The organism is Streptomyces sp. NBC_00775 (assembly GCF_036347135.1).
GTDB lineage: Bacteria > Actinomycetota > Actinomycetes > Streptomycetales > Streptomycetaceae > Streptomyces > Streptomyces lutosisoli.
This window is the reverse complement of record NZ_CP108938.1, coordinates 7,225,530-7,686,902: the sequence shown is the minus strand read 5'-3', so window position 1 is coordinate 7,686,902 and position 461,373 is coordinate 7,225,530. Positions and strand designations below refer to the sequence as shown.

General features: G+C 70.0%; 391 protein-coding genes, 4 tRNA genes, 1 other RNA gene and 6 pseudogenes (1 of these 402 cut by a window edge). 219 read left to right on the top strand and 183 right to left on the bottom strand.

All coding sequences use genetic code 11. The features are described 5' to 3' along the window. From OIC96_RS34160 to OIC96_RS34125, 8 genes are all read left to right on the top strand, one after another. Nucleotides 1-1,004, top strand: the 3' portion of a protein-coding gene (locus OIC96_RS34160) for an MlaD family protein (protein ID WP_330304158.1). The gene continues 106 nt to the left of window position 1, outside the view; only the last 1,004 of its 1,110 coding nucleotides appear in the window; its start codon lies off the left edge, out of view; the stop codon is at nt 1,002-1,004. Between the two features lie 248 nt (nt 1,005-1,252). Then, nucleotides 1,253-2,278 carry an MCE family protein gene (locus OIC96_RS34155; RefSeq protein WP_330310069.1) on the top strand — a complete coding sequence of 342 codons (1,026 nt, stop codon included), beginning with the start codon at nt 1,253-1,255 and terminating at the stop codon, nt 2,276-2,278. Continuing rightward, nucleotides 2,275-3,417: an MCE family protein gene (locus OIC96_RS34150; RefSeq protein ID WP_330304159.1), complete on the top strand. Its 1,143-nt coding sequence runs from the start codon at nt 2,275-2,277 to the stop codon at nt 3,415-3,417. The genes OIC96_RS34155 and OIC96_RS34150 overlap by 4 nt, the downstream gene beginning before the upstream one ends. Then, complete coding sequence (locus OIC96_RS34145; protein ID WP_330304160.1) at nt 3,414-4,703, top strand: MCE family protein; 1,290 nt, start codon at nt 3,414-3,416, stop codon at nt 4,701-4,703. Before OIC96_RS34150 ends, OIC96_RS34145 begins: the two co-directional genes overlap by 4 nt. Next, nucleotides 4,700-5,977 (top strand): MlaD family protein, encoded by a 1,278-nt coding sequence (locus OIC96_RS34140; RefSeq protein WP_330304161.1) that lies wholly within the window; start codon nt 4,700-4,702, stop codon nt 5,975-5,977. Before OIC96_RS34145 ends, OIC96_RS34140 begins: the two co-directional genes overlap by 4 nt. Nucleotides 5,978-5,997: 20 nt before the next feature. Beyond that, nucleotides 5,998-6,531, top strand: a complete 534-nt coding sequence (locus OIC96_RS34135; RefSeq protein ID WP_330304162.1) for a hypothetical protein — start codon at nt 5,998-6,000, stop codon at nt 6,529-6,531. Nucleotides 6,532-6,594: 63 nt separating this feature from the next. Then, nucleotides 6,595-7,401, top strand: a complete 807-nt coding sequence (locus tag OIC96_RS34130) for a hypothetical protein (RefSeq protein WP_330304163.1) — start codon at nt 6,595-6,597, stop codon at nt 7,399-7,401. A 117-nt stretch (nt 7,402-7,518) separates the two neighbouring features. Further along, complete coding sequence (locus tag OIC96_RS34125; protein WP_330304164.1) at nt 7,519-8,964, top strand: ATP-binding protein; 1,446 nt, start codon at nt 7,519-7,521, stop codon at nt 8,962-8,964. Nucleotides 8,965-9,047: 83 nt separating this feature from the next. On the opposite strand, the gene OIC96_RS34120 is transcribed toward OIC96_RS34125, so the two are convergent. Together OIC96_RS34120 and OIC96_RS34115 are read right to left on the bottom strand one after the other, a co-directional pair. After that, nucleotides 9,048-10,037 carry a helix-turn-helix domain-containing protein gene (locus OIC96_RS34120; protein ID WP_330304165.1) on the bottom strand — a complete coding sequence of 330 codons (990 nt, stop codon included), beginning with the start codon at nt 10,035-10,037 and terminating at the stop codon, nt 9,048-9,050. A gap of 155 nt (nt 10,038-10,192) precedes the next feature. Beyond that, the gene (locus tag OIC96_RS34115; RefSeq protein WP_330304166.1) at nt 10,193-13,942 is read right to left on the bottom strand and encodes a S8 family serine peptidase; all 3,750 of its coding nucleotides are present in this window, start codon (nt 13,940-13,942) and stop codon (nt 10,193-10,195) included. Between the two features lie 554 nt (nt 13,943-14,496). On the opposite strand from OIC96_RS34115, the gene OIC96_RS34110 reads away from it, so the two are divergent. The 11 genes from OIC96_RS34110 to OIC96_RS34060 all read left to right on the top strand — a co-directional run bounded on the left by OIC96_RS34110 (nt 14,497) and on the right by OIC96_RS34060 (nt 28,387). Continuing rightward, nucleotides 14,497-14,829, top strand: a complete 333-nt coding sequence (locus tag OIC96_RS34110; protein WP_327428276.1) for a hypothetical protein — start codon at nt 14,497-14,499, stop codon at nt 14,827-14,829. Nucleotides 14,830-14,852: 23 nt separating this feature from the next. Continuing rightward, on the top strand, nt 14,853-15,164 hold the full coding sequence (locus tag OIC96_RS34105) for a pore-forming ESAT-6 family protein (RefSeq protein ID WP_327428277.1): 312 nt from the start codon (nt 14,853-14,855) through the stop codon (nt 15,162-15,164). Between the two features lie 42 nt (nt 15,165-15,206). Continuing rightward, nucleotides 15,207-15,599: a DUF6507 family protein gene (locus OIC96_RS34100; protein WP_330304167.1), complete on the top strand. Its 393-nt coding sequence runs from the start codon at nt 15,207-15,209 to the stop codon at nt 15,597-15,599. Beyond that, nucleotides 15,596-18,181, top strand: a complete 2,586-nt coding sequence (locus OIC96_RS34095) for a hypothetical protein (protein WP_330304168.1) — start codon at nt 15,596-15,598, stop codon at nt 18,179-18,181. The genes OIC96_RS34100 and OIC96_RS34095 overlap by 4 nt, the downstream gene beginning before the upstream one ends. Beyond that, a complete protein-coding gene (locus OIC96_RS34090) occupies nt 18,178-19,041 on the top strand; it encodes an immunity 49 family protein (RefSeq protein WP_330304169.1) in 864 nt (287 codons plus the stop codon). The genes OIC96_RS34095 and OIC96_RS34090 overlap by 4 nt, the downstream gene beginning before the upstream one ends. Nucleotides 19,042-19,102: 61 nt before the next feature. Beyond that, nucleotides 19,103-20,110, top strand: coding sequence for a pentapeptide repeat-containing protein (locus OIC96_RS34085; RefSeq protein ID WP_330304170.1), 1,008 nt, complete (start codon nt 19,103-19,105; stop codon nt 20,108-20,110). A gap of 59 nt (nt 20,111-20,169) precedes the next feature. Beyond that, nucleotides 20,170-20,442 carry a hypothetical protein gene (locus tag OIC96_RS34080; protein ID WP_330304171.1) on the top strand — a complete coding sequence of 91 codons (273 nt, stop codon included), beginning with the start codon at nt 20,170-20,172 and terminating at the stop codon, nt 20,440-20,442. 31 nt (nt 20,443-20,473) lie between these two features. Next, nucleotides 20,474-21,838: a type VII secretion integral membrane protein EccD gene (gene eccD / locus OIC96_RS34075; protein ID WP_330304172.1), complete on the top strand. Its 1,365-nt coding sequence runs from the start codon at nt 20,474-20,476 to the stop codon at nt 21,836-21,838. Nucleotides 21,839-21,846: 8 nt separating this feature from the next. Next, nucleotides 21,847-22,986, top strand: coding sequence for a hypothetical protein (locus OIC96_RS34070; protein ID WP_330304173.1), 1,140 nt, complete (start codon nt 21,847-21,849; stop codon nt 22,984-22,986). After that, a complete protein-coding gene (gene eccCa, locus OIC96_RS34065; protein ID WP_330304174.1) occupies nt 22,983-26,984 on the top strand; it encodes a type VII secretion protein EccCa in 4,002 nt (1,333 codons plus the stop codon). The genes OIC96_RS34070 and eccCa overlap by 4 nt, the downstream gene beginning before the upstream one ends. Then, nucleotides 26,981-28,387 carry a DUF6177 family protein gene (locus OIC96_RS34060; RefSeq protein WP_330304175.1) on the top strand — a complete coding sequence of 469 codons (1,407 nt, stop codon included), beginning with the start codon at nt 26,981-26,983 and terminating at the stop codon, nt 28,385-28,387. Before eccCa ends, OIC96_RS34060 begins: the two co-directional genes overlap by 4 nt. 112 nt (nt 28,388-28,499) lie before the next feature. On the opposite strand, the gene OIC96_RS34055 is transcribed toward OIC96_RS34060, so the two are convergent. Both OIC96_RS34055 and OIC96_RS34050 read right to left on the bottom strand, forming a co-directional pair. After that, the gene (locus tag OIC96_RS34055; protein WP_330304176.1) at nt 28,500-28,868 is read right to left on the bottom strand and encodes a DUF6415 family natural product biosynthesis protein; all 369 of its coding nucleotides are present in this window, start codon (nt 28,866-28,868) and stop codon (nt 28,500-28,502) included. Further along, the gene (locus OIC96_RS34050) at nt 28,861-29,370 is read right to left on the bottom strand and encodes a hypothetical protein (protein ID WP_330304177.1); all 510 of its coding nucleotides are present in this window, start codon (nt 29,368-29,370) and stop codon (nt 28,861-28,863) included. Before OIC96_RS34050 ends, OIC96_RS34055 begins: the two co-directional genes overlap by 8 nt. Before the next feature lie 244 nt (nt 29,371-29,614). Here OIC96_RS34050 and OIC96_RS34045 point away from each other — a divergent pair, with 244 nt between their 5' ends. From OIC96_RS34045 to OIC96_RS34020, 6 genes are all read left to right on the top strand, one after another. Further along, nucleotides 29,615-30,730: a helix-turn-helix domain-containing protein gene (locus tag OIC96_RS34045; protein ID WP_330304178.1), complete on the top strand. Its 1,116-nt coding sequence runs from the start codon at nt 29,615-29,617 to the stop codon at nt 30,728-30,730. A gap of 13 nt (nt 30,731-30,743) precedes the next feature. After that, on the top strand, nt 30,744-31,328 hold the full coding sequence (locus tag OIC96_RS34040) for an HD domain-containing protein (protein WP_330304179.1): 585 nt from the start codon (nt 30,744-30,746) through the stop codon (nt 31,326-31,328). A 505-nt stretch (nt 31,329-31,833) separates the two neighbouring features. Beyond that, nucleotides 31,834-35,280, top strand: a complete 3,447-nt coding sequence (locus OIC96_RS34035) for a type ISP restriction/modification enzyme (RefSeq protein ID WP_330304180.1) — start codon at nt 31,834-31,836, stop codon at nt 35,278-35,280. Between the two features lie 498 nt (nt 35,281-35,778). Further along, nucleotides 35,779-36,129 (top strand): type II toxin-antitoxin system Phd/YefM family antitoxin, encoded by a 351-nt coding sequence (locus OIC96_RS34030; protein ID WP_330304181.1) that lies wholly within the window; start codon nt 35,779-35,781, stop codon nt 36,127-36,129. Beyond that, nucleotides 36,126-36,695, top strand: a complete 570-nt coding sequence (locus OIC96_RS34025) for a Fic/DOC family protein (protein ID WP_330304182.1) — start codon at nt 36,126-36,128, stop codon at nt 36,693-36,695. The genes OIC96_RS34030 and OIC96_RS34025 overlap by 4 nt, the downstream gene beginning before the upstream one ends. A gap of 158 nt (nt 36,696-36,853) precedes the next feature. Then, complete coding sequence (locus OIC96_RS34020) at nt 36,854-37,189, top strand: hypothetical protein (protein WP_330304183.1); 336 nt, start codon at nt 36,854-36,856, stop codon at nt 37,187-37,189. A gap of 486 nt (nt 37,190-37,675) precedes the next feature. Here OIC96_RS34020 and OIC96_RS34015 read toward each other — a convergent pair whose 3' ends face one another. Beyond that, a complete protein-coding gene (locus tag OIC96_RS34015; protein ID WP_330304184.1) occupies nt 37,676-37,933 on the bottom strand; it encodes a hypothetical protein in 258 nt (85 codons plus the stop codon). A gap of 459 nt (nt 37,934-38,392) precedes the next feature. On the opposite strand from OIC96_RS34015, the gene OIC96_RS34010 reads away from it, so the two are divergent. Together OIC96_RS34010 and OIC96_RS34005 are read left to right on the top strand one after the other, a co-directional pair. After that, complete coding sequence (locus OIC96_RS34010) at nt 38,393-38,656, top strand: winged helix-turn-helix domain-containing protein (RefSeq protein WP_330304185.1); 264 nt, start codon at nt 38,393-38,395, stop codon at nt 38,654-38,656. Nucleotides 38,657-38,918: 262 nt separating this feature from the next. Then, on the top strand, nt 38,919-40,061 hold the full coding sequence (locus tag OIC96_RS34005; RefSeq protein WP_330304186.1) for a hypothetical protein: 1,143 nt from the start codon (nt 38,919-38,921) through the stop codon (nt 40,059-40,061). A 56-nt stretch (nt 40,062-40,117) separates the two neighbouring features. On the opposite strand, the gene OIC96_RS34000 is transcribed toward OIC96_RS34005, so the two are convergent. From OIC96_RS34000 to OIC96_RS33985, 4 genes are read right to left on the bottom strand one after another with little or no spacing between them, the layout of a single operon-like run. Beyond that, the gene (locus tag OIC96_RS34000) at nt 40,118-43,426 is read right to left on the bottom strand and encodes a type I restriction endonuclease subunit R (RefSeq protein WP_330304187.1); all 3,309 of its coding nucleotides are present in this window, start codon (nt 43,424-43,426) and stop codon (nt 40,118-40,120) included. Then, entirely contained in the window at nt 43,423-44,649 is a 1,227-nt protein-coding gene (locus tag OIC96_RS33995) for a hypothetical protein (RefSeq protein WP_330304188.1), read from the bottom strand. The genes OIC96_RS34000 and OIC96_RS33995 overlap by 4 nt, the downstream gene beginning before the upstream one ends. Next, nucleotides 44,642-46,264, bottom strand: coding sequence for a class I SAM-dependent DNA methyltransferase (locus OIC96_RS33990; RefSeq protein WP_330304189.1), 1,623 nt, complete (start codon nt 46,262-46,264; stop codon nt 44,642-44,644). The genes OIC96_RS33995 and OIC96_RS33990 overlap by 8 nt, the downstream gene beginning before the upstream one ends. 24 nt (nt 46,265-46,288) lie before the next feature. Then, nucleotides 46,289-48,430 carry an N-6 DNA methylase gene (locus OIC96_RS33985; RefSeq protein WP_330304190.1) on the bottom strand — a complete coding sequence of 714 codons (2,142 nt, stop codon included), beginning with the start codon at nt 48,428-48,430 and terminating at the stop codon, nt 46,289-46,291. 304 nt (nt 48,431-48,734) lie between these two features. On the opposite strand from OIC96_RS33985, the gene OIC96_RS33980 reads away from it, so the two are divergent. Beyond that, nucleotides 48,735-48,866 carry a hypothetical protein gene (locus OIC96_RS33980; RefSeq protein WP_330304191.1) on the top strand — a complete coding sequence of 44 codons (132 nt, stop codon included), beginning with the start codon at nt 48,735-48,737 and terminating at the stop codon, nt 48,864-48,866. A gap of 113 nt (nt 48,867-48,979) precedes the next feature. Further along, nucleotides 48,980-50,686 carry a DUF6119 family protein gene (locus tag OIC96_RS33975; protein WP_330304192.1) on the top strand — a complete coding sequence of 569 codons (1,707 nt, stop codon included), beginning with the start codon at nt 48,980-48,982 and terminating at the stop codon, nt 50,684-50,686. 174 nt (nt 50,687-50,860) lie between these two features. Here OIC96_RS33975 and rnpB read toward each other — a convergent pair. From rnpB to OIC96_RS33955, 4 genes and pseudogenes are all read right to left on the bottom strand, one after another. Continuing rightward, an RNA gene (gene rnpB, locus OIC96_RS33970) (RNase P RNA component class A) lies at nt 50,861-51,274 on the bottom strand. Nucleotides 51,275-51,422: 148 nt separating this feature from the next. Continuing rightward, nucleotides 51,423-52,202: pseudogene (locus tag OIC96_RS49950) on the bottom strand (DMT family transporter); the annotation flags it as partial. A gap of 25 nt (nt 52,203-52,227) precedes the next feature. Further along, complete coding sequence (locus OIC96_RS33960; RefSeq protein ID WP_330304194.1) at nt 52,228-53,052, bottom strand: AraC family transcriptional regulator; 825 nt, start codon at nt 53,050-53,052, stop codon at nt 52,228-52,230. 103 nt (nt 53,053-53,155) lie between these two features. Continuing rightward, on the bottom strand, nt 53,156-54,598 hold the full coding sequence (locus OIC96_RS33955) for an RNB domain-containing ribonuclease (RefSeq protein WP_330304195.1): 1,443 nt from the start codon (nt 54,596-54,598) through the stop codon (nt 53,156-53,158). 173 nt (nt 54,599-54,771) lie between these two features. Between OIC96_RS33955 and yaaA the strand changes: the two genes are divergently transcribed. Together yaaA and eda are read left to right on the top strand one after the other, a co-directional pair. Beyond that, on the top strand, nt 54,772-55,572 hold the full coding sequence (yaaA, locus tag OIC96_RS33950; protein ID WP_330304196.1) for a peroxide stress protein YaaA: 801 nt from the start codon (nt 54,772-54,774) through the stop codon (nt 55,570-55,572). A gap of 87 nt (nt 55,573-55,659) precedes the next feature. Beyond that, nucleotides 55,660-56,304, top strand: a complete 645-nt coding sequence (eda, locus tag OIC96_RS33945) for a bifunctional 4-hydroxy-2-oxoglutarate aldolase/2-dehydro-3-deoxy-phosphogluconate aldolase (protein WP_330304197.1) — start codon at nt 55,660-55,662, stop codon at nt 56,302-56,304. Nucleotides 56,305-56,378: 74 nt separating this feature from the next. Here the strand turns inward: eda and OIC96_RS33940 are convergent, their stop codons facing one another. Beyond that, on the bottom strand, nt 56,379-57,395 hold the full coding sequence (locus OIC96_RS33940) for a zinc-dependent alcohol dehydrogenase family protein (protein ID WP_330304198.1): 1,017 nt from the start codon (nt 57,393-57,395) through the stop codon (nt 56,379-56,381). Between the two features lie 185 nt (nt 57,396-57,580). Between OIC96_RS33940 and OIC96_RS33935 the strand changes: the two genes are divergently transcribed. Beyond that, nucleotides 57,581-58,384: a helix-turn-helix domain-containing protein gene (locus OIC96_RS33935; protein ID WP_330304199.1), complete on the top strand. Its 804-nt coding sequence runs from the start codon at nt 57,581-57,583 to the stop codon at nt 58,382-58,384. A gap of 27 nt (nt 58,385-58,411) precedes the next feature. Here the strand turns inward: OIC96_RS33935 and OIC96_RS33930 are convergent, their stop codons facing one another. The 3 genes from OIC96_RS33930 to OIC96_RS33920 are packed head-to-tail and all read right to left on the bottom strand — an operon-like array spanning nt 58,412 to nt 61,296. After that, a complete protein-coding gene (locus OIC96_RS33930) occupies nt 58,412-59,692 on the bottom strand; it encodes a bifunctional RNase H/acid phosphatase (RefSeq protein WP_330304200.1) in 1,281 nt (426 codons plus the stop codon). A gap of 12 nt (nt 59,693-59,704) precedes the next feature. Next, the gene (locus OIC96_RS33925) at nt 59,705-60,448 is read right to left on the bottom strand and encodes a zinc ribbon domain-containing protein (protein WP_330310070.1); all 744 of its coding nucleotides are present in this window, start codon (nt 60,446-60,448) and stop codon (nt 59,705-59,707) included. Next, on the bottom strand, nt 60,445-61,296 hold the full coding sequence (locus OIC96_RS33920) for a Nif3-like dinuclear metal center hexameric protein (protein WP_330304201.1): 852 nt from the start codon (nt 61,294-61,296) through the stop codon (nt 60,445-60,447). Before OIC96_RS33920 ends, OIC96_RS33925 begins: the two co-directional genes overlap by 4 nt. Nucleotides 61,297-61,633: 337 nt before the next feature. Between OIC96_RS33920 and OIC96_RS33915 the strand changes: the two genes are divergently transcribed. Next, on the top strand, nt 61,634-62,902 hold the full coding sequence (locus OIC96_RS33915; RefSeq protein WP_330304202.1) for a hypothetical protein: 1,269 nt from the start codon (nt 61,634-61,636) through the stop codon (nt 62,900-62,902). A gap of 48 nt (nt 62,903-62,950) precedes the next feature. Further along, the gene (locus OIC96_RS33910) at nt 62,951-63,124 is read left to right on the top strand and encodes a hypothetical protein (protein ID WP_330304203.1); all 174 of its coding nucleotides are present in this window, start codon (nt 62,951-62,953) and stop codon (nt 63,122-63,124) included. 64 nt (nt 63,125-63,188) lie between these two features. On the opposite strand, the gene OIC96_RS33905 is transcribed toward OIC96_RS33910, so the two are convergent. The 3 genes from OIC96_RS33905 to OIC96_RS33895 are packed head-to-tail and all read right to left on the bottom strand — an operon-like array spanning nt 63,189 to nt 66,170. Continuing rightward, nucleotides 63,189-64,145: a 3-oxoacyl-ACP reductase gene (locus OIC96_RS33905; protein WP_330304204.1), complete on the bottom strand. Its 957-nt coding sequence runs from the start codon at nt 64,143-64,145 to the stop codon at nt 63,189-63,191. 39 nt (nt 64,146-64,184) lie between these two features. Further along, nucleotides 64,185-65,261 carry a Zn-dependent alcohol dehydrogenase gene (locus OIC96_RS33900; RefSeq protein ID WP_330304205.1) on the bottom strand — a complete coding sequence of 359 codons (1,077 nt, stop codon included), beginning with the start codon at nt 65,259-65,261 and terminating at the stop codon, nt 64,185-64,187. Between the two features lie 33 nt (nt 65,262-65,294). After that, a complete protein-coding gene (locus OIC96_RS33895) occupies nt 65,295-66,170 on the bottom strand; it encodes a MaoC/PaaZ C-terminal domain-containing protein (protein WP_330304206.1) in 876 nt (291 codons plus the stop codon). A gap of 303 nt (nt 66,171-66,473) precedes the next feature. On the opposite strand from OIC96_RS33895, the gene OIC96_RS33890 reads away from it, so the two are divergent. The 3 genes from OIC96_RS33890 to OIC96_RS33880 are packed head-to-tail and all read left to right on the top strand — an operon-like array spanning nt 66,474 to nt 69,447. Next, on the top strand, nt 66,474-67,385 hold the full coding sequence (locus OIC96_RS33890; protein ID WP_330304207.1) for an ABC transporter ATP-binding protein: 912 nt from the start codon (nt 66,474-66,476) through the stop codon (nt 67,383-67,385). Next, on the top strand, nt 67,385-68,107 hold the full coding sequence (locus OIC96_RS33885) for an ABC transporter permease (protein WP_330304208.1): 723 nt from the start codon (nt 67,385-67,387) through the stop codon (nt 68,105-68,107). The genes OIC96_RS33890 and OIC96_RS33885 overlap by 1 nt, the downstream gene beginning before the upstream one ends. Nucleotides 68,108-68,121: 14 nt before the next feature. Then, a complete protein-coding gene (locus OIC96_RS33880) occupies nt 68,122-69,447 on the top strand; it encodes a sensor histidine kinase (protein ID WP_330304209.1) in 1,326 nt (441 codons plus the stop codon). On the opposite strand, the gene OIC96_RS33875 is transcribed toward OIC96_RS33880, so the two are convergent. Then, a complete protein-coding gene (locus OIC96_RS33875; RefSeq protein WP_330304210.1) occupies nt 69,444-71,030 on the bottom strand; it encodes an alpha-L-arabinofuranosidase B in 1,587 nt (528 codons plus the stop codon). The two genes, OIC96_RS33880 and OIC96_RS33875, sit on opposite strands and share 4 nt — an antisense overlap. Nucleotides 71,031-71,389: 359 nt before the next feature. Between OIC96_RS33875 and OIC96_RS33870 the strand changes: the two genes are divergently transcribed. Next, nucleotides 71,390-72,022 (top strand): response regulator transcription factor, encoded by a 633-nt coding sequence (locus OIC96_RS33870; protein WP_327434996.1) that lies wholly within the window; start codon nt 71,390-71,392, stop codon nt 72,020-72,022. A gap of 180 nt (nt 72,023-72,202) precedes the next feature. Here the strand turns inward: OIC96_RS33870 and OIC96_RS33865 are convergent, their stop codons facing one another. The 5 genes from OIC96_RS33865 to OIC96_RS33845 form a co-directional block, all read right to left on the bottom strand. Beyond that, nucleotides 72,203-73,039: a hypothetical protein gene (locus tag OIC96_RS33865; RefSeq protein WP_330304211.1), complete on the bottom strand. Its 837-nt coding sequence runs from the start codon at nt 73,037-73,039 to the stop codon at nt 72,203-72,205. Further along, nucleotides 73,039-73,578, bottom strand: coding sequence for a SigE family RNA polymerase sigma factor (locus OIC96_RS33860; RefSeq protein ID WP_327428309.1), 540 nt, complete (start codon nt 73,576-73,578; stop codon nt 73,039-73,041). The genes OIC96_RS33865 and OIC96_RS33860 overlap by 1 nt, the downstream gene beginning before the upstream one ends. Before the next feature lie 51 nt (nt 73,579-73,629). Next, nucleotides 73,630-75,072, bottom strand: coding sequence for a DHA2 family efflux MFS transporter permease subunit (locus OIC96_RS33855; protein ID WP_330304212.1), 1,443 nt, complete (start codon nt 75,070-75,072; stop codon nt 73,630-73,632). A 102-nt stretch (nt 75,073-75,174) separates the two neighbouring features. Then, entirely contained in the window at nt 75,175-76,371 is a 1,197-nt protein-coding gene (locus OIC96_RS33850) for a lipid-transfer protein (protein WP_330304213.1), read from the bottom strand. Between the two features lie 11 nt (nt 76,372-76,382). Next, the gene (locus OIC96_RS33845; RefSeq protein WP_330304214.1) at nt 76,383-78,572 is read right to left on the bottom strand and encodes an acyl-CoA dehydrogenase; all 2,190 of its coding nucleotides are present in this window, start codon (nt 78,570-78,572) and stop codon (nt 76,383-76,385) included. A gap of 267 nt (nt 78,573-78,839) precedes the next feature. Here OIC96_RS33845 and OIC96_RS33840 point away from each other — a divergent pair, with 267 nt between their 5' ends. Next, nucleotides 78,840-80,579 carry an MFS transporter gene (locus OIC96_RS33840; RefSeq protein ID WP_330304215.1) on the top strand — a complete coding sequence of 580 codons (1,740 nt, stop codon included), beginning with the start codon at nt 78,840-78,842 and terminating at the stop codon, nt 80,577-80,579. A 153-nt stretch (nt 80,580-80,732) separates the two neighbouring features. Here the strand turns inward: OIC96_RS33840 and OIC96_RS33835 are convergent, their stop codons facing one another. Then, nucleotides 80,733-81,746 (bottom strand): erythromycin esterase family protein, encoded by a 1,014-nt coding sequence (locus OIC96_RS33835; protein WP_330304216.1) that lies wholly within the window; start codon nt 81,744-81,746, stop codon nt 80,733-80,735. Between the two features lie 167 nt (nt 81,747-81,913). Here OIC96_RS33835 and OIC96_RS33830 point away from each other — a divergent pair, with 167 nt between their 5' ends. From OIC96_RS33830 to OIC96_RS33815, 4 genes are all read left to right on the top strand, one after another. Then, the gene (locus OIC96_RS33830; RefSeq protein ID WP_330304217.1) at nt 81,914-82,564 is read left to right on the top strand and encodes a class I SAM-dependent methyltransferase; all 651 of its coding nucleotides are present in this window, start codon (nt 81,914-81,916) and stop codon (nt 82,562-82,564) included. A gap of 22 nt (nt 82,565-82,586) precedes the next feature. Then, the gene (locus OIC96_RS33825; protein ID WP_330304218.1) at nt 82,587-83,546 is read left to right on the top strand and encodes an N-acetylmuramoyl-L-alanine amidase; all 960 of its coding nucleotides are present in this window, start codon (nt 82,587-82,589) and stop codon (nt 83,544-83,546) included. 213 nt (nt 83,547-83,759) lie between these two features. Continuing rightward, nucleotides 83,760-84,293, top strand: coding sequence for a hypothetical protein (locus OIC96_RS33820; RefSeq protein WP_330304219.1), 534 nt, complete (start codon nt 83,760-83,762; stop codon nt 84,291-84,293). Between the two features lie 264 nt (nt 84,294-84,557). Then, nucleotides 84,558-85,013, top strand: a complete 456-nt coding sequence (locus tag OIC96_RS33815) for a DUF5959 family protein (protein WP_330304220.1) — start codon at nt 84,558-84,560, stop codon at nt 85,011-85,013. Between the two features lie 13 nt (nt 85,014-85,026). Here OIC96_RS33815 and OIC96_RS33810 read toward each other — a convergent pair. After that, nucleotides 85,027-85,856 (bottom strand): IS5 family transposase gene (locus tag OIC96_RS33810; protein WP_330304221.1). Its coding sequence is split into 2 segments (ribosomal slippage): nt 85,027-85,527 and nt 85,530-85,856, totalling 828 coding nucleotides; the frame shifts between segments, so codons are not numbered across the junction. 88 nt (nt 85,857-85,944) lie between these two features. On the opposite strand from OIC96_RS33810, the pseudogene OIC96_RS33805 reads away from it, so the two are divergent. The 3 genes and pseudogenes from OIC96_RS33805 to OIC96_RS33795 form a co-directional block, all read left to right on the top strand. Next, nucleotides 85,945-86,175 (top strand): annotated as a pseudogene (locus OIC96_RS33805) (N-acetylmuramoyl-L-alanine amidase); the annotation flags it as partial. Between the two features lie 172 nt (nt 86,176-86,347). Then, nucleotides 86,348-87,154, top strand: a complete 807-nt coding sequence (locus OIC96_RS33800) for a DUF5336 domain-containing protein (RefSeq protein WP_330304222.1) — start codon at nt 86,348-86,350, stop codon at nt 87,152-87,154. 124 nt (nt 87,155-87,278) lie between these two features. Then, nucleotides 87,279-88,289 (top strand): LLM class F420-dependent oxidoreductase, encoded by a 1,011-nt coding sequence (locus tag OIC96_RS33795; protein WP_330304223.1) that lies wholly within the window; start codon nt 87,279-87,281, stop codon nt 88,287-88,289. Nucleotides 88,290-88,296: 7 nt separating this feature from the next. Here OIC96_RS33795 and OIC96_RS33790 read toward each other — a convergent pair whose 3' ends face one another. From OIC96_RS33790 to OIC96_RS33775, 4 genes are all read right to left on the bottom strand, one after another. Next, nucleotides 88,297-88,860: a hypothetical protein gene (locus OIC96_RS33790; protein ID WP_330304224.1), complete on the bottom strand. Its 564-nt coding sequence runs from the start codon at nt 88,858-88,860 to the stop codon at nt 88,297-88,299. Between the two features lie 204 nt (nt 88,861-89,064). Beyond that, a complete protein-coding gene (locus OIC96_RS33785; protein ID WP_330304225.1) occupies nt 89,065-90,135 on the bottom strand; it encodes a prenyltransferase in 1,071 nt (356 codons plus the stop codon). Further along, entirely contained in the window at nt 90,132-90,878 is a 747-nt protein-coding gene (locus OIC96_RS33780; RefSeq protein WP_327428321.1) for a class I SAM-dependent methyltransferase, read from the bottom strand. Before OIC96_RS33780 ends, OIC96_RS33785 begins: the two co-directional genes overlap by 4 nt. Next, a complete protein-coding gene (locus tag OIC96_RS33775) occupies nt 90,872-92,341 on the bottom strand; it encodes a glycosyltransferase family 4 protein (RefSeq protein WP_330304226.1) in 1,470 nt (489 codons plus the stop codon). The genes OIC96_RS33780 and OIC96_RS33775 overlap by 7 nt, the downstream gene beginning before the upstream one ends. Nucleotides 92,342-92,593: 252 nt before the next feature. Between OIC96_RS33775 and OIC96_RS33770 the strand changes: the two genes are divergently transcribed. After that, the gene (locus tag OIC96_RS33770; protein ID WP_330304227.1) at nt 92,594-93,271 is read left to right on the top strand and encodes a TetR family transcriptional regulator; all 678 of its coding nucleotides are present in this window, start codon (nt 92,594-92,596) and stop codon (nt 93,269-93,271) included. Between the two features lie 383 nt (nt 93,272-93,654). Here OIC96_RS33770 and OIC96_RS33765 read toward each other — a convergent pair whose 3' ends face one another. Together OIC96_RS33765 and OIC96_RS33760 are read right to left on the bottom strand one after the other, a co-directional pair. After that, nucleotides 93,655-93,888, bottom strand: coding sequence for a ferredoxin (locus OIC96_RS33765; protein WP_330304228.1), 234 nt, complete (start codon nt 93,886-93,888; stop codon nt 93,655-93,657). 2 nt (nt 93,889-93,890) lie between these two features. Continuing rightward, nucleotides 93,891-95,348: an aldehyde dehydrogenase gene (locus tag OIC96_RS33760; RefSeq protein ID WP_330304229.1), complete on the bottom strand. Its 1,458-nt coding sequence runs from the start codon at nt 95,346-95,348 to the stop codon at nt 93,891-93,893. Between the two features lie 215 nt (nt 95,349-95,563). Between OIC96_RS33760 and OIC96_RS33755 the strand changes: the two genes are divergently transcribed. Both OIC96_RS33755 and OIC96_RS33750 read left to right on the top strand, forming a co-directional pair. Then, on the top strand, nt 95,564-96,604 hold the full coding sequence (locus tag OIC96_RS33755) for an MBL fold metallo-hydrolase (RefSeq protein ID WP_330304230.1): 1,041 nt from the start codon (nt 95,564-95,566) through the stop codon (nt 96,602-96,604). Between the two features lie 42 nt (nt 96,605-96,646). After that, the gene (locus OIC96_RS33750) at nt 96,647-97,087 is read left to right on the top strand and encodes a nuclear transport factor 2 family protein (RefSeq protein ID WP_330304231.1); all 441 of its coding nucleotides are present in this window, start codon (nt 96,647-96,649) and stop codon (nt 97,085-97,087) included. A 63-nt stretch (nt 97,088-97,150) separates the two neighbouring features. Here OIC96_RS33750 and OIC96_RS33745 read toward each other — a convergent pair whose 3' ends face one another. Beyond that, nucleotides 97,151-97,960 carry an SDR family NAD(P)-dependent oxidoreductase gene (locus tag OIC96_RS33745; protein ID WP_330304232.1) on the bottom strand — a complete coding sequence of 270 codons (810 nt, stop codon included), beginning with the start codon at nt 97,958-97,960 and terminating at the stop codon, nt 97,151-97,153. Between the two features lie 90 nt (nt 97,961-98,050). Here OIC96_RS33745 and OIC96_RS33740 point away from each other — a divergent pair, with 90 nt between their 5' ends. Then, nucleotides 98,051-98,614, top strand: a complete 564-nt coding sequence (locus OIC96_RS33740; protein ID WP_330304233.1) for a TetR/AcrR family transcriptional regulator — start codon at nt 98,051-98,053, stop codon at nt 98,612-98,614. A gap of 61 nt (nt 98,615-98,675) precedes the next feature. Here OIC96_RS33740 and OIC96_RS33735 read toward each other — a convergent pair whose 3' ends face one another. After that, on the bottom strand, nt 98,676-100,748 hold the full coding sequence (locus OIC96_RS33735) for an ATP-binding protein (RefSeq protein WP_330304234.1): 2,073 nt from the start codon (nt 100,746-100,748) through the stop codon (nt 98,676-98,678). Between the two features lie 186 nt (nt 100,749-100,934). Here OIC96_RS33735 and OIC96_RS33730 point away from each other — a divergent pair, with 186 nt between their 5' ends. Next, the gene (locus OIC96_RS33730) at nt 100,935-102,122 is read left to right on the top strand and encodes a PP2C family protein-serine/threonine phosphatase (RefSeq protein WP_330304235.1); all 1,188 of its coding nucleotides are present in this window, start codon (nt 100,935-100,937) and stop codon (nt 102,120-102,122) included. A 66-nt stretch (nt 102,123-102,188) separates the two neighbouring features. Here the strand turns inward: OIC96_RS33730 and OIC96_RS33725 are convergent, their stop codons facing one another. Then, complete coding sequence (locus tag OIC96_RS33725) at nt 102,189-102,887, bottom strand: phosphotransferase family protein (protein ID WP_330304236.1); 699 nt, start codon at nt 102,885-102,887, stop codon at nt 102,189-102,191. A 299-nt stretch (nt 102,888-103,186) separates the two neighbouring features. On the opposite strand from OIC96_RS33725, the gene OIC96_RS33720 reads away from it, so the two are divergent. From OIC96_RS33720 to OIC96_RS33695, 6 genes are all read left to right on the top strand, one after another. Beyond that, a complete protein-coding gene (locus OIC96_RS33720; RefSeq protein WP_330304237.1) occupies nt 103,187-104,437 on the top strand; it encodes a prenyltransferase/squalene oxidase repeat-containing protein in 1,251 nt (416 codons plus the stop codon). A 44-nt stretch (nt 104,438-104,481) separates the two neighbouring features. Continuing rightward, on the top strand, nt 104,482-105,123 hold the full coding sequence (locus tag OIC96_RS33715) for an SCO2322 family protein (protein WP_406502254.1): 642 nt from the start codon (nt 104,482-104,484) through the stop codon (nt 105,121-105,123). Nucleotides 105,124-105,139: 16 nt separating this feature from the next. Next, the gene (locus OIC96_RS33710) at nt 105,140-106,423 is read left to right on the top strand and encodes an energy-coupling factor transporter transmembrane component T (RefSeq protein ID WP_330304238.1); all 1,284 of its coding nucleotides are present in this window, start codon (nt 105,140-105,142) and stop codon (nt 106,421-106,423) included. After that, the gene (locus OIC96_RS33705) at nt 106,420-108,156 is read left to right on the top strand and encodes an ABC transporter ATP-binding protein (RefSeq protein WP_330304239.1); all 1,737 of its coding nucleotides are present in this window, start codon (nt 106,420-106,422) and stop codon (nt 108,154-108,156) included. The genes OIC96_RS33710 and OIC96_RS33705 overlap by 4 nt, the downstream gene beginning before the upstream one ends. Next, a complete protein-coding gene (locus OIC96_RS33700) occupies nt 108,153-109,028 on the top strand; it encodes an ECF transporter S component (RefSeq protein ID WP_406501538.1) in 876 nt (291 codons plus the stop codon). Before OIC96_RS33705 ends, OIC96_RS33700 begins: the two co-directional genes overlap by 4 nt. A gap of 380 nt (nt 109,029-109,408) precedes the next feature. Continuing rightward, entirely contained in the window at nt 109,409-109,828 is a 420-nt protein-coding gene (locus tag OIC96_RS33695; protein ID WP_330304240.1) for a transglycosylase SLT domain-containing protein, read from the top strand. 96 nt (nt 109,829-109,924) lie between these two features. On the opposite strand, the gene OIC96_RS33690 is transcribed toward OIC96_RS33695, so the two are convergent. Continuing rightward, complete coding sequence (locus tag OIC96_RS33690) at nt 109,925-111,184, bottom strand: alpha/beta hydrolase family protein (RefSeq protein WP_330304241.1); 1,260 nt, start codon at nt 111,182-111,184, stop codon at nt 109,925-109,927. Between the two features lie 103 nt (nt 111,185-111,287). Here OIC96_RS33690 and OIC96_RS33685 point away from each other — a divergent pair, with 103 nt between their 5' ends. Both OIC96_RS33685 and OIC96_RS33680 read left to right on the top strand, forming a co-directional pair. Then, nucleotides 111,288-111,980, top strand: coding sequence for a YoaK family protein (locus OIC96_RS33685; RefSeq protein ID WP_330304242.1), 693 nt, complete (start codon nt 111,288-111,290; stop codon nt 111,978-111,980). 422 nt (nt 111,981-112,402) lie between these two features. Continuing rightward, nucleotides 112,403-112,822: a transglycosylase SLT domain-containing protein gene (locus OIC96_RS33680; RefSeq protein ID WP_330304243.1), complete on the top strand. Its 420-nt coding sequence runs from the start codon at nt 112,403-112,405 to the stop codon at nt 112,820-112,822. 172 nt (nt 112,823-112,994) lie between these two features. On the opposite strand, the gene OIC96_RS33675 is transcribed toward OIC96_RS33680, so the two are convergent. Then, nucleotides 112,995-113,423: an ATP-binding protein gene (locus OIC96_RS33675; protein ID WP_330304244.1), complete on the bottom strand. Its 429-nt coding sequence runs from the start codon at nt 113,421-113,423 to the stop codon at nt 112,995-112,997. 92 nt (nt 113,424-113,515) lie between these two features. On the opposite strand from OIC96_RS33675, the gene OIC96_RS33670 reads away from it, so the two are divergent. Then, on the top strand, nt 113,516-114,364 hold the full coding sequence (locus tag OIC96_RS33670) for a helix-turn-helix domain-containing protein (RefSeq protein WP_330304245.1): 849 nt from the start codon (nt 113,516-113,518) through the stop codon (nt 114,362-114,364). Further along, on the top strand, nt 114,324-114,533 hold the full coding sequence (locus OIC96_RS33665) for a DUF397 domain-containing protein (RefSeq protein WP_330304246.1): 210 nt from the start codon (nt 114,324-114,326) through the stop codon (nt 114,531-114,533). Before OIC96_RS33670 ends, OIC96_RS33665 begins: the two co-directional genes overlap by 41 nt. Here the strand turns inward: OIC96_RS33665 and OIC96_RS33660 are convergent. After that, nucleotides 114,517-115,686: a steroid 3-ketoacyl-CoA thiolase gene (locus tag OIC96_RS33660; protein ID WP_330304247.1), complete on the bottom strand. Its 1,170-nt coding sequence runs from the start codon at nt 115,684-115,686 to the stop codon at nt 114,517-114,519. The genes OIC96_RS33665 and OIC96_RS33660 overlap by 17 nt on opposite strands. Nucleotides 115,687-115,972: 286 nt before the next feature. Here OIC96_RS33660 and OIC96_RS33655 point away from each other — a divergent pair, with 286 nt between their 5' ends. Together OIC96_RS33655 and OIC96_RS33650 are read left to right on the top strand one after the other, a co-directional pair. Beyond that, nucleotides 115,973-117,217, top strand: coding sequence for a cytochrome P450 (locus tag OIC96_RS33655; RefSeq protein ID WP_330304248.1), 1,245 nt, complete (start codon nt 115,973-115,975; stop codon nt 117,215-117,217). 195 nt (nt 117,218-117,412) lie between these two features. Then, complete coding sequence (locus OIC96_RS33650; protein WP_330304249.1) at nt 117,413-119,065, top strand: hypothetical protein; 1,653 nt, start codon at nt 117,413-117,415, stop codon at nt 119,063-119,065. Here the strand turns inward: OIC96_RS33650 and OIC96_RS33645 are convergent. After that, a complete protein-coding gene (locus OIC96_RS33645) occupies nt 119,019-121,079 on the bottom strand; it encodes a bifunctional glycosyltransferase 87/phosphatase PAP2 family protein (protein ID WP_330304250.1) in 2,061 nt (686 codons plus the stop codon). The two genes, OIC96_RS33650 and OIC96_RS33645, sit on opposite strands and share 47 nt — an antisense overlap. A 339-nt stretch (nt 121,080-121,418) precedes the next feature. On the opposite strand from OIC96_RS33645, the gene OIC96_RS33640 reads away from it, so the two are divergent. Both OIC96_RS33640 and OIC96_RS33635 read left to right on the top strand, forming a co-directional pair. Next, nucleotides 121,419-122,564 (top strand): DUF2330 domain-containing protein, encoded by a 1,146-nt coding sequence (locus OIC96_RS33640; protein ID WP_330304251.1) that lies wholly within the window; start codon nt 121,419-121,421, stop codon nt 122,562-122,564. Nucleotides 122,565-122,671: 107 nt separating this feature from the next. After that, the gene (locus OIC96_RS33635) at nt 122,672-123,343 is read left to right on the top strand and encodes an O-methyltransferase (RefSeq protein ID WP_330304252.1); all 672 of its coding nucleotides are present in this window, start codon (nt 122,672-122,674) and stop codon (nt 123,341-123,343) included. Nucleotides 123,344-123,360: 17 nt separating this feature from the next. On the opposite strand, the gene OIC96_RS33630 is transcribed toward OIC96_RS33635, so the two are convergent. Further along, nucleotides 123,361-123,759, bottom strand: a complete 399-nt coding sequence (locus OIC96_RS33630; protein ID WP_330304253.1) for a hypothetical protein — start codon at nt 123,757-123,759, stop codon at nt 123,361-123,363. Between the two features lie 120 nt (nt 123,760-123,879). On the opposite strand from OIC96_RS33630, the gene OIC96_RS33625 reads away from it, so the two are divergent. Both OIC96_RS33625 and OIC96_RS33620 read left to right on the top strand, forming a co-directional pair. Continuing rightward, on the top strand, nt 123,880-124,284 hold the full coding sequence (locus OIC96_RS33625; RefSeq protein ID WP_330304254.1) for a J-domain-containing protein: 405 nt from the start codon (nt 123,880-123,882) through the stop codon (nt 124,282-124,284). Nucleotides 124,285-124,385: 101 nt separating this feature from the next. Next, entirely contained in the window at nt 124,386-124,901 is a 516-nt protein-coding gene (locus OIC96_RS33620) for a GNAT family N-acetyltransferase (protein ID WP_330304255.1), read from the top strand. A 17-nt stretch (nt 124,902-124,918) separates the two neighbouring features. Here the strand turns inward: OIC96_RS33620 and OIC96_RS33615 are convergent, their stop codons facing one another. After that, nucleotides 124,919-126,874, bottom strand: a complete 1,956-nt coding sequence (locus tag OIC96_RS33615) for an MDR family MFS transporter (RefSeq protein WP_406502255.1) — start codon at nt 126,872-126,874, stop codon at nt 124,919-124,921. A 332-nt stretch (nt 126,875-127,206) separates the two neighbouring features. Between OIC96_RS33615 and OIC96_RS33610 the strand changes: the two genes are divergently transcribed. Further along, entirely contained in the window at nt 127,207-128,148 is a 942-nt protein-coding gene (locus tag OIC96_RS33610; protein ID WP_330304257.1) for a peptidoglycan-binding domain-containing protein, read from the top strand. Between the two features lie 486 nt (nt 128,149-128,634). On the opposite strand, the gene OIC96_RS33605 is transcribed toward OIC96_RS33610, so the two are convergent. Continuing rightward, nucleotides 128,635-129,303, bottom strand: coding sequence for an HAD-IA family hydrolase (locus OIC96_RS33605; protein ID WP_330304258.1), 669 nt, complete (start codon nt 129,301-129,303; stop codon nt 128,635-128,637). A gap of 468 nt (nt 129,304-129,771) precedes the next feature. Continuing rightward, nucleotides 129,772-130,353: a TMEM165/GDT1 family protein gene (locus OIC96_RS33600; RefSeq protein ID WP_330304259.1), complete on the bottom strand. Its 582-nt coding sequence runs from the start codon at nt 130,351-130,353 to the stop codon at nt 129,772-129,774. Between the two features lie 432 nt (nt 130,354-130,785). On the opposite strand from OIC96_RS33600, the gene OIC96_RS33595 reads away from it, so the two are divergent. The 5 genes from OIC96_RS33595 to OIC96_RS33575 all read left to right on the top strand — a co-directional run bounded on the left by OIC96_RS33595 (nt 130,786) and on the right by OIC96_RS33575 (nt 136,788). After that, a complete protein-coding gene (locus OIC96_RS33595) occupies nt 130,786-131,430 on the top strand; it encodes an HNH endonuclease family protein (protein ID WP_330304260.1) in 645 nt (214 codons plus the stop codon). A 162-nt stretch (nt 131,431-131,592) separates the two neighbouring features. Next, on the top strand, nt 131,593-133,269 hold the full coding sequence (locus OIC96_RS33590) for an alkaline phosphatase D family protein (protein WP_330304261.1): 1,677 nt from the start codon (nt 131,593-131,595) through the stop codon (nt 133,267-133,269). Nucleotides 133,270-133,429: 160 nt separating this feature from the next. Then, nucleotides 133,430-135,388 carry an FAD/NAD(P)-binding protein gene (locus OIC96_RS33585; RefSeq protein ID WP_330304262.1) on the top strand — a complete coding sequence of 653 codons (1,959 nt, stop codon included), beginning with the start codon at nt 133,430-133,432 and terminating at the stop codon, nt 135,386-135,388. Nucleotides 135,389-135,474: 86 nt separating this feature from the next. Continuing rightward, on the top strand, nt 135,475-135,930 hold the full coding sequence (locus OIC96_RS33580; protein WP_330304263.1) for a DoxX family protein: 456 nt from the start codon (nt 135,475-135,477) through the stop codon (nt 135,928-135,930). 234 nt (nt 135,931-136,164) lie between these two features. Continuing rightward, nucleotides 136,165-136,788 carry a DedA family protein gene (locus OIC96_RS33575; RefSeq protein ID WP_327428358.1) on the top strand — a complete coding sequence of 208 codons (624 nt, stop codon included), beginning with the start codon at nt 136,165-136,167 and terminating at the stop codon, nt 136,786-136,788. Here the strand turns inward: OIC96_RS33575 and OIC96_RS33570 are convergent. Next, nucleotides 136,785-137,009 carry a DUF2277 domain-containing protein gene (locus OIC96_RS33570; protein ID WP_330304264.1) on the bottom strand — a complete coding sequence of 75 codons (225 nt, stop codon included), beginning with the start codon at nt 137,007-137,009 and terminating at the stop codon, nt 136,785-136,787. The genes OIC96_RS33575 and OIC96_RS33570 overlap by 4 nt on opposite strands. A gap of 129 nt (nt 137,010-137,138) precedes the next feature. Here OIC96_RS33570 and OIC96_RS33565 point away from each other — a divergent pair, with 129 nt between their 5' ends. Together OIC96_RS33565 and OIC96_RS33560 are read left to right on the top strand one after the other, a co-directional pair. After that, on the top strand, nt 137,139-137,912 hold the full coding sequence (locus OIC96_RS33565) for an MBL fold metallo-hydrolase (protein WP_330304265.1): 774 nt from the start codon (nt 137,139-137,141) through the stop codon (nt 137,910-137,912). A 146-nt stretch (nt 137,913-138,058) separates the two neighbouring features. Continuing rightward, entirely contained in the window at nt 138,059-138,967 is a 909-nt protein-coding gene (locus OIC96_RS33560; RefSeq protein WP_330304266.1) for a ketopantoate reductase family protein, read from the top strand. 9 nt (nt 138,968-138,976) lie between these two features. Here OIC96_RS33560 and OIC96_RS33555 read toward each other — a convergent pair whose 3' ends face one another. The 3 genes from OIC96_RS33555 to OIC96_RS33545 form a co-directional block, all read right to left on the bottom strand. Further along, entirely contained in the window at nt 138,977-139,930 is a 954-nt protein-coding gene (locus OIC96_RS33555) for a LysR family transcriptional regulator (RefSeq protein WP_330304267.1), read from the bottom strand. 33 nt (nt 139,931-139,963) lie between these two features. Then, entirely contained in the window at nt 139,964-140,551 is a 588-nt protein-coding gene (locus tag OIC96_RS33550) for a hydrolase (RefSeq protein ID WP_330304268.1), read from the bottom strand. A gap of 241 nt (nt 140,552-140,792) precedes the next feature. Continuing rightward, nucleotides 140,793-141,242: a MarR family winged helix-turn-helix transcriptional regulator gene (locus OIC96_RS33545; protein WP_330304269.1), complete on the bottom strand. Its 450-nt coding sequence runs from the start codon at nt 141,240-141,242 to the stop codon at nt 140,793-140,795. Between the two features lie 169 nt (nt 141,243-141,411). Between OIC96_RS33545 and OIC96_RS33540 the strand changes: the two genes are divergently transcribed. Beyond that, nucleotides 141,412-142,602, top strand: a complete 1,191-nt coding sequence (locus OIC96_RS33540) for an MFS transporter (protein WP_330304270.1) — start codon at nt 141,412-141,414, stop codon at nt 142,600-142,602. A 52-nt stretch (nt 142,603-142,654) separates the two neighbouring features. On the opposite strand, the gene OIC96_RS33535 is transcribed toward OIC96_RS33540, so the two are convergent. Further along, the gene (locus tag OIC96_RS33535) at nt 142,655-143,329 is read right to left on the bottom strand and encodes a DUF4232 domain-containing protein (RefSeq protein ID WP_330304271.1); all 675 of its coding nucleotides are present in this window, start codon (nt 143,327-143,329) and stop codon (nt 142,655-142,657) included. 406 nt (nt 143,330-143,735) lie between these two features. Here OIC96_RS33535 and OIC96_RS33530 point away from each other — a divergent pair, with 406 nt between their 5' ends. Further along, complete coding sequence (locus OIC96_RS33530) at nt 143,736-144,674, top strand: L,D-transpeptidase (protein WP_330310073.1); 939 nt, start codon at nt 143,736-143,738, stop codon at nt 144,672-144,674. 226 nt (nt 144,675-144,900) lie between these two features. Further along, nucleotides 144,901-145,233 (top strand): hypothetical protein, encoded by a 333-nt coding sequence (locus OIC96_RS33525; RefSeq protein ID WP_330304272.1) that lies wholly within the window; start codon nt 144,901-144,903, stop codon nt 145,231-145,233. On the opposite strand, the gene OIC96_RS33520 is transcribed toward OIC96_RS33525, so the two are convergent. Beyond that, nucleotides 145,228-145,824 carry a hypothetical protein gene (locus OIC96_RS33520; protein WP_330304273.1) on the bottom strand — a complete coding sequence of 199 codons (597 nt, stop codon included), beginning with the start codon at nt 145,822-145,824 and terminating at the stop codon, nt 145,228-145,230. The genes OIC96_RS33525 and OIC96_RS33520 overlap by 6 nt on opposite strands. A 170-nt stretch (nt 145,825-145,994) precedes the next feature. Beyond that, complete coding sequence (locus tag OIC96_RS33515; RefSeq protein WP_330304274.1) at nt 145,995-147,446, bottom strand: PucR family transcriptional regulator; 1,452 nt, start codon at nt 147,444-147,446, stop codon at nt 145,995-145,997. 105 nt (nt 147,447-147,551) lie between these two features. Here OIC96_RS33515 and OIC96_RS33510 point away from each other — a divergent pair, with 105 nt between their 5' ends. The 3 genes from OIC96_RS33510 to OIC96_RS33500 all read left to right on the top strand — a co-directional run bounded on the left by OIC96_RS33510 (nt 147,552) and on the right by OIC96_RS33500 (nt 151,023). Next, a complete protein-coding gene (locus OIC96_RS33510) occupies nt 147,552-149,087 on the top strand; it encodes a purine-cytosine permease family protein (protein ID WP_330304275.1) in 1,536 nt (511 codons plus the stop codon). A gap of 78 nt (nt 149,088-149,165) precedes the next feature. Continuing rightward, a complete protein-coding gene (locus OIC96_RS33505) occupies nt 149,166-149,567 on the top strand; it encodes a YybH family protein (protein WP_330304276.1) in 402 nt (133 codons plus the stop codon). Between the two features lie 16 nt (nt 149,568-149,583). Continuing rightward, nucleotides 149,584-151,023, top strand: a complete 1,440-nt coding sequence (locus OIC96_RS33500; protein WP_330304277.1) for a gamma-aminobutyraldehyde dehydrogenase — start codon at nt 149,584-149,586, stop codon at nt 151,021-151,023. A gap of 189 nt (nt 151,024-151,212) precedes the next feature. On the opposite strand, the gene OIC96_RS33495 is transcribed toward OIC96_RS33500, so the two are convergent. After that, nucleotides 151,213-152,421 (bottom strand): right-handed parallel beta-helix repeat-containing protein, encoded by a 1,209-nt coding sequence (locus OIC96_RS33495; protein ID WP_330304278.1) that lies wholly within the window; start codon nt 152,419-152,421, stop codon nt 151,213-151,215. A 381-nt stretch (nt 152,422-152,802) separates the two neighbouring features. Here OIC96_RS33495 and OIC96_RS33485 point away from each other — a divergent pair. Further along, nucleotides 152,803-153,530: pseudogene (locus tag OIC96_RS33485) on the top strand (tyrosine-type recombinase/integrase); the annotation flags it as partial. A 289-nt stretch (nt 153,531-153,819) separates the two neighbouring features. Here OIC96_RS33485 and OIC96_RS33480 read toward each other — a convergent pair. Both OIC96_RS33480 and OIC96_RS33475 read right to left on the bottom strand, forming a co-directional pair. Next, a complete protein-coding gene (locus tag OIC96_RS33480) occupies nt 153,820-154,362 on the bottom strand; it encodes a DUF4231 domain-containing protein (protein ID WP_330304279.1) in 543 nt (180 codons plus the stop codon). Between the two features lie 327 nt (nt 154,363-154,689). Continuing rightward, the gene (locus OIC96_RS33475) at nt 154,690-155,640 is read right to left on the bottom strand and encodes a hypothetical protein (RefSeq protein WP_326604932.1); all 951 of its coding nucleotides are present in this window, start codon (nt 155,638-155,640) and stop codon (nt 154,690-154,692) included. A 231-nt stretch (nt 155,641-155,871) separates the two neighbouring features. Between OIC96_RS33475 and OIC96_RS33470 the strand changes: the two genes are divergently transcribed. Then, nucleotides 155,872-156,102: a hypothetical protein gene (locus OIC96_RS33470; protein WP_330304280.1), complete on the top strand. Its 231-nt coding sequence runs from the start codon at nt 155,872-155,874 to the stop codon at nt 156,100-156,102. 9 nt (nt 156,103-156,111) lie between these two features. On the opposite strand, the gene OIC96_RS33465 is transcribed toward OIC96_RS33470, so the two are convergent. After that, nucleotides 156,112-157,274 (bottom strand): IS3 family transposase gene (locus tag OIC96_RS33465; RefSeq protein ID WP_330304281.1). Its coding sequence is split into 2 segments (ribosomal slippage): nt 156,112-156,987 and nt 156,990-157,274, totalling 1,161 coding nucleotides; the frame shifts between segments, so codons are not numbered across the junction. A gap of 56 nt (nt 157,275-157,330) precedes the next feature. On the opposite strand from OIC96_RS33465, the gene OIC96_RS33460 reads away from it, so the two are divergent. Continuing rightward, the gene (locus OIC96_RS33460; protein WP_330304282.1) at nt 157,331-157,474 is read left to right on the top strand and encodes an integrase; all 144 of its coding nucleotides are present in this window, start codon (nt 157,331-157,333) and stop codon (nt 157,472-157,474) included. 92 nt (nt 157,475-157,566) lie between these two features. On the opposite strand, the gene OIC96_RS33455 is transcribed toward OIC96_RS33460, so the two are convergent. Continuing rightward, nucleotides 157,567-157,641: transfer RNA gene (locus OIC96_RS33455), tRNA-Val, on the bottom strand. A gap of 168 nt (nt 157,642-157,809) precedes the next feature. Between OIC96_RS33455 and OIC96_RS33450 the strand changes: the two genes are divergently transcribed. The 3 genes from OIC96_RS33450 (at nt 157,810) to OIC96_RS33440 (ending at nt 160,886) form a co-directional block, all read left to right on the top strand. Further along, nucleotides 157,810-158,625: a DUF4097 family beta strand repeat-containing protein gene (locus OIC96_RS33450; protein WP_330304283.1), complete on the top strand. Its 816-nt coding sequence runs from the start codon at nt 157,810-157,812 to the stop codon at nt 158,623-158,625. Nucleotides 158,626-158,700: 75 nt separating this feature from the next. After that, on the top strand, nt 158,701-160,143 hold the full coding sequence (locus OIC96_RS33445; protein ID WP_330304284.1) for a hypothetical protein: 1,443 nt from the start codon (nt 158,701-158,703) through the stop codon (nt 160,141-160,143). Between the two features lie 143 nt (nt 160,144-160,286). Beyond that, on the top strand, nt 160,287-160,886 hold the full coding sequence (locus OIC96_RS33440) for a DUF4383 domain-containing protein (protein WP_330304285.1): 600 nt from the start codon (nt 160,287-160,289) through the stop codon (nt 160,884-160,886). Between the two features lies 1 nt (nt 160,887). Here OIC96_RS33440 and OIC96_RS33435 read toward each other — a convergent pair whose 3' ends face one another. The 3 genes from OIC96_RS33435 to OIC96_RS33425 all read right to left on the bottom strand — a co-directional run bounded on the left by OIC96_RS33435 (nt 160,888) and on the right by OIC96_RS33425 (nt 165,822). Continuing rightward, a complete protein-coding gene (locus OIC96_RS33435; protein WP_330304286.1) occupies nt 160,888-162,024 on the bottom strand; it encodes an amidase domain-containing protein in 1,137 nt (378 codons plus the stop codon). Nucleotides 162,025-162,171: 147 nt separating this feature from the next. Beyond that, entirely contained in the window at nt 162,172-163,473 is a 1,302-nt protein-coding gene (locus tag OIC96_RS33430; protein WP_406501557.1) for a hypothetical protein, read from the bottom strand. A 69-nt stretch (nt 163,474-163,542) separates the two neighbouring features. Beyond that, entirely contained in the window at nt 163,543-165,822 is a 2,280-nt protein-coding gene (locus tag OIC96_RS33425) for a transglycosylase domain-containing protein (protein WP_406501559.1), read from the bottom strand. 388 nt (nt 165,823-166,210) lie between these two features. Between OIC96_RS33425 and OIC96_RS33420 the strand changes: the two genes are divergently transcribed. After that, nucleotides 166,211-166,438: an FmdB family zinc ribbon protein gene (locus OIC96_RS33420; RefSeq protein WP_327428380.1), complete on the top strand. Its 228-nt coding sequence runs from the start codon at nt 166,211-166,213 to the stop codon at nt 166,436-166,438. Between the two features lie 145 nt (nt 166,439-166,583). Here the strand turns inward: OIC96_RS33420 and OIC96_RS33415 are convergent, their stop codons facing one another. Genes OIC96_RS33415 through OIC96_RS33405 form a run of 3 tightly spaced genes read right to left on the bottom strand, consistent with a single transcriptional unit; the run spans nt 166,584 to nt 171,129 of the window. After that, nucleotides 166,584-167,411: an HAD family hydrolase gene (locus tag OIC96_RS33415; protein ID WP_330304287.1), complete on the bottom strand. Its 828-nt coding sequence runs from the start codon at nt 167,409-167,411 to the stop codon at nt 166,584-166,586. Then, a complete protein-coding gene (locus tag OIC96_RS33410; RefSeq protein ID WP_406501561.1) occupies nt 167,411-169,915 on the bottom strand; it encodes a phosphoribosyltransferase in 2,505 nt (834 codons plus the stop codon). The genes OIC96_RS33415 and OIC96_RS33410 overlap by 1 nt, the downstream gene beginning before the upstream one ends. A gap of 44 nt (nt 169,916-169,959) precedes the next feature. Then, the gene (locus tag OIC96_RS33405) at nt 169,960-171,129 is read right to left on the bottom strand and encodes an HpcH/HpaI aldolase/citrate lyase family protein (RefSeq protein WP_330304288.1); all 1,170 of its coding nucleotides are present in this window, start codon (nt 171,127-171,129) and stop codon (nt 169,960-169,962) included. A gap of 207 nt (nt 171,130-171,336) precedes the next feature. Here OIC96_RS33405 and OIC96_RS33400 point away from each other — a divergent pair, with 207 nt between their 5' ends. Beyond that, the gene (locus OIC96_RS33400; protein WP_330304289.1) at nt 171,337-172,173 is read left to right on the top strand and encodes a TerD family protein; all 837 of its coding nucleotides are present in this window, start codon (nt 171,337-171,339) and stop codon (nt 172,171-172,173) included. A 151-nt stretch (nt 172,174-172,324) separates the two neighbouring features. Here the strand turns inward: OIC96_RS33400 and OIC96_RS33395 are convergent, their stop codons facing one another. The 6 genes from OIC96_RS33395 to OIC96_RS33370 all read right to left on the bottom strand — a co-directional run bounded on the left by OIC96_RS33395 (nt 172,325) and on the right by OIC96_RS33370 (nt 176,945). Further along, nucleotides 172,325-173,062 (bottom strand): TerD family protein, encoded by a 738-nt coding sequence (locus OIC96_RS33395; protein ID WP_330304290.1) that lies wholly within the window; start codon nt 173,060-173,062, stop codon nt 172,325-172,327. Between the two features lie 145 nt (nt 173,063-173,207). Continuing rightward, nucleotides 173,208-174,356: a DUF475 domain-containing protein gene (locus OIC96_RS33390; protein WP_330304291.1), complete on the bottom strand. Its 1,149-nt coding sequence runs from the start codon at nt 174,354-174,356 to the stop codon at nt 173,208-173,210. 106 nt (nt 174,357-174,462) lie between these two features. Continuing rightward, nucleotides 174,463-175,038, bottom strand: coding sequence for a TerD family protein (locus tag OIC96_RS33385; protein WP_327428387.1), 576 nt, complete (start codon nt 175,036-175,038; stop codon nt 174,463-174,465). 159 nt (nt 175,039-175,197) lie between these two features. Next, on the bottom strand, nt 175,198-175,773 hold the full coding sequence (locus OIC96_RS33380) for a TerD family protein (protein ID WP_327428388.1): 576 nt from the start codon (nt 175,771-175,773) through the stop codon (nt 175,198-175,200). A gap of 113 nt (nt 175,774-175,886) precedes the next feature. Beyond that, nucleotides 175,887-176,345, bottom strand: a complete 459-nt coding sequence (locus OIC96_RS33375; protein WP_327428389.1) for a peroxiredoxin — start codon at nt 176,343-176,345, stop codon at nt 175,887-175,889. Between the two features lie 171 nt (nt 176,346-176,516). After that, nucleotides 176,517-176,945 (bottom strand): DUF3052 domain-containing protein, encoded by a 429-nt coding sequence (locus OIC96_RS33370; protein ID WP_330304292.1) that lies wholly within the window; start codon nt 176,943-176,945, stop codon nt 176,517-176,519. Between the two features lie 432 nt (nt 176,946-177,377). Here OIC96_RS33370 and aceE point away from each other — a divergent pair, with 432 nt between their 5' ends. Together aceE and OIC96_RS33360 are read left to right on the top strand one after the other, a co-directional pair. Continuing rightward, nucleotides 177,378-180,110, top strand: a complete 2,733-nt coding sequence (aceE, locus tag OIC96_RS33365; RefSeq protein WP_330304293.1) for a pyruvate dehydrogenase (acetyl-transferring), homodimeric type — start codon at nt 177,378-177,380, stop codon at nt 180,108-180,110. Between the two features lie 74 nt (nt 180,111-180,184). Beyond that, nucleotides 180,185-180,961 (top strand): potassium channel family protein, encoded by a 777-nt coding sequence (locus OIC96_RS33360; protein WP_330304294.1) that lies wholly within the window; start codon nt 180,185-180,187, stop codon nt 180,959-180,961. 232 nt (nt 180,962-181,193) lie between these two features. Here the strand turns inward: OIC96_RS33360 and OIC96_RS33355 are convergent, their stop codons facing one another. Beyond that, nucleotides 181,194-182,816: an MFS transporter gene (locus OIC96_RS33355; protein WP_330304295.1), complete on the bottom strand. Its 1,623-nt coding sequence runs from the start codon at nt 182,814-182,816 to the stop codon at nt 181,194-181,196. 113 nt (nt 182,817-182,929) lie between these two features. On the opposite strand from OIC96_RS33355, the gene OIC96_RS33350 reads away from it, so the two are divergent. From OIC96_RS33350 to OIC96_RS33340, 3 genes are all read left to right on the top strand, one after another. Continuing rightward, nucleotides 182,930-183,598, top strand: coding sequence for a TetR family transcriptional regulator (locus OIC96_RS33350; RefSeq protein ID WP_330304296.1), 669 nt, complete (start codon nt 182,930-182,932; stop codon nt 183,596-183,598). Between the two features lie 191 nt (nt 183,599-183,789). Further along, entirely contained in the window at nt 183,790-184,998 is a 1,209-nt protein-coding gene (locus OIC96_RS33345) for an alpha/beta hydrolase (RefSeq protein ID WP_330304297.1), read from the top strand. 66 nt (nt 184,999-185,064) lie between these two features. Then, entirely contained in the window at nt 185,065-185,928 is an 864-nt protein-coding gene (locus tag OIC96_RS33340) for a DUF4429 domain-containing protein (RefSeq protein WP_330310077.1), read from the top strand. 114 nt (nt 185,929-186,042) lie between these two features. On the opposite strand, the gene OIC96_RS33335 is transcribed toward OIC96_RS33340, so the two are convergent. Together OIC96_RS33335 and OIC96_RS33330 are read right to left on the bottom strand one after the other, a co-directional pair. Then, a complete protein-coding gene (locus OIC96_RS33335) occupies nt 186,043-187,059 on the bottom strand; it encodes an aldo/keto reductase (protein WP_330304298.1) in 1,017 nt (338 codons plus the stop codon). Beyond that, complete coding sequence (locus OIC96_RS33330) at nt 187,056-187,544, bottom strand: MerR family transcriptional regulator (protein WP_330304299.1); 489 nt, start codon at nt 187,542-187,544, stop codon at nt 187,056-187,058. The genes OIC96_RS33335 and OIC96_RS33330 overlap by 4 nt, the downstream gene beginning before the upstream one ends. A 96-nt stretch (nt 187,545-187,640) precedes the next feature. On the opposite strand from OIC96_RS33330, the gene OIC96_RS33325 reads away from it, so the two are divergent. Then, on the top strand, nt 187,641-188,120 hold the full coding sequence (locus OIC96_RS33325) for a GNAT family N-acetyltransferase (RefSeq protein WP_330304300.1): 480 nt from the start codon (nt 187,641-187,643) through the stop codon (nt 188,118-188,120). 19 nt (nt 188,121-188,139) lie between these two features. Further along, on the top strand, nt 188,140-188,964 hold the full coding sequence (locus tag OIC96_RS33320) for a serine hydrolase domain-containing protein (protein WP_330304301.1): 825 nt from the start codon (nt 188,140-188,142) through the stop codon (nt 188,962-188,964). A 17-nt stretch (nt 188,965-188,981) separates the two neighbouring features. Here the strand turns inward: OIC96_RS33320 and OIC96_RS33315 are convergent, their stop codons facing one another. Further along, nucleotides 188,982-189,848 (bottom strand): haloalkane dehalogenase, encoded by an 867-nt coding sequence (locus OIC96_RS33315; protein WP_330304302.1) that lies wholly within the window; start codon nt 189,846-189,848, stop codon nt 188,982-188,984. A 58-nt stretch (nt 189,849-189,906) separates the two neighbouring features. Beyond that, a complete protein-coding gene (locus OIC96_RS33310; RefSeq protein ID WP_330304303.1) occupies nt 189,907-190,728 on the bottom strand; it encodes an NAD(P)H-binding protein in 822 nt (273 codons plus the stop codon). Between the two features lie 101 nt (nt 190,729-190,829). On the opposite strand from OIC96_RS33310, the gene OIC96_RS33305 reads away from it, so the two are divergent. Beyond that, nucleotides 190,830-191,441, top strand: a complete 612-nt coding sequence (locus OIC96_RS33305) for a TetR/AcrR family transcriptional regulator (RefSeq protein ID WP_330304304.1) — start codon at nt 190,830-190,832, stop codon at nt 191,439-191,441. 10 nt (nt 191,442-191,451) lie between these two features. On the opposite strand, the gene OIC96_RS33300 is transcribed toward OIC96_RS33305, so the two are convergent. Continuing rightward, nucleotides 191,452-192,108, bottom strand: a complete 657-nt coding sequence (locus OIC96_RS33300) for a pirin family protein (RefSeq protein WP_330310078.1) — start codon at nt 192,106-192,108, stop codon at nt 191,452-191,454. A 96-nt stretch (nt 192,109-192,204) separates the two neighbouring features. Between OIC96_RS33300 and OIC96_RS33295 the strand changes: the two genes are divergently transcribed. The 5 genes from OIC96_RS33295 (at nt 192,205) to OIC96_RS33275 (ending at nt 197,181) form a co-directional block, all read left to right on the top strand. Further along, the gene (locus OIC96_RS33295; RefSeq protein WP_327428403.1) at nt 192,205-193,410 is read left to right on the top strand and encodes a PucR family transcriptional regulator; all 1,206 of its coding nucleotides are present in this window, start codon (nt 192,205-192,207) and stop codon (nt 193,408-193,410) included. An 89-nt stretch (nt 193,411-193,499) separates the two neighbouring features. Then, a complete protein-coding gene (locus OIC96_RS33290; RefSeq protein ID WP_330304305.1) occupies nt 193,500-194,417 on the top strand; it encodes an ACP S-malonyltransferase in 918 nt (305 codons plus the stop codon). A gap of 13 nt (nt 194,418-194,430) precedes the next feature. Then, nucleotides 194,431-195,462: a ketoacyl-ACP synthase III gene (locus tag OIC96_RS33285; RefSeq protein ID WP_330304306.1), complete on the top strand. Its 1,032-nt coding sequence runs from the start codon at nt 194,431-194,433 to the stop codon at nt 195,460-195,462. 71 nt (nt 195,463-195,533) lie between these two features. Beyond that, complete coding sequence (locus OIC96_RS33280; protein WP_327428406.1) at nt 195,534-195,782, top strand: acyl carrier protein; 249 nt, start codon at nt 195,534-195,536, stop codon at nt 195,780-195,782. Between the two features lie 127 nt (nt 195,783-195,909). Continuing rightward, nucleotides 195,910-197,181, top strand: a complete 1,272-nt coding sequence (locus OIC96_RS33275; RefSeq protein ID WP_330304307.1) for a beta-ketoacyl-[acyl-carrier-protein] synthase family protein — start codon at nt 195,910-195,912, stop codon at nt 197,179-197,181. A 166-nt stretch (nt 197,182-197,347) separates the two neighbouring features. On the opposite strand, the gene OIC96_RS33270 is transcribed toward OIC96_RS33275, so the two are convergent. Continuing rightward, entirely contained in the window at nt 197,348-197,842 is a 495-nt protein-coding gene (locus OIC96_RS33270; protein ID WP_330304308.1) for a DUF3145 domain-containing protein, read from the bottom strand. Between the two features lie 244 nt (nt 197,843-198,086). Between OIC96_RS33270 and OIC96_RS33265 the strand changes: the two genes are divergently transcribed. Then, the gene (locus tag OIC96_RS33265) at nt 198,087-198,989 is read left to right on the top strand and encodes an SGNH/GDSL hydrolase family protein (protein ID WP_330304309.1); all 903 of its coding nucleotides are present in this window, start codon (nt 198,087-198,089) and stop codon (nt 198,987-198,989) included. A 10-nt stretch (nt 198,990-198,999) separates the two neighbouring features. Next, nucleotides 199,000-199,980, top strand: a complete 981-nt coding sequence (locus tag OIC96_RS33260) for an aldose epimerase family protein (RefSeq protein ID WP_330304310.1) — start codon at nt 199,000-199,002, stop codon at nt 199,978-199,980. Nucleotides 199,981-200,010: 30 nt separating this feature from the next. Here the strand turns inward: OIC96_RS33260 and OIC96_RS33255 are convergent, their stop codons facing one another. After that, nucleotides 200,011-200,964: a hypothetical protein gene (locus OIC96_RS33255; RefSeq protein WP_330304311.1), complete on the bottom strand. Its 954-nt coding sequence runs from the start codon at nt 200,962-200,964 to the stop codon at nt 200,011-200,013. Nucleotides 200,965-201,086: 122 nt separating this feature from the next. Then, a complete protein-coding gene (locus tag OIC96_RS33250; protein ID WP_330304312.1) occupies nt 201,087-203,546 on the bottom strand; it encodes a beta-glucosidase family protein in 2,460 nt (819 codons plus the stop codon). A 102-nt stretch (nt 203,547-203,648) separates the two neighbouring features. Between OIC96_RS33250 and OIC96_RS33245 the strand changes: the two genes are divergently transcribed. After that, nucleotides 203,649-204,224 carry a TetR/AcrR family transcriptional regulator gene (locus tag OIC96_RS33245; RefSeq protein WP_330304313.1) on the top strand — a complete coding sequence of 192 codons (576 nt, stop codon included), beginning with the start codon at nt 203,649-203,651 and terminating at the stop codon, nt 204,222-204,224. A gap of 32 nt (nt 204,225-204,256) precedes the next feature. Here the strand turns inward: OIC96_RS33245 and OIC96_RS33240 are convergent, their stop codons facing one another. From OIC96_RS33240 to OIC96_RS33230, 3 genes are all read right to left on the bottom strand, one after another. Then, entirely contained in the window at nt 204,257-204,586 is a 330-nt protein-coding gene (locus tag OIC96_RS33240) for a YrdB family protein (protein WP_330304314.1), read from the bottom strand. Between the two features lie 67 nt (nt 204,587-204,653). Beyond that, a complete protein-coding gene (locus OIC96_RS33235) occupies nt 204,654-205,046 on the bottom strand; it encodes a RidA family protein (RefSeq protein ID WP_330304315.1) in 393 nt (130 codons plus the stop codon). Nucleotides 205,047-205,091: 45 nt separating this feature from the next. Then, nucleotides 205,092-205,904, bottom strand: a complete 813-nt coding sequence (locus tag OIC96_RS33230; protein ID WP_330304316.1) for an NAD(P)-dependent oxidoreductase — start codon at nt 205,902-205,904, stop codon at nt 205,092-205,094. 58 nt (nt 205,905-205,962) lie between these two features. Between OIC96_RS33230 and OIC96_RS33225 the strand changes: the two genes are divergently transcribed. Beyond that, complete coding sequence (locus OIC96_RS33225; protein ID WP_330304317.1) at nt 205,963-206,934, top strand: LysR family transcriptional regulator; 972 nt, start codon at nt 205,963-205,965, stop codon at nt 206,932-206,934. A gap of 113 nt (nt 206,935-207,047) precedes the next feature. Then, on the top strand, nt 207,048-208,352 hold the full coding sequence (locus OIC96_RS33220; RefSeq protein WP_330304318.1) for a pyroglutamyl-peptidase I family protein: 1,305 nt from the start codon (nt 207,048-207,050) through the stop codon (nt 208,350-208,352). A gap of 48 nt (nt 208,353-208,400) precedes the next feature. Here OIC96_RS33220 and OIC96_RS33215 read toward each other — a convergent pair whose 3' ends face one another. Both OIC96_RS33215 and OIC96_RS33210 read right to left on the bottom strand, forming a co-directional pair. Next, nucleotides 208,401-209,231 carry an EI24 domain-containing protein gene (locus OIC96_RS33215; protein ID WP_330304319.1) on the bottom strand — a complete coding sequence of 277 codons (831 nt, stop codon included), beginning with the start codon at nt 209,229-209,231 and terminating at the stop codon, nt 208,401-208,403. Between the two features lie 240 nt (nt 209,232-209,471). Continuing rightward, nucleotides 209,472-210,290, bottom strand: a complete 819-nt coding sequence (locus OIC96_RS33210) for a hypothetical protein (protein ID WP_330304320.1) — start codon at nt 210,288-210,290, stop codon at nt 209,472-209,474. On the opposite strand from OIC96_RS33210, the gene OIC96_RS33205 reads away from it, so the two are divergent. Together OIC96_RS33205 and OIC96_RS33200 are read left to right on the top strand one after the other, a co-directional pair. Continuing rightward, nucleotides 210,268-210,399 carry a hypothetical protein gene (locus tag OIC96_RS33205; RefSeq protein ID WP_330304321.1) on the top strand — a complete coding sequence of 44 codons (132 nt, stop codon included), beginning with the start codon at nt 210,268-210,270 and terminating at the stop codon, nt 210,397-210,399. The genes OIC96_RS33210 and OIC96_RS33205 overlap by 23 nt on opposite strands. Before the next feature lie 209 nt (nt 210,400-210,608). Then, the gene (locus OIC96_RS33200; RefSeq protein WP_330310079.1) at nt 210,609-213,143 is read left to right on the top strand and encodes a M14 family zinc carboxypeptidase; all 2,535 of its coding nucleotides are present in this window, start codon (nt 210,609-210,611) and stop codon (nt 213,141-213,143) included. Between the two features lie 86 nt (nt 213,144-213,229). Here the strand turns inward: OIC96_RS33200 and OIC96_RS33195 are convergent, their stop codons facing one another. Both OIC96_RS33195 and OIC96_RS33190 read right to left on the bottom strand, forming a co-directional pair. After that, nucleotides 213,230-213,649: an organic hydroperoxide resistance protein gene (locus OIC96_RS33195; protein ID WP_327428424.1), complete on the bottom strand. Its 420-nt coding sequence runs from the start codon at nt 213,647-213,649 to the stop codon at nt 213,230-213,232. A gap of 161 nt (nt 213,650-213,810) precedes the next feature. Then, nucleotides 213,811-214,833: an NADP-dependent oxidoreductase gene (locus tag OIC96_RS33190; RefSeq protein WP_330304322.1), complete on the bottom strand. Its 1,023-nt coding sequence runs from the start codon at nt 214,831-214,833 to the stop codon at nt 213,811-213,813. Between the two features lie 138 nt (nt 214,834-214,971). On the opposite strand from OIC96_RS33190, the gene OIC96_RS33185 reads away from it, so the two are divergent. Then, entirely contained in the window at nt 214,972-215,421 is a 450-nt protein-coding gene (locus tag OIC96_RS33185; protein WP_330304323.1) for a MarR family winged helix-turn-helix transcriptional regulator, read from the top strand. A 10-nt stretch (nt 215,422-215,431) separates the two neighbouring features. Here OIC96_RS33185 and OIC96_RS33180 read toward each other — a convergent pair whose 3' ends face one another. Both OIC96_RS33180 and OIC96_RS33175 read right to left on the bottom strand, forming a co-directional pair. Next, a complete protein-coding gene (locus tag OIC96_RS33180; RefSeq protein WP_330304324.1) occupies nt 215,432-215,821 on the bottom strand; it encodes a lanthionine synthetase LanC family protein in 390 nt (129 codons plus the stop codon). 200 nt (nt 215,822-216,021) lie between these two features. After that, nucleotides 216,022-216,807, bottom strand: coding sequence for an SCO2400 family protein (locus tag OIC96_RS33175; RefSeq protein ID WP_330304325.1), 786 nt, complete (start codon nt 216,805-216,807; stop codon nt 216,022-216,024). Nucleotides 216,808-217,061: 254 nt separating this feature from the next. On the opposite strand from OIC96_RS33175, the gene OIC96_RS33170 reads away from it, so the two are divergent. The 8 genes from OIC96_RS33170 (at nt 217,062) to OIC96_RS33135 (ending at nt 227,459) form a co-directional block, all read left to right on the top strand. Further along, complete coding sequence (locus tag OIC96_RS33170) at nt 217,062-218,219, top strand: mandelate racemase/muconate lactonizing enzyme family protein (protein WP_330304326.1); 1,158 nt, start codon at nt 217,062-217,064, stop codon at nt 218,217-218,219. Then, the gene (locus tag OIC96_RS33165) at nt 218,216-219,220 is read left to right on the top strand and encodes a zinc-dependent alcohol dehydrogenase (RefSeq protein ID WP_330304327.1); all 1,005 of its coding nucleotides are present in this window, start codon (nt 218,216-218,218) and stop codon (nt 219,218-219,220) included. Before OIC96_RS33170 ends, OIC96_RS33165 begins: the two co-directional genes overlap by 4 nt. An 84-nt stretch (nt 219,221-219,304) precedes the next feature. Continuing rightward, the gene (locus OIC96_RS33160) at nt 219,305-220,306 is read left to right on the top strand and encodes a hypothetical protein (RefSeq protein ID WP_406478229.1); all 1,002 of its coding nucleotides are present in this window, start codon (nt 219,305-219,307) and stop codon (nt 220,304-220,306) included. A 136-nt stretch (nt 220,307-220,442) separates the two neighbouring features. Continuing rightward, complete coding sequence (gene chvE / locus OIC96_RS33155) at nt 220,443-221,561, top strand: multiple monosaccharide ABC transporter substrate-binding protein (protein WP_330310081.1); 1,119 nt, start codon at nt 220,443-220,445, stop codon at nt 221,559-221,561. Between the two features lie 32 nt (nt 221,562-221,593). Further along, a complete protein-coding gene (mmsA, locus tag OIC96_RS33150; protein WP_330304328.1) occupies nt 221,594-223,144 on the top strand; it encodes a multiple monosaccharide ABC transporter ATP-binding protein in 1,551 nt (516 codons plus the stop codon). Then, nucleotides 223,141-224,385: a multiple monosaccharide ABC transporter permease gene (gene mmsB / locus OIC96_RS33145; protein ID WP_330304329.1), complete on the top strand. Its 1,245-nt coding sequence runs from the start codon at nt 223,141-223,143 to the stop codon at nt 224,383-224,385. Before mmsA ends, mmsB begins: the two co-directional genes overlap by 4 nt. 57 nt (nt 224,386-224,442) lie before the next feature. After that, entirely contained in the window at nt 224,443-225,591 is a 1,149-nt protein-coding gene (locus tag OIC96_RS33140; RefSeq protein WP_330304330.1) for an aldose epimerase family protein, read from the top strand. Nucleotides 225,592-225,761: 170 nt separating this feature from the next. Continuing rightward, a complete protein-coding gene (locus OIC96_RS33135) occupies nt 225,762-227,459 on the top strand; it encodes a pyridoxal phosphate-dependent aminotransferase (RefSeq protein ID WP_330304331.1) in 1,698 nt (565 codons plus the stop codon). A 24-nt stretch (nt 227,460-227,483) separates the two neighbouring features. Here OIC96_RS33135 and OIC96_RS33130 read toward each other — a convergent pair whose 3' ends face one another. After that, the gene (locus tag OIC96_RS33130) at nt 227,484-228,572 is read right to left on the bottom strand and encodes an arabinan endo-1,5-alpha-L-arabinosidase (protein ID WP_406501577.1); all 1,089 of its coding nucleotides are present in this window, start codon (nt 228,570-228,572) and stop codon (nt 227,484-227,486) included. Nucleotides 228,573-228,780: 208 nt separating this feature from the next. Here OIC96_RS33130 and OIC96_RS33125 point away from each other — a divergent pair, with 208 nt between their 5' ends. Further along, nucleotides 228,781-230,046 carry an ABC transporter substrate-binding protein gene (locus tag OIC96_RS33125; protein ID WP_330310083.1) on the top strand — a complete coding sequence of 422 codons (1,266 nt, stop codon included), beginning with the start codon at nt 228,781-228,783 and terminating at the stop codon, nt 230,044-230,046. Between the two features lie 55 nt (nt 230,047-230,101). Here OIC96_RS33125 and OIC96_RS33120 read toward each other — a convergent pair whose 3' ends face one another. Both OIC96_RS33120 and OIC96_RS33115 read right to left on the bottom strand, forming a co-directional pair. After that, nucleotides 230,102-231,460, bottom strand: a complete 1,359-nt coding sequence (locus tag OIC96_RS33120) for a DUF3500 domain-containing protein (protein WP_330304332.1) — start codon at nt 231,458-231,460, stop codon at nt 230,102-230,104. Between the two features lie 53 nt (nt 231,461-231,513). Beyond that, nucleotides 231,514-231,975, bottom strand: a pseudogene (locus tag OIC96_RS33115) (ATP-binding protein); the annotation flags it as partial. A 129-nt stretch (nt 231,976-232,104) separates the two neighbouring features. On the opposite strand from OIC96_RS33115, the gene OIC96_RS33110 reads away from it, so the two are divergent. The 4 genes from OIC96_RS33110 (at nt 232,105) to OIC96_RS33095 (ending at nt 234,603) form a co-directional block, all read left to right on the top strand. Continuing rightward, nucleotides 232,105-232,941 (top strand): helix-turn-helix domain-containing protein, encoded by an 837-nt coding sequence (locus OIC96_RS33110; RefSeq protein WP_330310084.1) that lies wholly within the window; start codon nt 232,105-232,107, stop codon nt 232,939-232,941. Continuing rightward, entirely contained in the window at nt 232,938-233,180 is a 243-nt protein-coding gene (locus OIC96_RS33105) for a DUF397 domain-containing protein (RefSeq protein ID WP_330304333.1), read from the top strand. The genes OIC96_RS33110 and OIC96_RS33105 overlap by 4 nt, the downstream gene beginning before the upstream one ends. Before the next feature lie 837 nt (nt 233,181-234,017). Continuing rightward, nucleotides 234,018-234,248: a hypothetical protein gene (locus tag OIC96_RS33100; RefSeq protein ID WP_330304334.1), complete on the top strand. Its 231-nt coding sequence runs from the start codon at nt 234,018-234,020 to the stop codon at nt 234,246-234,248. A 4-nt stretch (nt 234,249-234,252) separates the two neighbouring features. Then, entirely contained in the window at nt 234,253-234,603 is a 351-nt protein-coding gene (locus OIC96_RS33095) for a DUF1036 domain-containing protein (protein WP_330304335.1), read from the top strand. A 3-nt stretch (nt 234,604-234,606) separates the two neighbouring features. On the opposite strand, the gene OIC96_RS33090 is transcribed toward OIC96_RS33095, so the two are convergent. Both OIC96_RS33090 and OIC96_RS33085 read right to left on the bottom strand, forming a co-directional pair. Next, nucleotides 234,607-235,407, bottom strand: coding sequence for a hypothetical protein (locus OIC96_RS33090; protein ID WP_330304336.1), 801 nt, complete (start codon nt 235,405-235,407; stop codon nt 234,607-234,609). A gap of 95 nt (nt 235,408-235,502) precedes the next feature. Then, a complete protein-coding gene (locus OIC96_RS33085; RefSeq protein WP_330304337.1) occupies nt 235,503-236,345 on the bottom strand; it encodes a patatin-like phospholipase family protein in 843 nt (280 codons plus the stop codon). Between the two features lie 217 nt (nt 236,346-236,562). Between OIC96_RS33085 and OIC96_RS33080 the strand changes: the two genes are divergently transcribed. Both OIC96_RS33080 and OIC96_RS33075 read left to right on the top strand, forming a co-directional pair. Then, nucleotides 236,563-237,327 carry an intradiol ring-cleavage dioxygenase gene (locus tag OIC96_RS33080; protein WP_330304338.1) on the top strand — a complete coding sequence of 255 codons (765 nt, stop codon included), beginning with the start codon at nt 236,563-236,565 and terminating at the stop codon, nt 237,325-237,327. Between the two features lie 173 nt (nt 237,328-237,500). Further along, the gene (locus tag OIC96_RS33075; RefSeq protein ID WP_330304339.1) at nt 237,501-238,391 is read left to right on the top strand and encodes an intradiol ring-cleavage dioxygenase; all 891 of its coding nucleotides are present in this window, start codon (nt 237,501-237,503) and stop codon (nt 238,389-238,391) included. 4 nt (nt 238,392-238,395) lie between these two features. Here the strand turns inward: OIC96_RS33075 and OIC96_RS33070 are convergent, their stop codons facing one another. Both OIC96_RS33070 and OIC96_RS33065 read right to left on the bottom strand, forming a co-directional pair. Beyond that, nucleotides 238,396-239,304 (bottom strand): sulfite exporter TauE/SafE family protein, encoded by a 909-nt coding sequence (locus OIC96_RS33070; protein WP_330304340.1) that lies wholly within the window; start codon nt 239,302-239,304, stop codon nt 238,396-238,398. A 127-nt stretch (nt 239,305-239,431) separates the two neighbouring features. After that, nucleotides 239,432-239,890, bottom strand: a complete 459-nt coding sequence (locus tag OIC96_RS33065) for an RrF2 family transcriptional regulator (RefSeq protein WP_330304341.1) — start codon at nt 239,888-239,890, stop codon at nt 239,432-239,434. A gap of 71 nt (nt 239,891-239,961) precedes the next feature. On the opposite strand from OIC96_RS33065, the gene OIC96_RS33060 reads away from it, so the two are divergent. Then, nucleotides 239,962-242,952 (top strand): beta-galactosidase, encoded by a 2,991-nt coding sequence (locus tag OIC96_RS33060; RefSeq protein ID WP_330304342.1) that lies wholly within the window; start codon nt 239,962-239,964, stop codon nt 242,950-242,952. 58 nt (nt 242,953-243,010) lie between these two features. On the opposite strand, the gene arfA is transcribed toward OIC96_RS33060, so the two are convergent. The 11 genes from arfA to OIC96_RS33005 form a co-directional block, all read right to left on the bottom strand. Further along, a complete protein-coding gene (gene arfA, locus OIC96_RS33055) occupies nt 243,011-244,528 on the bottom strand; it encodes an arabinosylfuranosidase ArfA (protein WP_330304343.1) in 1,518 nt (505 codons plus the stop codon). A 105-nt stretch (nt 244,529-244,633) separates the two neighbouring features. Then, nucleotides 244,634-245,605, bottom strand: coding sequence for an arabinan endo-1,5-alpha-L-arabinosidase (locus tag OIC96_RS33050; RefSeq protein WP_330304344.1), 972 nt, complete (start codon nt 245,603-245,605; stop codon nt 244,634-244,636). Further along, nucleotides 245,602-246,459 carry a carbohydrate ABC transporter permease gene (locus tag OIC96_RS33045; RefSeq protein ID WP_330304345.1) on the bottom strand — a complete coding sequence of 286 codons (858 nt, stop codon included), beginning with the start codon at nt 246,457-246,459 and terminating at the stop codon, nt 245,602-245,604. The genes OIC96_RS33050 and OIC96_RS33045 overlap by 4 nt, the downstream gene beginning before the upstream one ends. Continuing rightward, on the bottom strand, nt 246,456-247,394 hold the full coding sequence (locus tag OIC96_RS33040; protein ID WP_330304346.1) for a carbohydrate ABC transporter permease: 939 nt from the start codon (nt 247,392-247,394) through the stop codon (nt 246,456-246,458). Before OIC96_RS33040 ends, OIC96_RS33045 begins: the two co-directional genes overlap by 4 nt. Then, nucleotides 247,391-248,740 carry an extracellular solute-binding protein gene (locus OIC96_RS33035; protein ID WP_330304347.1) on the bottom strand — a complete coding sequence of 450 codons (1,350 nt, stop codon included), beginning with the start codon at nt 248,738-248,740 and terminating at the stop codon, nt 247,391-247,393. Before OIC96_RS33035 ends, OIC96_RS33040 begins: the two co-directional genes overlap by 4 nt. Before the next feature lie 196 nt (nt 248,741-248,936). Further along, entirely contained in the window at nt 248,937-252,302 is a 3,366-nt protein-coding gene (locus tag OIC96_RS33030) for a P-loop NTPase (RefSeq protein ID WP_330304348.1), read from the bottom strand. Beyond that, entirely contained in the window at nt 252,295-253,080 is a 786-nt protein-coding gene (locus OIC96_RS33025) for a hypothetical protein (protein WP_330304349.1), read from the bottom strand. Before OIC96_RS33025 ends, OIC96_RS33030 begins: the two co-directional genes overlap by 8 nt. A gap of 66 nt (nt 253,081-253,146) precedes the next feature. Beyond that, entirely contained in the window at nt 253,147-254,004 is an 858-nt protein-coding gene (locus OIC96_RS33020) for an SMP-30/gluconolactonase/LRE family protein (RefSeq protein WP_330304350.1), read from the bottom strand. Beyond that, nucleotides 254,001-254,774, bottom strand: a complete 774-nt coding sequence (locus OIC96_RS33015; RefSeq protein ID WP_330304351.1) for an IclR family transcriptional regulator — start codon at nt 254,772-254,774, stop codon at nt 254,001-254,003. Before OIC96_RS33015 ends, OIC96_RS33020 begins: the two co-directional genes overlap by 4 nt. A gap of 279 nt (nt 254,775-255,053) precedes the next feature. After that, on the bottom strand, nt 255,054-256,298 hold the full coding sequence (locus OIC96_RS33010; RefSeq protein ID WP_330304352.1) for a helix-turn-helix domain-containing protein: 1,245 nt from the start codon (nt 256,296-256,298) through the stop codon (nt 255,054-255,056). 2 nt (nt 256,299-256,300) lie between these two features. Continuing rightward, nucleotides 256,301-256,453 (bottom strand): hypothetical protein, encoded by a 153-nt coding sequence (locus tag OIC96_RS33005; protein ID WP_330304353.1) that lies wholly within the window; start codon nt 256,451-256,453, stop codon nt 256,301-256,303. A gap of 327 nt (nt 256,454-256,780) precedes the next feature. Between OIC96_RS33005 and OIC96_RS33000 the strand changes: the two genes are divergently transcribed. The 9 genes from OIC96_RS33000 (at nt 256,781) to OIC96_RS32960 (ending at nt 268,638) form a co-directional block, all read left to right on the top strand. Further along, the gene (locus OIC96_RS33000; protein ID WP_330304354.1) at nt 256,781-257,758 is read left to right on the top strand and encodes a DUF3068 domain-containing protein; all 978 of its coding nucleotides are present in this window, start codon (nt 256,781-256,783) and stop codon (nt 257,756-257,758) included. A gap of 354 nt (nt 257,759-258,112) precedes the next feature. Continuing rightward, nucleotides 258,113-259,264, top strand: coding sequence for a glycosyltransferase family 4 protein (locus tag OIC96_RS32995; RefSeq protein ID WP_330304355.1), 1,152 nt, complete (start codon nt 258,113-258,115; stop codon nt 259,262-259,264). Between the two features lie 20 nt (nt 259,265-259,284). Further along, complete coding sequence (locus OIC96_RS32990; protein WP_406501587.1) at nt 259,285-260,007, top strand: class I SAM-dependent methyltransferase; 723 nt, start codon at nt 259,285-259,287, stop codon at nt 260,005-260,007. Next, a complete protein-coding gene (locus OIC96_RS32985) occupies nt 260,004-264,638 on the top strand; it encodes an alpha-(1->3)-arabinofuranosyltransferase domain-containing protein (RefSeq protein WP_330304357.1) in 4,635 nt (1,544 codons plus the stop codon). Before OIC96_RS32990 ends, OIC96_RS32985 begins: the two co-directional genes overlap by 4 nt. After that, complete coding sequence (locus tag OIC96_RS32980; RefSeq protein ID WP_330304358.1) at nt 264,635-266,044, top strand: condensation protein; 1,410 nt, start codon at nt 264,635-264,637, stop codon at nt 266,042-266,044. Before OIC96_RS32985 ends, OIC96_RS32980 begins: the two co-directional genes overlap by 4 nt. Beyond that, nucleotides 266,041-266,784 (top strand): class I SAM-dependent methyltransferase, encoded by a 744-nt coding sequence (locus OIC96_RS32975; RefSeq protein WP_330304359.1) that lies wholly within the window; start codon nt 266,041-266,043, stop codon nt 266,782-266,784. Before OIC96_RS32980 ends, OIC96_RS32975 begins: the two co-directional genes overlap by 4 nt. 15 nt (nt 266,785-266,799) lie before the next feature. Further along, entirely contained in the window at nt 266,800-267,708 is a 909-nt protein-coding gene (locus OIC96_RS32970) for a hypothetical protein (RefSeq protein WP_330310085.1), read from the top strand. Continuing rightward, nucleotides 267,705-267,977, top strand: a complete 273-nt coding sequence (locus OIC96_RS32965) for a Trm112 family protein (protein WP_330304360.1) — start codon at nt 267,705-267,707, stop codon at nt 267,975-267,977. The genes OIC96_RS32970 and OIC96_RS32965 overlap by 4 nt, the downstream gene beginning before the upstream one ends. Before the next feature lie 46 nt (nt 267,978-268,023). Further along, on the top strand, nt 268,024-268,638 hold the full coding sequence (locus tag OIC96_RS32960; RefSeq protein ID WP_330304361.1) for a hypothetical protein: 615 nt from the start codon (nt 268,024-268,026) through the stop codon (nt 268,636-268,638). On the opposite strand, the gene OIC96_RS32955 is transcribed toward OIC96_RS32960, so the two are convergent. Next, nucleotides 268,619-269,524 carry an ATP-grasp domain-containing protein gene (locus OIC96_RS32955; protein ID WP_330304362.1) on the bottom strand — a complete coding sequence of 302 codons (906 nt, stop codon included), beginning with the start codon at nt 269,522-269,524 and terminating at the stop codon, nt 268,619-268,621. The two genes, OIC96_RS32960 and OIC96_RS32955, sit on opposite strands and share 20 nt — an antisense overlap. Nucleotides 269,525-269,802: 278 nt before the next feature. On the opposite strand from OIC96_RS32955, the gene OIC96_RS32950 reads away from it, so the two are divergent. From OIC96_RS32950 to OIC96_RS32920, 7 genes are all read left to right on the top strand, one after another. Beyond that, on the top strand, nt 269,803-270,561 hold the full coding sequence (locus OIC96_RS32950; RefSeq protein WP_330304363.1) for a GntR family transcriptional regulator: 759 nt from the start codon (nt 269,803-269,805) through the stop codon (nt 270,559-270,561). A gap of 81 nt (nt 270,562-270,642) precedes the next feature. Next, nucleotides 270,643-271,902 carry an MFS transporter gene (locus OIC96_RS32945; protein ID WP_330304364.1) on the top strand — a complete coding sequence of 420 codons (1,260 nt, stop codon included), beginning with the start codon at nt 270,643-270,645 and terminating at the stop codon, nt 271,900-271,902. A gap of 80 nt (nt 271,903-271,982) precedes the next feature. Then, on the top strand, nt 271,983-272,942 hold the full coding sequence (locus tag OIC96_RS32940) for a GNAT family N-acetyltransferase (RefSeq protein WP_330304365.1): 960 nt from the start codon (nt 271,983-271,985) through the stop codon (nt 272,940-272,942). Between the two features lie 131 nt (nt 272,943-273,073). After that, entirely contained in the window at nt 273,074-273,682 is a 609-nt protein-coding gene (locus OIC96_RS32935; RefSeq protein WP_330304366.1) for a transcriptional regulator, read from the top strand. Further along, nucleotides 273,679-274,311 (top strand): toxin-antitoxin system, toxin component, encoded by a 633-nt coding sequence (locus OIC96_RS32930; RefSeq protein WP_330304367.1) that lies wholly within the window; start codon nt 273,679-273,681, stop codon nt 274,309-274,311. The genes OIC96_RS32935 and OIC96_RS32930 overlap by 4 nt, the downstream gene beginning before the upstream one ends. A gap of 6 nt (nt 274,312-274,317) precedes the next feature. Then, nucleotides 274,318-275,535: an MAB_1171c family putative transporter gene (locus OIC96_RS32925; RefSeq protein WP_330304368.1), complete on the top strand. Its 1,218-nt coding sequence runs from the start codon at nt 274,318-274,320 to the stop codon at nt 275,533-275,535. After that, nucleotides 275,532-277,028 (top strand): NAD(P)/FAD-dependent oxidoreductase, encoded by a 1,497-nt coding sequence (locus tag OIC96_RS32920; RefSeq protein WP_406501593.1) that lies wholly within the window; start codon nt 275,532-275,534, stop codon nt 277,026-277,028. Before OIC96_RS32925 ends, OIC96_RS32920 begins: the two co-directional genes overlap by 4 nt. Here OIC96_RS32920 and OIC96_RS32915 read toward each other — a convergent pair. Together OIC96_RS32915 and pdxR are read right to left on the bottom strand one after the other, a co-directional pair. Continuing rightward, on the bottom strand, nt 277,021-278,112 hold the full coding sequence (locus OIC96_RS32915; protein WP_330304369.1) for a MerR family transcriptional regulator: 1,092 nt from the start codon (nt 278,110-278,112) through the stop codon (nt 277,021-277,023). The genes OIC96_RS32920 and OIC96_RS32915 overlap by 8 nt on opposite strands. 95 nt (nt 278,113-278,207) lie before the next feature. Continuing rightward, on the bottom strand, nt 278,208-279,641 hold the full coding sequence (gene pdxR, locus OIC96_RS32910; RefSeq protein ID WP_330304370.1) for a MocR-like pyridoxine biosynthesis transcription factor PdxR: 1,434 nt from the start codon (nt 279,639-279,641) through the stop codon (nt 278,208-278,210). 129 nt (nt 279,642-279,770) lie between these two features. Between pdxR and OIC96_RS32905 the strand changes: the two genes are divergently transcribed. Genes OIC96_RS32905 through OIC96_RS32895 form a run of 3 tightly spaced genes read left to right on the top strand, consistent with a single transcriptional unit; the run spans nt 279,771 to nt 283,395 of the window. Beyond that, the gene (locus OIC96_RS32905) at nt 279,771-280,523 is read left to right on the top strand and encodes a metallophosphoesterase (protein WP_330304371.1); all 753 of its coding nucleotides are present in this window, start codon (nt 279,771-279,773) and stop codon (nt 280,521-280,523) included. 51 nt (nt 280,524-280,574) lie between these two features. After that, on the top strand, nt 280,575-282,062 hold the full coding sequence (locus OIC96_RS32900) for an acyl-CoA synthetase (protein WP_330304372.1): 1,488 nt from the start codon (nt 280,575-280,577) through the stop codon (nt 282,060-282,062). Then, nucleotides 282,055-283,395: a carboxyl transferase domain-containing protein gene (locus tag OIC96_RS32895; RefSeq protein ID WP_330304373.1), complete on the top strand. Its 1,341-nt coding sequence runs from the start codon at nt 282,055-282,057 to the stop codon at nt 283,393-283,395. Before OIC96_RS32900 ends, OIC96_RS32895 begins: the two co-directional genes overlap by 8 nt. A gap of 66 nt (nt 283,396-283,461) precedes the next feature. On the opposite strand, the gene OIC96_RS32890 is transcribed toward OIC96_RS32895, so the two are convergent. After that, nucleotides 283,462-287,091 carry a S8 family serine peptidase gene (locus tag OIC96_RS32890; protein WP_330304374.1) on the bottom strand — a complete coding sequence of 1,210 codons (3,630 nt, stop codon included), beginning with the start codon at nt 287,089-287,091 and terminating at the stop codon, nt 283,462-283,464. A 234-nt stretch (nt 287,092-287,325) separates the two neighbouring features. Between OIC96_RS32890 and OIC96_RS32885 the strand changes: the two genes are divergently transcribed. The 11 genes from OIC96_RS32885 to fxsT all read left to right on the top strand — a co-directional run bounded on the left by OIC96_RS32885 (nt 287,326) and on the right by fxsT (nt 306,949). Then, nucleotides 287,326-287,652 (top strand): CU044_2847 family protein, encoded by a 327-nt coding sequence (locus tag OIC96_RS32885; protein WP_330304375.1) that lies wholly within the window; start codon nt 287,326-287,328, stop codon nt 287,650-287,652. Then, nucleotides 287,649-289,415 (top strand): VMAP-C domain-containing protein, encoded by a 1,767-nt coding sequence (locus OIC96_RS32880; protein WP_330304376.1) that lies wholly within the window; start codon nt 287,649-287,651, stop codon nt 289,413-289,415. Before OIC96_RS32885 ends, OIC96_RS32880 begins: the two co-directional genes overlap by 4 nt. A gap of 78 nt (nt 289,416-289,493) precedes the next feature. After that, nucleotides 289,494-290,507 carry an AAA family ATPase gene (locus OIC96_RS32875; protein ID WP_330304377.1) on the top strand — a complete coding sequence of 338 codons (1,014 nt, stop codon included), beginning with the start codon at nt 289,494-289,496 and terminating at the stop codon, nt 290,505-290,507. Beyond that, nucleotides 290,497-295,260, top strand: coding sequence for an SAV_2336 N-terminal domain-related protein (locus OIC96_RS32870; protein WP_330304378.1), 4,764 nt, complete (start codon nt 290,497-290,499; stop codon nt 295,258-295,260). Before OIC96_RS32875 ends, OIC96_RS32870 begins: the two co-directional genes overlap by 11 nt. Nucleotides 295,261-295,399: 139 nt before the next feature. Then, complete coding sequence (locus OIC96_RS32865) at nt 295,400-296,437, top strand: rod shape-determining protein (RefSeq protein WP_330304379.1); 1,038 nt, start codon at nt 295,400-295,402, stop codon at nt 296,435-296,437. A 38-nt stretch (nt 296,438-296,475) separates the two neighbouring features. After that, on the top strand, nt 296,476-297,954 hold the full coding sequence (locus OIC96_RS32860; RefSeq protein WP_330304380.1) for a sensor histidine kinase: 1,479 nt from the start codon (nt 296,476-296,478) through the stop codon (nt 297,952-297,954). A 202-nt stretch (nt 297,955-298,156) separates the two neighbouring features. After that, nucleotides 298,157-298,318 carry a hypothetical protein gene (locus OIC96_RS32855; RefSeq protein WP_330304381.1) on the top strand — a complete coding sequence of 54 codons (162 nt, stop codon included), beginning with the start codon at nt 298,157-298,159 and terminating at the stop codon, nt 298,316-298,318. 141 nt (nt 298,319-298,459) lie between these two features. Next, a complete protein-coding gene (gene fxsBH / locus OIC96_RS32850; protein ID WP_330304382.1) occupies nt 298,460-300,616 on the top strand; it encodes a radical SAM/SPASM protein FxsBH, inactivated beta-hydroxylase extension form in 2,157 nt (718 codons plus the stop codon). After that, the gene (locus OIC96_RS32845) at nt 300,609-301,601 is read left to right on the top strand and encodes an AAC(3) family N-acetyltransferase (protein ID WP_330304383.1); all 993 of its coding nucleotides are present in this window, start codon (nt 300,609-300,611) and stop codon (nt 301,599-301,601) included. The genes fxsBH and OIC96_RS32845 overlap by 8 nt, the downstream gene beginning before the upstream one ends. Before the next feature lie 93 nt (nt 301,602-301,694). Then, complete coding sequence (locus tag OIC96_RS32840; RefSeq protein WP_330304384.1) at nt 301,695-303,008, top strand: TIR-like protein FxsC; 1,314 nt, start codon at nt 301,695-301,697, stop codon at nt 303,006-303,008. After that, entirely contained in the window at nt 303,005-306,949 is a 3,945-nt protein-coding gene (gene fxsT / locus OIC96_RS32835) for an FxSxx-COOH system tetratricopeptide repeat protein (protein WP_330304385.1), read from the top strand. Before OIC96_RS32840 ends, fxsT begins: the two co-directional genes overlap by 4 nt. Nucleotides 306,950-307,073: 124 nt before the next feature. Here the strand turns inward: fxsT and OIC96_RS32830 are convergent, their stop codons facing one another. Further along, a complete protein-coding gene (locus tag OIC96_RS32830) occupies nt 307,074-308,018 on the bottom strand; it encodes an alpha/beta fold hydrolase (protein WP_330304386.1) in 945 nt (314 codons plus the stop codon). A gap of 220 nt (nt 308,019-308,238) precedes the next feature. Here OIC96_RS32830 and OIC96_RS32825 point away from each other — a divergent pair, with 220 nt between their 5' ends. After that, entirely contained in the window at nt 308,239-308,988 is a 750-nt protein-coding gene (locus OIC96_RS32825) for an SDR family NAD(P)-dependent oxidoreductase (RefSeq protein WP_330304387.1), read from the top strand. A 6-nt stretch (nt 308,989-308,994) separates the two neighbouring features. Here OIC96_RS32825 and OIC96_RS32820 read toward each other — a convergent pair whose 3' ends face one another. After that, nucleotides 308,995-309,735 carry an SDR family oxidoreductase gene (locus OIC96_RS32820; RefSeq protein ID WP_330304388.1) on the bottom strand — a complete coding sequence of 247 codons (741 nt, stop codon included), beginning with the start codon at nt 309,733-309,735 and terminating at the stop codon, nt 308,995-308,997. Nucleotides 309,736-309,969: 234 nt separating this feature from the next. Between OIC96_RS32820 and OIC96_RS32815 the strand changes: the two genes are divergently transcribed. The 4 genes from OIC96_RS32815 (at nt 309,970) to OIC96_RS32800 (ending at nt 319,751) form a co-directional block, all read left to right on the top strand. After that, nucleotides 309,970-311,256, top strand: coding sequence for a hypothetical protein (locus tag OIC96_RS32815; protein WP_330304389.1), 1,287 nt, complete (start codon nt 309,970-309,972; stop codon nt 311,254-311,256). A 503-nt stretch (nt 311,257-311,759) separates the two neighbouring features. Then, entirely contained in the window at nt 311,760-313,196 is a 1,437-nt protein-coding gene (locus OIC96_RS32810; protein ID WP_330304390.1) for a lipase/acyltransferase domain-containing protein, read from the top strand. Next, nucleotides 313,193-318,751 carry a hypothetical protein gene (locus OIC96_RS32805; RefSeq protein ID WP_330304391.1) on the top strand — a complete coding sequence of 1,853 codons (5,559 nt, stop codon included), beginning with the start codon at nt 313,193-313,195 and terminating at the stop codon, nt 318,749-318,751. The genes OIC96_RS32810 and OIC96_RS32805 overlap by 4 nt, the downstream gene beginning before the upstream one ends. A 370-nt stretch (nt 318,752-319,121) precedes the next feature. Further along, entirely contained in the window at nt 319,122-319,751 is a 630-nt protein-coding gene (locus OIC96_RS32800) for a CHAT domain-containing protein (RefSeq protein WP_330304392.1), read from the top strand. A gap of 265 nt (nt 319,752-320,016) precedes the next feature. On the opposite strand, the pseudogene OIC96_RS32795 reads toward OIC96_RS32800, so the two are convergent. From OIC96_RS32795 to OIC96_RS32785, 3 genes and pseudogenes are all read right to left on the bottom strand, one after another. Then, nucleotides 320,017-320,163 (bottom strand): annotated as a pseudogene (locus tag OIC96_RS32795) (VapC toxin family PIN domain ribonuclease); the annotation flags it as partial. Between the two features lie 89 nt (nt 320,164-320,252). Then, on the bottom strand, nt 320,253-322,592 hold the full coding sequence (locus OIC96_RS32790; RefSeq protein WP_406501601.1) for an FdhF/YdeP family oxidoreductase: 2,340 nt from the start codon (nt 322,590-322,592) through the stop codon (nt 320,253-320,255). A gap of 170 nt (nt 322,593-322,762) precedes the next feature. Continuing rightward, nucleotides 322,763-323,914 carry a glutathione-independent formaldehyde dehydrogenase gene (locus OIC96_RS32785; RefSeq protein WP_330304393.1) on the bottom strand — a complete coding sequence of 384 codons (1,152 nt, stop codon included), beginning with the start codon at nt 323,912-323,914 and terminating at the stop codon, nt 322,763-322,765. Between OIC96_RS32785 and OIC96_RS32780 the strand changes: the two genes are divergently transcribed. After that, nucleotides 323,843-324,604: a GMC oxidoreductase gene (locus tag OIC96_RS32780; protein ID WP_330462147.1), complete on the top strand. Its 762-nt coding sequence runs from the start codon at nt 323,843-323,845 to the stop codon at nt 324,602-324,604. The two genes, OIC96_RS32785 and OIC96_RS32780, sit on opposite strands and share 72 nt — an antisense overlap. Before the next feature lie 75 nt (nt 324,605-324,679). On the opposite strand, the gene OIC96_RS32775 is transcribed toward OIC96_RS32780, so the two are convergent. From OIC96_RS32775 to OIC96_RS32765, 3 genes are all read right to left on the bottom strand, one after another. After that, on the bottom strand, nt 324,680-325,087 hold the full coding sequence (locus OIC96_RS32775; RefSeq protein ID WP_330304394.1) for a PIN domain nuclease: 408 nt from the start codon (nt 325,085-325,087) through the stop codon (nt 324,680-324,682). After that, nucleotides 325,084-325,317, bottom strand: coding sequence for a type II toxin-antitoxin system VapB family antitoxin (locus OIC96_RS32770; RefSeq protein ID WP_330304395.1), 234 nt, complete (start codon nt 325,315-325,317; stop codon nt 325,084-325,086). Before OIC96_RS32770 ends, OIC96_RS32775 begins: the two co-directional genes overlap by 4 nt. Before the next feature lie 129 nt (nt 325,318-325,446). Continuing rightward, nucleotides 325,447-326,202 (bottom strand): helix-turn-helix transcriptional regulator, encoded by a 756-nt coding sequence (locus OIC96_RS32765; protein ID WP_330304396.1) that lies wholly within the window; start codon nt 326,200-326,202, stop codon nt 325,447-325,449. Nucleotides 326,203-326,274: 72 nt separating this feature from the next. On the opposite strand from OIC96_RS32765, the gene OIC96_RS32760 reads away from it, so the two are divergent. Together OIC96_RS32760 and OIC96_RS32755 are read left to right on the top strand one after the other, a co-directional pair. Then, nucleotides 326,275-327,492 (top strand): MFS transporter, encoded by a 1,218-nt coding sequence (locus tag OIC96_RS32760; RefSeq protein ID WP_330304397.1) that lies wholly within the window; start codon nt 326,275-326,277, stop codon nt 327,490-327,492. Nucleotides 327,493-327,557: 65 nt separating this feature from the next. Further along, complete coding sequence (locus OIC96_RS32755) at nt 327,558-328,397, top strand: peptidoglycan recognition protein family protein (protein WP_330304398.1); 840 nt, start codon at nt 327,558-327,560, stop codon at nt 328,395-328,397. Between the two features lie 161 nt (nt 328,398-328,558). On the opposite strand, the gene OIC96_RS32750 is transcribed toward OIC96_RS32755, so the two are convergent. The 3 genes from OIC96_RS32750 to OIC96_RS32740 form a co-directional block, all read right to left on the bottom strand. Then, nucleotides 328,559-328,635 (bottom strand) — tRNA-Ile (locus OIC96_RS32750). 165 nt (nt 328,636-328,800) lie between these two features. Then, a tRNA-Asn gene (locus OIC96_RS32745) sits at nt 328,801-328,873 on the bottom strand. A 5-nt stretch (nt 328,874-328,878) separates the two neighbouring features. Further along, nucleotides 328,879-328,951 (bottom strand) — tRNA-Asn (locus OIC96_RS32740). 146 nt (nt 328,952-329,097) lie between these two features. Between OIC96_RS32740 and OIC96_RS32735 the strand changes: the two genes are divergently transcribed. From OIC96_RS32735 to OIC96_RS32720, 4 genes are all read left to right on the top strand, one after another. After that, on the top strand, nt 329,098-329,403 hold the full coding sequence (locus tag OIC96_RS32735; protein WP_330304399.1) for a YtxH domain-containing protein: 306 nt from the start codon (nt 329,098-329,100) through the stop codon (nt 329,401-329,403). A 192-nt stretch (nt 329,404-329,595) separates the two neighbouring features. Further along, the gene (locus OIC96_RS32730; protein ID WP_330304400.1) at nt 329,596-331,050 is read left to right on the top strand and encodes an FGGY family carbohydrate kinase; all 1,455 of its coding nucleotides are present in this window, start codon (nt 329,596-329,598) and stop codon (nt 331,048-331,050) included. A gap of 198 nt (nt 331,051-331,248) precedes the next feature. Beyond that, a complete protein-coding gene (locus OIC96_RS32725) occupies nt 331,249-332,982 on the top strand; it encodes an ABC transporter ATP-binding protein (protein WP_330304401.1) in 1,734 nt (577 codons plus the stop codon). Continuing rightward, nucleotides 332,982-334,910: an ABC transporter ATP-binding protein gene (locus tag OIC96_RS32720; RefSeq protein WP_330304402.1), complete on the top strand. Its 1,929-nt coding sequence runs from the start codon at nt 332,982-332,984 to the stop codon at nt 334,908-334,910. The genes OIC96_RS32725 and OIC96_RS32720 overlap by 1 nt, the downstream gene beginning before the upstream one ends. Nucleotides 334,911-335,139: 229 nt before the next feature. Here OIC96_RS32720 and OIC96_RS32715 read toward each other — a convergent pair whose 3' ends face one another. The 5 genes from OIC96_RS32715 to OIC96_RS32695 all read right to left on the bottom strand — a co-directional run bounded on the left by OIC96_RS32715 (nt 335,140) and on the right by OIC96_RS32695 (nt 342,340). Next, nucleotides 335,140-336,492 (bottom strand): RNA polymerase sigma factor, encoded by a 1,353-nt coding sequence (locus OIC96_RS32715; RefSeq protein ID WP_330304403.1) that lies wholly within the window; start codon nt 336,490-336,492, stop codon nt 335,140-335,142. Nucleotides 336,493-336,674: 182 nt separating this feature from the next. Next, nucleotides 336,675-338,576, bottom strand: a complete 1,902-nt coding sequence (gene dnaG, locus OIC96_RS32710; protein WP_330304404.1) for a DNA primase — start codon at nt 338,574-338,576, stop codon at nt 336,675-336,677. A gap of 46 nt (nt 338,577-338,622) precedes the next feature. Next, nucleotides 338,623-339,888 carry an NAD(P)/FAD-dependent oxidoreductase gene (locus OIC96_RS32705; RefSeq protein WP_330304405.1) on the bottom strand — a complete coding sequence of 422 codons (1,266 nt, stop codon included), beginning with the start codon at nt 339,886-339,888 and terminating at the stop codon, nt 338,623-338,625. Nucleotides 339,889-339,981: 93 nt separating this feature from the next. After that, on the bottom strand, nt 339,982-341,319 hold the full coding sequence (locus OIC96_RS32700; RefSeq protein ID WP_330304406.1) for a deoxyguanosinetriphosphate triphosphohydrolase: 1,338 nt from the start codon (nt 341,317-341,319) through the stop codon (nt 339,982-339,984). A 103-nt stretch (nt 341,320-341,422) separates the two neighbouring features. Then, on the bottom strand, nt 341,423-342,340 hold the full coding sequence (locus OIC96_RS32695; RefSeq protein WP_406501606.1) for a sirohydrochlorin chelatase: 918 nt from the start codon (nt 342,338-342,340) through the stop codon (nt 341,423-341,425). Nucleotides 342,341-342,551: 211 nt separating this feature from the next. Between OIC96_RS32695 and OIC96_RS32690 the strand changes: the two genes are divergently transcribed. Then, nucleotides 342,552-343,265, top strand: coding sequence for a SanA/YdcF family protein (locus tag OIC96_RS32690; protein WP_330304408.1), 714 nt, complete (start codon nt 342,552-342,554; stop codon nt 343,263-343,265). Then, nucleotides 343,262-344,785: a membrane-associated oxidoreductase gene (locus OIC96_RS32685; RefSeq protein WP_330304409.1), complete on the top strand. Its 1,524-nt coding sequence runs from the start codon at nt 343,262-343,264 to the stop codon at nt 344,783-344,785. Before OIC96_RS32690 ends, OIC96_RS32685 begins: the two co-directional genes overlap by 4 nt. 47 nt (nt 344,786-344,832) lie before the next feature. On the opposite strand, the gene OIC96_RS32680 is transcribed toward OIC96_RS32685, so the two are convergent. From OIC96_RS32680 to OIC96_RS32670, 3 genes are read right to left on the bottom strand one after another with little or no spacing between them, the layout of a single operon-like run. Beyond that, entirely contained in the window at nt 344,833-345,600 is a 768-nt protein-coding gene (locus OIC96_RS32680; protein ID WP_330304410.1) for an enoyl-CoA hydratase-related protein, read from the bottom strand. 24 nt (nt 345,601-345,624) lie between these two features. After that, nucleotides 345,625-346,926, bottom strand: coding sequence for a hypothetical protein (locus OIC96_RS32675; RefSeq protein WP_330304411.1), 1,302 nt, complete (start codon nt 346,924-346,926; stop codon nt 345,625-345,627). Beyond that, nucleotides 346,923-348,461, bottom strand: coding sequence for an amino acid adenylation domain-containing protein (locus OIC96_RS32670; RefSeq protein WP_330304412.1), 1,539 nt, complete (start codon nt 348,459-348,461; stop codon nt 346,923-346,925). Before OIC96_RS32670 ends, OIC96_RS32675 begins: the two co-directional genes overlap by 4 nt. 373 nt (nt 348,462-348,834) lie before the next feature. Between OIC96_RS32670 and OIC96_RS32665 the strand changes: the two genes are divergently transcribed. Next, nucleotides 348,835-351,042: a molybdopterin oxidoreductase family protein gene (locus OIC96_RS32665; protein ID WP_330304413.1), complete on the top strand. Its 2,208-nt coding sequence runs from the start codon at nt 348,835-348,837 to the stop codon at nt 351,040-351,042. 55 nt (nt 351,043-351,097) lie between these two features. Here OIC96_RS32665 and OIC96_RS32660 read toward each other — a convergent pair whose 3' ends face one another. Continuing rightward, nucleotides 351,098-352,066, bottom strand: coding sequence for an intradiol ring-cleavage dioxygenase (locus OIC96_RS32660; protein WP_330304414.1), 969 nt, complete (start codon nt 352,064-352,066; stop codon nt 351,098-351,100). Nucleotides 352,067-352,147: 81 nt separating this feature from the next. Then, entirely contained in the window at nt 352,148-352,585 is a 438-nt protein-coding gene (locus tag OIC96_RS32655) for a gamma-glutamylcyclotransferase family protein (protein WP_330304415.1), read from the bottom strand. Between the two features lie 193 nt (nt 352,586-352,778). Between OIC96_RS32655 and OIC96_RS32650 the strand changes: the two genes are divergently transcribed. Both OIC96_RS32650 and OIC96_RS32645 read left to right on the top strand, forming a co-directional pair. Beyond that, nucleotides 352,779-354,422, top strand: coding sequence for a M4 family metallopeptidase (locus tag OIC96_RS32650; RefSeq protein WP_330304416.1), 1,644 nt, complete (start codon nt 352,779-352,781; stop codon nt 354,420-354,422). Nucleotides 354,423-354,578: 156 nt separating this feature from the next. Beyond that, nucleotides 354,579-355,277 (top strand): formylglycine-generating enzyme family protein, encoded by a 699-nt coding sequence (locus tag OIC96_RS32645; protein ID WP_330310089.1) that lies wholly within the window; start codon nt 354,579-354,581, stop codon nt 355,275-355,277. Nucleotides 355,278-355,506: 229 nt separating this feature from the next. On the opposite strand, the gene OIC96_RS32640 is transcribed toward OIC96_RS32645, so the two are convergent. Then, nucleotides 355,507-356,106 carry a hypothetical protein gene (locus OIC96_RS32640; RefSeq protein ID WP_330304417.1) on the bottom strand — a complete coding sequence of 200 codons (600 nt, stop codon included), beginning with the start codon at nt 356,104-356,106 and terminating at the stop codon, nt 355,507-355,509. Between the two features lie 387 nt (nt 356,107-356,493). On the opposite strand from OIC96_RS32640, the gene OIC96_RS32635 reads away from it, so the two are divergent. Both OIC96_RS32635 and OIC96_RS32630 read left to right on the top strand, forming a co-directional pair. Further along, nucleotides 356,494-357,285: a hypothetical protein gene (locus OIC96_RS32635; protein ID WP_330304418.1), complete on the top strand. Its 792-nt coding sequence runs from the start codon at nt 356,494-356,496 to the stop codon at nt 357,283-357,285. Then, on the top strand, nt 357,278-357,664 hold the full coding sequence (locus OIC96_RS32630) for a GntR family transcriptional regulator (RefSeq protein ID WP_330304419.1): 387 nt from the start codon (nt 357,278-357,280) through the stop codon (nt 357,662-357,664). The genes OIC96_RS32635 and OIC96_RS32630 overlap by 8 nt, the downstream gene beginning before the upstream one ends. A 448-nt stretch (nt 357,665-358,112) precedes the next feature. Here OIC96_RS32630 and OIC96_RS32625 read toward each other — a convergent pair whose 3' ends face one another. Together OIC96_RS32625 and OIC96_RS32620 are read right to left on the bottom strand one after the other, a co-directional pair. After that, entirely contained in the window at nt 358,113-359,498 is a 1,386-nt protein-coding gene (locus OIC96_RS32625) for a hypothetical protein (protein ID WP_330462146.1), read from the bottom strand. A gap of 616 nt (nt 359,499-360,114) precedes the next feature. Then, nucleotides 360,115-360,762: an NADPH-dependent FMN reductase gene (locus tag OIC96_RS32620; RefSeq protein WP_330304421.1), complete on the bottom strand. Its 648-nt coding sequence runs from the start codon at nt 360,760-360,762 to the stop codon at nt 360,115-360,117. Nucleotides 360,763-361,137: 375 nt separating this feature from the next. Between OIC96_RS32620 and OIC96_RS32615 the strand changes: the two genes are divergently transcribed. The 3 genes from OIC96_RS32615 to OIC96_RS32605 all read left to right on the top strand — a co-directional run bounded on the left by OIC96_RS32615 (nt 361,138) and on the right by OIC96_RS32605 (nt 363,717). Further along, nucleotides 361,138-361,653, top strand: coding sequence for a hypothetical protein (locus OIC96_RS32615; RefSeq protein WP_330304422.1), 516 nt, complete (start codon nt 361,138-361,140; stop codon nt 361,651-361,653). 249 nt (nt 361,654-361,902) lie between these two features. Then, on the top strand, nt 361,903-362,532 hold the full coding sequence (locus tag OIC96_RS32610) for a class F sortase (RefSeq protein WP_330310090.1): 630 nt from the start codon (nt 361,903-361,905) through the stop codon (nt 362,530-362,532). A 132-nt stretch (nt 362,533-362,664) separates the two neighbouring features. Then, nucleotides 362,665-363,717: a S1C family serine protease gene (locus OIC96_RS32605; RefSeq protein ID WP_330304423.1), complete on the top strand. Its 1,053-nt coding sequence runs from the start codon at nt 362,665-362,667 to the stop codon at nt 363,715-363,717. A gap of 15 nt (nt 363,718-363,732) precedes the next feature. Here OIC96_RS32605 and OIC96_RS32600 read toward each other — a convergent pair whose 3' ends face one another. The 4 genes from OIC96_RS32600 to OIC96_RS32585 all read right to left on the bottom strand — a co-directional run bounded on the left by OIC96_RS32600 (nt 363,733) and on the right by OIC96_RS32585 (nt 367,111). Beyond that, nucleotides 363,733-364,515 (bottom strand): sulfite exporter TauE/SafE family protein, encoded by a 783-nt coding sequence (locus OIC96_RS32600; RefSeq protein ID WP_330304424.1) that lies wholly within the window; start codon nt 364,513-364,515, stop codon nt 363,733-363,735. Nucleotides 364,516-364,614: 99 nt separating this feature from the next. Continuing rightward, the gene (locus tag OIC96_RS32595) at nt 364,615-365,262 is read right to left on the bottom strand and encodes a response regulator transcription factor (RefSeq protein ID WP_330304425.1); all 648 of its coding nucleotides are present in this window, start codon (nt 365,260-365,262) and stop codon (nt 364,615-364,617) included. Between the two features lie 13 nt (nt 365,263-365,275). Continuing rightward, nucleotides 365,276-366,553: a sensor histidine kinase gene (locus tag OIC96_RS32590; protein WP_330304426.1), complete on the bottom strand. Its 1,278-nt coding sequence runs from the start codon at nt 366,551-366,553 to the stop codon at nt 365,276-365,278. Nucleotides 366,554-366,562: 9 nt separating this feature from the next. Continuing rightward, nucleotides 366,563-367,111: a hypothetical protein gene (locus OIC96_RS32585; protein WP_330304427.1), complete on the bottom strand. Its 549-nt coding sequence runs from the start codon at nt 367,109-367,111 to the stop codon at nt 366,563-366,565. Nucleotides 367,112-367,421: 310 nt separating this feature from the next. Between OIC96_RS32585 and OIC96_RS32580 the strand changes: the two genes are divergently transcribed. The 5 genes from OIC96_RS32580 (at nt 367,422) to OIC96_RS32560 (ending at nt 373,204) form a co-directional block, all read left to right on the top strand. Then, the gene (locus OIC96_RS32580; RefSeq protein ID WP_330304428.1) at nt 367,422-368,693 is read left to right on the top strand and encodes an NAD(P)/FAD-dependent oxidoreductase; all 1,272 of its coding nucleotides are present in this window, start codon (nt 367,422-367,424) and stop codon (nt 368,691-368,693) included. After that, nucleotides 368,694-371,321, top strand: coding sequence for a nitrite reductase large subunit NirB (gene nirB, locus OIC96_RS32575; RefSeq protein WP_330304429.1), 2,628 nt, complete (start codon nt 368,694-368,696; stop codon nt 371,319-371,321). It abuts the gene before it with no gap. Continuing rightward, complete coding sequence (gene nirD, locus OIC96_RS32570; RefSeq protein WP_330304430.1) at nt 371,318-371,668, top strand: nitrite reductase small subunit NirD; 351 nt, start codon at nt 371,318-371,320, stop codon at nt 371,666-371,668. Before nirB ends, nirD begins: the two co-directional genes overlap by 4 nt. An 88-nt stretch (nt 371,669-371,756) precedes the next feature. Beyond that, nucleotides 371,757-372,341, top strand: coding sequence for a TetR/AcrR family transcriptional regulator (locus OIC96_RS32565; protein ID WP_330304431.1), 585 nt, complete (start codon nt 371,757-371,759; stop codon nt 372,339-372,341). Nucleotides 372,342-372,436: 95 nt separating this feature from the next. Next, nucleotides 372,437-373,204, top strand: a complete 768-nt coding sequence (locus OIC96_RS32560; protein WP_330304432.1) for an SDR family NAD(P)-dependent oxidoreductase — start codon at nt 372,437-372,439, stop codon at nt 373,202-373,204. Between the two features lie 39 nt (nt 373,205-373,243). On the opposite strand, the gene OIC96_RS32555 is transcribed toward OIC96_RS32560, so the two are convergent. From OIC96_RS32555 to OIC96_RS32545, 3 genes are all read right to left on the bottom strand, one after another. Next, a complete protein-coding gene (locus OIC96_RS32555; RefSeq protein WP_330304433.1) occupies nt 373,244-374,173 on the bottom strand; it encodes an oxidoreductase in 930 nt (309 codons plus the stop codon). Between the two features lie 209 nt (nt 374,174-374,382). Continuing rightward, entirely contained in the window at nt 374,383-377,133 is a 2,751-nt protein-coding gene (gene ppdK / locus OIC96_RS32550) for a pyruvate, phosphate dikinase (protein ID WP_330304434.1), read from the bottom strand. A 445-nt stretch (nt 377,134-377,578) separates the two neighbouring features. After that, on the bottom strand, nt 377,579-378,853 hold the full coding sequence (locus OIC96_RS32545) for an ROK family transcriptional regulator (RefSeq protein ID WP_330304435.1): 1,275 nt from the start codon (nt 378,851-378,853) through the stop codon (nt 377,579-377,581). Nucleotides 378,854-379,086: 233 nt separating this feature from the next. Between OIC96_RS32545 and OIC96_RS32540 the strand changes: the two genes are divergently transcribed. After that, nucleotides 379,087-380,739, top strand: a complete 1,653-nt coding sequence (locus OIC96_RS32540; RefSeq protein WP_406502256.1) for an MGH1-like glycoside hydrolase domain-containing protein — start codon at nt 379,087-379,089, stop codon at nt 380,737-380,739. Continuing rightward, nucleotides 380,736-382,673, top strand: coding sequence for an amylo-alpha-1,6-glucosidase (locus tag OIC96_RS32535; RefSeq protein ID WP_330304436.1), 1,938 nt, complete (start codon nt 380,736-380,738; stop codon nt 382,671-382,673). Before OIC96_RS32540 ends, OIC96_RS32535 begins: the two co-directional genes overlap by 4 nt. Before the next feature lie 89 nt (nt 382,674-382,762). Here the strand turns inward: OIC96_RS32535 and dusB are convergent, their stop codons facing one another. Beyond that, nucleotides 382,763-383,917, bottom strand: coding sequence for a tRNA dihydrouridine synthase DusB (dusB, locus tag OIC96_RS32530; protein ID WP_330304437.1), 1,155 nt, complete (start codon nt 383,915-383,917; stop codon nt 382,763-382,765). A 96-nt stretch (nt 383,918-384,013) separates the two neighbouring features. Here dusB and OIC96_RS32525 point away from each other — a divergent pair, with 96 nt between their 5' ends. Continuing rightward, nucleotides 384,014-385,480: an MFS transporter gene (locus OIC96_RS32525; RefSeq protein WP_330304438.1), complete on the top strand. Its 1,467-nt coding sequence runs from the start codon at nt 384,014-384,016 to the stop codon at nt 385,478-385,480. Between the two features lie 69 nt (nt 385,481-385,549). On the opposite strand, the gene OIC96_RS32520 is transcribed toward OIC96_RS32525, so the two are convergent. Beyond that, complete coding sequence (locus OIC96_RS32520; protein WP_330304439.1) at nt 385,550-386,470, bottom strand: helix-turn-helix transcriptional regulator; 921 nt, start codon at nt 386,468-386,470, stop codon at nt 385,550-385,552. 101 nt (nt 386,471-386,571) lie between these two features. Between OIC96_RS32520 and OIC96_RS32515 the strand changes: the two genes are divergently transcribed. Beyond that, on the top strand, nt 386,572-388,002 hold the full coding sequence (locus tag OIC96_RS32515; protein ID WP_330304440.1) for an MFS transporter: 1,431 nt from the start codon (nt 386,572-386,574) through the stop codon (nt 388,000-388,002). A 62-nt stretch (nt 388,003-388,064) separates the two neighbouring features. On the opposite strand, the gene OIC96_RS32510 is transcribed toward OIC96_RS32515, so the two are convergent. Next, nucleotides 388,065-388,796, bottom strand: a complete 732-nt coding sequence (locus OIC96_RS32510; RefSeq protein WP_330304441.1) for a transporter substrate-binding domain-containing protein — start codon at nt 388,794-388,796, stop codon at nt 388,065-388,067. Between the two features lie 141 nt (nt 388,797-388,937). On the opposite strand from OIC96_RS32510, the gene OIC96_RS32505 reads away from it, so the two are divergent. After that, nucleotides 388,938-389,144, top strand: a complete 207-nt coding sequence (locus OIC96_RS32505; protein ID WP_330304442.1) for a hypothetical protein — start codon at nt 388,938-388,940, stop codon at nt 389,142-389,144. A 44-nt stretch (nt 389,145-389,188) separates the two neighbouring features. Here OIC96_RS32505 and OIC96_RS32500 read toward each other — a convergent pair whose 3' ends face one another. Both OIC96_RS32500 and OIC96_RS32495 read right to left on the bottom strand, forming a co-directional pair. Continuing rightward, nucleotides 389,189-389,779, bottom strand: coding sequence for a TetR family transcriptional regulator (locus OIC96_RS32500; protein ID WP_330304443.1), 591 nt, complete (start codon nt 389,777-389,779; stop codon nt 389,189-389,191). A 26-nt stretch (nt 389,780-389,805) separates the two neighbouring features. Further along, a complete protein-coding gene (locus OIC96_RS32495; RefSeq protein ID WP_330304444.1) occupies nt 389,806-390,816 on the bottom strand; it encodes an aldo/keto reductase in 1,011 nt (336 codons plus the stop codon). Between the two features lie 194 nt (nt 390,817-391,010). Here OIC96_RS32495 and OIC96_RS32490 point away from each other — a divergent pair, with 194 nt between their 5' ends. Beyond that, entirely contained in the window at nt 391,011-392,054 is a 1,044-nt protein-coding gene (locus OIC96_RS32490) for a chitinase (protein WP_330304445.1), read from the top strand. Between the two features lie 135 nt (nt 392,055-392,189). On the opposite strand, the gene OIC96_RS32485 is transcribed toward OIC96_RS32490, so the two are convergent. Beyond that, a complete protein-coding gene (locus tag OIC96_RS32485) occupies nt 392,190-393,572 on the bottom strand; it encodes a glycine--tRNA ligase (RefSeq protein ID WP_330304446.1) in 1,383 nt (460 codons plus the stop codon). A gap of 186 nt (nt 393,573-393,758) precedes the next feature. Between OIC96_RS32485 and OIC96_RS32480 the strand changes: the two genes are divergently transcribed. The 4 genes from OIC96_RS32480 (at nt 393,759) to OIC96_RS32465 (ending at nt 396,910) form a co-directional block, all read left to right on the top strand. After that, entirely contained in the window at nt 393,759-394,718 is a 960-nt protein-coding gene (locus OIC96_RS32480; protein ID WP_330304447.1) for a metal ABC transporter substrate-binding protein, read from the top strand. A gap of 31 nt (nt 394,719-394,749) precedes the next feature. Beyond that, nucleotides 394,750-395,529, top strand: coding sequence for a metal ABC transporter ATP-binding protein (locus OIC96_RS32475; protein WP_330304448.1), 780 nt, complete (start codon nt 394,750-394,752; stop codon nt 395,527-395,529). After that, on the top strand, nt 395,529-396,431 hold the full coding sequence (locus OIC96_RS32470) for a metal ABC transporter permease (protein WP_330304449.1): 903 nt from the start codon (nt 395,529-395,531) through the stop codon (nt 396,429-396,431). The genes OIC96_RS32475 and OIC96_RS32470 overlap by 1 nt, the downstream gene beginning before the upstream one ends. Before the next feature lie 62 nt (nt 396,432-396,493). Next, a complete protein-coding gene (locus OIC96_RS32465) occupies nt 396,494-396,910 on the top strand; it encodes a Fur family transcriptional regulator (protein ID WP_330304450.1) in 417 nt (138 codons plus the stop codon). A 4-nt stretch (nt 396,911-396,914) separates the two neighbouring features. On the opposite strand, the gene OIC96_RS32460 is transcribed toward OIC96_RS32465, so the two are convergent. The 5 genes from OIC96_RS32460 to OIC96_RS32440 form a co-directional block, all read right to left on the bottom strand. Next, nucleotides 396,915-397,463 (bottom strand): YcxB family protein, encoded by a 549-nt coding sequence (locus OIC96_RS32460; protein ID WP_330304451.1) that lies wholly within the window; start codon nt 397,461-397,463, stop codon nt 396,915-396,917. Nucleotides 397,464-397,539: 76 nt separating this feature from the next. After that, on the bottom strand, nt 397,540-398,385 hold the full coding sequence (locus OIC96_RS32455; RefSeq protein ID WP_330304452.1) for an isoprenyl transferase: 846 nt from the start codon (nt 398,383-398,385) through the stop codon (nt 397,540-397,542). 94 nt (nt 398,386-398,479) lie between these two features. Then, nucleotides 398,480-399,226, bottom strand: coding sequence for a DNA repair protein RecO (recO, locus tag OIC96_RS32450; protein WP_327428575.1), 747 nt, complete (start codon nt 399,224-399,226; stop codon nt 398,480-398,482). Nucleotides 399,227-399,292: 66 nt separating this feature from the next. Continuing rightward, the gene (locus OIC96_RS32445) at nt 399,293-399,508 is read right to left on the bottom strand and encodes a hypothetical protein (protein ID WP_330304453.1); all 216 of its coding nucleotides are present in this window, start codon (nt 399,506-399,508) and stop codon (nt 399,293-399,295) included. Continuing rightward, nucleotides 399,505-399,663: a hypothetical protein gene (locus OIC96_RS32440; protein WP_443058400.1), complete on the bottom strand. Its 159-nt coding sequence runs from the start codon at nt 399,661-399,663 to the stop codon at nt 399,505-399,507. Before OIC96_RS32440 ends, OIC96_RS32445 begins: the two co-directional genes overlap by 4 nt. A 185-nt stretch (nt 399,664-399,848) precedes the next feature. Between OIC96_RS32440 and OIC96_RS32435 the strand changes: the two genes are divergently transcribed. Together OIC96_RS32435 and OIC96_RS32430 are read left to right on the top strand one after the other, a co-directional pair. Further along, nucleotides 399,849-400,682, top strand: a complete 834-nt coding sequence (locus OIC96_RS32435) for a helix-turn-helix domain-containing protein (protein ID WP_330304455.1) — start codon at nt 399,849-399,851, stop codon at nt 400,680-400,682. Beyond that, nucleotides 400,664-400,858, top strand: a complete 195-nt coding sequence (locus OIC96_RS32430) for a DUF397 domain-containing protein (protein WP_330304456.1) — start codon at nt 400,664-400,666, stop codon at nt 400,856-400,858. Before OIC96_RS32435 ends, OIC96_RS32430 begins: the two co-directional genes overlap by 19 nt. 852 nt (nt 400,859-401,710) lie before the next feature. Here the strand turns inward: OIC96_RS32430 and OIC96_RS32425 are convergent. Next, nucleotides 401,711-402,370, bottom strand: coding sequence for a Fic family protein (locus tag OIC96_RS32425; protein WP_330304457.1), 660 nt, complete (start codon nt 402,368-402,370; stop codon nt 401,711-401,713). Continuing rightward, nucleotides 402,360-403,133, bottom strand: coding sequence for a hypothetical protein (locus OIC96_RS32420; RefSeq protein WP_330304458.1), 774 nt, complete (start codon nt 403,131-403,133; stop codon nt 402,360-402,362). The genes OIC96_RS32425 and OIC96_RS32420 overlap by 11 nt, the downstream gene beginning before the upstream one ends. Before the next feature lie 74 nt (nt 403,134-403,207). Here OIC96_RS32420 and OIC96_RS32415 point away from each other — a divergent pair, with 74 nt between their 5' ends. From OIC96_RS32415 to OIC96_RS32405, 3 genes are read left to right on the top strand one after another with little or no spacing between them, the layout of a single operon-like run. Continuing rightward, complete coding sequence (locus OIC96_RS32415; protein ID WP_330304459.1) at nt 403,208-403,612, top strand: GntR family transcriptional regulator; 405 nt, start codon at nt 403,208-403,210, stop codon at nt 403,610-403,612. Further along, complete coding sequence (locus OIC96_RS32410) at nt 403,609-404,499, top strand: ABC transporter ATP-binding protein (RefSeq protein ID WP_330304460.1); 891 nt, start codon at nt 403,609-403,611, stop codon at nt 404,497-404,499. The genes OIC96_RS32415 and OIC96_RS32410 overlap by 4 nt, the downstream gene beginning before the upstream one ends. Beyond that, entirely contained in the window at nt 404,496-405,536 is a 1,041-nt protein-coding gene (locus OIC96_RS32405; RefSeq protein WP_330304461.1) for an ABC transporter permease subunit, read from the top strand. The genes OIC96_RS32410 and OIC96_RS32405 overlap by 4 nt, the downstream gene beginning before the upstream one ends. Nucleotides 405,537-405,539: 3 nt before the next feature. Here OIC96_RS32405 and OIC96_RS32400 read toward each other — a convergent pair whose 3' ends face one another. Together OIC96_RS32400 and OIC96_RS32395 are read right to left on the bottom strand one after the other, a co-directional pair. Next, complete coding sequence (locus tag OIC96_RS32400; protein ID WP_330304462.1) at nt 405,540-406,250, bottom strand: response regulator transcription factor; 711 nt, start codon at nt 406,248-406,250, stop codon at nt 405,540-405,542. After that, the gene (locus tag OIC96_RS32395; RefSeq protein WP_330304463.1) at nt 406,250-407,473 is read right to left on the bottom strand and encodes a sensor histidine kinase; all 1,224 of its coding nucleotides are present in this window, start codon (nt 407,471-407,473) and stop codon (nt 406,250-406,252) included. Before OIC96_RS32395 ends, OIC96_RS32400 begins: the two co-directional genes overlap by 1 nt. A gap of 133 nt (nt 407,474-407,606) precedes the next feature. Here OIC96_RS32395 and OIC96_RS32390 point away from each other — a divergent pair, with 133 nt between their 5' ends. The 3 genes from OIC96_RS32390 (at nt 407,607) to OIC96_RS32380 (ending at nt 409,939) form a co-directional block, all read left to right on the top strand. Further along, nucleotides 407,607-408,521, top strand: a complete 915-nt coding sequence (locus OIC96_RS32390; RefSeq protein ID WP_330304464.1) for an ATP-binding cassette domain-containing protein — start codon at nt 407,607-407,609, stop codon at nt 408,519-408,521. Further along, a complete protein-coding gene (locus OIC96_RS32385) occupies nt 408,518-409,366 on the top strand; it encodes an ABC transporter permease (RefSeq protein ID WP_330304465.1) in 849 nt (282 codons plus the stop codon). Before OIC96_RS32390 ends, OIC96_RS32385 begins: the two co-directional genes overlap by 4 nt. A gap of 63 nt (nt 409,367-409,429) precedes the next feature. Next, a complete protein-coding gene (locus OIC96_RS32380) occupies nt 409,430-409,939 on the top strand; it encodes a tetratricopeptide repeat protein (RefSeq protein ID WP_330304466.1) in 510 nt (169 codons plus the stop codon). Between the two features lie 235 nt (nt 409,940-410,174). Here the strand turns inward: OIC96_RS32380 and OIC96_RS32375 are convergent, their stop codons facing one another. The 3 genes from OIC96_RS32375 to OIC96_RS32365 form a co-directional block, all read right to left on the bottom strand. Beyond that, nucleotides 410,175-411,044: a hypothetical protein gene (locus tag OIC96_RS32375; protein ID WP_330304467.1), complete on the bottom strand. Its 870-nt coding sequence runs from the start codon at nt 411,042-411,044 to the stop codon at nt 410,175-410,177. A 129-nt stretch (nt 411,045-411,173) separates the two neighbouring features. Further along, nucleotides 411,174-411,614: a protein-tyrosine phosphatase family protein gene (locus OIC96_RS32370; RefSeq protein ID WP_330304468.1), complete on the bottom strand. Its 441-nt coding sequence runs from the start codon at nt 411,612-411,614 to the stop codon at nt 411,174-411,176. 254 nt (nt 411,615-411,868) lie between these two features. Then, nucleotides 411,869-412,609, bottom strand: a complete 741-nt coding sequence (locus tag OIC96_RS32365) for a FadR/GntR family transcriptional regulator (RefSeq protein ID WP_406502257.1) — start codon at nt 412,607-412,609, stop codon at nt 411,869-411,871. A gap of 262 nt (nt 412,610-412,871) precedes the next feature. Here OIC96_RS32365 and OIC96_RS32360 point away from each other — a divergent pair, with 262 nt between their 5' ends. The 5 genes from OIC96_RS32360 to OIC96_RS32340 are packed head-to-tail and all read left to right on the top strand — an operon-like array spanning nt 412,872 to nt 419,549. Beyond that, complete coding sequence (locus OIC96_RS32360; RefSeq protein WP_330304470.1) at nt 412,872-414,500, top strand: ABC transporter substrate-binding protein; 1,629 nt, start codon at nt 412,872-412,874, stop codon at nt 414,498-414,500. A gap of 24 nt (nt 414,501-414,524) precedes the next feature. Beyond that, on the top strand, nt 414,525-415,484 hold the full coding sequence (locus tag OIC96_RS32355; RefSeq protein ID WP_330304471.1) for an ABC transporter permease: 960 nt from the start codon (nt 414,525-414,527) through the stop codon (nt 415,482-415,484). Further along, a complete protein-coding gene (locus OIC96_RS32350) occupies nt 415,484-417,505 on the top strand; it encodes a dipeptide/oligopeptide/nickel ABC transporter permease/ATP-binding protein (RefSeq protein WP_330304472.1) in 2,022 nt (673 codons plus the stop codon). The genes OIC96_RS32355 and OIC96_RS32350 overlap by 1 nt, the downstream gene beginning before the upstream one ends. Then, complete coding sequence (locus OIC96_RS32345; RefSeq protein ID WP_330304473.1) at nt 417,502-418,569, top strand: ABC transporter ATP-binding protein; 1,068 nt, start codon at nt 417,502-417,504, stop codon at nt 418,567-418,569. The genes OIC96_RS32350 and OIC96_RS32345 overlap by 4 nt, the downstream gene beginning before the upstream one ends. Next, entirely contained in the window at nt 418,566-419,549 is a 984-nt protein-coding gene (locus tag OIC96_RS32340) for a dihydrodipicolinate synthase family protein (protein WP_330304474.1), read from the top strand. Before OIC96_RS32345 ends, OIC96_RS32340 begins: the two co-directional genes overlap by 4 nt. A gap of 19 nt (nt 419,550-419,568) precedes the next feature. Here OIC96_RS32340 and OIC96_RS32335 read toward each other — a convergent pair whose 3' ends face one another. Further along, on the bottom strand, nt 419,569-420,420 hold the full coding sequence (locus OIC96_RS32335) for a class I SAM-dependent methyltransferase (protein ID WP_406501626.1): 852 nt from the start codon (nt 420,418-420,420) through the stop codon (nt 419,569-419,571). 83 nt (nt 420,421-420,503) lie between these two features. On the opposite strand from OIC96_RS32335, the gene OIC96_RS32330 reads away from it, so the two are divergent. Then, nucleotides 420,504-421,091: a TetR/AcrR family transcriptional regulator gene (locus tag OIC96_RS32330; RefSeq protein ID WP_330304476.1), complete on the top strand. Its 588-nt coding sequence runs from the start codon at nt 420,504-420,506 to the stop codon at nt 421,089-421,091. Nucleotides 421,092-421,416: 325 nt separating this feature from the next. On the opposite strand, the gene OIC96_RS32325 is transcribed toward OIC96_RS32330, so the two are convergent. The 6 genes from OIC96_RS32325 to leuA form a co-directional block, all read right to left on the bottom strand. Continuing rightward, nucleotides 421,417-422,634 carry a sialidase family protein gene (locus OIC96_RS32325; protein ID WP_330304477.1) on the bottom strand — a complete coding sequence of 406 codons (1,218 nt, stop codon included), beginning with the start codon at nt 422,632-422,634 and terminating at the stop codon, nt 421,417-421,419. Nucleotides 422,635-422,758: 124 nt separating this feature from the next. After that, nucleotides 422,759-423,427 (bottom strand): response regulator transcription factor, encoded by a 669-nt coding sequence (locus tag OIC96_RS32320; RefSeq protein ID WP_330304478.1) that lies wholly within the window; start codon nt 423,425-423,427, stop codon nt 422,759-422,761. After that, nucleotides 423,424-424,716, bottom strand: a complete 1,293-nt coding sequence (locus OIC96_RS32315) for a sensor histidine kinase (RefSeq protein ID WP_330310092.1) — start codon at nt 424,714-424,716, stop codon at nt 423,424-423,426. Before OIC96_RS32315 ends, OIC96_RS32320 begins: the two co-directional genes overlap by 4 nt. Nucleotides 424,717-424,843: 127 nt before the next feature. After that, nucleotides 424,844-426,928, bottom strand: a complete 2,085-nt coding sequence (locus OIC96_RS32310) for an MMPL family transporter (protein ID WP_330304479.1) — start codon at nt 426,926-426,928, stop codon at nt 424,844-424,846. A gap of 140 nt (nt 426,929-427,068) precedes the next feature. Then, nucleotides 427,069-427,764, bottom strand: a complete 696-nt coding sequence (locus OIC96_RS32305) for a TerB family tellurite resistance protein (RefSeq protein WP_330304480.1) — start codon at nt 427,762-427,764, stop codon at nt 427,069-427,071. Between the two features lie 187 nt (nt 427,765-427,951). After that, the gene (gene leuA, locus OIC96_RS32300; RefSeq protein ID WP_330304481.1) at nt 427,952-429,691 is read right to left on the bottom strand and encodes a 2-isopropylmalate synthase; all 1,740 of its coding nucleotides are present in this window, start codon (nt 429,689-429,691) and stop codon (nt 427,952-427,954) included. A gap of 331 nt (nt 429,692-430,022) precedes the next feature. On the opposite strand from leuA, the gene OIC96_RS32295 reads away from it, so the two are divergent. The 4 genes from OIC96_RS32295 (at nt 430,023) to OIC96_RS32280 (ending at nt 434,287) form a co-directional block, all read left to right on the top strand. Continuing rightward, nucleotides 430,023-431,093 (top strand): M4 family metallopeptidase, encoded by a 1,071-nt coding sequence (locus tag OIC96_RS32295; RefSeq protein WP_330304482.1) that lies wholly within the window; start codon nt 430,023-430,025, stop codon nt 431,091-431,093. 32 nt (nt 431,094-431,125) lie between these two features. Continuing rightward, nucleotides 431,126-431,392, top strand: coding sequence for a protealysin inhibitor emfourin (locus OIC96_RS32290; RefSeq protein ID WP_327428610.1), 267 nt, complete (start codon nt 431,126-431,128; stop codon nt 431,390-431,392). Nucleotides 431,393-431,681: 289 nt separating this feature from the next. Next, complete coding sequence (locus OIC96_RS32285; RefSeq protein WP_330304483.1) at nt 431,682-433,028, top strand: GH1 family beta-glucosidase; 1,347 nt, start codon at nt 431,682-431,684, stop codon at nt 433,026-433,028. Then, nucleotides 433,025-434,287 carry an MFS transporter gene (locus tag OIC96_RS32280; RefSeq protein ID WP_330304484.1) on the top strand — a complete coding sequence of 421 codons (1,263 nt, stop codon included), beginning with the start codon at nt 433,025-433,027 and terminating at the stop codon, nt 434,285-434,287. The genes OIC96_RS32285 and OIC96_RS32280 overlap by 4 nt, the downstream gene beginning before the upstream one ends. 33 nt (nt 434,288-434,320) lie before the next feature. On the opposite strand, the gene OIC96_RS32275 is transcribed toward OIC96_RS32280, so the two are convergent. After that, nucleotides 434,321-435,178: an NAD-dependent epimerase/dehydratase family protein gene (locus OIC96_RS32275; protein ID WP_330304485.1), complete on the bottom strand. Its 858-nt coding sequence runs from the start codon at nt 435,176-435,178 to the stop codon at nt 434,321-434,323. Between the two features lie 192 nt (nt 435,179-435,370). On the opposite strand from OIC96_RS32275, the gene OIC96_RS32270 reads away from it, so the two are divergent. The 4 genes and pseudogenes from OIC96_RS32270 to OIC96_RS32255 form a co-directional block, all read left to right on the top strand. After that, nucleotides 435,371-436,207, top strand: a complete 837-nt coding sequence (locus OIC96_RS32270) for a helix-turn-helix transcriptional regulator (protein ID WP_330304486.1) — start codon at nt 435,371-435,373, stop codon at nt 436,205-436,207. A 405-nt stretch (nt 436,208-436,612) separates the two neighbouring features. Next, nucleotides 436,613-437,089, top strand: a complete 477-nt coding sequence (locus tag OIC96_RS32265) for a hypothetical protein (protein WP_330304487.1) — start codon at nt 436,613-436,615, stop codon at nt 437,087-437,089. Nucleotides 437,090-437,313: 224 nt separating this feature from the next. Continuing rightward, the gene (locus OIC96_RS32260) at nt 437,314-438,639 is read left to right on the top strand and encodes a beta-xylosidase (RefSeq protein ID WP_330304488.1); all 1,326 of its coding nucleotides are present in this window, start codon (nt 437,314-437,316) and stop codon (nt 438,637-438,639) included. A 71-nt stretch (nt 438,640-438,710) separates the two neighbouring features. Next, nucleotides 438,711-439,739 (top strand): annotated as a pseudogene (locus OIC96_RS32255) (WxL protein peptidoglycan domain-containing protein); the annotation flags it as partial. On the opposite strand, the gene OIC96_RS32250 reads toward OIC96_RS32255, so the two are convergent. Both OIC96_RS32250 and OIC96_RS32245 read right to left on the bottom strand, forming a co-directional pair. Beyond that, entirely contained in the window at nt 439,636-439,974 is a 339-nt protein-coding gene (locus tag OIC96_RS32250; protein ID WP_327428616.1) for a P-II family nitrogen regulator, read from the bottom strand. The pseudogene OIC96_RS32255 and the gene OIC96_RS32250 overlap by 104 nt on opposite strands. Next, on the bottom strand, nt 439,971-441,278 hold the full coding sequence (locus OIC96_RS32245) for an ammonium transporter (protein WP_330304489.1): 1,308 nt from the start codon (nt 441,276-441,278) through the stop codon (nt 439,971-439,973). Before OIC96_RS32245 ends, OIC96_RS32250 begins: the two co-directional genes overlap by 4 nt. Before the next feature lie 176 nt (nt 441,279-441,454). On the opposite strand from OIC96_RS32245, the gene era reads away from it, so the two are divergent. Together era and OIC96_RS32235 are read left to right on the top strand one after the other, a co-directional pair. After that, nucleotides 441,455-442,414 (top strand): GTPase Era, encoded by a 960-nt coding sequence (gene era / locus OIC96_RS32240; RefSeq protein WP_327428618.1) that lies wholly within the window; start codon nt 441,455-441,457, stop codon nt 442,412-442,414. Nucleotides 442,415-442,478: 64 nt separating this feature from the next. Continuing rightward, complete coding sequence (locus OIC96_RS32235) at nt 442,479-443,030, top strand: DinB family protein (RefSeq protein WP_330304490.1); 552 nt, start codon at nt 442,479-442,481, stop codon at nt 443,028-443,030. A 324-nt stretch (nt 443,031-443,354) separates the two neighbouring features. Here OIC96_RS32235 and OIC96_RS32230 read toward each other — a convergent pair whose 3' ends face one another. Together OIC96_RS32230 and OIC96_RS32225 are read right to left on the bottom strand one after the other, a co-directional pair. Further along, the gene (locus OIC96_RS32230) at nt 443,355-443,708 is read right to left on the bottom strand and encodes a cytidine deaminase (RefSeq protein WP_330304491.1); all 354 of its coding nucleotides are present in this window, start codon (nt 443,706-443,708) and stop codon (nt 443,355-443,357) included. Nucleotides 443,709-443,781: 73 nt separating this feature from the next. Then, nucleotides 443,782-444,603: a helix-turn-helix transcriptional regulator gene (locus OIC96_RS32225; RefSeq protein ID WP_406502258.1), complete on the bottom strand. Its 822-nt coding sequence runs from the start codon at nt 444,601-444,603 to the stop codon at nt 443,782-443,784. A gap of 145 nt (nt 444,604-444,748) precedes the next feature. On the opposite strand from OIC96_RS32225, the gene OIC96_RS32220 reads away from it, so the two are divergent. Continuing rightward, entirely contained in the window at nt 444,749-446,248 is a 1,500-nt protein-coding gene (locus OIC96_RS32220) for an MFS transporter (protein ID WP_330304493.1), read from the top strand. Nucleotides 446,249-446,252: 4 nt separating this feature from the next. On the opposite strand, the gene OIC96_RS32215 is transcribed toward OIC96_RS32220, so the two are convergent. The 5 genes from OIC96_RS32215 to OIC96_RS32195 form a co-directional block, all read right to left on the bottom strand. Continuing rightward, nucleotides 446,253-446,612 carry an MmcQ/YjbR family DNA-binding protein gene (locus OIC96_RS32215; protein ID WP_330304494.1) on the bottom strand — a complete coding sequence of 120 codons (360 nt, stop codon included), beginning with the start codon at nt 446,610-446,612 and terminating at the stop codon, nt 446,253-446,255. A 60-nt stretch (nt 446,613-446,672) separates the two neighbouring features. Continuing rightward, a complete protein-coding gene (locus tag OIC96_RS32210; protein WP_330304495.1) occupies nt 446,673-447,983 on the bottom strand; it encodes a hemolysin family protein in 1,311 nt (436 codons plus the stop codon). Further along, nucleotides 447,980-448,477: an rRNA maturation RNase YbeY gene (ybeY, locus tag OIC96_RS32205; protein WP_189185145.1), complete on the bottom strand. Its 498-nt coding sequence runs from the start codon at nt 448,475-448,477 to the stop codon at nt 447,980-447,982. The genes OIC96_RS32210 and ybeY overlap by 4 nt, the downstream gene beginning before the upstream one ends. A gap of 12 nt (nt 448,478-448,489) precedes the next feature. Continuing rightward, nucleotides 448,490-449,557, bottom strand: coding sequence for a PhoH family protein (locus OIC96_RS32200; RefSeq protein WP_330304496.1), 1,068 nt, complete (start codon nt 449,555-449,557; stop codon nt 448,490-448,492). 116 nt (nt 449,558-449,673) lie between these two features. Then, nucleotides 449,674-450,783 (bottom strand): carbohydrate kinase family protein, encoded by a 1,110-nt coding sequence (locus OIC96_RS32195; RefSeq protein ID WP_330304497.1) that lies wholly within the window; start codon nt 450,781-450,783, stop codon nt 449,674-449,676. Nucleotides 450,784-451,172: 389 nt separating this feature from the next. Between OIC96_RS32195 and OIC96_RS32190 the strand changes: the two genes are divergently transcribed. After that, nucleotides 451,173-452,435 (top strand): MFS transporter, encoded by a 1,263-nt coding sequence (locus OIC96_RS32190; protein ID WP_330304498.1) that lies wholly within the window; start codon nt 451,173-451,175, stop codon nt 452,433-452,435. Here the strand turns inward: OIC96_RS32190 and OIC96_RS32185 are convergent. The 8 genes from OIC96_RS32185 to OIC96_RS32150 all read right to left on the bottom strand — a co-directional run bounded on the left by OIC96_RS32185 (nt 452,432) and on the right by OIC96_RS32150 (nt 461,276). Then, complete coding sequence (locus tag OIC96_RS32185; RefSeq protein ID WP_330304499.1) at nt 452,432-453,433, bottom strand: adenosine deaminase; 1,002 nt, start codon at nt 453,431-453,433, stop codon at nt 452,432-452,434. The two genes, OIC96_RS32190 and OIC96_RS32185, sit on opposite strands and share 4 nt — an antisense overlap. Nucleotides 453,434-453,453: 20 nt before the next feature. Further along, nucleotides 453,454-454,359: a ribonuclease Z gene (locus OIC96_RS32180; protein ID WP_330304500.1), complete on the bottom strand. Its 906-nt coding sequence runs from the start codon at nt 454,357-454,359 to the stop codon at nt 453,454-453,456. A gap of 6 nt (nt 454,360-454,365) precedes the next feature. After that, nucleotides 454,366-454,719, bottom strand: a complete 354-nt coding sequence (locus OIC96_RS32175; RefSeq protein WP_330304501.1) for a histidine triad nucleotide-binding protein — start codon at nt 454,717-454,719, stop codon at nt 454,366-454,368. A 54-nt stretch (nt 454,720-454,773) separates the two neighbouring features. Then, entirely contained in the window at nt 454,774-458,049 is a 3,276-nt protein-coding gene (locus OIC96_RS32170) for a S41 family peptidase (protein ID WP_330304502.1), read from the bottom strand. Nucleotides 458,050-458,122: 73 nt separating this feature from the next. Beyond that, nucleotides 458,123-458,662, bottom strand: a complete 540-nt coding sequence (locus OIC96_RS32165; RefSeq protein WP_330304503.1) for a hypothetical protein — start codon at nt 458,660-458,662, stop codon at nt 458,123-458,125. Between the two features lie 312 nt (nt 458,663-458,974). Next, nucleotides 458,975-459,367 (bottom strand): VOC family protein, encoded by a 393-nt coding sequence (locus OIC96_RS32160; RefSeq protein WP_330304504.1) that lies wholly within the window; start codon nt 459,365-459,367, stop codon nt 458,975-458,977. A gap of 59 nt (nt 459,368-459,426) precedes the next feature. Next, the gene (locus OIC96_RS32155) at nt 459,427-460,176 is read right to left on the bottom strand and encodes a 16S rRNA (uracil(1498)-N(3))-methyltransferase (protein WP_330304505.1); all 750 of its coding nucleotides are present in this window, start codon (nt 460,174-460,176) and stop codon (nt 459,427-459,429) included. Then, a complete protein-coding gene (locus tag OIC96_RS32150; protein WP_330304506.1) occupies nt 460,173-461,276 on the bottom strand; it encodes a nitronate monooxygenase in 1,104 nt (367 codons plus the stop codon). The genes OIC96_RS32155 and OIC96_RS32150 overlap by 4 nt, the downstream gene beginning before the upstream one ends. Nucleotides 461,277-461,373 lie beyond the last annotated feature (97 nt).

Sequence of the window (461,373 nt, the reverse complement as noted above, 5' to 3'; positions counted from 1 at the left end):
CGCTGATCAAGTTCAGCCTCTTCGCCCTGGTGACGATCCTGGCGACGGCCCTGCTCGCCGCCACCATCGTCAACGTCTCCCTCACCCCCGAGCACACGTACCGCGCGGTGTTCAGCGACGTGACAGGCCTGGAGAAGGGCGACGACATCCGGGTGGCCGGGGTACGGGTCGGCGAGGTCGAGGGCATCAGCATCAAGGACCGGACGCTGGCGCAGGTCACCTTCACCGTCAGCGCGGACCGTCCGCTGCTGAACAGCACCGGCGCGGTCGTCCGCTACCGGAACCTGGTCGGACAGCGCTACGTCGCCCTGACCGAGGGCGCGGGAAACGGCACCCGGCTGAAGCCCGGCGCCACGATCCCGCTGTCGCGCACCCAGCCCGCGCTGGACCTCAACGCGCTGCTGAACGGCTTCAAGCCGCTGTTCGCCGCGCTCAGCCCGCAGGACGTCAACCAGCTCGCCACCGAGATCATCCGGACCCTCCAGGGCGAGGGCGGCACCGTCAACAGCCTGCTGGCGCACACGGCTTCGCTCACCACGACCCTGGCCGGCCGCGACAAGCTGATCGGCTCGGTGATCGACAACCTCAACACCGTGCTGGAGACGCTCGACAAGCGCGGCTCCCGCTTCTCCGGGCTCCTCAAGCAGCTGCGCCGGGTGATCTCGGGGCTGTCCGCCGACCGCAAGCCCATCGGGCAGTCCCTGGTGGGCATCGGCGACCTGACGGACGCCACCTCGGGGCTGCTCAAGGACGCGCGTCCGCCCCTGAAGGACGACATCGCCGAGCTGACCGATCTCACCGGAACGCTGAACAAGAACGAGAACACCGTGGAGGGCGTGCTGAAGCGGCTGCCGAACAAGCTCAACGCGCTGACCGGGACGGCGTCCTACGGCTCGTGGTTCAACTTCTACCTCTGCGACTTCGACGGCCGGATCGTGCTGCCGAAGACGAAGCAGGTGCTCACACCGGAGCTGCACGTGGCGAGGGCGAGGTGCGGCGCATGACGAAGCACATGAGGAAGCACCTCCTTCCGCGCCGGACCCGTAAGCGCCGTCCGGAGCCGCTGGTCAAGGTCCGCATCGATCCGCCGAAGCTGCCGCGAATACGGCTGCTCCCGCGCCGGGCACCGCGCCCTCACCGCCCGGAACCCCTGGTGAAGGTCCGCATCGACCCACCCAGGCTCCCGAAGATACGGCTGCTCCCGCGCCGGGCGCCCCGCCCCCGCCGCCCGGAACCGCTGATAAAGGTCCGCATCGACCCGCCTCGGATACGGCTTCCACGGATCCGCCGCCCGCGCCTCACCCCGTTCCGCGACCGCAACCCCGTGGTGATCGGAGCCGTCGGTCTCACCTTCCTCGCGCTGCTGACCGTGGCCGCGTTCAACGCCGACAGCCTGCCGCTGATCGGCGGCGGCGAGACGTACAGCGCGGCCTTCTCGGAGGCGGGCGGACTCAAGCCCGGCGACGAGGTGCGGATCGCGGGCGTCAAGGTCGGCAAGGTGGAGGACGTCGATCTGGACGGTGACCACGTCAAGGTCACCTTCAAGATCAAGGGCGATCCGGGGTTCGGCACCGAGACCGGCGCCTCGATCCGGGTCAAGACGATCCTCGGCGCGAAGTACCTCGCGCTGCACCCCAAGGGACCGGGGCAGTTGAAGCCCGGCAGCGAGATCCCGCTCAAGCGGACCGTTCCGGCGTACGACGTCGTGCAGGCGTTCAGCGATCTCACCACCACGACGGAGAAGGTCGACACCGACCAGTTGGCGAAGGCCCTGGACACCATCTCCACCACCTTCCAGGACTCGCCCGCCGAGGTACGAGCGTCCATCAAGGGCCTGTCGAAGATCTCCCGGACGGTCGCCTCGCGCGACAAGGCGCTGGGCGAGCTCCTCGACCACGCGAACGGTGTCACGGGCGTGCTGGCCGACCACTCCGAGGACTTCTCCGGGCTGGTCAAGGACGGCGACAAGCTGTTCAAGGAGATCAGCAAGCGGCGCAAGGCGATTCACAAGCTGCTGAAGAGCTCCGCCGCGCTGGGCATCGAGCTCTCCGGCCTGGTCGAGGACAACGACAAGGAGATCGGGCCCGCGCTCAAGGGCCTCAACCGTGTGGTGCGGATGCTCGAACGGAATCAGTCGAGCCTCGACCGGAGCGTCAAGCTGCTCGCGCCGTACGTCCGGGTCTTCAGCAACACCCTCGGCAACGGCCGCTGGTTCGACAGCTACGTCCAGAACCTGGTCGCCGCTCCGGTGGTGCCGCGCACGGGAGGCGCGCAGTGAAGAACCTGAAGAGGCGGGTGGCCGTGGTCACCGCACTCACCCTCGTCGCCACGCTCACCTACGTGCTGTGGCCGCGCTCCGAGCCCGTGCACGTGACCGCGTACTTCCCGCGCACCGTCGGCATCTACCCCGGCTCCGACGTCCGCGTCCTCGGCGTCCGGATCGGCGAGGTCGAGAAGATCACGCCGGAGGGCGACCGGGTGCGGGTGGAGCTGAAGTACGACGCGGGCCGCAAGGTCCCAGCCGACGCCAAGGCCGCGATCATCAACTCCTCGGTGGTCAGCGACCGTTACGTACAACTGCTGCCGGTGTACCGGAAGGGCCCGGTACTGCGGAACGGCGCGGTCATCCCCGAGACGCGAACGGTCGTACCGGTCGAGCTGGACCGCATCTTCGACAGTCTGCACACGACGGCCGACGCGCTCGGCCCCCAGGGCGCCAACAAGGACGGCTCGCTGTCGCGGCTGCTCGGGGTGAGCGCGGACAACCTCGACGGCCAGGGCGAGAACCTCAACCAGACGGTCGAGGACCTCTCGCAGGCGGTCACCACGCTGTCCGACGGCCGCACGGACCTGTTCGGCACGGTACGGAATCTGCAGGTGTTCACGGCGGCGCTGGCCGCCGACGACAAGAGCGTGCGGTCGTTCAACACCGACCTCGCCGAGGTCGCCGGACAGCTCGCGGGCGAGCGCAAGGACCTCGCGGACGCGCTCAAGAACCTGGGGACGGCGCTCGGCGACGTGTCGGACTTCGTGAAGAACAACAAGAAGTCGCTGACCTCGAACGTGAAGGGCCTCAGCAAGGTGACCAAGGTGCTCGTCACCCAACGGGCCGCGCTGGCCGAACTGTTGGAGGTCGCTCCGACGGGCCTGTCGAACCTGAACAACGCCTACAACCCGTCCGCGGGCACCCTCGACACCCGCAACAACGCCCAGCAGGCGCAGGATCCGGCCTCACTGCTGTGCTCCGTGCTGAAGACGACCGGCGACGAAGGCGGAAAGAACGACGCGGGCGGCAAGAACCCCGATTGCAAGGAGCTGAGGGATCTCTTCGACTCCCTGCCCAAGGTGCCTCAGGGCTCCGCGGTGACGGGAACGGTCGACCGGACGCTCGGCGGAATTCTGGGGGCGAGCGCATGAGCGCACTGCGCAAGGTCGGGGCGGTCGCGTGGGCCGCGGTCGGATCGCTGCTGCTGTCCGGCTGCGAGTTCAACGGCTGGTACGACGTCCAGCTGCCCGGCGGAGCCGCCGCCGACGGCCACGCCTACCACGTCACCGTCGAGTTCCGCGACGTCCTCGACCTGGTGCCCCAGTCCGCGGTGAAGGTCAACAACGTCACCGTGGGCGCGGTCGAGAAGGTGCGGCTGGACGGCTGGCACGCGCGCGTACGGCTACGGGTCGCCGACTCCGTCAAGCTGCCCGCCAACGCGGTCGCCGAGCTGCGGCAGACCAGCATGCTCGGCGAGAAGTACGTCGCGCTCTCCGCCCCGACTGGCACGGCCCCCGTGGGCCGGCTCGGCGACGGCGACCGCATCCCGCTGTCCCGCAGCGGCCGCAATCCGGAGATCGAGGAGGTGCTGTCCGCGCTGTCCGCGCTGCTCAACGGCGGCGGAGTGGCCCAGCTCAAGACGATCACCGTGGAGCTGAACAAGGCCCTGAACGGCCGGGAGAGCCGGGTCAGATCGCTGCTCAAGGAGCTGAACACCTTCATCGGCGGCCTGGACAACCAGCGGAAGGACATCGTCCGCGCCCTCAAGGCCGTCGACCGCCTCGCGGGGCGGCTCGGGAAGGAGAAGAAGACGATCGCCCAGGCCGTCGACGCGATGCCACCCGCCCTGAAGGTCCTGGCCGACCAGCGGCGCGATCTGACAAGGATGCTCACCGCCCTGTCGAAGCTCGGCAAGACGGGCACCAAGGTGGTCACGGCCTCGCACGACGACACGGTCGCGAACCTCAAGCAGCTGCGGCCCATCCTGCGGCAGCTGAACAAGGCGGGCGACGATCTGCCCAACTCCCTGGAGCTGCTGACCACTTACCCGTTCCCGCGCAACGTGGTGGACGCCGTCAAGGGTGACTACGTCAACCTCGACATCACGGCGGACCTGGACCTGGCCGGCATCTACGGGAACGTGACGGACGGCAACTCCGGCCGGGGGAACGGCGATTCCCAGAAGCCCGACACTCCCGACGTACCGGATCTCCCCGATCTCCCCGACCTGCCGAGCGTGCCGACACCCACCGCGCTGCCGAGCACACCGAGCCTGCCGTCGTCCCCCTCGGTGCCGTCGGCGCCGTCGGCCCCGTCGGGCGGCGGCGGGCCGCTGTGCCCGCCGGTATGCAACAGCAGCTACACAACCGACGCCGACCTGCCCGAGGGGATCAACCTCGCGCTCGCGGAGCTGATGCTGAAGGGGGTCCAGCCGTGATCACACGTACGGTCAAAGCCCAGTTGCTCGCCTTCGCCACCGTCACCGCCGTCGGGGTGTCGTACGTCGGCGCCGAATACACCGGCCTGGTGGACGACGTCCTGGGCCGCGGCTACACCGTGCAGGCGGACTTCGCCGACTCCGGGGGCATCTTCCAAGGCGCCGAGGTCACCTACCGCGGGGTGCCGGTGGGCCGCGTCGGCGCACTGCGGCTGACCGGCTCCGACGGCGTCTCGGTCTCCCTCGACATCAAGGACGGCGCGCCACGCATCCCGGCGGACACCCTGGCCGTGGTGGCGAACCGCTCGGCGGTGGGCGAGCAATACGTGGATCTACAGCCGCGTTCTGCGCATGGCCCCTATCTCCTCGACGGCAGCGCCATCCCGCGCGGCAGCACCCGCGTACCGCTGCCCACGACGGACTTGGTCCTCAGCCTGGACAGACTGGTGAACTCGGTCGGCAAGGACGATCTACGTGTCACCGTCGACGAGTTGGGCAAGGCCTTCTCGGGCACCGGCCCGAACCTGAGCCGACTGGTCGACTCGGGCAACGCGCTCGTGGAGTCGGCCTCCGAGTCACTCCCTCAGACGATCTCGCTGATCGAGGACTCGCGAAAGGTCCTCAAGACGCAGGCCGACGAGGGCTCGTCCATCAAGTCGTTCGCGCACGATCTTGCGGCGCTCACCGCCCAGCTGAAGTCGAGCGACGGGGACGTCCGCAAGCTGATCGGCAACGCGACGCCGGCGGCGAACCAGGTGAACTCGCTCCTGAAGAACATCTCACCGCACCTGTCGGTCCTGTTGGCGAACCTGATCAGCGGCGGCCAGGTCACGCTGGCCCACCTGCCCGGCGTGGAGCAGTCCCTGGTCACCTTCCCGGCACTGGTCGCGGGCAGCTACACAGTCGTCCCGGGCGACGGCACCACCCACTTCGGGCTGGTGGTGAACGCCGACGACCCGCCGCCGTGCACCCAGGGATACGGGACAAAGCGGCGTGACCCCTCGGACACCAGCACGCGCGAGGCGAACACCGACGCACGCTGCACGGCCCCGCACGGAAGCAAGACGTCGGTACGGGGCGCGCAGAACGCCCCCGGCGCGTCGACCACTTCCGGCGGCGCGAACCAGACGGCGTACGTCACGCCGTACGACCCGGAGACCGGCACCGCCACCGGCCCGGACGGAAGGCCCGTCGAGATCGGCTCGACGGGCGGTCAACAGGCGGTGTTCGGAAGGGAGTCGTGGCAATGGCTGCTAGTCGGGCCGATGGCATGAGGGGGGCCATGAGGAGGGCCATGAGAGGTGCCCTGTCGGGCAGGGCCAGGAGTGGGGCTCTGCCGGGCTGGGCGTGGTCGGGCAAGGCCTGGTCGGTGGGGCTGGTCGTGGCGACCGTCCTGACCACCGCGCTGACGATCTGGCTGAGCCTCGGGCTCTACCACCAGCGCGAGGCGGAGCAGCGACGCCAGGACATCCTGGCCGCGGCCCGCCAGTCGGCGCTGAACTTCACCTCGCTCGACTACCGGCACTACGACCGGGACAGCGCGAACGTCCTCCAGGGCGCCACCGGCGACTTCAAGAAGCAGTTCGCCGGACAGACGCAGGAGCTGACGCAGCTGGTCGCCCAGAACAAGTCGGTCTCCGAGGGCCAGGTTCTGGAGGCGGGCATCGTCCGCTCCGACGCGCACTCGGCCCGTGTCCTGGTGGTAGCCGACAGCAAGGTGACCAACACCGCCGCGCCCAAGGGCGAGGCCCGCACCTACCGGCTCCAGCTCGACCTGGTCCACCGGGACGGCCGCTGGCTGACGTCCGACGTGGAGTTCGTGGGCTGACCGCGCCGTCGACTGACCGCGCCCTGACCGCCGTACGCCCATGAGGAGTTGAGGAGCAAGACCATGACGAAGACGACCACCCGAAGCCGCGGCTCCGGTGCCGGATCCGGCACCCGGCGCACCATCACCGCGGCCGCCCGCGCGGCTGCCAAGCGGGCGGAGCGCGGCCACCGCGAGCCGGGGCCGACGGCCGCCGCCGAGGAGGAGGCCCCGGGGCGTCCCGGGACACCGACTGCTGGACGCACCGTGCTCATCGAACCCAAGGGCGAGAACGGCTGGGACGACCCGCCCGAGCCCTCGCCGGGGTCGTTCGAGGAGGACGCGACGCAGGAGGCGGGCGAGGCAGGCCCCGGTACGGCGACGGGGCGCGGTCGGCGGCGGCTGCTCACCGCGGTCCTGTGCGTCCTGCTCGTGGCGGGCCTGGTCGCGGTCGCCGTGCTCGGGTGGCGGTACCGGGAGGGAGTCCAGGCCGACCAGGCGCGCGGGCAGGCGCTCGCAGCCGCACGACAGGCGGCACCCGTCGTGCTGTCGTACGACTACCGGCATCTGGACCGCGACTTCACTGCCGCGCGCGCCCGGCTCACCGGTCACTTCCGCGACGAATACAGCAAGACCACGACAACGGTGGTCGGCCCCACGGCCAGGAAGTACCACGGGGTGGTGAAGGCCACGGTGGCGGCTCCGACCGGCGGCTCCCCGGCGGCCTCCGTGATCTCGACCTCGGAGGGCCGCGCCGTAGTCCTCCTCTTCGTCAACCAAGTGACCACGAGCACCCAGGTCTCGGGCTCCCGCGTGGACTTGAACCGGGTGCGGATGACGCTGGCCCGTACGTCCGACGGCTGGAAGGTGAGCGGGGTCGACGCGCTCTGACATCGGCTTATTACCCACCCACCCTCCCGTTACGTCATGCAACGGACCAGCTACTCGGATTCTCCATACTATGGTTCACTTGAGTATGTTCAACATGAGCACACTCGGGGGTGCCCCATGCCAGGTTTCGTAGGCCGCAAGTCCGAGCTGGCCGCCCTGGAGCGCCACCTCGCCTGGGTGCGCGACGGCCGGGGCGACCAGCGCGGCCGGGCCCTGCTGCTCCGCGGCCGGCGTCGGGTCGGAAAGTCACGGCTCGTGGACCTCTTCTGTGAGCGCGCCCAGGTGCCGTACGTCGTCCACCAGGCCACCCGGGGCGAGGACGCCCACCGGGAACGGGCTCGCTTCCTCACCGAGGTCCGCCAGTCCTCACTGCCCGACACCACCCTGCTCACCGGCGTCACGACCGTCGCCGAATGGGACACCGCCCTGCGTCAGCTCGCCGCTGTGCTCCCGGACGACGCCCCCAGCATCGTCGTACTCGACGAGCTGCCCTGGATGCTCGAAGGCGACCCGGTCCTGGAAGGCACGCTGCAGACCGTGTGGGACCGGGTACTGAGCCGGAAACCCGTGCTGCTCATCCTCATCGGCAGTGACCTGGCGATGATGGAGCAGCTCTCGGCGTACGGCCGCCCCTTTCACCAGCGAGGCGTCGAGATGGTGCTGTCGCCGCTCTCCCCCTCCGAGGTCATGGCCATGACCGGGCTCCCGGCCGCGGAGGCCTTCGACGCCCATCTGATCACCGGCGGCCTGCCGCTCATCTGCCAGGAGTGGCAGGAAGGTGAGAGCCGCGTCGACTTCCTCACCCGCGCCCTCGACGACCCCACCTCTCCCCTCCTCGTCTCGGGCGAGCGCATGCTGGCCGCCGAGTTCCCCGCCGCCCTCCAGGCCAGGCACGTGCTCTCCGTGATCGGAAGCGGTGAGCGGACCTTCGGAACGATCGCCGCGAAAGCCGGGGCGGCTGACCGACCGCTCCCGCCCGGCTCACTGAACCCCGCCCTGCGCACCCTCGCGGACAAACGACTCATCGCCGTCGACACCCCTCTCTCCACCCGCCCGGGAGACCGCGACCGCCGCTACCGCGTCGCCGATCCCTACCTCCGTTTCTGGCTCGCGTTCCTGGAGCGGGGAATCCCGGAGATCGAGCGCGGGCGCAGCCGGATCGTGGTGGAGGCGGTCGACCGCGGTTGGACCTCATGGCGCGGACGAGCGATCGAACCCGTCGTGAGGGAGTCTCTGGCCCGGCTGCTCCCCGAAGACGCGTGGCCGCAGGTGCGGGAAGTGGGCGGCTGGTGGCCCCGTACGAACAATCCCGAGGTGGACCTGGTGGGGGCGGACCGGTCACCGGCACGCGAGGTCGGGTTCGTCGGCTCGATCAAGTGGCACGAGCACGGCTCCTTCGACCATCGCGCCCTGGCCGCGCTCGCCCGGGACGCCCTGGCCGTACCCGGCGCCGACGAGGACACTCCCCTGGTCGCGGTGTCCCGCTCCGGGGTCACGGTGGACGGGCTGGCGGCTACGTACGGGCCGGAGCAGCTGATGGGGGCCTGGGGCTCCGCTGTGTGAGCTCTCTCCCCCTGTCCCGGGAACGGGCTGATGATCAGGATCCCGGGAACGGGCTGGTGATCAGGATCCCGGGAACGGGCTGATCAGGCTGTGACCCAGCCGTGTCGGACGGCGTGGCCGCCGAGCTGCATCCGAGTCCGGACTCCGGCCATGTCCATGAGGTGGCGCAGGCGTCGGTGCAGCGTGCGCGGTGACAGACCGAGCTGTGTCGCGGCCGTCGGGTCGGTCACGCCGGCCAGCAGGAGCGCGAGGATCCTTCGGTCGAGGTCGGTCGGGCCCTCCGCCCCGAGCTCGACGGTGGGTTCGGCTTCTCCGCCGGTGCCCGACAGCTCCAGCGGGTGGGCGGTGCGCCATACCGTCTCGAAGAGCGCGTCCATCGCGTCCAGCAGGCCGCTGCGGTGCAGCAGCACGGCGCCGGGCTCTCCGGTCGGCGTGGTCGCGAGCGGGACGAGGCCGAGTTCGGCGTCGGCCAGCATGAGTTTCATGGGCAGCTGGTCGGCGACACGCAGCTGCACGCCGTTGCGCAGGGAATCGATCGCGTCGTGGACGATGCCCGGCTCCGCCAGCACGGCCCGGTCCAGTACCGCCCGGAAGTGCACGCCGCGGCCGATGGCCATGGGTTCGGCCGTGTTCTCGTCGGGAGGCAGGGCGACGAACGGCGCGGTGATGAAGGCGCGGACCTGTGTGCGGGCCGCCTGCTGCACCTGGAGGTAGCGATGGCGGATGGCGTCGACGCCCGTGACGACCTCGATCAGATCGACGATGCTGCTCCCCGTCATCGCCGCCCGGTGTTCCTCGGCGAAGGTCACCAGGGCATGCTCGGCCGCGCGCAGCCCGTCCCGGCGCTGGCTGATGAGAGCGCCGAGCGCCATGGCCGGCGGCGCGGCGGTGAACCGCTCGTCCGCCGACCTGATCACCAGTCCCCACCCGACCAGGCGGGACAAGGCGTGGTCGACCTGGGCCCGCGCTATGACGAGCAGTTCCGACAGCAGCGTCGCGGTGGAGTCCGGCTGTCCGATCAGCGCCCGGTAGACGCGCTCGTCATCGGGTTCGAGGCCCAGAACATCCAGCATCGGCGACCGACTCTCTTCCGCTTGCCGCAGCGGGGAGAGTATGTGCCATGGCGGCATACTCTGAATAGTCCCTGGACTCTGAATAGTCCCTGGTGGGAGCGGGTGTGACGGGAAGGGCCCCGGAGAGTCGCCTCCCCGGGGCCCGACAGTGCGGTTCATCGCAGGCCGTACGCCCGGATGATGTCGTTCTTGACGCCGAAGCCGCTGTTCGTCTCGGCGCTCGCGCGGACCGAGAGGAAGCCGCCGGGCTTCTTGGCCGTCCTGAAGGAACCCGTCCAGTAGCCGTCGGCGCCCCTGGTCAGGGTCACCTTCTGCCAGGTGGCGCCGTCGTCGTACGAGACATCCAGCTTCACCGCGGTGACTTTGCCCGGCACGGTGCCGCCGTCCATCGACACCGGCTTGAGCGCGATCTTCTGGGTCGCATTGGCCTTGACGTCGCCGTGCAGGTCCGACTCCAGCTTGTAGTTCAGGTTCAGCACCGAGAACGGCTCGAAGAAGTCCGAGTCTTCGGTGTCGGACATGAACGTCCACTCGGTGTGGGTGCGCGTCGACAGCCGGAAGACGTCAGCGGGCCGCTCCGCGTCGAGGACGGCGCGGTAGGGCAGGTTGCCCGCCGGCACCTCGACCCACTGCATGTCCGTGCTGTACGGGTTGTCGTGGATCAGCGTGTCGCCCTGGAAGACCTGCAGGTGGGTAGGCGTCTCACCCCAGTCCAGGAAGCCGCCCAGCCGCATGTTGTCGCTGGCGGAGGCCCACGCCTGCACATTCCAGGTCATGTAGTTCTGCCAGCGGGAGTTGTACACGCCGAAGGCCTCGCCCTGGCCGGGCCGGGTCGCCGGAGCGAACCAGTCCAGACGGGTGGTGCTGCCCTTGGCGTACGTGTTGTCGCCCGACACCATCACCCACGGCAGGTCTCCGTCGACGCCCTGAGCGTGGAACTCCCTCCAGTTCTGGCCCGGGGTCACCCATTCGGTGCGGGTGCCCGGGTGCCACTCGCGCTCGGGGAAGTTGAACGACGGGCTGAGCGTGAAGTCGGACCGGTAGCCCTCCCCCAACTTGCCGTCCGTGGCCGAGTAGTAGCGAGCATCGATCCGGGCGAGGTCACCCTTGGTCGGCTTGTAGACCAGGGCCCGGTCCGGCACCTGGCCGGGGTAGTCCCGGGTCAGGTCGTAGACGAACGGCGTGTACTCGGTCTGCTTCGCGGTCAGCTTCACCTTGCCGGCCTTGGCCATCGCGATAAGGGTCCTGCCCGCGTCGCGGTGCACGGTGGCGACCGGGATGGCCGACTCGCCGATGTCCTCCATCAGGCCACCGACACCGTCGTTGACCACGATCAGCGCCTTCGCACCGGCCGCGACCGCGGCCGCGGTCCGCTCCTTCGGCGAGACCTCGTCACTGCGTTCGACGACGACGACCTTGCCCTTGGCGCCGGCCTTCTCGTATTCGGCCGCCGCGCCGTTGCCCGCGTAGACCGCGTTCAGCGTGTCCGTGGCGGTGCCCAGGGCGCTGCCCGCCTGCACCAGTGCGTCGAAGCGGCGGCGACCGCCCAACGCGCTCAGACTGAGCTGCGGCTCGCCCTTGCGCCAGCGGGTGGTCAGCATGAACTCGCCCTGCTTCATCGGCTTCGTGGGCGCGACGTAGACGTCGTCGTACGTCGGCGGCAGCACGTAGGCGCTGCGGTAGTCCGTGTACGGGTCGAGGCCCTTGTAGTGGACGTTGAAGTCGACCTTGCGCTGGCGGTCCTCAGTGCGCTGCGGCGCCTCGGTCTGCAGCAGGCGTGCCTTGCGGGCGTCCAGCACCACGTCCGCGGAGCCGTCCTTGAGTACGGTCTCGGGGTCGACCAGCACGGCCAGACCCGAGCGGTCCGCCTTCTCGCCGGCCACGTCGAGGTACCCCGCGACGGTGTAGAGGCCGGGTGCCATGCGCATGGTGGTCGAGCCGTCGACGTAGACCTGCCACGGCCAGAAGTCGCCGGCCAGGTTGACCGTGACCCAGCCGGCGGCGGGCTTGCCGTCCCGGCCGACCAGCTTGATGTTCAGGTCGTAGCGCTCCTCCTCCTTGAGCAGCGCCACGGACGTGCGGGTCACCGGCTTCCCGGTGGCCGCGTCGGTGGCTATCACGTAGCCGACGTGCCGGCCCGCCGAGGCGGCTTGCGGGTCACCGGTCACCGGGACGGCGGCGGTGCCGCCCGCCGGGACGGTCACCTTGGCGGCTCCCAGCGCGAACGGGCCGCCGCCGTCGGTCAGCGCCAGGTTCAGCGTGACGTCGGAGGAACCGGAGTTGGTGAAGGTCAGGTCCTTCGTGACGGCGACGTCGCTCGGCTCGTGCGGCCATGTGTAGTTGCCGAAGAAGAGCGATCCGGTGCCGCGGACCGTGGTGTGCACGGCGGCGGCCACGTCGACACGGCCGGTGCCGACCTCGTACGGCGAATACCCGTCGTCCAGGCCCTTCGCAGTGCTCATCAGGTGTTCCTTGAGCTGCGCGCCGGTCCAGTCCGGGTGCTGCTGGGCCAGGATCGCCGCCGCGCCGACCACGTGCGGGGTGGCCATCGAGGTGCCGCTGAGGGTGCGGTACAGGCCCTCACCACCGTCGGTCATCTCCTGCGAGCGGGCCGCGGTGATGTCCACGCCGGGCGCCGCGATGTCCGGCTTCATGCCGCCGGAGAAGGCCAGCGGACCGGTGCTGGAGAAGGACGCGAGCTGGTCCTGCTTGTCCGTGGCGGCCACGGTCAGCGCCGAGGCGGCCGCGCCCGGGGAGGAGATGCTCTCCGGGCCCGCGTTGCCGGCGGCGATGACGAACAGCGTGCCGTACTGCTTGGACAGCGCGTCGACCGTCTCCGACATCGGGTCGCTGCCGTCCGTCGGATACGTGTCGCCAAGGCTCATGTTGACGACGTCCGCACCGGACTCGGCGGCCCACTGCATGCCGGCCATGACCCAGGAGTCCTGGCCGTAGCCCTCCGCGCCGCCGAGCACCTTGCCGACGATCAGGTCGGCGCCGGGGGCGACGCCCTTGTAGTCACCGCCGGAGGCGGCGCCCGAACCGACGATCGTGCTGGCCACATGCGTGCCGTGCCCGTTGAGGTCGGAGAAGGCCTCACCCGGCACAAAGCTGACCGTGTCGTCGATCCGGCCGGCGAAGTCGGGGTGGTTGACGTCGACGCCGGTGTCGAGCAGCGCGACCTTGACACCCTTGCCGGTGTACCCGGCCGCCCACGCCTCGGGCGCGCCGATCAGCGGCACGCTCTCTTTCAGGCTGGCCTTCACACGACCGTCGAGCCACAGCTTCGCCACACCCGCGCCCAACTTCGCGCTGCCCCGCGGCGCGACGGTGGTCCAGAAGGTGCGGGCCTGCCGCTTCTGGGTACTGAGCGCGGCACTGTGGATGCCCTTGAGCTCGCGGGTCAGCCTGCTGCCGCGGGGGGCCGTGGGCTCGACGGCCGCGCGAGACTTCGGCTGGGCGTACGTCGCGATCAGCGGCACCGCGGCCGACTTCGCGTCGTCATAGCCCATCTCGATCAGATCGGTGACGTTGAACAGCCGCCGGTCCAGCTTGCCCGTGCCCAGCAGCGACGCCGCCTCGTCCGGGACGACGAACAGGTCACCCTTGACCTCCTGGATCTTCACGCCGCCGACGGCACTGTCCGGCCGGTCGACCTCGGCGGTCTGCTTGCCGTCGGCCATCGTGGTGACCGTGACGACGTCGCCGGTGACCAGGGTGACCTTGTGGGTCGCCGAAGCCTTGGCGGGAACGGTGGGCTTGCTCGGAGCGGCTTGTGCGGGCGCATGCAGAACCGCGAGCCCCGACGCCAGCAGCGGCACCACGGTGGCAGCCGAGATCAGCTGCCAACGTCTGCGCCGGAAGGCGGAAGCCTGAGAGGGGAAAGCCTGAGAGGGGGAGGACATGCCCTGGGTCTATCGGCCGGTTCACACCGACGTGAAGACCAGATGACGGCAGGTCTTCGCCATGGCAAGGACTTGCCAGGGGCAAAGCGCGTGGAGTCGGGCGGGGTTGCGCTTTTCGGACTGGCGCCGGTTTGAAGTCGGACCCTCACCGCTTTGAAGGGGGTGCGGTCCGCCCGGTGCCGCGGCGTGCCCTCGAGGGACGGTGTGGCCGGCGTTGAGACGAGGCACAGTGGGGTCGGTGGGGCGAGGGCTCCTAGGCGGGGCCGTGCGCAGGAACTCCCTAGCCGAGGCGGGGAATACCCCTGCTTGAGAAAAGGCCCCGCCCGGTCCTCCGGATCCGCCGGTTACTCAGGGGGCGGTGAGACAACTCATGGGGTAGATCAAGCCACTTCGGGCACTACTACGTTGCGCCTGCAACGCGCGATGCGCGAGCATGTTCGACGCACTGTGAGACGCGCGTGACACACGGGAACTGTCCGACACACGAGAGCGTCGTGACTGTCGAACATGTGAACTGTCTTGGCGGATGCCACGATTGACACGGGGGCGGGTGGATGAAGTTCGACATGGGGTCGTCGACTCTGGCGGATCTCGGCAAGAGCACGGTCGGTTCGACGGAGGACCTGGGCACGCTGATCCGATGGCTGGTGCAGGCGGCGGAGCCGCTGGAGGGGAAGTTCAACGGGGCGGGGAAGGCCGCGTTCGACTCGTTCAAGTTGCACACGGACGAGATTACGGACGCGCTGAACGGGTCGCTGGGCGCGATCCTGGGTGGCCAGTCCGGCATGGACACCGCGTTCGGCTCCGGTGATCTGGAGCAGGAGGACAACGCCCACCAGAACATGGGCCAGTCCAACTTCGACGCCGCCCGCTTCGGTGCCCGATAGCAAACACACAGGGGGACTTGACCATGGGACAGAATCAGGATCGCCGCTCGTACGACACCGGCGCCTCCAGCGAGGTGCAGGGCAGTCTGCAGGGCATCATCGGCCAGTTGGAGAGCGTCCTCGGTGACCGCGACCGCGCGGTGCAGGCCGCGATGGCCGACTTCACGGCCGATGGCGTCGCCGACGAGTACCACGGCAAGGAAAAGCGCTGGAACCACGCGGCCAACGAGGTACGCGACATCATCCGCCTCGTGCGCACGACGCTGGAACAGAACGACGGCACCGCCCAGTCGACGATGGCCAAGGCCCGCGCCGCCGTCGACAACATCGGCTGACCGGGTTCGACTTCAAGTATTCGCATTGCAACGGGGGTTGGCATGTCGGGGTGGGACATCACGCCGTCCGGAGTCGGGGTCGTCGTCTCCCATGTAGGGGACGTGATGGGGGTCCTGGACAAGATCTTGCAGGCCTACTCGGACGACCTGGAGGGCGCCGCCACCACGGCCGGCACCCTCGCCCCGGGCGGGGCGACCGGCGAGGGCAAGGGACAGGGTGGGCTGGTGGCCGCGGCATTGGCCGAGTTCGTCGAGGGCACGGCGAGCGAGCTGCAGTTCATCGGCGTGCGGATGGGGAAGTCGGTGACCGGCGCGGTCGAGGCCACCACCGCCTACACGTCCGGGGACCTGGAAATGGCGGCCGAGGTGCAGCATCGGGCGGCCGGCCTGGTGGAGCCGGACATGCCGACCGGCTGGAAGATGGGCCGACTGTGATCGAACCGGAGAACATCCCGCAGTTCACCGGCGACCTGGGACAGTTGGACCACCACATCACCGCCCTGCGCGGCGAGGCGGACGGCATCCGCCAGGCCGGCGGAGCCGCCCACACCCAGTTCCAGAGGCTGTCCGCCTTCTACCAGGCGCCCGAGGCGGAGGACCTGTTCGCCTCCACGGTGCCGGTGCGCGACCGCGCGGACGGATTCGGCGACAAACTCGCCACGGTCGCCGACGCGCTGGCCACGTACGCCACCGAGGTCGCTCCGATCGCCGCACGCCTCAAACACCTGCAGAGCGAGGCGGCCACGTTCGTGGCGGGCCTGAAGACCAGCAGCGGCGCGTTTGACGAGAACTGGGCACACGACCAGGACAAGGTCGACCAGCACCAAACCCTCATGAACGGGGTGGCCGAGGCTCAAGCAGCGTTCACCGCTGCCGAGATCGCCGCCAACAACAAGATCACCGCGCTGGTCGGCGGCACCCAGTACATGATGGTCGGCGGCGGCAAGGCGCTGTTCATCCCGCGCGGCGTGGAACTCTACGGCTACACCGCCGACGCGCTGGAGCAGATGGAGAAACTGCCCTGGGGCACGCCGGTGAGCAAGTCCCACAACTGGTGGGACCCCGATGACCTTGGCTACTACGCCAAGAGCTTCGTCTGGGACGGGCTGATCGTCGACAACGTCTGGGGCACCATCGACGGTCTCGCCACCCTGGCCGGCGTCCATGGCGGCGACGCCGCCGGAAACGCCTGGGATGGCCTGGTCCGCGGGATCGTCGGCGGAGAAACGTATCTCATGGAGTCCGGCGGGCAGAAGCCCACCGGCTTCCTGGCAAGTGACTTCGCCCAGGACAGCAAGGTGTACGCGAAGGAGTTCGGCAAGTCCTTCGTCGCCTGGGACATGTGGAAGGAGAACCCGGCACGCGCCGCGGCCACCGTCGTCTTCAACGCTCTGACCCTCGGCGCGGGTCCACTGAAGGTCGCTTCCGCCGGGCGAGTGGGCACCGCCGCCAAGGTCGCCTCCGTCACCGCCAAGATCGGCGACGCCATCGACCCGATCAACGCGGCCGCCAGGGTCACCGCCCGAGGCATACCCAAGCTCGCCGAGGTGACGGCCAACCTCCGCGGCGTGAACGACATCCCGGACCTGCGTGCCCCGCACAGCATCTTGGAACTCTCCGACGGCTCCAAAGTGCGCATCGAGAACGGCGAATTCATCCGCGTCGACGACGCGGGCAGGGCCATCAGCGACACCCCACTCCACGAACCGCCCGCCAACGCACGTGCCGCGCAGCACGAGACAGCCCAGCAGAGGGAACTCGCCGAAGTCGGCGCTGCCTCCAGGCCGTCCGGGGCTACTGCCCATACAGGCGAGAACCTCACGCCCGAGGCCAGCCATGGGGCTGCAAACGGAAGCAGCGGGGACACGTCCCGCACGGCAAAGGGAGTACCTGGCCCAGCCGGAGCCGGACACGCCGTCGGTTCTGAGACGCCGAGGAAAGGTTCTGGGGCGATCGGCAACGGCCCTGGCGGCACCAGTTCCGGCAGCCACGGAGGCGGCGGCCTGGACAACCTCGGCCGGACTGGCAACGACGCGGTCGGGGACGGGGCCAATGGCGCGGACAGGCCGACCGGTGACGTCCCCGGACAGCGCACTGAGGTTGAGCGCCCCAGCTTCATACGTGAGGGAGCCAACCCTTACGGACCTCGCGGATCGCTCACGCTGGAGCAGATCGAAGAGATCCAGGTCTACCGTGCCAACCACGAGCCCGGGTACTTCGAGCACTACTACCGCAAGGACGGCACCCGAAGGTTCCTGGAGCGCTACGACGAGAGCGGGCACACCCCGCCGCAACTCACTCGGCTGTCCGACGACGCACCGTTGACCCGCGCCAAGGACGCACCGGAGCCGCCCAAGCCGCATTTCCTTGACGACGATTACATCTCCGTGAAGTCCGACACCGTCACGAGCAAGGCACGGCGTGGGGCCTTGGAGGAGGCTGCGCGGATCCGCCACTTCGCTATCAAGTGGGACAACCTCGTCTCGGACTGGAAGGCGGAGACGGGCAAAGCGCACGAGCTTCACGGAACCATCGACTCGGCCGCGCAGTGGGGTGAGGCCCGGGGTGCATACAAGGAATCCCACACCCTCATGGGGGAAAAGGCCGAAGACTTCGGCGAGGCGGCGGCCGAGTACCACTACATCGCCGAGAACCACCCGGACTTCACGAAAGAGACCCTCCTCGGCCCGAAGAGCGGAAACGACCAGTTCGACCAGGTCTGGACGCATGAGGACGGCCGAGTCGTCGTCATCGAGGCCAAGAGCAGCCCCACTACCGAGCTGGGCAGACGTACCCTGCCGAACGGTCGCCAAGTGTCCCAGGGGAGTAGGGAGTACTTCTTCGACATCATCGACGCCATGGAGAAACGCGGCGAGTTCGATTTGGCAGAAACCCTCGACAAGGCGCTCAACGACGGGAAGCTAGAATATGTTGTCGTCAAGGGCGAGAAGAACGCGGGGACATATACCGGATTCAAATATCGCCGGTTCGACATCAGCAAGGGGACCCTTCCGTGACAGCACGCATCGACCGGCATGAGCTGCCGACAGGGCCTGAGGCCGAACAGTTCACGGAACGGCTCAACAAGCACCTCAGTAAGAAGGTCGACCGGCTCGAGGAGTCCACCTCCACCATCGACTTGACCTTCAACACGTCAATCCTGAACCTGCGGGCCCACTGTGTCATCGACCCTCGGGCAGCGGCGGTGGAGACGTGGGAGGCCGCGGTCACAGCGATGCAACTGGGTTCTGCGCTGTTTGCTGTGACCGGCGTGAGCGAGGGCACCATCGAGTGCCGCATCGACCGCGAGGTACGCAGCTTGCGGGCCGTCGGCCCCCTCTCTACTGCTGATGCGGGCACCTGGCTGCAGGCGTTCTGGCTGGCTGTCATCTGCCGCGAACAGGAGCGCATGACGCAACTGTGCGAGATCCCGCTGGAGCGCCTGCGTGCGCCGGAGGGGCAGTACGACGCGTACATCTACCACTGGGTCGACACCCTGCAGACGTATTGGCTGAGGCGGCCGGGACTGGTGGAGAAGCTCACCGCAACGTTCGAGGCTTCGGATCCCGCGGTGGCGCGGATCGCTCCGCGTGACCTGCTGGATGCCCAGCTCTACCCACCGATCAACCTCTTCTACCACTTCGTACGCAAGGACGAGGAGGGCTTCAGCCCGGCCTTGGTGGAGGCACTCAAGCTCCACAAGATGTACTGGACCTTGAACGAGGACCGGGAGGCGGACATCGACGGCACCATCGCCCTCGGCCCCCTCGCCATCGCCTGTCTCGCCTACGACGGCGGAATCCCCATCGAGGTCGAGTCCGACTACCTGCCTAAGCACCTCCTCCAGCACGACTGGCTCGGCGAGTTCCCCACCTGAGACGCAAACGACCATTCGCATCCCCCGCCACGACTTCCGCACAGAAAATGCAGCAGAGGCCATGACAGCAATCGTCAAGAGCGCCAAGGAAATGCTCGACGAGCTCGAAACGTCGGAGTTCGACCGCAATGCCAAGCGGCGATCGACGACGTCAAGTCGATCGTCGAGCAGCACAGGTGGAGTGATCGAGCTGTCTGGTATCCGTGACAAGAGCCGAACCGTCTGGATGATGCCGCCCAATGCGGAGGCGGCCTCTGCCCTACGCGAGTGGGTCGAGCAGGCGGATTCCCTCTTGGATGTCTCGGGACTCGACCTGTCCAGCGCTGACCTGTCAGGTGCGGACCTGACCGTGGGTCTCCTGCCGCAAGCCACCCTTCGGGGCGCCAAGCTCGTCGGCACCGCCCTTTATCGAGCGCATCTGGAAGGGGCCGTGCTGGACGAGGCCGATCTCTCAGGGGCCTCACTCGTCAAGGCTGAACTTGACGAAGCCTCCCTTCTGGGCGCCATCTTGGACGGGGCGGATCTGGGCAGCACCGACCTCTGGGCCGTCGATGCACGCTCCGCTCGCTTCCGGGGCACGAAGCTCGACGGCGCGTCTCTGATCGATGTCCAGCTACAGGGCGCCGACCTGACCAACGCATCAGTGAGCGAAACATCCTTGAAGGCGGTACTCGACGAAAGCACTGTCGTTCAGGGGCTGTCCGGGACCGTTTTTGGACCCGCGGTCATCGAACAGGCAGGCGTGCGGCACGAGATCAACGGGCTGGAACTCGAGCGGTGGCTGAACAGCCGCGGAGCAGACGTACGTGTTCTCACCCCGCGCTCCGCGGACACCAAGTACTACGCGAAGATCAGCGAGGGGTATTCGCGCAGCAATCCTCAGGGAATTGTCCGGCGGCGCATGGTGGACCGGGTGGCGCACGACGAGGCATTCACCAGAAACCTGCGATGGGAGCCGACGGAGTACCTGCGGCTGCACGAGCTGGGACACAACGAAGTCGACCACGTGGAAATCAGTGAAGCGGAAGCAGCCGCATTCATTGAAGAGGTCACCGGAGAGAACACATGACCGGCTCGACAAGTACGCGACACGGAACCAGGCGGCGCATGACGGATGGCAGGTAGCCCGTGACAGCTCAGGAGTACGACAGTCAGTTGCTGGAGTCGGTGTCGGTACGACGCCGACGCCTGCGGGATGCCGTGCTGTTCGGCGCCCAGCGGCAGCGGCGATCGCTCGATGAGCGGCTGGGAAAGGTGTTCGCCGGGATCGTGGTCGCGGCGGTGTTGTGTGCCGGCTGCGTGGGCTGGTCATTCGTTTCCCACCGGCTGATCGGGAAGAGCCCCTACGGGTCGCCGGTGCAGCCGTCGTCTTCGCCTTCCGTGGCCTCTTCGGCCCGGTGATAGGTTCGAACGCGTGATAGCTGCGGGGGCCATGAGTCGTACAACAGCCAGTGGGCGTACGGCCTTGAGCCGGGTCACTCTGGTCGGTGAAGGGCGGCGCGTCGATCTCGTTCTGCCGTCGCGGGAGCCGATCGGGCTTCTGCTTCCGGAAGTTATACGGCTGCTCGACGATCGCGCGTCCGGGCGGCCCGAGTTGCGACATCTGATCACCGCGGATGGTTCAGCACTGGACCACGACAGCACGCTGGAATCGGCGGGAGTGCCGGACGGTGCCGTGCTGCGGCTGGTACGGGTGGAAGACGCCCCGTCGGCGCCCGTGGTCCATGACGTCACCGATGAGGTGGCAGACGATCTGAATGTGCGGGCCTGGCGGTGGCGACCCGCGGTGCGGCGTGTGGTGGCCGGGCTGGCCACGGTGTTCTGGGCGGTGGCCGCAGGGGTGCTGGCCCAAGGCGAGTTCGAGCTGTCCGCGGTCGGCGACGCGTTGCTCGGCGCGGCGGTGGTGTCGGCGCTGACCGGGGCCTTGTGCGGGCGGGCGGGGAAGCGAGGCCTGGCTACCACGTTGATCGTCACGGCCGGTGCGCTGGGTGTGCTCGGCGCGTGGACGTCGGCCGACGCGTACGGCTGGTCCGGCGCCGTGCGGCTGGAGGGCGTCGCGGCGGCCATGGTGGTCGCGCTGCTGCTGGCGGGGGGGTTCTCGCCGTTGGGGCGCGGTGCGTTGATCGGTGCCGCCGCGGTGGGTGGATGCCTAGTCCTGTGGGAGGAGGCGGCCGCGCTGCAGGGCGGCGCGGAGACCGTAACGGGGCAGGCGCGGCTGGGCGCGGTTCTCGCTGTCGTGTCGGTGGTGGTGCTGGGCGTGCTGCCGCGGCTGGCATTGATGGCGTCGGGACTGTCCTCACTGGACGACCGGCGGACGGGCGGGGCGTCGGTGAGCCGATATCAGGTGGCTACCGCGCTGGCGGCCACGCATCGCGGGCTGGCCTGCGCCACGGTCGTGCTGGCCGCCTCCGCGACCGCGGCGGGCGTTCTCGTGCTGCGGGCACCCTCGGTGTGGACGGTGCTGCTGGCCGGTGTCACCGCGGTGGTGCTTGCGCTGCGGGCGCGGGCCTATCCGCTGACGGCCGAGGTGGTCGCGCTGCTGGTGGCCGCATCCGTCGTCACCGTGCGGCTGATCGTCGTATGGCTGGGGGATGCGGGAGCGGCGGGGCCGATCGCCGTGCTGGCCCTGCTGGCGGTCGCTCCCCTCGCGGTGTTGGCGGTGGAGCCGGCCGAGCATGTACGAGTGCGGCTTCGGCGTGCCGGTGACCTTCTGGAGTCGGTAGGTGTGATCGCCCTTCTCCCCCTGCTCGTCGGTGCTTTCGGTGTGTACGGGCGTCTGCTCGGCACCTTCGCGTAGGGATCGGCATGGCTGAAGGAGGGGACTGGCAGCGCGACGTGTTGCGGGAGTTGGCCGACGCCGCAGCCGCACCGGACGGCACCGGTCAAGTTGAGGCCTCCCCGCCGAAGCCTCCAGCACCCGTGGACCCGCGGCTCGCCGTCCCGCCCCCACAGCCGCCCCCACAGCCGTCGTCGCCACCCGCCCGGCCCGCGCCCCGCGGCGCACGGGCTCCCCGCCTGCCCCTGCCGACCCCCGAGTCCGTACCGACCGTGGATCCCCGGCTCGCCCACGCGCTGGGCCGCCCCCAGCACGGTGACTCCCTGGCGCAGCGCACCGGGCGTTCGCTGCGCAGGCTCACCGCGTCGGCCGGGCAGGAGGTGGCCGACCAGACGCGCCTCGCACAGGAGGTGCAGCAGCCGGTCACCACCGGCCGCGTCATCGCGGTCACGTCCATCCGGGGCGGGGTGGGCAAGTCGACCGTCTCCGCCCTGCTGGGCCGCACCTTCAACCACTACCGTCATGATCCGGTGCTCACGCTGGAGGCGGACACGGCACTCGGCACGCTGCCGGTACGGATGGGCGCCGAGTCGGTGCGCTGGTCGTGCGCGGACCTGGCACAGATCCTGACTCCCGCGATGCAACTCACCGACGTCACAGGCTATTTGGTACCGGTGACCGACGGTGGCTGGCTGCTGCCCGCCGGACAGGGACGCGTCGGCGCCCCGCTGGACATGCGCACGTACCGCACCGTGACGCTGGCGCTGCGGCGCTACTTCGCGGTGACGGTGGTGGACTGCGAGTGCCTGCCCGGCGAGGTGGCGCGTACGGCGATGGACACCGCGCATGCCCGGGTGGTGGTCGCGCCGATGACCGCGGAGGGCGTCAACGGTACTCGCCAGGTCCTGGACTGGCTGGCCCAGCTGCCGCACGCGGCCCTGGCCACCACCGTGGTGGCACTCTCCGCAGGCTCCCCCGACACCACGCTCGACGGCAAGGCAGCCGCCGCGCATCTGCGGGAGGCCGGTGTGTCCGTGGTCCCGATCCCCTACGACCGGCATCTGGCCCAAGGAGGCCCCATCCACACCGCCATGCTGGGCCAGCACACCCGCGACGCCGCCGTCCGCCTGGCCGCGGAGACGATGCACAGAGCCGCGAGGGTGCGATGACCCAGCATCAGATCCACCGCCCCGCGCGCTCCACCCGCCCCCTCGCCCCCGCCGAGTCGCGCACCATCGAACCGCCGCCGAACCTGCCCGAGGGAAAAACCGGCAACGCGGCCACCGCGCTGCTGCCGATGGCCGGAGTCATCAGCTCGGTCGTCATGATGACGATCATCCGCAACAGCCAGTTCGCCGCGCTCGGAGCGATCGTCCTGGTCTTCGCGCTGCTTGGCGCGGTGGCCCTGTTCCTGTCCCAGCGGGGCAAGGCGCAGCGCACCCGGCGCACCCAGCGCGAGCGCTACCTCGAATATCTGGAGGAGCTGCGCGACGAGCTCGGTGCCGGGGAGCGGGAGCGGCGCCGGCAGTCGCAGCTGCTGAATCCGCCGCCGGAGGCCCTGTACGACCTCGTCCGCGATCCGGCGCGGATGTGGGAACGGCGGCGCCACGATGCGGACTTCCTGCGGGTGCGGGTCGGCACCGGGGACGTACCGGTGCAAGAGCTCGTGGTCGGGCAGAACAGTGCGGGCGGGGTGCTGACCCCGCCGGACCCGTTCATGCTCAACGAGGCCCGCGCCCTGCAACACCGATTCGCCACGGCGATGGACTTCCCGCTCACCGTGCCCTTGGACCGGGCGGGCAACATCAGCGTCGTCGGCGACCGCGACGGGGTCCTGCGGGTCGCCCGCGCGCTCCTGATCCAGACCGCGGTCACACACGCCCCGGGCGACGTGGCCGTCGCGCTCGGCGTACCGGGCGAACGGCTGGCCGAGTGGGAGTGGGCCAAGTGGCTGCCCCACGTACTCGATCCGGCCGAGCACGACGGTCCGGTCGCCGCCCGCCGGATCGCGCCCAGCCTGGCCCAGCTGGCGGCCCTGTGCCGCGACGACCTGCGGCAGCGTGCCTCGTACGCGGCGGAGGTACGGCGCGGGCTGTCGGACCGCAACGCGCTGCGGCTGACAGGCCGGCTGCTGGTCGTCAGCGACGCGTACGGAGAGACGGCGGCCGAACTCCCTCGCCCGGACACGGCCGTTGATCTGGCCGACATGGGCGTCACCGTGCTGCACCTGCTGGAGCAGCAGGTGCACGAGCCGGATCAGGTGAGCGTCCGCATCACCGTCCACGTCGACGACCGGATCACCGTGGAGGATCTGCGCTCGGGACCCGCCGCTCACGGAACGTCGGACGCTGTGAGCACCGCGGGGGCGGAGGGCCTCGCCCGGATGCTGGCCCCGATGCGGCTGTCGGCGGAGTCCGCGGCCGAAGGCACCCCGGTCTCCGGGCCGGTGGACTTCCCCGCCCTGCTGGGCATCGAGAACCCGGCCGCGCTCGATATCGAAAGGCTGTGGGCGCCCCGCAGCGAGCGCGAATTCCTCCGCGTACCAATCGGCTTGACGGACCGTCACGAGCCGGTACTACTGGACCTGAAGGAGTCCTCCGAGCTGGGCATGGGCCCGCACGGGCTGTGCGTGGGCGCGACCGGCTCCGGAAAGAGCGAGCTCCTGCGCACCCTTGTCCTGGCGCTCACCGCCACCCACTCCCCCGAGGACCTGGCCCTCGTCCTGGTCGACTACAAGGGCGGCGCCACCTTCGCCCCGTTCACCGAACTCCCGCACGTGGCCGGGGTGATCACCAACCTGGAGAACCAGGCCGGCCTCGTCGAACGCGTCCACAGCAGCCTCGCCGGCGAGGTCAAACGCCGCCAGCAGGTACTCAAGGACGCGGGGAACGTCGCCGACATCGGCCACTACGCCGCCCTGCGCGCCACCGATCGCCCCGACCTGGAACCCCTCCCCCACCTGTTCGTCGTCATCGACGAGTTCGGCGAACTCATCACCGCCAAACCGGACTTCATCGACCTGTTCCTGTCCATCGGCCGCATCGGCCGCTCCATCGGCGTCCACCTGCTGCTCTCCAGCCAGCGCATCGAGGGCGGCAAACTCAAGGGCCTGGACACCTACCTCTCCTACCGGCTGGGCCTGCGTACCTTCTCCGCAGACGAGTCGCGCACCGTGCTGGACACCGTCGACGCCTTCCACCTGCCGCCCCTGCCCGGCTTCGGCTATCTGAAGGTGGATACCTCCACGTACGAACGCTTCAAGGCGGGCTACGTCTCCGGCGCCTACCAGGGCCCAGCCCTGCTGGAAGACAAGGGCGACGAGCCGCTCGCCTGGCCATACCCGACCTACAACACAATCGGCACGCCCGAGACCGACGCGGCACAGGAACCCGTCGCCACCAAGCGCGAAACCGGGCCGACCGTCCTGTCGGTGATGGTCGACCAACTCGCCGTCGCCGCGCCCCCGGTGCGCCGGATCTGGCTGCCGCCACTTCCGGACGCCGTCACCCTCGACAGCGCGGCCGGTCCTCTTGAAGCCGACACGGAAGGCCTCCGACTCGCCCACCGCGACGGCCCGATGCGCGTCCCGCTGGGCATCCTGGACGACCCGGCCAAGCAGTGGCAGCAGCCCTGGCTGCTCGACCTGACCGTCGCCGGCGGCCACGCGGCCGTCATCGGCGGCCCGCAGTCCGGCAAGACCACCCTGCTCCGCACCCTCGCCCTCTCCCTGGCCCTCACCCACACCCCGTACGACGTCGCCGTCTACGGCCTCGACCTGGTCGGCGGCGGCCTGTCCGCCCTCGCCGGACTGCCGCACGTCGGCGGCATCGCCGGACGCGCCGATCACGAACGGGCCGCCCGCACCGTCGCCGAGGTGCGCACCATGCTCACCGAACGCGAGGAACTCTTCCGCACACACGGCATCGACTCCGTCGACCAACTGCGCCACCTGCGCGCCAAGGGCAAGCTGCCGCAGCTCGGCTCAACCGACATCGTGCTGCTCGTCGACGGATTCGGCTCGCTGCGCGACGAGTTCGCCGACCTCGACGACAGCGTGGCCGACCTCCTCAAGCGCGGCGGCGGCTACGGCATCCACATCGTCGCCGGGATGCTGCGCTGGAACGACGTGCGCATCGCCACCCAGTCGATGTTCGGCACCCGCGTCGAGCTACGCCTCAACGACGCGGCCGACTCGTCCATCGACCGCAAGCTGTCCGAGACGCTCGCCCCCGACACCCCGGGCCGTCTCCTGACCGACGCGAAACTGTTCGCACAGGTCGCACTGCCCCGCATCGACAACCACCCCCACGCGGGCGACCTCGCCTCCGTCCTCGAGCGGACCGCCCGCACGATCCGCGCCAGCTGGCACGGTGAACTCGCCGCTCCTGTGCGGGTGTTGCCGACCCGGCTGCCCGCAGCGCAGTTGCCGTCCCTTGCCGCCGAGCCCCGGCGGGTGCCGCTGGGCGTCGACCAGGACGCGCTGGCCCCGGCCCTGCTGGACCTGTTCGGGAGCGACCAGCATCTGCTGATCCTGGGCGACAACGAGTGCGGCAAGACCAATCTGCTGAAACTGATAGCCCGCCAACTCGTGGACAGATACCGCGACGAGGAACTGGTCTTCGGCGTCTTCGACCCGCGCCGGGGCCTGCGCGGCACGATCCCCGAGCCGTACCGCGGCGGCTACGCCCACAACGCCAAACTGGCCGCCGCCCTGGCCACCGGCATCGCCACCGAGCTGGAAAAGCGCCTGCCGGAGTCGGCTGACCCCGACGTGGTGGGTGCGGAGCCCTCGTTCACCGGACCGCGGATCGTGATCCTGGTCGACGACTACGACATCCTCACCACGGCGAACCAGCAGCCCCTGGCCCCCTTCCTCCCGTACATCTCCTCCGCCCAGGACATCGGCCTGCACTTCGTCATCGCCCGCCGCGCCGCCGGCGCATCCCGCGCCCTGTACGAACCCCTGCTGACCACTCTGCGCGAAACCGGCACCACCGCCCTCCTCATGACCGGCGACCGCACCGAGGGCCAGCTCTTCCCCGGCCTCTACGCGTCCCAGCAGCCCCCGGGACGGGGCACGCTCGTCCGCCGCGGCCGCCACCACCAGCTCATCCAGACAGCACTGACCGACGAAGCAGCAGAAGAAGAACCGGGATCCGCTCCGTGACCAAGGACGTCATCGCCCTCACCCCGAAAATGCCGGACCTGCGCACCCTCCTCGCGGGCCTCTACGCGGGCGGACCCGACCTCGGCATCAACACCCTCGCCGACGGCGCCGTCATCCAGCTCTGCGCCCCCGACGGCCGCCCCCTGGTCTCCGTCGAGGCTCCCATCCTCGTCCAGGTCCCCGGCGAAACCACCCGCCTTCTAGGACCCGACCCCGACCTCCCGGACAGCCCGGTGTGGTGGACCGAGGCCCGCGCCTCCACCGCTGTCGCCGAGGGCGGCCGGCTGGCGGGTTCCTTCGCCGGACGTCTGACGACTGTCCTGGGCGGGTCGGTCTGGCCCCCGGAAGCGGCCTCCACGGACGCCGTCCCGTTCACCACGGACGTCTCAGCGGTCCCCGTCCCCGCGACATCGGCCCCGGCGGTGGACGTCCTCACCACCAAGACCGCCGTGGTCATCCAGGACCGCCCCCTCGTCACCATGACCAGCTGGCTCACCGACGCCCTGCGCGCAGCCACAGCCGACGACCGCGCCGTACAAATCGTCACCCCACCGACCACCCGCCTCACCCTGCCCACCCGCACCGCCCTGCACGGCCACCCCAACCGCTGGGTCATCCAAGACCCCGACCACGGCTTCTACGACGGCCTCTCCGGCGCCGTACTCCACTGGCAAGGCGGGACCTTCACGCCCGCACTCGACGAGAACGGTGCGGCCTCGGTCGCAAAGGCCTTCACACCCACCACCGACACCGGCGAACGCCAGCTGATCGTCTCCCTGCGCACCCGCCACCACGCAGACGAAGACCTGGTCCTGGGCCGCGCCCTGGAAACCACCTGGCACACCCTCACCGGATCCCCACCCGCCGGCTGGAGCACCGCCGAACCGGTCAACCTCCCCTGGTCCACCCGCCAGTTGACCGACCTCGCCCGCACCCGTGCACCCCAGCCCACCTGGCTGATCGCCGTCGGCCACCCCGACCACCCGGCCATCGCCACCCTCCGCATCACCCGCACCCCCGCCGGAGTCGAGGAGGACATCACCCTCACCCTCGGCTACGCGAAGGACGAGACCCCACCCCTCGACACCATCAAGCCCCTCGCCGAAGCCCTCGCCACCGAGCACGGCCTGACCACCATGCTCACCTCACTCCGCACCGCCCGCCGCGACCTGACGATCCCCCCGCACTTCGAAACCCCACCCATCCCCGTCTCGTTCACACTGGGCTCCGACACGGTCAGGGACATCGGCCTCGACCAGGCCCGCCGCCCACCCCTCGACCTCACGCCCACCCAACTCGGCCACGCAACCGAACCGGCCCTGCACTACCTCCTCGGCGACGGGACCGACCCGCACGTCTGGGACACACTTCAGGGGCTCACCGAGCACCTGAAGCGGGCGTGACGACCTGGACGATTGGTGTCGAGCGCCGGGTCGCATCTGTGACGCCTTCACGAAGCCGTACGGCGACGGCTCGGGGACGAGCACAACGACGGACAGGCTGCCTTCCGGCGAGCTAACCGCTCAGAACGGGCTCGCAGAGCTGCCGACGACACAGCGTGACCAAGGCCCGACAGGTCAGGGCGAGGTCTTCGACGTGAACAGCGCCCGTGCGGTGGTTCGAGCCCGCCCCCTCGTCGAGAGCCTTGCGGGTGCGGATGAGGAGCCAGCGCGCGGTCTCGCGGTCGCTGGTGTCCTCCGGCTGCCCTTCGATCACCGCTTCCAGCTCGGCGACCAACAGTTCCACGGCCCCACGCAGATAGCCGGTCAGCCTGTCTACCTCGGCCCGGCTTGGGACGGTGGCGGGCAGTCCATTGGTCAGTGCCAAGGCTTCCGTCCAGGCATGACGGAGCAGGTCGAAATCGAGCGGTCGGCTGTCACGCATCGCCAGTCTCCTCCGCGCCGGCCAGGAGGAAACGGCCCAGGTTGGTCATCTGCGCGACCGCATCGGCCTGGCAAACGACTTCGGGACGGTCCGGCGGCACGGACCAAGAGGATCGGGCCCGGTATCGGCTTGAGTCGACGCTCGGGTGCGGCACGCCAAGGTAGCTGTCCACACCGAGACAGGCCGTGTCCGGCACCCGCCAGGTGGTGCAAGTCCCGGCCGGGACCAGGCAGTAGTACCAGCCGGATTGCCGGTCGACGAATACCGGGCCGCCGTGCAATGCGGCGGCCAGGTACGCGTCGACTCGGGCGCACTCCTCACTGCGAGCGGCGGCGAACACGACGTCGGCCCGGACTCGGATGGCCGTGAAGCAAACCCCGCAACGCAGCAGGGCGACCTCCATGGTCTGCCACTCGGCGCGCGCTCGCGCCGGATCGTCGGCAGCCTGCAGGAGCCACTCGGTGACGCCCAACTCGTCATCGGCACGCGTGTGCACCACCATCCCGGCCTCTGGATCCGATGTGATGCGTCCGGCTTCTCTCCTCACCGCTCAGCCTCCGCGACTGGGCATCGCGCCACCTCAGGTGACACGTTCGGGCCATGTGCATGGGTAACGGGTCCCATGAATAACTGCCTCCCTACTAGGCTCGATCAGGGATGGCTACAACGGTAGAAATCCGGCGCCACAGCCTGAAGTGACTGTGAGTACAAGTGGTTTGCGCTCGAACCCCGGGAACGGACACCCCATGCGGCCAAGCTCACGACAAACCCTGACGAGCGGTACGGGAACGCCAGGGCGGCCCCGTTCAGGCCTCATCTCGGGGTACGTCCTACGCGTCATCAGGGAACAACAGGGCTACACGCAGGAGGAGCTCGCCGAGCACCTGAACGTCTCCCCGGACACCGTCGCCGGGTGGGAGACAGGGCGCCGCCCGCTGACCTCCGTGCCGGTCGGCCAGATGCTCATGCACCGCCACCGGCTCATGCAGCTGAACACCCCGTCCGCGCTCCTACAGGCGCTTGAGCGCGCTCTGGAGGCGGACGTCCTCCTTGGAACCGTGCTCGACGAAGACGCCGCGGTGAAGGAGAGCCCGCTCGGCGCGATGGTGATGCAGCGCGAACTCGGCGAGGTCCTGGCGTGGCCGCTCAACTGCGTACCGCCGCAACCCATCCGGGACCTGCCTCAGCCGCCGCGCCCCCGGCGTGGCCCCGCCCCGTCCGGCCCCCAGCTCAGCCAGTCAGAACGTGCGGTGTTCTTCTCCACCATGCGGCATACCGCCGAGCAAGCCCGCGGCGAAGGACAGTTCTTATTACGCCGCCAAGCCCTCTACCTCTCCAGCTACGACACCCAGACAGACGCAGCGGACTGGCTCGCCCACCAGCAGCGCACCGAACGGCCGAACGACTGGCTGACCTTGTGGCTCAACGCCCGCAGCGTCGCGGCCGTCGCCGCCCGGCAGGGCGACCGCGACCGCATGAGCCACTTCATTGACACCACGCTCATGAACGACGACACCGGAGAGGCAGCCAACCTGAACTACTGGGCATACTGGGTCGGCGAGATGCAGCACCTGGAGCTGTCGGACGACTTCATCGCCGACCGCACACCCCGGCCGTGGCCCGGCGACAAGCTCCTGTCGCACCTCGTCCAGGGCCTGGCGCCGCACCACGGCTACGTCGACCTCAACATCCACTCCCTGTGGTCGCTGCTCCAGATCCGCCCCAACCTGCTGCGATCCGGCGCGGCCGCCCGGGCCCTACGCGACCGGCTCCCCGTGATGTTGGATAGCCGTGAGCTCTCGCCGCGCGGGCGACGGGAGTTGGAAAGCATGCGGTACGCGATCCGCCTCACCGAGGCGTGAGAGGAGCCCCACGGTGTCCGAGGACCTGACGGCGGTTGCCCGTTTCCTGTACGAGGCGGGAACGCTGAAGAACACCGCTCGCACCGGATGGTGGATGGCCGGCGTGAAGAACCCCGAGTCAGTCGCCGAGCACTCCTGGCGTACCGCCCTCATCGCAACGGTCATCGCAAAGCTGGAGGGCGCCGACCCGGCCCGGGCCGCGTTCCTCGCCGTCTGGCACGACTCCCAGGAGACCCGCACCGGCGACATCAACCACCTCGGCAAGAAGTACACCGGCGGAGAGGCCGACCCCCGCGACATCACCGCCGACCAAGTGGCCGGCATGCCAGAGCTCCTGGCCGAAGCCGTACGCGACCTGGTCGCCGAGTACGAGGCCAAGGACTCCCCGGAGGCCATCTGCGCGCGGGATGCCGACAAGTTGGAGTGCATGATCCAGGGCATCGAGTACCGGGACCAGGGCTACACAAATGCTCAGCGGTGGATCGACAACAGCCGGGGGCGGATCGCCACCAAGACGGGGCGGGCGCTCGCTGATGCGGTGCTGGACACGGGGTCGCTGGACTGGCTGCGGGCGGCGCTCGGAGAGCGAAAGAATTGAGTTCAGACCAGACCACGGTGGTGCCCGACCATGTTGGCCTGCCGGGTGCCACCTCCAACCAACAGCGAGGACGCGCCAGGTCAGCCGAGCCCCCAACCCCAAACGGCCCTGCCCCGAGCATCCGCCCAGGCCAGGGCCGTAAAAGCAGACGAGTCGGGCTATACGCCGGGGACGGCTGCACGATTCGTCAAAACGGCGTCTGAGCTGAGCTGACATCCTGTGGGGCGAAAGCCGTGCACATCACCGACAACCGGCTGACTCCCGCACAGAGACTGCTCGAGCTGCTGCGTTCAGTGGATCCACAGGACTGATCGTCGAGCCGATTCCGCCGGATTTCAGTCCTTACTGCACTCCTGAACGGTTGACCTCGACCTACCTTGGGCAGGCTTCCGGGGCCACAGTTCGTACGACGCCAGCATGATCAACGCGATACATGTGGGTGTGCCTCCGGAGAGCCGCACACGCTGCGCCCGGGCAACCCCGCAGGCTTTCTCGGGGGGCGGACATGGGGGTTGGCACTTGGATCGAGCGGGTTGTCGCCGATTTCGGAGCACAATGCAAGCAGATCCTGGGAGTGGGCGAGCACGAGGCCGGCATCCGCAGCGCGGTGGAAAAACTGCTCGGCACGGCAGCCGAGGAAATGGGGCTCCGCCTACGCCTCCACCCTGAGGCTCGCCTGACAGACCTGGGCATTCGTCCAGATTTTGCCGCCAGTCTCGGCGAGAACAAACAACGCACCTTTGGCTATGTAGAGTTGAAGAGCCCCAGGAAGAGGGACATAAGTCCAGGCGGTTTGCGCGGAAGAGACAGAAAACAATGGGAAGCCATGTCTCGCCTTCCGAACGTCATCTACACCAACGGGCAAACTTGGTTTCTTTATCAGAACGGCCAACAACAGGGAAACATCGTCCACTTGGAAGGCGATATATATCGAGCCGGACGCCGATTGCGGGCCCCCGGCGCCACAGCTGCCGCATTCGAGCGTATGCTCCGCGACTTCCTTTTCTGGCAGCCCAGCCCACTGACCACGGTGCGTCAACTGGTCACCACCATAGCGCCATTGTGCGGGCTCTTACGGGCTGAAGTCCATGACCGACTCAGGGAGGAAGAGCGAGTCGGCAGCGCCGGCGGAGGTCGACGGGGGCCAGGACGCCCGTTCACGGAGCTGGCGCAGACGTGGGAACATTTCCTCTTCCCTCACACCGACGAGCGAGACCATAAAACTGCTTTCTCTGATCGATACGCGCAGACCGTTACTTTCGCACTGCTCCTTGCACGGGCCGACGATATATCCCTGACCGATCAAAGCTTGCACGAGGTCGGCGATTTACTGGGCGCCGATCACACGGTGATGGGAAAGGCGCTTCAGATCCTCACCGACCATGTGGGCCAGCAGTTCAAGAACAGCCTCGATGTACTGGTGCGAGTAGTCAATGCGGTGGACTGGGACGCCATCCTTGAACGCGAGCCGGATGCTCATGTAATTCTCTATGAACACTTCCTGCAGGAGTACGACCCCGAACTTCGTAAGGCTTCGGGTACTTACTATACACCAGCCGCCCTGGTAAAAGAGATGGTGCGGCTTGTCGATGAGGTGCTACGCCTGGGACTGGACTGCTCCGAAGGATTCGCTGATTCCCGAGTTACGATCATCGATCCAGCAATGGGTACGGGTACATTCCTCAGCTCGATTATCGACCTCGTCGCCGAGCGCCGATCCGCCGGCGGAAATAGCGGATTTCGATCCGAATCTATCGAGGAACTCGCACAGCGACTCATAGGCTTCGAAAAACAGATGGCCGCCTACGCTGTGGCACAGATGCGCATCTCTCAAACCTTGCGCGCCCATGACTCCCACACCCAATTGAATGATCTGCGCCTACACCTCAATGACACCCTCGCAGATCCCTGGGATCGCCCCACGTTGTTTGGTGGTGCTGGAGCCGATGTTCTACGGAGGGAGACCGAAGCGGCGAACCATATCAAGAAGAATGAGCAGGTAACGGTTGTAATCGGAAACCCGCCCGATCGCGAGGATGCTCAAGGTGAAGGAGGCTGGATCGAGAAGGGGTCCGTGGGCCACGGTCCGCCATTACTGGACCGCTTCCGGCTGCGGGGTGCCAACGGCGTCTACGAGAAGAAGCTCAAGAACCTCTACGTGTACTTCTGGCGCTGGGCGACGTACAAGGTCTTCGAACAACACCGCCCAGCACATCACCGGGGAATAGTCTGCTTCGTCACCACCGCCGGTTTCCTTCGAGGGCCCGGCTTCAAGGGGATGCGGGAATATCTGCGCTCGACTTGTTCAGAGGGTTGGATCATCGACCTGACCCCGGAGGGCAAGCAGCCCCCGACCCGAACCAGGTTCTTTCCCGGAGTGCAACAGGAGCTGGCAATAGCTCTGTTCGTCCGCAAACATGACTCAGACCCGCACACCCTCGCACCTGTGCACTACTCAGCAGTGACTGGAACCCGGGAAGAAAAGCAAGGCCAGCTGGCCAACCTGCACATCGGTGGCACAGGATGGCAGTCATGCCATCCTGAGGCACATGATCCTTTCACGCCAGCCCCGTCAACCCGATGGGCTGATTTTCCCGCGCTGGGCGATATTATGCCCTGGTCGCGGCAAGGTATGCAGACGAAGCGAACCTGGGTCTACGGAGTCGATGAGGAGACATTGCAGCTGCGCTGGAGCAGGCTGATTCACGAACCTGACCCGCAAGAGAAGCGGATACTCTTCAGCGAATCCCGCGATCGAAAAATAGGAAGTACAGCTCCCCATCGTCTGCCGGGTCAACCTGGACGACCACTCATAGCTGAACGTGGAGACTGTCCGCCCCTGAAGCAGATTCTCCATCGGAGCTTTGACCGACAGTGGGTCATACCCGACAGCCGCGTCATCGATTACCCTCGACCAGGCCTTTGGGACGCAGATCGCGATGACCAACTGTTCCTCGTCGAACAGCACAGCCGACCGATAAAATCAGGCCCAGCCGTAATCTTCTCTGCTTTGATCCCAGACATGCATTGCTTCAACAATGACGGCGGCAGAGTACTACCGTTGCGACATCCAGACGGCTCGCCCAATATCGCCCCCGGCCTACTGGAGCACCTAGCGAATGCGTACGGCCTATCCGCGGTTTCAGCGGATGACTTGGCTGCCTACGTAGCCGGTGTCACTGCACACCCCGCCTTCACTCAGCAATTCAGCAAAGAACTGAATTCGCCGGGTGTTAGAATCCCGATCACAGCTGATCGCCAGTTGTGGCTCGACGCCACGCAAATCGGGTACGAACTCATCCGGGTATCGACCTTCGATGAACGTTTCAACAGCGGAGGAAGCGGGACCGGTGACAGCACAACGGATCCCATCACATACGCGGTCCGCGTCGATCCATCGGATCTTCCCCACTCTCTTGCCCATGATTCCGAACGTCAGGCGCTGCTGGTCGGCAAGGGAGTCTTCCTGGGCGTCAGTGAACGTATGCGTCACTACGACGTGGGTGGCCGAAAAATACTGGACAGCTGGTTCGCTGCACGCTGCGGCAAACCCAAGGGGCGCAACATCAGCGATTTAGACTGGATCCGCAGTGAGCGCTGGACGCCGCGATGGAGCAGCGAACTCATCGAGATTCTCAAGGTACTTCAGAATCTCACGAATTTGGAGCCTTTACAGGCGTTGCTATTGGAACGTGTCCTGAACGGACCGCTGATCGAAGTTGCCGAATTGACCCGCCGCGGAGTACTTCAACCTCCGGCCTACACGAAAGCGCCGAGGCAGGCGAACACCAACGAGGAAATGCTGCCCGGGATGGATGATCTCGACGGGCAACCACCGTCGCCGGTCCAGCCGCTGAATCCTGCCCCACCAGACAGACTGGCCAATCCGAAACTTCAGCCACACAAACGGCATAACCCACAGACACGGCTGAAGCGACACCCCCCGGCCTGATAACTCGGCCGCATCAACGAGCGAGCAGAGCGGCGCTTGCACCCCAAGAGCCCGCGCTCCCAACCAGACTAGTTGACCAATCGACTGACCTTGCTCGTCACCTGCGAGCTTCACCAGGCTGACCGTGACGAGGAGGAAAGGATCATTCACCGGCGCAGGCTCCACCCAAGACCATGAGTCCAGAGCAGAGCGGGAACGGCAGACGAGTCGGGCTATACGCCGGGAAGAATCACCGCAACGCTATGAACTGCACAAACGTGCAGGTCGGGCGTTTCCATGGCTACCTTGATGGCTACGTAAGGAGGCGCCCCGCGCCGGAGCGTTCCGGACGGGGGCTTCGCCGTTCTCAGAGAGACCGGTTCTGGTGGCCACCTAGGCGGACGACACCGCCGACATGACGAGTGGGGAATACCTCCAAGCCGCCCGGGGCGGGACACTCACCGGAATCCGTACTAGAATCTGTACAGAATCAAGCCTCTATATGGGTACGGTGACAGCATGGAGATTCCTGAGGTCGTGACCGTCAGCGACGCGCGCGCGAGACTGTCGCGGATCTTGACTGACCTGTCGGAGTCCGGCGCGGATGCCGACCCGGTCCTGATCGGCGCCCACCGCAAGCCCCAGGGCGTCCTCCTGTCCGTCGAGGCCTTCGAGGCGCTGAGCGGCCGAGCGGCACGACGTGCGGCCGTCGCCTCGGCCACCGGCTCCATCGAGGCCGAGGGGCTCCAGGCCTCCAAGGCCTCCGACCGCGACACCGAGGCGTACGTGAAGGGCGACCTCGACGTGGACACCCTTGTCGCCCGCGCGATCGCCCGCCACCGACAGACTCCGGAGCGGCGGGCAGGGTGAACGATCCGTACGCCATGCCCAACGGCGTGCTGCGCAACAAGCTCGGCATCACCGACCATCAGCTGCTCGCGGCAGCGGAGGCGGACATCACCCGGGCGCGCCTCGTCATGCTCGCCGAACGCCCCCTACCCGGCGCGTACGACCTCGGCCATCTCCAAGCGTTCCATGCCGCGATCTTCGGTGACATCTATACGTGGGCAGGCGAGTTACGCACGGTGAACATCGCCAAGCGCACACCGTTCTGTCCGGCGAGAAACCTGGTGCCCTACGCCGGAGAGGTCTTCGGTCGTCTCGCCTCCTCCGGTCACCTGCAGAATCTCCACCGGCAGGCATTCGTCATCCAACTGGCCACGTTGTACGGCGACCTGAACGTCCTCCACCCGTTCCGCGAGGGCAACGGCCGTGCCCAGCGGGCGTTCCTTGCCCAACTCAGCGCCGACGCGGGATACGCCCTGAACTGGTCGGGCATGGACCCTCAACGCAACGAGGACGCCTCGGTGAAGAGCTTCCTCGGTGACAACAATCTGTTGGAGCAGCTACTCGACGAGCTGGTCACCACGAACTGACGCCCGTCACTCCGGCCGGCAAGGATCCTCGAAAGGGCGTTGCGCCCCTCCGCTCCAGGGACTTCTCAGGGACTCTCAGCTCTGCCCGAGGTACTTTTCGCCGCCTGACGCAGCAAGCCCCTTGAGATGCAATTCCCGCCGTCCGTACGGTCGTTGGCGTGACGGAGTCAGCCGAAGCGCTGAAGACCGCCCCGCCCCTCGACCGGACTGCCGTCCTCGCCGAGGTCCGCGCTGTCACGGCTCCCCGGCTGGCGGTTCCCGATGTGGCGGACAGCGGACGGCACACCGAGATCGTGTCCGGCGTGCTGCGCGCTCTACTCGACGCGACGGACGGGGAACAACGGGAGGCCGTACGCGTCATGCGGCGGTGCGCTGTCCGGCTTCTCGATGCGCCTCCGGCATCGGACACCACCCCGTTCACCGCGTGGCAGTACCTGCTCAACCTGGCACGTACAACTCAGGCTCTTCTCCACCTCGAAGGCAACAGGCAATGAGAGGCGCCCTAGTGGCCAGCGTCGCCTCCCCCGGCAGAGATCACAGACCGCCCCCGACGCTCCGGAGGACTCCGTGACCACAGCAACAGCCCCCGTGATCCCGTTCGGCGCCCGTGCCGGCAGACCGGCCCACGCAAGCTGTGGGACACGGTGGAGGCCGCGCATGCCTGGTGGCGCGGCAAGGGCCGGCCGGGGCGCGAGCGGTTCGGTCTCACCGTTGACTCAGGCGGGCAGTGTCTTTGGTTGGACGAACCGGACCAGGCCGTACCCGTCGTCGGTTGGTAAAGAGGCCGTCACGGGGAGCTTCCCAGCGTTCTTCACTCACAGGCCTGTGGAGTGGCATGGCTCGCCATCGCTACACGGGTGCGGTGGCCGCCGTAGCGGTATGGCGAATGCCGGGTGCGACCTTGGCTCCGCGAGGCCTTGGGCCTTCGCCGACAAGATCGCACCCGACCACCGACGCCACGGCAGGACGCTTATACGCCGCTACGTTCTGTCAGCCACCATGATCCCGACGCACTCTTCGAGCGCCGCGTGCAACGACGGTACGAAGGCGGCGAGTTCGACGTCCGACGCCTCGCCTCCCTCAAGTACGGCACCAACGACCGCCACCAGGACAGCGGCGGCCTTGAGGGCGTGCGCATCGGCCAGTTCCTCGAGGAAACCGCCCGGCTGCGCGACCACAAACGCCTCCTTACCGGTGGCCGGATCGACACCGACGCTGCGGAAACGCCTCGCACTCATGCGACCTCCGCCGGGATGTAGTCCTGGCCCAGGGTCGCGAGGACGACTGCTCGGCGCCGGTCCCGCTGGAGACGCCTGTGGTCTTGTTCGTCCCGCTCGCGTTCCCATACGCCGAGGTAGGGCCGGACGGAGGGGAGGCCATCAGCGAGGACGATGTCCGCGGGGTACGCCCGCGTTCGCCGGGCGGTAGGGGCGGGCTGGTGCGCGGGAGTAGGCGGATTGGAGCTGAGGGACGGTGGCCTTCCAGTGGCACGGTGCGCTCCGCGGGCAGGCAGGAAGAGGCTCAGGACCGCGGCCAGTAGGCTGCGCATAGGTCGACTCCTTGTCAGTCGGCTCAGGCCCCGGTGAGGAAGTAGCCGCTTCCCGTCGGGGCCGTTCTGTGTCTGGAACCCAAGATATCGCGGATAACTGCAGATAACCACGGATGCGCAGAATGCCATGGTCACCCACGCTGAGCCCATGGAGCTAGATCGCACACGCCCGCTATGGCGGCAGATTGCGGCGGAAATCATCCGGCGGATCAAGGAGGGCACGTACCCGCCGGGCAGCCGCGTGCCCTCCACTCTGGAAATCGCCCAGGAGTTCGGCGTGGTGAACGCGACAGCGGCGAAGGCCATGCGGCATGTGCGGGAAGAGGGCTGGACGCGGGGCGAGGTCGGGCTGGGGACCTTCGTGGTCGACCCCCTGCCGTCGCCCTCCGAAAACCCCCAGCCTTCCGCCTAAACAGCGTCCTCAAAGTCGAATACGTCCACCGCACAACTTCCGCACCCGCACCGAGGCCCGCATCAAAATTGCCACCTGGATCACCGACTTCTACGACGCCAGGCGGCTACACAGCGTGTGCGGGTTCAAGAGCCCGATCGACTACGAACGTGACTACCGAGCCACCCTCGCCGAGGGACTGGCCGCATAGATCGTCTCCACGCTGCGAGGGGATTGACAGATGGATCTGCAACGGTATCCGTGGAGCAGCGAGTCTTCAGGAATGGGACATCTCCTCGCGTACCAACGTGCCGGGGCGGCGCTGCACGCACGGCATCCCGAGTTGAGCGACCGGATCGAGATGCATTCGCCGTTGAGTTCGCTGCCGGCGATGCTCTCCGTCCGGCTTTCTGGCGACCGCAGAGTCTTGCTGTGGCTGACGCGTTTCGCCCGCCCGCACGACTTCTATCCCTTCTGGTTGATCGTCGGTCCCGATGACGAGGGCCTGCCTCGAATATGGGACGCCGTGACCAGCCCCGAAGTGCTGGCCGACGCAGTCCGGGAGCGTGTCCGGGCGTTCGAGGAACAGCGTGTAGAGGCGAGTCCGTGGCGATGGGACGAGCCGGACGGGCAGGCGTCGATCATCAGGCTGGCTGACGCGCTGGCGGAGAGTTCATTCGACGTCCGGCTCGTCGTGTCCGGGAATCGGATCCGTACGACGCAGACGGTGGACGGTGTCGAGGCGTTCCCCTTTCGAGAGCACGAGGGGGACTTCCTGGAGTTCAGGGTCGGACACCACTCGGTGCGGATCTCCCGGAAGAAGGAGATCGGCTGGCTCGCGGACGTGCACGACCCGGAACTGGATGTGCAGTGGCGCATCGACCTCCACTGGCTCCTGGGCAAGGAGGCCGGGAGCCTTCCCGGCTATACCAAGGATGACCAAGTCCTCGGCAGGCTCCATCAGGTCATCGAGGCCGCGGTATGGGACGGACCACCCGAGAACGTGGTCAACTCGCCCCCGCGTAAAGGAGATCGGCCGCGCATAGCGGCAGACCGCGACCGAAGCGACTCGCTGAGTCCACAGCAGGCGCTGCAGGTCACCATGAGGGAACTGCTCGCTCTGGGCTTCGCGGACGTGGCCATCGAGGGCGACGCCGAATCCGCATCCCTGACGTCGGAGACCTTGTCCATCGCCTCGACGGCGCGTCCCAAGGCGCTTGGTCTCGCAGATGTCAAACACCTGTATGCGGATGCCTCCATCGCGAAAAAGCGGCTGATGGTGCTGCTACGAACGGGGGGCATGACACGACCCGCGGAGGAGTTCGCGAACCGGGCGGGAGCCCTCGTGTTCTGGGCGGACAAGAAGACCGGCCTGCTCGCGCCCTACGGCGGGCTCGCCCGCGAGGTCGCGTTCTCCGAGGTGTAGGCGTGGCAGCCGGTCCAGGGCCTCTCCTGAATGAGAGGCCCTGGACCGGCGGTCGGTCAGCGTGCGGCGGTGCCTTCCGTGGACCACTCGTTGGCGAAGTGTTCCATCTGCTTCAGCACAAGCTCGATGGCTGCCGGGGCCTGCTTCGGCGGGTAGCCACGGCGGGCGAGAAGACGCTTGATCGTGGTGCGGAGCTTGGCGCGGACGGGTTCACGAGATATCCAGTCCGGCTTGAGCTGCTGTCGGATCTGCACGACGAGTTCGCGGGCGATCTCCGCGAGGGTCTCGTCGCCCATGAGCTCGCGGGCGCTGCCGAGGTCAGCCACGGCGTCGTAGAAGGCGAGTTCGTTGTTGTCGAGGGCAGGCGTGAACTGTTCGCCTCGCCTGGCGTCGTTCGCGATCTCTTTGGCCATCTCGACCAGCTTGGCGATGATTTCGGCGCTGGTGAGCTGCTGACGCATGTAACGCACCATCAGCTCCTGCAGGCGGTCGGAGAACGCCGTCTGACGGACGATGTTGTGCCGGGTGACCTCGCGCATCTTCTGCTCGACGAGGCGGCGCAAGGCCTCCGCAGCCAGGTGCGGGGTCTCGCTGCTCTGCAGCTTGGCGACGAGCGCGTCGTTGAGGTAGGTCAAGTCTGCGGTCTCCAGGCCGGCTTCGGCGAAGAGGTCCGTCACACCTCCCGTCTCGACGACCGCGGAAGTCAACTGGGAGAGGTACAGCTGTACGTCGCGAGAAATCGGCAGACCCCGCGCCTCGCGTTCCATGGCGTCCAGCTTCGCCATGTACGCCCGGACCTCGACGAAGAACTGGATGTCCCGCTTCCAGTACGGCTGATCCTCGAAGCACGCTCCGATGTCCGCCGACGAGCCGGCGAGCGCGAAAAAGCGTTCAAGGCGATGTGCGTGGTTACGGAAGCGGCGGGCGAGTGTCTCCTCCGGGTTGTCGAGTTCCTCGGGGTTGTTGCCCGGAGTCTGCGGACTGCGTAGGTAGTTCGCGGTGCCCAGAGCGGCGTCGATGAACGCCGTCCGGGTGGGCCGGGCGAGCCGCTCCCGCCAGTCCCAGCCGTGGAGCATCTCGTCGAGGATGTTGTACTCGTTTCGCAGTTCCTCCAGGGCCCGGTCGATGTCCTGGCCGAGGGTGCGGTCCTTCTGATCGGACTCCGAGTACTCGGCGATGGCCCGCTGCAGGTTCTCGGTGAGCGGGGCGTAGCCGACGAGGAGGCCGTCCTCCTTCATCCGGTAGCGGCGGTTGACGCGGGCGAGGGCCTGCATCAGGTTGGCCCCCTTCAGGGGCCGGTCCAGGTACATGGTGTGGATCGGCGGTGCGTCAAATCCGGTCAGGAGCATGCTGTGGACGATGAGCAGCTCCAGCTCGTCGTCGGGGTCCTTGGCCCGGTTGATGACGGCCTTGCGCTGGCTGTCGCGCAGGGCGTGAGGCTTGAGGTGGTCCTTGTCCTGACGGCTGTTGAACGAGAACACGATCTTCATCGCGCCTTTGTCGATGTCGTCGCTGTGCCACTCGGGACGCAGCGTGCGCAGCTCGTCGTAGACCTGGGCACAGATGTCACGGGTGGCACACACGATCATCGCCTTGCCTGGCGCACCACCGCTCTCGGAGACGCCGACGAACGGCTGCATCCGGGTGCGCCGCGCCTCCCAATGCTCGACCAGGTCCCGGGTGAGATCCCGTATCCGGGCCGGGGCACCGTACAAGGCGTTCATGGTGGCCACGGCCTGCTCGATGCGGGAGCGCTCGGAGTCATCGAGACCGTCGGTGATCCGGTCGGCTTCCTCGTCGATGGACGTCGGGTCGACGTCCCGGTCGAGGACAAGCTGCACCACTCGGCTCTCGTGGTAGACCTTCACGGTCGCGCCGTCGTCGGCGGCCCGCTTCAGGTCGTATACGTCGATGTAGTCGCCGAAGACCTCACGGGTATCGCGGTCGGACTCGGAGATCGGGGTTCCGGTGAACGCGAGCAGGGTCGCGTGCGGAAGTGCGTCGCGCAGGTGGCGGGCGTAGCCGTCGAGGTTGTCGTAGTGGCTGCGGTGGGCCTCGTCGACGATGACGATGATGTTGCGGCGGTCGGAGAGCAGCGGGTGATCGGTGCCCGACTCCTTCTCCTCCTTGGTCTTGCCGAACTTTTGCAGAGTCGTGAAGAGGATGCCGCCGGTGCGCTTGGCGGCGAGCTCCTCGCGCAACTGGGCGCGGGTGAGGACCTGCTGGGGCTTCTCCGGCAGCACCTCGCTCTCCAGGAAGGTGCCATACAGCTGGTCGTCGAGGTCGTTCCGGTCTGTGATCACGACGATGGTCGGGTTGTGCAGGGCCGGGTCTCTGGAGACGAGGTTGCTAGTGAGCACCATCTCCTCGGACTTGCCCGAGCCCTGCGTGTGCCAGACCACGCCCGCCTTACCGTCGCTGGCCGCGGCCTGCCGTACCTTGTCGGCGGCGCGGGTGACGGCGAAGTACTGGTGCGGTTTGGCGATGCGCTTCGTCTTCTTCGACGGTACGAAGTTGATGAAGCTGCCGATCAGGGAGAGGAATCGCGGCTGGGTGAACAGGCCGTGCAGGGCGAGATTCTGAGCCGAGTCGACGATGCCCTCGCCCCGGAGAGGATCCACGCGGGCGCCGAACTCGTCGGTGTTCCACGGGGCGAAGTGCTCGTACGGCGTGAACGGGGTGCCGTACTTGGCGGTTATCCCATCGGACAGCAACACCAGCGCGTTGTAGCGGAACGCCGTCGGGAACTCCTCCACGTACCGGCTGATCTGCGCGTGCGCGCTTTCGAGGGTGGCGCTCTCGTCGCCGGCGCGCTTCAGTTCGATCACGGCGAGGGGGAGGCCGTTGATGTACAGGACGAGATCGAAGCGGCGGTTCTTCTCACCATCGATCACGATGACCTGGCGGACGGCACGGTAGGTGTTCGCGTCGGGGTCGGTGAGGTCGATGACGCGGACGGTGGGATTGTGTTCCGCGCCGAAGGAGTCGGTGTACGTGACGGAGCGGATGCCAGCGGTCAGGAAACCGTGCGCGGTCCGGTTCTCCTCGTACGCGTCCTGCGAGGCGGGGGTTGCGGCGGTGGCGAGGGCGTCGCGGACGGCGTCCGGGGGCAGGTCGGGGTTCAGTCGCTCGATCGCGTCGCGGAGATCGGTGTAGAGGACGAGGTCGTCCCAGGAGGCGCGGTGGCCGGAACCGGGGGCGAGTTCATTGCCCTCGGCCTTCGGCCAGTCGAGCTCGACGAGCTCGTCAAGGGCGAGATGCTCCCAGTCGACTTCCAGGGGGCGGTAGTTGCCGCTCGGGAGGTTCTCGGCGGTGTGGGAGTCGTACGTGCCGTCGCCGCGGTTGTCGTGACCGTCGTTCGTCATACCTGGTCCTCCACGATCTTCTCGGCGTCCTTGACGCGGAGCCGGCCGGACATGAGTTGGGGGAGGAGGGTGTCGCGGAGGGTGGCGAGGGTGCGGGACTCGCCCTCCAGAGATTTCATGTGCGCGAAGGCCGACGATGCCTGCTGCCCAAAATCTCCAAGCGCAGTCGGGTCGGGCTCGTTCACCAGGTAGTTGGAAGCATCTGCCGCACTGACGCGCTGGCGCCCCGATGTGCCAGCCATGTTGCGAATGGTGTGAGCCCGGAATCGCGCATCACGTGCCATGAAGTAGCTCAACTCACTGGGGACTCCCGGCCGAGAGCGCATCACGATGAATTCAGTGGATCCGAGCCCGATCTCCTCGTCGCTCATAAAGTCGACGTAGCCGGTCTTGCCGTTCTCCAGGCATGGAGTAATGCGCGCCAGAAGGGTGTCGCCGTTCATGAATCGCGGCCCAGACTTCGGAACGCGTCGACTCCAGGAAGGAATGCCCGCCCGGTTCGTCTGGAGTGCTGCCATGTCGACATAAACGGGCTCTTCCTCACTGGGTTTTCCCAGCTTGGGATTGAAGGTGATCAGATCCGTCAGAGGAATGGCCCGCGCATCGTCAGGCTCGTCAGCCATCCCCAACTCGGCGAACCTCACCTGGAGCAACACTTCGTACGTGGCCGCGATGCGCCCGTTGACGGCGATCTTGTCATCCAGCGCCCCGAGCACGGCACCGACCGCCCGCTGCTCGAAAATGTCAGGGAGTGTAACATGCAAGCGCTTTTGGTCGCCAAGACTCAAGTACGGAGCCATATCCGTGCCGTGAGCCATTGACGTCAGCTGTTCAATGAACTCCGGACCGAGAGCCCAGTAGCACAAGTACCGGGCATCCAACTGGCCCGCATCGAGAGAACGCCAGTAGCTCAGATGCGGAGAATAGACAAACGACTGCATATCACCCGAGACGTACCCGGTGCGCCCAGTACTGTTCCCTTTGGTCGTAATGACCGTGTCCCCAGGGTGGGACATCTTGCTCCTGACCTTGTCTTCCAGGTGGACATGGAACTGGTCAGCCCCTTCCCAATCCCAACCTTGAGAGCTCAGCCGTCCTGCCCGCATAAATACGTGCCCGGATCCGCCAAGTTCTGAGTTCTTGGCGCGGTATCCATCGCCAATTTCCAATACCCCGCGACCCATTAGATCCTGAAAAGTGCTGGTGGTGCGATATTCAGCCATCAAGTGCCCCCAGCTGCTCGCGAACCGTCTTCGCCAGCTCATCGGACTTATCAAAGAGCTCATACAGCTCCCCCGTCAGCCGCGCGATCTTCTCCGCGACCTCCTCCGCATCCTCTTCCTCCGCCTCGACGGCCCCCACGTACCGCCCCGGCGTCAGCACATACCCGTGCTCCCGCACCGTCTTCAGATCAGCGGTGAAGCAGAACCCGGGCTCATCCGCGTACGAAAGCCCCTCCTCCCGCGCCGACTTCGTCCCCCGCCACGCGTGATAAGCGCCAGCGATCTTCGCGAGATCGGCCTCCGTCAGCACACGCTCCGTGCGGTCGACCATCTCGCCCATCGCACGCGCGTCGATGAAGAGGATCTCCCCACGCCGGTCGTCCAGGCGCTTCGCGCCCTGTGGCGACTTGTTGCGCGACAGGAACCACAAGCAGGCCGGAATCTGTGTCGTCCGGAACAACTGCGACGGCAGCGCCACCATGCACGCCACAAGGTCCGCCTCGACCAGCGCCTTGCGGATCTCACCCTCACCGCTCTGCTGGCTGCTCATCGAGCCGTTGGCAAGGACTACGCCAGCCGAGCCGCTCTCGCCGAGCTTGCCGACGATGTGCTGGAGCCAGGCGTAGTTGGCGTTGTTCCTCGGGGGGACGCCGTACTTCCAGCGCGGGTCGGACTCCTTGCGCGCCCAGTCCTTGATGTTGAAGGGCGGGTTGGCCATGACGTAATCGGCCTTGAGGTCCGGGTGCTTGTCCTCGGCGAAAGTGTCGCCCCAGCGGGCGGCGAGGTTGCCGTCGATGCCGTGGATGGCGAGGTTCATCTTGGCCAGGCGCCAGGTGCGTTCGTTGAGTTCCTGGCCGTAAACCGCGATGTCGGACTTGTGGTCGCGGCCCCGGTGCGCCTCGATGAACTTGCCGGCCTGGACGAACATGCCGCCCGAACCGCACGCCGGGTCGTACACCCGACCCTCGTACGGCTCCAGGACCTCCACCAAGAGTTGGACGACGGACCGCGGTGTGTAGAACTCGCCGCCGCGCTTGCCCTCTGCGCGGGCGAAATTGCCGAGGAAGTACTCGTACACCTCGCCGAGCACGTCCTGGGCGGGCTTGTCGCCGCTGCCGCCGAAGCGGGCGTCGCTGATCAGGTCGACGAGTTCAGCCAGGCGCTTCTGATCGACGTTGTCGCTGTTGAAGATCTTAGGGAGGACGCCAGTGAGCGAGGCGTTCTCGCGCATGATCGCGTCCATGGCCTCGTTCAGGAGGAGGCCGACGCCCTTGGCCTTTGCGTTCGCCGCGATCCAGCCCCATCGGGCGGTCTCGGGGACCCAGAAGACGTGTTCCCCGGTGTACTCGTCTTTGTCTTCGAGGAGTTCGGCCTGGCGCTCCTCCTCGATGCCCTCGTCCGCAAGCTCCTTGGCGAGGGCTTCGCGGCGTTCGTCGAAGGCGTCCGAGATGTACTTGAGGAAGATCAGGCCGAGGACGAACTCCTTGTACTGGGCGGCGTCCATGGAGCCGCGCAGTTTGTCGGCGGCCTTCCAAAGGATGTCCTGGATCTCCTTGGGAGTGGACGCGGAGAACAACTCCCCTTGCGGGGCGGGCTTCTTCTTACCGGGAGGCATGAGGTGCAGGGCTCCTTCAAGGTGTCAGAGTGCGTGGCTCGGAAAGTCGGGGGCGAGGATCGTGAGGGTGCCGTCGGTGAGGCCGGCGGCCGTCAGACGGCTCAAGTCCTCCAGAGCCGCGGCCTGTTCGCGTAGAAGTGCGGCACGCCGGGCGATCTCGACGAGCAGGGCGTCACAGCGGGCGGCTTCGTCGGGATCCAGATCCGGTATCGCCATGTCCTCGATGCGTCGGGCAGCCCGGACGGCTCCACTGGCGCGGCGGTGTTCGGCCGCCGCCGCACGAAGGAGGGCGGCCAACACACGTGGGCGGAGCGGTCGTTCGGCGCCGGGGCGGACACGTAGGACACGGGCGGGATACGCGACGACCGACAGGCCCTCCTCGTCGACGTAGACCCCGAAGCGGGGGGTGACGGTGATGACCACGTCGCCGGGCTCGGTGAACTGCGCGTGCTCGTACGCCGTCATCAGCACCGTGCGATCGATGCGGTGCGTGCCGACCGGGGCGGTACCGGTGATCTCGGCAGGAGTGAGGACGTCGTAACGGCCCTCGGGTCGAAGGTGCTCGGCGTCGATGCGGTGGCCCGGCAGCTTGCGCAGGCGGCGTTCCTTGAGGAGACGGGTGACTGTGGTGCGCCGTATGGGCCGGTCGGAAGGACGGAGTGTCGCGCGAGTGCGTAGTTCCGGGCGTTGATCGTGCTGGCGATGCGCGGCGTCGGTGAGCCGGCTCAGGCGTACTTCGAGTTCCGAGATCAGGGCGGGGCGGTCGATCACCGCACTGGTGTAGCGGCTGGCGTGGGAACGGTGTTGGGGGGTGAAGGCAATACCTGGCCGGTCGTCCAGAACCTGGATCGGCAGGATGACGCCGTGACGCGGTTCGTGGCGGCCGTCGTCGTCCCAGTTGGCCGTGCGCCAGATGTAGACGTCCTCGCACAGCGCGTCGAGGGTGCGGTGGGTGAGGTCCTGCGCGGAGAGGTCGATGAGGAGGACGCGGCCTCGTCGCTGCTCCTGCGGGGTGCGGTGCAACACCCACAGGGCGGTGCGGTAGGCGGGTCGGTAGGGCATGACCCCACCGGGGAGATTGACGACAGCCTTGACCAGACCAGAAGTGAGCAGGGAGCGGCGCAACCGGTCCGCCTCCCCTCTCGAAGGCAGTGCCTGGGCGAGGGCATCGGCGGGACCGAGCACCACCGCCATGCGGCCGTCCGCGAGGAGGTCGGTCAGGGTCTCTATGCGCTCCAGCGCGACCAGCGGGTCCCGGTCCTCGCCCGCCTCATAAGGGAGCACGGCAGTGATGAGGTCGGGCGCATCGAAGGCTTCGGTGGGCAGCTCATCGCCCTCAACGATGTCGAGTTCGTACTCCGCGATGTCGTGGACCAGGGCCCGGCGCCGGACAAGGCGCACCAGGGACGGGTCCGGATCACAGGCCTGGTAGAGGTGTCCTGTGTCGGTTACGTCCTTGTCGTGCAGGGCCGTCAGGAGGTCGCCGGTCCGCACGTAAGGGATACCGATGACACGGCCGTCCTCCATCTCCTCGATGCCGGAGAGTCGGGCGATGCACTGGGCCATGGCCGGGGTGACTGAATCAGCCGCCAGGTGATGGGCGCCCAGGCGGCGGCGCGCGTCGAGGATCCAGGTGAACGGTTCAGCCGGCGAGTACGCGGTCTCGACCAGTTCGTCGGCCACGGCCCGGAGGCCGTCGAGCTGTTCCCCGGATTGGGCGGCCGCCGCGATCTCACGGGCGAAGAAGGCGTCTTCCTCATCGAAGTACCTGGCGCGCTCAACCAACTCGGGCCAGCCATCGGCGGCAAGCGGCATGTCGTCATGACGGCGTAGGCAGATCAGTGACGTCAGGGTGTCGACGAGGGCCGCTCCCGGCAGCCGCTCGCTCCATGCGGCGAGGGTGTGGAGGGCGAGCTCGCCACGCAGGTGGCGGGTGTCGGCGTTGCCTCGTCCGGTGTCCAGAAGCCATCGGACGACGGCGGGACCGTCGAAGAGCGGGCGGGTGCCGTCGTGCGCCACCGGCGCGGGAAAGTCGGGGTACCGGCGGGCCCAGGTGGTGACGACGGGACGTTGGACCTGAGCCAAGGTCCCGATTTCCGTGTACGTGATCCGCCAGGGCGTCTGGTCCTGCAGGATGGGAGTCGTCGCCTCGTGCTCAGTGGGCATCTGGTCTCCCTCCTCTCCGCAGGCGGATCACGCACGGCTCGTACGTCCTGACGTCGCCGGCTCATCTGCAGGCATCACAGACTCTATCGCCGATCTGAAACTGAGCTGCTCAGGCACCTGATAACCCTGGTTATCAGGCTTTCAATTCTGCTTTCCGCGACCTGTCTGTCACTTTGGATGCGTCAGGCCCCGGCCTTCCGCCGAGGCCCATCGGCCAGGGAGACGCACCGACGTCTCCCAAGCCGCCGGCACCACCACTCCGGTCCCGGATCCCTTCCATTCCCGCAAGAGAGGCAGCCGCGCCATGTCCGCGACCCCCACCCTCGTCCAGCGCCCGACCGACGACTTCGCCGCCCGGACCACGAACCACCGCGCGAACCGCGTCCTCACCGCACTCAGCAGGACAGGCCACGTACCGCACCTGTCCGTGGCTTGACCACGTCAAATCACCTCGACCTCACCGCTCGCCACTTCTTTCAACACCCGTAAGGCACGCACCTGTTATCCCGCCCCGCGCACATCGCGCTCCCCTGCCGCATGGAGGCACTCATGGCCCTTCGCGCCTGCACCCGCACCGTCTACCAGCTCCCCGGCGTCGCCCCGACCGTCGAGGCCATGCTGGAGGCCGTGAACCAGAAGTACCTGAACACCCCGCACGCTGTACTGAGGGTCTCTGCGCCGCAGGAGCCGATCCAGCAGATCGCGGTCATCGTCCCCAACGACAGGGAGCAGGTAGGTTGGGGTGATGTCTTCTCCAGCGGCTACGGAGAGTCCTTCACCATCTCCTCCAGTCGGCCCGCCGCCCTGCATCTGCTCGCCGTCGATGGCATGGTGTACGCCCTCGGCGCCGACATGGGCTACCGGATGCTGGAGGACAGCTACGTCAACAAGCGGTTCGGGCTCGCGTTCGTGCTTCGCGCGGGCGATCCCTACCAGTTGCGGGGGCTCGTGTCCCGCACCATCGGCGAGGCACGCACCGACATCGCGCTGACGCCCGCAGGGAAGCCCGTGCTCAGCTTCGCCGTCCGCGAGCACGCTCAGCACGTCGACCGGCTCGGCGCCTACCTCAAGGATCTCAAGCTCACCCGTTCCCACCTCGGCCGCGTGGAACAGTTCGGTGCGGACGGTGGCGCGGGGCTGCGTATCCCCCTCGGCGTCGAGCGCGAGGACCTGATCGCCGACCTCCGCGAGATCGGACGCGTTCTGCGGGACGAGAAGCCGCAGCCGGAGCTGGAGTTCGTCGAACACATCACGCCGGTCAAGGACGCCGAAACTCTCGAACTCCTCGACATCGCCCTGGATGCCGCCCTCGGTGAGCCCGCCGACGGCCGGATCGTCTCCGCCGTCCCTACGGAACTCTGGCAGCCGTACCAGGCAGCCCGGATGTTCCACATCAGGATCGGCCGCAGCGAGCCCGGCCACCATGACGATTTCGACCTGGCCTATCTTCTGGGCCGCGCCCGCGTACACCGCCAGGGGACGCGCCTGGACGCCGTACGCATGGGCACGGTGAGCGGCTACCTCTATCCCAAGGGCGGCGGCCAGGAGCGTCTGTTCACCACTTCCGCGCTGCGCTGGATCGAGGCCCAGATCTCCGTCGGATCCCGCCGCTTCTGCTTCACCGACGGCGAGTGGTACGAGCTCGGCGCGCGTTTCGTGGAAACGATCCGCGCGATCATCGCCAGGCTCTTCCCGCCGCGCCCCTCGGTGGATCTGCCCACCTGGTACAAGGGCCAGGCCGAGCGCCAGTACAACGAGAGCGTCCCCGACACCCACCCGCAGCTGCTCTGCATGGACCGCAAGAACGCGCGCAACCCCGTCGGTACCAGTTCGAGCCAGTTCGAGGTCTGCGACCTGCTCACCAAGGACGGCACCCTGATCCTGGTCAAGCCCGCCCACGGCGGTTCCGGACCGCTCAGCCACTTGTTCAACCAGAGCATCGTCGCCATCCAGCTGCTCCTGCAGGACGCGGAGGTGCGCCGCCAGTTCACCGAGCGTGTTGCTGCGGAGGCCAAGGACAAGGGCAAGGACGGCTTCTTCCTGCCCGCCGACTTCGTCCCGCGCCGCGTCGTCTTCGCCATCAAGCTGGGCAACGGCGCGACGCTGACGCCGGAGACCCTGTTCCCCTTCTCCCAGATCACCCTCGCCCAGACCGCCCGGGCACTGGAGCAGGCCGGCATCAGCGTGGAGGTGATCGGCATCCCGGAGTCCACGGAGAAGCGCCCGGCGAGGTCGGCCTTTACGTCAGCGGCCTAGTCACCGCCGGCCTCCCCTTCCCCATGGTTCCGAGCACGGTCCGCACCGCCGTTCCGGTGCCCCGTTGCACAAACATGCAGGAACCCCCGGGAACACCCCAGGTCAGCCGGGTACACCCACCACGACGACAAACGGCCCTGCCTCGAGGAAACTCCCCGGTCAGGGCCGTAAAGGCAGACGAGTCGGGCTGTACGCCGGGTTCTGTTCCGAGGGGTCCTCGCGGACCCCCCGGCGACGGCCATCCATCTAGGGCCGGCGTTGCCGTCGGCCTCGTGCGGTCTACCCGCGGACTCGGGCGGGCAGCCCTCGAACGTCCGCGCAGAGCCGCCTTTTACAGCGGCCCCTCTTGACCTTGCTCCGGGTGGGGTTTACCTAGCCGCCTGAGTCGCCTCAGGCGCTGGTGGTCTCTTACACCACCGTTTCACCCTTACCGAGGTCCGTACGGATACGGTCCCCGGCGGTTTGTTTTCTGTGGCACTGTCCCGCGGGTCACCCCGGGTGGCCGTTAGCCATCACCCTGCCCTGTGGAGCCCGGACGTTCCTCGGGGAGGTTCACAAGAACCTCCACGCGGCCGTCCGCCCGGCTCGTCTGCCGTGTCGACCATGGTACCGGGCGTGGGATGCGCCTTGGTCCGGCCGCACCTGCACCCGTCCCCTTCGCCTTCGCCGTCGCCGTCGCCAGTACCGAGCCCGCCAGGATCAGGGTGAAGGCCCCGACGACGCCGGGGGTCAGGGCCTCGTCCAGGAAGATGGCTCCCGCAGCCACCGCGACCGCCGGGTTGACGTACGTGATCACCGTCGCCCTCGTCGGGCCCGCCTCCTTGATCAACTCCAGGAAGGCCACGAAAGCGATCGCCGTGCAGATCACCCCCAGGCCGGCCAGGGCCACCAGGACCTGAGGGGAAGGGGGCGCGGAGGGCCAGGTGGCCGCCGCTGCGGGGGCGTACACCAGCGCCGCCAGGGCCAGGCATGGGGCGGTGAGGTGGAGCGACGGTACGTCCTTCAAGTGGCGGGCCGCGATAACCGGCGCCGTCGCGTAGCCGACCACCGTCAGCAGTACCTCGGCCAGCGAGCGGGTGTCGCCGCCCGTCAGGTGCGGGACGGTGAGGACCGCGACGCCGGACAGGCCCAGCGCCAGGCCCGCGACACGGCGAGCGCCGAGCCGTTCCGTGTCGCCGAAGAGGCGAGCCGCCGCCACGCCGACGATCGGTACGCCCGCGATCAGCAGGCCCGCGGTGGAGCTGGACAGATGGCGCTCGGCGTCCGTCAGGGTCCACCACGGGACCATGATCTCTATGCACGCGAAGGCCAGCATGGGGCGCCAGTGGGTGCGGACGGTTCGGGTCAGGCCGCCTTGGCGTATTGCGAAGGGGAGCAGGAGCGCGGCGCCCACCGTACAGCGCGTGAACACCACCATGGACGGGGAGACGCCGTCCACCGCCACCTTGATCATCAGGTAGGGGATGCCCCACACCACTCCCATCAGGGAGAACAGGAACCAGCCGCGTGCAGTCATGCGGGCAGTTTCGGCCGCCTCGGCGTCAGGTGTCTTGAACGCTGTTGCGGTACGCCGCCGGGGTCACCCCCAGTACCCGTCGGAACCAGCGCGTGAGGTGGGCCTGGTCCGCGAAGCCCACGAGCGACGCCACCTCTGCCGGTCGCAGGCCGGACTCCAGCAGCCCGCGGGCCCTGGTCACCCGGTACTGGGCCAGCCAGGCGTACGGCGGTATCCCCATCGTCGTACGGAAGGCGCGCAGGAGCTGGTAGCGGGACAGGCCCAGATCGGTGGCGAGGGAGGCTAGGGAGGGGGGTGCCTGGAGTTCGTCGGCTAGGCGGTCGCGTACGGCGTGGGCTATGTGGGCCGCTCCCGGGACCGTGTCGCACGCCGGACGGGCTGTCGAGTGGCGACAGGCCAGGGCCGTGAGCAGCCACGGGAGGCGGGACTCGGCCTCCAACGGGTCGGGGCAGACGCTGAGTTCGGTGTGTGCCGTGCGCAGGGCGGCGGCCAGTTCGGGGTCGTCGAGGAGGGGCTCGCGGAAGTGCGGGAGGCCGCCCAGGGTGCCCTCGGTGAGGAGGGAGGGCTCGGCGTACAGGGCGCGGTAGGCGTAGCCGTCGGTGGGGGTGCCTGGGCCGCCGGTGTGCATCTCGCCGGGGGCCAGGACGACGATCGAGCCGGGGCCTGTGTGGATACGGCCGCCTCGGTAGTCGATGATCTCCGAGCCGCCGACGCAGACACCGATGGTGAACTCGTCGTGGGCGTGCGGGGCGTAGACGTGGCGGTCGAAGCGGGCGGTCAGGAGATCTAGCGGGGGGCCGCAGCGGCCGAGCCGCGCTCTGGTCCACAGGGCCTGTTCCCGTGCGCTCACCTTGTACTCGCCCTCCCCGTTCCCGCCGTCCTGGGGGTGGAACGTCTTCAGGCCCCGTTTCCATGCCGCGAACGCCCAGACCGTGGAGGTTGTTCGGAACGGATCACGCCGGCGCGAACTGCACCTTCGCCGTGCCCGGGTCCGCCTGCGTGAGCCGTACCCGCAACCGCTCCCCCAGCGGCAGCTCGGTCGTGCCGCCGGCGATGCGGGCGAAGACGGCCGGTGACTCCAACTGGACGGTTCCGACGGTGGGTTTGTGTTCCTCTACGTCGACCACGCAGGCCTCGAAGAGGTCGCCGACCCGGTCCTTGAGGAGCGCGGCCTCCACGATGTCGACGGACTCGCGCTCGACGGTGCCCGCGCGTCGGGTGCCCTCGGCCATCTGCTGGGGGAGGTCGTCGAGGGCGGCGAGGACCCAGTCAGGGGGCGGCTGGTCGGTGGCGGCCGCGAGGCAGATCTCCGAGGTGTAGCGGTCGGCGAGGCGGCGTAGTGGGGCCGTGCAGTGGGCGTAGGGCGCGGCGACGGCGGCGTGGGAGGTGACCTCGGGGAGGACGCCGTCCCGGAACACCGTGTAGCCCGCGCCGCGCAGCAGTGTCGTGCACTCCAGGAGGAAGGCCGCGTGGTGCGGCCAGTGCGGGTCGAGGGAGCGGATGAGCTGCGCGTAGGAGACGTGGTGCGGCCAGTTGATGCGCAGGGCCTTCGCCGTGCGGCGGAGGCGGCCGACCGCGCCGTCGGGGGCGGCGGGGAGGGTGCGCAGGATCCCCGTGCCGTGCGCGAGCATCAGGTCGGCCGCCGCCATGCCGGTGAGCAGGGAGATCTGTGCGTTCCAGCCGTCGGCGGGGAGCGGGGCGCGGTAGACGAGTTCGTACATCCCGTCTTCCTCGACGATCTCCTGCTCGGGGACGTTGAGCGAGATGCCGCCGCGCTCTACCTCCAGTCGTTCACGCGCCTCCCCGATGTCCTTGAGGAGGGCCAGCGGCTCCTCCGCCGTCCCTTCGTCGATCTGCCGCTGTACGTGCGCGTAGTCGAGCTTGGTGCGGCTGCGTACGAGGGCACGGCGTACGTCGGTCGCCTGCGTACGCCCGTCCGCGTCGAGGTCGATCGTCCACAGCACGGCCGGGCAGGTCTGGCCGGGGAGCAGGCTGGCGGTGCCTTCGGAGAGCTGGGGCGGGTGGAGGGGGATCTTCTCGTCCGGGAAGTAGAGGGTCGTGACGCGGCGGTGGGCCTCGGCGTCCAGGGCGCCGCCGGGTACGACGAAGGCGGCGACGTCGGCGATGGCGTACCGGACGCGGTAGCCGCCGTTCCTGCGTGGCGCGAGGTGCATCGCCTGGTCCAGGTCGTTGGACGTCTGGGGGTCGATGGTGAAGAAGGGGATGTCGGTGGCGTCGTGGGAGGGGAGGGCGGGAGCCTTCACGGCCCGTTCGGCCTCCGCGAGGACCTCGGGCGGGAAGCTCTCGGGGACGCCGAGTGCGGTGCGCAGCGCGGTGAGGGCGGCCCGCAGCGGGGCTTCGGGTGCGCCGGTCACGCGGATCAGGCGGCGGGGCATGTGTCGAGCGTAGGGCGGAGGTGGTGGGGTGGCATCCGGACGTGCGGGCCCACCGGCGAGGAGTGCGGCGGCGCTCAGCAGAAATCCACGGCGTGTGCCCCGGACAGCCGCGGCCTGCGACGGTGGGCGCGGCACGCCGTACGCTGTCGCGGAGCTCTACAGAAGGAGTACGTGTGCTTGTCCTGCTGCCTCCCTCCGAAGGCAAGGCCTCCTCGGGCCGCGGCGCCCCCCTGAAACTGGAGTCGCTGTCGCTGCCGGGACTCACCGCTGCCCGCGAGGCCGTCCTGGACGAGCTGGTCGAGCTGTGCGCGGCCGACGAGGACAAGGCGCGCGAGGTGCTCGGACTGAGTGAGGGCCTGCGCGGCGAGGTCGCCAAGAACACGGAACTGCGGACCGCCGGCGCCCGCCCGGCCGGGGAGATCTACACGGGGGTCCTGTACGACGCCCTGGACCTGGCCTCCCTGGACGCGGCGGCCAAGCGGCGCGCGGGCCGTTCGCTGCTGGTGTTCTCGGGCCTGTGGGGCGCTGTACGGGTGAGCGACCGGATCCCGTCGTACCGCTGCTCGATGGGGGTGAAGCTGCCCGGGCTCGGGGCGCTGGGCGCGCACTGGCGTACGCCGATGGCGACCGCGCTGCCCGAGGCGGCCGGTGACGGACTCGTGCTGGACCTGCGCTCCTCGGCGTACACGGCGGCGTGGAAGCCGAAGGGCGACGTCGCGGGGCGTACGGCGACCGTACGGGTGCTGCACTCCCAGCTGGTGAACGGCGTCGAGAAGCGGTCCGTCGTCAGCCACTTCAACAAGGCGACCAAGGGCAAGATCGTACGCAGCCTGCTGACCACCGGTGCGGCGCCGAAGGGCCCGGCGGAGCTGGTGGAGGCGCTGCGGGACCTCGGGTACGTGGTGGAGGCGGAGGCGCCGGGCAAGGCGGGTAGGCCGTGGGCGCTGGACGTGGTGGTGACGGAGATCCACTGAGCGGCTCACGCCGGGACCAGTAGGGCTTCATTGCAGCATGTGCAACGACCTTTGCGCATGCTGCACTCCCCGGGCAGGATGGCGGGCATGACCTCGCCGCTGCCCTCGTTCCCGCGTGCCTCCGTGCTGGACCTCGCCCCCGTGGTCCCCGTCGTCGTGGTCACGGACGCCGCCGACGCCGTACCGCTGGCTCGGGCGCTGGTCGCGGGCGGGCTGCCCGCGATCGAGGTGACGCTGCGGACGCCGGTCGCGCTGGACGCGATCCGGGCGATCGCGGCGGAGGTGCCGGGCGCGGTGGTCGGCGCGGGCACGGTCCTGTCGCCGGAGCAGGTGACCGACTCGGTGGTAGCGGGCGCCCGCTTTCTCGTCAGCCCGGGCTGGACGGACGTACTGCTCGATGCCATGCGGGCGTCCGGGGTGCCGTTCCTGCCGGGGGTGTCCACCACGTCGGAGGTCGTGACGCTGTTGGAGCGCGGGGTGCGTGAGATGAAGTTCTTCCCGGCGCAGGCGGCGGGCGGTACGGCGTATCTCAAGTCGCTCGCCGGACCGCTGCCGCTGGCGCGCTTCTGCCCGACGGGGGGCATCGGTCCCGGCTCCGCGCCGGAGTATCTGGCCCTGCCCAACGTCGGCTGTGTGGGCGGGACTTGGATGCTTCCCGACGACGCGCTCGCGGCGAAGGACTGGGGACGGGTGGAGCGCCTGGCGCGCGAGGCGGCGGCGTTGCGGCCGTAGCTCAGGCCGCGGCCACAACTCCAAGCCGCGACTGTGGCTCAAGCCACGACCGCGGCTCAAGCCGCAAGCCTGACTCAGGCGACACGGATGACGACCTTGCCGAAGGCCACGCCGCTTTCGTAGTAGCGGAGCGCCTCGTGCACCTCGTCGAAGCCGAAGACGCGGTCGATGACGGGGCGCGTCCCGTGCAGCGCCAACGCCCTGTTCATGGACTCGAAGTGGGCCCGGCTGCCCACGAACACGCGCCGGATGGTCGCCAGGCTCGCCGCGTACGCCGCGTTGGAGATCTCGATGCCGGGCCTGCGCGGGTTGCCGGTGATCAGGAGCACGATGTGGCCGTAGAGCGCGGCGGCGCGCATCGACTGCTCGATGGTGTCGGGGCCGTTGGTCTCGACGACGAGGTCGGCGCCACGGCCACCGGTCAACTCCCGTACCGCCAGGCCCCATTCGGGGTTCTCGGCGTAGTTGACGACGTGGTCGGCGCCGAGGGCCTTGAGGCGGTCCGCCTTGACGGCGCTCGACGTCGTCGCGATGACCTCGGCGCCCAGCATCTTGGCGAACTGCACCACGAAGAGGGACAGCGCCCCGGTGCCGAGCGTCAGCACGGTCTGGCCGGGGGCGAGGGGTTCGCCGCCGGTCAGGGAGTGCCAGGCGGTGACCCCGGCGCAGGGCAGGCAGGCCGCTTCCTCCCAGGTCAGATGGTCCGGGACGCGTACGGCGGCCTCCTGGTCGAGGCGGGCGTACTCGGTGAGCATGCCGTTCAGGGTGGCGCCCGGCTGGTCGAACAGGGCCGGAGTGATCCGTCCGTCGACCCAGTTCGGGAAGTACGTTCCCGCCACCCGGTCGCCGACCGCGAACCGTGTCACTTCCCCGCCCACCGCGACGACTTCACCCGCTCCGTCGCTCACCGGGATCACGTCCGGCACGGCCTTCAGCGGGTAGGTTCCCTTCATGATCAGCAGGTCGCGCTTGTTGAGGGAGACGGCGCGGACGCGGACGAGGATCTCGCGGGGGCCGGGGTCGGGGCGGTCCGACTCGCGCGGGACTATGCCGTCGATGGTGCCCAGCGTTTCGAGGTGGTAGGCGCGCATGTCCGCTCCCTGAGGTGGGCTGTGAGGTGGGCTGTGAGGTCTGCTCTGAGGTGTGCTCTGAGGTGTGCTCCGTTGATGCGTCCATGCTGGTCGAACGGGATACGCCGCTCAATTCCCCATGAGGTATGGCGGAGGTGCGGCGTACGTATGGCGGGACTGTCGTACCCGTGACGTACAACTGACCCATGACCACCAGCACCTCCGTGACCGGACCCCCTCCCTTCGCCCGGGAGCTGTTGCGCTGGCGCACCGCGCGCCGGGTCAGTCAGCTGGAGCTCGCCTCGCGGGCGGGGACGACGCAGCGGTACGTCAGTTTCATCGAGCGCGGGCGTTCGGTGCCCGGCAGAGAGATCGTGATCAGGCTCGCCGAGTCGCTCGGCCTGACGCTGCGGGAGCGCAACGCGCTGCTGCTGGCCGCCGGTTACGCGCCCGCGTTCGCCGAGTCGCCGCTCGACGCGGTCGCGCTGAAGCCCGTACGGGAGGCGTTGGACAGCATTCTCGAAGGGCACCTTCCGTATCCGGCGGTGGTGGCGGGGCCGCGGGGTGAACTCGTCGCGGCCAACGAGGCGTTCGACGTGCTCGCGGAGGGAGCCGCTCCCGAGTTGCTCGCACCGCCGGTCAACGTACTGCGGCTGGCGCTGCATCCTCGCGGGATGGCGTCACGGGTGGTGAACCTGGACGCGTGGGGGCAGCACATCGTGGAGAACCTGCGGGCCCGGGCCGTACGCAGCCCCGATCCGCTCCTCGACGCGCTGGTCGAGGAGCTCGCGGAGTACGTGCCGGCCAGCGAGCCCGGCGCGGACTACCTCGGCTTCGCCGTGCCGCTGCGACTGCGGTGCGCGGAGGGCGAGTTGAGGCTGCTCACCACGCTGACGTCGTTCGCGACAGCGGTGGACGTCACGCTCGCCGAGCTCCACTTGGAGGCGTTCCTCCCGGCGGACCGGGAGACCGCGGAGATCCTCCGGAAGCGCGCGGCCGACAGGGCCTAGGCCAGGCCTAGGGGCCCTGCGGAAGCCTCAGCGGAGGTGGGACGTGTCGTTGAAGAGGCGGACGCTCGCGTTGCCGTCCGCGTAGTACGCCACCGCCGAGAGGGACGCCGCCGACAGTTCCATGCGGAACAGGGACTCCGGCGGGGCACCGAGGGCCAGGCGTACGAGGGTCTTGATCGGGGTGACGTGGGTGACGAGCAGGACGGTGCGGCCCGCGTACGAGGCGATCAGTTTGTCGCGGGTGGTCGCCATGCGGCGGGCGGTCGCGGCGAAGCTCTCGCCGCCGCCGGTCGGTTCGGCCTTCGGGGAGGCGAGCCAGGTCTTCAGGTCGTCGGGGTAGCGCTCCTGCACCTCGGCGAAGGTGAGGCCTTCCCAGGCACCGAAGTCCGTTTCGCGGAGGCCGTCCTCGATGACCACGTCGAGGCCCAGGCGGGCGGCGACGGCGCCCGCGGTTTGCCTGGTGCGGGTGAGGGGTGAGGCCACGATGGCCTGGATGGTGCCGCGGGCGGCGAGGGCGGTGGCTGCGCGTTCGGCCTGTTCTCGGCCCACGTCCGAGAGGGACGGGTCGGTGCCGCCGCTGCCGGAGAAGCGTTTCTGGGGGGTCAGGGGGGTTTCGCCGTGGCGCAGGAGGACGAAGGTGGCGGGGGCGCCCATGTCGGGGGCTGCGCCCCAGCCGACGGTTGGCTGGGGGGTGGCCACGTTTTGCGCGGCCCTCACGTCGTCTTCTGATTTCGCGGCTTCGCCGCGGGGGGATGACGTCATAGTGCCGGTGAGTGGGGGCTGGTCGCGCAGTTCCCCGCGCCCCTTAAGGGGCGCTGCCGAAGCCGGCGGCTTCAAGGCTGCCCTCGCCGCCCTCGCGTCCAGCTCCGCCGTCGACGCCGAGGGAGACCACTGTTCTCCCCGCCGCCCCGCGTCCATCGCCTCGTTGGCCAAGCGGTCCGCGTGCTTGTTCTGCTCGCGGGGGATCCACTCGTAGGTGACCTGGGTGGGCGGGAGGATGCGGGACGCCTCCGCGGCCAGGGGCTTCATGTCCGGGTGCTTGATCTTCCAGCGGCCGGACATCTGCTCGACGACGAGCTTGGAGTCCATGCGGACCCGGACGCGTGCGGTCGGGTCGAGGTCACGGGCCGCCGTCAGGCCCGCGACCAGCCCCCGGTACTCCGCGACATTGTTGGTGGCGATGCCGATGTACTCGGCGCGCTCCACCAGCGTCTCCCCCGTGGTCGCGTCGATGACCACGGAGCCGTAGCCCGCGGGCCCCGGGTTGCCCCGGGAACCGCCGTCGGCCTCGACGATGAACTCCCGCACGCGCCGAACCCCTTACAGGCCGGACTCGGAGGTGCGCACCAGGATGCGGCGGCAGTTCTCGCAGCGCAGCACGGTGTCGGGGGAAGCCTTCTTCACGTCGTTGACCTCGGTGATGTTGAGCTCCAGGCGGCAGCCCTCGCAGCGGCGCTGGTAGAGCCGGGCCGCGCCGACGCCGCCCTGCTGCTCGCGCAGCTTGTCGTAGAGCTTCAGCAGGTCGGCGGGGATGACGCCCGCGATGACCCCGCGCTCCTTGGTCACGGTGGCGGCCTCGTCGTCGAGCTGCTCGAAGGCGGTGCCGCGGCGCGCGGTCGCGTCGTCGATCTTCGACTGGACGGAGGAGACGCGCTCGGTCAGCTCGGCGACCCGCTCCTGGGCGGACTCGCGGCGCTCCATGACCTCGAGGACGACGTCCTCCAGGTCGCCCTGGCGCTTGGCGAGGGAGGTGATCTCGCGCTGGAGGTTCTCCAGGTCCTTGGGGGACGACACGGCACCCGAGTCGAGGCGCTTCTGGTCGCGGACGGCGCGCTGGCGCACCTGGTCCACGTCCTGCTCCGCCTTGGTCTGCTCGCGGGCGCAGTCGCTCTCCTCGGTCGTCGCGGCGACGAGCAGGTCGCGCAGCTGCGTGAGGTCCTTGTTCAGCGACTCGATCTCGGCGTGCTCGGGGAGCGACCTCCGCTTGTGCGCGAGCTGCTGCAGGCGTACGTCGAGGGCCTGGACGTCGAGGAGTCGGATCTGGTCGGCGGGCGCGGCGTTCAGTTGGGGGCTCCTGATGTGTCAGTGATGGAGGCCGCGTGGGCGGTCCAGGGGTCGGTGACCGTCTTGGAGACGTGGACCCTGAGGCCCCATCCCTTCCGGTCGGAGATCTCGTCGAGCTGGGCGGCGGCCAGCTCGCACCAGGGCCACTCGGTGGCCCAGTGCGCCGCGTCGAGCAGTGCGAGAGGACTGTGGGCGCGGGCCTCTGACGCCGGGTGGTGGCGCAGGTCCGCGGTGAGGAAGGCGTCCACGCCGGCGGCGCGTACGTCGTCGAAGAGGCTGTCGCCGGAGCCGCCGCTGACCGCGACGGTCCGTACGAGCGCCTCGGGGTCGCCCGCGACGCGGATGCCCTGCGCGGTGGCGGGCAGCCGCTCGGCGGCGCGTGCGGCGAGTTCGCGGACGGTCAGCGGGTGGTCCAGCTCACAGACGCGGCCCTGGCCCCGGCGGCCTTCGGGGTCGGTGGTGTCCGGCACGAGCGGCCGTACGACACGGAGGTCGAGCGCCCCGGCGAGGGCGTCGCTGACCCCCGGGTCGGCGCGGTCGGCGTTGGTGTGGGCGACGTGCAGCGCGATGTCGTTCTTGATGAGGGTGTGCACGACCCGGCCCTTGAAGGTGTCGGCCGCGACGGTCGTCGTCCCGCGCAGATAGAGCGGATGGTGGGTGACCAGCAGGTTCGCACCCAGCTTCACCGCCTCGTCGACGATGTCCCGGACCGGGTCGACGGCGAACAGGACGCGCGTGACCTCCTGGTCGGGGTCACCGCAGACGGTGCCGACCGCATCCCATCCCTCGGCCCTCTCGGGGGGCCAGAGGGCGTCGAGCGCGGCGATGACTTCAGACAGACGGGGCACGGGGAAAGGCTACCTGGCTTACGTCCGTGCCCGACCGGTCGCGGGCCACTGGACCAGGGCCACGGCTCCGCTGCCCCGCGTCCCGGGCACCGGACGGCTCGCGTCCCCGGCGACGGGCGGCTCGCGTCCCGGGCGACGTACGGCTTGCGCCCCGAACGCCGGACGGCCCGCGGCCCTCGCCCTCCCCCACCCCTGCCTCCCCACCACCGTTCAGCACATCCGCCCCCGTTTCCACAGGCGAATCCCGACATGGCCACCCTTATGTGTGAAGCGGCAGCCCGTCGGTCCCCCGTCTGTGCGTGCGAAAACTAGCTTCGTCGCCGGAGGTGACCGAACGATGACGGCCTGTGCGACGGAGCCCGCGGTGGAGGACGAGAACGAGAACGAGTGGACCGCCGGCCCCGCCTGCGTGATCACCGCTGACGGCACGTACGCGGCACGCCTCGCCCTCGACGGCGAGTCCTGGTACCCGGAGCGCTGGACGCTGGACGGCCCCGAGCCCTACGCCGTACCGCTGCCCGCCCATCAGCCGGAGGAGCCCGGCACGGAGGTTCTGCCGCTGACCGACGGAAGGGTGCTGATCCACCGCGTGGCGGGCGGACGGCACGTCTTCTCTCTGCTGTACCCGACCGGGCCCGGCACCGGCGAGCTGCCGCTCGGCGCGGTGGAGTGCCCCGACGAGGGCACCCGGCTGCGACTGCTGCCGCCCGCGCCGGGCGGGGAGCGCGCATACGCCATCGCCGTGGGCCGTGGCTCCACGGCGGTGTGGCTGGTGGCGGGCGGCGCGTTCGGCCCCGAACACGTGGCGGAGGTGCCGGGCCACTGCTCGGGTGGGGTGTGGCTGGACGGCACGGGTCGGCTGCTGGCCCTGGACCGTGCCCAGGGCGGCCGCACGAAGACCGTGGTGGTGGACCTGGAGCGCGGTGGCGAGATGTCACCGCTCCTCCAGATCGCCGAGCACAGCAACGACCGTCTGCTCCTCGCGGACGCCGACAGCGGGCTTCTCCTCATCCGCTCCGACGCCCCGTCGCCCGGCCACGACCGCCTCGGCTGGGGCGTCATCGGCTCCACCTTGCCGATCCGCTTCCCGGAGTGCCTGCACGCGACGGACTGTGCGGTGACCCCCTTCGCGATCCAGCCGGGCCAGGTCCTCACCCCGGAGAGCTGCGCGGTCGCCCTGCGCATCGACGGCCCGGCGGGCACCTGGCTGGGCCTCTGGCGCCCCGCCGAACGCCAGGTGCACCATCTCCCGGCCCCCGAGGGCTGGCTGGCGGGCACCGGCCTGTGGACCAGAGAGGGGGTGCTCCAACTGCCGTACGCGACGGGGGCGGTGCCGTGCGGGGTGGCGCGGGTGGGAGCACCGAGGAGGACGGGGGAGCCGGACCGCACCACGGATCCGGCTCCCCCGGAGCGCCCACCGGCACGACCGGTACCCCTCCAACAGGCCCCGCTCCAGGGACGGGTGATCCAGACCCCGGGTCCGCACCACTCAGCCCGTCCGGCGCTTGAGGACGAGGCCGTTCAGGCCGACAGCGGGGGCGAAACACATAACGGCTCCGCCACGGACCCGTCACCCACCGACTCCCCCGCCATGACCGCCAGTTAGAATCCCCCGGCTGTAAGAAGGATCTTGCATACGGGGTGAACACGTCACATGAGCGACATCAGCACAATGGAAGCGCCGGGCACCGACACCTACCGGGTTCAGGCCGAAGGCCACGGCAGACACCGCGGCCAGGTCTCCGGCCAGGAGGTCTCCGCACCTGACGCCGAGGCGGCGCCCCACGGCCGCCACCGCAAGCCGTCCGACCAGGACATGTCGGCTTGACGGCACGCAGAACCGGTACGGCCCCGCTCGCGCCATGGCGAGCGGGGCCGTTCTGTCAGGGTGCTCAGCGGGGAGAGTCAGCCTGGTCCCGCTTGAGCCCGAGCACCTCCACCGCCGCGAACGTCTCCCCCTTCGGCCGCTCCGCGTAGTGCGGGGTGAGCAGTGCGTCCAGTTCGTCGTACGTGAAGACGTCCTGCTTGGTGTCGAACTTCTCCTGGACGCGGGGGCGTTCGACGATCGCGACCATGCCGCCGTGCACGACGAGGAGCTGCCCGTTGACGTGCGCGGCGGCGGGCGAGGCCAAGTAGCCGACGAGCGGGGCGACATGTTCGGGCGCGAGGGGGTCGAGGCCTTCCTCCGGCTGCCCGAAGCCGGCGAAGACGTCCTCGGTCATACGGGTCCGGGCGCGCGGGCAGATGACGTTCGCCGTCACGCCGTACTTCGCGAGGGCCAGCGCGGTCGAGGTCGTCAGCCCGACGATTCCGCCTTTCGCCGCCGCGTAGTTGGGCTGGCCGGCCGATCCCGCGAGGAACGCCTCCGACGAGGTGTTCACGATCCGCCCGTACACGGGCCCGTCGACCGCCTTGGAACGGGCCCGCCAGTGCACGGACGCGAAGTGGGTCGTGTTGAAGTGGCCTTTCAGATGCACCCGGACGACCGAGTCCCACTCGTCCTCGGTCATCGAGAAGACCATCCGGTCGCGGAGAATGCCCGCGTTGTTGACCAGGATGTCGAGCTTCCCGAACTCGGTGACCGCCAACTCGACCAGTGCGCCGGCCTGTTCGTGGTCGGCGACGTCCCCGGTGTGGGCGACGGCCCGGCCGCCCGCCGCGCGGATCTCGGCGGCGACCTCCTCGGCGGGCGTGGCCGACGCCGCGCCGGAACCGTCCCGCCCGGGCTGCCCGAAGTCGTTGACGACGACGGCCGCGCCCAGCCGGCCCAGTTCCAGCGCCTCGGCCCGTCCGAGCCCGCGCCCCGCGCCGGTGACGATCGCGGTCAGCCCTTCAAGTGGCAGTGACATCAGGGTCCTTAGCGGTTGCGGAGCCGTTGTGGGAGGGGTTCAGATCTCGATGCAGGTACGCAGGGCGGTGCCCGTACGCATCTGGTCGAGGGCCTCGTTGATCTCGGCGAGCGGCACCCGGTGGGTGATCAGGCCCTCCAGGTCGATGCGGCCAGCCCGCCACAGGGCGACGGTCCGCTCGTACGACCGCAGGACGTCTCCGCCGCCGTACATCGAGGGCAGGATCCGCTTCTCGTCGAAGAACAGCTCGAACATGTTGAGCTGGAGGAAGTCGTCCATGGCGCCCGCGCCGACGACGACGAGCGTGCCGCCGCGCCGGGTGTTGTCGTACGCCGTGCGGGCGGTGGCGGACTTGCCGACGACCTCGAAGACGTAGTCGAAGCCCTCGCCGCCGGTCACCGACTGCTTGGCGTCGGCGAGTTGGTCCGGTGAGACCGCCTTCGTGGCGCCGAACCTGAGCGCGGCCTCGCGGCGTGAGGCGACCGGGTCGACGGCGACGATCTCGGCGGCGCCCTTGAGCCGGGCGCCCTGGATCGCGGAGATGCCGACGCCTCCGCAGCCGATGACGGCGACCGACGAACCGGCTTCCACGTCGGCGGTGTTGAGCGCGGCGCCCAGTCCGGTCGTCACCCCGCAGCCGATCAGGGCCGCGATGTCGAAGGGCACGTCGTCGGGGATGGGGACCGCGCAGCCGGCGTCGACCACGACTTCCTCAGCGAAGGTGCCCGTGCCCGCGAAGCCGAAGACGTCTCCGCCGGGGCGCCTGAAGTTGGGTGTGCCCGCGTTCATGAAGCCGGCCAGGCACAGTTCGGTCTGGCCGCGCTTGCAGGCGGGACAGATGCCGCAGGCCGGCAGCCAGCAGACGACGACCCGGTCGCCGGGCTTCAAGTGGCTGACCCCGTCGCCGACTTCGAGGATCTCGCCGGCGCCCTCGTGGCCGGGCACGAACGGCGCGGGCTGCGGCAGTACGCCGCTCATCGCGGACAGGTCCGAGTGGCACAGCCCGGTGGCCCGCACCCGGACCCGCACCCTGCCGGGCCCGAAGCCCACCGCCTCGACGTCGTCGTGGACTTCGAGCTTGTCCTGGCCTATCTCGTGCTGTACGGCTGCGCGCATGGTGCGGCTCCCCTCAGAAGGTGCGTACGGACGTCAGGCGTGCTCAACGATGGTGTCGGCGAGGACCGGCGCGTCGTCCCGTTCGACCGCGCTCACCGCCACCTGGACCCGGCCGTCCCGCCGCCACATCCGGATGCGCAGGGTCTCGCCGGGGAAGACGACACCGGCGAAGCGCGTGGTGTAGGAGCGGACGCGGGACACATCACCGCCGAGCACCGTGTCGACGACGGCCTTGAGCGTCATGCCGTAGGTGCACAGCCCGTGCAGGATCGGCCGGTCGAACCCGGCGAGCTTGGCGAACTCGGGGTCGGCGTGGAGCGGGTTCCAGTCGCCGGAGAGCCGGTAGAGCAGGGCCTGGTCCTCGCGAACCGGGCGCTCGACGGTCTTGTCCGGCGGGCCTGTCGGTGCTTCGAGGCGGGTGGAGGGGCCCCGGTCGCCGCCCCAGCCGCCTTCTCCCCGTACGAAGATCTGGGCGTCGTTCGTCCACAACGGGCCGTCGGCGTCGGCCACTTCGGTGCGCATCACGAGGATCGCGGCCTTGCCCTTGTCGTACACGGCGGCGATGCGCCCGGTGGCGGTCGCCTTGCCCTCGACGGGGATCGGGCGGTGCAGCTCGATGGTCTGGCCGCCGTGCAGGACGTGTGCGAGGTCGACGTCGACGCCGGGCATGGACAGGCCGCTGATCACGCCCGGTGAGCCCGCGCCCGCGACGGTGGCGAAGCTGGGCAGGACGTGCAGCCTGGATTCGAGGGTGTAGCGCAGCTCGTCGGGGTCGGTCGCGGGGCTCCGCCTGTCGGGATTCGCACCCGCGCCGAGGCCCAGGTGGTAGAGCTGGACGTCCTTGTGACTCCAGGCGATCTCCCCGGTCCGTGGCTCGGCGGCGACGGCCTTGGCGGCGTCAATGGGCATGGGGCTCCTGATCAGTAGGGCCTGAGACCTCGGTGCGGCCGTCCGCACCGTCGGTCGCACCGAGGTCGACACTGGGCCGGGGAACCCGCCCGTTCTAGAACGCGTTCCAGTCCGGCGAACCCTTGTATAGCCCAGCGCTCAGCACTTGTGAAGACTACTGACGCTATGTCAGATCCGAACCCCTGGCGCCCAGCGGATCCACGGATCCGCGCCCAGCGTCGGCAGGGCCGTGACATTTGTCCCGCCCGATTCCGTACAAGTGCGTCTGCCGGACCCCCGCCCCCGCTTCGTAGCGTCGTACCCATGACGAAGACGACTGGGACACCGCCCGCCGTGTCCTTCACGGGGGCGGTCAAGACCTTCGGCGCGGTGCGCGCCGTGGACGGCATCGGCCTGGAGATGGCGGTCGGCGAGACGGTGGCGCTGCTCGGCCGCAACGGAGCGGGCAAGTCGACGGCGATCTCCCTGCTCCTCGGCCTGAACGAGCCCGACGAGGGCTCGGTCGCGCTCTTCGGCGGCCGTCCGGAGGAGGCGGTGCGTGCCGGGCGGGTCGGCGCGATGCTCCAGGAGGCGCGGCCGGTGCCCCGCGTCACCGTGCGGGAACTGGTCTCCTTCGTGGCCGGGCGCTACCCGGCGCCGCTGCCGGTGGCCGAGGTGCTGGAGCTCGCGGGCATCGCGGAGCTGGCGGGGCGGCGCGTCGACCGGCTCTCCGGCGGGCAGGCACAGCGGGTGCGGTTCGCCCTCGCGCTGGCCGGGAACCCCGCGCTGATCGTGCTCGACGAGCCGACCGCCGCGCTGGACGTGGAGGCGCGGCACTCCTTCTGGACGTCGATGCGGGCATACGCGCGCCGTGGCCACACGGTGCTCTTCTCCACGCACTACCTGGAGGAGGCCGACGCGCACGCCGACCGGATCGTCGTCATCGACCGCGGCCGGATCGTCGCCGACGGCACCGGCGAGCAGCTCAAGCGGTCGGTGGGCGGCAACCTGGTCTCCTTCGACCTGGCGGGCCGTGGCACGGAGGGCCTCGCGCTGCTGCCCGGCGTGGTGTCGGTGGAGGTGCGCGGGGAGCGGGCCCGGCTGCGTACGGACGACTCGGACGCGACGGTGATCGCGCTGGCCGGGCGCGGAGCGATACGCGGCCTGGAGGTCGTACCGGCCTCCCTGGACGACGCGTTCCTGGCGCTGACCTCATCTGTTCTGGAGACGGTGTGATGCTGGACTATCTGCGGCTCGAAGTGCGCCGGACGCTGCGTGACACCGGCTTCGTGATCGGCGGCATCGCGATGCCGGTGATGATGTACCTCCTCTTCACCAACCTCGGTGGTGGCGACGACGACGGCGGCTGGAAGACCGCCTCGATGGTCGGGATGGCGGCGTACGGAGCGGTCGGCTCGGCGCTCAACACCGGGGGCGGGGTCGCCGAGGACAAGGGGATCGGCTGGCTGCGGCAGCTGCGGGTGACGCCGATGACGCCGCGCGAGGTGGTGCTGGGGCGGGCGCTGACCGGCTCGGTGACCGTACTGCCCGCGATCGCCGCGGTGCTGGCGGCGGGCGGTCTGGTCAACGGCGTGCGCCTGGACGTCTGGCAGTGGGCGGCGATCACGGTGCTGCTGTGGCTCGGCTCCCTCCCCTTCACGCTGCTGGGCCTCGGCAACGGCTACCGGCTGACCGCGCAGACGACGGGGGTCGCGAACATGGTGTGCAACCTGGGGCTTTCGGTGGTGGGCGGCCTGTGGTTCCCGCTCGCCCTGTTCCCCGGCTGGCTGCGCTCCCTGTCGGCGTACACCCCCACGAACCGCTTCGCGCAGCTGGGTGTGTCGGTCGCGGACGGCCACGCTCCGGCGCTCGGCGCGGTGGTGGTGCTTACGGCCTGGCTGCTGGCGTTCGGTTTCTACGCCGTGGTCTCCTACCGTCGGTCCGCACGGACCGTCTGAACGGGGAGCGGGACATGTCCTGGATACGAGAGGTCACCTGCCAGGTACGGCAGTGGCAGACGGCGCGGGCACGCTGGAGGGCCGACATGGAGCGCTTCAAGGCCGAGCAGCGGGCCGCCCGCAAAAGCGGCGGGAAGATGCCCGAGAATCCGGGTCCGCCGCCCACCGGTTTCGCGCTGCTGCCGTGGCTGCTGATGGGGATGGGCGCGTTCTCCAACCTCCTCCAGGGCGAGACCCCGAACCCCTGGGTCGGCGGCCTGGGTCTGCTCACCTTCAACTCCCTGTACATCTATGTGACGTTCCGCGCCTTCCTGAAGCAGACGCGCGAGGCCCGCTCCACCCGGCTGGCGCTCGTCCTGATGGGCCTGGTCACCAGCGGGCTGGCCCTCGGGTACGGCGGCAGCTGGCTGTACTTCTTCCCGCTGCTCGGGCTGGCCACCGGGGCCGTGCTGCGGGGCCCGCGGCTCGGTCAGATCGGCCTCGGCGTGACCGCGCTCGCGGCGGTGGTCTCCTTCTACCGGGCAGGCTGGGACGCGGTGAACGTCGCCTACGGCACCTTCCTGTCGACGATGGTGACGGCCGCGATCCTCTCCCTCTCCGAGGCCGTACGCGAACTGCGCGCGGCCCGCGAGGAGTTGGCGCGCCGTGCCGTCGAGAAGGAACGGCTGCGCTTCTCCCGCGATCTGCACGACCTGCTGGGCCACACGCTCTCCGTCATCGTGGTGAAGTCGGAGGCGGCCCGCCGGCTGGCCCACCGTGACCTGGACGCGGCCCTCGTCCAGGTCACGGACATCGAGTCGGTCGGCCGCCAGGCCCTCACGGAGATCCGCGAGGCGGTCACCGGCTACCGCGAGGGCAGCCTCGCCACGGAACTGGACGGCGCCCGTTCGGCGTTGTCGGCGGTGGGCGTCGAGCCGGTCGTACGGCAGTCGGGGCCGCCGCTCGTCCCCCAGACCGAGGCGCTGCTGGGCTGGGTGGTCCGCGAGGCGGTCACCAATGTCGTACGGCACAGTGGCGCGACCCGCTGCGAGATCACGCTGGACGGCACCCCGGACCGCGTCCGTCTGACGATCACGGACGACGGAGACGGGAACGGGAACGGGAACGGGGACGGGGACGGGAACGGAGATGGGGGCGGGGACGGCGCACCCTCCGCGTCGTCCATGTCGTCCGCGCTGGGCATCGGCGGGACGGGCCTGAAGGGCCTGACCGAACGCCTCACGGCGGCGGGCGGGTCCCTGCGGGCCGGCCCGTCGCCGCGCGGCGGCTTCACGGTCACCGCCGAACTCCCCGTGGAGGGTCAACTCCCCGCGGAACCGGCGGAACTGTCGGTCCTCTAAGGCGCCCAGGGCGCGGTGACGACCCAGCTCACATCGTCCGTCCACGAGGTGGCGCTGTCCCAGGTGTTCGAACCGCCGTTACTCGCTATGTAGACGTTGTAGTTGTAGTGGCGGATGAACCTCGTCGGATAGTTGTACGACGCGAACGAGTACCCCGTGCCGCTCTTGCCCGTCTGTGGACAGAAGGTGGCGTCGGATCTGAACTGCGCCGTGCCGACCATGGGTTGTCGGTAGAGCTGGTAGTTGTAGTGCCGCAGGAAGTCGCCCGGGTAGTTCCGCGACTCGAAGGAGACGCAGGAGCTGCCGGCTCCGGCGGCGAGGGCCCGGCGCACGATCCAGGTGGCGTCGCTCTTGTCGAGCGTCGAGCTGCTGGACGTGATCGCCGAGACGACCGCCGCGTTGTTCTGGTGGCGGATGTAGTCGGTCGTGCAGCACGAGGTCGTCGCGCGCAGCGAGATCTCCGAACCCGCCGTCAGTGAGCCGGTGCTGCCGGTGGAGCCGCCGTAGCCGACGGAGACGATGTTGGCCTGCACGGAGTTGTCGGCGGCGTCCGTCGGGATGCCCGAGGTCATGACGCCCTCGAAGAAGGAGCCGATGGAGCCGTTGCTGTTGTCGCCGCCGGTGCCCAGGACGATCGCGCCCTCCTGATGCATGGGCGAGTAACCACTGGTGGTGGGTTCACCCCCGGAATAGGTGGTCGTCAGACTCCCCGATTGGGCATTGCCGTATTTCAGCGCGAAATGGTCCTGACCGTTGTTCTTCAGCAGCGCGGTCACGAACGGCATCGCACCGGTGCCGGTGTTCGACGAGTTCTTGCTGTAACCGGAGTCCGACTGGAACAGCCCGTTCTCCAGGTCGGCCTGCACCCAGGGGCCCCCGCCGTAGCAGGGCGAGAACCAGCACTCGGTACCGAAGTTGATCGCGTCCATGTGGCCGTTGCCGGTGTCCTGATTGTTGGTCTCGGCGTTGCCGTAGTCGAAGCAGCAGCTGCCGTTCACATGGGTGCCGGAGGTCACCATGTACATCCCCTCGGCCTGCCCGTTGACCGCGACGCCCGATGTCGAGTTGTCCCGGTAGCCCATGCCGGCCGAGATCTCCAGCCCGTAGACCTGGTGCCCGCCGGCCGTGACCGGCAGGGCGTCCGCGGGCGCGCCGACATCGGCCGCGCCGGCACCGCCGGCGCCCTCGACGGTGAGGTCGTTGTGGCGCGACGACTGGTCGTAGATCTTGGTGATGATGCAGGTGGTGCCGGTACAGAAGGAGTCCTGCGCCGCGGCGTTGGCGTAACCTCCGGCGGCCAGGAGACCGATGTCGAGGGTGGCGCTGTCGGAGGCGCGCTGCACTTGGTACAGCGAGCCGTTGTACGACGAGTAGAGCGCTCTGACGAGGCTGTGCGCGGCGACACAGGGCGTGCCCGCGGTGGCGTAGAGGTCGCAGGGGAGCGAGCCGGCGGCCGCGGCCTGCGGCGCGCCGAGGCCGATCGAGAGGCCGACGGCGAGCGCGAGGGTCGCGAACCCCGACAGCACGGACAGGGCGGTTCTTCTGAGGCGTTGTGATCGCGAGCGCCATAACTTCAAGAACACGGTGCACCTCTTCCGTTCCTGGTAGGCAGTGCGGGTGGACAGTGCGAGCAGGCGGTGCGGGTACGCAGTGCAGGTAGGCAGTGCAGGCAGACAGTGCGGGCACTTTGCCGAAATACCGAACGCCGTTCGGTCGAAATGCCGAACCATATCTCGGTCGAAATGTCGAACATTTACGGAACTTGGACCGGCACAGGAATGGCAAAGGTGGCCGCTGAATGCCGACCCGATTGTTTTCCCGGAGTCAGAGGCCGTCAAGACTCGCGGAGCCGAATAAGGACGACTCTTTAATTACCCGCCACAGCAAGCACTCCAAGCGGTCGCGTCCGCCCCCGCGCCTTACGCTTGGCCCCGTGAACGAGATGCCCCGGGATCACCGGCCCGCCAAGTCCATTCGTGTCCTGCTCGCCGAGGACCAGGGAATGATGCGGGGCGCGCTCGCTCTGCTGCTCGGGATGGAGGCGGACATCGAGGTGGTCGCGCAGGTGTCCGCGGGAGACGCGATCGTGGACGCGGCACTGACGCATCGGCCTGATGTGGCCCTCCTGGACATCGAGTTGCCCGGTATGAGCGGGCTGGACGCGGCGGCCGAACTGCGGAACGAGGCGCCCGACTGCCGGGTGCTGATCCTCACCACCTTCGGGCGGCCCGGGTATCTGCGCCGGGCCATGGAGGCGGGCGCCGCGGGGTTCCTGGTCAAGGACGGGCCCGTGGAGGAGTTGGCCGAGGCGATCCGGCGGGTGCTGACCGGGGAGACCGTCATCGATCCGGCGCTCGCCGCGGCCGCGTTGAGCGCTGGGCCCAATCCGCTCACCGGTCGCGAGTGCGATGTGCTCAAGGCTTCCGTGGACGGTGCCACCGTCGCCGACATCGCGACGAAGCTTCACCTCTCCGAGTCGACGGTCCGCAACTACCTCTCTTCGGCGATCGGCAAGACAGGGACCCGCAACCGTATGGAGGCGATGCGGGAGGCACGTCAGCAGGGGTGGTTGTAGCTGTCGGGGGCTCGGGCCTGGTTTTTCGCCCCCGCCGCCGCTACCCGTCCCATCCCGTTCCTGGGGCTCCGCCCCAGACCCCGTGGGTTGTGTTTTGGCTGCGGGTGGGTGGGGGTTGCTCGCGCAGTTCCCCGCGCCCCTTAAGGGGCGCGGGGAACTGCGCAATCTTTTCAACCCCCGTCACCCCGAAGCCGCCGCCGACTTGAACACCTTGCCCTCCGGGGCCAGGCACACGAACCAGTTGGTCGGGGAGCCCTTGGCCTGGCGGATCATGGGCTTGAAGTCCCAGCTGAAGCCGGCGCCCTTGGGGGCCATGGGGACGATGGTCGTCGAGCCGTCGTTCCAGGTGCAGGTGACCTGTCGGGTGGTCGGGGAGACATCGCCGATCACGAGCCGGTTGCGCGAGCCGGCCGTGCCCTGCTTGCCCGTGTGCAGCGGCATCGCGCCGGAGACGAGGTACTCGCCCGGGTTGGAATCGCTCCGGTCGAACTGGCCCTCCATCACCGCCGTCGTCGTGACATCGCCCACGATCAGGTGCACGAAGTACCAGTCGCTGCCGATCAGGTCCTTGGCCTTGGTCACTCCCACCGGATGCACCCGGTACTCATCCATCGCGGCATGCTGGCGCTCCGCCTCCGCCTCGTTCTTCGGCGCCCCCCACACGTCGAGGGTGACGCTCCAGTCCTTGCCGTTCTCCCGTGCGCTCGCCAGCGTGGTCCGCTGCGGCGCGTACACATGCCGCTGCTCGGCCGTCGGCGGGCGGGTGGCGGCCGGGGCGACCTGCTTGCCGTCGCCGCCGGTCACCCCGGCCAGCGCCAGCGTCCCCGTCGATCCGGCGATCACCAGGGCCGCGGCGGCCGCGACCGCCCAGCGGCGGGCCTTGCGGCGGCGGCCGCCGCGGACCACCGCCTGGTAGGGGGCTATGCCGATCTCGACCTCGTCCGCGGCCTCGGCCAGCAGGAGGGCGATGTCCCTGTGTGTCGCCATGTCGTGGTTCGTCTCCCGGTCCGCGCTCATCACTTCCGCCCTCCGTGCGTCACCATCTCGGCCAGGCCAGGTATGGCGCGGAGCTTCGCGATCCCCTTGGCCGCGTTGCTCTTCACCGCGCCCACCGAGCAGCCCATCGCCTCCGCCACCTGGCTCTCGCTCAGGTCCTCCCAGTAGCGAAGGACCACCGCTTCGCGCTGCCGCGCGGGCAGTTGGGCGAGCGCCTTCAGCAGCGCGCTGCGGTCGTCGGCCTGGGCGATCCGGTCACCGCTGTCGGGCAGCTCGTGGGTGAGGCCCGAGTCGTCCTTCGGTGCGAGGAACTCCTTGAGTTTTCTGCGGTGCTTGCGGGCATGCCCGTTGATCATCACCCGCCGTACATACGCCTCCGGGTCGTCGGCGGCACCGACCCTGCGCCAGGCCACGTACACCTGCTCCAGCGTCGACTGGACCAGGTCCTCCGCGGCGTGCTGCTCCCCCGCGAGGAGAAATGCCGTACGCATCAACCGCGGCCAGCGGCCGATGACAAAGCTCTGGAACTCCTCGTCCCGAGCCTGCTTCCGATCCCCCATGGGCACCTCCTAGATGTCTAAAGGAGTCCGCGAGGGTCTCATTTCGTTGCCTCAGCCCCGGGAAAGTCCAGAAATCTTTCGCGGCAGCCACACCAGCATCAACACCGTCCCGCCGAGCAGGACGAAGCCTCCCGTACGGAAGGCCAGCGCGTACCCCGCGGTCAGCGCCTCCGCCGACGAGCTGCCCGCCGTACGGGCCGCCGCGATCGTGGACATGATGGCGAGCCCGAGCGAACCGCCCATCACCCGCGAGGTGTTGACCAGCCCCGACACCAGCCCGGCGTCCCCCGGAGCCGCGCCCGAGGTGGCGAGCGCGGCCAGCGGTGTCGCGGACAGGCCCGCGCCCGCCATCATCAGGATCCCTGGGAGCATGATCGCGGTGACGTACGAGCCGTCCGCGGTCATCGTGGACTGCCAGCCGAAGCCGACGGCGGCCACCAGCGTGCCGAGCACCGCCACGTTGCGTGCCCCGATCACCGGCATGAAGCGGGGCGCCGCCTTCGAGCCGAGGACCACTGCCAGCGAGCTCGGCACCACGGCGAGCCCGGCTGCCAACGGCGAGTAGCCGAGCACGTTCTGCGCGTATAGCGACATGAAGAGCCACATGCAGAACATCGCGGAGCCGCACACGAAATTGGCCGCGTTCGCCGACGACACCGACCGCAGCCGCAGCAGCTTCAACGGCATCAGGGGCGCCTTCGTCCGCGACTCGACGACGAGGAACAAGGCGATGAGCGCGAGCCCGGCACACAGCGGCACCAGCGTCTCCGACGCCGCCCACCCTTCGGCCTCCGTCTGCACGATCCCGTACGCCAGTGCCGCGAGCCCCGCCGTCACCAGCAGCGCGCCCGGCAGGTCGAGCCGTCGCCCGTCCCCGGCCCTGCTCTCCACGAGCCACCGCGCGGCAGCCGTCAGCACCACCGCGCCGACCGGCACGTTGATGAGCAGCACCCATCGCCACGACAGGCCGTCGACGAGCAGCCCGCCGACCAGCCCGCCCGCCGCGCCGCCCCCGGCGCCGACGGCGGTCCACGTCGCGATGGCCCGCGCGCGTGCGGCGCCCTCCGGGACGGCCGACGTCACGATCGTCAGCGTCGAGGGCGCGAGCACGGCGGCCCCCAGCCCCTGTACGGCCCGCGCGACGAGCAGTTCCCAGCCCTCCTGGGCGACCCCGCCGCCGAGCGAGGCCAGCGTGAACAGCGCGAGCCCCACTAGGAACATCCGCTTGCGCCCGTACAGGTCACCGGCGCGCCCGCCGAGCAGCATGAACCCGGCGAAGGCGATCGAGTACGCGTTCACCACCCATTGCAGCCCCGCCTCGCTCAGCCCTAGGTCGGTCCGCATGGACGGCAGCGCCACATTGACGACGGACACGTCCAGCACGACGAGGAACTGTCCGGCGCACGCGAGCGCGACCACCGCCCACAGGGGCGGGGCGTTACGTCCGGATATGAATCTTCGGGTGTCTTCAGCGGCTCGGAGCATGCGTGTCATGCTCTCAACCGTCTTACGCCCCTTGCATCGGGATTTCGCCGCACGCGCCCGTGGGCCAGGAGACCTAGGTCCCGAGAGTCACGGACAGCGGCGGCGGCGCTGTCAGGCCCCCGCCCGGGCCAGCAGCGTCACCACCGCCGCCCCGCCCAGCCCGATGTTGTGCGCGAGCCCGACCCGCGCGTCCGCCACCTGCCGTGGCCCCGCCTCTCCCCTCAACTGCCATACCAGCTCGGCCACTTGGGCGATACCGGTCGCCCCGAGCGGATGCCCCTTGGAGATCAGCCCGCCCGACGGGTTCACCACCCACCGTCCGCCGTACGTCGTGGCACCCGACTCGACGAGCTTGCCGGACTCCCCCTCCCCGCACATGCCGAGCGCCTCGTACGTCAGCAGCTCGTTGACGGAGAAGCAGTCGTGCAGTTCTACGACGTCCACGTCCTCGATGCCGAGTCCGGACCGCTCGTACACCTGGCGCGCGGCCTCCCGCGACATCGGCTGTCCGACGACGTCGACGCACGAGCCGGACGCGAAGGACTCCTCGGTGTCGGTGGTCATCGCCTGCGCGACGATCTCGACCGCTCGCTCCCCCAACTCGTGCCGCTCGACGAACCGTTCGGACACCACGACAGCGGCCGCCGCCCCGTCCGAGGTCGGTGAGCACTGGAGCTTGGTCAGCGGCCGGTGGACGGTCCGGGCGGCGAGGATCTCGTCGACGGAGTACACGTCCTGGAACTGGGCGTACGGGTTGTTCGCCGAGTGCCGGTGGTTCTTGGCGCCGACGGCTGCCAGCTGGGCTTCCGTGGTCCCGTACTTCTCCATGTGTTCGCGCGCCGCGTCACCGAAGATCTGCGCGGTGGGCGGGGACATCTCGAAGCCGTGCCGGGCGGCCATGATCCCGTAGTGCCGCGCGACGGGTGAGGTCTGGAAGTCTCCTCCGTCGGCGCCTCCCCCGAGCGCGCCCCGCTTCATCTTCTCGAACCCCAGCGCGAGTACGCAGTCCGAGATCCCGCCCTCGACGAACTGTCGGGCCAGCATCAGCGCGCTCGCCCCGGTCGCGCAGTTGTTGTTGACGTTGTAGACGGGCACGCCGGTCAGGCCCAGTTCGTAGGCGGCGCGCTGGCCCGCGGTGGAGGCCTGGAAGCAGTAGCCGACGGGGACCTGCTCGACGAGGTCGTACGAAATCCCGCTGTCGGCAAGGGCGTTGGTCCCCGCTTCCTTCACCATGTCCCAGTACTGCCACTCCCGGGTCTCGGGCTTCTCGAACTTGGTCATCCCGACCCCGACGACGTACGCCTTCATGGCACTCACTCCTAGTCTCGCGGCAGGCCGAGGATGCGCTCGGCGACGACATTGAGCTGGACCTGGGTGGTGCCGCCCGCGATGGTCAGGCAGCGGGAGAGCAGGAAGCCGTGCACGGCGCGCTCGCCGGCGCCCTCCTGCAACGCGCCTGCGGGGCCCAGAAGTTCGAGGCCGAGCTCGGCGACCTTCTGCTGGTGCGCGGTCTGCACCAGCTTCCGCACGGAGGCGCCCGCGCCCGGTTCGGCGCCGGACACCTGCCGCAGGGTCGTACGCAGCCCGATGCAGGCCAGCGCGTGCGCCTCGGCGAGGAGCGCCCCCAGACGCGCTCCCTCGATCTCGTCGGCCCGCGCGATCAGTGCCTCCAGACCGGTGTCGAAGGTCAACTGGTCGGCCATGTGCACGCGTTCGTTGCCGAGCGTGTTGCGGGCGACGCGCCAGCCGTCGTCGATCTCGCCGACGACCGCGTCGGCGGGCAGCAACACGTCGTCGAAGTAGACCTCGTTGAAGAGGGAGTCGCCGGTGATCTCCTTCAGGGGACGGATGTCGATGCCGTCCGTGTTCTTCATGTCGACGACGAAATAGGTGAGCCCCTTGTGCTTGGGCGCCGCCGGATTCGTGCGCGCGAGGAGGATCCCGTAGTCGGCCCACTGTGCCGCGCTCGTCCACACCTTCTGCCCGTTGACCCGCCAGCGCCCGTCGTCGGTCCGCTCGGCCCGGGTGCGCAGGGAGGCGAGGTCGGACCCGGCGCCCGGCTCCGAGAAGAGCTGGCACCACAGGAGGTCCCCGCGCAGGGTGGGCAGCAGATGGTGCTCCCGCTGCCGGTCGGTGCCGTAGGCGACGAGGGACGGCACGACCCAGGTGGCGATCCCCAGCTCACTGATCCGTACCTCCGCCGCCGCCAACTCCTGCTGTACGGCGAGCTGTTGGACGGGCCCGGCGCCGAGTCCGTACGGCGGGGGCAGATGCGGGGCGGCGTACCCCGTGGGCGCCAGCAGCCGCCGTACGGCCGCCGGATCGAGCCCACGCGCACCCTCGATGACCTCGCGGGCCTCCGCCCGGTACGCGGACGCCTCCTCCGGCAGCTCCAGGCGCAGCTCCCGCCGTACGCCGCCTCGCGCGAGCCGGGCGGCCCGCCGCAGGTGTGTGTCCCCGGCCCCGAACAGCTGCCGTGCCACGATCGCCCGGCGCAGATACAGATGGGCGTCGTGCTCCCAGGTGAACCCGATGCCGCCGAGGATCTGGACGCAGTCCTTGGCGCAGGAGTACGCGGCGTCGAGAGCGGTACCGGCGGCGAGGGACGCCACCAACTCCCGTACGGCCACCGATTCCCGTACGGCCGCCAACTCCTTCGCACCGGAGGCACCGGAGGCCTCTTGAGCCGCCCGTGCCGCGTCCCACGTCAGCGCCCGCGCCTGTTCGAGCCGTACGAGCATGTCGGCGCACAGGTGCTTCACGCCCTGGAAGTGGCCGATGGGCCGGCCGAACTGTTCGCGGACCTTGGCGTACTCTGCGGCGGTGTGCAGCGCCCACGCGGCGGTGCCGCAGGCGTCCGCGGCGAGGAGGACGGCGGCGAGGTCGCGGACCAGGGCCGGGTCGACGGCGAGGACGCGGTCGGCGGGGACCCGCACGTCGTCCGCCCGGACCTCGGCGGTCGCCCGCGTCGGATCGGCGCTCTCGTGGGGGCGTACGACGAGATCGGCGGCGTCGACGGCGAGCCATACGGTGTCGCCGCCGGACGAGGCGGCGAGCACGAGCACGTCCGCGTCGGCGCCCGACAGCACGGGCGGCGCCGTCCCGTCGAGCACGTATCCGCCGTCCGTCGCGACGGCGGCCAGGGAGCCCGGACCGAACGCCACGGCACCGATACGCTCCCCGCACCCCAGGGCCCGTACGAGATCGTCCGCCCCGGCCAGGACCACCGACGCCAGCACGCTCGCCAGATACGGCCCCGGCAGCGCGGCCCGCGCGGCCTCCTCCACGACGACGGCGAGGTCGACGAGGTCGCCGCCGCCACCGCCGTACGCCTCCGGAAGGTGCACGGCGAGCAGGCCCTGCGCGGCGAGTGCGTCCCAGTAGGCGGGTCTGCCGCCGCCCGGTGCGTCGAGCAGTTTGCGGACCTCCTCGGGTGGCACGGCGCGGGTGGTCCAGCCGCGTACGGCCTCGGCCAGTTCCCGCTGCTCCGGTGTGGTCCCGATGCCCATGCGCGCCTCCCCAAGGCCCAAGGTGCGCGTCAGACTAGAACACGTTTCATTCTGACGGTAGGTCAGATACCCATGAGAGGGTCAAGAATTCGTTAGTACGCCGAAGCATCGGAATAGTTGCCCGGGCACACCTGGTTCAGCTTGCACGTATCCCGCACGGATCACCCGACCGACCGTCCTCGTATCCGCACGGATCACCCACGCCCTTACCTCCCGAGTGCTTGCACCCTGAGTGCTTCTCTTCTTCCGGCCTGGAGGCCACACGTAATGACGCACACGACGACCGACCAGCCCGCCCGGAGGCAGAGCGGCGCGATCGTGCCGGTGCTCGCCTTCGCGGGCATCGTTGTCGCGGTGATGCAGACCCTGCTCGTCCCGGTCATCAAGGACCTGCCGACGCTGCTGAGCACCACTCCCAGCAACGCCACCTGGGTACTGACCTCGACCCTGCTCTCGGGAGCCGTGGCCACGCCGATCATGGGGCGCCTCGGCGACCTCTTCGGCAAGCGGCGCATGCTGATCCTCAGCCTCGCCGTGATGGTCGTCGGCGCGCTGATCAGCGCGTTGACCAGCGCCCTGATGCCGATGATCGTGGGCCGCACGCTCCAGGGCTTCGCCATGGGCGCCATCCCGCTCGGCATCGGCCTGATGCGCGACATGCTGCCCCGCGAGAAGCTCGGCTCGGCGATGGCCTTGATGAGCTCCTCGATCGGCGTCGGCGGCGGACTCGCACTGCCCGCCGCGGCCCTGGTCGCGCAGCACACCAACTGGCACGCCCTCTTCTACGGCGCCGCCGGTCTCGGCGTCCTCTCGATCGCCCTCACCCTCCTCTTCGTGCCGGAGTCCCCGATGCGCGCCGAGGGCACCTTCGACGTGCTGGGCGCGATAGGCCTCTCCGTGGGCCTCGTCCTCTTCCTCCTGCCGATCACCAAGGGCAGTGACTGGGGCTGGACCTCGGGCACCACGCTCGGCCTGTTCGCCGCGTCGGCCGTCGTGCTCGTCCTGTGGGGCGTGATGGAGCTGCGCCTGAAGGCTCCGCTGGTGGACCTGCGCACCACGGCCCGTCCCGCGGTGCTCTTCACCAACCTCGCCTCGATCATGGTCGGCGTCTCCTTCTACGTCGTCTCCCTCGTCCTGCCGCAGCTGCTCCAGCTGCCGAAGGCCACCGGCTACGGCCTCGGCCAGTCGATGGTCACCGCGGGCCTGCTCGTGGCCCCGCTCGGCCTGACGATGATGTTCACGGCGCCCGTCTACGCCAAGCTGTCCGCGAAGTACGGCCCCAAGGTCACCCTGATCCTCGGCATGCTGATCATCGCGATCGGCTACGGCGCCGGACTCGGCCTGATGAACGCCGCCTGGCAGAGCCTCGTGATCGCGGTGGTCCTGGGCGCCGGCATCGGCCTCGCGTACTCCTCGCTGCCCGCGCTGATCATCGGCTCGGTCCCGGCGTCGGAGACGGGTGCGGCGAACGGCCTCAACACCCTCATGCGCTCCATCGGTACGTCCGTGTCGAGCGCCGTCATCGGCATGGTCCTCGCCAACACGGCGAACCACGTGGGCGGCGTCGCGATCCCGACCATGCACGGCTTCCGCGTCTCGTTCCTGATCGCGACCGGCGCGGTGGCGGTCGGCCTGCTGATGGCCCTCCTCCTGCCCGGCCGGCGCCAGGCGACCAAGCCCCAGCTGCGCGCCAGCAGCGAGGAGGAGGCCGCCCTGGAGCGGGCGGCCGAGGTACTCGGCGGTTTCCGCGGCTTGGTCCTGAACGCCGACGGCGACCCCGTCGCCCGCGCCAAGGTCACCCTGATCGACCACCGCGGCCGCCAGGCCGGCGCCACGCTCTCCGCCGAGGACGGCAGCTACGCGCTCGCCGTGCCCGCCGAGGGTGCGTACGTCCTGGCCGCCAAGGCCTCGGGTCACGGCCCGAGGGCCTCGTCGGCGACGCACTCCGGCGACGACCGTCCGGTCGAGGTGCATCTGGCGCTGCCGGGCGAGACCGTTCCGGCGTAACCGGTTGGCCGGCCGCTCCTCCTTGAACACCCCCGTCGCTCATGCGGCGGGGGTGTTCGCATGTCACGGTGGGGCGCGTATCCGGACGGCGCGTATGCGGACGGCGCGTACCCGGACGGCGCGTATGCGGACGGCGCGTATGCGGACGTCGTCTCAGTCGTCCTTGACCGGCAGGAACCGGGCCGAAGTGACCTCCCGCACATGGAGGATCGCGTCGAACCACTCTGCGAGCGATCCACCGGCCATGAAGTTGTCGGCGCTGGTCTCGGCATGGAAGTGCGGTCCGATCAGCCGCGTCCTCGCCGGCGCGCCCAGCCAGTTCCGCACCCCCTCCGGGGCGTCGCCGCGCAGGTCCAGGAGGTACGCGGGCAGTCCGACGTCACCCAGCACGGTTTCGGCGAACTCCGGCGGCGGGGCCGGGACCGGGTACGGGACCCTGCCGTGCTGGAACATCAGCCCGATGGACACGAACCCCGCTCCGAAGCGCTCGCGCAGATGGCCGCCCGCGTTCCGGTGGGCCGTCGGCGTGGCCGAGGGGGAGATGGTCCGCGGGTCGCCCTTGGCGGTGTGCACCATGCCACCCCAGTAGACGATCTTGTCCCCGGTCCGTTCGTGCCACTCGATCAGGTCCTCGGCCATGCTCAGCTCGATGCCGGCGAGCGCGTCCAGCCCGGAGGACTTCCGCAGCGGCCGCGCGGCGGTACCCGCGAAGCGGACCTGGTCGTCCGGATGGCCGCGGTTGAACTCGCGCATCCACCGCACGGTGTCGAGGATCTCCTCGGTCCGCAGGAACGGCCGCGCCTCGGACAGCAGGGCGCGCGGGTCACCGGCTCCGGTGCGGAGGTACTCGTCGAGTCCGAGGCCCGACGTGTCGGCCGCCTCCAGCGCGACGGAGCGGAAGCCCAGCTCCTCGACGAGCTGCCGGATGACACCGGACGAGGCCGTGGCCAGCTCGTGGGCCTGGCGGCTCGACGCGCCGAGAGCCACGACCTGGGCGTCGCCCACGAGGTCGGCCAACGGGAGGAGGTCGCTGTACGGCGCTTCGGGGTCCAGCAGGGCGAGGGGATGGGCACGGTCACTGATCCACCGCACCGTCTCGTCATGAGCTGCCGCGTCGCGAACCGTGTCGTCATGAACCGTCTCGGCATGAACTGTGTCATCGGCCATGGACAGAAGCCTCGGACATCAACCTTGGTTGAGGTCAAGCCGTCAGGACGGGCGGATGAAGCGCCGTGCCACCATGTGTCCCGCAGGCCCGCACGAAAACCCGAAGACCGAAGACCCGCGCGAAAACCCGTACACGCACGAAGACCCGTACACGCAGGAGGAACCCCATGCCCGCGGCACCCAAGCCCGACATCCTCGCCGCCTTCGAGGCCGCGAAGGGGTTCATGCCGCTCCAAGAGGGGCTCGCGCTGTACGAGGCGGCCGTCGAGGCCGGGCGGCTCGGGCTGCCGCTCCTGGAGGTCGGCACGTACTGCGGGCGCTCCACGATCCTGCTCGCGGACGCGGCACGCGAGGCGGGCGTGACCGCGATCACGGTCGACCACCACCGGGGCAGCGAGGAGCAGCAGCCGGGGTGGGAGTACCACGACCCGGAGACGGTCGACCCCGAGATCGGCCGGATGGACACGCTCCCCACCTTCCGCCGCACCCTCCACCAGGCGGGCCTGGAGGACCACGTGGTCGCCGTGGTCGGCCGCTCCCCGCAGATCGCCGCCTTCTGGCAGACACCCCTCGGCTTCGTCTTCATCGACGGCGGCCACACGGACGAGCACGCGAACGGCGACTACGAGGGCTGGGCGCCGCACGTCGCCGAGGGCGGCCTCCTCGTGATCCACGACGTGTTCCCGGACCCCGCCGACGAGTTCACCGGCCAGGCCCCGTACCGCGTCTACCTCAGGGCCCTGGAGTCCGGCGCGTTCACCGAGGTCTCGGTGGCCGACTCGCTGCGCGTCCTGCGGCGAACCGGAGCAGGGATCTGAGGGCGCGGTTAGAGTCGCTGACGTGTCGTACGTAGGCCCTGACTTCGATCCGCCCCAGCCGCGCCGCTCCCGGCGCGGGCCGCTCACCGTCGCGGTCGCCGCCCTTGTACCAGGGGCGCTGGCCGGGTGGCTGGTGTGGCAGGCGGTGGGCAACGACTCGGGCGACGGGGGCGGTTCCGGCAAGGCGGGTCCGCTGTCGTCGTCCTCCGCGCCCCTCTCACCGTCCGCGTCCGCCTCGGACAACAGCAAGCCGCGTACGTCGGCGACCCCGAGCCCGACGCCCTCCACCTCACGTCCCGCCGCCTCCGGACCCCTCAAGGGCAAGGTCGTCGTCATCGACCCCGGGCACAACGCCGGCAACTTCCAGCACACGTCCGAGATCAGCCGCCAGGTCGACATCGGTACGAACCGGAAGGAGTGCGACACCACGGGCACCTCGACCAACGCGGGTTACACGGAAGCCGAGTTCACGCTCGACGTCGCACACCGGCTGCGGACGATCCTCGAACAGCAGGGCGCCACGGTGAAGTTCACCCAGGACGGCGACCGCGCATGGGGCCCGTGCGTCGACGAGCGGGCGCGGATCGGCAACGAGGCGCACGCCGACGCCGTCGTCTCCATCCACGCGGACGGCTCGGCGGCCGGCAACCGCGGATTCCATGTGATCCTGCCGGGGGCGGTGCACGAAGGCGCCGCGGACACCCGACCGATCGTCACCTCCTCCCGCGACCTGGGCGAGCGCATCGCGGGCCTGTTCGTCCGCGAGACGGGCAGCGCGCCCTCCAACTACGTCGGTGACGGCACCGGACTCGTGGTCCGAAAGGATCTCGGCGGTCTCAATCTGTCAACGGTTCCGAAGGTGTTCATCGAGTGCGGCAACATGCGCGATAGCAAGGATGCTGCGCAGCTGACCAGCGGCGCGTGGCGGCAGAAGGCGGCGCGTGGGATCTCTGAGGGAATCGTGAGTTTCCTGCGCGGGTAGCGGCAGCAATCATTCGCGCAGTGTGTCACGTCGGCACAGACGACCCGACGCACGACCTTCACACCAAAGCCTGCACGGCACAGCCACAGATCTCACGCATCGCGATCTTGCTCAGATCTATCTCAACTCCATTGCTGTCGCACACAGATCCCTGATGGACTCATTGCGACCAAAAGCGATCGGAAACATTCGATCGATAGCAAGGGGGAACGCGTGAAGCGCCAGATCATCCAGCGCACGGCGGCGGCCGTCACTCTGACCGCCTGCCTGGCAGGCATCACCACCACCGCTCATGCAGAGTCATCAACAGCCACGGCGGCTGTCGGCACCCGCGCCGCCGGTGGAGATTGGGAAGACCAGCTCAACAAGGTTGTGCATGTCCGATCCGCGGGGAGCAAGTGTGGCAAGAAGGCGATCGCGGAGGCATCCGGAGACGGGCACATGACTCTGCGAATAGACGAGACCAAGTCCGTGAGCACGACCCTGTCGAAGAACATCAGCGCCACGTACAAGGCCATCACCGTGGCCGTTGGTTGGGACGTCACGAAGTCCCGCAGCATCACAGTGAGCGGATCCAAGGAGGTGCCACGGGGCAAGCACGGCGTCCTCAAGGCATACACGAGGTACTCCGGTAAGAAGTTCGACGTGCAGCGACCCGCTGCCGCCGGCATCCCCGCGAAGACGCTCCAGAAGAACAAGGTGGCCTACAAGCCGATCGGCGTCTGCTTCAAGTACCAGCAGAAGTAGGCCCACAAAGCAGGTCGGATCCTGCACTGCCCAGAGCGGCCCGCCAGGCAACCTGGCAGGCCGCTCCTCTGTGGGGCAGCAGGAGCCGAAAGGTGTGGGAGCAGGAAACAGGAGCCTTGGCGCGGAGCGCCCAACTGACCGTCACCCTCTCCGCGGTCTTAGAACTCCGAACAGAATGATCAGCGCCCGCTCTCCCGGGGGACTGGTCTGCCGAGGACGTGTGCATGATGAGTCGACACATGCACACGGCCCAGGGGATATGACATGACCGAGCGCGGTCCGGTGGACCTCATCCACCTTGCTGATGAAGAGAACAGCATGGTCGTTCGGGTGGCGGGGCCAACAACCGGAGTGCTCCCGTGGGACGGCTGCCTTGACGTCGACATCGTGGTGGCCAGCGAGTTCGCGAAGGGCCACCTCACAGAGGTGTGCCTGCTGCCCGAGGACCTGAACGATTGGGCAGAGGCGCTCGAACTGCTCGCCGTGGGCCAGCCGGTTCGCTGGATGGACGACGGTCGAAACCCGGAGATCCGGATCACGCCGGAGGGACCATACATCTCCCGCGGCGAGGTCCTCAACGCGATCGAGGTGGTGGTGAGGGACACCGCGGTGTCCCTCACCTCGGTTTGCGTATTGGTGCGCCTGCCCGACGACTGGGTCGATGCCCAGCGTCTGCAACTCGCCCAGGTCCGCGCCGCGTGGCCCTTCGGGCAGGGTTGAGGACAGGAGGCTCTCAGTTGCGGGTGGCGGCCTCACGGGCGATGAGGCGCCTCCAGCAGATGAGCACGCAGCCGAGCGTGAGGAACGCTTCGTGGATGTCATCGCGGATCTCCCAGCGGATGCGCAGGCGGCGGAACCAATGCAGGTGGGCGAACGCGCGTTCCACGACCCAGCGTTGGCTGCCGAGGCCGGAGCCATGCGCGGTGCCCCGGCGGGCGATCACCGGCTTCACCCCGAGGGCCCACACGAGGCGGCGGTACTTGTCGTGGTCGTAGCCGCGGTCGCCGAGCACGACATCGGGGCGGCGCCGGGGCCGGCCGCGCTTGCCCCGCACGGGCGGCACGGCTTCGAGCAGTGGGACGAGCTGGGTGACGTCGTTGCGGTTGCCGCCGGTCAGGGTGACAGCGAGTGGGATGCCGGTGGCGTCGGTGATCAGGTGATGCTTGCTGCCCGTCCTGCCCCGGTCAACGGGGCTTCGTCCCGTCTTGGAGCCCCTTTTAACGCGCGGATGTGGGATCCGTCGACCGCCGCCCGGGAGAAGTCCAGGGCGTTCGCGTGGCGGAGCTTGGCGAGGAGGACCTCGTGCAGCCGGGACCACACACCGGCCCCGGTCCACTCGGCCAAGCGGCGCCAGCACGTCATGCCCGATCCGAAGCCGAGCTCCTGCGGCAGGTGTTCCCAAGCGATCCCGGTATGCAACACGAACAGAATGCCCTGGAACACCAACCGGTCCGGATGTCTGTTCCGCCCGGGATGGTGAGTCCGACGCTCGACCTTCGGCAGCAGCGGTTCGATCACCGCCCACAGCTCGTCATCGACGTTCCACGGCTTCGACCGAGCCACCCCACACCCCCGGATCAACAGTCCCGGAGTGATCCAACCACCTCGAAGATCATTTCGTTAGGAGTTCTTAGCGGGGCACATCGAGATCAACCTCGTACGCGTCACGGGCAACGGGCCCTCCAACTACGTCGGTGACGGCACCGGACTCGTGATCCGAAAGGATCTCGGCGGTCTCAATCTGTCAACGGTTCCGAAGGTGTTCATCGAGTGCGGCAACATGCGCGATAGCAAGGATGCTGCGCAGCTGACCAGCGGCGCGTGGCGGCAGAAGGCGGCGCGTGGGATCTCTGAGGGAATCGTGAGTTTCCTGCACGGGTAGCGATCAACGGATCGAACCGGGCGGACACCCTGATCGAACGGGCGATAGTGTCATGCCTACGATGAGGGGCCACCCCCGCGCTTCACACCGCGTCCTGACGGCGTCACCATGACGGCGACACGGTGACAGCGACGCCTCCACCGATGACGAGACGACTGACGAAGGACCTGAAGTGAATATCCGCTCCCTCACTCGAGGCGACGGCGTGGTGATCGGAGCAGCGGTGTTGCTGTTCATCGCCTCGTTCCTCGACGTAGCCAGCTGCAGTGGCAGCTACTGCGGCGCAGTCGACAGCCCGAACGCCTGGGGACTCAGCCTGGGTCTCGGACTCGGCACCTATATGACCGGTGTGGTCGGCGGTGCGCTCATCGCGCTCGCCAGGAGCCTTCCTCAGCCGCGCAAGGTGGCCGGCCTCGACCTGGGAACCGTCGGTGTGGCTCTGTCCGTCGCCTCCGGCTGGGCACTCCTGTGGTGGCTGATCGACGCGGACGGCGCCGGTTCCGGTCTCATCCTCGGCATGATCGCCTCCGTGGTCCTCGCCGGCGCCGCGATCGCCACTCCGCTCGTCCCGGCGCTGAGCGCCGCCCTCGTCGGCGCCCCCAAGCCCGTCGCCCCGCAGCCGCCCTACGGCGGTCAGCCGCAGGGTGGTTACGGCTACCCGGGCGCTCCGCAGCAGGGCCAGCCCTACGGTGCCCAGCCGCAGCAGGGGCCGGGGCAGCCGTTCGGTGGTCCGTCTCAGCCGCAGCCGTCGGCCCCGCAGGCCCAGCAGCCCGCGGCCCAGGACTTCTCGCCGTTCTGGTTCGCCGTGCCGGTGGCGCGTCCGCTGTTCGCGGAGGACGGTTCGCCGACGCCGATCGCCGAACTGGCGCCGGGCACCTGGTACCTGGCCGTCGAGCAGCGCGGTGCCACCCTGGTGGCGCAGACGCAGGACGGCCGTCGTGGTGTGCTGCAGGACATCTCGGGGATCCAGCGCGGCTAGACGCCGCCCGCTTCCCCCGCGGCCCCTCGCCCTTCCGGGCGGGGGGCCGTTGTCGTACAGTCGCAACCCGTTCCCGTCGGCACGCGGGCTGATGGTTCGTCAGGCGACTGGCTCTGGAGGCGATATGCGGCTCGGTCTCGCACTCGGCTACTGGGGTCGCGGCCCCTCGGCGGACCATGTGCCGCTCGCCCTGGAGGCGGAGCGGCTCGGTTACCACTCCGTGTGGACCGCCGAGTCCTGGGGCTCCGACGCCTTCACCCCGCTCACCTGGATCGCCGCGCAGACGTCCCGCATCCAACTCGGCACGGCCATCGCGCAGATGGCCGCCCGCTCCCCCACCACCACCGCGATGCACGCGCTCACGCTCGACCACCTCTCCGGCGGGCGCATGATGCTCGGGCTCGGCCTGTCGGGGCCACAGGTCGTCGAGGGCTGGTACGGACGCCCGTTCCCGAAGTCGCCGCTGACCGCGACACGGGAGTACGTCGATGTCGTACGCCAAGTCCTCAGGCGTGAGGCCCCCGTTGAACTGGACGGGCGTTTCCACTCCCATCCCTACCGGGGCGCCGACGGCACGGGCCTCGGCAAGGCGCTGAAGCCGATCACCCACCCCCTGCGCGCCGAACTGCCCGTCCTGCTGGGCGCCGAGGGTCCGAAGAACATCGCGCAGACCACCCGGATCGCGGACGGCTGGCTGCCGCTGTACTGGTCGCCGACGCGCCCCCAGGCGTACGAGGCATCGCTGACCGACCTGCCCGAAGGCTTCCTCGTGGCCCCCATGGCCCGCGCGCACGTCTGCGACGACGTCGCCGAAGGGCTGCTGCCCGTCAAGGCCATGCTCGGCTTCTACATCGGCGGGATGGGGCACGCCGCGCGCAACTTCCACGCCGATCTGATGGCGCGCATGGGCTTCGAGGAGGAGGCGCGCAGGATTCAGCGGCTGTTCCTGGAGGGGCGCCGCGAGGAGGCGGTCCTCGCCGTCCCGGACGCCTTCGCGGACGAGATCTCCCTCGTCGGCCCGCGCGAACGCATCGCCGAGCGGCTGGAGTTGTGGCGCAAGGGCCCGGTGACCGACCTGCTGGTCCTGTCACCGGACCCGCACACGCTACGGGTGCTGGCGGACCTCAACACATAGCCGGGGCTCAGCCGCCCGAGAGCTGGGAGGCCGACGGCACCTGGTCCTTGACCTCGGCGCCCGCGCTCTTACCGGCTTCCTTCACCTGGTTGATGATGTCCTCGAAGGAACCGGCGGCCGAGCCATCGCCCTTGCGCAGCTTGGACGGCAGGTCCTTGAGGGCGTCGATGCCCGCCGTGAGCGGGGCGATGGCCTTGGAGAGCAGGGGGTCGCCCTGGGCGTTCTTCACGGCCGCCTTGAGCCGGTTGTACGCGAAGGCACCCGCGAGCCCCGCCTTGACCAGCGCGAAGGTACGGCCCTTCGCGCCCTTCTTGAACTTGCCGGCCTTCCAGGGCTTCACGATCCACTGGTAGGTGGCGCCGGCCGCGAGCCCCGCGTTCGCCACGAAGCGGGTCTTGGCGAACTTCTGTTTCTCCGCGGAGCTGGTCGGGGTCGGGGTCTGACTCGCGGCCGCCGGCGCCACGGCCACGGTGTCCTGAGAGGTGCCGCCACCGCCGCATGCGGTGGCGCCGGCGAGCAGGGCGCAGCTGAGGGTGAGCGCCACGATCAGGCGCCGTATCGGTACGGGCACGGGGTCCTCCGGGAAGGGAACGGTTCTCCCGGCAGCGTCACCCGGCCCCCGCGACTGCGCCACCCGAGCGAACCCGTTCGGGTTCCCGGCCGGTCCCGTTCCTGGGGGCTGCGCCCCTTTTAGGGGCGCGGGGAACTGCGCAATCTTTTGCACCAGCCCCCACCCACCCGCACCCTCCACACAACCCCACGGCCCCTCGGCGAGCTACCCGCAGCAGTCCGGGTCCAAGCCCCGCGGCAGCCGCTCGCCCCCGAACACCGCGCAGGTGGCCTCGTCGCCGCCCAGCGCGGCCACCGCCAGGAGGAGGGAGCCCGCGGTCCAGGAGGTGAGCTCCTCGGGCCAGATCGCCCGGTCCTCGAAGACGAAACCCGTCCAGTACAGGCCGGTCTCCGGGTCACGCAGATGCTGGATGGACTGGAGGATCTCCAGGGCGCGGTCGGACTCGCCCACCACCCAGAGGGCGAGGGCCAGTTCGGCCGATTCGCCGCCGGTCACCCACGGGTTGGGGACCACGCAGCGGACACCGACCCCGGGAACCACGAAACGGTCCCAGCCCTCCTCGATACGGGACTTGGCCTCGGCGCCCGTCAGCGCGCCGCCGAGCACCGGGTAGTACCAGTCCATCGAGTAGCGGTCCTTGTCGAGGAACCGCTCGGGGTGCCTGCGGATCGCGTGCCGCAGCGCGCCCACCGCCAACTCCCAGTCGGGCTGCGCCTCTTCCCGCTGATCGGCGATGGCCAGCGCACAGCGCAGCGCGTGATGGATCGACGAACTCCCGGTCAGCAGCGCGTCGTTGACCGCCGTGCCGTCGTCCTCGCGCTTCCAGCCGATCTGCCCGCCCGGCTGCTGGAGCCGCAGCACGAACTCCACGGCCGCGTAGACGGCCGGCCACATCCGGTCCAGGAACGTGTCGTCGCCCGTGGCCAGGTAGTGGTGCCAGACGCCCACCGCCAGGTACGCGCAGAAGTTGGTCTCACGGCCGCGGTCGGTGACGTCGTCGTGGGCCCCGTCCTGGTACGCCGCGTACCAGGAGCCGTCCCCGTTCTGGTGCCGCGCCAGCCACTCGTACGCCCGCTCGGCGGCCTCGTGCTCCCCCGCCGCGTCCAGCGCCATCGCCGCCTCGGTGTGGTCCCACGGGTCGAGGTGGTGACCGCGGAACCACGGTATGGCGCCGTCCGGCCGCTGCACCCCGAGGATCCCGCGCACCGTGGCGGCGGCCTCCTCGGCGGTGAGGACCCCGGGCAGGACGAGGTGCTCTGTCCGGGGCGTGGTCACGAAGCGTCCACCGCGGCGGTGTCGACGGGCAGGTGCGGCTTGGTCGCGTACGCCACGAAGCTCTTGCCCATCAGCGGGTTCAGTGCCTGCTCGGCGACCCGCGTGGCCAGCGGTTTCTTCATGATGTCCCAGACCAGGAGCTTGTGGTACGCCCGCACGGGCAGCGCCTTGTCGTTGTCGACGCCGAACGCGCACTTCAGCCACCAGTACGGGGAGTGCAGCGCGTGCGCGTGGTGGGTGCCGTACGGCTTGAGCCCGGCTTCCCTGATCTTGCCCAGCAGCTCGTCCGCCTTGTAGATGCGGATGTGGCCGCCCTCGACCTCGTGGTACGCGTCGGACAGCGTCCAGCAGACCTTCTCCGGGCCGTAGCGCGGGACGGTGATCGCGATGCGGCCGCCCGGCTTCAGCACCCGGACCATCTCCGCGAGGACACCCTTGTCGTCCGGGATGTGCTCCATGACCTCGGAGATGATCACGACGTCGAAGGACTCGTCGGGGAAGGGCAGCGCGAGGGCGTCGCCCTCCATGGCCGTCGCGGTGGCCCCGGCGGGCGCCTCGCCCGCCTCCTTCATCGCCGCGAACCACTTGGCGACCTCGCGGATCTCCTCGGCGTTCTGGTCAAGGGCGACGACCTGCGCTCCCCGCCGATAGCACTCGAACGCGTGCCGGCCGGCACCGCAGCCGAGGTCCAGGACGCGGTCGCCCGGGGCGAGCGGGAACCGGGAGAAGTCGACGGTCAGCACGTGGCCCTGCTTTCGCGGTTGGCTACAACTACTTCTTCAGCAACGTCTTTGACGGGTTCGCCGGGGGCGACATCGCTGTGGGCGGCCGCGGAGCGGTCGGGAGTCGGGGGCGCGGAGCGGCTGGGGCCCGGCGCGGAGCGGTGGGGGGGCGTGCGCTCGGAGAGGGCCATCGCCTCGCGGTAGTGGGCCACCGTGCCCTGGGCGGCTCGGGCCCAGGTGAAGCGGTCCAGTACGCGGGCGCGGCCGGCGATGCCGAGTCGGGTCCGCAGCTGCGGGTCGCCCAGGAGTCGGCTCAGGGCGGCGGCCAGGGCGCCGGAGTCGCCGGGGGGTACCGCGAGGCAGGTCTCGCCGTCGGGTCCGGCGACCTCCGGGATCGCTCCGCCGGTGGTGGCCACCAGGGGCGTACCGGTGGCCATGGCCTCGGCGGCGGGGAGGGAGAACCCCTCGTACAGGGAGGGCACGCAGGCGACTTCGGCGGAGCGGACGAGGTCGACGAGTTCGGCGTCCGAGATGCCCTTGACGAACTCGACGGCGCCTTCGAGGCCGTACCGCTCGATGGCCTGCGCGACGGGCCCGTCCTCGGCGCGCTTGCCGACGACGACGAGGTGGGCGCCGGGGTGCTCGGTGCGCACCTTCGCGAGCGCCTCGACGAGGAAGACGAGCCCCTTGAGCGGGACGTCCGCGCTGGAGGTCGTCACGATGCGGCCCGGCACCTGCCGTACCGCCGGATCCGGCGAGAAAAGGTCGGTGTCCGCGCCGATGTGGACGACGTGGATACGGTCCTGGGCCACTCCCAGGTGGTCGACGATCTCCTGGCGTGAGGTGCCGGAGACGGTGAGCACGGACGGCAGGCGGCGCGCGACGCGCTTCTGCATGCGGGTGAAGGCGTACCAGCGGCGTACGGACGCGCGGCGCTTCCAGCCCTCGGCGGCGTCCAACTCCAGTTGCCGGTCGACGGTGATGGGGTGGTGGATGGTGGTGACGAGCGGCGCGCCCACGTTGCCCAGCAGGCCGTAGCCGAGGGTCTGGTTGTCGTGGACGACGTCGAAGTCGCCGCGCCGGGCGCGCAGATGGCGGCGGGCGCGCAGCGAGAAGGTCAGCGGCTCGGGGAAGCCGCCGGTCCACATCGTGCCGACCTCGAGCGCGTCGATCCAGTCGCGGTACTCGTCCCGCTGGGGGGTGCGAAAGGGGTCGGGCTGGCGGTACAGGTCGAGGCTGGGCAGTTCGGTGAGGGAGAGACCTTCGAGGTCCTCGCCCTCGTCGAGCACGGGGTAGGGCTGGGAGCCGATGACCTCGACGCCGTGGCCGAGCCGGGCGAGCTCGCGCGAGAGGTGCCGTACGTACACGCCCTGACCGCCGCAGAACGGGTTTCCCTTGTACGTCAGGAGCGCGATGCGCAGGGGCCGGTCGCCGTCGGCGGCCACACCCTTCCCGGGGCCCGCCTCCATGGCCTCAGCGGTCACTTACGGCCCCCTTCTCCCTGCACTTTCCCGCGAGATTACGCCGGGACGCTAATCTAGAACAAGTTTCAGACTTGATCGTTCAAGGAGCACTGAATCTACCGGCAGGTAGCGCTGCTGTGAGCGGTGGATCAGGTGATTCACGCCACGACGGAACGCCAACCGGAGTGACTGGGTCCGATGATTCGCGCGACGGCGCGAAGCCCTGCCATGCTGACTCCTCGCTCCCTCTCGCTGATGTCACGGAACGGACCCATGCCTGCGGAAGCCAAGGCGGACTCGAAGAACGCGCGACCGGCGTCGCAACCGACCCCGCGACCGGTGTCGCACGCCCCCACGCACCCCGCCTCTCCCCCGCTCACCGAGCGGCAGGAAGCGCGCCGCCGCCGGATCCTGCACGCGAGCGCGCAACTGGCCAGCCGGGGCGGCTTCGACGCGGTACAGATGCGCGAGGTCGCGGAGTCCTCGCAGGTCGCCCTGGGCACGCTCTACCGCTACTTCCCCTCGAAGGTCCATCTGCTGGTCGCCACGATGCAGGACCAGTTGGAGCACATGCACGGAACCCTGCGCAAGAAGCCGCCTGCCGGGGACACCGCGGCGGAGCGGGTGGCGGAGACCCTGATGCGGGCGTTCCGCGCCCTGCAGCGCGAGCCGCACCTCGCCGACGCCATGGTCCGCGCGCTCACCTTCGCGGACCGCAGCGTCAGCCCCGAGGTCGACCAGGTCTCCCGGCAGACCACGGTGATCATCCTGGACGCGATGGGTCTCGACGACCCCACCCCCGCCCAGCTCTCCGCCGTCCGCGTCATCGAGCACACCTGGCACTCGGCCCTGATCACCTGGCTCTCCGGCCGTGCCTCCATCGCCCAGGTCAAGATCGACATCGAGACGGTCTGCCGTCTGATCGATCTGACGACCCCGGACGAGCAGTAGGCCGGTCGAGCAGGAGCCGGACGAGCGGGAGCCGGACGAACAGGAGCCGGACGAACAGGAGCGACGAGCAGGAAGAGTGCCCGGGCTGGGCCGGCAGGGCCTGGCGCGGGCACGCGAAAACCTACGAGACGGGTTCCCTTCGCCGGTATTGTCCGGATCAGGTGCTAGGGGTCGCCTTCCGGCCCAACCGCTGCCTTCCAGCCTCTCAGCTCGACCGTCGACGTCGGCCCCAGCGGATGCTGATCCTGCTGGTACTGCTGCGTCTCGCCAAAGTCGGCTACTCCGGTCGAACTCCCTCACTCGCCCCGTAGGCCCTACCAGAATAGAACGCCCAGAGCAATATAGAACCCCCCAAAGGGGACTTTTTTCGAAATCGCCCGACCTCAGTCCTCCGGCGGGAACACCGGCTCCCCACTCCCCAGCAGCGTGATCATGATGGCCTCCACCGGGCACCCCTCTGCCGCCCCCAGGATCTTCTCGTTGGCGTCGGTCTCCGGGTCGACCGGATGGGACTGCATGCCGGGGTCGAGGCGGAAGGCGTCGGGGGCCTGGTGGACGCACTGGGCGGAGCCGATGCAGACGGAGCGGTCGACCTCGATCTGCCAGCGGTCACCCATCCTCACGCCTCCCAGCCGGCCGGCAGATGGATCATCTTGTGCTCCAGGAACTCGCCGTAGCCCTCGGGGCCGAACTCCCGCCCCAGACCCGAGTTCTTGTAGCCGCCGAAGGGGCCGAGCATGTCGAGGCTGAAGGTGTTGACGGAGTAGGTGCCGGTACGGACCTGGCGGGCGATGTCGATGCCATGGGCGACGTCCGCCGTCCAGACGCTGCCGCTCAGCCCGTACTCCGAGTCGTTCGCGATCTTCACGGCCTCGCTCTCGTCGCCGTACGGGAGCAGACAGATCACCGGGCCGAAGATCTCCTCGCGCGCGATCCGCATGGAGTTGTCGACGTCTCCGAAGAGGGTCGGCTCGACGTACCAGCCGCGATCGAGGCCCGGCGGACGGCCGCCGCCGGTGAGGATCTTGGCGCCTTCCTCCTGGCCGATGCGGATGTAGTCGAGGTTGCGCTGCTGCTGGCGCTTCGCGACCAGCGGGCCCACCTGGGTCGCCGGGTCGAGCGGGTCGCCGACCACCAGCGCGCTCGCCGCCGCGGCGAAGGCGTCCGCGAACTCGTCGTAGCGCGAGCGCGGCAGCAGGATGCGGGTCTGTGCGACACACGCCTGGCCGTTGTTCATCCAGGCCGCCGAGACGATGCCGGGGACGGACGTGGCGATGTCCGCGTCCGGCAGGACGACCGCCGCCGACTTGCCGCCCAGCTCCAGCGTCACCCGGGTGAGGTTGCGGGAGGCGACCTCCATCACCCGCCTGCCCGCCGCGACCGAGCCGGTGAAGGAGACCTTGTCGATGTCCGGGTGTCCGACCAGGTACTCGCTGACCTCGCGGTCCGCCGGGAGGATCGACAGCACACCTTCGGGAAGCCCGGCCTCCTTCGCGATCTCCCCGAGCAGATACGCGTCCAGGGGCGACTCGGGCGACGGCTTCAGTACGACCGTGCAGCCGGTCAGCAGCGCGGGCGCGAGCTTGGCCGCCGCCACGAACTGCGGAACGTTCCACGGCACCACGGCCGCCACCACACCCACCGGCTCGCGGCGGACGAGGATCCTGCCGAGGACTCCGTCGCGCGTCTCCTCGTAGGTGTAGCCGCGGGCGACCGTGATCGCCGCGTCCCACACCATCATCGCGCCGAGGGCCTGCGCGAGGACGCTCCAGGAGTACGGGGAGCCGTTCTCGGAGGAGATGACGCGGGCGATCTCCTCATGCCGGACGGCGATCCCGTCCTTGATCCTGGTGACGACCTCGATCCGCTCGTCGAGGCTCATGCGCGGCCAGGGGCCCTCGTCGAACGCCTTGCGCGCGGCGGCGACCGCCCGGTCGACGTCGGCCGTGGAGGCGTGCGGCACCCGCCCGATGACCTCTTCCGTGTGCGGCGAGACCACCTCGATGACGTCCTTGCCCAGGGGGTCCGTCAACTCCCCGCCTATGAACAGCTGTCCGTGTTCCACGAGCTCGGTCATGGCCGACTGCCTCCCGGGGACGCTCCGCGCCGCGATCTCTGACGCTTCTGACGCTTCATCAGATACGAGAACTGATACCAGTTCCAGTCAGCGGAGTCCACGGGTCGAACCTCCCCACCAAACAGTCGACTTGGGCACCCATTGGAATCTGTTCTAGTTATAGTGGCCGGACAGTGACCGGACAGTGCCCGGAACACGGCGATTGGTGGGAGCCCATGACGCAGGTGACCGATCACGGCGGGGGCGTACGGTCGATCAGGGTCCCCATCCCGGACAACCCCCTCGGCAACACGCTGGTGTACGTCGTCGACACCGACCGCGGCCCCGTACTGATCGACACGGGCTGGGACGACCCCACCTCCTGGGACACCCTCGTCGAGGGCCTCACCGGCTGCGGCACCTCCGTCGCGGAGATCCACGGTGTGGTCATCACCCACCACCACCCCGATCACCACGGCCTGTCGGGCCAGGTCCGCGAGGCGTCCGGGGCCTGGATCGCGATGCACGCGGCGGACACCGCGATCGTCCGGCGGACGCGCGAGAACCGCCCCGAGCGCTGGTTCGCCTACATGGCGGCCAAGCTGGCGGCCTCAGGCGCGCCCGAGGAACACGTGGCCCCGCTGCGCGAGGCCCGCACGTCCGTACGCCGTCCCAGCACCCTCCCCGGCTTCTCCCCCGCGCTCCCCGACCGCGAGATCGTCCCCGGCGAACTCCTCGCCCTGCCCGGCCGCCGCCTGCGCGCGATCTGGACCCCCGGCCACACACCCGGCCATGTCTGCCTCCACCTGGAGGAGGACCATCCCGCCCGGCTCCCGGGCCACGGCCGCCTGTTCTCCGGCGACCACCTCCTGCCGAGGATCACCCCGCACATCGGCCTCTACGAGGATCCGGACGACGCCACCATCGCCGATCCCCTCGGCGACTACCTCGACTCCCTGGAGCGCGTCGGCCGCCTCGACCCCGCCGAGGTACTGCCGGCCCACCAGCACGCGTTCGCCGACGCCCCGTCCCGCGTACGGGAGTTGCTCGCCCACCACGAGGAACGCCTCACCGGCCTGCTGGCCCTCATCTCCACCCCGCTCACCCCCTGGCAGCTCGCCGAGCGCATGGAGTGGAACCGCCCCTGGGACCAAATCCCGTACGGCTCAAGGAACATCGCGGTCTCGGAGGCGGAGGCCCATGTGCGCCGGCTGGTGAAGCTGGGGCGGGCGGAGGCGGTGACGGGGAGCGATCCGGTGACGTACGTGGCCGTTTAATGCGCTGGCCGCACCGGGTGCTCCGCTGATAGCAAGGGCGTCATGGATGACCTCGAACAACTCCTCGCCGAGCGCGCCTGTGAACGGCTCGTCCTCGACTTCGTCCGCCGGCTCGACCTCGGTGAGCCCGGCACGGTCGCCGAACTGTTCACCGAGGACGGCACCTGGGAGTGGCCGGAGGGCGAGCGGGTCGTGAAGGGGCGCGAGGCGCTGCGGGACTACTTCGGCGGGCGCCCCGCGGACCGGCTCTCGCGCCGCGTGATGACCAACGTCCTCGTCACCCTGGACTCACCGACGACGGCCACCGCCACCTCGTACTTCACGACCTACCGCGTCGACGGTCACACCGGCGGCATGGTCCCGGCCGGGCCTCCCGTCCAGGTCGGGCACTACGAGGACACCTTCCGCAAGGCCGGCGACGCCTGGCTGCTCGCCTCGCGCACCCTGTTCCTGCCGTTCGGCGGGCCGACGCCCCGCCAGTGACCGGGAGTTTGTTCCGCTCCCGGACGGTCACCCCCGAGCGACACTTCGTGCCGCCCCTCACCGTCAGTCGGTGCCGGCCGTGACCGACTCCCAGCGGGCGTACTCGTCCATCAGCTCGGCGAAGCGGCCCCGCACCATCTCCAGGCCGGCGGTGGCCACCGCGAGGTGAAGCGGGGGCTCGTCGATGCCCGTGATGCCGGCGACGGCCGCCATGGACTTGACGAGGTCGCCCCGCACCGCCTCCTTGTCGAATTCGACCATGGCGGCGTAGGAGGGCGCGTAGTCGGGGATGGACGTGGCGGGGAGCTTCGCGCTGGTCCCGAAGCTGGTGTTGTAACCCGCGGGCTCGACCAGGGTGACGTGGATGCCCAGCGGGCCGACCTCCTTGGCCAGTCCCTCGGTCAGGTTCTGCACGGCGCTCTTCGAGGCGCAGTACACGGCCATCGTGGGCAGGCTGACGTGGCCACCCATGGAGCCGATGTTGATGACGTGGCCGGAGCCACGTTCCCGCATGTGCGGGAGCACTGCCTGGATCACCTGGACAAGGCCCACCACGTTGGTCTCGAACTGGTCGCGCAGCTGGCCGGGGCTGATTTCCTCGACCGCGCCGACCTGTCCGTAGCCGGCGGCGTTGACGAGGGCGTCGATGGCGCCGAAGCGGTCGATCGCCTCCTTGACGGCCTGCTCGATGCCGGCGATGTCGGTGACGTCGAGGCGCGTGACCAGGACGTTGGCGAGGTCGGCGAAGGCTGGGTTGGCCTTGGTCGTGTCACGCATGGTGGCCACGACGTTCCAGCCGCGCTGGGCGTACTCGAAGGTGAGTGCCTCGCCCATGCCGGTCGAGGCGCCTGTGATCAGAACGGTCTTGCTCATGATGCCCTCTCTCGTGGCGTGGTTCTTCACCCAGCCACTAAACAGAATCTACAAAACATGTATAGCACGCCCACTCGGTATGGTGTGTATATGGCAGCGACCCGTGGGGACACCCAACGCCGTGAGCAGGTACTTGCGGCGGCACTGACCGTTTTCGCTACGTTCGGTTACCGCAAGACATCGATGGACGCGGTGGCTCAGGCGGCGGACATCTCCCGTCCGGGCCTGTACTTCCTCTTCTCCGGCAAGGCGGAGCTGTTCCGCGAGACCATGCGGCAGGCGTTGGACGAAGCCCTGGGCGATGTCCGCACGGCGCTGGCCGTGTCCGACGCGGACCTCAACGCGCGTCTGGTGGCCGCGCTCGACGCCAATCTGGGCCGATACGTGGGCACGCACATCAACGAGGGCGTCGACGACCTGCTGGAGCACGGCACAGCGCAGCTCCAGAGCATGTACGACGACTACCGGGCCGCCTTCCTCGACGCGCTCACGGAGGCCGTCGCCACCTCCGGCCGGCCCACCGGAAGCGTCACACCGCGGCAGATCGCCGAGGTCCTGAACGCCGCCGCCGAGGGGTGGAAGCACCGCGTCGCCGACCGTCCGGCATTCGTCGACAAGCTCACCATGGCCGTCGACGTCGCATTGCGCCCCTAGGTCCTGTCGTCAAGCGCCACGCCCCGTGGCCGCGCACGGCCGGCGGGCTGGAGATGGCCCGTCAGCGGCCGTGCGCCGCGTAGTCCAGCCCCTCCCCGTACGGCATGGTGCGACCCTCCCCGTACGCCTTCTCGTACGCCGCGTCGCCGATCTCCTCGCGGACGCGGACTTCGTGGCGGCGGCGGGTGGCGATGAGGTCGGGTGAGTCCATCTGGGCGCGTCCGGTGAGTGCCCAGACGCTCTCGCCGATGCCGAGCAGACGGGCCGCGCGGTGGCCGTCCCCGGCCGCGACGACCCCGGCCGCGAGGACGTCGAGGGCCATGGCGGCACCGACGGTGTTGTGCAGCAGGCCGTGCCCGGCCAGGGCGGTACGGGCGTTGCCGACCGCCGCGCCGATGTCGCCGCGGGCCAGGTCCGCCTGGGCCACGATTCCGTCGGCGAAGGCGCCCGCCCACGACTCGCCGCACGCCACACTGGCCTCGCGCACCTCCTCGGCCACCACGCGTGCCCGCTCGTGGTCGCCCCGCAGCATGTGGGTGAAGGCGAGCGCCACACGGACCTGGAGCTGGGCGGCCCCGAGCCCGTCCGGCCGGATGGGCAGCCGGGGGGTGGCGGACAGCACGTCGATCGCCTCGGACAGCTTGCCGCTCAGGGCCAGTTGACCGCCGGTGAGGTACGCGGCGGCCACCACCGCCACCGGATCGCCCTGCTCCCGCGCCGCGTCGGCGCAGCGCACCGCCCAGTCCGCGGCGACCTCCAGATCGCCCTGGAGCAGTGCCACCGCGCCACGCGTCCACAGGGCGCGGGTGCGGTCGGGGCCCGGCACCGGATCGGTGGCGAGCGCCTGGTCGAGGCAGTGCTGGGCGTCGCGCAGATAACCGCAGTGCCGCCAGAGGAAGCCGATGTCGGCCGCCATCTCCAGAGCGACGCGTCCGTCGGGTTCGGTGAGCGCGCAGTCCACGGCGGCGCGAAGGTTGGCGTGTTCGGTGAGGGTGCGCTCGCACCACGCGACCTGCCGTCCGGTGTTCCACTCGGCGCAGCCCTCGCGGGCCAGCCGCCGGTAGTGGTCGCGGTGGCGCAGCCGTACGGCGTGTTCCTCGCCGAGTGCGCGCAGCCAGTCGGCGCCGAACTCCCGCACGGTGTCGAGGAGTCGGTAGCGCACCGGATCGCTTCGGTGGCGCCGCACGATCGACTGCTCGACGAGCCGGGCGAGCAGTCCGGCGATCCGCCCGGCGGGCAGCGGGCCGCCCGCGCAGACCTCCTCGGCGGCGCACACGCAGAAGCCGCCCGCGAACACCGAGAGGCGGGCCCACAGCAGCCGTTCCAGCGGTGCGCACAGTTCGTGGCTCCAGCCGATGGCCGTCCGCAGTGTCTGGTGGCGCGGCGGTCCCTCGCCTTCGCGCGCGGCGAGCAGGTCGAGCCGGGACGGCAGGCGTTCGCCGAGGCGGCCGTGCAGCTGGGCCAGCGAGAGCTCGGCGAGCCGGACGGCGGCGAGTTCGATGGCGAGCGGGATGCCGTCGAGGCGGCGGCAGACGGCCTCCACCGTGCCGCGGTTGGTGTCGTCGAGCGTGAATCCGGTGTCGGCGGCCCGGTCGGCGAACAGGGCCACCGCGTCGTCGGCGACCGGCAGCGGGTCCAGGCACAGCACGCGTTCGCCCGGCAGGCCGAGCTGCTCCCGGCTGGTGACGAGGATGCGCAGCCCCGGCAGGACCGGCAGCAGCGCCTCGGCCAAGGCCACACAGTCCGCGAGGACGTGCTCGCAGGAGTCGAGGATCAGCAACAGCCGCTTGCCCTTGGCCCATTCGACGACCACCTCAGTGACCGGACCCGTCGACTGGTCCGCGAGCCGCAGTGCCTCGACGACGGCCAGGCCGACCAGGCCGGCGGTGTGCAGCGGGGAGAGCTCCACCAGCCACACGCCATCGGGGTACGCGTCCCGGACCCGGCCCGCGGCCCGCAGGGCGAGCCGGGTCTTGCCGACCCCACCGACCCCGACGAGACTCACCAGCCGGTCGATCCCGACCCCGGGATCCAACTCCTCGTCCAGCCAGCCGAGTTCGTTCCGCCGCCCGACGAAGCTTCGTGTCTCTGGGGGCAGATTGCCGGGCCGTCCAGCGGTCGTCTTGTCGGACACACCGACCAGTCTGACCGGATCACCCTTCCGAGTTGCCCGCTCCGGCAACTCGGACAGAAAGGCCGCAGCACCCCGTCACTTCCGGGCACCTTTCGACGAGATGCGATCAACTCCCTGTTGGTGACGGTGGGGAGGGTGATATTCGGAGATTGTCGGGTGATGGGCGAGAGGGAGCAGGGGGAACGGATGGCCGCCAGGGGCGGAGGCGGTGGGAGCGACCCGCCGGCGGGCAGCCGTGGGAACGACCTGATCGCGAGCAGCCGCGGGGACGGTCTGACCGCGGGCAGCCGCGGGGGCGGTCTGACCGCGGGTGTCGGGAGGCAGGTGCGGTGGCCGGTGCCGGTGCTGGTGCTGGTGCCGCTGGTGGCCTGTCTGGCGATCGCCGTGCCGGATCTGCTCTTCGAGCGGGTGCCGCCGCTCATCATCCTGCTGCTCATCGGCCCGTTGCTGGCCTGCGTCAGGCTGGGCGTCCGGCACACCGTCCTGGTCTGCTGCTGGTCCGCGGTACTGGGCCTCGCGATGGGGCTCAGTGACGGCACCGTGCGGACCTTCGCGTTCGGCGTTCACTGGAGTGGGCTGCTGCTGGGCTGCGCGCTCACCGTGTACGCGGCCCGGCAGCGCGAGCGGCTCGTCGCGGCACTCGCCCAGGCCCGCGAGGTCGCCCGGATCACCCAGGAGGCGATCCTGCGGCCCATCTCCCGCACCCTGGGCGGCACTCAGGTGTCCACCCGCTATCACTGCGCCGCCCGCGAGTCGACGGTCGGCGGAGACCTGTACGACGTGGCGGTGACACCGTACGGGCTGCGCGTGCTCGTCGGCGATGTACGCGGTCACGGCCTCGACGCCCTCCGGCTGACCGCCGACACCATCGCCGGCTTCCGCGAACTCGCCTACACCGCACCCGACTTGCCGACCCTCACCGGCAGGCTCGACGCCCGCCTCACCCCGGAGCTGGGCCCCGAGGACTTCGTCACCGCCGTGCTCGCCGAGTTCGCGCCCGGCGAGGTCCGGCTGGTCAACTGCGGCCACCCGGCACCGCTGCGCTCCGGCCACCGCATCGAACTCCTCGAACCCCTGGTCCCCACACCCCCGTTGGGACTGCACCCCGTCCCGCGCCAGTACCGCGTACGACTCCAGCCCGGCGACCGGCTCCTCCTCTACACCGACGGCCTGACCGAGGCCCGCGACCCGGAGGGCGCCCCCTTCCCCCTCCTCGGCGAGGCCGCGCTCGCCCTGCGCGAACCCCTCCCCGACGAGGCCCTGCACGCCCTGTACACCCGCCTGATCAACCACACCGGCACAGCACTCGCCGACGACCTCGCCCTGGTGCTCTGCCAGCCGGTGGAGACGACCGTGCCAGTACGCGTGCCATGAAGCACAGCTCCGCTCTGCTCCGCCCCTGCGCCGTGAAGCCGATGCAGCCGATGCAGCCGATGCAGCCTAGGAGTGCAGCAGCGTACGGATCAGTTCCTCGGCGTCGCCCAGGAGTTGGACCTCGCGCACGCTCATGGTCGGATTGACGGCGCGCCGGGCCCTCGCCTCCGCCAGCCCGTCCTCCGTCATGTACGCCGCGTTTCCGTCGAGCATCGCGGCGAGCGTCTCGTGCGCCACCTCCGCGTGGGGCTCGTCGCCGACGGCCACCTGGGCGAGGATCACGGCGGACGTGCCCCAGTCCAGGCCGGGCGGGCCCTCCTCGGCGTTGGCCCAGTCGATGACCTTCGGGCCGTCCGGGGTGAGCATCACGTTGTCGGGGTGCAGGTCCAGGTGCAGGACACGGACGGCGGGGTCGGCCGAGACCCGGGCGGGCACGGCGTGCAGGGTGCGCAGCAGCCGGGCGAGGGTGAGGCCGGCCTCCTCGGCGGAGAACAGTCCCGCGCCGAACGCCTCCAGCATGGTCGGCCCGGACAGCCGCTCCATCACCAGGTCGGTCCGGGTCGCCGCCCGCACGCCCGGCACCGGATAGCCGTGCCCTCGTAGGTGTTCCATGACCGCGGCCTCGGCGGTGGCGTCGCCCCATCCTTCGCGGTCCCGGCGCAGGACCCACGCCTCGTCGATCTCGTAGACGTCCGCGGAACGCCCCGAGCCGAGCAGTTTCCCCGTACGTCCCGCTCCCCGCCCTGTTCCCCGCCCTGTTCGCATGGGCCGAACCTAGCCGTACGCCCACCCGGCCTCACAGGCGGCTCTCAAGTGCTTCCCTACGGGCCGGTAGAGTGAGCGCGTCGTCATCACACCCGTACGGGGGGAAGCCGGTGCAAATCCGGCGCTGACCCGCAACCGTGAATCACCCGCCAGGTGGTGAGCCGGATCGCCTCGCCCGGGACGTGACCGGCTCGTGCCGTCGGCAGCCCGCCGACGGCCGGCACCGTCGAGGTATACGGAGCCGGAGCCGCTCGGGCCAAGTCCGCGCCCGGTGCTGCCCGGCTCCCCAGGGGAGAGTCATGATTGTTCGCCGCAGCGCCGCGGTACTGGCCGCCACCGCCGTGATCGGCACGGCCTTCGCACCGGCCGCCCTCGCGGCGGACTCGTCCCCGTCCCCCTCCGCGTCCCAGGCGATCCCGTCGGGCCTGTACGGCTCCACCGACCCCACCTACGACGGTGTCTGGCGGCAGTCGCTCGCGCTGCTCGCCCAGGACACCGTGGGTGTCGAGCCCGCGGCGAAGGCCGTCGACTGGCTGACCGGGCAGCAGTGCGCGAGCGGGGCGTTCGCGCCGTACCGCGCCGACGCGACCGCGAAGTGCGACGCCAAGACGATGGTCGACACGAACAACACGGCCGCCGCCGTGCAGGCCCTGGCCGCGCTCGGCGGGCACGACACCGAGACGGGCAAGGCCGTGGCCTGGCTGAAGTCCGTGCAGAACAAGGACGGCGGCTGGGGGTACGTCGCGGGCGGGGCCAGCGACGCCAACTCGACGTCCGTGGTGATCGGCGCGCTCGCGGCGGCCGGGGAGAAGCCCGCGGACGTCTCCCAGGGCGGCAAGTCGCCGTACGACGCACTCGTGACGCTGTCCATCGCGTGCGCGGGCGAGGGCAGCGGCGGCGGGTTCGCGTTCCAGCCCGACAAGAAGGGCAAGCTGGCGGCGAACGCGGACGCCACGGCGGCCGCGGTCCTCGGCTCCCTCGGCAAGGGGTTCGTGACGACGGCCGGGAAGACCACGACGTCCGGTTACGTGTGCGGCGCCACGGAGAAGCTCACGCCGGCGGAGGCTGCCCGCAACGGCGCCTCCTACCTCTCCAACGCCCTGAACGACACCCCGTACCTGAAGTCGGCGATGCCCGGCGCCAAGGACCAGCCCGACTACGGCAACACCGCCGACGCGGTCGTCGCGCTCGCCGCCGACGGCTGGACCAAGGACACCCAGAAGCCCCTCGCCTGGCTGGAGAAGAACTACGGCGCCTGGGCGGCGAAGGCCGGACCGGCCGCGTACGCCCAGCTGATCTTCGCCGCCCACGCCACCGGCACCGACCCGCGCGACTTCGGCGGCGCGGACCTCGTCAAGCAGCTCGGAGCGACCGGTCCGGCGACGGACGCGTCCGACCACTCGGCCGCCGCGAGCGACGAGAAGAAGGACGAGAAGAAGAAGGACGACCACAAGGGGCTCGGCGTCTGGTGGATCGTCGGCGTCGGTCTCGTCGCGGGCATCGGCATCGGCTTCCTGATCAGCGGCCGCAACAAGAAGCAGCAGCTGTGACGCGCCGTCGGACGCCCGCGCCGCCCCTGGCCCTGAGCCGTGCCCTGCGCCTTGCCCTGCCCCTGAGTCTTGCCCTGACCCTGCTGCTCCTCATACTCGGCGGGGCGGGGCAGGCCCAGGCGGTCGGCTACCGCTACTGGTCCTTCTGGGACCTGACCGGCGGGAAGTGGACGTACGCCACCCAGGGCCCGTCCACCGCGCGGCCGTCCGACGGCGACGTCCAGGGTTTCCGCTTCGCGATCAGCGAGGACTCCCAGCACGCCGTACAGCCGCGCGGAAACCGGGACTTCGCCTCGATCTGCGCCAAGACGCCCGCCCAGCAGGGCAAGAAGCGCGTGGCCCTGGTCATCGACTTCGGTACGCCCGCGGACGCACCGTCCGGCGAAACCCCGCCCACCCCGCGCACGGCCTGCGCGAGCCTCCCCTCGGACGCGACCACCGCCGAAGCCCTGGCCTCGGTCGCGGGGCCCCTCCGCTACGACACCAACGCCCTCCTGTGCGCCATTGCGGGCTACCCCCAGACAGGCTGCGGCGACCAGGTGACCAAGCCGACGAACACCACCGCCCACCCCCACCGGACCAAGCCGGCCCACCACGGCCCCTCAGTAGGCCTGCTGGCAGGTGCAGCGGCGGTAGCCCTCCTGGGCGCCGCAGCAATCTGGCAGGCCCGCCGCAACCGGGGCTGAGACGGGGGTGAACCCAATGACACCGCCCGACCCCGACCGCCCAGCCCTCACGCCGACGCCGCCGGATCCGGCCGCTGCTGCTGCCTCTGTGGGCAATCGTCCCGCAGGGCGGGACGGGTGGGCACAGCCACCAGCGCCGGGTGCCGTCCCAGCCCAACGCCCGCCACACCGTCGTACCCGCACGCCGGAGGCAAACCGCGCCAACTCCCTCCACCCCGGCGCCTGGTGGATCTGGGCCCTGGGCCTGGGAACCGCCGCCTCCCGCACCACGAACCCCCTCCTCCTGGCCCTCCTCATCGGCGTAGCCGGCTACGTGGTGGCCGCCCGCCGGACCACCGCCCCCTGGGCCCACTCCTACACCGCGTTCGTGAAACTCGGCGTCACCGTCCTGGCCATCCGCCTGGCCTTCGCCGTCTTCCTCGGCTCCCCCATCCCCGGCACCCACGTCATCGTCACGCTCCCCGAAGCCCCCCTCCCCCACTGGGCCCAAGGCATCCGCATCGGCGGCCGCGTCACCGCCGAAGGCCTCGTCTTCGCCCTGTACGACGGCCTGAAACTGGCCACGCTCCTGATCTGCGTAGGCGCGGCGAACGCCCTCGCCAACCCGGCCCGTCTGCTGAAGTCACTCCCCGGCGCGCTGTACGAGGCAGGCGTGGCGGTGGTCGTCGCGCTGACCTTCGCCCCGAACCTGATCGCGGACGTCCAGCGCCTACGTGCCGCACGGCGCCTGCGCGGCCGCCCGGACAAGGGCCTGCGCGGCCTGCTGCACGTCGGACTCCCGGTCCTGGAGGGCGCGTTGGAGCGCTCGGTCGCCCTCGCGGCGGCGATGGACGCGCGCGGCTACGGCCGCACGGCCGAGGTCGCGCCCACCGTCCGCCGCACCACCGCCGTACTGACGCTGGGCGGCCTGCTCGGCGTCTGCGCGGGTACGTACGGACTGCTGACCGCGGAGGGCGGCACCTATGGCCTGCCCGTGCTGCTGGCCGGGCTGGCCGCGGCGCTCGGCGGCCTGTGGCTCGGCGGCCGGCGCTCGCTGCGGACGCGGTACCGCCCGGACGCGTGGGGCGCGCGGGCCTGGCTGGTGGCGGGCTCGGGCGTGGCGGTGGCGGCGCTGATGGTGGCCGCCGCCTCGTACGACCCCGTCGCGCTGCGCCCCGGCGTCGTCCCGCTCGTGGCCCCCGCCCTCCCGCTCTGGCCCGCGGCGGCGATCCTCCTCGGCCTCCTCCCCGCCTTCGCAGCCCCGGCGCCGCAGCGACCCCGGACCCCCGCGCGCCCCTCATCTCCCAAGGAGCCCTCATGATCCGCTTCGAGGATGTCTCCGTGACGTACGACGGAGCGGCCGAACCCACCGTCCAGGGCGTGGACTTCGAGGTCCCGGAGGGTGAACTGGTCCTCCTGGTCGGCCCGTCGGGCGTCGGCAAGTCGACCGTCCTCGGCGCGGTGAGCGGACTCGTCCCGCACTTCACCGGCGGCACACTCCGCGGCCGGGTCACGGTCGCCGGACGCGACACCCGCACCCACAAGCCGCGCGAACTCGCCGACGTGGTGGGCACGGTGGGCCAGGACCCGCTGTCCCACTTCGTGACGGACACGGTGGAGGACGAACTCGCGTACGGCATGGAGTCGTTGGGCCTCGCGCCGGACGTGATGCGCCGCCGTGTGGAGGAAACCCTGGACCTGCTGGGCCTGGCGGATCTCCGCGACCGCCCGATCGCGACCCTGTCGGGCGGCCAGCAGCAGCGCGTGGCCATCGGCTCGGTACTGACCCCGCATCCCAAGGTCCTGGTCCTCGACGAGCCCACGTCGGCCCTGGACCCGGCCGCCGCGGAGGAGGTCCTCGCCATCCTCCAGCGCCTCGTCCACGACCTCGGCACCACCGTCCTCATGGCCGAGCACCGCCTGGAACGCGTCATCCAGTACGCCGACCAGGTCGCCCTCCTGCCTTCCCCGGGAGCCGCGCCGACCCTTGGCACCCCGTCCGAGATCATGTCCGTCTCCCCGGTGTACCCCCCGGTGGTCGGCCTGGGCCGCCTGGCCGGCTGGTCCCCCCTCCCGCTCACGGTGCGCGACGCACGGCGAAGGGCGGGGCCGCTGCGGGACCGGTTGGCCGAGGCAGCACGGGAAGCCCCCGCCCCTCCGACCCCTCCTTCTCTCCCCGAACCCTCGTCACCCCCGTCACCCCCAGCACTCCCATCACCCCTCGTACTCTCACGCCCCGCCTCCCCCCTCGCCCGCCTCCTCCGCAGGCGCACCCCCGACACCACCTCCCAGGCACCCCCACCCCGCGTGGCCGAGGTCACCTCCCTCGCCGTCCGGCGCGGCCCGGTCGAGGCGCTCCGCCGGGTCGACCTCACCGTCGCCCCCGGCGAGACGATCGCGCTGATGGGCCGGAACGGAGCCGGAAAGTCCACCCTGCTCGGCGCCCTGGTCGGGCTGGTCGAACCCGCCGCCGGATCGGTACGGGTCGGCGGCGCCGTACCGCACCGGACGGCGCCCCCGGAACTCGTACGACGCGTGGGCCTCGTACCGCAGGAACCACGGGATCTGCTGTACGCGGACACGGTGGCCGCCGAGTGCGCGGCGGCCGACCGGGATGCCGGGGCGGCGGCCGGGACCTGCCGGGCGCTGGTGTCCGAGCTGCTGCCCGGGATCGGGGACGGGACACACCCCCGGGACCTGTCGGAGGGGCAGCGGCTGGCGCTCGCGCTGGCCGTCGTCCTGACGGCCCGCCCCCCGCTGCTGCTCCTCGACGAACCGACCCGCGGCCTCGACTACGCGGCGAAGGCCCGGCTGGTCACCGTCCTGCGCGACCTGGCCGCCGGGGGTCACGCCATCGTCCTGGCCACCCACGACGTGGAACTCGCCGCCGAGCTCGCCCACCGTGTCGTGATCCTCGCGGACGGTGAGGTCGTCGCCGACGGGCCGACCGCCGAGGTGGTCGTCGCGTCCCCGTCCTTCGCCCCGCAGGTCACGAAGGTGCTGGCCCCGCAGCCGTGGCTGACCGTCACGCAGGTCGGGGAGGCGCTCTCATGAGGACCCCCGAAGTCCCCACCCGTAGAGAAGCTCCCATAGAAGCCCCCACCCCTATATCCGCCCAGCCTCAGGCACGAGCCGTGCGCCTCGGCCCCCGCTCCATCGCCGCCCTCGCCCTGGTCAGCGCCACCGGTGTCGCCGGGTTCGCCTGGCCGCTCATCGCGGGACCGGGCTCCCAGGTCAGCGCCCACGCCCAGGACGCCCCCTGGCTCTTCGCGGGGCTCCTGGTCCTGCTGGTCGGGGTCGTCGCCGCGACGATCTCCGAGTCGGGGCTCGGGCCGAAGGCGGTCGCCATGCTCGGCGTGCTGGCCGCGACCGGGGCGGCCCTCCGCCCGATCGGGGCCGGGACCGCGGGTATCGAGCCGATGTTCTTCCTGATGGTGCTGAGCGGGCGGGTGCTGGGGCCGGGGTTCGGGTTCGTGCTCGGTTCGATCACCATGTTCGCGTCGGCGCTGCTCACCGGCGGGGTCGGGCCGTGGCTGCCGTTCCAGATGCTGTCCATGGGCTGGTTCACGATGGGCGCCGGGCTGCTGCCGGGCCCGGACCGGCTGCGGGGGCGCGCGGAGCTGGCGATGCTCGCGGCGTACGGCTTCGTCGCCGCCTTCGCCTACGGCACCGTCATGAACCTGGCCGGCTGGCCCTTCATGGACGCGCTGGCCTCGAACGTCGCCTTCGACCCGCACGCCACCGTCCCCGCCAACCTGACCCGTTTCCTCGCGTACTGCCTGGCCACCTCGCTCGGCTGGGACCTGGGCCGGGCGGTCGTGACCGTCGTCCTGACCCTCACGCTCGGCGGAACCCTCCTCAAGGCGCTGCGCCGGGCCACGCGCCGGGCGGCTTTCGAGGCCCCGGTCACCTTCGACCCCAGGTGATGTGCGGCCCGGGTCACACTCCTCGGTGACGCCGTGTGGGACGGTCGCGCACCGTCCGTCAGTCGCGGGGTGAAGCACCCCACAGGACCTAGGTCACATACGAAGCGGGGTAGTACGACATAACGGACGCCATGTACGCATCAATTGAGCCCCTGACCTGCGGTTTGAGAGCCAGATCACACACGGGACTTTCTTCACGGATGCGACCACCACTAGTAAAAGGGGTGATTGCGGACAGGCCCCCAGCGGTGTTTCTCTGGAGCAGTCGCCAGGCGCCACGAGCCCACCCGGGCCGCGGCGCCAACGTATGCCCCACACACCACGCACCCCGTGGTTCGGACATACCGCGACCACCTTGCCCCCGAAGAAAAAGGTTCTCCGTGTCCGTCTCTTTCATCCGCCGCGCCGTCGCTTCCCCGAAGAAGGTCCTCACCGGTGCCGCCGTGGCCGCTGCCACCGCCGGTATGGTCCTGGCCGCGGCCCCCGCCCAGGCCGCCACCACGACCACGGGCTCCTCCGCCCAGTCGATCGCGCACCAGATGATCCCGGACGCCGCGCAGTTCAACGCCTTCAGCAAGATCGTCGAGCACGAGAGCGGCTGGAACATCAGCGCCACGAACGCCTCCTCCGGCGCCTACGGCCTGGTCCAGGCCCTGCCCGGCTCCAAGATGGCGTCCGCCGGCGCCGACTGGAAGACCAACCCCAAGACCCAGATCAAGTGGGGCCTGGACTACATGAACTCCCGCTACGGCAGCCCGGCCGCCGCCTGGAACTTCTGGCAGGCCAACGGCTGGTACTGACCGGCCCACAGCACGCGGCAAGGCGTGCTCCACAGCTTCCGCGAAGGCGGCGGCCCCTGATCCCCGGGGCCGCCGCCTTCGCCGTGCCCGCTGCCCCTATCGGCTGACGGCGTCGAACCACCGCACCACCTGCGGCGCCGACACCTGGAACGACCCGAAGTGGTCCACGTCCCCCTGATTGACCACCGTCACCGGCGCCCCCTCCCCGGCCAGCTGCCGCGCACAGCTGCTCGCGTTCCCGATCGGTACGTCGGTGTCGGCCGCCCCCGCGTACAGCCGCACCGGCATCTCGGGCTTCCAGTCGCAGGTGTGATCGGCCGCACGCATGGCGTCCAGCAGACCGCCGCCGGGATGCCGCAGCCGCTCGTAGAAGGAGGGCGTGAGCAGTTCCTTCAGGGTCGGCGGCAGCGCCGAGAGGATGTCCTCCTCTACGTGTGTCCCGTCGTACAGCCCCTCGACCCGGCTCGCGTACGGGGCACGGAAGGCCTCGGCCTGGTCCTTGTAGATGGGGTGCAGCCTGTTCTGCGCGACCAGCCAGTAAGAGATGTAGAGGACACTGCTCGCGTCATTGACCCGGCCGTCGAAGAGCGCCGGGATCTCCTGGCCCTCCAGGTCGTAAGGACCGCTGACCGGAGCGAGCGCCCGGAGCCGGAAATGACGGTCGGCGCCCTCCTGGAGCGCCCGCCCGAGCGCCATCGCGACCTGCCCGCCCTGCGAGAACCCCGTCGCGTACACGTCACCGGTGAGCGGCCTGCCCAGCCGCCCGGCGGCGGTCCGCGCCGCGCGCAGCATGTCGACCGAGGCGGTCACGGAGGAGCGGGTGTCCATGTACGGGTGGCTGCCGGGCCCCTTTCCGAGCCCCAGGTAGTCGGGCGCGGCCACGGCACGACCGGCGGAGGCGTTCATGTACGACGGAATCCGGCCGAAGTCCTCCTCGGCCGAGGGCGCGTAATCGCGGTTGACCATCGTGCCGTGCGTGTCGGAGACGAGATCGAGGCGGTGCTCGCCCCCGGCGGGGAGGGTGAGCAGACCGGTGGCGGTGGTCGGCTTCCCGTACGGGTCGACGGTCCGGTAGGTCAGCCGGTACGACCGCACGCCGTACCGGACGACGTCCGTGGCCATGTCCCGCTCAGCGAGGAACGCCTTGACCTGCCCGGCGTCGTGGTCGGCCACGGGGGTGACGGAGACCAGCTCACCGCGGAGGGCCGGTGTCCGCGCCCGCTCCCCGGCAGAGGCGACCGGCGCCACCGCGACCCCCGCGAGTCCGGCGAGCAGCAGCGCCGCCGCCCCGGCGAGTCCCCGCCGCGCACGCCAACTGGTCCGTGTTTCATGTGCTTTGCGCGTCTCATCTCTCATGTCTGCGACGCTACGGACGCCCACTTCGCCCGGACATCCGAGAGTCCCCCGGCCCCATGGTGGACTTGGGTCCACCCCGCCCATCCCGCTGACCGGAGGCCCCATGACCACCGAGACGGAGAAGCCGTCGTACGACCCCGAGGCGCGCGGACTGCGCCTGGTGGCCGTGCTGTTGGGACTGACCGTGGTCAGCGGCCTGATCGACGCGGTGAGCTATCTGGGCCTCGGCCACGTCTTCACCGCGAACATGACCGGCAACGTGGTCGTCCTGGGCTTCGCCGCCGCCGGCGCACCGGGCTTCTCGGTCCCCCACACCCTGACCTCCCTGTGCTGCTTCCTGCTGGGCGCGGTGGCCGGGGGCCGCGTGGCGGTACACCTGGGCACCGGCTCCCGTCGGATCTGGGCGCGGGTCACCCTCGCGACGGAGGCGCTCCTGGTGGGCATCTCGGCGGCGGTCGCCTTCGCGGCGCCGGGCGACACCGCGACGACGTACACACTCATCGCGTTGACGGCCTTCGCGATGGGCCTGCGCAACGCCACCGTCCGCAAGCTGGGCATCCCCGACCTGACGACCACCGTCCTGACGATGACCCTGACCGGCCTCGCCTCCGACTCCCGCCTCGCGGGCGGCGGCGCCCACCCCCGCTCCCCCCGCCGCACGGCCTCCGTGTTCGCGATGCTCGCGGGCGCCTTGCTCGGCGCGTGGCTGGTGATCCACCACGGGCTGGGCATCCCGCTGCTGATCGCGGCGGCGGTGACGGGGGTGCTGGCGGTGGTGGCGTCGGGGCGGGAGTGACCAAGGGACCGAACGACACCTACTCAGCGAACGCCAGGCGCGCCGTGAGCGATGGGCGTCACATATCCCGATAGCTCCGCGTGGGCGGTCGCGCACCGTCCGTCAGTCGCGGGGTGAAGCACCCCACAGGACCTAGGTCACATACGAAGCGGGCTAGTAGGACATAACGGACGCCATGTACGCATCAATTGAGCCCCTGACCTGCGGTTTGAGAGCCAGATCACACGGGGGACTTTCTCCACGGATGCGACCACCACTAGTAAAAGGGGTGATTGCGGACAGACCCCCAGCGGTGTTTCTCTGGAGCAGTCGCCAGGCGCCACGAGCCCACCCGGGCCGCGGCGCCAACGTATGCCCCCCGCCCCGCACCGCGAGGCACCGGCACACATACGACTCCTTGTCCCCGAAGAAACAGGTTCTCCGTGTCCGTCTCCTTCATCCGCCGCGCCGTCGCCTCCCCGAAGAAGGCCCTCGCTACCGCCGCCGTGGCCGCTGCCACCACCGGCATGGTGCTGACCGCGGCTCCGGCCCAGGCCGCCACCACCAGCACGGCCTCCTCCGCCCAGTCGATCGCGCACCAGATGATCCCGGACGCCGCGCAGTTCAACGCCTTCAGCAAGATCGTCGAGCACGAGAGCGGCTGGAACATCAGCGCCACGAACGCCTCCTCCGGCGCCTACGGCCTGGTCCAGGCCCTGCCCGGCTCGAAGATGGCGTCCGCCGGCGCCGACTGGAAGACCAACCCCAAGACCCAGATCAAGTGGGGCCTGGACTACATGAACTCCCGCTACGGCAGCCCGACCGGCGCCTGGAGCTTCTGGCAGGCCAACGGCTGGTACTGAGCAGCCTGAGCACCACCCCGCTCACCGAGCACCACCCCGCTCACGCCAAGGCGGCGGCCCCCCAACCCCGGGGCCGCCGCCTTCGCCGTACCCGCTGTCGCCGCTGTCGCCGCTATCGCCGCTATCGGCTGACGGCTTCGAACCACCCCGCACAGCACGAGGGGCGGACCGTTCAGCCCTCGCCACCGCTCCGGCACTCGAACCACACCGTCTTGCCACCCCCCGGCGCCGACGCCACACCCCACTTGTCGACGACCGCGTCCAGCAGCACGAGCCCGCGCCCGCCCTCCGACTCCGGGGACAAATCGAAGGGTTCGGCGGGGAGTTGCCGAGAGCCATCCGTGACCTCTACCCGCACCCCCGCCTCCTGCCGCAGCACCAGCAACTCACAACGCCGGTCCGGTACATGGCGTACGACGTTGGCGACCAGCTCGGTCACGGCCAGCTCCACGGCGTCGGTCAGCTCCACCAACTCCCACTCGTCCAGCAGCGACCGGACGATACGGCGGATGTGCCGCGCCGAGTGCTCACCGACGGTGAGGCGCATGGCGTACTGGGCGGGGCGGGGGCCCAGGAGGGTGGGGGGAAAGTATTCGTTCACGGTACGAGGCTGACCTCGCGCGACTACTCTGGGCTACGGTTCGGATACAACAGGTCCCGCAGTGGGCCGAGTTGCGCGAGAAGGGGCCGTACGTGACCCACATCAACGTCCTCGACCCGGGAGCCTCACCGCTCGACTACTACGGGTTCGAGCTGCGCCGGTACCGGGAAGCCGCCGGGCTGACGCAGAAGCAGCTCGGCGACATCGTCAACTACACGGGTTCGCTGGTCGGGCAGATCGAGACGGCCAGGAAGCTGCCGACGCCGGAGTTCAGTGAGCGGGTGGATGTGGCGCTGGATACGGGCGGGTTGCTGTACCGGCTCGTCGACCTGGTGATGCGTAGTCAACTTCCGGCCTGGTTCCAACAGGTGGCGGAGTTGGAGGCGCGGGCCACGGAGATCTGCACCTTCCAGTTGCACATGGTCCATGGCCTCCTCCAGACCGAGGCGTATGTGCGTGCCGTACTCGGTGCGCTGGACCAGACGAACCTCGACGACCGCACCGCCGTACGACTGGCCCGTCAGCGCATCTTCGAGAAGGAGGTGCCGCCGGTCCTGTGGGCGGTCATCAGCGAGGCCGCCCTCTATCAGGAGATCGGCGGCCCGGAGACCATGCGGGGGCAACTGGCCCACCTGTTGTCGTTCGAGAGCAATCCCCGGATCAACATCCAGGTGCTGCCGTTCTCGGCCGGAGCACACGCGGGGCTCCAAGGCTCATTCAACCTCTATCGCTTCGCGAGCGACCCGGACATCGTCTACACCGAGGGCTACGGCAGCGGGCATCCGACCGCCAACCCGGACACCGTCAAGGACTGTTCGCTCCGTTACGATCATCTTCAGGCCGCCGCACTTTCCCTCAAGGACTCGGCGGAGCTGATCCGGCGCGCAATGGAGGAACGCTATGGCGAACACCGCGATTCCGACGGGGATCCAGTGGCGTAAGTCCAGCTACAGCGGCGACCAGGGCGGCGACTGCGTCGAGATCGCCGAAACCCCCTGCACCACCATCGCCATCCGAGACTCCAAAAACCCGGCGGGGCCCACCCTCACCCTGGACCCCGCCACCTTCACCACCTTCGTCAACTGGACGGCGACTACAACCGCTGAATGATCGTGCCGGTGGCCAACCCGCCCCCCGCACACATCGTGATCAGCGCGAACTCCTTGTCCCGGCGCTCCAGTTCATGCAGCGCGGTCGTGATCAGCCGCGCCCCCGTCGCCCCCACCGGATGCCCGAGCGCGATCGCACCGCCGTTCACGTTCACCTTCTCCAGGTCCTGCTCGAAGACCTGCGCCCAGCTCAACACCACTGAAGCGAACGCCTCGTTGATCTCGACGAGGTCGATGTCCTTCAGGGACATCCCGGCCTTGCCCAGAACCGCCCGCGTCGCGTCGAGCGGCCCGTCGAGGTGGAAGTGCGGGTCGGAGCCGACCAGCGCCTGGGCGACGATCCGCGCGCGCGGCCGGAGCTTCAGCGCTCGTGCCATCCGCTTGGACGCCCACAGGATGGCCGACGCACCGTCCGAGATCTGCGACGAGTTGCCCGCCGTGTGGATGGCGGTCGGCATCACCGGCTTCAGCCTCGCCAGCGCCTCCATGGTCGTGTCGCGGAGCCCCTCGTCGCGGTCGACGAGGCGCCACATGCCCTGCCCCGCCCGCTGCTCCTCCTCCGTCGTGGGCACCTGGACGGCGAAGGTCTCCCTCTTGAACCGCTCCTCGGACCAGGCGATGGCGGCGCGTTCCTGGGAGATGAGGCCGAGGGAGTCGACGTTCTCGCGCGTCAGGCCCCGATGGCGGGCGATCCGCTCCGCCGCCTCGAACTGATTGGGGAGGTCCACGTTCCACTCATCCGGGAACGGCTTCCCGGGCCCGTGCTTGGACCCCGAGCCCAGCGGCACCCGGGACATCGCCTCGATGCCGCAGCTGATGCCGACGTCGATGACGCCCGCCGCGACCATGTTGGCGACCATGTGCGAGGCCTGCTGCGAGGAGCCGCACTGGCAGTCGACCGTCGTGGCCGCCGTCTCGTAGGGCAGGCCCATGGTCAGCCATGCCGTGCGCGCGGGGTTCATGGACTGTTCGCCGGCGTGGGTCACCGTGCCGCCGACGATCTGCTCGACGCAGTCGGCGTGGATGCCGGTGCGGCCGAGGAGTTCACGGTAGGTCTCGCCCAGGAGGTAGGCGGGGTGGAGGTTGGCGAGCGCGCCGCCGCGCTTGCCGATGGGGGTGCGTACGGCTTCGACGATCACGGGTTCCGCGGCCATGGGGGCTAGTCCTCTCCTCAGGCCTGTCCTGCGGCCAGGCCCTGCTGACCCGCGCAGCGCGGGGCGTCCCGGCCCACCCACCGCGCAGAACTAGTACGCGTTCTAGTTCTGAGTGCAGTCTGCTGACAGCGTGTCCACAACCGCAAGGGTCTTGCAGGCTCCGAAGTTGCGATCTGCACGAATCCCGCACGCAATTCGAGGCGCCGTGCCCCTTGCCACTTGTAGAACCCGTTACTACCTTCACGACACAAATTCCTGATGGACCGTCAGACGGCAGGAGTTGCCGATGCCCTGTCCAGCGCTGCCCGACGGGTTCGATTTCACCGACCCCGATGTGCTGCACCACCGCGTGCCCCTCCCGGAGTTCGCCGAGCTGCGCCGGGTCGAACCCGTCCACTGGATCCCGCAACAGCCCGGCATCGCCGGCTTCGAGGACGACGGCTACTGGGCCGTCACCCGACACGCGGACGTCAAGTACGTCTCCACGCACCCCGAGCTCTTCTCCTCGTTCCTCAACACCGCCGTCATCCGCTTCAACGAGCACATCCAGCGCGAACAGATAGAAGTGCAGCGGCTGATCATGCTCAACATGGACCCGCCCGAGCACACCCGGGTCCGCCAGATCGTGCAGCGCGGCTTCACCCCGCGTGCCATCCGCTCCCTGGAGGCCGCCCTGCGTGCCCGCGCGGGCACGATCGTCGAGAGCGCGCTCGCGGGCGCGGGCCCGGACGGCGCCTTCGACTTCGTCACCCAGGTCGCCTGCGAACTGCCCCTCCAGGCCATCGCCGAGCTCATCGGCGTCCCGCAGGACGACCGGGCCAAGATCTTCGACTGGTCCAACAAGATGGTGTCGTACGACGATCCGGAGTACGCGATCACCGAGGAGGTCGGCGCCGAGTCGGCCACCGAGCTCATCTCGTACGCGATGAACATGGCCGCCGACCGCAAGCAGTGCCCCGCCAAGGACATCGTCAGCACGCTGGTGGCGGCCGAGGACGAAGGGAACCTGGCCTCCGACGAGTTCGGCTTCTTCGTGCTGCTGCTGGCCGTCGCGGGCAACGAGACGACCCGCAACGCCATCACGCACGGCATGCACGCCTTCCTCACCCACCCCGAGGCGTGGGACCTCTACAAGAGGGAGCGCCCGAAGACCACCGCCGAGGAGATCGTCCGCTGGGCGACCCCCGTCGTCTCCTTCCAGCGCACCGCGACCCAGGACACCGAACTGGGCGGGCAGCAGATCAAGAAGGGCGACCGCGTCGGCATCTTCTACTCCTCCGCCAACAACGACCCCGAGGTATTCGAGCGCCCCGAGGTCTTCGACATCACCCGCGACCCCAACCCGCACCTCGGCTTCGGCGGCGGAGGCCCGCACTTCTGCCTCGGCAAGTCCCTGGCCACCCTGGAGATCGACCTCATCTTCAACGCGATAGCCGACGCGATGCCGAACCTCCGACTCGCCGGCGACCCGCGCCGCCTGCGCTCCGCCTGGCTGAACGGCGTCAAGGAGCTTCAGGTCAACGCCAGTTGAGGTACTCGGGCCGACGGCCTCCCGGAATCCGTCGGCCCGTCTCGCGGGAGGCAGGGGCATCCCCCCTACGCCCTGCTCCTGCCTCCCCCGTGACGAGCTTCTTCACCGCCGATGAACGTCTCCACTCCGTTTCACGTCTTCACTCGTGGCACAGCAAACCCACACCTTCGAAGACTTCGAACGGAAACGCGCGCCGTGGTCCACGCCGAACTGGCCGATCTGCACCCCGTCCGGCAGGATCCCGCGGACGAGCCCCGGAACGGCCGCTTCCGCCGTCTCCACCCCGTCCGCACGTTCTGGCACCGCCACCGCCTCCCGCTGCTCGCCACCCTGCCCACGCTTCCGCTGTACGCGGTGTGGTGGGCGTTCCTCGCCACCGGCGGCGGCGATCTCGCGGCCCAGGAGGCCTGGGCCGGGTTCGCGTCGCGGAACGGCGGATCGGCGTACAACCTGTTCTGGTACGGCGGGATGCACACCGCCAACTACAGCCTGATCTCGCCGTATCTGATGGCTGCGCTCGGTGTGCGCACGGTGACGGTGGTCTCCGGGCTCGCCGCCACCTGGCTGGCCGCCGTGCTGATCGGGCGCACGGGCATACGACGGCCGGTGGGCCCGGCCCTGCTCGCCGCGCTCGCGCTGTGGTGCGACGTCGCGTCGGGGCGGACGACCTTCGCGCTCGGCGTCGCCCTCGGACTCGCCGCCTGTGTACCGCTGGTGCGCGAGCGGCGCGTGCTGCTGGCGGTGGCGTACGCGACGCTCGCCACGATGGCGAGCCCGGTGGCCGGGCTGTTCCTGGCCGTGGTGGGCGCCGCGTATCTCGCCGTACGGGACGGGGTGCGGGCCTGCGCCCTGATGGTGCCGCCGGGTGTCGTGGTCGGGGCGACGACGCTGCTGTTCCCGTTCACCGGCGAGCAGTTGATGCCGTGCGCCCGGATCTGGCCGCCCGTGCTGCTCGGGCTGACCGTGGCCGTACTGGCCCCGCGGGGCTGGCGGGTGGCCCGGTGGAGCGGTGCCGTCTACGCGGCCGGAACCGTCCTGACGTATCTGATCCCCTCGCCGGTCGGGACGAACGTCGAGCGGTTCGCGGAGCTGTTCGCGCCGGCCGTGCTGCTCGCGGTGCTGCTGGGCGCCCCCCGGCTCAGGAGGGTGCGGCGCAGCGCGCTGATCGTGGCGCTGGTGTTCTCGCTCGCCTGGGTCGGCAAGAAGACCGTCGACGATCTTGAGGTATCGACGGTCGTGCCGGCCTGGGCCGCCGACACACACGGCGTGGTCGGAGCCCTTGAGGCGCTCGGCGCCGGCCGCGGCCGGGTCGAGGTGGTCCCGGCCCGCAACCACCGCGAAGCCGCCGTGCTCGCCCCGCATGTGAACCTGGCGCGCGGCTGGAACCGCCAGATGGACATGGAGCGCGGCTGGCTCTTCTACGACGGCACCTTCTCTGAGGCGTCCTACCGGGCCTGGCTGGACCGCTGGGCGGTCGGCTATGTCGTCCTGCCGTCGGGCAGGCCGGACGGCTACGCGGAGGCCGAGGCGCGTCTGGTGAAGACCCGGCCGGCGTGGCTGGAGCCGGTGTGGAACGACGCGCACTGGCGGGTGTTCCGGGTGCACGCGGCGGTGCCGCTGGTGTCGGCGCCCGCCTCCGTCGTGCGGACCACGAGCGCCGAGATCGATGTGCGGATGCCGGCGCCCGGCTCGGTGACCGTGCGGGTCGCGTACTCGCCGTGGCTGCGCGCCGAGGGCGGCTGCCTGGAGAAGGCCGGTGAGTTCACGCGGCTGACGGTGAGCGAGCCGGGGGCGTACCGGATCAGCTCGGAGTACGACCCGCCGCCGGGACCGGCTCCTTCGTGCTGACCGTGCCGTCCTCCACGGGTTTCACCGACGTCCGGGGCCGGGGGCCCTGGAGCAGATGGGTCAGGCCGAAGCCCGCGCTCACGACCACCGCGCCGCCCACCGCGTCCAGCACCCAGTGGTTGCCGGTCGCCACGATCGCGGAGACCGTGAAGAGCGGGTGCAGCAGGCCGAGTGCCTTCATCCACCACTTGGGCGCCAGGATCGCGATGACGAGCCCGCACCACAGGGACCAGCCGAAGTGCAGCGAGGGCATCGCCGCGTACTGATTCGTCAGCGCGGTCAGCGTGCCGTAGTCCGGCTTGGAGAAGTCCTGCACGCCGTGCACGGTGTCGATGACGCCGAGGCCCGGCAGCAGCCGCGGCGGGGCGAGCGGGTAGAGCCAGAAGCCGACGAGCGCGAACAGGGTGGCGAAGCCGAGCGCCGAGCGCGCCCAGCGGTAGTCGCCGGGGCGGCGGGCGTACAGCACACCGAGGACGGTGAGCGGGACGACGAAGTGGAACGACTCGTAGTAGAAGTCGAAGAAGTCCCGCAGGAAGCCGACCTTCACCACCGCATGGTTGGCCCAGTGCTCGATGTCGATGTGCAGGAACCGCTCGATGGCGAGTATCTGCTCGCCGTGGTGCTCGGCGGTGGCCCGGCCGCCCGCGTTGGTGCCGCCCGTCGCCGCGAGCCTGACCTGCTGGTAGGCGGAGTAGCCGACGCGGATCAGGAGCAGTTCGAGCAGCAGGTTCGGGCGGCTGTGGACACGGCCGAGGAACGGGAGCAGCGGCACCCGCTTGAAGCGGGTCGGCACCGGCTTGGCGTAGTCGGTGGGGATCGGCGTCTGGTAGTACTCCGAGGTACGGGACAGGAACGGCACGATCGTGGCGGCGGCGAGCGCGGCCAGCAGCACCACGTTGTCGCGCAGCGGATAGAGCGACGCCATGTTCGGCAGCATCATCTTCGCGGGCAGCGTCATGACGAGGATGACGGCGACGGGCCACATGGAGCGGTCCGAGGTCTTCTTGCCGACCCGGCCGACCATCGCGAGCAGCACCCACAGCAGTTGGTGCTGCCAGGTCGTGGGCGAGACGGCGACGGCGACACAGCCGGTGACCGCCACGGCGAGCAGCAGCTGACCGTCCCGCGCGTAGCGCACGGCGCGGCGCAGGCCGACGTAGGCGACGGCCGCGCCGAGGGCCAGGAACAGGCCGATCTCCAGCGGGCCGGTGAGGCCGAACCGCAGCAGCGCGCCGTGCAGGGACTGGTTGGCGAGGTCGTCGGCGTCCTTGCCGAGGCCGACGCCCGCCAGGTGGTGCACCCAGTACGTGCTGGAGTCGTGCGGCATCGCGGCCCAGGCGAGCGCGGTGAGCGCGGCGAAGGTGATCCCGGTGGACTCGGCGGCGCGGCGCCGCCCGGTGAACCAGAGCAGCGGTGCGAAGAGCAGCACGGTCGGCTGCAGCGCCGCCGCGAGGCCGATCAGGGCGCCGCTGGCGCGCTCCCCGCGCACGGCGAAGCAGCCGAGCAGGACGAGCAGCACGGGGATGATGCTGGTCTGGCCGAGATAGAGGGCGTTGCGCACCGGCAGCGACAGCATCAGCAGGCTTATGGCGACCGGTGCCGCGAGCAGCGACGTACGCCGGCTCACGGGCTGCGGCAGGGCGCGCGCGGCGACCATGCCGAGCGCGACGACCAGCAGCAGCGTGCCGAAGGTCCAGCCCCAGCCGAGGACCTGTTCGGCCGCCCGGGTGAGCGGCTTGAGGACGAGTCCGCCGAACGGGGTACCGGTGAACCGCGTCGAGTCGTACAGCGAGCCCTTCACATGCAGCACGCCGTTCGTTCCGACCCAGGTTTCCAGGTCCGTCAGCCGCTCCCCCTCGGGGGTGCTGAGGACGACGGCGACCTGCCGCACCGCCAGGATGGCGGCGATCGCCCACAGCCCGATACGGACGGCTCGCAGCCGTTCTCTCGCCGTGTCGGCAGCCCCCGCCCCGAAAGGATCGCCCGTTCGTCCGCCGTGCTCCACGTTCGCCACGCCTCGTCGGCCTCCCGCCCCGTTCGTCCCGAAGTTCCCGTGCGTTTCCCGTGCGTCCGATCGCTGTCCCGACCCTATGAGGCTCGCACTGCCCCCGGAGAGAGACGCGGGCAACCCCCTCTTTACCTGATGTCCTCCCACCTTTTGTCCGGATGACGATAGTGCGCGAACGGTTCGGCTCCCCCCTTGCTCCGCGACACAGGCCACAGATGGATCACCGACAGACCCGCGAAAGTGGACGCCCAGGCCGGGAACCGTAGCCTCCGCTGTGCCGTCTGAGACCCTGTCCGACGGCACGGCGGAAGGCTGCGAGGAATGGTTCGGGGGATGGTTCGGGGGATGTCCGGCAGGATGCGGACGGGCCGGTCACAGGCGGCACGAGGGCGGCTGCTGGTCGTCGTACTGGCGCTGCTGGGGTTCCAGCTGGGCTCCCTGGTGGCACCGGCCTACGCCTGCGGGTGCGGCGCGATGGTGCCGGACGGCAATCGGCATGTCACGGTGAGCCGCGAGATGTCCGCCGTCCGCTGGGACGGCCGCCAGGAGCAGATCGTGATGAGCCTGACGGTCTCCGGGGACGCCCACAAGGCGGCGTGGATCATGCCGGTCCCGCACCGGGCGACGGTGAAGCTGGGCGACAGCGCGCTCTTCGACCAGCTCGGCGAGGCGACCGCGCCCGAGTACCGCACCCGCCACTACTTCTGGCCGGACAACGGCGACTGGCCCTTCGCCGACGACGACACGAGCGGGGACGCCGCCCCACGGGCCGCCGGGACGGCACCCTCCGTGGGCGTCGTCGGCCGCGAGCGCCTCGGCCCCTTCGACGTCGCCCGCCTCACCGCCACCGACTCCGACGCCCTCGGCAAGTGGCTCGCCGACAACGGCTTCGCGCTCCCCGACCGCCTCAGCCAGGCGCTGCGCCCGTACGTCAGCCAGGGCTGGGAGTACGTGGCGGTCCGGCTGGCCCCGGAAGACACGGACACCCCGCTCGGCGGCACCCTCGACCCGCTCCACCTCACCTTCGCCAGCGACGAGCTGATCTACCCGATGCGGCTCTCGCGTCTGGCCGCCACCCCGCAGTCGCTGGGCCTGTACGTCCTCGCCGCGCACCGCATGGAACCGGCGACGGCGATCGGCGGGGACCGCCCGGTGGTCTCGTACGCGGGCCGCGTCAGCACGGCCTCGGGCCCGCTGTCCGAGCTCGCGGCCGACGGCACGGACTTCCTCACCGCCCTCGACCAGGAGTTCCCGGAGCCGTCGGCCATCTCGGGCGACCACGTACTGCGGCGCACGGCGACGGACACGACGTACCGTCAAGTCATCTACGAGGACCGGCTGCTGACGGTCGGCGGGATCCCGGCGTGGCTGCTGACGGTGACCGCCGTGGTGCTGGCGGCGGCCGTGACCCTGGCGATGGGCGTACGGGCCCGCAGGCGCCGCCCGGTGCCGCCGCCCCCGCCGGTGCGGGTGCCGCCGCCGATCGGCTGACGCCGAGGGTGAACACCCGGAAACCCGCTGACAACCGCCGGCGCCCGGGACTAGATTCACGGGGGACTAGTTAGCGCATCTAACTAGGCATACGAAAGGCATGGTGCATGAGCGAGTCGCAGCTGTGGAACGACGTCGACGACTACTTCACCTCCCTCCTCACCCCCGCCGACGACGCCCTGGCCGCCGCGCTGCGCGACAGCGACGCGGCCGGGCTGCCGCACATCAACGTCGCCCCGAACCAGGGCAAGCTGCTCCAGCTCCTCGCCGAGATCCAGGGCGCCCGCCGCATCCTGGAGATCGGCACGCTCGGCGGCTACAGCACGATCTGGCTGGGCCGCGCCCTCCCGGCCGACGGCCGGCTGATCACCTTCGAGTACGACCCCGCACACGCCGAGGTCGCCCGCGGCAACCTCGCCCGGGCCGGCCTCGACAAGATCTCCGAGGTGCGGGTGGGTCCCGCCCTGGAGTCGCTGCCGAAGCTGGCCGAGGAGAACCCGGAACCGTTCGACTTCGTCTTCATCGACGCGGACAAGGTGAACAACGCGCACTACATCGAGTGGGCCCTCAAGCTCACCCGGCCCGGCAGCGTGATCGTCCTCGACAACGTCGCACGGGAAGGCCGGGTCACCGACGCGGACAGCACCGCCGGGGACGTTCAGGGCACCCGGGCCGCGCTCGAACTGATCGCCGCCCACCCGAAGTTGAGCGGTACGGCGATCCAGACGGTGGGCAGCAAGGGCTACGACGGCTTCGCGCTGGCACGCGTGCTGGCATAACGCGTCGGGGCCAGGGCCTAGGGGGCTTCGTGATAGAAGCCCACGTTGACGGTGCGCGGTCCGGTGCGGTCCTGGATGACGAGTTCTCCGGAACTGCCCGCGGGGAGCTTGGCCGTCCCGCCGTACGGAAAGGTCTGGGGCGGCTGGCCGGCCAGCGTCAGCCGCACCTCGGCGGAGGGATCGGGGTGCGAGCCGCGCAGCCACGTGACCTGCCAGGAGCCGTCCGGGCCGCACAGGAACTCCAGGTGCACCCGGGACACGAACAGCCAGTCGTCGGGGGTCGCGAGACGGCACACGGCCCGGTCCCGGCCCACCCGAAGCATGGCACCGGGGTCGCTCGGCGCGTCGGCCATCAGCATCCCGGCCGTCGCACCCGCGTCCGCCCCGGACACCGAGGCCATGGTGAGTTCGAGCACGCGTGCTCCTTCTAGGTCGTCCTGGTCCAATTTTCCTTGAGCGGGGCGTGGTTGGCGCACCGCCGCCGCATGATAATTCGACCGATAGCTCCTCCGTGCGACCTCCGGCACAATGGACTCATGACCGAGCGAAAGCCACCCGGTGTCAGCTTCGAGTCCTGGATCGACCGACAGATCCGCGAGGCGCAGGCGCGCGGCGAGTTCGCGGAACTCCCCGGCGCGGGCAAGCCGCTGCCGCACATCACCGACACGTCGTACGACGAACTGTGGTGGATCAAGCAGAAGATGGCCCGCGAGGGACTGTCCGTCCTGCCGCCCACCCTCGCCCTGCGCAAGGAAGCGGAGGACGCCCTGGCGGCGGCCGCCACGGCCCCCTCGGAGCCGGCCGTGCGCCGCATCGTCGAGGACATCAACGCCAAGATCCGCGAAATGATGTTCAAGCCCCCGCCCGGACCTCCGCTGGGCCTCAAGCCCTACGACGTGGAGAAGATCGTGCGGGAGTGGCAGGACCGCCGGGAGGGCTAGCCCCCAGGGACCTCCAGAGACCTCCAGGGACCTCCAGAGACCTCCAGGGATCTTCTAATTCGCTTGCGAGGCGGATACGGCACCTCCCGACAATGACCGTCATGACCCGCACCCCCACGACGGCTTCCTGGACCGTCGCCCCCGAACCCTTCGACTCCCCCGTGGCCGCCGCGCTGTGGCGGGCGTACTACACGGAGGTCAGCGACCGCTGGTATCTGCTGCACGAGGGGCGTACGACGGACCCCGACGAGCTGGAGCGCGAGGTCGCCGCGCAGACGGGGGCCGAGTTCGCGGCGCCCGCCGGGGTGCTGCTGGTCGCGCGGTACGACGGCGAGCCCGGGGGCACGGCGGGCGTGCGCATGCTGGACGCGACGACGGGCGAGCTGTGCCGCGTCTTCGTCCGCGAGGAGCTGCGCGGCAAGGGCGGCGGCCCCGTGCTGCTCGCGGCGGCCGAGGAGGCGGCGCGCGGCATGGGCGCGGAGCGACTGATCCTGGACACCCGCAGCGACCTCGTGGAGGCCCGCACGCTGTACGCCCGGCACGGGTACGCCGAGACCGAGGCGCACAACGACGACATGTACGCCGAGCACTGGTTCAGAAAGGACCTGACCGGCTGATCCTCACGCCTCACGCCTCACACGGGCTTCGTCTGCGGCCCGTGCACCGTCCCGTCGTGCGGGCGTTCCGCGTCGGAGCCGCACATTTCGTTGTTCAGCTCCTCGACCAGCTTGGTCAGGTCGGTCGGGCGGTCCGGACCCCACCAGTCGCCGAGCAGCTCGGTCAGGGACTCCTCACGGGCCATGGCGAGTCTGCCGGCGACCTCGCGGCCCTCGTCGGTCAGGACCAGGTCGAGTCCCTCGCGGAGGGCGAGCCTGCGCTCCTCGAGCTGCCGGGCGGCGGCGAGGATGACGTGCAGCGGTACGGTACTGCGCTCGGCGAGCTCCGCGGGCTCGGCCCACCCGTACTTCTTGATCCGCAGCAGCAGCCAGCTCGCGGCGGGCAGCAGGTCGTAGCCGGCCCGCGCGGTGATCGTCTCGTAGATCTCGCGCTTCCCCTCCCGGGTGCCGAGCAGGGACAGCGCCCGGCACACCTCGTCGTACGACGACCGCTCCACGGGATTGCTGGCGAGCGTCTCCGTGACGTCCGGCGCCGTGACCGACCCGCGCAGCTTGTCCTCGCGCAGGAACCACGCCAGGACGAAACCGACGACGGCGACCGGGGCGGCGTACAGGAACACATCCGTGATGGCCGACGCGTACGCGTGCAGGACGGGCTGCTGCAGCGAGGCCGGCAGCTCGGCGATGCCCTTCGGATCGGCCTTCAGGCTGTCCGGGCTGATGCCCGCGGGAAGCTGCTGCCCGCTGAGCGCGACCGTCAGCTTGTCGCCGAGGCGGCTCGCGAAGACCGTGCCGAAGATGGCGACGCCGAACGAGGCGCCGATGGAGCGGAAGAAGGTCGCACCCGAGGTGGCGACGCCCAGATCCTCGTACGACACCGCGTTCTGCACGATCAGGACCAGCACCTGCATGACCAGGCCGAGGCCCAGACCGAAGACGAAGAAGTACGAACTCATCTCGCCGGTACTGCTGTTCTCGTCGAGCTGGTGGAGCAGCAGCAGTCCGATGGCCGTGACCGCCGTGCCCGCGATGGGGAAAACCTTCCAGCGGCCGGTACGGCTGACGATCTGTCCGGAGACCGTGGAGGAGATCAGCAGGCCGAACACCATCGGCAGCATGTGCACGCCGGACATGGTGGGCGACACACCCTGGACGACCTGGAGGAAGGTCGGCAGATAGGTCATCGCGCCGAACATCGCGAAGCCGACGATGAAGCTGATGACGGCGGAGAGTGTGAAGGTGCGGATGCGGAAGAGTTTGAGCGGGAGGACGGGTTCGGCGGCCCGCTGCTCCACGGCGACGAACGCCACGGCCAGCACCACGCCGAGGACCGCGAGCCCGATGATCTGGGCCGATCCCCAGCCCCAGGTGCTGCCGCCGAGCGAGGCGACCAGGACCAGGCAGGTGGCGACCGCGGCGATGAGGAAGGTGCCGAGGTAGTCGATGACGTGGTGGGCCGACTTCTTGGGGATGTGCAGGACCGCCGCGATCACGACGAGCGCGACCACGCCGACGGGCAGGTTGATGTAGAACACCCAGCGCCAGCTCAGATGCTCGGTGAAGAGCCCGCCGAGCAACGGCCCGAGCACGCTGGTCGCCCCGAACACGGCGCCGAACAGCCCTTGGTACTTCCCCCGCTCTCTCGGCGGAACGATGTCACCGACGATCGCCATCGACAGCACCATGAGCCCGCCGCCGCCGAGCCCTTGCAGCGCCCGGAAGCCGATCAGCTCGCCCATGTTCTGCGACATGCCGCACAGCGCGGACCCGATCAGGAAGATCACGATGGCGGTCTGGAACAGCTTCTTCCGGCCGTACTGGTCGCCGAGCTTGCCCCACAGCGGGGTCGCCGCGGTCGACGCGAGCAGATACGCGGTGACCACCCAGGACAGGTGCTCCAGACCGCCGAGGTCGCTGACGATGGTCGGCAGCGCGGTCGACACGATCGTCTGGTCGAGGGCAGCGAGCAGCATGCCGAGCAGCAGTGCGCCGATCGAGACGAAGACGCTGCCGTGCGTGGTGTCCCGGGCGTCGACGGCGGCCGCGGCGCGACGCCGCTCGGCCGACTTGTTCACCCCGGCCGGCCCGTCCGCGCGGTCCGCGTCCGTGCCGTGCGCGTCCCCGGTCATACGGCCTCCCTGAGCCCCCGAGGTCTCGGTCACCCTCCATCCTGGCCGCTGCGCCCGGTTATGGCCTGTTGAGCCCTCCGGAGTCCTGCGGAGGGCGATATTCCGGGACTCCGGGGAGATTGCGTGAGGGACTTACGGATAACCTCGGGAGTTCTCCAGGGGGGAGGGACCCACGCGTGACTGAACCGAACGGGCATGTCTGCCCCGAGTGCGCGGCACCCCGCGCGCCGGACGGCACCCCGTCCTGCGCCTGCACACAACGGGCGTCCGACGCCTTGCGCGACGCCCGCACGGCGGAGGCCGCCGCGGCGGAGGACTTCGACCCACTGCGGATCCGGCCTTATGTCGAGCTGGGGACGGAGGGGGCGGGACCCGCCGACGACGCGTCCGCGGCCACCATGCGCCTGACCGCGCTGCCGTCAGCGCCGCCATCCGCGCCGCAGGCCGCCGACGTACACCTGTTCCCGGAACAGCCCCCAGAGCCCGGCACGACGGCCGTCCCGGACGAACGGCCCCGCCGCCGGCGGCGTACCGCCGTCCTGGCCGTCGCCGGAGCCGTCGTGACCGTGGTGGCCGCGGCGGGCCTCGCGAGCGGGCTGTTCTCGTACGACACGCCGGCGCACGACGGGGCACTGCCGGAGGACGTACGGGCAAGCGTGCCGGACGCGTCGTCCAAGGCGCCCTCGGTGTCGCCGACGTCGCCCAGCACGACGTCCGCGGCACCACTGCCGGTGGCCCCGGCCCCGTCGCACAGCGCGAGCGCATCGCCGTCGGCATCCGAGTCGAGCACGTCCGCGTCACCGTCCCGGTCGGCCACCCCGACGCCGACAACCACAAGCCCGAGCCCGACCACCACCGCGACAGCCACCCGCGACAGCTCCGACGAACGCCGCGTACAGACCCTACGACGCGGCGACAAGGGCCCCGAGGTCACCGAACTCCAGCTGCGCCTGACCCAGTTGGCGCTCTACACCGGCGCCGACAACGGCAAGTTCGACGACCGGGTCGAGGACGCCGTCAGCCGCTACCAGTGGGCGCGGGGCATTACGGGCGACGAGCAGGGGGTGTACGGCACGGCTACACGCGCGAGCCTGGAGGCGGAGACGACGGAGCCGTGACTGGTGGGGTTGGGGTGCGGTTCGGTGGCGTTGCGGGTCGGGGCCGTGCCGGTACGTCCAGCCCGTCGCCGGTGGGCATTACTGCCTGCTGCCACAGCATGAACTTGCCCATAACCCCGTAAGCGACGGGCTTTGGACGTACCGGCACGGCCCCTTCCGTACGTTGCCGGGTGCGGGTCCGTGGGGCTCCAAAAGATTGCGCAGTTCCCCGCGCCCCTTGGGTGGAGGCGGGTTGTTCGGCTGCGGGTGGGTGGGGGCTGGTCGCGCAGTTCCCCGCGCCCCTAAACAACCGCCGGCCCGCCCCAGGTGCCTTTAAGGGGCGCGGGGAACTGCGCGAGCAACCCCCACCCACCCGCAGCCAACGAACAGGCCGGTCTTTTAGGGGCGCGGGGAACTGCGCAATCTTTTGCACCAGCCCCCACCCACCCGCACCCGACGCACAACCGAACGGGGTCGAAGGGGCGGAGCCCCTGGAGGATGGGAACCTCAGCCGTCGATGCGCAGCAGAATCGTGCCGTCCCCACCGGACTCGACCCGCACCTGCGTAAGGTCCCGCACAAGAACATCCGGCCGATGGAACCCCGCCCGGGGCCCAACCCCGACAACCCTCATCCCGGCAGCCTTCCCCGCCGCGATCCCCGCCCCGGAGTCCTCGAAGACAACACACTCCTCAGGCGCAACACCCAACTCGGCGGCACCCTTGAGGAACCCCTCAGGATCCGGCTCGCTCGCACCCACGGACTCGGCGGTGACCCGCACATCGGGCAGCTCAAGCCCGGCGGCAGCCATCCGCGCACTGGACAGAGCCACATCCGCCGAGGTCACCAACGCGTGCGGCACCCCGGCGAGGGACGCCAGAAACTCCGAGGCACCCGGAATCGCGACGACGCCATCCATGTCGGCGGTCTCCTCGGCGAGCATCCGCGCATTGTCCGCGTGGTTCTGCTCCATGGGCCGGTGCGGCAGCAGCACCGCCATCGAGGCGTATCCCTGCCTGCCGTGGACGACCTTCATGACCTCGCCCCCGTCCAGCCCGTTCCGCTCGGCCCAGCGGCGCCAGCAGCGCTCGACGACGGCGTCCGAGTTGACGAGGGTGCCGTCCATGTCGAGCAGGAGGGCGCGGGCGGTCAGAACGGTGGTGGCCGTCATCGGCATGCTCCAAGACGCGGGAAAGGGGGCCATGGCGTGGCCCCCGGGACAAGGCGGCCCCGCCCGCCGGTCAGGGAGTGCGGGCGGGAGCCACTTTGTTCCCCCACGATACAAAACGAACCCCCCACAGCGCCACCACGCCTGACCTGGCCTTCAACCACCCCGACCACACCGAGCCACCGCCACAACACTCCAGGTCCACCACCCCGACACCACACGGACACCAAAACGAACGCACAGTCGGTACGGCGGCGCACCCGCAGTCGGCGACGCACCGAAGGGGCCGTGTCGGTACGTCCAGCCCGTCGCTTACGGGGTTATGGCCAAGTTCATGCTGTGGCAGCAGGCAGTAATGCCCACCGGCGACGGGCTGGACGTACCGGCGCGGCCCCGCCCCCAACGACGAACCGCACCGCCCCGGACCGCCCCGCACGCCAAGCAACCGCACACCCAGCAACCGCCCCCCACCAGACCTCAGCCCGCCACAGCCTCGTACAGACTCCAAACCCCCAGCCCCAGCATCAGCACCGCCGCCACCTTCGTGATCAACTCCAACGGCACCCTCTTCATCAGAGCCCGACCCCCCACAATGCCCAGCCCAGCCACCGCCCAGAGCGCAAGCACCGCCCCGAGGCCGACGGAGAGCGGATCGTCGTAGCGCGCCGCGAGGTTGGCCGTCATGATCTGGGTGAGGTCGCCGAACTCGGCGATCAGGATGAGCATGAAGCCCGCCCCCGAGACCTTCCAGAAGCTCTGGTTCGCGGGCTTGCGGATCTCCTCCTCGTCCTCCCCCTTCTTCATCAGCAGCACCGCGGCGCCACCGAGGAACAGGACACCGGTCAGCGCGTGCACGATCTGCTGCGGCAGCAGGGTCAGGACACTGCCCGCCGCTACGGCGAGCGCGACATGGAGGGCGAAGGCGGCGGCGACACCGGCGAAGACGTACGAGGCGCGGTAGCGCGTGCCGAGGACGAGGCCGGCGAGCGCGGTCTTGTCCGGCAGCTCGGCAAGGAAGACGACGCCGAAGACGAGCGCCATCACGCTGAAGCTGATCAAAATTCCTCAATCGGTCGGGCTGCCCCACCGAGAGTGCGATAACTGCGCTGCGACACCTCGGCACGGCAGCGCACAGCGGCGCCCGCACCTGGAGGTACGGGCAGGAGCACCCACGCCGAATGACGGCACGGGCGGTGCACTGCTTGCCGAAGGTCTCGCTGGCCGGCCCCTCGAACGAGGCCTGCCTCCGGGCGCCGGCTCAGACGAGCTGAGCAGTATGTCGACGGTCCGGCGAAGAGCTACTCCCCTTCTGCGCCATCCATACTACGTGACCGCTCAACCAACCCCACAGGGCCGAAAGTCCCGTCATCAACCTTGTCATGTCATGAACGCGTCACTAACTTCTTACCGAACGCACACCTTCCCGCAATACGACGCCGCAAGCATTCCCTCGCTCGCACTCCAACGCCCCCACACCCCAAGGGAGTTCGCATGCCAAAGGTCTACGCGCGTCGACGGCTGAGCATACTCGCCGCCTTCACGGGCCTGATAGCCCTGGCCGGAGTTTTCAACGGCCCGACCGCCTCCGCCGCACTGCCCACCCCGGTCAGCGCCGCCACCGCCCGCACCTACCTCGCGTCCCTCGACGTCGCGACGGAGAGCCGCACCGGGTACAGCCGCGATCTCTTCCCGACCTGGATCACCATCAGCGGCACCTGCAACACCCGCGAGTACGTCCTCAAGCGCGACGGTACGAACGTCGTCACCAACTCCGCCTGCACGGCCACCAGCGGCAGCTGGTACTCGGTCTACGACGGCGCCACCTGGACCGCCGCGTCCGACCTGGACATCGACCACCTCGTGCCGCTGGCCGAGGCCTGGGACTCCGGTGCCAGCGCCTGGACCACCGCCCAGCGCCAGGCGTTCGCCAATGACGTGACCCGCCCGCAGCTCATCGCCGTCACGGACAACGTGAACCAGTCGAAGAGCGACCAGGACCCGGCCGAGTGGATGCCCCCGCTCAGCTCGTACGCCTGCACGTACGTCCGCGCCTGGGTCCAGGTGAAGTACTACTACGACCTCTCGGTCGACTCCGCCGAGAAGACCAAGCTGAGCTCGGTCCTCAGCGGCTGCTGACCGCGGGCCGCTGCCCCGCGGCTGCCCTGCGGCTGTCACCAATCGGCGGCAGCTCATCCGCTCCGGTCCCCCACCCCCCACAGAAACCGGCGCAGTTCCCGGAACCTCCCCGCTCACCTCCGTCGTTCCGTACCGTACGGGGCGACGGAGGAGGGTGATCACATGGCGGAGCTGCGCCTGGGACCGCTGCTGAGGTACGTCGACGGCTCGTCCGCGACCTTCTGGGTCGAGGCGAGCCGTCCGTGCGTCGTCGAGGTGCGATGCGACGGCGGGGCCCGCGGTGAGATGCGCACCTTCCAAATCGCGGGCCACCACTACGCGTTGGTGCCGGTGAGCGGACTGACGCCGGGCACGGCGACCTCGTACGAGATCCTGCTGGACGGCGCCACCGTCTGGCCGCTGCCCGACTCCCCCTTCCCGCCCTCGGTCGTCCACACCCCCGACGGGGACGCCGCCGTCCGCGTCACCTTCGGCTCCTGCCGCTGGGCCGCGCCTCCGGCGGACGAGAAGGATCCGGTGGGGCCCGACGCCCTGGACACCCTCGCGGCCCGCATCGCCGCGGCGCCCGACGGCGAACGCCCGGACGTACTGCTGCTGTTGGGCGACCAGGTGTACGCGGACGAGGTGTCGAGCGCGACCCGTGCGTGGATCGCCGCGCGCCGGGGTCTGGCGGACCCCCCGGGCAACCAGGTGGCGGACTACGAGGAGTACACCCGCCTCTACTACGAATCCTGGCTCGACCCCGAGATCCGCTGGCTCCTGTCCACCGTGCCCAGTTGCATGATCTTCGACGACCACGACGTCATCGACGACTGGAACACCAGCGCCTCCTGGCTCGCCGACATCCGCGCCACCCCGTGGTGGCGTGAGCGGGTGCTGAGCGGCCTGATGTCGTACTGGGTCCATCAGCACCTCGGCAACCTCTCCCCGCGCGAGCTGTCCGAGGATCTGCTGTACGCGGCGGTGCGCGAGACTCGTGACGGCACGGACGTCCTGCGCGCCTTCGCCGCGCACGCCGACACCGACCCCTCCTCCGTCCGCTGGAGCTACCGCCGCGACTTCGGCCGCACCCGCGTCCTCATGGTCGACACCCGCGCGGCCCGCGTCCTGGAGGAGCACCGCCGCGCGATGCTCGACCCGGGGGAGGCGCGGTGGCTCCGGGAGCAGGCGCTGGACGCGCCCGGTTCGTACGACCATCTCCTCATCGGCACCTCCCTGCCCTGGCTGCTGCCCCCGCTCGTGCACGACGCCGAGGCGTGGAACGCGGCCCTGTGCCGGGGGGAGCGGGGTGCGCGGTGGGCGCGGTTCGGGGAGGATCTGCGGCGGCGGGCCGATCTGGAGCACTGGGCGGCGTTTCCGGAATCGTTCGAGGCGTTGACGGAGTTGATCGCGGAGGCGGGGTCGGGGGCCGAGGCGCCGGCGACGGTGTGTGTGCTGTCGGGGGACGTCCACCACGCCTACATCGCCGAACCGTCCTGGCCCGATCCCGGCCGACGGCCCGACGCCCGGGTCGTCCAGCTGACCTGCTCCCCGGTCCACAACTCCATCCCGCTCTCCATACGCCTCGGTTTCCGCTTCGGCTGGAGCGCGCTGGGGCGGGCGATCGGGCACCGGTTCGCCCGGCACGGCGGCTGCGCGCACCCGGCCGTCGACTGGCGCAAGACCGGCGGGCCCTGGTTCGGCAACCAGTTGATGACGCTGACCCTGCGCGGGCGTTCCGCGTCGCTGCGGCTCGAACAGGCGCGGATCGTGCGCGGCGGCGGGGAAGGCGGGGGAGGCACGAGTGCCGGCAGCGCGCGGCTGGAGACCGTGGAAGAGTCCGAACTCACCCCGCAATAGGCCGATTCTGTACGGTTGTTGCGGGCGTTGCCCGCGTTGCCCCTGATGCTCGTGACGCATCCCACACCCGGCGCCGATCATCCGCTCCGGGGCTCGGCTCCCGCACCGTACGACGGCATGATGATGCGGACCGTCCGCTTCCAGCGGGCGTTTTGCTGCCATGCGCCCCACACGCCCGGGAGTCATACCTTTGTCCGCAGCGCCTTCCCCCTCGCCCGGGACCACCCATGTCTCCGTCGCCCTCGTCGGCGCGGGCCCGCGCGGCACCAGCGTGCTGGAACGCCTCTGCGCGTCCGCACCGGAGCTTCTCGCGCCGGGCGCACGGCTGACGGTGCACGTCGTCGATCCGGCGCCGCCCGGGCCCGGCCGCGTCTGGCGCACCGCGCAGTCCCCGCATCTGCTGATGAACACCGTGGCCTCGCAGGTGACCCTCTTCACCGACGAGAGCGTGGACTGCTCGGGGCCGATATGTCCGGGGCCGAGCCTGCACGCCTGGGCGGACGGCGAGTTGGGCCCCGACGACTATCCGACCCGGGCCCAGTACGGCCGCTATCTGGAGTGGGTCTTCCGCGAGGCGGTGCGCGCGGCGCCGGAAGCGGTGCGGGTCGAGGTGCACACCGCCCGCGCGATACGGCTCGACGACGCGTCCGACGGCCGCCAGACCCTCACCCTCTCCACCGGCCGCACCCTGTCGGGGCTCGCCGCCGTGGTCCTCGCGCAGGGCCATCTGCCGGTGCTCGCGGACCCCGCGGAGCAGCGCCTGGCCGCGTACGCCGAGCGGCACGGCCTGCGTCACATCCCGCCCGCCAACCCGGCCGACGTCGATCTCTCCCCGCTCGCCCCCGGCGAACCGGTGCTGCTGCGCGGTCTGGGCCTCAACTTCTTCGACCACATGGCCCTGCTGACCACGGGTCGCGGCGGCCGTTTCGTCCAGGCCGACGAGGGCCTGCGCTATCTGCCCTCGGGCAAGGAACCCCGGTTGTACGCCGGTTCGCGCCGCGGCATCCCGTACCAGGCGCGCGGCGACAACGCGAAGGGCCCGTACGGCCGTCACACCCCGCTCGTCCTCACCGACGACGCGATCTCCGGCTTCCGCAAGCGCGCGGACTCCGGTGACGCGCCCGACTTCCTGCGCGAGATATGGCCGTTGGTCGCCAAGGAGGTGGAAACGGTTTACTACGAGGGGCTGTTGAGGTGTGACTCGGATTTGAGTGACCTCAGTGATCCCAGGGATTTCAGGGACCGCTTCCTCGCCGTCCCGCACCACGGCCCCCAAGAGGCCGCCCTCCTCGACGAGTTCGGTATCGCGCCCGCCGACCGCTGGTCCTGGGACCGCATGTCACGCCCGTACGCCGGGCACTCCTTCACCGGCCCCGGCGCCTGGCGGACGTGGCTGCTCGGCCGGCTGCGCGAGGACGCCGAGCAGGCCTCGCTCGGAAATGTCGAGGGACCGCTGAAGGCCGCCCTCGACGTGCTGCGCGATCTGCGCAACGAGCTGCGGAGAATCGTGGACCACGGCGGGCTGTCGGGCGATTCGCGCCGGGCCCACCTGGACCGTTGGTATACGCCGCTGAACGCCTTCCTCTCCATCGGCCCGCCCCGGCGGCGCGTCGAGGAGATGGTCGCGCTGATCGAGGCGGGCGTCCTGGACGTCCTCGGTCCACGTCTTGAGGTGCGGGCGGAGGACGGGGCCTGGGTCGCGCACTCCCCCGACGTGCCGGGTTCGGTCGTACGAACGACGACGCTCGTGGAAGCGCGGCTACCGGAACCGGATGTGCGAAGGACCGCCGACGAACTCCTCGGCCGGCTGCTGAAGACGGGCCAGTGCCGCCCGCACACCGTCGACGGTTACGAAACCGGAGGACTGGACGTAACACCGCGCCCTTATCGTCTGATCGACCGTCAAGGCCGTTCGCACGCACGGCGGTTCGCGTTCGGGGTGCCCACGGAGGGCGTGCACTGGGTGACCGCGGCCGGGGCCAGGCCGGGAGTGGATTCGGTCACGCTTTCGGATGCCGACGCGGTGGCGCGGGCCGCGCTACGTGCGGCGATGGCACAAACGGAACCGCAAGCGGAATCAGACCCATGGCCGAATGTTGAACTTGCAAGTATTGATTAGGTTCGCCTAACGTTGATGACTCACTCGGTTCCGTCCCCACGATCCGGTCCCCCACGGACCGGACCCGACCGAAGGAGTCACCCCCCATGACCGGACGCCTCAACAGCGCCCAGCCCTACGCCATCGGCCTGTTCCGCATCGTCGTCGGCCTGCTCTTCGCCGTGCACGGCGCCGCTTCCCTCTTCGGCGTGCTCGGCGGCGCCGCGGGCACCAACGGCGGCACCATCGCCGCCGGCACCTGGCCCGGCTGGTACGCGGCCGTGATCCAGCTCGTCGCCGGCGCCCTCGTGCTGCTCGGCCTCGGCACCCGTGCCGCGGCGTTCATCGCGTCGGGCTCGATGGCGTACGCGTACTTCGACGTGCACCAGTCGATGGCCCTGTGGCCGATCCAGAACGGCGGCGAGCTCTCCGTGCTGTTCTGCTGGACCATGCTCCTGCTCGTCTTCACCGGCTCCGGCGCGCTCGGCCTCGACCAGCTGCTCGCCGGCCGCACGGCCCCGGCCACCGAGGACAAGCGGGCCTCCGAGCCCGTCGCGGTCTGATCCCTCGGCCCCGACAGCGCCCGCCCCCTCGCGCAGGGGGCGGGCGCTGTCGTGCTGCCGTACACCGTGCCCAGGTGTGGCTGAATGAACGTGATGTGAAAGACACATGAGCCCCCCGTGGATCTCCTGTCACACCCGCCGCGTACGCTGTATGGCTGTTACAGGCCGTCCCTGCCGCTCCCCGCGACATCGCGGCGTGGTCGTGCCTACGGGGGATTTCAGGGGAGTGTTTCGGTGCTGGAGAGTGTGGGGTCGCTGACGGGCAGCCCATGGATCTACGCGGCGGTGGCCGTGTCCGTTCTTCTTGATGTGTTCCTGCCGGTCCTGCCGAGCGGCGTCCTGGTCATCACGGCGGCCACGGCCGCGGCGGGCTCCGCCACCGGCGCCGTCGAGCACGCCGTGCCCGACATCCTGATGCTCACCCTCTGCGCCGCCACCGCCTCCGTCCTCGGCGACCTGGTGGCGTACCGCCTGGCCTGGCGCGGCGGCGAGCGTCTGGACCGCGCCATCGCCCGCTCCCGCCGCCTGACCAGCGCGCAGGAACGTCTCGGCGTGGCCCTCTCGCGCGGCGGCGGCGCCCTGGTCGTCCTCGCCCGCTTCGCCCCGGCCGGCCGCTCGGTCGTCTCGCTCGGCGCCGGCGCGGCCCACCGCCGCGTCCGCGAGTTCCTGCCCTGGTCCATCCTCGCGGGCCTGATCTGGGCCGTGTACAGCGTCGCCCTCGGCTACTTCGGCGGCCAGTGGCTGGGCGCGACCTGGCTCGCCACGGGGGTGTCGTTCGGCGCGCTGCTGGCGGCGGGCACGGGAGCGGCGTTCCTGATGCGCCGACCGGCGGTCCAGGAGTCGGCCAACCAGGCTTAGGCGCGCTGCGCGGCCCCGCGTACCTCCAGGCCGCCCAGCAGTTCGGCCGTGGCCTCCGCGATCGCCTCCACCGCCTGGTCGAAGACCTCGCGGTTGTGGGCGGCGGGGGCCCGGAAGCCCGACACTTTGCGGACGTACTGGAGAGCGGCGGCGCGGATCTCCTCCTCGGTGGCCTCGTCGGGGATCGCGGGCGGTCGGAGCGTCTTGATACTGCGGCACATACGTCCAGTCTCGCGCGTCCGCCGCCGTCCTGGCCCGGGAATTGGACCGGAATAGGACCGGCAGAGGACCGGCAGAGGACCGGGAATCGAACCGGGAATAGGGCCGCGCATCCGCCGATTGTGCAGAGCATGACCACTGTGAAGATCACTTACGTCGGCGGTCCGACGGCCGTCATCGAGCTCGGCGGGGTACGCCTGCTCACCGACCCGACCTTCGACGCTCCCGGCGACTACCCCATCGGCGCCCGCAAGCTGGTGAAGACGGCCGGACCCGCGCTCCAGGCCGCGGAGATCGGCGTGGTCGACGCCGTCCTGCTCTCGCACGACCAGCACCCGGACAACCTCGACACGTCGGGGCGTACGTATCTCGCGGGCGCCCCCGTGACCCTGTCGACGGCATCGGCGTACGACCGTATCGGCGCGCCGGTGCGGGCGCTGCCCTCCTGGGAGCACGTCGAGCTGCCGCGCCCCGACGGCGGCGTGCTGCGGGTGACTGCCGTGCCCGCGCAGCACGGCCCCGACGGCTCGGAGCCGATCGTGGGTGAGGTGACCGGCTTCGTGCTGTCCGGGGACGGGCTGCCCAAGGTGTACGTGAGCGGCGACAACGCCTCCCTGGACGTCGTACGTGACATCGCCGGCCGGGAGGGTCCGTTCGACGTGGCCGTGCTGTTCGCGGGCGCTGCCCGCACGCCGCTGGTGCCGGACGCCCCGCTGACCCTGACGAGCGACGACGCGGCGCGCGCGGCCGAGATTCTCGGCGCCGGCCATGTCGTGCCGCTGCACTTCGAGCACTGGGGCCACTTCACCCAGGACGGCTCCACGCTGACGAAGGCCTTCGCGGAGGCCGGGCTCACGGACCGGCTGCACCTGCTGGAGCCGGGGGCTTCCGTACAGCTGCCGTAACTCCTTCTCACCGCCTCAACTCCCTCATCACCCCAGTATTTCCTTGGGGTTGGGCAAGCTCTTCCGAGGATTGACTCGGATGTCCGCCCCTTGTGATCATCGCCGGGCCCTCGTTCGGGGGCTCCGGCGGCGAGAAGCGAGGAATCATGGCGAATGACCGGCTCACGGTGGCGGTACTGGGCCCGGGCGGTGTCGGCGGTCTGCTCGCCGCGCTCCTGGCGCGCGCCGGGCACCGGGTGATCTGCCTGGCCGGGGACGAGACCGCGCGGGCGCTGGCCGCGGACGGCATCCGGGTACGCAGCGAGCACTTCGGCGACTTCACGGCCCGGGTGGAGGCGGACACCGAGCTGCGCGAACCCGTCGACGCATGCCTGATCACGGTCAAGGCGACAGCGCTCGACGCGGCCCTGGAGCGCGTCCCCACGAAGGCGCTGGGCGACGCCGGCCTGGTCGTACCGTTCCTGAACGGTGTCGAACACCCGGCCGTCCTCCGCGAGCGCTACCGCCCCGAGCAGGTGGCCCCCGCGGTGATCCGGGTCGAGTCGGCTCGCGTGGCGCCGGGGCTGATCGAGCACGGCAGCCCGTTCGCGGAGGTCGACCTGACCGGCGACACCGTGCCCCGCGAACGGCTCGACGCGCTCGCCGGAGCCCTGGAGTGGGCCGGTGTACGCGTCCAGGTCAAGGACGACGAGGCGGCGACGCTGTGGGCGAAGATGTCGTTCCTCGCGCCGCTCGCCCTGCTGACGACGCGGTACGGGGTGCCGCTGGGCAACGTACGCACGCTGCACCGCGAGGAGTTGGTGGCACTGGTCGAGGAGACGGCGGCCGTCAGCCGTGCGAGCGGAGCCCCCGTCGACCCGGCGGCCGCCCTCGCCCGCTACGACGCCTTCCCGCCCGGCACCAAGTCCTCCATGCAGCGCGACGCGGAGACGGGCCGCACGCTCGAACTGGACGCGATCGGCGGGGCGTTGCTCCGCGCGGCCGAACGGTTCGGGGTTCCGGTGCCGGTCGCGAGCGGGCTGGTACGGGAGTTGGCGGGGACCACCGACAACTGACCTGCGCCTTCAGTCTCGTACGAACTCGGCGTCGGCGTCGGCGTCAGTGCCGGTGCCGGTGCCGGTGCCGGACTGCGTACGGCAGTGGTGGGTGACCGTGTCGGCGAAGGCGCGGGCCGGGGGTGACAGGGCGTCCCACTGGCGTACCGCCCAGCCGACGGTGAGGGGTGGCAGGGCGGGGATCGGGAGGAAGCGCAGGCCGGGGTGGCCGGGGCCGCGCAGGGTCGGCAGCGCGGGGACGACGGCGTGGCCGAGGCCGAGTTCGGCGAGCAGGATCGCGGTGTCCCAGTCGGCGACGCTGGTGTCGGAGGCGGCGGCCGGCACGCCCAACTCCCGGTAGGCGGTGTCGAGATGGGCCCGCGAGGTGGAGTTCTCGGGCAGCCCGATGAGCCGCAGCCCGGCCAGCTCCTCCCCCTCGACACGCTCGCGGGCCGCGAGTTCGTCGTCGGCGCGCACGGCGAGCACCCAGGGCAGTTCGACGGCGGCCCGCTGCTCGATACCGCGTACGGGTGGCCCGAAGGTGACCCACGCGAGATCGAGCCCGTGGTCGCCGAGCGCGTCGAAACAGCTCCGGCTGGAGCTCTCGGTCTGGAACTCCAGGGTCACCTGCGGATACCGCCGCCGGAAGTCGACCACCGCGTCGGCCATGAAGTGCCGCACGGTGGCACCACCGGTGGCGACGCGCACCACGCCGCCGCCCCCGCGCACCATCTCGTCGAGCCGCCGCAGCGCGAGGTCGAGCCCGGATATGCCCTCGGCGGCGGCCCGCTCCAGCACCCGCCCGGCCCGCGTCGGCACGACGCCCCGCGCCTGCCGCTCGACGAGTCCGACCCCGACCTCCCGCTCCAGCCGCCGTACATGCTGGCTCACCGCCGACTGGGTGCAGCCCAGCTCCCGGGCCACGGCACTGAGGCTCCCGGCCCGGCAGACGGCGACGAAGACACGCAGATCATCAAGGGTCACGGGGCCCAAAGTTACTGGGACCGGGGTGGGGGCTCAGCCGTGGGTCTTGGCCAGCAGCTCGACGATCTCCGCGGTCGTGCCGGTCTCGCCGAGGCGGGGGAAGATCCGCTCGACGCTGTTGCGGTGGGTCTCGATGTCGATGTCGGACATGGCGTCGGTGGCCAGGGTGACGTGGTAGCCGTGTTCGTGGGCGGCACGGGCGCTGGACTCCACGCCGATGCTGGTGGCGATGCCGGCCAGCACGATCTGGGTGATCCCGCGGCGGCGCAGCTGCAGGTCGAGGTCGGTGCCGTAGAAGGCGCCCCAGTTCCGCTTGGTCACAGTGATGTCCTCGGGGTGCCCGGCCAGTTCGTCGACGAGGACGTCCCAGCCCTCCGGCCAGGTCCGGGAGCGGCTGCCGCCGTCGATCCGGCCGGGCGTGGCGTCCGCTCCGTCGGCGGCGGCGGTGACCCGCACGAGGACCACGGGGAGGCCCACGCCACGGAAGGCGTCGGCGAGCCGGCTCGCCCGCGTGACGACCTCGGCGGCGGGGTACGGGGCGAGGCCCGGGTTCCCGACGATGCCGTTCTGCAGGTCGATGAGGACGAGGGCGGTACGGGGGTCGAGCGTGGTGACAGCCATGGTCAGGCCTTCCGGAGGTTCGGGGGGTTCAAGGGGGTTCGGCGGTTGAGGTCGCAAAGGGATCGGTCGAGGCGGGCGCCCACGAGGAGCAGGACGGCTCCGGCGAACGCGAGACGAGGGCCAGGCGATGCAGGCCGCCGATGTCGGCGCGCCGTGCGTGGGCCGGCGGGGGCGGCGGGAGCGGCGGGGCCGCGCGATGACGCGATGCGCTGCTGGAGCCGGCCTCGCGGGGCGGCGGGTGTCAGGGCCGGGTGAGCCGTTCCAGTACGGCCATCGCCTCGATGACGGTCTGCCGCTCGGCTTCGATGCACTGATCCTGGAAAGCCCGGGCCAGCCACTCCTCACGGGCCTGCCGCGTGCCCTCGACGCGCTCACGCCCGGCGTCGGTCAGGGTGACCAGCTGACGCCGGCCGTCGCGGGGATCCGGGTTGCGCTCGATCAGCCCGTGCTGGTCGAGCGCGGCGAGGACGGCGGCCATCGACTGCGGGCGGACCCCCTCGGTGGCCGCGAGCCCACTGGCCGTGGCGGCCCCGCTCTTGCTGACCAGCGTCAGTGCGGACAACTGGGACGGCGTGAGTTCCTCCGTCTCGGAGACCTCCCGGATCCGCCGGTGCAGCAGACCGAACGCCACCCGCAGATCACGCGCGGCGCGACCGGCCGACTCGGAGACACCCTCGGTGCTCTGATCCATACCCCCACGCTAAAACCTTCAGCCCAGACTGTCCAGTCCAGACTGAACAGTTTGACCTACACAGCTTGACCTGCACAGTTTGGCCTGCACAGTTTGAACTGCGTGTCTGCCCGGCGCGCCGGGCAGACAGGGCAGGGCCGGGGCGGTGTGCGGGGTTACCGTCGGCGGCATGGACGGTGATCGCCGAGGGTGGCGCCAGTGTTTGCTCGGCGGGGCGGTGTTCGCCGTGTGCATGGCCGGCACCACGCTGCCGACCCCGCTCTACGGCCTCTACCAGGAGAAGTTCGGGTTCTCCGAGCAGACGGTCACCGTCGTGTACGCCGTGTACGCCTTCGGGGTCATCGGCGTGCTGCTGCTCGCGGGCAACGCCTCGGACTCCGTGGGCAGGCGTCCGGTGCTGCTGTGGGGCCTGGGATGCGCGGCGGCGAGCGCCGTCTGCTTCCTGTGCGCCACCGGGCTGGGCTGGCTGTATGCGGGGCGGCTGCTGTCGGGACTGTCCGCCGGTCTGTTCACCGGGGCTGCCACGGCGTACGTGATGGAGCTGGCCCCGTCCGGCGGCGCCTCCCGGGCCACGTTCGTGGCGACGGCCGCCAACATGGGCGGGCTGGGGTGCGGTCCGCTGCTCGCCGGAGTGCTCGCGCAGTACGCTCCCTGGCCGCTGTACCTGCCGTTCGTCGTGCATCTCGCCCTGGTGGCCTGCTCGGCCGCCGTCCTGCTGCGGCTTCCGGAGACCGTACGCGAGCGGCGGCCGCTGAGTACCGTACGGCCGCAACGGCCCGGCCTGCCCCCGCAGGTGCGGGCGGTGTTCGCGCCGGCGGCGATCGCCTCGTTCGTGGGGTTCGCGTTGTTCGGGGTGTTCACCTCGGTCAGCCCGGCGTTCCTCGCACAGTCCCTGAACGTGCACAACCACGCCGTGAGCGGGCTGGTCGTCGCACTGGCCTTCTTCGCCTCGACCGCCGGGCAGCTGGCCGTCGGCCGGGTCGGGGTGGGGCGATCGCTGCCCCTGGGCTGCGCCGGACTCCTCGCCGGGCTGGCGCTGCTCGCGGGCGCGCTGCGGTGGGATCTGTTCCTGCTGGTGGTGCTGAGCGCGATCGTCGGCGGGGGCGGGCAGGGGCTGGCGTTTCGCGGGGCACTGTCCGCGGTGGCCGACGCGTCTCCCGCGGACCGGCGCGCGGCGGTGATCTCGACGCTGTTCGTGGTGGCTTACGCGGGTATCTCGGTGCCGGTGATCGGCGTAGGGGTACTGGCGGTTCATATCGGTCTGGAGGACGCGGGTCTGGTGTTCATCGCGTGCATGGCCGTCCTGGTCTCGACCGCGGCCGTCTACCTGCTCCGGCGGCCGGTACCGGCGAGGACGTGAGCGCGCGGGGACGGCCCGTTCCGGACCGTCCCCCCGTCCCACCCGTTGCGACTCACTTCGACGTGATGAAGTCCAGGGCATAGCCGGAGGCCGTCGTCCAGTAGGTGACAAGCTGACCGTCGTCCGCGTACACCGTGTCGACGGGGATGGGGACGTCGATCGGGTCGCCCGCCTTGCTGCCGAGCCGGCTGCTGTGGAGGGTGAGGGTGATGCTGTTCGCCTCGTACTCGTCCATGGCGCCGCCGGCGACAAGCAGAGCGGCGTACGCCTCGTCACCCGGAGCGAGGGTCACGGGCTTCCCCGAGTCCGGGTCGCTGTCCTTGATCACGGGGGTCGTGCCCTTGGCGTCGCCGATCTTCACGTAGGGATAGTGGTAGACGTTGCACGTCTTGTCGCCGGCGTTCTGGACGGTGAGGAGGAGGTGCCTGGCTTCCTTGCTGTCCGCGGGCTCCTTCGTGGCGGAGACCGCGAGGTCTTCTCCGGTGCAGGCGGCGATGGTGCCGCTGTCACCGTTCCCGCCGCCGTTGCCGTCGCTTCCGCCGGTGTCGCCCGAACTCCCGCTCGGCGTCGCCGAAGCCGTCCCACCCGGCGTCGCCGAATTCGTCGCGCTCGGGTGGTCCGAAGGCTTGGCGTCATCCGAGCCCGTGGTCGAGCCCGGCTCACACGCCGTGGACGCGAGCAGCGCGGCGGCCGTCGCGGCCCCGAGGACGTAGGACTTCCAGCTCATGCGTCTCTTGCGGGCAGCAGCATTCATGGTGTTCCCCCGTTGTCGGCCGTACGCGGCCGTTGTCGACTCTCGATAGCAAGCGCAGTCTGCAAGACGAATCCCCCTCACCTCGCCTGCCTCGTACGCCTGTTACCGATCGATTACAGGGAAGCCACGCTTCCGCCGGAAGACCACGGTCTGCCGCCAAGGGATCACCAGGGTTGTCCTGTGCCGTCGACTGTTGAGCGCTTGCCATCGGCGTTCGAGTGACGTGGATCACTAAGGATCTACGTGCCGCATGCAACTGCGACCCCTGCCGTCACTGTCTGACAGAGAGGCGGGCCCGTCAGGGGCGGGGAGCGAGAGAGCGGGGCAGATCGTGGGACGGCGCAAGGGCGGCATAGGGGTCACACTCGTCACGGTCGCGATGCTGGTGGGCACGAGTGCCTGCGGCGGGAACGGCAGCGACAAGGCGAGCGGGGACGACGCGAAGGCGCCGGGCAAGGCGAGCGCGAGTGCCTCGCCGTCACCGACGAAGCCCGCGGGCCCGCCGATGCTGCTGGACACGATCACCCCGCAGACGGGAGCCACGGTAGGCGTGGCCATGCCGGTCTCCGTGATCTTCACGAACCCGGTGGCGGCGAAGGCGCGGGCCACGGTCGAGAAGCACATGAAGGTGAGCGCCTCGCAGCCGGTGGCCGGCGCCTGGCACTGGATGGGCGACAAGCGCGCCGACTGGCGACCGAAGACGTACTGGCCCGCCAACACGACGGTGAAGATCGACGCCGACATGACGGGCGTCAGCAACGGCAACGGACGCTACGGCGTGCACGCCTACACGCACACCTTCAAGATCGGCGACGACGTGCGCGCGGATGTCTCGGTGACCGGCCACACCATGAAGGTGACCCGGAACGGCGAGGCGGTACGCACCCTGTCGATCAACGCGGGAAGCGCCGAGTATCCGACGTGGAACGGCACGATGGCCGTCATCGACAAGCAGGAGAAGGTCCACATGACCTCCTGCAGCGTCGGCATCAGCTGCGACAAGGGCAGCGCCAACTACTACGACCTGACGCTGCCTTGGGACGTCCACCTGACCCAGTCCGGCACGTACGTGCACTATTCGACCGGTGACCCCACTCCGGGCAGCGGCAGCGCCCGCGGTTCGCACGGCTGCGTCCATCTGTCGCTGTCGGACGCCAAGTGGTTCTACGGCCAGGTCAAGCAGGGCGACCCGGTCACCATCACCGGCTCCTCCCGCGCCAAGGCCCCGGCCGACAACGGCTACGCCGACTTCAACCTGGGATGGGACCAGTGGCTCGCGGGCAGCGCGTCCGGGGAGCAGACGACCGCGACGCTGTGACGCGCTGCGGCGGCGACACCGGTCAGGGGCACCTGCCCAAAACGGACCTCCCAACAGGCCGCCAGAGACCGCCGAACCTGTCCGCCATCCTCGACTGAGCGGCTCAGTTGGCCCGCGTGGCCAACTGAGCCGCTCAGTGTCCAACTGGGCTGCCCAGTCCCACCCGTTCGCGTGAAGTCCCGGAAGGAACTCGCATCCCAAAATCGAACAGGCGTAGCATTGCCGCGTGGCTGCGACCTATGACTTTCCGAGTGACCTCCTGGCTGGTCAGGAGGAGCTGCATCAGGTCCGGGCCGAGCTGCTGGACCTGCTGAAACGGCTCCCCTGGTCAGTGGAGCCGCTCGACGGATTCAGTGACGCGGGCGGCTGGCGCAAGGTGGAGCGCCCCGCCTCCCCCGGCTGGACCGCCGACGAACAGGCCGAGGTGGAGAAGCTCCGCCAGCGGGAGCGCGAGCTCGCCGTGTTCGTGACCTGCCATCGCTTCTGGTCGGAGGTCACGCCCCCGGAGAAGGTCGACGCCCGCATGAAGCTGAAGCACGCGCACGAGGACCCGTCATGACCGTTCGACGTCCGTGAACGGGGCGTCGGGCTCCGGGCCGAGAATGGTCGGCCAGGCGTAGCGGCGGACGATCGGAAGCCACGTGTGCAGGTCTCCCATGGTGACGCCGTCCATGTCAGTGGTCGCGCCGTCGGTGGTCGCGCCGTCGGTGGTCGCGCCGAGGAAAAGGGCCAGCCGGTGGGCCTCCGACGCCGTCGAACGTGGCGCTATGTCCTCCTCCAGCCAGTCGGTGACGGTGACTCCGGGATCGGCGCCGTGGATGGCTGTCGGTACCGTCGTGGGAAGTCCGGTCGCCATCGCGGTCAGCAGCATCAGGTGTGTCGTCGTCCTGTCCGTCAGACGGCCTTGGAGCCCCGGATCGATGAGCACACGCGCCTTGACCACCCGGTACACGTTCAGGAATCGCTTGGCCCGCCGAGGCGACGAACCGAGCAGCGGCGCAATGGTTTTGATCAGCTCCAGTTCGTCCGGGCCGAGGGTGAGCGCGGCCGCGGCGACGATCGAGTCGCGTGTGCCGGCGCTTACTGGCGCGGCCGCGAGCCATCGGCGCTGACAAGCCGAGCCGAGCCGAGCCGAGCCGAAAAAGATCAAGGCCCAGGTCTCCGGGTTGTCACCCGCCCGCCCGGGCCTCTCTCGCTCCTACCCCCGGGCGTTTGCGGCGGCGGCAGCACGCCATCGCGCCGACGGCACAGCCGCGCGAAGCGGCGTACGAAGATCCCCGGGCGCGTTCCGGTTCATTCCCCGGCCCGCCACGAGCCCGCTCAGCCGGTGAGGCCCAGTGCCCCCGCTGCCTGGATCGCCAGCCAGACCTCGGCCAGGGCCCCCGTCGACGTCAGGTCACGATCGGTGAGAGCACTGAAGCGGCGCAGCCGGTAGGCGAGGGTGTTCGGGTGGATGTGGAGCGCCGCCGCGGCCGTCTCGGTACGGCGGTCGCGCTCCATCCAGGTGCGGGCGGAGACCAGCAGCTGCGAGTCATGGGCCTCGTCGTAGCGCAGGACCTCGCCGAGCACGTGCTCGACCAGTGCGGTCAGGACGGCGGGGTCGTCGGGCAGCCACCGGCCCGTCGAGTCGTCGCCGTACCGGACGACGGGGCGGCCCGACTCCGCGGCCTTGGAGACTGCCCAGAGCGCCTCGCGCTGGGCGACCTTCAGTGCGGCGCCAGGAAGGAAGGGGCGGCTCATCCCGGCTGCCACGTCCGGCAGCTCACCGACGGCCGCCGCCAGTTCCGGCGCCCCCAGGACGTAGCGGTCCTCACCCCGGGTGAGCAGCAGATGAGGACGCTCCTCCAGGCAGCACAGCAGCGCCTCGTCGGTGGTGTTGCGCACCACGAGAAGCACGGTGTCGCCCTCGATCGCGTGCCGGGCGAGCCGGCGGCGCGCCACCTCCGGGTCGAGCACCTCCTGCAGCAGCTCGGCCAGCGTCTCCGCGCCCTCGCGGCGCAGCGTCTCGCGCTCGTTGCGCACCATCGCCAGCCGCAGCGCCGCCACGGTGGCGATGTGCTGGGCGACGGCGAGTCCCGCGGGCTGGGCGCCCTGACGCTCGTACGCGACGAGAAAGCCCGCCGGGCCGCCGGGCGCGGGCACCGGGAGGACGAATCCGCCCGGGATCGTCGGTGGAGCGTCGACGGAAGCGGGCAGGACACCCGGATCCGGCGCGGGAACGCCGGGCAGCAGCGGACGGCCCTGGGGCGTGCAGAGGTAGACGTCGTAACCCGACAGGCCTTCGAGACGGCGCAGCAGCGCCGGTGTGTCGAGGTTCTCGGCGACCAGCCAGCGCAGCGCGCCGAAGACCTGGAGCTGCGCGCCCAGCCGGTGCCGGGCGTCCTCCTGGACCGAGGCCGCGACCTCCTGGGCGACAGCGATGAACGGGACGGCGAGCGGCACTTCGAGGACCGGGAAACCGCGCTCCTCCGCCGCCCGGAAGAACGCGTCGTGCAGCGGGGGCATGTGCAACTGCGCGGAGAGCGCGAGAGCGGACACCCCGGCGTCGTCCAGCCGCTCCAGATAGGCGCGCTGCCCGGCCGCGTCAAGAGGGACCGCCAGACCCGTCGTCATGATCACCTCGGCGCCCAGGAGCCAGGGCGTCGGATCGGCGAGCTCGCTGGCGTGCGCCCAGGAAACGGACCGGTCCAGACCGCCATGGCCGGCCTTCACGGAGAGCTGGAGTGCCGGGAAGGAGAGCAGATCCTTGACGGTGAGTTTGTCGCTGGCCACAAAAGAAAGTGTACGGCTCTGTGACGGACACAATTGTCGATATTCGTGCAGTGGGCACACACTGTCGAGACCGCGTCCTAACGATGAACGGAAGGTGGAGCGCCCGTGACAACCTCGATCACCGAAATCGAGACCTATGGTGTCGAGCGGATCCCGGACGAGGACCGCACAGCCCGCCCGATCGATCTGTTCCGGCTCGCTTTCGGCGGCGCCAACACCTTCGCGACCTGTGTGCTGGGCGCGTTCCCGATCCTCTTCGGGCTCTCCTTCTGGCAGGGTCTCGCGGCAACCGTCCTCGGCCTCGTCGCGGGTGCGCTGCTGCTGGCCCCGATGGCACTGTTCGGCCCCGCCAACGGCACGAACAACGCCGTCGGTTCCTCCGCGCACCTGGGCGTGCACGGCCGGGTCGTCGGCTCGTTCCTCTCCCTGCTCACCGCCGTCGCGTTCTTCTCGATCTCGGTGTGGTCCTCGGGAGACGCGCTCGTCGGCGGCGCGCACCGGCTCGTCCACGTCCCCGAGTCGGACGTCACCTACGGCATCGCGTACGCGATCTTCGCCGGGCTCGTGCTGGTCGTCTGCATCTACGGTTTCCGGTTCATGCTGCTGGTCAACAAGATCGCGGTGATGGCGGCGTCGGCCCTCTTCGTGCTCGGCGCCTTCGCCTTCGCGGGTGACTTCGACCCCGGTTACGCGGGATCCTTCGCCTCCACCGCCGACCCGCTGTTCTGGCCGTCGTTCATCGGCGCCGCGCTGATCGTGCTCTCCAACCCGGTCTCCTTCGGCGCGTTCCTCGGCGACTGGTCCCGCTACATCCCGGCCGGGACCTCGCGCCGCCGGGTGATGGGGGCCGCGTTCCTCGCCCAGATCGCCACCCTGCTGCCGTTCCTCTTCGGCCTGGCCACCGCGTCGATCATCGCGTCGAAGGCCTCGAAGTACGTCGACCCGGCCGCCCCCAACTACGTGGGCGGACTGCTCGCGATCTCGCCCGGCTGGTACTTCCTGCCGCTCTGCCTGATCGCCCTGATCGGCGGCCTCTCCACCGGCACGACGTCCCTGTACGGCACGGGGCTCGACTTCTCCAGCGTCTTCACGCGCTTCAACCGCGTCCAGGCCACCTTCTTCATCGGCGCCCTGTCCATCGCCTTCATCTTCGTCGGCCGCTTCGCGCTCAACCTCGCGCAGTCCATCTCCACCTTCGCCACGCTGATCATCACCTGCACCGCACCGTGGATGGTCGTCATGACGCTGGGCTATGTCACCCGGCGCGGCTGGTACGACGCGGACGCGCTGCAGGTCTTCAACCGCCGCCAGCGCGGCGGCCGCTACTGGTTCACCCACGGCTGGAACTGGCGCGGCATGTCCACCTGGCTCGTCTCGGCCGTCGTGGCGCTCCTCTTCACCAACCTGCCCGGCCAGTTCGTCGGCCCGCTCGGCAACCTCGCGGGCGGTACGGACATCTCGCTGCCGGTCGGCCTCGCCCTCGCGGTCGTGCTCTACCTCGCCCTGCTCACTCTGTTCCCCGAGCCGCGCGACGTGTACGGACCGGCCGGACCCCGCTTCGTCCGGGCCTCGGACGCTCCCGTGCCGCCGATCACCGGCGGCACCGACGAGACCGTCACCGAGCCCGCGATGGCCCTCTGAGGCCTCGCCGTCACCCCCGTAACCGACCACCAGGCATTCCGGCCCCGCCCGCCGAACGCCCGTGACCAGGAGTTGCGCATGAGCACCACCACCGTCCAGGAAATCCGTGCCGCCGCGGACGCCCTCGTCGCCGCTTTCGCCGAGGGCCGCCTCGACGACTACTTCGGCGCTTTCGCCCCGGACGCGACCTTCATCTTCCACACCACCCCGCAGCGGCTCGGCTCCACGGCCGAGTACCGCGCGCTCTGGCAGCAGTGGGTGGAGCAGGACGGCTTCCGCATCCTCGGCTGCACCTCGTCCGCACAGCTGATCCAGCACTTCGGCGACACGGCCGTCTTCAGCCATGACGTCGAAACCCGGGTCGCCACCAACGCCGGCGAGGAGACGGTCCAGGAGCGGGAGACCATCGTCTTCGCCCGCGCCGACGACGGCGGCTGGACGGCCGTCCACGAGCACCTTTCCGCCCGTACCGCCGCCTGACCAGGAGAGCCGTTCCATGAGCACCACGTTCCGCAACTACATCGACGGCGTACTCGTCGACGCCAAGGACGGCCGCACGCTCGATGTGGTGGACCCCACCACCGGTGACGTCTACGCGACCTCCCCGCTCTCGGCCGCGGCGGACGTCGACGCGGCGATGGCGGCCGCCGCCGCGGCGTTCCCCGTCTGGCGCGACACCACACCGTCCGTACGGCAGCGCGCGCTGCTGAAGATCGCCGACGCGATGGAGGCACGGGCCGACGAGCTGGTCGCCGCGGAGAGCCGGGACACCGGCAAGCCGCTCTACCTCACCCGCAGCGAGGAACTCGCCCCCGCCATCGACCAGGTCCGCTTCTTCGCGGGCGCTGCGCGCATGCTGGAGGGCCGCTCGGCCGGCGAGTACATGGAGGGGATGACCTCCATCATCCGCCGCGAGCCGGTCGGTGTGTGCGCGCAGGTCGCGCCGTGGAACTACCCCTTGCTGATGGCGGTGTGGAAGTTCGCCCCGGCGCTCGCGGCGGGCAACGCGGTGGTCCTCAAGCCCTCGGACACCACCCCGGCGTCCACCGTGCTGATCGCCGAGATCATCGGCGGTGTCCTGGAGGAGCTGGGCCTGCCCCAGGGCATCTTCAACGTGGTCTGCGGCGACCGCGAGACCGGCCGCCTGATGGTGGAGCACCCGACCCCCGCGATGGCCTCCATCACCGGTTCGGTACGCGCCGGCATCCAGGTCGCCCAGAGCGCGGCCAAGGACGTCAAGCGGGTCCACCTGGAGCTCGGCGGCAAGGCCCCGGCGGTGATCTTCGAGGACGCCGACCTGACGAAGGCGGTCGAGGACCTGGTGGTCGGCGGCTTCTTCAACGCCGGCCAGGACTGCACGGCCGCGACCCGCGTCCTGGTCCACGAGTCGGTCCACGACGAGTTCGTGGCGGCGCTGGCGAAGGCCGCGGCGGACACGAAGACCGGGCAGCCGGACGACGAGGACGTGCTGTACGGCCCGCTCAACAACGCGAACCAGCTCGCCCAGGTCAGCGGCTTCATCGAGCGCCTCCCCGAGCACGCCACGATCGAGGCGGGCGGCCACCGGGTCGGCGAGAAGGGCTACTTCTACGCCCCGACCGTGGTCTCCGGCCTCCGGCAGGACGACGAGATCATCCAGAACGAGGTCTTCGGCCCGGTCATGACCGTCCAGTCGTTCACGGACGAGGCCCAGGCCGTGCGGTACGCCAACGGCGTCGAGTACGCGCTGGCCTCCTCGGTGTGGACCAAGGACCACGCGCGCGCGATGCGGATGTCGAAGAACCTCGACTTCGGCTGCGTGTGGATCAACACCCACATGGCACTCGTCGCCGAGATGCCGCACGGCGGATTCAAGAAGTCCGGCTACGGCAAGGACCTCTCCGCGTACGGCTTCGAGGACTACACCCGGATCAAGCACGTCATGACGTCGCTCTGACATCCGGAAACCCGTCGCCCGCCCCAGCTCCGCACCGGGGCGGGCGACGGGTTTTACAGCGGCATCCAGTACGCCGCGGCACTGATGTCGGAGCCGGACGTCAAAGACCCCCAGCCATGATCGGCTGGGGGTCTTTTCCTGGTGGGCGCGGACGGTTTCGAACCGCCGACATCCGCCTTGTTAGTTCGATCAGCGGCAGATGCCGGGAGGGGCCGCGTTCGGGCCAATGTTTCGAATCCAGGTGTTGGCCGTGCCGTCGGTGCCGGCGCCGCTGGTGGCGTCGCGGCAGTCGAGCATGCCGCTGCGGCGGGCGATGTTGGAGTCGATGGTGTTGCCCCCGTTGCCGCCGGCATCGATGCGGATGCCGTCGCCCGCGTTGTCGCTGGCGATGTTCCGGGAGATGACGGAGTTCCCGAGCGAGTTCGCTGCCACGCTGATGCCGTGGCCGACGGTGCTTGATTTGGAATTTCTGATGACGTTGCTGGTGATGGTGACGTTGGTGTTGGGTGAAAGGCCAAAGGCGTTGGCCCGCACGCCTAGGAAGCCCCTCTCAATGGTGTTGGAGGTGATCCTCAAATTCGTATTGCTGTCTCCGAAGAAGATCCCGGGGGCGCCAAAGTTGTCCTGGATGATGTTATTCCCTACGGAGACGTTGCTGGACTTGAAGATGAACGCAAAGGCTCTATCCTTCAAAGAGGTGTTTCTATTTACTCTGACATTGTCGACTCCTCCGGGTGCCAGTGCGTCCAGAAGGACACCAGAGTTCTCGTTACCGGAAAATGTGTTGTTTTCGATGTCCGCGTTCTTCAGGCCCGCGTCCGAGTAGACTCCATTGCCGCTTGCAGAACCGGGTTCATTGTTCTCGCGGATACAGTTCTGTTCAACCTCGGAGAGGTTTGTGCCGCTGGAGTTGAAATAGACTCCGAATACGTTGTCCTGGATTACGTTCTGCCGTACTTGGTAGCCCGAGTATGCCGCACTCGCGACAATGCCATAACTGGAGGTATTGTTCTGAACGGTGAAGCGGGAGAACCTGATGCCGTCCTCCATCAAGCGGACACTGCCTGAGCCATCCGCCGACTGAATGATCGCCTGCCTAGACGGATTCGGAGCTCCGGCCTGGCTGCACACTGTCCCACTGGGGGCGGCGGCCGGTCCGACCAACCGCAAATTCGCCTTGTTCACGGTGACAACCTCGTTGTATGTTCCGGCGCAGACCCTGATCTCACCTCCCGGCGAGGCCGCAGTAATCGCTGCCTGGATCGTGGTGAAAGGTGCACCCGGGCATTGCGCTCCGTTGTCATCCACAACGAGTACGGCCTGAGCTGCCTGGCTGGGCACTGCCGGGAACGCTGTAGCCACTGCGACGCACACCGCGACAAGAATCGTCTTCTTCATGGCCTTCTCCTTGACTCTCGATGCAGACCGCAATCCGGTCGCACGGCAGTACAAGCGGCTAGGTGGCACATAACCTGGCAGCCGGACTGATGGAATTAGCTGGAATTCGCCGGACTCCATCAGTTACGTAAACCGAACGAAGCGCGGGCAAGCACTCGCTGGTTGAGAAGCTAGGTTGGTTACATTGGGTGCGCAAGCGGTAGCACTCCGTACGCACCACTGAGCGTGCGACGCCACCGACCCGCCGGGGCGGGCAAGCCTGTGCCTCTGCTCGGAACGTTGTCGAACGGCGCCGTCAACTGCCGTGGAAGGTGCGCCAATTCCCCACGCCGGCGGTCCGACAGTTGACCCAGGATCGCCTGCTCCTGCGCCAACAACTGCGCAGCTCTGTCGGCAGCCTGCCGCGAGGAACTGATCGCCAGGAACGTCGTCACCCTCGTTGGCGCGCCTCGAGTCGAGTCACGCAGCCTCCGCCCTGGAGTCTGGACGAGACGCTCGACTTCCTCACCGCGGCTCGGAGTGATCCGCTCTACGCCACATTCGTTATCGCTATCGCTCTCGGTCTCCGTCGTGGGGAGGTCATCGGACTCCGGTGGCAGGACGTAGACCTTGAAAAGCGCGAGATCAAAGTCCGAAAGCAGCGGCAACGGGTCGGAGGTGAGGCATACGAGGACGACCCGAAGGGGCGACGCCGGAAGCAGGTGCTGCCGCTGCCGGCCATCTGCGTGGCCCTTCTGAGGTACCAGCGCATGCGGCAAGCCGCGATGCGTGAGCGTGCGGATGATCGCTGGGAGGAGAACGGCTACGTCTTCATCACGCGTACGGGGCGACCGATCGAGCCGCGCAACGTCTACCGCTCCTTCACTCGGGTCGCCAAGAACGCGAACCTACGGGTGATCCGACTGCATGACGCTCGACACGGCTGCGCGGCCCTGCTCACCGCGGCCGGGGTGGCGCCACGCGTCGTCATGGAGACCCTGGGGCACAGCCAGATCGCCGTCTCGATGAACGTCTACGCCCACGTCGTCCAGGACACGCAGCGCGAGGCGGTCAGCCACATGGACCGGCTGCTCACAAGGCGCCTGCAGCGCGAGCAGTCCCGGCGCTGATGTCAGATCCGGATGTCAAAGACCCCCAGCCATGATCGGCTGGGGGTCTTTTCCTGGTGGGCGCGGACGGTTTCGAACCGCCGACATCCGCCTTGTAAGGGCGGACGTGGTCTTCGGCATGTCCGCCCATGTCACTACGGCTGTAGCGGCAGCCCAGGTAAACGGTGCTTCTCGACTGCTTCGACCCGTCGTTGACCGTGGCTGACCGCACGATGTGGCACGGCTGTGGCACGCGCCCGTCTGATCCATGGCTCTGGAGAGATCGGTCAGTGTGGCACGGCCGGCCGGTCTACCGAAGTTCTCGCCGGGCATCTGGGACGCCGGGCGGTGTTTGAACGTCAGTGCTTACCTGGCCACCCAAGGTCATCACATTGAGGGTCGCAGAGTTCTCGTTGGCGATTGCGCTCTCTACACGGGCGACCAGAGTCGTGAATGCTTCGGCCTCCGAGAGACCCGAGTAGGGCCCTACCTTGGTTTCGAAGTAAATCCGCTCGTGCCCAAGGAGCTGTTCGGTCGACCTGTAGTTCTTCCACTGTTCGCGGTAGCGGTACACACTCTCCAACGAGACGGAGCCGACAACGATCAAGCTCAGCACCGTGGCGGTAAGCTTGGCGAATGACAAGTCAAGGTTGACTAACACGGGGACCAAGGCTCCCCCGACGACGGATATCGTCCTCATCCGGAGATGCATGGCCTTCGTCTTAACAGCCTTCTTGTCGTACCACTTCTGGTACTGAGACAGCCTCCCCTCCACGTAGTCCTGCGCCGCGGCCACAGGCCGGGAGACAGGCGGGTGGGCTTCGAGTGACTGACCGTCATCCGTTCCTGACATGCGCGGAAGTACACCGGTGGTCTAACGGCGCAGTCAACTCGGCAGCCCCAGGACAGCCCTGGAGCACCAGTTTGGAAGATCGCGTACGCACCTCCTGCCCGAGCAGCCACCCCACTGACCTGCACGTTCCCACCAGCCTCCCCGCAGTTCCCCGAGCCTCCCCATGCGGAGCCATCCCATCAGGCACGCGGGGGGGGGCACGTCGGCTAGGGCACGGGCAGCATCTGATCCGTAGGCGGGTTCACCCCGGATGCGTGCCCCGTGGACAGTGTCCGAAGGTCGGCGGAGCGGGTGGGTGGCGGTGCCTCCAGGGCTGCACGGCGGTGTTCAGCCTGTGCAGCCCAGGACACTTCCGGGCGGAGCGCAGTTGTCCGGGGTGTTGTTACGAACCACGGACCGGTCGAGGCTCAAGGAGCCGCCGGCTTTGTAGATGCCGCCGCCACTGCCGGGGCCGCCCGTCGCGGTATTGCGTTGCACGGTGGAGCGGGTCACCGTCAGCGTTCCTTGGTTCCAGATGCCGCCGCCGAAGGGGGCAGTGTTGCTGTACACCGTGGAGCCGGAGACCGTCATCTCGCCCAGGTAGTTGAGGATGCCGCCGCCGTCACTCACTCTCGCGGTGTTGTGGTGCACCGACGAGCGGATCAGCGTGACCGTTTGGCCGGCGAGGTAATTGAAGATGCCTCCGCCATTGTCTCCGGAATTGCCGAACACACTGGAGTCACGCACCGTGAGGGACCCGTTGTTGTTGATTCCGCCGCCGGCGCCGATTGAGTAGTTGTCCCTCACCGTGGAGCTGACCACCGTCAGCGTGCCCAGGTTGTGGATGCCTCCACCCGCGCCTGAGGGCGCCGTGTTGTCTCTCACCGTGGAGTGGCTCACCGTCAACGTGCCCTCGTTGTCGACGCCGCCGCCGGAGGACGCAGCGCTGCCATGGGTGAGGATCACGTGGTCCAGGAGAACCCGGGCTCCGCTGCCGACCGTGACGGTGGAGCCTGCCTGGTTACCGTCGAGCACCGCCCCACCGACGCCCCTCAGGGTCAGGTCCTTGTCGATGGTGAAGGGGCCGGTACAGGTCCCTCTCACCAGCAGGGTGTCGCCGGGCGAAGCGGCGGTAATGGCGGGCTGCAGGGCGTTGGGGTTGGCGCTGCAGCTCACCGTGGTCACCTGGGCAGCCGCGGCCGGTACCACTCCGGCCAGGCCGGCTGCCCCTGCCGCTACCGCAACTGTCGCCTGTGGCAGCCAGCGGCGCCGTAGGAACCTGCTTACTTCGATGAGCATCTGGCTTCTCCTGGCCTTTCAGTACGCATATGCGGGAAAGAGGTACGCCCTAACGTCGTTCTCTCAGCGCGGCGCGAGCACCCCGTGATCGAACATGTGGTGCCCCGGCCGGACAGCGCAGCGTCGGGGGCGATCGGCTTGTCCCTCGAATGGTCCGACAAACCTGCCTGATCGGACTACGCGGACTGTTCGGGCTTGAGGAACCTAGGTAAGGCATGAGGGAGTCACAGCGTGGACTGGAAGGCGATCGCAACCGTTGCTGTCGGAGTGATCGGGCTGATAGGCGTCATGGCGCAGCGCCGCTACAACAGGGCACAGGGGCGGGACCGAGCGAAGGCCGATCTGGACCGGTTGGCGCTATTGCCAGAAGACAGCTCGGTGCGTGAAGAGCTGCGCAATCACATTGACGAGACCATCCGCCATATCATTAGTGTCGAAGGGGTCTGCTGCAGGTTTGGGTGACAGGTTCGATCACGCGGTTTGGAGGGCCGGTGTGGTCATGACGGTTTCGAATTCGACGGGGGTCAGTCGGCCGAGCGAGGCTTGTCTGCGGCGTCGGTGGTAGGTCCTCTCGATCCAGGTCACGATCGCGATCCGCAGTTCCTGACGCGTGGCCCACGAGCGGCGGTCGAGGACGTTCTTCTGCAGCAGGCTGAAGAAGGACTCCATGGCCGCGTTGTCGCCTGCCGCCCCGGCCCTTCCTGTCGAACCGGCCATCTGGTGGCCGCCGAGCGCCCGGACGAATTTCCGTGACCGGAACTGCGACCCGCGGTCGGTGTGCAGAATGCACCCGGCAACATGCTCACGCCGGGCAACAGCGTTGTTCAGGGCGGTCACGGTGAGGCGGGACTTCATCCGCGCGTCGATGGAGTAGCCGACGATCCTCTTGCTGAAGACGTCCTTGACCGCACAGAGATACAACTTTCCTTCGCCGGTGGCGTGTTCGGTGATGTCGGCGAGCCACAGCCGGTTGGGGCCATCCGCGGTGAAGTCGCGGCGGACCAGGTCGTCGTGCACCGGCGGACCGGCCTTTTTGATCCTGCCGCGCCTCTTCCCGAACACGCTCCACCAGCGGTTGTCCCGGCAGATCCGCCACGCGGTCCGGTCGGCCATGACCTCCCCCGCGCCGCGGGCTTCATCAGCCAGGAAGCGGTAACCGAACTCCGGATCGTCACCATGGGCGTCGAACAGCGCGTTCGCCCGGTAAGCCTCCTCCAGCACGGCATCGGTCACCGGCCGGTCGAGCCAGCGGTAGTAGGGCTGTCTGGCGAGCCTGAGGACCCGGCACGTGACCGTGACGGGAACCCCGTGCGCGGCCAGCTCCTTCACGAGCAGGTAGATCCTTTTCCCGGCAGATTCGCCTGCGACAGGGAGGCCGCGGCCCGGCGCAGGACCTCGTTCTCCTGCTCCAGCAGCTTGATCCGCTGACGCGCGGCCCGTAGTTCCGCGTTCTCCTGCGTGGTCGTTCCGGGTTGCAGCCCGTCGTCGATGTCCGCGCGGCGCATCCACTTCGACAGCGTCACCGCGTGGACGCCGAAGTCGGCGGCCACCTGCTCGAGTGTCACGTCCGGGCCGCGGTTCCTCGCGACCCGCACGACGTCCTCGCGGAACTCTTCGGGATAAGGCTTGGGCACAGCGACATCCTTCCCACCCGCCCTACAGGGCAAGCCAGTTCAGATGTCACCCGATCGTGCAGCAGACCCGCCACTCGTCGGTGCGAGCCGCGCTGATCTATCAGCACCTCGTCAACGGCCGCGATCACCAGATCGCCGACTACGTGGACGGTCAGATCAAGAAGGTGAAGCGGCCTCCGCAGGGCCCATCTGGCACGTAAGTGGCACGGCACCGAAAGGTCGCCGAGAAAGATCAAGGCCCAGGCATCCGGATTCACACCGGTTGACCTGGGCCTTGTTCGTGTCCTGAGACTGGTGGGCGCGGACGGTTTCGAACCGCCGACATCCGCCTTGTAAGGGCGGCGCTCTACCGCTGAGCTACGCGCCCAGGACGAGTCGACAGCCTACATTGCCGGAGGGGATGCCCCGCAAACCGGTATCCGGTGATGGTGAGTGGGACGGGCCCGGGCGGGGCGGAGCGGGGGGTTTTCCCCACCTCGGATTCGGGAGCCCTCCGGATGCCCCGGCGCGCCGCGTGTTCATACGGTCGAAGGGCATGGGCAGCCAGCCTCAGGGGGAGATCATCATGGCCCGTACCGTTCCCGTCCGCGCGGCCTCCGTCGCCGGCGTCGTCGGCGTAGTCGTCGCCCTCATCGCGGGCGTCACCGCCTGTGGCGCGTCCGCGGGGGACGACAAGGAGCCCGAGCATCGGTCCTTCGCCCTGCACGGGCGGGCGCTCACCGTCGACTCGGACGACTCCGCGATCGATCTTGTCGTCGCGGATTCCGACGCGGTCCACACCGTCCAGGTCACCCGATGGTTCGAAGGGCACGTCGTCGTCGGTGGGGACCCCAAGGTCACCTGGGCCATGGAGGACGGTGACCGGCTGGTGCTGCGGATGAAGTGCTCGGGTGTCGTCGCCGACTGTTCGGCCCGGCACCGGATCGTGGTGCCGCGCGGTGTCGCCGTCAGCGTGGCGGACGGGGACGGACGGGTGACGGCGCGTGGCTTCGAGGAGGCGCTCAGCGTGCGTACGGCGGACGGTTCCGTCCGTGTGACGGACTCCTCGGGGCCGCTGGACCTGCGCAGCGCCGACGGGTCGATCAGCGCGCTCGGGGTGGACTCGCGGCGTGTGCGGGCCCGTACTCAGGACGGTTCCGTACGGCTCGAACTCGGCGTCGTACCCGACCTGGTGCAGTCGCGCAGCCAGGACGGCTCCGTCACCATCGCGCTGCCCCACAACTCCTATCGGGTGACCGCCGACAGCGGCGACGGGTCCGTGGATGTGTCTGTGCCCCGTGACCCGGCCAGTTCCCATGTGGTGTCCGCCCACACGAACGACGGGAAGATCACGGTACGAACCGCGAACTAACAGGCCCGTGTGTTCGTCCTTAACCGGTGGGAGAATGACAGCCGGGCAAGGCGGATGACAGCACGGGAGAGGGATGTGACGGCGACACCTTCGCAGCCGTATTCGCCGTTTGTGCCATGTGCACAGCCAGCGCGACCAGCGCAACCAGTGCGAGCAGCACAGCCGACGCGGCCGGCGCAGCCGGTACCGGGTGTCTCGCGCGCCGCCCGTGACGTACTGACCCTCCTGGCCCTGCCCCTGCTCGCCGCCCTCGCGCTGCCCGCCGCCTTCGCCGGTGGCGGTACCCGGCGGTGGTTCGGCGGGCGTTCCGAGAGTCAGCGGGCCGAGGCGCAGGCGGCGAAGGACGCCGCCGCGGCCGCCTTCTACGAGCTCGACACCGCGCAGCGCGATCTGCGGATCTCGATCGAGACCATCACGGCCGTCGACGACTCCCCCGCCGCCCGTCGCGTCGTCTCCGACTTCGAGGCGCTGGGGCGGCGCATCGACGAGGCCAGCCAGAAGTACATCACCGCCGTCGACGCCCACGATCTCGACCGGGTCGAGCTGGAGGCGTCGGTCGCCGCGCGGGCCCGCACCGAGCTGACCGCCGCCAAGGACGAACTGGGGCGGGTCAAGCAGGATCTGGACCGGTTCGAGCGCGGGCTCGCGCCGCTGCTCGGCAAGGCCGAGACGCAGCTGGCCCGGCTCGCCCCGGCCGTCGAGCGCGCCCGCCAGGCCCTGCTCGCCGCGTCGAACGCGCTGGATGCCGTACGGCAGTCGGGGCTCAAGGCCGACGATCTCGCCGCCCGGCTCGCCGCCCTCGGGCCCGAGCTGACCAGGCTGAACCAGGGGGCCGGGCAGCACGGCGTACCGGAGACCCTGGAGCGCGCCGAGCGGGTCTCGCGGGAGGCCGGGGCGGTGCGCGCGGAGGCGGAGCGGCTGCCCGAGCGGGCCGCCGAGACCGACCACCGGCTTGTCTCGCTGCGCACCCGCGCGCAGGCGCTGACCACCCGGTCCGGGCAGGTGGAGCCGGTGCTGAGCGAGCTGCGGCGGCGGTTCTCGGCCGCGTGTTGGCAGGACCTTCAGCAGGTACCGGAGCAGACCGCGGAGAACGTACGGCAGGCCGAGCTGAAGCTGAAGGAGGCGCAGGCCGCGCGCGACGCGCAGCGCTGGCCGGACGCGACCTCGCTGCTGTCGACGGTGCGGGCGCTGCTGAACCACACGGACGAGGCCGTCTCGGCCGCCGGCGACCGGCTGCGGCGGCTGAACGCCGTACAGAAGGACCCGCAGCAGGAGATCGACCGCACCCGTTTCGCCATCCGTGACGCCCAGCGCCTCGCGATGTCGGGCCGCAACACCCCCGACCCGCGGCACGCCCGCCCGCTCGACGACTCCGTCGGCCGTCTCGACCGTGCCATCGCCACGCTGGAGGGGCGCCACCCCGACTACTGGCACTTCCTGACGGAGACCGAGGCCGTACGGCAGACGGTCGCCCGGGTGGTCTCCCAGATCCGCGAGGAGCGCGGCGGCCCGGCCTGAACCCGCCCGCACCCGTGCCCCCTGCCCCTGCCCCTGCGGCTCTGGTGTTGGCGGTCCGGGTGGCCCGGGCGGATCCTGAATGTACGTACGTACGGCCTCCCTGGCTGTACGCGGGCCTCCGCCGGCTGTGTGAGGAGGCGGACATGGCCGCACACGCGCTGCGCCGGCGGTCCGGGCCGGATTCCGGGCGCGGTTCCAGGCGGCGCATCTTCTTCGACGAGCATCTGCCCGTCGATCATCGTCTCAGCACCTTCTACCGGATCGGCGCGGGCCTCATGGGCCTGGTGCTGCTCGCCTTCGGCATCCTGGGCCTCATCGACAGGGTCGGCTTCTTCGAGACCGGCGGGGACACGGTCGCGGGGCTGAACACCAACGGCTCGCTCAGTGTGCTGTCGATCTGCGTCGGGGGGCTGCTGTTCGCGGGGATGGTGATCGGCGGGAACTTCGCCTCCACGCTCAACATGGTTCTCGGCGTCGCCTTCATCCTGAGCGGCTTCGTGAACCTGGCGCTGCTCGACACCGGCTTCAACTTCCTCGCCTTCCACATCCAGAACGTGCTGTTCAGCTTTGTCGTGGGCGTGATGCTGATGTTCTTCGGCATGTACGGGAGGGTCGGCTCGGCCCTGCCCCACGACAACCCGTACTGGAAGGCCCGCCATCCGGAGCAGCTGGAGCGCGAGCGGCGGCTGAGCGCCTCGGCAACGGCCCTGCAGCGTGCGCGCAGGGCCGTGCCGAAGGGGTGAGTCAGGTGCGGTACGCGTAGTACGCCGAGGTCGGGTACGAGGCGAGGATGCTCGACACCGACCTGCGGTAGGTGTCGGTGTCGTGGTAGGTCAGATACGGAACGCCGCTCGAACTCCGGTACGACGTGATCATGGAGTGGTCCTTGGACCCGTCCTTGTCGAAGTCCATCTGCATCACGTCACCGACGTCCATCTGGTAGACGTTCGCCAGGGCCGTGGTCCGCTTGGCCGTCTGGGTGAACCACGACCACTCGTTCACGCCGACCCAGGTGTCGGTCTGGGTCGAGGTGCCGTAGGACCAGGTGCCGTACTCCTCCGACGAGCTGCTGACCTGCTTCCAGCCGCCCGCGTTCAGGGACTGGCTCAGGTAGTTGGTGCAGTCGCCGCCGACCGAATTGAACTTCCGGTAGGCGGTGTTGTAGTTCTTCCAGTACTTCTCGGCGTACGTCGCCATCGCCGCGTAGTCGTACGTGGAGCCGGTGAGCGTCTTGGGGTTGGCGGGCGCGGGATACGTGGTCGCTGCCCGGGGGGCGTCGACAGCGGCCATCGTGGTCTTGCGCGGCGTCGTGCCGGTGACGGGCTCGTTGACCTGGCGGGGGCCCTTGTCCGTCGAGCGCTCACCCGACAGCTTCCAGGTGCCGTCCGGCTGGGCGGTGAAGGTCAGTACGTGGTGGGCGCGGAAGCCCGTCGTGTCGGGCTCGTCACCGCGGATCTTCTCGTACGTGAGGGTGGTGGTCTCGGTGACCCAGGCAGTGGCCCGCTTTCCCTTCACCCGGGTCCTGTTCACGGTGACCTGGGTGTCGGCGGCGGTGTAGGCCTCGCCCAGCGCCGCGAGGCGGGAGCGGGTGCCGCGCAGCGAGGAGACCGCGGTGTTCTCCGTACGGGTCAGCGCGGCGGACAGCGGTATGCCTCCCGTCGGCTTCAGCGCCGTACGGGTGGCCTGGTTCCCGTCCAGGAGGGCGGCCGTACGATCGGTGAACACGGCGTCCGCCGCGCGGCCGAAGGCGTCGGTGGTGGCCCGGTTCACCGTGGTGGGGGACGTGTCCGCGGCGTGGGCGGCGGACAGGGGCAGCAGGACGGCGGAGAGGGCGACCGCCGTCACGGTCGAGCATCTGCGGCTCAACTTCTTTGATCTCACTGATGATTCTCCTTGATCCCCGGCCGGACGCCGGGGAGGGAATCTTTACATGTTCACCTCAAGTGTGGTGAACCTGGGTGGATCCAGTGAGGCCACCGGTCAATTCCCCTGCTCGGAGGATAGGTTGACCGCGCCGGACAGCTATATCTACTTCACCACCGTCGACCAGTCCGGCGACTGCGCGGGGTCCAGGCTGCGCAGCTGTTCCAGGACTTCCGGCTTCTGCACGTCGAGCCAGTCGGCCAGTTCACGGAAGGACACACAGCGAACGCCCTTCTTGGTGCACACGTTCTTGACGACCTGGTCGATGGCCTTCATATAGATGCCGCCGTTCCAGTCCTCGAAGTGGTTACCGATGAAGAGCGGTGCCCGGCTGCCGTAGTACACCCGGTCGAAGCCGTTCATATAGGACTTGACCGTCTCCTGTTCCCACTCCGGGTACTTGGCAGGGTCTCCCGCGGTCTCGCCGTCCGACTGGTTGTAGAGGAAGTTGAAGTCCATGGAGAGGCCTTGGTACGTGCCGCTCTCGTAGGGGAGCAACTGGAGCGGGAAGTCCCAGACGCCCTCCTTCTTGGTGGGCCATATCTGGAAGTCGCCCTTGGAGCTGGCGTCGTAGCGCCAGTTGTACTCCTTGGCGGTCTCCTTCATGGCCTTGAGCAGGTTCTTCTGACCCTCCAGGCAGGGGGCGCGCCCGCCGGTGATCTCCTTCGTGGCGTCGAAGGGCAGGGCCGGCAGATCGGTGTAGCCGGTGTTGGTCTTCCACTTCTCGACGAACGAGAAGAACTGCTCGATCTCACTCTTCCACTGCGCCACGCTCCAGTCCCCGCCGCCCTTGGCCTCACAGAAGTGGCCGTTGAAGTGGGTGCCGATCTCGTTGCCCTCCTTCCACGCCTCGCCGAGCTGCTCCAGCGTGGTGCGGATGTGCTCGTCGGTGGGGTAACTGATCGCGGCGGAGCCCACCGGGTGCATCGGCGGGTTGTAGAGCGTCTTCTTGGCCTTGGGCAGCAGATAGATGCCGGTCAGGAAGAACGTCATGTGGGCGTTGTATTCCTTGGCCAGCTCCCGGTAGTGGGAGAAGAGCTTGTCGTCTCCCTGAAGGGCGCCGTCCCAGGAGAAGACGACGAACTGGGGCGGCTTCTCACCGGGCTTGAGCGGTACGGCCTTCAACTCGCCCTTCTGCGGCCCTGTGTAGGACGTGGAGCCGTCGCCGAGCACCTTGGTCTTGCCGTCCCAGGCGGGCTCCTTCGTCGCCTTGCCGGCGCCGTCGGAGCGGTGCGCGCTGGCGGACGCGGCCGGTGTGGTGTCCGAGCGGTTCAGGGCCAGATAGGTGGCGGCCGTGGACGTGACGACGAGGAAGGCCGCCATGGCCGCGAAGCCCTGGCGGGCGGAGACGGCGGCAGAACCGGGAGCGGGGTCACGGCGACGGCGCCGGCTGTGCTTCGAGTTCATACGGGGCACATTCTGCGAGGGGGGTGGAAGGGGGAGGAGCGTGGCGGGGCGGCCGCTCGACCGCCGGGGTCAGCGCAGCGGACTCATCGCGCCCGACCAGATGCCGTACGGGACGTCGGCGCCGGATACGGCGTCGATGCCCTTGAGGGGCAGTGGTTCGAGGCTCTTGGTCAGGTCCATGCGGTAGAGGACGACCGAGGTCGTCACGGAACGGTTCGTGCCCACGTACCAGGCGGCCTTGTCGTCCGACGTGGTGCCGGCCTTCCCGGCCACCTGCGCCGACGCGGGCGCCGCGCCGGCGTGGCCGGTACTGAAGGAGTCCGTGAGCGCTTCGGTGACCTCGCGGGCCACTTCGGCGCTCACCGCGCGATGGGGACCGGGCGTGTCCAGGTCGACCTTGGAACCGTTGCGGGTGATGCGCCGCACGGAGTAGGGCTCGATGTGCGTCCCGCCCGCGGCGAAGGTGGCGTAGGAGCTCGACATCCGGATCGCGCTGGGCGTGGAGCTGCCCAGGGACAGCGCGGGCACCTGCGGTCCCATGCTGGACGAGAGCAGGCCTGCCGCCTCAGCGGTCTTGCGCACCTGGGCCAGGCCGGTGTCCATCCCGAGCTGCATGAACGGCACGTTCACGGACGCGGCGAGCGCCTTGCGCAGAGTGATCTGCCCGTACGACTTCTTGCCGTCGTTGTGCGCGGCGACCTTCTTGCCGCTGCGGTCCCAGTAGGGGCCCTCGGGCGTGGTGACCGGGACGCCGTCGTCGCCGTTGTAGACAGAGTCGGGCGTGACCGGTGTGGCGGTGCTGCCACGCGTCTTGTGGACGCCGTGTTCCAGGCCGGCGGCGTAGACGAACGGCAGGAACGCCGAACCTGCCGGGACGGTGGTGGCGTTGGACTCGTTGTAGCCCTGCGTACGGTGGTCGGGGCCACCGTAGACGGCGAGGATCCTGCCGTCGGCGGCCACCGAGGCGGCCCCGTAGTGCGCGGTCTTCGCCGCCTTGGGGTCCTCCTTGAGCGCCTTCTTGCGGGCCTTGGTCACGGCGTCGGTGAGCGCCGTCTCCCGCTTCCGGTCGAAGGTCGTGTAGATCTGGTAGCCGCCCAGGTCGAACTCTTTGTCCGAGATGTGCCCGGCCTTCTTGGCGTACTGGGTCGCCAGCTCGACCAGGTAGTCGCTCTGCTTGCCGGTGTCGAACGTCTGGGACTGCTTGAGCGGCGCGGGGAACTTCTTATAGGTGGCCCGCTCGGCCGGCGACAGCTTGCCGATCTTGACCATGCGGTCGAGGATCCAGGACCACCGCTCCACGGCGCGGGCGTGGTTCGCCTTGCTCAGGGTGGGGTCGTACAGGCCCGCGCCCTTGAGCAGGGAGGCGAGGAAGGCGCCCTCGCTGGCATTGAGCTGGCTGACGTCCTTGCCGTAGTAGGCCTGGGAGGCACGCTGGAGGCCGTAGGTGCCGCGGCCGAACCAGCTGGTGTTGAGGTAGCCCTCCAGGATCTTGTCCTTGCTCATCTTGTTGTCGAGCTTGAGGGCGATCATCGCCTCGGTGAACTTGCGGCTCACCGTCTGGTTCTGGGTCAGGTAGACGTTCTTGACGTACTGCTGGGTGATGGTGGAGCCGCCCTGGGTGTCACCCTCGCCGACAGTGCGCACCAGAGCACGGCCGATTCCTTTGAGGGAGATGCCCGGGTCGGAGTAGAAGCTCTCGTTCTCCGCCGCGAGGACCGCCCAGCGCACGTCCTCGGGGATGTCCTTCAGCGGCATCGCCTGTCGCCGCACCCAGCCGGTACGGGCCATGGGTGTCCCGTCCGACCAGAAGTAGACGTTGTCCTGCTGGGTGGCGTAGGTGTTCAGGTTCTCGGGTATGTCAGTGGCGGCGTAGGCGATGACCAGCAGGGTGCCGGTCAGCCCGATGGCCAGGCCCCAGGCTCCCAGCCACTGCCGCCAGGAGGGCATCCAGCGCCGCCAGCCGGAGCGGCCGGGCCGCGGGTACCGCGGTTTGAGACGGCGGGCGAGGGGTGCGAACCGCGCGGCGAGGCCGGACGGCGGTGCGGGTTTACGGCGGCTGCCGCGATGGCCTGAACTCGCCCCCCGGTCGGCTCGTTGCGCGGATTCCTCCGCCTCCTGGTGCGCCTCGGCGGAGACGTTCCCGCGAGACGGGATGCGAAGCTGGGTGGTCCTCTCGGCGGGAGTCTCGGCGGCGGGCGGGATGCGGAGCTGGGTGGTTTCCTCGGCACGGGGCGGGATACGGAGCTGGGTGGTTTCCTCAGCGGGAACCTCGTTCGCCGTACGACGGCGCGCGGGCTGTTGCGGTTCGGCGCGCTTCGGGCGGTCGTCGCCCTCCTGCGGTCTAGCCACGGCAGGCTCCGGCGCATGGACGGCCCAGGGGATGCGGGACACCCGTTCGATGCCATGCCTCGGTCACGACTGCGTCTCCCTCCGCACTTCGGAATTGCGCGCGCGGGTAGATGCAGCGGCCACATATGCGGCTGCGAGCCCCCCTCCCCGACCTTGCGGCTCGTCGCGGCCCTCCTAAATTATCAGCGTCCAATACGATCGCTTCGATCAGCGATCAGACAAAAAAGCTCAGAGGCCAACTCAACCCACCAGCACACCCGGGCCGTCCGCCCTCGGCCCCCCGGTTTCGGGTCCCATCCCCCGGACACCGGCACCGCTCGCGGCGACCGCACCACGGGAAGGCCGCGGAGCCCTACGACCGCCGGCCGGCTCCGGCTAACCTGTGAGCATGCCTCGCTACGAGTACCGCTGCCGGACCTGCGGCGACACCTTCGAACTGAGCCGCCCGATGGCGGAGTCCGCCGCCCCCGCGGCCTGCCCCGCCGGGCACGACGACACGGTGAAGCTCCTGTCGACGGTCTCCGTCGCCACGGGCGGCTCGGCGTCCGCCCCGGCCCCGGCGCCACGCTCCGGCGGGGGCGGAGGCGGCTGCTGCGGCGGGGGCTGCTGCGGCTGAACCCGGAAGATTTCTCAGGAACTCTTCAGTCTTTTTCCCGGACCCCTCGCAGGCCGGTCCCGGGCGCCGACTTCTCAGGCTTGAGCAGGCCGGTCCCGGGCGCTCAGGCTTGAGCAGGCCGGTCCCGGGCCGCCACTCCTCGCACTCAGGCAGCCGCTCCCGGGCGGCCGGCGTGCAGGAACTCCCGCAGGATCCGCTCCCCCGCCGAGACCCCCCGCTCCGGAAGCGCGGTGATCGCGGGCGCCGTCCAGTCGGACTCCGCGAGTTCACCGTGGCCCGGGCGCCAGCCCCGGTCGGCCGCCAGCAGCAGGTCGGCGTCCAGGAGGGAATCGCCGGCCGCGAGGGTCAGCGGCGCGCCGGTGCGGCGGGCGACCTCCCGCACGGCCGCGCTCTTGGTGAGCGGCTTCGGCACGGCGTAGATCTTGCGGCCCTGCAACGACACCGTCCAGCCGCGGCTCTCCGCCCACACGGCCAGTTCCTTCACCCACTCCTCGGGCAGCAGTTCGCGCTCCACCACCAGATACGCGAACAGGTCCTCGGCGACCCGGTGCTTGCGGACCCAGGCCGGGTCGGCGGTGGCCTCCAGGTACTCCCGCACCTCGGCCAGCGGCGCGCACTCCGTGGCGAGCCGCGCCGTCACGCTCGCGTGCCAGTCGGGGTCGGACACCCCGTCGACGAGCAGGTGCCCGCCGTTGGCGCAGATCGCGTACGTCGGCGCGGGGCCCGGCAGGTTGATGCGCTGGTACTGCTTGCGGGTGCGGGTCGTGGTGGGGACGAAGACCGCCAGGTCACCGAGTTCGGTGAGGAGGGCGGCGGCCGTCTCCGTCATGAACGACAGCGGCTTGCTCTCGTGCACCTCGACACAGAGCAGCCGGGGCGCGCGGGCGTCCGGCATGGTCAGCGCGAGGGCGGCCGAGGAGTAGATCAGCGTACGGTCGAGGTCACTGGCGACGAGCACCTTGGGCGCGGACATCAGACCGTCACCGCCTTGCCGTCGGCGCCGGTCGCGCCGCGCGTGTACTTCGGGTGGATCAACCCCACGCAGGTGTACGGGAGTTCGGCGACCTCCTCGACGGGCACCCCGCGCTGCTCGGCGAGCAGGCGTACGTGGTCGAGGTCGGCGCCCGCTCCGGCGCGCGCGAGGATCTTCCAGGGGACGCGGCGCAGCAGCACCCGGGTGGTCTCACCGACGCCCGGCTTGACCAGGTTCACGTCGTGGATCTCGTACTCCTCGCTGATCCGCTCAACCGCCGCCCAGCCCTCCCAGGTGGGGGTGCGGTCGGCGGCGAGGAGCTCCTTGGCCTGCGCGCAGGCCGCGTCGGCGACGTCGGCGAAGTGGGCGGCGACGGCGTCCAGGAAGTCGACGGAGACATCGGAGCCGGCGAGCTCGCGGTAGAACTTCGCGCCGTGGAAGTCGTGTTCACCGACCAGGTCGGAGCGCAGCACCGTACGCGAAATCAGCCCGGAGACCGTCGAGTTGAGGCAGGCGGAGGGGATGAGGAAGTCCTCGCGGGTGCCGTACGTCTTCACACACGAGCCCGGGTCGGCGAGCACCGCGATCTCCGGGTCGAAGCCGGTGATGCCGTCGGAGTCCTCGAACTCCTTGATCGCGTCGGCGAGTTCGCGGGTGATGGCGCCCTTGCCGGTCCAGCCGTCGACGAAGACGACGTCGGCCGGGTCGTGGTGGGCGGCCAGCCAGCGCAGCGCGTTGGCGTCGATGCCGCGGCCGCGGACGATGGAGACGGCGTAGTGCGGCAGGTCGAGGCCGTGGCGGTGCGCGGCCCAGCGGCGCATCAAGACACCGACGGGCGTGCCCGCGCGGGCCAGGGACACCAGCACGGGGCGCGGCGACCGCTCGGCGAGCACCAGCTCGGTGACGGCGCCGACGGCCTGCGCGATCCGGGCGGCCGAGGTGCCCAGCGCGGTGTGGAACAGCTCCTGGTACTGGGGGCTCGGCTGGTACTCGACCGGCAGCGACTCCGCGTAGTGGGCGCCGCCGCTCTGGATGGCCTCCTCCCGCTCCTCGGTCGGCGCCTCCAGGCCCACGTCCGAGAGGTCCTGGAGCAGCCAGCCGACCTCTTCGGGCGCGTACGAGGAGAAGGCGGGGCCGCGGAGGGGCTCAGGCAGCATGGAGGGCCTTTCGGTGGACGGCCGTGCGGGGACGTAACTGGGGACGACGGCGAGCAGGACGCTCGGGGTGTGCGCGGCGAGCTGGGCCAACAGGCCGTCGGGGGCACGCAGTTCGGGGGTGTCGGCCACGGAGTCGACGACGGCGACCACGGCGTCGAAGCCGGCGCCGGCGACGTTGTAGGCGTAGCGCTCGCCGGGGCCGTCGTCGGGGTTGTCGTGGGCCGGGAAAACGATTCGGCTGCGGATCGCGTAACCGGGGTCGTCGAGGGCGAGGACGGGCGAGCGGGTGGTCGTGGAGTAGCGCACGTCGGCGTCCACCACCTGCTCCAGCTCCCGCGCCAGCCGCAGCGGCGCGTACATCAGCTCCTCGAAGCCGAGCACGAGCACCCGCCGGGCGCCGTCGGGCAGCGCGTCGGCGATCCGGGCGGCCATGGCGGGCAGCGCCCCGTCCAGCCGTATTCGATGCCCGGGCGTGAACCCGTGCCGCCCGCCGTCGGGGACGCCTCGGGGCCAGCCCAGCTCGACGCGAGTGGCCTTGCCGGCGCGTCCCTGAGCGGGGGCCGCGGGCGCCGCCGTCTCGTGCGCGGCGACCAGGGCCTGCCCCTTCTCCAGGACGCCCTCCGGAAACTTCACCGTGCCCGAGGCCGCGGACACCAGGTCCACCAGGGCGCCGATCTCGGCGGCGAAGTCCTCCAGGCGCCCCAGGTCCGCGGGCGAGCGCATGTCGACCAGGGCCACGACCACGTACCGCTCCCGCGGATACCGCTCGTGCAGGGCGCGGATCGTGTTGAGGACCGTGTTGCCGGTGGAGAACTCGTCGTCGACGAGGACCAGCGGGCCGGAGCCCGCCAGCAGACCGGCGTCCTCGGGGAGCAGCAGATGCGAGGTGGCGTGCGAGTGGGACTCCTCGAAGCCGCCCGCCCGGGCGACGCCCTCGACCGGGCGGCGGGTGGAGTGCAGGTAGGGCGCGAGGCCCACGCCGTCCGCGACCGAGTGGCCGAGCCCGGTGGCCGTCTCCGCGTACCCGAGGACCACGGCCGCGCGGGCGTCCTCGGTGCCCAGCAGGTCGCGCACCCGCCGGCCGAGCGCGAACCCGTACCCGTACACCACGGACGGCGACTGCGGTACGTGCTTGCCCAGGACGTTGGACACGAGCAGATGCGCACGCTTGGGGTTGCGGCGCAGCGCGAGCCCCAGCAGGTCGCTCAGCTTCTCGTCGCCGACGAGTTCGACGCCGAGCCGCTCGGCGACCCAAGTCCCGGTCCACACCACGTCGTTCACGTCGACTGTGTTGTTCACGTCGTCCGTGTTGTGCACGTGGTCCACGTCGTTCACTGCGTTGTTCATCAATTCCTTGTTGATCGGGTTCCGCGTCGCTCGGTCCGGCCGGCTCACGCCGGGAGTCCGGCGGCGAGCAGGTCCACGAAGCCGATGTCCTCGTGCGCCACGCCGAAGACCTCGGCGCGCAGGAGGGTGCGCTCGGCCCAGGCGCGATGCGGCTTCACCTCGTTCATCTTGTTCGTGTACGCCGACCGCAGCACACCCCCGCCGCCGCGCTCGGGCCTCAGGATGTCCTGCGCGTCGCTGAACTCCTCGTGGCTGACGACGGACAGCGCGTGCACGGGCAGCACGTGCGAGGGGTGGATGCAGGTCTTGCCCATCAGACCGTTGGCCTGGTCGAGGGTGATCTCGCGCAGCAGCCCGTCCATGGCGTGCTCGATCAGCGCCTCGCGCAGCTCCTCCGCCTGCCCCTCCAGGAAGGGGCTGCGACGCAGCTGCGGCTTGAACATGCGCTCCTGGACCCGGAAGTACTCCCACACCGGCCCGGTCACCGTGAAGCCGGTGCCGTCGGCCCGCCCCAGCATGTTCACCACGTCGGCGATCACGGAGGCGACGACCTGGACGTCGTACGCCGTCATGTCGGGGGCCCTGCGCAGCGCGTACGAGGAACAGAAGTCCGTCACCCCGAGGCGCAGTGCGAGCACCCGGTCGCGGTACTTGTCGACGGCGCGGGAGATGCCCTCCAGGGTCTCCACGCGCGACTCCCGGTACAGCAGCTCGGGCGATTCGAGGACCGGCATGGCGAACAGGCGCCGCCCGCTCGCCGTCTCGGCGGAGGCGAGGGCCTCCAGGAAGGGCATGCCGCGTTCCTCGGTGAACTTCGGCATCACGAATCCGGACAGCAGCCGCACGGCGGGACCGAGGCGCTGGACGAGGTCGGGGATCTGCCCGGGGAAGCGGACCCGGATGAACAGCAGCGGAAGCTCGCCCACGTTCTCGCGTCCCGCGAGGTCGGTGAACTGCCTGACCAGGTTCTCCTCGGCGCCCTCGACCTCGTCGTCGTGGATCGAGTCCTCCAGGCACAGCACCATGGACACCACACCAAGCCCGGCCTGCTTGACGATGTCGTCGGCCAGCTGCGGCCGGGTCGCCGGGCTGTACAGCGTCGCCCCGAGGGCCGCCGAGAGCACCCGGGCCGGCGAGTCGGCGGTGAAGACGCCCGGCTCCCGGAAGAACAGGCGCTGCCGCTCTTCAGGGGCAATGTGACCAAAATGACGCATGAAACTCCCCCGTGGCGGCTAGGCGGCCCGATGTGATGTGGCCGGTGATGCGGCCCTACGTGATGTGGCCGGTAATAGTACGTATAGATCCATGTCAGGGGTTCCCACCGGGCATGAAGTTCAGGTAACTCGGCCATGTCGAACACCCACCGGTTCTGGGGAGACCCCACGTTGTCGTGACCAGGACCGAGAGGGCAGGATGACCGCATGACGCACGCGATGCTGAAAGGGTCGAACGTCCCGCTGGACGCCACAGCGGTGCGCGCGGTGCTGCGCTGGACACCCGGGCAGGGTGTCCCTGATGTCGATGCCTCGGCGCTGCTCCTCGGCCCCGACGGTCGTGTGCGATCCGACGAGGACTTCGTCTTCTACAACCAGCCCCGCCATCCCTCCGGCAAGGTCTGGCGGCTCGGCAAGAAACGCGTCACCGAGGGCCTCACCGACACGATCCAGACGGATCTGGCGGGTGTCGAGTCCGGTGTCGGACAGATTCTTCTGGTCGCATCGGCGGACGACGTCACCTTCGACCGCGTACGGGACCTGCGCATCCTGCTGTACGACGCCGCCGTCGCGGACGGCGAACCTCTGGCGTACTTCGACATCAAGCCGGAGACCGGCGCCGAGACCGCGCTGATCTGCGGCGAGCTGTACCGGCGCGGCGGGGGCTGGAAGTTCCGCGCGCTGGGCGAGGGCTACTCGAACGGTCTGGAGGGGCTTGCCTCCGACTTCGGGATCACGGTGGACGAGACGGAGGCCGCCTCGGCCGCCGCCGCACCCGTGACCGGATCCGTACCCGACGCCGCGGCCTGGTCCGCGCCCGCAGCCGTCCCCGAGACGTCGATGCCACTTCCCCCCGAGCAGCCCGCCCCGGTGCCCCAGCAGCCCGCGTACGGCTATCCCCAGCCCGTCGGCCAGCCCTCCTACGGCTACCCCCAGACCGCCCCGGCCGCACAGCCGGCCTACGGCTTCCCCCAGCCGGTGGGCACGGGCCCGGACCCGGACTTCAAACTGCCACCACAGGGGCCCCAGTTCATCGGCCGCTAGAGGCCGCCCCTTCAGCGGGCGCCCCGTAAGGGGCGCGGGGCTGTGTCGATATGCGGCTCCGCCGCGTGGGCGCGACCAGCCACACACAACCCGCAGCCGCGACCGCACCCCCACCACCCGAGCTCTTGGGCGAACCGAAGCGGACCGTCAGTCAACGGCCGACCTTCGACTTGTACCCCCGCCCCCACTGCAACCCCCACCCGTACAGCCGGTCGAGCTCCGCCTGGAACCCGTACACGAACTTCACTTCCCGGCGCACAGTCACCTCCCCCTTGTTGCTCTCGATCATCACCACCGCACAGGACCGCGCCTGCGGATGCCGCTCATCGAGCCCGATCTCGATGCGCGGCCCGTTGCTCGGGTAGAGCGTGATGATCGCGTGCGTACGGTCGAAGGCCGGGGTCTGGTCGTAGATGTAGACGAAGACCAGCAGCCGTTTGATGTCGTCACGGTGGTCGAGGTTGACGAACGCCGTCTCGCCGGACCCGGAGCCGAAGCGGTCGTCGCCGCTGAGCTTCACATACGGCGCGGCGTTGAGCTCACCGAAGAAGCTGCCGAGTGGCTGGACGACGCCCTTGGTGCCGTCCGTCAGCTCGTACATGACGCCCAGGTCGAGGTCCACGTTGACCATGCTCTGGGTGTGCGCCTGGACCACTTCCGGTTTGAAGGTGCGGAAGGGGTGGCGCAGCAGGCTGCCGCGCTGCGGCCCGCCTATGTCTGAGGTGCGCATCCGCCAGGACAGGTTGATGCGCAGATTTCCGGTGGCCGCGCCCTGCTTGGTGAGCGAGACCGTGTGGTTCCGCTTGGTCAGCTCGATGGAGTTGGTGGCCGCGCTGCCGGAGTCGAAGTCCGCCGAGCGTCCGCGCCACAGGTCCTGCCAGATGCCCATTCCGCCCCCCACGTTCCTCGATATGCGGCGGGGCGGCCGTGAGGACTCGTCCTCGACGGCCGCCCCGCTCAGAGCGTTCCTCAACCGGAGGGGTGTCACACCCCGGAAGCCGGTGGGGTGTCACACGCCGGACACCCGTGGGCTGTTACACCCCGGACGAGACCTCGGCCTTCTCGTCCGAGGACTCACCTTTTCCCTCTGCCGCCGCGAGCGCCTTGTTGCGGCGTACGGACGACCAGAAGGACCAGGCGATCAGGACGACGCCGACGAGACCGGTGATGACCTCGTGGATCTCGTACTGGATGGTGACCATGAGGATCACGGCGAGCGCGCCGATCGCGTAGTGCGCGCCGTGCTCCAGGTAGACGTAGTCGTCGAGGGTGCCCTGGCGGACCAGGTAGACCGTGAGCGACCGGACGTACATGGCGCCGATGCCGAGGCCGAGCGCCATGAGAACGATGTCGTTGGTGATGGCGAAGGCGCCGATGACGCCGTCGAAGGAGAAGGACGCGTCCAGCACTTCCAGGTAGAGGAACATGAAGAACGCGGCCTGGCCGGCGAGGACGACGGCCGGCTTCTTCTTGCCGGTGCGCTCGGCCTCCTCCTCTTCCTCGTGCTCGCGCTCCTCCTCTTCCTCGAGCTTGTCCTCGAAGTAGCCGGAGAGTCCGCCGACGACCATGTACGTGATCAGGCCCGCGATGCCGGCGATCAGCACCGTCTGCGCCTTGTCGACGTGCGCGCCGCCGTGCTGATGGGCGTTGGCCGCGAAGGTGAACGAGGTGATCAGCAGGACGACCAGGGCGATGCAGACCGCCAGCATGTCGACCTTGCCGAGCTTGGCCAGCGGCCGCTCGATCCAGCGCAGCCACTGGATGTCCCGGTCCTCGAAGATGAAGTCGAGGAAGATCATCAGCAGGAACATGCCGCCGAAGGCGGCGATCGCCGGGTGGGCGTCGGTCACGAGCTCCTGGTAGTGGTCCTTGTTGTTCAGCGCGAGGTCGACCGCGTCGATCGGGCCGATCTTGGCGGTGACGGCAACGATGACGACAGGGAAGACCAGTCGCATGCCGAAGACGGCGATCAGCACACCGACCGTGAGGAAGATCTTCTGCCAGAAGGCACTCATCTTCTTCAGGATTCCGGCGTTGACCACCGCGTTGTCGAAGGACAGCGAGATCTCCAGGACGGCCAGGATCGCCACTACACCGAAGGCGGTCCACCCCCCGTAGAACGCCGCTGCGACCAGACCGAGCGCGGTAATCGCGAACGACCAGCCGAAGGTTTTCAGAAGCACTGGCTACCCAATCGTGTATGTACGGGTCTCCCCCGCGCCGTACTCGGCTTTACTCACTGTTGACCACGAAGTCTAGAGGGCTGCCCCTTCGGCTGACCTAGGCGGGCTAGGAAACGTTGACCCCGAAGTCGAGGGCGATGCCCCGCAGGCCCGACGCGTACCCCTGACCGACCGCTCGGAACTTCCACTCCTGGTTGTAGCGGTAGACCTCGCCGAAGATCATCGCTGTCTCCGTGGAGGCGTCCTCGGAGAGGTCGTAGCGGGCGAGCTCCTGGCCGTCGGCCTGGTTGACGACGCGGATGAAGGCGTTGCTGACCTGGCCGAACGTCTGGCCGCGGTTGTCGGCGTCATGGATGGAGACCGGGAAGACGATCTTGTCCACGTTGGCCGGCACCTTGGAGAGGTCGATCAGGATCGACTCGTCGTCGCCCTCGCCCTCACCCGTGAGGTTGTCACCGGTGTGCTCCACCGAGCCGTCCGGGCTCTTGAGCTGGTTGTAGAAGATGAACCACTCGTCCCCGAGCACCCGGCCGCCGTTGCACAGCAGGGCGCTGGCGTCGAGGTCGAAGTCGGCTCCGGTGGTGGAGCGCGCGTCCCAGCCGAGCCCGATCATCACCTGCGTGAGGTTCGGTGCGGCCTTCGAGAGGGAGACATTGCCTCCCTTGGCGAGCGTGACGCCCATGATGCTGGTCCTCCCCGAGGTCAATCCTTCAGTTGTGTTGCGGGCCCGGCACCGCACGTGAGGTGCGGTGCCGGGCCTGAGAGCCGAAGGCCATCCGACTCAAGCGTTCCCGCCCGAGCCCAGATCGACTCGGACGTTCACGCCAAGGCGCGGAACGGCTCAGACGTTCACGCCGAAGTCCTGCGCGATGCCGCGCAGGCCCGAGGCGTAGCCCTGGCCGATGGCGCGGAACTTCCACTCCGCGCCGTTGCGGTAGAGCTCGCCGAAGACCATCGCGGTCTCCGTCGAGGCGTCCTCGGAGAGGTCGTAGCGCGCGATCTCCGCCTCGCCCGCCTGGTTCACCACGCGGATGAAGGCGTTGCGGACCTGGCCGAACGACTGCTGGCGGTTCTCGGCGTCGTAGATCGAGACCGGGAACACGATCTTCTGGACGTCGGCCGGGACGCCGGCGAGGTTGACCTTGATCTGCTCGTCGTCGCCCTCACCCTCACCGGTGATGTTGTCCCCGGTGTGTTCGACCGAGCCGTCCGGGCTCTTGAGGTTGTTGAAGAACACGAAGTTGGCGTCACTGCTGACCTTGCCGTCCGCGTTCGTGAGGATGGCGCTGGCGTCGAGGTCGAAGTCGACGCCTGTCGTCGTACGGGCGTCCCATCCCAGACCGACGATGACCGCGGTCAGTCCCGGGGCCTCCTTGGTCAGCGATACGTTGCCGCCCTTGCTGAGGCTGACTCCCACGAGTCCTCCCAATGGTGTCCGGGGGCGGGAAGCCCCGTAGTGCGTTGGTATCGGATCAACGTGTCGATCCTAGTGACGGGTTCCCGGACCCCGCAGGGCTTGGAACCGAAGAATCACAGGGTGTCGAGCGCCTTGACGTACTCGTTCAGGTCACGCGCGTCCGGCAGACCGTTGACGATGGTCCAGCGGACCACGCCCTCCTTGTCGATGATGAACGTGCCGCGCACCGCGCAGCCCTTGTCCTCATCGAAGACGCCGTAGGCGCGCGAAGTGTTGCCATGCGGCCAGAAGTCGGAGAGCAGCGGGTACTCCAGGCCCTCCTGCTCGGCGAAGACACGCAGGGTGTGGATGGAGTCGTTGGACACGGCCAGCAGCTGGGTGTCGCGGTCGGTGAACTGCGGAAGGTTGTCGCGCAGGGAGCACAGCTCACCCGTGCACACGCCGGTGAAGGCGAAGGGGTAGAAGAGCAGCACCACGTTCTTCTCACCGCGGAAGTCGGACAGCTTCACGGTGGCGCCGTGGTTGTCCTTGAGCTCGAAGTCCGGGGCCTTGGAGCCGACCTCGATCGCCATAGTCACACGCTTCCCTTCCAAGGGTCTGTTCGGGTGACGACCAGCGTACGCAGTGATCGGCGCACGCCCCCGGCGCGACCCCCGCGAACGGGTTCGGGCATGCGTGAGACCCCCGCCGACGGTGGTGTCGGCGGGGGTCTCACGTTGCTCTGCGGCAGACGGAGCGGTGGCTCAGCGCTTCGACTTGGGCGAGGCCAGGCGCGTGCCCGACCACTCCTTCGCGACCGAGATGCTCTTCGTCTGGGAGAGGCCGGCGGTCTGCGCGGCATCGTTGATGTCGCTGGGCTCGACGTAGCCGTCCCGGCCGGTCTTCGGGGTCAGCAGCCAGATCATGCCGCCGTCCTCAAGGAGACCGATGGCGTCCACCAGAGCGTCCGTGAGGTCGCCGTCCTCGTCTCGGAACCACAGAAGCACGACGTCAGCGACGTCGTCGTAGTCCTCGTCGGCCAGTTCCTGGCCGATCAACGATTCGATGCTTTCACGGAGCTCGTTGTCAACGTCGTCGTCGAAGCCGATCTCCTGGACCACCTGTCCGGGCTCGAACCCCAGCCTGGCGGCCGGGTTGGTCCGCTCCTCCGCGTGGTCCGCGGTCGCGCTCACGGCTTGCCTCCTGATTGTGTTTCGGTAGATGAACAGCAGCGCGCGTGCGCGCAGCGTTGGCCGTAGTCCACACGGGCGGGACGGATCGCGCAAGTACCCAGCCGTCGAGACCGCCGAAACGGTGACGTTCCCGGCGGTGTCGCCGCAACTCCAGGTAGCGAATCACGGTGACGGGTGACGCACACCACACCTTTCTGCCCGGTTTGTGGATTTAGGAACCCCTGAAGCGTACGAGGCCCGAACGGCTTTGCGGAACGCGTCACGTACTGAGCGTATCGTTGCGTTTTGGTCGGGCCCGTCCGAACGGTCTGCACGAACGTCTCGGTTACCCCCTGGTAGAGATGACGTTTGCGTTCCCGAGGTACACGATGGGGAACGGTGCAGACAGACAGAAAAACACCGTAGACAGCCCTCTGACAGCGAAGGAACAGCGTGGCTTCCGGATCCGATCGCAACCCGATCATCATTGGCGGCCTTCCCAGCCAGGTCCCGGACTTCGACCCTGAGGAGACTCAGGAGTGGCTCGACTCCCTCGACGCCGCCGTCGATCAGCGTGGCCGTGAGCGGGCCCGCTATCTGATGCTGCGGCTGATCGAGAGGGCCCGCGAAAAGCGCGTGGCCGTGCCCGAGATGCGCAGCACGGACTACGTGAACACGATCGCCACCAAGGACGAGCCGTTCTTCCCGGGCAACGAGGAGATCGAGCGCAAGGTCCTCAACGCGACCCGCTGGAACGCGGCCGTGATGGTGTCCAGGGCCCAGCGCCCCGGCATCGGCGTCGGCGGCCACATCGCGACCTTCGCCTCCTCCGCCTCGCTGTACGACGTGGGCTTCAACCACTTCTTCCGCGGCAAGGACGAGGGCGACGGCGGCGACCAGATCTTCTTCCAGGGGCACGCGTCCCCCGGGATCTACGCCCGCGCGTTCCTTCTGGACCGGCTCTCCGAGCAGCAGCTCGACGCGTTCCGCCAGGAGAAGTCGAAGGCGCCGTACGGACTGTCCTCGTACCCGCACCCGCGGCTGATGCCGGACTTCTGGGAGTTCCCGACCGTCTCGATGGGTCTCGGCCCGCTCGGCGCGATCTTCCAGGCGCGGATGAACCGCTACATGGAGGCGCGCGGCATCGCGGACACCTCCAAGTCCCACGTATGGGCGTTCCTCGGCGACGGCGAGATGGACGAGCCGGAGTCGCTCGGCCAGCTGTCGATCGCGGCGCGCGAGGGCCTGGACAACCTGACCTTCGTCGTCAACTGCAACCTCCAGCGCCTCGACGGCCCGGTGCGCGGCAACGGCAAGATCATCCAGGAGCTGGAGTCGCAGTTCCGCGGCGCCGGATGGAACGTCATCAAGCTGGTGTGGGACCGCACTTGGGACCCGCTGCTCGCCCAGGACCGCGACGGCGTGCTGGTCAACAAGCTCAACACCACGCCCGACGGACAGTTCCAGACGTACGCCACCGAGACCGGCTCGTACATCCGCGACCACTTCTTCGGCGGCGACCACCGGCTGCGCGCGATGGTCGAGAACATGACCGACGACCAGATCCTGCACCTGGGCCGCGGCGGTCACGACCACCGGAAGGTCTACGCGGCCTTCGCGGCGGCCAAGGAGCACAAGGGCCAGCCGACCGTTGTCCTCGCCCAGACCGTGAAGGGCTGGACGCTCGGCCCCAACTTCGAGGGCCGCAACGCCACGCACCAGATGAAGAAGCTGACGGTCGCCGACCTCAAGGGTTTCCGCGACCGGCTGCACATCCCGATCACGGACCAGCAGCTGGAGAACGGCGCGCCGCCGTACTACCACCCGGGCCGGAACTCGGAAGAGATCCAGTACATGCACGACCGCCGCAAGGGGCTCGGCGGGTACGTCCCGACGCGCGTCGTCCGGTCGAAGCCGCTGGCCCTGCCGGACGAGAAGACGTACGCGGGTGTGAAGAAGGGTTCGGGTCAGCAGTCGATCGCCACGACGATGGCGTTCGTACGTCTGCTGAAGGACCTCATGCGGGACAAGGAGATCGGCAAGCGGTTCGTGCTGATCGCGCCCGACGAGTACCGCACCTTCGGCATGGACTCGTTCTTCCCGAGCGCGAAGATCTACAACCCGCTCGGCCAGCAGTACGAGGCCGTGGACCGCGATCTGCTCCTCGCGTACAAGGAGTCGCCGACCGGCCAGATGCTGCACGACGGCATCTCGGAGGCGGGCTGCACGGCCTCGCTGATCGCCGCGGGTTCGGCGTACGCGACGCACGGCGAGCCGCTCATCCCGGTGTACGTCTTCTACTCGATGTTCGGTTTCCAGCGCACCGGCGACCAGTTCTGGCAGATGGCCGACCAGTTGGCGCGCGGTTTTGTGCTCGGCGCGACCGCCGGCCGTACGACGCTGACCGGTGAGGGTCTCCAGCACGCGGACGGCCACTCGCAGCTGCTCGCCTCGACGAACCCGGGCTGTGTCGCGTACGACCCGGCGTTCGGCTTCGAGATCGCGCACATCGTGCAGGACGGTCTGCGCCGGATGTACGGCCCGGACTCGGAAGACGTCTTCTACTACCTCACCGTCTACAACGAGCCGCTCCAGCACCCGGCGGAGCCGGAGAACGTGGACGCCGACGGCATCCTGAAGGGCCTCTACCGCTTCAGCGAGGGCACTTCGGGCGCCGTTCCGGCGCAGATCCTCGCGTCCGGTGTCGCCGTGCCGTGGGCGATCGAGGCGCAGCGGATCCTCGCCGAGGAGTGGAACGTCAAGGCGGACGTCTGGTCGGCGACCTCCTGGAACGAGCTGCGGCGCGAGGCCGTCGAGGTGGAGCGGCACAATCTGCTGCACCCCGAGGAGGAGCAGCGCGTCCCGTATGTGACGCAGAAACTGTCGGCCGTCCAGGGTCCGTTCGTGGCCGTCTCCGACTGGATGCGATCGGTTCCGGACCAGATCTCGCGGTGGGTGCCGGGTACGTACCAGTCCCTCGGCGCGGACGGCTTCGGCTTCGCGGACACCCGCGGCGCGGCCCGGCGCTTCTTCCACATCGACGCGCAGTCGATCGTGGTCGCGGTGCTGACCGAACTGGCCCGCGAGGGCAAGGTCGATCGGTCGGTGCTGAAGCAGGCGATCGACCGCTACCAGCTGCTCGACGTGACGGCGGCCGACCCGGGCGCCGCCGGCGGCGACGCGTAAATCGCGGGTACGTCCATCGAGGGGCGGCGGGGCCATCGGCTCCGCCGCCCCTTCGTCGCTCCTACCATGCGGGCATGAAGCAACAATCGGCACAGGCCCGTTGGGAGCTGCACACCCAGCGGCCCCTGCTCGCGCTCGCGGTGGCCTTCGCCCTCGCGTACGCCGTGCCGATCGTGGACAGCGACGCGAGCCCCACGCTGACACTCACGTGCACGGTGGTGGAGTGGGTGGTGTGGGGGTCGTTCGCCGCCGACTATCTCGTACGGCTCGTACTGGCCCGGCAGCGGCGGGACTTCGTACGCACCCACTGGCTGGACCTGTGCGCGGTGATCCTGCCGATCCTTCAACCGCTGCGGCTGCTGCGGCTCGTGGCCACGCTGACGCTGGTGGGGCGGCGGGCGCGGATGGCCTCGCAGATCCAGCTGACGACGTACGTCGGGGGCGCGGTGATCGGGCTGCTGATGTTCGGCTCGCTCGCGGTGCTGTCCGTCGAACGGGATTCACCGAACGGGAACATCAAGACGCTGGGCGACGCGGTGTGGTGGTCGTTCACGACGATGACGACGGTGGGGTACGGGGATCATGCCCCGACCACCGGCATGGGCCGGATGCTCGCGGTGGGGCTGATGCTGTCGGGCATCGCGCTGCTCGGTGTCGTGACCGCCAATATCGCCGCGTGGTTCATTTCGCGGTTCGAGAAGGATGACGTGGAGGAGCGGCGGCAGACGGCGGCGATCGAGGCTTTGACGGAGGAGGTGCGGGCGTTGCGGGCGGAGGTTGCTGCGATGGCTGCGCTGGGCGGTGGGGTTCGGCAGCCGGTGCCGGAGGGAGCCGAGGAGCATTCGCGCTGACGCGCGGGGGGTTGTTTGTTGACTGCCGGCCCGTCGTGGCTGGTCGCGCAGTTCCCCGCGCCCCTAAAACGGCCTGCTGCGCGCTGCCCCCCTCCGGCAGCGCGCCGCAGCTCCGGCTGGTCCTCCCGGTCGTGCGGAGGACTTGACCCACTGTGACGTGCGGCGCGTGCCGGGTGGGAGGGATCTTTAGCTCAGTCACCCTGATAGGCGAAAACCGAACGAAGACGGCCCGTCAGATGTGGCCGGCTCCCGCGCCCGCGGCCTCCGCGTTGGCGCCCCGCTTGGTGAGCAGCGCGACGAAGACCGCGACGACGGCGACCCCGGAGGCGACCAGGCAGGCCAGGCTCATGCCGGAGATGAAGGTGTCGTGGGCGACGTCGGTGATCTGCGCGGCGATCGCGGCCGGGGTGTCCTTGGTGACCGGCGCGGCGCCGACCTGGACCGCCTCGGAGGCCTGGTCGAGCTGGGCCGGAGTGAGCGGCGGGAGCTTGGCGTCGGCCCAGTTGCCCGCGAGGTCGCCGTCGACCTTGGAGGCCATCACGGCGCCGAGGACGGCCGTACCGAGGCTGCCGCCGATCTGCATGGCGGCCTGCTGGAGGCCGCCGGCGACGCCGGAGAGCTCCATCGGCGCGTTGCCCACGATGACCTCGGTGGCGCCGACCATGACGGGGGCGAGACCGAGGCCGAGGCCGGCGAACCAGATCGACATGACGGCGCCGCTGGTGCCCGTGTCCAGCGTGGACATGCCGTACATGGAGATCGCGGTGAGCGCCATGCCTCCCGCCAGCGGGATGCGCGGGCCCGTCTTGGTGATCAGGGCGCCGGCCAGCGGTGAGCCCACGATCATCATTCCGGTGAGCGGCAGCAGGTGCAGGCCGGCGTCGACCGGGCTCATGCCGTGCACGTTCTGCAGATAGAAGGTGACGAAGAACAGGCCGCCCAGGAAGGCGATGGCCATCAGCACCATGAGGACGACGCCCGCCGACAGCGGCACCGAGCGGAACAGCGCCAGCGGGATCAGCGGCTCCTTCACCCTCTTCTCCCAGAGGGCGAAGAGCGCGAACCCGAGCACCGAGGCGCCCAGGAAGGCCCACGTCAGGCCGTCGCCCCAGCCCCAGGCCGGGGCCTTGATGAGCGCCCAGACCAGGCAGAACATGGCGCCGGAGAGCAGCGCGATGCCGAGGAGGTCGAAGGAGCGCGGGGCGTTCTCGGCACGGTGGTCGAGCAGGATCAGCAGGCCGAGGACGAGCGCGATGGCGCCGACCGGCACATTGATGAAGAACACCGACTGCCAGCTGACGTGCTGGACCAGCAGACCGCCGAGGATCGGGCCGCCCGCGGTGGACGCGCCGATGACCATGCCCCAGATGCCGATCGCCATGTTCAGCTTCTCGGCCGGGAAGGTGGCCCGCAGCAGGCCGAGCGCGGCCGGCATCAGCAGCGCGCCGAACAGGCCCTGGAAGACGCGGAAGGTGACGACGAGGGCGATGCTGTCGGACAGACCGATGGCCCCCGAGGCGGCGGCGAAGCCGACCACGCCGATGAGGAAGGTCTGCCGGTGCCCGAACCGGTCGCCGAGCTTGCCCGCGGTGATCAGTGTGACGGCGAGGGCGAGGAAGTAGCCGTTGGTGATCCACTGGACGTCGGCGAAGCTCGCGCCGAGGTCCTTCTGGATGGCCGGGTTGGCGATGGCCACGATGGTGCCGTCCAGGGCCACCATCATGACCCCGACGGCCACGGTGATGAGGGTGAACCACGGATGGCCGCGCAGCCCCTTGGCGGGGGCCCGGTCCGACAGGGCGACCGGAGTCTTGTCCCCCGAGCCCGTCGTGTCGATGGTGGTCTGACTAGTCATGCATTCGAGGCTAGTGACAGTCGCTGACAGTTGACAATCCAATTCACATGTCGGTAACTGTCACGCCACTCACACATAGGCTGAACTGGGCGAACAGTTCGAAGGAGAGGTCCATGGACATCGCGGACAGTGCGGTGACGGCGGCGACGGCACCACTCCCGGGGCTGCGCGAGCGCAAGAAGCAGCGCACCCGGGACGCGCTGCTGCGGGCCGCCCTCGAACTGTTCACCACCAAGGGATACGAACAGACGACCGTCGACGAGATCGCCGAGGCCGTCGACGTCTCCCAGCGCACCTTCTTCCGCTACTTCGCCGGCAAGGAGGACGTCGCCCTCTTCAGCCAGCGGCTCGCGGAGTCGCACTTCCTCGCCGTCGTGCGTGAACGCCCGTCGCACGAAGCCCCGTTGGAGGCGCTGCGACGGGCCGTCCTGGAGGGCTGGGACACCATCGGCGAGGCGATCGACGCCGTCGTCCCGATCGAACTGCACATGCGCACCTTCCAGTTGATCGAGTCGACGCCCGCGCTGGTCGCCGTCCATCTGCGCCGCTCCGCCGAGCTGGAGGAGGAGATCGCCCGGGTGATCGCCGAACGCGAGGGCCTCGACGTGGACGCGGATCCACGACCGCGCGTCGCGGTCGCCGTGTTCGGCGGGGTGATGCGCGTCACGGGACGACTGTGGGGCGCGGGCGAGGACACCAGCGTCGAGGCGATCCGCGAACTGACCGCCACCTATCTCGACCATGTGGGGCCCGCGTTGGCGGAGAAGTGGCGTACCGAGTGATCACCGAAGACCGCAGAAGACCGCAGAAGATCAGCGAAGGAAAAGCGATGCACGGAATGATCATTGACGCACACGGAGCGTCACTATTTATCTCAAACTGAACCCGCTTTGCCCCAATTACCCCACCAGAAACGTGATCCCGCTCACTCGTTTAACGGGAGGCACCTCACTTCTCCTAGTGTGTCCTCTCAGTGACTTCCTTCGATACCTCCCCCCAACTCAGCGTTTGGCGCGCACTGCTCGCGCTGGCCGTGGTGTTCGTGATGCTGGCCACCGGTGGCTGGACCGCGCTCAACAGCCACCGGACAGCGACGCCGCTCCAAGCGTCGCTCTCCGCGTGGGAGCACGGCCGCATCGCCGGTCACAAGCTCCCGGACCCCGACTCCGCGCCGAGCCGCCTGGCCCACTTCTTCGCCACGCTCGACGCCCAGCAGCGCGCGGGGCTCGCCCACCGCTATCCGCTCGCGGTCGGCAACATGAACGGGGCGCCCGCCACGCTGCGCTACCAGGCGAACCGCATCGCCCTGGAACAGCAGCGCAAGGTCGAGCTCAAGCGCATGCACGACGACCGGCTCTCGGCGCTCGGCCAACACGACGCGGGCCGCCGTATGCACCGCTACGAGGCGCTGCTGCGCAAGGGCCGCAAGATCCTCGCCTTCGACCCCCAGGGCTCGGGCCGCGTCGCCGAGGTCTACGGCAACCTCGACAAGGCCGACCGGATCTCGGTCGTGGTGCCCGGCGTCGACACCGACCTGATGACCTTCCAGCGCACCTTCAAGAAGTACTCGGCGCCGGTCGGCATGGCGCGTTCCCTGTACACGGCGGAGCGCGCGGCGGATCCGGGCACGCGTACGGCCGTGATCGCCTGGGCCGACTACACGGCGCCCAGCGGCCTCGGCATCGACTCGGCCACCGCGATGCGCGCCGAGGAGGGCGCGGTCCGGCTGAACGCGATGCTGCGGGGGCTGCCGGGAAGCTCACCGGTGGCGCTGTACTGCCACAGCTACGGCTCCGTACTGTGCGGGGTCGCCGCCCATGAGCTGCCCTCCCGGGTCTCCGACATAGCCGTCGCGGGCAGCCCCGGTATGCGGGCCGAGAAGGCGGCGAACCTGCACACCACGGCCCAGGTCTGGTCGATGCGGGACGCCGACGACTGGATCCAGAACGTGCCGTACCTGGAGGTCGGAAGCCTCGGGCACGGCGCCGACCCGGTGTCGAAGGACTTCGGGGCGCGGGTCCTGTCCGCCGCCGACGCGAAGGGTCACACCGGCTATTTCGAGCCGGGCACTGACAGTCTCCGCAACTTCGCGGAGATCGGCGTTGGTGCGTACCGCGCGGTGAACTGTGCGCACGACGATGACGCGTGCCGGACGGGTTTGTCCGGCGGCGTGTCGGCCTGACGCGCGTAGAGAGCGAAAAACTGCGGTCCGCACGAAGAGGCGACGGAGGCTTGCGTGCCGCATACGATGGCCCGCATGGGTGACGTACTGGCCGGATTTCATGCCGCCTGGGAGTTCGAGTCCGACTCCGTGCTCATCCGCTTCGAGCGGGGGATCCGTTCGCCGAAGCTGTTCCAGGCGCTCGGCGAACGCCGCATCCCCCTGGAGGCGATCGCGGCGGTGACGCTGACGCCCGGGAAGCGTGGCACGGTCGTCCTGCGTGCCGTGCCGAGGCCCGGCGCCGATCCGCTGGTCGAGGCGGCCGCGGGACAGCTCAAGGAGGGGTGCGACCCCTATCGCCTGGTGCTGCCCGCCGAGCGCGAGACCCTCGCCGAGTACTACGCGGACGAACTGCGCGGGCAGCTCGGCGAGGACGACGAACCCGCCGAGCGCTTTCTGGTGAGCCCTCCCGAGGGGCCGCTGCAGTTCAAGGCGTACGACGGGAAGGCGACCTTCGACGGCAAGTCGGTGTCCTTCCGGTGGTTCTGGACGGGCGCCTCCTCCGCCAAGTGGAAGGCCGGCGACCAGAGCTTCCCGGTCGCCGACCTGAGCGGGGTCGAGTGGCGCTCCCCCGAGGTGTTCGAGGGTCATCTGCGGCTGCTGCGCCGTGCGTCCGCGCCCGCGCAGCCCGCCCAGGCCGACCAGGATCCGGCGGCGGTCGTCTTCGGGCTCGGGTACGGGCCGGTGCATGAGTCGCTGCCGTTCGCTGCGGCTGTGCTGGCGGCCGCGCGCTCCGCGGGGTCTGCGGTGCCTGCTGTGTCCGCCGGGGCTCGGCGTGACCCGGCGGACATTGCTGAGCGGATTCGGCATCTGGGGGAGCTGCACAAGGCCGGGCTTGTCACGGACGAGGAATTCTCTGTGAAGAAGGCCGAGTTGTTGGCCGAGTTGTGAGTTGTTTGTCGGGTGCGGGTGAGTGGGGGCTTGTCGCGCAGTTCCCCGCGCCCCTAAAGGGGCGCCTCCTGTTGCGGCAAAGCTCCTGGTCCCGACGACCCAGCCAAACCCCTATTACTCCCTGCCCGCCGACGCGAACGTCATGTCCGGGTAGCGGGTGCCTGCCACCTTGCCCGCGAGCGGGGCCAGCAGGGTGAGTTCGGCCTCCGTGAGGACGATCCTCGTGGCCGCGGTGTTCTCCTCGACTCGGCTGCGCTTCGTCGTGCCGGGGATCGGGACGACCGTGAATCCGTGGACGGTGGCCTGTTGTTGGACCCAGGCCAGGGCTATCTGGCCGGGTGTGGCGTCGTGGGTCTCGGCCACGGTGCGGATCGGCTCCAGGAGTGTCGCGTTCGCGGCCGCGTTGTCGCCCGTGAAGCGGGGGTGGGCGCGGCGGGCGTCGTCCTCCGTGAGGTCCTTGTCGGCGTTGGCGAAGGAGCCGGTCAGGAAGCCCCGGCCGAGCGGCGCGTAGGGGACCATGGCCACGCCGAGTTCGCGGGCCGCGGGGACCACGTTCGTCTCGATGTCGCGGCTGAACAGGGACCACTCCGACTGCACGGCCGCGATGGGGTGTACGGCCTGGGCGGCGCGCAGCTCCCCGGCGGTGACCTCGCTGAGCCCCAGGTGCTTGACCTTGCCCTCGCGCACCAGCTCGGCCATGGCTCCGACGCTCTCCTCGATCGGCACGTTCACATCGCGCCGGTGCATGTAGTAGAGGTCGATCACGTCGACGCCGAGGCGCCCGAGGCTGCCCTCGACGGCCCGGCGGATGTACGGCGGGTCGTTGCGGATGATCCGCTTGCTCCGGTCGTCCGGCGAGAACGTGAGGCCGTACTTGGTCGCGATCACGACCTCGTCGCGGTGCGCCTTGAAGAACGGCGACAGGAACTTCTCGTTCTCGCCGTCGCCGTAGCCCTCCGCCGTGTCGAAGAGCGTGACGCCCAGCTCCAGTGCCCGTTCCAGGGTCGCCCGGGCCTCGTCCGCGTCCGCGGGGCCGTACGCCCAGCTCATGCCCATGCAGCCGAGGCCCTGTGCGCCGACCTCCGGGCCCCCGGTACCGAGCCGTGCCTTCGCGATTCCGCCGTCCGTCATCGGGACCTCTCCGACGCCAGGGCCCGCCCGGCGTCCGCGTAGAAAGTGATCTTGTGGTCGAGCACCGCGAGCGTGTCCTGGAGCTCCGCGATCCGGGCCTTGACGTCCCGGCGGGTCGCCTCCAGGAGCTCGTAGCGCTCGATGAAGGTGTGGTCGCCCTCGCGCACCATTTCCGCGTACCGCACCATGTCGGCGACCGGCATTCCGGTGAGCCGGAGCTTGCCGACCAGGCTCAGCCAGTCCAGGTCTCGGTTGCAGTAGCGGCGCTGGCCGGTGTGCGAGCGGTCGATGTGCGGCATCAGCCCGATCCGCTCGTACCAGCGCAGGGTGTGAGCGGTGAGGCCGGTGAAGGCGACGACCTCGCTGATCGTGTAGTTGTCCTGACCGTCGGGACGCCGGTGCCGGTCGGGCGGCGCCGCGCAGATGTCGGTCCTGGTGCCGGCGCCGGTCTCGGCGGGCTCGGCCGTGGTCTCCATCACCGTCATGAACCCCACGCTAAAACCTTGGAGTGCACTCCAAGCAAGCGGAATCCGCCGAAAATCCGAGGACCTGGCGAGGCCCCGGTGGCTACGGTGCGGCTCATGAGTCTCGTACGCCGTGCCCTGCCCGAGGACGCCGAGGAAGTGCTGCGCCTGCGTCAGGTGATGATCGACGCGGTCTTCGCCACGGACGGCTCCGCAAGCTCCAGCGAGTGGCACGCGGAGTCACTGCCGACCATACGCGGCAAGCTCGCCGATCCCGACGGAGACTTCGTGGCCTTCGTCGTCGACCATCCCGGCCGGCCGGACGCGCTCGGGGCGCTCGTCGTCGGGACGGTCGAGTACCGGATCGGGCGCGCGGGCAATCCGCACGGCGCGGTGGGCCATGTCTTCAGCGTCGCCACCGACCCGGACGCGCGGCGCCGCGGTTACGCCCGCGCGTGCATGGAGACGCTCCTGGAGTGGTTCCGCGAGCGGGGCGTGGCGCAGGTCGACCTCAACGCGTCCACCGAGGCCGAGCCGCTGTACGCCTCCCTCGGGTTCGTCCGCAAGCGGGACCCCTCGATGCGGCTCGACCTCTGAGCCGCTTAGGCTCGTCACCATGTCCTTGCAGAGCCTGGCGTTGATCGAGAACTGGCCCGTTCCCACGGCCGCGGCGGCCGTCGTCCGCGCGGACGGCACGGTGCTCGGGGCCCATGGGCCGGTGGCGCACCGCTTCCCGCTCGCCTCCGTCACCAAGCCGCTCGCCGCGTACGCCGCGCTCATCGCGTACGAGGAGGGGGCGATCGAGCTCGACGAGCCGGCGGGTCCGGCCGGTTCGACGGTCCGTCATCTCCTCGCGCACACCTCCGGGCTCGCCTTCGACGAGCACCGGGTGACGTCGGCGCCCGGGGAGCGGCGGCTGTACTCGAACGCCGGGTTCGAGGTGCTCGGGGACCACATCGCCAAGGCGACGGACATTCCCTTCCCGGAGTATCTGCGACAGGCGGTGCTGGAACCGCTGGGCATGACCTCGACCGCGCTGGACGGGTCGCCCGCCAAGGACGGCGTCTCGACGGTGGACGACCTGGTGCGGTTCGCCGCCGAGGTGCAGGCACCGCGGCTCCTCGACCCGCGTACGGTCGCGGAGGCGATGACCGTCCAGTACCCCGGCACGAAGGGTGTGCTGCCGGGGTACGGGCACCAGAACCCCAACGACTGGGGGCTCGGCTTCGAGATCCGCGACTCCAAGTCGCCGCACTGGACGGGGAGTTCGTCCTCGCCGCGGACCTTCGGGCACTTCGGGCAGTCCGGTACGTTCCTGTGGATCGACCCGGTCGTGGGCGCCGCGTGCGTCGCGCTGACCGACCGCGCCTTCGGCCCGTGGGCCGTCGAGGCCTGGTCGCCGTTCACCGACGCGGTGCTGGCGGAGCTCGCCGCCGCCTGACGCGGACCGCTCCGGACTCACCCGCGGCGCAGGCCGTTCCGGTCCGCCCAGGCCGACAGCGCCGAGGCGATCAGTGCCGGCTGGTCCTCCGGTGTGTGGTGCCCGGCGATCGCCTCGGAGTGTTCGGTCTCCAGGGCGGCGATGTTCTCGGCGCACCACGCGACGATGTCCTCGTGCATCATCGCGCCCGGCCCGGGCGCGAACGTGAGCAGGAGCTTGGGCACGTCCGGACTCGCCTTCAGCCACCGGCCGTACGCCTCGGCCCTGGCCACGACGTCGGCGGGTTCGCCGCCCAGCGGCATCGAGCGCGCCCACCTCAGGAGTGGCCGCCTGCTCTCCGGGGTGGGGTAGGGCTTGCGGTAGACGTCGAGGTCGCCCTGCGCGAGCGGTGTGGCGGAGGCGGCGGGCAGGGCCTGCTCGATGAAGGCGTTCTCGTCGAGGATCATGGCCTCGCCGATGCCGTCCGCTTTGATCGCCCGGAACAGCTCTCGGCCTCCTTCGGGGAACTCCTCCCAGGTCATCGGCTTGACGATGGTCTCGGTGAACGCGATGCCGCGCACCCGGTCCGGGTGACGCGCGGCCCAGTCGAAGGCCAGGGCGCCGCCCCAGTCGTGCCCGACGAGGATCACGTCCCGGAGGTCGAGCGCGTCGAACCAGGCGTCCAGGTAGTCGGCGTGGTCGGCGAAGGTGTAGTCGAGGGCGGGCTTGCCCGACTCGCCCATGCCGATGAGGTCGGGGGCCAGCAGCCGTCCGGCCCCCACGGCCGGCATGACGTGCCGCCACAGGTACGACGAGGTCGGGTTGCCGTGCAGGAAGACGATCGGCGCCCCGGTGCCGGACTCCCGGTGGTGCATGGTCGAGCCGAGGATGTGCTGAACGGGCATGGTCGGGTCTCCTGGTGGAGGTTGAGGCGGGTGAGTGATCAGGGCGGCCACCGCACGGTCACCGGAACGCCGTGGCGTTGCGTTCGGCCCAGGCCGCGAAGCTGCCCGGGGCGCGGCCCAGGACGCGTTCGACATCGGGGCTGACCTGCTGCTCGTCCTCGGTCGGTGTGCCCAGGATGGCCAGGGTGCCTTCGACCACGGGCGGCGGCATGAACCGCGACATCAGTTCCCGGGCCTCCGCGCGGGTCTGTTCGGTGAAGCGCACCGGTTCGCCCAGCGCGGTCGCGATCGCGGCCGCCCGCTCGCGCGGGGTGGTCGCCGCGGGGCCGGTCAGGGTGTAGGTGGCCCCGAGGTGGGCGCCCGGCCGCAGGGCGGCGGCGGCGACCGCGGCCACGTCGGCGGGGTCGACGAAGGGCAGCCCGACATCACCGAACGGCGCCGCGGCCTCCCGCCCGGCGCGGATCGACTCGGCCCACGCGAAGGCGTTGGTGGCCATCCCGCCCGACCTCAGGACCGTCCAGTCGAGCCCTGAGTGCTGTACGGCCGCCTCGAACAGGGCGGGGTGCCGGTATGCCTCCGGGCGGGTCCCCACGCCCTGGGTGGACAGCAGCACCACCTTGCGGATCCCGGCGGTCTTCGCCGCGTCCAGAATGCCGTGCGGGTCCTCGCCGGCCACCAGCAGGAACAGCGCCTTGCCGCCCTCGAACGCGGCCCCGAGGCCGGCCGGTTCGGCCAGGTCGGCGGCCACCGCGCGGACCTCCGGCGGCACATCGGCCTGGGTGATGTGCCGGGCCACCGCCGTCACCGGCAGCCGGGCCTCGGCGAGCATCCGTACCAGCGCCTGCCCGACGTTTCCGGTCGCACCTGTCACCACGAACATGTCGATCTCCCCGGTCGCGAATTAAGTTAGTTAGTTGACTGACTAACTCGATGGACAGGACGCTAGCACAGGCCGACCCTCGGCTGTCTATAGTTAGTCGGGTGACTGACTCAACGGATTCCGGGCGCCCTCCCACGAAGGCCAGGGCGAAGGCCAGGGCGGCCGGCAAACGGCAGCAGCTGACGGCGGCCGCGGCCCGGGTCCTGCACGAGCAGGGCGTGGAGCGCACGACCATCGCCGACATCGCCCGCGCCGCCGATGTCCCGGCGGGCAACGTGTACTACTACTTCAAGACCAAGGACGAGCTGGTCGAGGCAGCCCTCTCCGAGCACGTCAGCCACCTGGAGACCCTCACCGGCCGGCTGGACCAGCTCCCCGACCCGCGCGAACGCCTCAAGGGGCTCATCGACGCCTGGGTCGAGCAGCGCGACACCGCGGCGCGCTACGGCTGCCCCACGGGCACCCTCGCCGCGGAGCTCGGCAAGCGGAGCGAGGGTGGCCTCGACCTCTCGGCGGGCCGCGTCATCCGGCGACTGCTGGACTGGGTGGCACTGCAGTACCGCCACCTCGGGGTGGCCGACCCCGAGGGTCACGCGCTGGCGCTCGTCGGCGCCTACCAGGGCATGTCCCTGCTCTCCAACGCCCTGCGCGACCCGGAGATCATGGCCCGCGAGGGCGCCCGGCTCACCCGCGAGATCGACGCCCTGGGGTGACGCCCGCGCGTCAGCCCGCCGCCATCTCCCACAGCAGCAGCTCCGCCGGAGAGCCCGCCAGCACCTCCCAGTCCTTGGCGTCCGTGATGCGGGCCGCGTCGCCCGGTCCCAGCTCCTCGCCGTCCAGCTTGATCTCACCGCGGACGACATGGACGTACACGAAGGGCGCGTCGGGAAGTGCCGTCCGCTCCCCCGCCGTCAGGCGGCGTACGTGGAGCATGGCGCCCGCCTCCGGGACGGCGTACGGCGTGGAGTCCGCGATGCCGTGGACGATCTCGTAGGACGGATCTCCGCCCGGCGTGAGCGGGGCCAGCCACATCTGGACGAAGGTGAGCGGCTCCGGGCCGTCATTGCGTTCCACGTGGCGGACGCCGCCCGCCGAGCTGAGGCGCTGGACGTCGCCGGGGCGGACCACCGACTCGTGCCCGGCCGAGTCCCGGTGGGTGAGCTCGCCCTCGACCACCCACGTGATGATCTCGGTGTGGCTGTGCGGGTGCTCGTCGAAGCCGGCGCCGGGAGCGAGCCACTCTTCGTTGCAGGCGATCACCGCGCCGAAGCGGAGGTTGTCCGGGTCGTAGTGCGGGCCGAAGGAAAAGGCGTGCAGCGAGGAGATCCCGGCCGCCGGGTCCCCTCCGCGGTAGCGCTCTTCGGCGCGGCGGACATCCATCACATCCACCACCGTAGCCCCGGCCCGGCGCTGTACCCCGCGCTTACTTGCGACCCGCCGCCGCACACCTCCGTCCTGATAAGGCAGTCTTGTCCCGTGCCCGAACCCGAATCCAGCAACACCGAGCGCCGAGTGCGCGACATCCACGCGCACACCGCGACCCTCAAGCGGCTGGAGAAGTCGTCCGGCAGTCTCGCCGCCCAGGCGATCGCGCGGATGGACGAGACGCTGCCGTGGTACCGGGCCATGCCCCCGGAGAACCGCTCCTGGATCGGTCTCGTCGCCCAGGCCGGTATCGCGGCCTTCACCGAGTGGTTCCGGCATCCCGACGCCCCCCAGGCCATCTCCACCGATGTGTTCGGGACCGCGCCACGCGAGCTGACCAGGGCGATCACCCTGCGCCAGACCGTCGAGATGGTGCGCACCACCATCGAAGTCATGGAGAGCGCCATCGACGAGGTGGCCGCCCCCGGTGACGAGAACGTGCTGCGCGAGGCCCTGCTCGTGTACGCCCGCGAGATCGCCTTCGCCACCGCCCAGGTGTACGCGCAGGCGGCCGAGGCACGGGGTGCCTGGGACGCCCGGCTGGAATCCCTCGTCGTGAACGCGGTGCTCTCCGGCGAGGCCGACGAGGGCGCCGTCTCCCGCGCCGCCGCTCTCGGCTGGAACTCTCCCGAACATGTCTGCGTGGTGCTGGGTACGGCGCCCGACGGTGACAGCGAACTGACCGTCGAGGCCATCCGGCGGGCCGCCCGGCACGCCAAGCTGCAAGTACTGACCGGTGTGCTCGGGGACCGGCTCGTCGTCATCGCCGGCGGCAGCGACAACCCGATCGCCGTCGCCAAGTCGCTGATCGGGCCGTACGCGGCGGGACCCGTCGTCGCCGGGCCGATCGTGCCCGATCTGCTCGCCGCGACCCGCTCCGCGCAGGCCGCCGCCGCCGGGCTCAAGGCGTGTTTCGCCTGGCAGGACGCCCCGCGGCCGGTTCTCGCGGACGATCTGCTGCCGGAGCGCGCGATCGCCGGAGACCCGTCCGCCCGCGAGCAGCTGGTGGAGGAGATCTACAGACCGCTGGAGGAGGCCGGCTCCGCTCTGCTGGAGACGCTCGCCGTCTATCTGGAACAGGCGAGCAGCCTCGAAGGCGCTGCCCGGATGCTCTTCGTTCACCCCAACACCGTGCGCTACCGGCTCCGACGTGTGACTGACGTCACCGGATGGTCGCCTTCGGATGTACGCTCCGCCTTCACACTGCGAATCGCGCTGATCCTGGGGCGTCTGGCCGATGGAGATCCGCAAACCTAGGCTTTTGTCGGGGACCTACAATTCCCCCTCGTGTTCTTCGTCCCTGTCCCCACGGGCGGTCGTGGCCGTCCACAAGAGAGAGTGTGAGAGTGCTCGTACTCGTCGCTCCCGGCCAGGGCGCTCAGACGCCCGGCTTCCTGACTCCTTGGCTCGACCTCCCCGGCGCCGCCGACCGCCTCGCCGCGTGGTCGGACGCCATCGGGCTCGACCTTGCCCACTACGGCACGCAGGCCGACGCGGACCAGATCCGGGACACGGCTGTCGCGCAGCCGCTCCTCGTCGCCGCCGGACTCCTGTCGGCCGCGGCACTGGGTGACATTGCTCCCGGTGCCGTCGCGGGCCACAGCGTCGGCGAGATCACCGCCGCCGCCTTCGCGGGAGTGCTCGACGACACCGCCGCCCTGCGGCTCGTCCGCAAGCGGGGCCTGGCGATGGCCGAGGCCGCCGCGATCACGCAGACCGGTATGTCGGCGCTGCTCGGCGGAGACCCGGAGACGACGGTTCCGCACCTGGAGAAGCTGGGCCTGACCCCGGCGAACGTGAACGGCGCGGGCCAGATCGTGGCCGCCGGCACGATGGAGCAGCTGGCCGCCCTGGAGGCCGACAAGCCCGAGGGCGTACGCCGTGTAGTGGCCCTGAAGGTCGCCGGCGCGTTCCACACGCACCACATGACCCCGGCGGTCGACGTGCTGGCCGAGGCCGCCGCGGAGCTGTCGCCCGGCGACCCGAAGATCACGTACGTCTCGAACAAGGACGGCCGGACGGTCGACACCGGTTCCGAGGTCCTCGCGCGCCTGGTCGGCCAGGTCGCCAACCCGGTCCGCTGGGACCTGTGCATGGAGACCTTCAAGGAGCTCGGCGTGACCGCGCTGGTCGAGGTGTGCCCCGGCGGCACCCTCACCGGTCTCGCCAAGCGCGCCCTGCCCGGCGTCAAGACGCTGGCGCTGAAGACCCCCGACGACCTCGACGCGGCTCGCGAGCTCATCGCCGAGCACAGCGCGGCGTAAGGAGCCCCGGAGAATGTCGAAGATCAAGGCACCCAAGGGCGCTCCTTTCGCACGCATCCTCGGCGTCGGCGGCTACCGCCCCGTCCGGGTCGTGCCCAACGAGGTGATCCTGGAGACGATCGACTCGTCCGACGAGTGGATCCGTTCGCGCTCGGGCATCGAGACCCGGCACTGGGCGAACGACGAGGAGACCGTCGCCGCGATGTCGATCGAGGCGTCCGGCAAGGCCATCGCCGACGCCGGGATCAACGCCGACCAGATCGGCGCCGTGGTCGTCTCCACCGTGTCGCACTTCAGCCAGACCCCGGCCGTCGCCACCGAGATCGCCGACAAGCTCGGCACGAACAAGGCCGCCGCCTTCGACATCTCGGCCGGCTGCGCGGGCTTCGGCTACGGCCTCACCCTCGCCAAGGGCATGGTCGTCGAGGGTTCCGCGGAGTACGTCCTCGTCATCGGCGTCGAGCGCCTTTCCGACCTCACCGACCTGGAGGACCGTGCGACGGCCTTCCTGTTCGGTGACGGCGCGGGCGCGGTCGTCGTGGGCCCCTCGGACGAGCCGCACATCGGCCCGACCGTGTGGGGCAGCGAGGGTGACAAGGCGGGCACGATCAAGCAGACCGTGCCGTGGGACCAGTTCCGCAACGGTGACATCTCCGCCCTTCCGCTCGACTCCAAGGGCGAGATCAAGTTCCCTGCGATCACGCAGGAGGGCCAGGCGGTGTTCCGCTGGGCCGTGTTCGAGATGGCGAAGGTCGCCCAGCAGGCGCTGGACGCGGCCGGAATCACCTCGGACGACCTGGATGTCTTCATTCCCCACCAGGCCAACGAGCGGATCATCGACTCGATGGTGAAGACACTGAAACTGCCGGCGCATGTCACGGTCGCCCGCGACGTACGCACCACCGGCAACACGTCGGCCGCCTCGATCCCGCTCGCGATGGAGCGGCTCCTGGCTACCGGCGAGGCGAAGAGCGGCGACACCGCGCTCGTCATCGGCTTCGGGGCGGGTCTCGTGTACGCCGCCACGGTCGTTACCCTCCCCTAGGCACACCGTCCGGATCTTTCCGGCCGGAGTACCGCCACACCCTCTGGATACATACCGAAGGAGCGCCTGACATGGCCGCCACGCAGGAAGAGATCGTCGAAGGTCTCGCCGACATCGTCAACGAGATCGCCGGCATCCCGGTCGAGGACGTCCAGCTGGACAAGTCCTTCACCGACGACCTGGACGTCGACTCGCTGTCCATGGTCGAGGTCGTCGTCGCCGCCGAAGAGCGCTTCGACGTCAAGATCCCGGACGACGACGTCAAGAACCTCAAGACGGTCGGCGACGCGACCTCCTACATCCTCAAGCACCAGGCCTGATCTTCCGATCACCTGGGCTGAGCGCCCTGGTTCGCCTGGGCCGTGTGCCCTGGTTCACCTGGGCTGATGCCCCGCCACCCGGCGGTGGCGCCGCTGAATCCTCGTATCCGTTGGAGAAAGAATTCCCGTGAGCCCGACCAATCGCACCGTGGTCGTCACCGGTATCGGCGCAACCACACCGCTGGGTGGCGACGCAGCCTCTACCTGGGAGGGCCTGGTCGCCGGCAAGTCCGGTGTCCGTCCTCTCGAGCAGGAGTGGGCCGCCGACCAGGCGGTCCGTATCGCGGCCCAGATCGCCGTGGAGCCGGGCGAGGTCATTCCCCGCCCGCAGGCCCGCCGCCTCGACCGCTCGGCGCAGTTCGCGCTGATCGCGGCCAAGGAGGCCTGGGCGGACGCCGGTTTCACCGACAAGGCGGGCGAGGACACCAGCGTCGACCCCGACCGGCTCGGCGCCGTCATCGCCTCCGGCATCGGCGGCGTGACGACCCTGCTCGACCAGTACGACGTGCTGAAGGAGAAGGGCGTACGCCGTGTCTCCCCGCACACCGTGCCGATGCTGATGCCCAACGGCCCGTCCGCCAACGTGGGTCTGCTCGTCGGCGCCCGCGCCGGTGTGCACACGCCGGTCTCCGCCTGCGCGTCGGGCGCCGAGGCCATCGGCTACGCCATCGAGATGATCCGCACCGGCCGTGCCGACGTCGTCGTCGCCGGTGGCACCGAGGCGGCCATCCACCCGCTGCCCATCGCCGCGTTCGGCAACATGATGGCGATGTCCAAGAACAACGACGACCCGCAGGGTGCCTCGCGCCCCTACGACGTCGCCCGCGACGGCTTCGTCCTCGGTGAGGGCGCCGGCGTCCTCGTCCTGGAGTCCGCCGAGCACGCCGCGGCGCGCGGTGCCCGGGTGTACGTGGAAGCGGTCGGCCAGGGCATCTCCTCCGACGGCCACGACATCGTGCAGCCGGAGCCCGAGGGACGTGGCATCGCGCAGGCGTTGCAGAACCTGCTCGACAGCACCGACCTGGACCCGGCCGAGATCATGCACGTCAACGCGCACGCCACCTCGACGCCGGCCGGCGACGTCGCCGAGCTGAAGGCGCTGCGCAAGGTCTTCGGCGACGACACCGACCACTTCGCGGTCTCCGGCACCAAGTCGATGACCGGTCACCTCCTCGGTGGTGCGGGCGGCATCGAGTCCGTCGCGTCCGTCCTCGCGCTGTACAACCGGATCGCGCCGCCGACCATCAACGTCGACAACCTCGACCCCGAGGCCGAGGCGAACGCCGACATCGTGCGCGGGGAGGCTCGCAAGCTGCCTGTCGAGGGCCGCATTGCTGCCCTGAACGACTCGTTCGGGTTTGGTGGGCACAACGTGGTGCTGGCGTTCCGGACGGTCTGATTTTGGCTTGGCTGTACTGAACGGTTGTGGCCCGGACTCCTTGGTGGAGTTCGGGCCACTTCTGTTTGTGGGTTCGGTGCGGGCCGGTGGGAGCTTGTCGCGCAGTTCCCCGCGCCCCTAAAGGGGCGCTCCTGCACAGGGCGGTCAAAAGCCAGACGCCTGTAAGTCACACCACCTGGTGGAGCCAGCGGACCGGGGCGCCCTCTCCCGCGTAGCGGAAGGGTTCCAACTCGTCGTCCCAGGGCTTGCCCAGGAGTTTGGCGAGGTCGGACTCCAGGTCCGTCTCGCCACGCTGGGAGCGGAGGAGCGCGGCGCGGAGGCGGTCCTCGGGGATGAGGATGTCGCCGTGGATGCCGGTGACCGCGTGGAAGATGCCCAGTTCGGGGGTGCAGCTGTAGCGCTCGCCCTCGGCGGTGGGGCACGGTTCGGCGGTGACCTCGAAGCGCATCAGGTGCCAGCCGCGCAGCGCGGAGGCGAGCTTGGAGGCGGTGCCGACCTCGCCCTTCCAGGAGAACTCGGATCTCCAGGTGCCCGGCGCGGCGGGCTGCCGGATCCAGTCGAGGTTCACGCGCGTGCCGAGCACCCCCGCGACCGCCCACTCGACGTGCGGGCACAGCGCGCGGGGCGCGGAGTGCACGTAGAGAACTCCACGTGTCGTCACTGGGGCCTCCGGACAGAGCGAGACATCTTGTAACTTAGCGGAACGGCAGTGGCAGGGCGGCCACGGGGCGAGGCTACCGTGCGGCGGCGCAAGGAGTGTGACGTACCGTCGGTCCCAGCGCCCAGAAACACTGAGGTTTCACCCATGGGGACGCGGTGCTGACCGACCGTGTCCGACGCGATGCCGACCAGTCGTGTCCAACGGGTGCTGATCAACCCTGCACAACGAACGAGGGGACCAGGGGATGCGGAACCGCAGTCACCGTTCACGGGCCGTCCTCGCCATCGCGGTGGCGGCTCTTCTGGGTGTCGCCGGGTGCGACGCCACCGGTGGCAACTCCCCCGCGCCAAGAGGCACCACCGCGAAGGGGCTGCCCTCCCTCAAACCCACGCCCACCTGGGACCGCAGCCCGGAATCCGTCGCCGCGGTCGGTGACTCCATCACCCGCGGCTTCGACGCGTGCACCGTGCTGTCCGACTGCCCCGAGGTGTCCTGGGCGACCGGCAGCGACACTCAGGTCAACAGTCTCGCCGTACGGCTGCTCGGGAAGGCCGGGGCCGCCACGCACAGTTGGAACTACGCGGTGACCGGCGCGCGGATGGCGGACCTGCCCGGGCAGATGGCGCAGGCGGCGACGAGGAAGCCGGAGCTGGTCACGGTGATGGCGGGCGCCAACGACGCCTGCCGCTCGTCCGCGTCGGCGATGACCTCCGTGGCCGACTTCCGCGCCGAGTTCGAGGACGCGATGGACACGCTGCGCAGTGCCCTGCCCAAGACTCAGGTGTACGTGTCGAGCGTGCCGGACCTGAAGCGGCTGTGGTCCCAGGGCCGCACCAACCAGCTCGGCAAGCAGGTCTGGAAGCTGGGCATCTGCCCCTCGATGCTGGGCGACCCGGACGCCCTGGACACGGCGGCGACGCTGCGGCGCGGCAAGGTGCAGGACCGGGTGGAGGCGTACAACAAGGTCCTTGAGGACGTGTGCGCCCAGGACCGGCGCTGCCGCTTCGACGGGGGCGCGGTCTTCGACTACCGCTTCGGTACGGATCAGTTGAGTCACTGGGACTGGTTCCACCCGAGCAAGGACGGACAGGCGCGGCTCGCCGAGATCGCCTACCGCACCGTCACCGCACGCAGGCCCGTGACCTAGGGTTTCCCTCATGAGCGAACTTTTCGGCACACTTTCCGACGGCACCCCCGTCCACCGCTGGACGCTGGAGCGGGCCGGGGTCCGGGTGCGTGTGCTCACGTACGGCGGGATCGTGCAGTCGGTCGAGGTCCCGGACCGGGACGGGCGGGTCGTGGACGTGGTGCTGGGCTTCCCGGACCTGGCGGGTTACGTCGCCCATCCGGAGCCGTACTTCGGGGCGCTGGTCGGCCGGTACGCGAACCGGATCGGGGGCGCCCGCTTCTCGCTCGACGGGGTGACCTATCACCTGGAGCCGAACAACGGGCCGAACTCCCTGCACGGCGGCAGCGGTGGCTTCGACAAGCGCGTGTGGGACGCGGAGCCGGTCGGACACGGGGTGCGGCTCACCCGGATCAGTCCGCACGGCGAGGAGGGCTTCCCGGGCCGCCTGGAGGTCTCTGCGACGTACACGCTCGACGAGGGCGGCGCGCTGCGGATCGCGTACGAGGCGGTCACCGACGCGCCGACCGTGGTGAACCTGACGCACCACACGTACTGGAACCTGAGCGGCTCGGGCAGTGCGGGCGGGCATGAACTCCGCCTCGACGCTTCCCGGTTGACGCCGGTGGACGCGGATCTGATCCCGACCGGGGAGTTCGCCTCCGTCGAGGGCACGCGGTTCGACTTCCGGCAGGCGCGGAAGGTCGGCGCGGGGTACGACCACAACTTCGTGCTCGACAAGGGGATCGGCGAAACCCCCCTGGAGATCGCCGAGTTGTACGACCCCGCCTCCGGGCGCGTGCTCACCATGGCGACCACCGAACCCGGGATGCAGCTCTACACCGCCGACCACCTCGACGACTCGCTGCCGTACGCGCCCGGCGACGGCATCGCCCTGGAGACCCAGCACTTCCCCGACTCCCCGAACCGGCCGGAGTTCCCGAGTACGGAACTGCGGCCGGGCGGGGTGTACAGGTCGGCGACCGTGTTCGGATTCGCCGTGCGTGACTGAGCGGTCCCCGAGACCGCTCGGTTCCGGAGGCTACGCGTTCTCGCCGCGCATCCGCTTGGTCGCCTTGCCGAGGACGGACATGGCGCCCAGGCAGATCGCGGTGACGGTGCCGCCGATGGCGATGGGGAGCGGATCGAAGCCCTTGATCCCGTTGAACAGGATCAGCGCCCCCAGCCCCATGATGACCGAGTACAGGCTCTGGCCGACCCTGGCACCGGCCGGGACGACCTGGAGCAGCTGGGGGATGGTCGTCGCGGCGGCGATCCCCATGCCGAGCGGGATGAACGCGGCGAGCATCAGGCCGCCGAAGCCGAGCGAGTTCCCGTACGCGCCCCAGTCGGCGCCCTTGACGAGCAGATAGCCGACAGCGCCCAGGGACAGCAGGACGAGGACGCCATTGACGTACGCGGCCTGTGTGGCCGCCTTGCGGGCGCTGGGCAGATGCGCGGCCGGGGAGCGCCAGGCGTCCGGGGTGAGCCGGCGCAGCTGCTCCTTGAGGCCCCGCGCCTTCAGCAGCGAGAGGACGCCGACGACCAGGCCGGCGAGGCCGAGCGCGGTGCCCGCGAAGCCGATCGGCTTCTCGGTGATGCCGTAGTGGGCGCCGCCGAAGGTCAGCGGGATGCCCAGGACGAATCCGTACGCGTACACCTTGGTGGTCTTCTGGATCTGCACCACCAGCTCGCGCTGGCCCGCGCTCAGATTCGGGTCCAGCGCCATCTGGCCCTCGCCCAGGTTCTGTTGGGGGGCCATCGGCTGCTGGGGGTACCCCTGCTGTTGCGGCGGGTAGGGCTGGTACGCCTGCTGGGGCGGGTACGGCTGCTGAGGGTATCCCTGCTGGGGCGGGTACGGAGCCTGCTGCTGGGGCGGGTAGTAGGGCTGCTGGCCCTGAGGCGGGCCCTGCTGCCCCTGATACGGGCCCTGCTGGCCGCCGTACGGACCCGGCTGCTGCGGCGGGTAGGGACCTTGTTGCTGACCTGGATACATGCGCTTCTCCCCCGAACAGGCGTGTGTCGGCCCGCGAGTCTGCCACACCTGGCTGAAACAGCGAGCCCCGGTCCGGAGGTCAGGTTCCGGACCGGGGCTGGTCTTGGAGGCGTTCTGCGCCGTTACGCCTCGATGATCGTGCTCAGTCGGCAGTCGATAAGGGAACGACCTGCCCGAACCTCGTACGAACCCTTCACATATGCCCACGAGCGGGCGTTCTCATCCCAGATCTCGAAGGCGCGGCGCGGAAGCTCGACGACGGCCTCGACGCTGTCGCCCGGTCCGGCCTCCACACCCGCGAATCCCGCGAGCCGGCGGGCGGGCCGCTCGGCGTCGGCCTCCACCGGGGCCAGGTAGACCTGGACGACCTCACGCCCGGCGCGCTCGCCGGTGTTGCGGAGGCGGATCGTGGCGGTCGTCCCGTCGACCTCGATCGACTCGTACGTCCAGTCGGTGTAGCCCAGGCCGTGCCCGAAGGCGTACGAGGGGGTCTTCCCGGCCTTCTCCCAGGCGCTGTAGCCGATGAACACACCTTCGCTGTACGGGAGTTCGCCGTCGGCCGGGATCACCTGGGTGACCGGGGCGTCCGCGAAGGAGCCCCAGGTGCTGGGCAGCCGGCCGCCCGGCTCGTGGGCGCCGGTGAGGACGTCGGCGAGCGCGGCGCCGCCCTCCTGGCCGGGGAACCAGCTGAGCAGTACGGCGGCGACCTCGTCGCGCCACGGCAGTTCCACCGGGGAGCCGGAGTTGACGACCACGACGGTGTTCGGGTTGGCGGCGGCGACCGCGTGGACCAACTCGTCCTGGCGGCCGGGGAGTCGGAGGTCCTTGCGGTCGAAGCCCTCGGACTCGACGCGGTCGGTGGTGGCAACCACGACGACGGCGGTGTCGGCGGCGCGGGCTGCCTCGACGGCCTCGGCGATCAGTTCGTCCGCGTCGCGCTGCGGCTCCTGGTGGGCGAGCGAGAAGCCGACGACCTTCATCGGGATGCCCTCGGGGAGCGTGACCACATGGGTGAGGGAGACCTCGACCGGCTCGCCCGCGGTGAGTTCGGCCTGGGCGCGGGGCACGGGGGCGCCGAAGAACGCCTCGAAGGGGTCGTCCTTGTCGGTGCGCTGGGTGTCGTCGAAGTACGTCGTGCCGTCGACGGTGAGGGTGAACGCGCCGAGGCCCTTGATGCCGAAGGTGTGCGGGCCGCTGTCGCGCGGGGTGAAGCGGCCGGTCAGCTCGACGGTGTGGAGGGTGTCGTGGGTGACTCCCTCGGGCAGGTCGTCGCCCATCCACTGGATCTGGCCGTTGGGTGCGGAGCCGCTGCCGATGATCTCGCCGTTCGCGTCACGGCAGACCGCGCGCAGCTCGAACCCCTTGTCGGCGACGGCGAGTTCCTCGGTCGGGTCGGCGCCGACGGTGTACGTCAGGCTGCCCTCGGGGAGGGCGGCGGTGAGGCCGTCGAGGGGCGAGACGATCCGGGAGGGGAAGACGGTGGCGGAGCCGCCGCCGAGGACGCGGGCGTCACGGGCGGCGGCTCCGGCCAGCGCCACCGTGCCCGGCTTCAGGGGCAGTGCCTTGTTCCCGTCGCGCGCCTCGTTCCGTACGAGGACGAAGGAGCGGCGGGCGATCTCGCGGGCCAGTGCCTCGCCGTCGACGGGAGCGGGAGGCTCGGTGACGACCGGCTCGGCACCCTCCAGGATGCCGACGCGGGCGGCGAGGCGCAGGACGTTGCGGACGGCCTCGTCGACCTTGGCCTCCTCGACCTCGCCGGCGCGCACGGCGGCGGCGAGCGGTGCGCCGTAGACGGTCTGCGGGCCGGGCATGGCGACGTCGAGGCCGCCCTCGATCGCGCCCTTGGTGGACCGGGCGGCCATCCAGTCGGAGACGTTGAAGCCGTCGAAGCCCCATTCGCCGCGCAGGATCTCGTTCACGAGGTAGCGGTGCTCGGACATCGTGGTGCCGTTGACCTGGTTGTAGGCGGTCATGATGCCCCAGGGGTGGGCGTTCTCGACGATGGTCTCGAAGGGGGCCAGGTACAGCTCGCGCAGGGCGCGTTCGGAGACGACGTTGTTCACCGTGAAGCGGTCGGTCTCGGCGTCGTTGGCGACGAAGTGCTTGACGGTGGTGCCGACGCCGCCGGACTGCACGCCCTGGACGTATCCGCTGCCGATCGCGCCGGTGAGGTACGGGTCCTCGCTGTACGCCTCGAAGTGGCGGCCGCCGAGCGGGGAGCGGTGCAGGTTGACCGTGGGCGCGAGGAGGACGTGGACCTTCTTGCGGCGGGCCTCCTGGGCGAGGAGGGTGCCGGCGCGGCGGGCGAGGTCCGGGTCCCAGGTGGCGGCGAGCGCGGTGGGGGACGGGAGCGCGATGGACGGGTCGTCGGCGGTCCAGTGGACACCGCGGACGCCGATGGGGCCGTCGGACATGACCAGGGACTTCAGCCCGATCTCGGGGAGCGCGGGCAGCGACCACATGTCCTGGCCGGACAGCAGCCGGGCCTTCGCGTCCAGGTCGAGCCTGCCGAGGGCCGCCTCGACGGCCGTCTCGCGCTCCTCGTCGGCCGGGGTGGGCCTGGTTCCCGGGGTTCCCGCCATCGCGGTGCCTCCTCGTTGAGTCCGTTCGGTGGCTCCATCCTGCACCCGTTACCTGTAGAGCGGTAGGTTTCGTTACTTTGCCGTTATATTGAGGGTGATCGGATGCCGTACGGTGACGCCATGAACGCGAGGACCAGGAGTGAGGAGCGCCGCGCGGAGATCGTGCGGGCGGCCCTTGAGGTGATCGCCGAGCGCGGCTACCGGGGCGCGAGCCTCGCCTCGGTCGCCGAGCGCGTGGGCCTCACCCAGCAGGGGCTGCTGCACTACTTCCCGACGAAGGACGCGCTGCTCGTCGCCGTGCTCCAGGAGCGGGACCAGTGGGACGCGGTGCCGGACACCCAGTGGCGGGTCGATCTGCTCGCCTCGCTCGTCGAGTACAACGCCATGCGGCCCGGGATCATCCAGACCTTCTCGGCGCTCCTCGGCGAGAGCGTCACCGAGGGGCATCCGGCGCGCGGTTACTTCACCGAGCGGTACGCGCGGGTGCGCGCGAGCATGGCGGCGGTCCTGCGCACGGAGTACGGCGACCACCTGCCGAACGGCCTCACCCCGGAGCGCACCGCCCCGCTCCTCGTCGCGGTCATGGACGGCCTGCAGTACCAGTGGCTGCTGGACCCGGAGTCGGTCGACATGCCGGGCGCGTTCCGGGACTTCCTGACCCTGCTGGGCGAGGGCTGAACCCGCCCGCTACGGAGAACCGAACCCGTCGGCTACTGAGCCCAGTTGACGGCCAGCGTCTTGCTCACCGCGCAGACGGCGGCGAAGGCGATCGCCCAGCCGTAGGCACCGGCCAGGACCAGGGCGGCCACCCCGGCCCCGAACCAGAGCAGCTCGAAGCCGACGCGGACCGCCCCGCGCGTCTTGTACGTCGCCTTCTGTGAGCCGAACAGCGCCCACAGCGCGATCAGTACGGCCGGGGCGCCGAGCCCGAGGAGCCAGGCGAGCGGCATGGCCACATCGCGGGTGAAGCCCCAGTACCCGGTGGCCGCGAGGGCACCGAGTTCGATGAGGAAGAGGACGCCCAGGTTCGCTGCCTTCATGCGCGGCAGTATCACCCGGAAGGGATCACTCCGACCCCGGAAGGGATCAGTCCGGCCTTGGAAGGGATCACTCCCCCGCGGCGGCCACCGCGGCCACGACCTCGACCTCGATCAGGGCGTCCGGCTTGAAGAGGCGCGCGGCCTCGAAGGTCATGCTGGTGGGGGCGGTTCCGGTGAGGAACTCCCGGCGCACGGCGCCGTATTCATGGAGCTTGTCGATGTCGGTCAGATACGTACGGATGTTGATGATGTCGGCGAGCGTCGCGCCGTGGGCCCCCAGCAGGGCGTCGATGGCCTCGAAGACGCCACGGCTCTGCGCGGCGAGGTCCGCGCCGTCGGCGACCTGGCCGGAGAGGTACAACAGGGCGCCGCCGCCGGGGAGTTCGACGCGGGCGACCTGGGAGTAGTAGGCGTTGGCGGGCTGCGGTGCGGAGGCCGGGTTGTCCAGGGTGATCTGCATGGCGTTCCCTCAGTGGGCTCAGTGGGCTCAGTGGGCTCAGTGGGCTCAGTGGGAGTGACGGATGTGGGCGACGGCCTTCGCGATGTCCGCGTGGGCGACCTCCGGGTCCGCGGCGGCACGCCTGAAGTGGTCCAACACCGCCTCCATGACCGGGAGTCGGGCCGCTTTGGTCGCCAGGTCGGCGTCCTTCACGGCGAGCGAGGTGTCGAAGCGCACGCCTTCGGCGAAGGCGCGGCCGACGACACCGCCGAGCGGGCCGTTCGCGAGGGTGGTGCGCGCGGTGTCCTCGTCGATGCCGAGCGCGTCCGCGAGGACCATGGCCTCCGCGACGAGGGCGACTCCGCCGATGACGGCGGTGTTGACGACCAGCTTGAGCGCGGCGCCGGAGCCGAGCGGTCCGGTGCGGGTGACGGTGCCGAAGTGCGCGAGCACCCGCTCGACACCGGCCACGTCACCGCCCGCGAGGATGCCGAGCTCGCCCGCGGCGGCCTTGTCGGTACTGCCCATGACGGGCGCGTCGACGAGCGTCACGCCCTCCCCCAGCCGGGCGGCCAGCTCCTTGACCACGTCCGGGCCGACCGTCGACATCTCCACCCAGTACGCGCCCGGCCGCAGCTCCGGCACGACGGCCTCCGCCACCGCGTCGAGCGCGGCCGGGTCGGCGAGCATCGTGATCACCACGTCCGCGTCCCGCACCGCCTCGGCCGGGGAGGCGGCGAGGGTCGCGCCCTCGGCGACGAACGGCTCCGCCTTCGCGGGAGTCCGGTTCCAGACCGTCAACGGGTGCCCCGTACCGAGGAGTTGGCGGGCCATGCCCGCGCCCATGTGACCGAGTCCGAGAAATGCGATCTTTTCCATGTACGGGACGCTAGGCGCGCAGCCGCGATGCGACAAGCGAATGTCTAGCATGAGTGCCATGCCGAACCCGCATGCCGTAACGCCGCACGTCACTCCCGCCGCCGCTCCCGCCGCCGCTCATGACACCCCCGACCTCTCCACCACCTGGCTGCGGGTCTTCCTCGACGTCGCCCGGCTCGGTTCGTTCACCGTGGCCGCGCGGACGCTCGGGTGGACGCAGTCCGCGGTGTCGCGGCAGATCTCCTCGCTGGAGGCGGCGCTCGGCGGGGCGCCGCTCTTCGACCGGCTGCCCCGGGGCGTACGGCTGACGGAGGCCGGGCGGGTCCTCGTGCCGCACGCCGAGTCGGTGGTCGAGCGGCTGCACGGCGCCGGGCGGGAACTGGCCGCGCTGCGGGAGGCGGCGGGCGGGCGGCTGCGGGTCGGCGCCTTCGCCACGGCGGACGCGGCCCTCGTACCGCGGGCCATCGCGGCGTTCCGCGCCCGCCGTCCCGGGGTCCGGCTCACCCGCGAGGAGGGCTTCACCCCCGTACTCCTGGACCGGCTGACCGCCGACCACCTCGACCTGGCGGTCGTCTCGACGACGGGCCGCGCCCCGCTGGACGCGTACACCCTGCACCACCTCCTCGACGAGTCCCTGTACGTCGCCGTCCCCGCCGGTCATCCGCTGGCCGCCGAGCCCTCCGTACGCCTTCCCCAACTCGCCGACGCCGACTGGATCTCCGGCGACTCCCGCCCCGAGGGCACCCTCCTCGACGCGGCCCTGCGGCACGGGTTCCGGCCGCGCGTCGCACATGTCGTGGCGGAGTGGACCGCCAAGCAGGGCTATGTCGCCGCCGGTCTCGGCGTGACCCTGATCCCGGCGCTCGCCGCGGAGTCCGTACGGCCGGACATCGCGCTGCTCCCCGTACTCGACGAGGACGCGCCGGCCCGGGCGGTGTACGCGGCGACGATACGCGGGCGGTCCCTGACACCGGCGGCGGAGGCGTTCCTGGCGGCGCTGCGGGAGTCGGCGGCGAGGATCCCCGCCTGAACCTGAGGGTCACGTGATCCCCAGGGGTCACACGCCATGGCGTACGCCGCTTCCGTCACGGGATACTGCGGCCGTCCGACAGCTCCCCACGGCGACGGAAGGCTTGAACTCCCTTGACTCACATACGTGCACGGATCGGCGTCCTCGGACTGGCCCTGGTGGCGGGGCTCGCGACAGCACCCGACGCGTCGGCCGCCGCCTCCTCCGCCACGGTCGAGGAACAGCGGCTCGACAAGGCCGCGCCCCAGGAGATCCTGCGCCGCTCCGGATTCGACACCGTGACACCGGAGTTCGCGCGGGCGCTGGGCCGGGCCGACTCGTACGCGCAGGCCCGGCACGTCGTCGTACAGCAGGGCGCGCGGCTGTGGCGGCGGGCCGTCGACCGGGCGCAGGGCCGGGGTCCGGCGGGCGGGGATCTCAGCCGGGACGACGACCGGCCGCTGTACTGGGCACGGCTCGGCATGACACGTGAAGTACGTGCGTGGGAGCCGGAGTTCGGCCTCACGGACACCCAGCGCGCCCAGCTCCTCGACGCCCTGGAGCAGAACTCGCGCGGCCAGAACGCCATCCGCTACCCGCACACCAAGGGCGTCAAGCGGATCCTGGTCACCGGCTTCGACCCGTTCACGCTGGACCGCGACATCCGGATCTCCAACCCGTCCGGGGCCACCGCGCTCGCCCTCGACGGTACGACGATCCAGACCGCGGACGGTCCGGCGCGCGTCGAGACCGCCATGTTCCCGGTCCGTTGGCAGGACTTCACCGACGGGGTGGTGGAGCGGACGCTGCGGTCGTATCTGCCGCACGTGGACCTGTTCACGACGGTCAGCCAGGGCCGCGTCGGCCGCTTCGACGTGGAGCGGACCAACGGGGCCTGGCGGGGCGGCTACCCGGACAACCTGAACCTTCCGGTGACCGAGACCGTCCCGGTCACCGACCCGGCCTCGCAGCCCCAGTGGACGTCGACGACCCTCCCGTACAAGGAGATCGTCGCCGCGAACACCGGCCGTTTCCCCGTGTACGACAACACGTCGGTGACCGAGATCCCGGCTGGGGGTACCTCCCAGGCATTAAGCACTGGGGGAGGAACCGATCCGGTCGTACGGCCCGACGGCCCGACCGAGGGCTCCACGGCCCGTGCCGGGGGCGGCGGCAACTACCTCTCCAACGAGATCGCCTACCGTGCGACCCTGCTCCGCGACCGGCTCGGGCTGCACGACAGCCTGCCGGGCGGGCATGTCCACACGCCTGTGCTGCAGTTCGGCACGGGGAACACGGACCCGGCGACGGGGACGGTCACCGACGCCGAGTTCGTTCAGAACAGGCTCGACATCATCGCGCAGGTGCGGGCGATCCTGACGGTGGCCATGGACGCGAGCACGTCCGCCGTCAGTGGGACGGCGCGAACGCGAGGCTGATGCCGAGGCCGGCCAGGACGGTGATGACGGCGACGGCGAGTATCTCGGTCACGGGGTGGCGCCCTGCTGGGTGGAAGCGTCCGCGTCTGCTGCGGACTCGTCTTCGGAGTCGTCCTCGCCGGTGGCCTCGCCGGTTTCCTCACGGAGGAGGTCGCGGGCCATGAGGGTGGCTCCCGCCACGGCGCCCGGCATCAGGAACACCGCGACGAACGGGACCAGAAAGGCCAGGCCCAGAGGGGTGCCGAAGCCCCACACCAGCATCTTGCGGGAGCGCAGCAGGGTGAGGCGTTCGCGGAGGTCGACGCGGCGGCGTTGCAGGGCCACGGCGGTGAGTTCCTCGGTGAGGAAGAAGCCGGTGACGAAGAAGCCGATCACCGGGACGACGGTCTGGCCGATGAACGGGACGAAGCCGAGGGCGAAGAGGAGTGTGGCCCACAGGACGGCGCGTACGACGATACGGAGGCTGTCCCGTGCCGAGATCCACAGTTCGCGCCAGAGGGGGAGGTCCGACTCGGGTGCGGTGCCGTCCGGGGAGACGTCGCGGTCCACCTTCTCGGAGAGGTTCTCGTAGAACGGCTGGCCTATGAGGAGGGTGACCGCGGTGAAGGTGAGGACGGCGAGGAGGAGGGCGAGGGCGAACAGTACGGCGGTGAGGAAGCCGCGGAACAGTCCCGCCCAGGGGCTGGACCAGTCGTCGGCGAACGGGGTGGCCCAGGTGACGAAGTCCTCGCCGTACAGGGCGAGCCCCACCAGTGCCCCCACATACAACACCAGCGTGATAAGCCCCGGCACCAGCCCGAACCCATACTGCTTCCCATGCCGGGCCACCCACCGCTGCCCCTGCACCAGGTAGCTGAACCCCACCCCAAGATCGCGCATGGGGGAACTGTAGCTTTCTCGCCCCCGCCGCCCCTACCCGTCCCATCCCGTTCCTGGGGCTCCGCCCCAGACCCCGTGGTTGTGTTTTGGCTGCGGGTGGGTGGGGGCTGGTCGCGCAGTTCCCCGCGCCCCTAACGGCTCGGGGCTGCGCCCCATCGCCCCCGGCCCGCCCCGGGTGCTGTTGTCTTTTAGGGGCGCGGGGAACGGCACAATCTTTTAAGCGGGGGTCTGGGGGCGCAGCTACACCGGGGTCACCGCCACCACCACGCCCCGCTCAGCCGCAGGCGACACCGCCGCCGAGACACGCACCGCCGCGGCGCGGGCCACCCGACCCGCCCGGTACGCCGCGGCCAGCATCAGGGGCTGGAGCTGTTCGAGGGTGGAGACGAGGAGCTCCTCACCGGTGATCAGGAGGGGCCGGGCCGTCTTGATGGCGGTGGCCGCGGCTTCCGTGAGGTCGGCGAGGGGAGGGAGGCCCGCGCGGATGACACCGGCACCGGCGGCGGACGCGCGCTCCGCCAGGGCCACCTGGAGCGGGAGAAGCGGCGCCAGGGCCGACGTCAGCGCGTCGGCGATGCGGCGGAGTTCAGGTGACGAGTCGCGCAGGACGTCCGCCGCGGCCCGTACCACCGGGGTCAGCGCGAGGAGCGTCCCCGCCACGACCCCCGCCGCCGCGGGCAACAGCGGCGACGACGCCTCCACCAGCTCCCCCAACGCGTCGGCCGCCTCCTCCACCGCGGGCGCCACCGCGTCGAGGATCGGCAGCAGACTGTCCCCCATCGCGGCGAGCAAGGCCTGGGCCGGTTCGCTCACGGGGTGCACCGCGAGCGGCGCCCCGCTGGTGCCCAGCCGGGTGAGCGTGTCGACGATCCGGTAGAAGGCTTCCTGCGCCTGCGGCGACGCGCTCGCCTCGGCCAGCTCGGCCGTCGTCTCGCGCAGGACCCGCAGCGCCTCCGCCCCGGAGCCGTCCCGGGGATCGAACGTGTTGATGGCGATTCTGGTGATGTTCCCCGCCGTGTCGAGGAGTTGGCCGGTGATGTCGGTCGTGCTGCGCGCCATCCGCACCACGTCCTCCCTGCTCGGGAGCGACGGAATCGGGGACATGGGCCGGGCCCTCCTCGCCACGCCGGGTCTCGCCCTCAGCATGCCCGCTCCCGGCCCCACCTGATGCGCCATCCGGGGCATCCATGACAACAGCCGTGACGGGAACGCCCTCTTGTTGCGGAAGAGTCGAGCAGGTACACCTCGCCGTACCGATCTCAGGAAACTCTCAGGACCACCGACCCCAGGGAATTCCCTCAGGAGGTACGACGCGTGCGCTTACCAAAGCCTCTCCCGTCTCTCTCACCTCTCCGGCCTCTCCGGCCTCTCCGGCCTCTGACGAGACCCGTCCTGGTCGCCGCCGTCCTCGCGGCCACCACCGGCTCGCTCCTGCTCACCCCCAACAGCGCCACCGCCGACCGCAAGCCGCCCGTCCGTGAGGGCTCCGCCCCGGCGGACAGTGCCGCCAGGGCCCCGGCGAGCGCGGCCCGGAACGCCCTCGCCGCTCCCGTCACCGATCTCTCCGCCGGCACCGGCGGCTACCCCCGCGAACAGGTCCTCGCCCCGGACCCGGAGAACCCCGCCGACAAGTCCATCAAGCTCGGCCTCACCCCGTATTACGCCATCGCCCCCAAGCTGAACGAACTGCAGGGCCTCGGCGACCGTGTGAGCGTCGAGGTCGCGGGCCGCTCGGCCGGCGGGCACCGGCTCTTCCTCGTCACCGTCACCGCCCCGGAGACCGCCCTTCAGACCCGCGCCCAGGAGCGTATGCGCGAGCTCATCGAGAACGCGCCCCAGGCGGCGGCCAAGGACACGGCGATCAAGGCCTCGTACAAGACACCCGTCTTCTTCAACAACAACATCCACGGCAACGAGTGGGAGGGCACGGACGCCGCCCTCAAGCTGATCCGGCAGCTCGCGACCGCGCACGACGCGAAGACCACCGACCTCCTCGCCCACAACCGGCTCTACTTCAACATCACCGCGAACCCTGACGGCCGTATCGCCGGCACCCGCACCAACGCCAACGGCTTCGATCTGAACCGCGACTTCATCACCGCCTCGCAGCCCGAGGTGCGCGCGATGCGGCAGATCGCGATCGACAAGCAGCCGGCCGTCATGCTCGATCTGCACGGCTATGTCAACGGCACCCTCATCGAGCCGACGACCCCGCCGCACGGCGAGAACTACGAGTACGACCTCTTCCTCAAGAACACCTACGCCAACGCCCTCGGCATGGAGGCCGCCGTCAACGGCCTCGGCTACACGCCCGCGAAGGACGGTGTCGAGCCCGTCCAGATCCCGTTCCGCGACCAGCAGGAGGGCTGGGACGACTGGCCGCCGATCTTCACGCCCCAGTACGCGGCGTTCCACGGCACGGTCGCCGCGCACACCGTCGAGATCCCGATGACGGTGAACAACTCGGCGTACGACACGCTGCCGGTGGCGGAGCTGCGGCGCCGCTCGGCCATCAACGTCGACGTCGCGGGCGCCGCCATGCGCGCGACCCTCGACTTCGCCCAGTCCCACCGGACTTCGCTCATCGCCGACCAGATCGAGGTCTTCCGGCGCGGTGCGACGGGCGCCGCCCAGGTGCCGGTCTCCGCCGAGACGGTCCCCGGCGTCCCGGGCATCGGCCCCGAGGACGTCTACACGACCGACTTCCCGCGCGCGTATGTGATTCCGGCGGGTGCCGCACAGCGCTCGGCGACCGCCGCCGGCCGGCTCGTGGACCATCTCCTCGCCAATGACGTACGCGTCACCAGGGCGCCCCGCGACTTCCGGCTCGCGGGACGGTCGTACGCGAAGGGCTCCTACGTCGTCGATCTGCGTCAGCCCAAACGCGGGCTGGCCAATGTCATGTTGGCGGACGGGCGGGACATCAGCGGCAAGGTGTCGACGATGTACGACATCTCGGGCTGGAGTCTGGGGCGCCTGTGGGGCGCGACGGTCGAGCGGGTGGAGAGCGGGAGTCTTTCCGCCGCTTCGCTGCGCGCGGTCGACGCCGCCGCCCACGTCGGATACGTCGCCCCGCGCGGCGACCTCCGCCTCCGGCTCGACACTCCGCAGGAGATCGCGGCCCTCAACTCCCTTCTTAAGCAAGGAGTTGCCGCACTCCAGGACAGCGACGGCAGCGCTCTCGTGCCGTCCTCGGCCCGTGCGAAGGCGGTCGCGCTCGCCCGTGCGTACGACGTCGCCTTCGACGCGACGAAGGCCTCGACGAAGGCCTCGCAGGGGACCGCCCTGCATCGCGTGCGCGTCGCCGCCGCCGTCACCGCCGGTGAGCTCTTCGCCCTGCGCGAGATGAACTTCGACGTGGTTCCGGTGTCGACGGCGATCCTCGACGCGGGCTTCGACTGGTCCACGGTGGATGTGCTGTTCGTGTCGTCGGGGCTGGACCACTCGGCCCTCACCCCGGCCGCGCGGACGGCCCTCGACGCCTTCCTGGCAACCCACGGCCTGGTCGGGCGAGGGGCCACGGGCGCCGCGCTCAACGCCGCCGCCGGACTGCTCGCGGTGAAGCCGGTGGAGGGCAACGGGGACGCCAACGGCGTGGTGCGGGTGGTGAATTCGGGGACCGTCACCACCGGCGCCCCGGACCACAGCTTCGTGTACGCGCCGCTCTGGTTCACCGATCTCGGCCCCGGGGTCCGCGTCGAGCAGTCGTACGCGACCGGAAATCCGCTCGTCTCCGGGCACTGGCGGCCGCTGGACGACGGCACGGGAGGCCCCACGGCGGCTGCCGGTCAGGCGGCGGTCGTCAGCGGCCCGCACGCGGTGCTGTTCGGCACGGAACCGCTCTTCCGTGACCATCCGAAGGGGGAGTTCCCGCAGGTGGGGAGGGCCTTGCTGACGGTGTCCCGATCCTGAGCAAGGCTCCGTAGGCGGGACTCCGTACGACGGAGGCCGCACCCCACGTCCTAGGGTGCGGCCTCTGCCGTATGCAACGAATGCGGTCAGGCAAGCGTCACGGTGATGTTGCCGCGGGTCGCCTTCGAGTACGGGCACACCTGGTGGGCCTTCTCGACGAGCGCGCGGGCGGTGGCGGCGTCGACGTTCGGGATGTCGGCGGTGATCTCGACGATGATCCCGAACCCGTCGTCGTTCTTGCCTATGCCGACCTTCGCGGTGACGGTCGAACCGGAGATGTCGGCGTTCTCCTGGCGGGCCACGACGCCGAGGGCACCCTGGAAGCAGGCGCTGTACCCGGCGGCGAACAGCTGCTCCGGGTTGGTTCCGGCGCCGCTGCCGCCCATCTCCTTGGGCGGGTTGACGACGACGTCGAGCTTGCCGTCGTCGGTGGCGACCCGGCCGTCGCGACCGTTCTCGGCGGTGGCGACGGCGGTGTACAGGACGTCGGTCTGCTGGATGGACATACGGTGCGTTCCTCCTTGGTCCGCCGCGACTCGCGCCCACGATCGCGACGACTTTGGAAAGAAGTTACCGCATGTCGGAAGTCCAGCGACAGGCCCCGCCCGGAGATGGCCTGGAGATCACCCGGGGTGCACTCGGAGATCGCCCGGAAATCGTCGGGGGCTCAGAGCTTGACGATCATCTTTCCGATGTTGTCGCCGCGCAGGACGCCGAAGAACGCCTCCAGGTTGTTCTCGATGCCCTCGACGACCGTCTCGCGGTACTTGAGTTCGCCGGAGCGGACCCAGGGGCCGACCTCCTGGACGAACTGCTGCTGCAGGTCGTAGTGGTCGCTGACGAGGAAGCCCTCGATGCGGCCGCGGGTCGCGATCAGGCGCGCGAGGTTCTTCGGGCCGGGGACGGGCTCGGTGCTGTTGTAGACGGAGATCATGCCGCAGATGGCGATGCGGCCGTCCCGGTTGAGCTGGCCGATGGCGGCCTCCAGGTGGTCACCGCCGACGTTGTCGAAGTAGACGTCGACACCGTCCGGGGCGGCCTCGCGCAGCTGCTCGCTCACCGGGCCGCTCTTGTAGTTGAAGGCGGCGTCGAAGCCGTACTCCTCGACGAGCAGCTTGACCTTCTCGTCGGAGCCCGCCGAGCCGATGACGCGCGAGGCGCCCTTGAGCTTGGCGATCTGACCGACCTGGCTGCCCACGGCACCGGCGGCACCGGAGACGAAGACGGAGTCGCCCTCCTTGAAGGAGGCGGTGCGCAGGAGCCCGGCGTAGGCGGTGAGACCGGTCATGCCGAGGACACCGAGGTACGTCGACAGCGGCGCGGCCTCCGGGTCCACCTTGACGGCCTGCTTGGCGTCCACGACGGCGTACTCGCGCCAGCCGAAGAAGTGCAGGACGTGGTCGCCGGCCTCGATGCCCTCGGCGTTCGAGGCGATGACCTCGCCGACCGCGCCGCCCTGCATGACCTTGTCGAGCTCGAAGGGCGCGACGTACGACTTGGCGGCGCTCATGCGGCCGCGCATGTACGGGTCGACGGACACGTACTTGTTCCGTACGAGCACCTCACCCTCGCCCGGCTGCCGGACCTCGGCCTCGACCAGGGCGAAGTCCTCCGCCTTGGGCCAGCCGACCGGGCGGCTGACGATGTGCCATTCGCGGCTGACGGCGGGGAGCTGGGGGGTCTCGCTCATGAGGGTGCGCCTTTCCTGCGTGCGTGCACGCTGCGTGCGTAGTACGGCTCTAATGCTTCGGCCCTAATACTTCAGTACCTGAAACAACCATGCGCCTGAATATTTCATGATGTCAAGTAACGCGGTACGCTGGAGTCCATGGCCACGCAAAAGACACCCCGAATCGACCCTCTGACCCTGGAGGTCGTCGAACTGATCGGCACGGTCGTGGCCCGCTACCACGAGGAGTACGAGGACGCCGCCGCCGAGCACGCGCTGACCGGTGCGCAGGCGCGGCTGCTGAGCCTGCTGTCGCTGGAGCCGCTGCCCATGCGGCGGCTCGCGCAGCAGCTGAAGTGCGAGCCGTCGAACGTCACCGGGATCGTGGACCGGCTGGAGGCCCGGGGCCTGGTGGAGCGCCGCCCCGACCCGGCCGACCGCCGCGTGAAGCTGGCCGCCGCGACCCCCGAGGGCCGGACGGTGGCCCGGGGGCTGCGCGACTCCCTGAACTTCGCCCGGGAGCCGCTCGCGGGCCTGTCGGAGGAGGAACGGCTCGTACTGCGGGATCTGCTGCGGCGGATGCTGGGGGCGGACGTGCCCGCCGGCTGAGCCGGGGGCTCTACCGCACCAAAGGGGTGGCGGGCGGATGGTCCGGCCACGTGAACGCGTACGCCGGATCCTCTCCCCTGCTCACCCGGACGAAGCGGAGCAGCTCGCGCGCGATGCCCGCGTTGCCCATCGCCCAGCCGGTGAGGGGTTCGAGCGTGCTCGGGTTGGCCCGGTGCTCGAGTTCGGGCCGGTCCTGCGGGTCGGAGTGCGGGACCAGGAAGCCCTCGCGACCGGCTTCGTCGCGGGCCACCACGTCCGCCGCGCCGGCCCGCGCCAGTTCGACCAGGTCCGCGCGGCCGGTCGCCCGGCCGACGGCGGCCAGGGCGTGGACGATGCCCAGGGTGCCGTGGGCGATGTGGTGGAGCCTCGGTTCCCTTCCGTTGCGTATTTCCCAGTGCACACCGGCGCGGGTCTCTTCGGCCGTGCGCAGGTAAGGGGTCGCCGCGAGGAGGGCCAGTTCGGTGTCGCCGGCGGCCAGCGCACCGAGGGCGAACTGTCACGGCGCCAAGGCTGGCATGCGACACCGCCGGCCCGCGACGGTCTCGGGGTCTACGGTGCGGGCCCGTGCGCAGCAGCAAATCGGGCGTTGCCCGCGAGGGGCTACGTGCACCACCACAGGAACCGGTTGCACGTCTCCGACGGCGAGGGATCCGGGGTCGGGGCCGAGGTGGTCGGAGACGTGGTGGCGGGTGCCGAGGTCTCGGGGGCCGAGGTCGACGCGGGGGCCGAGGTGGAGGTGCCCGGGGCCGTGCCCGCGGTGGACGACTGCTCGTCCTTGGTCTTCTTGTCGTCCTTCGCCGAGGCGGACGCGGACGGGGACCCGGAGTCGGACGCCGACGCGGAGGCCTCGGGCGATTCGCCGGCCGAGCTGCCGTCGGAGCCCGCCGTGTCGCTGAGCGGCTGCGCCGTCTCGCCCTTGTCCGAGGACGTCGAACCGTCGGCCGACTTGGCGCCGGCCTCCGCGGCCGGCGTCGGGAGCAGCCCGGGTCCATCGATGCCGAGCTCGGCGAGGCTCAGTCCGCCCGCCGCCAGAACGAAGCCCGCGACGATGAGCAGTGTCCGGCGCCGTCGGCGGCGGTGTGCCGCGGCCTTGCGGTCGCGTCGGCTCGCGCCACCCGGAGCGTCCGGGCCGTCCGGGCCGGCCAGGTCCTCGGGGCCCCTTCCGCGGCTCCGGCCCCGGCCCTGGCTCCGCCGCCGGGCGGCCCGCCCGGGACGGTCCTCCCCGTCGTCGTCCTCGTCGTACAAGGCGTCGGCGTCGGCCGCGTCCGTTTCGGAGCGCCCGTCGGTCTCCTCCGCATGCGTGCGGAGCTCTTCGGCTGGTGCGCCGCACCCCGGGCAGGCAAGGGCGCCATTGAGGTGCCGTCGGCACGGGTCGCAGTAGTCCATGACGCGGGAAGACTAAGTTCCTCACAGGTAACGTTCATAGGCGCAGCTGTGAATGTTGTGTAGTGAACTGGCTGTTCCGGCGTGCCGAGTTGAGACACCCCCGAACATTCCCCGCCATCCTGCGCCCATCGCGTCGAAACCGTTATGTGTTCGACCCATTGACACTCCAGGGGCCACGTCCTTACTGTCACGCCAGCATTTCGAACGTGTGACGAAATTTCGAACAGAGCCGAAGAGCACAGGGGGCAACTGCCGTGCGCATCACGGGAATCAGCACGCACGTGGTCGGGACGCCTTGGCGGAACCTGACGTACGTCCAGGTGCACACCGACGAGGGCATCACCGGAGTCGGCGAGACCCGCATGCTGGGCCACACCGACGCACTGATCGGCTATCTGCGGGAGGCGGAGGCCAATCACATTCTCGGCTCCGACCCATTCGCTGTCGAGGACCTCTTCCGACGGATGAAGTACGGCGACTACGGGCGCGCCGGTGAGATCGTGATGTCCGGCATCGCGGTCATCGAGATGGCCTGCTGGGACATCAAGGGCAAGGCCCTCGGAGTGCCGGTGTGGCAGCTGCTGGGCGGCAAGGTCACCGACAAGGTCAAGGCCTACGCCAACGGCTGGTACACCACCGAGCGGACCCCGGAGGCCTATCACAAGGCCGCGCAGGAGGTCGTCGCCCGGGGCTACAAGGCCCTCAAGATCGACCCCTTCGGGACCGGGCACTTCGAGCTCGACCACGAGGCCACCCTCTACTCCGTCTCGCTCATCGAGGCCGTGCGCGACGCGATCGGTCCCGAGGCCGAGCTGATGCTGGAGATGCACGGCCGCTTCTCCCCCTCCACCGCCGTCCGGCTCGCCCGCGAGCTGGCGCCCTTCAAGCCCGCCTGGCTGGAGGAGCCGGTGCCGCCGGAGAACCTGAAGGCGCTGGAGAAGGTGGCCGCCAAGGTCGACATCCCGGTCGCCACCGGTGAGCGCATCCACGACCGCGTCGAGTTCCGCGAGCTCTTCGAGAGCCAGGCGGTCGACATCATCCAGCCCGACGTCGGTCACATCGGCGGCATCTGGGAGACCAGGAAGCTGGCCGCGACCGCCGAGGCGCACTACGTGCTCGTCGCCCCGCACAACGTGGGCGGGCCCGTCCTCACCGCGGCCTCCCTCCAGGTCGGCTTCAGCTCGCCGAACTTCAAGATCCTGGAGCACTTCAACGACTTCGCGGACGCGGACATCAAGAAGGTCGTGAAGGGCGCGCCGCAGGTCGTCGACGGCTACTTCCAGCTGTCCCACGAGCCCGGGCTCGGCGTGGAGCTGGACGTCGACGCGGCGGCCGAGTTCCCGCAGCAGCAGGCCCGCTTCGACCTGTGGGCGGACGGCTGGGAGCAGCGCAAGCCGAAGGGGTCGGAGTGAGCACCGCGGTCGTCATCGAGGCGCCGGGCGAGCACCGGCTGATCCCGCACGAGCCCCGGCGGCCGGAAGCGGGCGAGGCGCTCGTCCGCGTCCACGCCGTCGGCATCTGCGGCAGCGACCGCGAGGTGTACCAGGGCAACCGGCCCGACGGGTACGTCCGTTACCCGCTCACCCCCGGGCACGAGTGGTCCGGGACGGTCGAGGAGGTGGGCACCGGGGTCCCGTCGACCCTGGTCGGCCGCAAGGTCGTCGGCGAGGGCTTCCGCAACTGCCAGGTCTGCGACCGCTGCCACGCGGGCGAGACAACGTTGTGCACGGCGGGGTACGAGGAGACCGGCTTCACCCAGCCGGGCGCGATGGCGACCACGCTGACGCTGCCGGCCCGGCTGCTCCATGTCCTGCCGGACGACGCCGATCTGACGGCCGCCGCCCTGCTGGAGCCGGCCGCCTGCATCGCGGCCGCCGCCCTCAAGGCGAACGCCCGGCCCGGCGAGCGGGTGGCGGTGGTCGGTACCGGCACGCTCGGGATGTTCGCCGTGCAGTTCCTGAAGGCGGGCTCCCCGGCCGAGCTGCTCGTGGTGGGCACCCGGCCGGACCGCGAGAAGCTCTCCAGGGACTTCGGCGCCACCGACTTCCGTACCCGCGACCAAGAACTCCCCGACGACTTCGACGTCGTCATCGAGACCGCCGGGTCCGCGTCCGCCGCGCGCACCTCCGCCTCCCTGCTCCGGCGCGGCGGACGTCTCGTCCTGACGGGGATCCCGGCGGCGGGTGCCGAGGGGCTCGACCCCACCGATCTCGTCGTACGGCAGCTGGAGGTGCACACCGTGTTCGGGGCGCCGCCGGAGGCCTGGGCGCACGCGGTGCGGGTGTTCGGCGCGGGGCTGCTGAACCCGTCGCCGCTGGTCACGCACGAGCTGCCGCTCGCCGAGTTCCCCGAGGCCATCGAGCTGGTGGGGTCCGGCGATCCCAAGGTCGGAAAGGTCCTTCTGCGTCCATGAGCCGGGTACGTCCGCGCCCCTGAGCCGTACGCCGGTACGGACGTCCTGACACTCCGTACCGGCGTACACCCACCGATACGAACCATGTCCGAAATATCGAACGCGAAGGACCAGCTAGTGACCGACGCCTCCCCTACGGCAGCCCGTCGACCCGGTGAGCAGGCGCTCGCCGCGCTCGGCCTGGGCGCGCCCGACCTCTCCCCCGCCGACGCCTCGCCGCACACCTTCCCGGGAGGCGGCCGCTGGCGCATCGAGGTTCCCTCCGTCGAGGGGCCCGAGGCGCTGGGCGTGGTCCTCAAGGAGTCCTCGCGGCTCGATGTGCCGATCCACCGGATAAGCCAGGGCAGCGGCGTCTGGATGCTGACCGACGCCGAGATCACCGAGATGGTCGAGGCCACCGGTGAACGCGACATCGAACTCTGCCTGTTCACCGGGCCGCGCGGCACCTGGGACATCGGCGCCTCCGTGCGCACCGACTCGCGTGGCGCCGGACTGCGCGCCCGGGGTCACGACGCGGTCGCCGGGTGCGTCGAAGACGCCGTCCGCGCGACGGAGCTGGGCGTCAAGTGCCTCCTCGTCGCCGACGAGGGCGTGCTGTGGACGCTGCACCGGGCCCGTGTCGCCGGGATCATCCCGGCCGACACGACCCTCAAGGTCTCGGCGCTGATCGGCCCGGTCAACCCGGCCGCCTACGCCGTGTACGAGAACCTCGGCGCCGACTCGGTCAACGTACCGAGTGATCTGACGCTCGATCACCTCACCGAGATCCGGCGGGTTTCCGCCGCCCCCATGGACATGTACATCGAGGCCCCCGACGACCTCGGCGGGTACGTGCGGATGTACGAGGTCGCCGAGCTGATCCGGCGCGGCGCACCGCTGTATCTGAAGTTCGGCCTGTCCAAGGCCCCCGGGATCTACCCGTACGGCCACCACATGCGGGACCTGACCCTGAACACGGCCCGGGAGAGGGTGCGGCGCGGCCGGCTCGCCCTGGACCTGCTGGCGCGGCACGGAGCGGACGGCGACATGGCGCCGCTCGGCACCCGGCTGCCCGGCGATCTCAAGCGATTCGACACTGCCTCATAACGTTCGAACAAACCCCCTTCACACAAGACCACACAGCCGCGCAGAATCCCACATACCTCTTCTCGGTCTCTCCCTCGTACGGCTCCCGGAGCACGCCAGTATCGCGAGACCGAACCGGTCCAAGACATCAAGGATGATGATCATGCGTAACCGCAGAGCCGCCATCGCCGCCATAGCCGGTGCAGCCTCCCTCGCCCTCACCCTGTCCGCCTGCGGTCAGAGCAGCGACGGCGGCAGCAAGGACACCTCCAGCGACACCAAGGGCGCCACGATCGGCATCTCGATGCCGACCAAGTCCTCCGAGCGCTGGATCGGCGACGGAAACAACGTGGTCAAGAACCTTGAGGCGAAGGGCTACAAGACCAAGTTGGCCTTCGGCGAGGACGACCCGGACCAGCAGGTCTCGCAGATCGAGAACATGATCACCCAGGGCGTGAAGGCCCTGATCATCGCGGCCATCGACAACAAGTCGATGAACAACGTGCTCCAGCAGGCCGCCGACGCCCACATCCCGGTGATCTCCTACGACCGCCTGATCCTCGGCAGCAAGAACGTCGACTACTACGCGTCGTTCGACAACTCGAAGGTCGGCGAGCTCCAGGGCAACTACATCCTGCAGAAGCTCGGTCTCGCGGACGGCTCCAAGAAGGGCCCGTTCAACATCGAGCTCTTCGCCGGCTCGAACGACGACAACAACACGAAGTACTTCTTCGGCGGCGCGATGAAGGTCCTCCAGCCGTACATCGACAAGAAGCAGCTCGTCGTCAAGTCCGGCCAGACCGCGCTGAACCAGGTCACCACCCTGCGCTGGGACGGCGGCACCGCCCAGAAGCGCATGGACGACATCCTGACCTCGGCGTACAAGAGCGCCCGGGTCGACGCGGTGCTCTCGCCCTACGACGGCATCTCCATCGGCATCCTCTCCTCGCTGAAGTCGGACGACTACGGCTCCTCCAGCAAGCCGCTGCCCGTCGTCACCGGTCAGGACGCCGAACTCGCCTCGGTGAAGTCGATCATCGCGGGCGAGCAGACGCAGACCGTCTACAAGGACACCCGCCAGCTGGCGAAGGTGGCCTCGAACATGGTCGACGCGGCCCTCAAGGGCAAGAAGCCCGAGATCAACGACGACAAGACGTACGACAACGGCACCAAGGTCGTCCCCGCCTACCTGCTGCAGCCGGTGAGCGTCGACAAGACGAACTACGAGAAGGAGCTCGTCGCCACGGGCTACTACAAGGACAGCGACCTCAAGTAACCGCCGCCCCCTACTGATTGGAAGGCACGACCATGGCGGGACCCGTCCTGGAAATGCGCTCGATCGTCAAGACCTTTCCCGGCGTCAAGGCGCTGTCGGACGTCACACTGACCGTCCAACAGGGCGAGGTCCACGCCATCTGCGGTGAGAACGGCGCCGGCAAGTCGACCCTGATGAAGGTCCTCTCCGGCGTCCACCCGCACGGGAGTTACGAAGGAGACATCCTCTTCGAGTCGGAGGTCTGCTCGTTCAAGGACATCAGGGCCAGTGAGCACCGCGGCATCGTGATCATCCACCAGGAGCTGGCCCTGGTGCCGTACCTCTCCATCGCGGAAAACATCTTCCTCGGCAACGAGCACGCCACGCGCGGGCTCATCAGCTGGACCGACACGCTGCGGCACGCCTCCGAGCTGCTGCGGCGGGTCGGGCTCGACGAGAACCCGAACACCCGGGTCGCCGACATCGGCGTGGGCAAGCAGCAGCTCGTCGAGATCGCCAAGGCGCTGTCGAAGAAGGTGAAGCTGCTCATCCTGGATGAGCCGACGGCCGCCCTGAACGACGAGGACAGCGGCAAACTCCTCGATCTCATCCTGGAGTTGAAGACCCAGGGCATCACCTCGATCATCATCTCCCACAAGCTGAACGAGATCGAGCGGGTCGCGGACTCGGTGACCATCCTGCGCGACGGGCGGACCATCGAGACGCTCGACGTGAAGGCCCCGGAGACCACCGAGGACCGGATCATCAGCGGAATGGTCGGCCGCGACCTGGAACACCGCTTCCCGGACCGGACACCGCACGAGCCGGAGGCGGGCTCCGCGCCCGCCCTGGAGATCCGCGACTGGACCGTGTTCCACCCGATCGACCAGCAGCGCAAGGTCGTTGACGATGTGTCGATTTCCGTGCGGCGCGGGGAGATCGTCGGGATCGCCGGGCTCATGGGCGCCGGCCGCACCGAACTGGCGATGAGCGTCTTCGGGCGCACCTACGGCCGGTACGCGGGCGGCACGGTGCTCAGGGACGGCAAGGAGATCCGTACCAAGACCGTGCCCGAGGCGGTCGGACACGGGATCGCGTACGTCACCGAGGACCGCAAGCACTACGGCCTCAACCTCATCGACACCATCAACCGCAACATCTCGCTCAGTGCCCTGGGCAAGGTCGCCAGGCGCGGGGTCGTCGACGAGCACGAGGAGCGGAAGGTCTCCGAGGGCTTCCGCAAGTCCATGAACATCAAGGCGCCGACCGTCTTCGAGCCGGTGGGCAAGCTGTCGGGCGGCAACCAGCAGAAGGTCGTCCTCAGCAAGTGGATCTTCGCGGGCCCCGAGGTGCTGATCCTCGACGAGCCGACCCGCGGAATCGACGTGGGCGCCAAGTTCGAGATCTACACGGTCATCGACAAGCTGGCGGCCGAGGGCAAGGCGGTCGTCTTCATCTCCTCCGAGCTGCCGGAGCTGCTCGGTATGTGCGACCGCATCTACACGATGGCCGCGGGACGGCTGACGGGTGAGTTCTCGCGGGCGGAGGCCTCGCAGGAAACGCTGATGCGTCAGATGACGAAGGACAAAGAGGTAACGCGATGAGCACGGATGTGACCGCCAAGACGCCGGCCCCGGCGCCGCCCGGCAAGAGCGGATCGGCCTCGGGCGAGGGCCTGCTTCAGCTGATGCTGGACGGCATGCGCCGCAACATGCGGCAGTACGGCATGCTGTTCGCCCTCGGCCTGATCGTGGTGCTGTTCGCCGTGTGGACCAACGGCGACCTGCTGCTGCCGCGCAACGTCTCCAACCTGGTGCTGCAGAACAGCTACATCCTGATCCTCGCGATCGGCATGATGCTCGTCATCATCGCGGGCCACATCGACCTGTCGGTCGGCTCGCTGACGGCGTTCGTGGGCGCGATGGGCGCCGTACTGATGGTCAACCACGACATCTCCTGGCCGATCGCGCTGGTGATGTGTCTGGCCATCGGCGGGGCCGCGGGCGCCGCGCAGGGCTTCCTCATCGCGTATCTCGGCATACCGTCGTTCATCGTGACCCTGGCGGGCATGCTGACCTTCCGCGGTCTGACCGAGATCTTCCTCAAGGGCCAGACGATCGGCCCGTTCCCGGACGGTCTGCAGAAGGTCGCCAACGGCTTCCTGCCCGAGGTCGGCCCGAACACGAACTACCACAACCTCACACTGCTGCTCGGCATCGGTCTGATCGCGTTCGTGGTGTTCCAGGAGGTCCGCGACCGCAAGCGGCAGCAGGAGTTCTCGCTCGACATCCTGCCCAGGAACCTCTTCCTCCTGAAGCTCGTCGCGCTGATCGCCGCCGTGCTCACCGTCACCATGCTGCTCGCCAGCTACAAGGGTGCTCCGGTGGTCCTGCTGATCCTCGGCGTCCTGGTCGCCGGCTTCGGCTACCTGATGCGCAACGCGGTCATCGGCCGGCACATCTACGCGATCGGCGGCAACCTCCCGGCGGCCAAGCTGTCGGGTGTGAAGGACAAGAAGGTCACCTTCCTGGTCTTCCTGAACATGGGCATGCTCGCGGCCCTGGCGGGTCTGGTCTTCGCCGCCCGCTTCAACGCGGCCTCGCCCAAGGCCGGTCTGAACTTCGAACTGGAAGCGATCGCGGCCTCGTTCATCGGCGGCGCGTCGATGAGCGGCGGCGTGGGCACGGTCCTCGGCGCGATCATCGGTGGTCTCGTCCTGGGCGTGCTGAACAACGGTATGAACCTCGTCGGCATCGGCACCGACTGGCAGCAGGTCATCAAGGGCCTGGTGCTCCTGGCGGCGGTCGGCTTCGACGTGTGGAACAAGCGCAAGGTCGGTTCGTAAGTCAGCTCGGGCCCCGCCGGCAAGCCGGCGGGGCCCATCCTTTATGGGAGCCGCTAGATGGAACTGAACAGACGCACGGTCATCGCAGGCGCCGCGGCGGCAGGGATAGCCGCCACCACGCTCGGCGGTACGGCACACGCCTCGGGAGGCAGGAAGCCGGTGAAGGAGCTCTTCGGGAAGCTCGCGGACGGCACGAAGATCTACCGCTGGTCGCTGGAGAACGGCGGCACCAAGCTCAAGGTCCTGTCCTACGGCGGCATCGTCCAGTCCCTGGAGATCCCCGACCGGCACGGCAAGTACAAGAACGTCTCCCTGGGCTTCGACAACATCGAGGACTACGTCGCCAAGACCCCGTACTTCGGCGCGCTGATCGGCCGTTACGGAAACCGCATCGGCAAGGGCCAGTTCACCCTCGACGGCACGAGCTACCAGCTCTCCGTCAACGACGGTGTGAACAGCCTGCACGGCGGGGTCAAGGGCTTCGACAAGCACGTGTGGGACGTCGAGGGCTTCACCAAGGGCTCCGACGTGGGCCTGCACCTGTACTACACGAGCATCGACGGCGAGATGGGCTACCCCGGAACGCTCAAGGTGAAGGTCACCTACACCCTCACCAAGCACGGCGACTGGCGCCTCGACTACGAGGCCACCACCGACAAGGCCACCGTCGTCAACCTCACCAGCCACGTCTACTGGAACCTGGCGGGCGAGGGCAGCGGCTCGATCTACGACCACGAGCTGAAGATCGCCGCGGCCCGCTACACCCCCGTCGACTCCGGCCTGATCCCCACCGGTGAGCTGGCCAAGGTCGCGGGCACCCCCTTCGACTTCCGCCACGCCAAGACGGTCGGTGAGGACATCCGGATCGCCAACCAGCAGCTGCTGTACGGCAAGGGCATCGACCACAACTGGGTCCTCGACAAGGGCATCACGGGCAAGCCCGAGCATGTCGCGACGCTGCGCGACCCGTCCTCCGGCCGCACCCTGAAGATCGCGACGACCGAACCGGGCCTGCAGTTCTACTCGGGCAACTTCCTCGACGGCACGCTCGTCGGAACCGGCGGCCACATCTACCGCCAGGGCGACGCGCTGTGCCTGGAGACCCAGCACTTCCCGGACTCGCCGAACGAGCCGTCGTTCCCGTCGACCGTGCTCCGGCCGGGGCAGACGTACCGGACGACGACGGTGCACTCGTTCGGCGCGTGACGCTCTGAAGTAGCCCTTCACAGCCAGTTCACAATTTCCGCACGAATTCACAGCCGTTGAACAGCGCCACCTCCGTATCCGTATAGAAGGGCGGCCCGTGCTCCCCCGCACGGGCCACCCAAAGCGGAGGGCCCGTCCTCCCCAGCGGGCCCGCCCTATACGGAGGTTCCATGGCCGGCAATGTCACCTCGCTCTTTCGCGGCACTGCGGCGCACAGCCCCTCGATGGCCGCACTGACGCGGGAGGGTGACGGGGCCGGTCCCGTGGACTTCTGCATCCCCTGCAATCCGTACTTCCCCACGCCCGCGATGTTCGACGAACTGGCGGGCCGGCTGCGCGAGATCATCACGTACTACCCGAGCAGCGCCGACACCATCACGGCCGAGCTGTGCTCGCTGCTCCAACTCCCGCCGCAGTGCGTCGCGATGGGCAACGGTTCGACCGAACTCATCACCTGGATCGACCACTTGCTGGTCCGGGAGTCCCTCGCGATACCCGTCCCCACGTTCGGCCGCTGGACCGACCAGCCGATGGAGACCGGCAAGCGGGTCGACATGTTCCCGCTCCAGGAGTCCACCGGCTTCGCCCTCGACCTCGCCCAGTACGCCGACTTCATCCGCGCCCGTGGCACCCGTGTCGCCGTCATCTGCAACCCGAACAACCCCGACGGCGGCTTCATCCCGCGCCAGTCGCTCATCCAGTTCATGGACGCGATGGCCGACCTGGACCTGATCGTCATCGACGAGTCGTTCCTGGAGTTCGCCGACGCGGAGCACGAGCCGAGCGTCGTCGAGGACGCCGTGATGCGGCCCAACGTCATCGTGCTGCGCAGCCTCGGCAAGAACTTCGGACTGCACGGCATCCGCTTCGGCTATCTCGTCGCCAACCCGGCCCTGGCGGGCAAGGTCCGCGCCATGCTGCCCAAGTGGAACCTCAACTCCTTCGCGGAGTATGTGGTGTTCATGCTCAAGGAACACGGCCAGGAGTACATGCAGAGCCTGCACATGGTCCGCCGCGACCGGCTCGACATGGCCCAACAGCTCTCCACGCTGCCCGGCCTCACGGTCTACCCGTCGCAGGGCAACTTCCTCTTCGTGCGCCTCCCCGTGGGCGCCGAAGGCACCGTGGTCCGGGACCGACTGCTCACCGAGCACCGGATCCTGGTCCGCGAGTGCGGCAACAAGATCGGTTCGTCCAGCCGCTTCCTGAGACTCGTGGTGCGCCCCCAGGTGGATGTGCGACGCCTGGTGTCCGGCCTGGAACAGGTGCTCTACGGGACCAGGAGGGGAGCCGCCGTACCCGAGCTGGGCACAGGGACCAGCTACAGCTCGGGTACGGCGGCGGTGGACCGCCTGGTCAGTGCCACGAACGGAGCGGGCATGCAGGGGCTCGCCGCGCAGGCGGCCGCGTGGCCGGGCCCTGCCGCGGTACAGCCCGCGCAGATGCCCGCACAGATGCCGTCGCAGATGCCCTCACAGATGCCGAGCCTGCCGGCCCCGCAGCCGGCGGCGGCGGTGTCGAACTTCCCCACCCCCCAGCCCGCGGCGATGTCCAGCTTCCCGCCCGCGCAGCCCGCGGGGGTGTCGAACTTCCCCACCCCGCAGCCCACCGCCTGGCCTGCCGCGGCACAGGCACCCGGAGCCATGCCCACACCGGCCCCGGCACCGACACAGGCACGGCCGCCGGCACCGGCACCGCCCGGGGCCATGCCCGGTATGGCGCAGGCGCCCGCCGCCGGGCTGGGCGCCGCCGGAGGCCTGACGGCGGCCCAGGTCCGAGGCCGTACCCAGCCGGAACCGCAACCGCAGCCCCAGCAGCCGACCGGCTGGCCGGCCGTGGGAGCCCTGCTGTACGGCCAGGCGGGCTGAGCAGGCCCGGCAGGCTCGGCCATCTCAATAGGCGACGGGCCACCCACTGCTCCAGTTCAGCAGGTTGATCCCGAGCTTGGGTGTCCCGCTGTCGTTGCCGTCGTAGTAGTGATAGACGATCAGGTCCCCGTCCGAGTCCGAGTCCGCCATGATGGACTGCCCGCCGGGCCCGATGACGCTGCCGTGCGACTCCAGCACAGCCGTGCCGCCATTGCTCATCATGGCGACGCCGTTCTGGTCGTAGTACGGCCCGGTGACACTCGTGGCCCGCCCCACCTTGACCTTGTACGTCGAACTGGTCCCCTGACAGCAGACGTCGTACGAGGCGAACAGGTAGTAGTAGCCGTTCCGTTTGACGATGTACGGCGCCTCGACCGCCTTGGTCCCGGTGGGCCGCGAGGCGAGGGAGTACCGCGTCGTGTTGGTGGAGAGCTGCTTCCCGGTCGACGGGTCGATCTGGATCATCTTGATGCCGGTCCACCAACTGCCGAAGGACAGCCACCACTTGCCGTCGTCGTCCACGAAGAGGTTCGGGTCGATGGCGTTGTAGTCGCTGGAGCTGGTGGACGTGTAGACGATCCCGTAGTCGCTCCAGGAGCCCGGCAGCCCGGTCGTCGAACCGGCCAGGCCGATGGCCGACGTGTTCGACCCGAAGGTCGAAACGGCGTAGTACATCAGGTACTTGCCGCCGTGGTACGAGATGTCGGGCGCCCAGGCCTCGGTCGCATACGTCGACCACCAGCTCGGCTTGGTGGTGAACGCGTCGCTGCCCGCGGTGAACGCGGTCCGGTCCGTGGAGGTCTTGTAGCTCAGGCCGCCACCGGTGGCGTACAGCAGATACCGCCCGGACGAGGTGCGGATCATCGTCGGGTCGTGCACGACGACGGACCCGGTGACGGTGCCGGGGTTGGGGTAGGCGCTCGCGGTGCCCGGGATCAGGGCGAGCAGGATCGCCGCGGGGACGGCGAGGAGTGCGGTTCTGCGGGAGGTGCGGCTCACGCGGACTTCCTCCTGTTCGAGGTTCTGACTGTTCGGGATCTGGCCGTTCGGGATCTGGCCGTTCGGGATCTGGCCGTTCGGGTCCGATTGTTCGAGATTCTGAACGCTGGTCATGACTTCGAACGGGACCGTAGAATCGAAGCGCTTCCGCGTCAACGCTTCTGACACACCCGACTCCCGTCACGCGCCCGCAATTTCGGGCCAATCGCGTCACATCACCGGAACCAAAACGCAACCGCCACGGCCCTGTGCGCCGTCTCCCGCCCGGCCTACGATCGACGCGCATCGTCTACGCGCGTCATGGGTGGCTGAAACAGAGGTGATGGCCGTGCCCCGCAGAGCCCGGATCATGGTGACGATGGCGGCCGTGCTGGGCCTCACGGTGGGCGTGAGCGGCTGCGGCGCGGACACGACGGCGGACGCGGAGAGCATCACGCTGACCGTCGTCGCGACGAACTACGGCGATAGCGTCCACAAGAACTCGCTGGGCTACTGGGACCGGGTCGCACTCGCCTTCCAGTCCTCCCACCCGGGCATTCGCGTGGTGGCGAAGGTCTACCCCGCCGACACCGTCGACGCGAAGGTCGCCGAGCTGGTGAAGCGGGGCAAGGCGCCCGACATCGTGCAGACCGGCAGCTACGCCGAGTACGCGTCCAAGGGCCTGCTCTACTCGGCGGACGAACTGCTCTCCATCCCCGTCCAGGCCGGTTTCGTGCCGAGCCTCGCCCAGGCCGGGGAAGCACAGAACGCCCAGTACGGGCTGCCGTTCACCGCGAGCACCCGGCTGCTCTACTACAACAAGGACCTGTTCCAGCAGGCGGGCCTCAAGCCGCCCACCACCTGGCAGGAACTCCTCGTCGCCGCAAGGGTGTTGAAGGCGCAGGGCGTGAAGTACCCGATCGCCGTACCGCTCGGGCCCGAGGAGGCGGAGGCCGAGACACTGATGTGGCTGCTGGCCGGGGAGGGCGGATACACCGACGACGCCGGCAGCTACGACTTCACCGCCGACGCCAATGTGTCGACACTGAACTGGCTGAAGTCGAACCTCGTCGCGGAAGGGCTCACGGGCCCGGTCGCACCGGGCAAGCTGAACGGCAGCCGGGCGCTGAAGGCCTTCGTCGACGGCGACGCGGCGATGGTGAACGCCCCGCTCTCCCTGATGCGGCAGATCGAGGACTCGACGCTGAACGTGCCCTACGGCACCGTCCCGCTGCCGAGCCGCACCGGCAAGACCGTACCGACCATGGGCACCGCCGACTGGACGATCGCCTTCAAACAGCGCGGGCACCGCGAACAGGTCGGCCAGTTCCTCGACTTCCTGTACGGCGACAAGTACGTCACCGAACAGGCCGCCGAGTACCAGCTGCTGCCCGTCACCGTGACGGCCAGCAACGCCATGCGCGCCGACAAGCGCTACCGCAGCCTCTGGAACGGCCTGGACACACTGACGAACATGGACCTCTACCCGCTCTCCGACACCAACTGGGCGCGGGTGGCGACGGCGATCAGATCGAAGATCGGCGCGTCCGTGAAACCGGGCGGCGACCCCGAGGCCGTACTGGCGTCGATCGCGAAGACGGCGCGCTGAGCGACGTCAGCGGTCGTGGTCCGTGCTCGTGTCACTGCTCGGGCCAGTGCTCGGGTCAGTGGTCGTTCTCCAGGTGCAGCTTGAGGAGATCGATGCCGTAGTCACCGCCGTTGGGCGTGCGGATGATGGTGTGGATGTGCTCCTGGGACGGCGTTCCGCCACCCATGCCCATGCCGCCGCCCGGACCTCCGGCGTTGGAGCTCGCGCTCGCGCTGGCGCTCGGGCTCGCGGAGGAGTCACCCTTGTAGAAGAGCGGGGCCTGCGCGTCGTACTCGATGAGCACGACCGGACTGTGGATCCGGTAGTAGAAGGCGGAGTCGTCCTCCGTCTCGCCCATCCAGAAGAAGTACGTGTCGTCGAGGTGCTTCTCCACCTCGGTCATCTTGACATCGGCGTGGCCCTCGTTCATGTAGCCGATGTACACCCGGGCCAGGTCGAGCAGCTTCTCCTGCTGCGCGGAGGTGAGTTCGGAGCCCTTCAGACCCTCGTAGGCGAGCTTGAGGTTGTCCTGGCCGGCACCGGCCTTCATGTCCTCGTTGCCGTTCGACTGCGAGGAGACCGCCTTCTTGAGCTGCGCCGCGGTGAGGGAGCGGATCATGGTTAGACCGACCGTGGTCTCCGGCTTGAAGAGGGTGATCTTCTCGCCTTTGTACGTGCCCGTCGTGGGCTCCGAGCCCATGAAGGTCGGCGTCATCACGACCTGGTCGCCCAGGACGAAGTAGTTGATGGCGACGTGGTGACCCTCGTACTGGAAGCCCCACGGCTTCGTGGTCGACGGGGTGCCCATGAAGGTGAAGAAGTAGTGGCCCTCGGTCAGGGTCTTCTGGTTGCCGCCGTTGGAGTCGCCCAGGAACGCGTTGAGCTTCATGATGCCGCGGGTCTGGGTGAGACCGTCGGCGGACAGGGCCTCGCCGAGCAGCGCGTAGCCGAGGTTGCGCTTCTTCTCCGTCAGGTCGCCCATGCGGACGCCCTTGCGGTCGTAGCCGTCGACGTTGCTCCACGCCGTCCACTCGTCGGCGTCGATGTCGAAGGTGCAGGACTTGCGCTCCTTCGTGGAGAGCCCGTCCAGGAACTTCTGCGCCGCCTTGACCAGCGCGTCCGTGGAGACGTCCGTGGAGTGGATCGTGTACAGGTCGTCGACGACGGTGCCGTCGGCGGTGACGCCCTTGACGTCCGCGTACTTGATCTGCGAGGCCCCGGGGCCCATGCCGCCCCCTCCACCGCCGCCGGGTCCGCCGGAGGGCATGCCGCTGGGGGCGCCGGAGGACGAGGCGGAACTCGCCGTGTCGGAGGAGTCCGAGGAGCAGCCGGTCATGGTCGCCACGGCGGCCACACCACCGGCGAGCAGCGCCTTGTTCATGAACCAGCGGCGGCTGCGCTCGGCTTCGGGGGTTCGGGGTCGGTGTCCGTGCATACCTGCCAACGTCCCGCACCAACCTGAAGCGAACCTGAAGCGATCCCCGGCCGCCTGACCAGGGACAGCCACCCCGGCAGATCGATCTCGGCCCGCACGGTCTTGCCGGGCGGCTCCCGGTCCAGCACCTCCCACCGATCGGCGAGCGCCTCGACGAGAACGAGCCCGCGCCCGGCCTCGGCGAGAGCTTCCGGCTGCCGTACGTCACCGGGCCCCGGCGGCCGGCACCCAGTGCGCGTGTCCGTGACCTCGACACGGAGACTGCCGGTGACCAGGGAGAGCCGTAACTCGAAATCCCGGCCAGGCACGCGCCCATGCGTCACCGCGTTGGCGGCCAGCTCGGCGACGATCATGGCGGCGGTGTCGGAGGCGTCGGAGCCGTGCGGGATGCCCCAGACGTGCAGCTGGTTCAGGGCGAGGTGCCGGGCGAGACGGGCGCCGCGTGGGGTGGCACTGAGACGCTGACTGAACATACGTACGGTAACCGGGTGTTGGGGGGTGGGCGGTGCGGTCATGCCCCCAATCTGGCGGTGAGCACGGGCACTTCACCAGGTCGGCGCCGCGTACGCTGCGGCAGCGTACGCGGTCACGGGCTGGACAGTACTCGTCACTAGCCGTAACCATGTGCGCGGGAGGTGACCGCCGTGGTCGATGGCTTGGTGGGGACGGGTGGGGAGCCAGAGTCGTCCGACAGCTTGCGGACGTTCGGCGCGGTGGTCCAGGCGCTGCGGGAGCACGCGGGGCTGAGCCGGGAGGAGTTCGGGGCGCTGGTCCGGTTCTCGAAGCACACGGTGGCTTCTGTCGAGCAGGGGCGGAGGATGCCGGATCCGGAGTTTGTGGAGCGGGCGGAGGCGGTGCTGGGGAACACGGGGGCCTTACGGAAGGCTGCGCGGCATCTGGGGCGGCAGCCGGGGTTGGCGGCGTGGTTCAGGCGGTGGGCCGCGATGGAGGCGCTGGCGATCACGCTGTACACGTATGAGTGCCGGTTGATTCCGGGGTTGTTGCAGACGGAGGCGTATGCGCGGACGTTGTTCACGAACCAGCTGCCTCCGCTGAACGACGAGCAGATCGAGGCACAGTGGGTAGCGCGCGCGGAGCGGCAACGGCTGCTGCGGGAGCGGCCGAACACGGCGTTCGGCTTCATCCTGGAGGAGGGGCTGTTCCTGCGGCGCACGGGCGGGGTGGACGTCACGCGGGAGCTCATCGACCACATCTTGGCAATCGCCGAGCTGCGAAACGTAGAGATCCAGGTCATGCCGCAGGTACGGGAGACGCATGCGGGGCTCGACGGTCCCATGCAGCTGCTGGAGACCCCGGAAAACAACTGGTTCGCCTACTGCGAGGGACAGCGAGGCGGCCTGCTCATCTCCGATTCGAAGGAGGTCAGCGTCCTCCAGAGGCGGTATGCCAGGATGCGCTCACAGGCTCTCACTCTCGAAGACTCCGTGAGCCTGTTGCAGCGGATGCGAGGAGCGTTATGAGCACCAGCGACCTGGCCTGGTTCAAATCGAGCTACAGCAGCGGCGGTTCTGGGGACTGCGTCGAAGTCGCCCTCGCCTGGCGCAAGTCGAGCTACAGCAGCGGCGGCGACGGCGACTGCGTCGAAGTAGCAGCGACCCCCTCCACCATCCACATCCGCGACTCCAAGAACACCCAGGGCCCCCAGCTCGCCCTCTCCCCCACCGCCTGGGGCGACTTCCTCACGTACGCCACCAAGTGACCGTAGGGGCCACTCGCTTCTTTGGCAGTGTCGTGCTTCCACGGCCCGCATCAAGGGCGCTTCGCGTCGCCTTCGGCGATGGCCCTCCGGGCCACCCTTGACCCGGGCCGCTCCAGCACGGGTTAGAAGCGAGCGAGCGGCCCGAAAAAGCGGGGGTCCCGCGGGGTTTGCGATCGGGTCGGCTACGTCCTCGACCGGGGTTGGCGGGCGCGGCCGCGCCTCGGGGGCACGCCGAGTCGGCTCAGCGGCTGACCGCAGCAGGCGCGATTGGCAGATCTGTTCCACTGCCAGGCATGACAGGTCAAGGCAGGGAAGGGGTGATGGCTGCACGGACTGGCACTGATCGGCCAATCACTGCCCGAGCCGCCCGAATCGCCCGAGCTGACCGAGCTGCCTGACATACCGTCCCCGCCTGCCCACGGTTGCCGAACCCACCCACTCGCTCAGCCACACACCCACCCACTCACCGCAAGCCGCTGAGCCGACCCGGCGTGCCCCCGAGGCGCGGTGGCGCCCGCAGCCCCCGGTCGAGGACGTAGCCGACCCGATCGCAAACGTGCCCTGGCCACCCGCTTTTCCGGGCCGCTCGCTCGCTTCTAACCCGTGCTGGAGCGGGCCGAGTCAAGGGTGGCCCGGAGGGTCATCGCCGAAGGCGACGCGTAGCGCAGCGGAGCGCCCTTTACTCGGCTCGCGGAAGCACGACACTGCCGAAGAAGCGAGTGGCCCAACGGTTCCCCGAGGCTCGGGCGATTTCGACCAAACACCTCGAGCTATATGGGGATTTGGGCCATGCTCAGGTGAGGTCTGCATCAGGGACTGCCGGCAGAGGGGGGCTCGATGGCGGCGAATGAGGAAGAGGAAGCGGAAGCGGGCGAGGGACGGGACGTTCTCGAACCGCAGGACGCGCTGGAGACCGGTGTTGATCCACGCGGGGCGGTGGGGGACGAACCTGTCACCTACCGGGCCTCCGTTGCCGGTTTCCCGGCCCGGGGTGACGGGCGCAGGCATGGAGAGTCCAGCCACTCGTCGGGCGTCGTCGACGGCCCGCAGCAGTCACCGGAGGGGTGAGGGCGTGGGCCTGACCATCAGCAACCGGTACTCGGCGCGCGTCTATGTCGCGATCGGGTTCTCGGACGACTCCTGCCCGAACAACACGGGGCCGCACATCATGGGTTGGTGGGGCATAGACCCGGGCGGCTCCGCACTCGTCTACGCCAATGACGTGAACGAATACAGCCCGATGTGGTTGTACGTGGCCGAGGCGGTGGACGGAGTGGTCTGGGCCGGTCAGCATGCCGCCCAGGTACCGAATGAGGCGTTCAACCGGTGCTGGAGCCCAGGAATATCGGGCGGCTATGCACGAGGCTTCCGCGAACTCTACGTAGGCGACAACGAGGACTACACCCTCACCCTCACGCGATGAGGCTCAGGGGGCCCAGGGCAGTCGTACGGCCTCGATCTCGGTGTCGTTCAGGAGGGCTTCGACGAGGGGTGCGGGGCCGGCCACCTTGGTGGCCCACAGGTCGTAGTCGGTGCAGGTGACCCAGGAGTGGTCCTCGGCCCAGAGATTGGACGGGCTGAAGTCCGCCTCGGGGTTGTCGTACAGAGCCCTGGCGTCGCCGAGGCGGCCTGCCCGCACGTGCGGGTTGTCGAAGTCGGCGTCCTGGAGCATCAGCGGGCTGTAGTAGGCCAGGCAACGGGTGTCCGGGCCTGCCGTGCTGTACTCGGTGAGGATCTCGATCAGCCGGTTCCAGGTCTCTCGGTCCAGACTGCCCTCGGTGGGCGGGATCATGCCGAGCGGCCAGCTGCCCTCCTTGTGGGCCGAGGGAAAGCAGCGGTGGGAGGGCAACAGGCCGTCGGGCACCAGGGGATCCCCGGTCCGCCGGGCGAGCTCCGCCCAGCGCAGGCGCCGCCAGCCGGGTCCGGGGTGCTCGGCGCGGCCGAGATCGCCTCCGGTGACCGTCCCCACCCCGTTGAGGTCGATGCCCCCGACGATGAGGGGCTCGGCGCTTCCGTCCGCCAGCTGGGCCCGGTGGTACTCGTCGTAGGACACGTCGGCCGGGCCCTGCTCGTGCTCGTACATGGCGTTGAGCACCCAGGCCGCGTCGGGCAGCGGCGGAGGCATGAACCCGGTGAGGCCGTCACCGGCCAGTGCCGGCAGCCAGTCGGTCTCGCTGGAGGGGGCGAGCGGCCATTGGGCGGCCACCAGAGCGGACGGCTCGGACATGACCCCATGATCCCAGCCGGCGACCTGGACCGGGCCGGGCAGGGCCGGGGGACCATCGATCGGCACCCGAACAGGGCCGCTCACAGATGACGCGGCTACGCCATGTTCCACAGCTCGGCGACCGCCCGTGCCGCCGCCCGGCCCTGGGCGAAACCGGCGTGGCCCGCAGGGGTCCTGCTGGCGGGGGACAGCGGGTCGGTGCCGAAGGCGGCGAGGGCGGTGTCGTCGGGGGTGATGACCTCGATGAGGCCGCCGCGCTCGGCGATCGAGGCCGCGTCGGCTTCGAGCACCGGGTCGGGCATCGGGGCGATGACGAGGGTGCGGGTGCGGCCTGCCGCGAGGTCGAGGTTGGTGAAGGAACGGATGCCGCCGTCGATGTAGCGGGCGTCGCCGATCGTCACGGCGGGCCAGACACCGGGGATGGCGCAACTCGCGGTCACGGCGTCCACCAGGCCGACGCCGGAGGTGCGGTCGAAGAGCCGGGTCTCACCGGTGGCGGCGTTCACGGCGACCACGGACAGATCGCGCTCCGGCCAACTGTGGGACGGCAGCCGGGCCTCGATGACGGCCCGCCGCTCGGCCTCGGTCACGGTCTCGGCGGCCAGGGCCATCGTGCCCATCCGAAGCCGGCGTTCCACCGGGTCGGTGACCTCGGTGTCGACCTTCTCGGCGAACTCGAAGACCTCGGCGAGCGCGCCTTCGCGTGCCTTCAGTTCCTCCCTCTGGAGCGCGGGGTCCACCTGGGCCCGGAACAGCGCCGGCAGCTCTACGCCGCTGGTGATCTGGGCGGACACCGCCGACCCCGCCGAGGTGCCGAGCAGGAAGTCCGCGTCGGTGACATCGACTCCGGCGTCGGCGAGACCGGCCAGCACGCCTGTCGCCCAGGCGATACCGGCGACTCCGCCACCGCCGATGACCAGCGCGCGTTCGTTCTTCACCCTTACCCCCACCATTGGATTCCGGTTCGGCGTCACGGTTCGACGTCACTGCAAAGTCCCAGGGGGGCAAGGGATATTCCCCCTGACGCCGACGGCACTCACCCCCCGTACGCCCCCACGTACGCCTCAGCAAGCTGTCTCACAAGGAACTTGACGGTCTGTCACTTTGCCTAACTGACAGCTGCCCGACAGCACCCGCTTTTACGGTGCCGTGTTCATGACAGAGACCTCAGAAGCTCCGATCGGGCGCCGCACCGTTCTGATCGCCACGGGCGCCACGGCCGCAGCACTGGCCGTGGGCGCCGCAGCGCCTGAATCCCCCACATCCACCAACGCGGCGGACGCGACCCCCGCCGCCGCGGCGGCTGTCTGCACCCTCACCAAGGAGATGACCGAAGGCCCCTACTACCTCGACGGACAGCTCGTCCGCGCCGACATCACCGAAAGCAAGCCGGGCGTCCCCCTCAAGCTCACGCTCACCGTCGTGGACGACGACACCTGCGTCCCACTCAGCAACGCCCTCGTCGAGATCTGGCACTGCGACGCGCTCGGCGAGTACTCCGGGTTCGTCGGCGGCAACGGCCACTCGGAGCCGGACGACGGCACGTTCCTGCGCGGCGGCGTGCTGACGAACTCCAGCGGCGTCGCCGCGATCACGACGATCTACCCCGGCTGGTACCGGGGCCGCTGCATCCACATCCACCTCAAGGTGCACACCGGAGTGACCCTCACCTCGGACGGCTCCTTCACCGGCGGCAAGGAACTCCACACCGGCCAGCTCTTCTTCAACGAGACGATCACCACGGCCGTCGCGAAGGTCTCCCCGTACTCCACCAACACGGTCACCCGCACGACCCTCGCCCAGGACTCCATCTACGACGACGGAGGCGCCGCGTCCGGCCTCCTCACCCTCACGGCCCTGGGCAGCTCGGCCTCATCCGGCTACGCCGGCACCCTGACGGTCGGCGTCGAAACGAGCTGACCGGTACACCTTCCCCCCACGGAACCGGGGCGGCCCGCAGCGACGCGGGCCGCCCCTCTGCGCGACCGAAGCTCTGCCCCAACTCCCGTGGAAACACGGCCAGTTGTCGCTTAGATCCCCAGCGCATTCACAGCCGCACATAAAGGCGTTCCTCAGATACGCCCCTACGTTCCATGCCCATGACTGAGAACCCAGCTCAACACGAGCAACACGAGCAACACGAGCAGAACGACAACGAGTCGCGGCCCGGGGCTCACCGCCGGGACAAGAGTGTCCAGCGGCGGCGTGTCCTCATCGGTGGTGGCACCGTCGCCGTGGTCGGCGGACTCGCCGCGGCCGGGCTCGCCTCCGCCGACCCGGTCAAGGGGAAGGGGCACAAGGCCAAGCCGTCCAAGTCGGCCACCGCGTCGACGGCGGCCTCCGCGTCCGCCTCTGCCACCAGCAGCGTCTGCACCCTGAACGCCGAGGTCACCGAGGGTCCGTACTCCCTCGACGGGGCCCTCGTCCGGGAGGACATCCGCGAGGACAAGGAGGGGGTGGAGGTTCAGTACACCTTCACCGTCGTCGACACCGCCAACGACTGTGCTCCCCTCGCCGACGCCCTCGTCGAGATCTGGCACTGCGATTCGCTCGGCGAGTACTCCGGGTTCGTGGGCGGCAACGGCCACACGGAGGACGACAACGGCACGTTCCTGCGCGGCGGTCAGCTGACCGACTCCGACGGCCAGGTCAGCCTCGTCTCGATCTGGCCCGGGCACTACGTCTCCCGTGCCGTTCACGTCCATATGCGAGTGCACACGGACGTGACGCTCACCGACACGTCGTACACCGGCGGCGAGGTCATCCACACCGGTCAGCTGTTCTTCGACGAGGACATCAACGCCGAGGTCCAGGCCCTGGACCCGTACTCGGACAACACCACCGCCGAGACCCAGCTCTCCGACGACAGCATCTACGACGACGGCGGCGCCTCGTCCGGCCTGCTGACCCTCACGGCACTGGGGTCCAGCGTGTCCGACGGATACACCGCCACCCTCACCGTCGGCGTCGACAGCTCCAGCTGATCCCCTACGCCGCCACGGGCTGCCGTTCCTCGACCGCCACCTCCGCCGCCTTCTCCTGACGGTAGGCGCGGATCGAGTACGTCAGGGCGGCAGCCCACAGTGCGTACAGCAGGACGTACACCGGGGTGCTGAGCGCGGTGGTCGCGCCGACCCAGTCGCTGTTCAGCAGGGTGCGGGCGTTGAGTACGACGATGAGGCCGCCGACCACGGAGCCGAGGATGCGCGGCGCCACGAAGCGCACCAGCCAGGCGGCGACCGGGGCGATGACCATGCCGCCGATGAGGAAGGCGAGCACCCAGGACCAGTTCACGCCGTCGGAGCCGAGCGCGAGGAGGAAACCCAGGCTCGCGGACACGGCGACCAGGAACTTGCTGGTGTCGACGGAACCGACCACTTTGCGCGGCTCCATCCGGCCGCTGGCCAGCAGCGCGGGGGTGCCGATCAGGCCCCAGCCGCCCCCGCCCGTCGCGCCCAGAAACCCTGCGACCAGACCCAGCGGCACGAGGAACCGCTTGCGCAGCGGCTTGCCCAGGTTGTCCCGGGGTACGCCGCGCAGCGTGAAGCGGTAGCTGACGTAGAGGCCCAGCGCGAGCAGGATCACCGCCATCACCGGTTCGGCGACGGCGGTCGACATCCGGGACAGCACGGTCGCGCCGAGGAACGAGCCCACAGCGCCCGGTATGCCGATCCGGGCGACCACCTTCCAGTCGACGTTGCCGAAGCGCGCATGCGAGGCGCCCGACACCAGCCCCGTGCCGATCTGGGCGAAGTGGACGATGGCCGAGGCGGCGGCGGGGCTCGTGCCCAGGGCCAGCAGCAGCACGGTCGAGATCACCCCGTGGGCCATGCCCAGACTGCCGTCCACGAGTTGGGCGCCCAGGCCCGCCAGCGCCAGCAGAACCAGCGTGCGCATTGCGTCCGTCCCGTCTTTCCTAGCTTTCCTACCGGTTGGGTAGGAATGAACGGGACGTGACGTTAAGGGTTCAAACTGAGGACAGCCTGAGGACGCCATGAGGATGATTCACAGGAACCCTCAGGGGTCAGGGGTTCTCCCAGGCCGCCGGTTCCGCGGCCAGCTCCCGCACCGGCCCGGGCAGCGTGCCCTCCGCGATGTCGGCGAGCGTGACGCCTTCGAGGATCTTCCGTACGTTGGCCCGCACCGCGACCCACAGCGGCAGCAGCGGTTCGGCGGGCCCGGTGTACGCCAGCTGGGTGGGCCGTTCGCCGCGTACGGAGACGATCGGGCCGTCGACCGTTCGGATGACGTCCGCGACGGTGATCGTGTCGGCGGCGCGGGCGAGCGCGTAGCCGCCGTTGCCGCCGCGTCGGCTGGTGACCAGGCCGCCACGCCGGAGATCACCCAGGATCCCCTCAAGGAACTTGTGCGGAATGTCCTGCGCGGTGGCGATGGCCTCGGCCTTCACCGGGCCGCCGTCCTGCCGTACGGCGAGCTCCAGTGCCGCCCGTACCGCGTAATCCGCCCGCGCCGAGATCCTCATATGACCATTAAAAGGCCTGGCGCTGTGGACAATGACCGAACCCGCGCCGCCGTCTCTTGGGAGGCTCCCGCATGGTCTTGAGCAGACGTACGTTCAGCGCAATCGCCGGCACCGCCGCTCTCGGCCTCTCCCTGAGTGGCAGCGGCGGCTGTGGGGCGTACGCCGCCGGCAAGGCGCCCACGGTTCCCACCGGACCGGCGCCCGGTCCGCCCGCCGCCGACCACGTCGCGCACACCGTCGGCTTCGACCGCTACTCGATGCTGATCGACGGCAAGCGCCTGGTGCTCTGGTCCGGCGAGGTCCACCCCTTCCGGCTGCCGAGCCCGTCCCTGTGGCGTGACGTCCTGCAGAAGCTGCGCGCCCACGGCTACAACGCGATCAGCATCTACGTCTCGTGGAACTACCACTCGCCCGCACCCGGCACGTACGACTTCACCGGGGTCCGCGACCTCGACCTGTTCCTGCGCACGGCCGCCGAGACCGGCCTGTACGTCATCCTGCGCCCGGGCCCGTACATCAACGCCGAGGTCGACGCCGGCGGCTTCCCCGGCTGGCTGACCGCCACCAAGGGCACGGCCCGGACCTCCGACCCGACCTACCTGAAGTACGCCGACGAGTGGCTGACAGCTGTCAACAAGATCGCCGTCCAGCACCTCTACACCAAGGGCAACGGCACGATCGTCCTCTACCAGCTGGAGAACGAGTACGCGAACAACGTCACCAGCTTCCTCGGCCGCGACTACATGGCCCACCTCTACGCCAAGGTGCGAGCCGACGGCATCGACGTGCCGCTGTTCCACAACGACAAGGGCAGGAACGGCTACTGGGCTCCCGGGAGCTTCGAGACGGACGGTGAGAGCGGGCGTTACCTGTACGCCTTCGACGGCTACCCGTCGCCGTTCGGGCAGCCGCCGGACTGGGGCTGCTTCGGCATCGGCGGCACCACCGGCGGCTCGACCGCGAGTCCCCAAACCCCCGGATTCATCGCCGAGTTCGGGGGCGGCTGGTTCGATCCATGGGGCGGGGTGGAGTTCGGCGGCAAGGGGTACGCGGAGTCGCGCCGCACCCGGGACGCGGCGTACGAGCGGCGCTTCTACCTCACCAACCTCGCCAACGGCATCAAGATCCACAACATCTACATGACCTTCGGCGGCACATCCTGGGGCTGGCTGCCCGCACCGATCGTCTACACGTCGTACGACTACGGTGCCGCCCTCGACGAGGCCAGGCAGCCCACCTCGAAGCTGATCCCGATGCACCAGATCGGACAGCTCCTGCACTGCGTGCCCGATCTGGCCAAGCTGGACCGCGGCAACGATGTCACGGTCGGCGTGGCGGACGCGGCAACGGGTGCCGATGCGGGGATCAAGGCGTACCACCTCGTCAATCCGGACACGAAGGCGCACTTCTACGTGCTGCGCAATGACACCTCCACCGAGGTCGTCGCCTCCGTCCCGCTCGCCGGGACGAACGTCCCCGTGCCGGTTCCCCCTCTCGAAGCCCGGCTGCTCGCCACCGGAATCGCCCTCGGCCGACGGACGTTGAGGTACTCCACCGCACAGCCCATGCTGTGGCTGACCGCCGGGCGCCAGGACATCGCCGTGTTCACGGGCCGCTCGGGCGAGGTGACGCGGACCGGGCTGGAGTGCGCGAGCGCACCCACGGTCACCGTGCTGGAGGGGAGCGCCGGGCACTCGTACGCGAACGGCGTCCTGCGGGTGGACGCCCAACTGTCCGGGCTGACCCGGGTGCTGGTGGAGGGCGGCGGCATCTCGGCGCCCCTTCTGCTGCTGTTCGCCGATGACGAGACCTCCGGACGGCTGTGGCGGTACGACACCCCGTCGGGCCCGGTGCTGGTGCACGGCCCCGCACTGCTGCGCACCGCCACGCTGAGCGGCACGACCGTCCAACTCACCGGGGACACGGTCAAGGCGGCGGATCTGGAGGTCTGGGGACCGCGCGGAATCACGGAAGTCATCTGGAACAAGGGCACATTGAAGACGCTCGCCACCAAGTCCGGGAGCCTCCGGGCCGAGCAGCAGCTGCCCGGCGTCGCCGCTGTCCAGCTGCCCGCGCTGACCAACTGGCGCCGGTACGCGGAGAACCCGGAGTCCGCCCCCGACTACGGCGACTCCGGCTGGAAGGTCGCGAACAAGACGTCCTCGTACAGCATCACCCCCGTACCCGCCGGGCAGCCCGTGCTGTTCGCCGACGACTACGGATACCACTACGGCGATGTCTGGTACCGGGGGCACTTCACCGACACCGGCGGCGCGGAATCCGTGTCCCTGACCTACCTCTCGGGCGCGCAGGGGCTGCTGATGGCGTGGCTGGACGGAAAGGCGCTGGGTACGCACCGGATGCCGGTGCCGGACAAGAAGACGGTCAGGCAAGGGAGTTGGGCAGCCACGGCGACCTTCGACGTCCCCGACAAGGTGGGGCCGCGGGTGCTGTCCGTGCTGGTGCGCCGTATGCAGCACGACGAGGACGGGGCGGCGAAGGACACGCACAAGGTGGCCCGCGGGCTGGCGGCCGTGACCTTCGACGGCACTTCTCCGGCGGTGACTTGGCGGATCCGTGGCGAGGCGGCCGCCGACCCGGTGCGCGGGCCGGTCAACAACGGCGGGCTGTACGGGGAGCGGCGCGGCTGGCATCTGCCGGGGTTCGCGGACAGCGGCTGGAAGGTCGTCGACTTCCCGCGCGCCGAGCGGCGACAGGGCGTCGTCTGGTACCGCACCGACTTCCGGCTCGCCGTCGACACCGCCGTGGACGCCTCGATCGGGCTCACCCTCACCGACGACCCGGCCCGCGCCTACCGCGTCCAGATCTTCCTGAACGGCTGGAACATGGGCCAGTACATCAACGATGTGGGCCCCCAGCACACCTTCGTCCTGCCGAACGGGCTGCTGCGCACACGGGGGCTCAACACACTGGCCCTCGCGGTGCTGTCCGACGGGAACACCCCCGCGGGCCCGGGAGAGGTGAAGCTGACGCTGCTGGGCAGCGCGGCCGGAGGAGTACCCGTGACGACGGTGGACTCCCCCGGCCCGGCGACCGCCTAGGCCGGGGCCGACCCCTACAAGCCGACCTCTACAGGCCGACCCCTACAGGCCATTGCCTTCAGCGGAGCCTGATCACATTCCACGACAGCGGCTCCAGGACGGCGTTCAGCGTGCCGTCCTGGAGGGTGGCTCCCTCGACGGAGTGCGGGGTGACCCGCTCCGGGTTGTCGAGGGTGTTGCGGGCGTCCGGGTCGGCGTCGGCGAGCGCGCTGTGCTCGACGACCTCCGTCAGCCCCAGCCGGTTCAGGCCGACTTCGAGCGGCAGCGACTCGGTCTGGCTCCGGTTGACGGCGAAGACGGTGACCGAGCCGTCCTCGGCGCGCACGGCGGTGGCGTGCAGCAGGTCCGCCTCGCCGTACTTCTTCGTCTCGTACGTCGGCGAGTCGACCCGTACGTCGAGGACCTCCCCTCGCCCGTACCGCGACGCCTGCGCGAACGGGAAGAACGTCGTCTGCCGCCAGGCCGGACCGCCCGGCTCCGTCATGATCGGCGCGATGACGTTGACGAGCTGGGCGAGGCAGGCGACCGTGACCCGGTCCGCGTGCCGCAGCAGTGCGATGAGCAGGGAGCCGAAGACCACCGCGTCCGTGACGCTGTAGTTGTCCTCCAGGAGACGCGGGGCCTCCGGCCAGTCGGACGCCGGGTCGGTGTTCTTCGCGTGCTCCTCCCACTTCGACAGGTACCAGACGTTCCACTCGTCGAAGGAGAGGTTGATCTTCTTCTTCGACTTGAGCCTCGCGCCCACGTGATCGCACGTCGCGACCACGTTCTCGATGAAGGACTCCATGTCGACAGCCGAGGCGAGGAAGGAGCCGGTGTCGCCGTCGTGCGGCTCGTAGTAGGCGTGGAGGGAGATGTAGTCGACCAGGTCGTACGTCTCCTGGAGGACCGTCGACTCCCATTCGGCGAAGGTCGGCATGGACTGTCCGGAGGAGCCGCAGGCGACCAGTTCGACGCCGGGGTCGATCTGGCGCATGGCGCGGGCCGTCTCGGCGGCGATCCTGCCGTACTCCTCGGCCGTCTTGTGGCCGGTCTGCCAGGGGCCGTCCATCTCGTTGCCGAGGCACCAGAGGTTGATGCCGAAGGGGTCCTTGTCGCCGTGCGCGATGCGCTGCTCGGAGAGTGCGGTGCCGGAGGGGTGGTTGGCGTATTCCTGGAGTTCGAGGGCCTCGGCCACTCCTCGTGTGCCCAGGTTGACCGCCATCATGGGCTCTGCCTGGGGGCCGACCTTCTTGAGGAAGGCGATGTACTCGGAGAGGCCGAAGCGGTTGGTCTCTGTCGAGCGCCAGGCCAGGTCGAGGCGGCGGGGGCGGTCCTCGGCGGGGCCTACCGAGTCCTCCCACTTGTAGCCGGAGACGAAGTTGCCGCCGGGGTAACGGAGCGCGGTGACGCCGAGTTCGCGGACCAGGTCCAGGACGTCCGTGCGGAGGCCTTCGGCGTCGGCGGTGGGGTGGTCGGGTTCGAAGATGCCGGTGTAGACGCAGCGGCCGAGGTGTTCTACGAAGGAGCCGAAGAGGCGGGGGTTGACCTCGCCGACGGTGAAGGCGGGGTCGAGGGTGAAGCGGGCGGTGTGCATGTGCGCCTTCCGAGGAGGGGGTTGTTGTTTCGTTGGCGGCTGCGGGTTCGTTGTGGCTGGTCGCGCCCACGCGGCGGAGCCGCAAATAGGTACAGCCCCGCGCCCCTAAAAGACCTTGGGCCAGCCGTCTCTTGTCCAGCCGAGGGTGTTCAGGCCCAGCTTGGGCGTGCCCGAGTCATCGGCGTCGTAGTAGTGGTACGCCAAGACGTCCTTGCCCTTGTCCTTGAAGACGGACTCACCGCCTGTGCCGATGAACCTGCCGTGGCCCGCCAGCAGCAGGTCGCCGCCGCCCTCCAGGAGGGGCTTGCCCGTGCTGTCGACGTACGGGCCCGTCACTGAAGTGGACCTGCCGACCCGAATCTTGTAGGTGGAGTTCACGCCCGCGCAGCACGCGTCGTAGGAGGCGAAGAGGTAGTAGTAGTGGCCGTGTTTGACGATGTACGGGCCCTCTACCGCGTACGGGGCGTCCGGGCGGGTCGCCAGGTGGTGGACGGTGGTGCCCTCGATGGCCTTGCCGGTCTTCGGGTCGAGTTCGGCCATGCGGATGCCGGTCCAGTACGAGCCGAACGTCATCCACAGCTTGCCGTCGGCTTTGATCACGGCCGGGTCGATGGCGTTCCAGGTGTCGGTCGTCTCGGAGGTGAAGACCTTGCCGTGGTCGGTCCAGGTGCCGGGGAGGCCGGTCGGGGAGGTGGCGACGCCGATCGCGGAGTGGTTGGTGCCCCAGGAGGAGACGGCGTAGTAGAGCCAGTACTGGCCGTGCCGGTAGGAGATGTCGGGGGCCCAGGGGTCGCCGGTGGAGTTGTACTCGTACCACCAGCTCGGGGGTGTGGCGAAGGCGTTGCCCGCGTCGTCCCACTGGACGCGGTCCTTGGAGAGGCGGGCGCCGATGATGCCGCCGGTGGAGTAGGCCACGTATCCGCCGGACTTGAGGTGGATGACCGTGGGGTCGTGGATGATCTGCTGGCCGGTGATGGGCTGCGGGTCGGGGTAACTCTCCGCCGCCTGGGCCGTGTTGGGCAGCAGGGCCAGAACGGTCGCCACGGCCGCCGCGGCGAGGCTTCTTCGTATGGTCACTGTCCCGCCAATCCCGTGTGGGCGACGCCCGCCACGATCTGCCGCTGGAAGAAGACGAACACGATGATCAGCGGCAGGCCCGCCATGAGGCCGCCGGCCATGAGCTGGGCCCACTGGATGCCGTAGGAGTTCATGACGGTCGCGATGCCGTTCGGCATGGTCATCAGGTCGGGGTTGTTGGTCACCATGTACGGCCACAGGAAGTTGTTCCACGAGGCGATGAAGGTGAAGATGCCGACCGCGGCGAGGGAGGGGCGGGACAGCGGGACGACGATGGTGAAGAAGATCCGCCAGCGGCCCGCGCCGTCGATGAAGGCGGCCTCCTCCAGTTCGCGGGGGATGCCCTGGAAGAACTTGTAGAGGATGTAGACCATCGCGGCGGGCGCGCACTGCGGCAGGATCATGCCCCAGTAGGTGTCGACCATCCCCATCTGCTGGACGGTGGTGAAGAGGGGGACGCCGAGCACCGCCGGGGAGATCATCAGGCCCGCCATCACCACGCCCATCAGGACGGTCTTGCCCTTGAACTCGGTTCGGGCGAAGCCGTATCCGGCGAGTGCGGCGACGGTGACCACGATGGCCGTCACCAGGACCGACACCACAAGGGAGTTGACGAACCAGTTCGAGATGTTGCCGGTCTCCCAGAGGGACTTCCAGGCCTGGAGCGTCCAGACCTTCGGCAGCCAGTGCGGCGGGATCTCGGCCGCCTCGGCCTCGGACTTGAGCGAGGTGAACAGGGCGGCGGCGATCGGCGCCACGAAGACGGCGGAGACGGCGACGCCGATCAGCGTGAGGACGATCTGGCTGGGCGTCCAGGGCTTGCGGGACCTGGCCTTTATCTGAGTGGCGCTCATCGGCCGCCCTCCTCACGGTTGCGCAGCAGCGCCATCCGCGCGAGGGCGACGGCCGCGATGATCACGAAGAAGATGATGGACATCGCGGAGGCGTAGCCCACGCGGTAGCTGGTGAAGCCCTGTTCGAGGGTGTACTGGACGAAGGAGCGGGTGCTGAGCTCGGGGCCAGGACCGAAGTCCATCATCACGACCGCCTGGTCGAAGAGCTGGAGCGAGGCGAGGGCCTGGAGCGCGATCACCAGGCCGGTGATGTGGCGCAGCATCGGCAGGGTGATGTGGACCATCCGGTGCCAGGCGTTCGCCCCGTCCAGTTTGGCGGCCTCGTAGAGGTGGTCGGGGATGCCCTGGAGCGCGGCGAGGTAGAGGAGGAAGCTGAAGCCGACGGTCCACCACAGGGTCTGGATGACGATGGCGAGCATTGCGTACGACTTGTCGGTCAGCCAGGGGGTGGTGAGCCCGAAGGTCTCGTTGAACAGGCCGATCCCCTGGGTGAACAGCCACTGCCACATGTTGGCGGCGACCGTCGACGGCAGCAGGAACGGCGCGAAGAAGCACAGCCGCCACAGCCACTTGCCGCGCTCGATGTGGTGCGCGAGCATCGCGAGCAGGAAGGCGAGGAGTGTGATGCACGGTACGACGAGCAGGGTGAAGTACGCGCTGTGGCCGAGCGCGTCCCACATCGCCGAGTCGTTCAGGGCCTCGCGATAGTTGTCGAGGCCGACGAAGCTCGCGCTGTCGCCGGAGATGTTGGCGTCCGTGAAGCTGAGGTACACGCCGCGCAGCAGCGGCCAGATCACGAAGAGCGCGAAGAGCGCCAGGAACGGGGCGACGAACCAACCCCCGTGCTGGAAGCCTTGCTTGCGGCGGACGGTCGCGGTGGCGGCGGCGGTGTTCGCCCGCGCCGGTGCGATGACTGTCTCAGCACTGGTCGTCATGCGACCGCACCTCCCTGCGCGGCGGTTTTGCCGTCCATCGGGTTCTTCGAGGCGAGGAGCTTGGTGAGATGGGACTTCATCGTCCGCGCGACCGCGGCCGGCTTGGCCGAGCCCATGGTCGAGGAGACGACGACGGGGCCGAGGTCCTGGGCGAGGACGCCGGTGGAGCCCGCGAACCACACCTTCGGCTCGGTGGCCTGGTGGTCCATGGCGCTGACGTACTCGTTCTGCGGCGACAGCTTCTTGTACGCGGCCGTGGACAGCGTCGGCGTGTACGCGGGGATGTGGCCGCCGGCCGCCCACTGCTGGGCGTGCGTGGCGACGTACGCGGCCAGTTCGTGCGCGGCCTCGTTGGTGGCGCCGCCGCGGCCGGACTGGTGCGGCAGGACGAACGCGTGCGACTCGGCGTGGGTTGCCGGCTTGCCGAAGACGGGCGGCAGCGGGGTGGCGCCGTACTCCAGCTTCGCGCCGGAGAAGACCGGCACCGACCAGTTGCCCTCCCAGGTGAAGGGGGCGCCGTTGATGAACTGTTCGCCGGTCGGCGCGCCCGGGATGACGTACCCGTCGGTGACGTGCTTGCGGAAGAACTCCAGGACCTGCGTGGCCTTGTCGACGTCGAAGAGGACCTCAGTGTTGTCGTCGTTGAACCACTGGCCGCCGAGCTGGGTGTAGAAGGCGACGAAGAACCACCACTGGAAGTTCTGGTCGTTGGTCCACAGGCCGATGGTCTGCAGGCCCTTCTTCTGGACCTGCTTGGCCTTCTTCAGGACATCGAACCACTCGTCGGTGGAGGTGACCGGGATCATCCGGCCGTCGTCGCCGAGCAGGTCCGCCTTCTTCAGCACGTCCTTGCGGTAGAAGCAGAGCTGTACGTGGATGTCGAGCGGCAGGGCGTAGAGCTTGCCGTCGATGACACCGCGGTTCCACAGCGCCGGGTTGTAATCCGCCTTGCGCACCCCGTACTTGGCGAGCAGGCTCTCGTCCCACGGGTCCAGAAGCCGCCCCGGCGAGAAGCCCGCGACCCGGCCCATGTGCATGACGCCGAGCTCGGGTGCGCGGTTGCCGGCGGCGGCCATCGCCAGCTTGGTGTAGAAGGGGTTGCCCCACTGGAGGGTGGAGTCCTTCACGTCGATGCCGGGGTGTTCCTTGCGGAAGGCGTCCAGCATCGCGATCATGTTGGCGCCGTCGCCGCCGCTGAAGAGGTTCCAGTAGCGCACCCGGGTGTCCGCGCCGGAGGCGAGCGCGTCGGCGCCCGTCCCCAGGGTTGCGAAGCCCAGGCTTCCCGCGACTGTCAAACCACCCAGTCCGGCCAGGAGTTGCCTTCGGTTCAGGCCAGGTTGTCCCACGCCCGCCCCCTACTGTTCGAGATTTCGATAGATGATCGCAACTTCGAACGGGACCGTAGATAGGAAGCGCTTACTCGTCAATGGTTTGCGCAGAACTTTCGAACGGCTTACGGAATACCAAACGTTGGCGAGCGGGATATGCGGAACGGAGGCTCCCGTTGAGGGAGCCTCCGTCACGGACTCACAGGCTGTGGGGTCAGACCGGGATGCCCGGCCCTCGCCCGCGCAACTCCTCGATCTTCGGGCCGTACTCGTCCACCGCGTAGCCGACCTGGTGGTTCTCCGGGCAGTACTTCTTCCCGAGTGCGATTCCCTCCGCGATCCGGTCCAACTCCTCCACGTACACCTGCGGCGTCAGCGTCCCGCCGCACTTCTCCAGCCACCGGCTGCCCTCGCGGGCGAGCACCACGAAGGCGTGCGGGGCCTTGCCCCGGTACTTGGTGGCGACTTTGAACAGGTCGTGCACGGCGTGGACCGCGGCCCGGACCAGTTGCGGGTCGGTCGGGTCCTGCGCCGAGGAGCGCAGGCGCACCTTGGCGTCGGCGGTGACGACGAACCGGTCCTCGGCGCCGTCGGGGCAGCCCTTCGCGGCCGCAAGGTGATTCTTGGCGAGATCCAGCCTGCCCTGCTCGGCCTCGTACTCGGCACGCTGCAGCCAGTAGTGGCGGTCGTCCGCCAGGAACTGGTGCGCGGCACCGTAGATCCGCCGTACCGCCTCGGCGTCCAGGTCCAGCCCGCGCATGGTGTCGTGGTTGAGCAGCTTGATCATGGCGCTGCGGTCGCGGTGCTGGTTGTCCGTGATGTGCCAGGCGCGGCCCGCGTAGAACAGCAGCAGCTTGGCGATGACCCATTCAAGGTCGTCCTTGCGGTGCCGCTGCAGCACGGTCTTGACGACCGTGTCGGCGATGGTCCGCTGTCGGCAGCGCAGTCGGCCGTCGCTGGTGTGCACCAGAAAGTTCATCCCCACGAGCGCGTTCACCGCGGCCTGGTGGCTCCGGTCCGGAGCGCTCGGGTGGGACACGATCTCCAGCAGGTCGGCCTCGTCGATGCCCCGCTGCTGGAAGACCAGCGAGGAGTCGGAGAACGAGACCACCGCGTACGGGCCGCGTTGTTCCTGCTTCAACTGCTGGAACTCCTCCTCCACCTTCTTGGTCAGGGAGCTCCCCGTCACCGACTCGATCATGGCGGCGAGCAGCCCTTGGTCGCACTTCTCCCGGAGCTTCGCAACCTTCTGGCGCATCAGCAGATGTTTCTTGAGCTCGCCGATCCGCGCGTTCTTGTCGAGCGCTCTGACGATCTTCTTGAGGTCGTCGTCGGTCAGCAGCTGGTCGGAGCTGACGGCTTCGGCGGGGAAGCCCGCGTCGATCTCCGACCATCGGGTCTCCCGGATCGCGGCCACCACCAGCGTGCGACCGTCGTCGTTCAGGTTGTTCAGGAGCGAGGCGGCGCGACCTGTGAACATGTCGACGTCATCCACGAAGATCGCGTCGAAGGACTGCTCACGCGCCTGCCTCTCGATCTCGTGGGGAGTCCGGGACGCCCCACGGTCCACCCAGCCCGCGTTCATCCCCTTCCTGTGGAGCCGGTAGGCGACCTGCATCAGAGCGGTCGTCTTGCCGGAACCGGCAGTGCCCCTCACCAGGACAACCGGCTGCCGCTCCCCCTCGGCGGGCCGGGCCCGCTTCTCGATGGTGTCGGCCAGGGAGAGCTGCGCCGCGATGTTCTTGTCCTTGATGTCGCCCCACGTCGGGTCGCGCCCGTCCAGGAAGTCACTCGCGCCCGCGGGCGCGTCCTCGACGAGCCGGGCCACCCGGACGATCCCCACTCCGTCGCGGGTTCCCTCGTACTCCTCGGTGAGCACCCGCCGCCCGTCGACCAGCGCCTGGACTCCGGCGCCGAGGCGACCTCGTACGAAGTCGGCGGGCGTGGTGCGGATGTGGCGCAGGCCCGCCTCCCGCAGCCGGGCCCGGTCCGCGGGCGTGCCCTCCGGGGTCATGAGGAAACCGGGGAACTCGTGCTCGCCGGAGGCCCGGCCGCCGATGCGGAGGATCTCCCACAGGGCGGGGCTGCTCGGCGAAAGGGACAGGAAGAGGACGGGCCGGGTCAGCAGCTCCGCCTGGAACCGCCGGAACCACAGGCTGCGCGCGTCGTTCGGGGGTACGGACCACGCGTCGCCGAAGTCCTGTGGGCTGCCGCCGTCGTGGGGCCAGCCGTTCATGGTGACGATTTCGAGGGCGCCCCGCCTGCTGGTCGGGAAGTCCGCGCAGGCGTCCACGAGAGACACCTTCTCCGCCAGCCGGGCGTTGCGGACGGCGGGAAGCGCGTCGCTGCCGGTGAAGTCGTAGATGCGTGACCAGGGGGCGAGCAGCAGGTTGTACGCCGAGCGTTCGTCGTGGCTCTCCGGGACGGACAGGGCCTTGAGGTACGGCTCCAGCTGCTGCTGCGAAAGCTGCCGACGGGCGGCGGCCCAGGTCTCCTGAAGGGCGGGCGCGGGCTGCGGCACGGCGCCGAAGACGGCCTCGGCGAGCCGGTGGTTGAGTTCGTCGGTGTCGATGGCGCCGCCCCCGTCCGGTCCCGAGACGAGGGCCAGCACCATCTGGCCGGTCGACATGTGCTGGTAGAAGTCGGTGACGAGGGGCCCTTCGTCATAGGCCTCCTCCGGCTGGCGGGCGGCCGGGACCCGGGGCGGCGCGGTGGACGGGCGGGCCCGGACCGTCGTCGGCAGCTGGCGGCGGGTGGCGGTGTCGCTGACCACCGGGCGGTCGGAGCGCAGATCCGCACGGAGCAGGAGATGCGCCGCCCCGCCTTCGAACGGCAGGTGCCAGCCCCTGGCGTCCCGCTCCCCACTGCCCGCGAGGGCCAGCAACGGGGCCGCCTCCCGGGGCAGTTCGGGCAGCGTTCCGGTGCGGCCGGCCAGCAGCAGGGTCAGATCGTTGCGCTCCGCCCAGCCGGCGAACTCCCCGTCCACGGCGAGGTCGAGCTGTTCCGTGGAGCAGCCGGCGAGGTCGGACGTCGCGTCGTCGGCCACCATGCGGAAGACGGTGTTCACGCAGACCAGGCCGACCGTACGCCCGCCCACCGCATAGCGCAGGGAGCCGTCGCCGGGGAGCAGACCGGGGTGCCAGCCGGTGCGGGAGGAGGCGCTGTCCTGCTCCCAGGCGACCAGGTCCGGGAAAATCTTGGTCTGGAGCGGCTGGACGATGTCCTCCGTCATCTCGCCGCCCCACAGGTCGGGGGCTATCTGCTCCCAGTTGCCCGCCAGATCGCGTGCGAGGGCCCGCTTGGCGGGCATGGTGCGGCGGTCGCCCGGCCCGGGGACGGGCGTGACGAAGGGCTCGTACTGCTGGTCGAAGCAGGCGAGCTGGACCTCGGTGACGAGTCTCTTGGCGTCCGTCGGATCACCCGAGGTGCCGAGGACGAAGATCCCGTCGAGCCGGTGCCCGGCCTCGTGCAGCGCCGACACATCGGCCAGTACGGAGGTGAGAACGCTCCCACCGTCCGGGCCGGTCGCGGGCAGCGGGCCCAGAACGAGAAAGTGGGCACTCTTCTGCGGCTCAGGCATCCTGCCACCTCACAGCCCTGACCTTGTCGCGCGGCAGGAGCAGCGTCGTGCCCCGCACCTCGCAGACGCCTCGGGCGGGCTCGATCTCGACGAACGACGTGTTCAGGGAGTCCTTGACGATGTTTCCCTCGACCCGTCCGCTGTCCGCGGACTCCTTCGAGCAGAGGGCGCGCAGCGAGGGCGCGTAGGAGGGGTCGACCACTATCGCGCCCTCGGCGGTCTCGCGGACGGGGTCCGTCAGGACCGTCTGCGCGAACGTGAGCACGCTCAACGCGACCGCGGCGGCCGCCGTCCAGTTGGCCAGGCGCTGGCGCTTGTCGATCGCCTTGGCTTCGGCCCGCACCTTGGTGATCACCCTGTTGAGCAGCTCTTGGCGGGAGGTCACCTTGCGTCCCCACGGCTCGTTCTCGGGAACGGGCGACGCGACGGCGCGGAGATAGAACAGGGCCGCGAGCAGCCAGAGCGCGACGGACGCGATGCCCATCCACCGGGTGGCGGCGGGGCGGTCCGCGAGGGCCGTGACGCTCAGGGCCGCCATCAGTCCGCCGGCGAACAGGGTGACCGTGGACTGGGCGGCCTGCGCACGGCCCCGGGCGCCGCTGACGGCCTGGACGAGCTGGGAGTAGTAGGTCTCCGACACCGAGGTGACCACGGAGTCGAGTATCTCTTCGTACTCCTGGCGCTCCTGGGCCGCATCCGGACCACCGGCCGCTTGCTGTGCCGAATCCCCGGCCGCCCCCTGGTTCGGGGGACCGGCCACCCCCTGGTCCACCGCCACCGAGTTCCTCCACCACTCAACAGACCGCGAAAGTACCAGATTTCACAGCCTGTCACCGAAGGACCATCAGATCGCGAAGGCCGCCTGCGGCACCCCTTTCCCCGCGCCGGGCACGACGAGCACCGAGCCGGACATCGGGTGCGGTGCGGCAAGGCCCGTACGGGCTGTGGTGATGTATAGGTCGGTCAGGTCGGCGCCGCCGAACGCGCATGCGGTGGGGCGGCGTACGGGGAGTTCGATGACGCGGTCGAGGTCGCCGTCCGGGGTGTAGCGGCGGACCGCTCCGCCGTCCCAGAGGGCCACCCACACGCAGCCGTCGGCGTCGACGGTGAGGCCGTCGGGGAAGCCTTCGCCGTCCGGGATGACCGCCAACTGCCGCCGATTGAGGGGAAGTTGGTCCTCGCCGACGTCGAATACGTCGATCCGGCGGGTGGGCGAGTCGATGTAGTACATCAGCCGGCCGTCGGGGCTCCAGCCCGTGCCGTTGCTGACGGCCACGTCGTCGAGGGTCGTCCGGACCGTGCCGTCGGGGGTGATCCGGGACAGTGTGCCGCCGCGCGGCGCCTCGTCGTAGCGCATGGTGCCGCACCACAGCGAGCCGTCGGGCGCGACCGCCGCGTCGTTCGCCCGGCGGCCCGGGACGGGCTCCCGGTGCAGCCAGCGGAAGGCCTCGCCGGATCCCGGCGGTCCGTAGAGCCCGACGCCGTCACGGAGGTTGACGACCAGGCCGCCGCCCGCGCGGGGCTTGGCGGCGCCGACGTGCTGTTCGGTGACCATGACCGTGCGGTGCCCGGTGCCGGGGTCGTACGTATGGACCCGGGAACCGAGGATGTCGACCCAGATGAGCCGCTGTTCGCGCGGGTCCCAGGTCGGGCCCTCGCCCAGGGCGGCGTACTCCCGTACCGCGACCTCGACGGCCGTCATCCGACGCTCCGGTGACCGAGCCGCTCGGACAGCTCGGCGGCGCCCTTCGCGGCGAGCTGCTCCAGTTCGACGCGGCGCTCGTCGCTCCAGCGGATCATCGGTACGGAGATGGAGATCGCGGCGACGACCTGTCCCGTACGGTCGCGCACCGGAGCGGCGACACAGCTGACGTCCGGGTTGGACTCGCGGCTCTCCACGGCGATGCCACGGCGGCGGATCTCGCTGAGGGCCTCGCGCAGGGCGCCCGGTTCGGTGATGCTGTTCGGGGTCATCGCGACCAGGTCCGCGTCGTCGGGGACGCGGGAGGTCAGCTCGACGTCGGGAAGCGAGGCGAGCAGCATCTTGCCGACGGAGGTGCAGTGCGCGGGAAGCCTGCGGCCCGCCGCCGACACCATGCGCACGGCGTGCGTGGAGTCGACCTTCGCGATGTAGATGACGTCGGTGCCTTCGAGGATGGCCACGTGCACGGTCTCGTCGCAGGTCTCGGCGACGGAGCGGGCGACCTGCTGGCCCTCGGCGGCGAGGTCCAGCTGCTCGGCGTACCGGCTGCCGAGCTGGTACGGGCGTACGCCGAGCCGGTAGCGTCCCGGCTGGCCGGGCACCTGGACGATGTACGACCGGGCGGCGAGCGTGGTGACCAGCTCGTGCACCGTCGTGCGGGGCAGCTGGAGCTTGCGCACGATGTCGGGGGCGGAGAGAGTCCCGTCCCCGTCGAGGAAGAGCTCCAGTATGTCCAGAGCTCGGGTCACGGCAGGTACGAGGCGTCCCACAACCGGCCCCCTCTCTATGTTCGAAATTTCAACAGCCGATCGGCATGACGAACACAGGCTAGTCATGTGGGCTGGGGCGGGCAATGGGTGAGGCGGGGGTGGCTGGGTGGGGGTGGGCGGAGCCCGTTCTTCAAGCGAACCATTCCAGCGCGCGAGACGGGTGGGTGGGCGGGAAAAAGGGCTGGAGGGCAGCGCCGGGTGACCTGTCGGCGAGGGGGCGCGGTCGGGGCGGGACTGCTCAGTCGGCCGAGTCGGGCGGGTGGGCGGGAAAAGGCATGGTCAACCGCGGGGGCGAGGGGCGCCCAGTTGCCCCCGGAGGCGTTGCGCCCTGAGCACCAGTTCCAGTTCGAAGCGGCGGTCGGGGTCGTCTATCTCGTCGCCCCACAGTTCGCGGATCTGACGGAGGCGGTACCGGACCGTCTGGGGGTGGACACCGAGCCGCGCCGCCACCTCGGGGGCGCCACCGCGTGTTTCCAGCCAGGCGAGCAGCGTCTCGGCAAGGCGCCGCCCATGCGTGGGCCCGCAGTGCGCCAACGGCGCCAGACACCGCAGCGCCAGGTCGTCGATGAGCTCCTCGGGCTGGAGCAGAACCAGGGCCTCCGTGTGTTCCGTGCAGTGCAGCACCTCCCCGCCCGGCAGCAACCCTCGCTCCATGAGCCGTACCGCCGCCTCCGCCCAGCGCAGCGACTTCGCCGCGTCGGCCAGCGCCACCGGCGGCCCGATCGCACCGGACCACCCGGCCAGCGCCCGGTACAGCAGCTCGGGGCGGCCCGCGGCGTCCGGCTCGGGCACGACCATGCGGGGCTGCTCGTACTCCATGTCGAGCAGCACGCTCTGCCCGACGGCGGGCGCGACGGCTTCCCGGGCCGGGCGCAGCAGCACTCCGACGGCGATCCGGTCGGGCAGCGGCCAGCCGATCCGGGCGGCGCGTTCGACGAGCGCCTCGGCGGTGTCGCCCCGGTGCTGGTGCTCGGAGAGCAGTAACTCCATCAGGCGTCGCTGGAGGCGCAGCCGCTCCCCCGCCTGCCGGGCCGCGGCTTCCGCGTAACCCCGTACGGACTGATCCACCAGACCGTCCAGATACTCGTATCCGGCGTCGACAAGCTCGTACATCGCCGGTGGCGGGATATCGACGCGCTGCCCGATCTCGGCGAACCGGCGCCAGGCGAGTCTGACGCCCAGCCGGTAGATCGCCTGGAGCGAGTCGAGGCTGCGGCCGTGCAGCCCCTCGCCCCGGCCGAACTCCTGAAAGACCTCGGGGTGGACTCGCGGGCGCCCCTCCGCCGTCTCCAGGTGCTGCACGAAGACCTCGATGGCGCGGCGGATGCCGACCAGGGCCATCGGCTCGCCGGAGTCGTCGAGGACGAGGGGCAGATGCGGGTACTCGCGGCGGATCTCGCGCAGGATCTCCTCGGCGAGGGCGGGCGCCTCGGCCATGGCGATCGCCGCGAACTGCCGCACCTGGAGACGGGGAACGTCATGCCAGGCCGAGCGCACGGTGACGGTTCCCGGTCGGGCGCTCACGGTCAGCGCTCCTGGTCGGCATTCTCGTAGCTGATCAGTGGTGTGTTCGGCTGGTCGGGGGTCGCGTCGAGCAGCGCGACGATGCCGAGCGCGGCACCCACGGCGAGCACGGCGGCGGCCGCGACGGTCACTGCGGCGGCGAGCAGTCTGGACATCGCAGGGTCAGCCTCTCTGTCGGAGGTCGTCCCCACCCCGGCCACTCCGCCCGGCTCAGGTCACCCGTGGTCGTGGGTCACCCGTGGTCGTGCGGTTCGCGGCCCTTGCCCGTACCCCGTCACCGGTCCCGCCCGGTGGCGTCCACCGGTCCCGTCCGGCAAGTCCACAGTCTCGACAATGCATTGACACCCCGTCAAGGGTGCGCCTACGGTTCCCCGCCCATACCGCACGTGCACTTTCCCTCCTGGTGTCGACGCACCCGTATCACCTCGTATCAATGGATATCACCCGTGCGTCGAGCCTCCTCACGCCCCTGGAGTGCCCGGATGCGCCGGAAAGCCACACCCCTCTCACTGATCCTTCTAGGCCTCGGCACCTTCCTGCTCGTGCTGGCCCCGATGCTCGCCTGGTACGTGGAACCACGTGCCGCCGTGAACCCGATCGACATCGACACGACCGCCGTCTACACCGGCACGGGCAGCGTCTTCGACGTCAGTCAGGTCGAGACCGTGCCCGGCCAGAAGATCACCGTCACCCAGCAGGTGCGCGGCGCCGTCGCCGACAGCGAGCGCAGCGGAAACGCCGTCTGGGACGTGACGACCACGGTCGACACGGACAAGTCGCTGCCGGCCGCCGACCCGCACGACGCCCTGGAGTTCATGCCGGGCCGCTGGGTGACCGACCGGAAGACCAACACGCCGGTGCACTGCTGCCAGGAGAAGCCCTACTTCCAGGGCGAGGCCTACCTCAAGTTCCCCTTCGACGTGCAGAAACGCGCGTACCGCTGGTGGGACAACTCCCTGGGCGCGACGGTCACTTTGCACTACAAGGGCACCAAGAAGATCCGCGGGTACGAGGGTTACCGGTTCACCGGAACCGTCCCCGCGACCAGGACCGGGACCCGGCTGGTGCCGGGCGCGATCGTCGGGGAGCCGCAGCGCAGCCAGGTGCTCGCCGAGGAGTGGTACGCCAACCATCTGATCGAGCTCGTCGTCGACCAGCGCACCGGCCGGGTGATCTACGCGCAGGTGGGCCCGCGCAAGACGCTGCGTGCCCCGGGCGGCAAGACGGACGCGGCGGTGCTCCTGGACAGCCAGAAGCTGGCCTTCACCGCCGCGACCCAGAAGGACCAGGTGGACCAGGCGAAGACCGAGAGCGGCCAACTGCGCATGGTGGGGCTGACGTTGCCGATTGGTGCCGGTGTACTCGGTTTCGTGCTGGCCGCACTGGGGGCCGTTTTGGTGGTACGCGGGCGACAGGATCCGGATACGTCCGAGTCGTCCCAGCTTCCGCTCACGATGTGATGTGGCGTCAGCTCCACAAAGGCCAGAAATTGTCATCTCGGTGAGTAGCCGCATCGAACCGCCGGGCGAAAACTGTCCAACCCCACCCGAGCACAGCCCGCCCACATTCCCGGTACAGCGAACGCCCAAATCCCCCACAGCGGGCAGATTCTCGGCCCTACCCCGACGAAAGACCAGAGCGACGAAAGACCGGAGCGGCGCCGCCCGGCGACAGCTTCAGAAGTCCGCCGGCGACAGCTTCGGAAATCCGCCCGGCGACAGCTTCAGAGATCCGCACACCGAGAGTTTCAGAGATCCGCACCTCGCCCTACCCCCCACGCTGAGTTCCGCACCCTGAGACGAGTTGGAGCACCCATGCCCCAGCACGTGCCTTCCCCGCTGCGCGCCGCGCTCACCCGCCCCGCGCAGTACGTCCCGGCGCTTCCCCCACAGCCGAGACGTATCGTTTTTCTCGCCCGCCGCGATCTCGGCAATCCGGCGGCGGGCGGCTCCGAACTCCTGGTCGACCGCCTGGCCGAAGGGCTCACCGAGCTCGGCCACCAGGTGACCCTGCTGTGCGGCGGCCCCGCGGCCTACCGCGACTACCGGGTCGTCTCGGCGGGCGGCGACCTCGGTCACTATCTGCGCGCCCGCCCCGCCTTCCACCGTCAGGTCGGCGACTGCGACCTCCTGGTCGAGGTGTGCAACGGGATGCCGTATCTGGCACCGCTGTGGCACCACGGACCCACCCTCTGCCTCGTCAACCATGTCCATACGGACCTGTGGAAGATGCGGTTCGGCGGACCGCTGGCGCCCGCCGCCCGGCTCGGCCGAAGACTCGAACACTGGGCACTGGCCGGCGCGCAGCGCCACAATCTGCTGGTCGCCGTCTCTCCCTCGACGGCACACGCCCTGCGCGCGATCGGGGTCGAGCGGGACCGCATCCGGGTCGTGCACAACGGGGTGGAGGAGCCGGGGCCAAAGGCCGCGCGCTCGCCGGAGCCGCTGTTCGTGGCGATGGGACGCCTCGTCGAGTACAAGCGGATCGATCTGCTGCTGCGGCTGTGGGAGCGGGTCCGCCCGGTCACCGGCGGCCGGCTCGTGATCGTGGGCGACGGCCCCGAGCGTGGCCGTCTGGAGCAACTCGCGGGCCCCGGAGTGGAGTTCGCCGGCCATGTCTCCGAGGCCGAGAAGCACCGGCTGCTCTGCGCCGCCTGGCTGCTGCTGCACCCCTCCGCCGTCGAGGGCTGGGGTCTGGTCGTCACCGAGGCGGCCGCACGCGAGACCCCGGCCATCGCCTTCGACGTACCCGGGCTGCGTGATTCCGTGGTGGACGGCGAAACGGGGCTGCTGGCCCGCGGCGAGTCCTCGTTCGCGGCGGCCTGGTGCACCCTCGCCCTGTCCACCCACCGCCGCACCCACATGGGCAAGGCCGCCCGCGACCGCGCGGCCCGGTACCGCTGGAACCACACGGTCCGCCAGTTCGGAGCGGTGGCCGCGGAGGCGGTGAGGGGCTGGGCCCCATGAAGGACCCCTCGATACGCCCCATGAAAGACCCCTCGATACGCAGATCCCTCACCCTCTTCCGTGCCTTCCTGCACGAGCAGGACGACCCCGGGTCCTGTTACGCGCTGCTCGCCCGGGACGCCGCCGACCAGGTCGAGGCATACGGCGCCGTCGAGGGCCGTACCGTCGTGGACGTCGGCGGCGGCAGCGGGTACTTCACCGAGGAGTTCCGGCGGCGCGGGGCGAACGCCTATCTCTTCGAGCCGGACGTCGGGGAGTTGGGGCCGAAGCCGCCCGACTCGGCGGTCGTCGCGGACGGTTATCTGCTGCCGCTCGCGGACGGGGTCGCCGACGTCTGCTTCTCCTCCAACGTCCTGGAGCACGTGGCCGATCCGCAGACGTTCCTGAGTGAAATGGTGCGCGTGACCCGCCCGGACGGGCTGATCTACGTGTCGTTCACCAACTGGCTGTCCCCGTGGGGCGGTCACGAGTGGGCGCCCTGGCACTACTTCGGCGCCGAGCGGGCGCGGGCCCGCTACCGCCGCCGTACCGGCAAGGCCGCCAAGCACACCCTCGGCGAGAACCTCTTCGCCGTGCACATCGGCACCACCCTGCGGCAGGTGCGCGCCCGTGACGACGTCACGGTCGTCTCGGCGCGCTCCCGCTACTGGCCGTTCCTCGCGGGCGCCGTCGCGAAGGCGCCGGGGCTGCGCGAGTTCGCCACCTGGAACCTCCTCCTCATCCTCCGGCGGTGTCCACCATGACGAGCACGGTCCAGGCTCCTCCCCCAGCAGCCGTCCGCCCCACCGCAACCGCTTCCGGCCCTCCGGAGGGGCCGCGCTCGCGGCGGTGGCTGCTGGGGTTCTGGGCCGTGGTGTTCGTGCTGTTCCTGGCCGTGCACCCCGGGCGGATGACCTTCGACACCAAGCTCGGTGTCGCGCTCGACCCGTGGCAGTTCCTCTCCGATCTGGGCCAGTTGTGGCACGACCGGGGCGGCTTCGGCGGCATCCAGGACCAGTACGTCGGTTACGTCTGGCCGATGCTGCCGTTCTACGGCCTGTGCAAGCTGATCCATCTGCCGGTGTGGTTGGCGGAGCGGCTGTGGCTGTCGCTCGTCGTGTCCGTCGCCTTCTGGGGTGCGCTGCGGCTGGCCGAGCGGCTGCGGGTCGGAAGCGGGGCCAGCCGACTGCTCGCCGCCGTGGCGTACGCGCTGTGGCCGGTGTTCACGATCGTCGTCGGCTCGACCTCCGCGGCCGCGCTGCCCGGCGCGTTCCTGCCCTGGGTACTGCTGCCGCTCACCAACGAGCGCTACAGCGCCCGTATCGCGGCCCTGCGCTCGGCGCTGATCGTCCCCTTCATGGGCGGTGTGAACGCCGCCGCGACCCTGGCGTCCCTGCTTCCGGTCGGGCTGTATCTGCTCTCCCGCCCGCGCGGGCCCCGGCAGCGCAAGCTGATCGCCTGGTGGGTGCCGGGTGTGATCCTGGCGACGGCCTGGTGGTGGATCGCGCTGCTGCTGCTCGGCGCCTACGGCGAGAACTTCCTTCCCTACGTGGAGACTTCGGGAACCACGACGGCCACGATGTCGGCCACGGAAGGGCTGCGCGGCGCCGGCAACTGGGTGGGATATCTGCACTTCGGCGAGGCCTGGCTGCCGGCCGGCTGGACCGTCGCGTCCTCGGTGATCGTGATCGTCTGCTCGACGCTCGCGGCGGGACTGGGCCTGGCCGGGCTCGCGAGACGTGACCTGCCCGAGCGCCGCTGGCTGGTGCTGACCGTGCTGTCGGTCGCGCTCATCACCCTTGCCGGGTACGGGGGTTCGTTCGGCGCTCCCTTCCACGGCACCGTCCAGGACTGGCTGAACGGCTGGCTCGTCCCCTTCCGCAACATCTACAAGTTCCAGACGGGACTGGCGCTCGCCCTCGTCCTGGGCCTCGCGCATCTGGTCGGTGTCGCTTCGCAGACGCGCGGCGCCCGCCCCGTGCGCGGCCGTCGCTTCGCGCCGCTCGTCGCGGCCGTGCTGATCCTGCCGGGACTCGCCTGGCCGTATCTCAACGGGTCGATCCTGCAACCCGGTTCGTTCCAGCAGCTCCCCACGTACTGGCAGACCACGGCCGACTGGCTGAAGACGTACTCGCCCGACTCCCGCGCCCTCGTCGTGCCCGCCACCGCGCACGGCATCTACACCTGGGGCTCCCCCATCGACCAGCCCCTCGACGTGCTCGCCGACTCCCGCTGGGCCCAGCGGGATTACGTCCCGTTCGGCACCGCGGGCAACCGGCGCGCCATGGACGCGGTCGAGCAGGCACTGATGACGGGCGGCGAAGTCCCAGGCCTGGCCGACTACTTGAGCCGTGCCGGCCTCTACTACGTCGTCGTACGCAATGACCTGGACCCCGACCAGATCGGCTATGTCCCGACCACGACCGTGAAGCGGACCCTGGAACAGTCCGGCTACCAGCGCGTGACCGGGTTCGGGCCGGTCATGACCGGTGGGCGGATCGCGAACGACACCCCGTTGCAGGTCGAGGGCCTGTATCCGCGCCAGCGCGCCGTCGAGATCTACGAGCCTGCCGACAAGGCCGTGCCGAGGCCCGGACAGGCCGCGCTGAAGGCGATCGCGGACACCGCCGTCGTGTCGGGCGGCCCCGAGGCACTCCTCCCGCTGGCCGCCGACCCGTCCATGCGGGGCCGCGCCACCGTGCTGACCGGCGACAACCATCCCGGCCTCGGCACCCCGGACGTACAGGTGGTGGGCGACGGGCTACGGCGCGCCGACACCCGCTTCGGCCTGGTCGACGCCAACACCTCGTACACGTACACCCGCGACCAGCGCAATGACAGCGACAGCGCCCAGGACGCGGGCAAGAAGCCGCACCAGATCCTGCCGACGAAGGGCATCCAGCACCAGACGGTGGCACAACTGCGCGGCGCCCGCTCGGTGACGGCCTCGTCGACCGGCAACTGGCTGTTCTATCTGCCGCAGTACGACCCCGTGAACGCCTTCGACGGCAACCCCGACACGGCGTGGGCCGAGGGCGCGGCGGGCTCCGCGAACGGGCAGTGGCTGCGGATCCGCTTCGAGGGGTCCTTGGACGTGCCGTCGTCGTTCAAGGTGACCCCGCTGCCGCAGGACGGGGTGCGATCGGCCGCGACCAAGGTCCGGGTGGAGACGGAGAAGGGCTCCGTCACCAGCTACCTCCAGCCCAACGGCATGGCCCAGTCCATCAAGGCCCGCCCCGGCTCGACGAGTTGGCTGAAGATCACCATCGTCGGCTCCACGAAGCAGCACGCCGGTCTCACCGGTGCGGGCTTCTCCGAGATCGACCTGCCGGACGTCCAGGTGACCCGGCTGCTGAAGCTCCCCACGGACGCCGCCGGGGCCGACGCCTCCTCCGAGATCGTCTCCCTGCACCGCACCACCGACCCCACCGGGCTCTCCCCGACGGGCACCGAGGCGGGCCTGCACCGCAGCTTCTCGACGTCGACGGCGGGAACGTACGAGATGAAGGCGAGCGCGGTCCCGGTCGCGGGCGAGGAGCTGGAGAAGCTGCTGTACGAGGTCGCGCCCGAGCAGCAGAGCCAGATCACGGCGACGGCCGACTCGACGGCGAAACTCGGCGCCGGGCTGTCGGCGCGCAACCTCACGGACGGCGACCTGACCACGGCGTGGATCGCGGGCGACAACCCGACGATCCATCTGAGCTGGCCGGACAAACAACCCATCTCGTCGATCGTGCTCGCTCCCGCGGGTGGCCTGTCGACCCGCCCGACGAAGGTGAACATCAGCTCCCCGGACGGCGCGGCGATCGTCGGCGTCGACGAGAACGGCTGGGCCCGCTTCGACCCCATCACCACCGACCACCTCGACATCACCATCACCGAGACCGCGCCGCTGACCGTCCACAACCCGGTCGCCAACGCCGACCTCCAGCTCCCGGTCGGACTCACGGAGGCCTACATCCCGGGGCTCGACCAGTACCGCACCCCGCAGCCGTCCGGCACCCGGAAGTTCTCGCTCCCCTGCGGGAAGGGTCCGGTCGTCGCGATCGACGGCAAGCTGTACGAGACGAGCGTGAAGGGGACGGTGGGCGATCTGGTCGAGCGCCGCCGCCTTGATGTGACGCCCTGTCAAGATGGGCGTACAGACGCCGCCTTGGAGCTCTCCGACGGCTCGCACACCGTCGAGGCGGGCGACGCCGGACCGCTGGCCCTCACCGACGTGACACTGACGCGCGGCACGGTCGCCGAGGCGGCCACCGCCGGGCGCGAGCTGAAGATACGTGACTGGCTGGGCGACCGTCGCGAGGTGACGGTCGGCTCGGGCGCGGCCTCGTACCTGACGACGTACGAGAACTACAACGACGGCTGGAAGGCCACGCTGAACGGCAAGGAACTCACGCCGGTACGGCTCGACGGCTGGCAGCAGGGCTGGCAGATCCCGTCCGGCGCGGGCGGCACCGTCAAGCTGTCGTACGAGCCCTCGACGACGTACGAGGCCGGGCTGATCGGCGGCGGAGTCGCCGTGGCGGGCCTCGCGGGCCTCGTCCTGTGGCGCCGCCGCTCGCCCAACCCCGACGCGCCGCAGCCGGTGCCGCCGCTGCCCGGACTGTGGCCGGGCCTGGTCGCGCTGACCCTGGTCGGGATCGTCATCGCGGGCTTCTTCGCCCTGCTGGTCCCGGCGCTGGCCCTGCTCGCCCGGAGGCGGCACGCGCTGCTCGTACCGATCTCGTTCCTCGCGCTCGCGGGAGCGGGGATCGCTGCCGCCACGGGGGCGGGGTCACCGATGTCGGCGGACGAGGGGGCGTTCGGGCCCGCGGCCCAACTGCTGGCGCTGATCGGGTTGTTCGCGGCCCTGGTGAGCGTACGGGAGCCGGGCCCGTCCGGGGCCGCCGCCTCACGGTGGGAGGTGCCACCGGGTGCGTCGGAGGCGCCGACCGCACCGCTGCCGCAACGCGTGCGGGGCGAGAGCGGAGGGCCGGGGGCCTTGCCCGCGGGGTTCGAGGAGAAGCCCGGGGCAGGGGGCAAGACGGCCGGGGAGAAGCCGGGGGCGGAGTCCCTCGCATCGGGATCCGAGCCCCGGGCATCGGCACCCGTGGCCGGCGTATCGGAACCCGGGCCCGGGGCATCGGCACCCGTGGCCGGCCTATCGGAACCCGAGCCCGGCGTGTCGGCTCCCGAGCTCGGCGTATCGCCCCCCGTGGCCGGCGCGTCGGAACCCGTGGCCGGCGCGTCGGAACCCATGGTCGGGGTCGCCTCCGGCCCGACCCTCTCCGCACGCGGCCCCGGATCGGCGCAGCCCGAACCCGACCCTCCGACCGCGCGCGTCGCGTTCCGCAAGCCGAGGTTCAGGACGACACCGCCCGAGGACGACACGGGGAGGGGCGAGGCCATATGACAGCGGTGGAGCACCCGGCACGGGACGGCACCGACGGTCCGGTGCGGCCCCCCGTACGCGTCCCGTTCCCGGTGGTGGACGAGGTCGCCCGGCACTGCCTCCAGGAGGAGGAACCGGAGACCGTCCACATCGAGGTCCATCTGCCGGGCCGCCTCGACCCGGACCGGCTGAGGAGGGCGTTCACGGAGGCGCTGCACCGCCACCCCCGCATCCTGATGCGCGAGGCGCGGGGGCCCTGGTACCGCCGCCGCTACGAGTGGGAGCTGACACCGGGGCCGGACGTGGAGGTCGTCTCCTTCCCGCCCCCGAGCCGCGACGCCCTCAGGGACGCGAGGACACGGGCACTCCTGACAGCCCCACCGCTGTCGGCGTCCCCACCGATACGCCTGGAGGTGGTGGCCGGCGCGGGCCCGGCGGTGGGCAGCGAGGCGACGGACGCGGTGGGCGAGCCCGCCCCCACCGCGGGCCATCGTGCCGCCGGTCCCGCGTCCGGGCACCCGGCCCCCAAAGGCACGGTCCTCTTCCTCACCATCAACCACACCGCCCTGGACGGACCGGCCTGCCTCCGCATCCTGGCCACCGCGGCGGAGCTGTACGGAGGCAAGGACGACACTCCGGCCGCACCCCCCGTACGCCCCCCGGACGCGACGGGACCGGCCGACGTGGACACCCCCTCCACCTGGACCCCACCCGCCAGAGTCGCCCACGGCACCCCCGAGCCCTCCCCCGGCAACGGCCTCCTCGTCACCGAGCTCAGCGTCCCGCGCCGCCCCAAGGGCTCCCCCTACACGGTGAACGACCAGCTCATGGCCGCCACGGCCCTGATGATCGCCCACTGGAACAGGGAACACGGCGCGCGCCCCCGCCCCCTGCGCATCACGATGCCGGTCGACGACCGTCCCCGTGGTGCGGACATGCCGATCGGCAACGGGACACGGCTCGTCGAAGTCACCTTCGCGCCACAGGAGTTGGACGCGGACCGGATGGGCGAGCTGCTGCGCCGTACGGCGAACCGCACACGCGCGCTGAAGTCCGTGGACCGCCCCCAACTCGGCCATGGAGCCGCCCTGTTGACGGCCCCCGTCGTCCCGGTCGCCTGGCGTGCCGCCGTCACCCGGGGCCTGCGCAGAGCGGCCGGCCCGTGGACGTCGACCACACTGCTCAGCAACATCGGCCGCATCCCGTACGCCCTGGACTTCGGCGAAACAGCCGGCCGCGCGCACGCGGTGTGGTTCTCCGCCCCCGCCCGCATGCCCCGCGGCCTGACCGTCACCACCGCGTCCAGCGCGGGCCGCCTGCACCTCGCCCTGCGCTGGTCGCGCACCCTGCTCAGCCACGGCGACGGCGCCCACCTCCGCGACCTCTTCGAGCACTATCTGCACGCGACGGAGGTGGACGACGTATGACTCCCACAACCACAACAGCTCCTGTCCATAGGGGACTTCGCGACTTCTACGAGGACCCCACCGTCCCCGTCGCCTCCGGCGCCCCGCGCAGTCTGCGCCAGGCCCGCATGCTGGCCGCCGCGCTCGGACCGGCCACGGCGGGCGCGAAGACCGTGCTGGACATCGGCTGCGGCGACGGCACCGCGGCCGCGACCGCCGCGCCCCTCCTCGCCGGACACCGCCTGGTCGGCGTCGACTGGTCGCAGGACGCCCTCAGACGCGCCCACGCCCACATGCCGTACGCGATCCGCGGTGAACTCACCGACGGCGGGCTGCCGTTCGCGACCGCGTCGGCCGACGCGGTGCTCTTCAGCGAGGTCGTGGAGCACCTGGTGGACCCGGACGACGCGCTGGACGAGATCCGCCGAATCCTGCGCCCCGGCGGCCACTTGATGCTCTCCACCCCGAACCTCGCCGCCTGGTACAACCGTGCTCTGCTGCTCGCCGGTGTCCAGCCCGTCTTCTCGGAGGTGAGCCTGCGCGCGATCCACGGCCGGCCGGGCAAGGAGGTCGTGGGTCATCTGCGGCTCTACACCGCCCGCGCGCTACGGGAGTTCGTGGCCGCGTCGGGCTTCGAGGTCGTACGCCTGGCGGGCGCGCCCTTCCACGGCGTACCGCGTCCGCTGCGCCCCCTGGACCGGCTGGCCTGCGCGGTTCCATCGGCCGCCTCCATCCTGCTCCTGCACGCGCGAAGGACGTAGCCCATGTGGTGGGGAGTGGCCGCGGCCCTGCTGGCGAACGTCCTGTACAGCACCGGATTCGTCCTGGAGAAACGCGCGCTTGCCGCTCTGCCCGAGGTGGACATCCACCGCCCCGCGCGGCTGCTGCGCCTGGTCCTCGGCAGCCCCCTGTGGATCGGCGGCTCGCTGGCTCTCGCGGCGGGCTTCGGCGCCCAGCTCGCCGTCTACCGCACCCTGCCGATCGCCGCGGCCCAGGGCATCTTCGTCTCCGGCCTGGTCCTCCTTGTACTGCTCTCCTCCCGGCTGCTCGGCGAGGAGACGACGGGCCGCGAACGGTACGCGCTCGGCGCGATCCTCCTCGCCCTGCTGATGGTCGTGCTGTCCCTGCGCGAGGGCACGGACACGGTGAGCCGCAGCGCACCGGCGCCGCTCGTCCTCACGGTCTGTCTGCCGTCACTGTCGCTGGGCGTGTGGCTGTACGGAGCCGCCGAGCGCCGTTCCAGGCACCGGCACCGTAAGTCGACCACGGGCGTCGAATACGGCGTGGCGGTGGGCCTGTTGTACGGCGTGAGCTCACTCGCCATCAAGGGCGTGTCGAGCTACCTGACGACAAGTGACCTGGGTGGAGCGGTCGTTGGCCTGCTCCGCTCCCCGTACCCCTACCTCCTTCTCTTCACCGGCGCGTTCGGCCTGGTCATGTCGCAGGCGGCGCTGCAACGCTGCCGGGCCTCGCTGATCGTGCCGGTCTGCACGACGGTGACCTGTCTGTTCACCGCGGTGCTCGGCACGCTCGCGTTCGGCGAGGCACTGCCGCACGAGCCGGTGCGGCTCGCGCTGCGCCTGGCGGGCACCGTCCTCGCGGTGTCGGTCCTGCTCGCCATGCCCAAGCACGACGACGCCGCACCCCAACCCCCCATCAGCGCCAAGGAGTTGACACCCCCATGAACGCCGACGACCCGCTGCTGAAGATCCTGGCCTGCCCGCTCGACAAGGGCCCCCTGCATCTGCTCGTCCCGGACGAGGCCCTGACCTCCGAGGACCTGACCTCCGAGAAACTGACCTCCGAGAAACTGACCTCCGAGGAGGCCCTCTACAACCCGCGCCTGCACCGCCGTTACCCGATCGTCGACGGCATCCCTCAGCTACTGCCGTCCTCGGGAAAGCAGGTCACGGAGGACGAACACGAGGAGCTCCTCAAACGGATGGCTCCATGACACAAGCCAGGGCTGGTGCCGTGCAGAAGGGGCTGGATACGCGACCATGGATCCCATGCCGGCCAAACGCCCCGCCACCACCCCCACCCCCTTCACCGCTCTCCACTTCCAGCTCGTCCTGCTGCGCCGCATGGCCGACCACAACCCCGACCTCGTCGAGGACGCCCGCCATGAGCTGGGCGTCTCCATCGCCGACATGCGCGAGGCCAACCGCCGCTGGCAGGCCATGCTGCACGCCCCGCGCTCCCGCGCCGCGACCTCCCGCTACCGCTCGATCCTGGGCACCCCGGAGTCCGTGGCGGAACGCCAGATCGGCGATCTCACCTGCGAGGCCCTGCTCTGGCCCGTCCCCCTCTGGCCCGACCTCCGCTTCGAGGTCCTCGTCGCCCCGAACGGCGTCGCCTGGAACGAGTGGCTGGTACGAGCCCCCGGCGCCCCCGGCCCGGTCCTCAAGACCCTCGACGACCTGACCCCTTGGTCCTGCACGGTCGACGAGGCCGCCCGCGCCTTCGCCCCCGCCCGCCCCCTGGAGGGCACGGCCCCGACGCGCTGGGGTCTGGCCTTCACGGCCCCGGACGCGTCGGGCGTACGACAGGAGTGCGCGGCGGAGTTCACGTGGGGGCTGCTGCAACGGGTCGGCGTCAAAGGGCAGCGGCCTTGACGATCGCCTCCACTACGACGGGCAGCGAGTCCGGGTGCAGCCAGAGGAAGAGATTCGGCTCGACCAGCTCCAGCTCCATCACCCGGGGCTCACCGTCGTCGCCGTCCACAAGGTCGACGCGGGCGTAGAGCACGGCATCGGCGCCCCCGGGCACGGCGGCCAACGCACGCTCAGCGACGGCCAGTTCCGCGGCCGTCGGCTCCCAGACCTCCAGCCGGGGATGCGGGACCTTGTCCCCGTCGTACGGCGTCCCCGGCTCCAGCACGGCCCCCTTCCGGCTGGCGTGCAGCAGCCGCCCGCCGAAGAACTGCAGCGCCCGCTCACCAGCGGCGTCGATGTTCTTCACATACGGCTGCACCATCGCGGTCAGCCCCTCCGCGTGCATCGCCGCGAGCTGCCGTACGGCCGTCTCCCGCTCCTCGGGCGTATACCGGGCGGCATACCGCGCGCCCGCCCCGGCGGTGGGCTTCACCACGAACTCGTGGTCGTCGGGCAGCTCGGCCGGATCCCCCGGCGCGAGATACCGGGTCGGCACGACCGGCACCCCCGCCGCCGCCAGATCCCCGATGTACCGCTTGTCGGTGTTCCACCGCACGACCCCCGCCGGATTCGCCAGCCGCGTGAGCCCCCCACACCGCTCGACCCACGCCACGAACTCCGCGACCCGCCAGCTGTAGTCCCAGGTCGACCGGATCAGGGCGAGATCAAAGGCGGCCCAGTCGACCTCCGCGTCGTCCCAGCACACCACGACCGCCTCGGCCCCGGCACCCTCCAGAGCCGCCGCCAGCACCGGCAGATCCTGATCCAGGCTGGGCTCCTCGCCAGGGTCGTAGGTGACGAGCGCGATACGTGCGCGGGCGGCGGTGCGGGCCACAGCGGACTCCATCCTCGTACGACTTCGGCGTACGGATCCTCGTACAGCTTCGGCGCACGACTCCTCGTACGACATCTCGGGGCGATCCCGACGCAGGCTAACAACCACGTGCGCGCCCAGAGCAAGCCATTACCAGGGCAGCGCGGTTCTGATTCGCATCACACGAACCCCTATTGCCGCTTGAGCACCGAGCGTATTTCTACTCCAGCAGCTTTCACCCGGTGCCGTAGCTTGCCAACGCCGCCTGGAATCACCAGGTGCCGCGCAACAGAGCAACCGGAGGGTCACCCATGCCCCGAGAGGCGCCGTACCTCGCAGTGGCCGACGCGTTGCGCGCGCGGATTCTCGCGGGAGAGTGGGAGATCGGGGAGCGCCTGCCGTCCCGGGCGCAGCTCGCCGAGGAGTACGGGGTCGGGCGCAACGTCACGCAGAGGGCCATGGAACGCTTGATCGTCAAGGGTTTCCTCGAAGGACGCGCGGGCTCGGGCACCTACGTCCGCATGCCGCGTGAGCGCCTGCGGATGGTTCGCTCGCGTCATCGCGAACGCCAAGGAGGCTCCCCTTCCCTCGCCGGCATGAAGGAGAGGGGCAGGGCCGGCGCCTGGGATTCACACAGCCAGGCGCGCGTCCCCGCTCCTGAGGCAATCGCCGAGCGGCTCGCCATCAGCCCCGGAGACCTCTGCGTCAACACGCGCTACGAGTTCCTTGCCGACGGGCAACCCGTCCAGCTCTCCGATTCCTGGGAGCCGATGGCCATCACGGACGGAACGCCGATCGTGCTGCCCGAGATGGGCCCCCTCGCGGGAAAGGGGGTGGTCGAGCGTATGCGCTCCATCGGCGTGGTCGTCGAGACCGTGGTCGAGCTGCCGCGCCCGGCTCGTGCCACCCAGGCGCAGGCGAATCTACTGGGAATCAGTGTCGGGGATTTGGTGCTCCAGATCGAGCGGACCATCTACGACACCGACAGACGTCCGGTGGAAACCGCCGACATCGTCATTCCGGACGTACGCAGGGAAGTGGCCTACGAGTTCGTGGTCGACCGGCCGTAGCCCGTTGAAGCCTGTTGAAGCCTGTTGAAGCCAACTGAAGCCAGTTGAGCGACATTTCAAAGCCGACAGTAGGTAACTCGCATGTCAACACCCTCCCGGCCCGGACTCCTCCGCGATCCGGACTTCGGGCGCCTGTTTGCCGCCACCGCGCTCGGCCAGCTGGGCGATCGCATCATATTTCTGGCGTTGCCGCTGGTTGCCATCATGGCGTTGAATGCCGACGAGTTGCAGGTGGGATTACTGACCGCGATGACCACGGCAGGCTCACTCCTGGTCGGACTGCCGGCAGGCGCGTGGGTGGACCGCATGCGGAAGCGATCAGTGATGGTCAGCACCGATCTCGCGAGGGCGGCCGTCCTCTTGACCATACCGGTGGCGTGGTGGTCGGACCTTCTGACCATCGGGTGGCTCTACGCGGTCGCTTTGGTTCATGGAGTGCTGACCGTCTTCTTCGACGTCGCGTACGTCAGCTATCTGCCGCATCTGGTGGGACGCGGCAATCTCGTCGAAGGAAACTCAAAACTCTCGGCGATACGCTCGGTGACCAGTATCAGTGGACCAGGGCTGGCAGGGCCGCTGGTCGGCTGGCTCGGAGCCCCTGCAACGCTTTTGGTGAGTTCGGCCGGGATGGCGATGTCGGGGCTGCTCGCGACCCGTATCCGTAAACGCGAACTAAAGCGGGAGCCGAGTGAGCACCCTCAACTGCTTCGAGACATCAAAGAGGGATTGAAGTTTGTGCTCAAGCATCCCATCCTGCGGGCAATCATCCTGGGGGATGCGATATTCAATCTCTTCCTAGTCATGTATCAGACCATGTTGCTGGTCTTCTTGGAGAGGGAGATGAACCTCAAGTCCTTCGGCATCGGCCTCATTCTGTCGGGAATGGGCTGTGGTGCCCTGCTGGGCGCGCTGTCGGCAACCAAGGTCTCGAAGCGGGTCGGGCAGGGTCCGGTCATCTGGCTCGCACCACTTGTCACCTGTCCTCTGACAGTCCTGATGCCGTTGGCGCATCCGGGTTGGAGCGTGTACGCGGCTGCGCTCGGACTGGCGTCCCTTTCCCTGGGCGGCGTCATCCGCTTTGTGGCTCAGTCAAGCGTCCAGCAGACCCTCACGCCCGATCGGCTCCTGGGCCGGATGAGCGCGACCGCCCGGTTCGTGTCCTGGGGCGGCATTCCGCTCGGCGGGCTTTTGGGGGGAGTCTCGGGCTCCGTGTTCGGAGCGAAGGCCACCTTGTGTATCGGTGCCGCCGGTATGACGTCGAGCGTCCTCCCGTACCTCCTGTCACCGCTTCGAAGCATGCGCGAATTGCCCAGGAAAGAAGATCCCGAGCTCGTGCGCTGAGCGCGAACCGCTCGCCGCTCCACTTCTCGCGCGGAGAAAGTGCGTTGCGGGCAGCGCCTCCTCCCCCGGACAGTGGGCTCATGACATCCCCCGCCGCCGCCCCGCCTCCCGGCCTCACCCTGCGCCCGGCCACGCTCGACGACGCGGCGGCGATATGCGCGCTGCTCAACGAGGTCGATCTGCTGGAGATCGGTCGTGCCGACACCGAACTCGCCGAGGTTCAGGCGAGTTTGAAGCATCCCGAGGTGGAGCTGGAGCGGGACTCCTGGCTGCTCTTCGACGGTGACCGGCTCATCGGATACGGCTTGGCGTGGGACGACTCCGGCGGTGAGCGGATCGACATCGACCACTACACGCTGCCCGACCAGCAGCAGGGCGCCCTCTATGTGTTCGACCTGATGGAGGCCCGGGCCGCGGAGCGGGCGGCGGCCAACGGGGCGGCGCGAGCGGTGGTGCACCTGCACCTCAACATCGCCCCCACCATCGATCTGGACGCGCTGCGCGCACGCGGCTGGCGCGCGGTCCGCCGCCACAACGTGATGGCCCGTCCTCTAGACGGCACCACCGACCGGTTGCCGACGCCACCGCCCGGCGTGACGCTGCGCCCCTGCATGGACGAGCCGGACCGCCGGCGCGCCCACGCACTGCTCCAGGAGTGCTTCACCGAGCACTTCGACTTCCAGCCGCGTACGTACGAACAGTGGCTGGACGACATCGACGCCGAACGCGTCGACTGGTCACTGATCTGGGTCGCGCACGTCGACGGCCTGGGCGACGCGGCCGTACTGCGCAGCCACAACGACCGTGCCTCGATGGCCTGGATCGGTAACCTCGGCGTCCTGCGCCAAGCTCGTGGCAAGGGCCTCGGCAGCCACCTCCTGCGCCACGCCTTCGGCCACTACGCGGCGCTCGGCCGCGACCGGATCGGCCTCGGCGTCGACACCGACAACAGCAGCGGCGCGCTCGCCCTGTACGAACGGCACGGCATGAGCCTCGACTACGGGGTGGACACCTGGGAGTTGATCCGGCCCGTGGGATGACCATCGACTGCCCGGCAACGATCGTTCTGGAAGCGGGAACGATCGTTCGGAAAAGCGTGACGCGCGCCGACTCGGCCACGTAGTGTCGGCCAACGTGACAATTTGACGAGTCAACTGCCGGGAGCCCCTTGGTGAACGAGTCCCCGCCGCCTCTTCCCGAGACCCTCGCACGCCTCGACGCGCAGATCGCCGAGAAGAGCCTGGACCGGGGCGAGGTCCTCGACACGCGTGCCCTGTCCGGCCGTACGGCGTTGCCCGAGGGGGACGTCCGGGCCCTGCTCGACGGCGAGGCTCCGCGCGACGACAAGGTGGACGACCGGATCCGGGGGCGCGTACGCGCGCTGTACGAGGCGTATCTCGCGGAGAGCGGGCGCAGGCCCGCCGATGTGTGCCGGGAGGTCGCCGCCCGTCTCGGGATCAGCGACAAGTGGGCCCGTTCCCTGCTCAACGGCGACAAGATGCCGAACGTGCCCGACCTCACCCGGCTCGCGGAGTTCTTCCACATCGACCAGGGCACGAAGTTCTTCACCGATCCGGCCGCCGTCGCCCTGAACGGGGCGCTTCAGCGCACCCTTCGGGAACTCGAAGGCACCGCGGAGGACGGCCCGCTGCTCAAGTTCACGACCAGGCACGGAGTCATCACGCTCGCCCTGCGCGGCAGGCGGCTGACGCCCCGCAAGCAGGAGGCGCTGGCGCTCATGCTCGAATCCCTGCTGAGCGGTGAGGAGGCGGAACGATGAGGCTCGCCGGCCGGGTACGGGCCCTTGCGGCGGCGCTGCGTCCGCACAGAGCCGACTCCGAGATGCGCGCCCTCGCGGTGGAACTCAGCCGCGTACTGCGGAAGAAGATCGACACCCCCGTCGACGTACGGGAGTTGGCGGGCGCCCTGTGCGAGGAGATGAGCGGGCGCCGTGACGGCCGTCCCGTTCAGCTCCGCTTCGAGCGCTTCCCCGACGAGATCGAGGTCACCGGCCTGTGGATGGAGTTCCAGGACTTCGACCTCGTCATCATCGAGGAGCGCGCGGAGACGGTGCAGCAACTCGTCATCCTCGGCCATGAGTTGTGGCACATGCGGGAAGGGCACCGCGACCATCACGTCGACGGTGCGGCAGCCGCCGCGCGGGCCCTCTCGGACAACCCCGACTGGCGCAGTCCCGGCTGGCGCAGCCCCGACTGGCAGGAGATCGCCCTCACCGTCGCCGCCCGCAACGGTTCCCACGAGGCCGACGAGGCCGAGGCCGAGGACTTCGGCCTGCACCTGGCGAGCGTCTTCCGCTCATGGGTGACCGGGCCGCGTACGCGAGGGCCCGTCGACCCGGTGGGCCGGGCCATCCAGGCGTCCCTGGGCTATCGCGGACCCGAGGACTGACCGGCGATGAATCCTTCCCGCTTCTTCGACGGTCTGTACATCTCCTTCTGGATACCGGCGGCGGTCCTGACGGCCGCCCTGGCGATCAAAGTGCCCAGCATCATCAAGCTCTGGAAGGACCCGCTGCTCAGAGCGGTCGGCGGCCTGCTCGTCCTCGCCTGCGGCGTCTTCGTCTTCGCGGCGCCGGCGACCATCGCCTGGACGAACCGCGTCACCGGCGTACCGAACTTCTCGGCACCCCTGGTCTACAGCCTGATCACCGCGTTCTGCGGTTCCTGTCTGCTGCTGATCACCGCCTGGCGCAACGGCATCTCCGACCGCTCGGACACGACGCGCCGCGCCACGCGGTGGGTGGTGAGCGTCTACTCGGGCGTGATCGTCGCGCTGTGGGTGCTGTTCGCGCTCGCCGACGCCCCCGTCGAACGGGTGCATGACCTCGACACGTACTACGCCACCACCGCCTTCATGCGCGAGGAGATCCTGCTCTACCTGCTCGCGCACACGGTGGCCTGCCTCATCACCTACCGGCTGATCTGGAACTGGATCCGCACCGACGGACTCGACGTATGGCTGCGCAGCGGCCTGAAGTGCCTCGGCGTCGGCTACGCGATGAACCTGATCTACGACGGCTCGAAGCTCACGGCCGTCGTCGCCCGGTGGACCGGCCACGACCTGGACTGGCTGAGCACCGCCCTGTCGCCGCCCGTCGCCGCCGTCTCCGCCATCCTGATCGCGGTCGGGTTCATCCTTCCGCACGCCGGGCAGTACCTGCACCGCCGTGCGCAGACCCGGCTCAGCCACTGGCGGCTGCGGCCCCTGTACCTGCTGACCCGCACCGTCACCGGCGGGCGGGTGCCCTTCAAGCTGCGGGCCACCCCCGAACTGCGCCTGACGCGCCGCGAGACGTTCATCCGGGACGCGCTGCTGCACCTCTCTCGGTACATCGACGAGGACCTGGACCAACGGGCGTACGACGCCGCGGTGGGCCTCGGTCGCGAGGCGGGCCGGGCGCGCCCGCTCGCCCATGCCGTGACGATCCAGGAGGCCATCGACACCAAACGACGAACCCGGGAGGACGACGCCACCGCCCCCTTGCGCAGCCCGGACATCGAGGACCTGCTGGAGGGGATCGAGGCCGTGTCCCGCGCCCTCCGCCACACCGACGACATCAGGGCGGTACGCGAGCGCGCGACCGCCGCAGCAGAGAGCGTGCCCGCCCCATGACTGCCAGCCCCCACAGCGATCACCCCACCGCTGATCGCCCCTCCGGCGCCCGGCCCCTGAGATCCGCCGTCGTCCTCGGCGGCAGCCTCGCCGGCCTGCTCGCGGCCCGCGCCCTGGTCGAGTTCGCGGACGTCGTCACCGTCGTCGAGCGCGATGTCCTGCCCGACGGGCCCGAGCGGCGCAAGAACCTGCCCCAGGCCCAGCACGTCCATACGCTGTGGTCGGGTGGTGCGAAGGCGATGGAGGAACTCGTCCCGGGTGTCACCGGGCTGCTGGCGGAAGCCGGGGCGCACCGGGTGCCGTTGACGAAGGACATGGTCGCGCTGTCGTCCCAGGGCTGGTTCCGCCGCTGGGACGAGTCCCACCACATGATCCTGTGCAGCCGTGACCTCCTCGACGCGACGGTCCGCGCGCAGATCCTCGGCGACGACCGGATCAAGCTCGTCGAGCGAGCCGAGGCGCTCGGCCTCGAAGGCACCGCCGGCTCCGTCACAGGGGTCCGCGTCCGCGGCCACGCCGACGCCGACACCGACGCCGACGCCGACACCGGTCGTGACACCGACACCGACACCGAGTACACGCTTCCCGCCGATCTGGTCGTCGACGCCACCGGGCGTGCCTCCCGCGCACCGGAGTGGCTCACCGCCCTCGGCGTGCCCGAACCGGAGGTCCGGCACGTCAACTCCGGCCTCGCGTACGCCAGTCGGGTCTTCCGCGCCCCCGAGAACGCGCGGCACGGCTTCCCCATCCTCAACGTGCAGGCGGCCCCGCGCGACGGCCGCCCCGGCCGGTCGGGCGTCATGGTGCCCATCGAGGACGGCCGCTGGATGGTCACCCTGTCGGGCACCCGGGGCGGTGAACCCACCTCCGACGAGGACGACTTCGAGCGGTTCGCCACCGAGGGGCTGCGCCACCCCGTCATCGGCGAGTTCATCGCGGGCGCCGAGCCACTGACCGGTGTGGCGTTCACCCGCACCACCGCGAACCGCCGCTACTACTACGAGCGTTCACGTCAGTGGCCCGACGGTTTCCTCGTCATCGGCGACGCGCTGGCCGCGTACAACCCGATCTACGGTCACGGCATGTCGGTCGCGGCCCAGAGCGCCGTCGCCCTGCGCAACGTGATCCGCCGCCAGGGCTGGGGTACTCCCCGGCTGGCCCGCGCCCTCCAGAAGGCGGTGGCCCGGCCGGTCAACGCGGCCTGGGACCTCGCCACGGGCCAGGACGTCTTCTTCCCGGGCGCGACCGAGACCGGCCCCACGCTCAGGGACAGGATCCTGGCCGCGTACGTCGACCGGCTCCTGTACACCGCCACCGGCAACGGCCGTATCGCGCGCCGCTTCACCGACGTGTCCTCCCTGGAGCGCGGCGCGCACGTACTCCTCGCCCCCAGCGTCCTCCTCGCCGCCGTGATCGGCCCGCTCAAGCCCCAGCTCACCGGGCCGCCACTCACGGACGACGAGTGGAAGGCGGCGGGCGACCGCTCTAGTTGAACCGGAAGCCGCTGGTGGTGGCATCGCTCTCCACCACGTCCGCCACCACACAACTCACGTTGTCCGGACCGCCGGAGTCGTTCGCCGCGCCGACCAGAGCCCGAACAGCCTCGTCGGGCACGGGAGTCGACCCGAGAATGCGTGCGATCTCCTCGTCCGGTACGACGATGGGGAGACCGTCCGAGCAGAGCAGGTAACGGTCGCCGGGCCGGACGTCGTGCAACCGCATGTCGGGTACGTCGGCGGCTGCGTCACGCGCCCCCAACGCCTTGAAGAGCAGGGAGCGTTGGGGATGCGCGGTGGCCTCCTCGGGCGTGAGCCGACCCTCGTCGATCATCGACTGGACGACGGTGTGGTCGTGCGTGATCCGGAACAGCTCCCCGTCGCGCAGCAGATACGCGCGCGAGTCCCCGATGTGGACGAGCGCGAGCTGGGAGCCGGTCCACACCATCGCGGTGAGGGTGGTGCCGGCCTCGGACGGGACGCCCTGGACGGCCTGGACGGCCCGGGTGGCGCCCTGGACGGCGTCCTCCAGCACATTGAGCACGCTCCCGGCGGGCAGCGGCTCGTCGTCCAGGAACTTGAGGGCCTCGACCGCCGCCGTACTGGCGGGCGCGCCGCCCGGCCCGAAGCCGTCGGCCACGGCGAGGACGCGGGTGCCCGCGTAGGCCGTGTCCTGATTGGCGCCGCGGACCAGACCGGTGTCGGAGAGAGCGGAGTAACGGAGCTCCAGCATGCTGGTGTCCTTCCCTTGGGACGGTGAGAGATGGTCCACGAGGAACGCCGCCAGATCCCGGCGCGCGGCCGTCTCGGCCTCGACCTGGGCCCAGTACGCACGGATCTCGCGCGCGGCCGGCCCCGGCTCCATGGCGTGCACCCGCCGGATACGGGCGAGCGGCATCCCGAGCCGCCGCAGCCACGCCACCAGCCGCGCCTGCTCCAGCTGCCCGACGGCGTAGTACCGGTATCCGGTATCCGGGTCGACCCGGGCGGGCCGCAGCAACTCCAGCTCGTCGTACAGCCGCAGCGCCTTCGGCGACAGCCGGCACGCCTTCGCGAAGGCCCCGATCGTCAGCATGTCCATGCGCCCACCCCGTGGTCCGTGTCTCATGGTCCGGTCGTTCCTCGTTCCGCCACCGATGCTGGGGCTTGCCCAATGGTGAAGGTCAAGGCGATGGTTCACCCGGAAAGCGAACCCTCCAGGAATCCCTCCAGGAATCCCTCCAGAACCGCGTACAGAGCGTCCACGGCCGCTGGGTAGGCCCGTTCCGAAGAAGCCGCGAACCCGATCAGCAGGCCCTCGGGCCGGTCGGCCGGATCGTGGTGGAGTTCGCTGAGCCCGCGCAGCACCAGCCCCCGGTCGGCGCAGGCGGTCAGCAGGCCGGCCTCGGCGGGTCCGTCCGGCGGCAGGGTGACCAGGGTGTGCAGGCCCGCCGGGACGCCGTGGGCCGTCAGGGCGGGGAAAGCGGACAGCCGGGAGATCAGGAGCTCGCGGCGTCTTCGGTAGCGCAGGCGGGCGGCGCGGATGTGGCGGTCGTAGGCGTGCGTGGCGATGAAGTCGGCCAGGACCAGCTGGCCCAGCGTCTCGGTGTACAGGTCGTCCTCCTCCTTGGCCCGGACGACCGGGGCCACCAGGTCCGGCGGCAGCACGGTCCAGGCCAGTCGGAGGGCCGGGCCGAGCGTCTTGGACGCCGTACCGCAGTACGCGACGTGGTCGGGGGCCAGGCTCTGGAGCGCGCCGACCGGGCGGCGGTCGTAGCGGAACTCGCCGTCGTAGTCGTCCTCGACGATCAGCCCGCCGGTGGCACGCGCCCAGGCGCAGACGGCCCGGCGGCGGGCGGGGTGCAACGGCACGCCGGTCGGGTAGTGGTGCGAGGGGGTGAGGAAGACCGCGTCGGTGCGTGCGGCGAGCGCCCCGGTGTCCGCGCCGTGGGCGTCGACGGGCAGCGGGTACGGGGTGAGGCCCGCGCGGCGGACGGTGCCCCGGTAGAAGTCGTGGCCGGGGTCCTCGACGGCGGCGGCCGCGCGGCCCTCGGCCGTCAGGACCCGGCAGAGCAGCTGGACCGTCTGGTAGTAGCCGGAGGTGATCACGATCCGGTCGGGGGTGGTGCGGACACCGCGGGTGCGGCCCAGGTAGTCGGCGAGCGCGGTGCGCAGTTCGATACGGCCCTGGGGGTCGCCGGGGCCGTACACCTCGGGTCGCGCCCGGTCCAGGACGCGGCGCGTGGCGGCGAGCCAGCCGCGGGCGGGGAACGCGCTGCCGTCGGGGCGGCCGGGGCGCAGGTCGTGGGGTGGGGGCGGTGGTGTGGAAGCGGCGGCCGGCGGAATGGGGGGCCGTGGCCCGTTCTCGATGTCGGCGACCCTGGTCGCGGCCCCGGGCCGGGTGGTCACGTATCCCTGCTCGGCGAGCTGGTCATAGGCGGCGCTGACGGTTCCGCGCGACAGGCCCAGTTCCTGCGCGAGCCCCCGCGTCGAGGGCAACGGCGTTCCCGCCGTGAGCCGTCCCGCACGGATCGCCTCGCGCAGCGCCGCCTCCAGGCGGGCACGGCGACCGCCCTCCGCCGCGAGGTCGAGGTGCAGGTCGAGCCGCGAACTGGACCAGTTTTCGGGCATGGGACTGGATCTTAATCGTGGTCCGGAAGGCCTCTACGGTCGGTCGTGGCAGAGCAGGGAACAGCTGACAGCTGACAGCCGGCAACCAGCAACCGGCAACCGGCAACCGGATCCTGAAAGGACCCCACGATGATCGTGATCGCCCACGTCAGCGACCTCCACATCGACAACAGCCCCCGCAGCATCGACCGCACCCGCGCCGTCATGGCGTATCTGGAAGACCTCCCCTACGACCTGGACGCACTCCTGGTCACGGGGGACATCGCCGACCACGGTCTGCCGTCCGAGTACGCGGAGACGCGCGGTCTTCTCGCCTCCCGGCACCCGGTGGTGGTCTGCCCCGGCAACCACGACGAACGCGCCGCGTTCCGCGAGCACTTGCTCGGCGACGCGGCCGCCACTCCGGGGCCGGTCAACCAGGTCCATCACACCCCCGGCCTCACCCTCGCCGTATGCGACTCGTCGGTGCCGGGCAAGGATCACGGGCACCTGGACGACGAGACGCTGACGTGGCTGGACGGCGTCCTGACGGAGACCACGAACCCGGTCCTGGTCGCCTTCCACCACCCGCCCGCCACCCTCAACACCCCCTACGTGGACGGCATCCGGCTGTTCGACGAGCAGCCCCTCGCCGCTCTGGCCGCCCGCCACCCCCACCTCACCGCCTTCCTCACCGGGCACGCCCACACCCCGGCGGCCACCACCTTCGCCGGCCGTCCTCTCCTCGTGGCCCCCGGTGTCGTCTCCACCCTCCGCCTCCCGTGGGAGCGGCGCGCCCACCCGGACGACCATGTCCACCTGGACCTGCCGCCGGCGCTGGCGTTCCACGTCCTGGACGCGGAAGGGCGACTGACCACCCACTTCAGGAGCGTCATCCTGTAGGAACGGTTCTGGCTGTCACACGCAGAACGTCCCTACAGGCAAGGAGTACACGTGCCCTCCCTCTTTCCGGCCCTGGTGGGCGGCTCGGTCGCCGAGCGGTCCGCGCTGCGCTTCGGTGATCGGTCCCTGACGTACGCGGAGCTCGCCGTCTCGGCGGGTGAACTGGCCGGACGGCTCGGCGGCGCCGGGAGGGTCGCCGTGTGGGCGACGCCGACCCTGGAGACGGCCGTCGGTGTCGTGGCCGCGCTGCTCGCCGGAGTGCCGGCCGTGCCGCTCAACCCGAAGTCGGGGGAGAGCGAGCTGGGGCACATCCTCACCGACAGTGCGCCGTCGGTGGTGCTCGCCGGGCCGGAGGACCAACTGCCGGACGCCGTACGGGAGCTGGAGCGGATCGACGTCCAGGTGTACGGCACCGGAGCGGCAGCGGCCGTACCGCCCGCGGAGGCGGACCCCGCCGACCCCGCGCTCATCGTCTACACCTCCGGCACCACCGGCCCGCCCAAGGGCGCCGTCATCCCGCGCCGTTCGATCGCCTCGACCCTGGACGCGCTGGCGGACGCCTGGCAGTGGACGGGTGACGACGTGCTCGTGCACGGGCTGCCGCTGTTCCATGTGCACGGGCTGATCCTGGGCATTCTGGGGCCGCTGCGGCGCGGCGGGTCCGTACGGCATCTGGGGCGGTTCAGCGCGGAGGGCGTGGCGCGTGAGCTGAACGCCGGTGCGACGATGCTGTTCGGGGTGCCGACGATGTACCACCGGCTCGCGGAGGCGCTCGCCGAGGACGGGGAGCTGGCGAAGGCGCTGGGCCGGGCGCGGCTCCTCGTGTCGGGTTCGGCCGCGCTGCCCGTGCACGACCACGAGCGGATCACGGCCGCCACCGGGCGCAGGGTCGTCGAGCGGTACGGCATGACCGAGACGCTGATGAACACCAGTGTCCGGGCGGACGGCGAGCCGCGCCCCGGCACCGTCGGGGTGCCGCTGCCCGGCGTGGACCTGCGGCTCGTCGAGGAGGACGGGACGACGATCGCCGCGTACGACACCGATGGCGTCCCCACCGGCGCGTACGACGGGGAGAGTGTCGGCGAGATCCAGGTCCGGGGGCCGAACCTCTTCACCGAGTATCTGAACCGGCCGGACGCCACCGCCGCCGCGTTCACCGAGGACGGCTGGTTCCGCACCGGCGACATGGCGGTCCTCGATCCCGACGGCTCGGTACGTATCGTCGGCCGCAAGGCCACCGACCTGATCAAGAGCGGCGGCTACAAGATCGGCGCCGGGGAGATCGAGAACGCCCTCCTCGAATACCCGGGGGTGCGCGAGGCCGCCGTCACCGGGGAGCCCGACGCCGATCTGGGCGAGTGCGTCGTCGCCTGGATCGTGCCCGCCGATCCCCAATCGCCGCCCTCCCCGGACGAGTTGGCCGACCATGTGGCCCGGCGCCTCGCCCCGCACAAACGGCCGCGTACCGTGCGCTTCCTGGAGTCCCTGCCCCGCAACGACATGGGCAAGATCCTGAAGCGGGCGCTGAAGAATGACTGACCGGCTCTCGGCGCGCGACGTCATCGCGCTCGTCTCGGCCGAGTTCACCGAGATCGCCTACCCGCGATCGGAGTTCAAGCCCGACGGGCCGCTCTCCTGGCAGGGTTACGACGAATCCCGTGTCCGCGCCGCCGCCCGCACCGGCGAGGAGGAGTCCGTGGTCTGCGGCACCGCGGCCATCGGCGACACCTCCGCCGTACTGATCGCCTTCGAGTTCGGCTTCCTCGGCGGTTCGCTCGGCGAGCGCACCGGCGACCGTCTGGAGGCGGCGTACACGCACGCCCGCGAGCACCGTCTTCCGGTCGTCTCGCTCGTCGCGACGGGCGGCAGCCGGATGCAGGAGGGCATGCTCGCGCTCACCCAACTCCAGCGTGTGGCCCGGCAGTCGGCGCTCACGCGCGAGGCGGGGCTGGCGCAGATCGCCGTGCTGCGGGATCCGACGACGGGCGGCGGCTGGGCCACGCTGGGCGCAGGCGCCGACGTGACCCTGGCGCTGCCCGGCGTCCAGGTGGGCTTCGCGGGTTCCCGGGTCCGCCCGGCCGACGCGGATCCGGCCGCGTACACGGCCGAGGCCCAGCTGGCGGCGGGGGCGGTGGACGCCGTCGTACGGCCGGAGGAACTGCGTCAGACGCTCGCGCTGTGGCTGGGCCTGCTCACCAAGCCCTCGGCCGAGGCCGCGCCTCCGCCGCCCGCCCTGGGCGCGCTCGACCTCCCCGCCACGGGCTGGGACGCCGTCCAGCGCGCCCGTTCCGCTCAACGGCCCCGTGCCGCCGCCTACTTGGACGCATACTTCACCCGGCGCGTCACGATCAGCGGCGACCGCTGCGGGGGCACCGACGACGGCATGCTGTGCGGTTTCGGCCTCGCGGAGGACGGGCGGCCCCTCGCATACGCCGCCCAGTGCGGGACCGCGACCCGTCCCGCCGGATACCGCACCGCCGCCCGGCTGATCCGCCTCGCGGGCCGGCTCGGCATCCCCGTGCTGACGTTGGTGGACACCCCGGGCGCCGCGAACGACGCGGAAGCGGAGCGGCAGGGTGCCGGTGCGGCGATCGCGGATCTGTTCGCCGCGGTGGCCACCGCCCGTACGCCGGTCACCACCTTGGTGATCGGCGAGGGCGGTTCGGGAGGCGCGCTCGCGCTGGCCGCGCCCGGCAACACCTGGGCCGCGCCGGACAGTTACTTCTCCGTCATCGCGCCGGAGCTCGCGGCCGCGATCCTCAAGCGGCCGACGGACCAGGTGCGCCCCACCGCCGATCAACTCCACGTGCGTCCACAGGACTTGCTGGGGCTGGGGCTGATCCGGGGCATCGCGGAGGACTCCAAGGGATGAGCCGGTCGGGCGGCGCCGTCTCCCCCCTCCCAAGGGGAGCCGGCGCCGCCTGTACAGAGGGGCCGGTTACTTCACTCCCACCGCCCGGATGATCTCCTGGCTCACGGAACCGCCTTGGTCGTCCGTCGCGGACGCCCGCAGCGAGACGAACTCCGCGCCGCGCGGCACGCTCAGCGTTCCCTTCCAGGACGCCTTGGCGCCCGAGAGCGGGACCGCCTTCCAGCTCTTCCCGTCGTCGTACGACACCTCCAGCTTGCCGCCGCCGATGGTCCCGGTGTCCGGCGCGCCCTTCACGTACTCGGCGTAGATGCCGACCGGGACGCGGCTGCCGCCGCGCACATCGCCCGCGAGGTCGGTGTCGATGTCGTATCCGAGGTTGAGGAGCGGCAGGAAGGTGAAGTGGTCCTCGGGTGTGGCCGCCGACTTGAAGGTCCACTCGGAGTGGCCCTTCGTGGACAGTTTCCAGCCGTCGGGGTCGAGCGTGGTGTCCGTGACGACCTTGTAGGTGTGCTCGTCGGCGGGGGCGTCCCAGATGTACGCGCCGGAGCTCATCCGCCGGTCGACCAGGGAGCCGTCCTGGTAGACCTCGGTGAACTGGGTCATCCCGTTCTCCTCGCTCCACACGTCGCCGAAGCCGGTGTGGTCGGGCCCGGAGTCGCCCCAGCCGGGGGTGTTGAACTGCATCTGGTTGCCCGCGCGTTGCTGCCCCCAGCCGAGGCCGGTGCCGAGCCAGGGATGCCAGACGGGCTTGAACCAGTTGCGTGTGGTGTGCGTGCCGCCCTGGTAGGTGATCAGTCCGCTGCGCTCCTCCAGCGCGCTCGCCCCCAGGTCCACGGACTCGTGCCACAACTGCCCGGCGCTCGTGGAGACATAGTCGGTCCGCTCGGCCGGGTAGTCGATCCGCTCCTTGAAGCCGATGCCGATGGGGAAGGCGTCGGTGATCGAGTACCGGAACTCGCCGCCCGAAGCGGGCTTCACCGCGTGGAACCTGGTGTCCACCACGGCGAGTTCACGGTCGCTGGGCTCATAGGTGAGACTCCCCTTCGGGACGGCGCCCTGGTGGCCCTGCGAAAGGTCGTACACGTACGGCGTGTTGCGCGTGCCGGTCATGTCGACGGAGCGAGCCGCCCGCAGCCGTGCCGCGTCCGCCGCGTTGACCGTGGCGACCTGGAGCGGCCGGTCCCCGTACTCGTCGGTGCCGAACCAGGTGTTGAGCCGCCCGGCCGTGTCGTCGGTGACGAACAGGGCCTTGGCTCCCGCGTCCTGGGCGGCCTGGGCGAGGGCGGTGGGCTCGACGCCGTCGGTGAGGCGCGCGAGGACCGCCTTGCCCTTGACCCCGGTCATGGCACCGCCGGTGAAGGTTCCGGCATCGACCAGCGGCAGCTTGCTGTGCCCCTCGGTCAGTGTGCTGCCGGGCTGCACGACGGCCTCGCCGACGCCCTTGACCTCCAGCACCGGCTTCCCGAGCCGCCACACGGTCCGGTACTCGAAGCTGCCCTTCGTGACCTTCGCCGTCGGTGCGGCGAAGACACTGTCGTACTTGATGGGTACCTGCACGGCGCCGAACTGGTCCGAGCCGCCCCCGTTCCGGTCGAACTCCATGAGCAGCTGCCGGGTCTCGGTGCGCCGGTCGACCTTCGCCTTGATCTCCCTCAACTTGCGGCCGTCCAGGGTGACTTCCTGGTCGTGGTCGAGGGTGATCTCGGGGGCCGCGAGGAAGCCGAGGCCGAGCGAGTCCGCGCCGTGGCTGCCGTGCACGTCGAGGAAGGACGTCAGGCTGTACGTTCCCGGCTTCAGCCGGAGCTTCAGGGTGCCGGAGTCGTCGACGTAGGCCGAGGACGGGTCGGTGTCGGCCGCGAGCTGCTGCACCGCGAGGTAGGCCGCGGTCGGCTCGCCCGCACGGTCCTTGACGCGGACGGTGAGCGTGTACCGCTCCTCCTCCTTGACCAGCCCGAACACGGTGTGCGCGACGGGCGTGCCGCCCGCGGAGGCGACGATCTGGCCGGAGGTGTCGCCCACGGGTGCCTTGGAGCCGTCGCCCGTCACCGTGGTGGACGCCGTCCCGTGCGCGGGCACGGTGAGCGTGGAGTCGGCGAGGGTGGCGACACCGTCGGCGGCGCCCTGCACGGCGAGGCTCAACTCGATGTCGGAGTCTGAGGAGTTGGTGTAGGTCAGCGTCTTCGTGACGGGCTTGTTGTCCTCGTACGGCCAGCCGTAGAAGCCGAGGTCGGCGCTGCCGGTGGCGGTGACCGGCGTGCCGATGGCGTCCGGGACGCTCACGCGGCCCGAGCCCAGCACGTAGGCGGAGGCGTCGAGCTGCTTCGACGTGGACATCAGCGCGTCCTTGAGCTGGGCGCCGGTCCAGTCAGGGTGCTTCTCCGCGAGCAGCGCGGCCACGCCCGCGACGTGCGGTGTCGCCATCGACGTACCGCTCATGGAGGTGTAGTAGCCGCTGCCGCTCACGAGTTGGGAGCGGGCGGCGAGGATGTCGACGCCGGGGGCGGAGACGTCGGGCTTGAGGGCGTTGTCTCCGTAGCGCGGTCCGGCGCTGGTGAAGTAGGCGGCCTCGTCGGCGGAGTCGACCGCGCCGACGGTCAGCGCGGAGTCGGCGGCGCCGGGCGAGCCGATGGAGGAGGGGGCACCGGTGTTCCCGGCGGCGATGACGAAGAGGGCGCCGGTCTCCTTGGAGAGGGTGTTGACCGCCTCGGCCATCGGGTCGGTGCCGTCGCTGGGCTCGGTCGAGCCGAGGCTCATGGAGATCACCTTGGCGTGCACGTCGCGTGCGGCCCACTCCATACCGGCGATGATCTGCGAGTCGCTGCCCGAGCCCTGGTCGCTGAGCACCTTGCCGACGGCGAGGGTGGCGCCGGGCGCGACCCCCTTCTCCGTACCGTCGGAGGCCGCGCCGCTGCCGCCGACGGTCGACGTGACGTGCGTGCCATGGCCGTTGCGGTCGGCGACCTCCTGCCCGTCGATGAAGCTCTTGGTGACCGAGACCCTGTCGGCCAGGTCGGGGTGGCTGGTGTCGACGCCCGTGTCGAGGACGGCGACGGTCACGCCCTTGCCGGTGAGCCCGGCCTCCCAGGCCCTCGGCGTGCCGATCTGCGCGTTGCTCTCGGCCATGTCGGCCTTGACGCGCCCGTCGAGCCAGACCTTGCCGATGCCCTCCTGGCGGGTCATGGACCGCCAGAACGTCCGCCCCTTGTCCGCGTCGACGGCGGCGCCCCGGATGCTCGGCAGCGCGCGCGTCTTCTCGGCGCCGCGCGGAGTGGCCGTGCCCGCCTTCTTCTCGTACGTCACGATCAGCGGCAGCTCGTCCGTCTTCTGGTCGGTGAGCCCCTGCCGTATCAGCTCGCTCACGTCGAACAGCCGCCGGTCGAGGGTGCCCGCCCGCAGATACGGCAGCGCCTCGTCCGGTACGACGGTGACGGTGCCGTTGGTCACCTGCGTGCGCACCGCGCCGGTGGCTCCCTTCGGGCGCTCGACGGTGACCGTCTTCTTGCCGCCGCCGAGGTCGGTGACGGTCACCTTGTCGCCGGTGACGAGGGTGACGGTGCGGGTGGCGGAGGCGGCTCGCGTCGGCGCCGGCGCGGGGGTACTGGTCTGTCCCGCCTGCGCCTGCCCGGTCGGCAGCACGGCGAGCACGAGTCCGGCCGACAACAGCGCCGCTCCGCGTCTCGCTGATCCTCTGGTCATGCGTGCCCTCTCCTGGTCGGCGGTGCGCGCCGGGCGGGGGTGGTGCCCGGGTGCTGCGACGAGTGTCGGGGGGCTTGTGTTGCACGGGTGTTGACGGGACCTGGCGGGAAGGCGCCCTGGCGGCTTCCCGCCAGGACAGGCGGGTACGAGCCGCAGAAACCGGGACAGCCCCAAGCACCGTCCGTAACAATGAGGTTGGCCCAGGGTCACGGACGACGGGGGGATGCGGAAGCCATGGATGGACTGCTGGAGTTCAAGACCGACGACGGGGCGGTGGTCGTCGTCGAGGCCGCCGAGGACGAGGGCGGCCCCGGCTCCCGGCTGGTCTCCCGGCACGACGGCACGGTCCAGGCGAGCCGTACCTTCGAGGGCTCACTGGAGGGCGTACGCGCCGCCGCGGAGTCGGCGCTCAGGGTGTTCCGCGACGGAAGCCTGCGTCCCGACTCCGTGGAGATCGAGTTCGGGGTCAAACTCACCGCGGAGGCGGGCGCGTTGATCGCCAAGAGCTCGATGGAGGGCCATCTGGTGGTCAAGCTCTCCTGGTCGCCCGAACGGTCATGACCAGCGCCTCGTGGCACGCCAGGATCAGCTGCGGACGGGAGACCGGCGCGGGGTTCCTCGTCACCGAGCGGCATGTGCTGACCTGCGCGCATGTGGTCGCCCGCAGCGGTACGGACGAGGTGGGCGTCTCCTTCGCGCAGGAGCGCGGGGCGATTCCCGCGAAGGTCGTCGCGCACGGCGGCTGGGACGGGCACGACACCGACCCCGGCGACGTCGCCGTACTCGAACTCGACCGTGCCGTGTCCATCAAACCCGCGTCGTTCGCGGCGCCCTCGGACGCGTACGGGGACCCGCCGCGCAGACTTCTGGCGTACGGGTTCCCCAAGCGGTTCGAGGAGGGCACGCTCGCCGAATACCGGGCGACGGCGGACCAGTTGATCGCGGACGAGTGGGTCCAGCTGGAGGCGTGGGCGGCGCACGGGCAGCCGCTGGTGCCCGGTTTCAGCGGTGCCGCCGTGACCCTCGCGGACACCGGCCGGGTGGTGGGCATGGTCTCGGCCGCCGCCCGGGACCCCGGGATCCGCAACGGCCGGATGCTGCCCGCGCACGTCATGGCCCGCTACTGGCCACGCCTCGGCGAGCTGATACCGACACCGGAGTACGGGCGCACGGACAAGGAGCGGTTGAGGGAGCTGGTGGAGGGGCGCGGCCCGGAGTTCGCGGACCGCCCGGAGTGCGGCCCCGAGCGGCTCTACCGCGATGCCGTGGGCCCGTTCGGGCCGCCGCTGCCTTCGCGGCGGTTCGGGTCGCTGTGGGACGCGGCCTGGTATCTGCTCTCCGAGGTGCCGGACACGGGCGCGGTCGCCCGGTTCGCCGCGCGGCTCGCCGACTTCACCGAGGACGCGCCAACCCGGGGCGCACTGCGGGCCTGGCCGTCCCGGCCGCACGACCGCCGCCCCCAGGCGCCGGTGCACCGGCCCGAGGCGGCGGCAGGGGCGGGGGCACGGCAGTCCTGGTCGCCGATCCTCGTCGAGATCGCGCCCAGCGGGTCGGGCGACCACCAGTTCCTCGTGGAGGTGTCCGCGTACAACGGCCGGCACCGCCGGGTGGTCGGCTCGCGCGCCCTGCCCGCCGACCGCGTCCGCGGTTACGCCCTGGAGCGCATCGACGAGGCGTACCACGAACTGGAGCCGGGAGCCCGGGAGTTGATTGCCTTCGTACTGCCGCGCCGCTGGCTCAACACCGACGTCGCGCACTGGCAGCGCAGCGCCGACGACCAGAGCCCGCTCGGCTCCTTCGCACCGCTCGTCGTGATGGACCTGGAGCGGCGGCGCAGCGGCGGCCTTCAGCACAAGCTGCTGCAGAAGTGGCAGCGGCTCGACGCGCAGCCCACGGCACGTCTGCACCGCATCGGCTGCGGGGCCGTCGGACAGGACCCGGTGCGGCTGACCATCGGGCTGCGGCGCGGCGCCGACATGGTGGGCTTCGCCTCCCCGCCGCGCGCGGGCGGCACCCGGCGGCTGTTCCAGGCGAGCCTGAACGCCGCGATGCCGGTGATGCTCTGGCCGCGCACCGGCTGCCGCGGCGACCACCACGACGGCGCGCACGGGGACTGCGCGGGTGCCGCGTTCCTGGACCATCTGGCCGAACACCTGGCGGGCCTGCCGCCGGGCGAACTCCCGTCCCACATCCATGAGTTGCGCGAGACGGCATACGCCTCGGAGGCCCCGGAACCGCACTGGGCGTACGACCTCGCGCTGCTCTGGGAAGACCCCAGATGTCTGCCCGACCCCGTCGGCTATCTGCACTCGCCGGTCGGCTGAGCACCACCCGACCGTCACCCGACCGGCGGAAGCCCCCTGAAGGCCGGTCGGCCGTCCGGCACGCAACGAGGAGAGACCATGTCCCTGTGGCCCGTCTACACGGGTGGGAGCGAGCCCCACGACGGCATCGCGAAGCTTCCCGCGCCGCCGCCGTGGCGCGACTTCGACGGCGGCCCCGAGCTGGACACTCCCGCCGAGGACGACGACACCTCGGCCGCGTCCCCGGACCGCAGACACCGCGCCCGCACCTATCGCGCCACGGACCGCGCGGTCCAACTCGTCAACGCGGCCCTGTACTTGCGCCGACCGCTGCTGGTGACAGGCCCTCCTGGCAGCGGCAAGTCCTCGCTCGCGTACGCGGTGGCGAGGGAGTTGAAGCTCGGCCCGGTCCTGCGCTGGAACATCACCAGCCGCACCACGCTCCACGACGGCCTCTACCAGTACGACCCGCTGTCCCGTCTGTACGACGCCGGTCGCGCCGCCGCGCGTGAACTCCCCGCGGACAGCGAGCTCCAGGACCATCTGCGTCTCGGCCCGCTGGGCACCTCCCTCCTCCCCTACCGCCGCCCCCGCGCGCTCCTCATCGACGAGATCGACAAAGGCGACCTCGACCTGCCGAACGATCTGCTGAACATCCTGGAGGAGGGCGAGTACGAGATCCCCGAGCTGGTCCGCGCCGCCCGGCACACACCCGGCGCCGAGGTGATGATCGCCGGCACGGACGACCGCGTGACCGTCTCCCGGGGCCGGGTCCGCTGCCGCGCGTTCCCCTTCGTCGTCCTCACCAGCAACGGCGAGCGCGAGTTCCCGCCCGCCTTCCTGCGCCGCTGCGTCCGCCTCGAACTCCATCAGCCGCGCGACGCCCACCTCGAAAGCATAGTCCGCGCCCACCTCGGCGAGCCCGACGCCTACGCCCGCGACCTCATCACCCGCTTCCTCTCCCGCGGCACGGGCGGCGAACTCGCCACGGACCAGCTTCTCAACGCCATCTACCTGACGGGGGTGGCGGGCATCGACACGGCGTCGCGGGACGACCTGGCGAAGCAGCTGATGCCGTATCTGAGCCGGACCCAGGACGACGATGAGTTCTGAGGGGGAGGGCGGCTCGCACCATGGCCGGGGCGGGGGCGGTGGTGCGCTTCCGCCCTGGGCGCCCGTGGCCGGCGGGCCCGCCGCGCTCGCCGAGCTGCTGGGTCAGGTGACCGGCGGAGAGGCACCGACCTCCGTCGAGCTGGCGGAGTTGTTGTGGCTCGCGGGACACATCGCGGCGCCGCCGGAGGAGACCGGCGCGGACCCCCGGGCCGACGAGGACGCCACCCCGGCCCGGCGGCCACCGGCAGAGGCATCCCCGCAGCCGGACACACCGGTTCAGGCGCCGCAGGACGGCCCCGCCGAGGCCCCGCACCGCCCCGACGAGCGCGTGCCCCTGCGGCTGCCCGACTCCGGCACCGGCACCGGCACCGGCGATGGGGATAGGGATGGGGATAGGAATGACGCTTCCGGCGACCGGAGGAGTGGCCCGTACACCACCCTCCTCGCGCCCGCTCCCCCGATGCTGCCCCACCCCCTCGCGCTCCAGCGCACCCTGCGTCCCCTCAAGCGGCGGGTGCCCGCGCCCGTCGGGCAGGAGCTCGACGAGGAGGCGACCGCGCACCGGATCGCACGGCTGGGCGCGGCACCGCGCTGGTGGGTGCCCGTGCTGCGGCCCGCCACCGAACGCTGGCTGACCCTGCACCTGGTGTACGACGCCGGGCCGACCATGCCCGTCTGGCGCCCGCTCGTCCGTGAACTGCACACCGCGCTCGCCCAGTCGGGCGTCTTCCGCACGGTGGAGCTGCACCGGCTGACCGTCGACGGGAGGGTACGGCGCCCCGGCTCGCAGGAGTCGTACGCGGACGGCCGTACGGTCACCCTCCTGGTCAGCGACTGCATGGGCCCGCAGTGGCGGAGCGGCCCGGCGGGCACCCGCTGGTACCGCACGCTGCGGCGCTGGGCGGCCCGGATGCCGGTGGCCGTGCTCCAGCCGCTGCCCGAGCGGCTGTGGCGCACCACGGCCCTGCCGGCGACGACCGCGCGGATCGCCGCGCCGTGGCCCGCGGCGCCCAACTCCACGTACACCGTGGACTCCTACGCCACCGATGACCTTCCGACCCCGGGCAGGCTCCCGCTGCCCGTCCTGGAACCGTCCGCGCCCTGGCTGGCGAACTGGTCGTCCCTGGTCGCGGGATCCTCCCCGCTCCCCGGCTCGGTCGCCCTGCTGGACTTCGCCCCGGCACCCGCCCCGGTGGACGACCTGGGCCGCGGCGACGTCGAGCAGCTCTCCCCCGAGGAGCTCGTCCTCCGTTTCCGTTCCCTCGCCTCCCCGGAGGCCTTCCTCCTCGCCGGTCATCTCGCTGTCGGGCACCCGGTGTTGCCGGTGATGCGACTGGTCCAGGCCGCCATCGAGAGGAACCCGCAGCCCCAGCATCTCGCGGAGGTGATCCTCAGCGGCGTGCTCAGCAGCACCCCGGGCGCCCCCGGCTCGTACGCCTTCCGCCCCGGCGTACGCGAACTCCTCCTGCACACCCTGCCGCGCACCGCCCACAGCCGTACGGCCGAACTCCTCGGCAGGGTGGGCGCGTTGATCGACGCGCGGGCGGGGGTGGCGGCCGGGGAGTTCGCGGTGCTGGCGCCGGGGGGCGGGGAGGTGCTGGGCGGGGGCGAGCCGTTCGCGGCGGTGCGGGAGGAGAGTGTGCGGCGGCTGGGCGGGGGGTCGTCGCCGAAGCATGGCGGGCTCGTACTCGGCAGGTACCGGCTCGTACAGCGGCTGGGCCGGAGCAGGCAGGTGACGCGGGCGGAGGACACGCGAAGCGATCGGACCGTGGCGGTGCACGCGTACGCCTCGGTCGGGCCGGAACATCATCAGGCGTTCCTGGACGACGCCCGGGCGCTTGCCGCCGTCGAGCACCCGAACGTTCTCACCGTGCACGACTTCGGCATCGACGGGGGCATCCCGTATCTCGTCACGGAGTTCGTGGACGGGTTCACCGTGCGGGAACTCACGGCCGAGGGCGGCTTCCGGATGCCCTTCCCGCTGCTCGCCCCTCTGGCGCAACAGGTTGCGGGGGGTCTCAAGGCCGTACACGAACGCGGCATCGCACACGGCCGGCTCACGCCCGGCAGCTGGTTGATAGCAGGCCCGGACGCCACCGTGAAGATCACCAGCTTCGCGCTGGGGACGGCGCGTGATCGCGGCGAGTCGAAGGATCTCCGCGACTTCGGGTACCTGCTGAGGGAGCTGTCCGGGGAACGGAGACCGCTTCTCAGCGAGGTTCCCAGTGCGTTCCGGAGCCTGTTCGACGACGCCATCACCCCCCTCACCTCATCGGACCCGGCGGCCCAGCGCCGGGGCAGGGACCTCTTCCTGACTCCTTCCTTCGACCAGGTCCTGGACTCCATCACGGCGGACCGGTACCTCTACCGCCTGCTCGGCCCGGTGCAGATCCGCGCAGGTGACCGCGTGCTGCCCGACGGCTCCCCCCAGGAGCAGGCCCTGCTCTGCATGCTGCTCCTGCGACCGGGCAGGACGGTGACGTACAAGGAACTGACCCAGGGGATGTGGGCACAGTACCCTCCGGAGCCCCCCGAGCGGCTCCTGTCCTCGTACGCCTCCGGCCTGCGCAAAACCCTGGGTCCCGGAGTCCTGGCCACCACCGCGGGCGGCTACGCCCTGCACGCCGCCGGGGCCGACGTCGACCTGTATCACCACTCAGAGCGCGTCGAGAGGTCGAAGTCCCTCCGGGACGCGGGGGACCCCGTGGCAGCCCGCGACGCCATCCAGGACGCCCTCAATCTCTGGCGCGGTGAACCCCTCGCGGGCGTCCCCGGCCCCTCCGCCCGCGCAGCCCGCGCCCGTCTGCTCCCCCTCCACCAGAGGGTCCGCGCCCTGCGCGCCGAACTCGACCTGGGGCTAGGCGACTTCGAGCGGGCCGCCACCGCCCTCGACGCGCTGCTCCGGGAGGCTCCCGAGCGGGAGGAGTTCCGTCGCCTCCACGCGGTCGCGCTCCAGAAGCGGCAACCCGACCAACCCATCATCATCGTCGAGTACGCCGAACCCGACGTGAACCCCCACACCCACACCCACACCCACAACGTCGTCGGCCGCACCCTGTCCTGGCTGCTCGCCCTGAGCGGCATGGCCCCCAGCGAGTACGCGCTGCTCTCCCGCGACAACGGCTACCTCGTGATCACCGAACCCCATACCTCCGTACTGACCACGCTGAACGCGGTGCTGCGCGAACTCCCGGGCGCGCTCCTCGAATTGGAGGACCCGCCGAGGCTCCGGGTAACGTTCTGGCACACCCCTCAGTTCCCCGGCGCGGACCGCAGGACCACACCACTCGACCTGCTGCCCGCGTTCATCGCCTCCGATGCGGACGTCGTAGTGCTCCTCTCCCCCGTCCTGCTCCAGGAACTGGCGAGCGACGCCAAAGGGGTCGCTCTGGACCGCTTCCTGCCCCTTTACGGCGGAACCCAGGGCTCGACCTCCCCCTGGTACTGCACCCTGGACCTCCCGGAGCGCGTCCCCGAACCCGACCCGGTTCAACGCGACCTGGTGCGCGGCCCGTTCATGATCCGCGACACCTCCCGGATCATCCGTATCCCCGAGCAGGGCCGCACCGCCGTCGTGCACACGGAGCCCGACAACTCGCTGGCCCTCCTCAACCCCAACCGTCCCCTCGGTAAACGCCCTCCCCGCTCCCTCATTACGTACTACGAGGTCGACCTCACCACGCACGGGGTCACGCACCAACTGTTCCTGCCCAGCTCCGGACGGAAGACGTTCGCCGCATCGGTCGAACTGTCCTGGCACGTCGACGACCCGGTCGCCTTCGTCCGCGGCGAGACCGCCGACGTGTCCGGGCTGCTGCTCGACCACCTCGCGGGGGAGGCCGGGCGCATCACCCGCCGCTATCCCCTGGGCAGAGGGGGCGCGGCGCAGCGAGCGGTGCACGAGGGGCTGCGGAGGTGGCCGATCCCGGGACTCGCGGTCGCATGCGCGGTGCGGCTGAGCGTCGGTGTGCCACAGTCACAGGCTCCGTCGCCGGACCCGGCGCGGAACCCGGTGAAGCGCAGGGCGGAGGCGCGGCAGCGGTCGCTGGCCGCCACCTTGGAAGACGCCGAGTACGTACTGCTGGGCTTCGACGGCACGCTGACCCAGCTGTGGAGCGGTGTGGCGCCTGACAGGGTCGCCCACGAGCTCGCCGCCCTCCTCGTGGAACTGCGCAGTCCCGACGAGGCCTTGAGCGGTGCCCCTCTGCTGGCGGACGGCGCGCCCTCGGAGCTCGTGGAGGGATACACCAACCCGCTCGACCTGTTGCACGCCTTCGCACACCACAGGCTCGGGGCCGGTCTGCGTCGGGAACTCGACCGGATCGAATCACAGGCCGCCCCCCTGGCAGAGCCCATCCCTCACTCGGACGCCCTGATCCGCACGCTGGCAGCCACCGGCCAAAGGCCCGCCATCGTGGCGAACACCTCACCGCGCGCCGTCTCGTCCTATCTGGAGACCCGGGGGCTGACGAACGCGGTGACTGGCGGAGTCCACGCACGCGCCGACGACCTCACCCTGCTGATGCCGAACCCCGACTGCCTGCACCGCGCCCTGGACGCGCTCGGCGTCTCCGCCGCGCAGGCCGTGCTCATCGGCTCCACGGTCACCGAGCTGACCGCCGCGAACACCATCGGCCTCCCCTTCATCGGGTCCGCAGACGACGAGCAGACCGAGCAACGCCTGACCCGAGCCGGCTGCGAACACACCGTCAGCTCACTGGAACCGGTGCTCGAAGCAATCCGCACCGCCTAGGACGCCCACAAGTCCACCCATCCAGCCGCACCCCACCCGGCCCCCCACAAAGGGCGCCCCCGCACGGCCGACCGCACGATGCGAGAGAGGACCGCCGCCCGGCGGAGCCCCACGGTCTGCGCTCTCGGGAGGAACTGCCATGTCCGCCAGTCTGGAGCAGCTGCGCCGCTGTCATTTCGCCGTCGATCTGGGCGCGGCGAGGACCCGTGTGTATGTGAAGGGCGCGGGCTTGGTCGTCGATCAGCCGAGCGTCGCGGCGATCAACACGAGGACGGGCGCGCTGATCGCGGTCGGCGAGTTCGCGGAGAAGATGACGGGCCGTACGCCCGACTACATCCGTGTCATGCGGCCGGTGACCGGCGGCTCGGTCGTCGACATCGAGATGGCGCAGCGGATGCTGCGCCAGCTGCTGGGCGACAAGGTCCGCCGCACCCTGCGCCGCAAGCCACGGCTGCGGGCGGCCGCCTGCACCCCGCACGACGCCGACCCGCTGGCGCAGCGCGCCGCGATCGAGACGCTCGTCGGGCTCGGCGCACGGCGGGTCGAACTCGTCGACACGCTCATCGCCGCCGCGGTCGGCTGCGGTCTGCCCGTCGAGCGGCCCGAAGCGACCATGATCATGGTGTGCGGGGCCGCCGCGACCCAGCTCGCCGTGCTGTCACTGGGCTCGATCGTCACCGCCGAGCGCATCCCGGTGGGCGGTGAGGCCGTCGACCACGCGATCGTGCAGCACCTGCGCCACCAGCACGAGCTGATGCTGCCGAGTCAGGCGGTACGCCCCCTGCAGCTCGCCCTCTCCGGGAACGGGCTCACCCCGCACGGCCCGGCGTCGACGGAGATCCACGGGCGGGACGTGGCGACCGGCCTCGCCCGTTCCGTGCAGGTCGACACCGCCGCCGTACGCGATGCCATCCAGACCCCGCTGACCGCCGTACTGGACGGCATCGGCAAGGTGCTGCGCACCTGCCCGCCCGACCTGGTGGCCGACCTCGCGGACCGCGGGATCATGATGGTCGGCGGGAGCGCGCTGCTCCCGGGGCTCGACCAGATGCTGCGGCAGGCGACGGGGATGCCGGTGCACATCGCCGAGCGGCCCGACGTGTGTGCCGTGCAGGGCCTCGGCTACATGCTGGAGGGCAAGATCGAGCCGCTGGCCCTGGACCCGCTGGCGGACTGAACCGCGCTCGCACCAGGGCCGACTTCGAGGGGCCTCGTATGACCGACCCCGTGCCCCGTCTCCCGACGCTTCTGGAAGCTGTCCTCAGCGTCGGTACCGACCTCGAACTGCGGGCCACGCTCCAGCACCTCGTGGACGGCGCCGCCGAGCTGACGGGGGCCCGGTACGCGGCGCTGGGCGTGGTCGATCCGGGGCACGACGGGCTGGTGGAGATCCGTACGGTGGGCCGGCCCGTGACCGAGGCGGGTACCGAGGTCGACGCCGGCGCCGGCAGCAGCCGGGGCGTGGTCGGGCGGTCGGACGAGTTCGTCGGCGTCCCGGTCCGCGTCAACGACGAGATGTTCGGGACCCTGTATGTCGCCGACAAGCGCGCCGGCGTGTTCACCGACGAGGACGAGCAGCTGCTGCGCGTACTGGCCACCCAGGCCGGCATCGCGATCGGCAACGCCCGGCTGTACGAGACCGCCCGGCAGCGCGAGCGCTGGATCGAGGGTGCCGCCGCCGTCACCACCGCGCTGCTGACCGGCGAGAGCGCCGCCGACGCGCTGATGACCGTCGCCGAACGGGCCCGGATCCTCGCCGGCGCCTCGGCGGGCGTCATCCTCCAGCCCACGGCGGAGGGCGGCATGGAGATCGTGACCGCTTCCACGCACGACGACCCCAGGGACATCGTGGGCACCACCATCGCGCCCGGCAGTCCCGTCCTCGAACAACTCCTGGGCGGCGAGCCGGTGTTCGTGGAGGACTCCGCGACCGACCCCCGGATGACGACCCACGTACGCACGCGCTTCGGGCCGAGCATGATGCTTCCGCTCCAGGCGGACGGCCGCCTCATCGGCACGCTCGCCCTGCCCCGCCGGCGCGGCGACCAGCCGTACACCTCCGTGGAACGGCTGCTGGCCACGCAGTTCGCCTCGCAGGCCGCGCTGGCCCTGGTCCTCGCCGACGCCCAGCACGGCCGCGAGCGCCTCGCGGTCTACGAGGACCGCGACCGCATCGCCCGTGACCTGCACGACCTGGTCGTCCAACGGCTCTTCGCCACCGGCATGATGCTCGAATCCACGCAGCGCAGAAGCATGGGCGACGGGTCGGCCCAGGAGGTGCACGCCGTCCTCGGCCGGGCCGTCGACGAGTTGCAGTCCACCATCCAGGAAGTCCGCACGGCCATCTTCGCGTTGCAGCAGCCGCCCGCGGACGCCCCCACCAGCTTCCGCGGCAAGGTGCTGCGCGAGACGGCGGGCGCGGCGGCGGTCCTCGGCTTCCAGCCGTCCACGCGGTTCGCCGGCGCTGTGGAGAGCCGCATCTCGGAGCCCGTGGCCGGTCAGCTGCTGGCGAGCCTGCGCCGTGCGCTGGCCGCCGCGTCGCGCCGCGCCGGGGTGTCCGTCATCGAGGTCACGGTCGACTCGACGGCGTCCCTGCCCGACGGCCGCGCCGGGGTCCGCCTGACGGTTCACGACGACGGCGCCACGGACGACGGCGGCACGGGCACGACGGTCACCTGGCAGTCACCGCTGTGAGCCGCGGGCACCCGCCGAACTGACGTCCCGGATTCACCCGGACAGCGTAACGACCCGCGTTCCGTCGTCTCCCGCATTGCTGTCAACCAAACCTCACATTATTCAGGTGGAATCGGCTGATCCCGCAGGCCATTACTGTTGATCTCATGTAGGGTCCGCCTAAGAAGAAGAGATATCCCCAACCAGACTCGAAAGTCCTCACATGAACCTTTCGGTGACGCCGACGACGCACCAACCAGCCGCCCTCCGGCCCGTGCGCAAGCCGCACACGCCCCTGTCGGCCATCGCCCCGTCTGCCGGACGAGCGGCGGACATCCCCGGAAGGCGTCCGGTCAAGCCGATCACCTTCGACTCGGCGCTCTAGACGACACACTTCACCTTGGGCACACCGGCGGTAGCACGACCGCCGGTGTGCCCAAAGTTGTGCGCCGGAGCCCCCAACTGCCTTGAGTGATCAAGAAGTTCGTGCTACACACCCCCCTCCGGTGCCACTAGCCTTCGGCGGGTGAAACTGCAGCAGCTCGTCCTGAAGATCCACAGCCGGTGCGACCTCGCCTGTGATCACTGTTACGTGTACGAGCATGCCGACCAGAGCTGGAAAGGGCGCCCGACCGTAATTTCCGAAGAAACGCTCGGAATGGTCGCCCGCAGATTCGCGGCATATGCGGAAGCACATGAACTGCCGTCCGTTTCCGTGATCCTTCACGGCGGTGAACCCCTCCTCGTAGGGCCCACCCGGATGAGAAACATTTGTGCGGAACTCACTCGCACCATCACTCCGGTCACCACGCTCGATCTCCGTATTCATACCAATGGCGTCCAGCTGAACTCCCGGCACCTGAATGTTTTCAAGGAATTCGGCGTCAAAGTCAGCGTCTCGCTCGACGGCGACCGTGTGGCCAACGACCGTCACAGGCTCGACCGCAGACGGCGCAGCAGCTACGACCGGGTGCTGCGCGCGATCAGCCTGCTGCGCTCTCCCGAGTACCGGCACCTGTACAGCGGCCTGCTGTGCACCGTGGACATCGCCAATGACCCCCTCGCGGTGCACGACGCCCTCGTGTCGCTCGATCCGCCCAGAATCGACTATCTGCTTCCGCACTCGACCTGGGACAGCCCACCGCACAGACCGCCGGCCTCACCGACCGCGTACGCCGACTGGCTCCTCAGGATCTTCGACCACTGGGACCGGCAGGGGCGCACGGTGTCGGTGCGGACCTTCGACTCGGTCCTCAGCACCCTGCGGGGCGGCCCGAGCCTGACGGAGGCCATGGGGCTCGCCCCCAGCGATCTGGCCGTGGTGGAGACCGACGGCAGCTTCGAGCAGGCGGACTCGCTGAAGACCGCCTACGACGGCGCCGCCGCGACCGGCTACGACGTCTTCCGGCACACCTTCGAGGAGCTCGCACGGCACCCCGGCGTACGCGCCCGCCAGCTGGGCCTGGAGGGTGTCAGCGAGACCTGCCGCCGCTGCCCGGTGGTCGAATCGTGCGGCGGAGGGCTTTACGCGCACCGGTACAGCAGTGAGCGGGCCTTCGACAATCCGTCCGTCTTCTGTGCCGACCTGAGCGTCTTCGTCGAGGGTGTCGCCGAGCGGATCACCGAGCGCGCACTCTCCCCTGTCGTGCACAGCCAGGCCGAACTCTGGTGGGCCCATGGCGAGTTGAACCGGCATCTGCTCGCTGTCGTCGCGGCCCGGCACACCGCGGAGCCGGACTGGGACGACCTGTGGCGGGCCCTCCTGGATCTGGACGGCGCCGCGGACGTCGTGCCCTACGTCGACGACGTTCTCGCTCACCCCTATGTGCACACGGCGCTGAGACACTCCCTCCATCACCCGGCCACCGTCGCACCGCTCGCCGCGGCGGCCGTCGCGGTCGCCGTCCGCGCCCGCGCCGACCTCAAGCTCACCTGGGACCAGACCGCTCCCGAGCTGCACCTTCCCACGCTGGGGACCCTCGCTCTCCCCGAGCCCGGCCGGATCGAGGTCGCGGTGACCGCGGGCCGGCTCCGGGTACGGACCGCCACCGGCGACGAGTGCTCCCCCGAGGGCACCCCCACCGCATGGCATCCTCTGCGCACCGTCCGCCTCCCGGACGACACCCGCTTACTCCTCGACGACGCGGACCCCCTCCGCGACTGCTACCCCGTGCCCGTCGTCCCTCCCCTCACCCCCGGCGACTTCACTTCGTTCACTGAACGGCTGTGTGCGGCCTATGAGTTGATGGACGAGCGGACGCCCGGATGGCGTGACGGCCTCAACGCGCCGCTCGTCACCACGGTCACCCCGCTCGTGGCGGGCTCGGGAGTGCGGCTCGGTGCCCACGGGCTCGGCGCGCTCGGTGTGGCCGTCGACTTCGAACCGGAGGAGTTCGTACGGGAACTGCCGCGCACCGGACGGCTGGCGCGGCTGACCGCGCTGCGGGTGACGGCGGATCTGAATGTGCCGGGCAGCGGGGCCGGGCGGCTGCTGGACGAGGCGAGCCGGGAGCTCGGCAACGCCACGTACTTCGACGGCGGCACCGGCGAGCGCGCCGCCGCGCTGGAGCGGGCGGGCCGCGCCCTGGAGCGGCTGGCCGCCCGTCCCGGGCGTGAACTCACCGAGACGGGCGCGGTGTTGGCCGAGGAGCTGCGAGCCGAGTGGGCGATCCACTGTGGCTGATGATCGCACCCAACTGGCGGACTTGTTCGACCGCGCCCGGCTGGCCGACTTCTTCCGCCGCGCCCAGCCCGCCAACCCGTTCCGACGGACCCCGCCCGCCAACCCCTTCCGTCGCACCCCGCCGGCCGGCCCGTTCGGCCCCACCCGGCCGACCAGCCCTCTCGGCCACACCCGGCCGGCCGGCGCCTTCGACCGCGCTCCCTTGGCCAGCCCTGCCAATCGCCGCCAACTCGTCCGTCTCTTCCGCAAGTTGGGCGTCGTGCGCGGCGGCATCCTCATGGTGCACGCCTCCCTCGGCGGGGCGGGGCTGCGCGACACCGACGTACGGGACGCGCTGCTCGATGTGCTCGGCCCCGACGGCACGCTCGTCGTGCCCACCTTCACGCCCGAGAACTCGTTCACCTCGCGGGCGTACAAGGCGCTCACCCACGGGATGTCCGAGGCGCAGGAGAAGGAGTTCCGGGCGTCGGTGCCTCCGTTCGATCCCGGGATGACCGCCTGCCCGACGATGGGCGTGCTCGCCGAGTGCGTCTGGACCACGCGGGGCGCCGTGCGCAGCGGGCATCCGCACACCTCGCTGGCCGCGCTCGGCCGCCGGGCCGAGGAGCTGCTGGCCGAGCACGATCCGCACTGCCATCTCGGCGAGCGCTCCCCGCTGGCCAAGCTGTACACGGCGGGCGCCCAGGTGCTGCTGTTCCGCGTGGGGTTCGAGGCGTGCAGCGCGTTCCATCTCGCCGAGTACCGGATGCTGCCCACCCCCGCGCAACGGGCGTACCACTGTGTGGTGGACGAGAAGGGCAACTGGACCTCGTACCAGGACATCGAGCTGTACGACGGGGACTTCGAGGCGATCGGGGACCTGCTGCGGCGTGATCTCGTGACGGAACGGGAAATGGCGGGGAAAGCGGTGCTGCTCTTCGGCATGCGGGAAGCGGTCGACCGGGCGGGAGTCCAGATGTCTGGATATCGCCATGGATTGACGTGAAAGAGGCGACCCGTGCGGGCGCCCGGTGGGGAAGATTGTTGGTTCCGGCCAGGTGAACATCCCGTAAGGGCACATCCACAGGCAGGGGGGCACGTGGACATACCTGAACGGGCATCGGACAACCGGCCGTACTTCTTCCTGAGCTACGCCCACACGCCGGCCTGGGGGCCCGGCAACGGCGATCCGGATCACTGGGTGCACGTCCTCTTCACGGACCTGTGCGACCACATCATGGCGCTCACGGATCTCCCCGCGGGCGCGCCCGCCGGTTTCATGGACCGGGAGATGCGCTCGGGTGACGGATGGCCGGAAAAGCTCAGTGAGAATCTCGCTTCATGCCGGGTGTTCGTGCCGCTGTTCTCGCCGCGATACTTCACCAGTGAGAGTTGCGGCCGGGAATGGTTCGCGTTCAACGAACGTATTCTGCGCGCCCGGGCCACCGGTTCCGGTGCCGTGCCCGCCATCGTCCCCGCGCTGTGGACGCATATCGACTACGCCCAACTCCCGGACTCCGTAAGGCATATCCATGTGGATCACGCGCCGTTCGGCGACCGGTACGCGGCCAACGGGATCTACGGTCTGATCAAACTCAACCGGCTGCACGACGAGTACGAGGAGACGGTCCTCGGGCTCGCCCAGCGGATCGTGCGGGTCGCCCAGGAGTCGCCGCTGCCGTCCAGCAGGCCCCGCCCGTACGAGAGCACGCCGAGCGCGTTCAAGCCGCGGGGCGAGGGCCCCCGGCGCATCCATCTGACCGTCGCGGCGCCCACCCGGCACAGCATCCCCGAGCACCGTGACACCCGCCCCTACGGTGAGGACGCCCAGGACTGGAATCCGTACCACTCGGAGTCGACGCGGCCGCTGCCCTCGCTCGCCGAGGAGCTGATCCGGTCCCTCGACTACCGGATCACGGTGTCGTCGTTCGACGACGAGGACACCGGCGAGACCCTGGTGACGGACGACTCCGACAAGGCGGCACCGAGCCACCCCGGGATTCTGCTCATCGACCGGTGGGCGCTGACCGACGAGGAACGGCAGCGCAGACTCAGGGCGTTCGACGCGAACGCCCGCCCCTGGGTCAGTGCGATCGTCCCCTGGAACCGGGCCGACATCCAGTGCCACGGCGAGGAGGGCCGCAAACTGGCGGCCGACCTGGAGCGGACACTGCCGTCGATCCTGGACCGGGGCCGGCGTACCGACTGCCGGGTCGCCGTCAACGGCGTACCCACTCTGAAGGCCTTCACCGACGTCCTTCCGGCCGTCGTCGCGCACGCGACCCGGCAGTACCTCAAGCACGCCGAGGCGCATCCGCCCGCGGGCCCGCCGATCCGCCGGCCCCGTCTGATGGGCCCCACCCACCCGCCGCTCCCCGAAGGCGGATCCGACCACGGAGGAGAAGAAGCATGACGGCCGTGCAGGACGGACGGATCATCACCTTCTACTCGTACAAAGGGGGCACAGGGCGCACCATGGCCCTGGCCAACACAGCGTGGATCCTCGCCGCCAACGGCAAGCGGGTCCTGGCCGTCGACTGGGACCTGGAGGCTCCGGGACTCTTCCGCTTCTTCCACCCCTTCCTCGACCCGAACGCGCTGGCCGCCACCACCGGTGTCATCGACATCATCAACGAGTACGCCTGGGCCGCGACCACCGGAACCCAGCGCTCGGGCGCCTGGCATCTGGACTTCGCGCGCGTCGAGCGGCATGCCATCTCCCTGACGCCGGAACGGCTCGGGCTGCGTTTCCTGGACGGCGGTTCGCTCGACTTCCTCTCCGCCGGACGCCAGGACCGCTCGTACTCCGCGACCGTTTCGTCGTTCGAGTGGGACAACTTCTACGAGCGGCTCGGCGGCGGACTGTTCCTCGACGCGCTGCGCGACGACATGAAGGCGTCGTACGACTACGTCCTCATCGACAGCCGGACCGGGCTGTCCGACAACGCCGACATCTGCACCATGCAGATGCCCGACGTGCTCGTGGACTGCTTCACGCTCAGCGACCAGTCCCTCGACGGCGCGGCGGCCGTGGCCCGCAGCGTCGAGGACGGCTACCGCAAGCGCAAGATCCGGGTGCTGCCCGTGCCGATGCGGATCGACGAGGGCGAGAAGGAGAAGGTCGACGCGGGACGGGCACTGGCCCGGCTGAAGTTCGACGGGCTGCCCAAGGGGCTCGGGGGCGAGGAGCTCGGCGGCGAGGAACTCACCACGTACTGGGGCGCCGTCGAGATCCCGTACCGCCCGTACTACGCGTACGAGGAGACGCTCGCCACCGTCGGCGACGAGAGCGGTATCGCCAACTCGCTGCTGTCCGCCTTCGAGCGGCTCACCGCCGTCATCTCGGACGGCGAGGTCACCACGCTGCCGCCGGTGCCGGAGCCGGTGCGGCTGCGCTGCCGCGACGCGTTCCTGCGGCGGCGGCCGATGACGACGGCCGCCGACGTCGTCATCGTGTACGCGGCGGAGAACCGGATGTGGGCCGACTGGGCCGAGGCGCTGCTCAAGCGGGTCGGCTGCAACGTCGTCCCGCACGACATCTCCACCGGACCCGTCGAGCACCAGGATCCGGCGACGCGCACCCTCGTGCTGCTGTCGAACGCCTTCCGCAAGTCCCGGTACGCCGACGCCGTGTGGCGTGCCCTCATCGAATCCGACATGGACGCGATGGGAGCCGCCGGCGGCACACTGGTCCCGCTGCGGGTCGACGAGGTCCGGCTGCCCGAGTCGTATCTCGACCACAACCCGGTCGTGCTGCACCGGCTCGACGAGTCCCAGTGCATCACCGCGCTGCTCGACGTCCTGGAGCTGCCGGGCCGGCCCGTCGACGGCGGCCCCTCGGGTCCCCGCTTCCCCGGCAGCACCCCGGGCATCTGGAACGCGCCGCAGCGCAACAACACCTTCACCGGCCGCAACGTCATCCTGGACCGGGTCCGCGACCAGCTCGGCGGCGGCATGTCCGTCGTACTGCCGCAGCCGCAGGCTCTGTTCGGGCTCGGCGGCGTCGGTAAGACGCAGGTGGCGCTGGAGTACGTGCACCGGTTCATGGCGGACTACGACCTCGTGTGGTGGATCTCCGCCGAGGACCCCGGCAACGTCGTCTCCTCGCTCGCCGAACTCGCCGCCCGCATAGGGGCGCCCGGCGGCGAGGACATCAACGTGGCCAGCCAGGAAGCCGTGCAGATGCTGGCCCGCGGGGCGCCGACCAAGCGCTGGATCCTGGTCTTCGACAACGCCGACGACCCCAGCCGGCTCACCCGCTACTTCCCGACCGGAGGCGGCGGGCACATCCTCGTCACCTCCCGCAACCAGGCCTGGGCGCAGCAGGGCGCCTCCCTGCCCATCGACGTGTTCCTGCGCGAGGAGAGCGTCGAGCACCTCACCCGGCGCGCCTCGGGACTCACCGCCGAGGAGGCCGACCAGGTGGCGACCGCCGTGGGCGATCTGCCGCTGGCCGTCGAACAGGCGGCGGCCTGGCTCGCCGAGACGGCCACGCCCATCGAGGAGTATCTGCGGCAGCTGGCCGAACAGACCACGGAGGTGCTGGACCTCAACCAGCCCCCCGACTACCCCAAGACGGTGGCCGCGACCTGGAACATCTCCATAGCGCGGCTCAAGGAACGCTCCCCCGCCTCGGTACGCCTGCTGCAACTGTGCGCGTTCCTGGCCGCCGAGCCGATCTCCTCGCATCTGCTCTACAGCAAGGAGATGATCGACGCCCTCAAGCCGTACGACCCCGCCCTCCAGGAGAGTCTGCTGCTCGGCCGGGTCATCCGGGAGATCGGCCGGTTCGCGCTCGCCAAGGTCGACCAGGTCAGCAACAGCATCCAGGTACACCGGCTGGTGCAGGCGGTGATCCGCTCGCAACTGACCGAGGAGGAGCAGCGGCACGCCCGGCATGTCGTGCACACCGTGCTCGCGGGCTGCCGGCCCGACGGTGACGAGCCGATCGACGACCCCGAGACCTGGCCGCGGTTCGCGGTCATCTGGCCGCACCTGAGCGCCTCCGACGCCCGCAACTGCACCGAGGCCGAGACCCGCAGGCTGCTCATCGACCGTGTCCGCTACCTGTGGAAGCGCGGCGAGTTCCCCGGCGCCCAGGCGCTCGCCGAGGACCTCCTCGACCACTGGAAGCCGATCCTCGGCGAGGACGACGTGCAGTATCTGTATCTGCGCTGCCAGCTCGGCAACGTGCTGCGCTCCCAAGGGCGTTACGTGGAGGCCCGGGAGATCAACACCGAGCTGCTGGCACGCCAGAAGCGTGTCCTCGGCCCGTCCCACCCGCACACGTACGTCACCATGTCCGGCCTCGCCAGCGACCTCGCGGCACTCGGCGTGTACGGATCGGCGGTGGAGTTCGCGCGCGAGGCGCACGAGGGCTTCAGCCAGATCTTCCACGAGTCGCACCGCCGCACCCTCAGCGCCGCCAACAACCTCGCGCTCGCCCTGCGCATGGTCGGCCGCTACGGCGAGGCACGCGTCATCGACCAGGACACCTACGACCGGCGCATCGAGGTGCTCGGCCCCGACCACCCCTACACGCTGGCGTCGGCGGCCCGCCTCGGCCGCGACCTCCGCGAGGTGGGCCGGTACGGGGAGTCGGTCTCGCTGCTCTCCCGCGCGTACGACGCCCACAAGCGCATCCTCGGCAAGGAGTTCCCCGGCACACTGAGCTGCGCCAAGTCGCTGGCCGTGTCGCTGCGCAGGGCCGGGCAGTTCGAGGATGCCCGGCGGCTGACTACGGCGACGCGTGCGCAGTACCGGGCGCAGTATCCGACGTCGACCCCGGACTCGCTCGCCTGCGACCTCAACATGGCCGCCGATCTGTTCGCCGCCGACGAGCGGGAGGCGGCGCGCGAGGTCGCCCGCGAGGCGCTGGCGGAGTACATGAAGGTCCCGGGCGAGGCCCACCCCTACACCCAGGCCGCGCTCAACAACCTCGGGATCTTCCACTGGGGCTGCGGCGACACCGAGGAGGCGGAGACGGTGTTCCGCCAAGTCCTGCGCCGCATGGGCGAGGTACTCGGCGAACAGCACCCGCACACTCTCTTCACCGGCATCAACTACGCCAATGTCCTCGCCGATCAGGGCCGTCTCGCCGAGGCCCGGCAACTGGAGGAGAACGCCGTGGTCACGCTCCGAACGGTGCTGGGAGCGCACCATCCCGAGACGCTGGCCATCGTCACCAACTCGGCGTTGACGCTGGCCGCGTTGGGGCGCAAGGACGAGGCCCGTCGTCTGCGCGACGAGGCGTTGTCCGAGTTGCGGGCGCTGCTGGGGGACGACAACGGGATGACGCGTGTGGCGGCGGACGAGCGGCGCATCTACCGCGACCTGGAGCCGCTGGCGGTGTGACCCTGGGGGTTGTGTGTCGGGTGCGGGTGGGTGGGGGTGCGCTTAAAAGATTGCGCAGTTCCCCGCGCCCCTTAAGGGGCGCGGGGAACTGCGCGACCAGCCCCCACCCACCCGCAGCCGACGTTTAAGCGGGGGTCTGGGGGCGCAGCCCCCAGGTGCGGATGGGACGGGTAGGGGCGGCGGGGGCGAGACTCTCGGTGGTGGGGTCGGCGAGGAGCCAGGTCAGGACCTTCGGAAGGGCCCGTAGCGCGGCAAAGTGGGCGGCGGTGGGTTCGAGGACCGCTGTCGCCCGGGGAATGCGCGCCGCGAGCCAGGACGAGTGGGAGGCAGGGGAGAACACGTCCTTCACCCCGTGCCACAGCAACACCGGCACCTGAATCTCCGCCGGCTCGAACCCCCACCGCCCGGTCAACGCCAGCGCGTCGTCCACCCACCCGTACGGCGAAGTCCGCAACGCCTCCCGGTAGTTGCGCAACAGCATCGACCGGATCGTGTTGTCCGACACAATCTGCCGGTCGTCATCGGTGAGTTCGTGCCGCAGCTCCTCCAGCAACCGCACAGGATCCCGCCGAATCGCGGCGGACCGCGGAATCAGCCGAGCGACAAACCGCTCGGGATCGGTGAACGCGGTCCGGAACTCATTGACGTTCGACGGCGCCATCCCCGCGAACCAGTCCAGCCCCTCGGCATTGCGCGGCGCCAGCCCGACCAGCGCCGCGGCCCGAGTCACCCGCTCCGGCATCAACGCGGCACACGCCAGCGCGTGCGGAGCGCCTCCGGACCGCCCGGCCACCGCGAACCGCTCGATGCCCAGGGCGTCGGCGACCTCCGCCACGTCCTGCACCACGTCGACGACGCGGCGTCCCTGCATACGGTCGGAACCCCCGTACCCCGGACGGTCGTAGCTGATGAGCCGGGTGCCGCGCTGGTACAGGAACATGGACCGCGGCCGGGGTCCGACCCGGCTGCCGGGCATCCCGTGCAGCAGGAACACCGGGCGACCGCGCGGATCCCCCGAGACCTCGACGCGCAGCAGCCGCCCGTCCCTCGTCCGCACATGGTCACGCACAGTGCTCCCCCTCCCCCGGTTTCCCCCGGCCCGGTGGACCGGGACAAACGCTGCACGATCCTTGCCCGCCAGCCCGTACGGCGAAACGAATCCGCAGGTCAACCAAGCTTCATATCAAGCCACTTGACGCCGTACCGCAGCCTCCGTAGCGTCGCATCCCGTACGTACATGTGATTTGCATTCACATCCGGGGACGAGAATGAAGACGGGCGGGATGGGTATGAGCGGGCGGCGTGTGGTGGTGTCCGGCGGCGGAACCGGAATCGGCCTGGCGACGGCGGAGGCGTTCGCGGCGGACGGCGACCGGGTGGTGCTCCTGGGCCGTCGCGAGGACATCCTGCGCAAGGCGGCCGAGGGACTGGACGAGCGCCACGGGGACGGGACCGCGTCCTGGTACGCGGCGGACCTGGCCGACCCCGAACAGGTCGGTGCGGCAAGGAAGTTCATCGCAGCGGACGACACCCCCGTCGACGTACTGGTCGCCAACGCGGGCGGAAACGTGGCTCCTTCGCACGACGGCTCGCTCGCCTCCGTGGCCGACAGCTACCGCCGCAATTTCGACGCCAACGTCCTGACCGCGGTCCTGCTCACCGAGGCTCTGCTTCCGCACCTCCGGCGCCCCGGCGGCCGTATCGTGCAGCTCTCCTCGATCGCCTCGCTGCGCGGCCCCGGCTCGTACGGCGGCTCCAAGGGCTGGATCAACACGTACACGTACGACCTCGCCCAGCGCCTCGGCTCCGAGGGCATCACCGTGAACGCGGTCGCCCCCGGCTTCGTCGGCGACACGGAGTTCTTCGGCGACCGCGCGACCCCGGAGTTCGTCGCGTCCCGGGTGGCCCAGTCCCTCACGGGGCAGCCGGGCCACCCGTCGGAGATCGCCGCCGCCATCCGGTACGTGGCCTCACCCGAGGCGGCATACCTGACGGGCCAGCTCCTCCACATCAACGGCGGTGCGGCACTGGGGCGTTAGGCCCTCCTACAGCGGCGGGCGAGGCATCACGGTCACCTCGGGGATGGTGCCGCCGCAGCGCAGCACGGTGTCGAAGACGCGGAGGAACTCCTCCAACTCCAGCAGGGCGCCGTTGAGATAGCCGCGCTGCCTCCAGACCGGCATGACCTGGGCCGCGTACGCCATGTCCCAGCCCGTGTTGAACTCGGTCCGGGCATCCCCCTCTCCCCCACCGCAGTCGCTGACGACGAACCGGGTGAACCCCACGGCCGGGTGCTCGACCCGGAACGCCTCGACGAGCTTCTCCAGGGCCGCCTTGCTCACGTGATAGCCGGCGAACCCCGGCCAGGCGGGCGTGAGCGTGGCGCCGAGTGTGGACAGGTAGGCGGCGACACCGCGCGAGGCCGCGAGATACGGAAGCGCGGCGTTGGTGACGACTGCCGCACCGATCACGTTGGTCTCCAGGACACGGCGCCAGGTGTCGGCGTCGTGCTTCTCGATCGGGGCCAGCGGCCCGACCCCGGTCGCGTAGACGAGCGCGTCGATGCCGCCCAGCCCGGCGGCGGCCTCCTCGATCGCCGCCTGGCACGACGACTCGTCGGTCACGTCGCAGGCGATGGCGAGCGCGCCCGGACTCGCCTCCTTCGCCGCGTCGACCAGCCGGTCGTACCGGCGCGCCAGCAGGGCGACCTGGTCCCCGCGACGCCCGAGATCGACCCCGATGCACCGGCCCAGCCCACTCGACGCCCCGACCACCACAGCCCTCATGGAAGAACCTCATTCTCGTCAACCGGCAATCCCCTTCCGCCGCTTCTATCACGAGTCCGGCCCGAAGGGCAGACCCCCGACGCCCCTGGTCCGGGAGCCACCGCGGTACAACCCTTCGGCGGCCACGACGGTCAGATGTGCGAGCGCCGGCGTTTCCCAGTCGTTCCCCCATCCATCTCCGACGCGTAACCCGACGCTTGACCCGGATAACTCAGCTACCTCAGAGGGACCTTCATGCTCCGCACCGCCACCGACCGTCACACGCTCCGCAAGACCGCCGGCGCGATCGGCGCCGTCGCTCTCGTCGCACTGGGCAGCGCGCCCGCGGCCGCCGCGGACGACCCGCAACCCGGTCTTGCCCTGAGCCCGGTCTCCGTCACCGACGGCATAAAGCCGGGCAGCAGCTTCGACGTTCCGCTCGCCTTCACCAACAAGGGCTCGGCGGCGCTCGACAAGGTCTGGCTGTCGTACAACGTCACCCGCGGCCTCGCCCACACGGAGCTGCCCTCCAACTGCCTCCGCTACGAGATCCATTCCTACGACGAGGCCCCGAGCTACTCCGACGCGGTCTGCGAGTTCGACCAGACGGTGGAGCCCGGCGTCGTCTACGCACCGGAGAAGACGCTGACCCTGAAGGCCCAGGACTGGGTGCTGTACGACAAGCTCCGGGTCGCGGTCACCAGCTACAACTCCGGGGGCGACGACGGCGCCGAAGAGCCCGTGCGCGGTACCGGCCCCGCGGTGAAGCTGGTCGAGCAGACCGGTGCCACGCCCGGCGCCGGCGACGCGGACCACCCCGAATGGGACGCGGCCGATGTGGAGATCACCGCGGACAACACGGCCGACTTCCAGGTGACCGGAGGAAACCTGACGGGCCGCGTCGGCGACACGGTCAGCCTGAACGCGAAGTTCACCAACGCCGGGCCGGGCTGGGTCCTGAAGCCCGGCGGCCACCCGGTGTCGAAGGTTCTGATCGACATGCCCGCCGGTACGACGGTCACCAAGACCTCCCCCCACTGCAAGAAGGTCGGCTCCGGAAGCTACGAGTGCGGCACCAGCCAGTCGTGGCTCAACGAGGGCGAGGTCACGGCCTACGACTTCACGCTGAAGATCAACAAGGTGGTGTCGGGAGCCAAGGGCTCCGTGATGCTCGACACGGAGTCCCGCCCGTTCGACAAAAACAAGGCGAACGACACGGCCGCCATCACACTCGACGTCACCGGTGGCGGCTCGACCGGCGGTACCGGTTCGACGGGCGGTGACGGCTCGACCTCGTCCACCGGAGGCTCCGGCACCTCGTCGACCGGCGGTTCCGGCTCCACGGGCGGTTCCACCACGGGCGGTTCCTCGACGACCGGCACCTCGGGCACCTCGGGCAGCTCCACCTCTTCCACCACCGGCGGCGACCTGGCCAGCACCGGCTCCGGTTCGACCCTGCCCCTCGCGGGCGCGGCAGCCGCGGCCCTCGTCGCCGGCACGGGCGCGGTCGTGCTGGTACGCCGGCGCGCGGCCCGCCGGTAACGGCTGAGCCAACCACCGGGAGCGGCCCGGCACGTCGAGCTGAAGCTCAGCCTCGGCGTGCCGGGCCGCTCCCGGTCGACAGGTCAGTACAACAGCAGACCAGTACGACAGCAGGTCAGTACGGCAGCACTCGCCCCGAGGGCGTCCGCCGGTCGATCGTCAGATCGCGGGGAGCTGCGGGCCGACGGCTGGTACGGATGCGGATCTGACGGTTCATGACGCCCTCCTCATGCCTGATGAGCCCAGCGTCCTCGCCGACGCGCCCAGACACATCGTGCCCACGGAGGCGTCCCTCCTACCCCCGGAGCAGGATCCGACCGGGACACCCGTACTCCCGCAGCAGGACGCAGACTCCGGTACCGGCCCGCGAGCGGCATGGGGTTCGGTTCCGAATGCGGTGAATCCCTGCCGAACGTGCCTGATCCGGCGCTATCTTCGTACCCTGATTGGCCGTCACCTCGGCCCCAACGTCCAGGTGGCGCGTGCGAAACGGGGGAACGTCGGTGGCTTCGCTCAAGCATCTTGTCGTCGTGGTGCCCGGAATCGGCGGGAGTGTCCTGCAGACGGTGGAGGGGGCCGCCCGTTGGGACGAGCACCGCCGGCGGTTCATCGCCGCGGCTACCCGGCCCACACGGCTCGGCCTGGACACGCATCCGGACCTAATTCCCGTTGGGCTGATGCCGGACATCACCTTGGTCGGCCCGTTCGTCGTTCCTGGATACGACGGCCTCGTCCGCAGGCTCCGCAGCCGCTTCGACGATGTACGCGTGGACGTCGCGCGGCCCGGATACGAGCCGGACCGGCGGGCGGATGTGCTGCTCTTTCCGTACGACTTCCGCCACAGCATCCGGCACGCCGCTGAACGACTGCGCAACGAGATCAGGGCACGTCTCGATGGCGAGCACACCAGCGCCCGCCGTCGGCGTGTGATCGTGGTGGCGCACTCGATGGGCGGGTTGGTCGCCCGCTACTGGCTGGGCCCTCTCGGCGGCGCGGCCGACTGCGCGGCCCTGATCACGCTCGGCACCCCGCACCGCGGCGCACCGAAGGCACTGGACGTTCTGGTGAACGGACTGACGGTGGGCCCCAAGCGGCTGGGCGGGCTGACGGATGTGCTGCGTCAGTGGCCGTCGGCGTACGAGCTTCTGCCGCGCTATCCGGCGGTGGGACAGCCCGGCGGCGCGGCGGCACTGGCCCCGCACGAGCTGACGGAGGAGGCCACGGCCTTCGTTCCAGGCTTCGCGGCGAAGGCGAAGTCGGCCCGAAGCGTCCACGAGGACATCGAGACGGACTGGAATGACCTGTACGGCGGTCCGGACTGCCCCGAGGTGACGGCGGTGTTCGGGCGGGGACACGGCACACTCCAGCGGGCCTTGCTCTCGCCGGCCGGGATCTCGGTGACGAAGGACGCGGCGTCCTGGCTGCCCAACACCGACTGGCGCGGCGACGGCACCGTCCCGGCGATCTCGGCCATCCCCATCGAGCAGGAGGACAAACGCGCCCGCAGGGCGGTTGCGGAACGCCACATGGCCCTGGCGTCCACGTCCGTGGCGGTGGACATCCTGGCCGAGTACGAGGGACAGCCGCTCACGGCAGTACGCGGAGATCAGCCGGATCGGCCATGGCTCGGACTCGACCTGGACGAAACAGCCCCGGCCGGCCAACCGATCCGCGTCGGCGTGACCCTCAACGGGGCCCCGGTGGAGGAACGCACGCGAGTACAGGTCCGTGCCCGCGCCCGCGAGGGCAGCCCAGGCGGCGCCGAGTGGCAGCCGTGCACGAGGGGCGTGGACGGCAGTTGGCAGACCGATCTGCCGCCCCTGCCTGCGGGGACGTATGCGGTGGAGGCGGCCGCCATCCACGTCCCGGCCGTGAACCGCTTGAACGCCGGGGACGTCCTGGGCGTCGTCAGCACCGAAGACGTGGACGTGGCCCCATGAGCACGGCATGGCGGCGCTGGCCGAGCGACGACCCGAAGGCCCTGCTCGACTACGTTCAGCGCAAGCGCCACGGCGAGAGCACACCGGGGACACCGGCTCAGCTTCTCGGCACAGACATGCCGGCCCCTGGCGACAGCCCCGCCATCGACCGTGCCCGCGCTCTGTACGACGCCTTCGCCACCCGCAGGATCGTCTACGCCGACGAGCCGACCACCAGCGACCCAGGACGCCAGACCATTCGCCCGCCGTACGAGGTACTGACGTCGCCCCGGCACGGCACCTGCCTCGACCTCGCCGTCAGCTTCGCAGGAGCCTGCCTGGACGCCGGGCTCCATCCGCTCATCCTCATCACGGCGGGAAGCCAGAGCGGCCCCGCGCACGCATTGGTCGCCGTGTGGCTGGACGGCGCCTGGTCGAACCACGCCGACCGGGACTACCGCGCCGACGAACCGGACCCCGACTGGCAGACGCTTCCCCCCAACTTCCTCGACGACCTCGCCGACACCGAGGATGCCCCCGGAGCCTTCCTCGCCATCGACGTCACCGGCGTCGCCTCCCGGCCCGACTCCGCAGACCCCCGGCGGCGTCGGCAGCAGTCCTGGGCCGAGTCTGTCGCGCACGGTGCCGTACTACTGCGGCAGGCCGCCGACGAAGGTCGGCTGAGCGTCACGCTCGACGTGGGTCTGGGCTACGAGTACGGCGAACCGCTGCCTCTGCCCGATCAGCCGCGCACTCAGGTCCTCACACCGCCCTACCAGCCCATCCCCGAGGGCAGCGACGACACCGGGCCGCTGAAACTCCTCTGGGCCCGCCACGACGCCATCCGCTTCCATCCCCGCGACGAACTCGACTTCCTCCAGGACTGGTTCCAGGCCCCTGATCCCCAAGGGCCCCGCACCCGTATCGCCCTGCTCCACGGCGTCGGTGGAGCGGGAAAGACCCGCCTGGCCGCCGAACTCGCGCACCGCCTGGCACGCACCGGCTGGTTCACCGGCTTCCTCGCACGCGACCCCGACCTCCAGGACTGTGTGTGGCTCAGCCGTGTCGCCTCCCCGCTCATGGTGGTCGTCGACTACGCCGAAGACCACAAGTCGGCCGACGTGATCAACGTGCTCCGCACGCTGCGGGATCGCGAGGCACCCACCTGCCTCCTGCTGACCGCCCGTTCCATTGGCGGCTGGTGGGACGAGGAGATCGCCAACGCGCTTGAGGACGACGGCCGACGGCTGCTGGTGCAGCAACTGCCCCTGGCTGCCCGTCATCCCCGCCAGGCCGGCGTCTACCGCGCGGCCCTGCGGTCCTTCGGCGCAACGGAGACCACGGTCATGGGCAGCACCCCGCCGCCCGACCCGAACTCCGGCCGCTGGACCACCCTGGACCTGGTCATGCTGGCCTGGCTCGCCGCCCGAGGCTCCGACGACAACACCGAGACGCCCACCTCCGAGGAGCCCTTGTACGAGAAGATCCTCAAGCACGAACTCGACTACTGGGTGCGTACGTACAAGTCCCAGATCGGGAAACCCTCCAAGCGGACAAGGGAGATGCTGCGCGAGGCGGGAGCCTGCGTCAGTCTGCTCGCCCCGCGAGAGGACCGGCTCGATCACGTTCTCACGACCATCACCGAACTCCGCGGCGACACCAAGCGGCGTGACGAAGTAACTGCCCTCTTGGAGGAGTTGCTGCCCACAACGCCCGAGGACGGCACCGTCGCGGTGCGCCCCGACCCACTGGGCACCCACCTCGTGTCAGCCGTCTTCCGCACGAAACGCGAGCTGTTCGGCGCATGCCTCAAGAGCGCGGACACGGACGAGCAACTGAACGCCTGCGTGAGCGTGTCACGCCTCGCCACAGCGAGCGGCGGAGCGGACGCTGACACGTTGGCGCATTCGGCCTTGCAAGCGGTCTCCGAGCTGTGGCAGCCGGCGCTCTCGCTGGCCGCCGCGCAGGGAGGTCCGTTCGTCAAGGCCCTCGAATCCCTTGCCTCTGCCGAGCCGACACCGCTGCCACTGGCCGAACTGGCCGCCACACTCCCGATTGGACACAGCAACCTGCGGGGACTCGCACTGATCGCAACCGACCGTTCCCGGCCAGATGACTTGGAAGATTCGTCCGAGGAAGTTCTGGCAGCACGTGCCGGTTGGCTCAACAACCTCTCCGTCCGGCAGGGCGAGACCGGCGACCGGCAGGGCGCACTCACCTCCATCACCGAAGCCGTCGACCACTACCGCGCCCTCACCACCGGACCCAACGGCCCCGCCTTCCTCCCCGACCTCGCCATGTCCCTCAACAACCTCTCCAACCGGCAGAGCGAGACCGGCGACCAGCAGGCCGCACTCACCTCCATCACCGAAGCCGTCAGCATCCGCCGCGCCCTCACCACCGGACCCAACGGCCCCGCCTACCTCCCCCACCTCGCCATGTCCCTCAACAACCTCTCCAACCAGCAGAGCGACACCGGCGACCACCAGGCCGCACTCACCTCCATCACCGAAGCCGTCGACCACTACCGCACCCTCACCACCGGACCCAACGGCCCCGCCTACCTCCCCCACCTCGCCACATCCCTCAACAACCTCTCCAACCAGCAGAGCAACACCGGCGACCACCAGGCCGCACTCACCTCCATCACCGAAGCCGTCAGCATCCGCCGCGCCCTCACCACCGGACCCAACGGCCCCGCCTACCTCCCCCACCTCGCCACATCCCTCAACAACCTCTCCAACCAGCAGAGCAACACCGGCGACCAGCAGGCCGCACTCACCTCCATCACCGAAGCCGTCGACCACTACCGCACCCTCACCACCGGACCCAACGGCCCCGCCTACCTCCCCCACCTCGCCACATCCCTCAACAACCTCTCCAACCAGCAGAGCGAAACCGGCGACCAGCAGGCCGCACTCACCTCCATCACCGAAGCCGTCAGCATCCGCCGCGCCCTCACCACCGGACCCAACGGCCCCGCCTACCTCCCCGACCTCGCCGGATCCCTCAACAACCTCTCCAACCGGCAGAGCGAGACCGGCGACCAGCAGGCCGCACTCACCTCCATCACCGAAGCCGTCGACAACTACCGCACCCTCACCACCGGACCCAACGGCCCCGCCTACCTCCCCGACCTCGCCATGTCCCTCAACAACCTCTCCAACCAGCAGAGCAACACCGGCGACCAGCAGGCCGCACTCACCTCCATCACCGAAGCCGTCAGCATCCGCCGCGCCCTCACCACCGGACCCAACGGCCCCGCCTTCCTCCCCGACCTCGCCATGTCCCTCAACAACCTCTCCAACCAGCAGAGCAACACCGGCGACCAGCAGGCCGCACTCACCTCCATCACCGAAGCCGTCAGCATCCGCCGCGCCCTCACCACCGGACCCAACGGCCCCGCCTTCCTCCCCAACCTCGCCATGTCCCTCAACAACCTCTCCAACCAGCAGAGCAACACCGGCGACCACCAGGCCGCACTCACCTCCATCACCGAAGCCGTCGACAACTACCGCACCCTCACCACCGGACCCAACGGCCCCGCCTTCCTCCCCCACCTCGCCGGATCCCTCAACAACCTCTCCGTCCGGCAGGGCGAGACCGGCGACCAGCAGGCCGCACTCACCTCCATCACCGAAGCCGTCGACAACTACCGCGCCCTCACCACCGGACCCAACGGCCCCGCCTTCCTCCCCGACCTCGCCGGATCCCTCAACAACCTCTCCGTCCGGCAGGGCGAGACCGGCGACCAGCAGGCCGCACTCACCTCCATCACCGAAGCCGTCGACAACTACCGCACCCTCACCACCGGACCCAACGGCCCCGCCTACCTCCCCGACCTCGCCATGTCCCTCAACAACCTCTCCAACCGGCAGAGCGACACCGGCGACCAGCAGGCCGCACTCACCTCCATCACCGAAGCCGTCAGCATCCGCCGCGCCCTCACCACCGGACCCAACGGCCCCGCCTTCCTCCCCGACCTCGCCATGTCCCTCAACAACCTCTCCAACCGGCAGAGCGACACCGGCGACCAGCAGGCCGCACTCACCTCCATCACCGAAGCCGTCGACAACTACCGCACCCTCACCACCGGACCCAACGGCCCCGCCTACCTCCCCGACCTCGCCATGTCCCTCAACAACCTCTCCAACCAGCAGAGCAACACCGGCGACCAGCAGGCCGCACTCACCTCCATCACCGAAGCCGTCAGCATCCGCCGCGCCCTCACCACCGGACCCAACGGCCCCGCCTTCCTCCCCCACCTCGCCATGTCCCTCAACAACCTCTCCAACCAGCAGAGCAACACCGGCGACCACCAGGCCGCACTCACCTCCATCACCGAAGCCGTCAGCATCCGCCGCGCCCTCACCACCGGACCCAACGGCCCCGCCTACCTCCCCAACCTCGCCATGTCCCTCAACAACCTCTCCAACCAGCAAAGCCAGACCGGCGACCATCGAGCAGCTCTCCACACCTCCGACCAGGTGATCTCCGAGTTCCCGTCCGGCCCCCAAGCCGAGTTACTCGTCTCCCGCGCCAGCAACTGGCGTCGTACGCAGGATGACCATGCCGGTGCCATTGCGGACCTGCTCTCCGCCGCGCGACGCGCCGACGAGACCACCGACCCCACCTGGGCCGGACGCGCCCGCCGTGCAGTCCGGGATCTCGTCAACACCCTGCGGCAGGACTCGCTGTACCGGCCGGCTCTGGAGCAGGCGCGCAAGGACTTGCCGACCTGGGCAAAGGGCGAGCTCCCGGATGAGTCCGTCGAGCGATTCAACCAGTGGCTTTCAGCCGGGAGTTGGACCGAGCAGGAGGACTTCCTCAAGCGGACGTACGCGCTCGTGACCACACCGCAGGAGCAGGCCGCCCTAGAGATCGCCCGTGTGGTGTACCCGGAGGCCACCGCGCTCACCGACCTCGCAGACCTGACAACGGCCGCCGCAGAACGCGGCCTTGACCGCGTACTGGACGAGAACCGCGCATTCCACACCGCCTCAGACCTGGTGAGGCGGTGGCTCGCCACTCCCACCTGGCCGGCGGACCTGGAGTTCCTCGGCCAGCACCCCGCTCTGACCAATGACCCCCTTGTCAGGGAACTGCTCGGTTCCTTCTCGGACGACCCGGCGTCACGTCAGCATCTGGGCATCCTCGGCCTCACCGAGCAGCTGGATATCCCAGACATCTACGATGCCGTGACCGATCCGTCGACGGCCGTGGATACGGCCATGGACTTCATCGAGCAGGGGCAGTTGGAGGGGCTCCACTGGCTCCTCCTGGCGGTCCCGATGCTCACCCGCATACCTTTCGTCACGCCCTATGTGATCGCGGTGCACGAGTTGTTCTTCCCGGTGACGACCGAGGAAGCGCACGCCTCCCCGAGTCCCGCGGAATTCATGGGCCAGGCCGCCGATCAGGGCTCCGAGGTGCAGCGCGGAGCCGGTGCGGCGCGCCTGCGCGCCCTGGCCCGCCGCCGCTCGGAGCACGCTGCCGCGCTGGATCACCTCGCCGGCATCCTCACCGCGGATCCGGCGGAGGCCACGGCAGACGAAGCGGCCTCCGATGCCGGATGACCGGCCGGCCCACACCGGGCAGCCTCCTGAGCTGACCGCCGAAGAGATCACCCATCTCCGTAACCTCGGCCGGTCCGTCGGCTCGGCCCCCGGATACCGGTCCCTACAGGACGCGCTCGACACCGCGCTCAGAGCGGCCCTTCGCCATCGGCACGAGGGAGTCGGCTGGCACGCAATCGTCCGTGCCCTTGGAATAGCCGAGGAAGAACTCCGACACCGTATGCGCGAAAGGGCAGACAAGCCGCACGAACCACCTCAGCCGGGTAGGGCAAGTCCGGGCTTGTCCATCGCCTCGGAACACGACAGCCCCAAGCCCTCGGGCCCGAGCACATCCGCGCGTCAGCACGCCTTGGGCTCGATCTCCGCGTCCATGTCACAGCACATGACCTTCTCGGGCACCATCTCGGCGCACGCGACTGTCGACCAGGGCACCATCGCCCCCACGGGCATCTCCCGCCGTGTCCTCTTCCTCTCCGGAGATCCTCGTCCAGGACGTAACGACTTCGGTTCCGAAGCGGCATGCGTCCGGCAGGCTCTCGTCGGCAGCTTCGTCCAGCTCATCGAGATGGCGTCCGTCCAACTCGCTGAGATCTGCCCGGCATTGGACCAGTACTCGCCCGCTGTTCTGCACATCGCGGCACACAGTGCGTTCGGCGGCGTCCACCTCACCCAGGAAGGCAGCGATCTGTCCATCGCCTACAGAGACCTGTGCGCACAGATCGCCCGCGTTCGTTCCCCACCCCGCCTCGTCATCCTGAACGTCTGCGACTCGGTCGCACTCGCCGATCAGCTGGCCCGGACGATCGCGGCAGTGATCAGCTGGCCCTACGCGATCAGTGACGCCCAAGCACAGGTCTTCACACGGCAGCTCTACCGCTCCCTTACCGGCCAGCGGTCCATCGCCGAGAGCTGCAAGGACTCCGAAGCCGCCCTGACCGGCCCTCACCCGGACTGCCCACCGCCAGTACTGCACGGCCTTGCCACAAGCCGCGCCTTCTGAAGCGCCGACTGCTGCCCAGCCAACCGGGGACGTAATCGACATGGCGCCCACGGAATGGAGGAAGGTCATTTCGGAGGCAGCCGATCAACGTGCCATCCCGCAGTGGATGCGCGTGCCCTGAACGGCCTCCAGTTCAGCACCACACCACCAACCCGGCTCGCGGAGGCCACCCCTGGCGCACGACACGCGGCCCTGGGACGGCGACTTGGGCATCGATCCACGAGAGGCCGGCAGGCCGACAACGTGGGTCGGCCGCCTCAGGCGATCAGGCTCGTACGTCTCGCTGCTGAACTTCCTTGAGTACTCCGGCCACCGTCGCGAAGTCGTTGCCCACGTGGAGAACGGTGTGCCCGTGATGGACCGCGGTCGCACACACCAACAGGTCGATCGCCCCAGCCACGCGATGCTGGCCATGCACTGGCCCTCCGGTACCGGAGGGCCTCGAAGCGCGACATCCGGCGGGCGTTCTTTCGAGTGTGCCGCGGGCATGCGACCTGTCCGTCAAACCGAAAGGTCAGCTGTCCCGTTGGAGGGTTCTAGGCGGATCACGATGGATTTGGTCGTGGGAGTGTTGCTGGTCTCGGCCGTGGAGTCCAGTGCGACCAGCACGTTCGTCTCCGGGTAGTAGGCGGCGGCGCAGCCGCGCGGCGTCGGATAGCGGACGGCGCGGAAGCCGGGGGCCCGGCGTTCACCGTCAGGGTAGACGCTGACCAGATCGACCAGGTCGCCGTCGTGCAGGTGGAGGTCACGGAGGTCGTCCCGGTTGACGAAGACGACCCGCCGTCCGCCCTTGATGCCGCGGTAACGGTCGTCGAGGCCGTAGACGGTGGTGTTGAACTGGTCGTGCGACCGTACCGTCGTCAGCAGCAAGTGCCCCGGCGGGACTTCGGGCGCGGTCGGTGGGTTGACGGTGAAGCGCGCCTTGCCGGTCGGCGTGGGGAAGGTGCGGGAGTCGCGCGGTGCCCGGGGGAGCATGAAGCCGCCGGGCTGCCGGACGCGTTGCTCGAAGGCGTGGAATCCGGGGACCACATGCTCGATGTGGCGGCGGATCACGGCGTAGTCGTCGCGCATGATGCGCCAGCCGAGGTCGTCGCCGAAGAGCGCGTGACCGAGGTCGGCGATGATCGCGACCTCGCTGCGCAGATGCGGTGATCCGGGAAGGAGCCGTCCGTGCGAGGCGTGCACCATGGCCATCGTGTCTTCGACCGTGACGAACTGCTCGCCGGATGCCTGCTGGTCGCGCTCGGTGCGGCCGAGGCAGGGCAGGAGAAGTGCCTCGGTGCCGTGGCACAGATGCGACCGGTTCAGTTTGGTCGCGACATGGACGGTGAGGACGCAGTTGGCCAGTGCGGCCTCGGTGACCTCCGTGTCGGGCGTGGCCGATGCGAAGTTGCCGCCAAGGCCGATGAACACGTCGACCTTGCCGTCGCGCATGGCCTTGATCGAGTCGACGGTGTCCAAGCCGTGGGCGCTGGGCGGCTCGAACCCGAACTCGTCGCGGAGCTTGTCCAGGAACGTGTCCGGCATCTTCTCCCAGATGCCCATGGTGCGATCGCCCTGGACGTTGCTGTGTCCGCGGATCGGGGCGGGCCCGGCACCGGGGCGTCCGATGTTGCCGCGCAGCAGAAGGAAGTTGACGATCTCGCGGATGGTGGCCACCGCGTTGCGGTGCTGGGTCAGCCCCATCGCCCAGCAGACGATGACGCTGTCGGCGGCGAGCACGTCGGCCGCGCAGTCCTCGATCAGGCGGCGGGACAGTCCGGCCATCGTCTCGATCCGCGACCAGTCCAAGGCACGCCATGCCGCTGCCGCTGCCTCGTAGCCGTCGCAGTACCGGTCGATGAAGTCGTGGTCGAGGGCGGAGCCCGGCTGGGAGTCCTCCCGATCGGTCAGGGCACGGTTCAAACCTGAGAACAGGGCCAGATCGCCGTTGATGCGCACCGGGAGGTAGCGGTCGGCGAGCTTCGTACCATGGCCGACCAGGCCGCGCGCGGTCTGCGGGTTGTGGAAGCGGCCGAAACCGGCCTCGGGGAGCGGGTTGGCGGCGATGATGCGGGCGCCGCGCCGCTTGGCCTGTTCGAGCGCGGTGAGCATACGGGGGTGGCAGGTGCCGGGGTTCTGGCCCACGACGATGATCAAGTCTGCGTGATCGGTGATGTCGGAGAACGTGATCAGGCCCTTTCCGACGCCGATGGTCTCGCTCAGGGCCGCGCCGCTCGACTCGTGGCACATGTTCGAGCAGTCCGGCAGATTGTTCGTGCCGAGCCTGCGCGCCAGCAACTGGTAGAGAAAGGCGGCCTCGTTGCTCGTCCGGCCGCTGGTGTAAAAGACGGCACGGCTCGGATCGGCGAGGCTGCGCAGGCGATCGGCGGTGAGCGCGAGCGCGCCCTCCCACGGGATGGGCGCATAGTGGGTCGCGCCGGGGGCGAGATGCATCGGCTGGGCCAGTCGGCCCTGCGACTCCAGCCAGTGACCGTCCCGCTCCCGCAGGGCAGCGACGGAGTGCTCGGCGAAGAATGCCGCGTCGACCCGTTTGCGCGTGGCTTCCCAGGCGACGGCCTTCGCGCCGTTCTCGCAGAACTCCGCGATCTTCCGGTGGTCGGGATCGGGGTCGCCCCATGCGCAGCTCGGACAGTCGAAACCGTCGACATGGTTCATCGTCAACAGCGTTTGAAGACTCCGCTTCGGCCCCATTTCGGCCAGGGAATACCGCGCTGATTCGGTGATGCTGTGGATTCCGACGCTGGACTTCTTGGGGCCTGACGATGTCAGATCCGATGCGGGCGGAGGGACGCCCGCCGACCCGTGTGCACCCGTCGGGTTGATCGGTTGCTCAGCCATGACTGCCTCTTTGCCCCATACGGGAGCCGATGGTCTGCGAGGGCAGAGTTGACCGCAGCCGCGTACGCGAGGAGCGTGAGCCGGCACCGAGTGCGCACCCACCGCGAGGCGGGTGCGCACTCGGTGTCCGGCCTGACGGCGGCCGGACACCTGTGGCTTCCTTCCCGCTCTTACGCCGCGAGCGCGTGACCGGGATGCAGTACGACCTTGGTGTAGCCCTCGATCCGCTGGTCGAACTTCTCGTACGCGAGCGGCGCCTGGTCCAGCGGCAGTTCGTGGGAGACCACGAAGCTGGGCTTGGCGCGCCCCGCGATGATCAGGTCGCGCAGCTGGCGGTTGTACTGCTTGACGTTGCACTGACCGGTACCCATCCGCTGCCCCTTCTCGAACATCCGTCCGATGGAGACCAGTAGCTGACCGTGCTTGGCGTTCTCGTCGGGTCCGCCCGGGTCGGACGGCACGTACAGGCCCGGCACACCCAGCATGCCCGTCGGCCGCACGGTCTCGACGAGGGTGTTGAGGACGACGGCGGGTTCCTCATGGCTGGCATCGTGCGCCTGGGCCTGGTAGCCGACGGCGTCGACGCCCTTGTCGGTTCCCTCGCCCCCGGTCTGTTCCTTGATCCGCCCGGCCGGGTCACCCTTGGTGAAGTCGATCGGGATGGCCCCGATCTCCTCGGCCTTGGCGAGCCGCTCGGGCACCCGGTCCACGGAGAACACCTTCGACGCACCGCGCAGCAGCGCGGAATATGCAGCCATCAGCCCGACCGGGCCGGCACCGAAGACGGCCACGCTCTCTCCGGGGGACACCTGGGCGAGCTCACATCCGTGGTAGCCGGTCGGGAAGATGTCGGCGAGCAGCACGAAATCGGTCTCGAACTCGTTGCCCGGCGGCAGCTTCAAACAGTTGAAGTCGGCGAAGGGCACCCGCAGCAGCTCTGCCTGCCCGCCCTTGTACGGACCCATGGCCACGTAGCCATAGGCTCCGCCGGCGAAGCCCGGATTGACCGTCAAGCAGAAGCCGGTCTTCCCGGCGAGGCAGTTCTTGCAGAATCCGCAGGCCACGTTGAACGGCATGACGACGCGGTCACCCTTGGACAGGGAAGTCACACCGGCGCCGGCTTCCTCGACGATGCCCATGTTCTCGTGTCCGAACACGATGCCGGACTCGGCCGCCGTGCGGCCTTCGTACATGTGCAGGTCGGATCCGCAGATGGCGGTCGACGTCACGCGTACCAGCACGTCGTTCGGGTGCTGGATCTGCGGATCGTCGACGTCCCTGATGGTGACGCTGAAGGGCTTCTCATAGACAACGGCTTTCACCTGGATCACCTCCGCGTCGAACGCTGGGTGACGACGACCGCCCTACCGAGGCCCTTGCCGGGGGAACACGAAACCAGGCGGAGCCCGTCGGTCCGCGTCGTAGCCCCAGGCGCTCTTGCTGCACCACTGGATACTTCCAGGGAACGCCCGTACCGGCTGCGCTGCAACCCCCCTCGGGCTGCCGGCAGCTGCGCCATGGGCATCAGCTCCGACTCTGTGATTGCCCCGAACCTGACCGTGGACGGCATCGAGGGCCTGCGGGTGGTGGACGCGTCCGTCATATCCACGGTCGTCTCGGTCAACACGAACACCGCGGCGATCGTGATCGCCAAGAAGGGTGCCGACCTCATCCCGGGGCGTGACGGGCACCACGAACGCGGAAGCCGGGTCCTCCCCGCAGCGCGGGGCGCTCATTTCCTGATGCTTCCCGATGTCCGCTTCCGACGCTCCGTCTGGACCGTTTTCAGAACGGGCGGCTCCCAGCGCAATGCCCACATCGGCCGCCGCTGCACGCCGGTGCGGCAACGATCAGGCCTCAGAGGCCGGCGGCGTCGAACCCCGGCGCCGGCGGTGGCATGCCGCTCTCCACCCGCCTGTGCCCCACCCGCCTCAGACCCGAACACACCGGAACCCCGAAGCATGCGCACAGGTCAACGGAGCGCCAACTCCCGTCTACGGAGCCGCTGCTGAACTCGTGAGTAGCGATGCTGCCGGCCTTCACCACGGTGCGCTCTCGGCGCCGGCGTGTCGGTGTGCCACTGACGATCAGGCTCGTACGTCTCGCTGCTGAACTTCCTTGAGTACTCCGGCCACCGTCGCGAAGTCGTTGTCCACGTGGAGAACGGTGTGCCCGTGGTGGACCGCGGTCGCGCACACCAACAGGTCGATCGCTCCAGCCGCGCGATGCTGGCCATGCTGGGTCAGTTTGTACTGGGCGGTGTCGACCCAACGCCAGGCATTCTTCGGTACCGGAGAGAGCAGGCAGAGTGCGTCCAGCTCCTCCGCGAGCTCGTCCCGGTGGGACGGGCTGGTCGCCGAGTAGAGGAATTCGGCGCGGGTCGGCTCACAGATGTGGAACACCCCGGCGGCGATGTGTCCCTCCCAGGGGCGCAACGCACCCGGGGTGCGGAACAGATGCCACAGAGCCGAGGTGTCCACCAGATACGTGATCACTCGAAGGCCGCGCGCCGGGCGCGCTTCTCCGCGTCATGCGCAGCCGATGCGTGCTCGAACTCTCCACGCGCACCCCGCGCGGCCAGCTTCTCCGCAGCCTCAAGCCTCTTGAATCGCGCCACGTAGTCCCGAAGGGCCGCGTTGACGGTCTCCTTCTTCGTCGTGACGCCCATGAGCCGCATGGCCTCGGCCAGTGCCTCGTCGTCGAGATCAATCTGCGTGACGGACATCGGACACCTCCAACATCCACGATGTATGCATCCAAGATACATCACCAACATGTGCAGGGCCATCGATCGGAAGCGGTGGGACAGGCAGGACGGCAGGCCGTGGGTGCGACGGCCGGAACGATGGGGCGGTCAGCCTGTCTTCTCGCGCGGCTGATGTGTTCCCGGGGTGTGTCCGAAGGTACGGCGGAAGACATCGATGAACGCGCTGGCGGACGACCAGCCGCACAGGTGGGCCACGGCCGTCACCGGGGTGTTCTCGGCCAGCAGGACCAAGGCGTGGTAGAGGCGCAGTTGGGTGCGCCACTGCGGGAAGGTCATGCCGAGGTCGGCTTTGAAGAGGCGGGAGAGAGTGCGGTCGCTGGCGCCGACTTCTCTGCCCAGTGCGGACAGGGTGCGGCCGTCGGCCGGATTCGTGCGCAGGATCTCGCACACCGCGATCAGCTGAGGGGCGGTGGGGGTGGGCAGGTGCAGCGGCTGCTGGGGTGAGGCCCGCAACTGGTCGAGCAGCACGGCCCGTAGCCGCCCGCGTTCGGGACTGTCGTCGTGCGGGGTGTGCGTGTAAGCGAGGATCAGTTCCCGCAGGAGGAGCCCGACGGTCAGCACGGTCGGCTCGTCCAGGCCGAGCGGGTTGTCAAGCGCGGGCAGGCCGACCAGGTGCAGTTCGAGTTCGCCGTGGGCCTGGTGGGCGTGCACAGTGCCGGCGGGTACCCAGATGGCGCGATTGCCCGGCGCGATCCATGAGCCGGCGCTGGTGGTCACGGCCAGCACTCCCCGGCCCGCGTAGACGATCTGGTGGTCGTCGTGCCGGTGGGCGTCGATGGCGGCTCCGGGCGCCAGCCACTGAGTACGGGTCGGCGCCACGGGCTCGTGGCGGATTTCTGTCATTGGTTGGCAGATTATCGGAAGCGCGACACGTCGCCCCGCGATGAGCATGGTGATGTGTCAAGGACCAAATCGATGACCAAATCGATCACTCTGCTGTCGGTCGGCCATGCCTGTGTGGACATCTACCAGGGCGCGGTCGCCTCTCTCGTCCCGTTCTTCGTCGCCGAGCGCGCCTACAGCTACGCCGCGGTCTCGGGCATCGTGCTCGCCGCGTCCGTGCTGTCCTCGGTGGCCCAACCGGTGTTCGGTGTGCTCACCGACCGCTGGGCGATGCCCTGGATCCTGCCGGTGAGCACCGTCCTCGGCGGACTCGGTATCGCTCTGAGCGGCCTGAGCGGCTCCTACGCACTCACACTGCTCTTCGTGGCGGTGTCAGGCGTCGGAGTCGCCGCCTACCACCCCGAGTCCGCACGCGTTGCGCGGCTCGTCAGCGAGGGCAGCCACAGCGCGATGGGCTGGTTCTCCGTCGGCGGCAGCCTCGGCTTCGCCGCCGCGCCGCTCATGGTCACCGCCGTCGTCGCCACCGGCGGCCTGCGCCTGTCCCCGCTGCTCGTGCTGCCGGCTCTCGCCGGGAGCGTGCTGTGCCTGCCCGTCCTGTGCGCACTCCAGAAGAAGACAGCATCCGAGGGCTCCGGCCGTACGGTCGCGGTGGGAGTCGACGACAAGGCGTCGTTCATGAAACTGTCGCTGGCCGTGGTCTTCCGGTCCATCGTGTTCGTCGGCCTGAGCACGTTCGTCTCGCTCTACGCCCGGCAGCGTGTGGGAGGCGGAACGGCAGTGGGCACTGTGGCGCTGTTCGTCCTGTACATCGGTGGCGCGGTGGGCTCCGTGCTGGGCGGCAGCCTGGCCAACCGCTGGGACCGGGTCACCGTCGCCCGCTGGTCCTACCTCCTCACGGTCGCCGCTGTCGCGGGGACCGTGTTCATCCCCGGCCCGGCGTTCTACGCGTTCGTGGCGCTGACCTCCATCGGCCTGTACGTCCCCTTCTCCCTGCATGTCACCCTCGGCCAGGACTACCTGCCCACACGCGTCGGCACCGCCAGCGGCGTCACCCTCGGCCTGACCGTCAGCATCGGCGGCCTGGCCAGCCCCCTCATCGGCAGCATCGCCGACGCGACCTCCCTGCGCACCGCCCTGACACCGCTGATCCTGATGCCCGTTCTGAGCTGGCTGCTGTTCCGCACTCTGCCCGAACCCATCACACCCAAGCCCACGACGGCCGTACAGGCGACCGGAGACAGCCGCGCAGGTCAGCCTCTCGTTCATGTACGAGCCCGCGACCTAACCTGACCTGACCCGCACCAACTGCCCCGCGCCGATGGCCGGGGCCTTTCTCATGTCTGGAGGCACGCACGTTGAAGCTCGTCACGAGAGCCCAGCTCGGCTGGCCGGCCTCGGCCGCGCCGACACAGACGTCCACGAAGGGCGTGAAGGTCCACTACGAGGGCACCGCCGTCAGCAAGAAACTGCTCTCGGACCACGACGCGTGCATCGCCCAGTGGAAGGCGATCCGCAAGTCCCACCTGGCGAACACCAAGGAGAACTACTCCGACATCGCCTACAACTACGGCGCCTGCCCGCACGGCTACCTCCTCGAAGGCCGCGGCCTCGGCAAACGCACCGGCGCCAACGGCAACCAACCACTGAACATCGCGCACTACGCGATCGTCGGACTCGTCGGATCCGAGGGCCTCACCGAACCGAACGACGCCATGCTCGGCGCCATCCGCGACGGCATCGAACTCCTCCGCAAGCACGGCGCCGGGGCCGAGATCAAGGGCCACCGAGACGGCTACGCCACCACCTGCCCCGGAGCCAAGCTGTACGCCTGGGTCAAGAAGGGCGCGCCCCGCCCGCACGGGACAGCCACCGAGCCGGGCACGTCCGCCCCGACCAAGCCCAAGGTGTCGCTGGCCCACATCGTGTACGCCGCGAAGCACGACCCGGCGACAGCGCAGGGCCACACCACCTACGAGGCCGAAGTCCTCCTCGTCGAGAAGGCGCTCAAGGCCGAGGGCCTGCTCGCCTCGCAGTACGTCGACGGCTCCTTCGGCATCAAGACGATCGACGCCTATGCCCACTGGCAGCGTTCCCCGGCCGGCGGCGGCCACGTCGGCGATGCGGCAGACGGCATCCCCGGGGCGGCGTCGCTCAAGCGGCTCGCCGAGCAGCACGGCTTCGAAGTGGAGGACTGACCCAGGAGGATCTCGACGATGTGGAAGGCCGTCGTGGCTGGGCTCGCCGTGCTCGCCGCGCTCGGGGCCGGCCAGCGATCTCCAGAGACGACGAAAGCCCCTCGTTCACCGAGGGGCTGACGACCCGTCGCAGGTCGAAACGTTCCTGCGGGAAGTGCCGATGGTGGGGCGGGTGGGACTCGAACCCACGGCCGACGGATTATGAGTCCGCTGCTCTAACCGGCTGAGCTACCGCCCCTTACGGCGCGTCGCGCACAAATGTGCGCGCCGTCTGCCGCAGCATAGCCGCTCATACGATCTCCTGCTTCGGATGGTCGGCATCGCATGACCATGAAGACTTTGGCGTGCCCCGCGCGGTTCCCGCGGACATGAAAAAGGACCCCAGAGGGGTCCTCTTCCGTTGCTCTCCCGACTGGACTCGAACCAGTAACCTGCCGGTTAACAGCCGGCTGCTCTGCCAATTGAGCTACAGGAGACCGAGCTCCCCCGACTGGACTCGAACCAGTAACCTGCCGGTTAACAGCCGGCTGCTCTGCCAATTGAGCTACGGAGGATTGATCTCGATGCATCGAACGTACCTACCTGGGTATTCGCCAGGGGGCGTGCGCTCGCTGCGACACATACATTAGCGCAAGCAGGGGGGTGCTCCGCCAATCGGTTCCCTCCGCACCGATGCCGACGCAAGGGAAGGGTGGCCGTCATGCGCTACCGGCTCACATTCGTCGCCGGACTGGCCCTGGGGTACGTGCTCGGCACGCGCGCCGGGCGCGAGCGCTACGAGCAGCTGAAGAAGTCCGCGCGCCAGGTCGCGCAGAACCCCGCGGTGCGCAACACCGCGGAGAGCGCGGCCCAGCAGAGCCGCGAGTTCGCGGGCAAGGCGTACCACGCGGTGAGCGAGAAGGTGGGCGACCACGTCCCCGACGCGGTCACCGACCGGGTGCGGTCGCTGCGCGAGCGGAACACCAACGGCACCGGCGAGGACGACTGGGGCACCAGCAACACCTAGCCACCCAGTCGGCTCATCGGCCGCACCGGCCGCACTAGCCGCACCGGTCGCACCGGTCGCACCGGTCGCACCGGTCGCACCGGTCGCACCGGGCGAATATCCATCGGCGCCACCGGCTGACACCGGGGCCGCGTCCTGCCGTCTGCGGCCGCCCGGCGCGGTCATGCCCCGGCGTACGGCAGAATTTCCGCCATGGGGATAGTCGCCGGGTTGGACAGTTCGCCCGATTTCACTCGTATCGTCGTCTGTGACTCGGACACGGGTGCCGTGCTGAGGCAGGGGTATGCCCCGCATCCGGTGGAGGGCGCCGAAGGCGGCGGGCGTCCTTCCGACGTGGATCCGCAGGCCTGGCTGCTGTCCCTGGGCGAGGCGGCCGGCGGCGGGCTGCTCGAAGGTGTGCAGGCCATCGGCGTCTCCGCGCAGCAGAACGGGCTGGTCCCGCTGGATGTGCAGGGCAACACGGTGCGGCCGGCGCTCGTCGGCGGGGACAAGCGGGCGCAGGTCGCGGCCGCCGATCTCGTGGACGCGCTCGGCGGCCGCGAGGCATGGGCGCAGGCCGTGGGCTGTGTGCCGCAGGCCGCGCAGCCGGTGACCAAGCTGCGCTGGCTGAACAAGACCGAACCCGAGGCCGCGCTGCGCACCACCATGCTGATGCAGGCGCACGACTGGCTGGTGTGGCAGTTGCTCGGGCGGCCCGTGAGACGCACCACCGACCGGGGCGGCGCCTCCGGGACCGGGTACTGGTCGGCGGCCACCGGCGCCTACCGGCAGGATCTCGTCGAGCTGGCGCTCGGGCACCAGGCCGCGCTGCCGGATGTGCTCGGCCCGTCCGAGGCGGCGGGGACCACTCCCGAGGGGCTGCTGATCTCCGCCGGGACCGGCGAGACCATGGCCGCGGCCTTCGGGCTCGGGATCGGGCTCGGCGACGCGGTGGTGTCGCTGGGGGCCTCCGGGTCCGTGATGGCCGTACACCCCGAGGCGCTGGTGGACTCCTCCGGGATGATCACCTCCCTCGCGGACGCGACCGGGATGCATCTGCCGGTCGTCACCACGCTCAATGCCGTACGGGCCCTGCGCGGCGCCGCCGAGCTGCTGGGAGTGCCCGACCTGGAGGGCCTGTCCGACCTGGCGATGAAGTCGACGCCGGGCGCCCACGGGCTCGTACTGCTGCCGTATCTGGAGGGCGAGCGGACCCCGAATCTGCCGCACACGGCGGGGACGCTGGCGGGGCTGCGGCGGGAGTCGATGCGGCCCGAGCATCTGGCGCGGGCCGCCTTCGAGGGCATGCTGTGCGGGCTCGCGGACGCGCTGGACGTGCTGCGCGGGCGGGGTGTCGACGTACGGCGGATCTTCCTGCTGGGGCCGACCGCCGAGCTGCCCGCCGTGCAGGCAGTGGCGCCCGCGCTGTTCGGCGCGCAGGTCGTCGTACCGCAGCCCGCGGACTACGCGGCGCTCGGCGCGGCCCGGCAGGCGGCCTGGGCCCTCGGGGCCTCGCAGGGCACGCTCGACCCGCGGCTGCCTCCCGTCTGGCAGGGTGCGGTCGCGCAGGTGCTGGAGCCCGGTGAGGAACTCGCCGTGGGGCAGGCCGTACGACAGCAGTACGTGTCCGTACGGGAACAGGCGCATCCGGGGGCGTTTCGGGCGTGACGCTCCCCCACCGGCGTACGCCTCCGGTCTGAGGCCGGGTCCACCTTTGGCCCGCACTTGGGTTAATCAGTTGAGGTAACACCGGTGGAGTGTTCGACGATAGGGGGTGGTGCACCACCGATCGCCCGCCGATCATCGATTGATCCCGATCGATCGGCGACTGATCGCCCTGACGTCGACGATTCCGAGAGACCCCGCGTGCTCATACGACTGCTTCGGACCTACCTCAGTCCGTACAAGAAGCCCATCGCCTTGCTGGTGCTGCTGCAGTTCCTGCAGACCTGCGCCACGCTCTACCTGCCCACACTCAACGCGCACATCATCGACAACGGTGTCGTGAAGGGGGACACGGGATACATCCTGTCCTTCGGCGCCGTGATGATCGGCATCTCGCTGGCGCAGGTCGTCTGCAACATCGGGGCCGTGTACTTCGGCGCCCGTACGGCGGCGGCCGTCGGCCGGGACATCCGGGCCGCCGTCTTCGACCGCGTCCAGTCCTTCTCGGCTCGCGAGGTCGGCCACTTCGGGGCGCCCTCGCTGATCACCCGCACCACCAATGACGTCCAGCAGGTGCAGATGCTCGCCCTGATGACGTTCACGCTGCTGGTGTCGGCGCCGATCATGTGCGTGGGCGGCATCATCCTGGCCCTCGGCCTGGACGTGCCGCTGTCCGCGGTGCTGGTCGCCGTGGTGCCGGTCCTCGGCATCGGCGTGACCCTCATCGTGCGCAGGCTGCGCCCGCTGTTCCGGACCATGCAGGTCCGCCTGGACACCGTGAACCGGGTGCTGCGCGAGCAGATCACCGGCAATCGCGTGATCCGTGCCTTCGTGCGCGACGACTACGAGAAGGAGCGCTTCCGGGGCGCGAACACCGAGCTCACCGAGGTGTCGCTGGGCACCGGGCGGATGCTGGCGCTGATGTTCCCGATGGTCATGACGGTGGTGAACCTGTCGTCCATCGCGGTCGTCTGGTTCGGCGCCCACCGCATCGACAGCGGCGGCATGCAGATCGGCGACCTGACCGCGTTCCTCGCCTACCTCATGCAGATCGTGATGTCCGTGATGATGGCCACCTTCATGTTCATGATGGTGCCGCGCGCGGAGGTCTGTGCCGAGCGCATCGAGGAGGTCCTCGGCACGAGCAGCAGCGTGGTCCCGCCGACCGCGCCCGTCGTCGAGCTGCGCCGCCACGGCCACCTGGAGATCCGCGAGGCAGGGTTCCGCTACCCGGGCGCCGAGGAGCCGGTCCTGAGGACCATCGACCTGGTGGCCCGGCCCGGCGAGGTGACCGCCGTGATCGGTTCCACCGGCAGCGGCAAGTCCACCCTGCTCGGCCTGGTCCCCCGCCTCTTCGACGCCACCGACGGCCAGGTGCTCGTCGACGGCGTGGACGTCGCGACCATCGAGCCGAAGCTGCTGGCCAGGACGGTCGGCCTGGTCCCGCAGAAGCCGTACCTGTTCGCGGGCACCGTGGCCACGAACCTCCGGTACGGCAATCCGGACGCGACCGACGAGGAGCTGTGGCACGCGCTGGAGGTGGCGCAGGCCAAGGGCTTCGTGGACCAGCTGGAGAACGGCCTGGACTCCCCGATCGCGCAGGGCGGCACGAATGTGTCGGGCGGGCAGCGGCAGCGGCTCGCGATCGCGCGGACGCTGGTGCAGCGCCCCGAGATCTATCTCTTCGACGACTCCTTCTCGGCGCTCGACTACGCGACCGACGCGGCACTGCGGGCGGCGCTCGCCGACGAGACCGCCGAGGCGACCGTCGTGATCGTCGCCCAGCGGGTGTCGACCATCCGGGACGCCGACCGGATCGTGGTCCTCGACGAGGGCCGGGTCGTCGGCGCCGGACGGCACCACGAACTGATGGCGGACAACGAGACCTACCGGGAGATCGTGCTCTCCCAGCTGACGGAAGCGGAGGCCGCCTGATGGCCGGGCCCATGGGACGCATGATGGCCGGGGGCGGCCCCGATCAGCACTCGATGGATTTCAAGGGGTCCGGCAAACGGCTCCTCGCCCAGTTCAAGCCCGAGCGCCTCACGATGTACGGCATGCTGTGCGCCGTCGTCCTGAGCGTGGCGCTCTCGGTGATCGGGCCGAAGATCCTCGGCAAGGCCACCGACCTGGTCTTCGCCGGAATCGTCGGGCGGCAGATGCCGTCCGGCGCCACCAAGGCCGAGGTCCTCGCGTCCATGCGCGAGCGCGGCGAGGGCAGCATGGCCGACATGCTCTCGGGGACGGACTTCACCCCGGGCCAGGGCATCGACTTCGGCGCCGTCGGAAACGTACTGCTGCTCGCGCTCTGTACGTTCCTGCTGGCCGGCCTGCTGATGGCGGTGGCGACGCGGCTGGTGAACCGGGCCGTCAACATGACCGTGTACCGCATGCGCGAGGACCTTCAGGCGAAGCTGTCGCGCCTTCCGCTGTCGTACTTCGACAAGCGGCAGCGCGGTGAGGTGCTCAGCCGCGCGACGAACGACATCGACAACATCCAGCAGACGCTGCAGCAGTCGATGGGCCAGCTGGTCAACTCGCTGCTGACCATCGTGGGTGTGCTGGTGATGATGTTCTGGGTCTCGCCGCTGCTCGCGCTGGTCGCGCTGGTCACGGTCCCGCTCTCCTTCTTCGTCGCCACACGCGTCGGCAAGCGCTCGCAGCCGCACTTCGTGCAGCAGTGGCGCACCACCGGCAAGCTCAACGCGCACATCGAGGAGATGTACACCGGGCACACCCTGGTGAAGGTGTTCGGTCGCCAGGACGAGTCGGCGGCGCAGTTCGCCGAGCAGAACGAGAAGTTGTACGAGGCCGGGTTCAAGGCACAGTTCAACAGCGGGGTCATGCAGCCGCTGATGATGTTCGTGTCGAACCTGAACTATGTGCTGGTGGCGGTGGTCGGCGGACTGCGTGTCGCGTCCGGCTCGCTGTCCATCGGTGACGTCCAGGCCTTCATCCAGTACTCCCGGCAGTTCTCGATGCCGCTGACGCAGGTGGCGTCGATGGCGAATCTGGTGCAGTCGGGTGTCGCGTCGGCGGAGCGGATCTTCGAGCTGCTGGACGCGGAGGAGCAGGAGGCCGACCCGATGCCGGCGGCCCGTCCCGACGAGCTGCGCGGGCGGGTGGCCCTGCAGAACGTGTCGTTCCGGTACGACCCCGAGAAGCCGCTGATCGAGGATCTGTCGCTGAAGGTGGAGCCCGGGCACACGGTGGCGATCGTCGGCCCGACAGGTGCCGGCAAGACGACGCTGGTGAACCTGCTGATGCGGTTCTACGAAGTCACCGGGGGGCGCATCACCCTCGACGGCGTCGACATCGCGGCCATGTCCCGGGACGAACTCCGGGCCGGTATCGGCATGGTGCTCCAGGACACCTGGCTGTTCGGGGGCACGATCGCCGAGAACATCGCGTACGGCGCCTCGCGGGACGTCACGCGGGGGGAGATCGAGGAGGCGGCGCGGGCCGCGCACGCGGATCGGTTCATCCGGACGCTGCCGGAGGGCTACGACACCGTGATCGACGACGAGGGGGCGGGGGTCAGTGCGGGTGAGAAGCAGCTGATCACGATTGCCCGGGCGTTCCTGTCCGATCCGGTGATTCTGGTGCTGGACGAGGCGACGAGTTCCGTGGACACCCGTACGGAGGTTCTGATCCAGAAGGCGATGGCGAAGCTCGCGCATGGGCGGACCTCGTTCGTGATCGCGCATCGGCTGTCGACGATTCGGGATGCCGACACGATTCTGGTGATGGAGAACGGGTCGATCGTGGAGCAGGGCGCGCATACGGAGCTGCTGGCCGCGGGCGGGGCGTACGCGCGCCTGTACCAGGCCCAGTTCGCCCAGGCGGTGGCTGAGGTGGATTAGGATTTCGCCCCCGCCGCCCCTACCCGTCCCATCCCTGGGGGCTGCGCCCCCAGACCCCCGCTGAAAAGATTGCGCAGTTCCCCGCGCCCCTAAAAGGGGCGCGGGGAACTGCGCAATCTTTTAGGGACGCCCCACCCACCCGCGGCCAACACACAACCGAACGGGGTCGAAGGGGCAGAGCCCCTGGGGATGGGACGGGTAGGGGCGGCGGGGGCGAGGAAACGCCGGGTCAGTCCAGGTAGCCCCGGAGTTGGTCGGCGAAGGCGTGGTCCCTGAGTTTGTTCAGGGTCTTGGACTCGATCTGGCGGATGCGTTCGCGGGTGACGCCGAAGATGCGGCCTATCTCCTCCAGGGTGCGGGGGCGGCCGTCCGCAAGGCCGTAGCGGAGCTGGACCACCTTGCGCTCGCGCTCACCGAGCGTGGAGAGGACCGCCTCCAGGTGCTCACGCAGCAGCAGGAACGCCGCGGATTCGACGGGCGACGTCGCGTCGCCGTCCTCGATCAGATCGCCCAGCGCCACGTCGTCCTCCTCGCCCACCGGGGCATGAAGGGACACCGGCTCCTGGGCCAGCCGCAGGACCTCGCTGACGCGCTCACTGGGGAGGTCGAGGTGCGCGGCAACCTCCTCCGGCGTCGGCTCGTAGCCGCGCTCCTGAAGCATCCGCCGCTGCACCCGCACCACCCGGTTGATCAACTCGACCACGTGGACGGGGACTCGGATGGTCCGGGCCTGGTCGGCGAGGGCGCGGGACATGGCCTGGCGGATCCACCAGGTGGCGTACGTCGAGAACTTGTAGCCGCGGGCGTAGTCGAACTTCTCCACGGCCCTGATCAGGCCGAGGTTTCCCTCCTGGACCAGGTCGAGCATGGTCAGGCCGCGGCCCACATAGCGCTTCGCGACGGAGACGACGAGCCGCAGGTTCGCCTCGATGAGCCGGCGCTTGGCCATGCGGCCCATGACGACCAGCTTGTCCAGGTCGAGGGCGAGCTGGCTGTCCAGGTCGGTGGCGAGGCGGAGCTTCTCCTCGGCGAAGAGACCGGCCTCGACACGGCGGGCGAGCTCGACCTCCTCGGCCGCGGTGAGCAGGGGGATGCGGCCGATCTCCCGCAGGTACTGGCGGAACAGGTCCGAGGAGGGGCCACCGGTGTCGTTGGTGCGGCCTCGGGGCAGTTCGACGGGCTCGGGGGCCTCGTCCTCGGTCTCCACTTCGACTTCGGCTTCGGCGACTACGGCGACTTCGACTTCGGCCTCGGCGACCTCGACGGCGCCGGTGGACGGTTCGCCCAGCTCGGGCGAGCCCTCCGGCTCCGTCTCGGGGTGGTGCGCGGCACGGCTCTGCGGGGGTACCGCCGTGACGACGTCGGTATCCGCGTCCGTATCCGTGGTGTTGTCGGTCTGGGCGAGGGTCTGGGTCTGCACGGGGGCGACCTCCAGGAATGTCGCTGCTGAGGCGTGCGGCAGCGGTACGTCGGGGATGGGGTCGACGGCCTCGCCGCTGTCCATCCCGTAGTCGTTTAGCGGAACCGCGGGGATCGGGAACCCGTCGCGTGCGGGTCGGCCGCGCTCCGAGGACTCAGGCACCGGAACCCAGTGTGGAGTACGACACATCGCCGCCACGAGGGGCGTGCGGTGACTTTTTGCGTCCGGTCCGTGACCGCGCGGTTACCGTGCCGTACAAGTGCGCAGTTCACACGGCGCAAAGCAGGTTGAAGGGCGTACGGGATTGGCATGTGCGCCTGGGGCACTACCCACGGCTCGCTCCCTCAGAGCGCTTCCGCGCCCCGCTCCCGCAGCGCCTGCTCGTACTGCTGGAGCACCCACAGCTCGTTCTGCACGGCCGCCAGCTGTGCCGGGTCGCCGTGGGCGCTCTGCCGGGCCAGGGAGCCCTGGACGTCCCGGATACGGCGGTCGACGGCGCGGCGGCGGACCATGACGAGCTGGTCGCCCGCGTAGTTCTCGTCGACGGTCTTGCGCAGGATCGCCTCGACGGCCAGCTCCGTGACCATCGCGCGGACCACGTCGTCGGGGGCGGCCTCACGGACCCGCACCAGATACTCCTGGGGGTCCTGGACGCCGTACTCCGCGCCGCCCGCGTCCATGATCGCCTGGCGTACGGCCGTGTACGGCGGGGCGGTGAACTCGTCCATCCCGTACGCGTCGAACGCGGGGGAGACCAGTTCCGGCCGCTGGAGGGCGAGTTTGAGCAGCTCACGCTCGGTGGCGAACACGGGGTTGCGCAGGGTGAGCGCCGGGCCGCCGGTGGGTGCCTGGACGCCGGAGTACGTCTGCTGGGGGCGCTGCCCGGCCGGTGCCGGGCCCTTGCCGCCGCGGTCGCGGGCCCAACGGGCCAGCTGGGCGACCCGCTTGACCACGAACTGGGTGTCGAGGATGCCGAGCATGCCCGCGAGCTGCACGGCGACCTCGTGCTGCGCGCCGCTGTTCTTGATGCGGGCGACGATGGGCGCGGACTCGTCGAGCGCGGCGGCGCGCCCGGCCGGGGTCTCCAGGTCGTAGCGCAGCACGATCTGGCGCAGCGCGAACTCGAAGAGCGGGGTGCGGGGTTCGACCAGGTCGGCGACCGCCTCGTCGCCCTTGGCGAGGCGCAGCTCGCAGGGGTCCATGCCGTCGGGGGCGATGGCGATATACGTCTCGGCGGCGAACTTCTGGTCGTCCTCGAAGGCGCGCAGGGCGGCCTTCTGGCCGGCCGCGTCGCCGTCGAAGGTGAAGATCACGCGGGCCGAGCCGTTGTCCATCAGCAGCCGGCGGAGGATCTTGATGTGGTCGCCGCCGAACGCCGTACCGCAGGTCGCGATCGCGGTGGTGATTCCGGCGAGGTGGCAGGCCATGACGTCGGTGTAGCCCTCGACCACGACCGCGCGGCTGGCCTTGGCGATGTCCTTCTTGGCGAGGTCGATGCCGTACAGGACCTGGGACTTCTTGTAGATCGCCGTGTCGGGCGTGTTCAGGTACTTGGGCCCGTTGTCCGACTCGTACAGCTTTCTCGCCCCGAAGCCGACGACCTCGCCGCCGATGTCGCGGATGGGCCACATCAGGCGGCCGCGGAAGCGGTCGATGGGGCCGCGGCGGCCCTCCTGGGAGAGGCCGGAGAGGACCAGCTCCTTGTCGGTGAAGCCCTTGCCACGGAGGTAGCGGGTGAGGTGGTCCCAGCCCTGGGGGCTGTAGCCGACGCCGAAGTGGGCGGCTGCCGACTGGTCGAAGCCGCGCTCCGCCAGGAACTTACGGCCCGTGTCGGCCTCGGGGCTGGTGTCGAGCTGCTCGGTGTAGAACTGCGCGGCCGCCTTGTGCGCCTCGACCAGGCGGATGCGCTCGCCTCGCTGGTGGGAGGGGTTGTACCCGCCCTCCTCGTAGCGCAGCGTGATGCCTGCCTGGGCGGCGAGGCGCTCGACCGACTCGGAGAAGGTGAGGTGGTCGACCTTCATCACGAACGTGATGGTGTCGCCGCCCTCCTGGCAGCCGAAGCAGTGGAAGAGTCCCTTGCTCGGGCTGACCTGGAAGGACGGTGACTTCTCGTCGTGGAACGGGCAGAGGCCCTTGAGGTTGCCGCCGCCCGCGTTGCGCAGCTGGAGGTACTCGGACACCACGGCGTCGATCGGGACCGCGTCCCGAACCGCCTTCACGTCCTCGTCGTTGATCCTTCCGGCCACGCGTGAATTCTACGGGGACGGTGTGACAGTCGAGCGCCGCCGTCCGTCACGGGATCAGGCTGTCCAGCGGGACATGCGGGTCCGCGAGCGCCTCCGTGTCCACCTGGGCCCGGGATCGGATCAGCTGCTGGATCGGCTCCGTGACGTCCCACACATTCACGTTCATCCCGGCCAGCACCCGCCCCTCCTTGAGCCAGAAGGCGATGAACTCCCGCTTGCCGACGTCTCCACGGGCCACCACCTGGTCGTACGTCCCCGCGGGCGCCCAGCCCGAGTACTCCAGCCCGATGTCGTACTGGTCGGAGAAGAAATAGGGCACGCGGTCGTACGTCAGCTCGCGGCCCAGCATCGAGCGGGCGGCCGCCGGTCCACCGTTGAGCGCGTTGGCCCAGTGCTCCACGCGCAGCCGGGTGCCGAAGAGTGTGTGGTGGAAGGCGGCGACGTCGCCGGCCGCGTAGATGTCGGGGTCGGAGGTGCGCAGCCGCTCGTCGACCGCGATGCCGCCGCCGTGCGCGCGCTCGGCGAGGGTGAGGCCCGCGGCCTCGGCGAGCCCGGTGCGCGGGGCGGCGCCGATGGCCGCGAGAACGTCGTGGGCGGGGTGCTCCTCGCCGTCGTCCGTACGTGCGGCGAGCACCATGCCGTCCTGGCCGACGATCTCGGTGAGCCGGCGGCCGAAGTGGAAGCGGACGCCGTGCTCGCGGTGCAGCTCGGCGAAGAGCTGGCCGAGCTCGGGGCCGAGGACCGCGTGCAGCGGCGTCGGCCCGTGCTCGATGACGGTGACCTCGGCGCCGTACTCACGTGCGGCGGCCGCGACCTCCAGGCCGATCCAGCCCGCGCCCGCGATCACGAGGTGTCCGTTGTCACGGCCGAGGGCGGCGAGGACGCCCTTCAGCCGCTCGGCGTGGGCGAGGCGGCGCAGATGGTGGACGCCCGCGAGATCCGTACCCGGGATGTCGAGGCGGCGCGGCTCCGCACCCGTCGCGATCAGCAGCTTGTCGTAGTGGACGAGGGTGCCGTCGTCGCCGAAGCGGACGGTCTTCGCGGTGCGGTCGATGGCGTCGACGGTCTGGCCGAGGTGCAGCTCGACGTCGTTCTGCGCGTACCACGCGGGTTCGTGGACGAAGACGCTGTCGCGCTCCTCCTTGCCGAGGAGATACCCCTTGGACAGGGGCGGGCGTTCGTACGGGTGGTCGCGTTCGTCGCAGATCAGTATCACGCGGCCGGTGAAGCCCTCCGCTCGGAGTGTCTCGGCCGCCTTCGCGCCGGCCAGACCTCCTCCGACGATGACGAATGTCTGATCCGCGTCGACCACTTGATGCCTCCTCGTAAGGATGTCGCCACATGCGAGCGTCCCGCACGGAGCGTGATGCGGGAAGAGGGTGTGGCCCGATCAGGCCACGCAGGGTCACACTCTTCCGCCCCCATGGGAACGCGTGGTGAGCCTGAGGTGCAGGGAACGCGCCGAGGCATCCGTGAGCGAAGCGATCTGGTCGACGATGACACGCTTGCGGGCCCGGTCGTCGATCGCGGCGTCGAACAGCGCCCGGAACTGCGGATCCATTCCGTCGGGCGCGCGGACCGTGAGCGCCTCGGCCAGCTCGGCGACGACGATCCGCTGGTCCGCGCGGAGCCGCTCCTGCTCGGCGCGCTGCATGACATAGCGGTCGGCGACGGCCTTGAGAACGGCGCACTCATGGCGCGCGCTTTTCGGCACGACGAGTTCGGCGTTGTACCGCGTGAGCCGCCCGCTGCCGTACGTCGCGCGCGTGGCGCCCTCCGCGGCCAGGCAGAAGCGGCCGATGAGCTGGCTGGTGGCGTCCTTCAACCGGGCCTGCGCGACAGCCGATCCGTCGTACCCGTGCGGCCACCACTCCTGGTCCAGGAGCCGGTCCAGGGCCTCGGACAGCTCGGCGGGGTCGGTGTCCGCGGGCACGTACCGCCCGATGGCCACCGCGAAGATCTCCTGCCGCTCGGGCTCCGCGTGCAGGCAGTTGGGGTCGATGTGGCCCGCGTGCAGGCCGTCCTCGACGTCGTGCACCGAGTACGCCACGTCGTCCGACCAGTCCATGACCTGGGCCTCGAAGCAGGTGCGGGTGCCCGGGGCGCCCTTGCGGACCCAGTCGAAGACCGGCCGGTCGTCTTCGTAGACCCCGAATTTCGGCGACTTCGGGTCGGTGGGATGGGCGCCTCTCGGCCAGGGGTACTTGGTCGCGGCGTCGAGTGCGGCGCGGGTGAGGTTGAGGCCGACGCTGACGAGGTCGCCGCCCGCCGTGGCAGCGTCCGCGGTCACGGTCTCGGAGCGGACGAAGCGCTTGGGCTCGATCCTGGTGAGCAGCCGCAGCGACTGGGCGTTGCCCTCGAAGCCCCCGCAGTCCTCCGCGAACTCGTTCAGCGCCTGCTCGCCGTTGTGCCCGAAGGGCGGATGCCCCAGGTCGTGCGAGAGGCAGGCCGCCTCGACCAGGTCGGGGTCGCAGCCGAGGGCGGCGCCGAGTTCGCGGCCGACCTGGGCGCACTCCAGGGAGTGGGTCAGTCGCGTACGGGGGCTGGCGTCCCAGACCTGGCTCCTGGTGCCGGGGGTGACGACCTGGGTCTTGCCCGCGAGGCGGCGCAGGGCGGAGGAGTGCAGGATGCGGGCGCGGTCGCGTTGGAAGGCGGTGCGGCCTGGGCGTTTGTCGGGCTCTGCGGCCCAGCGGTCGACTGACGTCGGGTCGTAATCGTCGGAGGGGGGTGCGGTGCCGTCCATGCTTCGACAGTAAGCGGCGCCAGTGACAATCGGGGGTTGCGGGGCACCTGTGCGTCTGCCGGGTTCTGTTCGCCCGCTCGGGGCGCTCCCGTTGCCCGGCGGTTCAGACCGCGGCCAGCTCCGGTTCTGTGGTGGCCGGAGTCGCGAGTGCCTGGTCGTAGCGGTGCAGGACCAGGCGGGCCATCGCCGGGTGGTCGCCGAGCGGATCGGCGGCGATCCACGGGGCGGCCTCGGCGCACTCGGTGGCGAAGCGGCCGGGGGCGGTGAAGTACGAGGCGACGGCGATGCGGTGGCGCCCGCGGGCGGCGAGGGCGCGCATGGCGGAGGGGACGGTGGGCGCGGCGGCGGAGGCGTACGCCGGGACGACGGGGACGCCGAGGCGTTCGGCGAGCAGCTGGGCGGTGCGGCGGGTGTCGACGGCCGCGTCGGGGTCGCGGGAACCGGCGGCGGCGAGCACGACTCCGCTGGCGCGGCGGGCGGAGTCGCTCATCCTGGTCCGCCATCCGGCCTCGACGAGCCGCGCGTACAGCGTCTCCACGAGCAGCGGGTGCGGGCCGAGCGGGGCGGCGACGCGGGTGCGTACGCGGGGTGCGGCGGCCGCCATCTCGGGGATGTCGCGCTTGACGTGGTAGCCGCGGCTGAGCAGCAGCGGTACGAGGACGGCGTCCGTCTTGCCGTCGAGGGAGGCGAGCGTGTCGGGCAGCAGCGGTTCGTTCAGCTCGATGTGGCCCAGGCGCACGGACAGGTGGGGGCGCAGCTCACGGACCCGCTCGATCAGGGTGCCTACGGTGCTCAGCGTGCGCGGGTCGCGGCTGCCGTGCGCCACGAGGACGAGCGCGGGCGGCTCGGGGCGGCGCGTGCCGTTGAGCGAGACGAGGCTGAGCTGGCTGCCGAGCTGGCTGGTGATCCGGTTCATGAGTTGCGCCGTACTGTCGAGGTGACCGTCTGGGTGGGCGCCACGGAGCGGCTGGCCGCCGGGGCGGGGCTGGGACTCGTCGGGGGGAGGATTCGACGCCGTCATGGACCGATACTGGCGGCAGCAGGTTGCCGGGCCGTTGCGCGGGCATGACGGGTGTTTTCCAGGGGTTCACGAGGGGATGCACGGGGTGTGTGAGCCTTCGTGACCTGCGATGACAGTTCGATGAGTGAAGCTGGTCACTCGATGGGGGCGAACCGGATCACCGTTCGAGGCGTCCTCCTTGGTCGAGGCCACCTGGGGAGGGGACCGTCCGATGCGCCATCTCGTTGAGCTGCCCAAGCCGCGCAACCCACGCCTGCCACGACTGCCACGCACCCGTACCGGGCAGCGGCGGGCCGTGCAGGCGTTCATGCTGCTGTGCGTGCTGGCGCTGCTTCCGGCGACCTGGATGTACGTGGTGACGGGCGACCGGCTGCGGACCACCGCGGACGCGCCGCGCACCGAGGTCGCGGTGGTCTTCGGGGCCGGGCTGTGGGACGGCGAGCCCTCCCCGTACCTCGCGCACCGCCTCGACGCGGCCGCGAAGCTGTACCGGGCCGGGCGGATCGAGGTCGTCCTGGTCACCGGCGACAACAGCCGCAAGGACTACGACGAACCGGACGCGATGCGCGCGTATCTGACGAAGCGTGGGGTGCCGGACAAGCGGATCGTCAGCGACTACGCCGGGTTCGACACCTGGGACTCCTGTGTGCGCGCGAAGAAGATCTTCGGCGTCGACCGGGCCGTACTGATCAGCCAGGGCTTCCACATCCGCCGCGCGGTCGCCCTGTGCCAGGCGGCGGGGGTCGACTCGTACGGCATCGCAGTCGACGCGAAGCACGACGCCACCTGGTACTACGGCGGCACCCGGGAGGTCTTCGCCGCCGGAAAGGCCGCCCTGGACGCGGTGTTCAAGCCGGATCCGCAGTTCCTGGGACCGAAGGAGCCGGGGGTCACCCGGGCCCTGGCGTCGGCGGCCGGAAGGTGACGGCGCCCGCCGATCTGACCCCCGCGGAACGCCGCGTCTGGCAGGCCTTCCCGCGCGGTGAGGGAGTCGACTTCCGCGAGAGCGTCGACGACGACCCCGCGGCCGGCGGGTCCTGGGGTCCGGAGCGGACCGTACGCGCCGAGGTGCTGCGGGCGCTGCTGGTCGGCGGGCCGACCAGCGAGGGTGACATCGCGGGACTGAAGCTGACGGGCGCACGCGTGAGCGGGCAGCTCAACCTCATGTACGGGACGGTCGACCACCCGGTGCGGATGCGGTCCTGCCATTTCGAGCAGGCCCCGAATCTGTACGGGGCGCGACTGCCCGTCCTGGTACTGAGCGACTCGGTGCTGCCCGGGATCAGCGCGGGAAACCTGCGCGTCGACGGGGTGCTGCGGCTCAGCTGCTGCCGTGTCACCGGCCCGCTGCGGCTCCAGGGGGCGAAGACCTCCGGCGCCGTGTTCCTCAACGGGGCGCGGCTCGGGCCCCCGGACGCGCCGGGCACGCCGAGCAATCCGGACGCGCCGGGCGGCCCTGGTCCCGAAGCGTCCGAGGAACCGGTTCTCCAGCTCAACCACGCGGAGATCGGCACCGACGTGTGGGCCGTCGGGCTCGTCGCCCACGGCCAGGTCCGGCTGAACGGGGCCACGGTCGGCGGGCAGGTCAACCTCGACGACGCCGAGCTGTACGCGCCGCCCGGCGCGACCGTCCTGCACGCCGAGACCCTGTCGATCGGCACCGACCTGCGGGCCATGCGGCTGCGGGCCCACGGCCGGGTCAACCTGAGCGGGTCCAGGATTCCCCACCAGCTCAATCTCGCCTACGCCCGGCTGTCCCACCCCGAGGGCCAGGCCCTGCGCGCCAGCAGCTGTGTCATCGGCGAGCTGTGGCTGCGCGATGCCGCCCCGATCAAGGGCACGGTGAATCTGCGCCGCTCCCAGCTGGACCTCCTGCACATCGCTCCGGAGGTGTGGCCCGGGCGCGTCAGCATCGACGGCCTCAGCTACCGCACCCTCGCCCCGCATCTGCCCGCCGAGCGGCGACTGCCGCTGCTCGAACGCGACGAGCGGGGCTATCTTCCGTACGCCTACGAGCAGTTGACCGCCGCGTACCGCACCGCGGGCGACGACGGCGCCGCGCGCAAGGTCCAGCTGGCCAAACTCCGCCGCCATCGCCGGACGCTGCCGCGTTACGCCAGGTTATGGGGCCACCTGCAGGACGCGACCGTCGGCTACGGCTTCCGCCCGATGCGCGCCGCCGGCTGGCTGCTGTTGCTGCTGTGCACCGGCGCCGTCGCCTTCGCGCTGCACCACCCGCACGCCCTGAAGCCCGCCGAGGCGCCCGACTTCAACCCCGTCGTCTACACCCTCGATCTGCTGCTGCCCATCATCGACTTCGGGCAGGAGGGGGCGTTCGCGCCGCGCGGCGGGTACCAGTGGCTCTCCTATCTGCTGATCGTCACCGGGTGGATCCTGGCGACGACGATCGCGGCGGGCGCGAGCCGCTCCCTGAGCCGCCAGTAGCCGGTGGCCGGGGACGGGAGGCCGCCCGCATCCCCGGCCACCGGTTCTCAGCGTCCCCTGAAGACGGGCGCCCGCTTCTCCAGGAACGCGCTCATCCCCTCCTTCTGGTCCTCCGTGGCGAACAGCCCGTGGAACACGCGGCGTTCGAAGAGGACGCCGTCGCCGAGCCCCGTCTCCAGGGCCCGGTCCACGCACTCACGGGCTGCGGTGACCGCCGGGCGGCCGTACGCGGCGATGGCCGTGGCCGTCTCCAGTGCCTCGGGGAGGACACGGCCGTCGGGGACCACGCGGGACACCAGGCCCGCGCGTTCCGCCTCGTGCGCGTCCATCGTGCGGCCCGTGAGGATCAGGTCCATCGCCTTGGCCCGGCCCACCAGTCGCGTCAGCCGCTGGGTGCCGCCGATGCCGGGGATCACGCCGAGCCTGATCTCCGGCTGGCCGAAGGCGGCCGACTCGCCCGCGATGATCAGGTCGCACATCATCGCCAGCTCGCAACCGCCGCCCAGCGCGAGGCCGTTGACGGCGGCGATCTTCGGGGTGCGGAAGGCGGCGAACTCCTCCCACCCGGAGAAGTAGTCCTCCGCCGCCATCTCGGACGCGGTCCTCCCCGCCATCTCCTTGATGTCGGCGCCCGCCGCGAAGGCCCGCTCGGATCCCGTGATCACGAAGCAGCCGACCTGGGGGTCCTTGTCCAACGAGCGCAGCCCTTGCAGGAGTTCGGTGAGCAGTTCGGTGTTCAGTGCGTTGAGGACGTGCGGGCGGTGGAGGCGTACGGTCACCACCCCGCCGTCCTGTTCGATCTTGAGGTTGTTCATCAACTCTCCTTTCCAGTCAGCGGGTTACGAGTCCCAGATCGCGCCGTACGCCGGAATCCCGCGCTGTTCCAGGCCCTGCACCACCTGCCAGGTGAGCTTCTTGTTGGAGATGCAGATGACGGCCTCGGCGTCGAAGTCGCGGTACGCGGCGTACGCGAGGCGCACCATGTCGGGCTTGCCGTGCCGGGAGGTGTCCCAGACGAGGGCGTGCGGCTGGACGGCGAGGATCTCGTCGACGAGGGCGTCGCCGTATGTCGTACGGGGCTCGCGGGTCGCCCAGACGAGGCGTGCGGGGACCTCGGCGGCCAGCAGGTGCGGCAGGCAGGGGCCGATGCCGCTGCCGGTGGCGACGTAGACCACCCTCTTGAACAGGGTCTCGATGTTCGCGACGCCGGCGGTCGTGATGCCCTTCACCCATACCCGCGACGGCATGTCGTCGATGAACGAACCCGTCCAGTCCCCCGCACGGGAGATGGTGAGCCGGAAGCCGGGGCGGCCGGGCGCCGGTACGTTCGCGAAGGAGTGCCATTCCTTGAGCGGGCTGCGGCTGATCGCCGTCGACGATCCCGCGAACGGGGTCACCCCGTGGTCGAAGCGGGCCAGCACCACATGCGGGGAGGGGCGTTCGATCCGTACGTCCACCTTGCGCAGCCGCAGCCACGGCAGCGCCACGCTGAAGGTGACGACGGCCAGGACCGAGAAGGACACCGGGTCCGGGGCGGACAGCAGGGCATGGGCCCAGAACAGGGCCAGCGCCGTCCAGCCGCCGAACCGGTGGATCTTCTCGAAGTGGTCGTGGAAGCGGGAGCGGAAGGGTGGCAGCGCGGTGGCGATGATCACGGCCAGCAGGGTCAGGAGAGCCCAACTGGTCACCACGGGTGCGGTGTTGTTCGTGCGGTTCATCGTCGCCAGCACCGTCCCGGCCACGAACCACGCCGAACCCGCCAGCACTCCCCCGACGTGCAGACCGCCGAAGTGGTACACCTTCCCCAGCGTCCAGCGCACCTTCAGCGGCCACGATGTCGGCGCCCAAGTGGCCAGCCGGAAGAACAGGTTGATGACGTACTGCTGGCGGACGACCACGGCGAGCGCGAGGTTCGCGAGGGCCGCATGGCCGATCGTCCGGGGCGAGTGGGGCCAACTCGCGTACAGATAGGCGAGGTTCGCCGCGACGACCAGTGCGGCCAGGCGGTTGTAGTGCATCAGGCGGGGGTGTTTGAGGAGGCGGCGGGGGGCGGACGTCAGCGGGGGCAGTGCGGCGGTCTGGTCGCCGCCCGGGAGCCGGACAGCCGCGGAAGGCTGTGTCCTCGGCGGGGACGACGTCATCGCGCGACCACCTCGAACCGTTCCTCCGCCAGCCGCAGCAGCGCCGACTTGTCGATCTTGCCGCGGTCGGTCTCGGGGAGGGTGGCGAGGGGCACGACGTCGGAGGGCACGCAGTAGTACGGGAGGGCGTTCGCCACCGCTCGGCGGGCGGTCTCCGGGTCGACGTCCGCCGGGCAGACGAACGAGACGAGCGTGCGGGCGTCGCGTTTCAGGGTCACCGCGCGGGCGCAGCCCGCCACCGACTCCAGCACCGAGGAGACGGCGTCGAGTTCGACGCGGAAGCCGCGGACCTTGACCTGGTCGTCGGTGCGGCCGAGGTGTTCGAGTTCGCCGTCGGGGGTCCAGCGGCCGAGGTCGCGGGTGCGGAACATCAGCCGGCCCCCGCCGAGGAAGGGGTCCGGCGCGTATCGCTCGGCGGTCAGGTCCGGGTTGCCCAGATAGCCCGCCGAGACGCAGTCGCCGCCCGCCCACATCTCGCCCACCTCGCCGATGGGCAACGGCCGGCGGCGCCCGTCGAGGACGTACACCGTGTTGTTGGGGGTGGGGCGGCCGATGGTGAGCAGCGGATCCGCCGGATCGTGGCGGCGCATCGTGTTCACGATCGTCGTCTCGGTCGGGCCGCAGGAGTTGTGGAAGGCGGTGCGCCGCGCCCAGAGGTCGGCGAGCGGACGCGGGCAGGGCTCTCCCGCGACGGCGACCGCCCGTACGTGCGGGCAGTGCGCCGGGTCGATGCCGGACAGGACGGTCGGCGTGGCGATGAGGACGTCCGCCGTACGGGCCGTCGCCGCGATGTCCTTGCCGCGGATGACCAGCGTGCCGCCGTGCGTGAGGCAGCCGAGGATCTCCCAGGCCGCCATGTCGAAGGCGATGTTGAGGAGTTGGGCCACGCGTTCGCCGGGGCGGACGCCGAGCGCGCCCGGCTCGGTGAGCAGGATGTTCGCGACGTTGCGGTGGGTGACCTTGACGCCGTTGGGCCGGCCGGTGGTGCCGGAGGTGAACAGGACGTAGCAGCCGTCGTCCGGGCGGACGGCCGCCACGGAGAACGGGCGGCCCGGCTCCGGCTCGTACGGCGCCGGCTCGTCGAGCGCGATCAGCAGGCCGCCCGGCGGTAAGGGAACCCGGTGCGCGTGCTCCGCCAGGGTGAGCACTACGCGCGTCGCGGCGCCGCGCACGACATGTCTCAGCTGGGCCGCCGGGGTCAGCCCGATGTCCTGCGGGACATAGGCAGCGCCCGCCTTCAGTGTGCCGAGGAGTCCGACGAGCATCGGGATCGACCGGCGTACGAAGAGGCCGACGTGGTCGCCGGGCCGTACGCCCTCGCGGACGAGGCGGGCGGCAAGCGCGTCCGCGTAGCGGTTCAGCTCGCCGTACGTGATCGTGGCGCCCTGGTGTTCGGCGGCGACGGCGTGGGGGGTGGCCGCTGCGTGTCGTTCGACGGCGCGGTGGATGAGCGGGTCCGGGACGGGGACGGCCGGTCCTCGGCCGAATCGCCAGAAAAGGGACTGGTCGTGGGGGGTGAGATGGCGCAGAGGCATGGTTCGGGAGACCTCCTGGCTGTTTCGAATGACGGATGCCTGCTCCGGGGTCAGCGGCGGCACGCCCGGTATGTCGAACGCCGTGCGGGGTCTTGCGGGGCCCGACTGTAGTCCCGGGGCTCAAACTCTCAACAAGGCGTAGTCGGCCAACTACGGTACGGAATAAGCCACACGGGGCGTCTTCTGTCACACAGGCAACTTCCGTATCGGCCGGCGGCGACTGTAGGTGGGGGTCTGTGCGCCGACGAGCGGGCTTCACCACCGGCATCACCGTGCGCCTCACCGCGGGCCGGGCCCGGCCGGGAGGTCCCCGTCCCGGCCGCGTAACGCTCCCCGTTCCGGCGCGTAACACGCCCGACGCACGCTGAACGGTATGGACACCTCCGTGACGCCCACCCACTGCCCGTACTGCGCCCTGCAGTGCGGGATGAATCTGACGCCCGCGGCCGACGGTGGCGTCGAGGTGACCGAGCGCGCCGACTTCCCGGTGAACCGGGGCGCGCTGTGCGGCAAGGGGCGTACGGCGCCCGCGCTGCTGTCGTCCCGGGTGCGGCTGACCTCGCCGCTGATCCGCAAGGGTGGCGTCCTGGAGCCCGCCGGCTGGGACGAGGCGCTCGACCGGATCACCGAAGGGCTGTCCCGCACGCGCACGGAGCATGGTCCGGACGCGTGCGGGGTGTTCGGCGGGGGCGGACTGACGAACGAGAAGGCGTACGCCCTCGGGAAGTTCGCCCGCGTCGTCCTCCGCACCTCGCAGATCGACTACAACGGCCGCTTCTGTATGTCGTCCGCGGCGGCCGCCGGCATCAAGGCGTTCGGCCTGGACCGGGGGCTGCCCTTCCCCCTGGAGGACATCCCGAGGACCGGCTGCGTGATCCTCGTCGGCTCCAACCTCGCCGAGACGATGCCGCCCGCGCTGCGCTACCTCACCGAGCTCAAGGAGAACGGCGGCACGCTGATCGTCATCGACCCGCGCCGCACCCGCACGGCCGAGCAGGCGGACCTGCATCTCGCGCCCCGCCCCGGCACGGACCTGGCACTCGCCCTCGGCCTGCTCCATCTCATCGTCTCCGAGGGCCGTACGGACGAGGAGTACATCCAGTCCCGTACGAGCGGCTGGGAGGAGACGCGGGCGGCGGCCATGGCGCACTGGCCGGAGTACGTGGAGCGGATCACGGGGGTGTCCGTTCCTCAACTCCGTGAGGCAGTACGGCTGTTCTGCGAGCCGGAGGCCGCGATGGTGCTCACCGCGCGCGGGCCCGAGCAGCAGTCCAAGGGCACGGACACGGTGGGCGCATGGATCAACCTGTGCCTGGCGACGGGCCGTTCGGGACGCCCGCTGTCCGGGTACGGCTGCCTCACCGGGCAGGGCAACGGGCAGGGCGGGCGCGAACACGGCCAGAAGGCCGACCAGTTGCCCGGCTACCGCAAACTGACGGATCCGACGGCGCGGCGCCATGTGGCCGAGGTGTGGGGCGTGGACCCCGACTCACTGCCGGGGCCGGGCCGCAGCGCGTACGAACTCCTCGACGCGATGGGTACGGACATCCACTCCCTGCTGCTGATGGGCTCGAACCCGGTGGTGTCCGCGCCCCACGCCTCGCACATCGAGGAGCGGCTGAAGTCCCTGGACTTCCTGGCGGTCGCGGACGTCGTCCTCTCCGAGACGGCCGCCCTCGCGGACGTCGTCCTGCCGGTGACGCAATGGGCCGAGGAGACGGGCACGACGACGAACCTGGAGGGCCGTGTGCTGCTGCGCCGCCGGGCGATCACCCCTCCCGAGGGCGTACGCAGCGACCTCGACGTCCTCCATGAACTGGCCGCCCGCCTCGGCGTGGAGAAGGGCTTCCCGACAGACCCGGAGGAGGTCTTCGACGAGCTGCGCCGGGCGAGCGCGGGCGGGCCTGCGGACTACTCGGGGATCACCTACCGGCGGCTGGCGGAGGAGAACGGGGTGTTCTGGCCTTGCCCGGCGCCGGAGGGCACGGACAGCACGGACGGCACCGACAGCACCGTGGGCTTCGGCGACCGCGAGGACGCCTCGCTGGACGTGTTCCCGGACGACCCGGCCGAGGACGGCACCCCGGCCGACCTCCCTGGCGACACGCCGGCCGGCGTCCACCCGGGCACCCCCCGCCTCTTCCTCGACCGTTTCGCCACCGAGGACGGCCGCGCGCGGTTCGTCCCCGTGTCGCACCGGGCCGCCGCCGAAGAACCGGACGACGAGTACCCGGTGCTGCTGACCACCGGGCGCGTCGTCGCGCAGTACCAGTCGGGCGCCCAGACACGGCGCGTCGACGAGCTGAACGCCGCGGCGCCCGGGCCGTTCGTGGAGATGCATCCGCGGCTGGCCGAGCGGCTCGGGGCGGCGGACGGCGACGCGGTGGCGGTGGTGTCACGGCGCGGGCGGGCCGTCGCACCGGCCCGGATCACGACCACCATCCGCCCCGACACCGTGTTCATGCCCTTCCACTGGCCGGGCGAGGGCCGGGCCAACACCCTGACCAACCCGGCCCTCGACCCCACCTCACGGATGCCCGAGTTCAAGACGTGCGCGGTGCGGGTGGAGACGGCGAAGTAGGGCTGGCGGCCGGGGTGTTGGCATCCCCGCCGCAGGGGGACTGAGGGGCTGAGGGCTACGAGGTCGCGGACGCGCTCGCATCGTTGGGCGGCATCGTCGCGCTCGGGGTGCCACTGGGCATACCACTGGGCATCCCGCTCGGCATTCCGCTCGGCGGCGGTCCGCTGGGCGGCTGGCTGCCCCCGCCGCCCGTGCCCGCGCCGGAGTTCTCCTTGTCCGGGTCGATCCCCACGGTCAGCGTGCCGGTGAGGCCGGAATCCACGGACCCGGTCACGGTCATGAGCCCGTCCTTCGCACCACCCCCGGCATAGACCATGTCGTCGTCGAGCCTGGTCCAGCTCCCGGTGTGCCCGCTGTACGGGGACTTCTTGTAGACCTCCTCCCCGTACTTGTCGTCGAAGAAGAGCTGCCCCGTCCAGTTGACCTTGCCGCCCTCATAGGTGTTGTCGGCCTTGATGCCGCCGGTGTGCACCTTGACGTGGATGTGCGTGGCGCGCGGTGTGTACCAGCCGGGGTAGATCGTCGTGAACTCCACCATCCCGTCGTCGCCGGTCGTCTGAAAGCCGCGCAGATACGTCTTGTCGACGGCACCGCTGGTGTCCTCTCTCTCGGCGGGCGCGGAGCCGCCGGGGTTGGCGGTGGTGTAGCCGGAGTAGTAGCCCCAGGCGTCGCAGTGCCAGATCTCGACGGCCGCGCCGGACACCGGGGCGCAGGACCCGGCCTGGTCCCGCACGGTCAGCCGCACCGCGAGCGGGACGCCCTGCTTGCCGTCGGTGATGTCCTTCCGGAACAGCGCGCCGTCCAGGTAGTACGGCCCTTGCGTGACCGCGGGGTTGAGCACGCACGTGTCGGAGGCGGCCCGGGCGGAGGCTCCGGCGGAACCCGACGCACCCGGGGACGCGTCCGAGGACGTCTGCGAGTCGTCGTCCGAGGAGCACGAGGCGAGCCCGATGCCCAGGGCGGCGCCGGTGGCCGCGCCGCCCAGCGCGAGGGCACGGCGCCGGGTGATGTCGCTGTCGGTCATGGCCGGACCCTAGGGGCGGAACCGTACGGGGTGGCGGGGGCGCACGGGGTGGCCACTCGCACGAGTGCACTTCGGCCAGGGTCAGCGGCCGTGCCAGTCCCCGCTCTCGACGAGCTTGCCGCGGGCCCGCAGCCGGGCGGCGACGGTGGGGGCGGCCACGTACACCCAGGCCCGTACGACCGTCGTCCCGTCGGCGCTCGTGGCCTCGCGCACGACCCGCTCGTACAGGTTGCGCGGATCGCCCGGCGTGTACTCCTCCAACCCGTCGAGCGCCGCCAGGAGTTCCTCGTACGCCTCGGGCAGCGCGGTCACGAGTTCGCCGCTCACCACTCCGCCGGGTTCCTCGACGGCGTACGGATAGCCGGGGCCGTCGTACAGGACGATCCCGCACATGCGTCCCGGCTCCTCGGACTCCGTGCGGCCGCGCAGGAAGAGGTCGTGGTTGTGCTCGCCGGGGCGCAGGGTGCCGTAGACGAAGAAGGGCAGTCGCACCTGCGGCGGCCGTCCGACCGTGGCCATGATCGTGTCCTTTCGGCGCTGCGCGGAAGCCGTCGCTCCGGCCTTTGCAGAAACGATTCTCACCCCTCACACACCCACACACATCCGCCAGCACGCGCTCTGGACATGCCATGTCATGGACCTTTAAATCTGAGTCAACTCCAGCGCCACCACCCCCACGCGCCCTCCCCACGGCGCCTTCCCTAGGAGACCGATGAGTCGGATACGGCACATCCGAGGTTCCCGTTTCGTCACCGCCGGCATAGCCGCGACCACCGCCACATTGCTGGCGGCCGCGCTCTCCCCCACCGCGGACGCGGCCGCCAGGCCGAGCAGGACCACCGCGATCAAGAACGCGACGTCGGCGCTGCTGGACCAGGCCGCGAGTCTGGGTCTGACCTCCGCCCAGGGCGCCAAGGTTCGTGACGTCGTCGTCGACGCGGACGGCAGCCAGCATGTGCGCTACGACCGCACGTACCGTGAACTCCCGGTCCTGGGCGGCGACTTCGTCGTCCACCTCGCTCCGAACGGCGACTACCGCAGCTCGAACCGCGCGACGAAGCGCGCCATCTCGCTGACGAGCGTGACCCCCGAGCTGTCGGCCCCGAAGGCCGCCGACCTCGCGGTCAATGCGCTGCGCGCCGCCAACCTGGGCGAGGTGCTGAAGAAGGTGACGGCCAAGCCGCAGCTGGTCGTCGACGCCCTGCACGGCACTCCGAAACTCGCCTGGCGCACCAACGCGGTGGCCCAGGACTCACTGGGCAACCCGGTCGCCCGCACCGTCCTCACCGACGCCCGCACGGGCGCGCAGATCGACGCCTGGGACACCATCGAGACGGCGGCGGGCGACGGCCAGTCGCTCTACAGCGGCACGGTCCCGCTGGAGACCACGCTGTCGGGATCGACGTACCAGCTGAAGGACCCGACGCGCGGCAACACGTACACGGGCGACGCGGCGAACAACACGGACCTCTGCATCCTCGGGATCTGTATCAGCCGCGCCCCCTCGACGGTGTTCACAGACACGGACAACCACTGGGGAACGGGCGCGACTTCGGACCGCTCGTCCGCCGCGGTGGACGCCCAGTACGGCACGAACGAGACCTGGGACTACTACAAGAACGTCCACGGCCGCAGCGGCATCGCCGGCGACGGCAAGGGCTCGTACAACCGCGTGCACTACGGCAACAGCTACAACAACGCCTTCTGGGACGACACTTGCTTCTGCATGACGTACGGCGACGGTGACGGGACGACGTTCGGTCCGCTGGTCGCCCTGGACGTGGCGGGCCACGAGATGTCCCACGGTGTCACCTCGAAGACGGCGGCGCTGACGTACTCGGGCGAGTCCGGCGGCCTCAACGAGGCGACGTCCGACATCTTCGGCACCCTCGTGGAGTGGTACGCCAACAGCTCGTCCGACGTGGGCGACTACCTGATCGGCGAGAAGATCGTCCGCTCCGGCTTCGGCAAGGCGGCACTCAGGTTCATGGACAAGCCGTCGAAGGACGGCAACTCGGCGGACTGCTGGAGCAGTTCGGTGGGGAACCTGGACGTGCACTATTCGTCGGGCGTCGCGAACCACTTCGCGTACTTGCTGGCGGAGGGCAGCGGCGCGAAGACGATCAATGGGGTCAGCTACAACTCCCCCACCTGCAACGGCGCAACGGTGACAGGCATCGGCCGGGACAAGCTCGGCAAGATCTGGTACCGGGCGCTGACGGTCTACATGACGTCCTCGACGAACTACGCGTCCGCCCGTACGGCAACCCTCAACGCCGCGAAGGATCTGTACGGCGCGGGGAGTACGGAGTACAACGCGGTGGCGGCAGCTTGGTCGGCGGTGTCGGTGAGCTGATCCGCCGGGCGGCCTGACGGTGTGCGTCGGCCCATGGGCGGGTGGTGCGGATAGGATCGCCTGCCCATGGGCTCGAACGCTGGAAACGCCGGAATCGCTGAGAACGCGGGGAACGCCGGGAACGAGACGACCGCGATCCCCTCGGGGCGGCCAGCAATGGTCGCCGTCCCGCCGGGGCAGGTAACGCTGTCGGACCGTCGTACGCAACGAAGTTGGGCGGTCGAGGTCGCGCCCTACGAGCTGGCGGCGTCCCCAGTCACTCAGGCGCTGTATGCGCAGGTCACGGGCCGGCGGCCGAGCGCCACCCACGGGGACCGGCTGCCCGTGGAGAGCGTGTCGTGGTGGGACGCGGTCCGGTTCTGCAACGCCCTCTCCGAGCGGGACGGTTTCGTGCCCGCGTACCGCCTCCATGGCGAGGGCGGTGACGATGACGAAGGCACCGAGCGGGGTGAGTCGGTCGAGTGGGACAGGGCCGCCGACGGATACCGGCTGCCGACCGAGGCCGAGTGGGAGCACGCCTGCCGCGCCGGCACCGCCGGACCGCACTACGGGCCCCTCGACGAGATCGCCTGGTACCACGGCAACTCCGACGAGCGGATCCACGACGTGGGCGGCAAGCGGCCCAACCCGTGGGGCCTCCACGACATGCTCGGCAACGTCTGGGACTGGTGCTGGGACGTCTACGACCCCGAGGTCTACGGCAGCTACCGGGTACTGCGCGGCGGCGGCTGGTTCGACGAACACTGGAGCTGCCGGGCGTCCGCGCGCCGCCGCAGCCATCCGACGTTCCGGGTGGACGACGTGGGGTTCCGGGTCGCTCGGTCGCTCACGGTCGTGGGTGACGTACGGCCGTAGGCGATTCACGTCCCGAGCCGGTGGTCAAGTGGACGGGCTGAGATGACGTCGCTGCGGGTCGCGTCCGCATCACCGGGGCCCTGGGTTCCCGTGCTGGAGACGCGTGGAGCGACGGGTGGCGCGAGTTGTATCCAGGTCGACCTCGCCCGCACCTCATCAAAGATCAGTTCCGGGACAACCTTGGAACTCGTGACACGATCTTGTGACCCCAGAGATGGGGCACCGGTGCTCACCTCTCGGGGTCGGACCAAGTCGCCACGAGTGCTCGCCGATCTGGAAAGCGGGGACCGGAGACCATCTCCTGGGTGGTTTCACCGTTGAGCCAGCACACTTGCTCGGGGCCGCCGTCGCCGGTGTCGAACAGGCAGCACACTCCGCCGCTGGTGGCGGCGAGGTCGGTGAATACCTTCCTGATGTTGGGCGACCGCGCGAACAAGCGGCTCATCCCCGACGTCGCTGCGCAGCATTCCACCGACGTGTAGCCAGGGTGCAGGAAGGATTCGAACCGGACCGTCGCGTAGATGTATCCGATCTGGATGCGCCCGTCCGCCCCGGGTTCAGGGCCGTCCGTCCTCGCGTACTCGCGCAGCGCGTCATCGACGTCGAACATGAGGGACGTGTCGAGCGCGAGTGTGCTGCTCGTGGAGCAGTCGACCGGCTCGCTCGTGAAGTGGGACGTGAACGGGAGGACGAGCCGCTCACCGCCGGGAAGGGTGATCTCAAGCGGCGGCACAGCACGGGCCGGTGGCGCCAACTCGGCCAGATTGGCCAACGCCCTGGCGACGTTCCGGGGCCGCAGATAGATGTCGTAGCTGTAGATCAGCCCCATGCTTCCCCCTGTGCCGGATCGAACCGCACCCTCTCATGCCCCGCCCCTGGGCCGCCCGCCGGTTTCGGGCATGCCGGTCCGGCGCCACCGTGGTGTCCCGCTGCTCCTTGCCTGCGTAAGAGCAACAGGTCGGCGTCTTCGTCCAGTTGCACCGCATCCTGCTCGCCGAACCGAACTCCACGACGCCTTCGTCTCATTGGCCTGTGGCCTCATCTGCTGGAGGCGACTGAAGGAACACCGATCATGATCGTGCTACGAGCTCTAAGGGCTGTCCCGCGCCAGAATCCACCTCCCCTGCATCGCCTTGTATCGGATGTTTGACACAAGATTCCAACTAGGGCATCTTGTGCTAGCTGCTTGGTACAAGATGATCTGGGGGATCTCCCTATGCTCGACACCGCCCCGTTCCAGCGCCGCTTCCTCGATCATGCCAACTACTACGCCCGCTGGTCCGGCCTGGCCATCGGCATCGTGGCCGCACAGGCGCTGTCCACACTGGGGCACGTCGAGTTCGAGCAGCGCGTCGTGTTCTGCATCACGGCCTTCGGCCTGTGCGCGGTGGCAGGCGTCCTTCTTGCCGACGCGCTGACCCTGCTCCCTCAGGACGCGGTACGCACCGCGAGTCTCGCCCCGCGCCTGGTCAGAGACCATGTGCCACCCCGCATGGGCCCCCTGATTGCCCTTCAGGGGGTCTCGCTTGCCGTGCTGCTGGCCATCACGGCCGCCACGGCCTCCGTCGACCCCGACCGTATTTTCAGCACGGGTAAGGTCATCGCCGTCACCTGCAACGGGATGCCGGCATCCCTGGGCCCCTGGCCAGGCATGCACTACAGCCTCCCGACGTTCGGCGCCCTCGCCGTAGCTACCCCAACCTGCGTGTGGGCCCTGCGCCGCATCGCCCACGGACCGGGCGGGGAGCAGCAGCGTCGCAACCGCGCGTGGGCCGTCACCGGGGCCTGGGGCCTGCTGGTGTCGAGCCAGCAGCTGTACGCCGTGCTGATGATCTCCGTCTCGCTCACGGAGACGGGCTGCGCCGGTGCGATGGGCGCGCTCACCTTCTGGGTGTTCTACCCTTTGGCCCTGCTGAACCTGTTCACCGTCGCCTGGTCCCTGATCACCGTGGTGGCCCCCCGGGCCGTCGACGACGATGCGGCGAAGGGGTCCCCCGACGATGAATGAGCCCGTCATCCGCGTCGATACTGCCAGCCAGGTACCGCCGTACGCGCAGATCCGTGCGCAACTCGGCGCGCTGATCGTCACCGGCCGGCTGGCCGAGGGTGACCGGCTGCCGACCGTGCGCCAGCTGGCCACGGACCTCGGCCTCGCACCAGGCACCGTGGCCCGCGCCTACCGCGAGCTGGAGACCGCCGAGCTGATCCGCACCCGCCGCGGGGCGGGCTCCCGGGTCGCGGCACCCCCAGCTGGCCCGACCCGCCCATACGCCTCCCAACTCGCCATCCTTGCACGCGATTTCACCTCTTCCGCCCGCGCGCTGGGTGCCGATACCGAGGCCATCATGGCCGCCGTCCGCGACGCCCTGGGCCCGGACCGCCCTTAGCTACTTGCCCCTGAAGAAATCTGGACCTGCCTCTGGGGGGAGCTGGTGGGGGTGGAGCCAAGGCCGCCAAAGCCGGGGGGGGCGTGGCGGCCGGGGGTGGGACGGTGTTGCGTATCGCTGGAGTACAGGACACCTGATGGGAGGCGAAGAAGTACTCCTGGCTGGTGGTGCTCAGGATCAGGCCGTCGCTTTTACCTCTCCTTCATGCACGCCGCCGCCTGCCAGGCGGCGGCAACGGACGGCTGGTCGTCCGTTGCTACACGATCATGATCGTGTACCTTCAGCCGCCTCCAGCAGATGAGGCCGCAGGCCAATGAGACGAAGGCATCGTGGAGTTCGGTTTGGCGTTGGCCTTGACGCGGAGGGCGGCGGGGCGGTGGCGACGGTACGGCTGCCGGAGGCCGACTGAGCGGCTTCGGTGACGTGGGCTGCGGTTCGGGTATACGAATCACTGGGCGGGGCGCGCGTCCTGAGCCTTCTCCAGGAGTTCCGCGAAGGGCATCTGTGCCATTGAGCCACGCACCTCTGCGAGACCGTACCGTTCAATAGAATCTTGGTTCGTGGCGAGCTTATGCGAGTCAAAGGTTTTCCTTTCACCCGGCGGCGCCACATCCACATAGATGTATGGCCAGCCAGCACGACGCACCCACCACAGTGTTACACGTTGCCGACCTCGAGTCACATTGAGAATCTCACTGCTGTTCGAGATCTCAGATTGATATCTGAAGTAGGGGTCGGAGGGACCCGGAGGATCTTGATCTTTACCTTTCTCCCTGAGGATCTTGACCTCCTTCCTGGAACGCGCATAATCAGCAGTCATTGTCATTCTGTCTTTCCTGACCATGTACACCTCGGCCTGGGCGCTGACCGCGTCATAGTTGGACTTGTCAGGCTTCTCGATCTTAACAACCACATCCTGCGTAAATTCTTCCCCCGGATTCAACACTCGCCCCGCCGGCGTGACGAACTCACGAGAGTCGATCAACTTGTATTTCAAATTGCTCGCGGACCTGCCCTCGATCCAGTAGATGCTGCCGAGAAGGTAGACCGGAATCTGGCCAGAATTCCTTACGTACAGATGAACCGGCAGGTACATCTTCGTCCCTTCCCCGTTCAAACTTGGTGCCCTGAATTCAGCTGCACTCTCCACCAGCGGAGACCTCACATAGGGAACATAGACCTGTGAATATGCCAAGTTGCTGAGCCCGAGGAGGACGGAGACAATTGCCCCGATCGCGATTCGCCTAGGATGGAGAAGCCCCTTGTACGCCCGGTCGCGGACGAGTATCCACAGAGCCCATGAAGACCAGAGCACGAGAGCTACCCAAAGCAGCAACCAAGGACTGTACACCCGGCCGCTGATCTGCAGCATAAGTAGCAACAAGCTGACGCCAAGGGCGGCCGAGACCCCGAACAGAATTATTGCCCCGGAGTAATTTATTCGCCGCTTGCGCCAATAGTCGAGGGTGGCTGTTGCGGCAATCACTTCCACCAGAGCCAAGAGAAGGAAAGTAGCTCCTTCGATTCGTCCGGCGTAGGTAAGGGCATCAAGAGTGTCCGCTTTGCCGATCTTGATGAGCACGCTTGCAGTCACGAGGAGGCCGACTGCCATCAGGGTGCCAATTGTTCGTCGTCGCCACGGGCGATCGGGCCAGACAGTACAGTCTCCGCCGAGCCAATGGATGTCGTGGCCGAACGCCACACCGGCACGACGTAGGAGTCTTTGCAGTTCCCCGGGGCACCGCACCTTGCCTGCGGTCTTGCCATTGATCACGACTTTTCGCAAGCCGATGTCATCTGGTGCCCCTACGGATACCACAGGCATATTCTCCATGACACCAGCCTGCTGCCTGTACTTGGGTGTGCGCACCTGGAGCGCGCACCCCGGGAGCGCCTCCCGTGCAATTGCCGGGGGCACACCCGTCACCCGTTTGGAGTAACCGGGTGCACACCTTGACGGGGTGCGGGGTGAGGCTGGTCATGACGTATCGCCCGCCCCTACAGGAGCTCCTCATGCGTATACGACTTCTCGGATTCACCGCCGCTGTGATACTGGCCGCTCTTGGCGCCATGGGCCCTGTTGCACAGGCTGCCGTACCCAGTGTCGACGGGCAGACGTGCATGGCCGGTGGCGGGAGTGTGGAGTACGACTCTGGCGCCGGCTTGTGGAGCTGCATTGGCGGCGACCACGACGGTGAGCCCATCCAATGACACGGTTGGCCTTGCGAACGCCTCGAACGTGAGGCGCAGCGCGCCGTATCCGGCACGCACTCGAGGTCTGTCAGCGCTTGTGCCCCCGTCCGCGTCTGCATCGCGCTGAACGTGCACCCGCCGTTCGTCCGGCTGCGCCAAGGGGCGCGGGGAACTGCGCAATCTTTTAGCGGGGGTCTGGGGGCGCAGCCCCCAGGGATAGGACGGGTAGGGGCGGCGGGGGCGAGGAAACCCGCCCCCTAACCGGCGTACGGTCGCCTCCCCTTCGCCTCGTTCAACGCCCGTGCCCACCACCCCAGTTGATCCAGCATGGCCTTCGCCGCCACCCCCGGCCCGACAGGATCACGAGGCTCCCCCTCCTCGTCGAACGCGGCACGCGCCCCATGAAATGACACCGTGTCCCGCACCGTCACGGCATGCAGCTCCGCGAAAACCTGGCGAAGGTGTTCGACGGCGCGGAGGCCTCCGGATAGGCCGCCGTAGGAGACGAGGGCGACGGGCTTGGCGCGCCACTCGGAGTAGTGCCAGTCGATGAGGTTCTTCAGGCCGGCGGGGTAGGAGTGGTTGTACTCGGGGGTGAGGACGACGAAGGCGTCGGCGGCGGCGAGGGCGGGCGATACCTTCGCCAGTTCGTCGGACACCGCGGGGGACGGGGAGTGCGAGAGGACCGTGGGGAGCTGGACGGCGGCGACGTCGACCACCTCGGCGGTGAAGTCGTCGCGTTCGCGGATCCTGGCCAGCAGCCAGTCGGCGACGACGGGCCCGAAGCGGCCCTCGCGGTTGCTGCCGATGACGACGGCGACCCGTACGGGGGTGTCGGACGCCTGGGCAGGAGCGGGGGCGGGGGCAGGGACGGGGACGGTGGAATCAGCTGTGGCTGTCTTCATAACGCACAGCCTCATACCTCAACCTTTGTCGAGGTCAAGCCACACGCCCGCCACCGCCACCGCCACCGCCAACACAGGGCCCGACCACCCCCTTCACGCCGCCCACCCCCGGCCACCAGTCACCCGTTCACACCCCCACCCCACCCCCTTCGCATCCTTTTCCGCAGCACCCCACCCACACCCCGATGACCTGCCAAAACGCCCCCGAGCCGACCCCCTCCCCCACCCCACCTGACACCCATTCACATCATTTCTGACGGTTCCTCAGGAAGCGGTCACGCGCATGTGCCACTTACCTCTGTAGGGCAGGGGCACGACCGACGCAGCGGCACTTGGGGGTGTCGCGGGCCGCGCCCTCTCGGAGGAGCAAGCACGATGCGACGTACCGCCCGTCTGATGACCGGTACCGCGCTCGCCGTCGCCGCCGCGGGCCTCGCCACCGCGCCCGCGTACGGCGGAGCCGCGGGGAGCCTGGAGGTGTTGCCCTCCACCGTCGTCCCGGGCTCCGAAGTCACCGTCAACACGGCGGCGTGCGGTACCGAGATGGCGATGGGCGACGCCAGTGCGGTGGGTGCGGGCATCTTCACCCTCGCCCCCAGCGCGCACGAGCACGACTCGATCGGACAGTTCCGGGTGCCGCCGAGCGCGCAGCCGGGGACTTACGAGATCGTCGCGACGTGTTCCGGGGGCAAGCACGTCACCGGCGACCTGATGGTCACCCTGACGTCCATGCGCGCGCAGATCCAGCCGCGCGGACATGTGAATACGGGGGTCGGCGGCGCACTGGGCCCCGATTCCACACAGACCGCGGCGGGAGTGGCGGCCCTGGCCGTCGCCGCCGCGGGCGGTACCTGGCTCCTGCATCGCCGGGCGAGAGGCGACGGGATCTGACGGACACCCTCCGCTGTCCGTCCACCGGTACCGCCGTCCCCTCCCCCTCCGTGGCCCGACGCCCCTCGCGGCCCGGAGGGGGAACGGGACCCAGAGAGGAGCAGAGGAGCAGAGGAGGCTCACGTGCGCCGCTTCAGCAAGGCCGGCAGGAGCAGCCGTACCAGCAGGACCGGCAGGGCACGCAGGACCCGCAGGGCCCTCGGAACCGGCGGAACTGACGGAACTGGCGGTTCCGGCCGTGTCGGCAACATCGCCATAGCATCCGTCACCGCCGTCGCGCTCTGCACCGGCGCCTGGCTGCTGCTCAGCGGTGCCGAGACCCACGCGCCGCCCCAGCCGTCCGCCGCCCAGGCGGCCTTCCCCGACACCGGTGACCAGGTGCCGGCAGCGCCCGCGCTGCACCACTCTCCGCCCGAGCGCATCCGCATTCCCTCGATCCGCGTGAACGCCCCGCTGATGGGCCTCGGCCTCACCCCACAGGGCAGCCTGGACGTCCCGCCGCCCGCGCAGAAGAACCTCGCCGGCTGGTACGAGGCCGGCACCACCCCCGGCGAGACAGGCACCGCCATCGTCGCCGGACATGTCGACAACGCCGACGGCCCCGCCGTCTTCTACGACCTCGGCGCCGTCAAGAAGGGCGGCACCATCGAGGTGGACCGCCGCGACGGCAGCACCGCCGTCTTCGCCGTCGACGCCGTCGAGGTGTACGAGGCCCGCGACTTCCCCGACGAGAAGGTGTACGGCGCCGCGCACCGCCCCGAGCTGCGCGTGATCACCTGCGGCGGCGGCTACTCGAAGACGACGGGGTACCAGGGCAACGTGGTCGTCTTCGCCCATCTGACAGGGAGCCGCGCCGGAGCAGCCCGATGGGTCGGATGACCAGCGGTGATCCCTCACCGCGACAGGACTTTTCCGGGGCATTAGTCTGAAAAGGGCAGTTCTCTTCCCCGGCTTGAGCGTTGGGGCCTCCGGCTGGGAGCTGGGAGGGCCCATATGCGGCCGATAGCGAGAATGGTCGTCACCGCCGTGTCAGCCATGGCATTGAGCGGCGGTATCACGGCGACCGAGGCGCGAGCGGACGACTTGTCGCCGAAAGAGATCTTCGAAAAGGTGGCGCCCGCGACCGTGCAGGTACTGGCCGGTGATCTGGCCGGTACCGGAGTTATCTTCGACGCCGACCAAGGTCTTATCGTCACCAACGACCATGTGATCGCCGGTCAGACATCCATCCAGGTCCGCATAAAGGACGGTACGCCCGTGCCCGTCCGAGTGTTGGCCAGCGATCCCTGCGAGGACCTGGCGGTCATGAAACTCGCCACGCCACAGGACGACCTCAAAGAGGTGAAGTTCGGCGACAGTGGCGATCTCGAGCAGGGGGACGAAGTGACCGCTATCGGCTTCCCAACGGCAGCCGGCGACATCAGTCACGAGAAGGCCGTCCTCACCAGCGGTGTGGTCCAGTCACCGGACGTTACCCAGGAGGGCCAGGTCAGTGCGCCCAACCTGCCGTCCGCCGTGCAGCATTCGGCGACGCTCAACGAGGGCAATTCCGGAGGCCCACTGCTCAACGACAAAGCGGAACTTGTCGGAATCAACACCTACAGCCTCGAAGGCATCGAGGGGCAGTACTACTCCATCAGCAGTGACCACGCCAAACCCCTTCTCAAACAGCTGGCCGAGGGAAAGAGCAAGGACAATCCGGGATGGCAGACACTGCTCGCGCTCAGCGACCCCAATTTCACCTCCTACTTCACCGAGGAAGACCAGGCCGACGCGAAGAAGCTTCAGAAACGCCTCACCGACAAGGGCGTCGACGGGCTCTACGTGTCGAGCGTGGACAGCAACTCTCCGGCCAGCAAGGCAGTCAATCCTGGTGAGGTCATCACCCACCTCAAGGGCACTCCGGTCACTACCGTCCCGCAGATGTGCGGCATCCTTCAGTCGTCCACACCGGGTGAGAAGCTCACGGTCGACGGAGCATTCACCAGCAGTGGAACGGACCCGAACGGGACCCCCTACACGGTCGGCGACGCCTGGGAGAGCAGCCTCACGCTGCCGCGGTGACCCTCCACCATCGCATTACGCGACCCACTGCTGATACGCCATGTTCGCCACCAGCGCGAACACCACCGTCAGCAGCACGACCCGCACGAACCCGCTGCCCTTCTTGAGCGCGGTGCGCGCCCCGATCGTCCCGCCGGCGAGGTTGAAGACGGCCATCAGCGCGGCCAACTGCCAGTGCACCGTGCCCTTCCAGGCGAAGGTCGCGAGGGCGCCCGCATTGGTGCAGCAGTTGACGATCTTGGCGGTGGCGGAGGCGGTCACCAGGTCGAAGTGCAGGAGCGCGGTGAGGGCGAGCACCAGGAACGTACCCGTGCCGGGGCCGATGAGCCCGTCGTAGAAGCCGATGCCGAGGCCCGCGAGCCCGATCGCGGCGAGGACGCGGCGCGGCGGGACCGGGGCGGTCGAGGGCGCCGTACCGAAGGCGGGCCGCAGGATCACGAAGGTTCCGACGCCGAGCAGGACGACCATGACGACCGGCTTCAGCACCTCGGTGCTCATCCCGGCAGCGACGAAAGCCCCCGCCGTCGAACCGGCGAGCGCCGCGAGCCCGATCCGTACGGCCAGGCGCACATCGACGGGCGCCTTGCGCGCGTACGTCACCGCCGCGCCCGCCGTCCCGACGATCGCCACCGCCTTGTTCGTGCCGAGCGCGTACGCCGCCGGGGTCCCGCTCGGCAGCCCGAGCAGCAGCGCGGGAAGCAGGAGCAGCCCACCGCCACCGACGACCGCGTCGATCCAGCCGGCCACCAGGGAGGCCAGGCAGAGCGCAACGGTGACGGTCAGCGATATGTCAGGCATGATCGCGACCCTATGGACGCGATAGATGTGCCGTCCATGAATTTCGTGAGGCTTGAGGGACTTCTGAGGTTCGGCCGCCCAGCAGTTCAGCTCAGGGGTTCAGCTCACCGCGTCCAAGTAGCGCAGGACCGCCAGCACCCGCCGGTGCCCCGTCTCCGACGGCGGCAGGTCGAGTTTGCTGAAGATGTTCGCGATGTGCTTCTCGACGGCCCGTTCGGAGACGGTGAAGGCGGTGGCGATCGCGTGGTTCGTGCGGCCCTCGGCCATCAGCGCGAGGACCTCGCGCTCGCGGGGCGTGAGCCGATCGAGGGCGGTGGCGCGGCGGCTCGCGCCGAAGAGCTGGGCGACGACCTCGGGGTCGAGGGCCGTACCGCCCCCGGCGACCCGTTCCATGGCGTCCACGAACTCGCCGATGTCGACGACGCGTTCCTTGAGGAGATAGCCGAACCCGGCGGGCTCGCCGAGCAGTTGGGTCGCGTACGTCGTCTCCACGTACTGCGAGAAGATCAGCACCCCGGTGCCGGGGTGCTCCTTCCGCAGTCGTACGGCCGCCCGGATCCCCTCGTCGGTCTGGGTCGGCGGCAGCCGGATGTCGACGACGGCGACGTCCGGGCGGTGCTCGGCCACGGCGGCCAGCAGCGCGTCCGCGTCCCCCACTGCGGCCGCGACCTCGATACCCCGTAGCTGGAGCAGCTGGGCCAGCCCGTCACGCAGCAGGGCGGAGTCCTCGGCGATGACGACGCGCATGTGATTCCCGTGATCAGAAGGGCAGTTCGACCGTGACCACCGTAGGCCCTCCCGGCGGGCTGTCGCAGGTGAGCGTGCCGTCGACGGTCCGTGCCCGGGTGCGGAGTCCGGTCAGACCCGAGCCGGCGCCGATCACCGCTCCCCCGCGTCCGTTGTCGCGGACGCTCAGCCGCAGCAGCCCGTCCCGGGCGGTCACCGTCACCGTGGCGGCGCTCGCCGCACTGTGTTTGGTCGCGTTGGCGAGGAGTTCGGCGGCGCAGAAGTACGCGATCGACTCGACCGCCGGGCTGGGGCGGACGGTGATGCCGGTGGTGACCTTGACGGGCAGGGCGCTGTCGGCGGCCAGCGTGGCCAGGGCGGTGTCCAGGCCCTGGTCCAGTACGGGCGGATGGATGCCCTTGACGAGGTGGCGCAGGTCGGCGATGGCCTGCGTGGCGTTGCCCTGCGCGGTGTCGACGACGGCGAGCAGTTGTTCCGGGGCGGCCCCCGTGCCGATCAGCTCCCTGATCATCGTGAGGTGCATCGCGAGGCCGACGAGCCGGGCCTGGGTGCCATCATGCAGATCGCGTTCGATCCGGCGCAGGGTCGCCGCCGCGTCGTCCACGGCCTGGGCGCGGGTCTCCTCCAGAGTGCGGATGCGGCGGTCGGAGGCGTCCGGGCCGAGCAGGGCGGTGAGCAGGCCCCGGTGCGGGGCGAGGGACTGCCGCAGCAGCCAGGACGCGGTGGCGAGGAGGAGCAGTCCGATGGCCACGGGGATCAGCCAGCGCGGCCAGGAGTCGACCTGGAACCCGAAGAACTCCAGCGACACCCGGTGCTCCGTGCCGTCGCTCGCCCGTTCCGTGCGGTAGTTCCACCGCGAGAGGAGGGGGTGCAGGGTGAGCAGGACGCCGTACGCGTATCCGATGACGACGGCGACGAGCCCGAAGAGGGCGGTGTACGGCGTCACCAGCGCGCAGGCGACGGCGCGCCAGCCGCTCCGGTCGCTCAGCAGGGCCCGCCGCCAGCCCAGTATCCCGTCGCCCGCGCGGCGCGCCGGCCCCTCGATCTCCAGCCCCAACAGGTGCCGTGCCAGACCGCGTTGGAGTCTGCCGAGCACGAGCGCTCCCCGTACGGTGACGGCGATCAGCCACAGCCCCAGCGTGGTCACGGACAGCGCGCCGCCGATCAGCAGCCCCACGAGGGTGAGGACGAACCCGACCAGGGCGAGCGGGAAGGCGATCACTCCGTAGAGGACCGCGGCGAGGGCCTTGCGCCCGAACGGGAAGGCCACGAGTGCGCGGAGGCGGTGCATGGCATCAACCTAGGAGAGGAGCGCCGCGGCGAGGCGAAGCTGGACGGCGGCCATGGCCCGGCCGAGCCATGGCATGAGCAGCAGGAAACCGATCCCGCCGACGATCGCGTGGAAGGCCCACGCCCCGGCGAAGGTGGGTCCGCCCCAGGAGTCGGAGTAGTCGGAGTGGCCGGATCCGGAGACCCGCAGGGGCCAGCCCAGGTTCATCGGCACCACGGACCAGCCGTACGCGGTGACGGCCAGCACCAGAAGATTGACGGGCGTCGCGAGCACGGCGTGGGCCAGCCCCCGGGCGGACCCGGGCAGCTCCGCACCCAGGAAGCGGCGTACGAGCGCGCGCTGCCACCGCCCGGCGGTGCCGCCTGGGCCCAGCAGGGCGAGGGGGACGCAGAGCAGCCCGAGGGGCAGGGCGAGCAGCGCGTAGGCGACCCGGCGCCAGGTGTCCGCCGTGAACGGCTCACGGACGAGGCGCCAGGCCCGTACGGCGGTGTCGTCCCGGAGGCCGGGAGGCGGCGGTTCCCGGAGCTCGGGAGGCGGCGGTTTCCGGACGGTGGCCATGATCTGTCCCCCTGTGCGTGAGCTGGTGTGACCCGACCTCTCCAGGCTTCCGCGCCGGGGCGCCGCGATCGATCGTGCCTGCACGGATTCCAGGGGTCGTGCCTGCACGGATTCCAGGAGTCGTGCCTGCACGGATTCCGGGGGTCGTGCCTGCACGGGTTCCGGGGGTTCGGGCAGCCCCACCTCACAGCCCGCTCCGGCGCCGATGCCCGAACCCTCACATCCGGACCGTGCCTCCGCTGAGGGCAGCGTTCCCCCCGGGAAACAGATGTGATGCGGCCGGGTAACACCCGCACCGCACGGTGTGGTCATGACCTCGAATACGCGTGTGGTGGTGATCGGCGCCGGGCTCGCGGGCGCACGGCTCGCCCGGCGGCTCGAAGAGCTCGGTGCGTCCGGCGGCACGTCCGGTGCGCCCGCCGTGTCCGTCGAGCTCGTCGGCGAGGAGGAGCACCGCCCCTACAACCGCGTCCTGCTCGCCGAAGTCCTGGCCGGCCGGTACGCCCCTGAGGTGATCGCCCTCCCGGCGCCGAGCCGGCTGACCCGCGCCCGGGTGACCGGCATCGACCGCGCCGGCCGCACGCTGCACTGCGCGGACGGTTCGGTGATCGCATACGACACGCTGGTCCTCGCGACGGGCTCGAACCCCGTACTCCCGCCCCTGCGTGGCCTGTTCGGCCAGGGCGGGCACGAACTCCCCGAAGGCGTCCACGCGTTCCGCACCATGGACGACTGCCTGGGTCTGTCGAAAGCCGTACGGCCCGGCGCCCGCGCCGTCGTCATCGGCGGCGGTCTCCTCGGCGTCTCGGCCGCCCGCGCGCTCGCCGTGCGCGGCGCCCAGGTGGTGCTGGCCCAGCAGTCCGAGCGGCTCATGGAGCGCCAGCTCGACCCGTCCGCCTCCCGTCTGGTCCACCGGCACCTCACGGACCTGGGCGTCGAGGTGCACACCGAGTGCCGGGTGCGCGACGTGCGCTGCGTCGGCGGCGCGGTGCGCTCGGTCGAGATGTCCGACGGGTACGCCCTCGACGCCGACCTCGTCGTCCTCGCCTGCGGCGTCCACCCTCGTGTGGGCCTCGCGCAGGACGCGGGGCTCGCCGTCCACAAGGGGATCCTCGTCGACGATGAACTGCGTACGTCGGACCCGCACATCCGGGCGATCGGCGACTGCGCCCAGCACGAGGGCACGATCTACGGCCTGGCCACACCGGCGCTCGAACAGGCCGATGTCCTCGCCGAGTTGCTCGCCAGCGAGGCGGGCGCCGCTGGGAACGCCAACTCCCGCTACACCGGCACCCGTTCACTCACCCGGCTGACCCTCACCGGGCAGTCCCACTCGCCGTTCGATCTGGCCGCCTTCGGCGAGACCGAACCCCGCCCCGGCGACGACGTCATCCAGCTCGCCGACGCCACCCGCGGCACCTACCGCAAGGTCGTCGTCCGCGACGACCGGCTGGTCGGTGGCGTGCTCGTCGGCGAACTCGGCACCGTCGGTGCCCTCGCCCGCGCCTGGGAGGGAGCGGAGCCGCTCCCCGCGGACGGCGCACCGCTGCTCCACCTGCTCACCAACGACGGAGGCTCCTAAATGTCCACGGACACGACGAAGGCGGCGAACGCCGCCGACGGCACCGCGCACACGATCGTGCTCGTCGGCCATGGCATGGTCGGCCAGCGCTTCCTCGAAGCGCTCGCCGAGCGCGGCCTGACCGCGACACACCGCGTGGTCGTGCTGTGCGAGGAGCCCCGTCCGGCGTACGACCGGGTCCAGCTCACCTCGTACTTCTCGGGCAAGACGCCTGAGGACCTTTCGATGACCGACATGGCGTTCATCGAGGACCACGGCATCGAGCTGTACGTCGGAGACCCGGCGGAGACGGTCGACCGCGAGGCGAAGAAGGTCACGGCCAGGTCCGGCCAGGTCTTCGAGTACGACACGCTCGTCCTCGCCACCGGCTCGTACCCCTTCGTCCCGCCGGTCCCGGGCAAGGACGCCGAGGGCTGCTTCGTCTACCGCACGATCGAGGACCTCCTCGCGATCGAGGAGTACGCGAAGACCCGCACGACCGGTGCCGTGGTCGGCGGCGGCCTGCTCGGCCTGGAGGCCGCGGGCGCGCTGAAGGGTCTCGGACTCACCAGCCACATCGTCGAGTTCGCGCCGCGCCTGATGCCGGTGCAGGTGGACGAAGGCGGCGGCGCCGCGCTCCTGCGGACCATCGAGGACATGGGCCTGACCGTCCACACGGGTGTGGGCACACAGGAGATCGTGACCGATGCTTCAGGCGCCGTCACCGGCATGAAGCTGTCCGACGGCTCCGAACTCGCCACCGACCTGGTGGTGTTCAGCGCCGGCGTCCGCCCCCGCGACCAGCTGGCCCGCGACTGCGGCCTGACCGTCGGCGAGCGCGGCGGCATCACCGTCGACGAGCAGTGCCGTACGGTCACCGACCCGCACGTCTTCGCGATCGGCGAGTGCGCGCTGGCCGCCGACGGCCGGGTGTACGGCCTGGTGGCCCCCGGTTACGAGCAGGCCGCGACCGTGGCCGCCACGATCGCCGCGGACGAGGCGTCCTTCACCGGCGCCGACCTGTCCACCAAGCTGAAGCTGCTCGGCGTGGACGTGGCCTCCTTCGGCGACGCGCACGGCACCACCGAGGACTGCCTCGACGTCGTCTACTCCGACTCCCGCTCGGGCACGTACAAGAAGCTGGTCATCGGCCGCGACGGCCAGCTGCTCGGCGGCATCCTGGTCGGCGACGCGGACGCGTACGGAACGCTGCGCGCCCTCACCGGCTCGGTCCCGCCGATCTCGCCCGAGCAGCTGGTGCTGCCGGCCGGTTCCGGGGGCGGCGCCCAGCTCGGCCCCTCCGCGCTGCCGGACGAGGCGGTCATCTGCTCCTGCCACAACGTCACCAAGGGCACGATCCGCGGCGCGGTCACCGAGCACTCCTGCACGACGGTGCCGGAAGTCAAGAAGTGCACCAAGGCCGGTACGGGCTGCGGGAGTTGCGTCAAGGTACTCGGTCAGCTGGTCACCGCCGAGCTGGAGGCGAGCGGCGTCGAGGTCGACAAGGGCCTGTGCGGCTGCTTCTCACAGACCCGCGAGGAGCTGTACGAGATCGTCCTCGCGCTGCGGATCACCTCGTACCAGACCCTGTTGGACCGTTACGGCCGCGAGGGTGCCCGGGGTGGCGACGGCTGCGAGACCTGCAAGCCCGCCGTCGGCTCGATCATCGCCTCGCTCGCCCCGACCATCGGTACCAGCGGCTATGTCCTGGACGGCGAGCAGGCCACGCTCCAGGACACCAACGACCACTTCCTCGCCAACCTCCAGAAGAACGGCTCCTATTCGATCGTGCCGCGCATCCCCGGCGGCGAGATCACTCCCGAGAAGCTGATCGTGATCGGCGAGGTGGCCCGGGACTTCGGCCTCTACACAAAGATCACGGGCGGCCAGCGCATCGACCTGTTCGGCGCGCGGGTCGAGCAACTCCCGCTGATCTGGGCCAGGTTGGTGGACGCGGGCTTCGAGTCGGGCCACGCGTACGGAAAGGCGCTGCGCACGGTCAAGTCCTGTGTGGGCCAGACCTGGTGCCGTTACGGCGTCCAGGACTCGGTCCGCATGGCGATCGACCTGGAGCTGCGCTACCGGGGACTGCGCTCCCCGCACAAGCTCAAGTCGGCGGTCTCCGGGTGCGCCCGCGAATGCGCCGAGGCCCAGTCCAAGGACTTCGGCGTGATCGCCACCGCGAACGGCTGGAACCTGTACGTCGGCGGCAATGGCGGCGCGACCCCGCGCCACGCGGACCTGCTGGCCCAGGACCTGAGCGACGCCGAACTCATCCGCCTGATCGACCGGTTCCTGATGTTCTACATCCGCACGGCGGACCGTCTGGAGCGCACGTCGACCTGGCTGGAGCGGATTCCCGGCGGCCTCGACCACATCCGCGACGTGGTCGTGGAGGACTCGCTCGGCATCTGTGAGGAGCTGGAGTCGCTGATGACCGCGCATGTCGCCGCCTACCGCGACGAGTGGGCCGAGACCATCAACGACCCCGAGAAGCTGGCCCGGTTCGTGTCCTTCGTGAACGCCCCGGACACCCCCGACCCGGTGGTCGGCTTCGTCCCCGAGCGCGACCAGATCAAGCCCGATCTGCCGCTGCTGAGCATCGGCATGCGCCCCATGGAAGCCCTGGAAGGAAGTGCCCAGCGATGACCCTGGCACCCGAGACGACGGCCCTGAAGCTCCAACTCCTCCTGGAAGAGGACTGGTTCACGGTCTGCGACCTGTCTCTTCTGACCCCGGGCCGCGGAGTCGCCGCGCTCCTGCCCGACGGCCGCCAGGTCGCGCTGTTCGCCGACCGCGCCGGGCGGACGTACGCCATCGACAACCGCGACCCGTTCAGCGGCGCGGCGGTCCTCTCCCGCGGGCTGACCGGCACCCACCAGGGCCGCCCGTTCGTCGCCTCCCCGCTCCTCAAGCAGCGCTTCGACCTGGAGACGGGGCGGTGCCTGGACGACGAGACGGTGAGCGTGGCGGTGTACGAGGTGCGGACCTCCTGACGGCCGGGGTGACCGGGACCTCCTCGCGCCCGACGGTCACCCCGCGCTTACTTGACCGATCGTTCTCCTTGGACCTACGGTTCTGTACGTGGCCAGGACCAAGGAGTTCGATCCGGACGCCGCGCTGCAGTCAGCCCTGGAGCTGTTCTGGCGGCGCGGCTACGAGGCGACGTCCATGGCCGACCTCGTCGAGCACCTGGGCGTCGGGCGCGCCAGCATCTACGCGACGTTCGGCAACAAGCACGAGCTGTATCTGAAGGCGCTGGACCGCTACCGCGAGACCCGCGACCCGCAGCTGCTGCGCGAACTGTCCCAGCCGGGGCCGGCACTGCCCGCCGTACGCACGGTGGTACGCCGCTTCGCGACCGAGGCCGCCACCGAAGAACGCCGCCTGACCGGCTGTTTCGTCACCAACACGGCCGCCGAGCTGGCACCGCACGACACGGCCGCCGCCCGCCGGGTCGAGCACAGCTGGGACCACATCGAGACCCTGCTGCACTCGGCGCTCGTCCGCGCACAGGCACAGGGAGAGCTCCCCGAGGACCGCGACCCGCGGACACTGGCCCGCATGCTACTGGTCCTGATGCAGGGGCTACGGGTCGTGGGCAAGGCCTCGACGGATCCGTCCCGCGTCCGGGACGCGGCGGAGCAGGCACTGACACTGCTCGACTGACACCGCACGCACCGAGGGGGCAGGTTTCCCTGTCGCCATACTGGACCGTTCGTTCAAGAAAAGGGCCGTTCGAAAGGCCTGCGGAAAGGGACATCATGACGACGAGCCGCTTCTCCGGCCGGACCGCCCTCGTGACCGGCGCCGGCTCCGGCATAGGCCGCGCCACCGCGCTCGCGCTCGCCACCGAGGGCGCGCACGTCGTCGTCGCCGGGCGCACCGCGGCCCCGCTCGACGAGACGGTCGCGCTGATCGAGGAGCGGGGCGGCAAGGCCCTGTCCGTGACGGCCGACGTGTCGCGCGCCGCCGACTGGCAGGCCCTGGTCGCGGTGGCCGTGGACCGCTTCGGCTCCCTCGACGTGGCGGTCAACAACGCGGGAGTGTTCCGCGGCGGGAAACCTCTGGCCGACCTCCCGGAAGCGGACTGGCACACGCAGCTCGACACCAACCTGACCGGCGTCTTCCTCGCCCTCCAGGCCGAGATCCGGCAGATGCGCACCCAGCCCGCCGGCGGCGCGATCGTGAACATCGCCTCCACCATCGGCCTGCACACCCGCCGCCCGGGCATCGCCGCCTACGCCGCCTCCAAGGCCGCCGTCACCGCGCTCACCCGCGCCGCCGCCCTGGACCACATCGCCGACGGCGTCCGCATCAACGTCGTCAGCCCCGGCGCCTCCGCCACCGCCATGTCCCTGCGCCCGGGCGAGACGGAGGCCGAGCGAGTGGAACGGGTGAAGAACGAGCTGCCACTCGGCCGGATCTCGGCCACCGAGGAGATCGCCGCGGCCGTCCTCTACCTGGCGTCCGACGACGCGGCATCGGTCGTCGGCACGGACCTGGTGGTCGACAGCGGCGGATCGCTCTGAGGGGCCGGCCGGAGAACTACTGGCGGCTCAGCCGAGTCGTCACGGTTTGAGCACGTCGTAAGTGACCCCGGTCAACTGCTCCGAAGCGGCCCAGAGCCGCTCGCCCGCCGTGTCGTCGAGGGTCCACCGGGCCCGCCAGGACTTCGCGGGCGCACCGCGCCACATCGCGAACGACGGCCCGGTGAAGGAGTCGGGCCGCACCCCGGGCGCGGTGGCGGCGTACAGCGTGGGCAGCGCCCCGGCCTCGGCGCTCTGCCCGAAGAACCGGTTGCCGATCTCCATGAACCGCTCGGCACCCTTCCGCCCCTCCAGCCTGGGCCCGGCGGCCTGGAGGTTGGTGGAGGCGTACCCGGGGTGCGCGGCGGCCACGACGACATCGGACCCGACGGCGTCCAGCCGCCGCGCCAGCTCATGGGTGAAGAGCAGATTGGCGGTCTTGGACCGCGCATAGGCGATCCACTTCCGGTACGGCCGGCGCTCACTGTTGAGGTCGTCGATGTCGATGTTCGACAGCGCGTGGACCATGCTCGCCACATTCACCACGCGCGCGCCGGGCGTGGCGAGCAGCGCGGGCATCAACAGCCCGGTGAGCGCGAAGTGCCCCAGATGATTGACCCCGAACTGCGTCTCGAACCCGTCGGCGGTCCGGCCGTGGGGCAGTGCCATGACCCCGGCGTTGTTGACGAGCAGATCGAGCCGCCCGTACGCATACCGGTCCGCGAACTCCAGCACGGATCCGAGCTCCCCGAGATCGAGCCTCACGAACTCGACATCCGCCCCAGGCACTTCGGTGACGATCCGGTCCCCGGCCTCGGCACCCCGCACCTCACTCCGACAGGCGAGCACGACCCGGGCCCCCTTACGGGCGAGCTCACGCGCGGTCACGTATCCGATCCCACTGTTGGCCCCGGTGACGACGGCGGTACGACCACTCTGGTCAGGGATGTCATCCGCGCTCCAACCAGCCATGACCGACCTTCCTGTGCGAACGGATGGGACATCAGCGTACGAGCGGTGGGCCACGCAGAGAGGAGCGGCACCCCCGCACAGGGTGCCGCTCCTCTTGGTGCACCGGAACCGTTGCCATGTCGGTGAGGGTCAGGATGACCGGCGACAGTCCCGGGGGTCATGCGGGCCCGAAGGGCCTGGCGAGGGCCCAGTGAGGGCCCGGCAAGGGCCTAGCGGTGGTCGCTGCCCTTCGCCGACGAGGCCGCGCGTCCCGCCTCCAGGCGGGCCACCGGGATCCGGAAGGGCGAGCAGGAGACGTAGTCGAGACCCACCTCGTGGAAGAAGTGGACCGACTCGGGGTCGCCGCCGTGCTCGCCGCAGACGCCGAGCTTCAGGTCGGGGCGTGTCGCGCGGCCCGCCTTCACCGCGGACTTCACGAGGGAGCCGACGCCGTCCTTGTCAATGGTCTCGAAGGGGGAGACGCCGAAGATGCCCTTCTCCAGGTACGCCGTGAAGAAGGAGGCCTCCACGTCGTCCCGGCTGAAGCCCCACACCGTCTGCGTGAGGTCGTTCGTGCCGAAGGAGAAGAACTGCGCCGCCTCGGCGATCTGACCGGCCGTGAGGGCCGCTCGCGGGAGTTCGATCATCGTGCCGATCGCCAGCTTCAGCTCCGTACCGGTCGCCGCCTGTACCTCGGCGATGACCTGGTCGGCCTCCTCGCGGACAATCTCCAGCTCCTGGACCGTGCCGACGAGGGGGATCATGATCTCCGCTCGCGGGTCGCCCTTCGCGTTCTTGCGTTCGGCGGCGGCTTCCGCGATCGCCCGCACCTGCATGGTGAACAGGCCGGGGATGACCAGGCCGAGGCGTACGCCGCGCAGGCCCAGCATCGGGTTCTGCTCGTGCAGGCGGTGCACCGCCTGGAGCAGGCGCAGGTCGTTCTCGTTGGCGTCGCCGCGCGACTCCGCCAGCGCCACCCGCACCGACAGCTCGGTCACGTCCGGCAGGAACTCGTGCAGCGGCGGGTCCAGGAGACGGACCGTCACCGGGAGGCCGTCCATCGCCTCGAAGAGCTCGACGAAGTCCCGCTTCTGGAGCGGGAGGAGCTCCTTGAGGGAGTCCTCGCGCTCCGCCTCCGTGTCGGCCAGGATCAGGCGCTCGACCAGCTCGCGCCGGTCACCGAGGAACATGTGCTCGGTACGGCACAGGCCGATGCCCTGGGCGCCGAAGCGGCGGGCGCGCAGCGCGTCCTCGGCGTTGTCGGCGTTGGCCCGGACACGCAGACGACGGACGCGGTCCGCGTACGCCATGATCCGGTGCACGGCGGCGACCAGCTCGTCCGCGTCGTCGGCACCCGCGTGCATCCGGCCCTCGAAGTACTCGACGACCGGGGACGGCACGACCGGGACCTCGCCCAGGTAGACCTTGCCCGTCGAGCCGTCGATCGAGACGACGTCGCCCTCCTCGATGACCACACCGCCCGGGGCCGTCATCCGGCGCCGCTTGGTGTCGACCTCGAGCTCCTCGGCGCCGCACACGCACGTCTTGCCCATGCCGCGCGCCACGACGGCGGCGTGGGAGGTCTTGCCGCCGCGCGAGGTCAGGATGCCCTCGGCCGCGATCATGCCGTCCAGGTCGTCGGGGTTCGTCTCGCGGCGGATCAGGATGACCTTCTCGCCCGAACGCGACCACTTGATGGCGGTGTACGAGTCGAAGACCGCCTTGCCGACCGCCGCACCCGGCGACGCCGCGATGCCCCGGCCGATCTGCTCGACCTTCGCCTGGTCGTCGAAGCGCGGGAACATCAGCTGCGCGAGCTGGGCGCCCGTCACGCGCTGGAGCGCCTCCGCCTCGTCGATCAGGCCCTGGTCCACGAGCTGCGTGGCGATGCGGAAGGCCGCGCCCGCCGTGCGCTTGCCGACGCGGGTCTGGAGCATCCACAGCTGGCCGCGCTCGATGGTGAACTCGATGTCGCAGAGATCCTTGTAGTGGGTCTCCAGGGTCTCCATGATCTGCATCAGCTGGTCGTACGACTTCTTGTCGATCGACTCCAGCTCGGCGAGCGGGACCGTGTTGCGGATGCCCGCGACCACGTCCTCGCCCTGGGCGTTCTGGAGGTAGTCGCCGTACACGCCCTGGTGGCCGGAGGCCGGGTCGCGGGTGAAGGCGACGCCCGTGCCGGAGTCCGGGCCCAGGTTGCCGAAGACCATCGAACAGATGTTGACCGCCGTGCCGAGGTCGTGCGGGATGCGCTCCTGGCGGCGGTACAGCTTCGCGCGGTCGCCGTTCCACGAGTCGAAGACCGCCTTGATGGCGAGGTCCATCTGCTCGCGCGGGTCCTGCGGGAAGTCGCGGCCGGCCTCGGTCTTGACGATCTTCTTGAACTTGGTGACGAGCTTCTTCAGGTCGGCCGCTTCGAGGTCCGTGTCGACGGTGACCTTCTTGGCCTCCTTCGCCGCCTCCAGCGCCTCCTCGAAGAGCTCGCCGTCCACGCCGAGGACCGTCTTGCCGAACATCTGGATGAGACGGCGGTACGAGTCCCACGCGAAGCGGTCGTCGCCGGACTGCTTGGAGAGGCCCAGCACCGACTTGTCGGAGAGGCCGATGTTCAGAACGGTGTCCATCATGCCGGGCATGGAGAACTTCGCCCCGGAACGGACGGATACGAGCAGAGGGTTATCGGCCTGGCCGAGCTTCTTGCCCATCTTCGCTTCGAGAGCTTCGAGGTGCGCACTCACCTCGTCACGCAGTGCCGCCGGCTCGTCGCCACTGTCGAGGTAGGTCTTGCACGCCTCGGTGGTGATGGTGAAGCCGGGAGGGACGGGAAGGCCCAGGTTGGTCATCTCGGCGAGGTTCGCACCCTTGCCGCCGAGGAGGTCCTTGAGGTCCCTGTTGCCCTCGGTGAAGTCGTAAACGAACTTCACTCCCTCAACGTCGCTGTCGCTGCTCTCAGCTACGAGGGGATCTTTGTTTTCCGACACGAGTCTCGACTCCTCGACGTCGCGGTGGCTGCCCTGACGACGGGGAACATACCCAGATCGAAGGCGTCTGGGTACGTCCACTTGCGCGTCATGCGCCTGTAACCACTCGTCCGCCAGCAGATCGAAAGTCAAAGCTTGGCAAGTCATCGAGGGCTGATGTTTTCACTTCTTGAACGCATCAACACCCATAGACCAGCATACGCGCTCGGATGAGCGGGCTTCGACACGCCTGAGTTCGATCGATGAACGATCAAGGGGTGGCACTGAGTGCCACCCCTTAGGGAAGTGCAGCCGCCCAAGATCCGCTCATCTGAGCGATGCCCCTATCAGGCGTGGCGCGAATCACGTCGCCAGGGCGGCGAGATTTCACCATGCGGACCACCATCTGGACGGTTCACACGCATGTCACACACGCGTGCGGCCACGGGTGCGGTGACGGGTCCGGTCAGACACCGAGCGCCGCCAGCCGCTCCTCGGCCCGCTCCGGCGCGTACAGGTATTCCACGACCAGAGCCCCGGCCCCCACCAGCCCCGCCCGCTCCCCCAGCCGCGAGGTCACCACGTCCAGATGAGCGGTGGAGCGGGGCAGCGCCCGCTGATACAGCAGCTCACGCACGCCCGTAAGGAAGGGGGTTCCGGCCAAATCTCCGGCGATCATCAGTACACCGGGGTTGAGTAGCGTCACCACGGTCGCCAGTACGTCCCCGACCTGCCGCCCCGCCTCCCGCGCCAGCGCCATCGCCTCCGGGTGCCCGGACGTCAGCAGGTCGCGCACATCTGAGCCGGAGGCGGCCGGGACCCCGGCCTCCGCGAGCCGGCGCGCCACCGCGCCACCACTGGCGACGGCGGCCAGGCAGCCGTACGAGCCGCACCGGCACAGCGCGTCGGCGCCCACCCGGATGTGCCCGATGTCGCCCGCGCCGCCGTCGACGCCCCGGTAGATGCTGCCGCCGACGACCATGCCCGCACCGATACCGGTGGAGACCTTGACCAGCGCGAACGCCGAGCAGTCCGGATACCCGGTGCGCTGCTCGCCGTACGCCATGAGGTTGGCGTCGTTGTCGACGAGCACGGGTACGGCCGCCCTGGCACCCCTGGCCGGTGCCGTACCGCCCGCGTCCGCACCCGGCGCCGTACGCAGCCCCGTGTGTTCGGCGAAGGCGCGGCCCAGGCGGCCCCTTATGTCGTAGCCGTCCCAGCCCGGCATGATCGGCGGCTGCACGACGCGGCCGGTGTCGGTGTCGACGGGGCCCGGCACCGCGAGCCCGATCCCGCAGACCTCCTCCGCCCGGTGCCCGGCCTTCTCCAGCAGCTCGGCGAACCAGCGGCCGAGTTCACCGAGAACCGTCTCCGGGCCCTCGTCGATCACCAGGACGCCCGTGTGTTCGGCCAGGATCTCGCCGGTCAGGGTGAGCACGGCGGCCCGGCCGTGCCGGGTGTCGAGGTCGGCGGCGAGGACGACCGCGTGGGCGTCGTCGAATTCGAGGGTGATGGACGGGCGTCCGCCGAGCGGGGAGTCGACGGGGCCGCCCGCGCCCTCGCGCAACCAGCCCGCGCGGAAGAGCCGGTCGAGCCGCTGGCCGACCGTGGCCCGCGACAGACCGGTGGCCTGCTGCAGCGCGCCGCGTGTCGTGGCCCGGCCGCTGCGCACCAGTTCGAGCAGATCTCCGGCGCTTGCCTGATTCCCGGCCTTCACGGTCCTCCCTGCCCTTCCCGTCATGCGCACCCCCTTGCGTTCCTCAACTCTGCATTACATATTGAGTTTTGCGTGTTAAATAGACGTAACCCTACGGTAGCTAGTGCCGAACTGGTCGGCCGGACGTCTTCGGGGAGACCTGAGTGGACAGCACAACCCAACTCACCGCCTGGCGCACGGGTATCACCACCCCCGTGCGCACCTCCGGCACTCCTGTGCACGCCTCCGGCCCGCCCTCTTCGCCCGGTCCGAGTGAGATCACCCGTTCCGGATCACTTGTATACGATCCCGTCGAGTCGACGGGGTCACTGCACCTCGGGGCCGCCCGGGTGCTGAACGGCAACTGGACGGGAACGTCCACGGTGCCCTCGCGCGGCCTGTATCCGCACCAGTGGTCGTGGGACTCCGCGTTCATCGCGATAGGGCTACGCCATCTGTCCCCCTTGAGGGCGCAGACCGAGCTGGAGACCCTGCTCGGTGCGCAGTGGGCCGACGGGCGGATCCCGCACATCGTGTTCAACCCCTCCGTGCCGCTGGACGCGTACTTCCCGAGCCCCGACTTCTGGCGCTCCTCGACCGCGGGACGCGCCGCGGGCGCCCCGCGCACCGTACAGACGTCGGGCATCGTGCAGCCACCGGTGCACGCGCTCGCCGCATGGCTGGTCCACCAGGCCGACCCGGGGCTGTCCCGGGCCCGCTCCTTCCTCCCCCGGATGTACCCCCGCCTGGCGGCCTGGCACCGCTATCTCCTGCACCGCCGAGACCTGGGCGGCGGCGGTCTCGCCTCCGTGGTCCACCCCTGGGAACAGGGCATGGACAACAGCCCCTGCTGGGACGCCCCGCTGAGCCGCGTCACCCCGGCACCGGCCCGCTCCTTCCGCCGCGCCGACCTCGACCACGGGGCCCCCGAGGACCGCCCGACGGATCTCGACTACGGACGGTACGTGCGGCTTGCCACGGACTACCGGGACGGGGAGTACGCGGACGGGGGCGGCGAGTTCGCCGTCGAGGACCCGGCGTTCAACGCGCTGCTGATCGCCTCCGAACACGCGCTGGCCCGTATCGCACAGGAGCTGGGCGCGGCGGGGACGGCCCGGCACGCCCGGGCCGAGCGTCTGACGGCGGCGCTGGTGGAGCGGCTGTGGGATCCGGCGGAGGGGATGTTCTTCTGCCGGGATGTGTATGACGAGAGCGAAGGCGGCGACAGGGTCGAGGGCGGAGGCCGGGGCGAGAGCGGAGGCAGCGGCAAGAGCGGAGGCCGGGGCGAGAACAGTGCTCTCGGGTCGGAGCAGCGCTCTCGGCGCAGTGCTCACACTCCGGAGCAGCGCTCCCAGAGCAGTGCTCTCGCAAGGGAGCGGCGCTCTCCCCGTGGAGCACTGATCCCCGAGCGCAGTGTCGCCGGGCTGCTCCCCCTCATCCTCCCCGCGCTGCCGCGCGACATCGCCGCCACCCTCGTGGGTACCGCGAGCGGCCCGCACTTCGGGCTCGGCGGGGCCACGCGCCTCGTACCGAGCTACGACCTCACCGGCGACGCGTTCGATCCGCACCGGTACTGGCGGGGGCCGGCCTGGTTCAACACCAACTGGCTGCTGGAGCGCGGCCTGCGCCTGCACGGCGAGCACGCGCGGGCGGACGGGCTGCGCGCCGCGCTGCTGGACACGGCCGCGGAGTCCGGGTTCGCGGAGTACGTGGACCCGTACACCGGCGAGGCCTGCGGAGCGCTCGGCTTCAGCTGGACCGCGGCACTGACGCTGGATCTGCTGCACGAGCCTTCCGGGGCGGACCAGACGGACCAAGTCGTGTCCCACCCGGGGCGCTACGCGTTCGACAAGACACACAGCACAACAGGACACAGCACAACAGGACACAGCGCATTCGATACGGGCGCCAAGGGAGGGAACCGGGGATGACGGACCGGCATCATCTGCTCGTGCACGGTGGGACGTTCGCCGCCGTGGGCGACGGCGGGGACATCAGCGGCGTGCGGGGCGGCAGCTCCCCGGACGGGTTATTCGTACGGGACGCCCGGCACCTCAGCCGCTGGCAGCTGACCGTCGACGGCGCGGTGCCCGAGGCGCTCACGCCGGTCGCGGACGGCGACACGGCACGTTGTGTGCTGGTGCCGCGCGGCGGCCGCACCGAACCGCCCGCGTACACGCTCTTCCGTGAACAGGCCGTCGCCGACAGCGCGTTCGTGGAGGCGCTGCGCGTCACCAGCAACCGCCCGACACCCACCACGGTCCGCATCGCGGTCACCGCGGACGCCGACTTCACCGACCAGTTCGAGCTGCGTTCCGACTACCGTACGTACGCCAAGACGGGCGTCGTCCGCCAACGTCAAGTCCTGGACGACGGCGTGGAGTTCAGCTACCGGCGCGGCGAGTGGCGGTCCTGTACGACGGTCACCTCCGAGCCCGCCCCGGACGGCGTCGAGGAGACGGGCACGGGCGCGCGTCGTCTCGTATGGACCCTGGATCTCGAACCGCACGGCTCGGCCGAGCTGTCGCTGCGGGTCGCGGCACGTCCGCACGGCGCCACGCGGGAGCCCCGCGTGCCGCTCTCCCCCGCCGCCGCCAATGAGCGACTCCTGGAGCTGGAGGACGAGTTCGCGGAGGGCGTGCCCTTCCCGACCGGCTGGCCCGAGCTGGCCGCGGCCTGCGCGCGGGGCCTGTCCGACCTGGCGGTGCTCCAGGTACCGGCGACGGGCCCGGACGGCGAGGAACTGCGCGTCCCGGCGGCCGGAGTCCCCTGGTTCCTCACCCTCCTGGGCCGCGACGCCCTGCTGACCTCGCTCTTCGCGCTCCCCTACCGCCCGCAGCTCGCCGCCGCCACACTGCCGGCGCTCGCCGCGACCCAGGCGACGGAGACAGGGGCCGAGGCGGTGTCCCAGCCCGGCAAGATCGTGCACGAGGTGCGGCACGGCGAGCTGGCGCACTTCGGGCAGGTGCCGTACGGGCGTTACTACGGTTCGGTGGACGCGACGCCGCTGTTCCTTGTGCTGCTCGGCGCGTACACGGAGCAGACCGGTGATGTCACGCTGGCCCGGCGTCTGGAGGCCAACGCCCGCGCGGCGATCGGCTGGATGCTGGACCACGGCGGTCTGACCTCGCGCGGCTATCTCGTCTACCGCGCGGACGGCGGCGGCCTCGCCAACCAGAACTGGAAGGACTCCCCCGGCGCCATCTGCTCGGCCGACGGCAGCCGCCCCACCGGCCCGGTGATGGCGGCGGGCGCGCAGGGATACGCGTACGACGCGCTGCGCCGCACCGCGCACCTGGCCCGCACGGTCTGGGGCGACGAGGTCTACGCGGCGCTCCTCGAACAGGCCGCCGGCGACCTCCGCGACCGTTTCCAGCGGGACTTCTGGATGCCTGAACACGCCTTCCCCGCACTCGCGTTGGACGGTGACGGCCGCCATGTCGACGCCCTCGCGTCGGACGCGGGCCATCTGCTCTGGTCGGGCCTGCTCGACAAGGAGTACGGCGAGCTGGTCGGCCGCCGCCTGCTGGAGCCGGACTTCTTCTCCGGCTGGGGCGTCCGCACGCTCGCCTCCGGCCAGCCGGCGTACCACCCGCTCTCGTATCACCGGGGGTCTGTCTGGCCCCATGACAATGCGCTGATCACGCTGGGGTTGGCGAGGTACGGGCTGCATGACGAGGCTCGTACGGTGGCCCATGCGCTCGTGGACGCCGCCACGGCAGCCGGCCACCGCCTTCCGGAGGTTCTTGCGGGGTATGGCCGCGACAGCCATGGGGAGCCTGTGCCGTATCCGCATGCGTGCGTGCGGGAGTCCCGTTCGGCGGCGGCTCCATTGGCGCTGCTCACGGCAGTTGGGGGTGCCTGAGGTCTTGGAGTCGGGTGCGGGTTGTCGTGGGCTGGTCGCGCAGTTCCCCGCGCCCCTGAAGGGGCGCTGACCTCGCCGGGGAAAGAAAGTCAGCCGCCCGACGTGTCCAGCTCCGCGTCCTCGCTCACGCCCGCGCAGTCGTACGGGTCCTTCAGCCAACCGTCCGGCAGGACAACCCTGTTGTTGCCGGACGTGCGGCCGCGGGGCCCGTCCGCGCCCGTCGGCCACGGCTGGTCGAGGTCCAACTCGGCCAGCCCCTCGGAGAGTTCCGCGAGTGACGAGGTGATCGCGAGGCGCTTGCGCATCTCGGAGCCGACCGCGAAGCCCTTGAGGTACCAGGCCACGTGCTTGCGGAAGTCGATGACGCCGCGCGCCTCGTCGCCGATCCACTCGCCGAGGAGGGTGGCGTGGCGGACCATGATCGCGGCGACCTCGCGGAGGGTCGGGCGCATGATGTCCTGCGGACGCCCCTCGAAGGCCGCGACCAGGTCCGCGAAAAGCCACGGCCGGCCCAGGCAGCCGCGCCCGACCACGACCCCGTCGCAGCCGGTCTCCCGCACCATCCGCAGCGCGTCCTCCGCCGACCAGATGTCGCCGTTGCCGAGGACGGGGATCTCCGGCACATGCTCCTTGAGGCGAGCGATGGCGTCCCAGTCCGCCGTGCCGCCATAGTGCTGCGCGGCGGTGCGGCCGTGCAGCGCGATCGCCGTGACGCCCTCGTCGACCGCGATCCGTCCGGCGTCGAGGAACGTGATGTGGTCGTCGTCGATGCCCTTGCGCATCTTCATCGTGACGGGCAGGTCCCCGGCGCCGCTGACGGCCTCGCGGAGGATCGCGCGCAGCAGGTTGCGCTTGTACGGGAGGGCGGAGCCGCCGCCCTTGCGCGTCACCTTCGGGACCGGGCAGCCGAAGTTCAGGTCGATGTGGTCGGCCAGGCCCTCCTCCGCGATCATGCGGACGGCCTTGCCGACGGTCGCCGGGTCCACGCCGTACAGCTGGATCGAGCGCGGCTTCTCGGTCGCGTCGAAGTGGATCAGCTGCATGGTCTTCTCGTTGCGCTCGACCAGCGCCCGCGTGGTGATCATCTCACTGACGAACAGGCCCTTGCCGCCGCTGAACTCACGGCACAGCGTGCGGAACGGCGCGTTCGTGATCCCGGCCATGGGGGCCAGGACGACGGGCGGCTGCACGGTGTGCGGGCCGATTCGCAGCGGGGACGCGGGAGCGAGGACGGTCGTGGACATTCCCCCATTGTCGCGTACGGCGACGAGTGCTCGTACGAGAGATCATGTAGCGGTCATTAGTTAGACACACTATTGAAGTCGGCGTACGCTGGTGGGATGCCGGAACTCAGCCACCGCCACCGCATGCTGGTGCTCGCGATCTGCTGCCTGAGCCTGCTGATCGTGAGCCTCGACGTCACTGTTCTGAACGTCGCTCTGCCCTCGATGCAGCAGGAACTGCACGCGAGCGTCGCGGGCATGCAGTGGACGATCGACGCGTACACGCTGGTCCTCGCCTCGCTGCTGATGCTCGCGGGCTCGACCGCCGACCGCATCGGGCGCCGCAAGGTCTTCATGGCGGGCCTGGTCGTCTTCACGATCGGCTCGGTGCTGTGCTCCCTCGCCCCGAACCTCGACTTGCTCATCGTCTTCCGCATGGTGCAGGCGGTCGGCGGTTCGATGCTGAACCCGGTGGCGATGTCGATCATCACCAACACCTTCACCGACCCCCGCGAGCGTGCCCGTGCGATCGGGGTCTGGGGCGGTGTGGTCGGCATATCCATGGCCGCCGGACCCCTGGTCGGCGGCCTGCTCGTGGACTCGGTCGGCTGGCGCTCGATCTTCTGGCTCAACCTCCCGGTGGGCCTCGCCGCACTCCTGCTGACCTGGCGCTACGTCCCCGAGTCCCGCGCCCCCAAGGCCCGCCGCCCCGACCCGGTCGGCCAGCTCCTGGTCATCGCGCTGCTCGGCTCACTGACGTACGCGATCATCGAGGCGCCCAGCTCCAGCGCCCTCAAGACCCTCACCTTCGGCGCGATCGCCGTCGCCGCGCTGCTCGGTCTGCTGCGGTACGAGCCCCGGCGCGCCGAACCCCTCATCGACCTGCGCTTCTTCCGCTCGGCGCCGTTCAGCGGAGCCACGGTCATCGCCGTCAGCGCGTTCGCCGCGCTCAGCGGCTTCCTCTTCCTCTCGACGCTCTATCTGCAGAACGTACGCGGCCTGAACGCACTGCACGCGGGCCTGTGGATGCTGCCGATGGCGGCCATGTGCTTCGTGTGCGCGCCGGTGTCGGGACGGCTGGTCGGCAGCCGGGGACCGCGTGTGCCGTTGCTGGTCGCCGGGGTCGCGATGACCGCGAGCGGGGTGCTGTTCGCCGCGTTCGAGGGCGAGACGTCGAACGTCACGCTCGTCATCGGCTACGTCCTCTTCGGCCTCGGCTTCGGCTTCGTGAACGCCCCCATCACCAACACCGCCGTCTCCGGCATGCCCCGCTCCCAGGCGGGCGTCGCCGCCGCGGTCGCCTCGACCAGTCGGCAGATCGGCGGCACGTTGGGCGTCGCCGTGATCGGGGCGGTGCTGGCGTCCGGCATTCAGGCGTCGGCGTACAAGGACACGTTCGTGTCGGCTGCCCGGCCGGCGTGGTGGATCATCGCCGGGTGCGGGCTTGCCGTGCTCGTGCTGGGGGCGCTGACCAGTGGGCGCTGGGCGCGCGGCACGGCTGAGCGGACTGCTCGGCAGCTTGAGCCCTCCGGGGAGCGGGATGTTGTGGGCGTACGCCCGGAGGCAGGGGCAGGAGCGACGTAGAGCTCGGCGAGGAAGGCGGGTTGTCGGCTGCAGACCGTACGTGGCTGAGCGCGCAGTTCCCCGCGCCCCTTACGGGGCGTCTGCCGACAGGGCGATCTCGTGCAGCTTCTCCAACCGCTCGCGGCTCTCCTCGTCCGTGGGGGCGTACGTCACCATGCGGGCGCCCATGTCGGGGGCGAGCCACAGGTCGGTGTGGTCGACGGTGATGAGGCCGACGTAGGGGTTCACGAACTGCTTGGTCTTGCTGCGGGCGCCGACCACCTCGTACCGGTCCCAGATCTCGCGGAATTCCGCCGACTCCGTCTTCAGCCGCTTGACCAGCATCTTCCAGGCGGGCTCACCGAGGTGACCGGCCATCGCGGCGCGCAGTCTGGCGGCCATGAGACGCATGGCCTCGTCGAGGAACACGATCGACTTGCGCCACTCCGCGTTGGTGTAGGCGAGGATCAAGAGGTTGCGGTCCTCGGGCGGTACGGAGTTGAGGTCGCTCATCATCAGACGGGCGTACGTGCGGTTGTACGCCAGGATGTCGTAGCGGCTGTTCTGGATGCAGGCCGGGACCGGCTCCAGCTGGGTCAGCATCTGGTGCAGGGCCGGGGTGAGGGTCGGGCACTTCGCGGCGGGTGTGGGGTCGATGGCGCCGGCCAGCCGGAAGAGATGGTCGCGCTCGCTGGAGTCGAGCAGCAGGGTGCGGGCCAGAGCGTCGAGGACCTGTTCGGAGACCTGGATGTCGCGGGCCTGTTCCAACCACGTGTACCAGGTGACGCCGACGGCGGAGAGCTGCGCGACCTCCTCGCGGCGCAGGCCCGGGGTGCGCCGGCGGCGGCCGCGAGGCAGTCCGACCTGCTCGGGCGGGATGCGCTCGCGCCGGTTGCGCAGGAAGGCGGCGAGCTCGTGACGCCGGATCTCGCTGCCGCGGGGGGCGGCGGTGCCGTGCGGTTGCGGCTCCACCAGCTGAAGAGGGGTGGTCTCCTGCGCCATCGTCGTCATGCCTCCAGCCTGCCGTTCACCGGAACCTGTTTCCAGGTACTGCTTCTACCAGGATAAGAAGACTCTGGTACCAGTCTGAGGCCGGGAGAATCCTGGAGCACGTGACCGAAACGGGAACCCTTACGACCTCAGTCCGCTCCCCCGCCGCACCACCCGTGCTCGGCGGCCTCGGACTCTTCACGGTGCTGCTCGGTGCGGCACTGCCCCTCATCGACTTCTTCATCGTCAACGTAGCCCTGCCGACCATCGGCCGTGACCTGAACGCGAGCGAAGCCGTCCTCGAACTCGTCGTCGCCGGCTACGGAGTCGCGTACGCCGTCCTGCTCGTCCTGGGCGGACGCCTCGGCGACCTCTTCGGCCGGCGCCAGTTCTTCCTCGGCGGCATGGCGGCCTTCGGCCTCACCTCGCTGGCGTGCGGGCTCGCGCCCACCGCCTGGACGCTGGTGGCGGCGCGCGTCGCGCAGGGCGCGGCGTCCGCGGCGATGCTGCCGCAGGTCCTCGCCACCATCCAGTCGGCGACCTCGGGCCCGCGCCGCGCGAAGGCCATGGGCCTGTACGGGGCCACGGCCGGCCTGTCCATGGTGGCCGGGCAGATCCTCGGCGGCGTCCTGGTCGCCGCCGACATCGCGGGCACCGGCTGGCGCTCGGTGTTCCTCGTGAACGTGCCCGTCGTGATCCTCGGCCTGATCCTCGCCGCGCGCGCCGTCCCCGAGACGCGCTCGCAGCACCCCCAGCCGATCGACGCCCCCGGCACGGTACTGCTCGCCGTAACCCTGCTGGCACTCCTGGTCCCGCTCACGGAGGGCAGGGCGGCGGGCTGGCCGCTGTGGACCTGGCTGTCGCTCGCCGTGTTCCCCCTCGCGGCGGCGGCGTTCTACTTCGTCGAGCGCCGGGAGGACCGCCGTGGCCGTACGCCGCTGGTCCCGCCGAGCCTGTTCGCGCTCACGTCCCTGCGCCGGGGACTGGTGATGATCGTGCCGTTCTCGATCGGCTTCAGCGGGTTCATGTTCGTGATCGCGGTGGCGTTGCAGCGCGGCGCGGGCCTCGGTCCCGTAGCTGCGGGCCTGGCTCTCGCACCCATGGCGGTCGTCTTCTTCGTCGTCTCCCTCTGCGGCCCCCGGCTGGTCGCCCGCTACGGCACCCGGGTCGTCACCGTCGGCGGCCTGATCCAGGCGGTCGGCGTGGCCCTCCTGGTGCTGGCGGCCTTGCGGTCCTGGCCGAACCTGGGTGTCTGGGAGCTGATGCCCGGCGCGGCGGTCGCGGGCGCCGGTCAGGCCCTCCAGCTCCCCGTCATCTTCCGGATCATCCTCTCCGAGATCCCGCCCGCCCGGGCCGGCGTCGGCGGCGGCGTCATGGTCACCACCCAGCAGTCGGCCCTCGCCCTCGGCGTAGCCACCCTGGGCTCCCTCTTCCTCGCCCTCGTCCCGGGCCACGGCATGCAGGACGCCCTCGTGACCACGCTGTTGGTGCAGCTGGCGGGCGTGGCGCTGACCACGGCGCTGAGCTTGCGGCTGCCTCGGACGATCAGTTGACGTTCAGTCGACGATCGTTTGAGGCGAACCCGGCCGCGACGCCGCCTCGTAGGACCGGCCCGTCACGCGAGTGGGGCGAGTGGGGCGGCCAGCGTCTCCGACTGGCCCGCGCGCCGGAGGGCATCCGTGACGAAGCCGTCCGCCTTCAACTCCTCGACGAGGTCCCGGAGGAAGCGGACGGTCTCGGGACGGCGGGAGGTGGTCGTGCCGACCGCCTGGCGGATCTGCATGAACCGGTCCTCGATCAGCCGGAGTTCCGGGTGCCGCGCGACGAACTCGGTCATCGGCTGCCTGATGCCGGCCGCCACCTCCAGGGCCTCGGCACGGAACACGTCGACCCCTTCGTCCCCGCGCACCACGCTCGCGTGCCGCAGCGTGCGGGACAGGAAGAGGTCGTAGGCGGACCCGCGCTTCACACCGATCCGTACGCCGGGGCGGTCCACGTCCGCGACGGTGATGAGGTCCGAGTCGCGGGGGACGGCGTACACGCCCTCGATCACGACGTACGGCGCCGTGAAGGCGACCTCGGCCTCGCGGGCGGGCTCGACGGCCAGGAAGCAGATGTCGGCCCGGCCCTCCGCCATCGCCTCGTACGACTTGCGCGCGGCGTCGAAGCAGACGAGTTCGACCGGCAGTTCCAGCCGCGCACCGATCTCGCGCGCGAGGTCGACGGTGATGCCGGCCGGGGCCGCCGGGGTGCCCTGGGCGAGCACCGGATTGCCCAGGTTGATCGAGGCCCGAAGGGTGCCGTGCGGTGCGAGGTCCTTGGCCGTGGCGGCGGTTCCGGTGGTCATGGGGCGGAGTTTAGGCACACCTGGCCCCCTCATGACCGCGACCGGGCCCACACCTAACTCATCGCCGAAGAGCCCCCGTTGATCTTCGCCATGCTGCACACTCCTTGCTGCGCAAGCGAAGCGGTAACACCTGGAGGTGTCATGCTGCAGATCAACACGAGCAAGGTAAGCCGCTGGGACCAGCACGGCCGCGAGCACGTCGTACACGTACAACGAGCGGGCGTCCAGCGCACGATCAGATGCGACACCTGCGGCTGGCGCAAGGCCGCGCAGTTCCTGCCGTGGCTGAAGGCGGAGGAACACCTGGCGGAGGCGCATCAGGCGACGGTGGATCCGACGGAGGCCTAGAGGGGCCTGGAGGGTGTTGTGGACCGGCGGGCGGGTCCCGCGCGTCAGGCCCGCAGGCCCCGCAGCAGCAGGTCCACGACCGCCTCGAACTCCGCCTCGATGCCCGGCTGTTCCCACTCCCGGGCGTAGCACGGGTCGTGGAAGCGGCCGGTGGCGTCGAAGAGTGCGCGGGCCGTGACGGCGGGGGCCGCCGAGGCGAACACCCCGCGCTCGACGCCGTTCTCGATGATCGTGGTGAGCTGGCCGGTCAGGTCGGCGATGTGCCGGTCCACGACCTCGCTGATCTCACCGATCAGCACCATGTACGTGGCGAAGAGCTGCGGATCTTCGCCCGCCTTGTGCCGCTTGGCCGCGAACAGCGCCGCGCACCACGCGCGCAGCCGGGACTCGGGGTCCCGGTCCTCGTCGGCGACGATGCCGGACAGGGCCTCGGACGTGCGGTCCAGCCACCGCTCGGTGACCGCCTCCCGCAGCGCCGCCTTCGTACGGAAGTGGCGGTAGACGCTGCCGTGGCTGACGCCGAGCGCGCGGGCCACGTCCACCACGGTGGCCTTGGCGGGGCCGTGGCGGCGCAGCACGTCCTCGGTGGCTGCGAGGATGCGCTCGGCGGTCAGTGCTTCGGTGGTCTGTGCCATGTCAAAGACCGTACCTTCCGGTACCGTCAGCGCTCGCTGTCGAGGTGTGCCATCTGGGCCGTCGGGTAGCGGTCGCCCGCGGCGGCGTCCGCCGGCACCGCCGCCTCGATGGCGGCCAGGTCGGCGAGGTCCAGCGTCACGTCCAGCGCCCCCAGCGCCTCCGTCAGCCGGACGCGGCTGCGCGCACCGACGAGCGGCACGATGTCCTCGCCCCGGGACAGCACCCAGGCGATCGCGATCTGCGCGACGCTGACACCCTTCTGCTCGGCGATCTTCCGCAGCGCCTCGACGAGCGTGAGGTTGTGCTGGAGGTTCTCGCCCTGGAAGCGGGGGCTCATGGCCCGGAAGTCGTTCGCGGCGAGCTGCCGGTCGGCCGTGAAGTGGCCCGAGATCAGCCCGCGGGACAGCACGCCGTACGCCGTGATGCCGATGCCCAGCTCCCGCGTCGCCGGCAGGATCGCCTCCTCGATGCCGCGCGAGATGAGCGAGTACTCGATCTGGAGGTCCGCGATGGGCGCGGTCGCGGCGGCCCGGCGGATCGTGTCCGCGCCGACCTCGCTCAGGCCGATGTGCCGTACGTGCCCGGCCTCCACCAGCTCGGCGATCGCGCCGACCGTCTCCTCGATCGGTACGCCGGGGTCGACCCGCGCGATCCGGTACACGTCGATGTGGTCCACGCCGAGCCGCTGGAGCGAGTACGCGGCGAAGTTCTTCACCGCGGCCGGGCGGCCGTCGTACCCCGACCAGCCCCCGTCCGGGTCACGCAGCGCACCGAACTTGACGCTGGTCAGCGCCTGCTCGCGACGCGCCGCCGGGGCCGCCCGCAGGGCCTCGCCGATCAGCATCTCGTTGTGACCCATGGCGTAGAAGTCGCCGGTGTCGAGGAGCGTCACGCCCGCTTCCAGGGCAGCGTGGATGGTGGCAATGGACTCGGCGCGGTCGGCGTCGCCGTACAGCGCGGACATGCCCATGCAGCCGAGGCCGAGGGCGGAGACCTGGGGGCCGGTGGTTCCGAGAGTGCGCGTGTGTGTCGTCATGCGACCACCATGACATGACAGCTGACAGATTTCAATATCTGTCAGCTGTCATCTGTTATCTGTCAGCTGCCAGTCGCTCGTCGCCCGCCGGCCATTCGTCATGGAATTTGGTCCAGACCTATTGACGAGAGGTCTGGACCACGAGCACTGTCATGGCTACGACACCTCACCGCACCCCCACCGGGAGGCCTCGCATGATCCGCCGTATGCTCGCCGCCGCACTGACCGCGGCCGCGCTCGTCCCCCTCTCGATCGCCACCGCCCCCACCGCATCCGCGGCCGACACCTGCACCGTCAAGTCCCGCCCGGCCGGCAAAGTGCTCCAGGGCTACTGGGAGAACTGGGACGGCTCGTCCAACGGCGTTCACCCGCCCTTCGGTTGGACCCCGATCACCGACTCCCGCATCGCCGCGCACGGCTACAACGTGGTCAACGCGGCGTTCCCGGTCATCCGCTCCGACGGCACCGCGCTGTGGGAGGACGGGATGGACACGGGTGTGAAGGTCGCGACGCCGGCGGAGATGTGCGCGGCCAAGGCGTCGGGGCAGACGATCCTCTTGTCCATCGGCGGGGCGGCGGCCGGGATCGACCTCAGTTCGTCCACGGTCGCCGACCGTTTCGTCGCGACGATCGTGCCCATCCTGAAGAAGTACAACTTCGACGGGATCGACATCGACATCGAGACGGGCCTCGTAGGCAGCGGCAGCATCGGCCAACTCTCCACGTCGCAGGCCAACCTGGTCCGCATCATCGATGGAGTGCTGTCCCAGATGCCGTCGAACTTCGGGCTGACCATGGCGCCGGAGACCGCGTACGTCACGGGCGGCAGCGTCGCGTACGGCTCGATCTGGGGCGCGTATCTGCCGATCGTCAAGAAGTACGCGGACAACGGGCGCCTGTGGTGGCTGAACATGCAGTACTACAACGGCAGCATGTACGGCTGCTCCGGCGACTCGTACTCCGCGGGCACCGTCCAGGGCTTCACCGCGCAGACCGACTGCCTGAACAAGGGCCTGGTCGTCCAGGGCACCACCATCAAGGTGCCGTACGACAAGCAGGTCCCCGGCCTCCCCGCCCAGTCGGGCGCCGGCGGCGGCTACATGTCACCGAGCCTCGTCTCCCAGGCGTGGAAGCACTACGGCACCAGTCTCAAGGGCCTGATGACCTGGTCGATCAACTGGGACGGCTCGAAGAACTGGACGTTCGGCGACAACGTCAAGGCGCTACAGGGCCGTTGAGCGGCACCAGCACCGCCGGAACACCAGAACACCGGAACACCGGAACACCGGAACACACCTGAACGCGGGAAGCCCCCGGCACCCAGGAGAGGGTGCCGGGGGCTTTCCGAAAAGCCTGACGAGCGAGGTGCGAGGTCAGCAGCCGATCAGACGCGAGGCGAGGTAGCCCTCGATCTGGTCGAGCGAGACGCGCTCCTGCTTCATCGTGTCGCGCTCGCGCACGGTGACCGCGTTGTCGTCGAGCGTGTCGAAGTCGACGGTGACGCAGAACGGGGTGCCGATCTCGTCCTGACGGCGGTAGCGGCGGCCGATGGCGCCGGCGTCGTCGAACTCGATGTTCCAGTGCTGGCGAAGCGCCGTGGCGAGGCCCTTGGCCTTCGGGGAGAGCTCGGGGTTCCTCGACAGGGGAAGAACGGCGACCTTGACCGGCGCCAGGCGCGGGTCGAGGCGCAGCACCGTGCGCTTCTCCATCTTGCCCTTGGCGTTGGGCGCCTCGTCCTCGACGTAGGCGTCCAGCAGGAACGCCAGCATCGCGCGGCCGACACCGGCGGCGGGCTCGATGACGTACGGAGTCCAGCGCTCGCCGGCCTCCTGGTCGAAGTAGGAGAGGTCCTGGCCGGAGGCCTTGGAGTGCGCGCCGAGGTCGTAGTCCGTGCGGTTGGCGACGCCCTCCAGCTCACCCCACTCGTTGCCGCCGAACTGGAAGCGGTACTCGATGTCGGCGGTGCGCTTGGAGTAGTGGGAGAGCTTCTCCTGCGGGTGCTCGAACCAGCGCATGTTCTCTTCGCGCAGACCGAGGCCGGTGTACCAGTTCCAGCGCTCCTGCATCCAGTACTCCTGCCACTTCTCGTCCTCGCCCGGCTTGACGAAGAACTCCATCTCCATCTGCTCGAACTCGCGGGTGCGGAAGATGAAGTTGCCGGGCGTGATCTCGTTGCGGAAGGACTTGCCCATCTGGGCGATGCCGAACGGCGGCTTGCGGCGCGAAGTGGTCTGCACCTGGGCGAAGTTGGTGAAGATGCCCTGCGCGGTCTCGGGGCGCAGGTAGGCGACGGAGCCGCTGTCCTGCGTGGGGCCGAGGTGGGTGGAGAGCAGGCCCGAGAACTGCTTGGGCTCGGTGAAGGTGCCCTTGTTGCCACAGTTGGGGCAGTTGAGGTCCGTGAGGCCGGTCTCCGGGGGGCGGCCGTGCTTGGCCTCGTACGCCTCCTCCAGGTGGTCGGCGCGGTAGCGCTTGTGACAGGAGGTGCACTCGGTGAGCGGGTCGGTGAAGGTCGCGACGTGGCCGGAGGCGACCCAGACCTCGGTGGCCAGGATCACGGAGGAGTCGATACCGACGACGTCCTCACGGGAGGTGACCATGTAGCGCCACCACTGGCGCTTGAGGTTCTCCTTGAGTTCGACGCCGAGCGGCCCGTAGTCCCAGGCGGCGCGCTGTCCGCCGTAGATCTCACTACAGGGGAAAACGAAGCCACGGCGCTTGCTCAGGTTGACGATGGTGTCGATCTTGTCGGCGGCCACGATGCTCTCTTCAGTACGAACGGACGGCGCGAATGCTTCAGGTTACCGGCGCCGCCCACCCCTGTATCAAATCGGTTCACGGACCGGGCCCGGACCGGGTCGCTTGCTCCCGCTTGCTGCCGCTTACCGAGGCCTTACCCAAGGGCTTGTTGACAATCGTTTCCAGATTTGTTGAAAATGACTGTCATGAACGTACGACGACGCCTCATAACCGGGACCGCCGTGGCCGCAGCCACCCTCCTCGGTCTCGGCACCCTTTCCGCCTGCTCGGGCTCCGCCGCGGCCGACGGCAGCAGCGGGAAGCTCGACGTGGTGGCGTCGTTCTACCCCATGGAGTACCTCGCCGAGCAGATCGGCGGGACGCATGTGAACGTCACGACCCTGACCCAGCCCGGTCAGGAACCGCACGACCTGGAGATCAGCGCCCAGCAGACCGCGCAGCTCCAGGAGGCGGACGCCGTCCTCTACCTCAAGAACCTCCAGCCGGCCGTCGACGACGCCGTGGCGCAGTCCGAGGTCAAGGCAAAGATCGACGCCGCGTCGCTGACCACGCTGGAGAAGCACGGCAACGAGGTCGGCGGGCACGCCGCCGAGCACGACGACACCGCGGGCGAGGAGAGCGGCGCCAGCGACCCGCACATCTGGCTCGACCCGGTGAAGTACGCCGAGGTCGCCAAGGGCGTCGGCGCCGCCTTCGAGAAGGCCGACCCGGACAACGCGGCCACGTACAAGAAGAACACCGAAGCGCTGGTCAAGAAGCTGGACGCGCTCAACACCCAGTACAAGGACGGACTGGCGGACACCAAGACCAAGGTCTTCATCACCACCCACGCCGCCTTCGGCTACCTCGCCGAGCGCTACGGCCTGACCGAAGAGGCCATCAACGGCCTGGACCCGGAGTCGGAGCCCAGCGCGAACCGCGTCCAGTCGCTTGAGAAGATGGCCAAGGCCGACGGCGTCACGACGGTGTTCTACGAGACGCTCGTGAGCGACAAGACGGCCAAGACCATCGCCGGTGACACGAACCTGAAGACGGACGTCCTCGACCCGATCGAGGGCATCACCAAGAAGTCCAAGGGAAGCGACTACCTGCAGGTCATGGAGTCGAACCTGAAGGCGCTACAGACGGCTCTCGGCGCCAAGTGAGCCAAGTGAGCCAAGTGATCAGCTTGTCAGCATGGAGGACCTCGTGAGCGAGCCCGTGATATCCCTGCGCGGCGTGACCGCCGAGCTGGGCTCGCGCCCGGTCCTGCGCGGCATCGACCTCACCGTGCACCGCGGCGAGGTCGTCGCGCTGCTCGGCGCCAACGGCTCCGGCAAGTCGACGGCCATTCGCAGCGTCATCGGCCAAGTCCCGGTCAGCGGCGGCGAGATCGAAATCTTCGGCACCCCGCGCCGCCGTTTCCGGGACTGGAAGCGTGTGGGGTACGTCCCGCAGCGCACCACCGCCGCGGGCGGCGTGCCCGCGACGGTGACCGAGATCGTGGTCTCCGGCCGGCTCTCCCGCGCCCGCTTCGGCGTGTTGCGCAAGGCCGACCACGAGGCGGTCGGGAAGGCCCTCGAACTCGTCGGCCTGGCGGACCGCGCGAAGGACTCCGTCAACGCCCTCTCCGGCGGCCAGCACCAGCGCGTCCTCATCGCCCGCGCCCTCGCCTCCGAACCCGAGCTGCTGATCATGGACGAGCCGATGGCCGGCGTCGACCTGGCCAGCCAGGAAGTCCTGGCGGCGACGCTGCGCGAGCAGGTCGCCCAGGGCACCTCCGTCCTCCTCGTCCTGCACGAGCTGGGCCCCCTGGAGCCGCTGATCGACCGCGCGGTCGTCCTGCGCGACGGCTGCGTCCTGCACGACGGCCCGCCCCCGCGGGCGGTCGGCCAGCACGCGCTGCCCGGCCACGACCACGTACACCCGCACGCGGCTCACGACGCCGAACCGATCCGGACGGGACTGCTGAGCTGATGACCCTCCTCAACTACGAATTCATGCAGCGAGCCCTGCTCGCCGCCGTTCTCGTGGGCATCACCGCGCCCGCCATCGGCATCTACCTCGTGCAGCGCCGCCAGGCCCTGATCGGCGACGGAATCGGCCACGTGGCGATGACGGGAGTCGGCCTCGGCTTCCTGCTGTCCTGGTCCCCGGTGTGGATGGCCACACTCGTCGCCGTGCTCGGCGCCGTCCTCATGGAGCTGATCCGCTGGTACGGCAAGACGCGCGGCGACATCGCCCTCGCGATGCTCTTCTACGGCGGTATGGCGGGCGGCGTGATGCTGATCAACCTCGCGCCGGGCGGCAGCAACGCCAATCTCATGTCGTACCTCTTCGGCTCGCTCACGACGGTCTCGCAGGAGGACGTGACGACGATCTCCCTGCTGGCGGGCTTCGTCGTGCTCGTCACCGTCGGTCTGCGCCGGCAGCTGTTCGCGGTCAGCCAGGACGAGGAGTTCGCGCGGGTGACCGGGCTGCCGGTGCGCGCCCTGAACCTGCTCACGGCGGTCACGGCGGCCGTCACCGTCACGGTCGCCATGCGGATCGTCGGTCTGCTGCTGGTCTCCGCCCTCATGGTGGTGCCGGTCGCGGCCGCGCAGCAGCTCAGCAGGAGCTTCGCCGCCACCTTCGCCATCGCGGTGGCGATCGGGGTGAGCGTGACCATCGGCGGCACGGTGACCACGTACTACGTGGATGTGCCGCCCGGCGCGACGATCGTGCTGCTGGCCATCGGCGCGTTCATGGTGCTGACCGCGCTGGCGACGCCGCTCGCCCGGCGCCGGGCCCGGGCCGCAGCACTGGCGCAGGCCGCCGGGGACCCGGCAGAGTGCGCGATTCCGGCCAGCCGGGGCCAGGAGAGGAAAGTCGGCGTCTGACCACCCACAGCCCGGGCTGGCACAATGGCCGGGCAAGGGCAGACGCACGCGAGGAGGCAACGGTGACAACCGCTGGATCGCCCGTTCGGGGCCGTTCCACCCGGCAGCGCACCGCCGTGGCGGCGGCGCTCGACGAGGTGGACGAGTTCCGCAGCGCGCAGGAGCTCCACGACATGCTCAAGCACAAGGGCGACTCCGTCGGGCTCACCACGGTGTACCGCACGCTGCAGTCCCTCGCCGACGCCGGCGAGGTCGACGTGCTGCGCACCTCCGACGGCGAGTCCGTCTACCGCCGCTGCTCCACCGGCGAGCACCACCACCACCTCGTCTGCCGCGTCTGCGGCAAGGCCGTCGAGGTCGAGGGCCCGGCCGTCGAGAAGTGGGCGGAGGCCATCGCCTCCGAGCACGGCTATGTGAACGTGGCGCACACGGTGGAGATCTTCGGTACGTGCGCGGAGTGCGCGGCGGCGAAGGGCTGAGGGATCACACGCGGGTCAGGTTGCGGTCCAGGAGCGTCCGCAACCGATCCACGTCCGCGGGGGCGGCCAGGGCACGCTTGGGCAGCATGGTGAAGGCGACGGCGTTCTTGTCGGGGCTGAGCATGACGAAGACGTCCGCCGTCTCCCGGTAGCGGGGCTGCGCGGACCAGTTGACCGACGCCGTGGTGTTGTCGCTGATCACCGTCGCCCCGGTGTCCGTCACGGTCACGCGGAAGGTGCCCAGGCGCTCCGCGAAGCGGTGGAACTGGCGTGCCTGGAGCCACGGCGTGAGCAGGATCAGGATGCCGTAGACGAATATCCCGACGTACAGCGGGAACGGCGCCGCCTTACCTCCGGACATCTGGAACGCGATCTGCAGGGCGAGCAGGACGGCGAAGCAGCCAAGAATCCAGAACTGCCTTCGGCTCGCCCGGCTGACGCCTCGGCGCGCTCGCAGCGCCGACGCGAAATCCGCGACGGTCGGCCGGTACTCCAGCTCGACCGCGTCCGCCCCCCGCAACTCCTGCTGCCCCGCACCCTGGTCCTCGACCACGGCCCCTCCCCAGTTCAGTGGTGATGAGCCGTGATCGTAGCGGCAGGGTCCGACAGCGCCGCTCGGGGCCCGGGGACTACGAACCGTCGCCCTGCATGTCCCGCTCCATGGCGAGCAGTTGCTCGTTCGGAACCGCCCCGCCGAAGCGCCGGTCGCGCTGCGCGTACTCGACGCACGCGCGCCACAGGTCACGCCGGTCGAAGTCCGGCCACAGCACGTTCTGGAAGACCATCTCGGCGTAGGCGCTCTGCCAGAGCAGGTAGTTGGAGGTGCGCTGCTCGCCGCTCGGCCGCAGGAACAGGTCCACGTCCGGCATGTCCGGGTAGTAGAGGTACTTCGCGAAGGTCTTCTCGGTGACCTTCGACGGGTCGAGCCGTCCCGCCTTCACGTCCTCCGCCAGGGCCAGCGCGGCATCGGCGATCTCGGCGCGACCCCCGTAGTTCATGCAGAAGTACAGCGTCAGCCGATCGTTGCCCTTGGTCTGCTCCTGGGCGACCTGAAGCTCCTTGGCCACCGACTTCCACAGCTTGGGCATCCGGCCCACCCAGCGGACCCGGATGCCGAGTTCGTCGAGCTGGTCGCGGGTCTTGCGGATGAAGTCACGGTTGAAGTTCATCAGGAAGCGCACTTCGTCGGGCGAGCGCTTCCAGTTCTCGGTCGAGAAGGCGTACAGCGAGATGGCGCCGACCCCCATCTCGATCGCGCCCTGCAACACGTCGAGGACCCGCTCGGCACCAACCTTGTGCCCCTCGGTACGCGGCAGCCCACGGTCCTTGGCCCAGCGTCCGTTCCCGTCCATGACGATCGCCACATGGTTCGGCACCAGCTCACCGGGGAGCTTCGGCGCGCGGGCACCGGACGGGTGCGGTTCCGGCGTCCTGTACTCGCGGCGCTGGCGTCCCAGGATCCCGCGTACAACCATGTGCTTCTCGTCTCCTCGGTTCTCTTACGTCTCGGTTCTCTGACGTCTCGGTTCTCTGACGTCTCGGTTCTCTGACGTCTCGGTTCTCTGACGTCTATTTCTCTACGTACCGCAGAGAGCGCAGCCCGCGCTCCAGATGCCAGTGCAGATAGGCCGACACCAGCCCGCTGCCCTCCCTGACGTGCCGCGGCTCGCACGCGTCCGCGGTCTCCCAGTCTCCCGTCAGCAGCGCGCCGAGCAGTTCGAGGGCCTGCGCCGAGGGTACGACGCTGCCGGGCACCCGGCAGTCGACGCAGACGGAACCTCCCGCCGCGACCGAGAAGAACCGATTCGGTCCCGGCATCCCGCACTTCGCGCAGGCGCTGAAACTGGGCGCGTAGCCGTTCACGGCGAGGGAGCGCAGCAGGAAGGCGTCGAGGATGAGATGCGGCTCGTGCTCACCCTGGGCGAGGGTGCGGAGCCCGCCGACCAGCAGCAGATACTGCTGCACGGCGGGCTCCCCCTCATGATCGGTGAACCGCTCGGCGGTCTCCAGCATGGCGGTACCGGCCGTGTACTTGGCGTAATCGGTCACGATCCCGCCACCGTACGGAGCGATCGTCTCGCTCTGCGTGCACAGCGGCAGCCCGCGCCCGATCAGCTCACTCCCCCGCGCGAAGAACTGCACATCCACGTGCGAGAAGGGCTCCAGCCGCGCCCCGAACTTGGACTTGGTCCGCCGGACACCCCGGGCTACGGCCCGTACGCGCCCGTGACCGCGCGTGAGCAGCGTGATGATCCGGTCCGCCTCACCCAGCTTCTGGGTGCGCAGCACGATGCCGTCGTCGCGGAACAGACTCATGCCGTCCATTCTCGCCTACGGCGGCGGCGCCCCGGCCCGGATGGGCGGCTTTGGGCCGGGCCCCCTTCAAGGCACCTCGCCACGACTTCGTGCGTTGGCGTACGCGGTCGCCGCGCTGAGACGTTCCGATGCCGTGGCTCGCCGGACGGCGCCCGGCTCGCAGTCCCACTCCTTGCCACCGCCGAGCGGTCTCAGCTGTACGTACGGCCCCTCGTGCCCCATGACCATGCCCACCTTCCCTGTACGAGTGTCGACGGCGTACGAGCCGATCGGCAGCTTCACCGCAGGGCCGCCACGAGCCGGGCGGCGACCTCGACGGAACAGCCACCCAATTCGACGAGCGGACAGGGGGCCTCGCGCGCCAAACTCGCCGGGTCGATCCGCAGTGACGGCAACGTAATTCCGGCGTGGGCGAGCGCCGCCCGCAATTCCTTCACAATTTCCTCCGCCTCCTCGACGCAGTGCGCCGAGTGTCGTCCCCCGAGTGGTACCTGTACTTCCCTCACCCTGCTCCCCTTTCCCTTTGGGTTTCACGCTTTGCATCTCCATCGTGACGCTCTGCACCTACACTCGGCAGGAGTCTGCCCTCTACAAGTGCGGCGCAGCGTAAGGGGGTTGGCCTGTGGCCAACGGTTCGCGGCAGGCGGCGTGGGAGTTCTTCGGCACCGAGCTGAAACGGAGGCGGGAGGACGCCGGTTTCACTCAGGTCGAGTTAGGGGCGCGGGTTTTCGTCTCCGGGGGTTACATCGGACAGTTCGAACAGGCCATTCGGAAACCCCAGTTGGATGTGGCACAACGGATCGATCAGCTCCTACAAAGCGGAGGCTTTTTCGAGCGGATGTGGCGCAAGCTGATCGATGACAAGCGGTACGCGGATTATTTCGCGGAGGTGGTGGAGCTTGAGCGGACGGCGACGAAGATTGCCGAGTTCGCTCCGACGCTTGTGCCGGGGTTGTTGCAGACGGCTGCGTACACGCGGGCGGTGACGCTGGCGAGCAACCCGTTCGCCACCGACGCCCACATCGAGGAGAAGGTGACGGCTCGCATGGAGCGGGCGCAGATCCTGGACGACGCTACACGGCCCGTGTATTGGGTGATCCTGCACGAGCAGGTGCTGCGTATTCCGGTCGGCAGCAGGGCTTTGATGGCTCAGCAGCTGGAGCACATCGCGGAGCTGGTGCGGCAGAAGAAGATGCTGGTGCAGGTGTTGCCGACCTCGGCGGGGGCGTACCCCCTCATGGGCCGGATGGCCAGGCTCTTCGAGTTCGAGGACGCACCGCCAACTGCCTATACAGAGGCCGTGTATTCGGGGAACCTGCTCGACGATCCAGCCCTAGTGAAGCGCGTACAGGGGGCATACGATCTGCTCAGGGCTGCCGCACTGTCGCCGGAGGCATCCCTGGCCCTGCTCGAATCGGCGGCGGAGGACTACAGACGATGCGCGAGTACGACCTGAGCACCGCTCAGTGGCGCAAGAGCACCTACAGCGACGACAACGGGGGCGATTGCGTCGAAGTAGCCGACGGAGTCCCCGGCATCGTCCCCGTGCGTGACAGCAAGGTCCAGGCCGGCCCCGTACTCCTGATCAGTCCTGCCGCCTGGGCGGAGTTCATCGGCACCGTAGGGGAGTAACCCCTCCCCCTGTTCTCAAGTGACCGTCGGGACCGCCCGCTTCTTGGCAGTGTCGTGCTTCCGCGCCCCGAGTAAAGGGCGCTACGCGTCGGCTGCGCCGATTCCGCTTCGCTCCACCCTTGACTCGGGGCGCTCCAGCACGGGTAAGAAGCGAGCGGGCGGCCTGGAGAGGCGGGGGTCTGAGGTGGGTGCCCGGCAGCGCGAGGTGCCCAGTCACCCGGCGGAGGGGGCGCGTCAGCGCCTCGGGGGCACGCCGGGTGGGCTAAGCGACGACCGGCCGGTGGGCGGGCGGGCGGGCGGGCGGGTCGCGCTCCGGACGTCGGCGGGACAGGCGCCGAGGGGCGACGAGATGCCGGGACCGTGATTGGCATTTCCGTCCCACCCGCTTGAAGGCAAGGGCAGGCGCCGCAAGGGCCCCGTCACCGAGCCGTGGAACGGAAATGCCAATCGCGTGCCGAAGCGGCCCGGCGCCACCCAGCCCGCTCGCCGTCAGCCGCCCCGCCGCCCACTCACCGTCAGCCGCTGAGCAGACCTGGCGTGCCCCCGGTCGGTGGAAGCGCCGGAAGCGCCGCCCCACTCACCGCTCGCCGCTAAGCCCACCCTGCGTGCTGGCGAGGCGCGACCGCGCTTCGGCGGCCCGGGGGTGACTGGTTACCCCCGGGCGCCGGGGGCCTACCTGGGAACCCCTTGCTTCCGGGCCGCTCGCTCGCTTCTCACCCGTGCTGGAGTGGTCCGAGTCAAGGGTGGAGCGAAGCGGAATCGGCGTAGCCGACGCGTAGCGCAGCGGAGCGCCCTTTACTCGGGGCGCGGAAGCACGACACTGGCCAAGAAGCGGGCGGTCCCACCAGCACCTCACGAATGGGCCCGAGCACGAGCACCCCGCCTGTGCGTCGCGCGGATCAGGACGCTGACCAGGACCGCGAGGTCGGCGGCACCGGCGGGGTCGTCCGCGTAGCGCGTGGTCTGCAAGGGGCCGACCTGGTCCAGCCGTACTCCCTCCAGGTCGAGGACGTACGCGAGGGTCAGCAGCGCCAGGCGGGCGTTGCCGTCGGGGAACGGGTGAAAGAAGGCGACGTCGAGGTAGGCCCTGGCCGCGCGGGCGGCGACGGGGACCTCGGGGTCAGTGCTCTGGCGCAGGCAGGCGGCGAAGTCCTGCCGGGTGTGCGGGGTGAGCGCATAGCGTTCGCGGCCGCCTTTGGCGAAGGCGTCGCCCTGGCGGAACCGCACATCGGGCACGCCCAGGGCCAGCCGCTGCCAGCTCGCCATCAGGTCGATGGTGAGAGGTCGCTTCCGGGCGGCATCGACACGGGACCGTGCCACCGCCGCGAGAAGCCTGTCGGCGCGAGCCGCATCCCGGGCGCGCACCGTCTCGTCGAACCAGGTGGCGAGCCCGTCCACCGCCGCCCGTACAGGGGACGGAGTCTCCCCCCGCACGGCAAACGAAGCGGCCCAGTCGACCTGCTCCCTGACCTCGCACCAGACGGCCAGCGAGTCGGCAGCCTCAGTAGTCACGGTACGGCCGCCGTCCCGTCAACCCCACCGCGAGATCCTCGCCCACCGTGTCGACCAGGACCAGGGACGGTCTCGTCCAGCTCTTGAACCGGCCGCCGATCGCCGCGTCGACCGCGCGTTCCGCGTCCTCCGGTTCCATGCCCGTGGAAGCGAGGAACCACTTCAGCACCGTACGGCAGAGCCCGTACCAGCCGCATTCGGCGCCCGTGCGGTCCACGACGAGGGTGACCAGGCGGGTCGCCGCGCGTTCCAGGTGCCAGCTGCGGTCCTCGGGGTCCGCGTCGGCGGGCGGTGCCAGGAGCGCGAACTTCTCGGCCAACTCCTCCAGCCAGTCGCGCCATTCGAGCAGCGAGGCGACGACCTTGGCGGCCGTGGTCTCCGGTTCGCCCACCGAGTGGGAGACACAGCACCAGCTGGCGACGACCCCGCCGCCACCGCCCTCTCCGATCGCCCAGCTCCACCCGAAGACCCACCGGCCATAGCGGTCCATCAGGAGCCGGGTCGCGGCATCGGTGAAGCGGTACCCCGCCTCCCATCCGACCTCGGAACGCGGACCCGGCACCATCGCGGCGATCAGCGCGACGAGCTCGGCTTCCTCCTCCCCGTCGTCGGTCCACACGAAGGGATTCCGTACGGGGTCCATCTCGGACCAGGGCGACTGCCAGGCCCTGCTCACCTCTTGGTCCAAAGCCGTGGTGTTCCTCCAGAACCGGTCGTTGCGGGACAACTGGCCGATCGTGCCGCACGCGTGAGGCGTTGTCATGCGAAATTCCGGGCCCGGACCGGACCTTGACAGGGCATCAGACCAGAGTTCTAAAGTACTAGGTAACTAGATGTATGGAGGAACTGGTGATCGAGTTTCACCTGGAGGACCGGTCGGGGGTGTCGCCGTACATGCAGCTGGTTCGCCAGGTACGGCAGGCGTTGCGGCTGGGGCTGATGCGGGAGGGGGATCAGTTGCCGACGGTCAAGGAAGTGGTGGCACGGCTGGCGATCAACCCGAACACCGTGCTGAAGGCGTACCGGGAGCTGGAGCACGAAGGGCTGGTCGCGGCGCGGCCGGGGGTGGGGACCTTCGTGACGGCGACGCTCGCCGACGCCTCGCTCGCCGCGCACGGGCCGCTGCGTCAGGACCTGCGGCGCTGGCTGGCCAAGGCCCGCAGGGCCGGTCTCGACGACGAGAGCATCGAGGCGCTGTTCATGACCACCTTTCGGACCGCCGCTCAGGAGGACATAGCGTGACGACCATCCTGAAGGCCCAGGGACTGGGCAAGAAGTACGGGCGGCGGTGGGCACTCACCGACTGCACGCTCGACATACCGGCCGGGCACGTCGTCGGACTGGTCGGCCCCAACGGGGCGGGAAAGACCACGCTGTTGAAGCTGGCCTGTGGTCAGCTCGCACCGACGGCGGGCAGCATCGAGGTGCTCGGCGGCACTCCCGGGTCCAGCACGGCGCAGCTCGCCAGGGTCGGGTTCGTCGCCCAGAACACCCCCACCTACGCCGGGCTGACCATCGCCGACCATCTGAAACTGGGCGCCAAGCTGAACCCCGGATGGGACGACACCCTGGCGCGGGAGCGGATCGCCCGGCTCCGCCTCGATCCCACCCAGCGGGCGGGCAAGCTCTCGGGCGGTCAGCGCGCCCAGCTCGCCCTCACCCTCGGTGTCGCCAAGCGGCCCGAGCTGCTGATCCTCGACGAGCCGGTCGCCGCGCTCGACCCGCTCGCCCGGCGCGAGTTCCTGCAAGGGCTGATGGAGGCCGCCGTCGAACAGGAACTGAGCGTGGTGCTCTCCTCCCATCTGGTCTCCGACCTGGAACGGGCCTGCGACTACCTGATCGTGCTCGTCGACTCCCGGGTCCGGGTGGCCGGAGAGGTCGACGAGCTGCTGGCCACCCACCACCGGCTCACCGGCCCGCGCCGCGACCCCGCCCGGCTCCCCGCCGACCAGCACGTCATCACCGCCAGCCACACCGACCGGCAGACCACCCTTCTCGTCCGTACCGATGCCCCGATCCACGACCCGTCCTGGACGGTCAGCCAGATCGGCCTCGAAGACCTCGTCCTGGCCTATATGCACGAGCCCGCCGACACCGGCCACCGCCCCGTACTGGAGGTCCAGCGATGACCTGGCTGACCTGGCGTCAGTTCCGCGCCGCCGCCGCGATGATGGGCGCCGCGCTCGTCGTGCTCGCCGCCGCCCTGGCCTTCACCGGCCCGGGTGTCGCCGACGACTACTCGACCGGGATCGCCGCCTGCACCGCCCAGACCGACGGCTGCGCGTCCTTCCTCGACCGGTTCTTCCAGCAGCATCAGACCGGCTTCCTCGCGGTCACCGCCGCCGTACTGCTCCTGCCCGCCGTCATCGGGCTCTTCTGGGGCGCGCCGCTGATCACCCGCGAACTGGAGTCAGACACCCACCAGTTGGTGTGGAACCAGAGCATCACCCGCACCCGCTGGCTGAGCGCGAAGCTCGCCCTCACCGGCCTGGCCTCCATGATCGCCGCGGGGCTGGTCACCCTCGCGGTGACCTGGTGGTCCGGCCCCATCGACAAGGCCGCGGGCGTCTCGGACTTCCCGCGGCTGGGGCCGGTGGTGTTCGACGCGCGCGGCATCGTCCCCATCGGATACGCGGCCTTCGCCTTCACCCTCGGCGTGGTCGTCGGCATGCTCGTCCGCCGCACCCTGCCCGCCATGGCCATCACCCTGGCCGTCTTCCTCGCCCTCCAGATCGCCATGCCACTGCTGGTCCGGCCGCACCTGTTCACCCCCAGCCACGCGACCGTCAAGATCAGTTCCGCGAACGTGGACGGCCTGTCGATCCGCCGTAAGGGCGGGCCGATCACGCTGACCATGTTGTCGAAGGCGCCCGACGAGGGTGCCTGGATCCTGTCCAGCCGGCTCATCGACGCGAAGGGCCGCACGGTGCACGGCAGTCTCCCCCTGTCCTCGGCCAGCGGCCCGTGCGCACCGGGCGGGTCCCCCGCCGACGCGGCCAAGACGTGCTTCGCCGAGATCAACCGCCTCGGCTACCGGCAAGAGGTGACCTACCACTCCTCCAAGCGCTTCTGGGACTTCCAGTGGGCCGAGACCGGCATCTTCCTCGGACTGACGGCGGGCCTGGCCGGGGGCTGCTTCTGGTGGATCCGCCGCCGCCAGATCTGACCGTCACCCCCTCCCGGGGGCACTCCTGGGGGCACTTTGGGGAGCACGGTGGGGGGCACGGTGGGGGGACACCAGCCCCGCCTCGTACGCGATGATCACCAGCTGCACCCGGTCACGCGCGTCCAGCTTCGACAGCAGCCGGGTGAGATACGTCTTCGCCGTGGCCACGCTGATGAAGAGCTCTTCGGCTATCTCGGTGTTGGACAGCCCCGTACCGACGAGCGTCAGCACCTCGCGTTCACGGTCGGTGATCGCGGTCAACTGCCGTCGCTTTCGCGGCTGTTCGGGACGGGCGGCGGTGAAGTCCTGGATCAGGCGACGGGTGACGCTGGGGGCGATCAGGGCGTCACCGGCCGCCACGACGCGGATCGCCGCGAGGATGTCGTCCAGCGCCATGTCCTTCACCAGGAAGCCGGACGCGCCCGCGCGCAGCGCCCCGTACACGTAATCGTCGTCGTCGAAGGTGGTGAGGACGACGATCTTCGTCTCGCCGCCGCCCTCGGTGATCCTGCGCGTCGCCTCGATGCCGTCCACGCCCGGCATGCGGATGTCCATCACCACCACGTCGGGGGCGAGTTGCCCGGCGAGGGCCACGGCCTCCTCGCCGTTCGCGGCCTCGCCGACCACCTCCACGTCCTCGATGTCGGCGATGACCATCCGCAGGGCCGTACGGATGAGCTGCTGGTCGTCGGCCAGGACCACGCGGATCGTCATCACGCGGCCGCCGCGGCCGTCGCCGGGACGGGGAGGCGGGCCGTCACCCGGAAGCCGCCCTCGGGGCGCGGCCCGGCCGTGAACTCGCCGTGCAGCAAGGTCACTCGCTCGCGCATGCCGATGAGGCCGAAGCCGGTGTCCGTGGACGTTCCCCGGCCGCGGCCGGAGTCGGTGATGTCGACGGCCACGTCCTCGTCCCCGTAGTCGACGGTCACCCGGCAGGTGGCCGTGCCCGCGTGGCGTACGACGTTGGTGATCGACTCCTGGACGATGCGGAACGCGGACAGGTCGATGTCCGGCGGGAGTTGGCGCCGTTCGCCCCGCCAGCGGACGTCCACGCGCACCCCCGCGGCGGTCGTCGCGGCGGCCAGCCGGTCGAGGTCGGCGAGCCCCTCGGCGGGACGCAACTGGGCGGCCTCCGGGACATGGGCCGCCCGGCCCTGGTCCGCCTGCCGCAGCGCCACCAGCATGCGGCGCAGCCCCGCGAGGGTCTCCCGGCCCGCCGTCTCCACCGCCGTCATAGCCTCGCGCGCGGCGTCCGGCTGGGTGTGTACGACGCGGGCCGCCGCGCCCGCCTGGAGGGCGATGATGCCGATGCTGTGGGCGACCATGTCGTGCATCTCCCGGGCGATACGCAGGCGTTCGTCGATGACGGCCTGGCCGGCGGCCTGGACGCGCAGCTTCTCGGCGTAGGCGCGGGTGCGGTGGGCGGCGTCGCCCAGCAGCCAGGCGACGACGGCCGTCAGCGCGACGGCGAGCTCGTCCGACACGCCTATGCCCCAGCCGCGCAGCAGCCGTACGGTCAGCCAGGCCACCAGGACGCCGAGCGCCATCGAGACCGCGGTGACGCCCGTACGGCGCGAGTGGGCGGCGGCGATGAAATAGAGGGCGACGTCGACCGCGAGGAACTGCGACAGCTGGATCGCCCCCACGGCCAGGTTCGTCGTCGCGAAGCCGGCCGCCGTGAGCAGCAGGGCGAGGGCGGTCAGCGGCCGGCGCGACAGCAGCCGGCTGCCCGCCAGCGCCAGCGCGGTGGCCAGCGCGAGGATCACGAGGCCGTCCCACCGGTAGAACTGGACGGCGACCTGATACTGGGCCGCCTCCTCGCCGGGCAGCCTGATGCGCGCGAGGAACGTGAACACGGCGGTCGCACACCAGGTCAGGGCCACCCAGGCACCCGGCGGCACGCGCTTGAGCAGGGGAAGCGGCGGCGTGACATGCATGCGCCGATCGTAGGCTCGCGCCACCGGCACGGCATCGGCCCGCGGATGTACACCCCGGGTCGACACCCGCTCCGGGGGATTGTCCGCGCCGGGCCGATGTCCTTGACCCGTCCCCGGCGAGACGGTGTTCCGCGTGATCGAAGTCAACGAACTGACCAAGCGCTATGGACCCACCACGGCGGTCCGTAACCTCTCCTTCAGCGTGCGCCCGGGGCATGTCACCGGGTTCCTCGGCCCGAACGGCGCGGGCAAGACGACGACCCTGCGCATGCTCCTCGGCCTGATCGCCCCGACCGGCGGAACCGCCACCCTCGACGGCCGCCCCTTCCGGGACCTGCCGCGCGGGCTGCGCCATGTCGGCGCACTGCTCGACGCGGGTGATGTGCACGGCGGCCGCAGCGCGCGGGCCCATCTGGCGGCCCTCGCCCGCAGCAACCGGATCCCGTACGGCCGGGTGGACGAGGTGCTGGAGGAGGTCGGGCTGACGGGTGCGGCGGCCCGACGTCGTGTCGACGGCTTCTCCCTCGGAATGAAGCAACGCCTCGGTATCGCGACGGCGTTGCTCGGCGACCCGCCGGTCCTGATGTTCGATGAACCGCTCAACGGTCTCGACCCGGAAGGTGTGTTGTGGGTACGCGGGCTGTTCCGGCGACTCGCCGCCGAGGGCCGTACGGTCTTCGTCTCCAGCCACCTGATGTCCGAAATGGAGAACACCGCCGACCAGTTGATCGTCATCGGACGGGGTGAACTGATCGCCGCGGAGAGCGTGACCGCGTTCGCGGCGCGCGGCACGCGGCTCACCGTGACCGTACGCACGCCGGACACCGACCGGCTGGCGGCCGTGCTGTCCGCCGAGGGCGCCGCCGTGGCGCCGTACGACGACCGCACCCTGAAGGTGACGGCGCTGAGCGCCGCGCGCATCGGCGAACTCGCCTTCCAGCACCGCGTCCTGCTCGAAGAACTGACCCCGCAGGCGGCCTCGCTGGAGGCGGCCTTCATGGAACTGACCGCCGACAGCGCCGAATTCCTCGCCGGAGACGCCCGATGACGACCACGACACCCATGGCGACCCTCGCCCCGCCCGCTCCCCGCTTCACGGACCTCCTGGCCGCCGAGTGGATCAAGCTGCGATCCCTGCGCTCGACGTACTGGGCGCTCGGCACCGGCGCGCTGGCGGTCATCGCCTTCAACGCGAACGCGGCTCGGGTCGACGCGGCCGACTTCCCCAGGTTCAACGGCCAAATGCGGGACCACATCGGCCAGTTGGCCCTGCGCGACGCCTTCTCCGACGGATCGGCGTTGATGCTGATCCTCGCGGTGGCGAGCGTCGGCGCGATCACGATCGTCGGCGAGTACTCGACGGGCCTCGTCCGTACGACGTTCGCGGCGGTTCCGGACCGCCGCGCCCTGATGGCGGCGAAGGTGACCCTGGTGACCGCGGTCATGACGGTCTACGGCGCGCTCGTCGCGGGCGCCTCCTTCGCCTCGACCCAGGCCATCCTCGACACCCGCGACGTCGGTGTCCCGCTCTCCTACCCCGGCGCCCTCCGCGTCATCGCCGCCTCCGCGCTCCTCGCCCCGGTCTGCGCCCTCGCGGGCATGGCCCTGGGCGCCGTGATCCGGCACAGCGCGACGACGATGGTCGCCACCACCGCCGTACTCCTCCTGATCCCCAGCTTCATCACCGACCGCTACCAGTGGACGGCCGCGGTGCGGCACGCCCAGCCCATCAACGCCTGGACCCGCCTCGCCGACATCGCCTTCGGCCACGACCCCTTCACCCTGGTCCCGCCCCATCCGGCGACGGTCACGGGCGCCTGGATCACCTTCGCCGCATGGGCGGCGGTCTCGGCGGTCGTCGCCGTCGTGGCGGTGGACCGCCGGGACGTTTGACCCGTACCCCGTACGCCGTCAACAGCTTGTGGACGGGGGTGCGTTGTGCCAGCGTGCTGCCGCATGAGCGACGATCAAGAACGGGATACGACGCTGGCGCGGGCGATCGGGCTACGCGAGCGCGGCTCGGCGGCCGAGGCCCGTCCACTGCTGCTGACCCTGTCCGACCGGCATCCGGCGGACACCGAGATCGCGTACCAGACCGCCTGGGTCCACGACGTCCTCGGCCTGGAGGCGGAGGCGGTCCCGTTCTATGAACGAGCCCTGGCAGGAGAGGGGTTGTCGGCCGAGGATCGCCACGGCGCGTTTCTGGGCCTGGGTAGCACTTACCGCGTCCTGGGGCGCCACGAAGAGGCGGTGACGTGTCTGCGCCGCGGCCTGGAGGAGTTCCCCGGGGACCCGGCCCTGCGGTCGTTCCTGGCCATGGCCCTGTACAACGTCGGGGAGTCCCGAGAAGCCGTACGGACCCTGCTGGAGGTCGTGGCAGCCACCAGCGCCGACACCCGCGTACAGAGGTATCGGCGGGCGATCGAGCACTACGCGGGGGATCTGGACGCGGTGGAGGGCTACTAGGCGGCTTCGCGTCCACCACCGTCAGGCCGGCCGATGCTGAGTCAGCATTTCAGCGTACGTGGCCATGAGGCTGGGGCCGATCTGTTGCGTTGCCGCTGAGCGGAGCGCCTCGTTCGCGAAAACGAACGTTGGGGTTGACGCCTCATCCCGGTGCGGCCCCTTCCAGGACGGCGCGCAAGCGCGCGGCGAGCGGCAACTCCGACGGAGGGCCCGCGGAAGCCACCGGGGAGAACGTTTAGGGGCGTGCCGCGAACGCGTCCATGAGCGTGTCGATTCTGAGGCGCAGGTCCGCGGAAGTGGCGCCGGTGAGGGCGACGGAGACCTCGTTGCCGCCGCGTGTGTTGGCGAGGCGGACGTTCAGGGAGTGCAGGGAGCTGTCCAAGGGGTAGCTGTACCAGGCGTCCGGGGTCTCGTCGTCGGTCGTTTCGAGGCCGATAGAGACGGTTTCCCAGTCCGTTTCGTCGAACCACATGCTGTTGTAGCGGGCCAGGAGTTCGAGGAAGGAGCGGAGGTGAGGGCGCCAGATCCAGCCCCTCATCTCGTCCGACTCGGTTTCCGGGTCGGACACTTCGGCCTCGGGGCCGTTCCCGTCCGCCGGGGCGATGGCGGTCATGCGAAGGCCCGCGCTCACCGCGTGACGGTCCCTGATGGTGGTCCTCAGATGCGCCCAGAGATCGAGCTGGCGGCAAGCGGTGGCGGGATCGTACGCGGCCGTCGGCAGTTGCGGGATGCGTTTGCGGCCGGTTTCATCGAGGCGGTAGGGAACGTCGAACGCCGTTTCCCAGCGGGTGAGTTCGGGGCTGAAACGTTCCTCGGCCTCGTCCGCGCCGACTCCGAAATACCGGGCGATCTCCTCCCAGGAACTGCCGCGCTCCCGCTCGTAGACGACGGCCCGCACCAGCGTCCGCTCGGCGGACGCGACGAGCTGCGCCGCCTCGCTGACCCGGCCGCCGGGACCGCAGTACGCGTCGTGTCGCGTGATGACCAGTTCACCGGCGGATCCGGCGATGCCGTACGCGGCCTGACTGAGCACGAGGCGGGCCAGTGCCTCTCGGGAGTAGGCGCGGCGGTCGTCGTCGTACGGGGTCGTCTCGGGGTGGGGCACGCGGCTCAGGGTTCCACAGGCCCGCGCACATGGCGTACCGAATTTTCGGCGGACGGGCTTCACTGATGTGTCCGTGGATCTGCATCCGGAGAGCGGCGGACTCCGGTTCCGCGGCAGGCGGCCCTAGGCTCACTCGTCGGCGGTGAAGCGGCGGACGTATCTCCGCTGCCACGGCGTCTCCACCGCGTGCCGGTCGTAGTGGCGGCGTACGAAGTCCACCGCCTCCCCCGGCGGTACTCCGTCGAGGACGGCGAGGCAGGCCAGGGCCGTGCCGGTGCGTCCCCGGCCTCCGCCGCAGGCGAGCTCGACGCGGTCGGCGGGCGCCCGCTTCCATGCCTCGGCGAGGACCGCGCGGGCCTCGCCCCGGTCGGCGGGCAGCCTGAAGTCCGGCCAGCGCAGCCAGTGGTATTCCCACGGGACTTGGGACGGCGGCTTGCCGAGCAGGTACACGGCGTACGTCGGCGCCGGACCGTCACTCGGAAGCGGCCGGCGCAGGGCGCGCCCACGCACCAGCCGCCCGGAGGGCAGACGGAACACACCCGCGCCGTTCGGATCCCAGGTCTCGGTCACTGGAGCAGGGTAGGGCGGGCAGGCGGTGGATTTCTTTCGCCCCCGCCGCCCCTACCCGTCCCATCCCTGGGGGCTGCGCCCCCAGACCCCCCGCTAAAAGACTGCGCAGTTCCCCGCGCCCCTAAAAGACAAAAGACGGGGGCGGGCCGGGGGGCAATGGGGCGCAGCCCCGAGCCTTCAGGGGCGCGGGGAACTGCGCAATCTTTTAGCCCAACCCCCACCCACCCGCAGCCAAAGAACCAAGCCAGCCCCGCTCAGCTCACCCCGCGCGACTCCTGTGCCGCCCGTGCCTCGATCCCCCGGAAGTGGTCCGCCATCGCCCGCTGCGCGCCCTCGACATCGCGGGCGCGCAGCGCCGTGACGATGTCGCGGTGGCGGCGGACGGTCACCTCGGGGGCCGGGTCGTCGGTCCAGCCGCGTACGCCGGCGACGCGGCTGAAGACGGTCCAGAAGGCGCCGAGGAGCTGCGGGACGAGGGCGTTGCCGAGGGACGCGTACAGCAGCTCGTGGAATTCGCGGTCGAGTTCGGGGAAGGGGCGGCCTTCGCGGCCGGCCGTCTCCATCCGCTCCACGACGGATTCGAGGCCGTCGAGTTCCGCCTCGGAGAGCGTCGCGGCGACCCGGCGGATCAGGCCCTCCTCCAGGACCTCGCGGACTTGCAGTATCTCCGCCAGCGCACCCGTCTCGTCGTCCGGTTGGGCGAGCGTGCGGAAGGTGAGACCGTCGACGAGCGGGGTCAGGGAGGCCTGGCCGACGTAGGTGCCGTAGCCGTGTCTGATCTCCACTATGTCGAGTGCCTGTAGGGCCTTGAGGGCCTCGCGGACGGAGTTGCGGCTCACGCCGAGGTCGGTCATCAGCTCGGTCTCGGTGGGCAGCGGCGCACCGGCCTGGAGCTTGCGGTCGAGGATCAGCTGCATGACCTCGCGCTGGATCTGGCCGCCCACCCGGCGCTCGGGCCGACGCCGGTTCCCGGTCTCCTCAGACATGCGCCGCATCGTACGCTCGCTGGACATCCGACGTCCCACCTCCGGACTGATTAAACGTCAGGCGAATACATCGCCGGGTGATTAGATGCCGGGTGATTGAACGCCAACTGGCGTCAACTACCCCTATTCACACCGTCATTGGTCGCACCTCTGGAAGATACGCCATTCGTGTGCGATCCCTTGACCGTCCTCACAGCCCCTCTTATGGTCACGCTGCCCCCTATGACGTAGGACGTCGTATCTCCCCACACCACTCCTTGCTGGAGGAACCGTGCGCGACGTGACCGACACTCCGGCGCTGCACCGCCGGTCGTTCCTGAAGTACACCGGCGCCCTCGGTGCGGCCGCCGCCCTCTCCTCGTCGCTGGCCGCCTGCTCGTCGGGGCCGGAGTCCACGAATGACACCGGCGGCTCGGGCAGCGGCAAGAACGCCACGCTGACGGCTGTCATCGGCTACGGAAACGACGGCAGCTGGGATCCGACACAGACCGCGTCCGCCTTCTCCATGGCCGCCAACAACCACATCTACGAAGGTCTGCTCGACACGGACCCGATCTCCCGCGAGCCGTACGAAGCGCTGGCCACCGCCGTGCCGGCCGATCTCAGCGGCACGTCGTGGAAGTTCACCCTGCGGGCGGGCGCCACGTTCCACGACGGCAAGCCCGTCACCGCCGACGACGTGGTGTTCGTCTACGAGCGGATCCTCGACCCGAAGACACAGACCCTCGCCAAGGGCTTCTTCGCCAGCTGGCTGAAGGAGGTCAGGAAGATCGACGCGCAGAACGTCGAGCTGGTCCTCAAGTTCCCCTTCCCCGAGGGGATTTCGCGGCTCACCCTGGCGAAGATCATGCCGAAGCACGTCTTCTCCCAGCCGGGCGCCTGGGACGACGCGATCAAGGGCAAGGCGGTCGGCTCGGGGCCGTACCGGCAGACCGCGCACCACCCGAAGTCGAACACGACCTTCGAGGCGTTCGCCGCCTACAACGGCCCGCGCAAGGCGGCCTTCAAGAAGATGAACTGGCTGACCATAGTGGATGCCGCGCCCCGCGTCGCGAAGATCTCCGGTGCCAGCGCCGGCGCGCAGATCGCCGACAACATCCCGTACGCCAATATCCAGCAGCTCAGGAAGGGCGGCATGTCCGTCCAGGGCGGCGCGGGCATGAACAACCTCTTCCTGATGTTCAACACCCAGCACAAGCCGTTCGACGACGTACGGGTGCGGCAGGCGCTGCACTACGCCATCGACACCGGCAAGATGGTCGAGGTCGCCCTCAAGGGGCATGGAAAGCCGTCGTCCTCGTTCCTCAACGAGGGCAACCCGAGCTACCGGCCCGCGAAGACCGTCTACACGTACGACCCCGAGAAGGCGAAGAAGCTCCTGAAGGAGGCCGGGGTCAAGGGGCTGAAGATCGAGATCTTGTCGGTCAACGTCAGCTGGATCGTGGACTGTCTGCCGACCATCAAGGCGTCCTGGGACGCGATCGGCGTGGAGACCACGCTCTCCCCGCAGGAGACCACGGCCGTGTTCACCAAGATGGACCAGAAGCAGGACTACCAGGTCGTCGCGGCCGCCTCGAATCCCAATCAGTTCGGGCTGGATGCCGACCTGATCATGCACTACAACTACGGCCCCCAGAACCTCTGGATGGGTTACGCCCGCTGGGCCGGCAACTCCGTGGCGAAGAAGCTCTTCAAGGACATGGACCTGGCGACGCAGGAGCCGGACGCCGACAAGAAGAAGACGATGATCCAGGACTACATCGACGTCGTCGCCGAACAGGCCGTGCTCTACCCGGTCGTGCACAACGAACTGATGACGGCGTGGAACCCGACGAGGCTCACGGGGATAAGGGCACAGCCGTACCCCGGCATCAATCTGCTGCAAGCCAAGTGGGTCTAGGCCCAGGCGACAGGGAGTTCGTACGTGGTCGCCATCGCCAGGATCCTGCTGCGCCGCGTCGCGCTGCTCGTGCCGCTGATGCTCGGAATCGTCCTGTTCGTGTTCCTCGTGATGCGGTTCTCCGACGTCGACCCGGCGTCGGCGTTCTTCCAGGGCGCCAATCCGACCCCGCAGCAGCTGCACGACTTCCGGGAGCAGAACGGGCTGCTCGACCCGCTGCCGGTGCGCTACTTCCACTTCGTGGGGGACCTGCTCCACGGTGACATGGGCACCAGCGCGCTCACCCGGGGGTCGGTCCTCGACCAGGTCACCACCGCGCTGCCGCTCACGCTCCAGCTCACCTTCCTGGGGCTCGGCATCGCGGTGGTGCTCTCGCTGCTCGGCGGGGTCACCGCGGCGATCTACCGCGACCGGCTGCCCGACCAGATCATCCGCGTCGTCTCGCTCACGGGGGTGGCGGCGCCCGGTTTCTGGCTGGCGCTGCTGATGATCCAGTATCTGGCCGTCGACCAGGGCTGGTTCCCGACCGGCGGCTACATCAACCCGGCCGACTCGCTGAGCGGCTGGCTGAAGACGATGGCCCTGCCCGCGCTCGCGCTCTCCCTGCCGGTCGCCGCGCAGCTCACCCGGATCGTGCGGACCTCCGTGGTCGAGGAGCTGGACAAGGACTACGTACGCACGGCGATCGGCAGCGGGCTGCCGCCCCGCGTGGTCGTCGGCCGCAACGTCCTGCGCAACGCCCTGATGAACCCGCTCACCGTGCTGGGGCTGCGCGTCGGGTATCTGCTCGGCGGGGCGGTCGTCATCGAGACGATCTTCTCGCTCCCCGGGATGGGGAAGCTGATGATCGACGCCGTGAAGAACGGCGACCCTGCGGTCGTGCAGGGCGTCGTGCTGACCACGGCCATCGGATTCGTGGTCGTGAACCTCGTCATCGACATCCTGTATCTGCTGGTCAACCCGCGACTGAGGGATGCGACCTGATGTTCACGCGCAAAAGCCTCGCGGAGTCCCTCTCCCGGCCCGGTGTCCGGCTGCGCGGCTGGCGGCGGCTGCCCCCGCTGTCGAAGATCGCGGTCTGCTTCCTCGCCGTGGTGCTGCTGGTCGCCCTCCTCGCACCGCTGCTGGCCCCGCACGACCCGCTCGACCAGCAGGCGCCGGTGGACGGCACCGGGCACCCGTCCGCCGGTCACTGGATGGGGCAGGACAGTCTCGGCCGGGACATCCTCAGCCGGCTGATGTACGGCGCCCGCTGGTCCCTCGCCATCGGACTGGGCGCCACCGCGCTCGCCCTCGTCGTGGGTGCGCTCCTCGGCGCGGTCGCGGCGACCTCCCGCAAGGCGGTCGACGAGACGCTGATGCGCTGCCTGGACGTGGTGATGGCGTTCCCCGGCATCGCGCTCGCCGCGGTCCTGGTGGCCGTCTTCGGCGGCGGCATCACGGTGCTGATCTGCGCGATCGCGTTCCTGTTCACCCCGCCGGTCGCCAGGGTCGTACGGGCGAACGTCCTCGACCAGTACGGCGAGGACTATGTGACCGCCGAGCACGTCATCGGCGCCCGCACCCCGCACATCGTCATCAGGCACGTGGCCGTCAACTGCGCCGCCCCCGTCCTGGTGTTCTGCACCGTGCAGGTCGCGGAGGCGATCGTCTTCGAGGCGTCGCTGTCCTTCATCGGCGCGGGCGTACGGCCCCCGGACCCGTCCTGGGGCAGCGTCATCGCGGACGGCAAGAACATGGTGCTGACGGGCGGCTGGTGGGCGACCGTCTTCCCGGGCCTGCTGATGCTGATCACCGTGCTGTCGCTGAACATCCTCTCCGAGGGTGTCTCGGACGCGTGGGCGGCGCCGGCGGCCAGGGACGTGTCCGCGCCCGCGGCGGAGGACCGGCTGGAGGCCCCCGAGCCCGGCAGCGGGACGGTCCTGGAACTGCCGGGTCTCACGGAAGCGGCGGCGCGCCTGCGCGCACGGGCCCGCCCGCTCCCCTCCGGCCAGCAGCCCGTTCTCGCCGTCGAGAACCTGGCCATCGGCTTCGACGCCCGCCACGCGGGGGTGGACATCGTCGACGGCATCAGCTTCGAGGTGCAGCCGGGTGAGGTCCTCGGTCTGGTCGGCGAGTCCGGCTGCGGCAAGTCGCTGACGGCGCTGGCGGTGATGGGCCTGGAGCCGAAAGGGGCTCGGGTCCGCGGCCATGTCCGGTTCAACCAGCGGCAGTTGGTCGGCGAGCCGATGCGCGTACGACGTCGGCTGCTGGGCCATGAGATGGCGATGATCTACCAGGACGCGCTGTCCTCCCTGAACCCGGCGATGACCATCAGGGCGCAGCTCAAGCAGGTGATACGGCGGGGCGGCAGGCGGACGGCCACCGAACTGCTGGACATGGTCGGCCTGGACCCCGAACGCACCCTGCGCAGCTACCCGCACGAGCTCTCCGGGGGCCAGCGCCAGCGCGTCCTGATCGCGATGGCCCTGTCCCGCAGTCCCAAGCTGATCATCGCCGACGAACCGACGACCGCCCTCGACGTGACGGTCCAGGCGCAGGTCATAGAGCTGCTGCTGCGGCTGCGCGAGGAGCTGGACTTCGCGCTGATCCTCGTCTCGCACGACCTGGCCCTGGTCTCGGCCGTCACCGACCGGGTGGTCGTCATGTACGGCGGCCAGATCGTCGAGACGGGCGTGACGGCGGATCTGGTGGAGGCGCCGGCCCACCACTACACGCGCGGGCTGCTGGGCAGCGTCCTCTCACTGGAGTCGGCGGCCGAGCGCATGACCCAGATCAAGGGGGTCGTACCCTCCCCCGCCGACTTCCCGGCGGGCTGCCGCTTCGCCGACCGCTGCCCACTGGCGAGCGAGGTGTGCCGTACGACGACGCCGGACCTGGTGGGGACGCGGACGCACACGGCGGCCTGCCACCACCCGGCGGCCGGCCTGGCGACGACCGGGGAGAGCGGAGGCGCGGTCGCGCCGGCCGATCCCAACGGAAGCGAAGAAGGGGCCGTCACATGAACGCGCTGGTGCGGCTGTCCGACACGCACGTCGTCCACAAGGCCCGCAGCGGCGGCGTGTTCACCCGGGACAAGGTGTACGCCCTCACCGGCGCCGACCTCGCCATCGCGCCCGGCGAGACGGTCGGCGTCGTCGGCGAGTCCGGCTGCGGCAAGTCGACGCTCGCGAAGGTGCTGGTGGGGGTGCAGCAGCCGACGTCCGGCACGGTGACCTTCGGTGGCCGCGACCTGTGGTCCCTGAAACCGGCCGAGCGGCGCACGGCCGTCGGCGGCAGCACGGGCATGATCTTCCAGGACCCGTCGACGGCCCTGAACCGCCGCCTGCCCGTACGGCAGATCCTGCGGGACCCGCTGGACGTACACCGGCGCGGCACGACGGCCGAACGAGCGGATCGGGTACGGGAGTTGATGTCGCTGGTCGGTCTCCCCCGCGCCCTCGCGGACGCCCTGCCCGGCCAGCTCTCCGGCGGCCAGCGCCAACGCGTCGCCATCGCCCGCGCGTTGGCCCTGGAACCGGACCTGGTCGTGGCCGACGAGCCGACGAGCGCGCTGGACGTGTCGGTGCGCGCCCAGATCCTGAACCTGCTCCTCGACCTGAAGGAGCGCCTGGGCCTGGCCCTGGTCTTCGTGTCTCACGACATCCAGACGGTACGGCGGATGAGCGACCGGGTGATCACGATGTACCTCGGCCGGATCGTCGAGGAGTCACCGGCCGACGAGGTCACCGACCGCTCCCGGCACCCGTACACACGGGCGCTCTTCTCGGCGACCCCGGGCCTTCTGGACCCCATCGACCCGATTCCGCTGGTGGGCCCGGTCCCGTCGGCGACTCACCCTCCCTCCGGCTGCCCGTTCCGTACGCGCTGCTGGAAGGCGGACGAGGTGTGCGGGTCCGTGATGCCGGACTTCGCGGCCGCGTCGAGGCCGGATCACCGTTTCCGGTGTCACCATCCTGTGGAGGAGGGCCAGTCGACGCGCGCGCTGGTCGCGCAGGCCGAGTCCGCCGCCTCGGCCACCGCCATGGCCGACGTCCCGTTCCAGCAGCACATCAGGGAGCCTTCATGACGGCCCACCCGTCGCCCACCATCACCCTTTCAAGGCCGCGCTTCGCGCCTTTCTCAATTCCGTTGACCGGTGTCGTACCGCCCGTCTGTACTCCCCTGACACCGGAACGCGAGGTGGACGTCCCGTCACTCATCAGGCTGGTCGATCACCTGGTGAACGGCGGGGTGCACGGCTTGTTCGTCCTCGGCTCGACGTCCGAGGTGGCCTATCTGACGGACGCGCAGCGCCGACTGGTGGTGGAGACGGTGGCCGCGCATGTCGCCGGGCAACTCCCCGTCCTCGCGGGCGCGATCGACATGACGACGCCGCGTGTCCTGTCCCACGCCGCGGCCGTCACGGCGGCGGGCGCCGACGCGATCGTGGCCACGGCGCCGTTCTACACCCGCACCCACCCGGCGGAGATCGCCCGCCACTTCCGCCTGATCGCCGCGCGCTCGTCGGTGCCGGTCTTCGCGTACGACATCCCTGTCTCCGTCCACACCAAGCTGAGCGCGGAGCTGGTCCTGGAGCTGGCAGCGGACGGCGCACTGGTGGGCCTCAAGGACTCCAGCGGCGACCTGGGCGCCTTCCGCTCCGTCGTCACCGGCGCCCGCGCCCACCCCGACATCACCGGATTCACCCTCCTCACCGGATCCGAGACCGTCATGGACTCCGCGCTGGCGCTGGGGGCGGACGGGGCGGTGCCCGGGCTCGCCAACGTGGATCCGGTCGGGTACGTGCGGCTGTACGACCTGTGTATGGCGGGCGACCGGGAACGGGCCCGGGCCGAACAGGAGCGGTTGTGCGCATTGTTCGGGATGGTGGGCGCGGGTGATCCAGCCCGGATGGGCGGCAGCTCGTCGGCCCTCGGCGCCTTCAAGGCGGCGCTGCACCTGCGGGGGATCATCGACTGCCCCGCAACGGCGGAGCCTCAGGTTCCACTGTCGGGGGGCGAAGTGGAGCGGGTGGGAAAGTATCTGGCGGGGGCGGGACTGCTGTAAAAAGTCTCGCCAAAAGGTCTCACCCCTTCCTGGCGGTGACCGCCACCGTCGCGTACCGCATCGTGAAGCTGCCGCCCATCGCGTCGATGGCGGCCCCGACGCCCTCCAGCACCTCCGCCAGCGGGTCCGCCGGGAGCTGGGTGAGGATGCCATGGGTGGGCATCTGGTCCAGCCACGCGTCCCGCGTGTAGGACCACTCCCAGTCGAATCGCCACTGCTCCGGTTCGTTGAACCCGCCCGCCTCGCGGATCCCGTCGGCGGCCTTGGTGAACAACTCCTGGTACACATCCATGGCCGCTCGCTCCGTCATCGCCCGGAAGTCGAACGGCGAGTCGGGCATCACCCGTCGGCAGACCGTGACGAGGGCTTCCGTGATCTCGGGCGGCAGGTCGAACACATGCCAGAACGCCGCCAGTCGGCCGCCGGGCCGCAGCACCTGTGCGGCCTTGGCGGCTCCCGCGACCGGGTCGATCCAGTGCCAGGCCTGTCCGGCGACGACCGCGTCGAACGTCCGGCCGGCCGGATCCCAGGCCTCGAACGTAGCCACGTCGACCCCGCCCCCGACCCCGAACCGCCGTGCCATGTCGGCCATCCGCGCGTCGGGCTCGACCCCGAGCACCTCGCAGCCGGCCGCCTGGAACTGCCGGGCGGCGATACCGGTGCCACAGCCGACGTCGAGGACGTCGGGCCCGGGGGCGGCGGCGACGATCCGGTTCACCAGGGCGTCGGGGTAGCGGGGCCGGGCCCGGTCATAGCGTTCGGCGTCCGTGCCGAAGGACTCCGCCATCTGTCGGGCGCGATGCGGCTCGTTCGCTCGATGAGACTCATTCCCGGAAGGACGACGTGCAGGCTCCGGCTGTAAAGTGGGCATGCGCCCACTATGAATGGGCAAGCGCCCACTCGTCAACGGGCGGGCCAGGCGGGCCGGTACAGCGAAAGAAAGAGGTACGCACGGTGCCGACAGGGGTAGCCATCCGCGACGCTCGGGAGCAACTGTTCGACGCCGCCGAGCGCGTCCTGCTCCGGGACGGGCCGAGCGCCCTGACCAGCCGGGCGGTCACCACGGAGGCGGGCTGCGCCAAAGGCGTCCTGCACCGGCACTTCGCCGACTTCGACGCCTTCCTCGCCGAGCTCGTCCTGGACCGTGTCCGCCGGATCGACGACCAGGCCGCCGCCCTGCGCGACTCCGCCGGAACAGGCACCGTCGCCGACAACCTCGCCGGCGCGCTGACGAACCTGTTCGGTTCGGTCGCCGTGGCGATCGTCGGCCTCGTCACCTCCCGCGACGACCTGCGCGCGCGGCTCCGCCGAACCACACCGACCGGCATCCCCCTCCTCACGGAAGCCGCCGCCATGATCGCCTCCTACCTCACCGTGGAGCGCGACCTGGGCCGCATCACGACGGACGCCGACATCGACGCCCTCGCCCCCACCCTGATCGGCACCGCCCACCTCCTCTACGCCGACCGCAAAGGCACCCCGCCACAACCCGAAGCCGTCCACAGGGCCGTGGCGTCGGCCATCGCCGGGGTCGCGCGATAGCAGCCTTCTTCGCCCCCGCCGCCCCTACCCGTCCCATCCCTGGGGGCTGCGCCCCCAGACCCCCCTAAAAGATTGCGCAGTTCCCCGCGCCCCTTAACAGGGGTGGTTCGTCGGGTGCGGGACGGTGGGGGCTGGTCGCGCAGTTCCCCGCGCCCCTGAAAACCCGGGGCGGGCGGGGGATCGCGGGCGCAGCCCCGCGCCGTTAGGGGCGCGGGGAACTGCGCGAGCAACCCCCACCGGCCCGCAGTCGACGAACCGGCCCACGGGGTCTGGGGCGGAGCCCCAGAAGGATGGGACGGGTAGGGGCGGCGGGGGCGAAACCCGCCTACCCCAGCACGCCACTCACGGGCACCCGCCGAAACTCGATCGTCTCGTACGCCCCCTTCACCCCGGTCTCATACAGCACCCCAACCCGACCCGAACCAAGCTGCACAAGGTCCGAGTACGCCGCCCGCAACGAAGACAGCGTCATCACCTTCGTGAAGCTCGCCCCCTCGTCCACGCTCCGCCAGATGGCCATCGACTGACGGACGGTGGGAACAGAGGGCGCGGAAAAGAGAAGAGGCGCACCGGCCCCACTCAGTTGCAGCACACTCGCCTGAACCACAGGCACATCGTTCAGCGTGGGCTGGATCCTGTAGGGGCGGTCCAGGCTCTCCGCTCCGTCACTGGAGTAGGCGTCGAGCCGATTGCCGGCACTCGCGCCGTTCTGGTCCCGGGCGGTGAAGTACACCCGCCCGTCGGGAAGTTCGGCGGCACCACTCTCGTTCGCGTTGGCGACCCCGTCGTACGAGTGGTCCACGAACCCCAGCCTCCACGTAAGCCCGCCGTCGTCACTGTAGATGGCGTGCGCGCCGTAGTACTTGGGCTCCTGCCCGCTGTCGGCGGAGCCCACGGGCGGCGCCGCGGAGTGGTTCGCGGGCACCACCAGCCGCCCGGCGTGCGGACCGTGACCGAGGGCGATCGCGTGGCCCGGCCCCGTGGCGTACCACCGCCACCCCCGCGGCTTCACCTGCGCCGTGATGTCCCGCGGAGCCGAGAAGTGCCGCCCGTCGTCGCGGCTCGTCTGGACGAAGACGCGACGGCTCCGCCCCGCGGTGACCTCGCCCCGCATGATCTTCGCCTCGGTCACCGCACCGCTGTTGTAGGACGTGAGGAGGACGATCCGGCCGGTGCGGGGGTCCACGACCGGTGCCGGGTTGCCCCGGGTGTTCCCGCCCCCGGACGCGACCACCCGCAGCGGCCCCCACGAACAGCCGCCGTCCAGGGAACGTCTGAGGACGACGTCGATGCGCCCGGTGTCGCCGGCGCCGTTCTGCCTCCCCTCCGCGAAGGCGAGCAACGTACCGGCACGCGTCGTGACCGCGGCGGGGATGCGGTACGTGTCGTAGCCGCCCTGGCCCGCGGTGTACGGCACGGACGAGGTACAGGCCCGGGTGGCGGGCGGCGCGCCCGACGCGGTGCCGGTCCCCGTGAGGGCGGCGAGACCGGCGAGGAATCCGACGGCTGCCGTCGGCGCGACCATACGGCTCGTGATGCTCATGGCACTCCCTGGACCTCGGAGGACATAGGACGTGGGATGTCCAGGAGGAGCTATTGCCCAAAAAGGGCACAGCGACACACATGCCACTACAGCGTGTTGACGTGACGTCAGTTCAGCGGGCGCTTCAACACGCCCCCGGAGTGACGAGTCCCGACTCGTACGCCACGATCACCAGCTGAGCCCGGTCCCGCGCGCCCAGCTTGCCCATGATGCGGCTGACATGGGTCTTCGCGGTCAGCGGGCTCAGGCCCAGCGCCCCCGCTATCTCGGTGTTGTTGAGGCCGCGCGCGACCAGCGCCAGCACCTCGCGCTCCCGCTCGGAGAGGCCGTCGGGGCCACCCGCCACGGGCACGGGAGCCGCCGGGCCGCGCAGGAAGCGGGCGATCAGGCGGGCGGTCGGGCCCGGTGACAGCAGGGCGTCCCCGGCGGCCACCGTGCGGATGGCGTCGAGGAGTTCGGCGGGCCTCGTGTCCTTCACCAGGAAGCCGGAGGCGCCCGCACGCAGGGCCTCCGCGATGTATTCATCGGTGTCGTACGTGGTGAGGACCAGGACCCTGACCCCGGCCAGGTTCTGGTCGGCCGCGATGAGCCGGGTCGCCTCGATGCCGTCCAGGTCGGGCATGCGGATGTCCATGACGACCAGATCGGCCCGCGCGCTGCGCGCCAGCTCCACCGCCTCCCGCCCGGTGGCCGCCTGTCCGACGACCTCCATGTCCCGCGCCGACTCGACGAGCATGGCGAACGCGGCCCGCACGAGCGTCTGATCGTCGGCGAGAAGTACGCGAATGGTCATCGGGGCTCGCCTCGTTCGAGTTCGGGTGCGCGTACGGCTTCGTCATCACGTACGGGGTCGAGATCCCGTGCATCTGCCTGCATGGGAACCGTGACCGCGACCGGGCCCGGGCCCACCAGTGGCAGCACCGCCGACACTCCGAACCCACCGCCCTCCCGCACCCCGGCCTCCAGCGTCCCGCCCACACTACGAGCCCGCTCCCGCATCCCCACGAGTCCGAACCCGGGCGGGCCGCCCGCGTCGCCGACGCCGTCGTCCGTGACCGTCACCCGCAGCGCCCAGTCGTCCGCCCGCAGGGCCACGCGTACCGTCACCTCGGGGCCCGCGTGCCGTACCGCGTTGGTGAGCGCCTCCTGGACGATCCGGTGGGCGGCGGCGCCCACGGCGGACGGGACGCCGGCCGTCGGTACCGCGATCTCCGTCTCCACCTTCGCGCCCGCGGTGCGCGCCGCGGTCACCAGGTCGGACAGTCCGTCGAGGCCGGGCAGCGGGCCGCGCCCGTCGCCGCCGTACTCCGGCGCGCGCAGCACCTCCAGCGTGCTGCGCACTTCGCCGCGTGCGGTGCGGCAGGTCTCGGAGATGTCGTCGAGGGCCCGGGCGACCGCCTCTCGGTCCAGGCGGTCGGGGTCGGCGGCCAGGACGTGCGCGGCGACGGATGTCTGGACGCCGATGAGCGTGATGGTGTGGGCGAGCAGATCGTGCAGGTCGCGGGCGATGCGCAGGCGTTCCTCGGCGACCCGGCGGCGCGCCTCCTCCTCGCGGGTGCGTTCGGCGCGTTCGGCGCGTTCGACGACCGAGGCGACGTACTGCCCGTGAACGCGGACGTACACGCCGAGGACGATGAACGCGACGATCCAGCCCGCGACGCGCAGCGCCTCGGCGCCCTCGGCGGCGCCCTTCGCGAACTTGACCGTGAGCATCAGGCCGATGACGCCGCTGCCGACCAGGAGGGAGCGCAGCGGGCGTCCCGTCACGGCCACGGTGAACAGGGCGAGCATCGAGGCGGCCAGCGGCGCCGTGTGGTTGAAGTCGAGCGCGTGGTACGGGCCGGCGAAGGCGACGAGCGCGAGGAACGCGGTGAGCGGGGCGCGGCGCCGCCACACCAGTGGAAGGTGCGCGGCGATCAGCAGGGTCCAGCCCAGGGCGTCCGGACGGCGGCCGTCGGCGCCGACCGTGAGCGCCACGGTCACGTCGACGACCAGCAGCACGGCGGCGAGCAGCGCGTCCTGGCGCAGTGCCCGTGCGGGGTCGACGGTCCCCCGGTGTGCGAAGCCGGTGAGGTGCAGCATGCGTGTGGCGTCCACCGCTTCATCCTCCGTGAGAGGGCGCCCCTCCGGGAGGGAGGGGCGCCCGATGTGGTTCAGATGTGGTTCACATATCAGTTCACATATTGGTTCGTATATGTACAGATGTGGTTCAGCCGACGGCGACAGGGGTCCGCGGCTCGGACTCCTGCTCCGGCTCGCGCGACAGCCGGCCCGGCCACCACACCCTCCGTCCCAGCGCCACACTCGCGCTGGTCACCAGATACGTCCGGACGAGGAAGGTGTCGAGCAGCACCCCGACCGCGATCACGAACCCGAGCTCGACGAGCTGCACGAGCCCCATGTTCGTCAGCACCGCGAAGGTCGCCGCGAGGACCAGCCCCGCCGAGGCGATCACACCGCCCGTCGTCCGCAGCGCGGTCAGCGCGGCGGCGACCGGTTCGGCACCCGACAGCGACTCCTCCCGCATGCGGTGCATCAGGAAGATCCCGTAGTCGACACCCAACGCCACCAGGAAGACGAAGGACAGCAGGCCGAGCCCAGGGTCGGTCCCCTCGAAGCCGAAGAGCGGCCCGAAGACCAGCCCGCCGATGCCGAGCGCCGCGCCCCACACCGCGATCACGGCGACGACCAGCAGCAGCGGGGCGACCAGACTGCGCAACAGCACGATCAGGATCAGCAGCACGGAGACGAGCACGATCGGTACGACGACGAGCCGGTCGCGGGCGTTGGTGTCCTGAAGGTCGATCTGCTGGGCGCTGGCGCCTCCGACGTACGAGCCCGAGCCCTTGAGATCCGCCCGGAGCGACTTGATCGTGGCGGTCTCGGCCGCCGACTGGGGTGCGCCCCGGGCGATGACGGAGATCTCCGTCCAGCCCTTTGCGCTGCGGCCCCGCTCGGCGCTCGCGACGCCCTGGTGGTCCCGCACGGTGGCCAGCGCGGCGTCCGCCCGTCCGGTGGGGGTGATCACGGTGAGCGGCTGGGTGCCCTGCCCCGGGTAGGCCTTGGCGAGGGTCTCGATCGCGGCGACCGAGTCCGGCTTGTGGGCGAAGGTGTCCTGCTGCTTGAGCGCGCCGGGCAGATTCAGCGTGCCGAGGGCGAGCGCCCCGAGCAGTACGGCCCCGCCCGCGAGGACGGCGTACGGCCGCCGCCCGGCCGAACTCCCCATGGCGGAGAAGAGGTTGCGCCGCTGCTTGGGCTGGCTGCCGAAGGCGGGGACGAGCGGCCAGAACACCCGCCGCCCGAGCAGGACGAGGAGGGCGGGCAGCAGCGTCAGCATGGCGACGAGCGCGCACAGCACACCCACCATGCCCGTCGGGCCCATGCCCCGGCTGCTGTTGAGGTCGGCGGCGAGCAGGCACAGCAGTCCGGCGGCGACGGTGCCGGAGGAGGCGAGCACGGCGGGCCCGCAGCCGCGCAGGGCCTGCCGCATCGCGTCGTACGGCCGCTCCACGCGTCGCAGTTCCTCCCGGTAGCGGGAGATCAGCAGCAGCGCGTAGTCGGTTCCGGCGCCGAACACGAGGATCGTCATCACGCCCGAGCTCTGGCCGGAGACGCTGGTGCCGAACGCCTCGTGGAGCCCGTAGGCGACGCCCATCGACAGATAGTCGGCGACGCCCGCGACGGCGAGCGGCACGAGCCACAGCAGCGGGCTGCGGTAGATGAGGATCAGCAGGACGGCGACCACGGCGACGGTGGTGTAGAGCAGCGGCCCGCCGAGGGAGTTGTAGACCTCGGCGGCGTCGGTGGCGAGCGCGCCCTGCCCGCCGACGTCGACGCTCAGCCCGTCCGCTCCCCGTGCGACATCGCGTACGTCGTTGACGAACGCGTCCCGCTTCTTCTCGTCGGTGCCGGGTGCGGAGCTGGCGACCGGGTACATCAGGGTGGTCCCGTCCCGGGACGGCACGCCCTTCGGGGTTCCGGTGAGCGGGTTCTCCTTGGTGATCTCGGCGATCTGGCGCGCGGCCGTCGCGCGGTCGGCGGCGCTCAGTCCGCCGTCGCGGTGGTAGACGAGGACCAGCTCGGTGGTCTCGCCACCGGGCAACTGGTCCTCGATCTTCGCCACTTGGGTGGAGTCCGCGCTCGCCGGGAGATAGTCCACGGCGCGGTCGTGCTGCACGTCCGCGAGTTTCGCCGCGAACGGCCCGACGAAGGCCAGCACGGCCACCCAGAGCCCGAGCAGCACCCAGGGCACGGCCCTTCGTCGCGTACGCGTGGTTGTCTTTCCGGGCCCCATGGCGGGGTCCTCCCCTCCTGGCCGGGTGTCTGGACAGTCACCAGACTCCCGGCGCACGACGCCTGATTCGTCGCGCCGGAGGGCGAGTTCGGGGGTACTCCGAGGGGTGGCGGAACGGGGGGATTACTCCCTGGGGAGTATTACGAGGGTGTACGCGCCGCCACCAGCAACCGCGTCACGTCGTCCGAGCAGATCGTCAGTGCCGCGCCCACGGTGGCCAGGACATCCCGCTCGGCGGGTGTGTACGGCCCGTCGGCCAGCGCGATCCGCGCGCCCTGGAGGAGGATGGCCTCCCGGCCGGTGGGGGCGAGGTGCGGGGCCAGCGGATCCAGGGCCTCGTGGAGCTCTATGGCCAGACTCGCCCCGCACGGCTCCCCGAAGACCCGCCCCGTGTCCGAGGCGAGTGCCTCGACGAGCGCGCTGAGCTGGTCCTCCGTGCAGTCGTCGAAGCCGGCCGAGCGGACCGCGCCGGCGGCGGTCTCCAGGGACGTACGGGCGCAGGTGCCGCCCGCGGCGAGGACGGCGAGGGCGACGGTGTGGACGGCGTCGCGGAGCATCGCGGAGAAGCGGGTGGTGGTGGGGTGGTCGAGGACGTCGGCGCCGTAGTGGTGGCGGCAGGCGGCGCATTCGACGACGGGCCCGGTCTCGCCGCGCGGGAGAACGGGAACGCCGAGGAGGGTGAAGCGGCGGCGGCCGGTGAGCCGCTGGTAGTTGCGGTCGCCTCCGCAGCCGGGGCAGAAGAACTCGCCGTCGCCTACCGTCGTCCACGCGGTACGGGTGCCCAGGATGCGGGGAACCTCAACTGCACGACCGTTTCGTCCCCATCCTGGCAGCACGCTCGCACACCTCCGTAACGCCGCGGCAACATCGCCGCGCTGGCGTGATGTTAGCCACATTGTTGATGCGGAGTCAGTACCCCGGACGAGACCTGCTCGTGACCTGCACCGGGATTGGCCGGTAAACGACGGGGCCCCGCCCGCCTGTAAAGGCGGACGGGGCCCCGAAAAGCGCCGGTCAGGAGCGTCAGCGAGCCGCGCGGTTGACGGCGGAGACGACGGCCTTCAGCGAAGCACGTGTCGTATTCGCGTCGATGCCGATTCCCCACAGAACCTTGTCGCCGATCGCGCATTCGATGTACGAGGCGGCCTGCGCGGAGGCGCCCTCGCTCATCGTGTGCTCCTGGTAGTCCAGCAGGCGTACGTCGATGCCGATGGACTGCAGGGCGTCGAAGAAGGCGGAGATCGGACCGTTGCCGGTACCGGTCAGGACGGTGTCCGTGCCGTCGACCGAGGCCTCGACCGTGAGCGTGTCCACGCCGTCCTTGTCCGTCGTGGACTGGCCGGCCTTGACCTGGATACGACCCCAGGGGTTCTCGGGGTTCGGCAGGTACTCGTCCTGGAAGGTCGCCCAGATGTCCTTCGGCGTGACCTCGCCGCCCTCGGCGTCCGTTTTCGTCTGGATGATCTTCGAGAACTCGATCTGCATCCGGCGCGGCAGGTCCAGCTTGTGGTCGTTCTTCAGGACGTACGCGATACCGCCCTTGCCGGACTGCGAGTTGACGCGGATGACGGCCTCGTAGGAGCGGCCGACGTCCTTCGGGTCGATCGGCAGGTACGGGACGGCCCACTCGATGTCGTCGACCGTGACGCCCTTGGCGGCCGCGTCGGCCTCCATCGCGTCGAAGCCCTTCTTGATGGCGTCCTGGTGGGAGCCGGAGAAGGACGTGTAGACCAGATCGCCCACGTACGGGTGGCGCGGGTGGATCTCCATCTGGTTGCAGTACTCCCACGTACGACGGATCTCGTCGATGTCGGAGAAGTCGATCTGCGGGTCGACGCCCTGCGAGAACAGGTTCATGCCCAGGGTGACCAGGTCGACGTTGCCGGTGCGCTCGCCCTGGCCGAACAGACAGCCCTCGACGCGGTCGGCGCCGGCCATCAGCGCCAGCTCGGCGGCGGCGACGGCCGTACCGCGGTCGTTGTGCGGGTGGATCGACAGGACGACGTACTCGCGGCGGGTCAGGTTGCGGCCCATCCACTCGAAGCGGTCCGCGTGCGTGGACGGGGTCGAACGCTCCACCGTGGCGGGCAGGTTGAGGATGATCTCGCGGCCCGGGCCGGGCTGCCAGACGTCCATGACGGCCTCGCAGACCTCCAGGGCGAAGTCCAGCTCGGTGTCGGTGAAGATCTCGGGGCTGTACTGGTAGCCGAACTCGGTCTCGGGGCCCAGCAGCTTCTCGGCGTACTCCATGACCAGGCGCGTGCCGTCGACGGCGATCTGCTTGATCTGGTCCTTGGAGCCGCGGAAGACGACCCGGCGGAAGACCGGGGCGGTGGCGTTGTACAGGTGCACGGTGGCGCGCTTGGCGCCCTTCAGCGACTCGACGGTCCGCTCGATCAGGTCCTCGCGGGCCTGGGTCAGTACGGAGATCGTCACGTCATCCGGGATCGCGCCCCCGTCCTCGATGATCGAGCGCACGAAGTCGAAGTCCGTCTGTCCCGACGCGGGGAAGCCGACCTCGATCTCCTTGTAGCCCATCTTGACCAGCAGGTCGAACATCTCACGCTTGCGCGCGGGCGACATGGGGTCGATCAGGGCCTGGTTGCCGTCACGCAGGTCGGTGGAGAGCCAGCGGGGGGCGGTGGTGATCCGCTGCTCCGGCCAGCTGCGGTCGGCGATGTCGACCTGGTCGTACTGGCCGTACTTGTGCACCGGCATGGAGGTGGGCTGCTGACGATTGCGGCGGGTCTGGCTGTTCGCCATGATGCGTGGGCTCCTCGGTGGGTGTCCGAAAGGACGGCCGACGGCGCAACGCCAGACTCCGCGGGGAGGGGGTCGGCCTCGACTACAGGCCCTCGCCGCGGCAGCTAAGGAGAAGCAGCCCGAAACGCATGATGCTCCGCAGCCTAGCCGAGCCACGCTCCGTACGGGGGGCTGTATCAGTATGCGGGACCGCGAGACCGAAAGGTATAAAAAGGGGCAAAAAGTGCGCCATACCACTTTCATCCGGCCCCCGAGGCTCCTTATTGCCGCATTTCACCAATCATGGTTGCAGGTAGTGACAGCGGCATAACTCAGTGCAAGGGTGCCGGGCATGACGACCCACGGGGGCTTCGAGCCCGTCTTCTGCACCATCGTCCCGCCCCACGTCCTCGACAAGCTCGCCCAGCACGAGGACCCCGCACTCGCCGGACCCGCACGCCAGACCCTGGAGCGCGACGCCTACGAGCGCACCCACCGCCGGCTGACCACCGTCATCGGCGCCCCGGCCGTCGCCCTGCCGAAGGAAGCGGAGGAGTCCAAGCCGCACCGCACGCTCTACGACGCCCGCCACCACCAGGACCTGCCCGGCAAGAAGGTCCGCGGCGAGGGCGACAAGCCGGGCAAGGACGCCACCGTCAACCGCGCGTACGCCGGTCTCGGCGCGACCTTCGAGCTGTACCTGAAGGCGTACCAGCGCAACTCGATCAACGGCGAGGGCCTGCCGCTCGACGCGACGGTGCACTACGACGTGAACTACAACAACGCCTTCTGGAACGGCGAGCAGATGGTGTTCGGCGACGGTGACGGCGAGATCTTCCTCGACTTCACCATCCCGGTCGACGTCATCGGCCACGAGCTGACCCACGGCGTCACCCAGTACACGGCGAACCTCACCTACTTCGGCCAGCCGGGCGCCCTGAACGAGTCCATGTCGGACGTCTTCGGCTCACTGATCAAGCAGTACACGCTCGGCCAGACCGCCACCGAGGCCGACTGGCTGATCGGCGCGGGCCTGCTCGCCCCGCGCGTCACCGGCACCGCGCTGCGCTCCATGAAGGAACCGGGCAGCGCGTACGACGACGACGTGCTCGGCAAGGACCCGCAGCCCGCGACGATGGACCACTACGTCCGCACCGGCCGCGACAACGGCGGCGTCCACATCAACTCCGGCATCCCCAACCACGCCTTCTACCTCGTCGCCGAGGCGCTCGGCGGCCACGCCTGGGAACGGGCGGGCCAGATCTGGTACGACGTCCTCACCGGCGGCGAGCTGACCCAGGAGGCCCTGTTCTCGGACTTCGCACGGCTCACCCTCGCCGCGGCACGGTCCCGGTACAACGAGGGCGAGGAACTCCAGGCCGTGACGAAGGCCTGGGAGCAGGTCGGCGTACCGACCTCGTAGCCCTTCGGGGCTCCACGTACTAGACAGGACCCATGCGTATTCAGGTGAGGCGTACGGGCGGTTTCGCGGGCATCGAACGCCATGCGGAGGTCGACACCACGGGCCGCCCAGACGCCCACGAGTGGCACGCCCTGGCCGAACAGGCAATGGCCTCCGGCCGGGGCGCCCCCTCCATCGGCGTCCCGGACGGCTTCAGCTACGAGATCACGGTGGACGGGAAGACGGTGTACGCGGCGGATCCTCGATTGACGGAGGAGCAGCGAAGCCTGATTTCGAGGGTCCTGAAGGAGGGCGCGTAGCGATTACTACTGGGGGCGCCCGGGTTCTTTTAGGGGCGCGGGGCTGTGACATTGTGCGGCTCCGCCGCGTGGGCGCGACCAGCCACAGACGGCCCGCAGTCGCGCAATCACAGCACCACCCCACCCCCTAGGCGCCCGTTCTTTAGGGGCGCGGGGAACTGCGCGACCAGCCCCCACCGGCCCGCAGTCGCCCACGCACCCGCCACCACCCCACCCCCAAGGCGCCCCCCGAAAAAGCCGTAACCCCTAGTTCACGCCACACCGTTGACTTCGCTTACCGCCGGTAAGGATGATCGCGCGCATGGCGACGAACCCCCTACCGCAGTTCCCGCCCGGCTTCCTCTGGGGCGTATCCACCTCGGCCCACCAGATCGAGGGCGCGGCCGACCTACGCGCCCCCTCGGTATGGGACGCCTTCACCGCCGAACCCGGCCACATCAAGGACGCCTCCACGGCCGCGGTGGCCTGCGACCACTACCACCGCTACGAAGAGGACGTCGCCCTCATAGCGGGCCTCGGAGTGGACGCGTACCGCTTCTCCGTCTCCTGGCCCCGCGTGAACTCCCCCGGCGGCCTCGACTTCTACGACCGCCTGGTGGACGAACTGACCGCGGCCGGCATCCGCCCCGTACCGACCCTCTTCCACTGGGACCTCCCGCTGGCCCTTGAAGAAAGCGGCGGCTGGCTGAACCGGGACACCGCCGAACGCTTCGCGGAGTACGCCGCCGTCGTCGCCGCCCGCCTCGGCGACCGCGTGAAGAAGTGGATCACCCTCAACGAGCCCGCCGAACACACCCTGTTGGGCCACGCGCTCGGCGCACACGCCCCCGGCAAGCAGCTCCTGTTCGACGCGCTGCCGGTGGCCCACCACCAGCTCCTCGCGCACGGTCTCGCCGTACGGTCCCTGCGCGCGGCCGGAGCCACCGACATCGGCATCGCCAACTCGCACGGCCCGACCTGGGCGGCATCCCGCCGCACCGAGGACGTGGAGGCCGCCGACTTCTACGACATCCTCCTGAACCGCCTGTTCGCGGACCCGCTGCTGCTGGGCCAATACCCGGAGGGCATCGGCGAGTTGATGCCGGGCGATGTCGAGGCGGACCTGAAGGTCATCGCCGAGCCGATCGACTGGTACGGGATCAACTACTACCAGCCGACCAAGGTGGGCGCCCCCGAGGGCGAGGAGATCGAGTTCAGCGGACTGACCCTGCCCGCCGACCTCCCCTTCTCCGTCCGCGAACTGGAGGGCTACCCGGTCACCGACTTCGGCTGGCCGGTCGTCCCGGAGGCGCTCACGGAGCTGCTGGTGGGCTTCCACGAGAGGTACGGCGACCGGCTCCCGCCCGTGGTCATCACCGAGAACGGCTGCTCGTACGACGGCATCGACGACCAGGAGCGGATCACGTTCCTGGACGGTCATGTCCGGGCACTGCACCGGGCGTTGGAGCAGGGCGTCGACGTACGCGGCTACTTCGTGTGGTCGCTGATGGACAACTTCGAGTGGGCGGAGGGATACGCGCGCCGCTTCGGCCTCGTCCACGTCGATTACGAGACGCTGGAACGCACCCCCAAGGCGTCGTACACCTGGCTGCGGGACGCCCTGCGGGCGCAGACGCGGGCGCGGGAACAGAGATGACGGCGGCCGACCCGGTCATACCCGTCGGGGCGCTGGCCGAGCCCGTGGAGCGGGTCGGCCGGGGCTGGACCACGGCGCTCTCGCTCGCCAACGGGGCGATCTGGGTGGGCTGGTACGGCCCCCTCCAGATCCTCCTCGCCTCCCAGGCGGAGGACTTCGCGCCCGGCACCGGCATGTCGAAGGAGACGATGCTGGCCTGGGTCACGGGCGCCGGCGCGGTCGTCTCGCTGATCGCCAACCCGCTGTTCGGCGCCCTGTCCGACCGCACGACCGCGCGCTGGGGCCGCCGTACGCCGTGGATCGTGGCGGGCGCGGCGGGCGGCGCGCTGTCGCTGCTGCTCCTGGCGGGCGCGGGCGGCGTAGGGATGATGGCGCTCGGCTGGTGTCTGGTCCAGCTCACCCTGAACGCCGCCTTCGCCGCGGTCACGGCGGCCGTCCCCGACCGGGTGCCACGGCTCCAACGGGGGTCCGTGGGCGGCTGGCTGGGCGCGGCGCAGATCCTGGGTGTGGTCGGCGGCACGGGCCTGGCGACGGTGGCGGGAGGCACGGGCGGCGGGTACGCGGCGTGCGCGGTGTTCACCCTGGTGGGCGTCCTGCCGTACGTACTCCGCTACCAGGACCTGCGCCTTCCCGAGTCGGCCCGCCCGGCGTGGTCCTGGCGCACCTTCCTGACCTCGTTCTGGCTGAGCCCGCGCCGCCACCCCGACCTCGGCTGGGCCTGGCTGACCCGCTTCCTGATCAACCTGAGCAACGCCCTCGTACTCCTCTACCTGCTCTACTACTTGAGAGACCGCCTGCACTACGACGACCCGGAACAGGGCGTGCTGATCCTCACGGCGGTGAACGGTGTCACGCTCCTCGCCACCGTCGTGGTGGGCGGGGTGTGGTCGGACCGGCTGGGCCGCCGCAAACCGTTCGTGATCTGGTCCGGCGTCCTGATGGCGGTGGCCACGGCGGCGCTGGCCGGCTGGCAGACCTGGCCCGGCGCGATCGTCGCGGCCGCGGTCCTGGGCATCGGCTTCGGCGTCTTCACCTCCGTCGACTTCGCCCTGATGACCGACGTCCTGCCCAAGGCCCTGGACCGCGGCAAGGACCTCGGCGTCATCAACATCGCCAACGCCCTCCCCCAGGTCACCGCACCCGCCCTGGCCGCCCCGATCGTCACGTACCTCGGCGGCTACCGGGTGCTGTACCTCGTCTCGGCGGTGATCGGCCTCGCGGGGGCGGTGCTGGTGGGACGGATCAAGGGCGTGGACTGAGCGGGCTGAACGGACTCTGAGCGGACTCAGCGGTCACAGGGCGCCGGCGTCCTGGGCGGTCCACACCGACGGGTACAGCGGGCGGAAGCCCAGGTCGCGGCGGATGCGGGCCGTGGAGACGATGCCGAGCCAGGGGTCGGAGTCCGTGCGCTCGTACAGGGCGGGCGGAATCTCGGCGCCGTTGAGCCGGTGGAGGTCGACGGCGGTGACGGGGGCGTCGTCGGCGATGTTGTAGATCCCGCCGTCCGCGCCCGGGGCGTACAGCAGGCGGCGGAGGCCCTGGGCGACGTCGGCGTGGTGGACCAGCTGGAGGCGCTGGGTGGCGGCCCAGTGCGCGGCCCACCGCATCGATGCGGCCAGATGCGGGTCGCCGTCGCCGTAGACGAAGGAGAGCCGCCCGATCCGTACGTCCATACCGCCCTCCAGGGCGAGGAGGCCTCGCTCCGCCTCCGCCTTCGACTCCGGGTACGCGCCCCACATCTCGCCGCCGGGCACGGTCGGGTCCTCCTCGGTGTGCGGACGCCCGCGGCCGGTCCCGTACACGAGGTTCGTGCTGACCTGCACGAACCGGCGCACGCCCGAGGCGACGGAGGCCCGCCCCAGCTCCAGCGCGGCGTCGCGGTTGACCGCCCGGGCCTCCTCGTCCGGTACGCCACGGAAGGCGGCCGCGATGTTCACCACCGCGTCGACGCCCGCCAAGGCCTTGCCGAGCACCTCGGAGTCCCGCAGGTCACCGACCGCGACCTGGGCGCCGAGGTCGGCGAGGGCGGCCGCCCTGGACTCGTCGCGGACCAGGACCCGTACCTGGTCACCTGCGGGTGCCTGGCTCAACAGCCGGGGTACGAAGCGGCGCCCGACCTCACCGGTGGTTCCTGTCACCAGAGTCAGCATGATGATGCACTCCTGTCAGTCGATGGTTGGTCGATGGTTGGCCGATCCCCCGATGCCTCGTTCATTGGGGGATCGGGGCCTCGGGGCCTCGGTATCGAGCTTCGGCCCGGGCCGGGCGCGGCGGGAGAGACCTCCTCATCCGGGGACCGGCAGTCCCTGGATAAGACGGGCGGCTTCGGCCAGGGTGGAGAGGTGAACCGAGCCGAGCTCGCCGACTTCCTGCGCCGCAGCCGCGCCCGGCTGGAGCCCTCCGACGTGGGCCTCGCGGCCGGTGCCCGACGCCGTACGCCGGGTCTGCGTCGCGAGGAGGTGGCGGCGCTCGCGGGTATGTCCGTCGACTACTACACGCGGCTCGAACAGTCCCGCGGCCCTCGCCCCTCCCGCCAGATGCTCGGCGCGCTGGCGCGGGCGCTCCGCCTCACCGGCGACGAACGGGACCACCTGTTCCACCTGGCGGGCGAGGAACCCCCGCGCGCCGAGAGCGCCTCGGCGTACATCCGCCCCGGTCTGCTGCTGATCCTGGACCGGCTGCACGACGCGCCCGCGCAGGTCATGACCGACTACGGCGACGTGCTCGCCCAGAACGCGATGGCGGCGGCGCTCGTCGGCGAGGCGGGCACCGAACGCAATCTCGTACGCCGCTTCTTCACCGACCCTCGCGCCCGCGCTCTCTTCCCGCCCGAGGACCACCCCGCGCACGCCCGCTCCCACGTCGCCAATCTGCGCGCGATCACTGCGGCCCGCCCGAAGGACCCGGCGCCGGCTGCCCTGGTGGCCGAACTCCGCACCGCGAGCGAGGAGTTCGCCGCGCTGTGGGACTCACACGAGGTCGCTGTACGCCGCGCCTCGACGAAGAGATTCCAGCACCCCACCGTCGGCCTGCTCGACCTGGACTGCGAAATCCTCCTCGCTTCCGGCGACAACCAACTCCTGATAGTCCACACGGCCCGCCCCGGCACCGACGCCCACGAACGCCTCCAACTCCTCCGCGTACTGGGCCTCCAGAACATGACCCCCGCGCACCCGTGACCGCGGGGGTCCCAGGAAGGCTTCGCCCCCAGACCCCCAAAAGATTGCGCAGTTCCCCGCGCCCTTTAAAAGCACCCGGGGCGGGCCGGCGGTTGTTCAGGGGCGCGGGGAACTGCGCGCCCAGCCCCCCACCCACCCGCACCCGACACACAACCGAACGGGGTCGAAGGGGCAGAGCCCCTGGGGATGGGACGGGTAGGGGCGGCGGGGGCGAGGAAACCGGCCCATGGCTCAACTTCGGCCAGTTTTGATGAGCGTTGAAGGAATCCGTCGGGCATCCCTTGCAACCCCAAGCCACCCGCGCATCAATGGAACCGCACATTCCGACGGACCGTCAGATACGCGCGGACGGCTCCGTCCCGACCATCCCCACATGGCAATTCCCGTACAAGGGAAGGGAACCCAATGAGAGGCAAGCGACTCGGAATCACCGCGGCGTTAGCCGCCGGCACCCTCGCCGCGACCGGCCTGGCCTTCGCCCCCACCGCCGCGGCCGTCACCCCCCAGACAGCCACCATCAACGCAACCTGCAGCATCGGCGGCAGCGGCGAAGCCACCCTCACCGCCACCCAGACCGGCACGGCCGCGACCATCACCCTCAGCTCCACCGAGATCACGGCCCCGATCAGCATCGCCCAGGACTCGATCACTTCCACCCTGACCATGGTGAACGCGAGCGGCGGCACCACCGCCTTCACCGGCACGAAGAACCCCGCCATCGCAGCGGGCGGCGGAGTCTCGGTGGGCCCCCTGGACGGCACCGTCGCCTCCGGCGACAGCCTGGAGGCATACGGCGGCTCCCTGCAGATGGTGGTCTTCGGCATCACCATCACGTGCACGGCAGACGCGGCACAGTCCCCGAGCCCGTTCGTGTTCGAGTAAACCCCGCAGGCGCGAAGACCGGTGCCGCCCGCGCGCAGCGGCACCGGTTCCTCCCTCTCAACCACCCTGCGGGCAACCGGAGTTGATGACCATGACAGAAACTGATGGGTCATCAGTTGCCGTATCAACCCTCCATTGACTTCTCACACAACCCGCACATCAATGGCCCCCTGTCGGCGCAGAAGAGCCGCTGCGCCCGCAACCCTCAGGAGGGGGCAACAACCATGTCAACCACGGGTTCGACAACCCGAAGACGCCGTTGGGCGGCGCTGCTCGGGGTGACCGCTCTCGCGGTCGCCGCGGGGGGCGCGCTGGCCGCCCCGGCGGGGGCCGCCACCAACGTGGACTTCGCCACGCACTGCATCCCGCCGGCGGTCGCGGGGATCCCGCCGATCGACGGCACCACCACCGCGATCGTCACGGTGGACAACGCCAGCCCCAAGGTCGGCGACACCGTCAAGGTGACCTACAAGGTGGTGACGCCCGCCGCGAGCAACCCCACCTCGATCAGCCTGCCGGCCGACATCATGACGCCGAGCGGCAAGGTGACCCTGGGCGGGGCCCAGACCGGTGACGTCACGGTCGTCGGAGAGAAGAAGAACGATCCGGTGGCGGGCAACGCGCCCTTCCCGGGGTTCGAGATGACCGGCACCTTCACGGTCACCGCGCCCGGTGCCATCACCCTCTCGCCCGGCGACTACAACATCCACACCAGCTACATCCTGGAGCTGGACACGCCCTGCACGGTCACCAACCCGCCCGCGCCCGTCTCCGAGACGATCACCGCGGCGGACGCACCCCAGCCCAACACCCGCGCCATCCAGCTGGGTTCGGCCTCCGGGAACCCCGGTGACAGCGTGACCGTCACCGGCAGCAACTTCACCCCGGGCGCGACCGTCACGCTCGCCGGACGGTCGGGTGCCAGTCAGACCGGGGACACCGCGACGGTGACCGCGGACGCTTCGGGTGCCATCAGCGGTCCCCTGGTCGTCAACGACAAGACGACGACGGGCGTCGTGGCGTACGAGGGAGCCGCGTGGAGTAGCGACCTGGGCGCGGGGCCTGCCGCGTACACCGTCATCGACAACACGCCCATCCCCGACAACGCCCAGAAGCTCACCACCACGGTGAACCCGGGCAAGCTGTCGATGTCTCAGGCCGGGGACTCCGTCACGCTGACGGCGGTCGACTTCGGCAAGGGCGGACCCTCGACCGGCGATCTGCAGACGGTGACCGTCCAGGACTTCCGCGGCGGACCCGCGGGCTGGTCCCTGACCGGCAAGGTCACCGATTTCACCGCTCCCGGCGCCAAGATCGATGCCGGGCAGCTCAGCTGGACCCCGGCATGTGTCACCAAGGCCGGGAGCCCGAGCACCTGCCAGGCCGGTTCGCCCGGCACCGTGGGGAGTTCGGGAGCGACGCTGGCGTCCGCCCCGGCAGCCACGCTCACCGGTGGTGAGTTCACTGTCGACGCCCAACTGTCGCTGAACGTACCGCAGTTCACGGCGCCGGGATCGTACTCCGGCGTGCTCACACTGACGCTCAGCTGATCCGTCCGTCCGCACCTTCCGTGGCCGGGCGCGCACCCGCCCGTCCACCTCGTCCGTGGGGGTCCGCACCCATGCGCAAGCTGTACGTCCTCCTCCTGATCGCACTCCCGACCGCACTCCTGACCGCGCTGCTGGGCTGCTTCGCGGCGCCTTCGTACGCCGCCGACAACGGCAGTTGGTCCGTCTACCCCGTCGCCTCACGCATCGCCGCGCGGCCCTACTTCTATCTCTCCGCCGACCCCGGACAGACCATCAAGGACAAGGTCGTCGTCGCCAACAAGACGGGCAAGCCGCTGAGTTTCCGGCTGTACGCGGCCGACGCCTACAACACCGCGCGCGACGGCGGGTTCGCCGTACGCACGGTGAAGGAGAAGCAGCGAGGTGTCGGCGCGTGGGCGCGGCCCGCGCGCTCCCGGGTGACGGTTCCCGCGCACGGCACGGTCACCGTGCCGTTCACGCTCAAGGTGCCCGAGAAGGCCGAACCCGGCGACCACCCGGGCGCGCTGGTCGCCCTCGACGAACGCGTCGACACGGGCGACGGGACCTTCCAGGTCGGGGTGCAGCGGGCGGTCGGCGCCCGGATCTACCTCCGCGTCGGCGGCCCGACGGTCCCCGCCATCGCCGTCGAGAAGGTCCACATCGCCCACCACCAGCCCCTGGTCCCCGGCATCGGCGACAGCACGGCCACCATCTCGTACACCCTCCACAACACGGGCAACGTGACCCTGAATCCGAAGGTGCGGCTCAGGGCCGAGGGCCTCTTCGGCCGTACGCTGCTGTCGCGGGGGCTGACCAAGATCCCCTCGGAGCTGCTGCCCGGGCAGCGGGTCCGGCTGACCGAGCCGTGGTACGGGGCCCCTCAACTCGAATGGGGCGACGTGAAGTTGACCGCCAGCGCCCCGGGCACCCGCGAGTCGGCGAGCGCGTCGTTCTTCGCGCTGCCCTGGCTGGTCGCGGTGGTCGTGGGGGTGGTGATCGCGGCCGCGGTGGTGGTGATCAGAGTGCGTCGGGGCCGCGCTCGCCCGTCCGTACCCGTACGACGGTCTCCACCGGCACCGCCCACACCTTCCCGTCCCCGATCTTCCCGGTCTGCGCCGCCTTCACGATCGCCTCGATGACGGCCTCCGAGTCGGCGTCCTCGACGACGACCTCGATACGGGCCTTGGGGACGAGGTCCACCTGGTACTCGGCACCGCGGTACACCTCGGTGTGCCCGCGCTGACGCCCGTACCCGCTGGCCTCGGTCACGGTCAGCCCGTGCACGCCGATCTCCTGCAGGGCGGTCTTGACCTCGTCGAGGCGGTACGGCTTGACGATCGCGGTGATGAGCTTCATGCCTGGGTCTTGACCTTCTGCGTGGTGGAGACGGATGACGAGACCGGGGCGCCATGGCCCAGGACCCCGTGATCGTAGGCGCTCTCGGCGTGCACCGTAAGGTCCAGGCCGGTGTACTCCTCGTCCTCGCTCGCCCGGAAGCCCATGACCTTGTCGAGCAGCTTGCCGATCCCGTACGTGACGGCGAAGGCGTACGCCCCGACGGCCACGACCGCGACCACCTGCTTGCCGAGCTGGCCGAGCCCGCCGCCGTAGAGGAGACCCTCGGCGCCACCCGTCATCGTCTCCGTCGCGAAGACCCCGATGAGCAGCGTGCCGATGATCCCGCCGACCAGGTGCACGCCGACGACGTCCAGCGAGTCGTCGTAGTTCAGCTTGAACTTCCAGCTCACGGCGTACGAACAGACGACACCGGCGGCGAGTCCGACGACCAGCGCGCCCACCAACGACACGGACCCGCAGGACGGGGTGATGGCCACCAGGCCCGCGACCGCGCCGGACGCGGCGCCGAGCGTGGTGGGGTGGCCGTCGCGCTTCTGCTCCACGAAGAGCCAGCCGAGCAGGCCGGTGCAGCCGGCGGCGAGGGTGTTGAGGAAAGCGGCGGCGGCCAGACCGTTGGCGCCCAGCGCGGATCCCGCGTTGAAGCCGAACCAGCCGAACCACAGCAGACCGGCGCCCAGCATCACCATCGGCAGGTTGTGCGGCCGCATCGCGTCCTTCTTGAAACCGAGGCGCGGGCCGAGGACCAGGCAGAGGGCGAGTCCGGAGGCGCCTGAGGTGATTTCGACCGGAAGACCGCCCGCGAAGTCCAGTGCGCCCAGCTTGTCCAGGATCCAGCCGCCGGGGCCCCACACCCAGTGGGTGACGGGAACGTATACGAGCAGCGCCCATACCGGCACGAAGACCATCCACGCGCCGAACTTCGCGCGGTCCGCGATCGCACCGCTGATCAGCGCGGCGGTGATGATCGCGAAGGTCAGCTGGAAGGTGGCGAAGAGGAGGGTGGGGACGGTTCCCTGGACGCTGTCCGGCCCGAGACCGGCCATTCCGGCGTGATCCAGCCCCCCGATGAGCCCGCCGAAGGCGTCGTCGCCGAACGCGAGCGAGTATCCGGCGGCCAGCCACACCACCGTGACCAGGGCGATCGACACGAAGCTCATCATCAGCATGTTGAGGACGCTCTTCGTGCGGACCATGCCGCCGTAGAACAGGGCGAGGCCCGGCGTCATCAGGAGGACGAGCGCGGTGGCGGCGAGCATCCAGGCGGTGTCGCCGGTGTCGATCTGGGCGGCGGCCAGGGTCACGGTCTCTCCAACGGGGTGGGGGCGTCGTCAGAGCGTCACGGTCCCGCGTTTCCGGTTGTGCACATACGCGTTTCCGGCGTGTTTCGTGTTGCGCGGGGGTTTCCGGAAGCTCACCGGGCCCCGCGGGAGCGTCCAGGGGCGCTCGGCGTGCGGCGGGGGCTTGTGGATCAGGGACAATGGGCGCCATGAGCGTTCGTACCCCGTCATCCGAGCCGTCCGAGGCCCCCCACCGCGCCGGCTTCGCCTGCTTCGTGGGCCGCCCCAACGCGGGCAAGTCCACCCTTACGAATGCTCTGGTCGGCCAGAAGGTGGCGATCACCGCGGACCAGCCGCAGACGACGCGGCACACGGTACGCGGCATCGTGCACCGGCCCGACGCGCAGCTGATCCTGGTGGACACCCCCGGCCTGCACAAGCCGCGCACGCTGCTCGGCCAGCGCCTGAACGACGTGGTCCGCACGACGTGGGCCGAGGTCGACGTCATCGGCTTCTGCCTGCCCGCGAACGAGAAGCTCGGCCCCGGCGACCGGTTCATCGCGAAGGAACTGGCGTCCATCAAGAAGACGCCGAAGGTCGCGATCGTCACCAAGACCGACCTCGTCGACAGCAAGACGCTCGCCGAGCAGCTCATCGCGATCGACCAGCTCGGCAAGGAGCTGGGCTTCGAGTGGGCCGAGATCGTCCCCGTCTCGGCGGTCGGCGACAAGCAGGTGGACCTGCTGGCCGACCTGCTCGTCCCCCTCCTCCCGGAGGGCCCGGCCCTCTACCCCGAGGGCGACCTCACGGACGAGCCCGAGCAGGTCATGATCGCGGAGCTGATCCGCGAGGCGGCCCTGGAAGGCGTACGGGACGAGCTCCCGCACTCCATCGCCGTCGTCGTCGAGGAAATGCTGCCCCGCGAGGACCGCCCCGCCGACAAGCCCCTCCTCGACATCCACGCCTTCGTCTACATCGAGCGCCCCAGCCAGAAGGGCATCATCATCGGCCCCAAGGGCAAGCGCCTGAAGGAGGTCGGCATCAAGTCCCGCAAGCAGATCGAGGCGCTGCTGGGCACTCCGGTCTTCCTCGACCTGCACGTGAAGGTCGCCAAGGACTGGCAGCGGGACCCCCGACAGCTGCGCAAGCTGGGCTTCTGAGCCGTATCCGCATCCGCATCCGTCTCCTCCGCGTTGTCAGTGGTCCCGCCTACACTCCCGGCCCATGACCTACGTGGACGAGCACGTGCATCCGGAGCCCCCCGTCGCGGGTGACGAGACCGCAACCCTGCTGGGCTCCCTGGAACGACAGCGCGCGACCCTCGCATGGAAGTGCGGGGGTCTGGACGCGGCCGGCCTGAGCGCGACGGTGGGCGTCTCCTCGATCACCCTGGGCGGACTGCTCAAGCATCTGGCCCATGTCGAGGACGACTACTTCTCGGGCCGTCTGTTCGACCGCCGGCCCAGTCCCCCCTTCGACACGGCGGACTGGGACACCGACCCCGACTGGACCTGGCACTCGGCCGCCGAGGACACCCCCGACCAGCTCTACACCCTGTGGCAGGACACGGTGGCCCGTTCCCGCACCCTGGTCGCCCAGGCCCTGTCCGACGGCGGCCTCGACCGCCTCGCCGACCGCCGCTGGCCCGACGGACGCGCCCCCAGCCTCCGCCGCATCCTCATCGACCTCATCGAGGAGTACGCCCGACACGTGGGCCACGCGGACCTCATCAGAGAGTCGGTGGACGGCCTCGTGGGCGAGGACCCACCCCGCTGACCGCTCCGCGGGTGGGTGGGGGTGGGTGCGTGGGTTTGTTCTTTGGCTGCGGGCCGGTGGGGGCTGGCCGCGCGGTTCCCCGCGCCCCTAAAAGATTGCGCAGTTCCCCGCGCCCCTTAGGTGCGGGTGGGTTGCGGTTGTTTCGTTTGGCTACGGGCTACGGGCCCGGGGGGGGCGATGGGGCGCAGCCCCGAGCCTTCAGGGGCGCGGGGAACTGCGCGACAAGCCCCCACCGGCCCGCAGCCGACGAACAAGCCGGGCGGGGTCGAAGGGGCGGAGCCCCTGGGGATGGGACGGGTAGGGGCGGCGGGGGCGAAAACCCACTCAGCCCGCGCTGACGACGACCCGTACGGCCCCATCAGGCCCAGCCACCAGCACCGGCGTCCCGGCCCCGCCAAGGTCCCGCACAGCCGCCCGATCCTCCTCCGAGGCCCCCTCCGCCTCGGACACAACGGCCGCCGCCTCCAACGACTTCGCCCCGGACGCCACCGCCATAGCCACCGCGGTCTGCAGCGCACTCAACCGCAACGAAGGCAAAGCCACGGTGCCGGCGACATACGTACGTCCCGTCTCGTCCCGCACGGCCGCCCCCTCGGGCACACCATTACGAGCCCGCACGGAACGGGCCAAAGTCACGATCTTGCGGTCCTCGGGGTCAAGCGCGCTGCTGTCGGTCATGCCCTGAGCATACGAAGTGTCGACGCACACCCCCGCCGAAGGGGTCTACCGATTGGGCCCTGCCGAAAGGGGGTCACCCGGCAACGGGATACATCGACCCCCGCCGCCCCTCGGGCGAAGCCAGCCACTCCAGCTTCGCCGCCGTGTTCGCCTCCGGCAGCGGCGTATGCAACACGATGGTGAGATCGGGCCGCGCCGGCACCTTCATGGCAGTGGACTCGACGGCGAGCAGACCGACCAGCGGATGGTCGAGCTCCTTGCGGATCTGGCCCGCGTCCTGGATGTCCCGCCGCTCCCACAGTTCGGTGAACTCCTCGCTGACCTCCCGGAGTTGGGCCAGCACCTCGTGGTACCCCTCGTCGTCGGGCGCGGCGGCGCAGGACGCCCGGAACTGGGCGACGACCGTGTGCGCGTTCACCTCCCAGGTCCGGGACCGGCCCCGGTAGAGCGGGTCGGTGAAGAAGTCGATGATGCAGTTCTGCGTGTTGCCGGGCCGCATGCCGAGAACCATCCCGGCGGCGTCGTTGTACATCACGCAGTTGTAGTACGGGTCCATGATGTGCGCCGGATACGGCATCCAGGTGTCGATCAGCCGCCGCAGCCCGTCGCACATGTCCCGGACCTCGGGCGCGACCTCCGGCGCGGGCGGGTTCAGCCCGGCGAGCAGATACAGATGGCGTCGCTCGGCGTTGCTGAGCCGCAGCACCCGGGCGACCGCGTCGAGCACCTGCGGCGAGACGGAGATGTCCCGCCCCTGCTCCAGCCACTGGTACCAGGAGGCGCCGACACCCGCGAGCACCGCGACCTCCTCGCGGCGCAGACCGGGGGTACGGCGGCGGGCCCCGCCGTCGGGCAGCCCGGCCTCCGTCGGTGACACCCTGGCCCGGCGGCTCATCAGGAAGTCCCGCAGCTCCCGCCGCCGGTTGGTCCTGAGCGCGTCCTCCGTCACGTGCGAATCCCCCTGTTGGTGACTGGTGGTGCGACCACCAGCATAAGTTCCCGCTCCCCACGGTTGTTCCGATCGCAGGAAGCTCTTGCCCATGGCGATCGACACGACCGAAACCACCACTGAAACCACCACCGGAAGCACCATCGCTTCCGCGCACACACCCCCCGTACACACACCCCCCGTACAGGACTCCCCGAACCCCCAACCCCCGCTCGGCACCCGGCTGTCGACCCGCGACAAGCTCGTCCTCTTCGTCCTCTGCGCGGCACAGTTCATGGTCGCGCTCGACTTCTCCGTCCTGAACGTGGCGCTGCCCGTACTCGGCAAGGACCTGGGCATGAGCCCGTCCGCGCTCCAGTGGGCGGTCACGGCCTTCGCACTGCCGTCCGGCGGCTTCCTGCTGCTCTTCGGCCGCATCGGCGACCTGTACGGCCGCCGCAAGCTGTTCCTGGCGGGTCTCGCCCTCTTCGGTGCGGCCTCGCTGCTGGCGACCTTCGCCTGGGACCCGGCGTCGTTCCTGGCCGGGCGGGCGTTGCAGGGCCTGGCCGCCGCGACGATCGTGCCGACGGCCATGTCGCTGCTGACGACGACCTTCCCGGAGGGCCCGGCGCGCGACCGCGCCCTGGGCATCGCCGGCACGCTGCTGTCGCTCGGCTTCACGATCGGCATGGTCGCGGGCGGTGTCCTCACCGACGTAGTGGGCTGGCGCTCGACGATGGGCCTGCTGACGGTCTTCGCGCTGATCGTGCTGCCGCTGGCGCCGGGCCTGCTGCCCGAGTCCCGCACCCCGGAGCGCCCCCGCCTGGACATCCCCGGCGCGGTCACCGTCACCGGCGGTCTGCTGGCCCTGATCTACGCCCTGTCGACGGCGGCGGACCGCGGCTTCGGCGGCGCCGACGTCATCGCGACCCTCGTCACGGGCGTGCTCCTGCTGGCCGCGTTCGGCTACGTCGAGTCCCGCGCCCACTCCCCGCTCGTCAGCCTCCCCATGCTGCGCCGCCGCACGGTGGCGTGGGGCAACCTGGGCGGTCTGGTCACGTTCTCGATGATGTCGACGGTGGTCTTCGTGATGACCCTGTACCTCCAGGAGACGCTCGGTCTCTCCGCCTTCGAGACGGGCCTGATCTTCGGCTTCCAGGGTGCCCTGTCGGCGCTCGCCGGGATGTACGCCCCGAAGGTCATCGGCCGCTTCGGCGCCCGCCGTACGCTGGTCGGCTCGCTGGCCGGTCAGGGCCTGTTCGTGGCGACGCTGGTGCTGCTGAACACGCACACCTGGTCCGTCTGGCTCGCCACCGCCGCGGTCGGCCTGGCCAGCATGTGCCACCTCGGCGCGATCATCTCGTACGGCCTGACCGTCACCTCGGGCGTGCCGAACGAGGAACAGGGCCTGGCCACCGGCCTGGTGACCTCCACCCAGCAGGTCGGCCTCACGATCGGCATCCCGCTGCTCGGTGTCCTCGCGACGACGTCGGACGACCTGATGACCGGTGTCCGCACGGTGCTCGCCCTGGACACGGCGATCGTCCTGGCGGCGGCGGTGCTGATCGCGGTCGGACTCGGCCGCCGCCGCTCGGGGACGGTCGAGGCCTGAGGCCTCAGGGGCGGTCGAGGCGGAGGCGCTCGGCCTTCGGCAGACCGGCGACGACGAGATCGTACGAATCCTCGATGAGCTCCCGGACCATACGGTCCGGGAGTTCGCCGTCGACGGTCACCGTGTTCCAGTGCCGCTTGTTCATGTGATAGCCGGGGATGATCAGCCCCGGGTACTCGCCGCGCAGCCGGACCGCGTCCTCCGGGTCGCACTTCAGATTGACCGTGAGCGGGCGCGCGCCCAGATTGCTCAGCGCGAAGAGCTTGCCCAGCACCTTGAAGACCGAGGTCTCCGGGTTGAAGGGGAAGTCCTCGACGGTCGCGTTGAAGGACAGACAGAACGCGCGCAGCTGCTGCGGGGTCACTCCGGCTTCTCCTCCTCGGAAGGGTTCACGGGTTCACTCCGGTTTTTGGTCCCCAGAAGGTCACTCCGGTTTTTCGTCCTCCGACGGCTCCGGATCCACCGGGCCGACCGGCTCGACGAGCACCGTGACGATCTTGTTCCGCCGCCCCGCCGCGGACTCTGCGGTCAGCCGCAGCTCGCGCCCGTCGGGCAGTTCGACCACCGACGAGGCCCCGGCGATCGGAACCCTGCCGAGCGCCTTGGCCAGCAGCCCGCCGACGGTCTCCACGTCCTCGTCGTCGTACGCCTCGAAGCCGTACAGCTCGCCGAGGTCGCCGATGTCGAGGCGGGCGGTCACCCGGTAGCGGTCGTCGCCCAGCTCCTGGACGGGCGGCAGCTCGCGGTCGTACTCGTCAGTGATCTCGCCGACGATCTCTTCCAGGATGTCCTCGATGGTGACGATGCCGGCCGTGCCGCCGTACTCGTCGATGACGACGGCGACGTGGTTGCGCTCCTGCTGCATCTCGCGCAGCAGATCGCCCGCGTTCTTGGTGTCGGGCACGAAGGTGGCGGGCCGCATGGCCGTCGACACCAGCTCGGACTCGGCGTCGCGGCTGATGTGCGTCTTGCGGGCCAGGTCCTTCAGATACACGATCCCGACGATGTCGTCCTCGTTCTCCCCGGTGACGGGGATGCGCGAGAAGCCGGAGCGCAGGGCGAGGGTGAGGGCCTGGCGGATGGTCTTGTACCGCTCGATGACGACGAGGTCGGTCCTCGGCACCATCACTTCCCGTACGAGGGTGTCGCCCAGCTCGAAGACCGAGTGCACCATGCGGCGCTCCTCGTCCTCGATGAGCGACTCCTTCTCGGCGAGGTCGACCAGCGCGCGCAGCTCGGCCTCGGAGGCGAAGGGGCCGCGCCGGAAGCCCTTGCCGGGCGTGAGCGCGTTGCCGATGAGGATGAGGAGGGGCGGGATCGGCCCCATCACCCGCGCCAGTGGCAGCAGGATGTAGGCGGCCGCCGTCGCCGTGTTCAGCGGGTGCTGGCGGCCGATGGTGCGCGGGGAGACGCCGACCGCGACATACGAGACGAGGACCATGACCGCGATCGCGACGGACAGCGCCTGCCAGGTCTGGTCGAACTCCTTCAGGCAGGCGTACGTGACAAGCGCGGCGGCGGCCATCTCGCAGGCCACCCGCACGAGCAGCGCCACGTTCAGATAGCGGGTCGGGTCTGCGGCGACCCGGGCGAGCTTGGCGCTGCCGCGCCGGCCGCTGCGTACGGCTTCCTCGGCGCGGAAGCTGGAGACGCGCGCGAGGCCCGCCTCCGCGCAGGCGGCGAGCCAGGCGACGACGACCAGCAGGACGGCGCCGAGGACGAGTTGCGGACTCATGAAACGGTCGGGGCCGGGGAGGGGCCCGTCATGCCCTTCTCCGCGCGCCAGCCGTCCACGATGGCGGCCTGCAGACCGAACATCTCTGCCTTCTCGTCCGCTTCCTCGTGGTCGTAGCCGAGCAGGTGCAGCACTCCATGGACGGTGAGGAGCTGGAGCTCCTCGTCCATGGAGTGCTGCGTCGCAGCTTCCTTGCCCTGCCGCTCGGCGACCTCCGGGCAGAGCACGATGTCACCGAGCAGCCCCTGCGGCGGCTCGTCGTCGTCCTTGGACGGCGGGCGCAGCTCGTCCATGGGGAAGGACATGACATCCGTCGGGCCGGGCAGGTCCATCCACTGGATGTGCAGCTGCTCCATGGCGTCGGCGTCCACGACGATCACCGAGAGCTCGGAGAGCGGGTGGATGCGCATCCGCGCGAGCGCGTAGCGGGCGATGTCGAGGATCGCCTGCTCGTCGACCTCGGTTCCGGACTCGTTGTTGACGTCGATCGACATGGGCGTGCTGTTCTACTTCCCCTTGTGGCCGGCTCTGCCGCGGCCCTTGTGGGAGCCGTTCTCGGTGCCGTTCTCGCTGTCGTACTTCTCGTACGCGTCGACGATACGGCCGACCAGCTTGTGCCGTACGACATCGTGGGACGTGAGCCGCGAGAAGTGGACGTCGTCGACGCCCTCCAGGATGTCCTGGACCTGGCGCAGACCCGACTTCGTGCCGGTCGGCAGGTCGACCTGTGTCACGTCACCCGTGACCACGATCTTCGAGTCGAAGCCGAGGCGGGTGAGGAACATCTTCATCTGCTCGGCGCTGGTGTTCTGCGCCTCGTCGAGGATGATGAAGGCGTCATTGAGGGTGCGGCCGCGCATGTAGGCGAGCGGCGCGACCTCGATGGTCCCCGCCGCCATCAGCCGCGGGATCGAGTCCGGGTCGAGCATGTCGTGCAGCGCGTCGTAGAGCGGGCGCAGGTAGGGGTCGATCTTCTCGTACAGCGTGCCCGGCAGGAATCCGAGCCGCTCGCCGGCCTCGACCGCGGGGCGGGTGAGGATGATCCGGTTGACCTGCTTGGACTGGAGCGCCTGCACGGCCTTCGCCATGGCGAGATACGTCTTGCCCGTACCGGCGGGGCCGATGCCGAAGACGATGGTGTGCTTGTCGATGGCGTCGACGTACCGCTTCTGGTTGAGCGTCTTGGGGCGGATGGTGCGGCCTCGCGAGGACAGGATGTTCTGCGTGAGCACCTCGGCCGGAGTCTCCTGGCCGTCGCCCTCCCCGTTCCCGCTCGCCCTGAGCATGGCGATCGAGCGTTCCACTGCGTCCTCCGTCATCGGCTGGCCCGTGCGGAGCACCAGCATCATCTCGTCGAACAGGCGCTGGATGAGGGCGACTTCACGGGCATCGCCGACCGCGCTGATCTCATTGCCCCGGACGTGTATGTCGGCCGCCGGGAAGGCCTTCTCGATCACGCGCAGAAGGGAGTCGCCGGACCCCAGCACGGTCACCATGGGGTGCTGGGCGGGGACGGTGAAGTGCGCTCGCGCCTGCCCCTGCGCGGGGGTGTGAGCTGTGGGTGTCTGAGTCATGGGCCGGCTCTGTAGGCCTGCGTATCCTCCTCGGTCGGCACGCTTGCCACATGGGCAGCCTTGCGGTTCCCAGCGTACGTCGCCGCACTGACAGAGCCGTAGGGCTTTTCCTCAGCTCACGCCGAGCGTCCGAACCCGATCGTCGGTACCGCCCGCCGCAGTGGCCACGGGCGGGTCACCTCCGGCAGCAGGCCCTCCAGGAAGGCGTACCGGCTCAGGGCCGTCGGGTCCTGGGCGTCGACCGACTGGACGCGGCGCCACCACGCCGCGATCTCGGACCAGCCGGGCGCCGACAGCGACCCCCCGAACTCCTGGACGGAGAGGGCGGCGGTGAGGCCGGCGAAGGCGAGGCGGTCGGCGAGGGGCCAGTCGGCGAGGGTGCCCATGACGAAGCCGGCGACGAACACGTCACCGGCGCCGGTCGGGTCCATGGCCTCGACCGCGATGGCCGGGACCTCGGCGGTCTCGCCGGTACGGCCGTCCACGGCGTACGCGCCCTCCGAACCGAGGGTGACGACCGCCAGCGGTACGTACGCGGTGAGCGCCTGTGCCGCCGCGCGCGGGCAGTCGGCGCGGGTGTACCGCATCGCCTCCTCCGCGTTCGGCAGGAACGCCTCACAGTGTTCGAGATCGGCCAGACCCGCCAGGTCCCAGCGGCCGGTGTCGTCCCAGCCGACGTCGGCGAAGAGCCGGGTGCCCTCGCGGGCGGCCTGGGCGATCCAGGGCGCGCGCGTGCCCGGGGTCAGCGAGGCCACGGCGGCACGCGCGCGTGGGGCGTGTTCCGGTGCGGGTTCCTCCGGGGGTGGCTCGTGGCCGTGGCTGACCATCGTGCGTTCGCCCTCGTACGCCATGGACACGGTGACCGGGGAGTGCCAGCCGGGTACGCTGCGCGACGGGGAGAGGTCGATGCCCTCGCCCTGCTCCAGGGCGTCCCAGCAGTACTCCCCGTAGTGGTCGTCCCCGAAGGCCGCGGCCAGGGAGGTCTTCAGCCCCAGCCGGGCCAGGGCGGTCGCCATGTTGGCGACTCCGCCGGGGCTGGAACCCATCCCCCGCGCCCAGGACTCCGTCCCCCGCACGGGGGCGGAATCGAGCCCGGTGAAGATGATGTCCAAGAAGACCGTGCCCGTGAGATAGACGTCCCAGGGCGGGTCCTGGGGAGTGCGCAGCCCGGCGAGCGGGTCGACATGGGCCTGGCCGAACGGTCGCTCTCCGTTGGACGCGATCACGATGCGCTCCCTGACATGGTGCGGACCTGGCCAGTGTGCACCACGGCACCCACAGGCTCCGCCCCTTCCACCCCTGGGTTGTGTGTCGGCTGCGGGTGATCGCGCAGTTCCCCGCGCCCCTAAAAGGGGCGCGGGGAACTGCGCAATCTTTTAGGGGGGTCTGGGGGCGCAGCCCCCAGGAAGGGATGGGACGGGTAGGGGCGGCGGGGGCGAAAGAAAGCCCGTTTACCCGTGCACCCCCGCTCCAAACGCAACGTGCCCCACATCACACGACCCCACCTTCTTCGCACCCCCACCCCCTTGATACAAATTGCCCGCGCGTTCCTGTCCGTCGACAGCCGCCCAACCCCCTCATTGAGCCGCTCCTTTCGCATGCCCTGGGAACGCCCGTGTCCGCCCGCATCACCACCCCCTGGCCCCTCGTCGCCCTTTTCACGGCCGGGTACCTGGCCGCGTACCTGCTGCCGACCACAGTCGGCAGACTGGACGCGGGCCTCCCGCTCACGGCCACCCAGGCCGGCGCCATCGGCAGCGCACTGCTGCTGAGTTCGGCGACAGCCGGGTTCCTGCTCGCCTCCCGCGTCGACCGCTTCGGCCCCCGCACACTCGCCCGCACGGGCCTGCTCCTCGCGGCCGTCGGCTACGGCACCGCCGCGCTCACCACGACCGTCCCCCTGGTCATCACCGGCGCCGTCGCCGGAGGCTTCGGCTCGGGTACCGCCACCACGGTCGCCGCGACCGGCGTGGCCGCCCAGCGCGACCCCCACCGCACCACCACCCTGGGCCTGCTCGGTGTCTCCGGCCTCGCGGGCGTGCTGTACCTGACGATCCCCCACCTGGGCCCGGCCCACGGCCTCCCGCTCGCCGCGGTCGCCTGCACGGCGCTGCTGGTGCTGCCCGTGACGCGGCGCCTCCCCACCCGCACTCCCGCACCCGCGTCCCGGGCGCTCCGCGCCACCGACCCCCTCCCTCACTTCCGTTCGGGTCTGGTCCTCGCCGCCTCCCTGTTCTTCTGGTCCCTCGCCCAGAACTCCCTCTGGGGCGTGAGCGGCCGCATCGGTCTGACACAGGCGGGGCTCACCGAAGTGACCGTCGGCGCGGTGTTCGCGGTGGCGCTCGGCGCGGGGCTGCTGGGTGTGATCGGCGCGGGTGCGCTGGGCCCGCGGCTCGGCAGCGCGTTGCCCATCGGCGCCGGTACGGCCCTGATCGCCGGCTGTATCGCGCTCAGCGCGGCGGCCGGTGACCTGACGTCCTTCGCGACGGGCGAGATCGCCTGGAACACGCTCTACCCGGTCGTGCTCTCGTATCTGATCGGCCTCGCGGCCTCACTGGATCCGCGCGGACGGTGGGCGGTCCTGGTCGGCTCGGCCTCCTCGCTCGGCACGGCGTGCGGCCCGCTCGTCGGCAGTCTGCTCTCCGCGCGGGCGGGTTACCCGGGGATGGGCGTGATCCTGGCGCTCGGCCTGCTGCTCGTCACCGTCCCCCTGACAGCCGTGGCGCTCCGTCCGAGGCGCGGTACCCCGCAGGAACACCCGGTCGTCGAGATCCCGTTGGAGGCCGTGCCCGCCGGGCGGACGGCGTACGACATGGCGGGACCCCGGCAGGCGGCAGCCGCACCGGGGCCCGGAACCACGTACAAGCAGGCCGTCTAGTCGAGCAGGTCGAACTCGTACGCGTCGACCTCGGCGATGTACCGGGCCCGCCGCTCCTCGTCGTGCTCCAGGAAGGACGCCTCGAAGGAGTTGCGTGCCAGCTCCCGCTGCCGCTCGTGGTCCAGGCCCAGTGCTTCGTGCACGGCGTGGAAGGTGTCGCCGACGTAGCCCCCGAAGTACGCGGGGTCGTCGGAGTTGACAGTGCACAGCAGCCCGGCGTCCATCATGGCGGGCAGCGGGTGGTCCTCCAGGACGTCCACCGCGCGCAGCCGTACGTTCGACAGCGGGCAGAGGGTGAGCGGGATCCGGTCCCGTACGAGCCGTTCGACGAGCTCGGGGTCCTCCATGCAGCGCAGCCCGTGGTCGATGCGCTCGACGCCGAGGACGTCGAGGGCCTCGGTGATGTACGCGGGCGGGCCCTCCTCGCCGGCGTGCGCGACGCGTCGCAGACCGAGCGCGGCGGCGGCCTCGTACACCTCGCGGAACTTGACCGGCGGGTGTCCGACCTCGGCGGAGTCGAGGCCGATGCCGACGATCCGGTCGAGGTAGGGCTTCGCGGCCTCCAGCGTCTCCAGCGCCGACTCGGCGGACTCGTCGCGGAGGAAGCACATGATCAGCTGCGTGGAGATGCCGTGCGTCTCCTCGCTGCGGGCGAGCGCGCGGTGCAGGCCCTCGACGACCGTCCCCATGGCCACCCCGCGGACGATGTGCGCCTGCGGGTCGAAGAAGATCTCCGCGTGCCGCACGCCCTGCGCCGCGGCCCGCGCCAGGTAGGCGTCGGCCAGGTCGGCGAAGTCCTGTTCCGTCCGCAGTACGGCCATGAGCTCGTAGTACAGGTTCAGGAACGACTGGAGATCGTCGAAGAGATACGCCTTGCGCAGCTCCTCGGTGTCCGCGTACGGCAGCGTGACGCCGTTGCGCGCGGCGAGCGCGAAGGCCAGCTCGGGTTCGAGGGTGCCTTCGATGTGCAGGTGCAGTTCAGCCTTGGGGAGGGACATCAGAGCATGGTAAAGGCGATTCACCGGCGCTTCGGAACCGGCACTCTCAGAAGATCGTGTGCCACCGTCAGCTCCCCCTCGAACCCGGCGGCGCGCGCCTGCCGCTCGAACTCGTCGGGATCGGAGTAGCGCTGGCTGAAGTGGGTGAGCACGAGATGCCGCACGCCGGCGTCCTTGGCCACCCGCCCCGCCTGGCCGGCCGTCAAGTGGCCGTGGTCAGTGGCGAGTTGCTCGTCCTCGTCGAGGAAGGTCGACTCGATGACGAGCAGGTCGCATCCCTCGGCCAGCGCGTACACGCCCTCGCACAGCCGGGTGTCCATGACGAACGCGAACCGCTGGCCGCGCCGCACCTCGCTGACGTCGTCGAGCGAGACACCGCCGAGCGTGCCCTCCCGCTGGATCCGTCCGACGTCCGGCCCCTTGATCCCGTGCTCCGCGAGCCGCCGCGGCAGTATCCGCCGCCCGTCCGCCTCGACCAGCCGGTATCCGAAGGACTCGACGGGGTGGGAGAGCTTCCGCGCCTCCAGGGTGTACGAGGGCGTGGTCGCGAGCACTCCGTCCGCCGCGACCGGCGCCTGCGTCAGGGCGACGGTCTCACGGTAGGCGGTGGCGTAGCGCAGCCGGTCGAAGAACCGCTGGCCGGAGCGCGGATAGTGCGCGGTCACCTCGTGCGGTACGCGGTCGAGGTTGATGCGCTGGATCACGCCGGCGAGCCCGAGCGAATGGTCCCCGTGGAAGTGGGTGACGCAGATCCGGTGCAGGTCGTGCGCGGCGACCCCGGCACGCAGCATCTGGCGCTGCGTGCCCTCGCCGGGATCGAAGAGCAGTCCCTCGCCGTCCCAGCGCAGCAGATAGCCGTTGTGGTTGCGGTGCCGGGTCGGGACCTGGCTGGCGGTGCCGAGGACCACCAATTCACGTACGGACAAGGTCGGTTACCCCGGCGGCCACTGCATGCCGCGGCCGCCCAGGACGTGCGCGTGCGTGTGGAAGACGGTCTGCCCCGCGCCGCTGCCGGTGTTGAAGACGACGCGGTAGCTCTCCAGCTTGTCCTCGGCGGCGACCTCGGCGGCCTCACGCAGTATGTCCGCGGCGATGGTGGGCTCGGCGGCGGCCAGCGACGCCGCGTCCGGGTAGTGCACCTTGGGGATCACCAGGACGTGGGTGGGTGCCTGGGGGTTTATGTCCCGGAACGCGACGGTGGTGTCGGTCTCCCGGACCACGGTCGCCGGGATGTGCCCCGCGACGATCTTGCAGAACAGGCAGTCGTCCTGCGGTTCGCCCGCCATGCGTGTGCCTCCTCACGCCAGCCGATCATTACGTCCGCATGCTATCGGCCGGGATCACAGCGGCGGCAAGGCGGGCGCGGCCTTCGCCGGGTTCTCCGTCAGTGCCGCCAGGGCCATCCGGATCGCCTCGTCGAGCTGGGCGTCACGCCCGGCGGCGTGGTCCTGCGGGGTCTGGACGACCTCGACGTCGGGGTCGACGCCGTGGTTCTCCACGCGCCACTCGTAACCCTCCATCCAGAAGGCGTACTTGGGCTGGGTGACGAGCGTGCCGTCGACGAGCCGGTAGCGGCTGTCGATGCCGATCACGCCGCCCCAGGTGCGGGTGCCGACGACGGGCCCGATGCCCAGCGCCTTGATCGCCGCGTTGACGATGTCGCCGTCCGAGCCGGAGAACTCGTTGGCGACGGCGACGACCGGACCCCGCGGCGCGTCCTCCGGGTAGCTGTACGGCCGCAGCCCGCGCGGCACGTCCCAGCCGACGATCCGCCGCGCGAGCTTCTCGACGATGAGCTGGGAGGTGTGGCCGCCGCGGTTCTCACGGACGTCCACGACGAGCCCCTCGCGGGCCACCTCGACGCGCAGGTCGCGGTGGAGCTGGGCCCATCCGGAGCCGACCATGTCCGGCACGTGCAGGTATCCGAGGCGACCCCCGGACCGCTCATGGACGTACGCCCGCCGGTCCGCCACCCACGCGTGGTACCGCAGCGGTTCCTCGTCCGCGAGCGGGACCACGACCGCGTGGCGCGGATCGCCGCCGCCGGACGGCGAGATGGTCAGCTCCACCGGCTTGCCCGCCGTGCCGACGAGCAGCGGACCGGGCCCGGCCACCGGGTCCACCGGCAGCCCCGCGACCGCGACGATCGCGTCCCCGGCGCGCACCGCGACCCCGGGCGCGGCCAGCGGCGCCCGTGCGTCCGGGTCGGAGGTCTCGGACGGGAGGATCCGGTCGATGCGCCAACTGCCGTCCTGGTGACGGGAGATGTCGGCGCCGAGCAGCCCCTGCGCACGGTCGCCGCGGCCCCATCCGCCGCGCGGAGTGACGTACGCGTGGGAGGTGCCGAGCTCGCCCTGCACCTCCCAGAGCAGGTCCACCAGGTCGTCGTGGGTGGCGACCCGCTCCAGGACCGGCCGGTAGCGGTCGAGTACGCCGTCCCAGTCGACTCCGCCCAGGTCGGGCCGCCAGAAGTTGTCCCGCATGAGGCGGCCGGTCTCGTCGTACATCTGCCGCCACTCGGCGGCCGGGTCGACACTCTGGCGTACCCGCGAGAGGTCGACGGTGATGTTCGAATCGCTCTCGTCGTCGTTCGAGGCGCGCCGGTCGCTGGGTACGACCTTGAGCTTGCCGTCGGTCCACAGCAGGACCCGCTTGCCGTCGCCGCTGACGGCGAAGTGCTCGGCGTCGGCGGCGAGATGCTCGATGCGCTGCTGGGCGAGGTCGTACCGCTCCAGCTCGGTCTTCGGGTCCGGGTCGTCCGGGGTGGCCCGGGAGGCGCCGAGGACGCCGCGGACCGGATGCCGCAGCCACAGCAGCCCGTCCTTGGCGGCCCGCAGCGTGGAGTAGCGGGCGGCCTCCACGGGGAACGGCACGATCCGGTCGGCGAGTCCGTCGAGGTCGATCCGGGTGGCGGGCGCGCCCTCGCTGTCGGGCGTCTCGTCCTTGTCGGGCGCCTCGAAGGGGCGGCCGTGCCGCTGCGGGCCGAAGGGGGACGGCGTGGTCGCGGCCAGCGTGATCAGGTACGGCCGTGAGCCGCCGACGAACGCCAGGTCGAAGACGTGCTCGTCGTAGACAGGGTCGAAGGAGCGCGTCGAGAGGAAGGCGAGGTGTTTGCCGTCGAGCGTGAACGCCGGTGCGTAGTCCCTGAATCGCAGCGGGGTCGCCTCGGTCACCGAGAGATCGGTGGTGTTGGCGAGCTTGAGCTGACGCAGCGGCCGCGGCCCGGGGTGGGACCAGGCGAGCCACGCCGAGTCGGGCGAGAAGACCAGCCCGCTCGCCTCCCCGTCCTCGCCGCGGTCGACCTCGCGCACCTCGCCGCTCTCGCGCTCGACGAGCAGCACCCGTCCGTCGTGCGAGGCGACGGCGACGCGGCTGCCGTCGGGCGCCATCGCGAGCCCGAGGACCCGCCCGAGCTGCCCGGCGGCGAGCCGCCGCGGGGTCGCTCCGGGCGCGACGCCGGTCGCCGGGGCGAACTCCAGGGCGTCGTCCCCCTCCGCGTCCGTCACCCACACCACGTGCTCCTCGCCGTCGGCGCGGAAGGCGCGCGGCATCCGGGCGCGTACACCCTGCTCGGCGGCGAGGGCGCGGGCCGGGCCCGAGCGATGGGTGACCCAGTGGACGGCACCGCGCACGGACACCGCGCTGCCCCGTCCGGTGTGGTCGGGCGCGGCGGCGGAGAACCAGCGCGACGCGCTCACCGGGTGCGGCTGCTGGTCGACGCGCTGACCGCCGAGCCGAATGCCGAGCCGGCGCGGCTCGGCGCCCTCCAGGTCGTCGAGGAGCCACAGTTCACCGGCGGACGCGTACACGACGCGGTTGCCGTCGGTCGCCGCGTGCCGGGCGTAGAACCCTCCCCCACTCTCGGCTTCGCTCGAGCGGGAGGTACCCCCAAGGGGCGTGTGCCGCCGCAGGTCGGACGCGTCGGCGAGGGAGGAGTAGAGCGCCCCGACACCCTCGTGGTCGGACAGGAAGGCGATGCGGTCCCCCACCCAGCAGGGGTACTCGATGTTCCCGTCCAACTCCTCATGCAGCCGTACGAATTCGGCCTCCCCCTCCCCTTCCTTCCCCTCCCGGCCGATCCACAGCTTGCCCGCCGTACCGCCGCGGTACCGCTTCCACCAGGCGGCCTCGCGCCCCATGGGAGCGGACAGCAGCACGACACCCGGGCCGCCGTGGGCGACATCGCCGACAGGACCGTACGGAAGCGTCGTCGCGGGACCACCGTCGAGCGGGACGGCCCTGGCCCAGCTGCGCCGCAGGCTGGCCTGGCCCTGCGTGCTGAGGGCGAGCACCTGCCCATCCGGAGTCCAGCCGCGCACCTGAGTCCTCGAACTCCCCCAGTACGTCAGCCGTTTGGACGGTCCGCCCTCCAGAGACGCGGCGTGCACCTCGGGCGCCCCGTCGCGCGTCGACGTCCACGCGACGGTCGAACCGTCCGGGGAGATGCGCGGATGGTTCACCGGGACGTTGTCGGCGCTGACTCGCCAGGCCCGGCCGCCGTCGAGCGGGGCGGCCCAGACGTCGTCCTCGGCCGTGAAGACGACCAACTCGCCGTGCAGATGCGGAAACCGGAGATACGCGGGGGGTGCGGACGCGGAGGGTGCGGTCTCTGTCACCCGATCACCCTATGCAGCGAAAGCGTCCATGGGCAGGGGTTTCGATCGACTTGATCCGCATCCGGCGGGCACGTCACTTGCCCTGGGAGGGCCAGCACGTGGGGTCTCCCTTGCACCACATGGTCTTCGTCACGGTGACGGTGACGGTGGGGTTGGGCTGCCCGTACGTGGGGTGGTACGAGATCGGCGGGTTGGGGGTGTTCGTGGCGTTGCAGTTGCCCAGCCCCTTCACGTGGAACCACTCCTTGCCGCCGACCTTCGCGACGAGGTCCCCGCGCACGCAGGCGCCGTCGACGGCCCGGGTGACCTTGCCCTTGACCGTGATCTCCCGTCCGTCGTCCGTCTGCCCCCGGCAGTCGACGGTGGCGACGGTGTTCTCGGTCGGCGAGGGTGTCTTCCCCGGCGTGTAGGCCTTGTTGCCGCCGCCGTACGAGGCCGTGCAGCTGAGCCAGCGCACGTTCACATGCTGCCGTTCGAGTTCCTTGGTCGCCGTCTGGTCGGTCGTGTACGCGACCGCGGCGGAACTCAGCCCGTCTGCCGGCTCGCACGCGGCCACCCCGAACACACCGACCGCTCCCAGCCCGGCGGCCACCCACATCTGCCTGCGCCCCATCCGACGCCTAATACGCCTCAAAGCCCCCATGCACGGCAGCGTGCCACTCTCCCGCCGACCGCGGTAGACCGCATGCGGCCACGATCCCCCGGACCACCCGAACGAGGGGTTCTTCGCCCCCGCCGCCCCTACCCGTCCCATCCCGATTGCACAGTTCCCCGCGCCCCATTCAGGGGCGCGGGGAACTGCGCAATCTTTTAGATCAGCCCCCACCCACCCGCAGCCGAAGAACCGCCCCACGGGGTCTGGGGCGGAGCCCCAGGAACGGGATGGGACGGGTAGGGGCGGCGGGGGCGAGAAAAGTGCCGGCGCTCAGCCGTGGAGCAGCAGCCACTGCTGGAGTTCCACGAGGTTGCCCTCGGGGTCCTTGAGGTGGGCGACACGCAGGCGATCGGCCATGGGGGCCGGGCCATGGAGGAGGGTCGCGCCACGCGAGGTGATCTGCTCGCAGTAGGCGTCGAGGTCGTCGACCCGCAGCACGACCAGCGAGCGATGCCCGTTCACAGGATCGCTCAGCTCACCCAGAATGCCGGCCATCATCGCGCGATCCTGCAGAGCGATCCCCGCCGAGCCGATGGCAAAGCTGAACTTCTCGTACGGCCCCTCGATCGCCCCCGACTGGGGCTTGAGACCGAGGACATCGGCATAGAAGTGGTAGCAGGCGGCGAAGTCCGAGACGAGCAGCCGTACTTGGGCGAGTTCCAAGGCGTCCCCCGTGGATGCGCGGTGGTCAGGTCGGGCCAGGTCAGCCAGGTCAGGTCAGGTCAGGACCAGCGACCCGTGCGGGCCAGCAGCAGCGCCGTGCCCACCGTCCCGGCGGTCGATGTACGCAGCACGGTACGCCCCAGATGGAACGTCCTCGCCCCCGCCGCGGTGAAGACCTCGACCTCCTCGGGAGAGATCCCGCCCTCGGGCCCGACCACCAGCACGATCTCCCCGGAGGAGGGAAGTTCCGCCGTCGCGAACGGCTCGGTCCCGAGCTCCGTGTCCTCGTGCAGCACCGCCGCGAGATCGGCTTTGGCGAGAAGTGCGGCAACCTGCTTGGTCGTCATCGCGTCCGCGACCTCGGGGAAGCGGACGCGGCGCGACTGCTTGCCGGCTTCCCGGGCCGTCGCCCGCCACTTGGCGAGCGCCTTCAGACCCCGCTCGCCCCTCCACTGCGTGATGCAGCGGGAGGCCGCCCAGGGGACGATCGCGTCCACGCCGGTCTCGGTCATGGTCTCGACGGCGAGCTCGCCCCGGTCGCCCTTGGGGAGGGCCTGGACGACGGTGATACGAGGGGACTCCGGAGGTTCCTCGGAGAAGGAGTCCATCTGGACGATCAGCCGGTCCTTGCCCTCGGTGTCGACGACGACGCACTCCGCCCACCGCCCGGCCCCGTCGGTGAGGATGACGTCCTCGCCGGCCCGCAGGCGCTTCACGGAGACGGCGTGCCGCCCCTCGGGTCCGTCGAGGACATAGCGTCCGCCGCCGCCCGCGTTGAAGTGCTCGACCACGAACACCGGTGCCGTCATCGGTCCGCACCCCCTTCCGAGGACTCCGGGAACTCCTCCGGAGCCGACAACGCTGTCTTCGCGGCGGCGAGTTCGGCGCTCAGCACCTCCACGAGCTGTCCCGCGGGCAGATCGCGCGCCATACGGTGGCCCTGCCCGGCCCACAGCGCCATGCCCTGCGCGTCGCCCGCCTTGGCCGCCGCCTTGCGCAGCGGGGAGGTGAGGTGGTGGATCTCGGGGTACGCGGCGGGCGCGTACGGGCCGTGCTCGCGCAGGAAGCGGTTGACCAGTCCGCGCGCCGGACGGCCGGAGAACGCGCGCGTCAGCTCCGTCCGTACGAAGAGGGGGTTGGTCAGCGCCTGCTTGTGCACGGCGTTCGCGCCGGACTCGGGGGTGGCGAGGAACGCGGTGCCGAGCTGGGCCGCGCTCGCGCCCGCGGCGAGGACGGCGGCGATCTGGCTGCCGCGCATGATGCCGCCGGCGGCGACGATCGGGATCTGTACGGTCTCGCGCACCTGCGCGATCAGCGACAGCAGCCCGACCCCCGTACCGTCCGTCTCCGGGTTGTCGCGATGGGTGCCCTGGTGGCCACCGGCCTCCACGCCCTGCACGAGCACCGCGGCGGCACCCGCCCGCTGCACGGCCAGCGCCTCCTCAGCGGTGGTCGCGGTGACCATCGTCAGCGTGCCGGCGCGGGCGAGGGAGTCCAGGACGTCACGGCTCGGGACGCCGAAGTGGAAGGAGACCACCGGCACCGGGTTGTCGAGGAGGACGGCGAGCTTGGCGTCGTAGCCGTCGTCACGGCCGCTGTCGGGGTCGCCGAGTTCGGTCTCGTACCAGGCGGCCTCACCGGCGAGCTGGTTGGCGTACACCTCGACGGCGGCCGCGTCCGCGTACTCGGGCTGCGGCATGAACAGATTGACCCCGAACGGGCGCCCCGTGAGCCCGCGCAGCTGCTTGATCTCCTGGTACATGCCGTCGGCGGTCTTGTACCCGGCGGCGAGGAAACCCAGCCCGCCGGCCTCGGACACGGCAGCCGCGAGCTGCGGCACGGAGACGCCGCCCGCCATGGGGGCCTGCACGATCGGGTGAGGGAAGAGATCGGTCAGTGCGGTGGACATGACGGCATGTTGTCACGTCCCCCGAACAAGTCCGAATCCGGCCTTCCACCTGGCATAGGCCACCGGGATGACTACCGACGACCGGCTTTTTTCGCCC

Coding starts and splice junctions, on each gene's coding strand:
- OIC96_RS34145 (WP_330304160.1), top strand. CDS start 3,414: ATGAGCGCACTGCGCAAGGTCGGGGCGGTCGCGTGGGCCGCGGTCGGA.
- OIC96_RS34135 (WP_330304162.1), top strand. CDS start 5,998: ATGAGAGGTGCCCTGTCGGGCAGGGCCAGGAGTGGGGCTCTGCCGGGC.
- OIC96_RS34130 (WP_330304163.1), top strand. CDS start 6,595: ATGACGAAGACGACCACCCGAAGCCGCGGCTCCGGTGCCGGATCCGGC.
- OIC96_RS34125 (WP_330304164.1), top strand. CDS start 7,519: ATGCCAGGTTTCGTAGGCCGCAAGTCCGAGCTGGCCGCCCTGGAGCGC.
- OIC96_RS34120 (WP_330304165.1), bottom strand. CDS start 10,037: ATGCTGGATGTTCTGGGCCTCGAACCCGATGACGAGCGCGTCTACCGG.
- OIC96_RS34115 (WP_330304166.1), bottom strand. CDS start 13,942: ATGTCCTCCCCCTCTCAGGCTTTCCCCTCTCAGGCTTCCGCCTTCCGG.
- OIC96_RS34110 (WP_327428276.1), top strand. CDS start 14,497: ATGAAGTTCGACATGGGGTCGTCGACTCTGGCGGATCTCGGCAAGAGC.
- OIC96_RS34105 (WP_327428277.1), top strand. CDS start 14,853: ATGGGACAGAATCAGGATCGCCGCTCGTACGACACCGGCGCCTCCAGC.
- OIC96_RS34100 (WP_330304167.1), top strand. CDS start 15,207: ATGTCGGGGTGGGACATCACGCCGTCCGGAGTCGGGGTCGTCGTCTCC.
- OIC96_RS34085 (WP_330304170.1), top strand. CDS start 19,103: ATGACAGCAATCGTCAAGAGCGCCAAGGAAATGCTCGACGAGCTCGAA.
- eccD (WP_330304172.1), top strand. CDS start 20,474: ATGAGTCGTACAACAGCCAGTGGGCGTACGGCCTTGAGCCGGGTCACT.
- OIC96_RS34070 (WP_330304173.1), top strand. CDS start 21,847: ATGGCTGAAGGAGGGGACTGGCAGCGCGACGTGTTGCGGGAGTTGGCC.
- eccCa (WP_330304174.1), top strand. CDS start 22,983: ATGACCCAGCATCAGATCCACCGCCCCGCGCGCTCCACCCGCCCCCTC.
- OIC96_RS34055 (WP_330304176.1), bottom strand. CDS start 28,868: ATGCGTGACAGCCGACCGCTCGATTTCGACCTGCTCCGTCATGCCTGG.
- OIC96_RS34050 (WP_330304177.1), bottom strand. CDS start 29,370: ATGGTGGTGCACACGCGTGCCGATGACGAGTTGGGCGTCACCGAGTGG.
- OIC96_RS34045 (WP_330304178.1), top strand. CDS start 29,615: ATGCGGCCAAGCTCACGACAAACCCTGACGAGCGGTACGGGAACGCCA.
- OIC96_RS34035 (WP_330304180.1), top strand. CDS start 31,834: ATGGGGGTTGGCACTTGGATCGAGCGGGTTGTCGCCGATTTCGGAGCA.
- OIC96_RS34030 (WP_330304181.1), top strand. CDS start 35,779: ATGGAGATTCCTGAGGTCGTGACCGTCAGCGACGCGCGCGCGAGACTG.
- OIC96_RS34015 (WP_330304184.1), bottom strand. CDS start 37,933: ATGAGTGCGAGGCGTTTCCGCAGCGTCGGTGTCGATCCGGCCACCGGT.
- OIC96_RS34010 (WP_330304185.1), top strand. CDS start 38,393: ATGGAGCTAGATCGCACACGCCCGCTATGGCGGCAGATTGCGGCGGAA.
- OIC96_RS34005 (WP_330304186.1), top strand. CDS start 38,919: ATGGGACATCTCCTCGCGTACCAACGTGCCGGGGCGGCGCTGCACGCA.
- OIC96_RS34000 (WP_330304187.1), bottom strand. CDS start 43,426: ATGACGAACGACGGTCACGACAACCGCGGCGACGGCACGTACGACTCC.
- OIC96_RS33995 (WP_330304188.1), bottom strand. CDS start 44,649: ATGGCTGAATATCGCACCACCAGCACTTTTCAGGATCTAATGGGTCGC.
- OIC96_RS33990 (WP_330304189.1), bottom strand. CDS start 46,264: ATGCCTCCCGGTAAGAAGAAGCCCGCCCCGCAAGGGGAGTTGTTCTCC.
- OIC96_RS33985 (WP_330304190.1), bottom strand. CDS start 48,430: ATGCCCACTGAGCACGAGGCGACGACTCCCATCCTGCAGGACCAGACG.
- OIC96_RS33980 (WP_330304191.1), top strand. CDS start 48,735: ATGTCCGCGACCCCCACCCTCGTCCAGCGCCCGACCGACGACTTCGCC.
- OIC96_RS33975 (WP_330304192.1), top strand. CDS start 48,980: ATGGCCCTTCGCGCCTGCACCCGCACCGTCTACCAGCTCCCCGGCGTC.
- OIC96_RS33955 (WP_330304195.1), bottom strand. CDS start 54,598: ATGCCCCGCCGCCTGATCCGCGTGACCGGCGCACCCGAAGCCCCGCTG.
- eda (WP_330304197.1), top strand. CDS start 55,660: ATGACCTCGCCGCTGCCCTCGTTCCCGCGTGCCTCCGTGCTGGACCTC.
- OIC96_RS33940 (WP_330304198.1), bottom strand. CDS start 57,395: ATGCGCGCCTACCACCTCGAAACGCTGGGCACCATCGACGGCATAGTC.
- OIC96_RS33935 (WP_330304199.1), top strand. CDS start 57,581: ATGACCACCAGCACCTCCGTGACCGGACCCCCTCCCTTCGCCCGGGAG.
- OIC96_RS33915 (WP_330304202.1), top strand. CDS start 61,634: ATGACGGCCTGTGCGACGGAGCCCGCGGTGGAGGACGAGAACGAGAAC.
- OIC96_RS33910 (WP_330304203.1), top strand. CDS start 62,951: ATGAGCGACATCAGCACAATGGAAGCGCCGGGCACCGACACCTACCGG.
- OIC96_RS33905 (WP_330304204.1), bottom strand. CDS start 64,145: ATGTCACTGCCACTTGAAGGGCTGACCGCGATCGTCACCGGCGCGGGG.
- OIC96_RS33900 (WP_330304205.1), bottom strand. CDS start 65,261: ATGCGCGCAGCCGTACAGCACGAGATAGGCCAGGACAAGCTCGAAGTC.
- OIC96_RS33895 (WP_330304206.1), bottom strand. CDS start 66,170: ATGCCCATTGACGCCGCCAAGGCCGTCGCCGCCGAGCCACGGACCGGG.
- OIC96_RS33890 (WP_330304207.1), top strand. CDS start 66,474: ATGACGAAGACGACTGGGACACCGCCCGCCGTGTCCTTCACGGGGGCG.
- OIC96_RS33885 (WP_330304208.1), top strand. CDS start 67,385: ATGCTGGACTATCTGCGGCTCGAAGTGCGCCGGACGCTGCGTGACACC.
- OIC96_RS33880 (WP_330304209.1), top strand. CDS start 68,122: ATGTCCTGGATACGAGAGGTCACCTGCCAGGTACGGCAGTGGCAGACG.
- OIC96_RS33870 (WP_327434996.1), top strand. CDS start 71,390: ATGCCCCGGGATCACCGGCCCGCCAAGTCCATTCGTGTCCTGCTCGCC.
- OIC96_RS33865 (WP_330304211.1), bottom strand. CDS start 73,039: ATGAGCGCGGACCGGGAGACGAACCACGACATGGCGACACACAGGGAC.
- OIC96_RS33860 (WP_327428309.1), bottom strand. CDS start 73,578: ATGGGGGATCGGAAGCAGGCTCGGGACGAGGAGTTCCAGAGCTTTGTC.
- OIC96_RS33855 (WP_330304212.1), bottom strand. CDS start 75,072: ATGACACGCATGCTCCGAGCCGCTGAAGACACCCGAAGATTCATATCC.
- OIC96_RS33850 (WP_330304213.1), bottom strand. CDS start 76,371: ATGAAGGCGTACGTCGTCGGGGTCGGGATGACCAAGTTCGAGAAGCCC.
- OIC96_RS33845 (WP_330304214.1), bottom strand. CDS start 78,572: ATGGGCATCGGGACCACACCGGAGCAGCGGGAACTGGCCGAGGCCGTA.
- OIC96_RS33840 (WP_330304215.1), top strand. CDS start 78,840: ATGACGCACACGACGACCGACCAGCCCGCCCGGAGGCAGAGCGGCGCG.
- OIC96_RS33835 (WP_330304216.1), bottom strand. CDS start 81,746: ATGGCCGATGACACAGTTCATGCCGAGACGGTTCATGACGACACGGTT.
- OIC96_RS33830 (WP_330304217.1), top strand. CDS start 81,914: ATGCCCGCGGCACCCAAGCCCGACATCCTCGCCGCCTTCGAGGCCGCG.
- OIC96_RS33815 (WP_330304220.1), top strand. CDS start 84,558: ATGACCGAGCGCGGTCCGGTGGACCTCATCCACCTTGCTGATGAAGAG.
- OIC96_RS33795 (WP_330304223.1), top strand. CDS start 87,279: ATGCGGCTCGGTCTCGCACTCGGCTACTGGGGTCGCGGCCCCTCGGCG.
- OIC96_RS33770 (WP_330304227.1), top strand. CDS start 92,594: ATGCCTGCGGAAGCCAAGGCGGACTCGAAGAACGCGCGACCGGCGTCG.
- OIC96_RS33765 (WP_330304228.1), bottom strand. CDS start 93,888: ATGGGTGACCGCTGGCAGATCGAGGTCGACCGCTCCGTCTGCATCGGC.
- OIC96_RS33760 (WP_330304229.1), bottom strand. CDS start 95,348: ATGACCGAGCTCGTGGAACACGGACAGCTGTTCATAGGCGGGGAGTTG.
- OIC96_RS33755 (WP_330304230.1), top strand. CDS start 95,564: ATGACGCAGGTGACCGATCACGGCGGGGGCGTACGGTCGATCAGGGTC.
- OIC96_RS33750 (WP_330304231.1), top strand. CDS start 96,647: ATGGATGACCTCGAACAACTCCTCGCCGAGCGCGCCTGTGAACGGCTC.
- OIC96_RS33745 (WP_330304232.1), bottom strand. CDS start 97,960: ATGAGCAAGACCGTTCTGATCACAGGCGCCTCGACCGGCATGGGCGAG.
- OIC96_RS33740 (WP_330304233.1), top strand. CDS start 98,051: ATGGCAGCGACCCGTGGGGACACCCAACGCCGTGAGCAGGTACTTGCG.
- OIC96_RS33730 (WP_330304235.1), top strand. CDS start 100,935: ATGGCCGCCAGGGGCGGAGGCGGTGGGAGCGACCCGCCGGCGGGCAGC.
- OIC96_RS33725 (WP_330304236.1), bottom strand. CDS start 102,887: ATGCGAACAGGGCGGGGAACAGGGCGGGGAGCGGGACGTACGGGGAAA.
- OIC96_RS33720 (WP_330304237.1), top strand. CDS start 103,187: ATGATTGTTCGCCGCAGCGCCGCGGTACTGGCCGCCACCGCCGTGATC.
- OIC96_RS33710 (WP_330304238.1), top strand. CDS start 105,140: ATGACACCGCCCGACCCCGACCGCCCAGCCCTCACGCCGACGCCGCCG.
- OIC96_RS33705 (WP_330304239.1), top strand. CDS start 106,420: ATGATCCGCTTCGAGGATGTCTCCGTGACGTACGACGGAGCGGCCGAA.
- OIC96_RS33700 (WP_406501538.1), top strand. CDS start 108,153: ATGAGGACCCCCGAAGTCCCCACCCGTAGAGAAGCTCCCATAGAAGCC.
- OIC96_RS33690 (WP_330304241.1), bottom strand. CDS start 111,184: ATGAGAGATGAGACGCGCAAAGCACATGAAACACGGACCAGTTGGCGT.
- OIC96_RS33685 (WP_330304242.1), top strand. CDS start 111,288: ATGACCACCGAGACGGAGAAGCCGTCGTACGACCCCGAGGCGCGCGGA.
- OIC96_RS33665 (WP_330304246.1), top strand. CDS start 114,324: ATGGCGAACACCGCGATTCCGACGGGGATCCAGTGGCGTAAGTCCAGC.
- OIC96_RS33660 (WP_330304247.1), bottom strand. CDS start 115,686: ATGGCCGCGGAACCCGTGATCGTCGAAGCCGTACGCACCCCCATCGGC.
- OIC96_RS33655 (WP_330304248.1), top strand. CDS start 115,973: ATGCCCTGTCCAGCGCTGCCCGACGGGTTCGATTTCACCGACCCCGAT.
- OIC96_RS33640 (WP_330304251.1), top strand. CDS start 121,419: ATGTCCGGCAGGATGCGGACGGGCCGGTCACAGGCGGCACGAGGGCGG.
- OIC96_RS33635 (WP_330304252.1), top strand. CDS start 122,672: ATGAGCGAGTCGCAGCTGTGGAACGACGTCGACGACTACTTCACCTCC.
- OIC96_RS33625 (WP_330304254.1), top strand. CDS start 123,880: ATGACCGAGCGAAAGCCACCCGGTGTCAGCTTCGAGTCCTGGATCGAC.
- OIC96_RS33620 (WP_330304255.1), top strand. CDS start 124,386: ATGACCCGCACCCCCACGACGGCTTCCTGGACCGTCGCCCCCGAACCC.
- OIC96_RS33615 (WP_406502255.1), bottom strand. CDS start 126,874: ATGCTGCTCGCTGCCCTCGACCAGACGATCGTGTCGACCGCGCTGCCG.
- OIC96_RS33605 (WP_330304258.1), bottom strand. CDS start 129,303: ATGCCGATGACGGCCACCACCGTTCTGACCGCCCGCGCCCTCCTGCTC.
- OIC96_RS33595 (WP_330304260.1), top strand. CDS start 130,786: ATGCCAAAGGTCTACGCGCGTCGACGGCTGAGCATACTCGCCGCCTTC.
- OIC96_RS33590 (WP_330304261.1), top strand. CDS start 131,593: ATGGCGGAGCTGCGCCTGGGACCGCTGCTGAGGTACGTCGACGGCTCG.
- OIC96_RS33585 (WP_330304262.1), top strand. CDS start 133,430: ATGCGCCCCACACGCCCGGGAGTCATACCTTTGTCCGCAGCGCCTTCC.
- OIC96_RS33580 (WP_330304263.1), top strand. CDS start 135,475: ATGACCGGACGCCTCAACAGCGCCCAGCCCTACGCCATCGGCCTGTTC.
- OIC96_RS33570 (WP_330304264.1), bottom strand. CDS start 137,009: ATGTGCCGCAGTATCAAGACGCTCCGACCGCCCGCGATCCCCGACGAG.
- OIC96_RS33565 (WP_330304265.1), top strand. CDS start 137,139: ATGACCACTGTGAAGATCACTTACGTCGGCGGTCCGACGGCCGTCATC.
- OIC96_RS33560 (WP_330304266.1), top strand. CDS start 138,059: ATGGCGAATGACCGGCTCACGGTGGCGGTACTGGGCCCGGGCGGTGTC.
- OIC96_RS33550 (WP_330304268.1), bottom strand. CDS start 140,551: ATGGCTGTCACCACGCTCGACCCCCGTACCGCCCTCGTCCTCATCGAC.
- OIC96_RS33545 (WP_330304269.1), bottom strand. CDS start 141,242: ATGGATCAGAGCACCGAGGGTGTCTCCGAGTCGGCCGGTCGCGCCGCG.
- OIC96_RS33540 (WP_330304270.1), top strand. CDS start 141,412: ATGGACGGTGATCGCCGAGGGTGGCGCCAGTGTTTGCTCGGCGGGGCG.
- OIC96_RS33535 (WP_330304271.1), bottom strand. CDS start 143,329: ATGAGCTGGAAGTCCTACGTCCTCGGGGCCGCGACGGCCGCCGCGCTG.
- OIC96_RS33530 (WP_330310073.1), top strand. CDS start 143,736: ATGCTGGTGGGCACGAGTGCCTGCGGCGGGAACGGCAGCGACAAGGCG.
- OIC96_RS33505 (WP_330304276.1), top strand. CDS start 149,166: ATGAGCACCACCACCGTCCAGGAAATCCGTGCCGCCGCGGACGCCCTC.
- OIC96_RS33500 (WP_330304277.1), top strand. CDS start 149,584: ATGAGCACCACGTTCCGCAACTACATCGACGGCGTACTCGTCGACGCC.
- OIC96_RS33495 (WP_330304278.1), bottom strand. CDS start 152,421: ATGAAGAAGACGATTCTTGTCGCGGTGTGCGTCGCAGTGGCTACAGCG.
- OIC96_RS33480 (WP_330304279.1), bottom strand. CDS start 154,362: ATGTCAGGAACGGATGACGGTCAGTCACTCGAAGCCCACCCGCCTGTC.
- OIC96_RS33475 (WP_326604932.1), bottom strand. CDS start 155,640: ATGCTCATCGAAGTAAGCAGGTTCCTACGGCGCCGCTGGCTGCCACAG.
- OIC96_RS33450 (WP_330304283.1), top strand. CDS start 157,810: ATGGGCAGCCAGCCTCAGGGGGAGATCATCATGGCCCGTACCGTTCCC.
- OIC96_RS33440 (WP_330304285.1), top strand. CDS start 160,287: ATGGCCGCACACGCGCTGCGCCGGCGGTCCGGGCCGGATTCCGGGCGC.
- OIC96_RS33430 (WP_406501557.1), bottom strand. CDS start 163,473: ATGAACTCGAAGCACAGCCGGCGCCGTCGCCGTGACCCCGCTCCCGGT.
- OIC96_RS33420 (WP_327428380.1), top strand. CDS start 166,211: ATGCCTCGCTACGAGTACCGCTGCCGGACCTGCGGCGACACCTTCGAA.
- OIC96_RS33415 (WP_330304287.1), bottom strand. CDS start 167,411: ATGTCCGCGCCCAAGGTGCTCGTCGCCAGTGACCTCGACCGTACGCTG.
- OIC96_RS33410 (WP_406501561.1), bottom strand. CDS start 169,915: ATGAACAACGCAGTGAACGACGTGGACCACGTGCACAACACGGACGAC.
- OIC96_RS33405 (WP_330304288.1), bottom strand. CDS start 171,129: ATGCGTCATTTTGGTCACATTGCCCCTGAAGAGCGGCAGCGCCTGTTC.
- OIC96_RS33400 (WP_330304289.1), top strand. CDS start 171,337: ATGACGCACGCGATGCTGAAAGGGTCGAACGTCCCGCTGGACGCCACA.
- OIC96_RS33395 (WP_330304290.1), bottom strand. CDS start 173,062: ATGGGCATCTGGCAGGACCTGTGGCGCGGACGCTCGGCGGACTTCGAC.
- OIC96_RS33385 (WP_327428387.1), bottom strand. CDS start 175,038: ATGGGCGTCACGCTCGCCAAGGGAGGCAATGTCTCCCTCTCGAAGGCC.
- OIC96_RS33375 (WP_327428389.1), bottom strand. CDS start 176,345: ATGGCGATCGAGGTCGGCTCCAAGGCCCCGGACTTCGAGCTCAAGGAC.
- OIC96_RS33360 (WP_330304294.1), top strand. CDS start 180,185: ATGAAGCAACAATCGGCACAGGCCCGTTGGGAGCTGCACACCCAGCGG.
- OIC96_RS33355 (WP_330304295.1), bottom strand. CDS start 182,816: ATGACTAGTCAGACCACCATCGACACGACGGGCTCGGGGGACAAGACT.
- OIC96_RS33350 (WP_330304296.1), top strand. CDS start 182,930: ATGGACATCGCGGACAGTGCGGTGACGGCGGCGACGGCACCACTCCCG.
- OIC96_RS33340 (WP_330310077.1), top strand. CDS start 185,065: ATGGCCCGCATGGGTGACGTACTGGCCGGATTTCATGCCGCCTGGGAG.
- OIC96_RS33335 (WP_330304298.1), bottom strand. CDS start 187,059: ATGACGGACGGCGGAATCGCGAAGGCACGGCTCGGTACCGGGGGCCCG.
- OIC96_RS33330 (WP_330304299.1), bottom strand. CDS start 187,544: ATGACGGTGATGGAGACCACGGCCGAGCCCGCCGAGACCGGCGCCGGC.
- OIC96_RS33325 (WP_330304300.1), top strand. CDS start 187,641: ATGAGTCTCGTACGCCGTGCCCTGCCCGAGGACGCCGAGGAAGTGCTG.
- OIC96_RS33320 (WP_330304301.1), top strand. CDS start 188,140: ATGTCCTTGCAGAGCCTGGCGTTGATCGAGAACTGGCCCGTTCCCACG.
- OIC96_RS33315 (WP_330304302.1), bottom strand. CDS start 189,848: ATGCCCGTTCAGCACATCCTCGGCTCGACCATGCACCACCGGGAGTCC.
- OIC96_RS33310 (WP_330304303.1), bottom strand. CDS start 190,728: ATGTTCGTGGTGACAGGTGCGACCGGAAACGTCGGGCAGGCGCTGGTA.
- OIC96_RS33300 (WP_330310078.1), bottom strand. CDS start 192,108: ATGGATGTCCGCCGCGCCGAAGAGCGCTACCGCGGAGGGGACCCGGCG.
- OIC96_RS33285 (WP_330304306.1), top strand. CDS start 194,431: ATGTCGAAGATCAAGGCACCCAAGGGCGCTCCTTTCGCACGCATCCTC.
- OIC96_RS33280 (WP_327428406.1), top strand. CDS start 195,534: ATGGCCGCCACGCAGGAAGAGATCGTCGAAGGTCTCGCCGACATCGTC.
- OIC96_RS33265 (WP_330304309.1), top strand. CDS start 198,087: ATGCGGAACCGCAGTCACCGTTCACGGGCCGTCCTCGCCATCGCGGTG.
- OIC96_RS33260 (WP_330304310.1), top strand. CDS start 199,000: ATGAGCGAACTTTTCGGCACACTTTCCGACGGCACCCCCGTCCACCGC.
- OIC96_RS33255 (WP_330304311.1), bottom strand. CDS start 200,964: ATGTATCCAGGTCAGCAACAAGGTCCCTACCCGCCGCAGCAGCCGGGT.
- OIC96_RS33250 (WP_330304312.1), bottom strand. CDS start 203,546: ATGGCGGGAACCCCGGGAACCAGGCCCACCCCGGCCGACGAGGAGCGC.
- OIC96_RS33245 (WP_330304313.1), top strand. CDS start 203,649: ATGCCGTACGGTGACGCCATGAACGCGAGGACCAGGAGTGAGGAGCGC.
- OIC96_RS33240 (WP_330304314.1), bottom strand. CDS start 204,586: ATGAAGGCAGCGAACCTGGGCGTCCTCTTCCTCATCGAACTCGGTGCC.
- OIC96_RS33235 (WP_330304315.1), bottom strand. CDS start 205,046: ATGCAGATCACCCTGGACAACCCGGCCTCCGCACCGCAGCCCGCCAAC.
- OIC96_RS33230 (WP_330304316.1), bottom strand. CDS start 205,904: ATGGAAAAGATCGCATTTCTCGGACTCGGTCACATGGGCGCGGGCATG.
- OIC96_RS33225 (WP_330304317.1), top strand. CDS start 205,963: ATGCCGAACCCGCATGCCGTAACGCCGCACGTCACTCCCGCCGCCGCT.
- OIC96_RS33215 (WP_330304319.1), bottom strand. CDS start 209,231: ATGCGCGATCTTGGGGTGGGGTTCAGCTACCTGGTGCAGGGGCAGCGG.
- OIC96_RS33205 (WP_330304321.1), top strand. CDS start 210,268: ATGTCGGTCGTGCTGCGCGCCATCCGCACCACGTCCTCCCTGCTCGGG.
- OIC96_RS33210 (WP_330304320.1), bottom strand. CDS start 210,290: ATGGCGCGCAGCACGACCGACATCACCGGCCAACTCCTCGACACGGCG.
- OIC96_RS33195 (WP_327428424.1), bottom strand. CDS start 213,649: ATGTCCATCCAGCAGACCGACGTCCTGTACACCGCCGTCGCCACCGCC.
- OIC96_RS33190 (WP_330304322.1), bottom strand. CDS start 214,833: ATGAGCGAGACCCCCCAGCTCCCCGCCGTCAGCCGCGAATGGCACATC.
- OIC96_RS33185 (WP_330304323.1), top strand. CDS start 214,972: ATGGCCACGCAAAAGACACCCCGAATCGACCCTCTGACCCTGGAGGTC.
- OIC96_RS33175 (WP_330304325.1), bottom strand. CDS start 216,807: ATGGACTACTGCGACCCGTGCCGACGGCACCTCAATGGCGCCCTTGCC.
- OIC96_RS33160 (WP_406478229.1), top strand. CDS start 219,305: ATGTCCGAAATATCGAACGCGAAGGACCAGCTAGTGACCGACGCCTCC.
- chvE (WP_330310081.1), top strand. CDS start 220,443: ATGATCATGCGTAACCGCAGAGCCGCCATCGCCGCCATAGCCGGTGCA.
- mmsA (WP_330304328.1), top strand. CDS start 221,594: ATGGCGGGACCCGTCCTGGAAATGCGCTCGATCGTCAAGACCTTTCCC.
- mmsB (WP_330304329.1), top strand. CDS start 223,141: ATGAGCACGGATGTGACCGCCAAGACGCCGGCCCCGGCGCCGCCCGGC.
- OIC96_RS33140 (WP_330304330.1), top strand. CDS start 224,443: ATGGAACTGAACAGACGCACGGTCATCGCAGGCGCCGCGGCGGCAGGG.
- OIC96_RS33135 (WP_330304331.1), top strand. CDS start 225,762: ATGGCCGGCAATGTCACCTCGCTCTTTCGCGGCACTGCGGCGCACAGC.
- OIC96_RS33130 (WP_406501577.1), bottom strand. CDS start 228,572: ATGACCAGCGTTCAGAATCTCGAACAATCGGACCCGAACGGCCAGATC.
- OIC96_RS33125 (WP_330310083.1), top strand. CDS start 228,781: ATGGCCGTGCCCCGCAGAGCCCGGATCATGGTGACGATGGCGGCCGTG.
- OIC96_RS33120 (WP_330304332.1), bottom strand. CDS start 231,460: ATGCACGGACACCGACCCCGAACCCCCGAAGCCGAGCGCAGCCGCCGC.
- OIC96_RS33105 (WP_330304333.1), top strand. CDS start 232,938: ATGAGCACCAGCGACCTGGCCTGGTTCAAATCGAGCTACAGCAGCGGC.
- OIC96_RS33100 (WP_330304334.1), top strand. CDS start 234,018: ATGGCGGCGAATGAGGAAGAGGAAGCGGAAGCGGGCGAGGGACGGGAC.
- OIC96_RS33090 (WP_330304336.1), bottom strand. CDS start 235,407: ATGTCCGAGCCGTCCGCTCTGGTGGCCGCCCAATGGCCGCTCGCCCCC.
- OIC96_RS33080 (WP_330304338.1), top strand. CDS start 236,563: ATGACAGAGACCTCAGAAGCTCCGATCGGGCGCCGCACCGTTCTGATC.
- OIC96_RS33075 (WP_330304339.1), top strand. CDS start 237,501: ATGCCCATGACTGAGAACCCAGCTCAACACGAGCAACACGAGCAACAC.
- OIC96_RS33070 (WP_330304340.1), bottom strand. CDS start 239,304: ATGCGCACGCTGGTTCTGCTGGCGCTGGCGGGCCTGGGCGCCCAACTC.
- OIC96_RS33065 (WP_330304341.1), bottom strand. CDS start 239,890: ATGAGGATCTCGGCGCGGGCGGATTACGCGGTACGGGCGGCACTGGAG.
- OIC96_RS33060 (WP_330304342.1), top strand. CDS start 239,962: ATGGTCTTGAGCAGACGTACGTTCAGCGCAATCGCCGGCACCGCCGCT.
- arfA (WP_330304343.1), bottom strand. CDS start 244,528: ATGCACACCGCCCGCTTCACCCTCGACCCCGCCTTCACCGTCGGCGAG.
- OIC96_RS33045 (WP_330304345.1), bottom strand. CDS start 246,459: ATGAGCGCCACTCAGATAAAGGCCAGGTCCCGCAAGCCCTGGACGCCC.
- OIC96_RS33040 (WP_330304346.1), bottom strand. CDS start 247,394: ATGACGACCAGTGCTGAGACAGTCATCGCACCGGCGCGGGCGAACACC.
- OIC96_RS33030 (WP_330304348.1), bottom strand. CDS start 252,302: ATGCCTGAGCCGCAGAAGAGTGCCCACTTTCTCGTTCTGGGCCCGCTG.
- OIC96_RS33020 (WP_330304350.1), bottom strand. CDS start 254,004: ATGACGGCCGTCGAGGTCGCGGTACGGGAGTACGCCGCCCTGGGCGAG.
- OIC96_RS33005 (WP_330304353.1), bottom strand. CDS start 256,453: ATGTCCAGACTGCTCGCCGCCGCAGTGACCGTCGCGGCCGCCGCCGTG.
- OIC96_RS33000 (WP_330304354.1), top strand. CDS start 256,781: ATGCGCCGGAAAGCCACACCCCTCTCACTGATCCTTCTAGGCCTCGGC.
- OIC96_RS32995 (WP_330304355.1), top strand. CDS start 258,113: ATGCCCCAGCACGTGCCTTCCCCGCTGCGCGCCGCGCTCACCCGCCCC.
- OIC96_RS32990 (WP_406501587.1), top strand. CDS start 259,285: ATGAAAGACCCCTCGATACGCAGATCCCTCACCCTCTTCCGTGCCTTC.
- OIC96_RS32985 (WP_330304357.1), top strand. CDS start 260,004: ATGACGAGCACGGTCCAGGCTCCTCCCCCAGCAGCCGTCCGCCCCACC.
- OIC96_RS32980 (WP_330304358.1), top strand. CDS start 264,635: ATGACAGCGGTGGAGCACCCGGCACGGGACGGCACCGACGGTCCGGTG.
- OIC96_RS32975 (WP_330304359.1), top strand. CDS start 266,041: ATGACTCCCACAACCACAACAGCTCCTGTCCATAGGGGACTTCGCGAC.
- OIC96_RS32965 (WP_330304360.1), top strand. CDS start 267,705: ATGAACGCCGACGACCCGCTGCTGAAGATCCTGGCCTGCCCGCTCGAC.
- OIC96_RS32960 (WP_330304361.1), top strand. CDS start 268,024: ATGGATCCCATGCCGGCCAAACGCCCCGCCACCACCCCCACCCCCTTC.
- OIC96_RS32955 (WP_330304362.1), bottom strand. CDS start 269,524: ATGGAGTCCGCTGTGGCCCGCACCGCCGCCCGCGCACGTATCGCGCTC.
- OIC96_RS32950 (WP_330304363.1), top strand. CDS start 269,803: ATGCCCCGAGAGGCGCCGTACCTCGCAGTGGCCGACGCGTTGCGCGCG.
- OIC96_RS32945 (WP_330304364.1), top strand. CDS start 270,643: ATGTCAACACCCTCCCGGCCCGGACTCCTCCGCGATCCGGACTTCGGG.
- OIC96_RS32940 (WP_330304365.1), top strand. CDS start 271,983: ATGACATCCCCCGCCGCCGCCCCGCCTCCCGGCCTCACCCTGCGCCCG.
- OIC96_RS32930 (WP_330304367.1), top strand. CDS start 273,679: ATGAGGCTCGCCGGCCGGGTACGGGCCCTTGCGGCGGCGCTGCGTCCG.
- OIC96_RS32925 (WP_330304368.1), top strand. CDS start 274,318: ATGAATCCTTCCCGCTTCTTCGACGGTCTGTACATCTCCTTCTGGATA.
- OIC96_RS32920 (WP_406501593.1), top strand. CDS start 275,532: ATGACTGCCAGCCCCCACAGCGATCACCCCACCGCTGATCGCCCCTCC.
- OIC96_RS32915 (WP_330304369.1), bottom strand. CDS start 278,112: ATGGACATGCTGACGATCGGGGCCTTCGCGAAGGCGTGCCGGCTGTCG.
- pdxR (WP_330304370.1), bottom strand. CDS start 279,641: ATGCCCGAAAACTGGTCCAGTTCGCGGCTCGACCTGCACCTCGACCTC.
- OIC96_RS32905 (WP_330304371.1), top strand. CDS start 279,771: ATGATCGTGATCGCCCACGTCAGCGACCTCCACATCGACAACAGCCCC.
- OIC96_RS32895 (WP_330304373.1), top strand. CDS start 282,055: ATGACTGACCGGCTCTCGGCGCGCGACGTCATCGCGCTCGTCTCGGCC.
- OIC96_RS32890 (WP_330304374.1), bottom strand. CDS start 287,091: ATGACCAGAGGATCAGCGAGACGCGGAGCGGCGCTGTTGTCGGCCGGA.
- OIC96_RS32885 (WP_330304375.1), top strand. CDS start 287,326: ATGGATGGACTGCTGGAGTTCAAGACCGACGACGGGGCGGTGGTCGTC.
- OIC96_RS32880 (WP_330304376.1), top strand. CDS start 287,649: ATGACCAGCGCCTCGTGGCACGCCAGGATCAGCTGCGGACGGGAGACC.
- OIC96_RS32875 (WP_330304377.1), top strand. CDS start 289,494: ATGTCCCTGTGGCCCGTCTACACGGGTGGGAGCGAGCCCCACGACGGC.
- OIC96_RS32870 (WP_330304378.1), top strand. CDS start 290,497: ATGAGTTCTGAGGGGGAGGGCGGCTCGCACCATGGCCGGGGCGGGGGC.
- OIC96_RS32865 (WP_330304379.1), top strand. CDS start 295,400: ATGTCCGCCAGTCTGGAGCAGCTGCGCCGCTGTCATTTCGCCGTCGAT.
- OIC96_RS32860 (WP_330304380.1), top strand. CDS start 296,476: ATGACCGACCCCGTGCCCCGTCTCCCGACGCTTCTGGAAGCTGTCCTC.
- OIC96_RS32855 (WP_330304381.1), top strand. CDS start 298,157: ATGAACCTTTCGGTGACGCCGACGACGCACCAACCAGCCGCCCTCCGG.
- fxsT (WP_330304385.1), top strand. CDS start 303,005: ATGACGGCCGTGCAGGACGGACGGATCATCACCTTCTACTCGTACAAA.
- OIC96_RS32825 (WP_330304387.1), top strand. CDS start 308,239: ATGAGCGGGCGGCGTGTGGTGGTGTCCGGCGGCGGAACCGGAATCGGC.
- OIC96_RS32820 (WP_330304388.1), bottom strand. CDS start 309,735: ATGAGGGCTGTGGTGGTCGGGGCGTCGAGTGGGCTGGGCCGGTGCATC.
- OIC96_RS32815 (WP_330304389.1), top strand. CDS start 309,970: ATGCTCCGCACCGCCACCGACCGTCACACGCTCCGCAAGACCGCCGGC.
- OIC96_RS32805 (WP_330304391.1), top strand. CDS start 313,193: ATGAGCACGGCATGGCGGCGCTGGCCGAGCGACGACCCGAAGGCCCTG.
- OIC96_RS32800 (WP_330304392.1), top strand. CDS start 319,122: ATGTCACAGCACATGACCTTCTCGGGCACCATCTCGGCGCACGCGACT.
- OIC96_RS32790 (WP_406501601.1), bottom strand. CDS start 322,592: ATGGCTGAGCAACCGATCAACCCGACGGGTGCACACGGGTCGGCGGGC.
- OIC96_RS32770 (WP_330304395.1), bottom strand. CDS start 325,317: ATGTCCGTCACGCAGATTGATCTCGACGACGAGGCACTGGCCGAGGCC.
- OIC96_RS32765 (WP_330304396.1), bottom strand. CDS start 326,202: ATGACAGAAATCCGCCACGAGCCCGTGGCGCCGACCCGTACTCAGTGG.
- OIC96_RS32760 (WP_330304397.1), top strand. CDS start 326,275: ATGACCAAATCGATCACTCTGCTGTCGGTCGGCCATGCCTGTGTGGAC.
- OIC96_RS32735 (WP_330304399.1), top strand. CDS start 329,098: ATGCGCTACCGGCTCACATTCGTCGCCGGACTGGCCCTGGGGTACGTG.
- OIC96_RS32730 (WP_330304400.1), top strand. CDS start 329,596: ATGGGGATAGTCGCCGGGTTGGACAGTTCGCCCGATTTCACTCGTATC.
- OIC96_RS32720 (WP_330304402.1), top strand. CDS start 332,982: ATGGCCGGGCCCATGGGACGCATGATGGCCGGGGGCGGCCCCGATCAG.
- OIC96_RS32700 (WP_330304406.1), bottom strand. CDS start 341,319: ATGGACGGCACCGCACCCCCCTCCGACGATTACGACCCGACGTCAGTC.
- OIC96_RS32695 (WP_406501606.1), bottom strand. CDS start 342,340: ATGACGGCGTCGAATCCTCCCCCCGACGAGTCCCAGCCCCGCCCCGGC.
- OIC96_RS32690 (WP_330304408.1), top strand. CDS start 342,552: ATGCGCCATCTCGTTGAGCTGCCCAAGCCGCGCAACCCACGCCTGCCA.
- OIC96_RS32680 (WP_330304410.1), bottom strand. CDS start 345,600: ATGAACAACCTCAAGATCGAACAGGACGGCGGGGTGGTGACCGTACGC.
- OIC96_RS32675 (WP_330304411.1), bottom strand. CDS start 346,926: ATGACGTCGTCCCCGCCGAGGACACAGCCTTCCGCGGCTGTCCGGCTC.
- OIC96_RS32670 (WP_330304412.1), bottom strand. CDS start 348,461: ATGCCTCTGCGCCATCTCACCCCCCACGACCAGTCCCTTTTCTGGCGA.
- OIC96_RS32665 (WP_330304413.1), top strand. CDS start 348,835: ATGGACACCTCCGTGACGCCCACCCACTGCCCGTACTGCGCCCTGCAG.
- OIC96_RS32660 (WP_330304414.1), bottom strand. CDS start 352,066: ATGACCGACAGCGACATCACCCGGCGCCGTGCCCTCGCGCTGGGCGGC.
- OIC96_RS32655 (WP_330304415.1), bottom strand. CDS start 352,585: ATGGCCACGGTCGGACGGCCGCCGCAGGTGCGACTGCCCTTCTTCGTC.
- OIC96_RS32650 (WP_330304416.1), top strand. CDS start 352,779: ATGAGTCGGATACGGCACATCCGAGGTTCCCGTTTCGTCACCGCCGGC.
- OIC96_RS32645 (WP_330310089.1), top strand. CDS start 354,579: ATGGTCGCCGTCCCGCCGGGGCAGGTAACGCTGTCGGACCGTCGTACG.
- OIC96_RS32640 (WP_330304417.1), bottom strand. CDS start 356,106: ATGGGGCTGATCTACAGCTACGACATCTATCTGCGGCCCCGGAACGTC.
- OIC96_RS32635 (WP_330304418.1), top strand. CDS start 356,494: ATGCTCGACACCGCCCCGTTCCAGCGCCGCTTCCTCGATCATGCCAAC.
- OIC96_RS32630 (WP_330304419.1), top strand. CDS start 357,278: ATGAATGAGCCCGTCATCCGCGTCGATACTGCCAGCCAGGTACCGCCG.
- OIC96_RS32625 (WP_330462146.1), bottom strand. CDS start 359,498: ATGGAGAATATGCCTGTGGTATCCGTAGGGGCACCAGATGACATCGGC.
- OIC96_RS32620 (WP_330304421.1), bottom strand. CDS start 360,762: ATGAAGACAGCCACAGCTGATTCCACCGTCCCCGTCCCTGCCCCCGCC.
- OIC96_RS32615 (WP_330304422.1), top strand. CDS start 361,138: ATGCGACGTACCGCCCGTCTGATGACCGGTACCGCGCTCGCCGTCGCC.
- OIC96_RS32605 (WP_330304423.1), top strand. CDS start 362,665: ATGGTCGTCACCGCCGTGTCAGCCATGGCATTGAGCGGCGGTATCACG.
- OIC96_RS32600 (WP_330304424.1), bottom strand. CDS start 364,515: ATGCCTGACATATCGCTGACCGTCACCGTTGCGCTCTGCCTGGCCTCC.
- OIC96_RS32595 (WP_330304425.1), bottom strand. CDS start 365,262: ATGCGCGTCGTCATCGCCGAGGACTCCGCCCTGCTGCGTGACGGGCTG.
- OIC96_RS32590 (WP_330304426.1), bottom strand. CDS start 366,553: ATGCACCGCCTCCGCGCACTCGTGGCCTTCCCGTTCGGGCGCAAGGCC.
- OIC96_RS32585 (WP_330304427.1), bottom strand. CDS start 367,111: ATGGCCACCGTCCGGAAACCGCCGCCTCCCGAGCTCCGGGAACCGCCG.
- OIC96_RS32580 (WP_330304428.1), top strand. CDS start 367,422: ATGACCTCGAATACGCGTGTGGTGGTGATCGGCGCCGGGCTCGCGGGC.
- nirB (WP_330304429.1), top strand. CDS start 368,694: ATGTCCACGGACACGACGAAGGCGGCGAACGCCGCCGACGGCACCGCG.
- nirD (WP_330304430.1), top strand. CDS start 371,318: ATGACCCTGGCACCCGAGACGACGGCCCTGAAGCTCCAACTCCTCCTG.
- OIC96_RS32560 (WP_330304432.1), top strand. CDS start 372,437: ATGACGACGAGCCGCTTCTCCGGCCGGACCGCCCTCGTGACCGGCGCC.
- OIC96_RS32555 (WP_330304433.1), bottom strand. CDS start 374,173: ATGGCTGGTTGGAGCGCGGATGACATCCCTGACCAGAGTGGTCGTACC.
- OIC96_RS32545 (WP_330304435.1), bottom strand. CDS start 378,853: ATGACGGGAAGGGCAGGGAGGACCGTGAAGGCCGGGAATCAGGCAAGC.
- OIC96_RS32535 (WP_330304436.1), top strand. CDS start 380,736: ATGACGGACCGGCATCATCTGCTCGTGCACGGTGGGACGTTCGCCGCC.
- dusB (WP_330304437.1), bottom strand. CDS start 383,917: ATGTCCACGACCGTCCTCGCTCCCGCGTCCCCGCTGCGAATCGGCCCG.
- OIC96_RS32525 (WP_330304438.1), top strand. CDS start 384,014: ATGCCGGAACTCAGCCACCGCCACCGCATGCTGGTGCTCGCGATCTGC.
- OIC96_RS32520 (WP_330304439.1), bottom strand. CDS start 386,470: ATGACGACGATGGCGCAGGAGACCACCCCTCTTCAGCTGGTGGAGCCG.
- OIC96_RS32510 (WP_330304441.1), bottom strand. CDS start 388,796: ATGACCACCGGAACCGCCGCCACGGCCAAGGACCTCGCACCGCACGGC.
- OIC96_RS32505 (WP_330304442.1), top strand. CDS start 388,938: ATGCTGCAGATCAACACGAGCAAGGTAAGCCGCTGGGACCAGCACGGC.
- OIC96_RS32500 (WP_330304443.1), bottom strand. CDS start 389,779: ATGGCACAGACCACCGAAGCACTGACCGCCGAGCGCATCCTCGCAGCC.
- OIC96_RS32495 (WP_330304444.1), bottom strand. CDS start 390,816: ATGACGACACACACGCGCACTCTCGGAACCACCGGCCCCCAGGTCTCC.
- OIC96_RS32490 (WP_330304445.1), top strand. CDS start 391,011: ATGATCCGCCGTATGCTCGCCGCCGCACTGACCGCGGCCGCGCTCGTC.
- OIC96_RS32480 (WP_330304447.1), top strand. CDS start 393,759: ATGAACGTACGACGACGCCTCATAACCGGGACCGCCGTGGCCGCAGCC.
- OIC96_RS32475 (WP_330304448.1), top strand. CDS start 394,750: ATGGAGGACCTCGTGAGCGAGCCCGTGATATCCCTGCGCGGCGTGACC.
- OIC96_RS32470 (WP_330304449.1), top strand. CDS start 395,529: ATGACCCTCCTCAACTACGAATTCATGCAGCGAGCCCTGCTCGCCGCC.
- OIC96_RS32455 (WP_330304452.1), bottom strand. CDS start 398,385: ATGGTTGTACGCGGGATCCTGGGACGCCAGCGCCGCGAGTACAGGACG.
- recO (WP_327428575.1), bottom strand. CDS start 399,226: ATGAGTCTGTTCCGCGACGACGGCATCGTGCTGCGCACCCAGAAGCTG.
- OIC96_RS32430 (WP_330304456.1), top strand. CDS start 400,664: ATGCGCGAGTACGACCTGAGCACCGCTCAGTGGCGCAAGAGCACCTAC.
- OIC96_RS32420 (WP_330304458.1), bottom strand. CDS start 403,133: ATGACAACGCCTCACGCGTGCGGCACGATCGGCCAGTTGTCCCGCAAC.
- OIC96_RS32415 (WP_330304459.1), top strand. CDS start 403,208: ATGGAGGAACTGGTGATCGAGTTTCACCTGGAGGACCGGTCGGGGGTG.
- OIC96_RS32405 (WP_330304461.1), top strand. CDS start 404,496: ATGACCTGGCTGACCTGGCGTCAGTTCCGCGCCGCCGCCGCGATGATG.
- OIC96_RS32400 (WP_330304462.1), bottom strand. CDS start 406,250: ATGACGATCCGCGTGGTCCTGGCCGACGACCAGCAGCTCATCCGTACG.
- OIC96_RS32395 (WP_330304463.1), bottom strand. CDS start 407,473: ATGCATGTCACGCCGCCGCTTCCCCTGCTCAAGCGCGTGCCGCCGGGT.
- OIC96_RS32385 (WP_330304465.1), top strand. CDS start 408,518: ATGACGACCACGACACCCATGGCGACCCTCGCCCCGCCCGCTCCCCGC.
- OIC96_RS32380 (WP_330304466.1), top strand. CDS start 409,430: ATGAGCGACGATCAAGAACGGGATACGACGCTGGCGCGGGCGATCGGG.
- OIC96_RS32365 (WP_406502257.1), bottom strand. CDS start 412,609: ATGCGGCGCATGTCTGAGGAGACCGGGAACCGGCGTCGGCCCGAGCGC.
- OIC96_RS32350 (WP_330304472.1), top strand. CDS start 415,484: ATGTTCACGCGCAAAAGCCTCGCGGAGTCCCTCTCCCGGCCCGGTGTC.
- OIC96_RS32345 (WP_330304473.1), top strand. CDS start 417,502: ATGAACGCGCTGGTGCGGCTGTCCGACACGCACGTCGTCCACAAGGCC.
- OIC96_RS32340 (WP_330304474.1), top strand. CDS start 418,566: ATGACGGCCCACCCGTCGCCCACCATCACCCTTTCAAGGCCGCGCTTC.
- OIC96_RS32335 (WP_406501626.1), bottom strand. CDS start 420,420: ATGCCCACTTTACAGCCGGAGCCTGCACGTCGTCCTTCCGGGAATGAG.
- OIC96_RS32325 (WP_330304477.1), bottom strand. CDS start 422,634: ATGAGCATCACGAGCCGTATGGTCGCGCCGACGGCAGCCGTCGGATTC.
- OIC96_RS32320 (WP_330304478.1), bottom strand. CDS start 423,427: ATGACCATTCGCGTACTTCTCGCCGACGATCAGACGCTCGTGCGGGCC.
- OIC96_RS32315 (WP_330310092.1), bottom strand. CDS start 424,716: ATGCTGCACCTCACCGGCTTCGCACACCGGGGGACCGTCGACCCCGCA.
- OIC96_RS32310 (WP_330304479.1), bottom strand. CDS start 426,928: ATGGGGCCCGGAAAGACAACCACGCGTACGCGACGAAGGGCCGTGCCC.
- leuA (WP_330304481.1), bottom strand. CDS start 429,691: ATGGCGAACAGCCAGACCCGCCGCAATCGTCAGCAGCCCACCTCCATG.
- OIC96_RS32295 (WP_330304482.1), top strand. CDS start 430,023: ATGACGACCCACGGGGGCTTCGAGCCCGTCTTCTGCACCATCGTCCCG.
- OIC96_RS32290 (WP_327428610.1), top strand. CDS start 431,126: ATGCGTATTCAGGTGAGGCGTACGGGCGGTTTCGCGGGCATCGAACGC.
- OIC96_RS32285 (WP_330304483.1), top strand. CDS start 431,682: ATGATCGCGCGCATGGCGACGAACCCCCTACCGCAGTTCCCGCCCGGC.
- OIC96_RS32280 (WP_330304484.1), top strand. CDS start 433,025: ATGACGGCGGCCGACCCGGTCATACCCGTCGGGGCGCTGGCCGAGCCC.
- OIC96_RS32275 (WP_330304485.1), bottom strand. CDS start 435,178: ATGCTGACTCTGGTGACAGGAACCACCGGTGAGGTCGGGCGCCGCTTC.
- OIC96_RS32265 (WP_330304487.1), top strand. CDS start 436,613: ATGAGAGGCAAGCGACTCGGAATCACCGCGGCGTTAGCCGCCGGCACC.
- OIC96_RS32260 (WP_330304488.1), top strand. CDS start 437,314: ATGTCAACCACGGGTTCGACAACCCGAAGACGCCGTTGGGCGGCGCTG.
- OIC96_RS32250 (WP_327428616.1), bottom strand. CDS start 439,974: ATGAAGCTCATCACCGCGATCGTCAAGCCGTACCGCCTCGACGAGGTC.
- era (WP_327428618.1), top strand. CDS start 441,455: ATGGGCGCCATGAGCGTTCGTACCCCGTCATCCGAGCCGTCCGAGGCC.
- OIC96_RS32235 (WP_330304490.1), top strand. CDS start 442,479: ATGACCTACGTGGACGAGCACGTGCATCCGGAGCCCCCCGTCGCGGGT.
- OIC96_RS32230 (WP_330304491.1), bottom strand. CDS start 443,708: ATGACCGACAGCAGCGCGCTTGACCCCGAGGACCGCAAGATCGTGACT.
- OIC96_RS32225 (WP_406502258.1), bottom strand. CDS start 444,603: ATGAGCCGCCGGGCCAGGGTGTCACCGACGGAGGCCGGGCTGCCCGAC.
- OIC96_RS32220 (WP_330304493.1), top strand. CDS start 444,749: ATGGCGATCGACACGACCGAAACCACCACTGAAACCACCACCGGAAGC.
- OIC96_RS32210 (WP_330304495.1), bottom strand. CDS start 447,983: ATGAGTCCGCAACTCGTCCTCGGCGCCGTCCTGCTGGTCGTCGTCGCC.
- ybeY (WP_189185145.1), bottom strand. CDS start 448,477: ATGTCGATCGACGTCAACAACGAGTCCGGAACCGAGGTCGACGAGCAG.
- OIC96_RS32200 (WP_330304496.1), bottom strand. CDS start 449,557: ATGACTCAGACACCCACAGCTCACACCCCCGCGCAGGGGCAGGCGCGA.
- OIC96_RS32185 (WP_330304499.1), bottom strand. CDS start 453,433: ATGTCCCTCCCCAAGGCTGAACTGCACCTGCACATCGAAGGCACCCTC.
- OIC96_RS32175 (WP_330304501.1), bottom strand. CDS start 454,719: ATGGCGGGCGAACCGCAGGACGACTGCCTGTTCTGCAAGATCGTCGCG.
- OIC96_RS32165 (WP_330304503.1), bottom strand. CDS start 458,662: ATGGGGCGCAGGCAGATGTGGGTGGCCGCCGGGCTGGGAGCGGTCGGT.
- OIC96_RS32155 (WP_330304505.1), bottom strand. CDS start 460,176: ATGACGGCACCGGTGTTCGTGGTCGAGCACTTCAACGCGGGCGGCGGC.
- OIC96_RS32150 (WP_330304506.1), bottom strand. CDS start 461,276: ATGTCCACCGCACTGACCGATCTCTTCCCTCACCCGATCGTGCAGGCC.